Origin of the sequence: Stutzerimonas kunmingensis (genome assembly GCF_002929225.1) — a bacterium.
Taxonomy (GTDB): Bacteria; Pseudomonadota; Gammaproteobacteria; order Pseudomonadales; family Pseudomonadaceae; genus Stutzerimonas.
The window spans coordinates 1-458,700 of the sequence record NZ_PISM01000018.1; the positions used below are offsets into that span (position 1 = coordinate 1).

427 protein-coding genes, 5 tRNA genes, 12 pseudogenes and 1 riboswitch (1 of these 445 only partly in view) are annotated in these 458,700 nt (G+C 61.9%); of the genes and pseudogenes, 190 read left to right on the top strand and 254 right to left on the bottom strand.

Translation table 11 applies throughout. From position 1 onward, the window contains the following. The first annotated feature begins 293 nt into the window (after window positions 1-293). Window positions 294-1,214 (top strand): cation diffusion facilitator family transporter, encoded by a 921-nt coding sequence (locus CW305_RS10540; RefSeq protein WP_037041098.1) that lies wholly within the window; start codon window positions 294-296, stop codon window positions 1,212-1,214. A gap of 172 nt (window positions 1,215-1,386) precedes the next feature. Then, window positions 1,387-2,244: pseudogene (locus CW305_RS10545) on the top strand (IS5-like element ISPst7 family transposase); the annotation flags it as partial. 84 nt (window positions 2,245-2,328) lie between these two features. On the opposite strand, the gene merR reads toward CW305_RS10545, so the two are convergent. Beyond that, window positions 2,329-2,727: a mercury resistance transcriptional regulator MerR gene (merR, locus tag CW305_RS10550; protein ID WP_003089120.1), complete on the bottom strand. Its 399-nt coding sequence runs from the start codon at window positions 2,725-2,727 to the stop codon at window positions 2,329-2,331. Between the two features lie 74 nt (window positions 2,728-2,801). Here merR and CW305_RS10555 point away from each other — a divergent pair, with 74 nt between their 5' ends. The 3 genes from CW305_RS10555 to CW305_RS10565 are packed head-to-tail and all read left to right on the top strand — an operon-like array spanning window position 2,802 to window position 3,660. After that, entirely contained in the window at window positions 2,802-3,152 is a 351-nt protein-coding gene (locus tag CW305_RS10555; protein ID WP_003089115.1) for a mercuric transporter MerT family protein, read from the top strand. 12 nt (window positions 3,153-3,164) lie between these two features. Beyond that, the gene (merP, locus tag CW305_RS10560; protein WP_003150552.1) at window positions 3,165-3,440 is read left to right on the top strand and encodes a mercury resistance system periplasmic binding protein MerP; all 276 of its coding nucleotides are present in this window, start codon (window positions 3,165-3,167) and stop codon (window positions 3,438-3,440) included. 7 nt (window positions 3,441-3,447) lie between these two features. Further along, window positions 3,448-3,660, top strand: coding sequence for a GDCCVxC domain-containing (seleno)protein (locus tag CW305_RS10565; protein ID WP_003089113.1), 213 nt, complete (start codon window positions 3,448-3,450; stop codon window positions 3,658-3,660). 12 nt (window positions 3,661-3,672) lie between these two features. Here the strand turns inward: CW305_RS10565 and CW305_RS10570 are convergent, their stop codons facing one another. The 10 genes from CW305_RS10570 to CW305_RS10615 all read right to left on the bottom strand — a co-directional run bounded on the left by CW305_RS10570 (window position 3,673) and on the right by CW305_RS10615 (window position 19,403). Then, a complete protein-coding gene (locus CW305_RS10570; RefSeq protein ID WP_003299771.1) occupies window positions 3,673-6,666 on the bottom strand; it encodes a Tn3 family transposase in 2,994 nt (997 codons plus the stop codon). A gap of 3 nt (window positions 6,667-6,669) precedes the next feature. Further along, entirely contained in the window at window positions 6,670-7,080 is a 411-nt protein-coding gene (locus CW305_RS10575; RefSeq protein ID WP_017246347.1) for a putative toxin-antitoxin system toxin component, PIN family, read from the bottom strand. Then, entirely contained in the window at window positions 7,080-7,319 is a 240-nt protein-coding gene (locus CW305_RS10580; protein ID WP_104097869.1) for a ribbon-helix-helix domain-containing protein, read from the bottom strand. Before CW305_RS10580 ends, CW305_RS10575 begins: the two co-directional genes overlap by 1 nt. A gap of 192 nt (window positions 7,320-7,511) precedes the next feature. Further along, the gene (locus tag CW305_RS10585; protein WP_003291594.1) at window positions 7,512-8,405 is read right to left on the bottom strand and encodes a site-specific integrase; all 894 of its coding nucleotides are present in this window, start codon (window positions 8,403-8,405) and stop codon (window positions 7,512-7,514) included. A gap of 320 nt (window positions 8,406-8,725) precedes the next feature. Then, on the bottom strand, window positions 8,726-9,865 hold the full coding sequence (mcrC, locus tag CW305_RS10590; RefSeq protein ID WP_104098201.1) for a 5-methylcytosine-specific restriction endonuclease system specificity protein McrC: 1,140 nt from the start codon (window positions 9,863-9,865) through the stop codon (window positions 8,726-8,728). Further along, window positions 9,865-12,087 (bottom strand): McrB family protein, encoded by a 2,223-nt coding sequence (locus tag CW305_RS10595; RefSeq protein WP_104097870.1) that lies wholly within the window; start codon window positions 12,085-12,087, stop codon window positions 9,865-9,867. Before CW305_RS10595 ends, mcrC begins: the two co-directional genes overlap by 1 nt. 12 nt (window positions 12,088-12,099) lie before the next feature. Then, entirely contained in the window at window positions 12,100-15,090 is a 2,991-nt protein-coding gene (locus tag CW305_RS10600) for a type I restriction endonuclease subunit R (protein ID WP_104097871.1), read from the bottom strand. Beyond that, the gene (locus tag CW305_RS10605) at window positions 15,087-16,280 is read right to left on the bottom strand and encodes a restriction endonuclease subunit S (protein WP_104097872.1); all 1,194 of its coding nucleotides are present in this window, start codon (window positions 16,278-16,280) and stop codon (window positions 15,087-15,089) included. Before CW305_RS10605 ends, CW305_RS10600 begins: the two co-directional genes overlap by 4 nt. Next, window positions 16,273-17,811, bottom strand: coding sequence for a type I restriction-modification system subunit M (locus CW305_RS10610; protein WP_104098202.1), 1,539 nt, complete (start codon window positions 17,809-17,811; stop codon window positions 16,273-16,275). Before CW305_RS10610 ends, CW305_RS10605 begins: the two co-directional genes overlap by 8 nt. Window positions 17,812-17,900: 89 nt before the next feature. Next, window positions 17,901-19,403, bottom strand: coding sequence for a type I restriction-modification system subunit M (locus tag CW305_RS10615; RefSeq protein ID WP_104097873.1), 1,503 nt, complete (start codon window positions 19,401-19,403; stop codon window positions 17,901-17,903). 738 nt (window positions 19,404-20,141) lie between these two features. Between CW305_RS10615 and CW305_RS10620 the strand changes: the two genes are divergently transcribed. The 7 genes from CW305_RS10620 (at window position 20,142) to CW305_RS10645 (ending at window position 26,479) form a co-directional block, all read left to right on the top strand. Continuing rightward, on the top strand, window positions 20,142-20,810 hold the full coding sequence (locus CW305_RS10620; protein ID WP_104097874.1) for a hypothetical protein: 669 nt from the start codon (window positions 20,142-20,144) through the stop codon (window positions 20,808-20,810). After that, the gene (locus CW305_RS10625) at window positions 20,807-22,465 is read left to right on the top strand and encodes a hypothetical protein (protein ID WP_104097875.1); all 1,659 of its coding nucleotides are present in this window, start codon (window positions 20,807-20,809) and stop codon (window positions 22,463-22,465) included. The genes CW305_RS10620 and CW305_RS10625 overlap by 4 nt, the downstream gene beginning before the upstream one ends. Before the next feature lie 11 nt (window positions 22,466-22,476). Continuing rightward, entirely contained in the window at window positions 22,477-23,505 is a 1,029-nt protein-coding gene (locus CW305_RS10630; protein WP_104097876.1) for a toll/interleukin-1 receptor domain-containing protein, read from the top strand. A gap of 33 nt (window positions 23,506-23,538) precedes the next feature. Beyond that, window positions 23,539-24,816 carry an AAA family ATPase gene (locus tag CW305_RS10635; RefSeq protein WP_181063888.1) on the top strand — a complete coding sequence of 426 codons (1,278 nt, stop codon included), beginning with the start codon at window positions 23,539-23,541 and terminating at the stop codon, window positions 24,814-24,816. Next, complete coding sequence (locus CW305_RS23200; RefSeq protein WP_146067147.1) at window positions 24,813-25,181, top strand: hypothetical protein; 369 nt, start codon at window positions 24,813-24,815, stop codon at window positions 25,179-25,181. The genes CW305_RS10635 and CW305_RS23200 overlap by 4 nt, the downstream gene beginning before the upstream one ends. 92 nt (window positions 25,182-25,273) lie before the next feature. Next, window positions 25,274-25,771: a hypothetical protein gene (locus CW305_RS10640; RefSeq protein WP_146067148.1), complete on the top strand. Its 498-nt coding sequence runs from the start codon at window positions 25,274-25,276 to the stop codon at window positions 25,769-25,771. A gap of 9 nt (window positions 25,772-25,780) precedes the next feature. Beyond that, entirely contained in the window at window positions 25,781-26,479 is a 699-nt protein-coding gene (locus tag CW305_RS10645) for a hypothetical protein (RefSeq protein WP_146067149.1), read from the top strand. A gap of 106 nt (window positions 26,480-26,585) precedes the next feature. On the opposite strand, the gene CW305_RS23700 is transcribed toward CW305_RS10645, so the two are convergent. Further along, window positions 26,586-26,837, bottom strand: coding sequence for a hypothetical protein (locus CW305_RS23700; RefSeq protein ID WP_245890991.1), 252 nt, complete (start codon window positions 26,835-26,837; stop codon window positions 26,586-26,588). A gap of 192 nt (window positions 26,838-27,029) precedes the next feature. On the opposite strand from CW305_RS23700, the gene CW305_RS23705 reads away from it, so the two are divergent. After that, a complete protein-coding gene (locus CW305_RS23705; RefSeq protein WP_245890992.1) occupies window positions 27,030-28,016 on the top strand; it encodes a helix-turn-helix transcriptional regulator in 987 nt (328 codons plus the stop codon). A gap of 256 nt (window positions 28,017-28,272) precedes the next feature. After that, window positions 28,273-28,725 (top strand): annotated as a pseudogene (locus CW305_RS10660) (hypothetical protein). Window positions 28,726-29,182: 457 nt separating this feature from the next. On the opposite strand, the gene recD reads toward CW305_RS10660, so the two are convergent. From recD to CW305_RS10690, 6 genes are all read right to left on the bottom strand, one after another. Beyond that, a complete protein-coding gene (gene recD, locus CW305_RS10665) occupies window positions 29,183-31,270 on the bottom strand; it encodes an exodeoxyribonuclease V subunit alpha (protein ID WP_104097881.1) in 2,088 nt (695 codons plus the stop codon). Further along, the gene (gene recB / locus CW305_RS10670; protein ID WP_104097882.1) at window positions 31,267-34,950 is read right to left on the bottom strand and encodes an exodeoxyribonuclease V subunit beta; all 3,684 of its coding nucleotides are present in this window, start codon (window positions 34,948-34,950) and stop codon (window positions 31,267-31,269) included. Before recB ends, recD begins: the two co-directional genes overlap by 4 nt. Then, complete coding sequence (gene recC / locus CW305_RS10675) at window positions 34,947-38,399, bottom strand: exodeoxyribonuclease V subunit gamma (protein ID WP_104097883.1); 3,453 nt, start codon at window positions 38,397-38,399, stop codon at window positions 34,947-34,949. The genes recB and recC overlap by 4 nt, the downstream gene beginning before the upstream one ends. A 139-nt stretch (window positions 38,400-38,538) precedes the next feature. Beyond that, entirely contained in the window at window positions 38,539-39,132 is a 594-nt protein-coding gene (locus CW305_RS10680; RefSeq protein WP_038663134.1) for a hypothetical protein, read from the bottom strand. Window positions 39,133-39,142: 10 nt separating this feature from the next. After that, the gene (locus CW305_RS23205) at window positions 39,143-40,060 is read right to left on the bottom strand and encodes a hypothetical protein (RefSeq protein ID WP_128121604.1); all 918 of its coding nucleotides are present in this window, start codon (window positions 40,058-40,060) and stop codon (window positions 39,143-39,145) included. Between the two features lie 65 nt (window positions 40,061-40,125). Next, window positions 40,126-40,998: a tetratricopeptide repeat protein gene (locus CW305_RS10690; RefSeq protein ID WP_038663137.1), complete on the bottom strand. Its 873-nt coding sequence runs from the start codon at window positions 40,996-40,998 to the stop codon at window positions 40,126-40,128. A gap of 314 nt (window positions 40,999-41,312) precedes the next feature. On the opposite strand from CW305_RS10690, the gene CW305_RS23430 reads away from it, so the two are divergent. The 5 genes from CW305_RS23430 to CW305_RS10710 all read left to right on the top strand — a co-directional run bounded on the left by CW305_RS23430 (window position 41,313) and on the right by CW305_RS10710 (window position 49,128). Then, on the top strand, window positions 41,313-41,672 hold the full coding sequence (locus tag CW305_RS23430; protein WP_181063889.1) for a hypothetical protein: 360 nt from the start codon (window positions 41,313-41,315) through the stop codon (window positions 41,670-41,672). 163 nt (window positions 41,673-41,835) lie between these two features. Then, window positions 41,836-42,669, top strand: a complete 834-nt coding sequence (locus tag CW305_RS23210; RefSeq protein WP_146067150.1) for a hypothetical protein — start codon at window positions 41,836-41,838, stop codon at window positions 42,667-42,669. Window positions 42,670-42,687: 18 nt separating this feature from the next. Beyond that, a complete protein-coding gene (locus CW305_RS10700; RefSeq protein ID WP_038663141.1) occupies window positions 42,688-43,725 on the top strand; it encodes a restriction endonuclease-related protein in 1,038 nt (345 codons plus the stop codon). Continuing rightward, a complete protein-coding gene (locus tag CW305_RS10705) occupies window positions 43,709-46,780 on the top strand; it encodes an ATP-dependent DNA helicase (protein ID WP_104097884.1) in 3,072 nt (1,023 codons plus the stop codon). The genes CW305_RS10700 and CW305_RS10705 overlap by 17 nt, the downstream gene beginning before the upstream one ends. After that, window positions 46,777-49,128: an RNaseH domain-containing protein gene (locus CW305_RS10710; RefSeq protein WP_104097885.1), complete on the top strand. Its 2,352-nt coding sequence runs from the start codon at window positions 46,777-46,779 to the stop codon at window positions 49,126-49,128. Before CW305_RS10705 ends, CW305_RS10710 begins: the two co-directional genes overlap by 4 nt. A gap of 157 nt (window positions 49,129-49,285) precedes the next feature. Here CW305_RS10710 and CW305_RS10715 read toward each other — a convergent pair whose 3' ends face one another. The 6 genes from CW305_RS10715 to CW305_RS10745 all read right to left on the bottom strand — a co-directional run bounded on the left by CW305_RS10715 (window position 49,286) and on the right by CW305_RS10745 (window position 57,351). Beyond that, window positions 49,286-51,505 (bottom strand): DEAD/DEAH box helicase, encoded by a 2,220-nt coding sequence (locus tag CW305_RS10715; RefSeq protein ID WP_104097886.1) that lies wholly within the window; start codon window positions 51,503-51,505, stop codon window positions 49,286-49,288. After that, window positions 51,480-52,775, bottom strand: a complete 1,296-nt coding sequence (locus tag CW305_RS10720; protein WP_014597639.1) for an ATP-binding protein — start codon at window positions 52,773-52,775, stop codon at window positions 51,480-51,482. The genes CW305_RS10715 and CW305_RS10720 overlap by 26 nt, the downstream gene beginning before the upstream one ends. Beyond that, a complete protein-coding gene (locus CW305_RS10725; protein WP_104097887.1) occupies window positions 52,772-55,255 on the bottom strand; it encodes a tellurite resistance TerB family protein in 2,484 nt (827 codons plus the stop codon). The genes CW305_RS10720 and CW305_RS10725 overlap by 4 nt, the downstream gene beginning before the upstream one ends. 208 nt (window positions 55,256-55,463) lie before the next feature. Continuing rightward, on the bottom strand, window positions 55,464-56,117 hold the full coding sequence (locus CW305_RS10730; protein WP_104097888.1) for a 3'-5' exonuclease: 654 nt from the start codon (window positions 56,115-56,117) through the stop codon (window positions 55,464-55,466). A 515-nt stretch (window positions 56,118-56,632) separates the two neighbouring features. Next, complete coding sequence (locus CW305_RS23710) at window positions 56,633-56,947, bottom strand: hypothetical protein (RefSeq protein ID WP_003291462.1); 315 nt, start codon at window positions 56,945-56,947, stop codon at window positions 56,633-56,635. Continuing rightward, the gene (locus tag CW305_RS10745; protein WP_003291463.1) at window positions 56,947-57,351 is read right to left on the bottom strand and encodes a DUF6957 family protein; all 405 of its coding nucleotides are present in this window, start codon (window positions 57,349-57,351) and stop codon (window positions 56,947-56,949) included. The genes CW305_RS23710 and CW305_RS10745 overlap by 1 nt, the downstream gene beginning before the upstream one ends. Window positions 57,352-58,271: 920 nt before the next feature. On the opposite strand from CW305_RS10745, the gene CW305_RS10750 reads away from it, so the two are divergent. The 9 genes and pseudogenes from CW305_RS10750 (at window position 58,272) to CW305_RS10785 (ending at window position 66,438) form a co-directional block, all read left to right on the top strand. Then, window positions 58,272-58,523, top strand: coding sequence for a PIN domain-containing protein (locus CW305_RS10750; RefSeq protein WP_003291464.1), 252 nt, complete (start codon window positions 58,272-58,274; stop codon window positions 58,521-58,523). A 598-nt stretch (window positions 58,524-59,121) separates the two neighbouring features. Beyond that, the gene (locus CW305_RS10755) at window positions 59,122-60,621 is read left to right on the top strand and encodes an aldehyde dehydrogenase family protein (protein WP_003291466.1); all 1,500 of its coding nucleotides are present in this window, start codon (window positions 59,122-59,124) and stop codon (window positions 60,619-60,621) included. A gap of 63 nt (window positions 60,622-60,684) precedes the next feature. Further along, window positions 60,685-61,809, top strand: coding sequence for an alkene reductase (locus CW305_RS10760; RefSeq protein WP_015275826.1), 1,125 nt, complete (start codon window positions 60,685-60,687; stop codon window positions 61,807-61,809). Between the two features lie 66 nt (window positions 61,810-61,875). Beyond that, complete coding sequence (locus tag CW305_RS10765) at window positions 61,876-62,859, top strand: LLM class oxidoreductase (RefSeq protein ID WP_063543695.1); 984 nt, start codon at window positions 61,876-61,878, stop codon at window positions 62,857-62,859. A gap of 138 nt (window positions 62,860-62,997) precedes the next feature. Continuing rightward, window positions 62,998-63,303 carry an ArsR/SmtB family transcription factor gene (locus tag CW305_RS10770; RefSeq protein WP_049326338.1) on the top strand — a complete coding sequence of 102 codons (306 nt, stop codon included), beginning with the start codon at window positions 62,998-63,000 and terminating at the stop codon, window positions 63,301-63,303. Between the two features lie 267 nt (window positions 63,304-63,570). Continuing rightward, window positions 63,571-64,065 (top strand): annotated as a pseudogene (locus CW305_RS23435) (IS66 family transposase); the annotation flags it as partial. Between the two features lie 177 nt (window positions 64,066-64,242). Next, window positions 64,243-64,524: pseudogene (locus CW305_RS23440) on the top strand (TraI domain-containing protein); the annotation flags it as partial. Window positions 64,525-64,654: 130 nt separating this feature from the next. Next, window positions 64,655-65,212 carry a type 1 glutamine amidotransferase domain-containing protein gene (locus CW305_RS10780; protein WP_044315387.1) on the top strand — a complete coding sequence of 186 codons (558 nt, stop codon included), beginning with the start codon at window positions 64,655-64,657 and terminating at the stop codon, window positions 65,210-65,212. 178 nt (window positions 65,213-65,390) lie between these two features. After that, window positions 65,391-66,438 (top strand): annotated as a pseudogene (locus CW305_RS10785) (transposase). 191 nt (window positions 66,439-66,629) lie between these two features. Here the strand turns inward: CW305_RS10785 and CW305_RS10790 are convergent. After that, window positions 66,630-67,544: a LysR family transcriptional regulator gene (locus tag CW305_RS10790; RefSeq protein WP_044315388.1), complete on the bottom strand. Its 915-nt coding sequence runs from the start codon at window positions 67,542-67,544 to the stop codon at window positions 66,630-66,632. 144 nt (window positions 67,545-67,688) lie between these two features. On the opposite strand from CW305_RS10790, the gene CW305_RS10795 reads away from it, so the two are divergent. Both CW305_RS10795 and CW305_RS10800 read left to right on the top strand, forming a co-directional pair. Then, window positions 67,689-68,432: an SDR family oxidoreductase gene (locus CW305_RS10795; protein ID WP_031310677.1), complete on the top strand. Its 744-nt coding sequence runs from the start codon at window positions 67,689-67,691 to the stop codon at window positions 68,430-68,432. A gap of 195 nt (window positions 68,433-68,627) precedes the next feature. Beyond that, window positions 68,628-69,598, top strand: a protein-coding gene (locus CW305_RS10800; protein WP_341456006.1) for an IS5 family transposase whose coding sequence is annotated in 2 segments (ribosomal slippage) — window positions 68,628-68,817 and window positions 68,817-69,598 — 972 coding nt in all. Because the reading frame shifts where the segments join, the coding sequence is not laid out codon by codon here. Between the two features lie 260 nt (window positions 69,599-69,858). Here CW305_RS10800 and CW305_RS23980 read toward each other — a convergent pair. Both CW305_RS23980 and CW305_RS23985 read right to left on the bottom strand, forming a co-directional pair. Beyond that, a complete protein-coding gene (locus CW305_RS23980) occupies window positions 69,859-70,353 on the bottom strand; it encodes a helix-turn-helix domain-containing protein (protein WP_376780292.1) in 495 nt (164 codons plus the stop codon). Next, window positions 70,336-70,872, bottom strand: a pseudogene (locus CW305_RS23985) (DJ-1/PfpI family protein); the annotation flags it as partial. The gene CW305_RS23980 and the pseudogene CW305_RS23985, both read right to left, overlap by 18 nt. Window positions 70,873-70,938: 66 nt before the next feature. On the opposite strand from CW305_RS23985, the gene CW305_RS10810 reads away from it, so the two are divergent. Further along, window positions 70,939-71,241: a putative quinol monooxygenase gene (locus CW305_RS10810; protein WP_007182542.1), complete on the top strand. Its 303-nt coding sequence runs from the start codon at window positions 70,939-70,941 to the stop codon at window positions 71,239-71,241. A 650-nt stretch (window positions 71,242-71,891) separates the two neighbouring features. Here CW305_RS10810 and CW305_RS10815 read toward each other — a convergent pair. The 5 genes and pseudogenes from CW305_RS10815 to CW305_RS10830 form a co-directional block, all read right to left on the bottom strand. After that, a complete protein-coding gene (locus CW305_RS10815) occupies window positions 71,892-72,395 on the bottom strand; it encodes a type II toxin-antitoxin system YhaV family toxin (RefSeq protein ID WP_079329351.1) in 504 nt (167 codons plus the stop codon). After that, window positions 72,392-72,718 (bottom strand): type II toxin-antitoxin system PrlF family antitoxin, encoded by a 327-nt coding sequence (locus tag CW305_RS10820; protein ID WP_015275815.1) that lies wholly within the window; start codon window positions 72,716-72,718, stop codon window positions 72,392-72,394. Before CW305_RS10820 ends, CW305_RS10815 begins: the two co-directional genes overlap by 4 nt. Window positions 72,719-72,819: 101 nt before the next feature. Beyond that, the gene (locus CW305_RS23215) at window positions 72,820-73,158 is read right to left on the bottom strand and encodes an inositol monophosphatase family protein (protein ID WP_313263016.1); all 339 of its coding nucleotides are present in this window, start codon (window positions 73,156-73,158) and stop codon (window positions 72,820-72,822) included. A gap of 111 nt (window positions 73,159-73,269) precedes the next feature. After that, window positions 73,270-73,581: pseudogene (locus CW305_RS10825) on the bottom strand (transposase); the annotation flags it as partial. Window positions 73,582-73,730: 149 nt separating this feature from the next. Further along, window positions 73,731-74,720, bottom strand: a complete 990-nt coding sequence (locus CW305_RS10830) for a zinc-dependent alcohol dehydrogenase family protein (RefSeq protein WP_041756905.1) — start codon at window positions 74,718-74,720, stop codon at window positions 73,731-73,733. A 140-nt stretch (window positions 74,721-74,860) separates the two neighbouring features. Between CW305_RS10830 and CW305_RS10835 the strand changes: the two genes are divergently transcribed. The 11 genes and pseudogenes from CW305_RS10835 (at window position 74,861) to CW305_RS10885 (ending at window position 85,088) form a co-directional block, all read left to right on the top strand. After that, window positions 74,861-75,757 (top strand): LysR family transcriptional regulator, encoded by an 897-nt coding sequence (locus CW305_RS10835; RefSeq protein WP_079329350.1) that lies wholly within the window; start codon window positions 74,861-74,863, stop codon window positions 75,755-75,757. Between the two features lie 68 nt (window positions 75,758-75,825). Then, the gene (locus CW305_RS10840) at window positions 75,826-76,032 is read left to right on the top strand and encodes a hypothetical protein (protein ID WP_197445814.1); all 207 of its coding nucleotides are present in this window, start codon (window positions 75,826-75,828) and stop codon (window positions 76,030-76,032) included. 524 nt (window positions 76,033-76,556) lie between these two features. Then, entirely contained in the window at window positions 76,557-77,795 is a 1,239-nt protein-coding gene (locus CW305_RS10845; protein ID WP_104097890.1) for a tyrosine-type recombinase/integrase, read from the top strand. A gap of 90 nt (window positions 77,796-77,885) precedes the next feature. After that, window positions 77,886-78,635, top strand: a complete 750-nt coding sequence (locus tag CW305_RS10850; RefSeq protein WP_014819209.1) for a hypothetical protein — start codon at window positions 77,886-77,888, stop codon at window positions 78,633-78,635. An 88-nt stretch (window positions 78,636-78,723) separates the two neighbouring features. Then, on the top strand, window positions 78,724-78,948 hold the full coding sequence (locus CW305_RS10855) for a helix-turn-helix transcriptional regulator (protein WP_014819208.1): 225 nt from the start codon (window positions 78,724-78,726) through the stop codon (window positions 78,946-78,948). Between the two features lie 36 nt (window positions 78,949-78,984). Further along, window positions 78,985-79,734, top strand: a complete 750-nt coding sequence (locus CW305_RS10860; protein WP_104097891.1) for a hypothetical protein — start codon at window positions 78,985-78,987, stop codon at window positions 79,732-79,734. Between the two features lie 207 nt (window positions 79,735-79,941). Beyond that, window positions 79,942-81,300: pseudogene (locus CW305_RS10865) on the top strand (TonB-dependent receptor domain-containing protein); the annotation flags it as partial. A 158-nt stretch (window positions 81,301-81,458) separates the two neighbouring features. Beyond that, entirely contained in the window at window positions 81,459-82,052 is a 594-nt protein-coding gene (locus CW305_RS10870) for a PepSY-associated TM helix domain-containing protein (protein ID WP_104097892.1), read from the top strand. A gap of 9 nt (window positions 82,053-82,061) precedes the next feature. Next, on the top strand, window positions 82,062-82,571 hold the full coding sequence (locus tag CW305_RS10875; protein ID WP_104097893.1) for a DUF2271 domain-containing protein: 510 nt from the start codon (window positions 82,062-82,064) through the stop codon (window positions 82,569-82,571). 14 nt (window positions 82,572-82,585) lie between these two features. After that, entirely contained in the window at window positions 82,586-83,461 is an 876-nt protein-coding gene (locus CW305_RS10880) for a DUF4198 domain-containing protein (protein WP_104097894.1), read from the top strand. Window positions 83,462-83,531: 70 nt separating this feature from the next. Then, a complete protein-coding gene (locus tag CW305_RS10885; protein ID WP_104097895.1) occupies window positions 83,532-85,088 on the top strand; it encodes a sulfite reductase subunit alpha in 1,557 nt (518 codons plus the stop codon). Window positions 85,089-85,147: 59 nt separating this feature from the next. Here the strand turns inward: CW305_RS10885 and CW305_RS10890 are convergent, their stop codons facing one another. Further along, a complete protein-coding gene (locus tag CW305_RS10890) occupies window positions 85,148-87,406 on the bottom strand; it encodes a TonB-dependent receptor (protein WP_104097896.1) in 2,259 nt (752 codons plus the stop codon). Between the two features lie 139 nt (window positions 87,407-87,545). Between CW305_RS10890 and CW305_RS10895 the strand changes: the two genes are divergently transcribed. Together CW305_RS10895 and CW305_RS10900 are read left to right on the top strand one after the other, a co-directional pair. After that, window positions 87,546-88,226 (top strand): Fe2+-dependent dioxygenase, encoded by a 681-nt coding sequence (locus CW305_RS10895; RefSeq protein WP_104097897.1) that lies wholly within the window; start codon window positions 87,546-87,548, stop codon window positions 88,224-88,226. Then, window positions 88,226-88,984, top strand: a complete 759-nt coding sequence (locus CW305_RS10900; protein ID WP_104097898.1) for a tetratricopeptide repeat protein — start codon at window positions 88,226-88,228, stop codon at window positions 88,982-88,984. Before CW305_RS10895 ends, CW305_RS10900 begins: the two co-directional genes overlap by 1 nt. Window positions 88,985-89,042: 58 nt before the next feature. Here the strand turns inward: CW305_RS10900 and CW305_RS10905 are convergent, their stop codons facing one another. Continuing rightward, window positions 89,043-90,206, bottom strand: coding sequence for a type III PLP-dependent enzyme (locus CW305_RS10905; RefSeq protein WP_003302224.1), 1,164 nt, complete (start codon window positions 90,204-90,206; stop codon window positions 89,043-89,045). Between the two features lie 406 nt (window positions 90,207-90,612). On the opposite strand from CW305_RS10905, the gene CW305_RS10910 reads away from it, so the two are divergent. Both CW305_RS10910 and CW305_RS10915 read left to right on the top strand, forming a co-directional pair. After that, window positions 90,613-92,196, top strand: coding sequence for a peptide chain release factor 3 (locus tag CW305_RS10910; protein WP_038657220.1), 1,584 nt, complete (start codon window positions 90,613-90,615; stop codon window positions 92,194-92,196). A 123-nt stretch (window positions 92,197-92,319) separates the two neighbouring features. Beyond that, entirely contained in the window at window positions 92,320-92,727 is a 408-nt protein-coding gene (locus CW305_RS10915) for an endonuclease domain-containing protein (RefSeq protein ID WP_104097899.1), read from the top strand. Window positions 92,728-93,884: 1,157 nt separating this feature from the next. On the opposite strand, the gene CW305_RS10920 is transcribed toward CW305_RS10915, so the two are convergent. The 4 genes from CW305_RS10920 to ptsP form a co-directional block, all read right to left on the bottom strand. Next, window positions 93,885-96,278, bottom strand: a complete 2,394-nt coding sequence (locus tag CW305_RS10920) for a membrane-bound PQQ-dependent dehydrogenase, glucose/quinate/shikimate family (protein WP_104097900.1) — start codon at window positions 96,276-96,278, stop codon at window positions 93,885-93,887. A gap of 129 nt (window positions 96,279-96,407) precedes the next feature. Then, window positions 96,408-98,144, bottom strand: coding sequence for a PTS fructose-like transporter subunit IIB (locus tag CW305_RS10925; protein WP_104097901.1), 1,737 nt, complete (start codon window positions 98,142-98,144; stop codon window positions 96,408-96,410). 20 nt (window positions 98,145-98,164) lie between these two features. Next, a complete protein-coding gene (gene pfkB / locus CW305_RS10930; protein ID WP_104097902.1) occupies window positions 98,165-99,103 on the bottom strand; it encodes a 1-phosphofructokinase in 939 nt (312 codons plus the stop codon). Beyond that, window positions 99,103-101,979, bottom strand: a complete 2,877-nt coding sequence (gene ptsP / locus CW305_RS10935; RefSeq protein WP_104097903.1) for a phosphoenolpyruvate--protein phosphotransferase — start codon at window positions 101,977-101,979, stop codon at window positions 99,103-99,105. The genes pfkB and ptsP overlap by 1 nt, the downstream gene beginning before the upstream one ends. A 180-nt stretch (window positions 101,980-102,159) precedes the next feature. Here ptsP and cra point away from each other — a divergent pair, with 180 nt between their 5' ends. From cra to CW305_RS10965, 6 genes are all read left to right on the top strand, one after another. Further along, window positions 102,160-103,149: a catabolite repressor/activator gene (cra, locus tag CW305_RS10940; RefSeq protein WP_104097904.1), complete on the top strand. Its 990-nt coding sequence runs from the start codon at window positions 102,160-102,162 to the stop codon at window positions 103,147-103,149. Window positions 103,150-103,217: 68 nt separating this feature from the next. Next, a complete protein-coding gene (locus CW305_RS10945; protein ID WP_104097905.1) occupies window positions 103,218-103,523 on the top strand; it encodes a nucleotide pyrophosphohydrolase in 306 nt (101 codons plus the stop codon). Beyond that, entirely contained in the window at window positions 103,520-104,269 is a 750-nt protein-coding gene (locus tag CW305_RS10950; RefSeq protein ID WP_104097906.1) for a methyltransferase domain-containing protein, read from the top strand. The genes CW305_RS10945 and CW305_RS10950 overlap by 4 nt, the downstream gene beginning before the upstream one ends. An 18-nt stretch (window positions 104,270-104,287) precedes the next feature. Beyond that, complete coding sequence (locus CW305_RS10955) at window positions 104,288-104,896, top strand: DUF4136 domain-containing protein (protein ID WP_042927682.1); 609 nt, start codon at window positions 104,288-104,290, stop codon at window positions 104,894-104,896. A 72-nt stretch (window positions 104,897-104,968) separates the two neighbouring features. Further along, a complete protein-coding gene (locus CW305_RS10960) occupies window positions 104,969-105,526 on the top strand; it encodes a DUF4136 domain-containing protein (protein WP_104097907.1) in 558 nt (185 codons plus the stop codon). An 85-nt stretch (window positions 105,527-105,611) separates the two neighbouring features. Then, window positions 105,612-106,061, top strand: coding sequence for a DMT family transporter (locus tag CW305_RS10965; protein ID WP_003302186.1), 450 nt, complete (start codon window positions 105,612-105,614; stop codon window positions 106,059-106,061). A 17-nt stretch (window positions 106,062-106,078) separates the two neighbouring features. Here the strand turns inward: CW305_RS10965 and CW305_RS10970 are convergent, their stop codons facing one another. Further along, entirely contained in the window at window positions 106,079-107,011 is a 933-nt protein-coding gene (locus tag CW305_RS10970) for an SdiA-regulated domain-containing protein (RefSeq protein ID WP_014821428.1), read from the bottom strand. 229 nt (window positions 107,012-107,240) lie between these two features. On the opposite strand from CW305_RS10970, the gene CW305_RS10975 reads away from it, so the two are divergent. The 3 genes from CW305_RS10975 to CW305_RS10985 all read left to right on the top strand — a co-directional run bounded on the left by CW305_RS10975 (window position 107,241) and on the right by CW305_RS10985 (window position 109,445). Then, the gene (locus tag CW305_RS10975) at window positions 107,241-107,534 is read left to right on the top strand and encodes a hypothetical protein (RefSeq protein ID WP_104097908.1); all 294 of its coding nucleotides are present in this window, start codon (window positions 107,241-107,243) and stop codon (window positions 107,532-107,534) included. Between the two features lie 76 nt (window positions 107,535-107,610). Continuing rightward, window positions 107,611-108,984, top strand: coding sequence for an MATE family efflux transporter (locus CW305_RS10980; protein ID WP_104097909.1), 1,374 nt, complete (start codon window positions 107,611-107,613; stop codon window positions 108,982-108,984). 2 nt (window positions 108,985-108,986) lie between these two features. Then, window positions 108,987-109,445, top strand: coding sequence for a DUF2214 family protein (locus tag CW305_RS10985; RefSeq protein WP_104097910.1), 459 nt, complete (start codon window positions 108,987-108,989; stop codon window positions 109,443-109,445). A gap of 15 nt (window positions 109,446-109,460) precedes the next feature. Here the strand turns inward: CW305_RS10985 and speA are convergent, their stop codons facing one another. The 3 genes from speA to thiO form a co-directional block, all read right to left on the bottom strand. After that, complete coding sequence (gene speA, locus CW305_RS10990) at window positions 109,461-111,374, bottom strand: arginine decarboxylase (RefSeq protein ID WP_104097911.1); 1,914 nt, start codon at window positions 111,372-111,374, stop codon at window positions 109,461-109,463. Between the two features lie 122 nt (window positions 111,375-111,496). Then, window positions 111,497-111,868, bottom strand: coding sequence for a translation initiation factor Sui1 (locus CW305_RS10995; RefSeq protein ID WP_003302176.1), 372 nt, complete (start codon window positions 111,866-111,868; stop codon window positions 111,497-111,499). A 148-nt stretch (window positions 111,869-112,016) separates the two neighbouring features. Beyond that, window positions 112,017-113,126, bottom strand: a complete 1,110-nt coding sequence (gene thiO, locus CW305_RS11000) for a glycine oxidase ThiO (RefSeq protein ID WP_003302174.1) — start codon at window positions 113,124-113,126, stop codon at window positions 112,017-112,019. Window positions 113,127-113,278: 152 nt separating this feature from the next. Here thiO and CW305_RS11005 point away from each other — a divergent pair, with 152 nt between their 5' ends. The 7 genes from CW305_RS11005 (at window position 113,279) to CW305_RS11035 (ending at window position 120,672) form a co-directional block, all read left to right on the top strand. Next, window positions 113,279-113,785, top strand: a complete 507-nt coding sequence (locus CW305_RS11005) for a GspH/FimT family pseudopilin (protein ID WP_104097912.1) — start codon at window positions 113,279-113,281, stop codon at window positions 113,783-113,785. Between the two features lie 172 nt (window positions 113,786-113,957). Beyond that, window positions 113,958-114,449, top strand: a complete 492-nt coding sequence (locus CW305_RS11010) for a GspH/FimT family pseudopilin (RefSeq protein ID WP_104097913.1) — start codon at window positions 113,958-113,960, stop codon at window positions 114,447-114,449. Then, window positions 114,446-114,982, top strand: a complete 537-nt coding sequence (gene pilV, locus CW305_RS11015; RefSeq protein ID WP_104097914.1) for a type IV pilus modification protein PilV — start codon at window positions 114,446-114,448, stop codon at window positions 114,980-114,982. Before CW305_RS11010 ends, pilV begins: the two co-directional genes overlap by 4 nt. A 2-nt stretch (window positions 114,983-114,984) precedes the next feature. Next, on the top strand, window positions 114,985-115,713 hold the full coding sequence (locus CW305_RS11020; protein ID WP_104097915.1) for a PilW family protein: 729 nt from the start codon (window positions 114,985-114,987) through the stop codon (window positions 115,711-115,713). After that, window positions 115,710-116,270 (top strand): pilus assembly PilX family protein, encoded by a 561-nt coding sequence (locus CW305_RS11025; protein ID WP_104097916.1) that lies wholly within the window; start codon window positions 115,710-115,712, stop codon window positions 116,268-116,270. Before CW305_RS11020 ends, CW305_RS11025 begins: the two co-directional genes overlap by 4 nt. Window positions 116,271-116,302: 32 nt before the next feature. Then, window positions 116,303-120,202 carry a pilus assembly protein gene (locus CW305_RS11030; RefSeq protein WP_245890993.1) on the top strand — a complete coding sequence of 1,300 codons (3,900 nt, stop codon included), beginning with the start codon at window positions 116,303-116,305 and terminating at the stop codon, window positions 120,200-120,202. Next, entirely contained in the window at window positions 120,199-120,672 is a 474-nt protein-coding gene (locus CW305_RS11035; protein WP_104097917.1) for a type IV pilin protein, read from the top strand. The genes CW305_RS11030 and CW305_RS11035 overlap by 4 nt, the downstream gene beginning before the upstream one ends. Before the next feature lie 48 nt (window positions 120,673-120,720). Here the strand turns inward: CW305_RS11035 and ispH are convergent, their stop codons facing one another. The 6 genes from ispH to murJ all read right to left on the bottom strand — a co-directional run bounded on the left by ispH (window position 120,721) and on the right by murJ (window position 128,173). Next, window positions 120,721-121,665, bottom strand: coding sequence for a 4-hydroxy-3-methylbut-2-enyl diphosphate reductase (gene ispH, locus CW305_RS11040; protein ID WP_104097918.1), 945 nt, complete (start codon window positions 121,663-121,665; stop codon window positions 120,721-120,723). A gap of 122 nt (window positions 121,666-121,787) precedes the next feature. Further along, window positions 121,788-122,225 (bottom strand): FKBP-type peptidyl-prolyl cis-trans isomerase, encoded by a 438-nt coding sequence (gene fkpB / locus CW305_RS11045; RefSeq protein ID WP_104097919.1) that lies wholly within the window; start codon window positions 122,223-122,225, stop codon window positions 121,788-121,790. Beyond that, a complete protein-coding gene (gene lspA, locus CW305_RS11050; RefSeq protein ID WP_044315014.1) occupies window positions 122,218-122,721 on the bottom strand; it encodes a signal peptidase II in 504 nt (167 codons plus the stop codon). Before lspA ends, fkpB begins: the two co-directional genes overlap by 8 nt. 36 nt (window positions 122,722-122,757) lie before the next feature. Further along, window positions 122,758-125,589 (bottom strand): isoleucine--tRNA ligase, encoded by a 2,832-nt coding sequence (gene ileS, locus CW305_RS11055; protein WP_104097920.1) that lies wholly within the window; start codon window positions 125,587-125,589, stop codon window positions 122,758-122,760. Between the two features lies 1 nt (window position 125,590). Continuing rightward, window positions 125,591-126,541, bottom strand: coding sequence for a bifunctional riboflavin kinase/FAD synthetase (ribF, locus tag CW305_RS11060; RefSeq protein WP_104097921.1), 951 nt, complete (start codon window positions 126,539-126,541; stop codon window positions 125,591-125,593). An 84-nt stretch (window positions 126,542-126,625) separates the two neighbouring features. Beyond that, a complete protein-coding gene (gene murJ / locus CW305_RS11065; RefSeq protein ID WP_104097922.1) occupies window positions 126,626-128,173 on the bottom strand; it encodes a murein biosynthesis integral membrane protein MurJ in 1,548 nt (515 codons plus the stop codon). Window positions 128,174-128,395: 222 nt separating this feature from the next. On the opposite strand from murJ, the gene rpsT reads away from it, so the two are divergent. Beyond that, window positions 128,396-128,674, top strand: coding sequence for a 30S ribosomal protein S20 (rpsT, locus tag CW305_RS11070; RefSeq protein WP_003281567.1), 279 nt, complete (start codon window positions 128,396-128,398; stop codon window positions 128,672-128,674). An 87-nt stretch (window positions 128,675-128,761) separates the two neighbouring features. Here rpsT and CW305_RS11075 read toward each other — a convergent pair whose 3' ends face one another. The 5 genes from CW305_RS11075 to rplU form a co-directional block, all read right to left on the bottom strand. Then, window positions 128,762-129,226 (bottom strand): CreA family protein, encoded by a 465-nt coding sequence (locus CW305_RS11075; RefSeq protein WP_003302151.1) that lies wholly within the window; start codon window positions 129,224-129,226, stop codon window positions 128,762-128,764. Window positions 129,227-129,233: 7 nt separating this feature from the next. Then, window positions 129,234-130,352 (bottom strand): glutamate 5-kinase, encoded by a 1,119-nt coding sequence (proB, locus tag CW305_RS11080; protein WP_104097923.1) that lies wholly within the window; start codon window positions 130,350-130,352, stop codon window positions 129,234-129,236. A 105-nt stretch (window positions 130,353-130,457) separates the two neighbouring features. Then, the gene (gene cgtA / locus CW305_RS11085; RefSeq protein WP_003302134.1) at window positions 130,458-131,675 is read right to left on the bottom strand and encodes an Obg family GTPase CgtA; all 1,218 of its coding nucleotides are present in this window, start codon (window positions 131,673-131,675) and stop codon (window positions 130,458-130,460) included. 168 nt (window positions 131,676-131,843) lie between these two features. Next, window positions 131,844-132,101 (bottom strand): 50S ribosomal protein L27, encoded by a 258-nt coding sequence (rpmA, locus tag CW305_RS11090; protein WP_003281574.1) that lies wholly within the window; start codon window positions 132,099-132,101, stop codon window positions 131,844-131,846. 35 nt (window positions 132,102-132,136) lie between these two features. Then, window positions 132,137-132,448 carry a 50S ribosomal protein L21 gene (rplU, locus tag CW305_RS11095; RefSeq protein ID WP_003302133.1) on the bottom strand — a complete coding sequence of 104 codons (312 nt, stop codon included), beginning with the start codon at window positions 132,446-132,448 and terminating at the stop codon, window positions 132,137-132,139. 242 nt (window positions 132,449-132,690) lie between these two features. Here rplU and CW305_RS11100 point away from each other — a divergent pair, with 242 nt between their 5' ends. Together CW305_RS11100 and CW305_RS11105 are read left to right on the top strand one after the other, a co-directional pair. Then, complete coding sequence (locus CW305_RS11100) at window positions 132,691-133,659, top strand: polyprenyl synthetase family protein (protein ID WP_041014886.1); 969 nt, start codon at window positions 132,691-132,693, stop codon at window positions 133,657-133,659. Between the two features lie 149 nt (window positions 133,660-133,808). Continuing rightward, complete coding sequence (locus CW305_RS11105) at window positions 133,809-134,036, top strand: PA4570 family protein (RefSeq protein ID WP_003302130.1); 228 nt, start codon at window positions 133,809-133,811, stop codon at window positions 134,034-134,036. 117 nt (window positions 134,037-134,153) lie between these two features. Here CW305_RS11105 and bamJ read toward each other — a convergent pair whose 3' ends face one another. The 7 genes from bamJ to CW305_RS11140 all read right to left on the bottom strand — a co-directional run bounded on the left by bamJ (window position 134,154) and on the right by CW305_RS11140 (window position 140,599). Then, window positions 134,154-134,771, bottom strand: a complete 618-nt coding sequence (bamJ, locus tag CW305_RS11110; RefSeq protein ID WP_014821449.1) for a BamJ family beta-barrel-assembly machinery protein — start codon at window positions 134,769-134,771, stop codon at window positions 134,154-134,156. Window positions 134,772-134,868: 97 nt separating this feature from the next. Then, window positions 134,869-135,009, bottom strand: a complete 141-nt coding sequence (locus CW305_RS11115; RefSeq protein WP_014821450.1) for a DUF2256 domain-containing protein — start codon at window positions 135,007-135,009, stop codon at window positions 134,869-134,871. Continuing rightward, complete coding sequence (locus CW305_RS11120; protein ID WP_104097924.1) at window positions 135,006-136,541, bottom strand: cryptochrome/photolyase family protein; 1,536 nt, start codon at window positions 136,539-136,541, stop codon at window positions 135,006-135,008. Before CW305_RS11120 ends, CW305_RS11115 begins: the two co-directional genes overlap by 4 nt. Window positions 136,542-136,599: 58 nt before the next feature. Then, on the bottom strand, window positions 136,600-136,905 hold the full coding sequence (locus tag CW305_RS11125) for a DUF6482 family protein (protein WP_014821452.1): 306 nt from the start codon (window positions 136,903-136,905) through the stop codon (window positions 136,600-136,602). 90 nt (window positions 136,906-136,995) lie between these two features. Next, the gene (locus CW305_RS11130) at window positions 136,996-137,484 is read right to left on the bottom strand and encodes a TIGR00645 family protein (protein ID WP_003302125.1); all 489 of its coding nucleotides are present in this window, start codon (window positions 137,482-137,484) and stop codon (window positions 136,996-136,998) included. Between the two features lie 165 nt (window positions 137,485-137,649). Continuing rightward, window positions 137,650-137,985 (bottom strand): PA4575 family protein, encoded by a 336-nt coding sequence (locus CW305_RS11135; protein WP_042927718.1) that lies wholly within the window; start codon window positions 137,983-137,985, stop codon window positions 137,650-137,652. A gap of 175 nt (window positions 137,986-138,160) precedes the next feature. Beyond that, window positions 138,161-140,599, bottom strand: coding sequence for a Lon protease family protein (locus CW305_RS11140; RefSeq protein WP_104097925.1), 2,439 nt, complete (start codon window positions 140,597-140,599; stop codon window positions 138,161-138,163). Between the two features lie 276 nt (window positions 140,600-140,875). On the opposite strand from CW305_RS11140, the gene CW305_RS11145 reads away from it, so the two are divergent. Further along, a complete protein-coding gene (locus tag CW305_RS11145; protein WP_104097926.1) occupies window positions 140,876-141,904 on the top strand; it encodes a cytochrome-c peroxidase in 1,029 nt (342 codons plus the stop codon). A gap of 46 nt (window positions 141,905-141,950) precedes the next feature. Here CW305_RS11145 and mscL read toward each other — a convergent pair whose 3' ends face one another. After that, window positions 141,951-142,361 (bottom strand): large-conductance mechanosensitive channel protein MscL, encoded by a 411-nt coding sequence (mscL, locus tag CW305_RS11150; RefSeq protein WP_038657142.1) that lies wholly within the window; start codon window positions 142,359-142,361, stop codon window positions 141,951-141,953. A 223-nt stretch (window positions 142,362-142,584) separates the two neighbouring features. Here mscL and CW305_RS11155 point away from each other — a divergent pair, with 223 nt between their 5' ends. Beyond that, window positions 142,585-142,854 carry an HP1242/YdcH family protein gene (locus tag CW305_RS11155; RefSeq protein WP_003281602.1) on the top strand — a complete coding sequence of 90 codons (270 nt, stop codon included), beginning with the start codon at window positions 142,585-142,587 and terminating at the stop codon, window positions 142,852-142,854. Between the two features lie 57 nt (window positions 142,855-142,911). Here CW305_RS11155 and CW305_RS11160 read toward each other — a convergent pair whose 3' ends face one another. Beyond that, window positions 142,912-143,346 (bottom strand): CopD family protein, encoded by a 435-nt coding sequence (locus CW305_RS11160; protein ID WP_014821457.1) that lies wholly within the window; start codon window positions 143,344-143,346, stop codon window positions 142,912-142,914. 116 nt (window positions 143,347-143,462) lie between these two features. Here CW305_RS11160 and radA point away from each other — a divergent pair, with 116 nt between their 5' ends. Continuing rightward, window positions 143,463-144,824 (top strand): DNA repair protein RadA, encoded by a 1,362-nt coding sequence (radA, locus tag CW305_RS11165; protein ID WP_041014892.1) that lies wholly within the window; start codon window positions 143,463-143,465, stop codon window positions 144,822-144,824. A 3-nt stretch (window positions 144,825-144,827) separates the two neighbouring features. On the opposite strand, the gene CW305_RS11170 is transcribed toward radA, so the two are convergent. From CW305_RS11170 to glyA, 3 genes are all read right to left on the bottom strand, one after another. Further along, entirely contained in the window at window positions 144,828-145,196 is a 369-nt protein-coding gene (locus CW305_RS11170) for a PilZ domain-containing protein (RefSeq protein WP_014821459.1), read from the bottom strand. 57 nt (window positions 145,197-145,253) lie between these two features. Next, window positions 145,254-145,715 (bottom strand): methyltransferase family protein, encoded by a 462-nt coding sequence (locus CW305_RS11175; protein ID WP_104097927.1) that lies wholly within the window; start codon window positions 145,713-145,715, stop codon window positions 145,254-145,256. A 133-nt stretch (window positions 145,716-145,848) separates the two neighbouring features. After that, window positions 145,849-147,102 carry a serine hydroxymethyltransferase gene (gene glyA / locus CW305_RS11180; RefSeq protein ID WP_090519339.1) on the bottom strand — a complete coding sequence of 418 codons (1,254 nt, stop codon included), beginning with the start codon at window positions 147,100-147,102 and terminating at the stop codon, window positions 145,849-145,851. Window positions 147,103-147,355: 253 nt separating this feature from the next. Between glyA and ettA the strand changes: the two genes are divergently transcribed. The 6 genes from ettA to gdhA all read left to right on the top strand — a co-directional run bounded on the left by ettA (window position 147,356) and on the right by gdhA (window position 154,540). Beyond that, window positions 147,356-149,023: an energy-dependent translational throttle protein EttA gene (ettA, locus tag CW305_RS11190; RefSeq protein ID WP_041014896.1), complete on the top strand. Its 1,668-nt coding sequence runs from the start codon at window positions 147,356-147,358 to the stop codon at window positions 149,021-149,023. Between the two features lie 161 nt (window positions 149,024-149,184). Continuing rightward, on the top strand, window positions 149,185-151,176 hold the full coding sequence (siaA, locus tag CW305_RS11195; RefSeq protein WP_104097928.1) for a biofilm regulation protein phosphatase SiaA: 1,992 nt from the start codon (window positions 149,185-149,187) through the stop codon (window positions 151,174-151,176). A gap of 15 nt (window positions 151,177-151,191) precedes the next feature. Beyond that, the gene (siaB, locus tag CW305_RS11200) at window positions 151,192-151,734 is read left to right on the top strand and encodes a biofilm regulation protein kinase SiaB (RefSeq protein ID WP_046617862.1); all 543 of its coding nucleotides are present in this window, start codon (window positions 151,192-151,194) and stop codon (window positions 151,732-151,734) included. 17 nt (window positions 151,735-151,751) lie between these two features. Further along, a complete protein-coding gene (siaC, locus tag CW305_RS11205; protein ID WP_090519344.1) occupies window positions 151,752-152,129 on the top strand; it encodes a biofilm regulation phosphoprotein SiaC in 378 nt (125 codons plus the stop codon). Window positions 152,130-152,141: 12 nt separating this feature from the next. Then, the gene (gene siaD / locus CW305_RS11210; protein WP_014821466.1) at window positions 152,142-152,927 is read left to right on the top strand and encodes a biofilm regulation diguanylate cyclase SiaD; all 786 of its coding nucleotides are present in this window, start codon (window positions 152,142-152,144) and stop codon (window positions 152,925-152,927) included. Between the two features lie 275 nt (window positions 152,928-153,202). Further along, on the top strand, window positions 153,203-154,540 hold the full coding sequence (gene gdhA, locus CW305_RS11215) for an NADP-specific glutamate dehydrogenase (protein ID WP_104097929.1): 1,338 nt from the start codon (window positions 153,203-153,205) through the stop codon (window positions 154,538-154,540). 103 nt (window positions 154,541-154,643) lie between these two features. Here gdhA and CW305_RS11220 read toward each other — a convergent pair whose 3' ends face one another. Beyond that, a complete protein-coding gene (locus tag CW305_RS11220) occupies window positions 154,644-155,420 on the bottom strand; it encodes a ferredoxin--NADP reductase (protein WP_014821468.1) in 777 nt (258 codons plus the stop codon). Between the two features lie 97 nt (window positions 155,421-155,517). Here CW305_RS11220 and CW305_RS11225 point away from each other — a divergent pair, with 97 nt between their 5' ends. Genes CW305_RS11225 through CW305_RS11235 form a run of 3 tightly spaced genes read left to right on the top strand, consistent with a single transcriptional unit; the run spans window position 155,518 to window position 157,468 of the window. Next, entirely contained in the window at window positions 155,518-156,645 is a 1,128-nt protein-coding gene (locus CW305_RS11225; RefSeq protein ID WP_104097930.1) for a methyltransferase, read from the top strand. After that, entirely contained in the window at window positions 156,642-157,019 is a 378-nt protein-coding gene (locus CW305_RS11230) for a MerR family transcriptional regulator (RefSeq protein WP_104097931.1), read from the top strand. Before CW305_RS11225 ends, CW305_RS11230 begins: the two co-directional genes overlap by 4 nt. A 56-nt stretch (window positions 157,020-157,075) precedes the next feature. After that, entirely contained in the window at window positions 157,076-157,468 is a 393-nt protein-coding gene (locus tag CW305_RS11235; protein WP_014821471.1) for a carboxymuconolactone decarboxylase family protein, read from the top strand. A gap of 122 nt (window positions 157,469-157,590) precedes the next feature. Here the strand turns inward: CW305_RS11235 and CW305_RS11240 are convergent, their stop codons facing one another. The 6 genes from CW305_RS11240 to CW305_RS11265 all read right to left on the bottom strand — a co-directional run bounded on the left by CW305_RS11240 (window position 157,591) and on the right by CW305_RS11265 (window position 163,681). Beyond that, complete coding sequence (locus CW305_RS11240) at window positions 157,591-159,792, bottom strand: xanthine dehydrogenase family protein molybdopterin-binding subunit (protein WP_104097932.1); 2,202 nt, start codon at window positions 159,790-159,792, stop codon at window positions 157,591-157,593. After that, window positions 159,789-160,775, bottom strand: coding sequence for an FAD binding domain-containing protein (locus tag CW305_RS11245; RefSeq protein ID WP_101274476.1), 987 nt, complete (start codon window positions 160,773-160,775; stop codon window positions 159,789-159,791). The genes CW305_RS11240 and CW305_RS11245 overlap by 4 nt, the downstream gene beginning before the upstream one ends. Beyond that, entirely contained in the window at window positions 160,772-161,284 is a 513-nt protein-coding gene (locus tag CW305_RS11250; RefSeq protein ID WP_042927739.1) for a (2Fe-2S)-binding protein, read from the bottom strand. The genes CW305_RS11245 and CW305_RS11250 overlap by 4 nt, the downstream gene beginning before the upstream one ends. A 197-nt stretch (window positions 161,285-161,481) precedes the next feature. After that, entirely contained in the window at window positions 161,482-162,072 is a 591-nt protein-coding gene (locus CW305_RS11255) for a nucleotidyltransferase family protein (protein ID WP_104097933.1), read from the bottom strand. Further along, window positions 162,065-163,042, bottom strand: coding sequence for an XdhC family protein (locus CW305_RS11260; RefSeq protein WP_104097934.1), 978 nt, complete (start codon window positions 163,040-163,042; stop codon window positions 162,065-162,067). Before CW305_RS11260 ends, CW305_RS11255 begins: the two co-directional genes overlap by 8 nt. 72 nt (window positions 163,043-163,114) lie before the next feature. Next, window positions 163,115-163,681 (bottom strand): DJ-1 family glyoxalase III, encoded by a 567-nt coding sequence (locus tag CW305_RS11265; protein ID WP_104097935.1) that lies wholly within the window; start codon window positions 163,679-163,681, stop codon window positions 163,115-163,117. Between the two features lie 131 nt (window positions 163,682-163,812). Between CW305_RS11265 and CW305_RS11270 the strand changes: the two genes are divergently transcribed. The 4 genes and pseudogenes from CW305_RS11270 (at window position 163,813) to CW305_RS23720 (ending at window position 167,867) form a co-directional block, all read left to right on the top strand. Beyond that, window positions 163,813-165,108, top strand: a complete 1,296-nt coding sequence (locus CW305_RS11270) for an NCS2 family permease (RefSeq protein WP_104097936.1) — start codon at window positions 163,813-163,815, stop codon at window positions 165,106-165,108. A 208-nt stretch (window positions 165,109-165,316) separates the two neighbouring features. Beyond that, on the top strand, window positions 165,317-166,405 hold the full coding sequence (gene trmA / locus CW305_RS11275) for a tRNA (uridine(54)-C5)-methyltransferase TrmA (RefSeq protein ID WP_104097937.1): 1,089 nt from the start codon (window positions 165,317-165,319) through the stop codon (window positions 166,403-166,405). A 125-nt stretch (window positions 166,406-166,530) separates the two neighbouring features. Beyond that, a pseudogene (locus CW305_RS23715) lies at window positions 166,531-167,325 on the top strand (MBL fold metallo-hydrolase); the annotation flags it as partial. Window positions 167,326-167,570: 245 nt separating this feature from the next. Beyond that, the gene (locus CW305_RS23720) at window positions 167,571-167,867 is read left to right on the top strand and encodes a rhodanese-like domain-containing protein (protein WP_245890994.1); all 297 of its coding nucleotides are present in this window, start codon (window positions 167,571-167,573) and stop codon (window positions 167,865-167,867) included. A gap of 143 nt (window positions 167,868-168,010) precedes the next feature. Here CW305_RS23720 and CW305_RS11285 read toward each other — a convergent pair whose 3' ends face one another. Beyond that, window positions 168,011-169,600: a 2Fe-2S iron-sulfur cluster-binding protein gene (locus CW305_RS11285; RefSeq protein ID WP_104097938.1), complete on the bottom strand. Its 1,590-nt coding sequence runs from the start codon at window positions 169,598-169,600 to the stop codon at window positions 168,011-168,013. A 140-nt stretch (window positions 169,601-169,740) separates the two neighbouring features. On the opposite strand from CW305_RS11285, the gene CW305_RS11290 reads away from it, so the two are divergent. Genes CW305_RS11290 through CW305_RS23445 form a run of 3 tightly spaced genes read left to right on the top strand, consistent with a single transcriptional unit; the run spans window position 169,741 to window position 170,870 of the window. Beyond that, a complete protein-coding gene (locus CW305_RS11290) occupies window positions 169,741-170,145 on the top strand; it encodes a DUF1924 domain-containing protein (RefSeq protein ID WP_104097939.1) in 405 nt (134 codons plus the stop codon). Between the two features lie 9 nt (window positions 170,146-170,154). Then, window positions 170,155-170,676 carry a diheme cytochrome c gene (locus tag CW305_RS11295; RefSeq protein WP_104097940.1) on the top strand — a complete coding sequence of 174 codons (522 nt, stop codon included), beginning with the start codon at window positions 170,155-170,157 and terminating at the stop codon, window positions 170,674-170,676. Window positions 170,677-170,702: 26 nt separating this feature from the next. After that, window positions 170,703-170,870, top strand: coding sequence for a hypothetical protein (locus CW305_RS23445; protein WP_179484797.1), 168 nt, complete (start codon window positions 170,703-170,705; stop codon window positions 170,868-170,870). Between the two features lie 36 nt (window positions 170,871-170,906). On the opposite strand, the gene CW305_RS11300 is transcribed toward CW305_RS23445, so the two are convergent. From CW305_RS11300 to CW305_RS11325, 6 genes are all read right to left on the bottom strand, one after another. Next, entirely contained in the window at window positions 170,907-173,072 is a 2,166-nt protein-coding gene (locus CW305_RS11300; protein WP_104097941.1) for an LTA synthase family protein, read from the bottom strand. Window positions 173,073-173,083: 11 nt separating this feature from the next. Beyond that, the gene (locus tag CW305_RS11305; RefSeq protein WP_046617841.1) at window positions 173,084-173,512 is read right to left on the bottom strand and encodes a diacylglycerol kinase; all 429 of its coding nucleotides are present in this window, start codon (window positions 173,510-173,512) and stop codon (window positions 173,084-173,086) included. Then, on the bottom strand, window positions 173,502-174,221 hold the full coding sequence (locus CW305_RS11310) for a lipopolysaccharide kinase InaA family protein (protein ID WP_104097942.1): 720 nt from the start codon (window positions 174,219-174,221) through the stop codon (window positions 173,502-173,504). Before CW305_RS11310 ends, CW305_RS11305 begins: the two co-directional genes overlap by 11 nt. A 2-nt stretch (window positions 174,222-174,223) precedes the next feature. Further along, window positions 174,224-174,901 carry a class I SAM-dependent methyltransferase gene (locus tag CW305_RS11315; RefSeq protein WP_104097943.1) on the bottom strand — a complete coding sequence of 226 codons (678 nt, stop codon included), beginning with the start codon at window positions 174,899-174,901 and terminating at the stop codon, window positions 174,224-174,226. A gap of 81 nt (window positions 174,902-174,982) precedes the next feature. Beyond that, window positions 174,983-176,260 carry a sensor histidine kinase gene (locus tag CW305_RS11320; RefSeq protein ID WP_104097944.1) on the bottom strand — a complete coding sequence of 426 codons (1,278 nt, stop codon included), beginning with the start codon at window positions 176,258-176,260 and terminating at the stop codon, window positions 174,983-174,985. Continuing rightward, complete coding sequence (locus tag CW305_RS11325; RefSeq protein WP_104097945.1) at window positions 176,250-176,933, bottom strand: response regulator transcription factor; 684 nt, start codon at window positions 176,931-176,933, stop codon at window positions 176,250-176,252. Before CW305_RS11325 ends, CW305_RS11320 begins: the two co-directional genes overlap by 11 nt. Window positions 176,934-177,041: 108 nt before the next feature. On the opposite strand from CW305_RS11325, the gene CW305_RS11330 reads away from it, so the two are divergent. Next, window positions 177,042-179,000, top strand: a complete 1,959-nt coding sequence (locus CW305_RS11330; protein ID WP_104097946.1) for an LTA synthase family protein — start codon at window positions 177,042-177,044, stop codon at window positions 178,998-179,000. Between the two features lie 37 nt (window positions 179,001-179,037). Next, window positions 179,038-179,782, top strand: a pseudogene (locus CW305_RS11335) (phosphatase PAP2 family protein). A gap of 67 nt (window positions 179,783-179,849) precedes the next feature. On the opposite strand, the gene CW305_RS11340 reads toward CW305_RS11335, so the two are convergent. Both CW305_RS11340 and CW305_RS11345 read right to left on the bottom strand, forming a co-directional pair. Beyond that, on the bottom strand, window positions 179,850-180,269 hold the full coding sequence (locus CW305_RS11340; RefSeq protein ID WP_342748744.1) for a hypothetical protein: 420 nt from the start codon (window positions 180,267-180,269) through the stop codon (window positions 179,850-179,852). Window positions 180,270-180,405: 136 nt separating this feature from the next. Beyond that, window positions 180,406-180,726: pseudogene (locus CW305_RS11345) on the bottom strand (SdiA-regulated domain-containing protein); the annotation flags it as partial. Window positions 180,727-180,956: 230 nt separating this feature from the next. Between CW305_RS11345 and CW305_RS11350 the strand changes: the two are divergent. From CW305_RS11350 to CW305_RS11385, 8 genes are all read left to right on the top strand, one after another. Continuing rightward, complete coding sequence (locus CW305_RS11350) at window positions 180,957-181,646, top strand: thermostable hemolysin (RefSeq protein ID WP_104097948.1); 690 nt, start codon at window positions 180,957-180,959, stop codon at window positions 181,644-181,646. Continuing rightward, window positions 181,630-183,075 carry an AMP-binding protein gene (locus CW305_RS11355; protein WP_104097949.1) on the top strand — a complete coding sequence of 482 codons (1,446 nt, stop codon included), beginning with the start codon at window positions 181,630-181,632 and terminating at the stop codon, window positions 183,073-183,075. The genes CW305_RS11350 and CW305_RS11355 overlap by 17 nt, the downstream gene beginning before the upstream one ends. A gap of 28 nt (window positions 183,076-183,103) precedes the next feature. Further along, window positions 183,104-183,775, top strand: a complete 672-nt coding sequence (locus CW305_RS11360; RefSeq protein ID WP_104097950.1) for an iron-containing redox enzyme family protein — start codon at window positions 183,104-183,106, stop codon at window positions 183,773-183,775. Further along, window positions 183,762-184,595 carry an SDR family oxidoreductase gene (locus CW305_RS11365; protein ID WP_104097951.1) on the top strand — a complete coding sequence of 278 codons (834 nt, stop codon included), beginning with the start codon at window positions 183,762-183,764 and terminating at the stop codon, window positions 184,593-184,595. Before CW305_RS11360 ends, CW305_RS11365 begins: the two co-directional genes overlap by 14 nt. Beyond that, complete coding sequence (locus tag CW305_RS11370) at window positions 184,592-185,242, top strand: tetratricopeptide repeat protein (protein ID WP_104097952.1); 651 nt, start codon at window positions 184,592-184,594, stop codon at window positions 185,240-185,242. Before CW305_RS11365 ends, CW305_RS11370 begins: the two co-directional genes overlap by 4 nt. A 62-nt stretch (window positions 185,243-185,304) precedes the next feature. Beyond that, window positions 185,305-185,964 carry a response regulator gene (locus CW305_RS11375; RefSeq protein WP_103455106.1) on the top strand — a complete coding sequence of 220 codons (660 nt, stop codon included), beginning with the start codon at window positions 185,305-185,307 and terminating at the stop codon, window positions 185,962-185,964. Then, window positions 185,958-187,379 carry an ATP-binding protein gene (locus tag CW305_RS11380; RefSeq protein WP_104097953.1) on the top strand — a complete coding sequence of 474 codons (1,422 nt, stop codon included), beginning with the start codon at window positions 185,958-185,960 and terminating at the stop codon, window positions 187,377-187,379. The genes CW305_RS11375 and CW305_RS11380 overlap by 7 nt, the downstream gene beginning before the upstream one ends. A 121-nt stretch (window positions 187,380-187,500) precedes the next feature. Then, window positions 187,501-188,052, top strand: coding sequence for a cytochrome b (locus CW305_RS11385; RefSeq protein ID WP_104097954.1), 552 nt, complete (start codon window positions 187,501-187,503; stop codon window positions 188,050-188,052). Between the two features lie 55 nt (window positions 188,053-188,107). On the opposite strand, the gene CW305_RS11390 is transcribed toward CW305_RS11385, so the two are convergent. The 7 genes from CW305_RS11390 to CW305_RS11430 form a co-directional block, all read right to left on the bottom strand. After that, entirely contained in the window at window positions 188,108-189,340 is a 1,233-nt protein-coding gene (locus CW305_RS11390) for a molybdopterin molybdotransferase MoeA (RefSeq protein WP_104097955.1), read from the bottom strand. Next, on the bottom strand, window positions 189,337-189,882 hold the full coding sequence (gene moaB / locus CW305_RS11395) for a molybdenum cofactor biosynthesis protein B (protein ID WP_104097956.1): 546 nt from the start codon (window positions 189,880-189,882) through the stop codon (window positions 189,337-189,339). The genes CW305_RS11390 and moaB overlap by 4 nt, the downstream gene beginning before the upstream one ends. A 243-nt stretch (window positions 189,883-190,125) precedes the next feature. Continuing rightward, window positions 190,126-191,115 (bottom strand): GTP 3',8-cyclase MoaA, encoded by a 990-nt coding sequence (moaA, locus tag CW305_RS11400; protein ID WP_104097957.1) that lies wholly within the window; start codon window positions 191,113-191,115, stop codon window positions 190,126-190,128. Between the two features lie 256 nt (window positions 191,116-191,371). Then, a complete protein-coding gene (locus CW305_RS11405) occupies window positions 191,372-194,461 on the bottom strand; it encodes a molybdopterin dinucleotide binding domain-containing protein (RefSeq protein ID WP_042928339.1) in 3,090 nt (1,029 codons plus the stop codon). Between the two features lie 19 nt (window positions 194,462-194,480). Further along, window positions 194,481-195,599, bottom strand: a complete 1,119-nt coding sequence (gene nrfD, locus CW305_RS11410; RefSeq protein ID WP_042928338.1) for an NrfD/PsrC family molybdoenzyme membrane anchor subunit — start codon at window positions 195,597-195,599, stop codon at window positions 194,481-194,483. Continuing rightward, window positions 195,580-196,359: a tetrathionate reductase subunit TtrB gene (gene ttrB, locus CW305_RS11415; protein WP_042928337.1), complete on the bottom strand. Its 780-nt coding sequence runs from the start codon at window positions 196,357-196,359 to the stop codon at window positions 195,580-195,582. The genes nrfD and ttrB overlap by 20 nt, the downstream gene beginning before the upstream one ends. Window positions 196,360-197,222: 863 nt before the next feature. Beyond that, on the bottom strand, window positions 197,223-197,762 hold the full coding sequence (locus tag CW305_RS11430; RefSeq protein WP_042928335.1) for a DUF4345 domain-containing protein: 540 nt from the start codon (window positions 197,760-197,762) through the stop codon (window positions 197,223-197,225). A 190-nt stretch (window positions 197,763-197,952) separates the two neighbouring features. Here CW305_RS11430 and CW305_RS11435 point away from each other — a divergent pair, with 190 nt between their 5' ends. Beyond that, window positions 197,953-198,390, top strand: a complete 438-nt coding sequence (locus CW305_RS11435; RefSeq protein WP_042928334.1) for a DUF411 domain-containing protein — start codon at window positions 197,953-197,955, stop codon at window positions 198,388-198,390. 130 nt (window positions 198,391-198,520) lie between these two features. Beyond that, window positions 198,521-199,378 (top strand): KPN_02809 family neutral zinc metallopeptidase, encoded by an 858-nt coding sequence (gene ypfJ / locus CW305_RS11440; protein WP_104097958.1) that lies wholly within the window; start codon window positions 198,521-198,523, stop codon window positions 199,376-199,378. Window positions 199,379-199,591: 213 nt separating this feature from the next. On the opposite strand, the gene CW305_RS11445 is transcribed toward ypfJ, so the two are convergent. The 3 genes from CW305_RS11445 to CW305_RS11455 all read right to left on the bottom strand — a co-directional run bounded on the left by CW305_RS11445 (window position 199,592) and on the right by CW305_RS11455 (window position 201,691). Further along, window positions 199,592-200,194, bottom strand: coding sequence for an HAD family hydrolase (locus CW305_RS11445; protein WP_104097959.1), 603 nt, complete (start codon window positions 200,192-200,194; stop codon window positions 199,592-199,594). Then, complete coding sequence (tesB, locus tag CW305_RS11450; RefSeq protein WP_041014940.1) at window positions 200,191-201,060, bottom strand: acyl-CoA thioesterase II; 870 nt, start codon at window positions 201,058-201,060, stop codon at window positions 200,191-200,193. The genes CW305_RS11445 and tesB overlap by 4 nt, the downstream gene beginning before the upstream one ends. A gap of 76 nt (window positions 201,061-201,136) precedes the next feature. Continuing rightward, complete coding sequence (locus CW305_RS11455) at window positions 201,137-201,691, bottom strand: GNAT family N-acetyltransferase (RefSeq protein ID WP_104097960.1); 555 nt, start codon at window positions 201,689-201,691, stop codon at window positions 201,137-201,139. A 70-nt stretch (window positions 201,692-201,761) separates the two neighbouring features. Here CW305_RS11455 and CW305_RS11460 point away from each other — a divergent pair, with 70 nt between their 5' ends. Together CW305_RS11460 and CW305_RS11465 are read left to right on the top strand one after the other, a co-directional pair. Then, window positions 201,762-202,682, top strand: coding sequence for a histone deacetylase family protein (locus CW305_RS11460; RefSeq protein WP_104097961.1), 921 nt, complete (start codon window positions 201,762-201,764; stop codon window positions 202,680-202,682). 19 nt (window positions 202,683-202,701) lie between these two features. Further along, window positions 202,702-203,988 (top strand): TIGR03862 family flavoprotein, encoded by a 1,287-nt coding sequence (locus CW305_RS11465; protein ID WP_104097962.1) that lies wholly within the window; start codon window positions 202,702-202,704, stop codon window positions 203,986-203,988. 44 nt (window positions 203,989-204,032) lie between these two features. Here CW305_RS11465 and adhP read toward each other — a convergent pair whose 3' ends face one another. After that, the gene (gene adhP, locus CW305_RS11470; RefSeq protein WP_104097963.1) at window positions 204,033-205,055 is read right to left on the bottom strand and encodes an alcohol dehydrogenase AdhP; all 1,023 of its coding nucleotides are present in this window, start codon (window positions 205,053-205,055) and stop codon (window positions 204,033-204,035) included. Between the two features lie 205 nt (window positions 205,056-205,260). Here adhP and CW305_RS11475 point away from each other — a divergent pair, with 205 nt between their 5' ends. Next, complete coding sequence (locus CW305_RS11475; RefSeq protein ID WP_104097964.1) at window positions 205,261-206,100, top strand: AraC family transcriptional regulator; 840 nt, start codon at window positions 205,261-205,263, stop codon at window positions 206,098-206,100. Between the two features lie 109 nt (window positions 206,101-206,209). Further along, entirely contained in the window at window positions 206,210-206,797 is a 588-nt protein-coding gene (locus CW305_RS11480; protein ID WP_104097965.1) for a LysE family translocator, read from the top strand. Between the two features lie 51 nt (window positions 206,798-206,848). On the opposite strand, the gene rhlE1 is transcribed toward CW305_RS11480, so the two are convergent. After that, complete coding sequence (gene rhlE1 / locus CW305_RS11485) at window positions 206,849-208,174, bottom strand: RNA helicase RhlE1 (RefSeq protein WP_104097966.1); 1,326 nt, start codon at window positions 208,172-208,174, stop codon at window positions 206,849-206,851. A 209-nt stretch (window positions 208,175-208,383) separates the two neighbouring features. Between rhlE1 and CW305_RS11490 the strand changes: the two genes are divergently transcribed. Both CW305_RS11490 and rimA read left to right on the top strand, forming a co-directional pair. Then, complete coding sequence (locus CW305_RS11490) at window positions 208,384-210,072, top strand: cation:proton antiporter (RefSeq protein WP_014821529.1); 1,689 nt, start codon at window positions 208,384-208,386, stop codon at window positions 210,070-210,072. Window positions 210,073-210,178: 106 nt separating this feature from the next. After that, entirely contained in the window at window positions 210,179-210,991 is an 813-nt protein-coding gene (rimA, locus tag CW305_RS11495) for a S6 modification regulatory phosphodiesterase RimA (protein WP_104097967.1), read from the top strand. 2 nt (window positions 210,992-210,993) lie between these two features. Here the strand turns inward: rimA and CW305_RS11500 are convergent, their stop codons facing one another. From CW305_RS11500 to CW305_RS11545, 10 genes are all read right to left on the bottom strand, one after another. Next, the gene (locus CW305_RS11500; protein ID WP_104097968.1) at window positions 210,994-211,674 is read right to left on the bottom strand and encodes a type 1 glutamine amidotransferase domain-containing protein; all 681 of its coding nucleotides are present in this window, start codon (window positions 211,672-211,674) and stop codon (window positions 210,994-210,996) included. 121 nt (window positions 211,675-211,795) lie between these two features. Beyond that, on the bottom strand, window positions 211,796-213,685 hold the full coding sequence (locus tag CW305_RS11505; protein ID WP_104097969.1) for a methyl-accepting chemotaxis protein: 1,890 nt from the start codon (window positions 213,683-213,685) through the stop codon (window positions 211,796-211,798). A gap of 194 nt (window positions 213,686-213,879) precedes the next feature. Continuing rightward, window positions 213,880-215,340 (bottom strand): sodium-dependent transporter, encoded by a 1,461-nt coding sequence (locus CW305_RS11510; protein ID WP_090519419.1) that lies wholly within the window; start codon window positions 215,338-215,340, stop codon window positions 213,880-213,882. A gap of 81 nt (window positions 215,341-215,421) precedes the next feature. After that, on the bottom strand, window positions 215,422-216,081 hold the full coding sequence (maiA, locus tag CW305_RS11515; protein WP_104097970.1) for a maleylacetoacetate isomerase: 660 nt from the start codon (window positions 216,079-216,081) through the stop codon (window positions 215,422-215,424). Further along, a complete protein-coding gene (locus CW305_RS11520) occupies window positions 216,071-217,054 on the bottom strand; it encodes a fumarylacetoacetate hydrolase family protein (protein WP_104097971.1) in 984 nt (327 codons plus the stop codon). Before CW305_RS11520 ends, maiA begins: the two co-directional genes overlap by 11 nt. Next, window positions 217,054-218,193 carry a homogentisate 1,2-dioxygenase gene (locus CW305_RS11525; protein ID WP_011912060.1) on the bottom strand — a complete coding sequence of 380 codons (1,140 nt, stop codon included), beginning with the start codon at window positions 218,191-218,193 and terminating at the stop codon, window positions 217,054-217,056. The genes CW305_RS11520 and CW305_RS11525 overlap by 1 nt, the downstream gene beginning before the upstream one ends. 211 nt (window positions 218,194-218,404) lie before the next feature. After that, window positions 218,405-219,490 (bottom strand): 4-hydroxyphenylpyruvate dioxygenase, encoded by a 1,086-nt coding sequence (hppD, locus tag CW305_RS11530; RefSeq protein WP_041014954.1) that lies wholly within the window; start codon window positions 219,488-219,490, stop codon window positions 218,405-218,407. Window positions 219,491-219,901: 411 nt separating this feature from the next. Further along, a complete protein-coding gene (locus tag CW305_RS11535) occupies window positions 219,902-221,311 on the bottom strand; it encodes a sodium-dependent transporter (RefSeq protein ID WP_104097972.1) in 1,410 nt (469 codons plus the stop codon). A 128-nt stretch (window positions 221,312-221,439) separates the two neighbouring features. Next, window positions 221,440-222,534 carry a Glu/Leu/Phe/Val dehydrogenase dimerization domain-containing protein gene (locus CW305_RS11540; protein WP_104097973.1) on the bottom strand — a complete coding sequence of 365 codons (1,095 nt, stop codon included), beginning with the start codon at window positions 222,532-222,534 and terminating at the stop codon, window positions 221,440-221,442. A 214-nt stretch (window positions 222,535-222,748) separates the two neighbouring features. Then, complete coding sequence (locus tag CW305_RS11545; protein WP_104097974.1) at window positions 222,749-226,219, bottom strand: indolepyruvate ferredoxin oxidoreductase family protein; 3,471 nt, start codon at window positions 226,217-226,219, stop codon at window positions 222,749-222,751. A gap of 241 nt (window positions 226,220-226,460) precedes the next feature. Here CW305_RS11545 and CW305_RS11550 point away from each other — a divergent pair, with 241 nt between their 5' ends. Beyond that, window positions 226,461-226,931, top strand: coding sequence for an Lrp/AsnC family transcriptional regulator (locus CW305_RS11550; protein ID WP_003281718.1), 471 nt, complete (start codon window positions 226,461-226,463; stop codon window positions 226,929-226,931). A gap of 238 nt (window positions 226,932-227,169) precedes the next feature. On the opposite strand, the gene CW305_RS11555 is transcribed toward CW305_RS11550, so the two are convergent. Beyond that, window positions 227,170-227,586: a DUF192 domain-containing protein gene (locus CW305_RS11555; RefSeq protein WP_104097975.1), complete on the bottom strand. Its 417-nt coding sequence runs from the start codon at window positions 227,584-227,586 to the stop codon at window positions 227,170-227,172. 111 nt (window positions 227,587-227,697) lie between these two features. Between CW305_RS11555 and CW305_RS11560 the strand changes: the two genes are divergently transcribed. The 5 genes from CW305_RS11560 (at window position 227,698) to CW305_RS11580 (ending at window position 234,172) form a co-directional block, all read left to right on the top strand. After that, the gene (locus CW305_RS11560) at window positions 227,698-229,038 is read left to right on the top strand and encodes a short-chain fatty acid transporter (RefSeq protein WP_104097976.1); all 1,341 of its coding nucleotides are present in this window, start codon (window positions 227,698-227,700) and stop codon (window positions 229,036-229,038) included. 274 nt (window positions 229,039-229,312) lie between these two features. Continuing rightward, a complete protein-coding gene (locus CW305_RS11565) occupies window positions 229,313-230,704 on the top strand; it encodes a GntP family permease (protein WP_104097977.1) in 1,392 nt (463 codons plus the stop codon). 109 nt (window positions 230,705-230,813) lie between these two features. After that, the gene (locus CW305_RS11570; RefSeq protein WP_104097978.1) at window positions 230,814-231,584 is read left to right on the top strand and encodes a 3-hydroxybutyrate dehydrogenase; all 771 of its coding nucleotides are present in this window, start codon (window positions 230,814-230,816) and stop codon (window positions 231,582-231,584) included. Window positions 231,585-231,695: 111 nt separating this feature from the next. Next, window positions 231,696-233,276, top strand: a complete 1,581-nt coding sequence (locus CW305_RS11575) for a thymidine phosphorylase family protein (protein WP_104097979.1) — start codon at window positions 231,696-231,698, stop codon at window positions 233,274-233,276. Next, complete coding sequence (locus CW305_RS11580) at window positions 233,276-234,172, top strand: ribose-phosphate pyrophosphokinase (protein ID WP_104097980.1); 897 nt, start codon at window positions 233,276-233,278, stop codon at window positions 234,170-234,172. The genes CW305_RS11575 and CW305_RS11580 overlap by 1 nt, the downstream gene beginning before the upstream one ends. A 210-nt stretch (window positions 234,173-234,382) precedes the next feature. Here the strand turns inward: CW305_RS11580 and CW305_RS11585 are convergent, their stop codons facing one another. Both CW305_RS11585 and CW305_RS11590 read right to left on the bottom strand, forming a co-directional pair. Then, window positions 234,383-235,162 carry a DNA-formamidopyrimidine glycosylase family protein gene (locus tag CW305_RS11585; protein ID WP_104097981.1) on the bottom strand — a complete coding sequence of 260 codons (780 nt, stop codon included), beginning with the start codon at window positions 235,160-235,162 and terminating at the stop codon, window positions 234,383-234,385. A gap of 71 nt (window positions 235,163-235,233) precedes the next feature. After that, window positions 235,234-236,202 (bottom strand): TIGR00366 family protein, encoded by a 969-nt coding sequence (locus tag CW305_RS11590; RefSeq protein ID WP_245890999.1) that lies wholly within the window; start codon window positions 236,200-236,202, stop codon window positions 235,234-235,236. On the opposite strand from CW305_RS11590, the gene catC reads away from it, so the two are divergent. The 4 genes from catC to CW305_RS11610 are packed head-to-tail and all read left to right on the top strand — an operon-like array spanning window position 236,203 to window position 238,569. Continuing rightward, window positions 236,203-236,469, top strand: coding sequence for a muconolactone Delta-isomerase (gene catC, locus CW305_RS11595; RefSeq protein WP_104097982.1), 267 nt, complete (start codon window positions 236,203-236,205; stop codon window positions 236,467-236,469). 8 nt (window positions 236,470-236,477) lie between these two features. After that, window positions 236,478-236,774 (top strand): YciI family protein, encoded by a 297-nt coding sequence (locus CW305_RS11600; protein ID WP_014821549.1) that lies wholly within the window; start codon window positions 236,478-236,480, stop codon window positions 236,772-236,774. Between the two features lie 24 nt (window positions 236,775-236,798). Further along, window positions 236,799-237,851 (top strand): cyclase family protein, encoded by a 1,053-nt coding sequence (locus CW305_RS11605; RefSeq protein WP_014821550.1) that lies wholly within the window; start codon window positions 236,799-236,801, stop codon window positions 237,849-237,851. A 16-nt stretch (window positions 237,852-237,867) separates the two neighbouring features. Beyond that, entirely contained in the window at window positions 237,868-238,569 is a 702-nt protein-coding gene (locus CW305_RS11610; RefSeq protein ID WP_014821551.1) for an SDR family oxidoreductase, read from the top strand. A 96-nt stretch (window positions 238,570-238,665) separates the two neighbouring features. Here the strand turns inward: CW305_RS11610 and CW305_RS11615 are convergent, their stop codons facing one another. Together CW305_RS11615 and CW305_RS11620 are read right to left on the bottom strand one after the other, a co-directional pair. Then, window positions 238,666-239,550, bottom strand: coding sequence for an RluA family pseudouridine synthase (locus CW305_RS11615; RefSeq protein ID WP_104097983.1), 885 nt, complete (start codon window positions 239,548-239,550; stop codon window positions 238,666-238,668). 163 nt (window positions 239,551-239,713) lie between these two features. After that, on the bottom strand, window positions 239,714-239,977 hold the full coding sequence (locus CW305_RS11620) for a PepSY domain-containing protein (RefSeq protein WP_023444659.1): 264 nt from the start codon (window positions 239,975-239,977) through the stop codon (window positions 239,714-239,716). Between the two features lie 226 nt (window positions 239,978-240,203). On the opposite strand from CW305_RS11620, the gene CW305_RS11625 reads away from it, so the two are divergent. Then, window positions 240,204-240,980, top strand: coding sequence for a DUF899 domain-containing protein (locus CW305_RS11625; protein WP_104097984.1), 777 nt, complete (start codon window positions 240,204-240,206; stop codon window positions 240,978-240,980). A gap of 2 nt (window positions 240,981-240,982) precedes the next feature. Here the strand turns inward: CW305_RS11625 and CW305_RS11630 are convergent, their stop codons facing one another. Beyond that, the gene (locus CW305_RS11630) at window positions 240,983-241,339 is read right to left on the bottom strand and encodes a copper-binding protein (protein ID WP_041014967.1); all 357 of its coding nucleotides are present in this window, start codon (window positions 241,337-241,339) and stop codon (window positions 240,983-240,985) included. 172 nt (window positions 241,340-241,511) lie between these two features. On the opposite strand from CW305_RS11630, the gene CW305_RS11635 reads away from it, so the two are divergent. From CW305_RS11635 to CW305_RS11650, 4 genes are read left to right on the top strand one after another with little or no spacing between them, the layout of a single operon-like run. Further along, complete coding sequence (locus CW305_RS11635; protein WP_003301967.1) at window positions 241,512-241,820, top strand: PepSY domain-containing protein; 309 nt, start codon at window positions 241,512-241,514, stop codon at window positions 241,818-241,820. Between the two features lie 8 nt (window positions 241,821-241,828). Next, the gene (locus tag CW305_RS11640; RefSeq protein WP_003301964.1) at window positions 241,829-242,134 is read left to right on the top strand and encodes a PepSY domain-containing protein; all 306 of its coding nucleotides are present in this window, start codon (window positions 241,829-241,831) and stop codon (window positions 242,132-242,134) included. After that, window positions 242,134-242,799: a response regulator transcription factor gene (locus CW305_RS11645; protein ID WP_014821557.1), complete on the top strand. Its 666-nt coding sequence runs from the start codon at window positions 242,134-242,136 to the stop codon at window positions 242,797-242,799. Before CW305_RS11640 ends, CW305_RS11645 begins: the two co-directional genes overlap by 1 nt. After that, window positions 242,796-244,112 carry a sensor histidine kinase gene (locus tag CW305_RS11650; RefSeq protein ID WP_104097985.1) on the top strand — a complete coding sequence of 439 codons (1,317 nt, stop codon included), beginning with the start codon at window positions 242,796-242,798 and terminating at the stop codon, window positions 244,110-244,112. Before CW305_RS11645 ends, CW305_RS11650 begins: the two co-directional genes overlap by 4 nt. A gap of 3 nt (window positions 244,113-244,115) precedes the next feature. Here the strand turns inward: CW305_RS11650 and CW305_RS11655 are convergent, their stop codons facing one another. Then, a complete protein-coding gene (locus CW305_RS11655) occupies window positions 244,116-244,331 on the bottom strand; it encodes a hypothetical protein (protein ID WP_003281738.1) in 216 nt (71 codons plus the stop codon). A 325-nt stretch (window positions 244,332-244,656) separates the two neighbouring features. Between CW305_RS11655 and CW305_RS11660 the strand changes: the two genes are divergently transcribed. From CW305_RS11660 to CW305_RS11680, 4 genes are all read left to right on the top strand, one after another. Further along, window positions 244,657-245,529, top strand: coding sequence for a helix-turn-helix transcriptional regulator (locus CW305_RS11660; protein WP_104097986.1), 873 nt, complete (start codon window positions 244,657-244,659; stop codon window positions 245,527-245,529). A gap of 892 nt (window positions 245,530-246,421) precedes the next feature. After that, window positions 246,422-247,657: an exonuclease SbcCD subunit D C-terminal domain-containing protein gene (locus tag CW305_RS11670; RefSeq protein ID WP_104097988.1), complete on the top strand. Its 1,236-nt coding sequence runs from the start codon at window positions 246,422-246,424 to the stop codon at window positions 247,655-247,657. Further along, window positions 247,654-251,307: an SbcC/MukB-like Walker B domain-containing protein gene (locus CW305_RS11675; RefSeq protein WP_104097989.1), complete on the top strand. Its 3,654-nt coding sequence runs from the start codon at window positions 247,654-247,656 to the stop codon at window positions 251,305-251,307. Before CW305_RS11670 ends, CW305_RS11675 begins: the two co-directional genes overlap by 4 nt. 243 nt (window positions 251,308-251,550) lie before the next feature. Continuing rightward, window positions 251,551-251,767: riboswitch (cobalamin riboswitch) on the top strand. A gap of 98 nt (window positions 251,768-251,865) precedes the next feature. Continuing rightward, entirely contained in the window at window positions 251,866-253,731 is a 1,866-nt protein-coding gene (locus CW305_RS11680) for a TonB-dependent receptor domain-containing protein (protein WP_104097990.1), read from the top strand. Between the two features lie 22 nt (window positions 253,732-253,753). On the opposite strand, the gene CW305_RS11685 is transcribed toward CW305_RS11680, so the two are convergent. The 12 genes from CW305_RS11685 to nrdR all read right to left on the bottom strand — a co-directional run bounded on the left by CW305_RS11685 (window position 253,754) and on the right by nrdR (window position 262,806). Continuing rightward, on the bottom strand, window positions 253,754-254,554 hold the full coding sequence (locus CW305_RS11685) for a cobalamin-binding protein (RefSeq protein WP_014821563.1): 801 nt from the start codon (window positions 254,552-254,554) through the stop codon (window positions 253,754-253,756). Beyond that, the gene (locus tag CW305_RS11690; RefSeq protein ID WP_014821564.1) at window positions 254,554-254,961 is read right to left on the bottom strand and encodes a hypothetical protein; all 408 of its coding nucleotides are present in this window, start codon (window positions 254,959-254,961) and stop codon (window positions 254,554-254,556) included. Before CW305_RS11690 ends, CW305_RS11685 begins: the two co-directional genes overlap by 1 nt. Further along, window positions 254,958-255,575, bottom strand: coding sequence for a GTP cyclohydrolase II (gene ribA, locus CW305_RS11695; protein ID WP_041014975.1), 618 nt, complete (start codon window positions 255,573-255,575; stop codon window positions 254,958-254,960). The genes CW305_RS11690 and ribA overlap by 4 nt, the downstream gene beginning before the upstream one ends. 120 nt (window positions 255,576-255,695) lie before the next feature. Then, window positions 255,696-256,343 (bottom strand): retropepsin-like aspartic protease family protein, encoded by a 648-nt coding sequence (locus tag CW305_RS11700; RefSeq protein WP_104097991.1) that lies wholly within the window; start codon window positions 256,341-256,343, stop codon window positions 255,696-255,698. A gap of 82 nt (window positions 256,344-256,425) precedes the next feature. Then, a complete protein-coding gene (locus tag CW305_RS11705; protein WP_104097992.1) occupies window positions 256,426-256,923 on the bottom strand; it encodes a phosphatidylglycerophosphatase A family protein in 498 nt (165 codons plus the stop codon). 50 nt (window positions 256,924-256,973) lie between these two features. Then, complete coding sequence (thiL, locus tag CW305_RS11710) at window positions 256,974-257,936, bottom strand: thiamine-phosphate kinase (RefSeq protein WP_003281757.1); 963 nt, start codon at window positions 257,934-257,936, stop codon at window positions 256,974-256,976. A gap of 12 nt (window positions 257,937-257,948) precedes the next feature. Then, window positions 257,949-258,434 (bottom strand): transcription antitermination factor NusB, encoded by a 486-nt coding sequence (gene nusB / locus CW305_RS11715; protein ID WP_003281759.1) that lies wholly within the window; start codon window positions 258,432-258,434, stop codon window positions 257,949-257,951. After that, complete coding sequence (gene ribH / locus CW305_RS11720) at window positions 258,431-258,907, bottom strand: 6,7-dimethyl-8-ribityllumazine synthase (RefSeq protein ID WP_003289143.1); 477 nt, start codon at window positions 258,905-258,907, stop codon at window positions 258,431-258,433. Before ribH ends, nusB begins: the two co-directional genes overlap by 4 nt. Before the next feature lie 58 nt (window positions 258,908-258,965). Beyond that, entirely contained in the window at window positions 258,966-260,045 is a 1,080-nt protein-coding gene (gene ribBA, locus CW305_RS11725; protein ID WP_003281762.1) for a bifunctional 3,4-dihydroxy-2-butanone-4-phosphate synthase/GTP cyclohydrolase II, read from the bottom strand. Window positions 260,046-260,056: 11 nt separating this feature from the next. Then, window positions 260,057-260,719 (bottom strand): riboflavin synthase, encoded by a 663-nt coding sequence (locus CW305_RS11730; RefSeq protein ID WP_003281763.1) that lies wholly within the window; start codon window positions 260,717-260,719, stop codon window positions 260,057-260,059. A 522-nt stretch (window positions 260,720-261,241) separates the two neighbouring features. Next, the gene (ribD, locus tag CW305_RS11735; protein ID WP_104097993.1) at window positions 261,242-262,342 is read right to left on the bottom strand and encodes a bifunctional diaminohydroxyphosphoribosylaminopyrimidine deaminase/5-amino-6-(5-phosphoribosylamino)uracil reductase RibD; all 1,101 of its coding nucleotides are present in this window, start codon (window positions 262,340-262,342) and stop codon (window positions 261,242-261,244) included. After that, the gene (gene nrdR, locus CW305_RS11740; RefSeq protein ID WP_003281766.1) at window positions 262,339-262,806 is read right to left on the bottom strand and encodes a transcriptional regulator NrdR; all 468 of its coding nucleotides are present in this window, start codon (window positions 262,804-262,806) and stop codon (window positions 262,339-262,341) included. The genes ribD and nrdR overlap by 4 nt, the downstream gene beginning before the upstream one ends. Window positions 262,807-262,918: 112 nt before the next feature. On the opposite strand from nrdR, the gene CW305_RS11745 reads away from it, so the two are divergent. The 3 genes from CW305_RS11745 (at window position 262,919) to thpR (ending at window position 264,588) form a co-directional block, all read left to right on the top strand. After that, window positions 262,919-263,344: a YbaY family lipoprotein gene (locus tag CW305_RS11745; protein WP_041014982.1), complete on the top strand. Its 426-nt coding sequence runs from the start codon at window positions 262,919-262,921 to the stop codon at window positions 263,342-263,344. Then, the gene (locus CW305_RS11750; RefSeq protein WP_104097994.1) at window positions 263,341-263,997 is read left to right on the top strand and encodes a class I SAM-dependent methyltransferase; all 657 of its coding nucleotides are present in this window, start codon (window positions 263,341-263,343) and stop codon (window positions 263,995-263,997) included. The genes CW305_RS11745 and CW305_RS11750 overlap by 4 nt, the downstream gene beginning before the upstream one ends. Before the next feature lie 72 nt (window positions 263,998-264,069). Further along, window positions 264,070-264,588 carry an RNA 2',3'-cyclic phosphodiesterase gene (gene thpR / locus CW305_RS11755; RefSeq protein ID WP_044314124.1) on the top strand — a complete coding sequence of 173 codons (519 nt, stop codon included), beginning with the start codon at window positions 264,070-264,072 and terminating at the stop codon, window positions 264,586-264,588. Window positions 264,589-264,619: 31 nt separating this feature from the next. Here the strand turns inward: thpR and yedF are convergent, their stop codons facing one another. Together yedF and yedE are read right to left on the bottom strand one after the other, a co-directional pair. After that, the gene (yedF, locus tag CW305_RS11760; protein ID WP_023444682.1) at window positions 264,620-264,859 is read right to left on the bottom strand and encodes a sulfurtransferase-like selenium metabolism protein YedF; all 240 of its coding nucleotides are present in this window, start codon (window positions 264,857-264,859) and stop codon (window positions 264,620-264,622) included. After that, window positions 264,828-266,054, bottom strand: coding sequence for a selenium metabolism membrane protein YedE/FdhT (gene yedE / locus CW305_RS11765; RefSeq protein ID WP_044314123.1), 1,227 nt, complete (start codon window positions 266,052-266,054; stop codon window positions 264,828-264,830). The genes yedF and yedE overlap by 32 nt, the downstream gene beginning before the upstream one ends. Before the next feature lie 205 nt (window positions 266,055-266,259). Here yedE and trxA (CW305_RS11770) point away from each other — a divergent pair, with 205 nt between their 5' ends. Further along, window positions 266,260-267,129 (top strand): thioredoxin, encoded by an 870-nt coding sequence (gene trxA / locus CW305_RS11770; protein ID WP_044314122.1) that lies wholly within the window; start codon window positions 266,260-266,262, stop codon window positions 267,127-267,129. A 26-nt stretch (window positions 267,130-267,155) separates the two neighbouring features. Here trxA (CW305_RS11770) and CW305_RS11775 read toward each other — a convergent pair whose 3' ends face one another. After that, window positions 267,156-267,506 (bottom strand): hypothetical protein, encoded by a 351-nt coding sequence (locus tag CW305_RS11775; RefSeq protein ID WP_044314121.1) that lies wholly within the window; start codon window positions 267,504-267,506, stop codon window positions 267,156-267,158. A 95-nt stretch (window positions 267,507-267,601) separates the two neighbouring features. Between CW305_RS11775 and CW305_RS11780 the strand changes: the two genes are divergently transcribed. The 4 genes from CW305_RS11780 to CW305_RS11795 are packed head-to-tail and all read left to right on the top strand — an operon-like array spanning window position 267,602 to window position 270,746. Further along, entirely contained in the window at window positions 267,602-268,231 is a 630-nt protein-coding gene (locus tag CW305_RS11780) for a DUF2796 domain-containing protein (protein WP_014821578.1), read from the top strand. A gap of 17 nt (window positions 268,232-268,248) precedes the next feature. Continuing rightward, a complete protein-coding gene (locus tag CW305_RS11785) occupies window positions 268,249-268,956 on the top strand; it encodes an ABC transporter ATP-binding protein (RefSeq protein WP_044314120.1) in 708 nt (235 codons plus the stop codon). 3 nt (window positions 268,957-268,959) lie between these two features. Further along, on the top strand, window positions 268,960-270,225 hold the full coding sequence (locus CW305_RS11790) for an ABC transporter permease (RefSeq protein ID WP_044314119.1): 1,266 nt from the start codon (window positions 268,960-268,962) through the stop codon (window positions 270,223-270,225). An 8-nt stretch (window positions 270,226-270,233) separates the two neighbouring features. Continuing rightward, window positions 270,234-270,746: a DUF3299 domain-containing protein gene (locus tag CW305_RS11795; RefSeq protein ID WP_014821581.1), complete on the top strand. Its 513-nt coding sequence runs from the start codon at window positions 270,234-270,236 to the stop codon at window positions 270,744-270,746. A 34-nt stretch (window positions 270,747-270,780) separates the two neighbouring features. Here the strand turns inward: CW305_RS11795 and CW305_RS11800 are convergent, their stop codons facing one another. Genes CW305_RS11800 through CW305_RS11825 form a run of 6 tightly spaced genes read right to left on the bottom strand, consistent with a single transcriptional unit; the run spans window position 270,781 to window position 275,678 of the window. Next, window positions 270,781-271,872 carry a tetratricopeptide repeat protein gene (locus tag CW305_RS11800; protein ID WP_044314118.1) on the bottom strand — a complete coding sequence of 364 codons (1,092 nt, stop codon included), beginning with the start codon at window positions 271,870-271,872 and terminating at the stop codon, window positions 270,781-270,783. Window position 271,873: 1 nt separating this feature from the next. Continuing rightward, window positions 271,874-272,587, bottom strand: a complete 714-nt coding sequence (locus CW305_RS11805; protein WP_014821583.1) for an energy transducer TonB — start codon at window positions 272,585-272,587, stop codon at window positions 271,874-271,876. After that, window positions 272,587-273,000, bottom strand: coding sequence for an ExbD/TolR family protein (locus CW305_RS11810; protein WP_023444691.1), 414 nt, complete (start codon window positions 272,998-273,000; stop codon window positions 272,587-272,589). The genes CW305_RS11805 and CW305_RS11810 overlap by 1 nt, the downstream gene beginning before the upstream one ends. An 11-nt stretch (window positions 273,001-273,011) precedes the next feature. Continuing rightward, window positions 273,012-273,557, bottom strand: a complete 546-nt coding sequence (locus CW305_RS11815; RefSeq protein WP_003281788.1) for a MotA/TolQ/ExbB proton channel family protein — start codon at window positions 273,555-273,557, stop codon at window positions 273,012-273,014. Continuing rightward, window positions 273,550-274,896: a MotA/TolQ/ExbB proton channel family protein gene (locus CW305_RS11820; RefSeq protein ID WP_104097995.1), complete on the bottom strand. Its 1,347-nt coding sequence runs from the start codon at window positions 274,894-274,896 to the stop codon at window positions 273,550-273,552. The genes CW305_RS11815 and CW305_RS11820 overlap by 8 nt, the downstream gene beginning before the upstream one ends. Then, the gene (locus tag CW305_RS11825) at window positions 274,893-275,678 is read right to left on the bottom strand and encodes a DUF3450 domain-containing protein (RefSeq protein ID WP_104097996.1); all 786 of its coding nucleotides are present in this window, start codon (window positions 275,676-275,678) and stop codon (window positions 274,893-274,895) included. The genes CW305_RS11820 and CW305_RS11825 overlap by 4 nt, the downstream gene beginning before the upstream one ends. A gap of 184 nt (window positions 275,679-275,862) precedes the next feature. Between CW305_RS11825 and CW305_RS11830 the strand changes: the two genes are divergently transcribed. Beyond that, complete coding sequence (locus CW305_RS11830) at window positions 275,863-276,546, top strand: OmpW/AlkL family protein (RefSeq protein ID WP_014821587.1); 684 nt, start codon at window positions 275,863-275,865, stop codon at window positions 276,544-276,546. 74 nt (window positions 276,547-276,620) lie between these two features. Here the strand turns inward: CW305_RS11830 and CW305_RS11835 are convergent, their stop codons facing one another. The 4 genes from CW305_RS11835 to CW305_RS11850 all read right to left on the bottom strand — a co-directional run bounded on the left by CW305_RS11835 (window position 276,621) and on the right by CW305_RS11850 (window position 280,457). Beyond that, a complete protein-coding gene (locus tag CW305_RS11835) occupies window positions 276,621-277,550 on the bottom strand; it encodes an NAD-dependent epimerase/dehydratase family protein (protein WP_044314115.1) in 930 nt (309 codons plus the stop codon). After that, window positions 277,543-278,427: a sugar nucleotide-binding protein gene (locus CW305_RS11840; protein ID WP_044314114.1), complete on the bottom strand. Its 885-nt coding sequence runs from the start codon at window positions 278,425-278,427 to the stop codon at window positions 277,543-277,545. Before CW305_RS11840 ends, CW305_RS11835 begins: the two co-directional genes overlap by 8 nt. A 10-nt stretch (window positions 278,428-278,437) precedes the next feature. Then, window positions 278,438-278,932 (bottom strand): single-stranded DNA-binding protein, encoded by a 495-nt coding sequence (locus CW305_RS11845; protein ID WP_003304048.1) that lies wholly within the window; start codon window positions 278,930-278,932, stop codon window positions 278,438-278,440. Window positions 278,933-279,089: 157 nt separating this feature from the next. Beyond that, window positions 279,090-280,457 (bottom strand): MFS transporter, encoded by a 1,368-nt coding sequence (locus CW305_RS11850; RefSeq protein WP_104097997.1) that lies wholly within the window; start codon window positions 280,455-280,457, stop codon window positions 279,090-279,092. 131 nt (window positions 280,458-280,588) lie between these two features. Here CW305_RS11850 and uvrA point away from each other — a divergent pair, with 131 nt between their 5' ends. The 3 genes from uvrA to CW305_RS11860 all read left to right on the top strand — a co-directional run bounded on the left by uvrA (window position 280,589) and on the right by CW305_RS11860 (window position 284,798). Further along, on the top strand, window positions 280,589-283,432 hold the full coding sequence (gene uvrA, locus CW305_RS11855) for an excinuclease ABC subunit UvrA (protein WP_042923776.1): 2,844 nt from the start codon (window positions 280,589-280,591) through the stop codon (window positions 283,430-283,432). Between the two features lie 234 nt (window positions 283,433-283,666). Further along, window positions 283,667-283,906: a M14 family zinc carboxypeptidase gene (locus tag CW305_RS23895; RefSeq protein WP_281257278.1), complete on the top strand. Its 240-nt coding sequence runs from the start codon at window positions 283,667-283,669 to the stop codon at window positions 283,904-283,906. Then, window positions 283,884-284,798, top strand: coding sequence for a M14 family zinc carboxypeptidase (locus tag CW305_RS11860; protein ID WP_281257279.1), 915 nt, complete (start codon window positions 283,884-283,886; stop codon window positions 284,796-284,798). The genes CW305_RS23895 and CW305_RS11860 overlap by 23 nt, the downstream gene beginning before the upstream one ends. Window positions 284,799-284,867: 69 nt before the next feature. On the opposite strand, the gene CW305_RS11865 is transcribed toward CW305_RS11860, so the two are convergent. The 49 genes from CW305_RS11865 to birA all read right to left on the bottom strand — a co-directional run bounded on the left by CW305_RS11865 (window position 284,868) and on the right by birA (window position 320,896). After that, entirely contained in the window at window positions 284,868-286,328 is a 1,461-nt protein-coding gene (locus tag CW305_RS11865) for a catalase (protein ID WP_104097998.1), read from the bottom strand. Window positions 286,329-286,525: 197 nt separating this feature from the next. Then, entirely contained in the window at window positions 286,526-286,912 is a 387-nt protein-coding gene (gene rplQ, locus CW305_RS11870) for a 50S ribosomal protein L17 (protein ID WP_003304056.1), read from the bottom strand. A gap of 45 nt (window positions 286,913-286,957) precedes the next feature. Further along, on the bottom strand, window positions 286,958-287,959 hold the full coding sequence (locus CW305_RS11875) for a DNA-directed RNA polymerase subunit alpha (protein WP_014821626.1): 1,002 nt from the start codon (window positions 287,957-287,959) through the stop codon (window positions 286,958-286,960). A gap of 22 nt (window positions 287,960-287,981) precedes the next feature. Next, window positions 287,982-288,602, bottom strand: coding sequence for a 30S ribosomal protein S4 (gene rpsD, locus CW305_RS11880; protein ID WP_003293044.1), 621 nt, complete (start codon window positions 288,600-288,602; stop codon window positions 287,982-287,984). A 17-nt stretch (window positions 288,603-288,619) separates the two neighbouring features. Next, the gene (rpsK, locus tag CW305_RS11885) at window positions 288,620-289,009 is read right to left on the bottom strand and encodes a 30S ribosomal protein S11 (RefSeq protein WP_003281811.1); all 390 of its coding nucleotides are present in this window, start codon (window positions 289,007-289,009) and stop codon (window positions 288,620-288,622) included. A 30-nt stretch (window positions 289,010-289,039) separates the two neighbouring features. After that, window positions 289,040-289,396, bottom strand: coding sequence for a 30S ribosomal protein S13 (gene rpsM, locus CW305_RS11890; protein ID WP_003289190.1), 357 nt, complete (start codon window positions 289,394-289,396; stop codon window positions 289,040-289,042). Window positions 289,397-289,525: 129 nt separating this feature from the next. Next, the gene (gene rpmJ / locus CW305_RS11895) at window positions 289,526-289,642 is read right to left on the bottom strand and encodes a 50S ribosomal protein L36 (RefSeq protein ID WP_003281814.1); all 117 of its coding nucleotides are present in this window, start codon (window positions 289,640-289,642) and stop codon (window positions 289,526-289,528) included. Between the two features lie 29 nt (window positions 289,643-289,671). Continuing rightward, window positions 289,672-291,000 (bottom strand): preprotein translocase subunit SecY, encoded by a 1,329-nt coding sequence (secY, locus tag CW305_RS11900; RefSeq protein ID WP_003304058.1) that lies wholly within the window; start codon window positions 290,998-291,000, stop codon window positions 289,672-289,674. Next, on the bottom strand, window positions 291,001-291,435 hold the full coding sequence (gene rplO, locus CW305_RS11905) for a 50S ribosomal protein L15 (protein ID WP_014821627.1): 435 nt from the start codon (window positions 291,433-291,435) through the stop codon (window positions 291,001-291,003). A 3-nt stretch (window positions 291,436-291,438) separates the two neighbouring features. Continuing rightward, window positions 291,439-291,618, bottom strand: a complete 180-nt coding sequence (gene rpmD, locus CW305_RS11910; RefSeq protein ID WP_003281818.1) for a 50S ribosomal protein L30 — start codon at window positions 291,616-291,618, stop codon at window positions 291,439-291,441. Between the two features lie 2 nt (window positions 291,619-291,620). Then, window positions 291,621-292,121 (bottom strand): 30S ribosomal protein S5, encoded by a 501-nt coding sequence (rpsE, locus tag CW305_RS11915; protein WP_003304059.1) that lies wholly within the window; start codon window positions 292,119-292,121, stop codon window positions 291,621-291,623. Window positions 292,122-292,124: 3 nt separating this feature from the next. Then, window positions 292,125-292,475 carry a 50S ribosomal protein L18 gene (gene rplR, locus CW305_RS11920; protein WP_003304061.1) on the bottom strand — a complete coding sequence of 117 codons (351 nt, stop codon included), beginning with the start codon at window positions 292,473-292,475 and terminating at the stop codon, window positions 292,125-292,127. Between the two features lie 10 nt (window positions 292,476-292,485). Beyond that, on the bottom strand, window positions 292,486-293,019 hold the full coding sequence (gene rplF / locus CW305_RS11925; protein WP_014821628.1) for a 50S ribosomal protein L6: 534 nt from the start codon (window positions 293,017-293,019) through the stop codon (window positions 292,486-292,488). A 12-nt stretch (window positions 293,020-293,031) separates the two neighbouring features. Beyond that, complete coding sequence (gene rpsH / locus CW305_RS11930) at window positions 293,032-293,424, bottom strand: 30S ribosomal protein S8 (RefSeq protein ID WP_003293036.1); 393 nt, start codon at window positions 293,422-293,424, stop codon at window positions 293,032-293,034. A gap of 184 nt (window positions 293,425-293,608) precedes the next feature. Further along, on the bottom strand, window positions 293,609-293,914 hold the full coding sequence (rpsN, locus tag CW305_RS11935) for a 30S ribosomal protein S14 (protein ID WP_014821629.1): 306 nt from the start codon (window positions 293,912-293,914) through the stop codon (window positions 293,609-293,611). Between the two features lie 13 nt (window positions 293,915-293,927). Further along, window positions 293,928-294,467: a 50S ribosomal protein L5 gene (rplE, locus tag CW305_RS11940; RefSeq protein WP_003304066.1), complete on the bottom strand. Its 540-nt coding sequence runs from the start codon at window positions 294,465-294,467 to the stop codon at window positions 293,928-293,930. A 19-nt stretch (window positions 294,468-294,486) separates the two neighbouring features. Further along, window positions 294,487-294,801 (bottom strand): 50S ribosomal protein L24, encoded by a 315-nt coding sequence (rplX, locus tag CW305_RS11945; protein ID WP_003304067.1) that lies wholly within the window; start codon window positions 294,799-294,801, stop codon window positions 294,487-294,489. An 11-nt stretch (window positions 294,802-294,812) separates the two neighbouring features. Beyond that, window positions 294,813-295,181, bottom strand: a complete 369-nt coding sequence (gene rplN / locus CW305_RS11950; RefSeq protein WP_003281831.1) for a 50S ribosomal protein L14 — start codon at window positions 295,179-295,181, stop codon at window positions 294,813-294,815. A 23-nt stretch (window positions 295,182-295,204) separates the two neighbouring features. After that, a complete protein-coding gene (rpsQ, locus tag CW305_RS11955) occupies window positions 295,205-295,471 on the bottom strand; it encodes a 30S ribosomal protein S17 (RefSeq protein WP_003293030.1) in 267 nt (88 codons plus the stop codon). A gap of 2 nt (window positions 295,472-295,473) precedes the next feature. Next, entirely contained in the window at window positions 295,474-295,665 is a 192-nt protein-coding gene (gene rpmC / locus CW305_RS11960; RefSeq protein ID WP_003281834.1) for a 50S ribosomal protein L29, read from the bottom strand. Further along, the gene (gene rplP, locus CW305_RS11965; protein WP_003281836.1) at window positions 295,665-296,078 is read right to left on the bottom strand and encodes a 50S ribosomal protein L16; all 414 of its coding nucleotides are present in this window, start codon (window positions 296,076-296,078) and stop codon (window positions 295,665-295,667) included. The genes rpmC and rplP overlap by 1 nt, the downstream gene beginning before the upstream one ends. A gap of 12 nt (window positions 296,079-296,090) precedes the next feature. Beyond that, entirely contained in the window at window positions 296,091-296,777 is a 687-nt protein-coding gene (rpsC, locus tag CW305_RS11970) for a 30S ribosomal protein S3 (RefSeq protein ID WP_003289210.1), read from the bottom strand. A gap of 13 nt (window positions 296,778-296,790) precedes the next feature. Further along, window positions 296,791-297,123, bottom strand: coding sequence for a 50S ribosomal protein L22 (rplV, locus tag CW305_RS11975; RefSeq protein WP_003103908.1), 333 nt, complete (start codon window positions 297,121-297,123; stop codon window positions 296,791-296,793). Between the two features lie 13 nt (window positions 297,124-297,136). Next, window positions 297,137-297,412 carry a 30S ribosomal protein S19 gene (rpsS, locus tag CW305_RS11980; RefSeq protein WP_014821630.1) on the bottom strand — a complete coding sequence of 92 codons (276 nt, stop codon included), beginning with the start codon at window positions 297,410-297,412 and terminating at the stop codon, window positions 297,137-297,139. Window positions 297,413-297,428: 16 nt separating this feature from the next. After that, the gene (gene rplB, locus CW305_RS11985) at window positions 297,429-298,250 is read right to left on the bottom strand and encodes a 50S ribosomal protein L2 (RefSeq protein ID WP_003281841.1); all 822 of its coding nucleotides are present in this window, start codon (window positions 298,248-298,250) and stop codon (window positions 297,429-297,431) included. Between the two features lie 14 nt (window positions 298,251-298,264). After that, on the bottom strand, window positions 298,265-298,564 hold the full coding sequence (rplW, locus tag CW305_RS11990) for a 50S ribosomal protein L23 (protein WP_003281842.1): 300 nt from the start codon (window positions 298,562-298,564) through the stop codon (window positions 298,265-298,267). Next, complete coding sequence (rplD, locus tag CW305_RS11995) at window positions 298,561-299,163, bottom strand: 50S ribosomal protein L4 (protein WP_014821631.1); 603 nt, start codon at window positions 299,161-299,163, stop codon at window positions 298,561-298,563. Before rplD ends, rplW begins: the two co-directional genes overlap by 4 nt. A gap of 12 nt (window positions 299,164-299,175) precedes the next feature. After that, window positions 299,176-299,811 carry a 50S ribosomal protein L3 gene (gene rplC / locus CW305_RS12000; protein WP_014821632.1) on the bottom strand — a complete coding sequence of 212 codons (636 nt, stop codon included), beginning with the start codon at window positions 299,809-299,811 and terminating at the stop codon, window positions 299,176-299,178. Between the two features lie 82 nt (window positions 299,812-299,893). Next, window positions 299,894-300,205 (bottom strand): 30S ribosomal protein S10, encoded by a 312-nt coding sequence (rpsJ, locus tag CW305_RS12005; RefSeq protein WP_003186070.1) that lies wholly within the window; start codon window positions 300,203-300,205, stop codon window positions 299,894-299,896. Between the two features lie 150 nt (window positions 300,206-300,355). Beyond that, the gene (gene tuf, locus CW305_RS12010) at window positions 300,356-301,549 is read right to left on the bottom strand and encodes an elongation factor Tu (protein WP_014821633.1); all 1,194 of its coding nucleotides are present in this window, start codon (window positions 301,547-301,549) and stop codon (window positions 300,356-300,358) included. A 30-nt stretch (window positions 301,550-301,579) separates the two neighbouring features. Next, window positions 301,580-303,700, bottom strand: a complete 2,121-nt coding sequence (gene fusA, locus CW305_RS12015) for an elongation factor G (RefSeq protein WP_104097999.1) — start codon at window positions 303,698-303,700, stop codon at window positions 301,580-301,582. Between the two features lie 30 nt (window positions 303,701-303,730). After that, on the bottom strand, window positions 303,731-304,201 hold the full coding sequence (gene rpsG, locus CW305_RS12020; RefSeq protein ID WP_003280834.1) for a 30S ribosomal protein S7: 471 nt from the start codon (window positions 304,199-304,201) through the stop codon (window positions 303,731-303,733). Window positions 304,202-304,299: 98 nt separating this feature from the next. Then, complete coding sequence (rpsL, locus tag CW305_RS12025) at window positions 304,300-304,671, bottom strand: 30S ribosomal protein S12 (RefSeq protein WP_003280832.1); 372 nt, start codon at window positions 304,669-304,671, stop codon at window positions 304,300-304,302. 140 nt (window positions 304,672-304,811) lie between these two features. Beyond that, complete coding sequence (rpoC, locus tag CW305_RS12030; protein WP_104098000.1) at window positions 304,812-309,011, bottom strand: DNA-directed RNA polymerase subunit beta'; 4,200 nt, start codon at window positions 309,009-309,011, stop codon at window positions 304,812-304,814. Window positions 309,012-309,076: 65 nt separating this feature from the next. Then, window positions 309,077-313,147: a DNA-directed RNA polymerase subunit beta gene (rpoB, locus tag CW305_RS12035; RefSeq protein WP_014821636.1), complete on the bottom strand. Its 4,071-nt coding sequence runs from the start codon at window positions 313,145-313,147 to the stop codon at window positions 309,077-309,079. Between the two features lie 213 nt (window positions 313,148-313,360). Continuing rightward, complete coding sequence (gene rplL / locus CW305_RS12040) at window positions 313,361-313,729, bottom strand: 50S ribosomal protein L7/L12 (RefSeq protein ID WP_003293014.1); 369 nt, start codon at window positions 313,727-313,729, stop codon at window positions 313,361-313,363. A 74-nt stretch (window positions 313,730-313,803) separates the two neighbouring features. Then, window positions 313,804-314,304, bottom strand: a complete 501-nt coding sequence (gene rplJ / locus CW305_RS12045) for a 50S ribosomal protein L10 (protein WP_003280824.1) — start codon at window positions 314,302-314,304, stop codon at window positions 313,804-313,806. 191 nt (window positions 314,305-314,495) lie between these two features. Continuing rightward, window positions 314,496-315,191, bottom strand: a complete 696-nt coding sequence (gene rplA / locus CW305_RS12050; RefSeq protein WP_023445635.1) for a 50S ribosomal protein L1 — start codon at window positions 315,189-315,191, stop codon at window positions 314,496-314,498. Next, a complete protein-coding gene (gene rplK / locus CW305_RS12055) occupies window positions 315,191-315,622 on the bottom strand; it encodes a 50S ribosomal protein L11 (RefSeq protein ID WP_003280820.1) in 432 nt (143 codons plus the stop codon). Before rplK ends, rplA begins: the two co-directional genes overlap by 1 nt. Before the next feature lie 110 nt (window positions 315,623-315,732). Then, window positions 315,733-316,266 carry a transcription termination/antitermination protein NusG gene (gene nusG / locus CW305_RS12060; protein ID WP_014821638.1) on the bottom strand — a complete coding sequence of 178 codons (534 nt, stop codon included), beginning with the start codon at window positions 316,264-316,266 and terminating at the stop codon, window positions 315,733-315,735. 9 nt (window positions 316,267-316,275) lie between these two features. Beyond that, window positions 316,276-316,644: a preprotein translocase subunit SecE gene (gene secE, locus CW305_RS12065; RefSeq protein WP_041015125.1), complete on the bottom strand. Its 369-nt coding sequence runs from the start codon at window positions 316,642-316,644 to the stop codon at window positions 316,276-316,278. A 42-nt stretch (window positions 316,645-316,686) separates the two neighbouring features. Beyond that, window positions 316,687-316,762: transfer RNA gene (locus CW305_RS12070), tRNA-Trp, on the bottom strand. A 51-nt stretch (window positions 316,763-316,813) separates the two neighbouring features. Continuing rightward, window positions 316,814-318,007: an elongation factor Tu gene (tuf, locus tag CW305_RS12075; protein WP_014821633.1), complete on the bottom strand. Its 1,194-nt coding sequence runs from the start codon at window positions 318,005-318,007 to the stop codon at window positions 316,814-316,816. A gap of 84 nt (window positions 318,008-318,091) precedes the next feature. After that, window positions 318,092-318,167: transfer RNA gene (locus CW305_RS12080), tRNA-Thr, on the bottom strand. A gap of 26 nt (window positions 318,168-318,193) precedes the next feature. Beyond that, window positions 318,194-318,267, bottom strand: a tRNA-Gly gene (locus CW305_RS12085). A gap of 25 nt (window positions 318,268-318,292) precedes the next feature. After that, window positions 318,293-318,377 (bottom strand) — tRNA-Tyr (locus tag CW305_RS12090). A gap of 141 nt (window positions 318,378-318,518) precedes the next feature. Then, window positions 318,519-319,190, bottom strand: coding sequence for an SPOR domain-containing protein (locus CW305_RS12095; protein ID WP_104098001.1), 672 nt, complete (start codon window positions 319,188-319,190; stop codon window positions 318,519-318,521). Between the two features lie 24 nt (window positions 319,191-319,214). Next, window positions 319,215-319,952, bottom strand: coding sequence for a type III pantothenate kinase (locus CW305_RS12100; protein ID WP_041015744.1), 738 nt, complete (start codon window positions 319,950-319,952; stop codon window positions 319,215-319,217). Next, entirely contained in the window at window positions 319,949-320,896 is a 948-nt protein-coding gene (birA, locus tag CW305_RS12105; RefSeq protein ID WP_104098002.1) for a bifunctional biotin--[acetyl-CoA-carboxylase] ligase/biotin operon repressor BirA, read from the bottom strand. Before birA ends, CW305_RS12100 begins: the two co-directional genes overlap by 4 nt. A gap of 295 nt (window positions 320,897-321,191) precedes the next feature. Between birA and CW305_RS12110 the strand changes: the two genes are divergently transcribed. Continuing rightward, entirely contained in the window at window positions 321,192-321,632 is a 441-nt protein-coding gene (locus tag CW305_RS12110) for a hypothetical protein (RefSeq protein ID WP_104098003.1), read from the top strand. A gap of 28 nt (window positions 321,633-321,660) precedes the next feature. On the opposite strand, the gene tyrS is transcribed toward CW305_RS12110, so the two are convergent. Further along, entirely contained in the window at window positions 321,661-322,860 is a 1,200-nt protein-coding gene (tyrS, locus tag CW305_RS12115; RefSeq protein ID WP_044314599.1) for a tyrosine--tRNA ligase, read from the bottom strand. Between the two features lie 170 nt (window positions 322,861-323,030). On the opposite strand from tyrS, the gene CW305_RS12120 reads away from it, so the two are divergent. Beyond that, on the top strand, window positions 323,031-324,446 hold the full coding sequence (locus CW305_RS12120; RefSeq protein WP_044314600.1) for a peptidoglycan DD-metalloendopeptidase family protein: 1,416 nt from the start codon (window positions 323,031-323,033) through the stop codon (window positions 324,444-324,446). 2 nt (window positions 324,447-324,448) lie between these two features. Then, window positions 324,449-325,540, top strand: coding sequence for an anhydro-N-acetylmuramic acid kinase (locus CW305_RS12125; RefSeq protein ID WP_101275976.1), 1,092 nt, complete (start codon window positions 324,449-324,451; stop codon window positions 325,538-325,540). 51 nt (window positions 325,541-325,591) lie between these two features. Here CW305_RS12125 and erpA read toward each other — a convergent pair whose 3' ends face one another. After that, the gene (gene erpA / locus CW305_RS12130; protein WP_003285497.1) at window positions 325,592-325,942 is read right to left on the bottom strand and encodes an iron-sulfur cluster insertion protein ErpA; all 351 of its coding nucleotides are present in this window, start codon (window positions 325,940-325,942) and stop codon (window positions 325,592-325,594) included. 111 nt (window positions 325,943-326,053) lie between these two features. Beyond that, entirely contained in the window at window positions 326,054-327,088 is a 1,035-nt protein-coding gene (gene argC, locus CW305_RS12135) for an N-acetyl-gamma-glutamyl-phosphate reductase (protein ID WP_104098004.1), read from the bottom strand. A gap of 128 nt (window positions 327,089-327,216) precedes the next feature. On the opposite strand from argC, the gene hemJ reads away from it, so the two are divergent. After that, complete coding sequence (gene hemJ, locus CW305_RS12140) at window positions 327,217-327,645, top strand: protoporphyrinogen oxidase HemJ (RefSeq protein WP_014821649.1); 429 nt, start codon at window positions 327,217-327,219, stop codon at window positions 327,643-327,645. A gap of 131 nt (window positions 327,646-327,776) precedes the next feature. After that, complete coding sequence (locus tag CW305_RS12145) at window positions 327,777-328,733, top strand: DUF805 domain-containing protein (RefSeq protein ID WP_104098005.1); 957 nt, start codon at window positions 327,777-327,779, stop codon at window positions 328,731-328,733. Window positions 328,734-328,749: 16 nt separating this feature from the next. On the opposite strand, the gene CW305_RS12150 is transcribed toward CW305_RS12145, so the two are convergent. After that, a complete protein-coding gene (locus CW305_RS12150) occupies window positions 328,750-330,228 on the bottom strand; it encodes an AAA family ATPase (protein WP_104098006.1) in 1,479 nt (492 codons plus the stop codon). A 78-nt stretch (window positions 330,229-330,306) separates the two neighbouring features. Here CW305_RS12150 and CW305_RS12155 point away from each other — a divergent pair, with 78 nt between their 5' ends. Together CW305_RS12155 and coq7 are read left to right on the top strand one after the other, a co-directional pair. Further along, entirely contained in the window at window positions 330,307-330,648 is a 342-nt protein-coding gene (locus CW305_RS12155; protein ID WP_104098007.1) for a histidine triad nucleotide-binding protein, read from the top strand. 64 nt (window positions 330,649-330,712) lie between these two features. Continuing rightward, the gene (coq7, locus tag CW305_RS12160) at window positions 330,713-331,360 is read left to right on the top strand and encodes a 2-polyprenyl-3-methyl-6-methoxy-1,4-benzoquinone monooxygenase (protein ID WP_104098008.1); all 648 of its coding nucleotides are present in this window, start codon (window positions 330,713-330,715) and stop codon (window positions 331,358-331,360) included. A 57-nt stretch (window positions 331,361-331,417) separates the two neighbouring features. Here the strand turns inward: coq7 and speD are convergent, their stop codons facing one another. Both speD and CW305_RS12170 read right to left on the bottom strand, forming a co-directional pair. Continuing rightward, window positions 331,418-332,218, bottom strand: a complete 801-nt coding sequence (gene speD / locus CW305_RS12165) for an adenosylmethionine decarboxylase (protein WP_031297947.1) — start codon at window positions 332,216-332,218, stop codon at window positions 331,418-331,420. Window positions 332,219-332,429: 211 nt separating this feature from the next. Further along, entirely contained in the window at window positions 332,430-332,852 is a 423-nt protein-coding gene (locus CW305_RS12170) for an OsmC family protein (RefSeq protein WP_044314547.1), read from the bottom strand. 212 nt (window positions 332,853-333,064) lie between these two features. Here CW305_RS12170 and crp point away from each other — a divergent pair, with 212 nt between their 5' ends. Then, window positions 333,065-333,709, top strand: coding sequence for a cAMP-activated global transcriptional regulator CRP (crp, locus tag CW305_RS12175; RefSeq protein WP_014821656.1), 645 nt, complete (start codon window positions 333,065-333,067; stop codon window positions 333,707-333,709). A gap of 46 nt (window positions 333,710-333,755) precedes the next feature. Here crp and trpC read toward each other — a convergent pair whose 3' ends face one another. The 14 genes and pseudogenes from trpC to CW305_RS12245 all read right to left on the bottom strand — a co-directional run bounded on the left by trpC (window position 333,756) and on the right by CW305_RS12245 (window position 349,885). Further along, window positions 333,756-334,598, bottom strand: a complete 843-nt coding sequence (gene trpC / locus CW305_RS12180; RefSeq protein WP_104098009.1) for an indole-3-glycerol phosphate synthase TrpC — start codon at window positions 334,596-334,598, stop codon at window positions 333,756-333,758. Further along, window positions 334,595-335,641: an anthranilate phosphoribosyltransferase gene (trpD, locus tag CW305_RS12185; RefSeq protein WP_023445871.1), complete on the bottom strand. Its 1,047-nt coding sequence runs from the start codon at window positions 335,639-335,641 to the stop codon at window positions 334,595-334,597. The genes trpC and trpD overlap by 4 nt, the downstream gene beginning before the upstream one ends. Beyond that, entirely contained in the window at window positions 335,641-336,234 is a 594-nt protein-coding gene (locus CW305_RS12190) for an aminodeoxychorismate/anthranilate synthase component II (protein ID WP_104098010.1), read from the bottom strand. The genes trpD and CW305_RS12190 overlap by 1 nt, the downstream gene beginning before the upstream one ends. Window positions 336,235-336,236: 2 nt before the next feature. Beyond that, complete coding sequence (gene trpE, locus CW305_RS12195; RefSeq protein WP_104098011.1) at window positions 336,237-337,721, bottom strand: anthranilate synthase component I; 1,485 nt, start codon at window positions 337,719-337,721, stop codon at window positions 336,237-336,239. Between the two features lie 70 nt (window positions 337,722-337,791). Beyond that, a pseudogene (locus tag CW305_RS12200) lies at window positions 337,792-338,602 on the bottom strand (phosphoglycolate phosphatase). Beyond that, on the bottom strand, window positions 338,599-339,273 hold the full coding sequence (gene rpe, locus CW305_RS12205) for a ribulose-phosphate 3-epimerase (RefSeq protein ID WP_044314548.1): 675 nt from the start codon (window positions 339,271-339,273) through the stop codon (window positions 338,599-338,601). Before rpe ends, CW305_RS12200 begins: the two are co-directional and overlap by 4 nt. A gap of 105 nt (window positions 339,274-339,378) precedes the next feature. Continuing rightward, on the bottom strand, window positions 339,379-340,659 hold the full coding sequence (gene gabT, locus CW305_RS12210) for a 4-aminobutyrate--2-oxoglutarate transaminase (RefSeq protein WP_104098012.1): 1,281 nt from the start codon (window positions 340,657-340,659) through the stop codon (window positions 339,379-339,381). 158 nt (window positions 340,660-340,817) lie between these two features. Then, window positions 340,818-342,284, bottom strand: coding sequence for an NADP-dependent succinate-semialdehyde dehydrogenase (gabD, locus tag CW305_RS12215; protein WP_104098013.1), 1,467 nt, complete (start codon window positions 342,282-342,284; stop codon window positions 340,818-340,820). A 12-nt stretch (window positions 342,285-342,296) separates the two neighbouring features. Continuing rightward, a complete protein-coding gene (locus CW305_RS12220; RefSeq protein WP_104098014.1) occupies window positions 342,297-343,124 on the bottom strand; it encodes an ABC transporter permease in 828 nt (275 codons plus the stop codon). 63 nt (window positions 343,125-343,187) lie between these two features. Then, window positions 343,188-344,441 carry an ABC transporter permease gene (locus tag CW305_RS12225; protein ID WP_090523184.1) on the bottom strand — a complete coding sequence of 418 codons (1,254 nt, stop codon included), beginning with the start codon at window positions 344,439-344,441 and terminating at the stop codon, window positions 343,188-343,190. 63 nt (window positions 344,442-344,504) lie between these two features. Continuing rightward, a complete protein-coding gene (locus CW305_RS12230; protein ID WP_104098015.1) occupies window positions 344,505-345,536 on the bottom strand; it encodes an ABC transporter substrate-binding protein in 1,032 nt (343 codons plus the stop codon). 47 nt (window positions 345,537-345,583) lie between these two features. Then, on the bottom strand, window positions 345,584-346,693 hold the full coding sequence (locus CW305_RS12235) for an ABC transporter ATP-binding protein (RefSeq protein ID WP_104098016.1): 1,110 nt from the start codon (window positions 346,691-346,693) through the stop codon (window positions 345,584-345,586). Window positions 346,694-346,841: 148 nt separating this feature from the next. Further along, window positions 346,842-347,471 (bottom strand): response regulator, encoded by a 630-nt coding sequence (locus tag CW305_RS12240; RefSeq protein WP_104098017.1) that lies wholly within the window; start codon window positions 347,469-347,471, stop codon window positions 346,842-346,844. Next, complete coding sequence (locus CW305_RS12245) at window positions 347,468-349,885, bottom strand: PAS domain-containing sensor histidine kinase (protein WP_104098018.1); 2,418 nt, start codon at window positions 349,883-349,885, stop codon at window positions 347,468-347,470. Before CW305_RS12245 ends, CW305_RS12240 begins: the two co-directional genes overlap by 4 nt. A 96-nt stretch (window positions 349,886-349,981) precedes the next feature. Between CW305_RS12245 and CW305_RS12250 the strand changes: the two genes are divergently transcribed. After that, window positions 349,982-351,010 (top strand): alpha/beta hydrolase family protein, encoded by a 1,029-nt coding sequence (locus tag CW305_RS12250; RefSeq protein ID WP_104098019.1) that lies wholly within the window; start codon window positions 349,982-349,984, stop codon window positions 351,008-351,010. A gap of 7 nt (window positions 351,011-351,017) precedes the next feature. Here CW305_RS12250 and CW305_RS12255 read toward each other — a convergent pair whose 3' ends face one another. The 3 genes from CW305_RS12255 to CW305_RS12265 are packed head-to-tail and all read right to left on the bottom strand — an operon-like array spanning window position 351,018 to window position 353,474. After that, a complete protein-coding gene (locus tag CW305_RS12255; RefSeq protein ID WP_104098020.1) occupies window positions 351,018-351,785 on the bottom strand; it encodes a TerB family tellurite resistance protein in 768 nt (255 codons plus the stop codon). A 1-nt stretch (window position 351,786) separates the two neighbouring features. Next, a complete protein-coding gene (gene murU / locus CW305_RS12260) occupies window positions 351,787-352,458 on the bottom strand; it encodes an N-acetylmuramate alpha-1-phosphate uridylyltransferase MurU (RefSeq protein WP_104098021.1) in 672 nt (223 codons plus the stop codon). Continuing rightward, on the bottom strand, window positions 352,455-353,474 hold the full coding sequence (locus CW305_RS12265) for an aminoglycoside phosphotransferase family protein (RefSeq protein WP_104098022.1): 1,020 nt from the start codon (window positions 353,472-353,474) through the stop codon (window positions 352,455-352,457). The genes murU and CW305_RS12265 overlap by 4 nt, the downstream gene beginning before the upstream one ends. Window positions 353,475-353,603: 129 nt before the next feature. Here CW305_RS12265 and CW305_RS12270 point away from each other — a divergent pair, with 129 nt between their 5' ends. The 11 genes from CW305_RS12270 (at window position 353,604) to CW305_RS12320 (ending at window position 367,652) form a co-directional block, all read left to right on the top strand. Next, the gene (locus CW305_RS12270; protein ID WP_104098204.1) at window positions 353,604-356,405 is read left to right on the top strand and encodes an LPS-assembly protein LptD; all 2,802 of its coding nucleotides are present in this window, start codon (window positions 353,604-353,606) and stop codon (window positions 356,403-356,405) included. Next, the gene (locus CW305_RS12275) at window positions 356,386-357,693 is read left to right on the top strand and encodes a peptidylprolyl isomerase (RefSeq protein ID WP_104098023.1); all 1,308 of its coding nucleotides are present in this window, start codon (window positions 356,386-356,388) and stop codon (window positions 357,691-357,693) included. Before CW305_RS12270 ends, CW305_RS12275 begins: the two co-directional genes overlap by 20 nt. Before the next feature lie 111 nt (window positions 357,694-357,804). Beyond that, window positions 357,805-358,797, top strand: a complete 993-nt coding sequence (pdxA, locus tag CW305_RS12280; RefSeq protein WP_104098024.1) for a 4-hydroxythreonine-4-phosphate dehydrogenase PdxA — start codon at window positions 357,805-357,807, stop codon at window positions 358,795-358,797. Between the two features lie 113 nt (window positions 358,798-358,910). Then, entirely contained in the window at window positions 358,911-359,705 is a 795-nt protein-coding gene (gene rsmA, locus CW305_RS12285; RefSeq protein WP_014821680.1) for a 16S rRNA (adenine(1518)-N(6)/adenine(1519)-N(6))-dimethyltransferase RsmA, read from the top strand. 40 nt (window positions 359,706-359,745) lie between these two features. Beyond that, window positions 359,746-360,129, top strand: a complete 384-nt coding sequence (gene apaG / locus CW305_RS12290; protein ID WP_023445891.1) for a Co2+/Mg2+ efflux protein ApaG — start codon at window positions 359,746-359,748, stop codon at window positions 360,127-360,129. After that, complete coding sequence (locus tag CW305_RS12295) at window positions 360,126-360,953, top strand: symmetrical bis(5'-nucleosyl)-tetraphosphatase (RefSeq protein ID WP_044314699.1); 828 nt, start codon at window positions 360,126-360,128, stop codon at window positions 360,951-360,953. Before apaG ends, CW305_RS12295 begins: the two co-directional genes overlap by 4 nt. After that, window positions 360,950-361,282: a thiosulfate sulfurtransferase GlpE gene (gene glpE, locus CW305_RS12300; RefSeq protein ID WP_003300975.1), complete on the top strand. Its 333-nt coding sequence runs from the start codon at window positions 360,950-360,952 to the stop codon at window positions 361,280-361,282. The genes CW305_RS12295 and glpE overlap by 4 nt, the downstream gene beginning before the upstream one ends. Window positions 361,283-361,552: 270 nt before the next feature. Further along, window positions 361,553-363,475, top strand: coding sequence for a PrkA family serine protein kinase (locus CW305_RS12305; RefSeq protein WP_042924561.1), 1,923 nt, complete (start codon window positions 361,553-361,555; stop codon window positions 363,473-363,475). 81 nt (window positions 363,476-363,556) lie between these two features. Then, a complete protein-coding gene (locus CW305_RS12310; RefSeq protein ID WP_014821685.1) occupies window positions 363,557-364,828 on the top strand; it encodes a YeaH/YhbH family protein in 1,272 nt (423 codons plus the stop codon). 10 nt (window positions 364,829-364,838) lie between these two features. Next, window positions 364,839-366,386, top strand: coding sequence for a SpoVR family protein (locus tag CW305_RS12315; RefSeq protein WP_044314698.1), 1,548 nt, complete (start codon window positions 364,839-364,841; stop codon window positions 366,384-366,386). Window positions 366,387-366,482: 96 nt separating this feature from the next. Beyond that, the gene (locus CW305_RS12320) at window positions 366,483-367,652 is read left to right on the top strand and encodes a multifunctional CCA addition/repair protein (protein ID WP_104098025.1); all 1,170 of its coding nucleotides are present in this window, start codon (window positions 366,483-366,485) and stop codon (window positions 367,650-367,652) included. Window positions 367,653-367,658: 6 nt separating this feature from the next. Here CW305_RS12320 and folK read toward each other — a convergent pair whose 3' ends face one another. Both folK and folB read right to left on the bottom strand, forming a co-directional pair. After that, window positions 367,659-368,201 carry a 2-amino-4-hydroxy-6-hydroxymethyldihydropteridine diphosphokinase gene (gene folK / locus CW305_RS12325; RefSeq protein WP_041015149.1) on the bottom strand — a complete coding sequence of 181 codons (543 nt, stop codon included), beginning with the start codon at window positions 368,199-368,201 and terminating at the stop codon, window positions 367,659-367,661. Further along, window positions 368,192-368,545: a dihydroneopterin aldolase gene (folB, locus tag CW305_RS12330; protein ID WP_104098026.1), complete on the bottom strand. Its 354-nt coding sequence runs from the start codon at window positions 368,543-368,545 to the stop codon at window positions 368,192-368,194. Before folB ends, folK begins: the two co-directional genes overlap by 10 nt. Window positions 368,546-368,620: 75 nt before the next feature. On the opposite strand from folB, the gene plsY reads away from it, so the two are divergent. After that, window positions 368,621-369,190: a glycerol-3-phosphate 1-O-acyltransferase PlsY gene (plsY, locus tag CW305_RS12335; RefSeq protein ID WP_031297964.1), complete on the top strand. Its 570-nt coding sequence runs from the start codon at window positions 368,621-368,623 to the stop codon at window positions 369,188-369,190. Between the two features lie 15 nt (window positions 369,191-369,205). Here plsY and tsaD read toward each other — a convergent pair whose 3' ends face one another. After that, window positions 369,206-370,231 (bottom strand): tRNA (adenosine(37)-N6)-threonylcarbamoyltransferase complex transferase subunit TsaD, encoded by a 1,026-nt coding sequence (gene tsaD, locus CW305_RS12340; protein WP_023445898.1) that lies wholly within the window; start codon window positions 370,229-370,231, stop codon window positions 369,206-369,208. Between the two features lie 196 nt (window positions 370,232-370,427). Between tsaD and rpsU the strand changes: the two genes are divergently transcribed. The 8 genes from rpsU (at window position 370,428) to CW305_RS12380 (ending at window position 379,126) form a co-directional block, all read left to right on the top strand. Further along, entirely contained in the window at window positions 370,428-370,643 is a 216-nt protein-coding gene (gene rpsU, locus CW305_RS12345) for a 30S ribosomal protein S21 (RefSeq protein WP_003296736.1), read from the top strand. A 138-nt stretch (window positions 370,644-370,781) separates the two neighbouring features. Beyond that, a complete protein-coding gene (gene dnaG / locus CW305_RS12350; RefSeq protein ID WP_104098027.1) occupies window positions 370,782-372,725 on the top strand; it encodes a DNA primase in 1,944 nt (647 codons plus the stop codon). 67 nt (window positions 372,726-372,792) lie between these two features. After that, window positions 372,793-374,646 carry an RNA polymerase sigma factor RpoD gene (rpoD, locus tag CW305_RS12355; RefSeq protein WP_014821693.1) on the top strand — a complete coding sequence of 618 codons (1,854 nt, stop codon included), beginning with the start codon at window positions 372,793-372,795 and terminating at the stop codon, window positions 374,644-374,646. A gap of 111 nt (window positions 374,647-374,757) precedes the next feature. Then, window positions 374,758-374,834 (top strand) — tRNA-Ile (locus CW305_RS12360). A 190-nt stretch (window positions 374,835-375,024) separates the two neighbouring features. Next, complete coding sequence (locus CW305_RS12365) at window positions 375,025-376,857, top strand: SLC13 family permease (protein WP_342748745.1); 1,833 nt, start codon at window positions 375,025-375,027, stop codon at window positions 376,855-376,857. Between the two features lie 93 nt (window positions 376,858-376,950). Beyond that, complete coding sequence (locus CW305_RS12370) at window positions 376,951-378,228, top strand: bifunctional O-acetylhomoserine aminocarboxypropyltransferase/cysteine synthase (protein WP_104098029.1); 1,278 nt, start codon at window positions 376,951-376,953, stop codon at window positions 378,226-378,228. 62 nt (window positions 378,229-378,290) lie between these two features. Beyond that, window positions 378,291-378,728 carry a thioredoxin TrxC gene (gene trxC / locus CW305_RS12375; RefSeq protein WP_014821708.1) on the top strand — a complete coding sequence of 146 codons (438 nt, stop codon included), beginning with the start codon at window positions 378,291-378,293 and terminating at the stop codon, window positions 378,726-378,728. A gap of 107 nt (window positions 378,729-378,835) precedes the next feature. Continuing rightward, window positions 378,836-379,126: a hypothetical protein gene (locus CW305_RS12380; protein WP_104098030.1), complete on the top strand. Its 291-nt coding sequence runs from the start codon at window positions 378,836-378,838 to the stop codon at window positions 379,124-379,126. A gap of 34 nt (window positions 379,127-379,160) precedes the next feature. Here CW305_RS12380 and CW305_RS12385 read toward each other — a convergent pair whose 3' ends face one another. Continuing rightward, entirely contained in the window at window positions 379,161-381,011 is a 1,851-nt protein-coding gene (locus CW305_RS12385; RefSeq protein ID WP_104098031.1) for an Lnb N-terminal periplasmic domain-containing protein, read from the bottom strand. 67 nt (window positions 381,012-381,078) lie between these two features. Continuing rightward, complete coding sequence (locus CW305_RS12390; protein ID WP_044315408.1) at window positions 381,079-381,567, bottom strand: DUF3015 domain-containing protein; 489 nt, start codon at window positions 381,565-381,567, stop codon at window positions 381,079-381,081. Between the two features lie 275 nt (window positions 381,568-381,842). Here CW305_RS12390 and CW305_RS12395 point away from each other — a divergent pair, with 275 nt between their 5' ends. After that, window positions 381,843-382,268: a hypothetical protein gene (locus CW305_RS12395; protein WP_044315407.1), complete on the top strand. Its 426-nt coding sequence runs from the start codon at window positions 381,843-381,845 to the stop codon at window positions 382,266-382,268. 61 nt (window positions 382,269-382,329) lie between these two features. Here the strand turns inward: CW305_RS12395 and CW305_RS12400 are convergent, their stop codons facing one another. After that, window positions 382,330-383,229, bottom strand: a complete 900-nt coding sequence (locus CW305_RS12400) for a LysR family transcriptional regulator (RefSeq protein WP_104098032.1) — start codon at window positions 383,227-383,229, stop codon at window positions 382,330-382,332. Between the two features lie 227 nt (window positions 383,230-383,456). On the opposite strand from CW305_RS12400, the gene CW305_RS12405 reads away from it, so the two are divergent. Continuing rightward, complete coding sequence (locus CW305_RS12405; RefSeq protein WP_230358171.1) at window positions 383,457-384,683, top strand: MFS transporter; 1,227 nt, start codon at window positions 383,457-383,459, stop codon at window positions 384,681-384,683. A 57-nt stretch (window positions 384,684-384,740) separates the two neighbouring features. On the opposite strand, the gene hemE is transcribed toward CW305_RS12405, so the two are convergent. The 11 genes from hemE to CW305_RS12460 all read right to left on the bottom strand — a co-directional run bounded on the left by hemE (window position 384,741) and on the right by CW305_RS12460 (window position 400,346). Then, window positions 384,741-385,805, bottom strand: coding sequence for a uroporphyrinogen decarboxylase (gene hemE / locus CW305_RS12410; protein WP_042926354.1), 1,065 nt, complete (start codon window positions 385,803-385,805; stop codon window positions 384,741-384,743). Window positions 385,806-385,944: 139 nt separating this feature from the next. Beyond that, window positions 385,945-387,363 carry an FAD-dependent oxidoreductase gene (locus CW305_RS12415; protein ID WP_003283491.1) on the bottom strand — a complete coding sequence of 473 codons (1,419 nt, stop codon included), beginning with the start codon at window positions 387,361-387,363 and terminating at the stop codon, window positions 385,945-385,947. Between the two features lie 107 nt (window positions 387,364-387,470). Then, window positions 387,471-391,919, bottom strand: coding sequence for a glutamate synthase large subunit (gene gltB, locus CW305_RS12420; RefSeq protein WP_104098034.1), 4,449 nt, complete (start codon window positions 391,917-391,919; stop codon window positions 387,471-387,473). Between the two features lie 173 nt (window positions 391,920-392,092). Continuing rightward, on the bottom strand, window positions 392,093-393,679 hold the full coding sequence (locus CW305_RS12425) for an AAA family ATPase (RefSeq protein ID WP_104098035.1): 1,587 nt from the start codon (window positions 393,677-393,679) through the stop codon (window positions 392,093-392,095). A 10-nt stretch (window positions 393,680-393,689) separates the two neighbouring features. Beyond that, window positions 393,690-394,793, bottom strand: a complete 1,104-nt coding sequence (gene aroB, locus CW305_RS12430; protein ID WP_104098036.1) for a 3-dehydroquinate synthase — start codon at window positions 394,791-394,793, stop codon at window positions 393,690-393,692. Window positions 394,794-394,816: 23 nt separating this feature from the next. Then, a complete protein-coding gene (gene aroK, locus CW305_RS12435) occupies window positions 394,817-395,362 on the bottom strand; it encodes a shikimate kinase AroK (protein WP_014821719.1) in 546 nt (181 codons plus the stop codon). Window positions 395,363-395,367: 5 nt separating this feature from the next. Further along, window positions 395,368-397,512 (bottom strand): type IV pilus secretin PilQ, encoded by a 2,145-nt coding sequence (locus CW305_RS12440; protein ID WP_104098037.1) that lies wholly within the window; start codon window positions 397,510-397,512, stop codon window positions 395,368-395,370. Window positions 397,513-397,565: 53 nt separating this feature from the next. After that, window positions 397,566-398,093, bottom strand: coding sequence for a type 4a pilus biogenesis lipoprotein PilP (gene pilP / locus CW305_RS12445; RefSeq protein ID WP_003301042.1), 528 nt, complete (start codon window positions 398,091-398,093; stop codon window positions 397,566-397,568). Beyond that, entirely contained in the window at window positions 398,090-398,713 is a 624-nt protein-coding gene (gene pilO, locus CW305_RS12450) for a type 4a pilus biogenesis protein PilO (RefSeq protein ID WP_003301043.1), read from the bottom strand. The genes pilP and pilO overlap by 4 nt, the downstream gene beginning before the upstream one ends. Further along, the gene (gene pilN, locus CW305_RS12455) at window positions 398,710-399,282 is read right to left on the bottom strand and encodes a type 4a pilus biogenesis protein PilN (RefSeq protein WP_014821721.1); all 573 of its coding nucleotides are present in this window, start codon (window positions 399,280-399,282) and stop codon (window positions 398,710-398,712) included. The genes pilO and pilN overlap by 4 nt, the downstream gene beginning before the upstream one ends. Further along, window positions 399,282-400,346, bottom strand: coding sequence for a pilus assembly protein PilM (locus CW305_RS12460; RefSeq protein ID WP_023446117.1), 1,065 nt, complete (start codon window positions 400,344-400,346; stop codon window positions 399,282-399,284). Before CW305_RS12460 ends, pilN begins: the two co-directional genes overlap by 1 nt. 180 nt (window positions 400,347-400,526) lie before the next feature. On the opposite strand from CW305_RS12460, the gene CW305_RS12465 reads away from it, so the two are divergent. Then, entirely contained in the window at window positions 400,527-402,974 is a 2,448-nt protein-coding gene (locus tag CW305_RS12465) for a penicillin-binding protein 1A (RefSeq protein WP_104098038.1), read from the top strand. A 63-nt stretch (window positions 402,975-403,037) separates the two neighbouring features. On the opposite strand, the gene CW305_RS12470 is transcribed toward CW305_RS12465, so the two are convergent. The 3 genes from CW305_RS12470 to rpmE all read right to left on the bottom strand — a co-directional run bounded on the left by CW305_RS12470 (window position 403,038) and on the right by rpmE (window position 405,483). Then, window positions 403,038-404,306: a malic enzyme-like NAD(P)-binding protein gene (locus CW305_RS12470; RefSeq protein WP_014821724.1), complete on the bottom strand. Its 1,269-nt coding sequence runs from the start codon at window positions 404,304-404,306 to the stop codon at window positions 403,038-403,040. 149 nt (window positions 404,307-404,455) lie between these two features. Next, a complete protein-coding gene (locus CW305_RS12475; protein ID WP_104098039.1) occupies window positions 404,456-405,250 on the bottom strand; it encodes a thermonuclease family protein in 795 nt (264 codons plus the stop codon). 20 nt (window positions 405,251-405,270) lie between these two features. Then, window positions 405,271-405,483 carry a 50S ribosomal protein L31 gene (gene rpmE, locus CW305_RS12480; protein WP_014821726.1) on the bottom strand — a complete coding sequence of 71 codons (213 nt, stop codon included), beginning with the start codon at window positions 405,481-405,483 and terminating at the stop codon, window positions 405,271-405,273. Window positions 405,484-405,675: 192 nt separating this feature from the next. Between rpmE and CW305_RS12485 the strand changes: the two genes are divergently transcribed. The 3 genes from CW305_RS12485 (at window position 405,676) to CW305_RS12495 (ending at window position 410,418) form a co-directional block, all read left to right on the top strand. After that, on the top strand, window positions 405,676-407,898 hold the full coding sequence (locus CW305_RS12485) for a primosomal protein N' (RefSeq protein ID WP_041015347.1): 2,223 nt from the start codon (window positions 405,676-405,678) through the stop codon (window positions 407,896-407,898). Window positions 407,899-408,012: 114 nt separating this feature from the next. Continuing rightward, on the top strand, window positions 408,013-409,752 hold the full coding sequence (gene argS / locus CW305_RS12490) for an arginine--tRNA ligase (RefSeq protein WP_104098040.1): 1,740 nt from the start codon (window positions 408,013-408,015) through the stop codon (window positions 409,750-409,752). After that, window positions 409,753-410,418, top strand: coding sequence for an SPOR domain-containing protein (locus tag CW305_RS12495; RefSeq protein WP_014821729.1), 666 nt, complete (start codon window positions 409,753-409,755; stop codon window positions 410,416-410,418). A gap of 56 nt (window positions 410,419-410,474) precedes the next feature. Here CW305_RS12495 and CW305_RS12500 read toward each other — a convergent pair whose 3' ends face one another. The 4 genes from CW305_RS12500 to trxA (CW305_RS12515) form a co-directional block, all read right to left on the bottom strand. After that, window positions 410,475-411,446 (bottom strand): CDP-6-deoxy-delta-3,4-glucoseen reductase, encoded by a 972-nt coding sequence (locus tag CW305_RS12500; RefSeq protein WP_031298059.1) that lies wholly within the window; start codon window positions 411,444-411,446, stop codon window positions 410,475-410,477. 74 nt (window positions 411,447-411,520) lie between these two features. Beyond that, a complete protein-coding gene (ubiD, locus tag CW305_RS12505) occupies window positions 411,521-412,987 on the bottom strand; it encodes a 4-hydroxy-3-polyprenylbenzoate decarboxylase (RefSeq protein WP_104098041.1) in 1,467 nt (488 codons plus the stop codon). Between the two features lie 123 nt (window positions 412,988-413,110). Further along, a complete protein-coding gene (gene rho / locus CW305_RS12510) occupies window positions 413,111-414,370 on the bottom strand; it encodes a transcription termination factor Rho (protein ID WP_014821732.1) in 1,260 nt (419 codons plus the stop codon). 231 nt (window positions 414,371-414,601) lie between these two features. Beyond that, a complete protein-coding gene (trxA, locus tag CW305_RS12515) occupies window positions 414,602-414,928 on the bottom strand; it encodes a thioredoxin TrxA (RefSeq protein ID WP_003283463.1) in 327 nt (108 codons plus the stop codon). 183 nt (window positions 414,929-415,111) lie between these two features. Here trxA (CW305_RS12515) and ppx point away from each other — a divergent pair, with 183 nt between their 5' ends. Then, window positions 415,112-416,614 carry an exopolyphosphatase gene (gene ppx / locus CW305_RS12520; protein WP_104098042.1) on the top strand — a complete coding sequence of 501 codons (1,503 nt, stop codon included), beginning with the start codon at window positions 415,112-415,114 and terminating at the stop codon, window positions 416,612-416,614. Between the two features lie 116 nt (window positions 416,615-416,730). On the opposite strand, the gene ppk1 is transcribed toward ppx, so the two are convergent. Next, entirely contained in the window at window positions 416,731-418,938 is a 2,208-nt protein-coding gene (ppk1, locus tag CW305_RS12525) for a polyphosphate kinase 1 (RefSeq protein ID WP_104098043.1), read from the bottom strand. 19 nt (window positions 418,939-418,957) lie between these two features. Continuing rightward, entirely contained in the window at window positions 418,958-419,971 is a 1,014-nt protein-coding gene (gene hemB / locus CW305_RS12530; RefSeq protein WP_090522012.1) for a porphobilinogen synthase, read from the bottom strand. 303 nt (window positions 419,972-420,274) lie between these two features. Here hemB and elbB point away from each other — a divergent pair, with 303 nt between their 5' ends. The 3 genes from elbB to CW305_RS12545 all read left to right on the top strand — a co-directional run bounded on the left by elbB (window position 420,275) and on the right by CW305_RS12545 (window position 423,800). Next, a complete protein-coding gene (gene elbB, locus CW305_RS12535; protein ID WP_003301082.1) occupies window positions 420,275-420,940 on the top strand; it encodes an isoprenoid biosynthesis glyoxalase ElbB in 666 nt (221 codons plus the stop codon). Window positions 420,941-421,082: 142 nt separating this feature from the next. Continuing rightward, window positions 421,083-421,550 carry a thioesterase family protein gene (locus tag CW305_RS12540; RefSeq protein ID WP_003301083.1) on the top strand — a complete coding sequence of 156 codons (468 nt, stop codon included), beginning with the start codon at window positions 421,083-421,085 and terminating at the stop codon, window positions 421,548-421,550. Between the two features lie 111 nt (window positions 421,551-421,661). Next, window positions 421,662-423,800, top strand: a complete 2,139-nt coding sequence (locus CW305_RS12545; RefSeq protein WP_104098044.1) for a putative bifunctional diguanylate cyclase/phosphodiesterase — start codon at window positions 421,662-421,664, stop codon at window positions 423,798-423,800. On the opposite strand, the gene CW305_RS12550 is transcribed toward CW305_RS12545, so the two are convergent. Genes CW305_RS12550 through CW305_RS12570 form a run of 5 tightly spaced genes read right to left on the bottom strand, consistent with a single transcriptional unit; the run spans window position 423,775 to window position 428,186 of the window. Continuing rightward, window positions 423,775-424,230 carry a YaiI/YqxD family protein gene (locus CW305_RS12550; RefSeq protein WP_003301085.1) on the bottom strand — a complete coding sequence of 152 codons (456 nt, stop codon included), beginning with the start codon at window positions 424,228-424,230 and terminating at the stop codon, window positions 423,775-423,777. The two genes, CW305_RS12545 and CW305_RS12550, sit on opposite strands and share 26 nt — an antisense overlap. A 14-nt stretch (window positions 424,231-424,244) precedes the next feature. After that, a complete protein-coding gene (locus tag CW305_RS12555) occupies window positions 424,245-424,877 on the bottom strand; it encodes a LysE family transporter (protein WP_042926330.1) in 633 nt (210 codons plus the stop codon). A gap of 50 nt (window positions 424,878-424,927) precedes the next feature. Continuing rightward, complete coding sequence (locus CW305_RS12560; protein ID WP_104098045.1) at window positions 424,928-425,689, bottom strand: TerC family protein; 762 nt, start codon at window positions 425,687-425,689, stop codon at window positions 424,928-424,930. Between the two features lie 8 nt (window positions 425,690-425,697). After that, window positions 425,698-426,279: a mechanosensitive ion channel domain-containing protein gene (locus CW305_RS12565; protein WP_104098046.1), complete on the bottom strand. Its 582-nt coding sequence runs from the start codon at window positions 426,277-426,279 to the stop codon at window positions 425,698-425,700. After that, the gene (locus tag CW305_RS12570) at window positions 426,276-428,186 is read right to left on the bottom strand and encodes an ATP-binding cassette domain-containing protein (RefSeq protein WP_104098047.1); all 1,911 of its coding nucleotides are present in this window, start codon (window positions 428,184-428,186) and stop codon (window positions 426,276-426,278) included. The genes CW305_RS12565 and CW305_RS12570 overlap by 4 nt, the downstream gene beginning before the upstream one ends. A 69-nt stretch (window positions 428,187-428,255) precedes the next feature. On the opposite strand from CW305_RS12570, the gene CW305_RS12575 reads away from it, so the two are divergent. Then, the gene (locus CW305_RS12575) at window positions 428,256-428,732 is read left to right on the top strand and encodes a TIGR02444 family protein (RefSeq protein WP_041015167.1); all 477 of its coding nucleotides are present in this window, start codon (window positions 428,256-428,258) and stop codon (window positions 428,730-428,732) included. Here the strand turns inward: CW305_RS12575 and CW305_RS12580 are convergent. From CW305_RS12580 to CW305_RS12620, 9 genes are all read right to left on the bottom strand, one after another. Beyond that, a complete protein-coding gene (locus tag CW305_RS12580; RefSeq protein WP_104098048.1) occupies window positions 428,708-429,562 on the bottom strand; it encodes an AlgP family protein in 855 nt (284 codons plus the stop codon). The genes CW305_RS12575 and CW305_RS12580 overlap by 25 nt on opposite strands. Before the next feature lie 102 nt (window positions 429,563-429,664). Further along, entirely contained in the window at window positions 429,665-430,132 is a 468-nt protein-coding gene (locus CW305_RS12585; RefSeq protein WP_014821744.1) for an Rsd/AlgQ family anti-sigma factor, read from the bottom strand. 259 nt (window positions 430,133-430,391) lie between these two features. Further along, window positions 430,392-430,883, bottom strand: coding sequence for a disulfide bond formation protein B (locus CW305_RS12590; protein WP_104098049.1), 492 nt, complete (start codon window positions 430,881-430,883; stop codon window positions 430,392-430,394). A gap of 107 nt (window positions 430,884-430,990) precedes the next feature. After that, on the bottom strand, window positions 430,991-432,211 hold the full coding sequence (locus CW305_RS12595; RefSeq protein ID WP_102832907.1) for a heme biosynthesis HemY N-terminal domain-containing protein: 1,221 nt from the start codon (window positions 432,209-432,211) through the stop codon (window positions 430,991-430,993). Next, a complete protein-coding gene (locus CW305_RS12600; RefSeq protein ID WP_104098050.1) occupies window positions 432,208-433,401 on the bottom strand; it encodes a uroporphyrinogen-III C-methyltransferase in 1,194 nt (397 codons plus the stop codon). Before CW305_RS12600 ends, CW305_RS12595 begins: the two co-directional genes overlap by 4 nt. Before the next feature lie 16 nt (window positions 433,402-433,417). Continuing rightward, window positions 433,418-434,188, bottom strand: a complete 771-nt coding sequence (locus CW305_RS12605; RefSeq protein ID WP_104098051.1) for a uroporphyrinogen-III synthase — start codon at window positions 434,186-434,188, stop codon at window positions 433,418-433,420. Then, entirely contained in the window at window positions 434,185-435,123 is a 939-nt protein-coding gene (gene hemC / locus CW305_RS12610) for a hydroxymethylbilane synthase (protein ID WP_023446096.1), read from the bottom strand. The genes CW305_RS12605 and hemC overlap by 4 nt, the downstream gene beginning before the upstream one ends. A 155-nt stretch (window positions 435,124-435,278) precedes the next feature. After that, window positions 435,279-436,025, bottom strand: coding sequence for a LytR/AlgR family response regulator transcription factor (locus CW305_RS12615; protein ID WP_014821750.1), 747 nt, complete (start codon window positions 436,023-436,025; stop codon window positions 435,279-435,281). Then, window positions 436,022-437,080, bottom strand: coding sequence for a sensor histidine kinase (locus CW305_RS12620; protein WP_041015348.1), 1,059 nt, complete (start codon window positions 437,078-437,080; stop codon window positions 436,022-436,024). The genes CW305_RS12615 and CW305_RS12620 overlap by 4 nt, the downstream gene beginning before the upstream one ends. A gap of 206 nt (window positions 437,081-437,286) precedes the next feature. On the opposite strand from CW305_RS12620, the gene argH reads away from it, so the two are divergent. The 8 genes from argH to CW305_RS12665 all read left to right on the top strand — a co-directional run bounded on the left by argH (window position 437,287) and on the right by CW305_RS12665 (window position 445,346). Next, complete coding sequence (argH, locus tag CW305_RS12630; RefSeq protein ID WP_044315190.1) at window positions 437,287-438,681, top strand: argininosuccinate lyase; 1,395 nt, start codon at window positions 437,287-437,289, stop codon at window positions 438,679-438,681. Next, on the top strand, window positions 438,678-439,223 hold the full coding sequence (locus CW305_RS12635) for an AAA family ATPase (protein WP_044315191.1): 546 nt from the start codon (window positions 438,678-438,680) through the stop codon (window positions 439,221-439,223). Before argH ends, CW305_RS12635 begins: the two co-directional genes overlap by 4 nt. 23 nt (window positions 439,224-439,246) lie before the next feature. Next, window positions 439,247-439,726, top strand: a complete 480-nt coding sequence (locus tag CW305_RS12640) for a GNAT family N-acetyltransferase (protein ID WP_044315192.1) — start codon at window positions 439,247-439,249, stop codon at window positions 439,724-439,726. 35 nt (window positions 439,727-439,761) lie between these two features. Continuing rightward, window positions 439,762-440,910: an NnrS family protein gene (locus CW305_RS12645; protein WP_044315193.1), complete on the top strand. Its 1,149-nt coding sequence runs from the start codon at window positions 439,762-439,764 to the stop codon at window positions 440,908-440,910. Between the two features lie 93 nt (window positions 440,911-441,003). Further along, on the top strand, window positions 441,004-441,531 hold the full coding sequence (locus tag CW305_RS12650) for a hypothetical protein (RefSeq protein WP_031297359.1): 528 nt from the start codon (window positions 441,004-441,006) through the stop codon (window positions 441,529-441,531). A gap of 73 nt (window positions 441,532-441,604) precedes the next feature. Further along, entirely contained in the window at window positions 441,605-442,048 is a 444-nt protein-coding gene (locus tag CW305_RS12655) for a hypothetical protein (RefSeq protein WP_080902106.1), read from the top strand. 78 nt (window positions 442,049-442,126) lie between these two features. Beyond that, window positions 442,127-442,372: a TIGR02647 family protein gene (locus CW305_RS12660; protein WP_014821758.1), complete on the top strand. Its 246-nt coding sequence runs from the start codon at window positions 442,127-442,129 to the stop codon at window positions 442,370-442,372. 151 nt (window positions 442,373-442,523) lie between these two features. Further along, entirely contained in the window at window positions 442,524-445,346 is a 2,823-nt protein-coding gene (locus tag CW305_RS12665) for a class I adenylate cyclase (protein ID WP_104098052.1), read from the top strand. Between the two features lie 175 nt (window positions 445,347-445,521). Here the strand turns inward: CW305_RS12665 and rnk are convergent, their stop codons facing one another. Both rnk and cyaY read right to left on the bottom strand, forming a co-directional pair. Then, window positions 445,522-445,926: a nucleoside diphosphate kinase regulator gene (gene rnk / locus CW305_RS12670; RefSeq protein ID WP_014821760.1), complete on the bottom strand. Its 405-nt coding sequence runs from the start codon at window positions 445,924-445,926 to the stop codon at window positions 445,522-445,524. Window positions 445,927-446,086: 160 nt separating this feature from the next. Beyond that, window positions 446,087-446,419, bottom strand: a complete 333-nt coding sequence (gene cyaY, locus CW305_RS12675) for an iron donor protein CyaY (protein ID WP_003301128.1) — start codon at window positions 446,417-446,419, stop codon at window positions 446,087-446,089. A 189-nt stretch (window positions 446,420-446,608) separates the two neighbouring features. Between cyaY and lptM the strand changes: the two genes are divergently transcribed. The 6 genes from lptM (at window position 446,609) to CW305_RS12705 (ending at window position 451,206) form a co-directional block, all read left to right on the top strand. Beyond that, window positions 446,609-446,749 carry an LPS translocon maturation chaperone LptM gene (gene lptM / locus CW305_RS12680; RefSeq protein ID WP_014821761.1) on the top strand — a complete coding sequence of 47 codons (141 nt, stop codon included), beginning with the start codon at window positions 446,609-446,611 and terminating at the stop codon, window positions 446,747-446,749. Window positions 446,750-446,761: 12 nt separating this feature from the next. Further along, the gene (gene lysA, locus CW305_RS12685) at window positions 446,762-448,009 is read left to right on the top strand and encodes a diaminopimelate decarboxylase (protein ID WP_104098053.1); all 1,248 of its coding nucleotides are present in this window, start codon (window positions 446,762-446,764) and stop codon (window positions 448,007-448,009) included. A 10-nt stretch (window positions 448,010-448,019) separates the two neighbouring features. After that, window positions 448,020-448,850: a diaminopimelate epimerase gene (gene dapF / locus CW305_RS12690; RefSeq protein ID WP_104098054.1), complete on the top strand. Its 831-nt coding sequence runs from the start codon at window positions 448,020-448,022 to the stop codon at window positions 448,848-448,850. After that, window positions 448,847-449,542, top strand: a complete 696-nt coding sequence (locus CW305_RS12695; RefSeq protein ID WP_003283418.1) for a DUF484 family protein — start codon at window positions 448,847-448,849, stop codon at window positions 449,540-449,542. The genes dapF and CW305_RS12695 overlap by 4 nt, the downstream gene beginning before the upstream one ends. Window positions 449,543-449,608: 66 nt before the next feature. After that, window positions 449,609-450,508, top strand: coding sequence for a tyrosine recombinase XerC (gene xerC / locus CW305_RS12700; RefSeq protein WP_044315197.1), 900 nt, complete (start codon window positions 449,609-449,611; stop codon window positions 450,506-450,508). Then, window positions 450,505-451,206 carry an HAD family hydrolase gene (locus tag CW305_RS12705; protein WP_104098055.1) on the top strand — a complete coding sequence of 234 codons (702 nt, stop codon included), beginning with the start codon at window positions 450,505-450,507 and terminating at the stop codon, window positions 451,204-451,206. Before xerC ends, CW305_RS12705 begins: the two co-directional genes overlap by 4 nt. A gap of 71 nt (window positions 451,207-451,277) precedes the next feature. On the opposite strand, the gene sutA is transcribed toward CW305_RS12705, so the two are convergent. The 5 genes from sutA to glnK form a co-directional block, all read right to left on the bottom strand. Then, window positions 451,278-451,607 carry a transcriptional regulator SutA gene (sutA, locus tag CW305_RS12710; protein WP_003283413.1) on the bottom strand — a complete coding sequence of 110 codons (330 nt, stop codon included), beginning with the start codon at window positions 451,605-451,607 and terminating at the stop codon, window positions 451,278-451,280. 78 nt (window positions 451,608-451,685) lie between these two features. Then, complete coding sequence (locus CW305_RS12715; protein ID WP_042927471.1) at window positions 451,686-452,111, bottom strand: secondary thiamine-phosphate synthase enzyme YjbQ; 426 nt, start codon at window positions 452,109-452,111, stop codon at window positions 451,686-451,688. A gap of 102 nt (window positions 452,112-452,213) precedes the next feature. Next, on the bottom strand, window positions 452,214-453,464 hold the full coding sequence (locus CW305_RS12720; protein ID WP_014821768.1) for an ammonium transporter: 1,251 nt from the start codon (window positions 453,462-453,464) through the stop codon (window positions 452,214-452,216). Window positions 453,465-453,587: 123 nt separating this feature from the next. After that, window positions 453,588-454,904, bottom strand: a complete 1,317-nt coding sequence (locus CW305_RS12725) for an ammonium transporter (RefSeq protein WP_041754605.1) — start codon at window positions 454,902-454,904, stop codon at window positions 453,588-453,590. Window positions 454,905-454,942: 38 nt separating this feature from the next. After that, window positions 454,943-455,281, bottom strand: a complete 339-nt coding sequence (glnK, locus tag CW305_RS12730; protein WP_003096476.1) for a P-II family nitrogen regulator — start codon at window positions 455,279-455,281, stop codon at window positions 454,943-454,945. 398 nt (window positions 455,282-455,679) lie between these two features. On the opposite strand from glnK, the gene CW305_RS12735 reads away from it, so the two are divergent. The 3 genes from CW305_RS12735 to CW305_RS12745 form a co-directional block, all read left to right on the top strand. After that, a complete protein-coding gene (locus CW305_RS12735; RefSeq protein ID WP_104098056.1) occupies window positions 455,680-455,940 on the top strand; it encodes an accessory factor UbiK family protein in 261 nt (86 codons plus the stop codon). Between the two features lie 37 nt (window positions 455,941-455,977). Then, window positions 455,978-457,474: a YifB family Mg chelatase-like AAA ATPase gene (locus CW305_RS12740; RefSeq protein WP_023444606.1), complete on the top strand. Its 1,497-nt coding sequence runs from the start codon at window positions 455,978-455,980 to the stop codon at window positions 457,472-457,474. A gap of 131 nt (window positions 457,475-457,605) precedes the next feature. Further along, on the top strand, window positions 457,606-458,700 hold the 5' portion of the coding sequence (locus CW305_RS12745; RefSeq protein WP_014821771.1) for a BCCT family transporter. 879 nt of this gene lie beyond the right edge of the window; only the first 1,095 of its 1,974 coding nucleotides appear in the window; it begins with the start codon at window positions 457,606-457,608; the stop codon falls past the right edge of the window.

A 458,700-nucleotide genomic window follows, 5' to 3' on the forward strand; every position in this document is an offset into this window, starting at 1 on the left:
CACCAATCTGCAAGGGCCTATCCTACGAAAAGAATGATTGGAAGATTACAATTTTGTCATCCTCGGATTGACGCCGTATCATCTATCATTAGCGAGCAACGTCGTTTAACGTTTGAGAGGGATCGGCCAGTTATCGGCAAGTTTCAGACGATAATGCACGAACTCGCTTGAGAGTGGTCCCATTTCTGTCAGTGTGGTTTGGAAGGCCAGATGGTATTGGTGCTAGTATTATCTATTACTTTTTTTGGGCTCCCTATCCTTGACTTATGTTATTTAAGGACGGTTAAAAACCAATGGCTCACGAACATAACCATAACACCGAAGCCATAGGCGATAAGCGTTTAATCGCTGCCATTGGCGTTAATACTGTGCTAACTCTGGCACAAGTTGTTGGAGGAATACTTTCTGGCAGTTTATCGCTCATAGCTGACGCGCTACATAACTTGAGCGATGCCGCATCACTGGTTATTGCGCTCATCGCACGTAAAATCGGTCGCAAACCGCCAGATGCTTTTAAAACCTTCGGCTACCGACGCAGTGAAACCATAGCGGCTTTGATTAACTTGGTCACGCTGATTATCGTTGGTCTCTACCTCATCTACGAAGCTATAGGTCGGTTTTTTGCCCCACAGCCCATTGAAGGATGGACAGTGGTCGTGGTGGCGGGAATAGCCTTGATTGTAGATGTCGTCACGGCCTTGCTCACCTACACAATGTCTAAGAATAGCATGAATATAAAGGCGGCATTCCTGCACAATGTGTCGGATGCGCTGGCCTCCGTCGGGGTTATTATTGCCGGAACATTGATTCTTCTGTATGGCTGGTACTGGACGGATACTGTCCTGACACTGATGATTGCTGGGTACGTGCTCTGGCAGGGCTTTAGCATGCTGCCTAAAACCATTCACTTGTTAATGGAGGGCGCACCAGAAGGAGTTTCCATCACTGATATAATCAATGTCATGGAGCAAGTGGACGACGTTGTGAGTGTTCACCACGTACATGTCTGGGAAATTGCCGAACATTCAACTGCATTGGAAGCTCACGTTGTCATCAAGAAGGCTAGCCTGCCCGAAATTGAACGAGTAAAGACTGATTTAAAACGAGTACTTCATGAGCAATTCAAAGTCAGCCACTCGACACTTGAAATGGAACTAGACGGCAGTGTTTGTATCGACACCAGGCAGGCCGACAGTCATCGCAGCGAAGCATAAGCCTGCTTTGCGCTCAACGCTGTTGCTAGACAGTTAGCTCGATATCAACCGGAGTGAACTTGTGACATCACTCGTTGCCGCTATGTCATCGACCAGAGACATGCTAGGGACAGTCTGAAAAAGACTTTCTGATTTTGGCAAAATAGCCGAACGCCACCCACCGAGTTTTCTGATGAAGCAGATGACCTTCGCCGATGCCGAGTACGCCGGCAAGCGCAAGCAGACCCGCAAAGAGCTGTTCCTGATCGAGATGGATCGGGTGGTGCCGTGGAAGGGGTTGATTGCCCTGATCGAGCCGCATTACCCCAAGGGTGAAGGTGGCCGTCCGGCGTACCCGTTGATGGCAATGCTGCGGGTTCATCTAATGCAAAACTGGTTCGGTTATAGCGATCCAGCGATGGAGGAGGCACTGTACGAGACCACCATCCTGCGGCAGTTCGCGGGGCTGAGCCTGGAGCGTATCCCCGACGAAACCACCATCCTCAACTTCCGTCGCCTGCTGGAGAAACACGAACTGGCTGCTGGCATCCTGGCCGTGATCAATGGCTACCTGGGTGACCGTGGCCTGTCGCTGCGCCAAGGCACCATCGTCGATGCCACGCTGATCAATGCGCCGAGTTCGACCAAGAACAAAGACGGCAAGCGCGACCCAGAGATGCACCAGACCAAGAAGGGCAACCAGTATTACTTTGGCATGAAGGCCCACATCGGCGTCGATGACGAATCGGGCCTGGTACATAGCGTGGTAGGTACGGCGGCTAACGTGGCGGACGTCACCCAGGTCGACAAGTTGCTGCATGGCGAGGAAAACGTGGTCTGCGCCGATGCGGGTTATACCGGCGTCGAGAAGCGTGCCGAGCATGATGGCCGCGAAGTGATTTGGCAGGTGGCAGCACGGCGCAGCACTTACAAAAAGCTGGGCAAGAGCAGCGCGCTGTACAAAGCCAGACGCAAGATCGAGAAAGCCAAGGCTCAGGTACGGGCCAAGGTTGAGCACCCGTTTCGGGTGATCAAGCGGCAGTTGGGGTTTGGGGAGCAATGGAACCAAAAACCAACGTAAGCTCTGAATCCCACCGTAAAGGGGCTTTCCGATCTCCAGCTCACCCGCCAGGCATTACTCTCTGATCAGTGCCTCGATGATCGGGCAGATCGTTCCGCCGTCTCCCGCATCACATTGCTGCACCAGTTCGCCTAACAGTTGCTGCATGACGACCAAGTCGGCCATCTTCTGCTCGATCAACGCGAGCTTGCGTGCAGCCCGTGCTCGCGTTTCGGCACAGGCGCACGACTCATCCAGCGTCAGCAGTCCACCGACTTCCGAGAGCGTGAAACCCAGCGCCTGAGCCCGCTTGATGAAACGCAGTCGCTTCACCATGTCCACCGGATAGCGCCGATGGCCACCCAAGGGTTTGGCTGGTTCATCCAGCAGCCCGCGTCGCTGGTAGTAGCGGATCGTCTCGACGTTCACCCCGGCGGCGTCTGCCAGCTTGCCAATGGTCAGCTCTGTGGCCATCACTTTCTCCTTGATTCCGTACTTTGGTACGGAGTTTAGAATAGCACCTAGGCAATCAGGCTCAGGAGATGGGAATGGGGATGCAACTCACCGGGAAAGGCTCGCTGGTCGCGAGTTCGCTGACCGCCATCGGTGCGTCGGTGTGCTGTGTCGGGCCACTGGTGCTGTTGGCACTCGGTGTCGGCGGTACGTGGGTGGGCGCTCTGACCATGATGGAGCCACTACGCCCCCTCTTCATCGGGTTGACTCTACTGTTCCTGGGATTGGCATTCCGCAAGCTCTACCTGGTGCCACAGGTTTGTACGCCAGGTACACCCTGCGCCGATCCGCGCACGCTCGTGCGACAGCGACTCGTGTTCTGGATCGTCAGCGTGCTGCTGCTCGGCCTATTGGCCGTGCCGTGGCTCGCCCCGCTGTTCTACTGAAGGAGATTAACCATGCGCAAACTGCTGATCGCCGTGCTTTTCGCCTTGCCCTTCGTGGCGCTGGCGGCTCCCCCGAAAACCGTCACGCTCGACGTGCAGAACATGACGTGCGGACTCTGTCCGATCACGGTCAAGAAGTCGCTGGAGAAGGTGTCCGGCGTGAGTGACGTCCAGGTCAATTTCGACCAGAAGACGGCGACCGTCACCTACGATCCCGATAAGGCCCAGCCCGAGGCACTGACTGAGGCGACCGCGAACGCGGGATACCCCTCCACAGTGCAGAAGTGAGGTCACGATGAGCGCCATTGTCCTTGAGTCCGTGCTGACTTGCCCGCGCTGCGGCTTCGCCAAGCCGGAAACCATGCCCACGGACGCCTGCCAGTTCTATTACGAGTGCAGCAACTGCAAGGCGCTGCTGCGCCCCAACCCAGGGGATTGCTGCGTTTTCTGTTCGTTCGGCTCGGTGAAGTGCCCGCCGATCCAGCAGCAGCTTGGGTGTTGCTCATAGCGTTTAGGGGGATCACAGGTCGTCGTCTGGATTACGCAGTGGCCGCAGCTCGCCGCGCGCAACTTCTTCCGGTACCGCAAAGGAATACCGCCCGAGCATGTTGATGTGCTCGTAGATCAGCGGCGATAGCCGGGCCAAATCCTCTTCCAGCACTGGATAGCCGTGCTGCTTGAGCCGTTCCACGGCCGCCGTCATGTAGAGGGTGTTCCACAGCACGATGATGTTCACCACCAGGCCCAGAGCACCGAGCTGGTCTTCCTGGCCTTCGCGGTAGCGCTGGCGGAGCTCGCCGCGTTTGCCGTGGAACACGGCGCGGGCCAGGCTGTGCCGGCCTTCGCCTCGGTTCAACTGGGTCAGGGTGGCGCGGCGCTTGGACTCGTCGTCGATATAGGTCAACGTGTGCAGAGTCTTTTCGATCCGCCCGAATTCGGCCAGCGCCTGGGCCAGCCGGGTGGGTCTATCTCCCGTTTGCAGCGTGCGCATGATGCCAGTCGCCGGCACCCGGCCGAGTTTGAGCGAGCCGGCCAGGCGCAGCAGGTCGTCCCAGTGCTCGGCGATCAGGTCGAGTTTGACCGACTGGCGGGCCAGCCCGTTGAGCTTGCCGTAGTCCGCGTCCGGGCGCGTGCGCCAGAAGCGGGTACCGCCGACATCGGCCAGCCGCGGACTGAAGTGGTAGCCAAGTAGGCGGAAGAGCCCGAACACCACATCGCTGTAGGCCCCGGTGTCGGTCATGATTTGCGTCGGCTGCAACTCGGTCTGCTGTTCCAGCACGACCGCCAGCAACACCAGGCTGTCGCGCAGCGTGCCGGGCACGGTGATGGCGTTGAGGCCGGAGAATTGGTCGGAAATCAGGTTGTACCAGGTGACACCCCGGCCGGTGCCGAAATACTTCGGATTGGGGCCGGCATGCACGGTGCGCACCGGTACGACGAAGCGCATGCCATCGGCGGAGGCGACCTCGCCGCCACCCCAGACTTGGGCCAGTTCCAGTTGGCTTTGCGCTCCGACCAGGATGGCGTTAGCCGCTGACAGGGTGTCGTCGCGGATATAATTCTGGCTGACCCAGGACAGCCGGTCACGGCGCAGCGCCGGGTTGTCGGTGCGGATCAAGGGCTCCAGGCCGGTGTTGCAGGCCCCGCCCAACAGCACCGCGCAGAGGCTGGTGACCAGGTTGTCGGCGCGTGCATTGCGTTCGGAGACATGGGTGAAGGCCTCGGAAAAGCCAGTGCGGGCGGCGATTTCCAAGAGGATTTCCGGCAGATCGACACGCGGCATCAGGTCAGACACGGCCGCCCGCAGTTGCAGCAACGAGCAGGGCTCGTCCAGCTTGTCCAGCGCCCCGAGCGACAGTTCGGTCTTGCCCTCGGTGTTCTCGCTCAGTTGAATCGCCGGGTTGTCGGGCAGGCGCGCGGCTACTGCCAGCCAGGTTGCATCCAGCTCGACGGACAAGGCGTCCAGGGTGGTTTTGGCGTCGATGGTCAGGCCCAGTGACCGGCAGATGATCGGTCGCGCCGCCAGCCATTCGGCACCGTCGAGCAGGCCAAGGCGCGGGTCGGCATAGCGCCAACTGGGCGAGACGAAGACATCGCGGCGGCGCAGGGCCGTGCGCAGCGCATCGAGCGTGCAGAACACATAGGCACCCATGTCGAGGGAGCCATCTTCGCGGGTGATGTGCTTCTGCCAAGCCTTGGCCACGATCTCCTGCGGCGCGTCATCCTCTGGCTTCCGGCGCGGCAGGTTCAGTTGCAGCCACTCCAGACTAGCCGCCACGCCCTTGCCGGCCGGGCTGAAGCCGAAGCGGATGTGCTTGAGCAGGTCGGGCAGGAAGCGGCGCACGCTGCGGTAGCGCGCTTCCAATGCAAGAAAATAGACGTCATCTACCGGGCGGATCAGCGCGTTGACCTCTTCCAGGGCCTTTTCCAGGGTGGTCCTCGGCAGGTCGTTGAACAGCCGGGCGCGCACGTTGTCATCGCTGATCGAGCTGTCCAGCACGACCTTGCACGCGGCGGCGAGCGTCGCGGCCGACCGATCCAGGTCTTTCAGGCTGCGCATGCGGGCTTTCTTGTCGGCCTTCTCCGCGTTGCTGAACAGGTCGCGCAGCAAGGCCTCCAGGACTTCCAGTGCGTCGTCGTGCGCAGTCGCCTCCAGGCAGAGTGCGAAGGCCACCAGTGTCGCCATCCGCCGCGACGCCGGCAGCCGATTAATCGCGGTGACCTTGGCCGTGTTGGCGAAGCGGGCCAGGGCGGCGATACGGCTGGGAGGGATGTGCGCCGCCGCCGGCAAGGTGATGCCGATGCCGCGCACGTCATCGAGCCGGCGCAGTGCCCGAATCAACGCGGGGCCACTGACCATGACCGGGCCGGAGCGCAATTGATCCAGCCGGGAGCTGCGGTTGCCTTCGGCCACCGTCAGCAAGTCTTGCAGTTGCAATCGCTGTTCCTCAGTCACGCTGCGGCCCAGCGTAAACCAGAGGCGTTCTTCGACCCGACTGCGCAACTGGGCGATAAAGCGCTCTAGTTGAGACACACCAGGCAGGAGGACTTTCTGTGTGAACAGCCACGAGGTGGCTCGCTCAAACAGCACTCCCGGCCGGTCGGTGCCCGTCCAGCAGAGGGCATACAGCCAGCGGCTCAAGCGAAAGCCGATGCCCGGATCGGTGAAATGACGATAGCCAAAGCGGTTCTGAATATCGGTGGCATGTATCCAGCGGCGATGATCGCTATAGCGCTGGAGGCAGTCGGGGTCTGGAATCGCCAGTTGTCGGCAAAGCACCTGCAGGACTTCCACCGGCACGGCGGCGGGCTTGTCCGGCAGAACGCCAACGAAGCGGACGGTGGTCAGCAGAACGGCATAACCCAGACGGTTATGGTTACCCCGCAGCACCTGGATGGCTTCACGGTCTTCATCGCTCAGGTGGAAGTAACGTTCCAGCTCTTCACGGCTGGGCGAATCAACATAGCGGCCAAAACCGTCGCGTTGCTCTTGAGTCAGAAAACCGACCGGCATTGATCACAGCACCTCGACGCAGAACACGGCGGGCGTGACGATCCGCGTGTGTTCGATGTGCCCGCGTTGCAGCAGGCCGGCGCGGCGATCACCGGTTACCAGGTAGTCCGCATCGCCCGCCAAGGCCATGGCCAGCAAAAACGAGTCATCCGGATCATCGGCTTCGACCTCGATGGTCAGGCGCTCCAGTACCACAGCCCGTTGCAGGTTATTGATCATGGCGCCCACCTTGGCGGGCTGTAGGATGGCCTGAAGCTTGGGATAGCGGCTGGCTCGACGAATTTCATCGAGTTGCATCCGCGAGGTCACCACCTCGAAACGCGCCGCCCGCCAGGCACGGTAGATCGCATCGGGCGCGCCATGTGGCGAGATCAGGGCGCTGAACAGGATGTTGGTATCCAACACGACCCGCATCAGCGCTTACGTGCCCAGTCGAGCGCTTCGTCAACCGCGTTGGTCAATTCTGCCTCACTCAGATGGGCGTTAGCGGCCTTGGCCTGCTCAGCGCTCAGCTCCAGGATGTGTGCCCGTACCACTTCTTCGATGAAGCGCGACAGGTCGCCCTTACGGCCGCCGCCCTGGCTGGCCAGAAACATCCGAAGCGACTGGTCGGTGTCGGCCGAGACGGCGACATTCCAGCGAATGGTATTCATAGCGTTCTCCGCTAATAGGTGTTTGTGTGTTTATACGCCAATCACAAAGGGCGATGCAATGGTTCGACAAAACGAACAGATACCTGAGCGTTGACGACGTAAAGGTGGAAACCGCTATCAAAACCAGAGCTAGATACAAACGCTCTATAGCCTAAGGAATTCATGATTGTCCGCTGAAATGACCACATCACCTCAGCCGTCAGCGACCTCAGTCCTACGATCCAAGTCTCGCTGATCATTAAGAGCCACGGCGTCCGCACGCATTCGAGCAGGCACTGTATCTCTCACCTTTGAAAAGTCAGCATCGCTTGCAGGCTTAACCTTAACCGCTTCTGCACGTCCAAATCTTTTATCGCCATAGCGGCTAATCGAATCGGTAGCCTGGTGCCCCATGACGTATGCCATTTCTATTGCGGACATGCCTGAGGCTTTCAGATTTGAGCCGAACTGGTGACGAAGTGTGTACATACTCGGCACCTTCCTCCTACCGAATAGCTCAGTAGCGACTTGGTGAAGCGCAACGCGTATTGAATCCATACTGCGCGGCTGACATTTAAAAGCAGCGAGAGCGTTTCTCAAGATATTGCAGACGTCTCCATCAGCCTCAAGCGTTCGGCTAGCGCCGCGTAAACCGTTGTGGCTAAGCTTTGCACCGGATATATGGATGCGCCGGCCATCGATAGAAATTCCGTTAAGCTCGCATGGTCGCGCTCCGGTAAGAGATATCACCATTAAAGCTCCCGCTTCGACAGGCATATCTCGTTCAGCCAGACACCGTAGCCACGCTTCGAAATCAGCGGTAGAAAGCTTCTGCGGACGTCGCTGCTTTTTCTTTCGCGGCAGATTTAACACAGTGACCGGATTGAGCGTACGATTGATTTCTTGGGCAGCCCAGAAATTTCCTCGATGCTTTTGATCAAACGCCAAAGCGTTACGTAGGCGCCGATAATAATCCGGGCGGTAATCAGGGGCCGCCCGTAGTAAAGCACCAATAATATTGAGCTCATCAAGCTCAACGCCCTGCATCCGAGTCGCATAAAAATTACTGGCCAAACTAATATAGGCGCTTTGAGTCTCTGCATTCATATTATTCTTCTAATTATTATTTGCGTGACACATGCCACACAATCAATTATTGCAAATACGAAAACAAAAAAACAACAACCAGAGCATTATTTTTTATATAACCCCAAAAGCCAAACATTGCAAAGGTGCAAAAATTCTATCCTTTCTATATCGCATTCCGGACTTTGGTTCGTTGGCCAAGGACGAACCACTTACCGGTAATTGCCCATCACAGCTCCGAGCATTCATACTAAAAGCTTAACGAATCGCTAGAGGAAGTTGAAAATCCGGCGGATAAGCTCAGCAGAGGAAACGCCTTGCCAGTTTTTTTGCATGTTCGCTCACGAGCTCGTCATCGTCACGTGGTCTGGCACGCAGAGCCGCAGCAGCTGTGCTCGGATCTCCTCAGGAGCTGCCGTCAAGTCCACAGTGGCAAATCGAATGCTGTGCCCCTGGATTACTACTGTCTCGTCGACCATCTCGCCGATCGCAGGATGCAACAACAATCCGCTCGCGCGATCTGCAAGCGCATTGCCGCGCCCAACCTGAGAGCGCAGATAGGCGTAGATCTGGTACACGTATCCGCTGCGCAGAGTTTCCTCACGGTACCAACCGCTCGTAACAATCGAGGTGAACTTAGTATCGATGACGATCCGCTGCCCGGTTGACGGGTGGTCGAGCACGACGTCAGTTCGCATAGTCGGCAGAATTTTGTCGATTCCCGTCGTCTTCTGCTCGATTTGCCAGTTCATCTTGCCGCCGCACAGCACCTTCCAGCCGATCGGGCTCAACACAACCTCGTAGAAGCCGCCCACCGCCTGCTCAAACAAGCGGCGCACCCAAGTTACTTCTCGGTCTGGCAGAGAGAGCACATTCGTACCCGAGGCCTCCGTAGGTAGCACTAAATCGAATGCCAGCTTTGCGGCCGCCACCATGAACCGGTCGTCCGCATCGTTACGGCTAAAGCGATCGGTGCTCATCTGGGCGCGGGTCGGCGCGTCACCCGATACACCCATCGCCTTCATGCCAGCCGCAAGTGCACGACACCGATGTGCAATATCCTTCCTGCTGACGATCCTGGAGATAGATTCCAATGCTGAGCGCACGAAACGATTACGTGCAGTATTGATGGTGAGTTCATCGAATCGACACGCCACAAGCCCCCTGTCCATCAACTGATGGCGCTCGGTAGCCAGCACATCGATCCGGCCACGCACACGATTGATCACCGCGTCACGAGATCGATATCCAAGACTCAAGCGGCGCCGCTGTCGCTCCTCAACCGCATGAGCAAGAATCTCCGCAACTAAATCCGGTAACTCGTCTGGGCTATCTTCCAAGCCGACCTTGCCGATGCCGCTGGTGCGAAACAGGTCAGAGGCATAGAGCATCAGCAGCCAGAGGTTGCGCACCGGAATACGCCCGATGAACCCCTCAGGGGTTATAGGTAAGTTTTCTACCTGCTCTGCAAAGGCAGTCATCACCATCCCTGTATCAGCTGCGCAGTCGCCTTATGTGCTTCATCGGGCGCGTCGAACCAATACTCTTCCAGCAGCGGACCAATCTCCGTTTCCACTACTTGCCGGAACCATTTTTTGGTATCCCCGGCTTCAACACGATGTACCGGTGTTACATAGCTGTGGCCGATACGGAACTGCTTGCCAAGCCGAGCATCTGACGCGATACGCTCATTCAGGTCGGCGATACGTTGTTCGATTTCGGTTACCAGTGCTTCATCTATGCCGCACGACTTGACCACCCACTGTCGCCAAACCGAGCCCAGTCTTGGCTCCAGTCCGACGAATGCAAAACGACGGCGCAGCGCTAAATCCACCAGTGCCAGCGAACGGTCTGCAATGTTCATCGTACCGATTACGTATAGGTTCTCAGGGATATGAACCGGTCGTCGCACGCCATCAGCGTCCGGGTAACACAACTCAAGCGCCTCGCTGGGTGTGCGTTTCCCAGCCTCCAACAGTGTCAGCAATTCGCCGAAGATCTGGGCAGGGTTGCCACGGTTGATCTCCTCGATCACGACGAGGAACTTAGATGACGGCTCCTTTCGAGCAGCCTTGATGGCTTCCATGAACACCCCATCAGCAAGGGACAATTTGCCCTGACCAGTTGGGCGCCAGCCACGCACAAAATCTTCGTAGGACAGATTCGGGTGGAATTGCACTGCCCGGACTTTGCTGTCGTCCTTCTGCCCCATCAACGCAAACGCCAGCCGCTTGGCCAGCCAAGTCTTACCGGTACCCGGAGGCCCCTGCAGGATTAGATTTTTCTTGGTGCGCAGGCGGTCGAGCAGAAGATCGATTTCGGCCCGATCAAGGAAGCAGCCCTCGTTGAGAATATCTTCCACTGAGTAAGGAACGATGGGCGCGGCCACCTGGAAGGCTTCATGAACGCCCCCCTCAGCTTGCTGCTCTTCCGTGGCGCTGCTACCGCCATCGCCAGTAGATACAGACTCGTCGACCGGATCCTTGTACATCCAGGACGCCAGCGAGAGGTCCGGGAAACTGTGGACGGGATAGTCGTCCTCGCTGAAGCGCGAACGCAAGTTGTCGAGTAGCTTCAGATAAGCCTGCCCATCGCAGGGACCTTGTTGGGCAGTGATCTCGATACTCAATCCAAGCCGCTTATTGATGTAGTGACGAGACTGACTATCAAGAGTCAAGAAATCCCAGGGATGCGCCCAGTACAAGCCAGTTGAAAGATTCCATGCCACGCCCCACACCTGAGTAGCAGCATCATAGGCTTGGATGAATGGGTCTCTATCTTCCGATTGATCGCTCTCCTCCAACTTACTGGCGGCAGCGAAGACATGCCACAAGGCATCAATGTCGCCCGCGCCACGCTTGTCGGCATAGGAAAAAAACCAAGAGCGCTGGTTGTTCAGAACAGGAATGCCTTCGAATGAAGGCGGCACTGGCACCGTCACACCCAGAAACTTGGCAAGTTCACCCGCGATGCTCTTGCGGTTGGCATCGGTCATGGACCGGTTAAAGATACCCATCGCAGTGAACGGACAAATATCCTGAAGCGGGCCACTGGTTCCATCGGGAAATTTGTCTTGCAGATAGGTCAAACCCGGCACACGGGAGGCGATCTCGTGGATGCCCTCTATGAGTGGAGTACGATTCTCGTTGTAGGACAGCAGTTTTTCTGCCACTGCCTCGTAGAAGTCCGTCCACGCGAAGCGCTGCTTTTCCGGAGAAATCGTACCGTAACGCTCTCGCCAAAAAGGCTCATTGCGAAAGCGATCCATATCCTGCGGGACACCGTCAAACGCGAATGCGATAAGCGCATCGTTCATCCAGTCACCAGGCTGAACGCCCCAGACTGTTCCCCGATGAGTGTAAAAGTACCACTCACGAACGGGACCGGCTTGAGTCCAATCCACTTTCACCCGTTTGCCGTCATTCAGATTTTTGGTGATCGTGCCAATCGCCTTGATGCCCATCACTGAGACGGTACGGCCCCGATTATCGAAGGGCAGACCATGCTTGCGCGTGTAGGCCGCCTTGATGGCGATCCGCTCACCCGGCTGCATGGCACGGACCATGTCGAGCAGTTTATCGTCGTAGCCATTCTCCCAGATGCCGTTCTCCAGGAACCGTGGCATCTGGTCATCTTTGCCGCCGTAGCTCGCGCCGACGAACCAGGTAGTACTGGTAGACGGGCCGTTCTTCTTGTCGTCCATGCCTACTCTCTCTTAGTAATACTGGCGGATATAGCTGTAAGCCTTTTCGAACAGCTCTTCATCCGCATGCAGCTTGTATTTGAAGAGAGCCTTTCGTAACGCTTTTTTGACCTCGCGCTCCCCAGACTGCGTGCTCTGCCAGCCGGGGAAGCGCACCAAGCGCACGATCTCGTCGATATCCGCGACGACACGCTCAACCAAGATCGGCGTCTCGTCGGTCTTCACCTCGTTGAACAGCTCAGTCAACGCTGCTTTGCCCCGATCTTCATCCTCATCGGGCGGCACTTCCTTTTCGGCCTGTAGCGTATCCTTGGCGATCTCCAGCAACTGCTTCAGAAATTCGACGCTGTTAACCTGACCAGATTCGAAGCGGTCCTTCAGCGCCTCAAGCCGCTCAGAAAGTTTCTTGAACTTCGGATTGCCCAGGTGTCCACGCAAACGGCGATTGAGCTTGATCTCAATCTCCTTGGCCTTCTTCGGATCCGGGTTCGAGAGCACAGCTTCCAGCAAGTCGGCATCCAACACCAAGGTATCCAAGTCGTCCCGTACAGCATCGACATGTACGTTTTGGTGGATCAGCTCAATAGTCTTGGCCCCCAGCGAATGCCAGATCAACTTGCCGTGGCCACTGGAGGGCTGCACCGACTGGTACACCTGCGACAACCACTTGTAGTCCTTTTCGAAGGGGCCCAGAACGGTGTCCGGTGACAGCGCCTCCCAGATCTTGTTGAGCACACTGTACTCAGCGGCAAAATTGTCCCGCACCATGTTGTTGGGCAGGCACTGCTGCGCGGCGATCAGCCCCTCATAGCCCTCCACCGTACGGTCACAGCCGGTGAAGAAGGCCAGACATTTCTGCATGGCTTCAGGCAGCTTGTCCTTCAGCTCCTGGATGTTGCTCACCACCTGTTTGACGCTTTGGTCGTCGAATTCCAGTGCGGCCGCCACGTCATCAAAGATGCCGAGGTAGTCCACGATCAGGCCGTGCGTCTTCTGCTCAGAGTAGGTGCGGTTAACCCGGCAAATAGCCTGCAGCAGTGTGTGGTCACGCAGCGGCTTATCCAGATACATGGCCTGCAGAATGGGAGCATCGAACCCCGTCAGCAGTTTGGCCGTAACGATGATCAGCTTCAGCGGATCGGCCGGGTCGCGGAAGCGATCCAGCAGTCGCTCCTCCTCGTCGCGGCTTCGGTCGTAGGGCGCGTACTCCGGGTGTTCCTTCTTGTCCGCCGCCTGCACCGACATGACGATATCCGTAGCCTCGGGCGGTAGTAGCTTGTCCAACTCGGCCTTGAATAGCAGGCAGGACTCCCGGTCGAAGGTGACGATCTGCCCCTTAAACCCGTTGGGTTCCACCTTGGTCTGATAGTGCTGGACGATGTCCTCGCAGACCTTACGGATGCGCTCGGGCGTCTTGACCAGCACAGCCATCTTGGCAGCGGTCTTGGCGAGGTTGTCCTTATCCAGATCTGACAGGCCGCCGGTCAGGTCTTTGTAGGCGGCGTCCAGCGCGGCCTTGTCGATATGCAGATCGATCAAGCGCGGTTCGAAGTGCAATTTTAGCGTGGCACCATCGCGGATTGACTCCTCGAAGCCGTACCGGCTCATGTAGCCTTTCTCATCCTCGTCGGCGCCGAAGGCGTAAAAAGTGTTGCGGTCGGCACGGTTGATCGGCGTGCCAGTCAGGCCGAACAGAAACGCATTGGGCAGGGCCTCACGCATCTTGCGACCGAGGTCGCCTTCCTGGGTGCGGTGGGCCTCGTCCACCAACGCGATGATGTTGCTGCGGTCGTTCAAGCTGCCTGTGGCCTCCCCAAACTTGAAGATCGTGGTGATGATGATCTTGCGCACGTCCTGTGCCAGCAGCAGCTGCAACTTCTCGCGGCTATCTGCTTTTTCCAGATTGGGAATATCCGCCCCGGTGAATGTGCCCGTGATCTGGCTGTCCAGATCAATCCGGTCCACAACGATCAGCACCGTGGGATTCTTCAATCCCGCATGCATGCGCAACTTCTGCGCGGCAAACACCATCAGCAGTGATTTGCCTGAGCCCTGGAAGTGCCAGATCAGGCCTTTCCTGGGGTAACCCGCCAGCACGCGCTCGACAATTTTGTTGGCCGCTTCAAACTGCTGGTAGCGGCAAATGATCTTGATGCGCTGCTTTTTCTTGTTGGTGGCGAATAGAGTGAAGCTGCTGAGGATGTCCAGCACTACATGCGGACGCAACATGCTCTCCGCTGACAGCTTGAGCGACTTCAGCGGGTGGTGCTGGCCATCGTTGCCGTCACCATCCAGATGCCACGGGCCCCAACCTTTTACCGGCAGGCCGATGGAGCCGTAGCGGTAAGCCTTGCCCTCAGTGGCCACCGAGAACACGTTGCAAACGAACAGCTCCGGCACGAACTTCTCATAGTCGTCGTGCACCTGCACCGCGCCATCGACCCAGCTGATGCACTTCTTAACTGGGGTCTTGGCCTCGATCAGTACCAGCGGTAGACCATTCACCAAGAGCACCAGATCGGCACGGCGCTCGGTGGGGCCGGCGCGGTAGGTGTACTGCTGGGTGACGATGTACTGGTTCTGCGCGAGGTCATCCAGGTCGATCAACTGCACCGGCACATGCTCGTTGTTGGTGCCGAAGGGCATCGAGCGCTCACCGCGCATCCAGGCAGTCATCTCCTCGTTGGCGCGGATTAGCCCATCCGAGCGCACCGAGAGCACGATGGCGCGCAGCTTGTAGAGCACCTCGTCGGCGCGGTCGGGCTGGGCGGCAATCTCCGGATTCAAGCGAAGAAGGGCATCGCGTAGCCAGGGTTCGACCAGCACTTCCTGGATCTGGCGCGGCACCTCAGCCGGGGCGGCGTAGCGCCAGCCGATGCCTTTGGGGCTGGGGCCGTAGCTGGCTTGCGGCTCCTGTACGGTGTTGGCAGGCACAGCTTTGATCGGGCCAGCGAGCAGATCGCGGACGTAGGCTTCGACGGTGTTTGATTCGTTGAAGCTCATTGCATCCCCCCTAGCTGGGCTCCGAGAGCTTGTGCGGCTTTGAATCGGCCCTGTAGCTCGATTGCTGACTGATTGAGCGTCTCGACCACACTCGCAATTTGTCGCTGCTCATCCAGCGGCGGGACGGGCATCTGCATGGCAGAGAATCTGACAGCGGTCAGGTGCGCCATCGAGGTTGTTTGTACGCACATCGACGCGAACTGCCCTGTGTAAAGGCGATGCTGGAAATAGGCTTGTGCGAACTCTGGCAACAACCGTTCACTGCATCGAAACCGAATCAACGTCTTCTGACAGCACAGACCCGGGACACCGCCACGGTAGATGGCGCTCCGCCCTACCAAGTCGAAACTCTGCCCCTCGTTGAGCAAAACATCGCCGGGTAGCAACTCGAATTTCTGCACATCCTTCTCTGGGAAGTGCATCTGGTTGACGTCCGAGAAATCAATCCAACCATCCAAGACATTGGCGACGCGGAGATAGGGGCGCATGTTGCTACCTGAGTCGTATTTGGGGTGGCGTTGCTGACCCAATTGAACGTCACCCAGCTCGCCGACTGGCGCAGTAGCCCAATGGCTCGGAAACATGTCGGCTGAGCCTCGATCAGGCCTGAAGGCGTCAAGCAATGCCGCTCGCCGCGCCCGCTCAGCCAAGGCCGCTGCGTTTTCCAGGCTGCCTGCGAGCTCCTGATGCCTTCCAAGCAAATCGACGCGCTGCATCTGGACCTCAAGTGTTGGCAGCACAAACTCAAAATTGGCCAAACTTGTCCAATTGGTGCGCGGACTCAACGACCCCGCCGAAGTCCCCACCGCATGCTCGAAAAACGCATCGGTCTGGCAAATGAACGGCAGCAGCTGCGGCAGCAAAACCTGTGCGTCCTTGGTCTCCAGCACATAGATGTCACCGGAGCACACCCCAGAGAAATCCGCCACAGCCACCTTGCGCTGGTAAGCGCGTCGCTTGCCGAACAGCACCTGTCCAGGTTGAAACACACTGGTAAAGGTCACGCCATCAGCGACGTTGCCCCAACTACGGATGCGCAAGTCACCTGGTTCGAGATGTTCCAGACCGACGTAGCGCTCAATGCCATCCGCCAGCGGATCTTGGCTGCGGGCTTTCGAGAGGCGCACCACGTCGCCGAATTTCACCCGACGCCAGCCGGGCTTCAGGGCTTTATCGTTCTTCTCAGACACGCTCGATGTCCTCCGTAATCAGTCCATCCAGCGTTTCCACCAGCGCGTCCATCTGTTGCCAGAAGGTGCGTCCATCGGTTTGCCATTGATCCCAGACCGAGCGCAGCGTTACCGCGTCGCCATTGATGTCGGTGGCGATGACTGCGGCAATGCGCTTCACGTACAACGGAATCGAGAGGTTGCCCGCATTGGTTCCAATTTCGGCCAGGGTGGCGACCTTGGCGAAACCGGGCACATCTACAAAAGTCTTGTAAGCACTCAGGATGCGCTGCTGGTGCTCAGGCTTCAGAAAGCTCTGCGCCCGTTCGCGGGCTACCTCACTCACCGCATCGATGAAGATCACCTTGCCCTTGCGAGCAGCCGCCTTCTTGCGGTTGCAGATGACGATGCACGACTCCATCGGGGAGTTGTAGAACAGGTTGGGACCCAGGCCGATGACAGCCTCGACCCAGTCCTGCTCAACCATCTTGGCGCGCATGGCCTGTTCTTCATTACGGAACAGCACACCGTGGGGCCAGAGCACGGCACTACGCCCCTTGGCGGTGAGGCTGGTCAGGATGTGCTGCTGGAAGGCGTAATCGGCGCGGCCCTGCGGCGGCGTACCCAGCGAGTTTCGGCCCCACTTGTCACTACTCCAGGCCTCGCGACTCCACTGCTTAATGGAGTAAGGAGGGTTAGCCAGGATCACATCGAACTGGCGCAGGCGGTCGCCTTCGATGTGCTTGGGTTCAGCCAGGGTGTCACCCCGGATGATCTCGAAGTCCTCCACGCCATGCAGGAACAGATTCATGCGAGCGATGGATGAGGTAATGAGGTTGCGCTCCTGCCCGTAGAGCTTGAGCGTGCGGTACTCGCCGCCCGAGCGCTTCACTTCGTCCAGCGCCGAGATCAACATGCCACCGGTACCGCAGGTGGGGTCGTAGATCGACTCGCCTGCCTGTGGCGCCAGGAGTTGCGTCATCAGGTGCACAACGGTGCGGTTGGTATAGAACTCGGCAGCGGTGTGGCCTGAGTCGTCCGCAAACTTTTTGATCAGGTACTCATAGGCGTTGCCGAGCTCGTCCTCGGGTACGTTGGCCACTGACAGCGTCTGCGTCGAGAAGTGCTCGATCAGGTTCTTCAGCGTTTCATCGGGCAGGCGCTCCCGATTGGTCCAGGGCGCATCGCCGAAGATGCCGTCGAGCATGTCGGGGTTGGCAGATTCGATGGCGCGCATCGCTTTCTGAATGGCCGCGCCGACGCTCTTCGGGGTCTGCCTAACATCGTTCCAGTGCGCCCCCTCAGGGATCTGGAAACGATGATTTTCGGCAAACTGCGCATAGGAAAGATCGCCGTTAGAATCGGCCAGTGCCGCCTGGTACTCCTCATCCCAGACATCCGAAACGCGCTTATAGAACAACAGCGGGAAAATGAACTGTTTGTAGTCGCCGGCGTCAATCAGGCCGCGCAGCAGGACGGCGGCGCCCCAAAGGTAGCTTTCGAGTTCTTGTTGAGTGATGCGCTTGCTGCTCCGAGCTTTCTCTTCTTCCATCTGGGCAAACTTTTCCTTCAATTGAGCGCGCGCAGCATTCGCCATTTCTTCAGTAAAGATCTTGTTGTCTTTGAATGGGCGGTCCGAACTCATTTCAGCCATCCCCCTTCAGTCATGACCTGCGCAAGCCGTTCTTCGGTTTCACGGCAGCGGGTGAGCGCATCCTTAAATGCCGCAATGGCGTCGGGCAGTGGTGGGATGTCTTCTTGCAATGGCGGCAGGACATAGCGCGAAATGTTCAGCGTCCAGTCCTCGGCTTTGATCTCGTCGAGGCTGACCACGCGGACCGCGTCCTGCACATCGGCAAAGCCGCGATACCAACCGAGGATCTCGGCGGCGTGCTCTAGCTCCAGATAGTTTTGCGCGCGGCCCCGGCGGAACAGGCGTGACGCGTCGGCGATCAGCACCTTCTTCTTGTGCTTGGCCGGCTTGCGCTTGCGCAGAACCAGGATGCACGCGGCCAGGCCGGTGCCGTAAAACAGATTGGGCGCCAACCCGATTACGGCCTCGACCAGATCCATCTCCAGCAGCTTCTGGCGGATGCTGCCTTCCACACCTTTGCGGAACAGGGCGCCCTGGGGCAGCACCACGGCCATCCGGCCGCCGACGTCAGCCATTGACTTGACCATGTGCTGCACCCAGGCAAAGTCACCGCTGGATGAGGGCGGCAGGCCGGCAAAGTTGCGGCCGAAGGGATCGTTCAGCCACAAGTCCTCACCCCACTTTTCCAGCGAGAACGGGGGGTTGGCGATCACGCAGTCGAACGTGGCCAGCCTATCAACCTCGAAGAAGGCCGGGTTACGCAGCGTGTCGCCGCGCACCACCTGGAAGTCCTCGATCCCGTGAAGAAACAGGTTCATCCGCGCGATGGATGAGGTGGTGAGGTTTTTCTCCTGCCCGTAGAGCTTGCCCCAAAGTCGCTTCACGTCGCCGTGCATCTCTTTTACGTGCTGCACGGACGCTAGCAACATGCCACCAGTACCGCAGGCCGGATCGTAGATGGTCTCGGCCTCCTTGGGATCGAGCATGTCGATCATCAGCCGCACGACGCTGCGTGGGGTGTAGAACTCGCCGGCCTTCTTGTTGGTGGCGTCGGCGAACTTCTTGATCAGGTATTCGTAGGCGTCGCCAAGCAAATCCGAGTTGACGTTCTTGTTGCCCAACGGCAGCTTGGAGAAGTGCTCGATCAGGTCCTTGAGCAAGGCATCGGACAACCGCTCCTTATTCGACCACTGGGCATCGCCGAACACGCCATAAAGGGTGTCAGGGTTGGCCTTCTCGATCTCTCGCATAGCCCACTGCAATGCAGCCCCTACGTTGATCGATTTTTCACGCACGTGCTCCCAGTGGCAGTAATTCGGGATCTGGAATCGATGCGACTCAGGGAACCAGCCGAGCTGGTCATCGCCGGTCTCGTCGACGATCTCCTGGTACTCCTCATCCCAAACGTCGCAGACACGCTTGAAGAACAGCAGCGGGAAGATGTAGGTCTTGAAGTCAGCCGCATCCACCGGGCCGCGAAGGATATTGGCGGACTCCCATAGGTGATTTTCGAGCTGACTAAGGGTTATTTTTTGGGTGCTCAAACGCATGGCTCTTCTATATCGATGCCGTCACACTGCGGCTTGTGTTCTTGCCTGGTATTCATCAATTTCTCGAACAGCAGCGCTGCTACATGTAGCCCGTGTGGGCGTCTGTTTCTCAATAGCCGGCGTGACGGCCCACTCCTATCTGCGAAAGCTGCAGACTTAGGGCGAGCGCTCGGGCAGCGATACCGACCTGGACACTAATTAGCCCAGCAGGCTATTTCAGCATCACCAGCTGTACAGCGGTCGCGCGCCAGACGACGCTGGCTACCAGTTTCGGGCATCAAATTTGGCCGTGCCGGGATTATGCACTAGCGGGGGGTTGAGGCGGAGGAGACATAGGTTCATTTAGATCGGGCGAACCGTTGTCCGCTATCAGCCTAGGGCACATCGTTCTGCTTCACGCCCCACCCCATGGCTATGCATTAACAATGGCCGCGGACAGGCGGTTTTTGATGCCACCAACCTCTAAACTTTTGGCTTACTCGGGCGATAAAGCCCACATGATTAGGTGAAAAACACCGGCCAAAGAAACGGGTGGATTTTCTCCCCCGCCAGATCGAGGGGCCGCAATCGACAAGCCGCCGGGCTTTCAGAGATCAAGCGGCCCGCAAATTTCGGCGACGTGCACACTTCGCAAAAATCGCTCTTTCACGGACGGGCGCGAATGGAATCAACAAGACATGACCACTAAAAAGCTATGTGCTAGCAAGCAAGTCCTAAACCTTAACGTTTGGGATTGCTATGTCTGACTGCTTCGCTCTGCTGCTTTTGGAATCCCCTTGGTGGAACCCGAACATCAACCCTACGCGAGCGTCTGCCCTCCCTTTTTTTCAAGGGCTAGAGCGGCTGCATGATTATTTCAACATTTACTATTCGACGTTTTACGACACAAGGGGCTTCGAGGTCGCACTCTCGCAGGACCTGATTCATACCCATGAAAAACGCCAGATTCTTTATATAGGTGCCCATGGCAACGAGACCAGCATTGCCAATGGCCGGGCCAGCACGCTTTTAGAGAAGGTTGCGCTTTACGGCGACAAGATCGAAGGGGTCATCGTCAGCAGTTGCTTGGTTGGCGCCCGGGAATCCAACCTCTGGGCACCCATCCTGATCAACAAGACTCGCTGGATATTTGCCTACCGCCATGAGGTCGGTTGGCTTGATTCACTGTTCATCGAATTGGCATTGCTGGAGGCTTTGGCCCTAGCAGAAGAACACTACGCCGATGACCGAGAAATCCTCCTGCACACCTTTGCCGAGGCCCTAGCCAAGTTCAATCCAAAGATGCCATTAGGCAGCGCTGGGGAGCCACTGTCCGAGTGCATTTGCCTGATGCAACGGGCGAAGTACAAGCGCAATCCGGAAAACCTGACATCAGCTCTGATTGACCTTGCCTGGAGAGATCAATGACATTCGGCCCAATTCCTGTCGTACTAGCCACCAGTGGCCATCGCGATTTATTGGATACAGAAATCACCTCGATTCGCGAGGCGCTGCATGCAGAGTTCACAGCACTACGCAAGCAATACCCTGGCACACGCTTTCAATTATTGAACGGCCTTGCCGAGGGTGCCGATTGGCTAATCGCTGAGATAGCACTGGAGCATCGCATCGAGCTGATGGCCGTATTGCCCATGCCCCAAGCGGAGTACGAACGGGATTTCTCTACACCCGAAACACTTGCGAAATTTCGACTACTTCTGAGCAAAGCTGCCGAAGTACAGGTAGCCCCCATGCCGAGATATCTCGCTTGCGATTCATCACGTGATGCGAGTTACCAGGCTCTGGGAATATGCCTAGCTCAGCAAGCACAGCGTCTCTATGCGTTGTGGGACGGTAGTACGGAAAATTCCTTGCCCGGTGGAACCGCCGATGTTGTACGGCTTTGTCGTGAAGGCATCGAGAGCGAAGACAATCCGCTGGCACAGCCGGAAACCTGCCAAGTTCGGCATCTGCGCTGCAATAGAAAAAAGAATCCACTGGCCTATACGGCCGAAGATGCCAGCAGCTGGGCCCCCACAATTACTGATGCCGCTATCGGCACACGCAAGTGCTGGAGTGAAATATTCCAGTCCATAGAAGATTTCAACCAGGCAGCAATAAAGATTCAGGAAGCAGCACCTCACGAGATAGTCGAAAGCCGTCAGTGGTTGACTGGTGAAGCAAATTACCCTTCTGTCATCGAATCCAGTTTACAGACGTTCGCCATTGCCGATGCTCTGTCCCGTAGCAAGCAAAAGCAACGCAGTACCACCCTGTGGCTGCTCAGTCTGCTTGTTTTTCTGTCTATTTTTTTCCAGCAATTGCATCTGGGACCAGACATGCAATGGTACTGGCTGACCTTACATATTGGTTTTGGCCTTATTGCCTTCGCCAGCTACCGCGCATTTTTCAGCGGCACACGTAACAGCGAAGCTCAATACATGGACTGGCGCGCACTAGCGGAGGGATTACGCGTACAAGCCTGTTGGCAGGCTGCTGGCATAGACGAGTGCGCAAGCAAATATTACCTGAGTAGTCAAAACGATGAGCTAGGCTGGATTCGTTATGCTATTCAAAATATTACCAAAACAGGGAATACCGCCTTAACAGACTGCGATTTCCCATGGGTAAAATCGCATTGGCTGGAGGATCAGAAAAAGTTCTTTTTGAGCGGAGGAAGCAGCGCAGCTAGTAAACAGCAGAAAGTTATAAAGTGGATGCTATATAGCCGCTTTCTGTTCTTTGCAGGCGGCACTACCACTCTGCTACTCCTGCTTAAATCAATTGCCAGCGTCCCATCTCAACTCCTACCCTGGCTAACGCTATTTGCCGCCATCCTTTTCGTTCTGGCTGCAATCTGCCGCAACCATTCAAACCTGATGGCTTATGAAGAAGATGCCAACAGATATCAAAAAATGGGAAACTTGTTCGACCGCGCGATCATCGTGCTGAATCAGCATATTGAAGCAGGAAACTCCGAATCAGCCAGAAGCATTCTGAAACTCATAGGTAAAGAGGCACTTGCCGAGAACGGCGAATGGCTACTGCTACACCGCCAACGTAAGTTTGAGCTACCCACTTAAGGGACTAAACAGTGAACGACATTTTTATCAGCTATCGCCGAGAAGGGGGCGCCACCACGGCGAGACTAATATGCAAAGCACTTGAAGAAAAAAAATTCAGGTGTTTTTTCGATAGCGAGTCTTTGAGCTTCGGAAGTTTCGCAGATAACATCAAGGATAACCTAAGAAACTCACCCAACTTTATACTTATTGTGACTCCCGGATCGTTAGACCGCTGTATCTCTAAGGATGACTGGGTGCGCCAAGAAATTGCTATGGCGCTTGAACTCTACAAATCTCAGAAAATCCGGAGAATCATTCCCATCTTTGCCAACGGCGTGACTGGTTTTCCAGCAAACCTGCCATCCGACATAAGCGCTATTGCAGAGCAAAATGCAATCGAGCTTAACCACAAAGACTTTGAGGCGAACTTTTCTCGCCTAATAGAACGTATCTATCACGAAAAACGCGACCAGTTACTTAACTATTTTCTTGACCAGCATGGGGAAATGGATTCTCAAGACCTAGAATTACTCCATGACACATTCAAAAACTGCCTATCACCAACCCAACAAATGCAAGCACTTAAAAGCAGTATAAAAATGCATTGGGATGGAAACCCTAGGATCCTGCTCGATGATTACTACGATAGTTTTCTTCGAGAACTATGCCGGATGCTGAACCTTAACCAAGAGGGAGGCAAAGAGACCATCTTAAATCGCATTGAGCAGTGGCTTATTAACGAGCAGCACGAAGACTCCCACGCGACAGTAAGCCAGAAGATATTGGAATGTTATATCAATGAAGCTTCTTGGAAATTAGGAAGCCTTTGCGAGCAGCTAGATATTAAGGTTGACAGGCGCTCCCCCTCCAAGATGAGGCAAACATTATCCAATAGATTGAAACTAGAATTAGACTTCGCCTCACTACCCATTCAGCACTTGAAAGCTATAGCAGGTGCAGCCTTAGGCGAAGACAGAATAGAAATGTGTAGAAAGCAAGAACTCGTAGATCTACTTACTGATACTTATCAGCGTGGTCGCAGTGAAACGGATTGTTAAGCGATGCATCTAGACCAAGCCAAAATCGCCCTGATGCACCTGCTCGATCTGCTGATAACCGGCGGGCTGGACGAACGATTCACTCGGGCCAACCCCAAACTGCCGCATTCACTGGTGCGGCTAACGCTGGGTTGGCTGTTTCCTATGCTCGACTTCGTGATGACCGGCGACCGGCAGATACGCTCGCGGCACCAGGAGTTCATCAACACCATCCTGGCTAATGACCTCACCGTGAAGGAGCTGAATCTGGCTGATGGCGCACTGCGCGACCAGCAGCTCCCATTCGACCCGCAGGTGTTGCCGGCTTTTTTGCTGATCGCTGAGCGCTTGCAGCCGAGGTTCTGCGAGGAGGCTTACAGCTGCTTGGACGATCTGATCCAGGCAGCAGTGGCCTGGGATGGTGACAAGACGCCCCAGGACATGGATAGGGCGGAGCAGGTGCTGGAGCCGATTCGCAAACACTTCGAGCTGGAAGCCGAGCCAAGCTCCAGCCACTCACCGATGGCGCCCGGCGAAGCCCTAAAAGAGCTGGAGAGCCTAGTTGGCCTGGAGGGAGTGAAGCGCGAGGTGCGCAACAGCGTGAATTTCGCCCGCTACATCCTCAACCGCAAGGAGAACGGCCTGCCGGTGCCGCCGGTTTCCATGCATATGGTGTTCACCGGCAATCCAGGCACAGGCAAAACCACGGTGGCCCGGTTGATAGCTGACATCTACCGCGACATCGGCTTACTACGCAAAGGCCATCTGGTGGAAACCGACCGCTCGGGATTGATCGGGCAGTACCTTGGCCAGACGCCCGGGCTTGTCCGCGGGGTAGTAGAAAGCGCCTTCGGTGGCGTGCTTTTCATCGACGAAGCCTATGCGTTGGTCAAGAACGCCCACGAGACTGATTACGGGCACGAAGCAATCGCCACCCTGCTCAAACTGATGGAAGACCACCGCGACGACCTTATCGTGATTGTGGCGGGATATACCGAGGAAATGCGGACGTTCATCGACTCGAACCCCGGTCTGAAGTCGCGCTTTACCCGTTACATCCAGTTCGACGATTACGAACCCGCGGACTTGCTGCAAGTCTTCCGTCGCCTATGCGACAGACACGAACTGCGCTTTCGTGCTGAGGCCTGGCACAAGAGCCGCCAGACCATAAAGAACCGCTGGGAATCGCGCGGCGACCATTACGGCAACGCACGGGAAATGAGGACGTTCTTCGAGGAGGTGATGCAAGCCCACGCTAACCGGCTGTCCCAAATCGATAACCCCAGCCGCGATCAACTTCGCACCCTGACGCCGGAGGACATTCCCGGATGAGCCGCGAGCTACTGAAAACGAGCCTGCGGCACACGCATGCCTATATCGATGCCTATGGCGTCAATCTGCTGCAACACGTAGAAGTGCTTTTCCGGCAGGCGCTGGAAAAGCTCGAAGACACTGATGAAACGGACGAAGACGACGAGCAAGACGGTCTATCGGTCCACTTCGAGGCTGTCGCTGAACCCGCCGTGGCGGTAGCGCGGCCGATAGCTCCAAATCCGACCAGTACACCAGTACCCAAGCAAGAGCCAACCTTACCAGAGCAAATATTCATACCTGTTGCCGGATGGCATTTCTACCTACCAGCTACAGTCGCTGCCGTGGCAGTCGCCGTCTTTTTGGTGTGGGTTTTACTGTCATGAATCGAAGGCATCGTCGTTCCGTATATGGCAAAACCTATACGGTTGTGGATATCTGGCATGCTATTCGGACGACCTTCGGTTGCTGGCTGGCCATGCTGATCGGCCTGTGCCTGACCGGTACATTACTGGTTCTGCTCCTGCTGAGCGATTTCAGACCAGCACTCTGGGTCGGTATCTGGTTCTGCGGCAGCGTCATTGCGGCCAGCGTATTTGGCTGGCGAGTCTGGCAGGCCCAGTCAGCTGGCATCCGCATCGACCCGGTATCCGCGGCGCTAAGTTTCAGCGCCGACGATCTGGAAAACAGCCTGCATGACATTCTCAGCCTACGGCGTTTCTTCGACCACGCCAATCGCATTCAGATTGCCATCGACGATATCCAACGGCTGGACAACGATACACAGCGAGTAGGACAAGGACGCAACCGCCGCAGACGCTACGGGCTGAATCTGTCCGGCGACTTCGGTTCCTACCAATTGATGTTCAGCCACAAGCAAAAAAGGGATGAATGTCGGGCCTTGCTCGTACAGGTCATCCGCCGTGCCAAGGGGCGGGCTCCATCGTTTGATCCCAACATCGCGTTTCCTGAGTGACATCCATTCATGAGTAGAAAGAAGAAACAAGAAAGCAATCCTGCTGGCCTAGTCATTATGCTCGTCGGATGGTTGGTTTTCCTTTTCACCCTTCTGGCCACATCCTTCATATGGCTGGGCTGGCTCATCAGCGAACTGCTTTACGCCAGACACCCACGTGTCCCTGATGAATCGGACGTCCTCCTGGATATGGAGGAAGAGCACGAATTTTCCGAGAACCTGGAGCGCACCCAAGCAATAGAAGCTCGACTGGAGCAGATCGACTCCGAAGGTCAGCAACTGCGTCGCCGCAAAGACGGACTTTTTCACGCTGGAAGCGCACTGGGTGCCACACTAAATGCAGAAATTGCCGAACTGGTAGAGGAGCGTAGCGGTTGTCAGGCTATTTGCCATGAACTGTTGCAACTGCCTGCCGAGCGCATACGGCAATGGTCCGCCCCCCTTGGCCGCCTGCTTGGCTTTCGCTGGGCCATCTCGACTTACGTTAGCTGCTTGGCTTATGGGGTCATCCTGGCTCCCTCCTCCGCCGTCGCCCTGCATGATGTAGTCCTTCGCAACTTGGGCGAATACCTGCCGGCACTGTCCTTCCCCCTTTACGGTGCCATGGCGCTGTCCAGCATCGTAGCGGTATGCGCAGGCGGTGCGGCCTACCTATTTTATAACCGCTATTTCTACAATCACTATGCGGCTCAATTCGAGGCGCACTAACAGACCGATAATATGGCTGAGTTAGTAAGGCTCTCGCAAATGCCGAAGCCAGCTCAAGTCAATGCGCTACTCATCCCCCTTCTAACCGCGTTGGACGTACCGGGATTTAGGTTCGTTTACAGCAGACGAACCGGCAGGCGCAGGGTTGGGCTTCAGCCTCAGACCATTTAGCCAAAACCACCCTAGATCCATTGATCGCATCCGCATCGCCCAACAGAGCCTGTTCACGCAGCTCCACATAGCGATTTCGAATTATGATCGGATCAACCAATCCAAGAAGCGGGTTTGCTTCCCTGATCTCGTAATAGTTGACACCCCGCGCCTGCCCGCTCAGCTCCATCACTCTCAGCGATGGCATACCGATTCCAGCATAAAGGCGTTGCAACTCGTCAGGCTCACCATCTCGACGCAGTCAGCCCGGGGAAGAAGGTTGTCCATAAGATTGAAGATGTCTGCAGAGTTGCTCATGCTGCTGCCCATCGATGATCGTGTCTGACCATTTTCAGCGGCCATGCGACAACCTGTGTCGCACACAAACAAGGACGTAACTGTGGAACAGCTGCTTCGCCATGAACTCATTCTTGGCCTTCTCCCGAACAAGGAAAGCGCTCTCGATAGCAATGCCATTCACCAACGAGTAGCCAACCAGGGTGTCCAGGTTGATAAGCGCACCATTCAGCGTGACCTAAGCGAGCTAGAACAGAAATTCCCCCATGTGCATAGCAGGCCAAAGGGAAAAGCCAAGTTGTGGTGGGCAGAAAAGTCGCTGTCGCGACTGAGCATGCTGCCAACAGATGCAATGAACCTCGTCATGATCATGGATCACGCGGCTAGATTCGGAATGGCGGCACAGGTTGAGAATCTGGCGCCCCTTCGGAACTACGCAATATCACTGTTGAAAGGAAACCGGCCCAGCCAGGACTGTTCAGGCAAGATCATCAGCAATACCCGCTTCGTTGTTCTGGAACCAGGCCAAGTGAAGCCGGAGGTCCTAGAGGCTGTCCAACAGGCACTTCTGGATGATGCCTCTATCGAAGCGCTCTACCTGAAGCGCGGTGCCCGTGAGCCACGAACACTACATATCAAGCCACTAGGTCTTTCCTATCAAGATTCCAATATCTACCTCGTATGTGTTTTCAAAGGCTTGCCCGAAGGCAAACTGGCCTCCCTTCCCCTGCATCGTTTTCAGTCTGCCAAGGCTACATGGGAAGACCTAAGAACTCCTGACGGTTTTGAGATGAACTCGTTCGAGGTCAAGCGCAGCCTGATATCCCAGAAATCTGAGCACCCAACTCAACTGAAGCTCCGCATTTCTCAGACGCTCTACGAACGCCTGGACGAGAACGCGCTCACTGCCGATCAACAGCTACAGCCCACCGCTGATGGCTGGTGGTTGATGACAGGCAGTCTGCCTCTTAGCCAAGGTCTCGAGCTATGGCTTTTGAGCCAAGGGGAGGAGCTGGAGGTTCTAGAGCCGGCTGAACTGAGGCAGCAAATCGCCTCGTCGGCACGTCGGATGGCCAGACTGTACGGTTGAATGCGACACAGGCTGTCGCATGCTGGGAGCATTCTGTCTCCGATTACCTGACCATGGAGACTCAGCTATGAAGACCTATTCCGCTTTCCTTCAGCGCGTAATCCCTAATGCGGGACCTCGCGCCAATTTCAAGACCACAGTGCAGGCCGTGAGTTCCGAAATGGCTCGCATCACAGCCGAAGCCCAATACCCGGGCTACAAATGCGCCAACGCCCCCGTGCCGGTACGCTGAAGTGTCCAAGCCACACTTCGGCAAATTGGGGCCTGGAGACCATCTTTATTACCAGTACCATTTGGTAAAGACGACCCAAACGATCAACATCATCCCAATCTCAGCCTACGACTACACCGAGCACTCAGTTAGCTGCACCGAGCAAAACAAGCCGAAGACACTAAATGGCCGTTTCTTTTTTCTGTGGATCGCATTCAACGCTGCCTACGCCACCGATATCGTCGAGCAGCAGCGATTATCCGAGCGGGAAACCTTCAAAGCCTTTCTCGAAAAACCGTGTTCCTTGGTAGCAACAAAAACATCGAGACTTCGTCTGGTCGGAGTTTCCCGGCAGCATTCGCGTACTACTGGACAACCCGTACACCCTGCGCAACCCAGCTCATTCATGGTGGAGCAACCTGGAATGGCAGAGTGAGTAGGGATTAGCTACGAGACTGCTGCTACCTGCTAGGAAAACTGATGCCCTTGATCATCTAGATCACGCTGGACAGCCCGGACACCTTATGGGGCGATGCCAAATACCCAGTGGTTGGCTGAGGATGGACACAGGTTCATGTGATTGAGATGAACATCAATATGAGTGCAGCATGGGCACGGCTGCCAAAGGCTCGCATGCTGGCTCGTCGACTTACCTCTTGATTTTGTCTACCCCCTCTTAAGCAGGCGTCCACTGATGCAGCAAACCGGTTCCTACAGGTTGGACTTGCCTGGGAGCTGGCTTGTCGGGGCGACGAACCGCAACGATTGTGTCTATTCAGGCCCTAGCGGCGGTATTCGCCATCCACCAGCCGCGATACCCCCAGCGGGTTGGCCTCCTGCAGCGCCGCCGGCCCTCAGGTCAACTTCACCATCACCGTCCAGGCCGTAAGCTCTGACATGGCAAAGGTCACGGCCCAGGCCAGTAACCCGGCTACAAATGCCTGAATTCGCCCACTCAGATGCGTTGAGCCAGCGCCTCATGCAGTTGCAACGCCAAGCCGCTGGTGCGCTGCACGTTGCGGCCCACCGCGCCTTCGAACACACCCGGGTGAGTCTCGGCCAGGCTGAACCATTCCCTGGCGCGGGTGATGGCGGTGTACAGCAGCTCCTTGGTCAACACCGGGTTCAGCGCATCAGGCAACACCAGCGCGGTGTGGTTGAACTCCGAGCCCTGGGACTTGTGCACCGTCATGGCGAACACCGTCTCCACCTCCACCAACCGGCTCGGCATCACGAAGCGCACGCCGCCACTGCCGTCGTTGCGCGGGAAGGCCACGCGCAGGGCCAGCGCACCGTCCGGCCCCGGCACCCATAGCGCGATGCCGATATCGCCGTTCATCAGGTTCAAGCTGTAGTCATTGCGCGTCACCAGCACCGGACGCCCTTCGTACCAGCCGTGGTCGCTGTCCAGCAAGCCGCGGCGACGCAATTGCATAGCCACACGCTGGTTAAGCCCTTCGACGCCCCAAGGCCCCCGGCGCAATGCGCAGAGCAGGCGGAACTGGTCGAATGCAGACAACACCTTGCCTGCCCAACCGGCCCATAGCTCGCTGTCCCACTGTGTATCAGCCACAGGGCGCAAGTCGCGCAGTTGCACCAGGTAATGCCGGTAGCCGGGCGCATTGCGGTTGCCATCGATGGCCAGGTCGCTAAGCGCCGCATCCTGCTCGCCACGCACCAGCAGGTTGAAAAGTTGCTCCGAGGGCTGTTCGAGCGCACGCCGTGCTTCGCCCGCCTGCTTGTTGTTGATCAGCTTGGCCAGGCGCCCGATACCCTTCTGCGGGTCGAAACGCCAAGAGCGGCGCAACATCACGGTCTGCTGCGCCAGCGGGGCGCCCGCGCCTTCGGCCATCTGCAACTCAGGGTCAACCAGCGCCTCACCGCTGTGGGTGCTCAGCCACTGGGCGGTTTGCGCGTTGTAGTCGCCTTTTTCAGCCTCGCGGCACAAGTCGCCCATCACCGAACCGGCTTCCACCGAGGCCAACTGGTCCTTGTCGCCTAGCAGAATCAAGCGCGCTGCCTGGGGCAAGGCATCCAGCACGCAGGCCATCATTTCCAGGTCGATCATCGAGGCTTCATCGACCACCAGTACATCCAGCTCCAGCGGTTTATCGCGCTGGTGAATGAAGTTACGCGAGTTCGGTCGGCTGCCCAGCAAGCGGTGCAAGGTGGACACATCCGTCGGGATCTCGGCGCGCACCGCATCACTCACCGGCAACACCCGAACCTCCTTGCCAATGGACTCGGACAACCGCGCCGCCGCCTTGCCGGTCGGCGCCGCCAGGCGGATGCGCAGCGGCTTGCCGCTCTCGACCGCCGGGGTTTGCAGCAACCCCAGCAGGCGCACCACCGAGGTGGTCTTGCCGGTGCCCGGGCCGCCAGTGATGACGCTGAAGTTGCCACGGGCCGCCAGCGCGCAGGCAATTTTCTGCCAGTTGCTGCCTTGCGCGCGCTCGGCTTCGGAACGGGCGGGAAACAGTTCATCGAGACGGCTAGCGAAGTTATCTGGTGTGACCGGCGCCACGCTCAAGCGTGCGCTTAAGGCTTGGGCGATGCTGCACTCGTAGTTCCAGTAGCGGCGCAAGTAAAGGCGCAGCCCCACCAGCACCAAGGGCCGCTCGGGGGCGTCCTGGCGGGCGTCACGGTCCTCGACCAGGGTGCTGGCGGCCAGAGCCTGGCGCCACTGCGTAGCGTCCAGGCCCTGCAACCATTGCGACGGCAGCGTACTGCCCTCCTCGCCTTCTGGTGGCAACGACAGCACGAAATCCGGCGCTGCCAGGGTGGCGGTAAGGTCCAGGCAGGCATGGCCACGGCCCAGTTGGTGGCTGGTCATCGCGGCGGCCAGCAGCACGCTGGCCTGGGCCTGAGGGTCTTGTTCAAGAATGAATTTCGCCAAGGCACGATCCAGCGCGCGCAACCAGCCACGCGCCACCCAGGTATCGACTTGCTGCAAGAGCTCGCTGTTGCTGGCGGCGCCAATGAACACCGCCACCTGCTCGGTATCGCCCTGGCTGCTGCTCAGTTGCTTGAGGGTCTGGCTCATGCGCTGGCCTCCTCGAACTGGCCCATGAAGAGTTGGTCAAGCTGCTCGATCAGTTGCTGCGGTGGCCGCTCGAAGTGCAGGCCATGGGTGGGCGCCTGGTGCCCACGAATGAACAGGTACAGCGCCCCGCCCATGTGCTGCTCGTAGTCGTAGCCGGGCAGGCGCAGCTTGAGCTGGCGATGCAGGGCCAACAGGTACAGGCACAGCTGCAGATCGTAGCGTTTGTCCAGCATGGTTTCGGCCATGGCCTCAGCGACATAGGCGCTATCGGTGCTGCCCAGCCAGTTGGATTTGTAGTCCGCCACGTAGTAGCGGCCCTCGTGCTCGAAGGTCAGGTCGATGAAGCCTTTGAACATGCCGTTCAACCGGTTGGGCGCCAGTATCAGTCGCGGCGTACCGCCGAGGGTGTGTTCGCGTACCAAGGCATCGAGGCGTTCGACGTTCACGTTGCGGCTGGAGAACCAGAACTCCATCTCGACCTGATAGGTGCTCAACCCGGCTAGCGTGCACTGGGTGCCGTTGAAGCGCAGTGGGGCCTTGAGGTAATGGCTCAACCAAGCCGACAGCGGGTCGATCCAGCGCTCCCAGCCGCGCAGGTTGCAGCGCCGGGCCACGGCGTCGTGCAGGGCTTGCTCGTCGCTGGCAGCGTTGCCGAAGCCCTCATCGCCGGCCCACTCGAACAGCCCGTGCAGGAAAGTGCCCGGCCCCGCCCCTCGGGGGAAGGCGTGAATACCAACGCCGGCAGGCGGGTTCTGCTCGTCGTCCTGCTCTTGCAGGTTGGCTTCCAGCGCGGTGGCAGGCTCAGGGGCAACCGGCGACTCGGCGCCCATCCGCGCACGGTCGTCGGCGATGGCCAAGGCAGAGTAGCTGGCGATCCACCAGTTGGTCGCCAGCGCATGCAGCGGGCGCAAGGCCTCGCTTACCGTCGGGCGCGCAGGTGCCACATGGACACCCTCGGTTTGCGCAGGGGCCTTGCACACCGCGATGTCGTCGCAGCCCTTCGCGAAGGCGTCCACCACTTCAGCCAACCAATCAGGGGCAACCGTGCCTTCGCCTGCAAGCAAGTAGCCCAAGCCCGACTTGTGCAGGTCTATCGACGAGCCTCCGGTCTTGAACCCCTGGGGCGCCACGCAGATCCAGGTGGCGTAGCGGGCGCGGGTCAGGGCGACATACAGCAGGCGCATTTCCTCGCCCATGCGCTCATCGTCAGCGCGTTTCTGCGCAGGCTTTGCCGGGTCGCCCTTGGCCAGTTCAAGCACCAGGCTGTAATGCTCATCCTGTCGTTCATGGAACATCGGCGGCGCCTTGCTACGGCCATCCACCGCCCTGGCGCTGCACGCGAACGGCAACATCACCAAGGGGTACTCCAGGCCCTTGGACTTGTGCACGGTCACCACTTTGATCAGGTCCGAGTCGCTTTCCAGGCGCAGAATTTCTTCCTCGCTCTGCTCCTTGATCTGCTCGGCCAGATGGCGAATCAGCGCGTGCTCGCCATCGAGTTCGGCGGCGCTGCGCTGCAGCCATTCGGCCAGGTGCAGCAGGTTGGTCAGGCGGCGCTCGCCCTGTTCTTCAGCCAGCAAACGGGCCGGCACCTTGAAGGTTGCAAGCAGCCTGCGCAGCATGGGCAGCACGCCTTGTTGCTGCCACAGCACACGGAAGTCGCGGAACCACTGCACATGCGCTTCCCAGCACAGCTCGTTCTGGTTCAACTGCTCCAGGTCCTGCCAGGAAATGCCCACGCTGCGGGTGGCCAATGCCGCACGCAGCAAGCGGTCGCTGGTGGGCTGGGCGCAGGCCCGCAGGATGCACAGCAGGTCGGTGGCTTCTTCGCTTTCGAATACTGAGTCGCGGTCAGACAGATAAACGCTGGCCAGTTTGCGACGCGCAAGGGCCTTGCGAATAGCTTCGGCTTCCTTGCGGCTGCGTACCAGAATGGCGATATCGGCAGGCTTGAGTGCAGTGAGTTGGCCATCGCTGTTGCGCAGGCCCGAGGGTTTTTCTGCACTGCGGTCGAGCCAGGCCTGAATCGCCGAGGCGCATACCTCGGAGGCCTCGCGCAGGTAAGTGGCGTTGTTGATTACTCCGTTGGTTTGCAGCTGCCAGAGGGTCAGGGCCTTCTGCTTTTCACCCTCGATCTCCAACGTATCGCTGCGGCCTTTGGCATCAACACCTTCGAACGGCACCGGGTTCTCCTTCCCCTCCTCGGCAAACCGGAACGCTGCTCGGGGGTGGGCTTCGGCGAACTTGAAACAATGGTTGGCGGCATCGACCATCGCTTGAGTGGAGCGGTAGTTGGTGCCCAGGGTGTAATGCCGGCCCTTGGTAGCCTCACGCGCCTTGAGGTAGGTGTAGATGTCGGCGCCACGGAACGAATAGATTGCCTGTTTCGGGTCGCCGATCATGAACAGGCCGCAGTCGGGCAGGTTTTCTCCAATGCAGTAGATTTTGTCGAAGATGCCGTACTGAACCGGGTCGGTGTCCTGGAACTCGTCGATCAGGGCCACCGGGTACTGCTGGCGAATGGTCTGCGCCAGGCGCGGGCCAGAGGGGCCTTCCAGGGCACGACCAAGGCGGTTGAGCAAGTCGTCGAAACCGATCTGCGCCCGGCGCAGCTTTTCTTCCTCGAAGGCGCCCTGCACTTCACGCAGAGCATGCAGCAGCAACTGCGCGCGGATGTCCTGCTTCGACTCCTCATGGTCGACCCAAGCATCGATGGCTCGAAACGCTGGGTGCGTACCGATGGCACCGCCTTTGTTCAGCTTGAAGCGGGCTTGCCCGCATTTGCGAACGTGGCTACTGGCTTCGCCTCCCTGGCTCCAGGCGGCGATATCGCCAAGCATTTGATCAAAAGTTTCGGGGGTTTTGGTGGGGTAGGACTTGCCGTTCAGTGCGCTGCGCGCGCTGTGCAGCAACGCCTCCAGAGCCACGATGTCGTTGGCCCAGGCCGCCCTTGCCTGCGCTTCGAGCGCGACGCACTGCGCAGCCCAGTCAGCAGGCCCCTGAAGCAAAGCATCCAGGTGCGCGGGCGCTGTGATCGACATCCCTGCCTGCTGAAACTCGGCATCGCTACGCGACAGCAGCGGCGTCAGCGCTTCGCGTAGCTCGGTGGGGCTTTTGAAGCTATCCGTCACCACCCTGGCAACCTCAGGCGGCAGGCCATAGAACTGCTGGCGCCAGTAGTCCCTGACCACTTCATCGAGCAACTCGCGCTGGTCGGTTTCCAGTGTCTGGGTAAACAGGCTGCCGCTGTCGAAGGCGTGCTCGCGCAGCATCCGGTAGCACCAGCCATGAATGGTCGAAACCGCGGCTTCGTCCATCCACTCGCTGGCCAACTGCAACCGACGAGCACAGGCCGGCCACTGATCGGCGGGGTAACCGTTGCGCAGTTTCACCAGCAGCGGGTCGTGACGCTCATCAGGTGCCTGAAAGCACTGGGCAGCCTCGTTCAACCGTGCGCGAATGCGGTCGCGCAGCTCTTGGGTGGCGGCGTCGGTGAAGGTCACCACCAGAATTTGCGGCGGCGTCAGCGCTTGCTTGAACGCAGCATCGCCCCCATGGCCCAGTACCAGCCGCACGTACAGCAAGGCGATGGTGAAGGTTTTGCCGGTGCCGGCACTCGCTTCGATCAAGCGGCTGCCATGCAGTGGGAAATCGAGGGGGTTGAGGTTAACCGCTGTCATTGGGCGCTTCCTGCGTCGGTCGAGGTGAAGTGGCCGAACAAGCCGCCATACAGGCGCTGGGCCCAGGCCACGAACTGGCCGCTCGCGCACAGTTGGTCGAAGTCCTCGTAGGCACGCCGTTGGGCGAACGAGCGCTCCACTTCACCCTTTTTCATGTAGCCGCCTTCATAGATATCGCGCGCTTTGTCGTAGGCCGAATCGCTGCTTTCCCCACCCGCTGCCAACCAGGCGAAGGCGCTTTCGCAGGCCACCGGCAGCGGCTCTTGCATGCCCGCCACCCAGGCCTGGAGCAGCGCTTGCAGCTGCTCCCGGGCCTGGGTTTCAGGCACTGGCCGGAACACCACATCGCCATTCAAACCCACCAGAATGGTCGTGCAGGCAGGCCCGTTCAACTGCAACGCCAAGTGCCGCAACCAAGGCCGCACCAGGTGCTGCCAACGCAGGCTGTCGTCGCTGCACAGCTTCTTGCTGTCCAGTTGCAGGTAGGCTCGCTCATCCAACGCATTGCGGCGAATGCCACCCAGCCAATCCTTGAGGCCGGGACGCTCGTCAGTGGCTTCGATGGTTGCGGCGCTCTGGCCCTCTTCAAGCTCAGGCCAGGCTTGCAGTTGGGCGTGGTAGCGCGCCAGCAGGCCCGGCATCGGCTCCACCAGCGCCGAGGCGCTCAAGGTGCCGAAGCCGCCCAGTGGCAAGGCGCCCTCGCGTTGCAGGCGTTGCACTTGCAGGCCCAGTTCGGTCACGGCCTGTTCGGGGTCGTAAGCCTCCTCGACCCAGCGCTTCAGCGCCTGGGTAAGCCTGTCCTGGTGCTGCCAGTTTTCCAGGCCATCGAGCTGGAAGGCTTCGTCATCGCGGTTTACCAACTCGTCGTCGTCGAATTTGACCTTCAACCGCTGGCTGAAGAAAGCGCCCACCGGGTCGCGCACGAACTCGGAAAGTTGCCGCAGGCTCAATGGCGTGTCCTGCACCAGCGCGGGCAGGCGCTCCCCTGCTGGCTGCGAGCTGTATTCGTCATGCACCTCGCGCCACTCGCTGGAGTAGGTGAACAAGCCATCAGGCCCCGGCTCGTTGGCGAAGTAGGCGGCGCTGAAGGGTTGCAACGGGTGCTCCTGGGTCAGCGCTGGCAGCAATGGCTGGCCGTTGGCCGAGCGCCAGCCGCTGGCCAGGTGGTCGCGCAATTGGCCAATCAGCACCGAGGGCACACGCTCGCTGTTGTCGCGGATGTTGCGGCCCACCCAGCTCACATACAGTTGTTTTCGCGCCGACAGCACGGCCTCCAGCAACAGGTAGCGGTCATCTTCACGTCGCGACCTATCGCCAGGGCGGTAGTCGTTGCGCATCAGGTCGAAATCGACCGGTGATTGCTGGCGCGGGTAATCGCCATCATTCATGCCCAGAAGGCACACCACCTTGAACGGAATCGCCCGCATAGGCATCAGGGTGCAGAAGTTCACCGCGCCGGCCAGGAAGCGCTGCGACAGGCCGCTATCTTCGATACCGCTGAGCCAGGCCTCGTGCACCACGCTCAGCGGCAGTGGCTGCGCGAACTGCGCCACCTCGCAGGTGCGCAGCCAACCTTCGAGCAGCTTGAGCAATTGGTTGACCAGCAGTTCCTCTGTATCGTTTACCGGGCGGAAGAACACCTTCAACAAGGCTTGCAGGCGCTCTGCCCATTGCACCGGCGTGGCCGGTTGCTGGAGTTCCTGAAGGGCCACTTCCAGGTGGTCGAGCAAGGCCAGCAGCGGCCCGGCCAGGGCAGCTTCCAGCCCCGACACTTCGTCGTAGGGTTCGATGCCGTTGAGCTGAGGCGCTCGCCCAGCAGCGTAGCCCAGCAGCATGCGTCGCATTCCGAAGCGCCAGGTGTTCTGCTCGAGGCCCGCCGGCATGCCCAGGCTTTCGCGCTGCTCGGCATCGAGCCCCCAGCGCACACCGGCACCGTCGATCCAGCGTTGCAGTGTGGGTACGTCGGCTTCGTTGATCGTGAAACGCGCGCGCAAGGCCGGTACGTCCAGCAGGTCAAGAATGTCGCTGGCAGCGAAGCGGCTATGGGGCAGCTTGAGCAGGTGTTCCAGGGCAATCAGCAGCGGCTGGCGGCCGCGCTGGCCTTGGTCGGCCACGGTAAACGGCAGGTAGCGCGAATCACTCCTTGGCACCTGGCCGAACACTGCCTCGATGTGAGGGGTGTAGGCGTTGATGTCCGGCACCATCACGATCACATCCCGTGGGCTCAACTGCTTGTCGGCGCTGAAGCGGGCGAGCAGTTGGTCGTGCAGCACCTCCACTTCGCGCTGCATGCTGTGCACCACGTGAAAACGCAGCGAGCGGTCGGCGGTAGCGTCTACCGCCCCCCAGGCTTCGCGGGTTTCCGGCAACGGGCGCAGCTCAAGAATATCGCTTTGCAGCTGGCCTAGCAGGGTTGCCGTATCCGGCTCGGTGAACAGGTCGATACGCCCGCCATTGAGGCCATCGAGCAGGTGGCGATAGCTGCCGGGCTCGTCGTGGTAGTCGAGCAGGTTGATGTAGTCGCGCCCCTGCTTACCCCAGGCGGCGAGCAAGGGTTGGCCGTGCTCATTCGCAGCTGCGGCAACCTCACGGGCAGGTTGGCGGCGGTAGTGGTGCGCCAGCAAGTCTTTGTCGGCAACGATATCGCCCCAGTGGTGCCGGCAAGGGTTGTGCACGCACAGCAGCACCTGGCTGTAGCGGGAAAGCTCTTTCAGGGCTTCGAGCACCTGCGCAGGCATCGAGGAAATGCCGAACACCACAACCCTGCGTGGCAGCCCCTTTGGCGCCTGGGCAGCGCTGCGCAGGTGGGCGACGAAGCGTTTGTGAACCCCGGCGCGGCTTTGCTCGAGCGCGCCCTCGCCAACGTCGGCCAATACCTCGCGCCATAGCTGCGCCTGCCACAGGTTCGGCGCATCCAATGGCTGCACAGTGCCCTTGATGTGTTGAAGTTGATCCCGCCCGGCAGCCCAGTCTTCGAGCCAATCGGCGCGGTACACCTGGTATTGGTCGAACAAGTCCGCCAACCGCTCGCACAGTTGGTGCAGCTTGCGCTGTTCATCGTCCTTTTCCAAAAAGCGCTGCAGGCTTGCGAAAACCGGGTTCGTGAGCAAGCTGGGCAGCAGGCGCATCAGCCGCCAGCTCAGCGCTGCCTTGTCCAGCGGCGAGGACTGCGGCGTGGTCTGCGCCCCCAGCACCCCGCGATACACCTGCCACAGAAAGCGCGCAGGCAACTGCACATCCAGCGCCGCAGCAATGCCGCAGCCACCCTTGTGCGGGTCTTCGGCCAGCGCCAGTTTCAGCCACTGGGCGATACCGTTGCTTTGCACCAGCAGCACCTCGTTCTCCAGCGGATGTAGCGGGTGGCTGCGCATCCACTGCACTGCAAGGGCTCGCAGTTCTTCTAGATGATTGCCATGGATGACAACAAGACCAGGCTGATGCTCCTGCATAGACACACATCCCTCTAGGTACGCTGGAGTGAAAGCTAATCAACGCATGCGACACCCTGTGTCGCACGGGATCTTTCACGGAAGAAGCAAAATGACGTCGTTGAACTGAGGCAGCGATTGGAGAAACGCTCAGGCAACTTCAAATGACTTCAAGCCGGTAGGTATCGGCGTCATCGACCAACTCAAAGAACAGCTCGCCATCCGAAGACCGAGGGCTGTCAGATGCGGAGGACCAGAACGAAGAGTGCTGCGTCGCATAGGTACAAAGCGCGGCCACCAACGGATGAGCCTTCCACAGCTCGGTCAGCTCACGTCGATGCAGGCCCGGCATAAAGAGCGGTGCAAGCTTCTGCTTTTGATCCAACGAAAGCTCAGCCAACTCCTGCCCATGCTGACTGATCCACTTGCTAATCAAGCGAATGTCGCTGTGGTAGCGCGCATCGGTCACCTGAAGCTGAGCAATACGGATTTTCTGTGGTTCTACAACAACCCTGCAGGCAACGTATTCATCACCATCAGCCAGCGGAGCACTGGCATTCAGCAAAGCGAGTTCAGGGGTTGGGCTGGCGTAAATTGCATGCCGGCGGGACGGCATATTTCTCGGCCGAAGAGACTCCCAGAGGTTGTCGACCACGTAGGGAACATTGCTGGGTATTCGCATCGTTGAGTGACGACGAAGATCTTTTTCCGCCCTCCCCACTTGGCTGGCAGGAATCGCCCGATAAAGCTCCATTTAAATCTCCTTATGGGGAAACCCGGGGAAGCGGCAGAGGGGGGAGATCTGTATCTACGTTGTAACCGATCATGAAGAGGGCTTTCTCAAGCTCTGCAATGGAGCCAATGCTTGGGTTGTAGGCCATCACCTGCTGCAGCAACTCTCCTGCAAGCAACACCTGTCCCGCCCATAGCTGGCACTGAGCGGCATTGAGCTTGCGAAACTTGAACGCCCCCAGCGATGGATCTCTATTCGTCGTGTCGCCTTGTCCGGCCCCCCACCGAAAGGATAAATCAGCAGGGACGCTAGGTACGCCAGAACGCATGAGTGAATAACGGGCGAGCAATCCAAGTGCAGCACCAACGCGGCCGTCGTAGATAATGATGTGGTCAGGGTCGGCAGCCGCGTAGACCTTTGTCATAGCGGAATTCATCAGGAGTTCCTTGCCATCGAATGCAGCAAGCCCTTGAGCAGATCCAGGTTGAAGCAGTTGGACTGCATGCATGATTGATTGGCATAGCGTTTTTTTTAGGTACTGATCCTCGACCCAAGCCAGAGATTTATCACCAGGGCGACGCGCGACGCCCCCCCAGTGGAATATAGCCAGGCATGCATCGCGGGCAGTTGCTTGATCACGCACAGCTAGCGCTTGCCGTAAACGGGCAGCAATGCATTGGGACGAATTAGGCTTAGGGCTATCAGGCCAGGAGTAATGGAGAAAGGCCTCCTGAAGCGAATGACACCACCAATGATGAACCGCTGAGGCAATACGCCCTTTCCAAGGCTTCCAGCTCTGATGTTTGCTAATGCGAAAGCTATGCAGCAGCCCTGCCTCCGAAGCATCTCCCACTGGGAACAAACCACGCATCTCCCCCAGTGCCTCTGGCCTGCCCCATAAATCAGCCAGGTACCGTGCAAAGGCCTTTTGATTCCCAGTCAGACTCATTCCCTTCCTCTTAGTCCTAACCCCAGCACCTATTGATATCGCTGCAGGGGCATAAAGCCAGCATGCTATGAGCTTTTGCATACTTGTTGAATAGCAACATCCGATGCATGCAACTCTCTGGCCCACAAGCTTCCCTGGCTGATCGCCAGATCCCGCCAGAAACGAAACAGCAGCCCATCTGGATCCGGTGGAGACTCGAAGGTAGAAAAGTAAAATTCAGCAAGTCGCTCAGTCGCCAGCACCAGCCCCCTCATGGCCGCCCACTGCAGCCAATACAAGCCAAGTGCTGGATCATACTCGGGTGATGTCTCATCCAGAGCCAACCTGCCAAGTGAGAAGCACGCCATCAAGTCCTGCTCGGCCGCTCCACGCTTGTACCAACTGATGGCTTTGCCATGATCGACGATGACACCCTCGTCCCCACGCTCATACAAGCTCCCTAATGCTTGCGCAGCACAGGGAATCCCTGCTTCGAAAGCCTGCTCGTAATAGTCGATGGCCAAGCCCGGATTGACCACCAGCCCCTTGCCATAAAAGGCCAGCTCGGCGAGGTTGAATAGAGCCTCTGAGGCTCCCATCACTGCCGCAACCTTGAATAACCGCCTGGCCAGCGCAGGGTTCGGCTTCAGCCGCAGACCATTGAGCCAAAACCACCCTAGATCATTGAGCGCATCCGCATCGCCCAACAGAGCCTGCTCACGCAGCTCCACATAGCGATTTCGAATCCTGATCGGATCAACCAATCCAAGAAGCGGATTGGCTGCTTTTATCTCGTGATAGGTAACACCCGCCTGCCCGCTTAGCTCCTTCGCTCTCAGCGATGGCATTCCAATGCCAGCGTAAAGGCGTTGCAACTCGTCAGGCCCAGCTAGATCGACGTCTTCAGCCAGCGGAAGAAGGTTATCCATGAGATTGAAGACATCCGCAGATTTGCTCATGCTGCTGCCTCATCGATGATCGTGTCTGACCATTTTCAACAGCCATGCGACAGCCTGTGTCGCACACAAGTAGGGATGGAATTGTGGAACAGCTACTCCGCCATGAGCTCATCCTTGGCCTTCTCCCTAGCAAGGACAGCGCTCTCGATAGCAATGCCATTCACCAACGAGTAGCCAACCAAGGCGTCCAGGTTGATAAACGCACCATTCAACGTGACCTCAGCGAACTCGAATAGAAATTCCCCCATGTGCACAGCAGGCCCAAGGGCAAAGCAAAACTGTGGTGGGCAGAGAAATCGCTATCGCGACTGAGCATGCTGCCAACAGATGCGATGAACCTCGTCATGATCATGGAGCACGCTGCTAGATTCGGAATGGCGGCGCAGGTAGAAAATCTGGCGCCCCTTCGGGATTACGCGACATCACTGTTGAAAGGAAACCGGCCTAGCCAAGACTGCTCAGGCAAGGTCATCAGCAACACCCGCTTCGTTGTCCTGGAACCAGGTCAGGTGAAGCCAGAGGTACTGGAGGTTGTCCAACAAGCACTTCTGCATGATGGCCTTATCGGCGCATCGGATGGCGGCACTGTACGAACAAGGTTGAATGCGACACAGGCTGTCGCATACCCAACCCATTCTGTCTCCTGTCATCTGACCATGGAGACTCAGCTATGACGACTTACTTTGCCTTCCTGCAACGCAGGACACCCAATGCGGGCCCACGCGCTAACTTTACAATCACGGTACAGGCCGTCAGCTCCGAGATGGCTCGCGTCACGGCAGAAGCCCAATACCCCGGTTACAAGTGCGCAAACGGCCCCGTGCAGGTGCGCTAAAGATGAACAACGCGCATCGCAAGCGCATGCAGCCTAGCGACTATCTGTACCACCTTTTAAACCAAGGTGACGATACCGAAAGCGCTAAGACAGAAACGCACCAGAAAGCTCTCAATCTACGGGAACAATACTCGGTAAGCTTCGATATCGCCTTGATCGCAGAAACACAAGCCGAAGCTCAGCGACTAGCAGACCAAATACTTGAACTGCCCAAGGCTTATTTCCCCGAAAGCATCACCTGTCTCGACAGGCATCGTTTTTCTGCTCACGGACTAGACGAACCTTGGCCTGAACAGCAATTTGATGAGCTTCATTTTTTCTGCTCATCTCCAGACCAGCTACCTCCCGCGAGTCACCTAGATCGACTAGCAGCCATCATCCACGTCCATCATTTAGCCCCATGCATGGCACAAGCATATCCGGGTTATCGCAGCTATCTATGGTGCACTGAGCAAGCTCTGTGTGACTTCTGGGCAAGCATGTACTTAGCAAGAGAGATGCAAAGCATCCCAGGGTTGAACTGGAATAGTTACCCCACATGGCAGCTGCCTGAACACTGCATTGGTCAAGCAGCAACTAGCTGGGGCTCAACACCAAATGCAGCTATAGATTCATTACTAGCGCAGGCTGGGCATACAAGACTCACTACTACGGTCGATGCAATCCTCGTAATAGAAGGCAATTGCGATATGTCGATAAGCGACTATTTCGACCTATTGATCCTGCTAGAGGCCAAAATCAAATGCGATATCGCACCCACTGGATGGGTAGCCCCTGAATACTCAGGTTATGGCCTAAAGCTGCTCACATTCGGCCCACTTAAAGACCAAAGTTGACGCAGTGGAGAACAGTGCATGGATAAACAACAACCTGAGCATTTGCTGCAACTCCTCGCTCAAGGCGCATCACTCAGCAGTAAGAACAGGGCACTGGCGTTTCCCTTGCTGCAGCGGGCTTGCGCCCTGCTCTGGCGTCTTGAGCCTGTTGGCTACCCAATGTCAGCCATAGAATTGGAGCGCAAGCTAAGCGTTCCCCTTGAGGACTGGCTGTCTTCGGCTATCAGGGCCGACTACTCAGGCCCCTTACTGTATTCCAACATCGCCACGCAAACCTGCAATGAGATGCTGCTTGAGCTCGACGTAAGGGAGCTGTGGGAGCAAGTCCAGGCCAGCGTAAACCGGGTCAAGCAAGCGTGCCGCCTTCGGGCTGACGGTGAGACACACTATCGAAACTTCCGGTTGTTTCTGATTGAGCATGGCGTGATCGTGCCCTTCCAGGCCCAAGAATCCTTCGTTTCACTCAATCTTTCTCTAAGCGAGTTCTACGAGCCCATCCCCCCTCACCTGCACCATAACGGGCTTCTGTATCTATGTCCCGAATGCAAATGGCCGATGAATGCTCAGCGGCACCAGGTCAGTTGCGACTCTGCTTGGTGCCAGGACAAAAAGAGTCTTTTTGTTCGTGATGGTTCGAGACTGATCAACCGTGTAGACAACAGCATCCTTCTGGGACACCCCGTCGAGGACCGGCTGATGCTCAAACCGCCATTATGGAAATTCACGCTCCAACCTGGACTGCTTGAGGTTGCGCTCGCAAGCGCGCTCGTGGCGAAAGGTTTGGAGGTGCAGCTGTGGCCTGATGTGGATCGAACGGATCTGCGTATCCGTCTTGGCCACGCTTACCAGGATATTGATGCCAAGGTCTGGATATCGTCCTACGAGCTGGCCAAACACATCGAATCAATCCCTTCGAGCAAGCCTCGCTGGATCGTAATCCCGGATTACCAGATGCAAAACATTCCCCTGCTCCGCCAACGCTGCCCTGCAGGGGTTGCGGTCTTCACGCAGAGCCAGTGCGTAAGGGAGGCACAAAAACATGCAGCCCCTTTCTGACATTAGTACAACGCTTTTTCTCGCCCTGGCTGCGCGATATGTGGGCAGTGAACCCATGCTGGCCGATGCAGCAGCTCTCTGCGCGGGCCGAACACGCGGCTGGAGCACCTGGTGCGCGCTTCAGGACGCTGATCAGCTGCTGATAGCCGAGAGCTTGCGGCTCAGGCCCTCACTTGTAGCCCAACCCAAGCGTTTCCTGATGAGCGCCGAGGCGATTATCAAAGGTGAACGCAGCCCCTTTGAGTTGATCGACGCGAGCAAGCTGAGTGACGAGCTCCACGAACAGGATTGCTATCGCATATCACCGCACCTGAATGCCGACCAGCTCATCAGGGAATACTTCGAGGCACTCAAGTATGGGCGTGCGACACCGGTCTATGCCCAGCTCCCAGAGTCTGGGGACGTAGTCCTCAAGCATATCGCTGGAGATCAGGTCAGGGTTTTCGTTGTACCTGAAAGCGAGCGGAGCGTCCTCGAAGTCGCTGACTGCCACATCCATATCCCCTCATCGCCCGCTGTGCAGGAAATCGAGTGGGAGCTTGGCTCACTACGCGAACTCGCCCAGCAACTCGATGCAACGCCCAATCTCCACAGCCAACACGAAGCCTCCCTGACCAACATTTGGGGATCAGAACCCAAACGCGCAGCAGACTCGGGCAATTTTTACCGCGTGAATGCCCCCACTGGAACCGGCAAAAGCGTTGCCATGGTGATGATGTCGATTGACGCGGCTCGCAGAGGTCACAGAGTCGTGATTGCGGTACCGACGCTAGTCGAACTGGAAAACACCGTACGTATTCTCAGGCAGTCGCTAGCTGTGGCAGCGGCTGATCTGAAGGTTGCACCATTGCACTCAGCGACGCGGGTCTATGAGCGTGCACAGATCCAGTTCGCGCAGAGCAATACTGCGTCCGCGTACGACTATGCCTGCCTGCTGGATGCTTACGCGTCCGACCTCCTCGACGTCGAACCCGGTAAAGAGCCTTGCTTCAACGTTCGGGTATCGACCCAGGAGGAAGGCCGACTTGAGCATTCAAAACGGCTTAACCACTGTCCTTTTCTCTTCAAATGCGGTCGGACCAGAATGTTGTCAGAAGCTCTTGAAGCCGACATCGTGGTGATCAACCATCATGCCCTATTGTCGGGCACTACGCGCATTCCGCTGTCCGACGCCGACCAGTTTCCTGGACCGCGCAGCCTGATCGAGTTGCTGCTCCGGACTGCCCCGGTGTTTCTCGTCGACGAAATCGACGGTCTGCTGAAGTCTGCCATAGACAGCAGTGTCATCGAGCTGAAGCTTGGCAACCAGGGTGACAATAGCCCTCTCTTGCGCCTGTTCAATACCGTTGTTGGCCGGTCAAACATACTTGGGATTGATCGAAGCAGTCTGTACCGGGTGAACTGGGCGCTAACCTATTGCACGCTCAGTGTGAGCCAGCTCATGAACCTTCAGCAGGAAAAATATTTCGAGTGGCCAAAGAAGGAAACAACCTGGTCAGATGCCGACGACACCTTCATTACCGAAAAGCTGGGAATCAATCGCGAGGAGCTGGAACAGCTGTTCAACAACACGAACCGCATACCACCCCACCTGGAAAGGCTAAGTCACCACCTTGCCTGCTGGCGTTCAAACGATGGCGAACACAAGCTTGAAACCCTGGCGGTCAACCTTGGTCATCTCATCAAGGCATTGTCCGACAGTGGTCTGCTTCCTGCACCGCTGAAAGAGCATGACCAGATCCGCCTAAAAGCATCGTTGATCTTGCGTGGCACGCTGCTGGTCATCGAAACACACCTGCGAAACCTCCAGGTTGAGCTTTCTGGCTTCGTCAACGCCGAGGTCCCAAACGCTTATGAGGTTCGAAGGAGCATTGCAGGGCCAGAGCCGTTGAGCCCTACCCCCAACGGCCCCTTGCAGCGGGCCGTGTTTGGCTTCAAGCGGAAAGACAGTAGCGACAATGACTCGACCCTGAACGTCGTCGCCATGCGCGGTGATCCGCACAGCACCCTACTTTCATTTCCGGATGTCAGCGCTCTGGGCTATGCCGGTGTGAAACGGTTGTTCATAGGGTTCTCTGCCACTGCATATTTTCCCGGAGCCAGTGCTTACGACCTTCGAGCCAAAGACTTCATCGACGTTCCGGATGCAGCTGGCCAGATCACCTTCGAGAATGTCAACCAAACGACCGCCATCTCTGGTGCCGCCTTTGCGGAGCGCAAGTTCCTGGTATCGAAATTTGCCAAAGAAATATGGCCCTGGGCGAAAGCCCGTCTCCAGAGTCTGGCAAACGACCCAAAGACCCAAGAGCGCGCTCGCCTGCTCTTGGTCACCAACAGCGACACGGATGCTGAAGTGCTGGCCATGACCCTCGCGAAAATGCAGGGTGGCCCAGGCCAATTGGTAGGCTGGGTGCGAGGACGACAGAGCGAGTACAAGCCATCCTCACTCGAAGCACAGCAAACACTTGTCTACGACGACCTGGCGGAATTCACCAGCGGCCGGCATAAGGACAAGACGTTGCTGGTCAGTGCGCTTGGCCCTATGGCGCGCGGCCACAACATCGTAAACGCCGATGGTCTTTCGGCGATTGGCGCCGTAGTGATCTGCGTCCGTCCACTGCCCTCTTCGGACAGCCCAAACAACAACCTTGCCCATATCTGCTACGAGACGGGGAAAGCGGTTGCCTTCTACAGCAGCCCTGGCTTGCTGATGATGCAGGAGCGAAAGCATTCCAATGCTCTCCTACAAAGTATTCGTACCGCACGCCCGGCGTTTAGCCAGCAACCGGATAACATCCGTCATTACACCATCATGAACATCCTGGTGAGCCTCACTCAACTCATCGGACGGGGGCGTCGAGGAGGTACTCCGGTAACTTGTTACTTCGCTGATGCCGCGTTTCTGAATGGCCTCAAGCCTTGGCACGAGATGCTCAACGAGAGCGTCCATCAACTCAAGAAAGATGGGGATTGGGATCAGTTCGAACGTCACCATGCCGGCGTCGCATCAGCACTTCTGAAATACATCAATGAATCCAGAAAGGACGCGAGATGAAGGCTCTTGAGCTACGCACCAGCCTATTCAAATTTGATGCGACCCAATTGGGGCAAGCCTACCGTGTGGTAATCGGCCCCCAGTATCTCGACGCGTGGCAAGCGCTTCAGGGGCTGGTTAAAAAGCCACATCCGGGCCTGCCTACGACAGGATTGGAGGAGATGCTTGCGGTTCTTTCCCGGGGCCCCGTAAAGGTGGACCTATTCCCCCAAAAAGAGGGCGGTGTCTCGGCGATTATCATGCTCTATCCGCTGTCAGTCGACACTATCAACGAGGTACTCCACCTATGGTCGATGGACGTCCTTAGGATTTGGAACGAGCAACTGGTCGGCATTGAAGGAAAGTTGATCGTCACCGACGTGGTGCCGCTGGATACAAGTCACCTAGTCACGCCTGGAGACATTTCATCGCTCGCGTATACGGTCATTCCTTGGCTGGTGGGGCAAGCCCTCATACAAAAGCCCATGCAGGCGGCGATGCCCATCAAGCTGTACCAGGCAGCTGATTCCAGCTTGCTTGCATGGGATGACCCTATCGTTTCCGAAAATGATGTCCGATATGCCAGTGCACTGCATGCTATCGAACCGACTCTTGTCTTGCTGCACGGTCGGCCGCAGCCCTACATCCAGCTACGTGTGAAACTGACCCAGGTGATGCCCAACCTTGTAGGCAAGAAAAAACATGCCTGGGTCAAAACCGGCGACCTGATCGTCAAAGCGAAGCTCAAAACCAAGAAGACGGTCGAAGGCTGGGAAACTACGTACGAGCACCCTGTCGAGAAGCTGCTGACCTTCATGGGCGTACAGTCGTTTCCTCCAATGGTCGACGGCGACATCCCCGTCGACAGCGACGTGAGACCCATCTACGCCATCCCACCGTCGAATCCAATGATTGCGTCAGGCCCTGGCCCGCTGTTCCTCGACCAAGCCGGCTTTCACCTCCTTACAAGTCTGCCTGGAACGGCTCCGCTTCTGGTCAAGAAGGCGGTGGCTAGCTTACGAGAGGAGAAGGTTGTCACCACGGGAGAGGCCGCCAATCTGAACGCGATGGTACTCGCAGCACACGCTGACGTGATGCTGCGGCTACATGCAGCCAGTACCACCCTGGCCCAGGACAGCAAGTTCTTCGATAAGGTGATGCCTCCTCTCGTGGCACTGACACGCCTGGATGTACCGGACGCGCAGCGAATGCTTGAAGGAAAACATGACAGCAACAGCCTAAACGACTGGCTAATGAACCATGTGGTGCCCGCGAGCAAGCAGGCTTCTGAAAATGGCGCAAAGGTAATGATCGTTGAGACCAGTACGTCCGCTGCCTCTCAGGAAGCAGGGCTAGACCCCAAGCACGTCATTCGGAGGGTACTGGCAAAGCACGGCATCGCGACCCAGTTCATCATGCATATCGACCCTGATGCACAAGCTAAGAGGCGGAAGACCAAAGCGGATGATCGTGATTTCAAAGCTACCAACTCGATCATCGAAGCGATTCGACTAAGCGGGCACCTCCCCGTTCCGACGCCCAAAGTAAAATCGATGCCGGCGAGCACAACGGTGCTGTCGATTTTGCTGGATAGAATTCAGGATAAAGGCCCGGCCATCTATCTGCCGGTTATCACCCGGACGGTGTTGGGCGGGAATAAACCAGAGGTTTTCTGGTTCGAATCTAGCCTAGACTCCAATGGCAAATGGTTCAGCTACGGCGAGGGCTTGGCCGCCATCCACGGGACGGACACTCTGCTCAAGCCTGACCAATTGAAGACATTGGTCACCCAATCCTTGCTGGACTGCAAGATCAATTCGAACGACTCGTTGATCGTTTGCCTCGATGCCAATCTAAGAACCTTCTATGGAGCATTGAAAGATGGCCCCGGGGAGGGTCTTCCTCCCGTCCCATCAGATGCCGCTGTCGTCCGCATTCGAGCCGATCACCAGGTAGCACAGATCAGCGGCAACCACACCTTGTCTCCCAACTCGGCTCACTACATCGGGACGAAGGTGGGAGCTTTTCAATCTTGCGAGAGCGCCTCGGTATTTTATTTCGTGTCACCGTCTAAGCAGTACGGCAGCGTTCGCTCACAGCGCGAGAACACAAGATACGACGTATCAGAACGAGACCTGCGAGATCCATGGCAGCAGTTGGGCGTAACAGAAATCACGATCATAACGCCCGGGGCATTTAGCACTGCGACAGTGATCGCTGAACAGGTCGCCTTGCTGTGCAGGAACCCTTCACTGTGGGACGGCTACCTGCGTCTGCCTGGGCCCATGCACTTGGGCAAACAAGTAGCGGCAGACCATCCAATTTTGGAAATGCGACGCAAGTCTGAAGCGAACCGGTATGGAAATTAGGGAATCTAATGTGTGGAGGCAATGAAGCCGGTCAAATAGTCACCTGTTAGCACTCGGTATTAAGTTGTGCTCCATATGCACTGGATTTTGGTTCATATTGACCAGATGAACCAAAGTCGGCTTTCAACAAAGCAGGCACCACACAAATAAGCTAGATTCAGGCCGTCTCCGCAGGCTGGCTCACTAGAGCCAATGCCAAGGCCTTTGCTCCACCCAAGTCCAAATGCATCGTGGCGTAAGACTGCATGAGTAATGCTGGCGGAAGCACCCAATCCCATTTTTCTTGAGCCATGTTCTGTACGTCCGCCAGAACAGCGGATTCATCAATACCGTCCCACTCGGCGATCTCACGCAGCTTGCTTTCAAGCGACGTCCGATCTCCCTCAACCTCGATGACCAACCCGCTGTTCTCACTGGCTAGTCCGGTGTGCGTCAACAAGATGGCTAGGGCATCGTTTGTCCAATCGCCTCGCCAGCTGAAAAGGTAAGTCTTACCTCCGCTTTCGGTCATGCTCGAATGTACCAATCCAAGGTCCGAGAAAGCGCTACGTGCCTGAGCTAGTAGCTCTTGTGCCGTAGTATCAAGATAGGGGTAGACGTCCGCCTCCAACAAGACGCTCCTCATCTCTTGCCGAACCCGATCATGTACACGGGCTCCAAGCCCGTCAAAGGACGGGGGAGCACCACCGGGATCGGATCTCACGACAACGACCCTGGCCTCAGTGTCCACGCTCGTTACCCGCCAGCGGCGCCCAGCAAAGATAATTCGCTGATCGACGGTCAATGGCCTGGAGACGGGCAATGCGCCAAGTAGTTTGCCATCGCATACCAGGCGGAACTCTTCATTACTGACAAATGCACTGTAGAAGTCGTAGTGGTTGATCAGGCGTTCCCCCACTACGCCGGGCAGCAGGAGCCCCGATGTTTCCTGGGTTATCAAATCGCGCTCACCGAGGGCACGAAGCAAACTGAGGAAGCTGCCCTGCTCCACCCCAGTGAACGGACCACTGCGTATCAAGGTGCTCCACAGCTCTGCAGCTGTAGCTCCTCCCCGCTGGGCTATCACCGAGAGGCACTGCTGTACCAGCGTCGATAAATGAAGGCCATGAACACGAGGAGGCTCGAACCAGCCCTGCATCAACAACCGGATCATCGCGATGCTTTGCAGCAAACCCTGGCGAAGTCGATCTGACAGGGGCGAGCCATCGTCTAGCTGACGCTCCTTGCAGTAACTTCGGAGAATGGCTGCCTCTCCCGGACGGCGTCCGGATCGCCCCAAGCGTTGACGCAAGCTAGCTACCGATGGCGGAGCCCCGATCTGCACTACCGTCTTGATGCTGCCGATATCGACCCCAAGCTCCAGCGTGGTAGTGCAGACTGCGGTGGCAGGCCGGTCACCGTCTTTCAGCGCTTTCTCAGTTTCCTCTCGAATGTCCTTCGCCAAACTGCCGTGATGCGGCCAGAACTCGTTCGGTACACCATCCTGCTCGCAACGGCGCCGCAGATTGTCAGCGAACCACTCAACCTGAGTTCGACTGTTGGGGAAGATCAGGTTATTGCTGCCGCGTAGCACCTGAAAGAGATGCTCTGCGATGGCATGGTCCGGAGAAAAAACATCGTCACCTTCAGGCTGTACCGGGAGCGCCTTCTTGGACTCCACATACCCTCTGATCTGAACCTTAAGTATCTGGCCACTACCCTTGGATTCGATCACCGACACATGATGAGGGGCATTGGGACGCAAGAAGGCAGCAGCCAACGTCATGTCGCCCAACGTGGCGGAAAGACCAACCCTGGGCAGGGGGCGATCAATGATTGTTTCAACACGATGCATGAGTGACTGCAGCTGCTTGCCTCGCTCACTGCCGATAAAGGCATGGAGCTCATCCACCACCAGGTACCGCAGGTTGGCAAACAATCCCGCCAGGCTGGTTCCCTTGTTCACGAACAGAGCTTCGAGCGACTCCGGCGTGATCAGCAGAATGCCTTCCGGGGACTTGAGGAAGCGATGCTTGCGGCTCGCTGAGATATCCCCATGCCAAGCAATGACAGGAAGCTCAAGCTCATCGCAAAGCCTCGCCAAACGATCCCACTGGTCATTGATGAGAGCCTTCAGCGGGCTGATGTAAAGCACCGCCCCAGGCTTTTCCGTGTCCTGCAGGAGATTGGTAAGGATGGGCAGAAACGCGGCTTCGGTTTTGCCTGCAGCTGTAGCCGCCGCGATGATGACATCCTGGTCGGCCCCCAAGAGCGCAGGGATAGCACGCTCCTGGGCATCGCGTAGGGAGGTCCAGCCCTCGGCCCATATCCAGCGCTGGATTCGCGGTTCAAGGAGATCGAAGCCAACCGATTCAGAGCTGGAAGGTGGCAAGCTCATCGTCCGCATCCACTTGGGTATCGGCCTCACCGCCTCGATCCGGTGCAATCTCCACGGCACCCAACAGCGTCCGCCAATCAGCGTCAGGATTCTGCTCCAACACCGCTAGCAGGCTGATGAATGCGGTAATGGTCGTCCGCGGGGTACGGAAGTAGGCCTCACCCATCCGCTGGTTGCAGTGGGCCATAAACAGCGGCAATGCTTCGTCGGGTAGCAGATAGCGCTCGCTCACGCCTGCCGCGTATACATGACGCAGTTTCTGCAGCAGCACGTAGAAATCCTCAGGCGTCAGACTAGTGAGGCGTATGACAGGGCCGGACAGATCTACCAGCCCGGACTTGGCGAAGTTATTTTCAGCCAGACGCGACTGCAGCGCCGGATAGCTGTAGAGGCCGCGGCGAGTATCCATGAGAAATTCGGGTGTACCGCCCAACACAAAACCAAGCCCCTCAGCAGAGCCCTGCAGGGAGTCATTGAGGATACGAAGAATCTGCTCGTAGTTAGCGTTACGAGCTTGGGTGTTGGAAAGTTTGTACAGGTTCACCAGCTCATCGAGACATACCATCAACCCGCTAAAGCCGGCCAACCGAACGAATCGCGCAAGCAGCTTGAGCTGATCGTAGACCGAAGCATCGTCGACGATGGTTCGCACCCCCAGTGCGGTGCGGGCATCTGTCTTGGTAGTGAACTCGCCACGCAACCAGCGGATAGCATCAGCCTTGAGCTGCTCGTTACCCTCTTCGAAGCCTTTGCAATAGGCCGCGATTACATCAGCAAAGTCATAGCCGTTGACCATCTCTGCCAGTTGGTCGAGATGCTCGCGAATCACGGCCTCACTGTCTTTGCCGGACGCTTTGGCTTCCGTTTTGGCCTGCGCCACGAATTTCTCGACTATTCCTTGCAGAGCGCCGCCATCAGGCTTAGTTCGGGTGGACATATTCTTGGCCAATTCGGCATACAGCGAGCGAGCCTGGCCACCAGTAGCATGGAGACGACGATCCGGGTTCAGATCGGCATGCATGGTGACGAGCTTGCGCTCCATCGCGATAGAGCGAACCAGGTTGAGGAAGAATGTCTTGCCTGCACCATACTCACCGATCACTACGCGGAACGCGGAACCGCTTTCCGCGAGGCGCTCCACATCACGGATGAGTGCTTCCAGCTCCCCGACACGCCCCACTTGAATCAGGTGCTGGCCTGCACGGGGGACGACGCCGGCGCGCAGGGACTGGATGACCGCATCGCGGTCCTTGGCTCTGATGCTGCTCATAGCGGTAGTTTGTCCATAATGTCAGGGTTAACTTCGAAGGGGTCTTCCCCTTCGGTGACTGGCATATCGAAATGCTCAAATGCCATGTCGTTGATCTGCTCCAATGCTCCGTCGAGCATGAGTTCCATATCGCTTGCTACGGCCCCCAACTCGTCACGAGACCACTCGGTACGGGATACGAGTACACGCAGGAAGGCTGAGTGATCGGCGTCTAAGCCACAAACGGAGGAAGTATCCTCAACAGTCTCTTCCACAACTACGTCATCTGGCTCAGCAGTCTTGTCGTCAACGAAAACCTGAGCCAGCAGCGCAGATACCTGTTCCGTTTCACGCTGCAACTGAGCGATGCGCTCTTTGTCCAGAGCAAATTCGCCAACAGGCTTGGACGGAGTTGCTCCGGGAATGGAAGGCGTTGTCTGCGATGAGCCTACGGCGCTGCCACTGGCGGCCACATGAAGGTCGCTGTAGAGCGATTGCGGATCCAGCTGCAGGGTCTTGTAGACGCGCTCCAGCAACTTCACCTCTGCGGGGCTAACCTCGCCGTCGACCTGCGCCAAGTGAGCGAGAAAAGCCGCCACAACCCTCTTCGCCGGCTCGGCCAGGGGTTCCAGTTTCTTCTTCAGGCTTTGCAGGGTTGGTGGCTGGTTAAGCTGCAGACGCAGGTGGGCCTTCAGGCGTTTCCGATGAGCACCGCTCAGGTGACACCAGGAGTCGATATGCTGGGATAGCAGCATAATTTCCTGCGGCGACGTGTCACCATCGGCCGCCGCCACAGCACAAGCAAGGTCCAACGTAACAGAGGCGGCGCTATACGCCGGCGAAGAACGCAGATCACCATCTTCAGCCTGGGTCGCAAAGAGCGCCACATTGTCCTCTGCCTTGGGTGTTCGGCTGCCTGTCAGCACATCCGGCTCGATACCGATGTGTAAAGACTCCAGAGCGCGGGCGAGCGTCAGAACCTTGTCTCGCGACAGGCTACCTGCACTCTGCAGTCGCCCTGCCAGCTCACCGAAGCTCATGACCACCATGCCATCGCCGATGCGTTGCTTTAGCTCGGCGAGCGCTGTTCGAGCTGCTGGCGGCCACAGGTTTACGGGCAGCTGTAACAGCCCTTCTAGTGCATCAGGAGTGCCGGGGTTGCGGCCGAGATAACGACTGTAGGGCTCCAACTGCACTGTGCATTCGTCAACCAACTGCTGCAGCTTCTTCCGAGCTGCGCTAGTCGCAGTGACATCAGGGATACCGGATAGGCCATCCAGCTCTTGGGGTGGTAGACCCGCAGAAGCGGTGTTGTATTGGAGTCTCAGACGGGTCTTGTTCTGAGGGAGCACCATACCGGCGCCATAACGTTCCTCGTAGCGCATGCAGAACAACTGGGCGAACGCTTCTTTACAGCGGGTTACGGGTGTCCGCTTCCCGATGCTGTGATCAGACAGCACCCAGGCCAACGCCCAGTCAGCCGGCATTGGTTGCTTGTCAGCCGCCAACTGACCCAGGCCAATACGCAGCTCTACAGGCATTTCGTAGCCGTAAGGTAACGGTGCCGGCGGCGCCTTTTGATAGCGCCTGGCGAGTATTTGGCCTTGGCGGAGGAAGTCTACGAAGCGACTGGCGTAGTTATTGAAGGAGTTATTCTTGCCATAGATCGAGAGCAACCGCTCCACCTCGGCAATTATGATAGGTATGTCGGCCGCCGCAGCCTGATCCGTCTTGGCGTCGACAAAAACCCTACGCTCAAGACCGTAGAAGAATAAGAACACGTAGCCGATGTTGGCATGCGGAGCCTTTCGACCACTGGATAGCCATTGCAAATATGCGCGGCGGGCCTCAGGAGAGATGCTGTCGTAACTGGGCCAGTAAGGGGTGAGACGCTCAGATATATCGACGATGCCCCGTGCGACCTTCAGTTTCGGGTTGATCAGTGACGGTTCCGAAGGTCCATTGCGCCTGTTTTTATCTTCGCCGACGTAGATCAGACCAATAGTGATATTTTCGCCCGCCACTTCGATGGTTTCGCCAGCAGAAAGCCACCGCACGTTGGCACTATTCAGGTTCGCCGGCGCGCTCGGAATTCGGTGGGAAGACCGCTCAGTGGCCTCCAAAGTTACGGTAAAAAAGCCAGAGTCGTCTCGCTTTGCCGAAACCTGCCGGGGCGACGCCGAGACTTGCGCAGGAGCAGAGGGCTCATTTAGTGGCGAGACCTCATCCAATGAAAACGTCAGGCCGGTGCTTATGCCGAGGTCCGAGGAACTTGAACGAGTTCCCCCTTGAGGTGGCCGCATAGTTGTTGCCGAAGACATGACTGACGGTTTGCTGAAGGCCTTTATTACTAGCCACCCGCCTATGCCGACAATGAGTGCTCCGCCCAAGAAAACCCAAACACCCTTGGGAACGGAAGCTAGCCCCCCAATCACTAGGGCACACAGAACCATCGCTCCAGATACGCCAGACTTGCTGCTGCGCTTACGCTTCCCTGCCATCGCTTCGACTCCCTATACAAGCATGCTGGCCATTTAGCAGTATCGGCAATTCGGGTGCATCAGCCAATACCTCACGCCAAGCTACATGTTGAATCTCTTTATGATGTTATCCAAATGTGTTCCGTATGCACTGGTGAGATGGCGGCTCGATGCGAGCCGGGCGGCCACGGGGTAGAATTGATGAGCAGGCACAGCGCCGTCCGCCCTACTACGTCGGTTGCCTCGCGCTGAGCAGTAACTGCGCTAACCGTGCCAGATTACGCGCATCGTCGATGGCCCTGTGATGCTCACCCTCCCAGGAAAGGCCTATGTTTTCCACTGCACACTTCAGCCCTAGCGCACGGCAAGCGAAAATCTTCCAAAAGCACTTCTTTAGATTGATATGACGCGCCGGATCCAGCAATACATCTACCCCTGCTCTGAAAGCGTCCTCCTTCAGCTGGTTTCGGTCGTAATCGCCCCAAGAGCACCAGCGCCAGCCTTCTGTATTTCGCGGCGTCAGCCAGTCACCAAGCTGATCTTGTACCTCCGCGAAACGCTTTGCAGTATCGACGTCAGATTGAGATATGCCGGTCAGCCCCGTGCAAAACTCAGTTAGCGTGGGGCGAAGTAGCGGTCGGACAAACTGTCCGAAATGATCGACAATCCTGTACTCCAACTGAACATCCAACAGCGCGATGCCAATTTCGATCGTCTCCATCTCGTCGCGCTGGACCTTCAATACGTGAGCGTTCCGGGCCGCCTCGTTTAGGCCGGCAGGGTATTCATCGCAAGTCGCTTCCAGATCCACGCAAAGTAACCAGCGACTTTCTCCAAGTTGTTGACGAAGCGCATCAAGCTGCCCCCAACGCTTTACCTGCATGACACCCCGCCCTTCTTTTCCTCAGAGGATATAAACTTACGAGCATCAGCACGGACCGTGGGCTCAGTTTTATAGTAGTGACACGAGAAACGGATCACTGAATCGTTACCGGGGTTGCGTGTATGCCTTTTGCCCTCTGTGCCAACAGCCAATCCAGTGACAGGCGCCCGTCTTCTTTGAAAGTCACAATAACGTACAAGCTGCCCGTGGCGGTAAACAGCGCCCAAAAACCGCCTTGCTCATGAGCTTTCAGTACATCTGAGGTCCGAACCCGGTGACCGTCCTGGAACCTTCCATACACATCCGCCCGCACGTGACGATGAACCACGCCGATACAACAGCCTGCGATTAAATAAGCGTCCGTGAGATACGCCGTAACTTCCCTACCAAAACACATATCCATTGCTCGCGACAACGCGTCAGATACATCACGTGTTTGGTCGATACTTCGTTTAGTTGAACTCATCACGTCAGCACCCAAATTCGGATCAAAACTCGTTGCCCCCCACTAACGGCTAGCTGTCCAACCAATAATCGTCTCGAGCAATACGCCCAAACTTGTAGTCTTCATGCTGCGGGGCGTCGCCAAACAAATGATGTATGCGTCGCTCCTGTCGCAGGTACGCCAAGGTCATGAAGAAGCAGGTTTCACACATCCGTACGCGATAACGCTCACCGTCATGTCGCGCGCCGTATCCCCAGTGCGCTTGCAGCACACCGAACTGTTCGCCGTACCCAGGCACTCGCATGGAGGTACCACAGACGTCGCAAGGCACATCGGGGTGTCGGTTGTCTGGTACGTCCATGCCCGCCAATATCTGACGACGCATCAAAAAATCTTCAACACAGTAGTGAACTCGGCGCTTTTGCGAGCCCCTGGGCCAGCAAGCACATATCGCGTATTGCGCGTTCTGAAAATGCACCCATCGGCAAACTCAATCAGTTGTGTTGTACGCACCCAGTCACCCTCTTGGAAACGGTTGGCACTGTCGTACAACACGCGGCCGGCATACACCATCGCGGGCTGTTGCCCGGCCGCCTGTAACGTTTCTCGTATCGCGTCAGGCACGATGAGATCGATCCAGATCCAGTCACGCACAACACAGAAAGGCACCTCGTCAAGCAACGCAGCCGCTGAACCACGCGCGCACGCCTCTGCTAACGACATCTCGATACCAGGCATTACCTCACCCGGGGCGTATAACAAATGAGATACTTTCTTTAAATCGTCCATACCATCTCTCTATCTGAGCCATAGATGTCTAGAGGCAGAATCTGGGCAAAACGTCCCTACCTTGACAAACCTACCAAGTATGAAAAGCTTGTTTCCCAATGAGCGTCAGTTCTGACTATTAATATATGGCCTGAGTCTAAAAGGCGAGCAGCGCAACCCCATCAACCTCCATTATTAAACTAAGTACCTTATTCATCGATGCAAGCCTATGGCATCGCCCCACTACGCTCAGTATTGGACAAAAAACAGCAACCTGAAACCAATGCAATAAAATAATCCAGCTCCAACCACTGCTCGTCAAGCACTTTTAGAAAAGAAAAAGCCAACCACTGACCATCGGTATTTGTAATACGTATATATTGACAAGGATTGCCAGAACTCACGCACCAGAAGAGCAAGAAAGATAATCCTTATCGGACTTACCCTAGGCGCGGCCAATGACTATTTGAGATCAAGACATATCTCCACGGACGATGCGAGGCTGATCCAACCGGCTCGGAGTCGTCTTTTCGAATTTTGAAATTTCGCACCGTTGGTAATCACCACAAGCGAGGCGCGTCTGTGACGCGGAAGGGTACCGCGACTCCTCGCGACTGCTTAAATTGCAAACGAAAGCGGATGACCTGAGTAATTTGTAGCGAGGGGCAGGTTCGAGAAAGTCTGCGTACGCTGAGATCTGCTCACTAACATCTAGCTGCCTATCTAGTGCACGCACGAAGCGCGTCACGCGTCGAGCTGTACGGCGGGGCCACAAAATGATGGAAATTATGGCTCAGCAATAATTATGGCTGAGCCATAATTCCATATAACCGCAGCGTCACGGAAAAACCGCAATTATTTACAGCCTGCAATTGACCATGACAGCTGCCCCTCCAACGAGGGGATAGACTAAGTAGGTTAGCTAACTCGGGGCTGTGGAGATGATCGAGGATCGCGCCAATGAGCTGTTCATCAGCGCCGCTAGCATCTGGGAAATCGGCCAAAACGCGATGGGCAAAGCCAGCTTTCAGTTCGATACAGGAGTACTAAGAAGGTCTCTTCTGGACGGCGACTACAAGGAGCTGTCCATGACCAGCCGACACGCCATTACGGCTGCGGCCTCGCCTCTCCTTCACAGCGCCCATTTGATCGGATGCTCATCGGACAAGCCGCTTCGGAAGGCTTCATCCTAGTAACCAATAATCATGCTATAGCGAAGTATTCGGGGCCAATCAAGCACGTCGGTTGAATGCGCCAGCCTTCGATACCCTGTCGTAACGGGATGTCTAATGACCATACAAGCCGTCTGCCTGCCTGAAAAGTGTCCGGATGGCCGTGGAATCGGTGTCCGGATGCTCGTGGAATGAGTGTCCGGGTCAGCGTGGAATCACTGTCCGGATGTGCGTGGAATGGGTGTCCGAGTCAGCGTGGAATCCGCAATCAAACGCTCCGGCTACGGGCGCGAGCTAATCGGCTTGGGCATCAAGGAATTCGTCAATCACAAGCTGATTAGCGTCATCGATATTGACGCGCCGTTCTAACTTCATCTGCACATCAACGCAAACATCAATACCTGATGCAGCCAGCCTCCATGATGAAAAGCTCAAGGGAGCTGGCTGCATAGGCAACCCTGGCGCGAAGCACGGCGCGTTCCCAGCTGATCCAGAAGTGAGCTGCAAGGGCGTGGAATATGCACACGTGCCGGAACCAATAGCGTTATATTGACATATATGAATATTGCGAATAGCCTGGACTCGTAACCCGCGCTAGAAACCTCAGGAGGCACCCCCCATGAAAGATTCCAGCGATACCCATCCGAATCACCTTCCCGACAGCAGCTACGGCCTGTTTATTGACAACCAGTGGGTTTCGGACGAATACGGTGAAACCCTCGACATTATCAACCCCGCCAACGGAAAAATTCTCACCAACATCCCAAACGCCACAGCTGCCGACGTCGACCGCGCGGTGCAGGCCGCACAGCGCGCCTTCATGACCTGGCGTACCACCTCACCTGCGGAACGCGCCAATGCGTTGTTGAAGATCGCCGACCTGCTGGAAGCCGATGCCGATCGGTTCGCCGTTCTGGAAACCCTTGATGTAGGTAAACCCATTCGTGAAAGTCGCTCCGTCGACATCCCGCTGGCAATTGATCACTTCCGCTACTTCGCCGGCGTAATCCGCAGCCAATCGGATGAGGCGGTCATGCTGGATGAGCAAACACTCAGCATCGCTCTCAGTGAACCCCTCGGAGTTGTGGGCCAAGTGATTCCGTGGAACTTCCCGCTGCTTATGGCCGCCTGGAAGATCGCTCCGGCCATCGCAGCGGGTAACACCGTAGTCATCAAACCTTCCGAGCTGACCCCGGTAACCATCCTCGAACTGGCGAAGATCTTCGCTAAGGTACTTCCAGCCGGCGTGGTCAACATCGTCACAGGCTTAGGCACCACAGTTGGGCAGGCGTTACTGGATCATCCGGACCTGCGCAAGCTTGCCTTTACCGGCTCGACGCGTGTCGGCGAACTCGTCGCCAATGCGGCAGCGAAGAAAATCATTCCCGCCACCCTTGAACTGGGCGGCAAGTCGGCCAACATCGTTTTCCCCGATGCGAACTGGGACAAGGCCGTGGAAGGCGCAGTCCTCGCCATCCTGTGGAACCAAGGCCAAGTCTGCGAATCCGGCGCACGGCTGTTCGTTCACGAATCCATCTACGAACGATTCCTAGCTGAGCTCAAGCATAAGTTCGAAGCTGTGCGTGTGGGTGACCCACTGAACCCGGACACCATGATGGGTGCACAGGTCAGCAAGTCCCAGATGGAACGGATCCTCGGCTACGTCGATATCGCTAAACAGGAAGGCGCTGAGGTACTGATCGGCGGCGGTCGTCTCACAGGTGCCAATTACGATGCCGGCTTCTTCATCCAGCCAACGATTCTGGTCGGTGTTCGCAACGATATGCGCGTCGCCTACGAGGAAATTTTCGGCCCTGTTCTGTGCGTCATTCCTTTCAAGGATGAAGCGGAGGTCATCGCCATGGCCAACGACTCCGAGTACGGCCTAGCCGGTGCAGTCTGGACCCAAGACATCAACCGGGCGTTACGTGTGGCACGCGCGGTGGAAACCGGACGTATGTGGGTAAATACCTACCATGAGATCCCTGCCCATGCCCCCTTTGGTGGCTATAAGAAATCTGGCCTAGGACGGGAAACTCACAAGTCAATGCTGGAAGCCTACAGCCAGAAGAAGAACATCTACGTCAGCCTCAACGAAGCACCGCTCGGGCTCTTCTGACCTCCTTGAACCATGTTTTTTTGACTTATAACATCGAATATTTTAGATATGCAGGTAAGCAAAATGACACACTCAGAACTTTTTAAAACCACTCAGCTGGGCCCATACACCCTCAAGAACCGTATCGTTCTGCCGCCACTGACGCGTTCACGCAGCTCCCAACCCGGCAATATTGCGAACGACCTAATGGCCACATATTACCGTCAGCGCAGCGGTGCTGGCTTCATGGTGACCGAGGGCACACAGATCGAACCCCGAGGACAGGGTTATGCCTGGACACCTGGCATTCATAGCCCGGAACAGATACAAGGCTGGCGTAAGGTCACCGACGCTGTTCACGCCGAAGGGGGGGTGATCTTTGCTCAACTTTGGCATGTGGGCCGCGTGTCGCACACGTCGCTGCAACCCGGTGGTGAAGCGCCCGTCGCGCCATCAGCCATCCGCGCGGACAACGTCAAGGTGTTCATCGAAACTGGCCCCGGCACGGGTACACTGGCCGACCCTTCGACCCCACGAGCCCTGTCCACCAAGGAGGTAAAGGAACTGGTTGAGCTCTACGCCCAAGCAGCCCGAAATGCTTTGGACGCAGGTTTTGACGGGGTGGAGCTTCACTGCGCGAATGGGTACCTGGTAAACCAGTTCATTTCGGCGCATACCAACCAGCGTGATGATGAATATGGCGGTTCGCTGCAGAACCGTCTTCGCTTCCTGCGCGAAATCACCCTCGCCGTTGCTGGTGTCGTCGGCAAGGAGCGCGTTGGCGTTCGCTTCGCCCCGCTGTTCGCGACCACAGACGAAGACCGCGTCTACCTTGGCCTGGTCGAAGAAGATCCTCACCAAACCTACATCGAGGCAGTGAAGATCCTCGAGGAAGTAGGCATTGCCTACCTGTCGCTCGCCGAAGCCGATTGGGAAAACGCACCCGAGCTGCCTGAGACGTTCCGGGAAGCTGTTCGTAAGACCTTCAGCGGCAAGATTATCTATGCCGGCAAGTACACCGCTGAACGAGGAAATCGCGTGATAAAAGCTGGCTGGGGCGACCTGATCGCTTTTGGCCGCCCCTTCATTGCGAACCCCGACCTGCCCGCTCGTATCGCCAACAACTGGCCGCTTAACCCAGTTGATCCAAGCAGCATGTACGGCGGTACCGATAAGGGCTACACCGACTACCCGACTTACAAATCCTAAACGCTCAGAGCCACGCCCCATAACTCAGGGGCGTGGCTTTGCGTTTGCTGACCGAGGAAGTTAAGCATGTACCAACCGAGCACGATCCCCTACCAAGAGCATAGGGGATTCAAACGAACCTTCAGGCAGGGTCATCTAAGCCTTGGGCTGTTCTTTCCCCTGGAGGCTTTCGAAGGTGATACACCGAGCATGTTAGATCAGGTCGCGCTGGCCAAACGTGCAGAGGCACTTGGTTTTTCGGCGCTCTGGTTTCGCGACGTGCCGCTCAGGGACCCAAGCTTCGGCGATGTCGGCCAGGTTTTCGACCCTTGGGTGTATCTGGGCTACATGGCAGCCCATACAACAAAAATCGCACTAGGCACCGCCTCCATCGCCCTTACTTTGCGTAATCCCTTGCACACGGCAAAGGCCGCAGCGAGCATTGATCAGTTGAGCGGAGGTCGCTTGCTCCTGGGAGTAGCCTCTGGCGATCGTCCCGTGGAGTTTCCCGCATTCAGCGTTGATCCAGAACAGCGTGGCGAGACCTTTCAAGAAAACCTCAATGTGATACGCCAAGCCCATCGAACACACTTCGAGCCCATTCGCTGGAGTCACGGCGAGTTACTGGGGGCCGATCTCGTTCCCAAACCTACGACTCGGGAAATACCGCTATTCGTAACCGGACACAGCCGCCAGCCGCTCGATTGGATCGCGCGTGAAAGCCATGGATGGATCAACTATCCACGTCCGCCAAAAATGCAGCAACTCATCGTGGAAGATTGGCGACAGGAAACGGCTAAACAATGTGGCACTATCTACAAGCCGTTCTTGCAATCGCTGTATATCGACCTGGACGAACACCCATCCACGCCGCCCTCGCCTATCCATCTAGGATTCCGACTGGGACGTAACCACCTGCGGGCCTTGCTGGATACACTTCAGGAAATCGGTGTAGATCACGTCATCCTGAACCTCAAGTATGGTAAACGCCCCGCAGCAGAGGTTATCGAGGAACTTGGCAAACATATCGTCCCGCAATTCGGCGCACAGGTGCCCGATAGTCCTACCTGACAGGACAATAGGATTCCAGTCCAAACCAGCCCGTCATTGCGACGGGCTGGCGCGCAGAGATCATGGCGAAGCCTTCCAATTTGATGCGCGAATCAGGAAGATATCTAGATATCGAAAAAAACAGGTCTCAAAAAATTCATGATTATTGACGTCAACGAAGCCCTGAAAGCATTGGCGAACCCGACGCGCCTTGCCATCCTCAATTGGCTCAAGGATCCCAGGACAGTCTTTCCCGAGCAGGAAGTCGACCCAGAAACGGTAGGCGTGTGCGTCAGTATCATCCAAGAGCGCACGGGCCTCTCGCAGTCAACGACATCGCTTTATCTCGCAGCTCTACAGCGCGCGCAATTGGTGACATCGCAGCGGATCGGCCCCTGGACCTACTACAAACGCCACGATGAGAATATCGATGCCTTCTTCAAGGCGCTGCAAGAAAGAATCTAGGGCTGCACACCCTTGTATTTCTGACTGATTTCAGTCTTTGCCGATGTCAAAAACAGCAATGTGACCAAATAACGATCAGATCATCCGAAGCTTCGAGTGATCGAACAGCATTACCAGTGATGCGGTGCGCGGAAAAAACGCTCCTATAGCAAAACTGCCACTTGACAACGCTGAAACCAGGGGCTGTACACGCAAAAGACAGCACACTCCAGAGAGGGACGCGAAGCCCTTCAAGTGCTCTTCTACGGCCAACCTTCTTTAGGGGGCAGCCGCCACGGCGTCGACATCCCACGCCAGCCCCTGGCGCGTTGGGTGATCCAAAGTGGCGAGCAACTGCAACCGTTGCTCAACCTGATGCGCGACAAGCTGCTGGACTACCCCGTGTTGCACTGCGACGAAACGCGCTTGCAGGTGCTGCATGAACCGGGACGCGACCCCTCGGCACAATCCTGGATGTGGGTGCAAAGCGGTGGGCCGCCGGACAAGCCGGTGATCCTTTTCGACTACACAGCCAGCCGCGCGCAGGAGGTGCCGCTACGCCTGCTCGATGGCTACCGCGGCTACCTGATGACCGACGACTACGCCGGTTACAACGCCGTGGCTGCACGCGACGGCATCGAACGCCTGGGCTGCTGGGCGCATGCGCGACGCAAGTTCGTCGAAGCCCAAAAGGTGCAGCCCAAGGGCAAGACTGGGCGTGCCGACGTGGCGCTGAGCCTGATCAACAAGCTCTACGGCATCGAGCGTGACCTGAAGGACGCTGACCATTCCATTCCAGCGGGTTCCCCATTGACGCTGGAGCCGCATCCCATTTCCCGCTATACCGAAGCGGTTAAAGGCCAAAGGGCCGAAACGGCAAGGGAATGGGGGTGCAAGGGGAAAGGCCCTACCTCGAAAAGGCGAAAAGGCATCCCGGCCGCCCCCCCAGAGGACACCCACATGCTCTCCCTGTTCCAGCGAAAACGGCCTCCGGTCACTGCACCATCACCAGCGCCCGCCACCGACCTCCCCAAAGGGCTGCTACGGCCCGAATCGGCCGCATCGCTGCTGGCGACACCGCGCCGACAGAAGCTGCTGGAACACATCTGGCAGCGCACGTCGCTGTCGCGCCGGCAGTTCGCCACGCTGTACCGCACGCCGCTGGAGCGCTACGCCGAGCTGGTCCAGCAATTCCCCGCTTCCGAGAGCCATCATCACGCTTACCCCGGCGGCATGCTGGATTGCATTCTGCTCAAGACGAATGCGGATGAACTTTCAAAACCGCTCTGACCTCACCCATCTTCAACGCGTCGGATGAAGTGTCACCCGCACGCCTCCTTTTTTACCTTGATGAGAGGACTGAGTGACCACCATGAGTAATCAACTGGCAGGCAAAAAAGTACTATTCATCACCTCGAATACGGGTATCGAGCGCGATGAGCTGGTGAAACCGCTTGAAACGCTTAAGGCGCATGGCGCCCTGGTCGCCCATGGCTCAAGTGACGGCGGCACTACCCAGACGTTCGTTCAGGACACTGAGAAAGATCGCACTGTCGAGTCTCAGGTTGCGCTGGCTGGGCTCGACGCTTCGGACTTTGATGCGCTTGTGATTCCAGGCGGAACGGTCAACGCCGACACGCTTCGACTGGATGAAAATGCCCAGCGCCTGGCCAAGGAGTTCGCCGAATCAGGCAAAGTAATCGCTGCGATTTGCCATGGGCCGTGGTTGCTAATCAACGCTGGGGTCATAGCTGGCAAGACCCTCACGTCTTACCCCAGCGTCAGGCTCGATCTGGAAAATGCCGGTGCTGCTGGTTGGATAGATGTTGAAGTAAAGCAATGCCAAGCCAATGGATGGACTTTGATCACTTCGCGTAACCCCAACGACATCCCCGTGTTCAACGACGCTATCGTAGCGGCGTTGAAGTAGGGAGGCGCTGATAAGCCATACTCCAGCCGCGAGTCACAGGCCGGGTTCTGCCCGAAGCCTGGGCTCAAGGCATTTGGCACATGCTGTCAGTCGTCAGAGGCTTTTTTCGGCCCAGAGTGTGTAAAAACGCACCGGCAAAGCCTTGCTATGTCCGAGAATCTCAGCGCAAGGGACGCCCATGAAACGGTTTATCCAGGGTGAACACCGAGGTCAAAGCACCTTACTTCCCGAAAGCCTCGACGACTACGTCAGTGATACCATCCGGTACGTGTGGTCGATGTCTTCGTCGACGAGCTCGACCTAGGCACGCTAGGTTTTGATGGCGTCATTCCAGCTGAAACCGGAAGACCGGCTTACCACCCTGCGATCCTGCTGAAGATCTATATCTACGGCTATCTAAACCGCATTCAATCGAGCCGGCGTCTTGAGCGAGAAGCTCAGCGCAACGTCGAACTCATGTCGTTAACCGGGCGATTGATGCCCGACTTCAAGACCATCGCCAACTTCCGAAAAGACAACAGCAAAGCCATTCGCGGCGCCTGCCGCCAGTTCGTTTTGCTCTGCCAGCAGCTGGGACTTTTTAGCGAAAACCTAGTTGCCATCGACGGCAGTAAATTCAAGGCGGTGAACAACCGCGACCGGAATTTCACCAGCGCCGAACTGAAGCGGCGCATGGAAGAAATAGAGACGAGCATCAGCCGTTACTTGGCATCGCTCGATGCGGCTGATCGACAGAATCCTAGCGCCTCCGCGCCAGACACTGCCAGCCTGGAAGACAAAATCGCCAAGCTCAAAGCGCAGATGAAAGAGCTTCAGGGGATCGAAACTCAGCTCAACGATTCCCCTGACAAACAGGTTTCGCTGACCGACCCAGATGCCCGTTCGATGATGACGCGCGGCAGCGGAGTTCAAAGTGCCAGAGTTGCGCGCTGAAAACCCAGTGCACGCTAAGCACAAATCGTCGCGTAAGGCGCTGGGAAAATGAGGCTGTGCTGGAGGAAATGCAGCGCCGGTTAAACCAAGCACCAGAGATGATGAAGGTTCGAAAACGGACTGTTGAGCATCCCTTCGGGACGCTCAAGCAGTGGATGGGCGCAACGCACTTCCTGACCCGAAAGCTGAACGGGGTGAGTGCAGAAATGAGCTTGAATGTGCTTGCCTATAATTTGAAGCGGGTGATGAAAATCATGGGTACCGAAGGCTTATTGAAGGCGATGACGGCGTAAAAGCCCCGGTTTTTACTGTCCCAAGAGGTACCACAGTGCTTTATAAGCGCTCTGACGCGCCACCGGCGCTGATCGTGGCAAATGCTCGGGAAATCACTACGCCCAGGCGCAGTGGGCTGGGGCATACAAGATGTGAAAGTGTTTTTACACACTCTGGGCCAAAAGCGGACGATTGCTGGCAGGTATTCAAGCTATGTCCCCAGGCCCTGGGGAAATAGCTTGGGGTTTGAGAAAGCCTGCTTAAGGTGGTCGTACACCAATCGCACCCGCTTCGATACAGGACCCTGCTGCGGGCGGTATATGAACAGATCCCATGGCGCTGGAGCGAGATCAGCCAAAACAGCAACCAGCTTTCCTGACCGCAGATGAGGCTCAGCCAGATAGGCAGGAATTTGGCCAAAACACATGCCTGCCAGGGTGGCTTCCAATTCCGTATCTGGATCATCACAGATAAGAGCTGGCTGCCTGGGCGTGAACGTTTGCCCGTCGGCAAATAGCCAAGGCCAAGGGCGGCCATTTTTCCGGTCGATCAGGACTGAAAGTGGCAGCTTAGCTAAGGCATCCAAAGATTTAGGTGGTGTCTTTTGGCCTATGAGAGACGGGCACGCGACAACGTAAAACGGCACGGGAGCTAAGGCACGTGCAACGTAGCGCCGGTCGCGAATAACCCCCACCCTGATACCAATATCGATATGCGCCTCAACAGCATCAGTCATCTGATCTTCCAAGCGGAGATCGAATTGCAGGTCAGGATGTGCAGCGGCCAGGGGCTGAAGAAACGGTATCAGGAAGCGCCTGCCAATAGCATGTGGAGCCGTGATTCCCACCCTCCCTGACAGCTCAGGTTCCATCCTGTGCGACCGGAATAGCGTGTCGAAATGCTCCAGAGCTGATCTGGCATCTTTGGCGTAATCCTGACCGAAAGCAGTGATGCTCACCTGGCGGGTATTACGGTGAAACAGCGATTCGCCAAGCTCCGTTTCCAGGGCTTGAATGGCTCGGGTAACCCCTTGCGGGGAGATACCTAATCGGGTTGCCGCTTCGCGGAAGCTACCTGCCTCTGCTGCTGTGCAAAAAATCCTGACCATCTCCATGCGGTTAAGCATGTTGCCCCTCTCATTTATTCCATTTTCAGGAATAGCATAATCTAATCATTTCCATTTATTGAGATCAATCATGGGTCTAAAGTTTGCGCACTGCCAGGTTAACCAGCCATGGCGAAGTACAAACCCGCCGATGAGGTTCTCAGCATGAGCAATAACATTTCTGGAAAAGTTGTCGTTATCACCGGTGCCAGTAGCGGCCTGGGTGAGGTTACTGCGCGCCACCTTGCTGCGCTTGGCGCTCGCGTAGTGCTGGCTGCACGTCGCAAAGATAAACTCGACGCACTGGTGGCTGAGCTGACCAATGCAGGTGGTCAGGCAATCGCGTATCAGACCGATGTTACCTCTCAGGAAGAGGTCAAAACGCTCATTCAAGGTGCCGTGGACACCTACGGTCGCATTGATGTACTGGTCAACAATGCCGGACTGATGGCGATTGCACCGCTCAGCGATGCTCGCACTGACGAGTGGGATCGCATGATCGATATCAACATCAAGGGTCTGCTGTACGGAGTCGCGGCTGCATTGCCAGTCTTCCAGAAACAAAACAGTGGTCACTTCATCAACATCGCATCGGTTGCAGGCCTGAAGGTGTTCAGCCCAGGTGGCACCGTGTACAGCGGCACCAAGTTTGCTGTGCGGGCTATCTCCGAAGGACTGCGTCACGAAGTCGGTGGCAGCATCCGCACCACGACTATCGAACCGGGCGCCGTGGACTCCGAACTGAAATTCGGCAGCACCCACCAACAGAGCCGCGATTTCGTGGTGGACTTCTACAAGCATGCAATTCCCGCCGAATCGGTCGCTCGAGCTATCGCCTTCGCAATTGAGCAGCCTGCTGACGTGGATATTAACGAGATCGTTCTGCGCCCAACCGTGCAGGAGTTCTAATGAGTTGAGGGCCTGTCTCTTCGGCGTCAGGCTCCGCTTATCTGGAGTAAAAAGCTGTGAGCAACGTAACTGAATCGCTGTCGGGTGGTGGGCTGATGAAGGCCTTGCGCCTAGATAGCTAGGGAAACTCTGAAAAAGACCTCCTCCTTCTGGTGAAATACGTTGATCCCGCTGGCTGAGTATCCCAATAAGCAGATGACCTTCGCCGACGCCGAGTACGCCGGCAAGCGCAAGCAAACTCGCAACGAGTTGTTCCTGATCGAGATGGATCAGGTAGTGCCGTGGAAGGGCTTGATTGCCCTGATCGAGCCTCACTACCCCAAGGGAGAAGGAGGTCGCCCGTCCTATCCGTTGCTGGCGATGCTACGCGTGCATCTGCTGCAAACTGGTTCGGCTATAGCGATCCGGCGATGGAAGAAGCGTTGTCCGAAACGACCATCCTGCGCCAGTTTGCAGGCTTGAGCTTGGAACGTATCCCGGACGAAACCACTATCCTCAACTTCCGCCGCCTGCTGGAGAAGCACGAGTTGGCTGCTGGCAGCCTTGGCGTTATCAACGGCTATTTGGGCGATCGCGGGCTTTCGTTGCGCCAAGGCACTATCGTCGATGCCACGCTGATCCATGCGCCGAGCTCGACCAAGAATAAGGAAGGCAAACGCGATCCAGAAATGCACCAGACCAAGAAAGGTAACCAGTATTACTTTGGTGCCAAGGCGCATATCGGCGTTGATGTTGAGTCAGGCCTAGTGCATCACGTTCACGTCACGGCGGCCAATGTTGCCGACGTTACCCAGGTCGACAAATTGCTGCACGGCGAGGAAAACATGGTAGCTGCAGATGCGGGATATACCGGTGTCGAGAAGCGCAGCGAGCATGAGGGCCGTCAGGTGATCTGGCAGATTGCGGCGCGACGCAGTACGTATGAGAAATATGGCAAGCGTAGCGTCCTGTACAAGGCACTGCGCCGTATCGAGCGGGCCAAGGCGCAGACGCGATCAAAGGTGGAGCATCCGTTTCGGGTACTCAAGCGCCAGTTCGGTTACACCAAGGTGCGCTTTCGTGGCCTTGTTAAGAATGCGGCTCAGATGGTGACGCTGTTTGCGCTATCGAATCTGTGGATGGCTCGCCGACATTTACTGAGTAGCGCAGGAGAGGTGCGTCTGTAATGTGGGTAATGGCCGCCGTGAGAGGCTTGCGGCGGCCAAAAGCGAGGAAATGAGCGGGCAATCTGGTCGATCCTGATCGAGGGGGCCTTTCAAAATCGGCGAAGACTGAAGTTGGCGGGCAATGCCGGGCTACTTCAGACCATCCCTAGCAAACCAGTTCAAATAACGTGGCGCAGTAGTTTTATCAGGTCCAAATGCGCCGTTTGGCCTGCGTCAGTTTCCCGGTGGTCTCCAGCCGTACATACACCAAACGCCTCTGGTCATCCACCGCGTCGCAACTCCCTGACACCCCGGCCCAACTTGCGGCGCAACAGGGCCCGCAGGGTCACCCCATCCGAGTACCCGACCTGTGCGGCGACCTGGTCGACGCTCGCGTTTCCGGTGCGCAAGAGATGGACGGCATGCTCCACGCGCAGGTCCTGGAAATACGACAGCGGCGTCTTGCCCAAAACGCTTTGCAGCCGCCGCGCCAAGGTGCGCTCGCTTGTGCCCGCGGCGCAGGCCGCTTCGGCCAGCGAGAACCCCTTCGCGAGCCGACGTCTGGCCCAGCATTCGAAGCGCTCCACCATCGGGTCGGCATGCGCAAGGAGGTCGGGAATCACGAACTCGGCTTGCGAACTGCGTGCCTCGACCAGCAGATAGCGTGCCACCAGGGCCGCCAGCGCCGGACTGCGCTCCCGGATGATGCGCAAGGCCAAGTCGACGTGGGCCAAAGCGGCACCCGCGGTAGTGAAGCGTGTCGAGTTCACGATCATGCGTGACTCGTCCAGCGTGACGTTCGGATAGCGCTGCCGAAACATCGGCCCCAGCCACCATGACGTCGTCGCACGATGCCCATCAAGCAGGCCACTCTCTGCAAGCAAGAAACTACCGGAGCAAGCGGCACCAAGGTGCGCGCCAGCGGTGGACCACTGCTGTAGCGCCGCGACCGCATCGGGCACGTCGGGGCGTGTGAGCCGAGCCGAGAGCGTGTCAGGCATCTTGTCACCAAACGCGGGCACGAGCACGACGTCTGGTTCTGGCACACCACGCGCAGTGACCACGGGGACCGTCAAGCCTTGCGCAGTCCGGATGCGACGCCGCACGGCCACCAGCGTGATCTCGATGGGCGCGGGAGCCTGTGGCAGCGAGCCCGCCATTGCGTTGGCCAAGCCAAGGGTGTCAGTCAGGGCCGCAAGCCCCAGATCAAACACGCCATCACAAACAAGGATGTGGATTTTCATGGCAACAATGATATCAATGTTGTCATTATTGCCTATAGAGATGTCTATCATGAAGACTTAGGCTGCTGTCTCGTCGATCCCTTCACCCACTTTTCCATTTACCCCAAGGATTACAGCATGACCAAGCTCGCCCTGTTTGTTCGCCTCGAAGCCAAACCCGGCCAGGAGGCTGCGCTTGCCGACTTCCTGGCCAGCGCACTGCCACTCGCCAACGCAGAGTCCGGCACCACTGCCTGGTTCGCATTGAAGTTTGGCCCTTCGACGTTCGGTGTGTTCGATGCCTTTGCCGATGAGGCAGGTCGCCAAGCACATCTGAACGGCCAGATCGCCGCGGCCTTGATGGCCAACGCCGCGACCTTGCTCAGTTCTCCGCCCAATATCGAGAAGGTCGAACTGCTTGCAGCCAAACTGCCTGCATGACAACCCGGCCTTGACCCAATCAGGTCACGCTGCAGGATGGGGGTCACAAGCTCTACGCAGCGATCCCCCCCTCGATTGCACTTGCCCAGGGAGCTACTTTCCACAGCGATGGGGGGCAATATTGCAGCCAGAACTTCCAAGCTGCGTCAGCAAGCAGGGGCAACATCAGGGCTGGCTGTGATGTTCCGATTCGTCGGGTAGTTATCGAGAAGTACCGACTGTTTGCAACGTGTCGGTACCGAGAGCCGTCTGGGCGAGCCAGATTTCCGGCCAATCGAAAGTCCGCAGTCCGCAAGCGCGGACCGATAGAGCGGTTTGTTGAAAATCAACGACCTAGCATCGGGCCGTGCGGGCTAGTGAGGGTTTCTGGGGGTTCGTACGTAACGATTCGAACTCCTGCGGGGGCTCGGAGCCGGGGGGATTTGAATCCAAAGACAAAAATACCCAGCTCAAATCAGCGTTTCAGGCACTTGGTCTCTGAAAACTGATTTGTAGGATTTCACTCAGCCGTTAAGCAATATAGGAACCTTGAGCCTTCCGTCAAGAGCGCAACCAAAACGATTTCCAGTTTAAAGGCGCCGCGCGGTGCGGGAAGGATGTTCTGGGTTCAAATCCTCGATAGGGATTTGAACCGGCAGCTTGTTGGGGGCTCAGTTGACCGAGCTGGCGGCCGAATTTAATCGTGCGTTTTCCTGCGTGGCTTCATTCAGCAGCTTATCCCACGAGTCAGGTGGATGTCCGCTTGCGAGCATTTTTCGAAACACCTTGTAGGCGTCATCGCTGCTCTCATAGGCACGCTTGGTGTCTTCGTCATTAACCCACGCCAAGATGATTACCTTGCTTGGGCCGTGGTACCGGAAGAACAGCCGATACTGCTGAAAAAACTTGGCACGGAACCAGTGCTTATGTTCCTCGCCCAATGTGCCACCTTGGCGGTATTCGGGCTTGCTCGGGTCTTGTGGGATAACGTCAAAAGCCAGCTTGGTGATGGCTGCCAGCCGCTTGGCTGCATTATTCTTGCGATAACCCACGGGGTCTTTTTGTTTTGAGAGCTCAACTTGCTGAATGAGGGTTTCGAGCTGATCCAGAAACAAGGGGTGCGCAAATACTGTCCAGCCATGAGCAACCAGTGGCTTACCTTGGTCTTGGCTCATTCATCGTCTGCCGACAGCGGGGCATCCAGATCTATATCGTTGCTATCGACCAGCGAATGAATGCGTGCCACGAGATCTGAATCTATGGCTCGCAGGTGCTGAGGGTTCGCTGCGATGTCATGTGCAAGAAAGCTGAGAAACTGGCCGATTGCCGGGTCATCCTCAGTGGGCTCAGCACGGCTCAGCACGACCTCACCGCTGGGGCGAATCGAGTAATGGATTTTGTCGCGCTTGTTTAGCTGAAGTGCGCGGCGAACCGTTTCTGGTACCGTCGTCTGATAGCGGTCGGTAAGGGTGGATTCGACTTCAAGTGCTCTGGCCATGACTTGCTCCGGCTCGTGTGAGTTGCTTCAAGGTAATGCGGATGCATTACCTTGTCAATGCGGTTGCATTGTCTGAGCTGAGGCGATAGTCGAGCAATGGGCTAGCTGAATACCATGCTCCAGTTGCGGGTAACCAGCGTCTTACATGCTTCTGAGGTGCCGCCAAAACATCTCCGAGATACTGTCTGCATGTCGGCTTCAGTGATATAAGTGATGCTGTTCCCATCCTGGTCAATCAGCACACCCCCTGCGCCAATTAGCAGCGCATGACCTGCAGCCACATCGTGTGCTGAAACCGGCACAAGCGATACGCCTGCATCCCCATCACCTGCTGAGACTCGTGCCAACCGATAGGCGATGCTGGGCATCGCCACAAAGCAACCTGGTGAGCACAATTCAGAATTGATTTCGGGCTTGTTCGTTGCCGCAGTGCTGACCATAACTCTGCTGTCTTGATTCCATTCTTTTTGGCGAGTGTCGCTTTAATGGGGCTCCCATTGCGAAGCACACACGGTGCCCCTTTTGCCCATGCGACGCAGTCGGAATCACCAGTGATTGGGTACTTCATCCTCAAAGCCCAGTCGGCAGAACCAGCGATAGGCCAGGTTTAAGTGCACCTCTTCTCACGATCGCCGTTTGGAAAGGATGCCATAGCAGTAGCCGACGACCAGCATGCGCACCATCAATTCCGGGTCAATCGAGGTGCGCCCGATGGGGCTATAGAAATCCGCCAGGTAGGCACGCAGATCGCTGAGATCCAGGCACTGGTCGATGCTGCGTAAGAGGTGTTGGGGCGGAACGTGGTCTTCCAGATTGAACGAGTAGAACAGGCACTGCTGTCCTCCTGGTAACTGTCCCATCATGCTGTTCGCCCCCGCGCTAGCTGACAGAGCAATTCTGCCAACAGCATGGGGGGAGCAGCTACTTTTTCAACAGAATCGGCCAATAGCGGTCATCAGGGCTGGCTTGAATCGGGGCCGAAGGATTACGCTCTCAGCCCCATAATTGCTGGTCAGACAGTTACCACGATCTTGCCGATCTGCTGATTGGCTTCAAGGAAACGATGGGCATCCTGGATGTCGCTAAGTGCGAATGTCTTTGCGATGATCGGGCGCAACGTACCGGACTTCAACCCTTGCAGAATAAAAGCCTTTGCTCTCTCTAGGGCTTCAAGGTCGGCCACAATCTCTGCGTAGATATAGCCCTTCAAAGTCAGGCTTTTGCCCAGCACGGTAAACAGTGGGAATGGTGTCGGTTCAGAGCTAAGTGCGCCGTACTCCAGCAAAATTCCGCCCCGCGCCATGCTCTGCGTGAGAGGTTCAAAGGACGGCCCGCCTACAGGATCGAATACAACGCGAGCGCCTTGACCGGCAGTTATCGTCATAACACGCTCGACGATATCCTCTTCATCGCTGACGATGACATGCGCAGCGCCTGCATCAAGTAGGGCTTGCTTCTTCGCGTGAGTTCGAGTGATCGCAATCGATGTGGCGCCGACCATACGAGCCATTTGGAAGGCGGCTAAGCCAACACTGCTTGACGCGGCGGTAACGATGACAAAATCGCCCTGCCGTAGCTTCGCCTGTTCAATCAATGCCCCCCAGGCGGTGACGTACTGCATCCAAGACGCCGCAGCCTCTTCAAAGGACAAGTTCTCAGGGCTCTTTACCACCAGGTGGGCCGGTACATTGGCCAACTCGCCGTAGGTGCCCCAGCGAGCAATATCCAGAGGTGGGATCAGAGCGACCGAGTCACCAATCGTGATCTCGGTTACGTCGCTCCCAACTGCCGTTACGATGCCTGCGGCCTCGTAGCCTAAGCGGCTGGGGAACTCCGCTTCTTGTAGGTATGCGTGATTGCGGAACATCACTTCGGCTCGGTTCAAGCCAATGGCTTTAACACTAATTTGCACCTCGTTTGCTGCTGGTGCCGATACTTCCAGATCTTCCAGCTTCAGAACGCTGGCGTCACCGTATTCATGAATTCTGACAATGCGTGCCATCATAGATATCTCGTTTATCAATGGGCCTCGACGTACATCCGGAAGGTATCCGGGCACTCGAAAGGTGACGAAAATTTAGTCATTGGTTGGCGCTAGATAAAGGCCTACGATGGCGCATTACTAGAAACAGAGTGTTTATAATGGATCGCCTGACCCAGATGGCCACGTTCGTCAAAACAGTTGAGCTGGGTTCATTCAGCGCCGCTGCGGACGACCTGAATCTGTCCCCTCAATTGGTAGGGAAACAGGTGAAAATGCTCGAACAACATCTGGGTGTTTCCCTGCTGCACCGGACTACGCGCAGGCAAAGCCTCACCGACTTCGGCAGGGCGTTCTACCCGCGAGCAAAACTGATCCTTGCAGACATGCAGTCTGCCGAGAACCTGGCCGCCCTCACTCGGGGCACACCAAGCGGCCGCCTTCGCATCAACGCGCCGGTCACGTTCGGAATTCGCACGCTTTCGCCACGCCTGCTGGAATACATGGTTCGGTATCCTCAGGTGTCTGTTGACCTAACGTTATCGAACGAACTGGTCGATATCGTTGATGATGGTTACGACGTGGTATTTCGCATCGGCGAGCTGGTGAGCAGTGGGTTGAAGGCAGTGCCACTGGAGCCCTATCAGATGGTTTTATGCGCTGCGCCGTCCTATCTTGCACGTCGCCCTCCCATCATCAATCCGTGGGATCTACAGCAGCAGGAGTGTCTGGGGTTTACCTATTCTGATGGCCGCTCACACTGGAGCTTCGACAGCCCGGAGGGGCGTATAGATGTTCCTATTACAAGCAAATTAACGATCAATCAAGGTGATCCACTGCTGGCAGCGGCTGTAGCTGGTCTAGGTGTGGTTCTACAGCCGATAGAGTTGGTTAGCGATGCACTGCGCGATGGGACACTGGTGCGTCTGTTGCCGCAGTACCCCGTGCCGAATACCGCAATGCACATCCTCTATACCCCTGACCGAAGAATGACTCCAAAGCTGCGCAGCTTCTTGGAGTTTGCGCGTGAGGCTTTTGGGCAGCGAGGCCCTCTCTAACGCACGAAAATCAATGTCTGCGCTATCCGGTATTCGTAAAGGACGACGATTACCGTGGCTCACCGGATATGACCAAGCACCCCTTGCTGAGGAAGTACCTGCTGGAGCACTTCGCGGCGGAAGTCGAAGAACTGAAGGATGCCGTGTTCGTTGGCCTGGGGCCGCAGGTCCATAAGGTGCTGGACCGCCTGATCCAGGAGCGGGTGAATCGCCCCATCCATTTTCGCACCTCGCGATTGAAACCTGGAATCACACCAGGCAATCCTGCTCCATGAACCTCAAACCGCAGTCAAAATAAGACCGTAAATTGAGTTGAGGTGATTATGATCGGGTGCCAACGGGAACACCTTAGAAACCCAAGACGCCTCCCTAGATCATTGGTAACTTCAAACTCAGGAGCGTTTGGCTTCAACGCAGCCTAAACCCAACCGACTGCGGGCAGCTCTACTCGCCAACGCACGCAAAGCCACTCTCACAGATAGGTGACTGCGATGCTTGACAAGGCTCGAAAGGTTCATATACTCGCGCTCACTGTGAGCAATCCAACAAATCAAGGTTTCTTGCATAATGCGCTGAAGCCTTGATTTGGCCGGGATATTGAAGTTTGGGATTCAAATCCCCCCGGCTCCACCAAATGCAAGTTTCCACATGTTCCCACATGACTGGAAACACCCTTAGAAGCCCCGCCCAGTGCGGGGTTTCTTGTATCTACACGTCCCCCAACGCACCCACACACCATTGCCCTTCGTGTATCCCTCTGTGTATCCTTTGAATAAATTTGAACCAAAGGGATACAGGCATGAAGCGTAGCGAGATCAAACGCCGCCCCCTGGCCGATACCGTACTCGCCGGCCTGGAACCGGAAGCAAAGGAATACCGGGAGCTGGATGGCGACGGGCTGTATTTCCGCGTGAAGCCGGATGGCTCGAAGTCCTGGCAGCTGCGCTACAAGAAAACGGACGGCAAATGGTCATGGCTGGGGCTGGGCGGCTATGGCACTGGCGATCATCAACTGACTGGTGAACAGGCCCGCAGAAAAGCCCGTGAGCTACGAGACGGCACCTCTAAAGGTGGCAGCATCATGGCAACCAAGCGTGCCAAGAAAGCAGCTGAGCTTGAAGCCGCCAATAGCTCCTTTGAACATTTGTCACGCGAGTGGCACGCAACCAAGTGCAAGACTTGGTCCGAAGGTACGGCAGTTCGCACCATCGGCGCGCTTGAGAAGCATGTATTCCCCGTGTTCGGCAAACGGGCTTACACCGGCATCTTGCCAATGGAGTGGATGGAGTTCCTGCGTGGCATGGAGCAGACCGGGATCATTGAGCAGACAAGCCGGGTACGTGGCATGTGCCGAGAGATATATGACCTAGCTCGCGTCACTGGCAGAGCGACGCACAACCCGCTCGAAGGGCTGCACAAATTTCTACTGACCAAACCGGTGGAGAATTTTGCCCACGTATCCCTTGAGGAACTGCCCGCTTTGCTCAGGGCCATTCGCTCCTACCCCCATGCACCCGATGTCCGCATAGGCCTGCAACTGCTGACGATGCTCGCCTGCCGACCATCCGAGCTGCGTGAGGCACACTGGGCGGAGTTTGATCTCGATGCTGGCCTCTGGCTGATCCCCGCCGAGCGTATGAAGCGCCGCCGCGACCATCTAGTGCCACTGCCTACTCAAGCAGTCGCCCTCTTACGCGAGCTGCAAAACATCACCGGCAACTATTCGCTGCTGTTTCCAGGCCGAGGCAACACAACCAAGCCACGCAGTAATACCGTGTTCCTGATGGCTTTACGTCGCCTGGGCTACGAAGGCCGACAGACCGGCCACGGCTTTCGCCATCTGGCCAGTACCATCCTCAACGAAAACGGCTTCGACTCGCAGCACGTCGAGGCCCAGCTCTCCCACGTTAAGGAAGGGGTGCGGGGCGTCTATGACAAGAGTACCTATCTGGAACAGCGCAAGGTAATGATGCAGTGGTATGCCGATCATATGGACAAGCTAGCTAGTGGCAACGTAGTGGAGCTCAAGCGAGCGTAACGGTTCAGCGGCTGGTCTAGGCCGTGTCTTAAAGCAGCCCACTCCTGTCCGCCAACGTATTCAGAGCAGGTAGACCCGAAGAGCAAAGATATGGAAAGGTTTTTCAACTCCATGGAGTACATAGATCTCGGTATGGCATGCCAGTGGTTATGCCAGCTGACCGAGGCTCCGCATCCTCTGCCCGACAGCGCACTTATGGAGTTGTGCGAGCGTTATTCGACACCTGTTTACATCGACTGCGCTACGCTCGAAGGCGTCATCGCGCCGAGAATTGGAACTAGATTTGTTATGCAGCAGGTCATCGGCATAGAGCATTGCCAAGTCGACTCCCCTGTCTGTGCCTACCAGGCATTTGAACCACATAAAAGCGGCGGGATCGACGTGACAGGGATGGCGGTCCTACTTTCGGAACGAGATGAATTAGAGCAATCGCACGTTCACTCCTGGACACTGACGAACCAAGAGGGCAGACCATTCCTTTTCAGGCCAGGCGATATAAAACGATTGGCATCGTTCCTCAAGCCTGACCAGGACGGAAAAGCAGCTCAAAGCCAGGTTCAGACAGAAAAAATTTCTGCGCCGAGAAGCTCCATATCCGAAGACCGCTTGGTATTTATTCGTCAGTGGTTTAGAGAGCAGCAAGAGCACACAACTGGTCGGTTATCAGAGCAAAAAACGGGTTTGCCTGGAGCTAGAGATGCGTGCTGGCAGTGGCTTAAGCACTTAGGCATGACCATCCCAGGTCAAATCTTTCATGGTGCTCTGCAGAAAAATAGTGACAAGACCAAAGTATTCATCAGTGCGTGGAACCTATTTCGCAAAGAAAGGATTTCGCGCTAGACCCAGAAATTAGGTCTGGCGGTCTAGTAGATTCGGGTCTAGTCAGTCGTCCGAAAGTACGCCCCGTAACCCATACGGAGGCGCTCAGATGCACCCTACCCACCCCACGATTGACCAAGCTCTCATTCCCCAGCCCGAAGTCTGCAAGGTCATCGGCCAGACCCGCTCCGGGCTGGACAAGCTGCGCAAAAAAGACCCGACGTTCCCGAAACCCATCAAATTCAGCGATACCCGTCAGGCTGCCGCCTACTATGTGATCGCCGAGCTGAACGCCTGGCTCGCTGACAAGATCAAGGAACGTGATGCGGAGTAATCCGCGTTGCGTCTACAGATCAGAGCCTGAATAACTATGACCTCTCGTGTTAGCCGGCTGCTTAGCCGCAAAGCCGAAGTCAGTATCGAGTTTGGCCGGCTCGTTGTGCGCCAGCTCAACGGGGAAGAAGTGGGCCAAGACTTTCTGAAAAAATACTCGCCGATTCTCCTGCGCGAGATTCTGACCGCGTTAGAGATAGAAGCATACGAATACCGCAGCTACAAAACAGGTTATTACGGCAGGTCAAAGCATGCAGGGATATCCCTACAATTCACCTCCGTCATAGCGGACGAAAGCACTTACACCATTTTCAACGTTGGCCTAACTCGCATTCGCAACACCAACAGCGGAAAGGCAGGTTCACCACTACCGAAGGGGCACTTCATTGTTACCGAACGTGGTGAGTTCTATAAGTTTTGGAAATTTACAGCACTCGCCATCCCCAAAAGCCTCACATCGTTTCACGACTACATGGGCAAACTCAAAGGCATGCTGTACACAGCAATCCTGACTGAAGACCGCGATGATGGCCGAATGGTTAAAGGTTCAATAAGACCGTTGTTCATCTCTGCTGACCTGGTTAGGAAAGCATTTTTGCCGGAAAACTCTCGGATAACAGCCGGATATGGACCGGATAACCTCCGGATAAAAAACCCGGATAGGGATTTGGCTACAGGCCATGCGCTACGCGGCTTTCAGCCGAAATCAACTACGGGCGATCAATACTACGGTAAAGCGGTAATCAGGAAGAGCGATGACACGGGGCCTAGTGTCCCGAGCGGGTAGTTCGTTTATTTAACAACATATCGATATACTGGCGCGACTCCAAAGCCACTGATTAATAACCCACATGGCCAAACCCGCCGCCTGCTTTGTCTTAACGCCGTCCGACAACGAGCTCTCCGCCAAGCCATTCAAATGGAACAAAACGGCTGAATCGATCATCAGCTCAGTCCACAAAGCTAAACTTGGCGCGATGAAAAATAGATTATTGAACTAACCGCTCAGGCCACTAGTGCCGCGAACGGCTATGACGACGAGCTTCGCTTCGAGCGCGAACAGATCGCCCTGACCCACACCGGCCGCCTCGGCTTCGGCACGCTGGATTCCAGCCTGATGCACAACACCACCGAAACCTTCGGCCGGACCATTCCCGGCACCATCGGTGCGCCGACCGCCGTACCCGGGGCAATCGGCGGCGACGATCGCGAGCTGGAAACCACCAACCTGGTCTTCGACACCAAGCTGGTTGCCCCGATCGGCGAATCGCACATCGCCACCGTAGGCGGCCAATGGTGGAAAGCCGAAATGACCGATGGCATCGCCCAGACGGAATTCGAGCAGAAGACCTGGGCACTGTTTGCCGAAGATGAGTGGCGCCTGCGCGATGATCTGGCCCTGACCCTGGGCGCCCGCTATGACGACCACGAGTCCTTTGGTGGACATGTCAGCCCGAGGGCTTACCTGGTCTGGAACACCACCGACAACTGGACCCTCAAGGGCGGCATCAGCAAGGGCTACAAGACGCCGGACCTGAACGACCTGCACGGCGGCATCAATGGCGTAACCGGCCAGGGCTCCATCATCACCATCGGCAACCCGGACCTGGACCCCGAAACGACCGCCAGTACCGAGATCGGTGCCTATTTCGACAGCCTGACCGGCTTCAGCGCCAACGCCACGCTGTTCCACAACAAGTTCAAGGACAAGATCGCCAGCGGCGACCCGATCACCGATCCACTGTGCGCAGGCAACAACAACGGCACCTGCTCGCAGCAGATCAACGTCGACGAAGCGGTGACCCGTGGCCTGGAGCTGGCTGGCAGCTGGCAGTTCGCACCAGCCTGGAAACTGAGCGCCAACTACACCTACACCGACAGCGAGCAGAAGAGTGGCGATAACCAGGGAGAGCCGCTGACCAACACGCCCGAACACCTGGCCAACGCCAAACTCGACTGGCAGACCACCGACCGTCTGGGCCTGTGGCTGAAGAGCGAGTACCGCGGTGAGCGCGCGCGCTTCACCTCCAGCTACGAGAATCTCGCTAACGCCAACGGCAGCTACTCCACCAGCCAGTCGATCTACGACACGCTGGGCAAGAACGCCAAGGCATACACGCTGTTTCACCTAGGCGGGTCGTATCGGGCTACGGAGAACCTGACGCTCAACGCGACGATCTACAACCTCTTCGACAAGGACTTCGTCGACGGCAAGGCCTACACCACCTATTCCAATGGCGGGAGCGCAAACGGCACGGCCTACGGCACCGACTACAGCCACTCCGGCGCCGCCACCACCGGTATCGTGGAAGAAGGCCGCCGCCTATGGCTGTCAGCCAACCTGACCTTCTGACCTGAAGGCGACACAACAGAGCCGGGATCATCCCGGCTCTGTTGTTTCTCGCCCATACGGATCATGAAAAACGCGAATGTATGCTGTTTGTAAATCTTTAGCATCGCCGCGTCAGTCGCCCTAGAATTCGCCCACCCTCCCATACGCCAAGGACCACCATGCATATCTGGCTCGGCACTCTGCGCCAATGGCACTGGATCAGCTCCGCGCTGTGCCTGGTCGGCATGCTGCTGTTTGCGGTCACCGGCATCACGCTGAACCACGCCGGGCAGATCGAGAGCAAACCGCTGGTGGAAACCCGCGAAGGGCAGCTGCCCGAGCGGCTGCTCAACAGTCTGCAGGCCGACACTCCGGAGGACGGTCTGCCAGCTGACCTGCAGCGATGGCTGGAACAGACCCTGGACGTGCAGCTGGCCGGTCGCGAAGCCGAGTGGAGCGATGGCGAACTCTACGTCGCCCTGCCCCGTCCTGGCGGCGATGCCTGGCTGAGTCTGAGCCTGGAAAGCGGCGAGCTGGAATACGAGTCGACCGATCGCGGCTGGATCGCCTACTTCAACGACCTGCACAAGGGCCGTCACAGCGGCGAAGCCTGGAGCTGGTTCATCGATCTGTTCGCCGTTGCCTGTGTGGTGTTCAGCCTCACCGGCCTGCTGCTCCTGCAACGCCATGCCGGCAATCGCCCCGGCACCTGGCCACTGGTTGGCATGGGGCTGGTGATTCCGCTGCTACTGGCGCTGCTCTTCATTCATTAAGGACTGCTCATGCGTAAACGCCTGTTGTTCCCCCTCGCCCTGCTTAGCGCCCCGCTATACGCGGCGGACCTGCAGTTGGACGTGGAAATCCCCCGCCTGGATGTCGCCGAGTACCACCGCCCCTATGTCGCCATCTGGCTCGAGCGCCCGGACCAGAGCCACGTTGCCAATCTGGCGGTGTGGTACGACACCAAGCTCAAGGACAAGGAAGGTGAAAAGTGGCTAAAGGATCTGCGCCAGTGGTGGCGCCGGAGCGGCCGCAGCCTGGAAATGCCGGTTGATGGCGTCAGCGGCGCCACCCGTGCCGTGGGCAGCCACAGCCTGAAGTTTTCTGACCAGCAGGCGCCGTTCAAAACGCTGGAGACCGGCGAGTACCGCGTGGTGGTCGAAGCGGCCCGCGAGGTCGGCGGCCGCGAGCTGCTGCGCGTCCCATTCAGCTGGCCGCCCCAGCAGAACGCCGAACATCAAGCCCAGGGCAAGAGTGAGCTGGGCGCCATCAATCTCACGCTGACCCCATGAACAGGAAGCACGCCATGAAACCCGTCATCAAATGGACCGCCCTGGCCCTCGCCGTCTGCCTGCCGCTTTCGGCCCAGGCCCACCGCGCCTGGATGCTGCCTTCGGCCACCGTGCTCTCGGGTGAAGAGCCGTGGATCACCGTCGACGCCGCGGTTTCCAACGACCTGTTCTATTTCGAACACGTGCCGATGCGCCTCAAGGGTATCGGCGAGGCAGCCCAGGCGCCGGCAGGTGGCCCGCCCGGCATGCGCGGGCGGCCGGTTCCGGAGCTGCAGGTCATCGCCCCGGATGGCTCCAAGGTCGCGGTACAGAACGGCGCCATCGGCCGCTACCGCAGTACCTTCGATGTGCAGCTGAGCCAGAAGGGCACCTACAGGCTGGCGGTCGCCAACAACGGCCTGTTCGCCAGCTGGAAGGAAAACGGCCAGATGCGCCGCTGGATGGGCACCCCGGAAAGCTTCACCAAGGACGTCCCGGCGAAGGCCGAAGGGCTCAAGGTCAGCCAGACCAGCAACCGCATGGAAGTGTTCGTCACCTCCGGCGCGCCATCCACCGAAGTGCTCGCACCGACCGGCCAGGGCCTGGAGCTCAAGCCCGTCACCCACCCCAACGACCTGTTCGCCGGCGAAGCGGCAGACTTCGTCTTCCTGCTCGACGGCAAGCCGGCCGCCGATGTCGAGATCAGCGTGATTCCGGGAGGCAACCGCTATCGCGACGAGCTCGGTGAGATAAAGGCGAAAACCGACAAGGACGGCAAGGTGAGCATCACCTGGCCAGAAGCGGGCATGTACTGGCTGGAAGCCGAGCTGACCACCGACAAGGGCGTCAGCAAGCCGGCCACCGAGCGCCGCGCCAGCTACAGCGCAACCCTGGAAGTGCTGGCGCCCTGACGCCAGCCCGCTGCCTGAGCACTGACGCTCAGGCAGCGCGCTACCGCATTCCCCGCAACGAGTCCGCTTCTTGCCCAGACCTTTCCAATCCGTCCGGCGCCTGTCGCCGCTGCTCGGCTGTCTCGCGGTCGCTGCGCTGCTGCTGTGGTGGCAGCCGCCGCGAGCGATCAGCGCTGCCGTGGTCGTCCTCGTCTATCTGGCCGTGTCGCTGTATTGCTGGCGTGGACAGTTACCCCGCAAAGCAGCACCTACCGACGCGACCTCGGCGCTTGTGGTGACCTATGCCAGCCAGGGCGGGCAAGCCCGGCTCTATGCCGAGCGCAGTGCTGAGCAGCTTCGCGAAGCTGGCGTGAACGTGCAGCTGCTGCCGCTCAATGCGCTGGACCCGAACCACTGGGCGGCCCCGCGCATCCTGTTCGTCGTCAGCACCTACGGCGAAGGCGAGGCACCGGACAATGCGGCCCGCTTCGAGCAGCGGCTCGCCGCCGATGGCATTCATGCGCAATCGCTGGAATATGCCGTACTGGCCTTCGGTGATCGCCAGTACCGGGATTTCTGTGCGTTCGGCCGCCGCCTCGACGAGCGTCTGCGCCAGCTGGGGGGCTTGCCGTTGTTCGACCGGCTGGAAGCCGATCGCGGCGATCCTGGCGTGCTGCGTCACTGGCAACATCAACTGGCCCACCTGAGCGGCGACAGCAATTTCAGCGACTGGCTGCCGGCACCCTATCAAATCTGGCGCCTGACCGGCCGACACTGCCTCAACCCTGGCAGTTCCGGTGCGCCGGTACAACTGCTGACTCTTGCACCGCCGAGCGAACAGACATCATGGCGCGCAGGCGATATCGTCGAGGTCGGCCCGCGCCACGCGCTCGCGCGCATCGAAGCCTTGCTACACGATGTGGGCCTCGACCCTCATGAATTGTTCGACGGCCAAAGCCTGGCCGCACAACTGTCCAGAAGGCATCTGCCCGCCACTGGCGACCTGCACGGCCTCGACGCCGAGGCGCTGCTGGCCTTGCGGCCGTTGCCACACCGCGAATATTCCATCGCCTCGATACCGGCGGACGGCGCCGTGCAGCTGGTGGTACGCGAAGCCTTCCAGGCCGATGGCACTCCCGGACTCGGTTCCGGCTGGTTGTGCCGCTACGCGGCCATTGGCGAAGAGATCGATCTGCGCATCCGCAGCAATCCCGCATTCCACGGCCCGGACGCCGCCACACCACTCATCCTGATCGGCAACGGCACGGGCATTGCCGGACTGCGTGCGCACCTGCGCGAACGTGCCACACATCAGGGCTCGCGCAACTGGCTGCTGTTCGGCGAGCGTAACGCGGCCCACGACTTTCTCTTCAACGAAGAATTGGCACTGTGGCGTGAAAGCGGCCATCTGCAGCGGCTGGACCTGGCGTTCTCTCGCGACCAGCCGGAAAAGCGCTACGTGCAGCACGTCCTGCGGGATGCGGCCGACGAACTACGCTGCTGGGTCGCACAGGGCGCGGCGATCTATGTCTGCGGCAGCCTTGAGGGCATGGGCCAGGAGGTGCAGCAGATACTGCTAGGGCTGCTCGGCCAGGCGCGGCTGGAGCAGTTGAGCGACCAGGGACGCTATCGCCGCGACCTGTACTGACGCCTGGTTACGACAAAGGCCGCTTCGAAGAGCGGCCTTTGTTCTTTCACGCCTGCGGATCAGAAGTGGAAATTGGTGCTCAGCAATGCGGTCCGACCGGCTGCGACATGGGCGTAGTGGCTGCCGTAGACCTGATCGAAGTAGCGCTTGTCGGTCAGGTTCTGCACGTTCAGCTGCAAGTCCAGGTTCTTGTTCACGCGATAGGCCGCCATGGCGTCGTAGCGCCAGTACTCAGGCACCTCGATGTTATTGGCCGCATCGCCGAAGCGGGAGTCGACATAGGTGGCGCCGCCACCGATGGTCAGGTCCTGGGTGAGGTTGTAGGTGTTCCAGAAGCTGAAGCTGTGCTTCGGCGTGCTGGGCACCTCATTGCCGTCATACAGGCCCTCGACGTAGATCGGGTTGGTCCGCGTGCCGATATTGGCGGCACCGGACTTGACCAGTTCGGCGTCCAGGTAGGTGTAGCTGGCGAACACCTGCCAGTTGCGGGTGAGTTGACCAGTGGCGCCCAGTTCCAGGCCATCGACCCGGGTTTCACCGATGCTTTCCTGGAAACCGCTGGCGTTGGTCACCCGCGCGTTGGTCTTCTCGGTGCGGAACAGCGCGGCGGTCAGGCCGAGACGCTCATCGAGGAAGTCCCACTTGGTGCCGATCTCGTAGTTGCGGTTGCGCTCCGGATCGAGAACCTGGTTGTTCACGTTGAGCGCATCGGAGCCTTCGCCGCCGGTCTCGCCGGACGGGTTGCTGGAGGTCGACCACGCCGCGTAGATGCTGCCATTGGGCAGCGGATTGAAGACCAGACCCAACTGGTAGTTCCAGAAGTGGCTCTTGTTCTCCGGCCGGGTGACGACACCGGCGGTGGAGACGGCCTTCTGCTCCGTTTCGTAGTCGTCGTAGCGCAGGCCCATGTTCAGCGACCACTGATCATTGAACTTCAGCGTATCGAAGACATAGGCCGCCAGCGTTTCGGTGTCGGTATCGGTCGTCGCCGCGCTGCGCGCGATGCTGCCGGTCCAGGCATCCTTGGAGCTCGGGTTGGACAGGCTGGTGCAGTCGCCCGAAGCCAGGTGCGCCGACGAACAGGTGTTGCCGCTGGTGCCCGGAGTGACCACGTAGGGTCGGTTGTGCACGCCGACATCGCTGATTTCCACGCCGGTCACCAGGGTGTGCTCGATGCTGCCGGTGTCGAATCGCGCCGTCAGATCGGTCTGGTTGACCCAGCTCTGGGTATCGGAATTGCGGCTCTTGGCAGAGCGCGAAACCAGTCCATTGGGCACGTTGCCACGCGAGTCGTCCGGGTTGGTGACGATGTAGTCCAGGGCGGTGCGGGCGATACGCGTGGTGTTGGAGACGGTCAGGTTCTCGTTCAGGTCGTGCTCGAGCCGAATGGTGCCGGCATCCGTGGTGCTCTCGCGGAAGTCGCGGCTTTCAAGGCCGTAGAAGTTGTCGCGATCCACGCTCACTGGCTCGCGACCTGGATTGCCTGGCGTAGCCACGGTCAGCGGAATGCCGTAGTCCGGCATATCGTCTGTTTCCAGGTGGTAGTAAGACAGCGTCGCCCGGGTCGGCGTATCGAAGCCGAAGGTGATGGTCGGCGCCACGCCCCAACGACTGACATCCACACCATCGCGGCCGGCGACGTTGGCCTCGTGCTTCATCAGGTTCAGACGGCCGGCGACGTTGTCACCGAGCACGCGGTTGACGTCCAGCGTGTAGCGGCGCGTCTGGTCCGAGCCGAGGGTGACGCTGGCATCGCCGAAGTCGCGTTGCTTGGCGGTCTTGCTGATCAGGTTGAGGCTGCCGCCCGTGGAGCCGGCACCGGTGTAGGCTGAGCCCGGCCCCTTGCTCACTTCGATGCTCTCGACGTTGAAGATCTCGCGGGTTTGCGAGCCAACGTCACGCAGGCCGTCGATGAAGGTGTCGCTCTCGGCGTTGAAGCCGCGGATGATCGGCCGGTCGCCCGCCGGATTTCCGCCCTCGCCCGCACCGAAGGTGATGCCGGAAGTGGTGCGCAACGCATCGACCAACGTCAGCGAACCGGTGTCGCGAATCACCTGGTCGGTGATCACGGTGACCGACTTCGGTGTTTCGCGCAGCGGTGCCGTGTATTTCTTCGAGGCGGATGTATCGGCCTTGTAGGCCTGTTCCTGCTCACCGATTACCGTCACTTCATCGAGCGCAACCGGCGCTTCGCTGGGCGATGACGCTGCAGGCACGACCTGAGCCATGGAGGGAGCGGAGAAAGCGGTAAGGGCGACACCGATAGCCGAAGCCAACACGCGAGGTGGCTGGGCCAGTTCTAGAGACTGACGCGACATGTAATGCGGATCCTTGGAAGTTGATGCAACTGCGAATTGCTATTATTAGCAGGTGGCATTCTGATACATTCTGTCGCATTCTGAAACACCTAAATGCAAACTAATATCATTCGCCAATTCCACATCCTGTCGGTGATCCATGCTCCTACGCATTGCCAATGTGTTTTCCCGTGAAGAAACCGACCGTATTCGCTCCGCGCTGGAACAGGCCGACTGGCAGGACGGTCGGGTCACGGCCGGCTATCAGTCGGCCAAGGCCAAATACAATCTGCAGCTGGCGGAAGACGACCCATTCGCCCGCGAGATTGCCGAAGCCATGCTGCAACGGCTCTGGCAGCATCCGCAGTTCATGTCTGCCGCGCTGCCGAGCAAGGTCTTTCCGCCCCTGTTCAACTGCTACACGGCCGGCGGCGAGTTTGGCTATCACATCGACAATGCGGTGCGTCAGGTACGCAACAGCGCCGAACGCGTGCGCACCGACCTGTCCGCCACCCTGTTCTTCACCGATCCCGACGAGTACGACGGCGGCGAACTGGTGATCCACGACACCTACGGCACGCAGCGGGTGAAGTTCGCTGCCGGCGACATGGTGCTCTACCCCAGCACCAGCCTGCACAAGGTCGAGCCGGTCACCCGCGGCGCACGGCTGGCTTCGTTCTTCTGGATTCAGAGCCTGGTGCGCGAGGATGCGCAGCGCACGCTGCTCTACGAGATGGACCAGGCCATCCAGCAGCTGACCGCCGATGTGCCGGAGCACCCATCCCTGGTGCAACTGACCGGCACCTATCACAACCTGCTGCGCCGCTGGGTCGAGGTCTGATGCCTCATCTTCTGCGCCGTGAGGAAGCCCTCGACAGCGACCAGCTGGGCAAGCTGGCCGAGGAGCCGCACCGAGCCGCACGCCTGGTCCTCGCGGCCGCCGCGACCGGGGAAATCGAAGCGCAGGCGCTGCTCGGGCAAATCCTGCTGGAGGGCCGCGGCATCCAGGCCGATCCCGAACTGGCCCTGACCTGGTTCGACATCGCCGCCGGCCACGGCCACGCCATGGCCTGCAACATGGCCGGACGCTGCCACGAGCTTGGCTGGGGCTGCCCGGCCAATCCCGCACGCGCCGCCGAGCGGTACCGGCGCGCGGCAGACATGGGGTTGGACTGGGGCATGTACAACCTGGCCAATCTGCTCGCCACCGGTCGCGGTGTTTCACAGGATGAAGTCGCGGCCTATCGCCTATACCGCCAGGCCGCCGAGCTGGGCCACGCCAAGTCGATGAACCTGACCGGACGCTGCCTGGAAGAAGGCCGCGGTGTGTCGCGCGACGTGTCAGCGGCGCACAGCTGGTATCGACGTTCCGCGGAGGCTGGCGACTTTCGCGGCCAGTTCAGCCATGCCGCCGTGCTGCTCACCCAGCAGCAATGGGACGCCGCCCGGCATTGGCTGGACCGCGCGCTTGAGGTTGGCCACCTGAAGTTCGTCGAGACCGCGCTGGCCAGCCTGCAGGCCGCCGCATTGCCTCAGATCGTCGATATCGTCGAGGCCTACGCGCGGCGACGCGACGAGCTACGCGCCGGGTTGCGGTGAACGAAGCACAGAAACGAAAACGCCCCGCAATGCGGGGCGTTCGTTCATCGTCTACGGCTTAGATGTAGTAAGCCTTCAGCGGCGGGAAGCCGTTGAATTCGACGGCGCTGTAGCTGGTGGTGTAGGCACCGGTGGACAGCCAGTACAGGCGGTCGCCGATGGCCAGGTTAAGCGGCAGGCCGTACTTGTAGTTCTCGTACATGATGTCGGCGCTGTCGCAGGTCGGACCGGCGATCACCACTTCCTCGACTTCGCCCTTCTTCTCGGCATAGATCGGGAACTTGATCGACTCGTCCATGGTTTCGATCAAACCGCTGAACTTGCCCACGTCGACATACACCCAGCGCTCGACCGCGGTACGCGACTTGCGTGCCACCAGCACCACTTCACTGACGAGGATGCCGGCGTTGGCGATCAGCGAGCGACCCGGCTCGAGGATGATTTCCGGCAACTCGTCGCCGAAGTCTTCCTTGAGGAAGCGGATGATTTCCTCGGCGTAGGTTTCAAGGCTGTTGGTGCGGGTGATGTAGTTGGCGGGGAAACCGCCACCCATGTTGATCATCTTCAGCTCGATGCCGTCTTCTTCCTTCAGACGCTCGAAGATCACCTTGACCTTGGCGATGGCGGCGTCCCATACGGAAATGTCGCGCTGCTGCGAACCGACATGGAAGGAAATGCCGTAGGGCTCCAACTTCAGCTGACGCGCGAGGATCAAGAGATCCATGGCCATGTCGGTCTGGCAGCCGAACTTGCGCGACAGCGGCCAGTCCGCAGTGGTAGAGCCTTCGGTGAGGATGCGTACATAGACTTTCGAACCCGGCGCGGCCTTGGCGATGTTGCGCAGGTCGGCTTCCGAGTCGGTGGCGAACATGCGCACACCCTTGTCGTAGAAGTAGCGGATGTCCTTGGCTTTCTTGATGGTGTTGCCGTAGCTGATGCGCTCCGGGCCAACGCCGCGGGACATTACTTTGTCCAGCTCATAGATCGAGGCGATATCGAAGCTCGAACCCTTGTCGCGCAGCAGATCGATGATCTCGACCGCCGGGTTGGCCTTGACGGCGTAGTACACGCTGGCGAATTCGAAACCGGCGCGCAGGTCGTCATAGGCCTTGCTGATGGTTTCGGTGTCGATCACCACGAAGGGGGTTTCGTGCTGGTCGGCAAATGCCTTCATCTTCTGGAAGGTGGCGCGAGGGTAATAGTCTTCGATCTTGACCGTCATGCGTGGGACTCCAAAAAACGGGAAACAAAAGTCGGATGAGGGATGGAGGGCATCAGCCCTGACAAGAACGCCTGATCAGTTTCCCCACTTGGTTCGCCTACTTCCCAAGGCATGTCGCCGAGTATCACGGAGGATCTCTCGTCGTCAGTACTTGAGCCGGATGGATCGTTGCCAGCATGGACGTTCGGGCGCGAACTTTAGGACCAAGGGGGGGCATAGATCAATCAAAAAAACGTCCCGAAGGTGCATCCGTTTCGAGTTGTTGTCGATTCAAAACAAAGCGTCATGGAAACTGCACAAATCGGCGATTTCCGCAGCCGTGCGGGCCGCAGCGAAATCCATTTGCCGCTATAATCGCCGCCTTTTTTGACAGACCGACTACTCGTCGACGGGTTCCTTAATTCCGATGACCACTCAGGCCGCCGAAGTAGCGAAGCGCCGTACCTTCGCCATCATCTCGCACCCCGATGCGGGCAAGACCACCATCACCGAAAAGCTGCTGCTGATGGGCAAGGCGATCGCCGTTGCCGGTACGGTGAAGTCACGCAAATCCGACCGCCATGCCACCTCCGACTGGATGGAGATGGAGAAGCAGCGCGGCATCTCCATCACCACCTCGGTGATGCAGTTCCCCTACCGCGAGCACATGATCAACCTGCTCGACACCCCCGGTCACGAGGACTTCTCGGAAGACACCTACCGCACCCTGACCGCGGTGGACTCGGCGCTCATGGTTCTCGACGGCGGCAAGGGTGTCGAGCCACGCACCATCGCGCTGATGGACGTCTGCCGCCTGCGCGACACGCCAATCGTGAGCTTCATCAACAAGCTCGACCGCGATATCCGCGACCCGATCGAACTGCTCGACGAAATCGAGGCGGTGCTGAAAATCAAGGCCGCGCCGATCACATGGCCGATCGGCTGCTACCGCGACTTCAAGGGCGTGTACCACCTCAAGGACGACTACATCATCGTCTACACGCCGGGCCACGGGCACGAGCGCACCGAGGTCAAGATCATCCAGAACCTGGATTCCGACGAAGCGCGCAAGCACATCGGCGACGAGTACGAGCGTTTCATCGAACAGCTGGAACTGGTTCAGGGCGCCTGCCACGAGTTCGACCAGGACGAATTCCTCAATGGTCAGCTGACCCCTGTGTTTTTCGGTACCGCGCTGGGCAATTTCGGTGTGGACCACGTGCTCGACGCCGTCGTCGACTGGGCGCCGATGCCGCTGCCCCGCGCGGCCAACGAGCGAGTGGTCGAGCCGGTCGAGGAGAAGTTCACCGGCTTCGTGTTCAAGATCCAGGCGAACATGGACCCCAAGCACCGCGACCGCATCGCCTTCATGCGCATCTGCTCGGGCAAGTACGAGAAAGGCATGAAGCTGCGCCACGCGCGCATCGGCAAGGATGTCCGCATCGCCGACGCCCTGACCTTCTTCTCCAGCGAGCGGGAAATGCTCGAGGAAGCCTGGGCCGGCGACATCATCGGCCTGCACAACCACGGCACCATCCAGATCGGCGACACCTTCACCGAAGGCGAGAACCTCGGCTTCACCGGCATCCCGCACTTCGCCCCGGAACTGTTCCGCCGCGTGCGCCTGAAGGACCCGCTGAAATCCAAGCAGCTGCGCCAGGGCCTGCAGGAGCTCGCCGAGGAAGGCGCCACCCAGGTGTTCTTCCCCGAGCGCAACAACGACATCATCCTCGGCGCGGTCGGCGTGCTGCAGTTCGACGTCGTCGCCAGTCGCCTGAAAGAGGAATACAAGGTCGAGTGTGCCTACGAGGCGATCAACGTCTGGTCGGCGCGCTGGATCGAGTGCGATGACAAGAAGAAGCTCGAAGACTTCAAGAACAAGGCCTACGAGAACCTCGCCATCGACGGCGGCGGCCACCTCACCTACCTGGCACCGACACGGGTAAACCTGAGCCTGATGGAAGAGCGCTGGCCGGATGTGAAGTTCAGGGCGACACGCGAGCATCACTGACCCAAGAATGCGCCTGCTGCGGGGTACAGCAGGCGTAGTTGATTCTGCGTATTACTGCCGCTGCGCTCATTTAGATGCGCTCTCGCATGGAAGCGAGAGGCTGCCTTTTCACAAGGACCGTGAATGCCCACCGAACGCGCCTCCCCCGAACAACGCCAGTTCGCCAGATACCTGCGATACCAACTCACCGATTGCGAGCGTCTGCTGTGGCGCCAGTTGCGCAATCGCGGCTTAGCCGGATTCAAATTTCGCCGACAGCATCCGTGCCCGCCCTATGTCCTGGATTTCTACTGTGCAGAATTGCGACTTGTAGTTGAACTCGATGGCGGTCAGCACTTCGACGAAGCTGGCCTGGCGAAAGACCGTTTGCGCACGGCCTACCTGCAGCACCACGGGCTGGAGGTTCTACGCTTCAGCAATCTGGATGTGATACGGAATTTAGAGGGTGTTCTGACTGAAATCTTGAGCTGGATTGAGCCCCGTACCCCTCACCGCAACCCTCTCCCCAATGGGGAGAGGGAGCTGGATTGAGGCAGCCGGATCACTTGTGCTCATGCCGTGCAGAGCAAGCGAGGGGAGTGAGCGTGGGCTGTGTCCATCCAGCAGTTGCAACCACCACCAGCACGCTCTCACCCCAGCACCCAATCCCCGCATTACCGATACACCGGCCTGAATCCGAGTCCTGACTGGAATCTTGCACCGGATCGAGGCCCGCGCCCCTAACCCCAAACACTCTCCCAAAGGGGAGAGGGGGCTGGATTGAGGCAGCCGGATCACTTGCTCATGCAGACCGTGCAGAGCAAGCGAGGGGAGTGAGCGCAGGCTGTGCCCATCAAGCAGTTGCAACCACCACCAGCACGCTCTCACCCCAGCACCCAATCTCCGCATTACCGATACACCGGACTGAATCCGAGTCCTGACTGAAAGCTCGCACCGAATCGAGGCCCGCGCCCCTCACCCCAACCCTCTCCCCAACGGGGAAGAGGGAGCTGGATTGAGGAAGCCGGATCACTTGTGCTCATGCAGACCGCGCAGAGTAAGCGAGGGGAGTGAGCGCGGGCTGTGCCCATCAGGCAGTTGCAACAAACACCAGCACGCTCTCACCCCAGCACCCAATCCGCGCATTACCGATACACCGGCCTGAATCCGAGTCCTGACTGAAATCTTGCACCGGATCGAGGCCCGCGCCCCAACCATCTCCCCAAAGGGGAGAGGGGGCCTGAATGAAGCCACCGAACCCTTTGTGATCGGCCCGACACGCATTAAAGCGCATCGCCCTACACCCGGAACGAAAAACCGCGCGGTCTAGTCCCCTCTCCCCTTCGGGGAGAGGGCTAGGGTGAGGGGCTGGCGGCCACGACTAGCGTCGCAACTAAAACCCACACAGCCCGTTTCACCTACTCCTCAAGGGACCACGCGATCAATAAACCGCCCAGATTGGTACCGAGCAAGCCATGCCGGCCTGGCTCGAAGACCGCCCACCCAATCCTCTCCACAACGACGAGAGAGGGCCTGATTGAAGCCACCGAACATCCGCAACTAGCGGGCACATCATGCGTTTCGCCCTGCACCGGATCGGCAACCCAACCCGGTCAAGTCCCCTCTCCCCTCCGGGGAGAGGGCTAGGGTGAGGGGCTGGTGGCTATGTCGAGCGCTGCAGTCGACGTCGCCACCTGCCCCCGCCTCACCTACTCCTCAAGGGTCCACGCGATCAAGGAATCCCCCAGCTTGGTGCCGAACGAGCCATGCCCGCCGGCCATCTGCACCACGTACTGCTTGCCGGTCTTCTCGGACACGTAGGTCATCGGAGTCGCCTGGCCACCGGCAGGCAGGCGGCCCTTCCACAATTCCTTGCCGTTCTGCAGATCGTAGGCGCGCAGATAGTAATCCAGCGTTCCGCTCATAAAGGCCACTCCGCCGGCGGTGACGATCGGCCCGCCCAGTGCAGGCGTACCCACCGGGAAGGGAATGCCCAAGGGCGCACTGTCGCGGCTGGTGCCGTTCTTGTGCATCCAGACCTTCTTCATGCTGCGCAGGTCCAGCGCGGTGACGAAGCCCCATGGCGGCGTCTGGCACGGCAGGCCGACGACCGACATGAACGGCTCCAGCCGCACCATGTACGGCGCACCCAGGTTGGGCTGCAGGCCGGTCTCGCCGCCACCGGTACGTTCATCGGGGTCGACCTCGCTGCGCTTGACCATGGTCGAGATGAAGGCCAGGTAATTCGGCGCGCCGAACAACAGCTGCCGGCTCGGATCGACCGCCACCGATGGCCAGTTGAAAGTACCCACGTTACCCGGATAGATCAGCGAGCCCTGCTCCGACGGCGGCGTGAAGTCGCCGTCGTAACGCAGCTTGCGGAACTGGATGCGGCACATCATCTGGTCCAGCGGCGTGCCGCCCCACATGTCGCGCTCGCGCAGCGGCTCTTGCGGGGCGTAGCTGACGGCCGATGCGGGTTGGGTCGGCGCGGTGAACTCGCCATAGTCAGTGCCTTGGGGCACGGGCATCTCTTCCACCGGCACGATCGGCTCGCCGGTACGGCGGTCGAGGATGTACAGATCGCCACGCTTGGTCGGCTGGATGATGGCAGGCACCTGACCTTGCGGCCCTTCGATATCCACCAGCGTCGGCTGCGATGGCAGGTCGCGGTCCCAGAGGTCATGGTGCACAGTCTGGAATTCCCAGCGCACCTGGCCGGTCGCCAGGTCCAGCGCCACCAGGGTGTCGGTGAAACGCTCGGACTCCGGCGTGCGCGGCTGCGCCCACTGGTCCGGGGTCTGGTTGCCGGTGGGGATGTAGACCAGCCCCAGCGACTCGTCGGCAGTGGCGATGGTCCAGGAGTTCGGCGTGCTGCGCACGTAGGTTTCGCCGGGAGGCAAGGGCTCTGTGGCGTCCGGGTTACCCGGGTCGAAATTCCATACCAGCTCGCCGCTGCGCACGTCGTAGGCGCGAATCACGCCGCCGGGTGAATCCACCGCGCCGTTGTCGGTGATCGAGCCGCCGACGATGACCAGCTTTTCGGTCACCACCGGTGGTGAAGTCGGCAGGTAAACGCCCAAAGCGTCCTCACCGAGTCCAGCCTTCAGATCCACCACGCCGGCATTGCCGAAGTCCTCGCAGGGCTTGCCGTCCTCGACATCCAGCGCGACCAGAGTGCCGTCGTTGGTCGGCAAAAACAGCCTCCGCGCGCAACGCGCTACGGGCTGGTCGGACGGCGCCGTCGCTGCGGGCCCGTAGGCGTTGGCGTCATGGAAGGCCAGGCCACGGCAGGTCATGTGCTGGTAGTACTCGGCATCGCGGTTGATGCTCGGGTCGAAGCGCCAGCGCTCCTCACCGCTGTCGGCATCGACGGCGATGGCGATGCTGTGCGGCGTGCAGATGAACAGATTGTCGCCAACCTTCAACGGCGTCACCTGATAGGTGATCTCGCCGGGGTCACCCTCGCCGGAAAGGTCACCGGTGTGGAACTCCCAGGCCTTTTTCAACTTGCCGACGTTGTCCGGCGTGATCAGATCGGCCGTCGAGTAACGATCGCCGCGGTCGGAGCCGCCGTAGGCTTTCCATTCGCTGGCAACCCGACCGGCCTGCCCTTCGGGATTCGAGCCCTGCATCTGCGCGTCGCTGAATTCACCCGTGATCGAGTGGTAATCCTGGGTCAGCGAGTACCCCGCGATCAGCGCGCCGGCCAGCAGCCCCAAGCCGAGCAACCCACTGGCGCCATCACGCCAGACCAGTCGGCCGCCCACGTAACGATTGATGAACGGCAGAATCAGCCAGAGCCCGAGGATGCACCAGAGGTCGATTCGCGGCGCCAGCTGCCACCAGTCGAAGCTGACTTCGTACAGCGTCCACGCCAAAGTCGCCAGCAGTAGCACCGCGTAGAGCCAGATCGCAGCGCGGCGTCGAGCGAACAACAGCCCGGCCACGCCCAGCAGTCCGATGCCGGCCAGCAGGTAGTACCAGGAGCCACCCAGCATTGCGAGGTAGCCGCCACCGACCGCCATCAGCGCTCCCAGCAGCAGAACCACCACGGCGGTCAGGGTGATGCGCATGGGCCGCGGCCCGTAATCGATACTCATGCAACGCTCTCCAGCCAATTCATCTTCAAAACAAAAAGCAAAAAGCTGGCGAAACTTTCTGACACAAAGTCTCGCCAGCTTGTAGTGGATACGATAGGCGGGGCTTTAGTTCAGCCGTTTGGCGACCGCTTACGCCGTCGCCCCGACACTGAGCGGCTGCGTTTCAGGCCGCTTGATTACTGCGTAGATCACCCCGGTTACCAAGCTGCCGGCGAGGATTGCAGCCAGATACAACAGCGCGTGATTGATGGCGTTGGGGATCAGCAGCACGAACAGCCCGCCATGGGGCGCCAGCAGCTTTGCGCCGAAGGCCATGGACAGCGCGCCGGTCAGCGCACCACCGGCGATGCTGGCCGGGATCACCCGCAATGGGTCTTTCGCAGCGAACGGAATCGCGCCTTCGGAAATGAAGCAGCAGCCCAGCACCAGCGCGGCCTTGCCAGCTTCGCGCTCGGTCTGGGCGAACTTGCGTCGGGCGATCAGCGTGGCGATGCCCATGCCGATTGGCGGCACCATCCCCGCCGCCATGGTTGCGGCCATCGGCGCGTAACTCTGGGACGCGAGCAGCCCGACGGAGAAAGCATAAGCGGCCTTGTTCACCGGTCCGCCGAGGTCGACGCACATCATGGTGCCGAGCAGCAGACCGAGCAGGATGGCGTTGGAGGTGCCCATGGTGTCGAGGAATTCGGTGAGCCCGGCGAGCATCTTCGCCACCGGCGTGCCGACCACGTAAATCATCACCAGGCCGGTAACCAGGCTCGCCAGCAACGGAATGATCAGGATCGGCTTGAGCGATTCGATACTCGCTGGCAAGGGAATCCAGCGGCTGACCGCCTTGGCCGCGTAACCGGCGACGAAGCCGGCAATGATGCCGCCGATAAAGCCCGCCCCCAGCGTGCCAGCCAGCAGCCCACCGATCATCCCCGGCGCCAGTCCTGGGCGATCAGCGATGGAATAAGCGATGTATCCCGCCAGCAGCGGCACCATAAGCTGGAAGGCCGTTTCGCCACCGATCTTCATCAGCGCGGCGGCCAGCGTGCCCTCCTCCTTGAACGCCTCGATGCCGAAGACGAACGACAGTGCGATCAGCAAACCGCCCGCCACCACCATCGGCAGCATGTAGGACACGCCGGTCAGCAGGTGCTTGTAGACGCCAGCCTTCTCGCCCTTCTGTTCACCACTTGCGCTGGCAGCGGCGCCTCCAGCGAGCGCCGAGCCTTCTTCCAGCGCGCGATCCAGGGTCGCATCGGGTTGTTTGAGGGCCACGCCGGTGCCGCAGCGAAATACGCGCTTGCCGGCGAAACGGGTGACATCCACCTCGATATCCGCAGCCAGCAGCACCACGTCGGCCTCTTCGATGGCCTGGGCTTCGAGCACATTGCGCGCCCCCACCGAGCCGCGGGTTTCAACCTGCAGGTCGTAACCCTTGCGGATCGCCGCCTGCTGCAGGGCTTCAGCCGCCATGAAGGTGTGTGCGACGCCGGTCGGACAGGCGGTGATGGCGACAAGTTTGGGCTTGCCGCTGGTATGCGCCGCATCCGCTTCGTCGGCCTGCTGCAGCTCGCTGGCGGTGTCCGCGGCACTGCGCAGGAAGGCTTCCGGGTCGAGCAGCGCCTCGGATGGAGTGGACTGGGCGACGCGCTTGCCGACGAAGCGTTGCAGCGACAGCGGCCCGGTTTTCACCACCACCACCAGATCGGCATTGGCGATCTGCGCGGGCGTCAGCGGCGAACCGATGGCCTTGGGATCGTGGACTTCCACGGCGGTCGACCAGCCCAGACGATGGGCAGCCGCTTCGAGCAGCCGTGAAGTCAGCACGCTGGTGACCATTCCGTTGGGGCAGGCCGTGACGATGAGAAGATTCATTCCTTCACCTCTTGTTCGAATTATTGGCTGAGCGACTGCAGGCGCACCGCAGCTTCAAGCTCGGCGAGTCCAGCCGTGTCGGTGATGCCGAACCCAACCTGCCCGACCGCCTGCGCGGCGATGGCCGTGGCCTGTGTGAGGGTGCGCTCTGCCGGCCAGCCTTCCAGCAAACCGTGAAGCATCCCGGCAAGCAGCGAGTCGCCTGCACCGACGGTGCTGACGACCCGAACCCTGGGCGGATTTGCATGCAGTGCCGCGCCTGATGAAAACCAGCTGACACCGTCAGCGCCCTGCGAAACCACCACATGCTCGATGCCTTCGGTTTGCAGCCGCCGCGCTTCGGCCAGCAGCGCCGAAGAGCCGGTGAGATCAACGCCTCGGGCTTCGGCCAGCTCTTCCTCGTTGGGCTTGATCAACCAGGGCGTGGCGGCCAGCCCGTCACGCAACGCGGCACCACTGGTGTCCAGCGCCACCCGCACGCCGAGACTCTTGAGCGTCTGCAAGAGCTGGACGAACCACTGACTGTCGATGCCACGCGGCAAGCTGCCGGCGACGACCACGAGGTCATGAGCAGGCGCCAGCCGCTGGAGGCGCGTCAGCAGCTCCGTGCAGTGCGCCTCGCTCACCGTCAGCCCTGGGCCGTTGATGTCGGTGACCTGCCCGTCCGCTTCGGCGAGTTTGATGTTGCTGCGGGTATCGCCCGGCACGCGGACGAATTCGTCGGCAAACCCACGCGTGACGAACAACTGCTCGAAGGCCTGCGGATTGCCCTCGCCGAGAAAGCCGGTGACGGTCAGCTGATGACCGAGATCGGCCAGCACCTGCGCGACGTTGAGCCCCTTGCCGGCGGCGTGCACCTGCAGGCTTTCGCTGCGATTGACCTGGCCCAGGCGCAGCGCGGGCAGCTGCACGGTCAGGTCCAGGGCCGGGTTAAGGGTGACAGTGAGAACGCGGGCCATCAGCAGTGCTCCCCGACGAAGGCGCGAACTTCATGGGCGCCAGGCAACATCAGGGCTTGCTGAGCCAACCTCTGGCACGCGGCGAGATCCAGTTCGCGAACGCGCGCCTTCACCAAGGCGATGCTGCGCGCCGACACGCTCAGCTCATCCACGCCCAGGCCCACCAGCATCGGCACCGCCAGCGCATCGGCAGCCAGCTCACCACAGACGCCGACCCACTTGCCGTGGGCATGGGCGGCCTCGACCGTCATGCCGATCAGGCGCAAAACCGCCGGATGCAAGCCGTCGGCCTGGCCCGAGAGCGTCGGATGGCCGCGATCAATGGCCAGGGTGTACTGGGTCAGGTCGTTGGTGCCGATACTGAAGAAGTCGACTTCCTGCGCCAGCACCGGCGCGATCAGCGCTGCGGACGGGATCTCGATCATGATGCCGACCTGCAGGTCAGCTACCGGCAGCTCAACGCACAGGCGGTCGACCATGGCTTTGGCGGTGCGCCACTCGTCAATATTGCCGACCATGGGGAACATGATCCGCAACGGGCGGCCATCGGCCGAAGCGAGCAAGGCACGCAGCTGGGTCTCGAGGATGTCCGGGCGTTGCAAACTCAGGCGAATGCCGCGCACGCCCAGAAACGGGTTTTCCTCGGCCGGCATCGGCCAGTACGGCAGCGGCTTGTCACCACCGACATCCAGCGTGCGCACCACCAGCGGACGCCCTTGGAGGGCTTCCAGCACGCGGCGGTACTCGGCTTCCTGAGTCGCCTGATCCGGCGCCTGGGAATGGTTCATGAACACCAGCTCGGTACGCAGCAGGCCGATGCCTTCGGCGCCCATCGCCACCGCTTCCGGGGTCTCGCCGGCAGCGCCGATGTTGGCAGCGATCTCTACCGGATGGCCGTCACGGGTGATGGCCGGCTCCAGGCGACGCTCATTTGCCAGGCGCTTGCGCTCCTCGCGGGTGGCGCGCTCGTTGCGGGCCTGGTCCAGCTGCGCATCGGTTGGGGCGACCAGCAGTTCACCGCGCTCGCCGTCAAGCAGCAGCAAGGTGTTTGGCGCTAGCCCAAGCACACCCGGCCCAGCACCGACTATCGCCGGAATGCCCAGCGCGCGGGCGATGATGGCGCTGTGCGAAGTGGCGCCGCCGCCAGCGGTAAGAATGCCTGCGACCCGCTGGGCATTGAGCGTGGCGACGTCCGAAGGCGCCACCTCGTCCATCACCAGGATGTAGGGCTCATCTGGGGCCTGATCGGCTTCCACACCAGTCAGGCAGGCCAGCACGCGACGCCCGACGTCACGCAAATCGGCCGCACGTTCGGCCAGCAGCTTGTCGTGGAGCGCCTCCTGCTGCTGCGCCGCAGTTTCGATTTCCTCCATCCAGGCCGCTTCGGCGCTCAGTCCCTTTTGCAGCCGAACCTGCACCTCCTCGCGCAACGCTGGGTCCTTGAGCATGGCCTGATGGGTGGTGAAGATGTCGCGGATGCTGGCGACCTGACTCTCATCGATCAGCGTGCCGATCTCCGCATGGACCTTGTCCAGCGCCGCATCCAGCCGCTGCAGTTCGATCACCGGAGACTCGCCGCGCTTGGGGTAGTCGATCACCTGCGGCTTGCGTACCAGGACCGGACCGATGGCGATGCCGGGCGCGGCGGCGATGCCGATGACCTGCTCGCCGGCCCGCAAGACGGGCACGTCCTGGGCTGCCTCATTCAGTTGCACGGCCCGCTGCTCCGCCGGCGCCCCGCCGGCCGGCAGCGGCTCGATTTCCTCGCCCAGCCCTTCCTCCACCGCGCGGACCAGCGCCGGCAACGCATCGTCGGCGATCGAGGGCTCGGCGATGAACTCCAGCACCTGGCCGCGATGCGAACCCATCGCCAGCAGCTTGCTCAGGCTCTTGGCCGACACGCCCGCGCTCTGGCTACCAGCCAGACGCACTCGGATCTCGCCGGCGAAGGCCTGTGCGACCTCGGTCAGCACCTTTGCCGGACGCGCATGCAAGCCATGGGCGTTGGCGAGCGGCACCTGGGCACTCGGCCAGTCTGCCGGCACTTCGCCGCCCAGGGCTTCGAGCACTGTGCGACTGGACGTCGCCTGGCTCAGCTCCTGCCCGCGGCCTTCGATCAGCAGATTGCACAGGCGCTCGAGCATCGCCCGATGCGCTTCGCCCAGGCTGGCCAGCACGAAAAGCCCGTTGAGCGGCTGCCCCTGATGCTCGAGATTCGAAGCTGGCGTGACGAAGGCGAGACCAGGACGCTGCACCGCCTGCTCGCTACTCAGCCACCAGAGGCCATCCCCCAGCGGCAGCGCCTGGCCAAGCGGCAGACTGGCGTTGAAACCCGGCTCCACGCACTGCGCGCGCTTGAGCAGCTTGACGCCCTGCCAGGCCAGCTCGTCGAAATCATCCGCAGCGACACCCAGCGAGACCAGCTCGCAATCCAGCGCTAGCGCCTGTGGCGCACCCTGCAGCAGGTCGATGATGGCTTCCGGACTTTCGGCTTTCTGCAGCGCCTCGCTCAGATCGCCTTCACCCAATGCTCGGGTCAGCAGCTGTAGCAGGCGCAGGTGTTCGTCGGAACGCGCAGCGATACCGATGGCCAGATACACCAGCTGGCCGTTGCCCCAGTCGACGCCGGCCGGAAAATGCAGCAGCCGCACACCGGTGGTGAACACCTGATCACGGGTTTCCGGCGTGCCATGGGGAATCGCAAGGCCCTGACCGAGAAAGGTCGAGCCCTGCGCTTCACGCGCACGCAGCCCGTCCAGATAACCCGGCGCGACCAGCCCGTCGGCGACCAGAACTTCACCCAGCAGGGCCAGCGCCGCTAGCTTGTCCGCCGCGGCCTGATGCATGTGGATGTGCTGTGCATTCAACTCAAGCATGGAGAACTCCTGCGGGGCTCGCGATTGTTGTGGCCGACGGTCGCGCCGGCCTTGCCCGAATCCTGGGCTGGCGCTTCAGACCGAAACAGTGCTGAAACGTTTCACCTAAAGCTGGCACATTACGCAATATTGGGTAATTCTAGAAGCCCGAGTTCATACCACCCGTCTCAGGACCCTCTGTTGAAACTGACCGACATCGCCCGCCTCGCCAACGTTTCGGTAACCACCGCCAGCTATGTGCTCAATGGCAAGGCCGCGCAGCGCCGTATCAGCGCGGCCACGGTCGAACGGGTGATGGCCGTGGCCGAACAGCAGGGCTTTCAGCTCGACCAGCAGGCGGCTGGCCTGCGTCGAGGGCAGTCGCGCACCCTCGGCTTCATCGTTCCGGATCTGGAAAACCCCAGCTACGCGCGTCTGGCCAAACTGCTCGAGCAGCGCGCGCGGCAGCGCGGCTACCAGCTGCTGATCGCCGGCACCGACGACGAGCCGGACACCGAGCGCCAGGTCATCCAGCTGCTGCGCTCGCGCCGCTGCGATGCGCTGATCGTCGCCAGCTGCCTACCGGCCGACGACCAGAGCTATCGCAAGGTGCAGGCGGCTGGCACGCCGGTGATCGCCCTCGACCGTGCGCTGGACGCCGAGCACTTCTGCTCGGTGGTCAGCGATGATTGTGAAGCGGCCGCCCTGCTTACCCGCTCGCTGGCAGTTCCGGCCGCCGCCCATATCGCCCTGATCAGCGCACGCCCGGCATTGCCCATCAGTCAGCAGCGCGAGGAAGGTTTCCGCCAGGCACTGTCGCAGCACAGCGGTCAGGTCAGCATCCTGCAGGCCGAACAGTTCAGCCGTGCGTGCGGCCGTGAACAGATGCTCGCCCTGCTCGACCGCGGCCCGCTGCCCGATGCGCTGATCACCACCGCCTACGTCTTGCTCGAAGGCGTCTTCGATGCGCTGCGCGAGCGGAACCTGCTGTGGCCAGAGCAGCTGCGGCTGGCGACCTTTGGTGACGCGCAGTTGCTGGATTTCCTGCCGATCCGGGTCAATGCGATTTCCCAGCAGCACCAGCAGATCGCCGAGCAAACCCTGGAACAGGCAATCCGCGCCATCGAGCAGGGCGATTACCGTCCCGGCGTGATCGCCATCGAGCGTGAGCTGAAAGTGCGGCGTCTCTGATCCGCCCCTTGCGGGCGCTGCCGCGCTGGCGGAAGCTTGTCGTCTTTCGAACACGCCCACCCTCCCAGATGAACATCGAACAGATCACCCAACGCCTGCACGCCATCCGCGATCAGAACGACTGGCAGCGCTTTCACAGCCCCAAGAATCTCGCCATGGCCGCCAGCGTGGAAATGGCCGAACTGGTGGAAATCTTCCAGTGGCAGACCGAGGACGAGTCGCGTCGGCTGCCGCTCGACAAGCTCGAACATGCCGGGCAGGAAGTCGGCGACATCCTCATGTACCTGCTCTTGATGTGCAGCGAGCTGGGCATCGACATGGAACAGGCACTGCTGGCCAAGTTGGCCGACAACGAGCGGCGGTTCGCCCGATGAGCGACCGGCATTTCGACGAGCTGGCGACGCGCTTCGCCGAGAAGATCTACGGCGGCGCCAAGGGTGCGATCCGCCTTGCCGTGCTGCAGGCCGACCTGACGGAAGCCCTGCCGCAACGGCCACTGCGGGTGCTGGATATCGGCGCCGGCCTAGGCCATATGAGTCTGTGGCTGGCCCAGCAGGGCCATGATGTGACCCTGGCAGAACCGGCAGAGCCGATGCTGGAAGGCGCGCGCAAACAGTTTGCCGCAGCCGGCCAGCAGGCAACCTTCATTCAGGCGCCCTGGCAGACAGTCGAAAGCGAGGTCGAGGGCCGTTTCGATCTGGTGATCTGCCACGCGGTGCTGGAATGGCTGGCCGAGCCCCAGGCGATCCTGCCGGCGCTGCATCGCCTAACATCGGCCGATGGCTGGCTATCGCTGGCCTTCTACAACCGCGACGCGCTGATCTACCGCAACCTGCTCAAGGGCCATTTCAAGAAACTGCGCAGCCAGACCTATGCCGGCGAGCGCCAGAGCCTGACGCCTCAGCAGCCGCTGGACCCACGCGAGCTGGCGGCGCAACTCGCACCGCACTGGCAGGTCGAAACAACCAGTGGCGTGCGCGTATTCCATGACTACATGCCCGCCGATTTCCAGGCCCGCACCGAGCCTGCCGAACTGATCGAGATGGAACTGGCCTACCGCCGCCATCCACAATTTGCCGGTCTCGGGCGCTACCTGCACTGGATGTGTCGGCCGCTCTGAGCCGACCGGGAGGTACCGATGTCGATCCGCGCCATGCTGCCGGTGCTCTGCCTGGGCCTTGCAGCCTGCCAGAGCCAGAACCCCTATACCGACGAATCCGCGCCGATTCCTCCGGCGCCACCGATCGAGCAGATCCAGTCACCGATCTATCCGGCGGCGCCAAGGGACTTTTCCAGCTACCAGAACTGGAGCTGGCAAGCACCACCGGCCGGCACCGCGTCGATCACCGGCGAGGAGCTGCAGGAAATGGTCGCCGGCGCGCTCGATCAACTCGGCTTGCGCCCTGCGCAGGCCGAGCGCAAGGGCGAGCTGTTGATCAGCGCCCGCGCCAGCAAGGAGACCCGCATTCGGCAGACTTACGATGATTACGGCCCGCATGTCGGCGTAGGCCGCTACGGTGGCGGCTACGGATACGGCTCAGGTTATGGCGTGGGGACGAGCGTACCCATCGTGCGCAACTACGAGGAAGAGGTGCTCTCGGTGCGTATCGAGATGTTCGACGCGGCTTCCGGCCAATCGATCTGGAGCAATCGCGCCGAAGCACGTAGCGGCGGCAGCCGCGCCAAGCAGCAGGATGCGCTGCGCGAGGCGGTGCAGCGGGCGCTGGCGGACTACCCGCCGCGCTGAGCGTGACGGCGATGCAGACTCAGCACCGCGCCGAGGCCTAGACTGAACAGATTCCACCCCCGGAGAACGATCATGTTGCGCTGCCTGTTGCTGATACCTCTGCTCTTCGCGCTAGCCGCCTGCCAGGGCCCGCAGGTGCAGCGCGATTTCGATCCGACGCGGGATTTTTCGGCCTATCGGGCCTGGGGCTGGCATGAACCGGCGCTGCAGTACCGGCCTGACGATCCACGAATCAAAAGCGACCTCACCGAACAACGCATCCGCGCGGCGATCGCCGAACAGCTCGATCAGCAGGGACTGCGTCCCGCCACGGCCGGCAAAGCGGCGGACCTCAAGGTGCAGGCCTGGTACATCGTCGACCAGCGTACCCAGCAGTACACGACCACCTCCGGCGCCTGGGGCAATCCCTGGTACGGCTACTGGGGTGGGCCGATGTTCACCGACACCCGCACCATCGACTACCAGGTCGGCACGCTGCAGATCGACCTGTATGACGCCGCTGACGGCAAACTGGTCTGGCGCGGCAGCGCCGAGCAGACCCTGAGCAACCGCCAAGGCACCCCCGAGCAACGCGCCGGCAGCATGCGCGAGCTGGTGACACGGGTGCTGTCGCAATACCCGCCGCGCTGAGCCAAGCGCAGCGAACCGCTGTCCCGCTATGGCGAGTCGTATCCCGGCTCGCCATACTGTCGCGCCCTGATTCCGGAGATCCGAAATGCCTGCCGTTGCCTGGTGGTTACTCACCCTTCCGTTCATTGCCGGCGCGATGCTGCCCCTGCAGGCCGGAATCAACGGCCAGGTCGCGCGTCACCTCGGCAACGTGATGGGCGCGGCACTGCTTTCGTTTACCGTGGGAACACTGGCGCTGTTCGTCATCGTGGCAGTCCAGCGCGATATCCCGGCGTTGCAGACGCTGAAGGGCCTGCACTGGTGGCACTGGTGTGGTGGGCTGCTGGGGGCCTTTTTCATCGCCACGGCCGCCTTCGCCGCACCGCGCACGGGAGCGTTGCTGTTCATGGCGCTATTGCTGGCCGGCCAGCTGTTCGTCGCCTTGCTGCTGGATCACTTCGGCTGGGCCGGCTTTCGCCAGTCCAGCATCAGCTTCGGCAAGGTCTCCGGTCTGCTGCTGATCTTCGCCGGCGTCTGGCTGATCCAGCGCGGCTAGCAGGTGCGCGGCGGGCGTCACTCGTGCTCGAAGGCGTAGAACAGGTTGGGCTCGCTGACCAGATAGAGATTGCCCTGTGCATCGAAGGTCATCCCTTCGGCCTGCGGCACGCTGCGCTCGAGTCCGGCAAACCCGCTCCAGAGCGAGCGGAAGCTGACCAGCTCGCCCTCGGCATCGAGTTCCAGCATCATCTTCGCCTCGTCGCTGAGCAGCACCAGATGGCCGGTACGCTCGTCGAAGTGCACCGAGGACAGATCACTGGCCATGTCCAGCTTCTCGATCCAGGCCTCACGGTCGATGATCTTGATGTCCATGCCACCTGCCAGACTGCGCTTGATGCCCTGGATCTCGTAGAGCTTGCGCGGTGAATGCTCCTTGACCACGAACAGGCGATCACCGGCGCGGTCGTACCCGACGCCCTCGAAACCGGTATTGTCCGCGTCGTTTAGGGCCAGGGTAATGGAGCGGGCATCGGTACGCTGCAGCGGACCGGCAATCCTGGGAACCTGCACGATCACCAGCGACTGCTTACGCTCCTCGGTCAACACCAGCAGGTCATCACCCAGATAGGTCACGCCCTCTACGTCCTGGAACCCGCGCAGCGGGTAGCGCGCGAGGAAGCCGCCATCCTTGTCCAGCGCCAGCAGCTCTTCGGGGTTATTGACGACGCCCCAGAAATGATCGCGGCGTTCGTCATAGGTCAACCCGGAAAGATTGTCTTCCACTGTGGCCACCTGCAGCGCGTCGATCTTCACCCGGTATTCGGGTAGCCAGAGGCTGTGCCTTTCCCAGCTGCTTTCATGCCAGGTGGTTTTCAGCGTATAGAACAGCCGCTCGTCCAGATGAGTGGCGGTGACAACGTAGAGCAGGCCGAAAAAGACGCAGCCATAGGCCCAGGCCGGGCGCAGTGTCTTGATTCGTTCCAGGCGCGCTCTGGCAATGGCCAGCATCGTTGGTCTTCTCGTGCTGGGAATGGTAGGCAGGCTGCCTGGCGCTTGTTGCAGTTGCATGAAGGTCGGGAACGCATGATGCGCTAAGGACTCACAGCGACATTCCGACCGCCTCCTGCCCTGGTGGTTCCAGCGCAGCGCGGCCGTTCGGAACTCTCGGGCGCACTCGAGAGCCCAATGCCCAGAGCCGTGCTTGGGCACCGCAATCGAACGTTCAGGAGAGTGAGACATGCGGGTAGAAGGATTCTTCGAATGGCTGGGACAGGCGCTGGGCGCGGTCATACGTTTCATCGTCGAGGCGCTGGGCGACTTCTTCGGCCTGTTTGCCAGGGCCGGACACAATTTCCTCGAGGGGTTGTCGCGTACGCTGGGCATGGACCACTCTCTGATCAGCCTGGTAGCACTGGCGATCGGCCTGCTGTTGCTGGTTGCGGCGGTCCGCGCGTTCTTTCGCGGCTCGATCATCGGCGGGCTGATCTGGCTGTTCCTCGGGCTGTGGCTGCTGAGCTGGTTGATTCACTGACGCGCAGCCTAAAGCTCGGACTTTCCCTCTTTCATTGCATGCCACGTATAGTGCCGGGCCGTCCCGGAGGCCCGTAATGTCCAGCATGCTTGCCGCCTGGCGCCACGCCCCAACCCACAGCAAGGTGTGGGCGCTGGCGGCGCCGATGATCCTGTCGAACCTATCCGTTCCGCTGGTCGCACTGGTGGACAGCAGCGTGATCGGCCATCTGCCGCACGCGCATCAGCTGGGCGCAGTGGCGGTCGGCGGTAGCCTGTATACGCTGCTGGTGTGGGTGATGGGCTTTCTGCGCATGGGCACGACGGGCTTCGCCGCCCAGGCCGCTGGTCGCAACGACGGCGGCGCCCTGCGCCAGATCCTCCTGCAGGGGCTGCTGCTGGCCCTGGGTTTCGCGCTGTTGCTCGGGGTGCTCGGCGTGCCGCTGAAAGGCGCGGCCCTGCAGCTCATGCAGCCCTCGGCCGAACTGGACGAACTCACCCGTGATTATTTCCACACGCGGCTGTTCGGCCTGCCCGCGGCGCTGGCCAGCTATGCGCTGATCGGCTGGTTCCTCGGCACGCAGAATGCGCGCGCGCCACTGGCCATCCTGCTGACCACCAATCTGATCAACGTGGCGCTGGACCTGTGGTTCGTGCTCGGCCTCGACTGGGGCGTGACCGGCGCCGCACGCGCCTCGGTGATCGCCGAATGGAGCGGCGCGCTGCTCGGCCTGGCGCTCACCCGCAAGGCGCTGGCCCGCTATCCCGGTCGAGTCGATACCCGCGCGCTGCGCCGCTGGTTGAGCTGGCGGCCGCTGATGGCGGTCAACCGCGACATCTTCCTGCGCTCCCTGGCGCTGCAACTGGTGTTCTTCCTGGTGACTGTCCAGGGCACCCGGCTAGGCGATGCGACGGTCGCCGCCAATGCGCTGTTGCTCAATGGTCTGCTGCTGACCGCCCACGCCCTCGATGGATTGGCTCATGCCGTGGAAGCCTTGGCCGGACATGCCATCGGTGCCCGCAACCGCGACGCACTGCAGCGAGTGATGGTGGTCGCCGGGGGCTGGTCGTTGCTGGCCAGCGTCGCCTTCGGCTTGTTCTTCCTGCTTGGCGGCCATCTATTTATCCAGCTGCAGACCGACATTCCCGAGGTCCGCGCGACCGCGCTGATCTACCTGCCCTATCTGGCGGCGTTGCCGCTGATTGCGGTCTGGAGCTATCTGCTCGACGGGTTGTTCATCGGTGCAACCCGCGCGCGGGAGATGCGCAACAGCATGCTCCTGGCGGTAGGCCTGACGCTGCCACTGGGCTGGCTGCTGCAAGGGCTTGGCAATCACGGCTTGTGGCTGGCGTTTCTGAGCTTCATGCTGATGCGCGGCGTCTGCCTGGGCGTGCTCGCTCAGCGCCTGCAGCGCCGCGGAGCCTGGTTTAACATGGGCGCGCCGAGCACCACACACTCCGAAGGACACTGAACATGGCCTACGCCATCGCCGCCTACCTGCATTTTCTGGCGATATTCCTGCTCTTTGCCCTGCTGCTGCTGGAGCACCAGCTGTTCCGTCAGCCGCTGACGCTGGAGCGAGCGCGCAGCCTGTTCCGTATCGACATCGCCTTCGGTATCACCGCGGCGGCGGTACTGGCCAGCGGAGCGGCCCGGACCATCCTCTATGGCAAAGGCCTGGACTACTACCTGAAGAACAGCCTGTTCCACGCCAAGATCGGCCTGTTCGTGGTGGTCGCGGTGCTCTCCATCTATCCGACCCTGACGTTTCTACGCTGGCGCCCGGCCTTGTCCGCAGGCCAGGCACCGATCATCTCGGACAGCAGCGCCAGGTGGGTCAAGCTGACCATCCGCCTGGAGCTGCTGCTACTCCTGCTGATCCCCTTGCTGGCGTCGCTGATGTCACGGGGCTTTGGCGTAATGCCCGGCTGACGCCGGGCTCGCGGCTCAAGGCGTCAGATAGGACGACCGCGTCAGCCCCAGACGCAACGCGTCGATGTATTGGGTGCGCTCCTTGGCGCTCAGCTTGGCGCTGGCAACCTTGTCGCGGTAGTAGGTCATCAGCTCCTCGGGCGACAGGTGCACGTAGCGCAGCATGTCCTCGATGGTGTCGTGGGTCTCGATGCCGGCGTGGTAGTAGCTGCCGTCCTCACGCTGATAGACGTTCACCGAGTCGGTGTCGCCAAACAGGTTGTGCATGTCGCCAAGGATTTCCTGGTACGCGCCGACCAGGAACACGCCAAGGAAATACTCTTCCCCCGCCTGAATCTCGTGCACCGGCATGCTGTTCTCGATGCTCTGCTCGTCGACGTAATGCCTGATCTTGCCGTCCGAGTCACAAGTCAGGTCCTGCAGCACCGCGCGACGCACCGGCTCTTCGGTCAAGCGCTGCAACGGCACGATAGGCAGAATCTGGTCGATGGCCCAGGTATCGGGCAGGCTCTGGAATACCGAGAAGTTGCAGATGTACTTGTCCGCCAGTTTGTCGTTCAACTCGTCGAGCACCGCGCGATGGGAGCGCTGGCGGGCCTTGAGCTGGTTGTACAGGCGACGGCAGATGGCGTAATAGCTCTGCTCGGCCAGTGCCTTCTGCGCCAGCGTCAGCTTGCCGGAGGCGTACTGCGCGCTGGACTCGCTCATGTAGTGGGTAGCGCGCCAGTAGGTCTCGGTGACCATTTCCGGGTCGGTCGGTCCGAGCAGGTCGGCCAGCGACTGCACGATCTCCGGCAGTTCGTCGTAGTTGTCGATCACCGGCAGCTCATCGTTGTGCCGCTCGACGTCGGTGACCTGCATGACCAACACCGCATGGTGCGCGGTCATCGCCCGCCCGCTTTCGGAGAAGATGTTCGGGTGCGGCAGCCCCTGTGCCTCGCAGAACTCCTTGAGCATGCCGACCACGGTACCGGCGTATTCGTCGATGTCGTAGTTGATCGAGCTGGCATTGCGCGAGTGGGTGCCGTCGTAGTCGACCCCCAGTCCGCCGCCCACATCGATGTAATCCACCGGCAGGTTCAACGCCCGTAGCTCGGCGTAGTAACGAATCGCCTCACGGAAGCCCTGACGATAGTCGGCCAGATTGGCGATCTGCGAACCCATGTGGAAGTGCAGCAAGCGAATGCCCTGGTCCATTTCTGCGGCGCGGAAGCGTTCGATCACCGAGAGCAGCTGCGCCGCGGACAAGCCGAACTTCGACCGCTCGCCACCGGTATCGGCCCACTTCGACGATGCCAGCGACGACAGCCGCACACGCAGACCGACCTGCGGGGTCAGCTTGAGCTCGTTGGCCTCCTCGATCACCAGCCCGACCTCGGACTCCTTCTCGATGACGATGAACACGTTGTGGCCGAGCTTCTGGCCCATCAGTGCGAGGCGGATGAACTCGCGGTCCTTGTAGCCATTGCAGACGATGGTGCCGCCCTTCGGCGCCAGCGCCAGCACAGCCATCAGCTCCGGCTTGGAACCCGCCTCCAGGCCGATGGAAACGTTCTGCGTGGCGATGATGTTCTCCACCACCGCTTCCTGCTGGTTGACCTTGATCGGGTACAACGCGGTGTACTTGCCGGCGTACTCCATGCGCTCGATGTTGGCATCGAAGGCACCGGTCAGACGCCGTACGCGGTCCTGCAGGATGCCGGGGAAACGCACCAGCAACGGCAGTGACAGCCCCGCCTCGCGTAATTGCTCGATCAGGCCGTTGAACTCGATCGGCTCGCCGCTCGGCCCTTGCGGGCGCACTTCGACATTGCCCTGGTCGTTGATTGCGAAATACCCAGCGCCCCAGTGGCGGATACCGTAGATGCTGCGGCTGTCGGCAGCGGTCCACTGGCTACCGTCGTCTTTACGTGTGCGTCGTACAGGCATCAAGGCCTCCCGGAAGAAATTGAGTGTTTCGCAGCGAGCAGAACCGCGCGGCGAAGGCTATGCGGCTTCGACAGCCGATATGCGGAAAATGGTGAAAATCGGTGGAGGTGTCACATCGGTGCTCAGCCACCGGACTTCTTGGCCTTGAAGCCACGTTTGCTCAGCTCGTCGATCAGCAGCTGAACGTGATCGCCCTGAATCTCGATGACTCCATCCTTCAGCGCACCACCCGTGCCGCAGCGACGTTTCAGCGCGCTGGCAAGTTCCTTGAGATCGGTCTCGGGCAAGGGAACGCCACTGATGGTCGTCACCGTCTTGCCGCCTCGGCCCTTACTCTCGCGGCGCACCCGTGCAATGCCGTCGCCTTCGGGCACAACGCTTTGTTTGCAGATGCAACTACCCAGCGGTTGACTGCACTCGGGACAATGCCGACCGGCATCGGTGGAATAGACCAGCCCGCTCAGGCCGGCCAGGGAAGTGGTTTTCTTCGCCACACAAACCTCACTCGCCAATCTGGCTCTGCCTGGCAGAGCCGAAGTGCCGGCTAATTTACCAGCAATGCGAGTTGGTAGCAGAACAGAGTCCGGGCGACGCATATGAAACCCGGACTGCTCGTGAAACCGAAGTACCGCGAAGGGCCGATCAGCTCTTCTGATCGGCGATACGCCCGGCCGGTGCATAGGGCGATGGATCCACGATCGGCGCCTGCCCAAGCATCAGATCGACAAGCAGCTGACAGGACGCCGGTGCCAGCACCAACCCGTTGCGGAAGTGCCCGCAGTTCAGCCACAGCCCGTCGAAACCGCCCACCTGTCCTATATAAGGCACGCCGTCCGGCGAACCGGGTCGCAGGCCTGCCCAGTGCTTGACCACTTGCGCGTCGGCCAGCGCGGGCAACAGCTCGATCGCTGTTGCCCTCAGGCTTTCCAGCGCGTCTTCGGTCGGCGTCTTGTCGAAGCCGACATCTTCCAGCGTGCTGCCGACCAGGATATGGCCGTCGCGCCGTGGAATCGCATAGCGCCGTTTGGCCAGCACCATGCTCGGCAGGAAGTCCTCGGCGCACTTGAATAGAATCATCTGCCCCTTCATCGGCTTGACCGGAATCTCCAGCCCCAGCGTCGCCAGCAGCTGTGCGCTCCAGGCGCCCGCAGCCACTACAACCTGATCCGCTCGCATCTCGCCCTGCGCTGTCTGCACGCCCACGATACGCGTACCGTCGCGGAGGAAACCCTCGACCGCGCACTGCTCGATCACAGTCACATTCGGCAGCTGCCGCAGCGCTTCGCGCAAGGCGCGCAACAGACGAGGATTGCGAATGTTGGCAACACCCTCCATGTAGACGACGCGCTCGTAACCCTCACCCAGCGAAGGCACTGTCTGGCGCACGGTCTCCATCGACACCGACGTCAGCGGCCGGCCATAACGCTCAGCCCAACTCAGCGCTTCCGCCTCGTCATGTAGATCCAGCCAGTAAAGGCCGGTGACATGCACCTCGGGGTCCACCCCCGTCTCTTCCAGAAGCCGCTCGCCAAGCTGTGGATAGAAATCCTGCGACCAATGCGCCAGCGCCGTGACCGCCGGGCTGTAGCGCCACGGATAAAGCGGCGAAACGATCCCGCCGCCGGCCCAGGAAGCTTCGCGACCAACATCGCCCGACTCTAGCAGCAACACCGACGTGCCTGCCTGAGCCAGGCGATAGGCTGACAACAACCCGATGACACCGCCACCGACAACGATCACTTCTTGATTCACATGCCTCTCCAACCATCTGGTTCACATTTCTGCCCGTCCGCACTTGGACTGACGGGCAGGCTGCTTTAAAAGAGCGTCGTGTATCTCGCGAACGCCAATACACAAAAAGCAGCCAGGACGGCTGAGCATCATACGTGCAAAGGAACCGCACTATGGCGAACCGAAATCAAGGCTTCACATTAATAGACGTAGTTATCACCGTATCAGTTCTTGCCGTTATTTCCGCCATAGCGATGTCGGCAATCAACGACTTTATTGAACGTAGCCGCCAGCAGGCCCTGCTTTCCCAACTTCAAGACACTATCCAGAACGCGCGTGCCACAGCGGTACTTCGACGCCAGACTGTTGTTCTATGTGGTACCCGAAATATGGACACTTGCAGCAACGACTGGCGCGATGGCTGGCTGACCAAGCTGGAAACAACAGGACAGAAACTCGCGCTAACGCAACTAACTGGCGCCAAAGAGCTGCGCTGGATTGGTTTCGGTAATCAGCAAATTCGGTTCTACGAAAACGGCACCAGCCCTTGGAGCAATGGCCGCTTCTATCAGTGCTATAAACAGCGTATCGCGTGGCAACTCATACTCAGCCGCCAGGGTCGACTGCGCCAAGGCACTGCGGAGGAGAATGAAAGCAAAGCCGCCCTGTGTACCCCCTGATATACACCGGCAGACATCAAAGCATGGCGTCGATCACGCCGAAGCTCGCGCACAAGCCTGATAATCGTGCCGACAGCCGGTCATCCCGACAAACGTACCGGCTATCCCGGCATAACGGACAAAGCGTCCGGGCCGAATCATTATCCGCTCAAGAAACTAAGTGGAGCGCACCATGTCACCTCGTCGCGACATGCAAGGATTCACCTTGATTGAAGCCATGATCGTACTCGTCCTGCTAGCGCTAATCGCCGGGTTGGCCATGCCCAGCCTCACCCGCATGACAGCCATCCACCAGGTAGAGGCTCAGGCACAGACTCTTCACAGCCTGCTGCAATTCGCTCGTTCCGAGGCGGTGGTACATCGGACTTCCATCAGCCTGAGCAACAACGCCGATGACTGGCTGGTGACCCACGTAGAAGACAACCGGGTACTGCGCCAGGAAACCATCAATCCGGATCAGGCTGCCATCACTAGCACCCTGGCAGCACCGATCACGCTGACCTATCGAGCCAACGGCACAGCCGACGCCGCAGACTTCATTGTCTGTCGCAACGACGAAGCAGAGTTCGCCTACCTGATCTCGGTACAACGCAGCGGCAACGCCCGCCTGCTGCCACGCGGAAAGGATGCATCAGGACAAGATCTGCAGGACTGCACGCCATGAAAAGAGATACCAAAAACCGAGGATTCACCCTGATCGAGGTACTGGTCACCCTCGTTCTGCTGACCATAGGCATGCTGGCACTCGTTGCTATGCAGAGTCGCGGCATCCAGTTCACCGCAGACTCCGTCGCACGCAACAACGCCATCATGCTGGCCAACGAGATGATGGAAACGATGCGTGCCAATCCGACAGCCCGTGATGCCTATCTTTTCGAAGCGCTGCCGGCAGATGACAGCTGTGAGGACGAAGAAGACGTCGAGGCCAGCGACGTGGCCAATCAGATGGCCTGCTGGGGTGAGAAGGCGCGCACGCTGTTGCCGGGTACAACTGGCGACGGCGGAGAGGCACAAGCCGTGCGTAACAACTTTTACACCTGCCGCTCCAAGCAGCTCGACGCCTGCGACGCAGGCGATGGCTCGGCCGTGGAGATTCAGGTCGCCTGGCGCTCCGTCGGAGAACGCTGTCGTGACGGGGATGGCGCAGGCGACGACGATCCCTTCATCTGCACCCTGCGCCTGCGCGGAGAACTTTGATCATGCACAAGCAAAACGGAATTTCCATCATCGAGATGATGGTGGCGCTGGTGATCAGCAGCATCCTGACAATCGGCATTACGCAGGTCTATGTCAAGAACCGTGAAAACGTGCTGTTCCAGCAAAGCCAAGGACAGAACATCGAAAACGCACGCTTCTCCATTCTTCTTCTGGAGCAGACGCTGGCGAAGGCAGGCTACCGTCGCACACCTGACCAGACCATGGCGACAGCCTTCCCCAAGAAGCCAATTGACGGCTGTGGAGTAATGGAAGCAGGTCAGGTCACCAAACGCCTCAGCGACACAGCGTTCTGCATCCGCTACCAGCCCGCATTCCCTGACGCCCGCGACTGCGCCGGCAACAACATCGACGATATTCCCGACAAGGCGTATGTATCTGCAGAACCGGTCTCGGAGAAGTTCGAACTTACCAACGGCGAACTGACCTGCAATGGCGCCGAGATTGCCACCGGAATCACCGACCTCAAGTTCGTGTATGGCGTCAACGGCAATGAGGAAAAACGCATCAGTCGATATGCCTCCACCCCCTCCGAAGACGACAACATCCGCGCAGTGAAACTTTCCATTCTGACAGCCAGTGCAAACAACATCACTCAGGATGCTGAGAGCAAGGCCTATGAACTCTGGTTTAACAAAGAGCCTGAAGACGAAGACAAGCGTCTCTATACCATGCTTTCAAGCAGCACCAGCATGAGGAACCTGCTGCCATGATCCGTACCGTCCACTCGCCAAGCCGGCGGCAACAACAAGGCGTTACCCTGCTGGTCGCCTTGGTTTTTCTACTGATCATCACGGTGCTCGCCATTGCTAATATGCGTGAGGTAGGCCTCGAATCCCGAATTACCGGCAACATGATCGAGCAGAAGCGCCTGCTGAACACGGCAGAAGCAGCCACCCGAGACGGCGAGCGCCGCACCCTCCTAAACGGCCCCCACGAGCCGACAAGCGATTGCAACAGTCTCACCCCCAAGAAACGCTGCCTTCTCGTAGGAGACAATAAATACAGTCTGGAAAGCACAAAAGGGGCCCAGGTTTATTCTCCCGACGACGATACCAAAGTTGCAGGTGACGCAACTTGGTATGCCAAAACCGCCCCCGGCGGGGAGACCCAAGGCCAAACCGAAAACCCCGAGTACGGTAACATGCTACTTGGCTTCGGAGTTTTTCGTTACGAAATCAATGGCATGGCTAGTTACAACGAAATTAATAACGCCGTCCGCTCAACTGTCGCTCTCAACGCCAAAGGAAGAATCGAGCAAGCCGAGTAAGGCTCGCTCGAGTTTCCACACAGGGAATAGCCATGATCACACATGATTTCTATACAAGAAGTGTTTTGAGCACACTAGGATTTCTAGTTTTTTTTGCCGGAAGCCTGAATGCCAGTGCAGCGGCGTTCAGCGTCAGCCAAAAACCATTGATGCTGACCGAAACCGTACCGCCAAACATGCTGTTGACGCTGGACGACTCTGGCAGTATGCGTTGGGCTTTTGCGCCAGATGAAAAGTCTGGCGCTCGCAGGACTCGTCGGGCCAAATCCACCGCGTTTAATCCGATGTATTACAACCCAGAGGTCACTTATGTGGCGCCCAAGATGTTTGACGCGTCCGGTGTAGAACAGGAGCTTTCCACAAGCTTCACTGCTGCGTTACACAACGGATTCAACAGCGCCCGAGGTAGCGTAGACCTTTCCAATGACTACAAAGTGCATTGGACATACGACCCTAATGCCAATGCGCCAACTACCTACGGTTATAGCAGCACCACCCCCCGGTTAGCCGAGAACCCTTCCAGTGACTTCTCATGCTATGTCACCAATCTAAACAAAGGTCAGGAAAAAAAATGTACAACGGACAGCGGAAAAGAGCTTTTTATACGCCGCAATAACTCTGGCACAGGCTGTACCGTCACGACGACAGGTTGGAGCAATGGCAGCTGCACCAGCGACAACGGCCGTTACACAGGCACTTGGGAGCAAACTGGAGTCCCCGCTTACTACTACGTTTATGACTCCAGCAAGAAGCTTAACTGCTCAACAACAGACGATGACTGCTACACTTTAAAGTTTGTCACAGTTTCAGAACAGCAAAACTTCGCCAACTGGTATTCGTTCTACCGTAACCGGGCGCTCGCCACGATTTCCGCAACGGCACTGGCCTTCTACGATCTCTCCACAGAAGTACGCCTGAGCTGGCAAGGCCTTGGCAACTGCAAAAGCTTTACGAGCACTGATAGCAACGGCAATTGCGGCAATAATGCATTCAAGAACTATTCAAGTGAGCATAAAGGCCAGCTCTACACATGGCTGCGCAATATCGAGTTCGACCAGAGCACCTATTTGCCTGCTGCCATGCGGCGCGCTGGTGACTTCTACGGCACAGCAAGAGCTTGGGAGAAAAACCCCGGAGGCAGTGGTAACACCACTGAGAACACATATGCCTGCCGCCCCAGCTATCACGTAATGATGACTGACGGCCTATGGAACCAAGCCGTCAACGCGCCAAGCAGCTTCCTTCACGACAATACAACCTTCAAGCTTCCTGATGGTCAGGAGTACAAAAGGCAAAGTCCTTTCAACGACACAAACAGCGACAACTACACACTCGCCGACTTGGCCATGCACTATTGGGCCACGGATCTGCGGCCGACCCTACCAAACGAAGTCAGCCCCTATATCCATACAAAGGATAATGACCCCAGTAAACAGTACTGGGACCCTCGCAACGACCCTGCTAATTGGCAGCGCATGGTCAACTTCATGATGGGCCTTGGCTTAACCGAAGCACTGGATAACCCCAAACTTCCTTGGGAGGGCGCAACCCACTCAGGCACAGGTTATCAGGCATTGCTCAACGGAGAGATGTGGCCCAAAGCCAGCTCTGCGGGAACTAAGAGCAATGTCTACGACCTCTGGCATGCCGCCCTTAACTCCCGTGGAGAGTTCTTCAGTGTCGATAGTCCCGAAGCCATGGTGAAGGCTTTCAAGGAAATCCTGAACCGCATCGAGGATCGCACCGCCACAGCCGCACGACCAGCCGTATCGGCGTCGTTCGTAGCAGATAGTGATGGCGGCAAGCTGAAAAATAACGTCTACGCCACGCAGTTCTCAAGTGACGACTGGAGCGGTGAACTAAGCAAGACTCAGCTCGTCGGCGGGCAAATCAAGACGCTATGGAGCACCAAGACTGCCAACCAGGGGATCAATCCCTCGACACGCAACGTCATGATGGCCGCGCCCGACGCGGTGGCAGATAACAGGCTGGTGTCTTTTAACTGGGGCAACCTGGGCGACCTTCAAGATTTGCTGGACGTGAACCCTGAAAGCCTTGTAGGTGCCAAGGACGGACGCGGTGAAGAGCGGGTGGGCTACATCCGCGGCGACCGCGGGCTTGAAGGCGACAGCGAAACGAGCTTCCGCCGCCGCAACAGCGATACCGTGATCGGCGACATTATCAACTCCAGTCCAGTCATCGTGGGTACGCCGGCCTATCTGGCTTATCTGGCCGACGCCATCGAGGCACCTGACAGGGGAGCCTACAAGAGTTACTCTGACTTCCGCGAAGCACACCGCAAGCGCGTTATCAATCCGGATACAGGCACCGTAGTATCTGGCAGCCGCAAGGAAATGATCTACGTCGGCGGGAACGACGGCATGCTGCATGGGTTCAACGCGGATACAGGAAAGGAAGAGTTCGCCTTCATTCCCACCGAAGTAATCAAGAATCTATACCGCCTTACAGGCAAGAACTACAGCGGTGGCGAACACCACTATTTCGTAGATGGTTCCCCCATTGTCCGCGACGTCTACCTGAGCGACGACCTGGGCTGGCGCACCGTGCTGATTGGCACTCTACGTGCCGGAGGCAAGGCCCTGTTCGCGCTCGACGTCACAGATCCCGACAACATCGAACTGCTTTGGGAGTTCGACTCTACGACTGACGAAGATCTGGGCTACTCGTTCGCACAGCCGGAAATTGTACGCCTGCATACCGGCGAGTGGGCAGTCCTGCAGGGCAATGGCTACGACAGCGCCAATGACAAAGCAGCGCTGCTTATCATCGACATAGCAAACGGCGATTTAATCAAGAAAATCACCGTTCCGGATGTCATTGAAGAAGACATCACACTGCCCAATGGTCTCTCCAGCGTCCGGGGCGCCGACAATAACGGCGACGGGCTTGTGGACTATGCCTACGCTGGAGACCTACAGGGAAATGTCTGGCGTTTCGATTTGGTAAAGCCAACGAACTCATCTGAGTTCGTAACACAAGATGGGCAGACAATCAGCGATCCCTTCAATCGACGCCTCCCCGACATCAAATCCATCACACATGATGATTTCAAACTGGCGTACGGCGGCAACCCCTTGTTTACAGCGAAGGACGGAGCCACTGAAGACCGCCAAGCCATCACCATACAACCTTCTCTTGTACGTCACCCGAGCAGTCATGGCTATCTGGTACTGGTCGGAACCGGAAAATACTTCGAACACAGCGACGCCAATGTCGATACCAGTCGAGCCATGACGCTTTATGGCATTTGGGATCGTAAAACCAAGCGCCAGCTTACCGACGCCTATACGCTTCGCGCAGGCGACCGCAACCGCTTAGTAGCCCAGTCGTTCACTTCGCAAAACAACAGTGTTCAGTACACCAATGACGAAAACCAAGTGCTATCCACGCGCGACATTCGCCTGCTGAGCAGCGAGCCTCCGGAGTGGTACAAGGCTACGGAAGACTTCGAAGCCAACCCCGACTACGATAACCCCTTGCACAACGACAACAATGTGCAGAAATGGGGCTGGTCACTGGATATGGCCGTCGGTAACAAGCTGGAAGGCGAGATGATCATCAACAACATGACCGTTAGCGGCTCCATCCTGTTCCTCAGCAGCCTGACACCCAACCAAGACCCCTGCCAGGCCGGAGCGGACACTTGGCTATACGCCGTTGACGCCTATTCAGGTGGCCGTACACGCTTCAATGTTATCGACCTGAATGCAGACCAAATTGTGGACACAAACGACGAATACAAAAGCGATGTCGTTTCAGGCATGCGTTTCCCAGCCCTTGGAGGCTTTACGCTGGCACCCGGCAACCTTGTCTTCGGCAGTGACGGTGCATACGATCCGACCACGATCGGCGATGACCCCAATACCAGCGGCCGCCAGAGCTGGCATATCATCCCGGAGAAATACCAATGAGCAAGGCTTATCAGAATGGATTCACACTGATCGAACTGATGATGGCGGTAGCGATCATAGGTATCGTCGCCGCCATTGCGATCCCGAACTACATGGACTACATGGATCGCAGCAAGCGCTCTATCGGCATGGCTCTATTACAGGAACTGGCTGCACTTCAGGAGCGACGCTATGCACAAAATGGCGCTTATATCACCAGCAATAGTGATCTTGACAAACTGGTAGGTAGCTCTAAACGCCTAGACGGATCAGGCGCTACTCGACGAGTTGTATCGGAGAACCTTTATTATCAAGTTTCCGTTTCCAGCGTTGCAGACGACGGCGGTTACACACTGACAGCGGCTCCGGGCCCAGCATTCAACGATCCTGCCTGCGGCGACCTCACCCTCAATGCAGTAGGCGCCAAAGGTCGCGTCCTTAGCGATCCTCCGCCATCTAAGCCAAAGACTGTAGACCAATGCTGGAAATAAAACAGCGAAACGAAAAACCGGCCTAAATCGGTCGGTTTCTTTGATCGCTTAAACCTGCCTGACCCGCAACTCCTTCGGCATGGAGAACGTCACGTTCTCCGGCCGCCCTTCCAACTCATTCATGTCAGCGGCGCCCCACTCCTTCAGCTGCTCGATTACCCCACGCACCAGCACCTCAGGTGCCGATGCGCCGGCGGTGATGCCGATGCGCTCGACGCTCTCGAACCATTCTCGCTTGAGGTCCTCGGCGCCGTCGATCAGATAGGCTGGGGTGTTCATGCGCTCTGCCAGCTCACGCAGACGGTTCGAATTTGAGCTGTTGGGGCTACCGACCACCAGTACCACGTCGCATTCATCGGCCAGTTGCTTCACCGCATCCTGGCGATTCTGTGTGGCGTAGCAGATGTCGTCCTTGCGTGGACCGCCGATGCTCGGGTACTTGCGGCGCAGCGCGTCGATGACGCGACTGGTGTCATCCATGGACAACGTGGTCTGGGTGACGAACGCCAGGGCCTCGGGGTTGCGCACCTGCAGCTGGGCAACATCCTCTTCATCCTCGACCAGGTAGATCGCGCCGCCATTGCGCGCGTCGTACTGCCCCATGGTCCCTTCGACTTCCGGGTGGCCCTGGTGGCCGATGAGGATGCATTCGCGCCCTTCACGACTGTACTTGGCCACTTCCAGATGCACCTTGGTCACCAGCGGACAGGTGGCGTCGAACACCTTCAGGCCGCGTTTCTCGGCTTCCTGTCGAACGGCCTGCGAAACGCCATGGGCGCTGAAGATGACGATGACGTCGTCCGGCACCTGGTCCAGCTCTTCGACGAAGACCGCCCCACGCGCACGCAGGTCTTCGACCACGAACTTGTTGTGCACCACTTCATGCCGCACATAGATCGGCGGCCCGAAAACTTCCAGGGCCCGGTTGACGATTTCGATGGCGCGATCTACACCCGCGCAGAAGCCGCGAGGATTGGCGAGTTTGATTTGCATGGTGAGTCTCGGCACGCGAAGGCTTGAGGACGGATGAGTGTAACGCGATACGGCACGGGCGTTCTCTGACACCCTGTATCGGCCAGCGGGAGGGCAGTAATCCCCCGGCTGGCCAGCTCCAGCTACGCCGGCTTGACCTCAATGATCTCGACCTCGAAAGTCAGGGTCTTGCCAGCCAATGGATGATTGAAGTCTACGGTGACCTGACTCTCGTCGAACGCCTTCACCACACCCGGCAGCTCGGTACGCGCCGCATCCTGAAAGCTGACCATCAACCCTTCGGAAAGCTCCATCCCGGCGAACTGGTTGCGCGGCATGATCTGCACATTCTGCGGGTTGACCTGGCCGAAGCCCTGCTCCGGAGCAATCTGCAGGGTGCGCTTGTCACCGGCCTTCAGCCCGTAGAGCTGCTGCTCAAAGCCTGGCAGCAGGTTGCCATCACCTACCTTGAAGGTTGCTGGCTTCTTGTCGAACGTGCTGTCGACCAGCTCGCCCGTTTCCAGGCCAAGCGCGAAATGCAGGGTGACTTCCTTGTCCGGCCCAATGCGCTGTTCAGTCATGTGCAGCTTCTCCGGTCTTGTTGCCCTTGAACATGTCCAGCGCCAGCATGACGGCACCGACGGTGATGGCGCTATCAGCGATATTGAACGCGGGGAAATACCAGCGGTTCTGCCAATGCACCAGAATGAAATCGACCACATGGCCTAACACCACGCGATCGTAGAGATTGCCCAGCGCGCCGCCCAACACCAGCGCCAACGCTACTGCCAGCCAGGTTTCGTTTGCTTTCAGCCGCTTCAGCCAGACCACCAGCACGACACTGACGCCAACTGCGATCACCGCAAACAGCCAACGCTGCCAGCCGCCATGATCGGCAAGGAAGCTGAACGCCGCCCCCGTGTTGTAGGCCAGCGTCCAGGCGAAGTAGCCCGGAATCACGTCGACCTTCTGGTACAGGCTGAAGTTGGCCTCAAAGTAGTGTTTGGTCGCCTGATCGAAGGCGATCACCAGCACACTGAGCCACAGCCAGGCGAGCCGACCGAAACGCGCACTCATTGCACAGCCTCCGGCTCGCTGATCGTCCGGCGCACATCACGCATAGTGACGAACCTCACCAGCACCTTCGATATTCTCCACACAGCGACCGCAGATGTCCGGATGCTCGGCATGCGTGCCAACGTCCGGCAGATGGTGCCAGCAACGACCGCACTTGCTATGTCCGGTCTTGCGGACCACCAGCTTGAGGCCGGCCAGCTCGCTCTCCACGGCCTCGGCTGGGGCCTGAGCCAGTGGTGCGATATCTACGGCAGAGGTGATCAGCACGAAGCGCAGCTCGTTGCCCAGCTTGGCCAACTCCGCAGCCAACGCGCCTTCTGCATACAGCGTGACTTCCGCCTGCAGATTGCCGCCAATGGTCTTGGCCGCACGCTGGTTTTCCAGCTCCTTGTTCACCGCGGTCTTGACCGCCATGACCTTGTCCCAGAAAGCGCGATCCAGCTCGGCGTCCTGTGGTAGCGCGGTCAGGCCCGTGTAATAGGTATTGAGCATCACCGATTCGTTGCGCTCGCCCGGCAGGTACTGCCAGATTTCCTCGGCGGTGAAGGCCAGGATCGGCGCGATCCAGCGCACCAGCGCCTCGGCGATGTGATACAGCGCGGTCTGGCAGGAGCGACGCGGCAGGCTGTCCGCACCAGTGGTGTATTGGCGGTCCTTGATGATGTCCAGATAGAAGCCGCCCAACTCCTGCACGCAGAAGTTGTGTACTTTGGAATAGACGTTCCAGAAACGGTACTGCTCGTAGGCTTCCTCGATTTCGCGCTGCAGCAGCAGCGCACGATCGATGGCCCAGCGGTCCAGGGCGATCAGCTGGTCGTTCGGCACCAGGTGCTGCGCCGGATCGAAGCCATCGAGGTTGGAAAGCAGGAAACGCGCGGTATTGCGGATACGCCGGTAAGCATCGGCGCTGCGCTGCAGGATCTGCTTGGAGACGGCCATCTCGCCGGAATAGTCGGTCGCCGAGACCCACAGACGCAGGATGTCGGCGCCCATGCTGTCGGTGATTTCCTGCGGCGCGATGACGTTGCCGAGGGACTTGGACATCTTGCGGCCGTTCTCGTCCACGGTGAAACCGTGGGTCAGCAGGCCCTTATAGGGCGCGTGGCCGTCGATGGCCGCACCGGTCAGCAGCGAGGAGTGGAACCAGCCGCGATGCTGGTCGGAGCCTTCCAGATAGAGATCGGCACGCGGGCCGCTTTCGTGACCCATGGGGTGCGAGCCGCGCATCACATGCCAGTGGGTGGTGCCGGAATCGAACCAGACATCGAGGGTGTCGGTGATCTTCTCGTACTGCGCCGCCTCGTCGCCGAGCAACTCGGCTGCGTCGAGCTTCGACCAGGCCTCGATACCGCCCTGCTCCACACGCTGCGCCACGGCTTCCATCAGCTCGACGGTACGCGGGTGCAGCTCGCCGCTTTCCTTGTGCAGGAAGAACGGGATCGGCACGCCCCAGGTGCGCTGGCGCGAGATGCACCAATCCGGGCGCCCGGCGATCATGCCGTGCAGACGCGCCTGGCCCCAGGCCGGGACGAACTGGGTCTGCTCGATGGCGTCCAGCGCGCGACGGCGCAGCGAGCTGCCGTCGTGGGCGACCTTGTCCATGCCGACGAACCACTGGGCGGTGGCGCGGTAGATCAGTGGTGTCTTGTGCCGCCAGCAGTGCATGTAGCTGTGCTGGATGGCTTCGTGCTTGAGCAGCGCGCCGACTTCACGCAGTTTCTCGACGATGGCCGGGTTGGCCTTCCAGATGAACTGGCCGCCGAAGAACGGCAGGTCCGGGACGTAGACGCCGTGGCTCTGCACCGGACTGAGAATGTCGTCGTTCTCCATGCCGTAGTGCTTGCAGGTACGGAAGTCGTCCTCGCCATAGGCCGGCGAGGAGTGGACGATGCCGGTGCCGGCGCCGGTTTCCACGTACTCGGCCAGGTACACCGGCGAGAAGCGCTCGTAGAAGGGATGGCGGAAGCGGATCAGCTCCAGCGCCTTGCCTTCGCAACGGGCAATGATCCGGCCTTCGAGGCCGTAGCGTTGCAGGCTGGACTCGACCAGTTCCTCGGCCAGCACCAGCAGCCGATCGCCGGTGTCGACCAGCGCGTAGATGAAATCGGGGTGGACGTTGAGCGCCTGGTTGGCCGGAATGGTCCAGGGCGTAGTGGTCCAGATGACGATACTGGTCGGCTTGGACAGGCTGGCGACACCGAAGGCGGTCGCGAGCTTGTCGGCATCCTCGACGGCGAAAGCCACGTCGATGGCATCGGATTTCTTGTCCTGGTATTCGACTTCCGCTTCGGCCAGGGCCGAGCCGCAGTCGAAGCACCAGTTCACCGGCTTCAGGCCCTTGAAGACGAAGCCGCCCTCGACCATCTTCGCCAGGGCGCGGATCTCGCCGGCTTCGTTGGTGAAATCCATGGTTTTGTAGGGGTTGTCCCAATCGCCGAGCACGCCGAGACGGATGAAGTCGGCCTTCTGCCCTTCGATCTGCTCGGCGGCGTAAGCGCGGCAGCGTTCGCGGGTCAGGTCCGCCGGCTGGTTCTTGCCGAAGGTGGTTTCGACCTTGTGCTCGATGGGCAGGCCGTGGCAGTCCCAGCCCGGCACATAGGGCGCATCGAAGCCGGCCAGGGTGCGCGAACGGACGATCATGTCCTTGATCACCTTGTTCACCGCGTGGCCGATGTGGATGTTGCCGTTGGCGTACGGCGGGCCGTCATGCAGGACGAATTTCGGGCGACCTTCGCCGATCTGCCGCAGCTTCCGGTACAGGTCAATGCTGTTCCAGCGCTGCAGAATCTCCGGCTCGCGCTGTGGCAGACCGGCCTTCATCGGAAATGCCGTGGACGGCAGATTGAGGGTCGCTTTGTAATCGGTCATTTCAGTCCTGACTCGTCATGAGGGGTGAAGCCCGCCAGTAATCGCGGGCAGCGGCGATGTCGGCATCGATCGCCGTCTTGAGTGCCTCCAGCGAGGCGAAACGCTGCTCGTCGCGCAGCTTGCGATGGAAGGTGACCTGCACCAGACGCCCATACAGGTCGCCCTGATAATCGAGCAGATGCACTTCCAAGTGTGGTTTACCGTCACTTTCGACCGTGGGTCGCATGCCGATGTTGGCGACACCGGCAAGCGACTTGTCGTCCAGATCGAGACTGACCAGAAACACGCCACTCAGCGGCGTGTTGCGGCGTTTGAGCTGCACATTGGCAGTTGGCGCGCCGAGCTGGCGGCCCAGTTTCTGCCCGTGCATGACCCGGCCAGTGATACCGAACGGTCTGCCGAGCAGTGCTTCGGCGCAGGCCAGGTCACCCTCGGCCAGCACCTGACGCAGCCGCGTGCTACTGACCCGCTCGCCGTCCACCTCAATGGTGGTGGCGGCCTCGACCGAGAAGCCTTCGGCCGCGCCGGCCTTGAGCAGGAAGTCGAAATCGCCGGCGCGGTCGCAACCGAAACGGAAATCGTCACCGACTTCCAAATGCCGTACACCCAACCCTTCCACCAGCGTGGCGTGGACGAATTCAGCGGCACTCAGCTCTCGCAGGCGGCGATTGAAGGCCAGACACAACACCAGATCGACGCCCTGCTCGCTCAACAGCTGCAGTTTTTCACGCAAGCGGGTGAGCCGCGCTGGCGCCTTGTCCGGCGAAAAGAACTCACGCGGTTGCGGCTCGAAGATCACTACGCAGCTGGGCAGGCCCAATTCGGCCGCACGCTCGCGCAGCCGCGCCAGGATGGCCTGATGCCCCCGGTGCACGCCGTCGAAATTGCCGATGGTGGCGACGCAGCCCCGATGCCGGGGTCGCAGATTGTGAAGGCCTCGAACCAGCTGCATACCGCACTTCTTGCTTGAAAAGTGGCCGATTATACGCACGTGCCGCGCATCCCGGACAGGTTTGCTCCGCCCGTGAATCGTCGATCAATGCCGCAAATGCCGCGGTCGCAGCCCGGTCAGCAACAACCCGGCGGCGAATGCCGCGAGCCCTGCGCAAACGAGAATCCCCAACCGCAGCGCTCGCTGCTGCCAGCCCCAGACGAACCACTCCTGCGCCGGCACGTTAAGCCACCAGACCGTCGCCACCATCGCCGCACAGGCAGCTGCCAGGCGTAACCCGAACAGCCACCAGCCCGGTGCAGGACGGTAGACGCCAACCTTGTACAGCCCCCAGAACAGCAGCACAGCGTTGAGCATCGACGACAACGAAGTCGCCAGCGCCAGCCCGACATGCTGTAACGGCCAGATCAGGATCAGGTTCATTACCATGTTCGCGACCATGCAAATGACCGCGACGCGTACCGGCGTCTTCAGATCCTGACGAGCGAAGAAACCCGGCGCCAGCACCTTGATCAGCATGAACGCCAGCACGCCGAGAGAATAGGCCTGCAGCGCCCTGGCCGATTGCACCACCGCCTCCTCGCTCATGGCGCCGTAATAGAACAGGCTGGCGATCATTGGCTCGGCGAGAATACCCAGCGCCAGCGCAGCGGGAACGCCCACCAGCAGCACCATGCGCAATGCCCAATCGACCGTTGCGGAGAACGCCTTTGGATCGTCTCCGGCATGCTGGCGCGACAAGCTCGGCAAGATCACCGTACCAATCGCGATGCCAAACGCCCCCAACGGCAGCTCTGACAGGCGATCGGCGTAATACAACCAGGACACGCTGCCGGTCTGCAGAAAGGAAGCCAGCACTGTATCCAGCAACAGATTGATCTGACTGACCGAGACACCGAACAGCGCCGGCACCATCAGCAGCATGATGCGTCGAACGCCCTCGTCGCCCCGCTTTACCTTTGGCCGCGGCAGCAGGCCAAGCTTGGCGACATACGGCAGCTGGAAGGCCAGCTGGGCGAAACCGGCAATGAACACGCCCCAGGCAAGCGCCATGATCGGCTGATCGAAATAGGGCGTGAGAAACACAGCCGAGGCGATCATGCAGACATTGAGCAGCACCGGCGTGAAGCCCGGCACCGCGAAATGCCCGTAACTGTTGAGCACGCCGGAGGTGAATGCCGTCAGCGAGATCAGCATCAGGTAGGGAAAGGTGATGCGCAGCAGCTCGCCAGCCAGCTGCATCTTCTCCGGATCATCATGAAAGCCGGGCGCGAAGACCATTACCACATAGGGCGCAAACAGCACGCCCAGCGCAGTCAGCCCGGCAAGGATGAGCCCGAGCATGCCGGCGGTGCGATCCACCAACTGCTTGACGTCCTGCAGCGTGCGCTTGGTGCGATATTCCGAAAGCACCGGAACGAACGCCTGAGCGAATGCGCCCTCGGCAAACAGCCGGCGCAGAAAGTTGGGAATCTTGAACGCAATGAAGAACGCGTCGGCCGCAGCCCCCGAACCGAAGTAGCTGGCGACGACCATATCGCGTACCATGCCCAACACGCGTGACAGCAGGGTCATGACACTGACCACGGCGCTGGAGCGCAACAATCCGCCCTTGCCGGTTTTTTCGGACATTTGTCTTCCTAGAATTGCAGCGAGATTGATCGACCGAACGCTCAGCGCCGGCCGGATCGATGGCCAGTTACGACACGAAAAGAGGCGGCGAGTTTAGCCGCAGCCCTTCTGTCCGACCAGCTTCTCAAGCCATTCGACCGGGCTTGACAAGCGCCCTTCGCGTCGGCATGATTCGCGGCCTTATTTGCTTTGCAATCCCCCAAGTTTTCGAGGAGTTCGACGGTGGCCAACAGCCCTTCCGCCAAAAAACGCGCAATTCAGGCTGAGAAGCGTCGCAGCCACAATGCCAGCTTGCGCTCCATGGTTCGTACCTACATCAAGAATGTGGTCAAGGCCATCGACGCCAAAGACCTGGACAAGGCTCGCACAGCCTACACTGCTGCTGTGCCGGTCATTGACCGCATGGCCGACAAAGGCATCATCCACAAGAACAAAGCTGCTCGTCACAAGAGCCGCCTGAACGGCCACATCAAGGCCCTCGGCGAAGCTGCTGCAGCCTAACTGCAGGTTCTTGAAAAAACCGGCCTAGCGCCGGTTTTTTTATTCCCAAATTTTGCCCCACTCGCGAAGGATGGGCCGATGCGCAAGTTACGGCGCAACCGGCCAAGGCAGAATCGGAATCGCCGTCACCGCATTCTGCGGACTACCCTCGATGACGCGATCGCTGTAGACCAGATAAACCAAGGTATTACGCGACTCATCAAAGAAGCGCACCACCTGCATGGTCTTGAACACCAGCGAGGTGCGCTCCTTGAACACTACATCGCCATCTTTGAGCTTGCCGTTGATGCGAATAGGCCCCACCTGGCGACAGGCGATCGACGCCTCGGCACGATCCTCCGCGAGCCCCAGCCCGCCCTTGATTCCACCGGTCTTGGCGCGAGACAGATAGCAGGTCACACCATCGACCAAGGGATCGTCGAACGCCTCCACGACGATCTTGTGATTCGGCCCGAGCCACTTGAAGACCGTATCCACCTCACCGACCTGCTCGGCCAATGCCAGCGAAGGGATGAGCAACCCAAAAACCAGCGAAAAATTGGCTAAACGCATCCTCACCTCAGACCAGAATCATGTTGTCGCGATGGATAAGCTCCGGCTCGTCGACATACCCGAGCAGCTTTTCAATTTCATCTGATGGCCGCCCAAGGATGCGCTGCGCCTCGGCTGCACTGTAGTTCACCAGACCGCGCGCGACCTCCGAACCCTGCGGGCCGACACAGACGACCATCTCGCCACGACGAAACGCCCCCTGCACAGCCCTGACCCCAACCGGCAACAGGCTGCGGTTACCCTGGCGCAGCGCGTGCACAGCACCGTCGTCCAGCGTCAGCGTGCCACGAGTCTGCAGGTGCCCAGCCAACCATTGCTTGCGCGCCGCATGCCGACTGCACTCCGGCGACAGCAGCGTCCCCAGGCGATCACCCGCCTTGAGCCGCGCCAGCACCTGCTCGATGCGCCCACCAACGATCACCGTATGCGCACCAGAGCGCGCTGCCAGGCGCGCCGCACGAAGCTTGGTCTGCATGCCGCCACGCCCCAGCGCCCCTCCCGTGCCGCCAGCCACTGCATCCAACGCAGGATCGTCGGCGCGCGCCTCACTGATGAGATTGGCTTGAGGATTGAAACGCGGGTCGGCGTCGAACATGCCGTCCCGGTCGGTCAGGATGACCAGCAGATCGGCCTCGACCAGGTTGGCGACCAGTGCAGCAAGCGTGTCGTTGTCGCCAAAGCGGATTTCGTCAGTGACCACCGTGTCGTTCTCGTTGATGACCGGCACCACACCGAGATCGATGAGCGTACGCAGCGTGCTGCGCGCATTGAGATAGCGCTTGCGGTCCGAGAGATCGTCGTGGGTGACGAGAATTTGCGCCGTCTGCTGATCACAGCGAGCGAAGCTGGATTCCCAGGCGCGAATCAAGCCCATCTGCCCGACAGCGGCGGCCGCCTGCAACTCATGCACAGCCTTCGGTCGAGAGCTCCAGCCAAGACGACTCATGCCCGCAGCAACCGCACCCGACGACACCAGCACGAGCTCCACACCTGCCTCGCGCAAGGCCACCATCTGATCGACCCAGACCGCCATCGCAGCCTGATCGAGCCCGCGGCCGTCGGCGGTCAGCAGCGCACTGCCGATCTTGACCACCCAGCGCCGCGCACCGCTCACCTTGTCCCGCATCGTTCCTGCCTTCTATACGGCCAAAACACTTCCGGATCGGACTGCGCACGAGGCAGCCCACCGACCACTCGCCTGACCAGGCCGCGCAGCGGCCCGGGGTTCGACTTAGCGCACGTAGATGATCTCGGCACCACCCTCGTCATCATCATCGTCATCGAAGTCGTCGTCTTCGACCTCATCGGCCGCCTTGACGCCAGCGCGGCGCAACGCACGCTGATCATCCAGCTCCTGCAAGCGGGCCCGCGCCTCATCCTCGATCTGGCGATCGAGCTCGGCCAGGGCCTCGGCGTAATCAGGCTCTTCGGCGATGCGCACAGTGCGCTCATCCAGATAACGCATGATCGCCTGACTCAGCGCCTCGGTACCCTCGCTCTCCAGCGCGGAGATGACGAATACCGGACCCTTCCAGTCCAAACGCTCGACCACCTGCCGGACACGTTGCTCACGCTCATCTTCCAGCAGCTGATCAGCCTTGTTCAGCACCAACCAGCGATCGCGCTGTGTCAGCGCCGGGCTGAACTTCTCCAGCTCATGCAGGATCACCTCCGCCGCATCGGCCGGGTCGCTACCATCCAACGGAGCCATATCCACCAGGTGCAGCAGCAGGCGAGTACGCGCCAAGTGCTTGAGGAAGCGAATCCCCAGCCCCGCGCCTTCGGCCGCCCCCTCGATGAGCCCCGGAATGTCGGCAATCACGAAGCTCTTGTAGCGTCCGACGCTGACAACACCGAGGTTCGGCACCAGGGTGGTGAACGGGTAGTCAGCGACCTTGGGCTTGGCCGCCGACACCGAGCGAATGAAGGTGCTCTTGCCGGCATTCGGCAAGCCCAGCAGACCGACATCCGCCAACACCTTCAGCTCGAGCTTGAGATCACGAGCATCACCCGGCTTGCCCGGCGTGGTTTGCCGCGGCGCGCGATTGGTGCTGGACTTGAAGCGCGTATTGCCCAGCCCATGCCAGCCGCCTTGAGCCACCAGCAGGCGCTGCCCCGGCTTGGTGAGATCACCCATGATCTCCTGGGTAGCCGCATCGATGATGGTGGTACCAACCGGCACCGGCAGGACAAGATCCTCACCTTTGGCACCTGTACAGTCGGTACTACCGCCCTTCTGCCCATTCTGCGCATTGAAGCGACGGGTGTAGCGGTAGTCCACCAGCGTGTTGAGGTTCTCGTCGGCCTCCAGATACACCGAGCCGCCGTCACCGCCATCGCCGCCGTTGGGGCCACCCTTTTCGATGAACTTCTCACGACGAAAGCTCATCATGCCGTTGCCGCCGTCGCCGGCCTTTACAAAAATCGATACTTCATCGACGAATTTCATGGGAACGCCTCCCGTCGCAGGACGGGCTTAGGAAACAAGAAACGTAAGGGTCTTGCAAAAACCCAGCGAAAACTGAATGAGCACCGAGCAGTTCTTTGCAAGAGCCTCACAGGATACAGAAACAAAAAAGCCCCGTCGCATGACAGGGCTTTTCCAGCAACGACGCAGTTAGGCTGCGACGACGCTCACGTAGCGACGGCCAAAAGCGCCCTTCACTTCGAACTTGATCACGCCTTCCACTTTTGCGAACAGGGTGTGATCCTTGCCCATGCCAACGCCGTAACCGGCATGGAACTGGGTACCGCGCTGACGCACGATGATGTTGCCAGCCTTGATGGCCTGGCCGCCGTACATCTTCACGCCAAGGCGTTTGGCTTCTGAGTCGCGACCGTTGCGGGTAGAACCGCCAGCTTTTTTGTGTGCCATGAGTTCAATACTCCTATAAGGGGATTCAGGCCCGATTAGCCCTGAATACCGGTGATTTTGACCTCAGTGAACCACTGACGGTGGCCCTGACGCTTCATGTGGTGCTTACGACGGCGGAATTTGATGATGGTGACCTTGTCGTGACGGCCCTGGGCGATCACTTCAGCGGTAACCTTGGCACCATCGACCACCGGAGCGCCGATCTTTACATCATCGCCGTTGCCGATCAGCAGAACGCGGTCAAAAGTGACAGCTTCGCCAGTCGCAACTTCGAGTTTTTCAATCTTGAGGTATTCGCCTTCGGCGACCTTGTATTGCTTGCCGCCGGTTACGATAACTGCGTACATCTGTGTATCTCCGTTGATCCTGCTCACCCAGCGCTTTGAAAGAATGATTAGTGGCTGGCATGGCTGCATGGGGCCGGAAGGTGACGCCCGTGCAATTGCGTAAGGCAGGGAAATGCCCAGGGGGAAGTTCAGGGTCCGCGATTGTACGCATGCGATACACCCCGCGCAATAGCCAACTGGAGTTGCCTTGACAGTGCCAGACCCGCCCCCTAGCATGCCGCGCAATCTGCGAGGAGTCCCCGATGCAACCCCAGCCTTTCTATCAAGTTGTGGCGGACGATTTTGCCGCTGTCGACGGCATCATCCGCAAGCAACTGACTTCGCGCGTTCCTCTGGTGGAAAAGATCGGGGACTACATCACCTCGGCCGGCGGCAAGCGCCTGCGCCCTCTGCTGGTACTGCTCAGCGGCAGTGCACTCGGGCATCAGGGCGATCAATTACGCTTGCTGGCTGCCATCATCGAGTTCCTGCACACCTCCACGCTGCTACATGACGATGTGGTCGACATGTCCGGCATGCGCCGCGGCCGCTCCACCGCCAACGCCCTGTGGGGCAATGCGCCAAGCGTACTGGTTGGCGACTTTCTATATGCACGTTCGTTCGAAATGATGGTGGAACTGGATTCCATGCCGGTGATGCGCATCATCTCCCAGGCAACGCGCGTCATTGCCGAAGGCGAAGTACTGCAGCTGTCGAAGGTCCGCGACGCCAGCACCACCGAAGAAATCTACATGGAGGTCATCCGCGGCAAGACCGCGATGCTCTTCGAAGCCTCGACCCACAGCGCCGCCACCCTGGCCGGCGCCAGCGAGGAACAGCGTGAAGCGCTGCGCACCTTCGGCGATCACCTCGGCATCGCCTTCCAGCTGGTCGACGATCTGCTCGATTACCAGGGCGACGCGGAAACCCTCGGCAAGAACGTCGGTGACGACCTCGCCGAAGGCAAGCCTACCCTTCCGCTGATCTACACCATGCGCGAAGGTACCGCCGAACAGGCCGCTCTGGTGCGCAAAGCCATCCAGAAAGGCGGCCTCGAAGACCTGGAAAGCATCCGCGCCGCTGTCGAGGCATCAGGTGCGCTGGACTACACCGCCAAGCTTGCCCGCGACTATGCCGAACGCGCCGTTGCCTGCCTCGAAGTGATTCCCGCGAATCAGTATCGTGATGCCCTGGTCGAGCTCTGCCGCTTCGCCGTGGCGCGCACCCACTGACACCCCAGCAATGTCGACGCTGCGCTTCGAGCGCAGCCTTCACCCCGACCGTTGATCCCTCACCTCCACCCTCATCAAGGGGAATATTTGCGCTTGCATATTTGCAAATAACAATTATTCTCATTACGAGAATGAATTGGAGGTGACGCATGACTTATCTGATAGATGCCTGGCTGGATCGCCCGCAACCCTACCTGCGCATACTCGACCGGAATACCGGCGCCGTATGCGTTTCACTCGAAGGGGATGCGCTGGAAGAGTTGCGAGAACAAGGTGATCTCGATGTGCAGGAGTTGAGCACGAGTGAACCCTGCGTGCTCAAGGAACAGGTTCGAAACCTCTTCCTCTTCAGCTATGCCCGCGCGCTGCGGCCCTGACCAGTACGCAATACCTAGATCGAGAGCCGCACACGGGCAAGGCGGTCAGGGCTCACCAGCAGCTTGTCGGTAACCGATTAGTCGCCGACCACAGACGCTACGCCCCAGCAGCCGGACTCAGAGCACGTCCAGCAGTTCGACGTCGAATACCAGCGTGCTGTGCGGCGGGATACTGCCAACGCCCTGAGCGCCATAGGCCAGCTCGCTCGGTACATACAGGCGCCACTTGCTGCCGGCATTCATTAGCTGTAGTGCTTCGGTCCAGCCGGCGATCACGCCGCCTACCGGGAACTCGGCAGGCTGGCCACGCTGGTAGGAGCTGTCGAACACACTGCCGTCGATCAGCGTGCCGTGGTAATGCGTGCGCACACTGTCCTCGCGGGACGGTTTGGCGCCCTCACCGGTCGTCAGCACTTCGTATTGCAGACCCGACTCCAGCACCACAACGCCTTCGCGCTTGGCATTCTCGACAAGGAAGGCGCGACCTTCGGCGGCGGCGGCTTCAGCCTTCTGCTGCGCTTCAGCCTGCATCCGCTCACGGATGACCGCGAAGCTGGCGTTCAGCGCTTCCGGGCTGACCTGGCTGGCAACACCGGCAAACGCATCACGAATACCGGCGATCACCGCATCGAGACTGACGCCCGGCGGGGGATTGTCACGCAGCTGGTCGCCCAGCTGGCGGCCGATGCCGTAGCTCACACGGGTTTCGTCAGTGGATAGATTGAGGTCGGTCATGCCGGGCTCCGAGAGGAAAAAAAGGTCTGCCAGCCTAGCACAGCTGAAGCGAGCGGACGCAGCGACCCGCGCCGCATTGCCACCGGCAGTGCCTCCGTTACCTGCCCTGCCGATTGCGCCGACAGCGTTCGGAGCAATAACGCACCTCATCCCAGCAGCGCGACCACTTCTTTCGCCATGCAAACGGCAGGTTGCAGGCGGCGCAGCACTTGAATGGCAGGTCCGCTTTCTTTCTCACAGCGCGTCCTCGGCATCCAGCCGCGACAGCAGCGACTCGCCACGCTCCCACAGCGCCTGCTGCTTGCTGCCTTCCATGCGCGCGAGGTTGCGATAGACCATACTCATCCGCGGATTACCCTGCAACTGCTCGCGGTGGCGCATGAGAAAGTGCCAGTACAACGCGTTGAACGGGCAGGCATCGTCTGTCGTGCTCTCGCCCACCTTGTAAGAGCAATCCTGGCAATAGTTGGACATGCGTTTGATGTACTGGCCACTGGCACAGTAGGGCTTGGAGCCCAGGTAGCCGCCGTCGGCGTGCAGCACCATGCCCAGCACGTTGGGCAGTTCCACCCAGTCGAACGCATCCATATAGACCGCCAGGTACCAATCGCACAGCGCGGGCGGCGCAATGCCGGCGAGCAGCGCGAAATTACCGGTCACCATCAGCCGCTGGATATGGTGAGCGTAAGCATGCTTCAGCGTCTGCCCGATCACCTGGCGCATGCAGTTCATGCGCGTCTGCCCGGTCCAGTAGAACCCCGGCAGCGGCCTGGAATTGCCGAGGGCATTGCGTTGCGCATAGTCAGGCATCTGCAACCAATAGATACCGCGCACATACTCACGCCAGCCAATCAACTGGCGAATGAAGCCCTCGGCAGCGTTCAGCCCGACTCGCCCCTGCCGGTAGGCCGCATCCACGTCATCACACAGGCGGCGCAGGTCAAGCAGGCCGACGTTGAGCGCGGCGCCGACGCGCGCATGGAACAGGAACGGTTCGCCGCTGGCCATGGCGTCCTGGTAGTCACCGAAAGCGACCAAGCCGAAATCGAGAAAATGCAGCCAGAGCTGTTCGGCCTCGGCGTGGGTGACAGGGTAATCGAAGCCGTCCAGACGGCCGTAGTGATGCGCGAAATGCGCGTTCACCAACGCCTGCACAGCGCGCGTGGTTTCGTCAGCGGCGAAGCGCAAGGTGATCGGGCCGTGCAATCCGCGTGGCAGCGGCTTGCGGTTGTCCGTATCGAGATTCCATACACCGCCCTCCGGTGTGCCATCGGGATTCAGCAGAAGGCCCGTTTGGCGACGCATCTCGCGATAGAAGAACTCCATGCGCAGCTGTCGCTTGCCACTGGCCCAACCGGCGAACCCGGTCCGCGAGCAGAGGAAGCGGCGGTCGGCATGCCAGGTGATCGAAAGCCCACGGCTCTTGAGCGCCTGTTCGACCCGCCAGTCACCGGCCTCGGTGACATGGATTTCGTCAGGTCGATACCATGCGGCGAAGCGCGCCAGCTCCCCGGCCAGCGAACCGCTGTTGGCAGGATCGTCGAGCGTCACGTAATCCACCGTGATTCCGCGTTTGCGCAATGCCTCAGCGAAGTGCCGCATGGCGCTGAACAGAAAGATGATCTTCTGCGGGTGATGCGGGACGTGTCCGGCTTCTTCAGCGACCTCAGCGAGCAGCACCCGGTCACGCGTCGGATCGAGCCCATCCAGGGCGGAGAGCTCGAAGCTCAACTGGTCGCCGAGCACCAGGCGCAGTGCGGCGACGCTCACGACCAGTTCTCTTGATGCTTACCGAACAGGGCGCTACCGACGCGCCTGCCGCCGGCCGTCACCACTGGGACCGCATGCCGACCGGCACGCGCAACGGCTCGCGGACGCCCTCGGCAAGACCGCACATCTCGTCGTACGGTGATTGCTGCACCAGATGAAAGGGCAGCTCCGGTAGCTCGCGTAACAGATCACGAGCGTGCTCGACGGACCGCAGATGCCACACATCGCCGCGCGCGTCGATCAGACTATGGCGCTGACCCTGCAGGTAGATGTCGAGAAGATAGATGCCGCCCTCGAGCGAAATCAGCTCGAGAGCGTCGATACGCCCAGCGTGGGCATGAGTGGCGAGATTCTGAAGGTTCATGGCGCTTGCCCATTTGAAAAGCAGTACAGAATATTTAACAAAAAACCAATTCTGTACAGCTTTTCAAATTTAGCACCTGCGGAGGGACGATCAGTGCTTGGTGAGCTTGTCGAGATAGCCCATGGCGAACGCCGAGACCACAAAGGTCAGGTGGATGATCACGTACCACATCAGCTTTTCGCTATCGAGCTGCTGGGCATCCATGAACATGCGTAGCAGATGAATCGACGAGATTGCGACGATGGAGGCAGCAACCTTCATCTTCAGCGATCCGGAATCCATCTTGCCGAGCCAGTCGAGCTTTTCCTTGCCTTCCTCGATATCGAGCTGAGAAACGAAGTTCTCGTAGCCAGAGATCATCACCATCACCAGCAGCCCGCCAACCAGCGCCATGTCGATCAGCGACAGGAGCTTGAGAATCAGCTCGGCCTCACTGAGCGCGAGAATCGCCGGGAGGATATGGAAGATTTCCTGAAAGAACTTGATCGCCAGCGCCAGCAGCGCGAACGCCAGACCGAAATAGATGGGCGCCAGCAGCCAGCGGGCGGCGTACATGGCATTTTCGAGGATGCGCTCCATGAGGTCTCACAGCAGAAATGAGGAAGGCGCGAGTATACGCAGCCGCGCCGAGCGCACCAAGGCAGGCCAAGGTGCGTTCGGCGCATGTGGATAAGAAATTCATCGACTCCGGTGAGGCCCCGCTGCAGCCAGCCAGAAACGCGAAAGATTTGCAATGAGGCACGCTTAGGGGCGCGACTCCCAGCCACCGAGAAAGCGCGCCTGGTTGGCGTTCACTCGACGCAGCTCAGCCTGCATGTGCAACTGCCAGATGGACGGCTCATCGGATTCGCAGTAGCCCTGCCCCATCAGGTTGTCGGCAATCGCCGCCAGCACCGATTCGGCCATCGCAGGCCCGTGGAATGGGCCCTGGACCTTGATTGCCGTGGGCTGCCCGTCTGCCAGTCCAGCCGCACAGAGCAATGTCCACAGCCCATTGCCGCCGGCAAGCGGGCGTATGACGCATTCGATTCGGGTAACCAGGCCCAGGCACTGGCGGTTCAGACAAAGATTGTGTGGCATGACGGCAGTCCTCGCGTCGGGCCGACGCGGGAACATCCTGTGCGGATGTAGCGCGAGAGCCTGTTTATCCCCTGAAGCTGTGGATAATCCTGTGGATGGAGGGTGGATGCCCTCCTCCACTGCAGACCCGCCGCGCGCGCTATCGTTCCGTTCAAAAACCGCACAATGGCGAGCGTTACTTGCTCCCCTCGGACTCGGACGTTCCTTGCTCCGCTTGTGCCGGCTCGCTCTTGCCTTCTTCCTCGAGCTCGATCTCGGCAATGTCGCGCAACCGCTCGACTACCCGGGCGTTCACGCTGCCCTTGGGGAAATGGCCCTGCTCGTTGGTTGCACCCACATCTTCACCGACCAGCAGCGACAACGCTTCGTCCACCTGCCTGACAGCATAGACGTGGAACTGCTGCTGGCGTACGGCCTCCAGCACGCGTTCGTCGAGCATCAGCGTGGTGACATTGGCGAAGGGAATGATCACCCCCTGCTCGCCGGTCAGCCCGCGTGCCTCGCACAGGCGGAAAAAGCCCTCGATCTTCTCGTTGACCCCGCCGACGGCCTGCACTTCGCCGAACTGGTTGATCGAGCCGGTGATGGCGAAGCATTGCTTGAGCGGCGTGCGTGAGAGCGCCGAGATCAGCGCGCAGCACTCACCCAGCGAGGCACTGTCACCGTCGACGTAGCCGTAGGATTGCTCGAGCGCGATGCTTGCCGAGATTTCCAGCGGAAACTCCTGGGCGTAGCGGCTGCCGAGGTAGCCGGTGAGGATCATCACGCCCTTGGAGTGAATCGGTTGACCGAGATTGACCTCGCGCTCGATGTCGACGATCCCTGAACCGCCGGGATAGACGGTGGCAGAGATACGCGCCGGCATGCCGAATGCCGAGTCGCCGACTTCCAGCACGGTCAGCCCGTTGCACTTGCCGATCGCCGCACCTTCGCTGTCGATCAGAATCACTCCCGCCAGAATGTCTTCGAGAATCCTCGCCGAGACGCGACCGGTGCGCGTGGCCTTGGCCTTCAGTGCACGCTCGATATGGCCGACGTCGGTCACTTCGTCCTTAGCCAGCTGGCGAATGAAATCGGCTTCGCTGACCAGCTGGAACAGATCGCCGATACGCGCCGACAGCCGCCCCTGATGTTCAGCCAGGCGCGCGCTATAGGTCGCCAGACGCGCAACGGCCGCGGCAGTAAGCGGCGCCATGCCCTCTTCGGAAGTGCGGGTCTTCATCAGCTGGGCGAACTGTTCGAGGCTGTCCTCGGCCAGCGGGATGTCCTCGTCGAAGTCCACCAGCACGCGGAACATTTCCTGGAAGTCCGGATCCAGGTCCTGCAGCGTGTAATAGAGCTGGCGCGAGCCGATGATGATGACCTTCACGTGCAGCGGAATGACCTGCGGCGTCAGCGTCACGGTAGCCAAGCGGCCGAGTTCGGCCAGCGGCGATTCCATCTTCAGCTTGCGCGATTGCAGGGCGCGCTTGAGCGCTTCCCAGACAAATGGCTCGCTGAGCAGCTTCTCCGCCTCCAGCATCAGAAAGCCGCCGTTGGCGCGGTGCAGCGCACCTGGACGCAACTGGCGATAGCTGGTGTAGAGTGCGCCCTGATCGGTGTTGTACTCGATGCGACCGAACAGATTGTCGTAGGTCGGGTGCGGCTCGAACACCACCGGCGCGCCACCATCGACCGGGTGACCGACCACTAGGCTCGGGCTGTATTGCTCTTCCAGCAATACACGGTTCTGCGCTTCCGGACGGTTTTCGTCCACCAGCTGCTCGACCACAGTCTTCAGCAGATTGACCTGCACGGCCTGCAGGTACGCTTCGATACCGGCGTTCTCCGCATACTTCTCCGACAACGGTGCCAGCAGCGGCTGCAGTGCCTGGCTGATGGTCTCGTCATTGAGCTGGCGCAGCTGGTTGGTCGACTCACGCTTCCACTGCGGCAGGCTGGCGAGCTCCTCGTTCAGACGCACTTCCAGCCCGGAAATGTCTTCGTGATAACGCTCGCGCTCGGCTTCGGGCAGCTGGGCGAACTCGGTTTCGTCCAGCGCCTTGCCTTCCTTCATGGGCGTGAAGGCGATATTGGTGCTGTCGCGATAGAGAGCGATCTCCTTTTCCAGAGCGAGCTTCTCGATCACATCCAGCGCCTTGTCGTAGCGCTGATTGAAGCCGCGGTCGATGGCGCTCTTCTTCTGCTGGAAACTCGGGTGCTCGAATACCGCCGGAAAGGTCGCCAGCAGGTTGTCGATCAACTGATTGATATCCGCGATGAACGCCGTTGCGCCGCCGTGAGGCAACTCCAGCACACGCGGCTCACGAGGCTCGTCGAAGTTGTTCACGTAAACCCAGTCCGACGGCGTATCCAGACGCTTGCCTTCGGCCTTGAGGTAGCGCCGCACGAACGAGAAGCGTCCGGTGCCCGGCTCTCCCATCACGTAGACGTTGTATCCCGGACGCGGCATGGCCACGCCGAACTGCAGCGCCTCGACCGCGCGCTCCTGGCCGAGCACACCGAGAAACGGCTCCAGTTCAGAGGTGTCGTTGAAGTTGAATTGGCTGGGCTCGAAGGGACGGGTCAGCGCATCGGGTGCCAGGCGCAAGCCGGCAGCGACAGTTTCAGGCATCGGGAATCCTTGCTGGGGTGGCTCGTTGGCCACGATTGATGCCGTCATTCTGGCGCTGCGCCGGTCGCGCCGCAAGGCTGATACCCGGCTAACCCAGCCTCGCAACGACGCTGCATAGCCGAGCCCCATGGATGGAAATCGCGAGCCGGCTGCGAATCGACACAAGCAGAAACATTTCGTCGCGCCCACTACGCCCGACCGCCTTGATGCAGGTCAAGCGGTCGCTTGACGAAAAGGCGCCTCCTAGAGCCAGCCAACACAAAAGGAGCTTCCGTGATGCGCCCTTCTATTCCGCTATTGCTTAGCAGCCTACTAATGACCAGCGCAGCGAACGCTGATGAGCTGCGTGAGCGCGCCAACGCGATGTTCAAACCGATTCCCGACAAGGTCACCGAGGTCCGTGGTCAGAAGGTCAGCGAAGATCAGGCAACGCTCGGTCACAAACTCTGGTTCGACCCGCGCCTGTCCAGCAGTCACGTCATCAGCTGCAACACCTGCCACAACCTGAGCATCGGCGGCAGCGACAACGTGCCAACCTCGATCGGTCACGGCTGGCAGAAGGGCCCGCGCAACTCGCCCACCGTGCTGAACGCCGTATTCAACGCCGCGCAGTTCTGGGACGGACGCGCCAAGGATCTGCAGGAACAGGCCAAGGGCCCGGTCCAGGCAAGCGTGGAAATGAACAGTACGCCCGAGCGTGTCGTCTCGACGCTGCAGAGCATTCCGGAGTACGCCGCCGAGTTCAAGAAGGCCTTCCCCAACGACAAGGAGCCGGTCAGTTTCGACAACATGGCCTACGCCCTGGAAGCCTTCGAAGTCAGCCTGACCACGCCGAACTCGCCGTTCGACCGCTTCCTCAAGGGTGAGGACGGGGCGCTGGACGACAAGCAGAAGCAGGGTCTCGCCCTGTTCATGGACGCCGGCTGCTCTTCCTGCCACAACGGCGTCAACCTTGGTGGCCAGGGTTACTTCCCCTTCGGCGTGATCAAGAAGCCCGGAGCCGAAGTTCTGCCGACCGGCGACAAGGGGCGGTTCGCGGTGACCAATACCGCCAGCGACGAGTACGTCTTCCGTGCCGCGCCGCTGCGCAATGTCGCGTTGACCCCGCCGTACTTCCACAGCGGTGAGGTCTGGGAGCTCGAACAGGCCGTTGCCATCATGGGTGACAGCCAACTGGGCCGTAAACTGGACAAGGACGAAGTCAGCGCGATTACCGCGTTCCTGCACAGCGTGACCGGCGAGCAGCCGCAAGTCGCCTATCCGGTACTTCCCGCCAGCACCGCGAACACTCCGAAGCCCGAGTGATCGCTCCCCGTTACCCGGCGCCAGCCGCCGGGTAACGGCCCCCGCTTCAGCTTCCCCTCTGCTCCTTGAGCAGGTCGCGTATCTCGGTCAGCAACAACTCTTCCTTCGAGGGCGCAGGCGGCGCAGATGGCGCCTCGGCTTCCTTGCGCTTGAGATGGTTGATCGCCTTGATCGCCATGAAGATGGCGAAGGCGATGATCACGAAATCCACCACGGTCTGAATGAATGCACCGTACCGCAGCACCACCGCTGGGGCCTCGCCGACGGCGTCCTTGAGCACTATGGCCAAATCCGAGAAGTCCACTCCGCCGATCAGCAGCCCCAACGGCGGCATGATCACCCCGTCGACGAACGACGACACGATCTTGCCGAACGCAGCGCCGATGACGATACCCACGGCCATGTCGACGACATTTCCCCGCACGGCAAACGCCTTGAATTCGTTGATCAGACTCATACGCAGATTTTCCTTTAGTGGATGACCGGGCCGCCCGCCATGCCCCCGCGGGCATGGCGGTGAACGCCGTGGTAGAGCATAGGCGGGCTTGCCGGCGCAGGCCACGACAGAACGCCTTTCATCGACCGGTAATTGCGAATGAGGTTCGCTTGATCGCCGTCAACCGGTTCTCGGAGAAGGGAGACTAAGGTGAACGCCTTCCTGACAAACCGGAGCGGTTTCCATGCACGTCGAACATCACCCACTGATCAAGGATTTCCCTGAGAAACGCGAGCAGTTGCAGAAACTGCGTCAGGAAGATCCGGCCTTCGCCCGCAAGGCGGACGAATACGAAGCGCTGGACAAGCGCATCTGCCGCGTCGAAGACGGTGTCGAAACCCTAGACGACAGCGCGCTCAATGCCCTCAAGCAGGAGCGCGTGGCGATGAAGGACGACATCGCCCGCGACATCAAGCGCGCCTCGGGCAGCTGCTGCGGCGGTTGCTGCGGCTGATAGCGCCTACCCGTGAAGAGAAGCCCGCCATGCGCGGGCTTCTTGCTGTCTGGCCCGCTAGAACAAACCACCGAAGCGGAACCCGGAGCCGACCCAGACGAAGGCAACCGCAGTCAGGGTGATCAGCACGATGTGCAGCCCCAGTTGCGGCAGGCGCTGCGCATCCAGCTTGGGAATCAATGCCAGCCGCGCATGCACGCCGAGCAGCGCGGTAAATCCGAGCAGTACCAGCTTGGCTTGCACCAGATGCGCCATGGGCGACGAATCGAACCATTGCCCATGGGGCAGCCAGAGGCTGGCCAGCCAGAGCCCGCTGACGATCTGCACCAGCAGCGCAGGTATCCCGACGCGCTCGTAGAGTTGTTCGAACTGGCGTACCGGTTGCACATCGCGGCGACGCAGGGCACCCGGCAGCACACTGAACAGCAGTACCAGATGCCCGCCAACCCAGACACTGGCGCCCAGCAGATGCAGAAACAACAGATGTCGCATGGCGCTCACTCCTGTTCGATTTGTTTACAGTCTGGCCGCTGCCTCGCCGCTTGTGGCTGATGGCGATCAAGTCAGCCGTTATCATGCGACACCACCTACCAGACCCGGAGTTTCCCATGGCCAAGGCCAAGCGCATGTATGGCTGCACCGAATGCGGCTCGACCTTCCCGAAATGGGCCGGCCAGTGCGGTGACTGTGGCGCCTGGAATACGCTGGTGGAAACGATCATCGAGGGTGCGGCACCGCCCTCCGGCCGCGCAGGCTGGGCCGGCGAGCAGGCCAACATCAGGACGCTCGCCGAGGTCAGCGTCGAGGAAGTACCGCGATTCTCAACCGCTTCCGGCGAGCTGGATCGCGTACTCGGAGGGGGGCTGGTGGACGGCTCGGTGGTGCTGATCGGCGGTGATCCGGGCATCGGCAAGTCGACGATCCTGCTGCAGACCCTCTGCGCCATCGCCCAGCAGTACCCGGCGCTCTACGTCACCGGTGAAGAATCCCAGCAGCAGGTGGCCATGCGTGCGCGTCGTCTGGACCTGCCGCAGGACCGGCTCAAGGTGATGACCGAGACCTGCATCGAATCGATAATCGCCACCGCGCGGCTGGAAAAGCCCAAGGTGATGGTGATCGACTCGATCCAGACCATCTTCACCGAGCAGCTGCAGTCAGCGCCGGGCGGTGTGGCTCAGGTGCGCGAGAGCGCGGCGCTGCTGGTCCGCTTCGCCAAGCAGAGCGGCACGGCGATCTTCCTCGTCGGCCACGTGACCAAGGAAGGCGCACTGGCCGGCCCGCGCGTGCTCGAGCACATGGTCGATACGGTGCTGTATTTTGAGGGTGAATCCGATGGCCGTCTGCGCCTGCTACGGGCGGTGAAGAACCGCTTCGGCGCGGTCAACGAGCTCGGTGTGTTCGGCATGACCGACAAGGGCCTGAAAGAAGTCACCAACCCGTCGGCGATCTTCCTCACCCGCGCTCAGGAAGCGGTGCCCGGCAGCGTGGTCATGGCCACCTGGGAAGGCACCCGCCCCATGCTGGTGGAGGTGCAGGCGCTGGTGGACACCAGCCACCTGGCCAACCCGCGCCGCGTCACCCTGGGCCTGGATCAGAACCGTCTGGCCATGCTGCTGGCCGTACTGCATCGGCATGGCAGCATTCCCACCTACGATCAGGACGTTTTCATCAACGTGGTCGGCGGTGTGAAGGTGCTGGAAACCGCGGCGGATCTGGCGCTGATGGCCGCGGTGATCTCCAGCCTGCGCAACCGGCCGCTGGATACCGATCTGCTGGTATTCGGTGAAGTGGGCTTGTCGGGCGAGATCCGCCCGGTGCCAAGTGGTCAGGAGCGTCTGAAGGAGGCAGCCAAGCACGGCTTCAAGCGCGCCATCGTGCCCAAGGGCAATGCGCCGAAGGAGGCCCCCGCCGGTTTGCAGATCATCGCCGTGACTCGCCTGGAGCAGGCGCTCGACGCGCTGTTCGAGTGATCGTTACTGGCCGCCGAGTGCAGCCAGCTCGCGTTCCAGCAGTGCCTCGTCGCCGAGGTTGAGTTCGACCAGGCGCCGCAGGTGGGCGATCGAGTCGAGATCGATATGCTGGCAGACGAAGCCGATCAGATCGCCCTCTTCATGGGTCATCGCCACCTCCATGCGCACCTCGGCATCATCGGCCAGGCGCACCCGCGCTTCGAACGGCTGGTCAGCATCAGCATCCCAGCCTTCCGGGCGGCGAACCAGCAGGCCTTTCAGGGACAGATCATGCAGCTCGACCGGCCAGCGCCGGTCACCCTGCACCAACTCAGTGGCGGCATCGAACTCGATACGTTGGAAGCGCCGGCGATCACTGGGGGAATCAGTCATGAACATCACTCCGCGGTGTCTGAATTCACTATAGGACAACAACTCTCGACATCGCCGTTACAACCAGCGGCGCACCCGTCCACTGTACGCCAGATAGTCGTCGCCAAACAGCTGGGTCAGCAAGCGCTCCTCGTGCACGATCACGCCGCGCTGCATGGTGAAGACCAAGGCGGGCAGCAACAGCCAGGGCCACAGCGTGCCCCAGAGCAGCGCGATGCCGCAGTAGATCAGGCTGTCGGCCAGATAGATCGGGTTGCGCGAGAAACCGAACGGCCCCTCTTCCATCAGCTTCGCGGGCTTGCCATAGGGATTGACCGTGGTCCTGCGCCAGAGCATCAGCAAGCCGGCCCAGAGCATCAGCAACACGCCCGCGTCGATCAGCCCCCAGCCCAGGTAGTGAGTCCAGAGATTGCGCGGCAAGGCGATCGGCAACACCGACTCCAGCAGCCAGGCTGCCGCGAGAAACAGCAGATAGATGACCGGTGGCGGCAGGATCACACCCGTGGCGCGCTTGAACATGAGTCGGACTCCGGAGGAACAGGACACGGCAGTCTAGCGCGCCGCATCGCCAGGGATCAGGAAGATGTTTCGCGACAACCGCCAGACAGCAAAAAGCCCGCTTTCGCGGGCTTTCGATGCAGCGATGTAACGTTTAGTTGCCGTATACCGGGAACTTGGCGCAGACCGCTTCGACCTTGCCACGAACCGCTTCGATCACCGACTCGTCGCCCATGTTGTCGAGGATGTCGCAGATCCAGCCAGCCAGGTCACGGCACTCGGTCTCGCCGAAGCCACGGGTAGTGACGGCCGGAGTACCGATACGCAGACCGGAGGTGACGAACGGCGAACGCGGGTCGTTCGGTACGCTGTTCTTGTTCACGGTGATGTGCGCGTTGCCCAGGGCAGCGTCAGCGTCCTTACCGGTGATGTCCTGCTTGATCAGGCTGAGCAGGAACAGGTGGTTCTGAGTACCACCGGACACCACATCGAAGCCGCGCTGGATGAACACGTCGGCCATGGCCTGAGCGTTTTTCACCACTTGCTGCTGATAGGCCTTGAACTCAGGCTGCAGCGCTTCCTTGAAGCACACAGCCTTGGCCGCGATGACGTGCTCCAGCGGGCCACCCTGAGCACCGGGGAACACGGCAGAGTTGAGCTTCTTCTCGATCTCGGCGTTGGCGCGCGCCAGGATCAGGCCGCCACGCGGTCCGCGCAGGGTCTTGTGCGTAGTAGTTGTGACGACGTCAGCGAACGGAACCGGGTTCGGGTAGACGCCAGCAGCGACCAGACCGGCCACGTGAGCCATGTCGACGAACAGGTAGGCACCGACCTTGTCAGCGATTTCGCGAAAACGGGCGAAGTCCAGGATCTGCGAGTACGCGGAGAAACCGGCGACGATCATTTTCGGCTTGTGCTCGACGGCCAGACGCTCAACTTCGTCATAGTCGATCAGGCCTTGGTCGTTGATGCCGTACTGCACGGCGTTGTACAGCTTGCCGGAGGAGGAAACGCTGGCGCCGTGGGTGAGGTGGCCGCCGTGGGCCAGGCTCATGCCGAGGATGGTGTCACCGGCCTGCAAAAGGGCGAGGTAGACGGCGCTGTTGGCTTGAGAGCCAGCATGCGGCTGGACGTTGGCGTAGTCGGCGCCGAACAGTTCCTTGGCGCGGTCGATGGCCAGCTGCTCGACCACGTCGACGTACTCGCAACCGCCGTAGTAGCGCTTGCCCGGATAGCCTTCGGCGTACTTGTTGGTGAGCACCGAACCCTGGGCTTCCATCACCGCCGGGCTGGTGTAGTTCTCCGAGGCGATCAGCTCGATGTGGTCTTCCTGACGCTTGGCTTCCTGCTCCATGGCAGCGAAGAGATCGGCGTCGAAACGGGCGAGGGTCAAATCACGGCTGAACATGGCAGTCCTCTGAGATCAGCTGGCGGTATAAAAGAGAGGCGCGGATTCTACCTCATCCGACCGGTTGCGGGTATGAGCGATAGTCATGCACAAGATGAACAGTCGCCGCTTCCGCAGCCGCGACGGCGGACTGTCGCGGTTTGCCCTGACCGGTGCATTCGGGTAGCTTTGCGCCCTTTCCATGCCACCCCATTTTCGGCCCCCCACGGCCTGGGTCAGGCATCATTCACCACTGTCACGGGCATTCGTTTCCATGGCTCAATACGTCTACACCATGCACCGGCTGAGCAAGGTCGTTCCGCCGAAGCGTGAGATCCTCAAGAACATCTCCCTGTCGTTCTTCCCCGGCGCCAAGATTGGCGTGCTCGGCCTGAACGGCGCCGGTAAATCCACCCTGCTGCGCATCATGGCCGGCGTCGACACAGAGTTCGACGGCGAGGCCCGTGCCATGCCGGGAATCAATGTCGGCTACCTGCCGCAGGAACCGCAGCTCGATCCCGAGAAGACCGTGCGCGAAATCGTCGAGGAGGCGGTTGGTGTGATCAAGGACGCCCAGGCCCGCCTGGATGCCGTCTACGCCGCCTACGCCGAGCCGGACGCCGATTTCGATGCCCTGGCTGCCGAGCAGGCCAAGCTCGAAGCGATCCTGCAGGCATCCGACGGCCATAACCTGGAGCGCCAGCTGGAAGTCGCCGCCGACGCACTGCGTCTGCCGGCATGGGATGCCAAGGTCGCGCACCTGTCCGGCGGCGAGAAGCGCCGCGTCGCCCTGTGCCGCCTCCTGCTGTCGGCCCCGGACATGCTGCTGCTGGACGAACCGACCAACCACCTGGACGCCGACTCGGTGGCCTGGCTGGAGCGCTTCCTCCATGACTTCCCGGGCACCGTGGTGGCCATCACCCACGACCGTTACTTCCTCGACAACGTCGCCGGCTGGATTCTCGAACTCGACCGCGGCGCGGGCATCCCGTACGAAGGCAACTATTCCGGCTGGCTGGAAGCCAAATCGGCCCGTCTGGCTCAGGAATCCAAACAGCAGTCGGCCCATGAAAAGGCCATGAAGGAAGAACTGGAATGGGTGCGCAAAGGCGCCAAGGCCCGCCAGTCCAAATCCAAGGCTCGTCTGCAGCGCTTCGAGGAAATGCAGTCGCAGGAATTCCAGAAACGCGCAGAGACCAACGAAATCTATATCCCAGCCGGTCCGCGCCTGGGTGACAAGGTCATCGAATTCAAGAACGTCACCAAGGGCTACGGCGACCGCGTACTGATCGACGACCTCTCCTTCAGCGTGCCGAAAGGTGCCATCGTTGGCGTGATCGGTGGTAACGGTGCCGGTAAGTCGACCCTGTTCCGCATGCTGATGGGCAAGGAAACCCCGGATTCCGGCAGCATCGAAATCGGCGACACCGTGCAATTGGCCTGCGTGGATCAGAGCCGCGACGACCTTGACGGTGGCAAGACCGTATGGGAAGCGGTCTCCGATGGCCTGGACCAGATTCGCATCGGCAACTACGAGGTGCCATCGCGCGGTTACGTTGGCCGCTTCAACTTCAAGGGCGCCGACCAGCAGAAATTCGTCAAGGACCTTTCCGGCGGTGAGCGCGGTCGCCTGCACCTGGCGCTAACCCTCAAGCAGGGTGCCAACGTGCTGCTGCTCGACGAACCCTCCAACGACCTTGACGTGGAAACCCTGCGCTCGCTGGAAGAGGCGCTGCTGGACTTCCCCGGCTCGGCCATCGTGATCTCCCACGACCGCTGGTTCCTCGACCGCGTCGCCACCCACATTCTCTCCTACGAGGACGATGGCGGTGTCGTGTTCTTCGAAGGCAACTACACCGAGTATGAAGCCGATCGCAAGAAGCGCCTCGGTGACGCAGCCTCCCAGCCACACCGCGTCAAGTACAAGAAGCTGGCGCAGTAAGCGGTAGATGACGACAACGGAGCCAAACAGGCTCCGTTGTCGTGTCTAGAGAAAGCACCCATAAATAATGGCACAATGCCGCCTTCGTGAATTACTGATCCCCCCGGCAGGCGCGGCAATCGCACCATGCCGACCCCCGCGACCGACAAAGGACAATTCGCATGGCGGCACTTGGACTGCGCGGCAAATCACTGCTGGCATTGTTGCTCAGTTGCCTGCTTGCTTTCGTCTTTGCCGGTTTCATTGGCCGAGAGGCGTTACTCGGCGTGCAGAGCCGCTTCGGCGAGGCCTATGCGCGCAATGTGGTCCAACTCAACCGCGAACGCCTGTTCGCACCGGTTTCACGCGAACTGGCACTGGCTCAACGGCTGGCGGCTTCGCAACTGACGCTGGCCTGGTTGAACGACGAGCAGGACCCGGCCAAGCGCAAGATCTTTTTCCAGGAAGCGGCCGGCTACCAGCAGGCCTTCGGCGACCACGCCTACTTCGCCGCCTCGGCGAGCAGCAACGGCTACTACTCGAACGGACCCGACCAGTCACCCAGCTATGTACCACGCTATGTGATGGCCCCTGACGGCCCTCGCGACGAGTGGTTCTTCCAGACGCTGCAGGCCGACACCCCCTACGCCATCAACGTCGACCGCTCGGTGGTCACCGGTGAGCTCAAGGTGTGGTTCAACGTACAGGTGCGTGACGGCGATCGACGCCTGGGCCTGGTCGGTTCCGGCATCAGCCTGCAGGCGTTTCTGGATGACTTCATCGAGGCGAACAAGGTCGGCGTCGAGTCGATGGTGCTCGATGCCTACGGCTCCATCCTCGTTCATCCGAATCAGAACCTGGTTACGCTCAACGCCGAAACCGCGCGTGGACGCTCCTTGTCGACGAGCATCCTCGGCCAGCTCGACGACCTCGGCGCGGCCTCGGCAGTGCGTCAGGCCATGGCGGAAAGCCGCGAGAACCCCGGCACTGTGGCGACGTTGCGCGTCACCCTGGATGGCGCGCCCCGCTTGCTGGCGCTGAGCTGGATTCCCGAGCTGCAGTGGTTCGTCGCCAGCGCCGTGGACCTGGGCACCGCACAGGTCGTCGAGGTGCGTCCGCTGCTGCCGGCAATCGCCCTGTTTCTGGTGCTGTTCCTGCTGCTGATCGGTGGTGGTGCCTGGCTGGTCGAGAAGCGTGTGCTCAAACCGCTGCGCCAGCTGAGACGCAGCGCCCAGGCCCTGGCGGCGGGACAGTACGATGCCCCCCTGCCCCTGCACCGGCAGGACGAGATCGGCGAACTCAGCGCAGCCTTCGGTGCCATGGCGCAGCAGGTTCGCAGCCACACCAGCGAGCTGGAGAATCGCGTGCGTGAGCGCACCCGCGACCTGGAACAGGCCAACCTGGAAATGGCCGCCGCGCACAAGAAGATCGACGACTCGATCGACTATGCCAGCCTTATCCAGCGCTCGATCCTGCCCAACCGGCAGCTGGTCACCGCCATGGGTGATCGCCATGCGGTGCTCTGGCGGCCACGTGATGTCGTCGGCGGCGACTTCTATGTATATCGCGCCGACGAACATGGCTGCCTGTTCGGAATAGTCGACTGTGCCGGCCACGGCGTGCCCGGCGCGTTGATGACGATGCTGGCCCACGCCGCCATCGATCAGGCGCTCGGCACGACCGGCCTGGACGACCCCGTCGCCGCGCTCGCGCGTACCGATGCGATCGTGCGCAACATGCTGCGCGAAGAGCAGGACTCCCATGCCCTGGCGACCAACATGGATATCGGCCTCGCCTATGTCGATTTGCGCCAGCGCAGGGTGCATTATTCCGGCGCGAAGATTGCGTTGTACTACTGTGATGGCGAAGAGGTGCACGAGATCAAGGCAGCGCGGCGCGCCATCGGCGATAAACGCATCGGCGACTACCGCAACACCAGCGTCGACCTGCAACCGGGGCGGACCTTCTACATGACCACCGACGGTTTCCTCGACCAGGCCGGCGGCGACGACGGGTTCGGCTTTGGCAACAGCCGCTTCGCCAGCATGATCCGCGAGCATGCACGGCTTCCCCTGGCCGAACAGGGCGAAGCCTTCAGCCTCGCACTGGCGCGCTATCAGGGTGAATTCCCGCAGCGCGATGACATCACGATGTTATGTTTCCGCTTCGATTGAGACAGGGAGTTGGCCATGGCCCCCATTGACATGTTCGCGATGCGCGAATGCTACAACCAGCAACAGATCATGCTGTGCTTCAACGGCCCCATCTCCCGCAGCCTGATCGAAGAGATCGGCAATGCCCTGCGCAATTACATGAGCGAAGAACAGGCGCACCCGTCCTCGGCCATGGACGTGTTCGCCGTGTACATCGAGATGACGCAGAACATTCGCCACTACACCCGCGAAAAGAACTGGTCCGATCAGCAGGCCGGCGCCACGGTCGTGGTCGCACGCGATGACCAGGGCCGCTACGTGGTTTCGGCCGGCAACCTGATCGAAACCGCCGACGGCCAGCAACTGCTTACCGCCGTCGCCGAACTGGCAAAAAAAGACAAGGCCGGCCTCAAGGCCCTGTACAAGGAACAATTGCGCAGGCCGCGTGACGAACACGTGGCAACCGGCGCCGGACTCGGCCTGATCGATATTGCCCGCAAGTCCAGCGAGCCACTCAAGGCCTCGCTGCAGCCTGTCTCCGACGAGCTTTCCTTCATCAGCCTGAGCGCCGTCATCTGAAACTCAAGAGCATCCCCATGAACGATTTTTCAATCCCCGGCAGCCAGTCCACTCCCGCCATCCAGTCCGACTGGGAAAAAGGCATCGTCTCGATGCAGGGCGACTCGTACCCGGAAAATTCCTACGAGCTGTTCCACCAGGTCTACGAATGGATCGAGCGCTTCCTCGGCGAAGCCGCACATCCGCTCAGCCTCGAACTGCGCCTGCTGTACCTGAACACCAGCAGCATCAAGGCGATGATGGACATCTTCGACCTGCTCGAAGCCGCCTATCAGGAAGGCCGTCAGGTCGCGGTCAACTGGTACTACGACATCCGAAACGAGCGCGTCGTGGAGTTGGCCGAAGAGTTCAAGGAAGACTGCACCTTCCCCTTTTCCATCCAGAGTCACGACTGACAGAAGGTCGATATGCGTGGGCCATCGCCGCTAGAGCAAGAGGTCATCAATCTCCTCGCCGATCCGCAGTTCGAGGGGCACCCGCTGAAGGAAGCCCTGAGCCAGCTGTGGGGAGCGCACCATGACCTGCTTGGCCGAATCGAACGCATCGCCCGCGTATCGGACGGCTACCAGAGCATCGCCCGCGAGCGCGAACTGAGCCTTTCGGCGCGCTTCGACAAGCAGTTGCGCCAGCTGGAAAAGGTCGCACGCATCTCCGATCGCTACCAGATGATGATGCAGGACCTGAATGCCTCGCTGCGCGAAGCCTCGACCCTCGACACCCTGACAGGCATCGCCAACCGCCGTCTGCTCACCGAGCGCCTGCGCGAGGAAAGCGAGCGCGCCAAACGCTACGGCCGCCCGCTGGCCCTGGTCATGCTGGACATCGACCGTTTCAAGGTCATCAACGACGAGTACGGCCACGAAGTCGGCGACCGCGTGCTGATCGAAGTGGTGCGCGTAATGGAATCGGAGATTCGCGAACACGACCTCTGTGGTCGCTGGGGCGGCGAGGAATTCCTCATCCTGATGCCGGAAAGCAGCGCCGAGATGGCCTGCACGGTGATGCGCCGCCTTGGCGACAGCATTGCCGCGCTCGGCGTGCGGGTGAACGATGACCTGCTCGGGGTCACCGCCAGCATGGGTATCGCCGAGCTGCGCGCCGACGAGACCTACTCGAGCACCATCAACCGCGCCGACATCGCGCTGCTGAGAGCCAAGCGCAGTGGTCGCAATCGCTGTGAGCTGGCCGACTAGCCATCACCCGAACAAGCACAAGAATGTCGCACTCATCGCTCCATTTCAGTGCAAATTGAGCAACGCCTCCGCCTCTTAAAGTCTGAAGCATCGGGAAACACAGAAACCAGACGCCACGCGCGGAGCCGAGGCCTTCAGCACCACAGCCCTTCGAACGCACCATTTCGCGGCATGCCAGACCCATGTCGCACTTCCGCGGTGCAAATCAGGTTTGCTACAGTCGCCGGCCAAAATTATTAATGACTGCCGACACGCGGTCGCCGAGGGCCTACCTGATGATCGAAACCGTTGATGCCTTTCTCGCGCGGTTGAAGCAACGCGACCCCCACCAACCCGAGTTCCACCAGGCGGTGGAAGAAGTGGTTCGCAGCCTCTGGCCCTTCCTCGAAGCCCATCCGCATTACATGCAGGCCGGCATCATCGAACGCATGGTCGAGCCGGAGCGCTCGATCATCTTCCGCGTACCCTGGGTCGACGATCAGGGCCGTGTGCAGGTCAATCGCGGCTTCCGCATCCAGATGAACAGCGCCATCGGCCCATACAAGGGTGGTCTGCGCTTCCATCCGTCGGTGAACATCGGCGTCCTCAAGTTCCTCGCCTTCGAACAGGTCTTCAAGAACTCCCTGACTTCGCTGCCCATGGGCGGCGGCAAGGGTGGCTCGGACTTCAACCCCAAGGGCAAGAGCGACAACGAAGTGATGCGCTTCTGCCAGTCGTTCATGACCGAGCTGTACCGTCATATCGGCGCAGACCTCGACGTTCCGGCCGGTGACATCGGCGTCGGCGGCCGCGAGATCGGCTTCCTCTTCGGCCAGTACAAGCGCCTGTCCAACCAGTTCACCTCCGTCCTGACCGGCAAGGGCCTGGCCTATGGCGGCAGCCTGATCCGCCCGGAAGCCACCGGCTACGGCTGCGTTTACTTCGCCGAGGAAATGCTCAAGAGCAGCCACAGCAGCTTCGACGGCAAGCGCGTGGCGATCTCCGGTTCCGGCAACGTCGCGCAGTACGCGGCGCAGAAAGTCATGGAACTGGGTGGCCGGGTCGTCTCGCTGTCCGACTCGGGCGGCACCCTGCACTTCGCGGACGGTATGACCGCCGAGCAGTGGACATACCTGATGGACCTGAAGAACGTCCGTCGCGGTCGCCTCGAGGAGATGGGCACGCACTTCGGCGTCACCTACCTGGCCGATCAGCGTCCGTGGAACCTGCCGTGCGATATCGCCCTGCCCTGCGCCACGCAGAACGAACTGGATGGCGAAGACGCCCGCGCGCTGCTGAAGAACGGCTGCATCTGCGTGGCCGAAGGCGCGAACATGCCCTCGACCCTGGAAGCCGTCGACCTGTTCCTCGAGGCCGGCATCCTCTACGCACCGGGCAAGGCATCCAACGCCGGTGGTGTGGCCTGTAGCGGACTGGAGATGAGCCAGAACGCCATGCGCCTGCACTGGACCGCCGGTGAGGTGGACACCAAGCTGCACGGCATCATGCAGTCGATCCACCACGCCTGCGTCGCCCACGGCGAGGAAAACGGTCGAATCAACTACGTGAAGGGCGCCAACATCGCCGGCTTCGTCAAGGTTGCCGATGCCATGCTGGCCCAGGGCGTCGTGTAACGGCTGCGCCTGCCGCCAAGCCTCAGCCTGAAAGACAAAGCCCCCGTCGGATCGTCCGGCGGGGGCTTTTGTTTTGTTGCGCGAGACTCCGCGCGGCAATCGCCTACCAGTAGTTCTCCACCGCCACCTGGCCGGGCCTGCGCGTCATCGCCAGGTTCAGATCACGCGCTTTCAGCACCGCTCGGGTGTCCTCGATCATCTGCGGGTTGCCGCAGAGCATGATCCGCGAATGCTCGGGCGTCAGCTGCAGATCGGCGGCGCGCTCCAGTTCGCCGTTCTCGATCAGCGTGGTGATGCGACCGTGCAGCGCACCGGGTATCTGTTCGCGCGTTACCACCGGCAGGTACAGCAGCTTCGAGCCCAGACCATCCAGGTAGTCGCGTTGCGGCAGTTCGGCGATCAGCTGCTGATAGGCCAGCTCACGCGCCTCGCGCACGCTGTAGACCAGAATGATGCGCTCGAAGCGCTGCCAGGCCTCGAAGTCCTGCAGGATCGAAAGGAACGGCGCGATCCCGGTGCCAGTTGCCAGCAGCCAGAGGTCGCGGCCGTCGGGAAAGCGATCGAGGGTGAGAAAGCCGAAGGCCTGCTTGTCCACCAGCAGCTCGTCGCCGACTGCCAACCGGCTCAGCTCGCTGGTGAATTCGCCGTCCGGCACCACGATGGAGAAGAAATCGAGAAACTCGTCGTGCGGCGCCGAGACCATGGAATAGGCGCGCCAGACGATGCAGCCGCTTGGCTTGCGCACACCGAGGCGGGCGAACTGCCCGGCGGTGAAGCGAAAACCGGGATCGCGGCTGGTACGCAGGGTGAACAGGTTAGGCGTCAGCGTCTGCACCTCTAGAAGGCGCTGGCGGGTGAACTTCTCTTCGCTGGCGGTCATACTTCGCTCCCTCCGAGCATCTTCGGGCCCACTGCACGCAGCGCCCGCATGGGTCCTTGATACTCCTTTACGCAGCCGACAAACACCGCCAGTTCTCATGCCTATTCTCGATACCCCCTATGCAAGCCTCGATCTGATCCGCCAGCCGGAGCAGCCCAACGAGCCGCTGCAGGCCTTCGATGCCGCCGACGAATACCTGCTGGCCCAGCTGCATGAGCAGGGATTGCCAGCGGCCACGCGAGTGCTGATCCTCAATGACAGCTTCGGCGCCCTGGCTTGCTCGCTGGCCGCACACGTCGCGGTCACCAGCAGTGGCGACTCGCATCTGGCCCACCTGGCATTGCAAAAGAACCTGGCACGTAACGAGCTGCCGGCCGAGCGCGTGCGCTTCGTACCTGCCAGCGAGGTCGCCCAGGGCCCGTTCGACCGGGTGCTGATTCGCGTACCGAAAACCCTTGCCCTGCTGGAAGAACAGCTGATCCGCCTGCACGGCCAGCTGGCGCCCGGCGCGCAGGTGATCGCTGCGGCGATGATCAAGCATCTGCCGCGCGCCGCCGGTGATCTGCTGGAGCAGTACATTGGCCCGGTGCAGGCCTCACTGGCGGTGAAGAAGGCACGTCTGCTCAGCGCAACGCCGAGCGCGAAACCGGCGCCGCAGTCGCCCTACCCGACCCGCTACCAGCTCGATCAGCCGAAGCTTGAACTGCTCAACCACGCCAACCTGTTCTGCCGCGAAGGCCTCGATATCGGCACCCGCGCCTTTCTGCCACATCTGCCGCAGGCACTCGGTGCACTGCGCGTGGCCGATCTCGGCTGCGGCAACGGCGTGCTCGGCATCGTCTACGCGCTGGGCAACCCGCAGGCGCAACTGACACTGGTGGACGAGAGCTACATGGCTGTGCAGTCGGCACGGGAGAACTGGCAGGCAATCCATGGCCAGCGTCCGGTCGAGATTCGCGCCGGCGACGGCCTGGCCGAGCAACCGCCGGCCTCGCTGGATCTGGTGCTGTGCAATCCGCCGTTCCACCAGCAGCAGGTGGTCGGCGATTTCCTCGCCTGGCGTATGTTCACCCAGGCCAAGGCGGCACTGACCAAGGGTGGTGAGCTATGGATCGTCGGCAATCGCCACCTCGGCTATCACCTCAAGCTCAAGCGCCTGTTCGGCAACGCCGAGCAGGTGGCCGCCACACCAAAGTTCGTCATTCTGCGGTCGATCAAGGCATGAGCGAGGCGCCGGTCCGCCTCAGCATCCGGCAGTTCGCCGCGCGCTGCGGCCTGTCCGCCGATACGCTGCGCTATTACGAAAAGATCGGTCTGCTACGGCATGTCGCTCGGGACGCCAGCGGTTTTCGCGTCTATGGCCCACGCGACCTGGAGTGGATCGGCTTCATCCTGCGCCTGAAAGACACCGGCATGGCGCTGGACGACATCATCCGCTACGCCGATCTGCGCGAATGTGGCGACGCAACCCTTGCGGCACGTCAGGCGCTGCTCGAAACCCATGCCGCCACCTTGCAGGCACGTCTGCTGCGCGACCATGAGCATCTCGACGCGCTGCGGGCGAAGATCGCGCTGTATGGGCAGCAAACTTCCGCTTGACCTGGAGCCGACTCCAACCCGCAGGCTTTCCTCTGATCTATTGAGAGGAACGCTCCATGTCTGTATCAGCCCGCTACACCGAAGGCCTGGCCAAGCTCGACGAGATCGACGGCGAGGCCGGGCGCAAGGTCATCGACAGCCTGCAAGCCATTGCGCCGGACCTGGCGCGCTACGTGATCGAATTTCCCTTCGGCGACATCTACCAGCGCCCCGGCCTCGACCTGGCCCAGCGTGAGCTGGCGACCGTGGCGGCGCTTACCGCGCTCGGCCATTGCCAACCGCAGCTGGCCGTGCACGTTCACGGCGCGCTGAACGTCGGCTGCACGCCGGAGCAGATCGTCGAGGTGGTGATTCAGATGGCGGTTTACGCCGGTTTCCCGGCCGCGCTCAACGGCATGCACACGGTCAAGGCGGTCTTTGCCGAACGGGGCCTTTTGCCGGATGTGTAATCGGCAAACCAGCACACCACGTGGCTAAGCCGGCCGACAACAGGTTCTGTGCCCTGGCGCGGTGGCGGTTGGTGGGCTAGCCCACCAGCCGTACGGACATCGCAGCCGCCGTCAAAGGCGCGTTACAGCACCTTGTCCAGGGTGATCGGCAGATCCCGCACGCGCTTGCCCGTTGCGTTGTAGATCGCATTGGCCACCGCCGCCGCCACGCCGACAATGCCGATCTCGCCCACGCCTTTGGACCCCAGGTCGTTGACGATCTCGTCGTGTTCCTCGACGAAGATCACGTCGATCTCGGGAATGTCCGCGTTCACCGGGATGTGGTACTCGGCAAGGTTGTGGTTCATGTAGCGGCCGAGCCTGTGATCGATCAGCGTCTCCTCGTGCAGCGCCTGGCCGATGCCCCACACCACGCCGCCGACGATCTGGTTGCCGGCGGTCTTCGGGTTGACGATGCGGCCCGCGGCAATCGCGCTGACCACACGGCTGACCTTGATGGTGCCGAGGTCCTCGTCGACGCGCACCTCGACGAACACCGCCGAATGGGTTCCCGTCGCCCAGGCGTCGCGCTTCTCATCCGGCTTGACGCTGGCTTCGGCCTCCAATGCGCCGCTGACCTGGACGATGTCGCGCAGCGGCACGGCATGCTCGCCGGATTTCAGCCGCAGTTGGCCATCGACGAACTCCACCGTCTCCAGATTCGCTCCGGTAAAGGGTGAAGCCGGAGACTGCTGTACGGCGTCCAGCAGCTTCTGCCGCAGGCCGGCGCATGCGCGTTGCACCGCACTACCGACCGAGGACACGGTGGCCGAGCCACCCTCCAGCGGTGCCTGCGGCAGGCTGGAATCGCCGAGGCGGAACTCCACCTCGGCCATCGACAGGCCCATGGCATCGGCGGCGATCTGGGTCATCGCGGTGTAGGTGCCGGTGCCGATATCGGCGGTGGCGCTGGTCACCAGCAGCCGGCCATCGGCGTCGAGGCAGGCGCGAGCGGAGGCCGGCATCTGCATGGCTTCCCAGACGCCTGTGGCCATGCCCATGCCCACCAACTGATGACCGTCGCGCAGGCTGCGTGGCTGCGCCGGACGCCGCGACCAGCCGAAGCGCTCCGCACCCTGCTGGTAGCAGGCACGCAGCTCCTTGCTGGAATAGCGCTTGCCCTCGTTGCCGTTGATGTCGGTGTAGTTGCGCAGGCGCAGCTCCAACGGATCGATACCGACTTCATGGGCCAGCTCGTCCATCGCGCACTCAAGCGCATAGACACCGATGGTCGCGCCCGGGGCGCGCATGTCCAGCGGGGTATAGAAGTCCAGCGGCGCCAGGCGGTAGCCGAGGCGCACGTTGTCGCAGGCGTAGAGCATGCCGGACCACTCCACCTCGTGCTCGGTGAAGTCCTCGAAGCGCGAGGTCTGGCCGATGGCCCTGTGCTCGATGGCCCGCAACCGCCCTTCGCCATCGGCCGCGAGCTTCAGCTGCTGAAAGGTGCGCGGGCGATAGCCGAAGGTAAACATCTGCTGGCGGGTCAACTCGACGCGCACCGAGGCCTTCAGTTTGAGTGCGGCCATCACCGCCAGCGGCAGCTGGTACTGCGGCCGCAGGCCGGAGCCGAAGGCGCCGCCGACGAAGGGCGCGAGCACGCGAATCTTGCCCTTCATGTCGAACACCTGTTCCAGATAGCGCTGGCAGTTCTGCACGCCCTGGGTCTTGTCATGGATCAGCAGCTCGCCGCCCGGCTGGTACTGGACAATGGAGGCATGCGGCTCCATCGGGTTGTGGTGCTCCACCGGGGTGCCGTACTCGCAATCGACGCGTTTTGCCGCCGCAGCGAACGCCGAGTCGAAATCGCCGCGCGGCTCCGGCAGCTCGGCGGGTGCTTCATGGGCCTGTTCGCGCGCCGCCTGCAGATCGGTCTGATGCGCTTCGACCTCGTATTCGATGCGCACGAGGCTCGCCGCATGCCGCGCCAGCGCCTGGGTCTCGGCGACGACCAACGCCAGTGGCTGGCCGCTGTAGAGCACGCGGTCGTTGTACAGCGGGCGGAACGGCGAGCCGTCGGCGGCATCGTCGTCCTCGTAAGGCTCGTCGTAGCTGGCCACCGGCGGGCGGTTCTGGTGGGTCAGCACCAGTCGCACGCCGGACAGTGCCTCGGCGGCGACGGCATCGATACGCGTGATCCGGCCGCGGGCGATGCTGCTCGACACCGCGGCGCCATACAGCAGCCCCGGCACCTCGGCTTCGGCAGCGTAGCAGGCCTTGCCGGTGACCTTGAGCGGACCGTCGACACGGTCCAGCGGCTTGCCCAGTGGAGAGTTGGCGCTGTTCATCGGACGGTTCCTCCGGCGGCTTCGGTCAGTGCACGCACGATGGCGCGCCGGGCCAGGTCGATCTTGAAAGCGTTGTCGGCGAGCGGTTGCGCGCCTTGCAGCAGGCGATCGGCCGCCGCGGCGAAACATTCGGGTTCGGCACGCTTGCCGCTGAGCAGTTCTTCAGCCTCCTCCAGGCGCCAGGGTTTGTGCGCCACGCCCCCGAGCGCGATACGCGCGCGGCGGATGACGTCGCCATCCATCTCCAGAGCCGCCGCGACGGATACCAGGGCGAATGCGTAGGAGGCGCGATCGCGCACCTTGAGGTAGGCGCAGTGGCTGGCAAAACCTTCCACCGGCAGCTCGATGGCGGTGATCAGCTCGCCCTCGACGAGTACGTTGTCCTGCTGCGGCTGGTCGCCGGGCAGCCGATGAAAGTCCACCAGCTCCAGGCGTCGCTTGCCGTGCGGCCCCTCCACATGCACCCGGGCATCCAGCGCCGCCAGCGCCACGCACATGTCCGACGGATGCACGGCGACGCAGTGTTCGCTGGCACCGAGAATCGCGTGGATGCGATTGCGCCCGTCACGCGCGCTGCAGCCGGAGCCCGGCTCGCGCTTGTTGCAGGGCGTGGCGGTGTCGTAGAAGTAGTAGCAACGGGTGCGCTGCAGCAGGTTGCCGCCGGTGCTGGCCATGTTGCGCAGCTGCGGCGATGCCCCGGCAAGAATCGCCTTGCTCAGCAGCGGATAGCGCTGTTCGATTTGCGGGTGCCAGGCCAGGTCGGCGTTGCTCACCAGCGCACCGATGCGCAGGCCGCCCTCGGCGGTCTGCTCGATCTCGCGCAGGGGCAGGCCGTTGATGTCGATGAGCTGGCCGGGTTGCAGCACGTTCTCTTTCATCAGGTCGAGCAGGTTGGTGCCGCCGGCGATGTAGCGGCTCTGCGGCCCGTGCAGGGCGATGGCCTGGTCTATGCGTTCGGGGCGCTGATAGCTGAACGGCGTCATTGCGCACCCTCTTGGCCGCGCAGCGTCGGCAGTGCGTCCTCAATGGCGGCGAGGATGTTGGGATACGCGCCGCAGCGGCAGAGGTTGCCGCTCATGTGTTCGCGAATCTCGTCGCGGCTGCTGGCACGGTTCTCCGCTGCTAGCCCGGCTGCCGAGCAGATCTGCCCCGGCGTGCAGTAGCCGCACTGGAAGGCATCGTGCTTGACGAACGCAGCCTGCAGCGGATGCAGCGTCGCATCGCTGGCCAGGCCTTCGATGGTGGTCAGGCTGGCGCCGTCGTGCATCACCGCCAGGGTCAGGCAGCTGTTGATACGCCGGCCGTCGAGCAGCACCGTGCAGGCACCGCACTGGCCGTGATCGCAGCCTTTCTTGGTGCCGGTCAGGCCGAGCTGGTCGCGCAGCAGGTCGAGCAAGGTGGTCCAGGGTTGCACCTGGAGCTCACGGCGTTCGCCGTTCAGCTCCAGGCTGATGGTGCAGGTCTGGCCTGCGGCTGAAGAATTTTCGCTCATGGCGGCCTCACGGTTTGGGCGTTGGTATGCGCTGTCCGTGCGTCTTGGGGTACGACTGGCGTGCCGCGAAAATCGTTCAGCCCTGCCGGTCGAGTGGCTGCGGCTGACTGAGGGTCATCTCGCCGCGAACGGCGTGGCGCTGCGCGGACCGGCCAATTGATTCGTGCAGGTTTTGGTAGTCGCTACGGCGATGGTCTTCAGGCCTGCCGGCGATCATCGGGATGGTCGATGTCCTGCAGTACACCGGGATCGTTCAGGGCGAGCTCCAGTACCGGGTGCGCCGCGAAAAGCACCTGGGCACCGCGATCACCATCCAGCTGCAGCAGCGCATCGCGATGGGCGCTGCCGATGCCGCGCGGATGGCCGGGGCGGCCGTCATAGGTCGGCACAACCAGGTTGTCTTTGCGGATTGCCGCCGCGATCTCGCGCAGGGTCCGCGGCTGCACATAGGGCATATCGGCCAGCGCCACCAGCCAGCCACGTCCTGCCGGCGCCTGGGCCACGGCCTGCGCAAGGCTGTGGCCGAGCCCGCGGGATTCCAGCGCAAGCACCTCGCAGTCGGCAGCGTTGGCGCTCAGCCAGTCGCGCAGAGGCAGATTGTCTGCACGGGTCACCACCAGCAGCCGTTCGGCGACACCACGAAGGTTGGCCAGCGTGGCCGCCAGCACCGGCGGCGACGACGCAGCAGCCAGGCTGGCCGCCAGCAGCTTGTCCGCCCCACCGGCCGCGCGATAACGGCTGCCCTGCCCCGCGGCGAGAACGATGGCGCAGACGCCCGGTTCAGGCACAGCGCTGTTGTTCCGGCAACGCCTGGCTGACCAGAGCGCCGTTTTTCAGCGCAACCACTTCGGCCATCAAGGACAGCGCGATTTCCGCCGGTGTACGGCTGCCGATGGGCAAGCCGATGGGGCCGTGCAACCGCTGCACCTGGCGCTCGCCGAGGCCCAGCGACAGCAGGCGCGCCTTGCGCTTTTCGCTGTTGGCCCGCGAGCCCAGAGCGCCGACGTAAAAGGCTTCGGACTGCAGCGCGGTAAGCAGTGCCATGTCGTCCAGCCGCGGGTCGTGGGTCAGCGCGACGATGGCGGTGTGCGCATCCGGTTCGATGGCCAGCACGGCATCGTCCGGCATGCCGGGGACGAAGCGCACCGTCGCCGCATCCCAGTCGTGGGCATAACCTTCGCGCGGGTCACAGATCAGTACTTCGAAGCCGAGGCCATGTGCCAGGTCGGCGACATAACGCGACAGCTGCCCCGCGCCGATCATCAGCAGGCGCCAGGCCGGGCCGAATGGTGCGCGCAGGGTATGCCCATCGAACTGCAGCGCGGCGTCGCGGCCGGCGGTTTGCAGCGTTACATCACCACTGGCGATATCCACACAGCGCAGCAGCCGTTCATGCCCGACGCAACGCCGCAGCAGCTCGTCGATCCATCCGGCATCGCGCAATGGCTCCTGCAGCAGGCGCAGGGTGCCACCACAGGGCAGACCGAAACGCGCGGACTCTTCCTTGCTCACGCCGTAGGTGATCAGCTGGCAAGCCTGCGGTGGCTCATCGGCCATGACCCGCGCGAGCAGATCGTCCTCGACGCAGCCGCCGGACACCGAGCCTTCAACGCGGCCATCGCCGCGCAGTGCCAGCAGCGAACCCACCGGACGTGGCGCGCTGCCCCAGGTTTCCAGCACCGTGTAGAGCACCACGGGATAGCCCTCACGCAACCAGTCGCGGGCACGCCGCAGTACCGCCAGATCGACACTGTCCATTGATCTCCTCGGATTCAGCCCATTGCTGCCAGGACTCCCGGCAATGCAAGGAGTGACCGATCCGAGGCGAAGTTAGTTCGTCGTTACCGGCACCAGCATGGCGTCGGCTACTTCGCGGCGCTTGCCGCGACCGGCCAGATGCTCCACCAGGGTCAGGGCGAATTCCAGGGCAGTCGCCGGGCCCTGGCTGGTGATGCAGTTGCCGTCCACCACCACCGGCTGGTCAAGGAAATGCGTGCCGGTAAGGTTGTCGCTCATGCCCGGGTAGCAGGTCACCTGACGGCCTTTGAGCACGCCGTAGGGATGCAGCGCCACCGCCGGCGCCGCGCAGATTGCCGCATAGTCCAGCCCGGCCGCGGCCTGCTGGCGTACGCGCTCGCCCAGTGGCTCCAGCTCGCCGAGGGTCTTCGCGCCGGGCATGCCACCGGGCAGCACGATCAGGTGGAAGTCCTGCGCCAGCACGTCGAGCAGCATGGCGTCGGCGGTGATCCGTGTACCGCGCGCGCACGTCAGCATGCGCCGCTCTTCGGCACTGGCCACCAGCACCTCGAACTCGGCACGCCGCAGCACGTCGATCAGGGTAACGGCCTCCAGGTCTTCGGAACCGTCGGCGATCGGAATCAGGACTCGTTTGCTCATGGCCTTCACCTGCTCAATGGAAATTCAACCGCGCTGCCGCCCGGTGTAAGATGCGCGGCTTTTGCGATGACACGCGAATCGCCCGCCAGAGGCGACAGCCCTCACACTGACCGGCACATAGAGGATCGACCATGCTGGAAAAGCTATTTCAACTCAAGGCGCACAACACCACGCTGCGCACCGAGGTCCTGGCCGGTATCACCACCTTCCTGACGATGGCCTACATCCTCTTCGTCAACCCGAGCATCCTCGCCGAAACCGGCATGGACCACGGCGCGGTGTTCGTCGCCACCTGCCTGGCCGCAGCCATCGGCTCGGCGATCATGGGCCTGGTTGCCAACTACCCCATCGCGCTGGCGCCGGGCATGGGCCTGAACGCTTTCTTCACCTACACCGTGGTCCTGACCATGGGTTACACCTGGCAGACCGCGCTGGGTGCGGTGTTCCTCTCCGGCGTGATCTTCTTCGGCCTGTCGATCTTCAAGATTCGCGAGTGGATCATCCACAGCATTCCGCTGGCCCTGCGTGCCGGCATCGCCGCGGGTATCGGCCTGTTCCTGGCGATCATCGCGCTGAAGAACGCCGGCATCGTCGTCGACAACCCGGCCACCCTGGTCGGCCTGGGCGACCTCAGCGCTGGCGGCCCGCTGCTGGCCTGCCTGGGCTTTTTTCTGATCGCAGCGCTGGCTTACCGCCAGGTTACCGGCGCGGTAATGATCGGCATTCTGGTGGTCACCGGCCTGTCGATCCTGCTCGGTCTGTCGCAGCTCAACGGCGTGGTCTCGATGCCGCCGTCGCTGGCGCCGACCCTTATGCAGCTGGACATCATGGGCGCGCTGGATATCGGCCTGATCAGCGTGATCTTCGCCTTCCTCTTCGTCGACCTGTTCGACACCTCCGGTACCCTGATCGGCGTGGCGCAGAAGGCCGACCTGCTGGACAAGGACGGCAAGATGCCGCGCCTGGGCCGCGCCCTGCTGGCTGACAGCACCGCAACCATGGCCGGCGCCGCGCTGGGCACCTCGACCACCACCAGCTACATCGAATCCGCCGCCGGTACCGCTGCCGGTGGTCGCACCGGCCTGACCGCCTGCGTGGTAGCCCTGCTGTTCCTGCTCAGCCTGTTCTTCGCCCCGCTGGCCGGTGCCGTGCCTGCCTATGCCACCGCACCGGCGCTGCTGTTCGTCGCCGTGCTGATGATGAGCAGCCTGGCCAACATCGACTGGGACGACCTCACCGTCGCCGCGCCGGTCGTGGTTGCCGCGCTGGCCATGCCGCTGACTTTCTCCATCGCCAACGGCATCGCCTTCGGCTTCATCGCCTGGACCGCGATCAAGCTGCTGGCCGGCCGCTGGCGTGAGCTGAGCCCGGCGATGTGGATTCTCTCGGCACTGTTCGTGGTCAAGCTGGGCTGGTTCGCCGGCTGATCGCAGCGTAGGGTGGATGACGCCTCATCCATCCACCAGATCGCCCAGAAGGTGGATGAGAAAAGCGTCAGCTGCGCGCCCCGATCCACCCTACGAATAGCGATCCGCAACATACGTTAATTCGCGGCAAGGCCGCCCCACGGAGCGAACTACTGTGGGAGCGGCCGGCGCCGTAAAGCTCCTCAAACCTCTGCACGAAGCCCCCGCCATGCCGCTGCCCAAGCTCGACCCCGCCCAATACGATGCCCAATTCGCCGAGAAAACCGCCCGGCTGGTGGAACTGCTGGCGCCGTTCGATGCACCGGCACCGGAAGTCTTCGACTCGCCCCGCGAGCATTACCGCCTGCGCACTGAATTCCGCCTGTGGCGCGAAGAAGGCCAGCGCCACTACGCGATGTTCGAGCAGGGCGACAAGCACAAGGCGATCCTGATCGACGACTTCCCCATCGCCAGTCGCCGCATCAACGAGCTGATGCCGCAACTGAAAGCGGTCTGGCAGGCGTCGGAAGTGCTCAGCTTCAAGTTGTTCCAGGTCGAATTCCTCACCACCCTGGCCGGCGATGCGCTGATCACCCTCGCCTACCACCGCCCACTGGACGAGGCCTGGCAGGCCGAAGCCGAGCAGCTCGCCGCCAACCTCGGCGTCAGCCTGGTCGGCCGCTCCAAGGGCAAGCGCATCGTCATCGGTCACGATTACGTGGAAGAAGCGCTGGTGGTCGCCGGGCGAACCTTCCGCTATCGCCAGCCCGAGGGCGCCTTTACCCAGCCCAACGGCGAGGTCTGCCAGAAGATGCTGAACTGGGCCTTCGACGTGCTCGGCGAGCGCGACGACGACCTGCTCGAACTCTACTGCGGCAACGGCAACTTCACCCTGCCGCTGGCCACTCGCGTGCGCCGCGTGCTGGCCACCGAGATCAGCAAGACCTCGGTCAATGCCGCGCTGGCCAATATCGCCGACAACGGCATCGACAACATCGAGCTGGTGCGTCTTTCCGCCGAGGAGCTGACCCAGGCGCTGAACGAGGTGCGCCCGTTCCGCCGCCTGGCCCATATCGACCTGAAGAGCTACGACTTCGGCAGCATCTTCGTCGACCCACCGCGCGCCGGCATGGACACGGACACCTGCGAACTGGCCCGTCGCTTCGAGCGCATCCTCTACATCTCCTGCAACCCGGAAACCCTGGCGCAGAACATCGCCCAGCTCGCCGACACCCATCGCATCGAGCGCTGTGCGCTGTTCGACCAGTTCCCATACACCCACCACATGGAATCCGGGGTGCTGCTGGTCCGCAAGTGATCGGCCCGACTGAACGCCGGCCGCCTGGCGGCGTTCCACATCCATAACCACTGACACGTTATGGATGTGACAGCATGCTGGTTTTCGAGCCGATCTATACCGATGGCCTGGCGCAGATTTCCTACATGGTGGGCGACAGCAATGCCGCGGTCGCCGCGGTGATCGACCCGCGGCGCGACGTCGATATCTACCTCGACCTGGCCCGCGAAAAAGGCCTGCGCATCGCCTACGCCATCGAAACCCACATCCATGCCGACTTCGTCTCCGGTGCCCAGGCGCTGGCCGAACGCAGCGGCGCAGAGATCATCGGCGGCTGCTCAGCGGACTACGGTTTCGAGCTGCGCCAGGCTGCCGATGGCGAGGTGCTGGAGCTCGGCCAGGTCAGCCTGGAAATCATCTACTCGCCCGGTCACACGCCGGAACACATCTCCCTGCTGCTGCGCGACAGCCAGCAGGGCAAACAGCCGTTCGCTCTCTTCACCGGCGACACCCTGTTCAACCTCGACGTCGGCCGGCCGGACCTGCTCGGCGAAGACAGCACCCGACAACTGGCCGCGCAGCTTTACGGCACGCTGTTCACCCGCTACCTGCCGCTGGGCGAACGCATCGAGATTTACCCGTGTCACGGCGCCGGCTCGGCCTGCGGCAAGTCCATCGGCGACCGCCACCACTCCACGCTCGGCAACGAGCTGCTGTTCAATCCGGCACTTAACCAGCAACGCAGCGAGCGTGAATTCGTCGACTGGCTACTAACCGACATGCCCGAGCCGCCGCGCCACTATGCGCGGCTGAAGAAGCTCAACACCCGTCCAGCGATGAATACCGGCGGTCCAGCGCTGCCGCCGCCGCTGGCACCGGAGGAGTTCCGCCAGCGCACCGCCGACCACAGCGCCGTGCAGCTGGTGGACCTGCGCTCGATCCTCGCCTTCGGCGGCGGCCATGTGCCCGGCGCGCTGAATATCGTGCTGCGCAACGAGTTCGTCAGCTGGGCCGGCTGGATGCTCGACGACCAGCGACCGATCTACCTGATCGGCGAAGACAGTCACGAAATCCACCAGGCGACGCTGCAGCTGTACCGCATCGGCCTCGACCACGTGGCGGGTTACCTGCGCAACGGCATGAGCGACTGGCAGAACGCCGGCCTGCCACTGGAGTGCGTCGGCGAATGGACGGTGCACGAGCTCGATCGTCGCCGCGACGATCCCCAGGTACAGGTACTCGACGTGCGTGCCCCCGAGGAGGTCGAGCAAGGGCGCGTGCCCGCCACGCCTTCGTCGCCCATCTGCCCGAAGGACTGGAGCAACTGGACAAGGACAGGACCGTGGCGACCTATTGCGGCAGCGGTTACCGCGCCTCGATTGCCGCCAGCATCCTCAAGCGCGAGGGTTTCCGCGACGTGGTAAACGTGCCCGGCTCGTGGCTCGCCTGGCAGAAGCACGATCTGCCGGTGGCGGAGCGCTAAGCCCGCCGCGGGGTAACCCGCCAAGGGTGGAAAACGGCCGACGGCCTTTTCGACTGCCCGGGCGCTTCCGCCCGCCGGATAAAGGCTATGCCGTTATCCGGCGGACGCTGCGTCAAATCATGCAAACCAGGGCCTTTTGCATCTCAGTACTCCACCTGCAATTCGGCGCTGCGCGGCTCGGCCTGACAGGCCAATGCCCAGCCCTGACGCACTTCGCTCTCGCTCAACACCTGATTGCTGCGCATGCTTACGCTACCCTCCAACACCCGGCACTTGCACGCGGCGCAGACGCCCGAGCGGCAGGCGCTCGGCGGCCGTAGACCGGCGTGCTCCATAGCCTCCAGCAACACCTCGCCGCGCGGCACGTCCAGCTCGTGACGGCGACCGTCGAGCGCGACCCGCAGGCGACTGCGACGGCCACCCGCTGCGGCCGTCGGCGCTGCGGCAGCAAAGCGCTCCAGGTGAATGCGCGCAGCATCCACACCCAGCTCGCCAAGCGCGGCACCGGCCGCATCCATGAACGGTTGCGGCCCGCAGATGAAGGCGTCGGCGGCTGACCAGTCAGCGATCTTCGCGGCAATCGCCGGGCCGCTCGGAACACCCTGCTCAGCAGCCAGCCAGATGCGCAGCTGCAGGCGCTCGGGGTAACGCACGGCCCATTCAGCCAGCTCTTCAGCAAAGATCAGCGAAGCGGCATCGCGGCTGGCGTAGAACAGACACACTCGCCCGCAGCCCTCGACCAGCGCCGCCTGCAGGATCGCCATCAACGGCGTGATGCCGCTACCAGCACCGAGCAGCAGCAAATCACTGTCCAGGCTGCGCGGCACGAACACGCCGGCCGGTGGCAGCGCCTCGACGCAGTCGCCCGCCTGCAGGTTATCCAGCAGCCAGTTCGACGCGCGACCACCAGGCACCCGCTTGATGGTGATGCGCAGCGCGCCATCCGCCTGCGGCCGCTGCGACAGCGAGTAGCAGCGCAGCAGCGCCGGCGCGGTACCGGGCACCTTCAGCGTGAGGAACTGCCCCGGCTGCGCGATAAAGCGTGCGCGCTGGGCGGCCGGCACTTGCAGGGTGAACGAGCAGCTGTCGGCGGTTTCGGCCTGGCGTGAGGCGATGCGCAGGCGGGTGAATTCACCGGCAACCGGTGTCGGCGACGATGCGAGTGAGGTCGCGATCGAAGTCGCTGCCGGCGCCAAGGCCGAAGCTGAAGTCGAAGCCGGCCCCGACTTGGGCACGCCGCGCAGCATCGGCCATACCGTCTTGCGGCGGAACAGCAGCACATAGCCGACATGCAGGCCGATCAGCCACAGCCCCAGGTTGGCGAAGAACTCGTGCACCTCTTCGGCATCGCTCATCCAGCCGATGAAATCGATGTCGCTGGCAGCACCGAACACCTCTGGCCCCACACCGGGCAGCGCAGCCAGCACGTCGCCGTTATCGACCATGCCCAGCCCGACCAGGCTGGCGACGGCAAAACTGCCCAGCGCACCCACCGTCAGCCACTTGCCGATTGCCGACAGGCCCGGCTTGCGGCGCTGTCCCTGCGGCGGCAGCAGCCTCGGAAAACCCCGCAGGCGCAGCGGCTCGATCAGCAGCCGCCACACCAGCAACGCCACAAGGCCGTAACCCAGCCAGATGTGCAGCGACTCGGCGTCGTCGCCAGTCAGGTACACCGCGAGGAAGAAACCGGCCAGCAGCCAGTGGAACAAGCGAAAGCGGTTGAAGGCAGCCACGGTGGCAATCCTCGATACAGGGAATGCCTACCTTGTATGCCCCGCAGCTGAAGCCAAGCTGAACGCTATCATTCGGCCACGTTCAGCTTGGCGTAAGGCTGCGCGCCTAGGCTGCGCTCATCCGTCCTGGAGACCGCACCATGAACGCTTACTGGATCGCCCTCGCCTGCTGCCTGAGCCTGCCGGCGCTGGCCGAAACCGAACACCCACTGCTGGCCGGCTACGCCGCTCAGGCCCGCCAGCAGGACGCGAACTTCACCGGCTTTTCCGCCGAGCACGGCAAGGCGCTGTACTTCGCCGAGGAGCAGCGCAACGGCAAGAGCATGAGCTGCACCACCTGTCACACCAGCGACCCGCGCCAGCCCGGCAAGACACCCGCCCATCGCAAGGTCGATCCACTGGCGCCAGCCGCCAACCCCGAGCGCTTCACCGACCTGAAGAAGGTCGAGAAATGGTTCCGCCGCAACTGCGACGACGTCTACGCCCGTGAATGCACGGCGCAGGAAAAAGGCGACTTCATCAGCTGGATCGACAGCATCCAATAGGAGCGCGCCATGAAGATCGCATCCATCGTTGCCGTCGCCGGACTGACCTCCGCCTTGGCGCTGACCGGCTTCAGCCTTGCCGATGACGACGACCATGATCGCCAGGGCTACAAGCGCCCCAAGCGCCTGGCGGTGCCGAGCGACGCATCACTGGTGTGGAAGGAAGAATGCGCCGCCTGCCACATGCTCTATTCCCCCGGCCTGCTGCCTGCCGATGCCTGGCGCGAGCAGATGCGCACCCTGGGCGACCACTACGGCAGCAACGCGTCGCTGGACCCGGTGCAGGAAAAGGAAATCCTCGACTTCCTGGTCCGCGCCTCGGCCGCCAACCGCCTGCCGGTGGAGCCGTCGCCCACCGTCGGCGAGCAACCACGCATCAGCCAGACGCGCTGGTTCGAGCACAAGCACGATGAGGTCAGCGAAGCCAAGTTCGCCCGCGAGTCGGTCGGCGGCCGCTTCAACTGCGTGGCCTGCCATCGCGACGCCGAACGCGGCGACTTCGATGACGATCGCGTGAAGATCCCGCGTTGAGCCACCCGATCCCACTGAGGTAATTCGTGACGACTTCCACTCTGCGCGGCGCCCTCGAGGCCCGCCAACAGCTGCAGATCGATCAGTTGCTGAGCGAGCGCGAGCTGCTCGACACCCGCCGGCGGCAGAAGCTGGTGTACTTCCTCGCCAGCAAGAACGCGTCGGCCGAACTGACGTCGCTGCACGCTCGGTAGCCGTCATCCAGGCTAACGCCGCCGACCCGCTGAATCTCAGCCCTCGCGCGCCTTGCGCGCCTGGTTCGGCGTCTTGGGCGGTTCTGTGGGGACGCCCACGCTGGCCAGCGGTACGCCGCCCGGCGCGGCCTCGCGCTCGCGATCACCGCTGCGGTTGGCCAGCAGGCTGGCAGTCGCGGTCTGTAGGTAGGCTTCGAGCTGGCGCTGCAACTGCGCCGCCTCGGCATCCGGCGCGAGGCGTTCGCCCTGCGGGTTGGCCCCCAGGCGATAGCGATACAGGCGCGCCGCTTGCTCCTTGGGCTGTACCAGCACGCGGTCACCGCGAATCATCGCCACCGTCTGGTCGCTGCCCGACGGTTTGATGATGCCGAAGCCCGGATCATCCGCCGCCAGGCTGAGCAGATCGCGGCCCCAGCACTGGTGCCGAACCTCGCCGCCAAGTCGGCCCATGATGGTCGGCACTACGTCGACCTGGGTACCCACCACATCGCGACGGCTGCCGAAACGCTCGGTAATGCCCGGCGCAATTAACAGCAGCGGCACGTTGAAGCGGAACAGGTCCATCTCGGTCACCTCCTCCGGCACCCCGAAGCCGTGATCACCGACTACCACGAACAGCGTCTGCTTGAACCAGGGCTCGTCACGCACCTGATCGAAGAACTGGCCCAGCGCCCAGTCCGAATAGCGCATCGCGGTCAGGTGCTGATCCAGCGCGCCATGCCCCTCGACGACGGCAATCGGCAACCGCTCCGGCAGGGCATAGGGCGTGTGATTGGACAGCGTCTGCAACAGCGCATAGAACGGCTTGCTGCGGTCCAGCTGCGCTAGCTCCTCGGCAGCGCGGGTGAACATGTCCTGATCGGATACGCCCCAGGTCGGGTCGGCGACGACGGGGTCGACGTAGTCGCCGCGGCCGATGAAGCGCGTCATGCCCTGATTGCTGAAAAATCCGGACTGGTTGTCCCAGGCAAAGTCGCCGTTGTAGACGTAGAGGTCGTTGAACGCCCGTGCGCTGAGCAGTTGCGGCAGGCCGGAGAAGCGGTTGCCACCCTCCGGCGTCTGCATCAGGTACTCGAAGCCCGGCAGGTTGGGGAAGCAGGCCATGCTGGCAAACATGCCCTGATGGGTATGGGTGCCATTGGCGAAGAAGCGGCTGAACAGCAGGCCCTCTTCGGCGAGGCGATCGAAGTTCGGCGTGATGCCTTCCCCGCTGCCCAGCGCGCCGACAAAACGCCCGGCGAAGCTCTCCATCAGGATCACCACCACGTTGCGCACCGGCAGCTGCCCGTCCGCCGGCGGACGGAAATCACGGCGTACCGGCGCCAGTGCGGCATCCACCAGTTGATCGTTGCCGGTCAGTAGCAGCTCGCGGGTGATCGCCTGCGCTTGCTCGGCCGGCAGCGTCGCCTTCCAGCTGTTGTCGCGGTGGCTTGAAAAGCGGTTTTTCGCCGCGTCATACAGCGACAGTGTCGCGTTCAGGCCGAGGTGATTGGCGAACATCGACTCGGTGGTAAAGGCATCGCCCCAACGCAGCGGCGGTCCCTGGCGCAGCGTGCCTCGGGCAGCCACCACGCAGACCAGTATCAGCACGCCGAATACCGCCGCGCGGGTATACCAGGCCGAGCCGCGGCGGCGCGCGGCGGTCTCGCGCACAGCCGGCGCGCCACGGGTCAGCCGCTCCAGCCAGCCGAACAGGGCGTACATCGCCGCGCTCGCCACACCCCAGCTCGCCAGCAGTTGCAGTACCGGGAAGCCATGCCAGAGCATGCTCAGCACGGTGGCCGGATCTTCCTGCAGGTACTGGAACACCAGACTGTTGAGGCGCTGATGGAACTCGCGATAGAAGTTCAGCTCGATCAGCCCGAGCAGGATCGTCAGGCTGGCACACACACTCAACCACAGCCGCAGCAGGCCGCGGGCGGCCATCACGCGCACGCTCAGCACGCCCAGCAGCAGCGGCAGCAGGATGTATACCGTCACCCGCAGGTCGAAGCGCAGGCCGTTGCCGAATGCCTCGACGAAGCTGGCCAGCGGCGTGCTGCCGATCAGTTCGCGGTTGAACAGCAGCAAGCCCAGCCGCAGCAGCGCAAACAGCGCCAGCAGGGCCAGCGCACTGGCGAACGTGAAGCGCAGGTGCGCGGCCAGGCAATTGAAGCCGGACGCCGGGCGCTCTCGAGCAGAGCGTCGCAAAGAGGAAAGCATGGGTACGTCCTTCAGGGGATGAGGATCACCGCCCAGACCAGACCGATCAGGCACAGCGCCAGCAATTGCGCGGCGCTGCCCATGTCCTTGGCCTGTTTGGCGAGCGGATGCAGTTCGAAGGAGATGCGGTCGACCGTCGCCTCGATGGCCGAGTTGAGCAGTTCGACGATCAGGCCGAGAAACACCACGGCAATCAGCACGGCGCGCTCGACGCGGCTGACGTCGAACAGAAACGCCAAGGGAATCAGCAGCAGATTCAGCAGCACCAGCTGGCGAAACGCCGCTTCGCCTCTATAAGCGGCCTTGAGACCTGCAGCCGAATAGCCGGACGCGTACCAGATACGCGCCAGTCCGCTGCGCCCCTTCAGCGCCGCACCGTCGGCCGGCACGTCGACGCTGGCCACGGCATCGGTAGCCGCGCAGGTCGGCTCAGATGACATCGCAGCGCAACTCGCTGAAGGTGCGGTGGGCGGCCAGCAATCGTTGCCAGTCCTGTTCCGGCATGGCCTGGCGATGACGCTTGAGCTGGCGCAGGTCATGCCGTGCCGCGGCGCTACGACGTAGCCGGCGGCGGCTCTTTTCCAGATCGAGCAGGGCGACCTCGACCCCGGTCGCGTCACCTTCGCCGTGAACCCTGATGAAGATGTGCTTGGGATAGCAGCAGCCGTGCTGCCAGCGCGCCTGGTGGATGCGACCGAGGCTAATTCCGACCGCTGTCAGCATGCGCTCCTGTACCGTCGGACCGAAGCGCCCCCCCAAGTCCTGTTGATACCAGTCCTCCAGGCTGACGAAGCCTTCCAGCTCCGCCGTCACCAGCAGCGCCTGCCACTGCCCGGCCTGTTGTCGCGTGCCGCAGTAGACCAGTTCCGGCACCTGCACGCCGAGCCGGCCGAATGCTTGCAGCGCCTGCAGTTCACGTAGCGCCGTGGGCCGACCAAACGGATGCAGTAATGAGCGATACAGGTGGCCGATCTGCCGTTTGCAGTACAGCAGCGGCTGCTGCGGATCGCGTAGCCGTATCCGTTGCACGCCGCTTTCGCCGGCGCGCCGCTGATTGGGCTCCTCGACCCATTCGCCCTGGGTGTTCCACCAGCGCTGGAAGGTGCTGGTACGCGCTTCGCGGGCCGGCAGTACGAGAGGTCGGCTCATGTTCAGCCCCGCTTGCGCAGCACGTAGACCCGCCACATGGCGTAGCCCGGGAGAAAGTCATTACGGTCGAGGATGTCGAAGCCGGCCTCGGCGAATTCCTTCTCGATCACCGAGCGCGCGACGACGAAGCGGTTCTGGTTGTCCTTTGCCGGCCGGCGACGCTCCAGGCGCTTGCGCTTCCAGGCCTTGTAGTTGCCATCGACCCACAGCGAGACGATCAGCGTGTCACGGGTGACGCGGTGAAACTCACGCAGCATCGCCAGCCGGTGCGCCGGGTCGGCGATGTGGTGCAGCAGGCGCATGCAGAAGATGTTGTCTACGGCGTTGTCGCCCATGTCGATGGCGAAGGCGGAGGTCTGGAAGCTCTCGACCCGATAAAGGATTTCCCGCGACTGCGAGCCTTCGGCGATCGCCAGCATGTCGGCGGAGTTGTCGGCGGCAAAGATCATCCGGCTTGGGTGCTCGGCCAGCAGCGGCCAAAAGCGCCCGGCGCCGCACGGCAGGTCCAGCACCAGATCAGGATCGCCGGCGATCTTCAGCGCGCGGCGCGCCATCTGCTCGTCACGCCAGTGCGACAGCCGCCGGGCCAGGCCATCCTGATGCTTGTGCAGGTATTCGTAGGCGTGCTGACGGTCGTACTTGCGCGAGAACTCCAGTTCGATAGGGCTCGATGTGGTCATGGCGGGCATTCCGGTTGGAAACGGAACGCCAAACTAACCAGGCAGACATCAAGGGCCCGTCAACGGGATGTGAAAAAAACGTCAAACAGCGCCGTCATGAAAGCGCACCTGAAAGCAGCTGCCCTGCGGTTGCCGCGGCACCACACCTACCTGCCAGCCCTGGTGCGCGCAGATCCGCTTGACCAGCGACAACCCCAGTCCCAGCCCTTCGCCGCGCCCCTCGGCACCCCGCACGAACGGCTGGAACATACGCTCCTGCTCCGCCAGGGGAATGCCCACGCCGCTGTCCTCGACGCGAAAGCCACCGTCGTCGAGGACCAGCCGCACCGTGCCGCGGTCGGTGTAATGCAGTGCGTTGCGCAGCAGGTTGGACATCACCGTGCCGAGCAGGGTGTGGTTGTAGACGCCGCGGTCCTCGCCCTCCTCCAGCAGCTCGAAGGCCAGGCCCTTCTCCGCCAGCAACGGTGCCCAGCGCTCGCTCTGCTCGGTCGCCACGCTCCGCAAGCTGGCGTCGCCGGCCAAGGACGTCTGTTGCGGACGCGCCCGCGCCAGCATCAGGAAGGTTTCCACCAGCTCGTGCATTTCCCGCGCGGCGCGCTGGATGCGCGCCAGCGGTCGCTGCGCGGCTGGCGACAGCTCGGCCTGCTGCTCGAGCAGCTCGCAGGCGCCGAGCACCACCATCAACGGGGTGCGCAGTTCGTGGCTGACATCGGCGGTGAACAGCCGCTCGCGCTCCAGGGTCTGGCGCAGCTGGCCGAGGGTGCTGTCGAACGCCGCGGCCAGATGGCCGACCTCGTCGTCGGGATACTGCAGGGCCAGCGGCGGTGCCAGCGGATGCAGTTGGTCGCGGTGGCGTACCTGGTTGGCCAGGCGGCTGACCGGTGCCAACACCCGGTTGGCCATCAGCCGCCCCAGCGCCCAGGCGCCGAGCACGCTGAGCAGAAAGCCGGCCAGCACGACGTTGAACAGCGCATCCTCACGGGCCTCGAACTCGTGCTGCTCCTGCACCAGCACGTAGCGCTCAGCGCCGACATTGCGCACATAGACGTAGTAGGCATCGTCACCGCGAACCAGCTCGGTGAACCCCTCGCCGAGCCCGGCAAACGCCTTTGGCATCGGGTGCTCGGGCAGATGCGAGGCGAAGAAGTGGGTGCTGGTATCCAGCTGCGGTGTCCGTCCCTTTGGCAGGTCCTCGTTGAGCACGATGTCCAGGTCGCGACTCAGCTCCTCGGTGACCAGCTGCTCTTCGATGAAGTGCACGACGCCGACGATGCCGAGGGCGAACGCACCGCTCACCACCAGCGTCATCAGCGTGAAGGCGATGACGATCCGCCGCGCCAGCGGCTGCTTAGCGAGCATCGCAGTCCTCCGCCAGGCGGAAACCAAGGCCGTGCACGGTATGCAGCAACGGCTTGGCGAACGGCTTGTCGAGCACCTGGCGCAACTGGTGGATATGGCTGCGCAACGCATCGCTGTCCGGCACGTGATCACCCCAGACGGCATCTTCCAGCGCTTTGCGGCGCACCACCGCCGGGCTGCGCTGCATGAGGATCGCCAGCAGCTTGTGGCCGATAGGGTTGAGGCGAATCGGCTGGCCACCACGACTGGCTTCCAGGGTGTCCAGGTCGTAGCAGAGATCGGCCACCTGCAGCTGCCGGCGACGCGATCCCTGGCAGCGACGCAGGATCGCCTCGATACGGGCAACCAGCTCGGACAGCGCGAAGGGCTTGATCAGATAGTCGTCGGCACCGGCCTGCAGCCCCTTGATGCGGTCAGGCAGCGCATCGCGGGCGGTGAGCATGATGATCGGCGTATCGCGCCCGGCATCGTCGCGCAGGCGCTTGCACACCTGCAGCCCGTCGATGCCCGGCAGCATCAGGTCCAGCACGATCAGGTCGTAGTCCTGAGTGGCGGCCAGGTGCAGGCCACTGAGGCCATCCTGCGCGCAGTCGACCACGTAACCCTTGAGCTCGAGGTAATCCAGCACGTTGGCCAGGATGTCGCGGTTGTCTTCGATGACGAGAATTCGCATATCGGTTCGCTAGCAGGCAAATGACGGAATTTTCACGCCTTCTTTACGAAGGGCTCACAGGCGGGTGCGCAGACTTCGGCGCGTTCAATCTTGCCTGTGGATCATACGATGACACTCCTGCGCCATGCTCAACTTCGTTATCTGTCGCTGCTGGCCGGCCTCTGGCTGGGCGCTTTTCTGATCACCCGCAGCGCGCTGCTGTTCGCTCACTGGCAGGAAGCTGCCAGCGGGCTGGATGGCCTGTTGCAGATCTACGGGCTGGGGTTGATCTATGACCTGGCGTTCCTGAGCTTCGCCGCGCTGCCGCTGGCGTGCTACCTGCTCATGTGCCCAACGCGGATCTGGGCGAGCCGCTGGCACCGGCGCGGGCTCACCCTGCTGCTGGCCCTGAGTCTCTACGCCATGCTGTTCACGGCGCTGGCCGAGTGGCTGTTCTGGGACGAATTCGGCGTGCGGTTCAATTTCATTGCCGTCGACTATCTGGTCTATTCGGACGAAGTGCTGCACAACATTCTTGAGTCGTACCCGGTTTATGCGCTGCTGGGCCTGATGGCGCTGGTCACACTCTTCGCTACGGCGGTGCTGAAGCGACCGATTCGGCGCGCACTGAAAGCACCAAGCCTGCCGTTCAGGGCCCGTGCTGCGACACTCGCCGGACTGCTGGTCACTGCGACGGCCAGCGCGCTGATCATCGGCCAGGACTTCCCGCGGGGGATCGGCGGCAACGTCTATTGGAGCGAACTGGCGAGCAATGGCCCGTTCCAGTTCTTCGCCGCCTTTCGCAACAACGAGCTGGACTACCGGCAGTTCTACCCGACCCTGCCCCAGGTTGCCGTCGCCGACAGCCTGCGCGCCGAAGTCGGCGAACCCAATGCCCGCTTCATCGGCCAGGACCCGCTGGATATCCGCCGCGTCATCGACAATCCCGGCCAGCTGCGCAAACTCAACGTCGTGCTGATCACCGTCGAAAGCCTCAGTGCCAAATACCTCGGCAGCGTTGGCGACACCCGCGGTCTGACGCCCAATCTCGACCAGCTGCGCCAGCAGAGTCTGTACCTCAATAACTTCTACGCGACCGGCACGCGCACCGATCGCGGCCTGGAAGCCATTACCCTCTCCGAACCGCCACCCCCTGGCCGCTCCATCGTCAAGCGCATCGGCCGTGAAAGCGGCTTTGCCAGCCTCGGTCAGCAGCTTCGTGCGCAGGGCTATGACAGTGTGTTCCTCTATGGCGGGCGCGGTTACTTCGACAACATGGGTGCCTTCTTCAGCGGCAACGGCTACCGCGTGGTCGACCAGAGCAGCGCGGACGAAGCCGACATTCACTTCAAGAACGCCTGGGGCATGGCTGACGAAGACCTCTATCAGCTGGCGCTTCGCGAGGCGGACGCCGACTACGCTGTCGGCAAGCCGTTTCTCCTGCAGATGATGACCACCTCCAACCACCGCCCCTACACCTACCCGGACGGACGCATCGATATCCCGTCCGGCGAGGGCCGTGAAGGCGCTGTCAAATACACCGACGCGACCATCGGCGAGTTCCTGCGCAACGCCCGGAGCAAGCCCTGGTTCGCCAATACCCTGTTCGTCATCGTCGCCGACCACACCGCAGGCAGCGCGGGCTCGCAGGACCTGCCGGTGGCCAACTATCACATCCCACTGTTCATCTATGCCCCGAGCCTGATCGAGCCGCGCGAGGTGGACCGGGTCGCCAGTCAGATCGATATCGCGCCGACCCTGCTCGGCCTGCTCAATCTGGACTATGTCTCGACCTTCTTCGGCCGCAACCTGCTGCGCGACGACGGCCAGCCTGGACGCGCACTGATCGGCAACTATCAGCACCTCGGCCTGTTCGACGGCAAGGACCTGGCGATTCTCAGCCCACGGCGTGGCATGCGCCGGCATGACGATGCGCTGCAAGCGAGCCGCGAGCTTTCTGCCAATTCCGACGACCCGCTGGTGCGCCGCGACATCGCCTACTACCAGGGCGCCAGTTACGACTACGGCCACGCCCTGCTCGGCTGGAAACGCCCGCAACCCACCGCTACCCAACTCAGCCAGCGCTGAACCTACTGGCGCCGCTCGCGGCGCCTCTGGAGTAAAGATGTCCGTCGCGCCGAACACGCCTGCCGCGAGCCGCCCGTTCAACTTCGCCCTCGGCTTCGGCGTGCCAACATTGTTGATGGTCGCGCTGCTGGTGGGCGAGCCGAGCAATCTCGATTTTGCCCTGTCACACCTGTTCTATCAGCCCGGCGTCGGTTTCGTCGGGCGCCACAGCTGGCTGCTCGAAGACGTCCTGCATGACCGGATCAAGCAAGGGGTCATCGCGCTCGGCGTGCTTGCCATCGCTGGTTTCGTGCTGAGTCTGCTCCCGACGCGGCTGGCTCAGTGGCGCCGCCCGCTGGGCTATCTGGTGCTTGCGCTGGGGTTGTCGACCAGCATCGTCACGCCGTTCAAGGCGCTCACTGGCGTGCATTGCCCGTGGAGCCTGGTGGAATTCGGTGGTGCTGAAACCTTTACACCGCTGCTAAGCGAGCGCGCGCCGACGCTCAAGCCGGGGCGCTGCTGGCCCGGCGGCCACGCCTCAGCGGGCTTTTCATTGTTGGCGTTGTTCTTCGTGCTTCGTGACCGAAGACCGCGTGCCGCTCGGCTCGCCCTTGCGGTGGCACTCGGCTTGGGGATAGTGCTGTCGGTCGGTCGGTCGGGTGATGCAGGGCGCGCATTTCTTCTCGCACAACCTATGGACGTTGCTGTTCGACTGGACGATCTGCCTGGCCTGTTACCGGCTGGTGCTGTATCGAGCGACACCGGTCGAGCGGCCGCTGCTCGCGGCCGAACCCGAGGGCTAGTCACCCGAGTCTGGCCTTGAGGCGCACCGGCATGGTTCCGTGCGCCTTCCATGGACCACGAATGCGCTCAGCGGTGAAAGGCTTTTGCCTTGGCCTGTTCCACATGATGGCGCCATGCCCGGTCGCGATCACGCTCCAAAGCATTGCTGCGCCAGGCGGTCAGCCCACCGGTGTCCATCTGCATCACCTGGCATTGGCGATAGCCGTCATTCCACCCCTCGGCATACAGCGGCTGGACCATGTAGCGCGGGACGTCCTTGCGAAACTGAGCCAGCGCGCCGGCAGCCTGGCGGCCGCTGCCGCAGCCGGCACGGAAGCCCTCGGCATATTCAGGCGGGTATTCGTCGGCAACCAGCAGCTCCGATGTGCCCTGGCAACCGGTCAGGGAGAGTCCGGCGAGCATCATGGCCAGCAGGGCCCGACGATGAGGTGAAGAACTGTTACGCGGTTTACTGGCGCGGTGTGGACGCAAATGGCGAGAAGACATGAGATCACTCGGGCATTAGGAAATGAAGCCCGCGGCAAGCGCCAAGGGCCACCACGGCACGCTTCGAAGTCTGATCGGCTTGCTGTCAGGGTTTCGTCAAACGGGCGTGAACAAAGTGTGAAGGCGCTGACCGGCGTTAGCCCCCAGTACGGCGGAAGCTGTAGAACAGATTGGGCTCGCTGACGACGAACAGCGTGCCGTCGCTGTCAAGGGTGACGCCCTCGGGATGCGGCGCAGAATGCCGCAGACCACCGAACCACCGAACCACCGATTGAGGCTGCGATAGCTGAGCATGCGCCCGCTATCGCTGAGCAGGATCAGGTGGCCGGTAACGGCATCGAAGTGAATGTCCGACGGTGGCGAAAACCTGATCCGCGATCCAGTCGCTGCGGTCGCGGATGGTCAGCTGCAGCGGCCCCTCGAATGCCGCGCCCAGGCGCTTGCCTGGGAAAACACGCCACGCTCGATCAGCCGGGCGGGCGCTGCCGCAGACGTGCTCATCTGGGTGTTGGCCGCCAGCGCCCTGGCCTACTGGCTGAGCACGGCGTGGTCGACGCAGCCGAGCATAGCCAGGCACATGTGAAAAAATCGTCGTCAGCGCGGATCGTTGCACCACGGCAACCGGCTTAAGGCTGCCTTAAGTTTGCCGCCCAACAATCGCCCCAGGCTTCTAACCGAGGTTCCCCGATGGAACTGCCCTGGGTTGATCAAACTGACGTACTGGCGTGTATCGGCCGTGAGCCGGCGCTGACCCTGCAACTGGCGCAAGCCGATGCAGGCGAGCGGCGCGCAGCACTGGAACGCTTCATCCACCAACGGTTCGCCGAGCACTATCAGGCACGGGTGCGGCACTTCATGCCCTGCCTGCTCGGCCTGCATGACCAGAACGGCGAGGTGCAGGGCGCGGTCGGTCTGCGCAGCGCCCAGCGCCGGCCGCTGTTTCTCGAACGCTATCTGGACGAGCCCATCGAGCAGGCCGTGAGCCTTCGCTGTGAGCGTACGGTGCCGCGCGAGGAGATCGTCGAGGTCGGCAACCTCGCCGCCTTTGGCAATGCCTCGGCGCGCCTGCTGATCGTCGCGCTGACCGATCTGCTGGTCGCTCAGGGCTTTCGCTGGGTGGTGTTCACCGGCACGCCGGCACTGCTTAACAGCTTCCAGCGCCTGGCGCTCGATCCGCTGCCGCTGGGTCTGGCCGATCCGGCGCGCATGGGCGAGGAGTTGGGCGACTGGGGCAGCTACTACGCCTGCCGGCCGCAGCTGATGGCCGGCGAGATCCTGCCCGGCCACCAGCGCCTGACGCAGCTGGGCATCTATGCGCGGCTCGGCTACCAGCCGCTGTTCGATACCAGCGAGGTGCCGCATGCAGCCTGCAGCTGAACGCTTCTTCCGGGCGCTCGACCAGCACAGCGGCATCGCCCTCAGCGAGGGCTCGCGCCAGCTGAGCTATGCCGAACTGCGCCACGAGGTTGGCGCGCGCGCCGGCCAGCTGGAACAGCTCGGCGTGCAGCGCGTCGCCCTGGCGCTGGACAACGGGCTGGAATGGACCCTGTGGGACCTGGCGCTGCTGCGTGCCGGTCTGGTCTGCGTGCCGCTGCCGGGGTTCTTTTCCCCGGCGCAGCAGGAGCATGTGCTGAACCATGCCGGCATCGACTGCCTGATCGGTGCGGCCAGCCCGCTCAGCGAGCGCTGCGGCTTCCGCCCGACCGCCTCCGGCCTGCTGCAGCGCGAGCCGCAGACGGTCACACCGGTGCCGGCCGGCACGCTGAAGCTCACCTACACCTCCGGCACTACCGGCCAGCCCAAGGGCGTCTGTCTGGATGCCGCCGCGCAGCTGGCAGTGGCCGAGAGCCTGTGGCAGGCCAGCCTGCCCTGTGAGGTGCGCCAGCACCTGTGCGTGCTGCCGTTGGCGACGCTGCTGGAAAACATCGCCGGGCTGTATGCGCCGCTGCTGGCCGGTGCACGGATCGAGCTGCGGCCGCTGGCGGAGATCGGCTTCAGCGGCGCGGCGGGTTTCGAGCTGCCGCGCCTGCTCGCCACGCTGCAGGCCAGTCAGCCGCACAGCCTGATCCTGCTGCCGCAGCTGCTGCTGGCGCTGGTCAGCGCCGCCGAGCAAGGCGTGCCGCTGCCCGCGTCGCTGCGCTTCATCGCCGTTGGTGGCGGCCGCGTGGCGCCGCAGCTGCTGGAGCGCGCCGCGCGCCTCGGCCTGCCGGTGTTCGAGGGCTACGGGTTGTCCGAATGCGCCTCGGTGGTCTGCCTGAACACGCCGGAAGCGCGGCGCATCGGCACGGTCGGCCGGCCGTTGCCGCACGTCGAGCTGCGCCTGGCCGATGACGGCGAGGTGCTGGTGCGCGGCCCGCACATGCTCGGTTATCTCGGCGAGCCGCCGCTGACGGGCGACTGGCTGGCCACCGGCGATCTCGGCCACGTCGAGGACGGTTTCCTGATCCTGCACGGGCGCAAGAAGCACCAGTTCGTCACCGCCTACGGGCGCAACGTCAACCCGGAATGGGTCGAGGCCGAGCTGGTGCAGCAGGAGCCCATTGCCCAGGCCTGGCTGCACGGCGAGGCGCTGGCGCAGAACGTCGCGGTGCTGGTGCCACGGCGCGCCGAGCTGAGCGATGCCGAGCTGCAGGCGGCGGTCGAGCGAGTCAACGCCGGCCTGCCCGACTACGCCCGCGTGCACCACTGGCTGCGTGCCGCCGAACCCTTCAGCGCCGGCGACGGCCTGGCCACCGCCAACGGCCGGCTGCGCCGCGATGCCCTGCTCAGTCATTACCAGGCGGCCGTTGCCGCCGTTCTTTCCTGATTTCCTTTTCCGATCGCGAGGTACGCCCATGGACTTCTTCGACCACCTGCAACACCAGACCAGTGCCGAACGCGAATACCTGCTCGGCGCGCCGATCATCCATGCCGCACTGGCCGGCACGGCGACGCACGCGCAGTACATCGCCTTCCTCACCCAGGCCTATCACCACGTCAAGCACACCGTACCGCTGCTGATGGCCTGCGGCGCGCGTCTGCCGGAGCGCCTGGAGTGGCTGCGCGAGGCCATCGCCGAGTACATCGAGGAGGAGATCGGCCACCAGGAGTGGATTCTCAACGACATCCGCGCCTGCGGCGGCGATGCCGAGGCGATGCGCCACGGCCAGCCGGCGCTGCCCACCGAGCTGATGGTCGCCTACGTCTACGACCGCATCGCCCGGCACAACCCGGCGAGCTTCTTCGGCATGGTCAACGTGCTCGAAGGCACCAGCATCGCCCTCGCCACCCAGGCCGCCGGCGTGCTGCAGGCCAAGCTCGGGTTGCCGGCCAAGGCCTTCAGCTACCTGACTTCGCACGGCAGCCTGGACCTGGAGCACATCGAGTTCTTCAAGCGCCTGATGAACCGCCTCGACGACGAGGACGACAAGGCCGCGGTGGTGCACACCGCCCGCGTGGTCTATCGCCTCTACGGCGACATCTTCCGCAGCCTGACCACCACGGAGTCCGGCCATGCAACTGCGTGACGCGCACATCCTGCTCACCGGCGCCAGTGGCGGCATCGGCCAGGTGCTGGTCGAGCGGCTCTGCGCCGGCGGCGCGCGGCTGCTGCTGGTCGGTCGCGACAGCCTGGCGCTGGAGACGCTGGCCCAGCGCTACCCGGAACAGGTCAGCCTGGCCTGTGCGGACCTCGCCCAGCGCAGCGGGCGGCATCTGGTGCTGGATGCCGCGCGGCGCTTCGGCGGCCTCAACTGCGTGATCAACGCCGCCGGGATCAACCAGTTCAGCCTGCTCGAACAGCAGGACGAGGACGCCATCGCCCGGCTGATCGGCGTCAACGTCACCGCCACGCTGCAGCTGACCCACCTGCTGCTGCCGCTGCTGCGCCAGCAACCGCAGGCTCTGCTGGTCAACCTCGGCTCGACCTTCGGCTCCATTGGCTATCCGGGCTTCGCCGCGTACTGCGCGAGCAAGTTCGCCCTGCGCGGCTTCTCCGAGGCGTTGCGCCGCGAGCTGGCCGACAGCCACGTCAAGGTGCTCTACATCGCCCCGCGCGCCACCCGCACGGCGATGAACAGCGCCGACGTGGTGGCGATGAACGATGCGCTGAAGGTCGGCATGGACGATCCGCAAGCCGTGGCGCGGCAGATCGTCCGCGCCATCGTCGCCGAGCGCGAGGAGCTGTACCTCGGCTGGCCGGAAAAGCTCTTCGTGCGCCTCAACAGCCTGCTGCCACGCATGGTCGACCAGGCGCTGCGCAAGCAGTTGCCGGTGATCAAGCGCTTCGCCCACGGCGCACCTGCGACCGCACTCAATCCCCCCACCTCACGCGGAGAACAGCCATGAAACGTCTGCTCGGTCTTTGCAGCGTCCTGCTGGCGCTGGCCAGTCAACCCTCCTTCGCCCTCAGCGCGGCCGGCGAAACGTCGCTACGCCAGATCCAGACGCGCTGGGCGGAGATCAACTACCAGCTGCCCGCGGCGCAGCGCGAAGCGGCCTTCGCCAAGCTCGCCGCGGACGCCGAACGCGCGGTGGTCGGCGAACCGCAGGCCGCCGAGCTGCATATCTGGCACGGCATCGTGCTCAGCACCTGGGCCGGCGCCAAGGGCGGGCTCGGCGCGCTCGGCCTGGTCAAGCAGGCCAAGGCCGCACTGGAAAAAGCCATCGAGCTCGACGCGCAGGCACTCGACGGCTCGGCCTATACCAGTCTGGCCAGCCTCTACTACCAGGTGCCCGGCTGGCCGATCGGTTTCGGTGACGAGGACAAGGCCGAGGCGCTGTTCAAGCAGGCGCTAGCGCTGAACCCGAACGGCATCGACCCGAACTACTTCCACGGTGATTTCCTGCTGCGTCAGAAACGCTACGGGGAAGCGCGCGCGGCGCTGGAAAAGGCACTCGCCGCGCCCGACCGCGCGGATCGTGAAGTCGCCGATGCCGGTCGCCGCGACGAAGCCCGCGCGCTGCTCGCGCAGGTCAAGGAAAAGCTGGAATAACCGGGTGCGGCGGCGTTGAATGCACAGCAATGCCGCGAACCCTTCAGGACGACAGGAACGACATGCGCATTTTGCTGGTGGAAGACGATCGCGCCCTCGGCGAGGGCATCCGCACCGCACTCAAGCCCGAGGGCTACACGGTGGACTGGCTGCAGGACGGCGCCAGCGCGCTGCATGCGCTGAGCCACGAGAGCTTCGAGCTGGCCATCCTCGACCTCGGTCTGCCGCGTATGGACGGTCTGGAAGTGCTCAAGCGCCTGCGCGCCAGCGCCAACCCGATCCCGGTGCTGGTACTCACCGCGCGCGATGCCACCAGCGACCGCATCGCCGGGCTGGATGCCGGCGCCGACGACTACCTGGTCAAGCCGTTCGACGTCGCCGAACTCAAGGCCCGCCTGCGCGCTCTGCTCCGGCGCAGCTTCAATCGCCCTGAGCCGGTACTGGAGTACCGCGGCATCCTGCTCGACCCGGTCAATCAGCAGGTCAGTTACCAGGGCACCCCAATCAATCTGCCGCGCAAGGAGTTCGTCTTGCTGCATGAGCTGATCGCCCAGCCCGGCCGCGTACTGACCCGCGATCGGCTGCAGCAGGTGCTCTACGGCTGGGACGAGGAAGTCGAGAGCAACACGCTGGAGGTGCATATCCATCACCTGCGCAAGAAATTCTTCCCCGAGCTCATCCGCACCGTACGTGGGGTCGGCTATCTGGTGGACAAATGCTGAGGCGCTCTATCCGCAACCGCACCCTGGTGCTGGTGCTCGGCATCCTGCTGCTGTCGCTGAGCCTGATTTCCTGGCGCAGTTATCGCGACGCGCGCCACGAGATCGAGGAGCTGTTCGACGCCCAACTGGCGCACAGTGCTCGACTGGTGCAGGGGCTGGTGATGCGCGACATGAATCCGCAGGCCCGCAATGCGCTGCAGCAGGCGCTGGACGCCGCGGTGAATGCGCGGCGCGATCAGGGCGTGCCGGGGCACGACTACGAAACCAAGCTGGGCTTTCAGGTCTACGCCACGGATGGCAGCAGCCTGTTGCAGTCAGCCGGCGCGCCGCACGGCGCCTTGCAGCGGCTGGCCGGCGCCGACTCCGCCTCACCCTTCAGCCATCTGAGCGGCGGCTATCACGACGTGCAGCTCGACGGCCATGCCTGGCGGCTGTTCCTGCTGCACGACCGCGAGGACGATCTGTGGATTCTGCTCAGCGAGCGCGGCGACGTACGCGGCGAGCTGGTCGGCAAGATCGCCCGGCGCAGCCTGCTGCCCGACCTCATCGGCCTGCCGCTGCTGGCACTGCTGATCTGGCTGGCGGTGGGCTGGGGTCTGCGCCCACTGGCGCACATGGCACAGCTGTTGAAGAGTCGCGATCCGGACAACCTCGCGCCACTGCTGCTCGCGCCGCTGCCGCAGGAGCTGGAGCCGGTGGCCGCCTCGCTGAATCGCCTGCTGCAGCAGGTCAATCAACTGGTCGAGCGGGAAAAACGCTTCATCGCCGACGCCGCCCATGAGCTGCGCACGCCCCTGGCCGTACTGCGCATCCATGCGCAGAACGCGCAACAGGCCGAGCAGCCGGAGGACCGTGAAGCAGCGCTGCAGCAGCTGCTGACCGGCGTCGATCGCACCACCCGTGTGGTCACCCAACTGCTCACGCTCGCCCGCCTGGAACCCAATGCGCAGCCGCGGCATCCACAGCAGCTGGACCTGCTGCCGCTGTGCCGCGAATGCCTCGCCGAGCTGACGCCGCTGGCCCTGGCGCGCGATCAGGAACTGACGCTGGAGGCTGACGACGTGGCCGATCACCGGCTTCCCGGCGATGCCGCCGCGCTCGCCACGCTGCTGCAGAATCTGGTCGGCAATGCCCTGCAGTACACGCCCGACGGCGGGCAGATTCAGGTCAGCCTCCAGACCATGGAAGACGGCGTCAGCCTGTGCGTGGATGACAGCGGTCCGGGCGTGCCGGCAGCGCAGCGCGACAAACTGTTCGAGCGCTTCTACCGCCAGGGCGACGGCCAGGGCGCGGGGCTCGGCCTGGCCATCGTCGCACGCATCGCCGAACTGCACGGCGCGACCATCGAACTGGCGGACTCACCGCTCGGCGGGCTGCAGGTCGCCGTGCACCTGCCCCGCCAGTCACACCACTAGCCCAGACCGACCAGCGGCGAGCTGCCGCGACCGTCCGCCGCAGGCGCAACGGGCATCCGCTAAGGTTCGCTTAAGGCTGGCGCCCTAGACTGCCGACATTCCCCTACTCGGAGTGAGTGAAATGACTGCATCGAACCCTCTGGCACGCTACGGTCGCCTGAGCATTGCCCTGCACTGGCTGATGCTGCTGTTGATCGCAGCGGTCTACGCGACCATCGAACTCAAGGGCAATTTCACCAAGGGCAGTGAACCGCGCGAACTGCTCAAGCACTGGCATTTCATGCTCGGCCTGACGGTGTTTGCACTGGTCTGGCTGCGCTTGGTTGCACGCTGGCTGCATCCCGCACCCAAAGCGGTCGCCGGGGCCGGCTGGGAACGCGCGCTGGCCAAGCTTATGCACCTGGCGCTGTACGGCCTGATGATTGGCCTGCCGCTGCTCGGCTGGCTGACCCTGAGCGCGGCGGACAAGCCGATTCCCTTCTTCGGCCTTGAGCTGCCGGCGCTGATCGGCGCCAACAAGGAGCTGGCCGGCGAGTTCAAGGAGCTGCATGAAACGCTGGCGGTGGCCGGCTACTGGCTGATCGGCCTGCACGCGGCGGCGGCCTTGTTCCACCAATACGTGCGCCGCGACGGCACCCTGTTGCGCATGCTGCCGCAGCGCCACCAGGCCTGAGGCGCAGACACGACAACGCCCGGTCGACTCATCATCGACCGGGCGTTTTTGTTTGTCAGCCGAGCAACTCGCTGAACGGCAGATACTCCACCGTCTCCCCTTCTTCCAGCGTGCGGTTACGCTCGACGATGGCCAGGCCTTCGGCCCAGCTGGCCGAGGTCAGCATCGCTGAGCCCTGACGCGGATGCAGGCACACGCGCATCTCGCCATCGACCTGTTCCAGCCGCGCGCGCAGGTACTGGCGACGGTTGTTCGGCTTGCGCCAGGCGAAGCCGGCGGTCAGGCGCAGCGGCTTGGGCAGCACCTCGGTGCAACCCTGGGCACTGAGCAGGAACGGCCGCGCCACCACCAGCGAGGTGATCAGCGCCGCAGCCGGATTGCCGGGCAGGCCGATCCACGGCTTGCCATTGACCTCGCCGAAGGCCAGCGGCTTGCCCGGTTGGATCGCCAAGCGCCACATGTGCAACTCGCCCAGCTCGCGAATGGCCTGCTTGAGATGGTCCTCCTCGCCGACCGAGACGCCGCCGGAGGTGATCAGCATGTCCCATTCGGAGGCGGCCAGCGCCAGGGCGTCACGGCTGGCGGCGAGTTCGTCGACGAGGATTTCGTAGTCGTGAACCTCCATACCAAGGCTGCGCAGCACGCTGAGCAGGCAGTAGCGGTTGGAGTTGTAGATCTGCCCCGGTGCCAGCGGCTCGCCGGGTTCACGCAGTTCGTTGCCGCTGGAAAGCAGACCGATACGCAGGCGTCGATAGACCGCCACGCGGGCGACGCCGAAGCTTGCCAGCAGACCGATCTCCTGCGGGCGCAGGCGCTTGCCGGCCTGCAGCACCGGCGCGCCGGCCTGCAGTTCCTCGCCCTGACGACGCACATGGGCGCCCTGGGTAACGCCGGGGAAATGCACGCGGTCAGCCTCGATCTGGCAATCCTCCTGCGCCACCACGGTGTCGGCGCCCGGCGGCAGCGGCGCACCGGTGAAGATGCGCACGGCGTGGCCGGCAGGCAGTCGCTGGTCGGCGGCATCACCGGCGGCGATGCGCCCGGCGAGTGGCAGCCAGCCACCTTCAGCCGACAAGTCGGCGGCGCGCAGGGCGTAGCCATCCATTGCGCTGTTGTCCCAGGCCGGTACCGGGAAGGGTGCGTCGAGCGATTCCGCCAGCACCCGGCCAAGGGCATCGGACAGCGCGACGTGTTCCACCGGCGGCAGCGCCGGCACCCGTGCCAGCAGCTCGGCGATGGCCTCGTCGACCGGCTTCAGGCCACTGGTGTCGCAGCCACAGGCGCTCATGAGCGTGGCCCGCAGTATTCGACTGCGCTGGCCTTCAGGTGCGGTACGAAGTTGCAGGGCTTGGTGCGGCTGTCCAGCTGCTCGACGAGGATCTTGTTCCAGGCGGTGCGGCAGGCATTGGTCGAGCCGGGCAGGCAGCAGACCAGGGTGCCGTTGCTCATGCCGGCCAACGCGCGGGACTGCACGGTGGAGGTGCCGATCTCGCCCAGCGAAACGTAGCGGAACAGCTCGCCGAAGCCGTCGACGTCTTTGTCCAGCAGCGGCTGTACCGCCTGTGGAGTGTTGTCGCGGGCGGTGAAACCGGTGCCGCCGGTGATCAGCACCACCTGCACGTTTTCGCTGGCAATCCAGCTGCAGACGCGGGCGCGGATCTGCCAGATATCGTCCTTGACGATGGCCCGCTCGGCCAGGGTGTGGCCGGCGCTCTGCAGGCCGTCGATCAGCGCCTGGCCGGAGGTATCGGAATCGATGTTGCGGGTATCGCTCACCGTGAGCACCGCAATGCTCAGGGGCTGGAATTCGCTGTTGGACAGGTGAGCCATGGCTCGAAACTCCCTTGAAGATGTGTGCGCAGGCTGCACCCGTGCCGTGCGCGAACCCATTCCCCATTGGAGGTATGTCCGCGCGGCGTGGGTGCTATGAGGTCTGACAACGCTGCAGGCAATTGCGCGACCTGGCTCTGCGACAAGGCCCGGCTGCGGCAGCTGGGCATGTGGGTCAAACCGGCGATGCCGGTCGATGGTAGCGAATTAGACGGTTGACTCGTAGCCCATGCCGGCGCCGCCTCAACCGCCACTGGCATTCATGAAGCGCAACACCTGGACCTCGCCGCTGCTGGAGAATTCATGGCGCAGCGGTTTGCGCTGCAAAGCGGCGTGAATAGCGTCGATCACCGGCTGGTCGCTGGTCGGATGGCGGCGCAGCAACGCACGCAGGTCGATGGAGTTCTCGTGGCCGAGGCACAGCAGCAGGCGCCCTTCCACCGTCAGCCGCACGCGGTTGCAGGTGGAGCAAAAGTTGTGGGAATGCGGTGAGATGAAGCCAATGCGCGTCTGCGGATGCTCAGGCAGGCGCACGTAACGCGCCGGGCCGCCACTCTGCTCGGCCGAATCGATCAGCGCATGGCGCTCAGCGATCAGCGCCTTGACCTCGTCACTGGAGCAGAAACTCTCGCCGCGCGAACGACCGACGTCGCCCAGCGGCATTTCCTCGATGAAGCTCAGGTCCAGCCCACCGGCGATGGCGAAGTCCACCAGGTCGGCGACTTCCTCGGCGTTGCGGCCCTTCATTACCACGGCATTGAGCTTGATCCGCTCGAAGCCGGCATCGCGCGCCGCGTCGATCCCGTCGAGCACCTGCTGCAGCTGACCGGTGCGGGTGATGGCGTGGAATTTGGCGGCATCCAGGCTATCCAGGCTGATGTTCAGCCGCTTGACCCCGGCGCGCGCCAGCGGTGAGGCAAGCTTGACCAGCTGCGAGCCGTTGGTGGTCATCACCAGTTCGCGCAGGCCGGGCAAGGCCGCGATGCGCTCGCAGAGACCGACGATGCCCTGGCGTACCAGCGGCTCGCCGCCGGTGAGGCGAATCTTCTTCACCCCCAGGCCGACGAAGATCCGCGCGATGCGCTCCAACTCCTCCAGACCGAGCACCTGCTGGCGCGGCAGGAAGGTCATATCCTCGGCCATGCAGTAGACGCAGCGGAAGTCGCAGCGGTCGGTCACCGACATGCGCAGGTAGTCGATTGGGCGGTTGTGGGCATCGCGTAGTTGAGTCATCGCCAGGCTCTCTGTACTTCGTGGGGCGGATGCCCCTCTGCTCATTCGCCGGGGCCCTCACAGGCTCGCTCGTTGCCACTGTTGGATGGCTGAAGCGCCATCCAACAGTGGCCCTGCTCGGTGGATGGCTGAAGCACCATCTCCCGGCCTAGCAGACCGTTGAAAAACTACCTGCTAGCCTGTCGTGCAGTTCCCGAACCGCTTGATTCATCATTGCTCAGCTGTTTCGTCAGCCCGGGGTATGCGCCGCTGCCGCTCAGCTCGCCTTCTGCACCCGCACCGGCAAACCCTGCCGTATGGACGCGCCGGTCACGTTCTCAAGCCAGGTTGCCGCGCCACCCCTGGTCGGGTCGGCGAACCCCAGATCGTTCAGGTTGACGCCTGCTCCCAGGAATTTCTGCCCAGCATGCAACTGGCCGTCGATAGTGTGATCAGAAGCACCCAGTTCCCGGTGGCCGTAGCCATGTTCGATACCGATGGCGCCCCGCTGTACCCCTTCGCAGACCAAAGCAACACCGGTAATCGAGCCGCCCGGGCTTTCGATGGTGATGGTGTCACCATGGCCTACCCCGAACCGCTCGGCATCTTCACGATGCAGCAACACCGGGTTGTAGGGCTTGATCATCCGCAGGCGCTCAAGACCGATTGCATATGAATTCATCAGGTTGGACTTGAAAGAAAATGCCAGCAGCGGCCACTCGGTTTGTGGAAAGTGCTCACGCATCGGGGTACCGTCCCAGAACGTCGCCTCTTGGAAACACGGGGTTCCGGCAAGCCGTTCGCCGGTGTAGCTGTCCCGGGTAGTCCCCACCTGCTCGTTATACACACACAGCGGCTTTTTCCAGCCGTGGGTCAGCTTGTCGCCCTTGTAGGCCGCACTGTGCTTCTCGAAGCGGCCGCCCCGTGAGTACAGATGCGCCACCGGCCCGACTTCTTCCGGCTTCAGGTGCGCATGCAGCCGCTCCATCAGGGATTCCACCCCAGCCGCGCGGATGTCTTCTGCGGATGCGTCTGGTAGTGGGGCGCCGGTCAGGGCAATATTGGCGGCCGCCCGCAGATAGTAATCCTCGGCCCGATTCAGCGGATAAGTATTGCCTTCCTTGTCGGAAATCGCCCCCTCCCCGAATCCGGGCAGCCCAAGACGCCTGGCCAGGCCGATAAAGAAGGTCTCCAGGCTCACCGGGTCGCCGTCGGCGGTTTTCGCCTGGCGAGGTTCAACCACCGGCCAGCAGGCGGTGGTCATTTTGGTCAGCGTGCCGCTCCAGGCACCGGTGAAGCCCCAGACTTCGTACATCACCGAATCCGGCACAATGTAGTCTGCAAAGCGGTTGGTTTCGTTAATAAAACCGTCAACGGCAACGAACAGGCCAATCCGTTTCGGATCCTTGAGCTTGTCCTCTATCAGCGCCGCGAGACCGGCCTGGCCATACAATGGATTGGCCATGCAGCTGATCAGCGCCTTGGCCTGGTATGGGTAGCCTTCCAGGCCGGACATCAGGTGCTCGGTCAGCAGCGGCGGCGCCAGGGTGCGCCAGGGTGCCGGGGCCGGGTAGGGAGATTCGCCATTGGTCACCCGCCGCTTGTACTCGGCAGTCTTTTCGTAGGGGAATCGTGACCGGGACAGGAACACGCCCTTGGGATCACGTTTACCCGGGAAGTTGGCCAGGTCGTACCGCGGGCCCGCGCCAGTACCGTTGAAGGAGCCGCCACCCAGGGCCATGCCACCCTGCTGGTTGACGCTACCCGCCAGCAGGTTGAGCATGTTGATGCCAAAGGTGGCATAGAAACCGGTGCCGGACATCATGCCGCCATGGGTATCCGCCACCGACTCCCGGCCATGGGACGCGAACTTCGCTGCCAGCTTGCGGAGGGTGCCGGCGGGAATGCCACAGTTTTCGGCATATTCCTCGATGGTCTGGCGCTGGGCCTGCTCGCGCAGCTTGAACAGGGCGCTTTTCACCCGTGTCATGCCCGCTGCGGTCTCTACCTCGGTTTCCACGAAGAGTTCAGCGCGGTCGAGGACCTCGGAGCTTTCCAGGTTGCCGTCAACAGACATCACCACGGGCACATCATCGTCGGCACCCGCCTCGGCACGGCCCAGGTCCGACAAGCGCAGGAAATGACCCACGCCGGGGTGATCTTCGCTCTCGATCACCAAGTGTGTGGCATTGGTGTGGACGGTTTCACCAGCGGCCTGGGCTCCCGTCTGGCCGGGAATGGACAGGTAATCCGCTGCAAAGCCCTCGTTCTCCAGCATCCAGCGAATCAGGCCCATAGCCAACGCCGTATCGGTGCCTGGTGTGATGGGAATCCAGCGGCTGCGGCCGCCGGCAGCGTGTGAAGCGGTGGCGTTCAGCGCCGGGTCCACCACCACGTATTCCAGCTTGCCAGTGGCCCGGGCTGCCGCCAGCAGGCGCCCCTGCCGCTTGAAGGGGTTGCCGGCCTGGCTCGGCGCGGTGCCGATAAACAGGGCGAAGCGGACGTTGTTGTAATCCGGCTTGGTGTGGGTATTCTTGTCCAAGTCGCCGTACATGGCGCCGGAGCCCATGCGGAACGCCAGGCCACAATAGGAGCCGTGGTGCCCATAGTTGCGGGTGCCGAAGGCATTCATGGCAAAGCGCTTCAGCACCGAGGAGCGGCCGTAATCGGTGGCCTCCATCACCAGTAGCTGGTTGGCTTTGGGGCCGAATTCCGGATTTTGCGGGTCCAGCGGGGTGTCATGGTCGTAAAGGTCCTTCAGACCTTCTACAGCGCCCTCGCCAAACAGGTCGCCCCCATTGACCACCTCATCCAGCATCTGCTCGAAGGAAATGCGCTGCCACTGCCGGCCGCCACGGGGGCCGACCCGCTTGAGCACCTCCGTCACCCGCTTCTCACTGGTCAGTTGCGCCATGGCGGCGTTGCCCCGGGCACAGGCAGTGGAGCGATTGAGCTGTCCCTGGTCCTTGAAGGTGCTGAGTTTCTGCAACGCTTGCATGACCGGGGTCTGTTCGTCCAGATGCTCATCCGCGGACAGCGGATGGTAGGGGTTGCCCGCCACCCGCAGAACCTGTTCGGTGTTGTTGTCGATGCGGACCCGGACACCGCACGTGGTGGTGCAGCCGTAACAGACGGTGAAGGCGATGCGCTGGTCCGGGTTCAGGCTGACTTCTCCGGACAGCGGATCCACGGTGTACTCCGGTGCCAGGGAGTTGCCGTGAGTGCGGTGATTGGTGTCCTTGCCGGCGGTTCCGTTGAGCAGGCCCTTGCCAATCTTTTCCAGAGGGCCGGAATAGCCGGCGACGAAAGTGGCCACGCCACCCGCGGCAACGGCGCCCTTGAGGAAATTGCGACGATTCTTGTCCATGGTAAGACTCCGGCTCAAGTCAATAGGTAGCGGCGCTGGCGTTGTTCACGTCACGCCAGGGCACCAGAATGTCGATGATCAGCAGTACCGCCAGCCACAGTCCGAAGGTGCCGATAATGCCCAGCAGGCCATAGGACCCCGCAGCCACTGCCAGGTGATAGTAGCCGGCAGTATTCTTGGCGACGGTCTGCACCTCCATCAGCACCAGCCAGCGGAACGCCCAGCCCATGTGGATGGCCAGCAGGCCCAACAGCCAGGCCCATCGCTGCCACTTCGGTGTCCGCAGCATGGCGACGGCGACCAGCAACAGCAGGATGCCGGCACTCAACGCCCAGATCGCAATGGTGGTCCAGTCCGGGTTGTGACGAACAGACTCCAGCGCTGCCTGCACAGAGGGGCTGTAGCCGGTAATACCCTGGACAAACCAGATCGCGGCAACCAAGGCGGCACCGAGGATGGCGACCAGAATCACTTTCAGGCCCTGGCGGTAGACATCAGCATTGGCACCGACCATCAGCCGGTTGAGCAACATGACCAGGCCGGAGGCCGCGATCAGACCGGTGAACACGAACATCACCGGCAGCCAGTGGGTATTCCACAGCGGTCGGGAAGCAAGAATGGCAATCTCGGCTCCGGTGTAGAGCATGATGCCGCAGGCAAACAGCGCCGCCAGCAGGCCGAACACGACCACCGTCAAACGGGGAGCCTGCCAGTTGCCCAGGCACAGCAATCGAGCCAGCTTCGCATCCCAGCCCTGCCCCTCGGCGCCCCGGGCCATCAGCGCCGGGCGCCAGGCAAAGTAGCCATAGAGAATGGTCAGCACCACATAAGGCGGCAGCAGTACCGCGCCAATGGACATCCAGGACCAGGGGGCCGCGCTGGCGTAGAAGTGCCAGAACCGGGCCGGCTGGTGCAGGTCCGCCAGCAGTGCCACGGGACCCACCAGGGTGCAGCTTACCGCCACCAGCAACGCCAGCCGGGCCAGAGGCATGAAGCGCTCCCGGCGGAACATCAGTCCCGGCAGCGACAGCATCAGTGCCGAGTAGGAAATCGCGATCAGGAAAAAGTACTGCACCGCCCAGGGATACCAGGCAAGCGCATAGCGCGGTGTGAGTATTTCAGTGGCCAGCAAATTCATAGCCGATCTCCTTGCCATCGTTATCCCGGACATCCCAGATGGCGGGGTTCGCCAACGGACGAGTCACGAAACGCTCGTCCATACCCAGGTAGAACACATGGGGAGATGTGCCCTGCTCCGGCTTCAGTACCATCAGGTCGTCATGATGTTCGGCCAGCAACCGGCTGATCTGGCTGTCCGGATCCCGTATGTCGCCGATGATCCGCGCGCCACCTACACAGGATTCCACGCAGGCCGGCAGCAGCCCCACGTCCAGACGGTGGGCACAGAAGGTGCACTTGTCGGCGGTCTGGGTGTGCTCGTTGATGAACCGTGCATCGTAGGGGCAGGCCTGGACACAGTAGGCGCAACCTACGCAGGCCTCGTTATCCACTACGACAATGCCGTCCTCGCGCTGGTAGGTCGCCTGTACCGGGCATACCGGTACGCACGGGGGCGCCTCACAGTGATTGCAAAGGCGGGGCAGCATCATGGTGGCGATATCGCCGGTGGCCTCGTTCGCCACCTCGTACTGGGAGACAATGGTGCGGAAGCTGCCCAGGGGTGCTTCGTTCTCGATATGGCAGGATACGGTACAGGCCTGGCAGCCAATGCACTGGCGCAGGTCGATCAGCATGGCATAGCGCTTAGAGCCGTCACCTTCCCGTCGGGGCGGCTGATCATTGATACCCGCATTGGCAAGGCTGCTCAGCGGAACCAGTGCTGCGCCAGCGGTGAGGCGCGCCATCTGGCCCAGCAGGGTGCGGCGAGAAAAATCCATGGTTTCCTCTCAGTAGGAGCGTATGTGCGAATATGCTTAGCTGTCTAACTGATTGACTTTATAGCATCGGTAGATCGGCCCCTGATTGATACAGGTCAACTCCCCCCTGAAGAGTGACCGACATGCACGGCCATAGAACTGCAAAGCCCTGCGCAGCACGAGGCTGTCGGGGCTTCTGGTGTGGGTGCGCAAAAGCCCAACCCGCAGCGACGCCGACACGCCCTTGACGATCATCAATGCCATCGCAGTGAAGCGCTCTATCGTCTCGTCCTCGCCGAGCTGACTGCACAGCCAGCATCGCGCCCCGCCCGGATGTAAGGAGCGCCCATGTTCAGATTCCTGCTACCCACCTCACTGCTGCTCGGCCTGCTGGCCGGCAGTCTGTCGTGCCAGGCTGCGTCAGTGACGCGGAAGCCGTCAACCGCGCGGCATGCAGCGCATGCTCAGCCAGCGCATCGCCATGCTTTACCTGGCCATGAGCTGGAAGCTTCTAGACCTACGCGGCGACTTCGACGGGCAGTGGCGGAGCGTTCGAGCGCGGCCTGGAAGAGCTGAACAAGGCGCCGCAGAACACCGAGCAGATCAACCGCCCGCTCGATCAGATCGGCGCGCAATGGCGTTTCGCCCGAGCCGGTTTCAGCCTCGCCGACGACGCGCATTTTGTCCCGACCGTGATCGTCACCACCAGCGACTCGCTGCTGCGCAAGCTTGAACTATTAACGCTGGATCACTAACGCTGGATCGCGAACGCCTGGCCGGGATCGGCCGATGAGTGCACTTGGGCAGAGCCCTCCGGCTCAATCAAGCGGAAACGGCGCTTCGTCAGCGCCACCGCGAAGCTGACCTGCTTCCGGCGGCCTCGGTCAGGCGAGGGGATCCCCTCGGCGGAACGGCTGCGGTGCCGCATCACCTGACGCAGGCTCTACGGCCGGAGGCGTGTCACCAAGCTTGAATGGCATCGGTGATTCGCTGACAAGGCGATGGGTGGCAGGCTCAAGGCGCTCAGGCTCTGGCTCCGGACGCTCGCGAACAGCGCGCCAGGCGAGACCGGCGAACACCACAGCCAGCACGCGATAGAGCATGGAGGCGAGATCGAAGCCGACCAAGTCACCGCCATCCAGCCAGAGCGACACCAACCGCCCCAGCACCAGCGCCGCCATGGTCATCACCAGCATGATCAGCGCTGGCCGGGCTCGCTCCGGTGCTCGCGCGGCCCAGATCAGGAACAATGCCAGCCCCAGCTGCAGGCCGCCGTAATAGACACGCATGTGACTGACCGACGCGGTTTCCATCAGCAGCATGCCGTTGAGATTGGCCATCTCGTAGGGGCGAAACCAGTAAGCCAGGCTCAGACTGGCCATCACCAGCGCCTGCGCAAGCAGAACGAAACGGGCAAAACGCATCGAAAACTCTCCTGATGTGCGACTCGCTATTCCGATTGGCATGGGACTGTCAGACTGCCGGTTTGTTCTGCCCCCGGCCCTTCGGTCGAATCTCCCGCGCGACGTCGATGGTGACAATTGCCCGCCTGCCGCACCTTGGGTATGGGCGCAACCCGGCGTATGGTGGGCCTCTCGCTCGTAGGAGGTTCCCATGCACCGTCTTCTGTTGCTGCTTCCCGTCCTGCTCGCCGGGCTCGCCCAGGCCGCCGAACCCATCGCCATCGACGTCTATCGCGACCCCAACTGCGGCTGTTGCGAAGCGTGGATCGATCACCTGCAGGACAACGGTTTTTCCGTGAGCGATCACGTGGTCAACGACATGACCTCGGTAAAAATGGAACACGGTATCCCGCACCGCCTCGGTTCCTGTCACACCGCGGTGATCGACGGCAAGTTCGTCGAAGGCCACGTTCCTGCCGCCGACATCCTCAAGCTGCGTGCGCAACCGGACCTGATTGGCGCGGCCGTACCCGGCATGCCGATCGGCTCGCCGGGCATGGAGATGGGCGAGCGCAAGGACGCCTTCAAGGTGATCGGCGTCAGCAATGCGGGCGAGGAACGCGTGCTCTCCGAATACCCCGGCGACTGAGCCATCGCGCCGCTGCGAATGCAGTGCGGTCCGCGCTGCAGCTTTTTCGCGCCGTGCGGGTCTTAACGGGAGGCAGGCGCCGCTTCGGTGTTGCGCCCTCAACCCGTCAACCGTTCAGAAGGACACCCCCATGCGCTGGAAACGAGCCCGACGCAGCGACAACGTAGTGGACGCCAGAGGCCGCAGCGGCATGCGCCTTGGCGGCGGACTGGGCCTGGGCGGCATCGCCATCGTGGTAATCATCGGCCTGCTCTCCGGCCAGGACCCGCTGCAGATCCTCGGCCAGCTGGCCAACCAGAGCGGCCCGGCCGTCTCCCAGCAGAGCCAGCCGCCGGCCGGGGATGACCCGCAGACTGAATTCGTCCGGGCGATTCTCGGCGACACCGAAGACACCTGGCGTGCGTTGTTCCAGCAAGCTGGCGCCGAGTATCGCGACCCTACCCTGGTGCTGTTTCGCGGCGGCGTGAACTCGGCCTGCGGCTTCGCCAGTTCGGCGGTGGGCCCGTTCTACTGCCCCGGCGATCAGCAGGTCTATCTCGATCTGCAGTTCTTCGACGAGATGGCCCGGCGCTTCTCCGCCGCCGGCGACTTCGCCCAGGCCTATGTGATCGCCCATGAGGTCGGCCATCACGTGCAGACCCTGCTCGGCGTTTCCCAGCAGATGCAGAGCGCCCGTCAGCGCGGCGCGAGGATGGAAGGCGACAACGGCCTGCTGGTCCGCCAGGAGCTGCAGGCCGATTGCTTCGCTGGAGTCTGGGCCTATCACGCGCAGCAACGCCACGACTGGCTGGAAGAAGGCGACCTGGAAGAAGCGCTGAACGCCGCCAATGCCATCGGCGACGACAACCTGCAGAAGCGCAGCCAGGGCCGCGTGGTGCCCGATGCCTTCACCCACGGCACCTCGGCGCAACGGGTGCGCTGGTTCCGTGATGGCTTCGAGCATGGCGATCCGGCGCGCTGCGACACCTTCAAGGCGACGCGGCTGTAATAGACGGCGACGGGAGCCTCGCCAGCAAGGTCGCTTCTACGTGGTCATGCGGGGTTCGGACCGGCTGCACGCAACTTGCTGCAGACGACGGGAGAACAGGGCTGGCGACGGGCTTGTGCACGACCTGACTCGTGCTCGGCCCGAATGCGGCAGCGGCCTCGCCCGCAAATGGCTGTGACTTCGGTGTGCGCCCCGTTCCCCGTCGCGCCGCGCTCAGATCTCGCCCGAAGAGAGCAGCCCGTGCAGCACCCGGCAATCCGGGGCATAGAGATCGGCCAGTTCCGGCCATTCGTTGTGCGGCACGTTGACCAGTACGCCACGCGCGCCGGCCGCGCGGGCGCACTCCAGGTCGAAGCGGTAGTCACCGACCATCAGCATCGCCGACGGCGCCACGCCCCAACGTTCCGCCAGATGCAGCAGCCCGCCCGGATGCGGCTTGGGCGGCGCTTCGTCGCGACCGAGGATGTCCTCGGGCAGGAAACAGTCCCCCATGCCGACTGCGTCAAGAGTCACCCTGGCCAGTTCCTGGGCATTGCGAGTGAGCACTCCAAGCCGGCAGCCGCGCTCGCGCAGAGCATGCAGCAGCTCGCGAGCGCCTTCTGCCGGGCGCGCCGCGCAGGCCAGCTCGCGCTCGTGCTCCAACAGCCAGGCGTGCTTGGCGGCGGCCTCCTCGGCCGGTAGCGCCGCCAGGTGATGGAGGATGTCGTCCTCCTCGGGGATTGCCAGCGCGCGGCGGATCGCGGCGAAATCGTGCACGGCGATCGTCAGGGTGCCGTCCATGTCGAACACCCAGTGACGGACCTCGGCGATCTTCACATCCAGTCCTCGCGCACGCGGATCAGCCCTTCCTGCGCCACGGACGCGACCAGCTGGCCCTGGCGATTGAAGATGCTGCCACGGGCGAAGCCGCGCGCATTGCCGGCCCAGGGGCTGTCGATGGAGTACAGCAGCCAGTCGTCCAGCTTCACCTCACGATGGAACCAGATGGCATGGTCGAGGCTGGCCAGCTGGATGAACTTGCTCCACGAACTGACACCGTGCGGCTGCAGCGCGGTGCCGATAAAGCTGAAGTCCGAGGCGTAGGCCAGCAGGTACTTGTGCAACGCCGGGCTGTCGGGCAGCGCGCCGTCGGCACGGAACCACAGGTGGCGGACCGGTTCGATGGGCTGCGGGTTGGCCGGATCGACCAGCGTGACCGGGCGGATCTCGATGGGCTTGGGCCGGCGCAGCTTTTCCATCACCCGCTCGGGCACCATCGGCGACAGCTTGTGCAGCAGCTCCCACTCGTTGGGCAGATCGTCCGGCCCGACCACGTCCGGCATCGGCAACTGATGCTCGTAGCCCGTTTCCTCGGCCTGGAACGAGGCGATGCCGGTGAAGATGGTCTGGCCCTTCTGGATCGCACTGACCCGCCGCGTGGTGAAGCTGCCGCCGTCGCGTACGCGATCGACGTCATAGACCACGGGCTGGTGCGAGTCGCCGGGGCGCAGGAAATAGCCGTGCAGCGAATGCACATGGCGCTCCGGCGTCACCGTCTGGCTCGCGGCGGAGATGACCTGGCCGAGCACCTGGCCGCCGAACAGCTGGGGAAAGCCGAGGTCCTGGCTCGCGCCACGGAACAGGTTCTCCTCGATGCGTTCCAGGGTCAGCAGGTTGACCAGGGCGTCGAGTATCTGGGTCATTTCGGCTTCCTTGATAGGGGGCTCGTACGGGCGCGCCATGTTACGGATTTCGCCGGCAACGCTCCAGCAACAGTGCTCATTGTCGCCAATCGTCCCGCCGCAGCCGGTAGAGCACCTGGGTGTGCAGCGGGTGCTCGGGCGAAACGTCCGGATGACCGAACGTGGTGGCCGGGTCCGGGCGCATGCCGAGCCCTTCCAGCAGTTGCCTGCCCGGTTCGTTGATCTGCGAGACACAGGCCACGACCTCGTCCAGCCCCAGCGCGCCGAATGCGCATTTCAGCGCCGTCTGCGCGGCCTCGCGAACCAGGCCCTGCCCCCAGTGCTCGCAGGCCACCGCCCAGCGCAGCTCGGCGACCGCGTTCGGCAGCGGCAAGGCGGACCAGACCAGCCCGCAATAGCCGATGAAGGCGCCGTTGTCCTTGCGCTCCAGCGCCCACAGGCCGAAACCATTGCGCAGCAGATGCAGCCTGCTGCGCACCATCAGCGCGGCGCAGTCATCCCGGGACCACCGCGCCGGGTTGTAGCGCATCACCTCCGGGTCGGCACAGAGCCGCACCAACGGATCGAGGTCTTCGTCATGCCAGTTGCGCAGCCGTAGGCGCGTGCTTTCGAGTGCGAGTCGTTCAACCATCCCTGCTCCTTGAGCGCTCCGACGGCCAGCCTGCATACTGCGGCGCACATCCATCGAACACGCGTGGTTCATGTCGCTTCCCCTGGTATTTCACGACGATTACAGCCCGCCATTGCCGCCGGGCCATCGGTTTCCCATGGAGAAGTTTCGCCTGCTGCGCGACCATCTGGTCGCCCTGGGTTTGACCACAGACGCAGCGCTATTGCGCCCCGAGCTGTGCAGCCATGACATTCTGGCGCTGGCGCACGACAGCAACTACGTCGAGCGCTACTGCAGCGGTGCGATGGGTCGCGACGAGCTGCGCCGCCTCGGCCTGCCCTGGAGCCCGGAGCTGGCGCAGCGCACCGTGCGGGCGGTAGGCGGCTCGCTGCTGGCCGCCGAACAGGCGTTGCAGCATGGCCTGGCCTGCCACCTGGCCGGCGGCACCCACCATGCCCATCACGACCATGCGTCCGGCTTCTGCATCTTCAACGACCTGGCGGTGATCGCGCTCTACCTGCTGGAAAGCGGACGCGTCGGCCGCGTGCTGATCTTCGATTGCGACGTACATCAGGGCGACGGCACCGCGCGCATCCTGGAGAACGTGGCGGACGCGGTGACCGTCTCGCTGCACTGCGAAAAGAACTTCCCCACGCGCAAGGCCCATAGCGACTGGGACATCCCGCTGCCACCCGACATGGGTGATGAGGCCTACCTCAAGGTGGTTCATGACACCCTGAACTACCTGCTGCCGATCTATCAGCCGGACCTGGTGCTCTATGACGCTGGCGTCGACGTCCACCGCGACGACGCCCTGGGCCTGCTCTCGCTGACCGACGCCGGGCTCGCCGCGCGCGACAGCGCGGTGCTCGATCACTGCCTGGGCCGCGACATTCCCGTGGTCGGCCTGATCGGCGGTGGCTACGACAAGGACCGCGCCCTGCTCGCGCGTCGCCACGCGACCCTGCATGTCAGCGCCCACTCGGCCTGGCAGCGCCACGGACTCGGCTGAGCAACCATCAGCGGCTACAATGCCCGCCCTGCTCGCCTGCCCGGTTGCCGCCATGTTCCAGCCCGCTTCTTCCTTTCGCGTCGCCATCATCGGTGGTGGCCCGGCCGGCCTCATGGCCGCCGAGGTGCTCGGCCAGGCGGGCGTCGGTGTCGATCTGTACGACGCCATGCCCTCGGTCGGCCGCAAGTTCCTCCTGGCCGGGGTCGGCGGCATGAACATCACCCACGCCGAGGACTACTCCGCCTTCGTCAGCCGCTACGGCGAACGCGCGGACGAGCTGCGCCCGCTGCTGGACGCCTTTACACCCGCTGCGCTGCGCGAATGGATTCACGGGCTGGGTATCGACACCTTCGTCGGCAGTTCCGGCCGGGTATTTCCCACCGACATGAAAGCCGCGCCATTGCTGCGCGCCTGGCTCAAGCGCCTGCGTGAAAACGGCGTACACATTCATACCCGCCAGCGCTGGCTGGGTTGGGACGAGCACGGTGCGCTGCGCATCGCCGGGCCGCAAGGCGAAAGCCTGATCGACGCACACGCCACCCTGCTCGCCCTCGGCGGCGGCAGCTGGGCACGACTGGGCTCCGATGGCGCCTGGGTGCCGCTGCTCGCAGCCCGCGGTATTGCCATCGCACCGCTGCAGCCGGCCAACTGCGGCTTCGAGGTGGAAGGCTGGAGCGCCCATCTGCGGGACAAGTTCGCCGGCGCGCCGCTGAAGACGGTCAGCCTCGCCCTACCGGGTAACGCACCGCGCAAGGGCGAGTTCGTACTTACCGCGACCGGTATCGAGGGCAGCCTGGTCTATGCGCTGTCGGCACCGATCCGCGAGGCCATCAACCGTGACGGCGCCGCCACCGTGCTGCTCGACCTGCTGCCGGATCGCACCCTGGCGCAGGTCGCCAGCGCCCTGGCCAGACCGCGGGGTTCGCAGTCCATGGCCAAGCATCTGCACCGCCAGCTGAAGCTCGATGGGGTCAAAGCGGCACTGTTGCGCGAGCTGAGCGATGCCGCGTCCTTTCAGGATCCGCAGACCCTGGCCACGGCGATCAAGGCACTGCCCATCCGCCTAGTCCGCCCGCGCCCACTGGACGAAGCGATCAGCAGCGCCGGCGGCGTGCCCTTCGATGCGCTGGATGCCAACCTGATGCTGCAACAGCTGCCCGGGGTGTTCTGCGCCGGGGAAATGCTCGACTGGGAGGCACCGACCGGCGGTTACCTGCTGACTGCCTGTTTTGCCAGTGGCCGAGCCGCGGCCGAGGGAATGCTGCGCTGGCTGCGGGCTGATCGGCCCACAGCCGCGCAGGCTTGATCGACGGGTGAGCGGCGGCCGGCTGTCCCGGCCGCCGCAGCGCTCTACATCTTCATCACGATACGGCCCTCGATGTGCCCGGCACGCATGTCGTCGAGGATCTGGTTGATGTTGTCGAGGTTGTCGGTATGGATGGTCGCCTTGACCAGCCCCTCGCCGGCGAAGTCCAGCGCCTCCTGCAGATCGGCACGGGTGCCGACGATGGAGCCGGTGATGCTGATCGCCTTGAGCACCACATCGAAGATCGGCGTCGGAAAATCTCCCGGCGGCAGCCCGACCAGGGCCACGGTACCGCGCCGCCGGGCCATGCCGATGGCCTGGCCAAAGGCGCTGTTGGACACCGCCGTCACCAGCACGCCGTGAGCGCCACCGATGTCGCGCTGCACCACTTCCACGGGGTTTTCCTTGCGCGCATTGACGGTCAGATCGGCGCCCAGGCGCTTGGCCAGTTCCAGCTTGGCGTCATCCACGTCCACCGCCACCACGTGCAGGCCCATCGCCTTGGCGTACTGCACCGCGACGTGGCCCAGGCCGCCGATACCGGAAATCGCCACCCACTGACCGGGCCGCGCCTCAGTGACCTTGAGGCCCTTGTAGACGGTGACCCCGGCACAGAGGATCGGCGCGATCTCGTCGAATTCGACGTTCTTCGGCAGGATGCCCACGTAATTCGGGTCCGCCAGCACGTACTCGGCATAGGCACCGTTGACCGAGTAACCGGTGTTCTGCTGGCCTTCGCAGAGGGTTTCCCAGCCGGTCAGGCAGTGCTCGCAACAACCGCAGGCGGTGTACAGCCAGGGCACACCGACCCGGTCGCCTTCCTTCACCCGTTTCACACCGGCGCCCACCGCGGCCACATGACCGACGCCTTCGTGACCTGGGATGAACGGCAGGGCCGGCTTGACCGGCCAATCGCCCTCGGCCGCATGCAGGTCGGTGTGGCAGACGCCGGAGGCGGCGATCTTTACCAGGATCTGGCCGGGGCCGGGCATCGGCACCTTGACTTCCTCGAGGCGCAGCGGCTCGCCGAAGGCGTGTACCACTGCGGCTTTCATGGTCTGGGTCATCGGTTGGCTCCTTGAGAAGGGACGTTCGGGCCTGCAACAGGCAGACCGGATCAAGCCTAGACTCGAATCAGTGGCCGCGTGATGACGCCGACGCCCGCGGTGCAGCCGCCAGCCCGCAGCGTGGCACGAATGTTCCAGACCGGCCACGCTCGCGGGGCGACACTGTGTCGCGCAGCATCACCGCCTTGCGTTTCACGGAGCCGTCATGGGTACAGCTGACTGGATCGATCTGAAGAAGGATGCCGAGACCGGTATCGAGACGATCCGTGCGCAATTCGAAGGTCATGCCTACGACCCGCACTTCCATGACAGCTACCTGATCGGCTTCACCGGACAGGGCATTCAGCAGTTTCACTGCCGCCGGACGCTGCACAGCAGCACGCCAGGGCAGGTGTTTCTGCTCGAACCCGGCGAGCTGCACGACGGCCACGCGCCGACACCCGGTGGCTTCACCTATTCGATGCTCTACCTCGACCCGCACTGGATCGAGCGCGAACTGCGCGCGCTGTTCGAGGATGCGCCCAACCAGTGCCAGCCGGCGTTCGCCAAGACGCTGGAAAGCGAGCCGGCGCTGGTGACGGTGATTGCCGACGCCTTCCAGGCCTTGCAAAGCCAGGACCTGCGCATCGTCCGCCAGGCCGCGCTGGACGCGCTGCTGGGCAAGCTGGCGCGGCACCTGGCATGGCGACCGCGGCTGACTGCAGACCCACGCCTGCCGACTGTGGCGCTGCGGGCACGGGACTATCTGCATGCACATATGGACCAGGATCTGGGGCTGGACGATCTGGCGCGGGCCACCGGCGTCGATCGCTTCAGGCTGTCGCGGGCGTTCAAGGCGGCCTTCGGCCTGGCGCCGCATGCCTATCTGGTCCAGCTGCGCCTGGCGAAGGCCCGTCGCCTGCTCGCAGCCGGCCAGCCACCGGCGCTGGTGGCGATGAGCCTCGGTTTCGCCGACCAGAGCCACATGGGCCGCTGGTTCCGCCGCGCCTACGGGCTGACACCGGCGCGCTACCGCAGACGCTGCTCGAATCTTCCAGACCGCTGAGCCGACAGGCGCGACCATTCGGGCATCCGCTACCCACGGAGCCGACCAGCATGCCTCGCCTCGCCGCCACCCCCGGACCATTCGCCACGCTCATCATGGAGCAGCCGTCATGAGCCAGCTGCTGCCTTTCGTGCTGTTCGCCTTCGTCGCCTCGATCACGCCGGGGCCAACCAACATTCTGGTACTGAGCAACAGCTCGCGCTTCGGCCTGGGCGCAGCCATGCCGATCATTTTCGGCGCCTGCTCGGCTGCGGCATCGATCGTACTGCTGGTGGGCCTGGGTGCCGGCGAATGGTTGCTGCGCCATCCGCAGTTGCAGCAGCTCATGAGCTGGCTCGGTCTGGCCTGGCTGCTCTACCTGGCCTGGCAAATAGCCCGCAGCCCGGCCGAGCCGGTCGAGGCCGCCGCTGCGCCGCGCCGGCTCGGCGCGCTGGGCGCCGCCGGCCTGCAACTGGTCAATCCGAAGGTGTGGATGATGGCGCTGGCGGTGGTTGGCGTGTTCAGCGGCGCCGCTGCCGACGCGGGGCGTTACGCCATTCACGCCCTGCTGTTCTTTCTGATCGCCTTGCCCTGCCTGGCAGCCTGGGCACTGCTTGGTGTCGGGGCGGCGAAGCTGCTGCACTCGGCAGCGCATATGCGCCGGTTCAACTACGCCATGGCGCTGCTCTTGGTGGTGTCGGCACTGCTGAGTCTGTGACCTGCATTACCGGTGGAAACGGCTTCGCCGTTTTTCCACCCTGCGCTGCGATCAGCGCTTCTTCGCCGGCTTGCCGCCGCCCAGGCTCGGCACCTTGCGAATCGGCCTGGCGTTGGGCTTTTCGCTCTCGTCGAACCAGTTGCCGAGATGAATCTTGCCCTTGCCGCTGCCGTCCTTGGGCTTTTTCGGTTTCTTCGGCTTCTTGATGATCTGCCCGCCCAGCGTGGTGGTCGGCACGCGATGGTCCGGCACGAAACCCAGCTCGTCGTGGCGCGGCAGCACCTGGTTGATCAGGGTTTCGATGGCGGCGAGCTGATCGACCTCATCGGCGCTGACCAGCGAAACCGCCTCGCCCGTGGCGCCGGCGCGACCGGTACGGCCGATGCGGTGCACGTAGTCCTCGGCGACGATCGGCAGGTCGAAGTTGACCACCTGCGGCAGGTCGTGGATGTCCAGCCCGCGCGCGGCGACATCGGTCGCCACCAGCACCTGCACTTCGCCAGCCTTGAAGCGCTCCAGCGCACGCAGCCGCGAGGCCTGTGGCTTGTCGCCGTGGATCGCATCGCTGGAAATGCCTGCAGCCTGCAGCTCGTCCACCAGCTGATCGACGCCCTTGCGCGTTTTGACGAACACCAGCACCTGGCCCCAGCGCTTCTCCGCCAGCAGATGCAGGAACAGCTCGCTCTTGCGTTTCTTGTCCACCGGCACCAGCCACTGCTTGACCGTCTTCGCCGCGGCGTTGCGAGGGCTGACCTCGACCGATAGCGGGTCGCGCAGCAGCTCGCGGGCCATCTGCCGGATCGCCTCGGAGAAGGTCGCGGAGAACAGCAGGGTCTGGCGCTTCTTCGGCAGGGCGGCGAACAACTGGTCCAGCTCGTCGGCGAAACCGAGGTCGAGCATGCGATCGGCCTCGTCGAGCACCAGCGCCTGCAGCTGGTTGAAGCCCACGGCGTTCTGCCGGTAGAGATCGAGCAGGCGACCGGGTGTCGCCACCAGCACATCGATGCCCTTGCGCAGCGCCATCATCTGCGGGTTGATGCTGACCCCGCCGTACACCGCGTAGGTGCGCAGCGGCAGGTTCTGCCCATAGACACGAAAGCTCTCGTGGACTTGCTCGGCCAGCTCGCGGGTCGGCACCAGTACCAGCGCGCGTACCGAATTGCTCGCCACCTTGGCGCCTTCCATGGTCAGGCGCTGCAGCAATGGCAGGGCGAAGCCGGCGGTCTTGCCGGTACCGGTCTGCGCCGCCGCCATCAGGTCGCGGCCCTTGAGCACGGCGGGGATGGCTTCGATCTGCACCGGCGTCGGCTTGCGGTAGTCGAGGGTTTCCAGGGTCCGCAGCAGCGGATCGATCAGGCCCAGGGAGGCGAAGGTCATGGCAGGCTCGCAGCGCCGTTTCGGCGGGATGAAAAAGGGCGGATTCTAGCAGCAGGCCGGGCACATCGGCTCACCAGCCGATTGCAGGCGGGCCAGGCGATGCCTTGCTGTCACAGTTTCATACGCTGCCGCGCTGGTAGCTGGCCAACGCCTGCCGCAGGATAGGCACAGCGCCGCGGCGCCGTCACATCAACCGCACGGAGACCCTGATGGAAGCGCTACTCGCCCACGGCCCCTTCGCCGAATTCGCCCTGCTGCTGATCGTTTCCGCGGTGGTCGGGGCGATTGCCGTGAGCCTGCGCCAGCCGCTGCTGATTTCCTACATCGTGGTCGGCATTCTGCTTGGCCCGGCGGTGTTCGGCCCGGTCAACGCCGCCGAACAGATCCATCTGCTGGCCGAGATCGGCGTCGCCGTGCTGCTGTTCGTGGTCGGGCTCAAGCTGGACCTCGCGCATATCCGCAATATCGGGCCGGTGGCGCTGGCCACGGGGCTCGGGCAGCTGACCTTCACCATCGTCTTCGGCTTCGCGCTCACGCTGCTGATGGGCAAGAGCACCATGGAGGCGATCTACATCGCCGTGGCGCTGACCTTTTCCAGCACCATCATCATCGTCAAGCTGCTCTCGGACAAACACGAGCTCGACTCGCTGCACGGACGCATCGCCGTGGGTTTCCTGATCGTTCAAGACCTCGCTGTGGTGCTGGCGATGATGACCATGAGCGCCCTGCGCGGCGCCGGCGATGCCGGCTGGGCCGAGGTCTCGGGCTCGCTGCTGCTGCGTCTGGCAGGCGCGGCCATCCTGATGTACGTGCTGATGCGCTACGTGCTGCCGCCGCTGGTCAGCCGCATGGCGCGCTCGCAGGAACTGCTGCTGATCTTCGCCATTGCCTGGGGCACCGGGCTCGCCGCGCTGGGCGACTACATCGGTTTCAGCAAGGAGGCCGGAGCCTTCGTCGCCGGCTTTTCGCTGGCCTCGACGGCCTATCGTGAAGCGATGAACGCGCGCCTGACCGGCATCCGCGACTTCATGCTGCTGTTCTTCTTCATCGACCTCGGTGGCCGGCTGGATTTCTCCACGCTCGGCAACGAGATCCTGCCGGCCATCGTGCTGGCGCTGTTCGTGCTGATCGGTAATCCGCTGATCGTCATGGCGATCATGGGCTACATGGGTTATCGCAAGCGCACCGGCTTTCTCGCCGGGCTGACCGTGGCGCAGATCAGCGAGTTCTCCATCGTTTTCGTCGCCATGGGCATCACCCTTGGCCATATCGGGCCGGAGGCGCTGGGCCTCACCACCCTGGTCGGCTTGGTGACGATCATGCTCTCGACCTACATGATTCTGTTCTCGCAGCCGCTCTATGAACGGCTGGCACCCTGGCTCGGCGTGTTCGAACGCAAGCGCCCCTATCGCGAACTGGAAGTGGAGGCCCAGGGCAGGCCGCAGGGCCATCCGCGCATCATCATCTTCGGCCTGGGCCGATATGGCTCGCGTCTGCTGCAGCAGCTGGCCGCGGCACGACTGCCGGTGCTCGGCGTGGATTTCGACCCGGAAGCCGTTCGCACGCTGCGCCGCAGCAAGCTGCCGGTACGTTTCGGCGATGGCGAGGATCCGAGTTTTCTCGAATCGCTGCCGCTGCAGCATGCCGAATGGGTGGTCACCAGCTTTCCGCAGTGGGAGGCCAATCGCGCCTTTCTGCATGCGCTCAAACATGCAGGGTTTCAGGGCAAGATCGCCGGCGTGGTGCGCGACGACCAACATGGCAAGGCGCTGGATGCGGCCGGCGTCGCCCGCGTGCTTAACCCCTTCACCGATGCGGCGGACTTCGCCGCGCGCAGCCTGATCGACGAGCTGGGATCAACGCCCAGACCGCCGACCGACTACGCGGCAAGGCGTTGAAGGACCCCACACGCGGCGCCGTCCGGGCTCTGTCTGACCGGCGGACTTCAGCCACCGCCGGCGCAGCCGTTAACCTGCTATCCACCGGCCCCAATCGAGTGCGCCCATGAGTTCGAGCAACACCAGCAGCATCCCTGCCCCAGATGCCTATCCGTGCCACGGCGCAGCCGAGCACGGCGCCTGCCCCAGCTGCGCCAGTGGCGAGCGCCTGGGCTTCAGCTTCAGTTACGCCTTCCAGCCGATCGTCGATCTGCGCAGCCGGCAGATCTTCGCCCATGAGGCGCTGGTCCGCGGCATCGGCGGCGAGCCGGCACCCACTGTGCTGTCGCAAGTCACCGAGCAGAATCGCTTCCGTTTCGATCAGGCCGGCCGGGTCAAGGCGATCAAGACCGCGTCCAGGCTGGGCATGCAGAGCAAGCTGTCGATCAATTTCATGCCCAACGCGATCTACCGCCCCGAGCTGTGCATCCGCTCGACGCTGGAAGCCGCCCGTGCCCACGACTTTCCCATCGAGCAAATCATCTTCGAGACCGTCGAAGGCGAGCGCATCAACGACGGCAAGTGGCTGACCGAGGTGTTCCGCGAATACCAGCGCATCGGCTTTCTCACCGCCATCGATGACTTCGGTGCGGGCTTTGCCGGGCTCAATCTGCTGGCCGATTTCCAGCCGGACATCATCAAGCTGGACATGGACCTGATCCGCGGCATCGACCAGAGCCGCACGCGTCAGGCTATCGTCCGGGCGACGGTGGGGATGTGTGAGGAGTTGGGTATCAAGGTGATCGGCGAAGGCGTGGAAACCGCCGGCGAATGCAGCGCCCTGTTCGATCTGGGCATCCATCTGATGCAGGGCTACCTGTTCAGCCGGCCGCTGTTCGAGGCCTGTGGCCAGGCGGAACAGCTCGCCTGGCCGCAGTGAGTTCAGCCGCGCAGCAGCTTGAGCAGTTCCTCTGCCGCTGCTTCCGATGAGGCCGGGTTCTGCCCGGTCACCAGCAGCCCGTCGACCTGCACGTAAGGCGCCCAGTCCGCGCCCTTGCTGTACTGGCCGCCACGCTCGCGCAGGCGGTCCTCGAGCAGGAACGGCACTACATCGGTCAGCTCCACACCCGCTTCCTCGCCATTGGTGAAGCCGGTGACGCGCCTACCCTTGACCAGATACTCGCCATCCTTGCCGCGCACCTCGGTCAACGCCGCCGGTGCGTGGCAGACCGCGGCCACCGGCTTGTCGGCCTTGACGAAGGACTCGATCAGGGCGATGGAGGTCGGGTTGTCCACCAGGTCCCACAGCGGGCCGTGGCCGCCCGGATAGAACACCGCGTCGAAATCCTCGACCGAGACCTGATCCAGACGATAGGTGTTGGCCAGCAGCGTCTGCGCCTCGCCATCGCCGTTGAAGCGCTCGGTGGCCTCGGTCTGGGCGTCGGGCTCGTCGCTCTTCGGGTCCAGCGGCGGCTCGCCACCCTCGGGCGACGCAAGCACCACCTGCGCCCCGGCATCCATGAAGGCGTAATACGGCGCGGCGAATTCCTCCAGCCAGAAGCCGGTCTGTTTGCCGGTGTCACCCAGCTGGTCATGGGACGTGAGCACGATAAGAATTTTCATGGAGCCTCCTTGTTGAAGCGCGACGTGAACAGTTGAGACTGCCGTTCTGGGCGCATTGCTCCGCGGCCAAATCACATCCATGAAAAAGGGCGTCGCAGCGCCCTTCTAAACCCCGTTCAGGTCAGATACGGAAGCTGTCCACCAGCTGCTTCAGGCGGCGCGCCTGCTGATCCAGGTCGCCGCAGGCGCGCAGGGTCGACTGCAGGTTCTCCACGCCTTGCTGGTTCAGCGTGTTGATCTCGGTGATGTCCATGTTCAGCGACTCGATCACCGCGGTCTGCTCTTCGGTGGCGGTGGCCACCGACTGGTTCATGCCGTCGATCTCGCCGATGCGCTGGGTCACTTCGCCGAGGCGCTCGCCGGCGCGGTCGGCGATGGAGACGCTGGACTCACTCTGCCGCTGGCTTTCGGTCATGGTCTGCACCGAAGCGCCGGCACCGACCTGCAGCTGCTCGATCATCTGCTGGATTTCCTGCGCCGAGCTCTGGGTGCGATGCGCCAGGTTGCGCACCTCGTCGGCGACCACGGCAAAGCCGCGTCCCGCCTCCCCGGCCCGCGCCGCCTCGATGGCGGCGTTCAGCGCGAGCAGGTTGGTCTGCTCGGAAATGCCCTTGATCACCTCGAGAATCTGACCGATGTCCACGGTCTTGGCATTGAGCGCCTCGATCTGCCCGCAGGACGCGCTGATCTTCGCCGACAGCTCGCGCATCGCGGCGATGTTCTGCTCCACCACCTGGCGACCGTCTTCGGCCTGATGTCGCGCGCCACTGGCGTGCTGCGAGGCATCTGCCGCGTTGCGGGCGATCTCCTGGGCGGCGGCGCCAAGTTCGTTGATCGCCGCCGCCACGCTGTTGGTGCGACTGGCCTGCTCGTCGGAGTTGGCCATCGATGCGTTCGAAGCGCCGAGCACGCGTTGCGCCACTTCGTTGACCTGCAGCGTGGCCGAGGACACCTCGCGGATCGATTCATGGATACGCTCGACGAAGCGGTTGAAGGCGGTTGCCAGCTGACCGAACTCATCCCTGGACTGCACGGCGAGGCGCCGGGTCAGGTCACCCTCGCCCTCGGCGATGTTGGCCATGGCGCGGCCCATGTCGGTGAGCGGACGCATCAGTACACGAATCAGCATGCCCAGCAGCAGCAGGATGAACGCCACGGCGGCAACCGTGGCGACCAGCGCGGTGGTTCGGAAACTGGCGAGGCTGGCGTAGGCCGCGTCCTTGTCCAGCGAGATGCCGACGTACCAGGTCACCGAAGGCAGGCCCTGGACCCGGCTGAAGCTGAGGATACGGGTCTGGCCGTCGAGATCGACTTCGGCATAGTTGGCGTCGAGCGACGGCGCATGACCGGGGAAGAGTTCACCCAGCGACTTCATCACCTTGGAGCTGTCCGGATGCACCAGGATCTTGCCGTCACCACTGGCCAGGAAGGCATAGCCCATGCCGTTGAAGTCCAGCGCGTTGATGATCTGCACCAGCACCTTGAGGCTGAGGTCACCACCAACCACGCCGAGCGCCTGACCGCCGGCCTGCGCCGGGGTTGCCGCGGTGATGATCAGCTCGTTGGTGGCAGCGTCCTGGTAGGGCTCGGTCAGCGTGGTGCGGCCGGCGGCCACGGCATCCTGGTACCAGGGACGCTGGCGCGGGTCGTAGCCGGCGGGCAGTTCGAAGCGCGGATGCACGATGAACTCGCCATCGGCGCGGCCCAGGTAGCTGAAAGCGAAAGTCGAGCTCAGCGCGGGCTGCTTGACCAGCGCCTCCACCTGCTCGCTGGCGCTGTCACGGGCGACCGTCTGCGCCAGGCTTTCCAGCAGGACCAGCCGGCCGGACAGCCAGTTCTGGATGTTGTGCGCGGTCACCTCACCCATCTCGTCGAGGTAGCTCTCGAGATTGGCGCGAATGGCGTTGCGCTGCAGGTAGTCGTTGTAGAGGGTGAAAAGCGCGAAGGTCGCGATCACCACCAGGGAGGCGGCCAGCAGGATCTTGTGGCTGAATTTGAGGCTGTTGGTCATGGCAGCGAGTCCGGAACGGTTCGGGCAGGCGAGCATCCTTGTCCCGTGCGCCTCCCTGGCTGTCACCCTGAATTGTCGGCCTCGTCCAGCGGAACTTTACGGTCAGATGACGACGATCAAGCGGGGGATCGTCTTTCCGACCAGTGGCCTGCGTGGCGCTCCAGCAGAGCGCCACGCGCGGCCTTGACGCGGTATCAGCGACCGGCCAGCGCCGGCATCACCCGCGGACGCAACATCTCGCCAAGCACCGCCAGCGCACCGATCGCTCCGGCGATCCAGTACCAGCGCTGCAACGGGTCGAAGCCCAGCCAGCCAAGGGCATGCAAGAAGACCATGAGGATCAGCACCGGACAGACATAGCGCACCATGAACAGCCACAGCGCGTAGCCCAGCGGCGGCAGATTCAGCTCGTCGCGCATGATCTCGCTGCGCAGCGCGTAGCCGGCCAGCAGCACGGTAAAGATCCCGCCCAGCGGCATCATCCAGCGCGAGGTCAGGTAATCCAGCCAGTCGAAGAAGTTCTTGCCCATCGGCGTCCAGCCCGACATCAGGTTGAACGAGAGCATCGCCAGCAGGCTGATCACCAGCAGCACCACGCCGGAACCCATTGCCGCCTTGATCCGCGAGATGCCGTGCTTCTCGTTGAGGTAGGCGACGGTGGCCTCGATCATGGAGATCGCCGAGGTCAGCGCGGCGATCGACACCATGGCGAAGAACAGGACGCCGAAGGCGGTGCCGAACGGCATCTGCTGGAAGGCCAGTGGCAGGCTCATGAAGATCAGGCCTGGGCCGGCAGTCGGGTCCATGCCGTTGGCGAAGATGATCGGGAAGATCGCCAGGCCCGCCAGCAGCGCGACGCAGGTGTCGGCGATGGCGACCATGAAGGTGGTACGGGCGATGGACTGGTCATCCGGGATGTACGAGCCGTAGGTGAGGATCGCACCGGAAGCCAGGCTGAGGGTGAAGAACGCGTGGCCAAGCGCGGCCAGCAGCGCTTCGCCGGTGATCTTCGAGGTATCGAAGCTGAACAGGAAGGCGAAGCCCTGATCGAAGCCGCCGCTGGTGACCGCGTAACCCACGAGGATCAGCAGCAGCACGGCCAGCCCCGGCATCATCCAGCGCACCGCGTTCTCGATGCCCTTCTGCACGCCCTTGGCGACGATCCACAGGGTCAGCAGCGCTACCAGCAGGCTCCAGCCGCCGAGTTCCCACGGGTTGGCGTTATGCGCCTCGAATACGCCGCCCAATGCCTCGACGCTGGTCGCCGCCAGGGAGCCGTCGAGCATCTTCACCGTGTAGGCGAAGGCCCAGCCGGCGACCACGACATAGAAGCAGAGGATCAGGAAGCCGGCGGTCATGGCCATGCCGCCCACCGCCTTCCACAGCGGATTGCCGTTGTTCTCGCGGACCACCCGGCCGATCGCGTCGATCGGGCTGCCACGGCCGCGGCGACCGATGGCGATCTCGCACATCATCACAGGTACGCCGATGGCGAGGATGCACAGCAGGTACATCAGTACGAAGGCACCACCGCCGAACTCGCCGGTGATGTAGGGGAATTTCCAGATGTTGCCCAGGCCCACGGCGGAGCCGGTTGCCGCGAGGATGAAACCCCAGCGCGACAGCCAGAGGTTCTTCGGTTTTTCACGAGTCATACGTCACCTGTTTGTTGTTATCTGTGACGGGATCGGGACCGTCGCGCAGGGCGCGGCGGCGTGCAAGGCGGATTCAGTCGTTCATTGAGCGTCGGGCTGCACCTCCGGCGCGGCCTGCTGGAAGGCCGGAAGCGTCTCGCAGCGTGCAACGATCTCGAGAATGCGTGGATACGCCGCGAGGTCACAGGCAAAACGGCGCGCATTGTATACCTGCGGCACCAGGCATGCCTCCAGATAACCTGGACGATCGTTCAGGGAAAGCCTGCCATCGAAACATTCCAGGCCCGCTTCCACGGCGGCGAGCCCCTGACCGACCCAGTGCTGATACCACGCGTTCTTGGCCTCGTCGTCGACACCCAGTTCGGCGGAGAGGTACTGCAACACACGCAGGTTGTTCAGCGGATGGATCTCGCAGGCGATGTGCATGGCCAGGGCGCGCACCTGGGCGCGGCGAACCGGATCGTCCGGCAGCAGCGCCGGCACCGGGAACACCTCGTCGAGGTATTCCAGAATCGCCAGCGATTGGCTGATGCGTGCCCCACCGTTGGCTTCGTCAACTAGCAACGGCACCAGCTGCTGCGGGTTGAGGGCGCGGTAATCGGCCGCACGCTGCTGGCCGCCATCCTTGACCAGATGCACCGGCACCTGCCGGTAGGCCAGCCCCTTGAGGTTCAGCGCGATGCGCACCCGGTAGGCGGCACTGGAGCGCCAGTAACCGTAGAGCGTCAGCTCAGTGCTCATAGCGCTCGACCTGCTGATCGATAGCACCAAAGATGCTCTGCCCGGCGGCGTCGAACATCTCGATGCGCACCCGATCGCCGAACTTGAGGAATGGCGTCTTCGCCTCGCCGTGCTCGACCACCTCGAGCATGCGCTTCTCGGCCAGGCAGGACGAGCCGGCGCTGCGGTCGTAGTTCGACACGGTACCCGAGCCGATGATGGTGCCGGCGCCCAGCGGACGGGTGCGCGCGGCATGGGCAACCAGCGTCGGGAAGTTGAAGGTCATGTCGGTGCCGGCATCCGGCTGGCCGAACAGCTCGCCGTTGATGTGCGAAACCAAAGGCCGATGCACCTTGCCGTCGCGCCAGGTTTCGCCCAGCTCGTCCGGGGTCACCGCCACCGGCGAGAAGCTCGACGAAGGCTTGCTCTGGTAGAAGCCGAAGCCCTTGGCCAGCTCGCCGGGGATCAGGTTGCGCAGCGAGACGTCGTTGACCAGCATCAGCAGCTGGATGTGCGACGCCGCCTCGGCCGGTGTCGCGCCCATCGGCACGTCGCTGGTGATCACCGCCAGCTCGCCTTCCAGATCGATGCCCCAGGCCTCGTCGGCCAGCCGGATCGGCGATTGCGGCGGGATAAAGGCATCGGCGCCGCCCTGGTACATCAGCGGATCGTGCCAGAAGGATTCCGGCATCTCGGCGCCGCGCGCCTTGCGCACCAGCTCGACGTGGTTGACGTAGGCGCTGCCATCGGCCCAGTGATAGGCGCGCGGCAGCGGGCTGTGGCAGGCGGCCTGGTCGAAGGCGAAGGCGCCCTCCTCCAGCCCGTCGTTGAGGCGCTGGTAGACCGCTTCCAGCTTAGGCTTGCAGTAGTTCCAGTCATCCAGCGCGGCCTGCAGCGTGGCGGCGATCTGCGGCACTTTCACCGCCTGGGCGAGATCACGGGAGACCACGACGAGCACGCCGTCGCGGCCCTGGTTGAGGGTTGCGAGTTTCATCAGGATTCCTTGCCCGGCGCACGCCAGGAGTTGACGTATTCGGGGACATCGACGGCTGCGGCGGCCTCGCCGACTTCCAGCGCGCGGCGGGTGTCGATCATCACCGCCACCTCGTCGGCAAAGGTCGCCGGGTCGGTGCTGGCCTTCTTCAGCGCCTTCGGGTGCGGCCCGTGGGGGAAGCCGCAGGGGTGGAAGGTCACCATGCCCTGCTCGATGTTGTCGCGGCTGAAGAAGTTGCCGCGGTGGTAGAACAGCACTTCGTCGTAGTCGTCGTTGTTGTGGAAGAACGGCACCTTCAGCGCGCCCGGATCGGACTCCACCGGCCGCGGGGTAAAGGTGCAAACCACGAAACCGTTGGCGACGAAGGTGGTGTGCGCCGACGGCGGCAGGTGGTAGCGATGGCTCATCAGCGGGCGGATGTCGCGCCAGTTGAGCCGTACCACGGTGTTGTCACCGTGCCAGCCGACCACGTCCAGCGGGTTGTACGGGTAGGTCACGGTGGTGATCTGGTCTCGTCGCTTGATGCGGATCTGCCAGGGGTTCTCGTCCTGCTGCGCACGAAAGGCGTCGTCCAGGCGCGGATGGTCCAGCACCGCGGCGTCGAAGATCGCGTGCGGGCCGACCAAGCCTTTTTCCGGCAGCTGGTAGGCGCCGTCGGTGTTCTCGATCAACAGCATGAACACCGGCTGCGTCGCCTCGATGCGCCAGGCGGTGCCGCGTGGGATCATCAGGTAGTCGCCGTCGCGAAACTCCAGGTGGCCGAAGTCGCAGTAGAAATGCCCGGCGCCCTCGTGGATGAACAGCAGTTCGTCACCGTCACCATTGCGCACCAGATGACGCATGGCACCGTTGGTCTTCCACAGGCGCAACTTGACGTCGGCGTTGTGCAGCGCCAGCGGCGCCTGCAGCGGGCAGTCACCTTCGCTGGGGATGTGGTTGAAGTTGAAGGCGTGCGGGCGCAGCGGGCCTTCCCAGTCGATCCAGCCGGTCGGCGGATGCTTGTGATGCAGGTGCGAAGCCGGGCCGAAGAAGCCTTCGCGGCCCATTTCACGCTCGTAGGTGCCCTGCGGGAAATCGCAGTGCGCCTGACGCGAACTCTCACCCTCGCGGATGGGGAAACTGATCCATTTGCGGCTCATGTGCCTCTCCTCGTGATACCGCGTGATCTGAATGGCGGCGCAGTGGGTGCCGGTGCGTAGGGTGGATGTCGCGTAGGGTGGAAGACTGCGAAGCATCTTCCACGCGTCTGAACCGGATCGGACCCATGCGGGCCCGTTGTTCCCGCTATACGCGTGGATGTGCTTCGCGACATCCACCCTACCCACACCCACCCTGGTCCTGGCTCTCGACTTACTCGTCCGCCTTGATCACGCCGCGGCGCACCTGGTCTTCCTCGATGGATTCGAACAGCGCCTTGAAGTTGCCTTCGCCGAAGCCCTGGTTGCCCTTGCGCTGGATGATCTCGAAGAAGATCGGGCCGATCACCGTGTTGGTGAAGATCTGCAGGAGGATGCCGTCGTCCCCCGGCGCGCCGTCGATCAGCAGGTTCAGCTCGCGCAGCTGGTCGAGCGGCTCGCCGTGGCCGGCGACGCGGGTGTCGACCTTCTCGTAGTAGGTGTCCGGCGTGGTCATGAAGTCCACACCATTGGCCCGCAGGCGGCGCACGGTCTCGTAGATATCGTCGGTGGACAGTGCGATGTGCTGGATGCCCTCGCCGTGGTATTCGCGGATGAATTCCTCGATCTGCGACTTGTCGTCGGCCGACTCGTTGATCGGGATGCGGATCTTGCCGCAGGGGGCGGTCATGGCGCGGGAGAACAGACCGGTCAGCTTGCCTTCGATGTCGAAGTAGCGAATCTCGCGGAAGTTGGCGATGCGCTCGTAGAAACCGGACCAGACATCCATCTGCCCGCGCTTGACGTTGTGGGTCAGGTGATCGATGCACATCAGGCCGACAGCGTTGTCGTTCGGCGTACGGCCTTCGATGTACTCGAAGTCGACGTCGTAGATGCTCTTGTCGCCGTAGCGGTCGACGAGATACAGCAGCGAGCCGCCGATGCCTTCGACGCAGGGGATGTTCAGCTCGCCGAAGTTGGCGTGGCTGCCGACCAGCTTGGCGCCCTGGGATTCGACGTAGGCGGCGGCCTGGGCGGCATTCTTCACCCGGAAGGCCATGGCGCAGGCGCTCGGGCCATGCTTCTCGCCGAACTCGCGCACATGCCCGGTGGGGCTGCCGTTGAGCACGATGTTGATGTCGTGCTGCTGGAACAGCCAGACCTCCTTGGAGCGGTGCTTGGCGGTTTCGGTAAAGCCCATCTGGGTGAACAGCGTGCGCAGCTGCTCGATGCCTTCGGCATTCGGCGCGGTGAATTCGACGAACTCGAAGCCGTCGGTGCCGATGGGATTGTGCTGTTCGATCTTGTTCACGGCGTTCATATCGCCTCCTGATTATTGTTGTGAGGACTGCCGCTGCACGGCTTGGCTGGCCCCATCACACCCCAGGCCAGGGCGGCGAACAATGCTGTTTACGGGCACGGAAAGCGGCTGGCGCCAGCCCTGCTGTCAGGTTTTCCTTACAGCGCCTTTTTTGCTGAAAAGCCTGGCCCGGCGGCTTGCCAGGCGTAACGAAAAGCTGACAGCCTGGTGCGACAAGCTGCCGCACATGTCATTCGGCGCATGGGATCGCGCATAAAAAAGGTGGGCTGAAGCCCACCCCATGAAGGCCTGCGTCGGCCTGCTATGGGATGGACCTGAGCCCACCAAAACGGCTTCCTGAGAAGCCCGCAGCATTCTTGTAAGGTGGGCTTCAGCCCACCTGCGCGTACTACACGGACGACCGTGATCGCGCTAGATCAAACCCATGAGGTTGAGGAACACCAGCACGATGGCCACCGGAGTGCCGTAGCGCAGCAGGTTCCACCAGGCTAGGAACAGGCCATTGCTACGGATGCCGATCGCTTCGCTGACCACCTGTTTTTGCAACACCCAGCCGGTGAACAGCACCGTGCCCAGCCCGCCCAACGGCATCAGCCAGTTGGTGGTCAGGTAGTCCAGGGTGTCGAAGAAGGTCTTGCCGAACAGCTGATAGTCCGCCCAGTGATTGAAGGAGAACACGCTGCCCAGGCTCAGCAGCCAGAGCACCAGGCCACTGCCCAGCACGGCCTTGGTCCGGCTGATACGGAAGCGCTCGGTGAGCCAGGCGATGCTCGGCTCGGAGAGCGAGATGGCCGAGGTCAGCGCGGCGATCACCAGCATGATGAAGAACAGCCCACCGACGATTTGCCCCAGCGGCATCTGGCCAAAGGCGATCGGCAACGTGACGAAGATCAGTCCCGGCCCTGCCCCCGGCTCCAGGCCGTTGGCGAACACCAGCGGGAAGATCGCCAAGCCGGCCAGCAGCGCCACCGCGGTATCGGCCAGCGCCACCAGAATCGAGGTCTTGGCGATGGAGGTGCCTTCCGGCAGATAGGAGCCGTAGACCATCATCGCGCCGCAGCCCAGGCTCAGGGTGAAGAAGGCATGGCCGAGGGCGACCAGCACGCTCTGCGCGGTCAGCTCGGAAAAGTCCGGCACGAAAAGGAACTGCAGGGCCTGGGCGAATTCACCTTCGATGGCGGCGTAGACCACCAGCACCAGCATCAGCACGAATAGCCCGGGCATCAGAAAGCGCAGCGAACGCTCCAGCCCACCGCGCACGCCGAAGCCGACGATCAGCATGGTCGCCGCCAGCACCAGCGTGGCGCAGACCACCAGGCGCAGCGGGTCCGCCAGCAGCGCGCCGAACAGCTCACCACTGGCCTCCCCGCTGACTCCGGTGAAGGCGCCGCTGAAGGTCGCCGGCACATAGGCCAGCGCCCAGCCAGCGACCACCAGGTAGAAGCTCAGGATCAGAAACCCGGTCAGCCCGCCGAGCCAGCCCACCACGCGCCAGCGCGAACTGGCGCCGGCCTCGCGCGCCAGCCGCGCCACGGCGCCATCAGGATTCGCCCGACCGCGACGGCGGATCATCACCTCGGTCATCAGCAGCGGAATGCCGATCAGGAGAATGCAGGCGAGGTAGACCAGAACGAAGGCGCCGCCGCCGTTCTGCCCGGTCACGTAGGGGAATTTCCAGATATTGCCCAGGCCCACAGCGGAGCCGGTGGCGGCGAGGAAGAACACCCAGCGGGAGGACCACAGGCCTCGGCTGGCGTTGTCCTGGCTGCGTGCGCGCGCGCCGGCGAAGGTGCCGGCCGCGAGGCTGGTTTTATCAGTCATTGCGGATTCCTGCTTGTTGTTTTTGTCAGGGATGGTGCGAACGAACGGAGCGGGCACGGCGCTGGCGATCAGAACCGGCCGCCCCGCTCAGTGAAGGCCGGCACGCCCAGGCGACCGGCCGTCAGGACTCATGAAGCCTGGCGCTTGAGTGCCTCGGCCTGCGGTACGCCGCCGGCGTGCAAGCGCTCCAGCGCCAGGCGATCGGCGATTACCGAGGTCGGCTCACCGCTGGCAGCGGATCGGGTGAATATCTCGCGCAGGGTGTCGCCGATGGCGTTCACATGAGCGTCGCTCTGCGCGGCGCTGCCGCCGGTGCGCTGGTAGTAGACGTCGATGATGCCGCCGGCATTGATCGCGTAGTCCGGCGCGTAGAGCTGGTTGCGCCGCTGCAGTTCGGCGCCGATCGCGGCAGTGGCCAGCTGGTTGTTGGCCGCGCCGGCGATGACCGGGGCACGCAGTACTTCCAGCGTCTGCTCGTTGAGGATGCCGCCCATGGCGCAGGGCGCGAAGACGTCTACGTCGAGGCCGTAGATGTCCTGCGGGCGCACCACGTTGGCACCCACTTCTTCCATCGCCTGCTTGACGTTGGCATCAAAGATGTCCGCCACCCAGAGTTCGGCGCCTGCCGCTTTCAGGTGCCGCGCCAGCCCCAGACCGACATGGCCCACGCCCTGGATCGCCACCTTCAACCCGGTCAGATCGTCGCGACCAAGGCGCTGGTGCACCGCTTCCCTGAGGCCGACGAACACGCCATAGGCGGTGGATGGCGACGGGTCGCCGCTGGCGATGCTGCCATCCAGCGTGGTGCGTGGCGTGGCGCCGACCACATGACGGGTGCGCTGGGCGAAGGCCTGCATCTCGGCATCGCCGGTGCCGGAGTCGGCGGCGGTGATGTAGCGCCCGCCGAGGCTGTCGACGAAATCACCCATCGCATGCAGCAGCGCCTGGCTCTTGCCGGTATGCGGGTCGCCGATGATCACCGCCTTGCCGCCGCCGAGCTTGAGTCCGGCCAGCGAGGATTTCAGGGTCATCCCGCGCGACAACCGCAGCACATCGCGCAGGGCGTCGTCGTCATTGGCGTAGGGAAACATCCGGCAGCCACCCAGCGCCGGGCCGAGGCGCGTGTCGTGGATGGCGATGATGGCTTTCAGACCCGACGCCTGGTCATGACAGAAGACCACCTGTTCGTGGCGATCGAAGTCGGGGTGAGCGAAGACGGACATTTGGGTTACCTCGTTCTTGTTGGTCTGATGCTCTGCAGCCAGCAGAGCCTTGTTGTCTGGTACGGAGCTGCTCGTCAGAGCGGAATTGCCCCGTGAAACCGGGAGCGAACCCGTTACGCCTCAACCGGGTTCCTGCGCGGTCAAGACCGCTCCCACAACACCCCTGCAGTGCCAACCCGTGGGAGCGGCCTCCACCGCGAACGGCGCCATCGTGCTAGGCCGCCGGCTGGAACAGCCGCACGCTCTGTACCTCGTCGCCCTTGGCCAGCTGCTCGCGGAGCAACTTCTCCTGCTGGCGGGCCTTGGCGATGGAGCGTTCCTTCACCGGGCCGTAGCCGCGGATCTGTTCCGGTAGCGCGGCGATGGCCACGGCAGTGCGGTAGTTGGTCGGCTTGAGCTGGGCCAGCAGCTCGTCCACGGTCTTCTCGTACTCCGTGATCAGCTGGCGCTCGACGCGGCGGTCGTGGCCATAGCCGAACGGATCGAGCGGCGTGCCGCGCAGGAAGCGGAACTTGGCCAGCACGCCGAACACATTGAGCACCCATGGTCCCAGCTCGCGCTTGCGCGGCTCGCCAGTGACGGGGTCACGCTTGGCCAGCCAGGCCGGGGCGAGGTGGAACTGCAGCCGGTAGTCGCCCTCGAACTGCGCCTCGAGCTGCTGGCGGAATTCCGGCTCGCTGTAGAGGCGCGCCACCTCGTACTCATCCTTGTAGGCCAGGAGCTTGAAGTAGTAGCGCGCGACGGCCTTGGACAGCGCCAGATCGTCCGCGCTATCGGCGTCGCGCACGCGCTCGACCAACTGGCGATAGCGGCGCGCCAGCCCGGCGTTCTGGTAGCGGGTGAGGAAATCCACGCGCCACTCGACGATCTCTTCCAGGGTTTTACAGATCGGCTCCGCTATTTCAGCCGGACGTGCCAGCTGCTCCACCGTTTCGCGTTCGAGCACGGCACGACGGCCCCAGCGGAAGGCCTGCAGATTCAGCTTGGCGGCAACGCCATTGAGCTCGATAGCCTTCTCGATGGCCTCGGCGCTGATCGGCAGCAGCCCCTGCTGATAGGCGAAGCCGAGCAGGAACAGGTTGGTGGCGATGCTATCGCCGAGCAGTCGCGTGGCCAGGCGGGTGGCGTCGACGAAGTGGGTCTTGTCGGCACCGACCGCCGCGCTGATGGCCTGCCGCATGGCCGCGCCGGGCACCTGGGCATCGGGGTTGCGGGTGAACTCGGCGGTGGCCGATTCGTGGCTGTTCACCACGGCGTTGCTGATCTGCTCGTTGAGGCGGGTCAGTGACTCGTCGCCCGCCGCGACAATCAGGTCGCAGCCGAGCAGCAGATCGGCCTCACCGGCGGCGATGCGCACGGCGTAGATGTCGCTCTGCTTCGCGGCGATGCGCACGTGGGTGGTCACCGGGCCGAACTTCTGCGCCAGGCCGGCCTGGTCGAGCACCGTGCAGCCCTTGCCTTCCAGGTGCGCGGCCATGCCGAGCAGCGCGCCGAGGGTAGTCACACCGCTGCCGCCGACACCCGGAATCAGCACGTTCCATGGGCGATCCAGCGACGGATGCTGCGGCTCGGGCAGCGTCGCCGCATCAATGCCACCGGCGACCGCTTCCGGCTTGCGCAAACCGCCGCCATGCACGGTGACAAAGCTCGGGCAGAAGCCCTCGACGCAGGAGAAGTCCTTGTTGCAGGCGTTCTGATCGATCTCGCGCTTGCGCCCCAGCTCGGTTTCCAGAGGCATCACGGCTAGGCAGTTGGACTTCTCGCCGCAGTCGCCACAGCCTTCACACACCGCGGGATTTATGAACGCGCGCTTGGCCGGGTCTGCCAGCTTGCCGCGCTTGCGCCGACGACGCTTCTCGGTGGCACACGTCTGGTCATAGATGATCACCGAGACGCCCTTGAACTCGCGCAGCTCGCGCTGCACCGCATCCAGTTCGCGGCGGTGGTGGAAGCTGGTGATTGGCGCGAAGCTGTCGCGGGTCGGGTACTTGTCCGGCTCATCGCTGACCAGGGCGATGCGTTTGACGCCTTCGTGGAAGATCTGCCGGCTGAGCTGGTCGACGCGCAGCTCGCCGTCGATGGGCTGGCCGCCCGTCATGGCCACGGCATCGTTGTAGAGAATCTTGTAGGTCACGTTCACGCCGGCCGCGACGGCCGCACGCACGGCCAGACTACCGGAGTGGAAGTAGGTGCCGTCGCCGAGGTTCTGGAACATGTGCGGGGTGTCGGTGAACGGCGCCTGGCCGATCCAGTTGACGCCCTCGCCGCCCATCTGGGTAAAGGTCTCGGTGCGCCGGTCCATCCACTGCACCATGTAGTGACAGCCGATGCCGGCCGAGGCGCGACTGCCCTCCGGCACCTTGGTCGAACTGTTGTGCGGGCAACCGGAGCAGTAGTGCGGGGTGCGCACGGTGTCGTAGCTGCGCGCGGCCAGAGCCTTTTCCTTGGCGGCAAGGAAGGCCAACCGCGCCTGGATGCTGTCGCTGGTGTAGATCGGCGCGAGGCGCTTGGCGATCACCCGCGCGATCATCGCCGGGGTCAGCTCGGAGAGATTCGGCAGCAGCGAATTGCCGTGCTCGTCGAATTCGCCGACCACCCGCGGACGCTTGCTGACCGGCCAGTTGTAGAGTTGCCCGGTGAGCTGGTCCTCGATGATGCTGCGCTTTTCCTCGACCACCAGAATCTCGTCCAGCCCCTGGGCGAACTCGTGCACCGAGACCGGCTCCAGCGGCCAGCTCATGCCGACCTTGAGCACGCGCAGGCCGACCGAGGCGCACAGCGCTTCGTCCAGGCCAAGGTCGTCCAGCGCCTGGCGCACGTCGAGATAGGACTTGCCGGTGGTAATGATGCCCATGCGCGGATTCGGCGAATCGAGCATCACCCGGTTCAGGTTGTTGGCACGGGCGAAGGCGCGTGCGGCGTAGATCTTGTACAGGTTGAGGCGCTTTTCCTGAGCCAGCGGCGGGTCCGGCCAGCGAATGTGCACGCCGTCCTCGGGCAGCTCGAAGTCTTCCGGGATGCGCGTCTGCATGCGTAGCGGATCGACTTCCACCACGGCGGAGGAGTCGACGTTCTCGGCGATGGTCTTCAGCGCTACCCAGCAGCCGGAGTAGCGCGACAGTTCCCAGCCGATGATGCCGTAATCGAGGATTTCCTGGACGTTGGCGGGGTTCAGCACCGGAATCGAGGCGGCGATGAAGGCATGCTCGCTCTGGTGCGGCAGCGTCGAGGACTTGCAGCCATGGTCGTCACCCGCCAGCAGCAGCACGCCGCCGTTGGGTGCAACACCTGCCGCATTGCCGTGCTTGAACACGTCGCCGGCGCGGTCGACGCCCGGGCCCTTGCCGTACCACATGGCGAACACGCCGTCGTACTTGGCGCCGGGGAACAGGTTGGTCTGCTGGCTGCCCCACACCGCGGTGGCGGCCAACTCTTCGTTGACGCCCGGCTGGAAGTGGATGGCGTGTTGCTTGAGGTACTCGCGGGCTTCCCAGAGGCTCTTGTCCAGCCCGCCCAATGGCGAGCCGCGATAGCCGGAGATGAAGCCACCGGTATTCAAACCACGGGCCTGATCACGCTGATGCTGCAGCATCGGCAAGCGGGTCAGCGCCTGGGTGCCGGTGAGGTAAAGATGACCGGTTGCAAGCCGGTACTTGTCGTCCAGACGGATCTCGGCCAGAGACATGGGGCGCTCCTAATTTGTTGTTATCGGAGTCAGGGTGGCGTTGTTCGCTACCCGCCTGACGCAGTCATGGAGAAACCGCACGGTTGTTTCTCCACGCCGGCAATCGGCAGGGGATCACCCCACCGTCGCGTGTCGATTAACAGTCTGGCCGTGACGAAGAGAGATTTTCTTTCTACTTTTGCGGTAGAACATTGCTTCTGTGCATGACCCATTCGCCAACAACAAGAAAACAGGCACGACCATGCAGACTTCGCCCCTAAGCAGCATCGATCGCAAGATCCTCCTGCTTCTGCAACACAACGCCGACCTCTCCGCAGCGGAAATCGCCGAGAAGGTCGAACTGTCGCAATCGCCCTGCTGGCGACGTATCCACCGCATGCAGGAGGAAGGGCTGATCGAGCGCAAGGTCGCCCTGCTCAACCCGAAGAAGCTCGGGCTGAACATGACGGTGTTCGTCAACATCAAGCTCTCGGCCCACGGACGCAGCAACCTCGACGAGTTCGAGCGGGCGGTGGTGGGTTACCCCGAAGTGCTGGAGTGCCACACCATGGCTGGCGAGTCGGATTACCTGCTCAAGGTGGTGGCGCGCGATATCGACAGCTACGAACGCTTCCTGCGCGACCAGCTTTTGCAACGCCCCCACGTGCAGGAGGCGCACTCGCATATCGCCATGAGCGAGGTGAAGCGGACCACGGAGTTGCCGCTGGATTGAGGCTTCAGACCGGGTTCGCAGCGGGCGGTGGATAAGGCGGAGCCGTTATCCACCCGACGGGCGAAGCAGCCGCCATGAGGGAATGAAAGCGTAGGGTGGAAAACGGCCAGAGCCTTTTCCACGCGTCCACCAAGATCGCCTCCGACACCGTCCCAAGCATCCGCATGCGTCGGGCCGGGCTACGGTGGATAAGGCTTCGCCGTTATCCACCCTACGCACCGACGCACCGCTTGGACTCCTATTCCTCCGGAATCCCTTCCAGCCGCGCACCCCGACCGATCCCCCGCTCGGCGAACCAGCCCTGATCCATCTCCAGGGCATAACGCGCGGGCCGCTTCGAGCAGCGAATTTCCAGGTTCAACGGCTGCAGATCGATCACATCGACCATTGCCCCATCCTCATCGAAGAACGCCGCCGACAACGGCAGCGGCGTGTCCTTCATCCACAGGCAGTGCCGGCGCACTTCGTCGAAACGAAACAGCATGCCGCTGTCGCGGGCCAGCTCGCTGCGCCCCATCAGCCCGCGTTCGCGCCGGGCGACGGTCTGCGCGTATTCGGCGTGCAGCTCATGTCCATCCAGGCGCAGCCGCAACGGCTCGTCCGCCTCAACGGCGCCCATAAGAACCAGCAGTGACAGCAAAAGCGCAACACGCATCGACCAACCTCCTGAAGCGGAGCGCAGCGGGAACAGCCGGCCGCCGCTGCACTCATAAGCGAAGTGCCGCACCTGCGCGGCGACATAACGACAACAAGGGGGAACCCCATCGTGCTCAACAGAATAACCGCCGCCAGCGTCTATCTGGTGCAACGCTTCCTCCCCTCGCCCTTCGTCTTCGCCATCCTGCTCACGCTGATCGTGCTGATTGCGGCCATGCTCAGCACCGGCCAGGGCCTGCCGGCGATGGCACAGCACTGGGGCAACGGCTTCTGGAATCTGCTGGCCTTCACCATGCAGATGTCGCTGATCCTGGTCACCGGCCATGCCCTGGCACGGGCGCCGGCGATCAATCGTCTGCTCGACCGCATGGCGCGTATCCCGCAGTCACCGGGTCAGGCCATCATCCTTGTAACGCTGGTGGCGCTAGCCGGTTCCTGGATCAACTGGGGCTTCGGCCTGGTGATCGGCGCGGTGTTCGCCCGCGCGCTGGCGCGCCAGGTGCGCGGCGTCGACTACCCGTTGCTGGTGGCCTCGGCTTATTCCGGCTTCCTGATCTGGCACGGCGGCTTTTCCGGCTCGATTCCGCTATCGCTGGCCAGCGGCGGCGCCGATCTGCAGAAGATGACCGGCGGCGCGCTGACCGAGGCCATCGGCGTCGGCCAAACGCTGTTCGCTTCCTACAACCTGTTCATCATCGCCGTGCTGGTGGTGGGCCTGCCGCTGCTGAACTGGGCCATGCAGCCGAAGACACCGAAAGTGGTCGACCCGGCGCTGCTGGAGGAACCCCAGCCGAGCGACATCCCGCGCGAGACCGGCACCCAGCGCCTGGACGACAGCCGCGTCCTCGGCCTGATCATGGTCGCGCTGGCGGTGCTGTTCTTCTACCGGCACTTCAGCGAGAACGGCCTGGCGCTGAGCCTGAACATCGTGATCTCGATCTTCCTCTTCGCCGGCCTGCTGATGCATGGCACACCGGAGCGCTACATGCGCGCCATCGAGGAGAGCATTCGCGGCATCGCTGGCATCGTCGTGCAGTTCCCCTTCTACGCCGGGATCATGGGCATGATGGTCGGTGCCAACGCTGCTGGCGTATCGCTCGGGCGCCAGGTCACCGATACCTTCATCGCCTGGTCGTCGGCCGAGAGCTTCCCGGTACTGGCCTTTCTCAGCGCCGGGCTGGTCAACGTCTTCGTGCCCTCCGGCGGCGGCCAGTGGGCGGTGCAGGGTCCGATCATGCTCCCGGCCGGCGCGGCGCTGGGCGTGGCGCCGGAAGTGACGGCCATGGCGATCGCCTGGGGCGATGCCTGGACCAACATGGTCCAGCCGTTCTGGGCCCTGCCGCTGCTGGGCATCGCCGGGCTAGGTGCCCGCGACATCATGGGCTACTGCCTGCTCTGCCTGGTGTTCTCCGGCGTGGTGATCGCCGGCGGGCTCTATTTCCTGACCTGAGACACAGGGTCATCCCGGACGGTCTTGCTGTCCGGAATGCTGGACCGCACTGTCCAGCCCTCCAGACACAAAAGCCGTCCACCATTCTGGACATACTCGACAAACCCTATCGAAATCAGCGAGTTGCGTATCTGGCACGGAACTCGCTAAATCACTGTGCGGCACTGTCCGCAGCCGAAACAAGAAAAACAATGCGCCTGCCGTGCAGCAGCGAGTCCCCGAATGCCCTCGGCAGCGTTCGGTCGTGCCGCACGGGGCCAGGAGATCGTCCCCGATGAGCGTCGTCATCGCCCTTGCTGCATTGGCCCTGCTGATGCTCGCCGCCTACCGCGGCTACAGCGTCATCCTCTTCGCCCCCATCGCCGCCATGGGCGCGGTACTGCTGACCGACCCGTCCGCCGTGGCGCCGGCCTTCACCGGCATCTTCATGGAGAAGATGGTCGGCTTCATCAAACTCTATTTCCCGGTGTTCCTGCTCGGTGCGGTGTTCGGCAAGCTGATCGAGATGTCCGGTTTCTCGCGCTCCATCGTCGCCGCTGCGATCCGCCTGCTCGGCACCAGCCAGGCGATGCTGGTGATCGTGCTGGTCTGCGCGCTGCTGACCTACGGCGGCGTCTCGCTGTTCGTCGTGGTGTTCGCGGTGTACCCGTTCGCCGCCGAGATGTTCCGCCAGAGCAACATGCCCAAGCGGCTGATCCCGGCGACCATCGCCCTCGGCGCGTTCACCTTCACCATGACCGCCATTCCCGGCACACCGCAGATCCAGAACATCATCCCCACCACCTTCTTCAACACCACCACCTGGGCCGCACCCTGGCTGGGCCTGATCGGCACGATATTCGTGTTCGGCCTGGGCATGCTCTATCTCAAGTGGCAGCTCGGCAAGGCCATCGCCGCCGGAGAAGGCTACGGCACCAACCTGCGCAACGAGCCGGAAACGCCGGCCGACATCGCCCTGCCCAACCCCTGGTTGGCGCTGTCGCCGCTGATTCTGGTGCTGGTCGCCAACCTCTTGTTCACCCGCTGGATTCCCGAGTTCTACGGCACCAGCCACAGCCTGCAGCTGCCGGGCATGAGCGCCCCGCTGGTCACCGAGGTCGGCAAGCTCACCGCCATCTGGGCGGTGGAGGCCGCGCTGCTGCTGGGCATCGCCCTGGTACTGGCGACCAGCTTCGGCACCCTGCGCGGCAAGCTCGCCGAGGGCAGCCGCACGGCGGTCGGCGGTTCGCTGCTGGCGGCGATGAACACCGCGTCGGAATTCGGCTTCGGCGCGGTGATCGCCTCGCTGCCAGGCTTCATCGTGGTCGCCGATGCGCTCTCGGCGATCCCCAATCCACTGCTCAACGAAGCCATCACCGTCAACCTGCTGGCCGGCATCACCGGGTCGGCTTCCGGCGGCATGAGTATCGCCCTGGCCGCCATGGCCGACAGCTTCGTCGCCGCCGCCAACGCCGCGCAGATCCCGCTGGAAGTACTGCACCGGGTCGCCTCGATGGCCTCCGGCGGCCTCGACACGCTGCCGCACAACGGCGCGGTGATCACCCTGCTGGCGGTCACCGGGCTGACCCACCGCGAATCCTACAAGGACATCTTCGCCATTACCCTGATCGCCACGACCGCGGCCTTCTTCGTGATCGGCGTGTACTACGCTACCGGCATCGTCTGATCGCGGCGCTTCGCCGATTTCGGCGAGCATCACGACATCTGCGATTGCCTTCCGACAACAAGAAAAACGAGGCGCCGCCCAGTGCGGTCGCCACCAAGCGGGAGAAACCATGAACCTCACAGGCAAGACCGCACTGGTCACCGGCTCCACCAGCGGCATCGGGCTGGGCATTGCGCTGAAGCTGGCCGAGGCCGGTGCCGATCTGATCCTCAACGGTTTCGGCGATGCTTCGGCAGCGCTGGCCGAAGTCGGCCGGCACGGCCGCAAGGTCGGGCACCACGGCGCGGACGTGGCCGACCCGGCACAGATCGCCGAGCTGTTCGCCTATGCCGAGCGCGACTTCGGTGGCGTCGACATCCTGGTCAACAACGCCGGTATCCAGCATGTGGCGCCGGTGGAGGAATTTCCGGTGGAACGCTGGGACGCCATCATCGCCATCAACCTGTCCTCGGCGTTTCACAGCACACGCCTGGCCCTGCCCGGCATGCGCCAGCGTGGCTGGGGGCGGATCATCAATATCGCCTCGGTGCACGGGCTGGTGGGGTCCGAGCAGAAGGCCGCCTACGTCGCCGCCAAGCACGGGCTGGTCGGGCTGACCAAGGTCGTCGCGCTGGAAACCGCCACCACGCCGATCACCTGCAATGCCATCTGCCCCGGCTGGGTGCTGACCCCCTTGGTGCAGCAGCAGATCGACGAGCGCGCGCGGGAGAACGGTGACGAGCAACGCGCCCGCCACGACCTGCTGGCCGAGAAGCAACCTTCGCTGGATTTCGTCACCCCGGCGCAGCTGGGCGCCCTGGCGCTGTTTCTCTGCAGCGAGGCCGGCGATCAGGTACGCGGCGCGGCATGGAACATGGATGGTGGCTGGGTGGCGCAATGATCGGGTTTACTGACCTGCGGCAACGCGACCGGGCATAACCGGCGCGCCTGCTTGGCAAGTGGCCGCGGGCTGAGGCTAGATAGCCATCACCTCCCCAGCGAAACCGCCCGCATGACCAGCATTTCCAGCGACACGCCGCTCAACGGCAAAGCCCCGGTGCACCTGGCGCTGCGCCGGGTCGCCATCGACACCTACCGCGAGAATGTCGCCTACCTGCACCGCGACTGCGCCGCCTGCCGCGCCGAAGGCTTCCAGGCGCTGGCCAAGGTGGAGATACGCGTCAACGGCCGGCGCATCCTCGCCAGCCTCAACCTGGTGGACGACCCGAGCATCGTCGGCTGCGACGAGCTGGGCCTGTCCGAAGATGCCTTCGCCCAGCTCGGCGCCGAAGCCGGTGTACCAGCGGCGATCGCCCAGGCCGAGCCGGCCGCATCGATCCCGGCGCTGCACCGCAAGATCGCCGGCGAGCGCCTGAACCGGGATGACTTCCTGGCGATCATGCGCGACATCGCCGAGCACCGTTACTCGAAGATCGAGCTGACCGCCTTCGTGGTCGCCTGCAACCAGGGCGAACTGGATCGCGAGGAGGTGTTCTTTCTCACCGACGCGATGATCCGCGTCGGCCGCCGGCTCGACTGGCGCGAGCACCCGGTGGTGGACAAGCACTGCATCGGCGGCATACCGGGCAACCGCACCTCGATGCTGGTGGTGCCGATCGTCGCCGCCCACGGCATGCTCTGCCCGAAAACCAGCTCGCGGGCCATCACCTCGCCGGCCGGCACCGCCGACACCATGGAAGTGCTGGCCAACGTCGAACTGCCATTCGAGCGCCTCTGCGAAATGGTCCGCGAGGAACGCGGCTGCCTGGCCTGGGGCGGCACCAGCGAGCTATCGCCTGCTGACGACGTGCTGATCGCCGTCGAGCGCCCGCTGTCGATCGACTCCCCCGGGCAGATGGTCGCTTCGATCCTGTCGAAGAAGATCGCCGCCGGCTCCACCCACCTGCTGCTGGACATCCCCATTGGCCCGACCGCCAAGGTGCGTTCGATGGCCGAGGCGCAGCGCCTGCGCAAGCTGTTCGAGTTCGTCGCCACGCGCCTGGGCCTGACCCTGGACGTGGTCATCACCGACGGTCGTCAGCCGATCGGCAATGGCATCGGCCCGGTACTGGAGGCGCGCGACGTGATGCAGGTGCTGCAGAACGACCCGGCGGCGCCGATCGACCTGCGTCAGAAGGCCCTGCGCCTGGCCGGACGCATGCTCGAGTTCGATCCCGATGTGCGCGGCGGCGACGGTTATGCCATCGCCCGGGACATCCTCGACTCCGGGCGGGCGCTGAAGAAGATGCGCTCGATCATCGCCGCCCAGGGCGGCAAGCCGTTCGATCACAACCATCCGCCGCTGGCACGGCTCAGCTTCGATGTGCTGGCCGACTGCGACGCGGTGGTCACCGGCATCGACAACCTGCAGCTGGCACGCATTGCCCGGCTGGCCGGCGCACCCAAGGTGCAGGGCGCCGGCGTGGACATCCTGCGCAAGCTCGGCGAACCGGTGCGGGCCGGCGACTGTCTGTATCGCGTTTACGCGGACTTTCCCGCCGACCTCGCCTTCGCCCGCCAGGCCACCGAACGCGCCAGCGGCGTCAGCCTCGGCAACCCCGAGCAGGTCCCAACCGTATTCGTGGAGTTCTGATGCAAAGCCAGCTGCTGTATTTCGATGACGAGCGCGCCGCCGCCCTGCGCTTGGCCGAGACCTCTGGCCTGCCCGCGGCGCAGGTCGAACGTCACCGCTTCCCCGATGACGAGCTGCGCCTGCGCCTGCCGCTGGCCGCGGGCGAAGCGATCGCCGAACAGCTGGTGCTCTACCGCGGCCTCGACCACCCCAACGAAAAGCTGGTCGAGCTGCTGCTGGTGGCCGGCGAAGCGCGCCGCCTGGGCGCCAAGCGGCTGATCCTGGTCACGCCCTATCTGGCCTACATGCGCCAGGACATCGCCTTCAACCCGGGCGAGGTGGTCAGCCAGCGCGTGATTGGCCAACTGCTGGCCGGCCAGTTCGACGCACTGATCACCGTCGACCCGCACCTGCACCGCGTCGCCACCCTGCAGGAGGCGGTGCCGCTGGCCGATGCTGTCACCCTCTGCGCGGCCCCGGCGCTGGCGCGACTGATCGCCGAGCGGCATCCCGATGCGCTGCTGATCGGCCCGGATGCCGAGGCGCTGCAATGGATCGAGGCGGCCGCCGCCGAGCATGGTTTCGAACATGGCGTGTGCAACAAGCTGCGCCATGGCGACCATCAAGTGGAGATCGCCCTGCCGGACCTCCAATTCGCCGGGCGCCACGTGGTGCTACTCGATGACGTCGCCAGCTCCGGGCGCACCCTTGCCGAGGCCGCGCAGAAACTGCTGGCCGCTGGCGCCACCTCGGTGGACGTGGCCGTGACCCACGCGCTGTTCGCCGGTGATGCGCTGCAGGTGATCCGCGCGGCCGGTGTCGGGCACGTCTGGAGCACCGACTGCATCGCCCATGAAAGCAATGCGGTGAGCATGGCCCCGCAACTGGGTGAGGCGCTCAGGCCGCTGCTGCGCTGAGGCGATAGGCAACGCGCAGCGGAGCCCAACCGCCTCGTGGACAAGGCGGTGCCGTTGTCCACCCTACGAGGATCCTGCACCGGCGAACCGTCTACGCTCCAACGCTACGACTGCCGTAGGGTGGAAAAAGCGCAGCTTTTCCACCGGAACCCGGCGACCACCTCGGTGGGGCAGATCAGCCGCGTGGACAAGGCTGTGCCGTTGTCCACCCTATCCCTCATCCACGCTCGGCTCATCAAGCGCCACCTGCGCTGAATCGCCGTAGCGCTTCTGGCAGCGCTCGCAGAAGAACGCCCGGCGCCGGCTGCGCCCCAGCTCTTTCACCTTCACCAGCGCAATCCGGCAGCGCACGCAGGTGTTCTTGCCGTGTGCCAGCCAGTTGGCCTTGAGCACGCCGGCCCGCTTCCACTCGAGAAACTGAAAGCTGTAGGTGCGTGCCTCGCGCACCAGCTCGCGTAGCTTGGCCGGCGGCAGTTCGCCGATCAGCGACAACGGGTGCACGCGGATGCGATAGAGCACCTCGTTCTTGATGATGTTGCCGGAGCCGGCGAACAGCGTCTGGTCCAGTAGCGCATCGCAGGCCAGTAGCCGCGGGTGCTCGCGCAAGCGTTTGAGCGTGACGCGCGGACTCCAGGTCTCGCTCATCACATCCATGCTCCAGTCGTAGGCCGCATCCAGCGGCCCCTCGATCAACTGCACCGAACAGGCATAGAAATTCAGCTCGCCGTCGGCGAAGCCGAGGCTCAGGCGCGGCGTGGAGTCCTTGCGCTCGTTGATGCGGTAGCTGCCGAACAGCAGCAGGTGGATGCGGACGGAGACGTCGTCCAGCTCGATCAGGAAATGCTTGCCCCAGCTATGGAAGCCACGCACCCCCTGACCGGCCAGCCGGGCCATGTCGATCTTGGCGCTGCCCTCGGCACGTTCGATGGTGCGCCCGGCGAATACCGCGACTTCTTCACGCAGGATGACGATGGAAGGACCTTCGGGCATGGCTGCACCAGGGGCTGGGCTGTCCATGTATGGACTGGAGCCCAACACAAAGGTGCCCAGCCCCCGCATGATCAGGCCGACAGATAGCCCCATATCCAAATGGTGCCGCCAAAGATGCCCCCCAGGTAGCCCAGAATCAGCACCATGTAACCCATCACATCGCGCAGCTTCAGCTTGGAAATGGCCAGGACCGGCAGAATCCAGAACGGCTGGATCATGTTCGTCCATTGGTCCCCCACCTGAACGCCCAGTGCCGTTGCCGCGAATGATGCGTTCAGTTCGCGCGCTGCCTCGATTACTACAGGCCCTTGCACTGCCCACTGCCCACCGCCCGATGGCGCGAGAATATTGATCAGACCACCGCTGACGAACGACCAGATTGGCAAGGTCTCGGCTGTGGATATACGCACGAACAATTCCGCAAACGAAACGACCAGCCCGGACCCCACGAGGATACCCATGATGCCGGCGTAAAACGGATATTGGATGATGATTCCGGAAACGATCTTGACTCCCTCGCCCAGCGCGGCGAGGTAGCGGGCAGGAGACGCGAATAACAGGATTCCGAGAAACAGGAAAATAAAATTGACCGTGTTCAGGTCCAGCGAACCGCCTTCGATAAAGTGCAAACCAACGTAGACCAACCCGAGCAGGCCGATGACGACACCGACTACCTTGCTGTGATTCATTCGGTCGGCCAGGGTCATGTCTTGCCTGCCATCCAGGCTCGGCTCGAACGGTACGGCAACAGTGGCCGGATCAATCTCGACGATATCCTTCGCGTTCTTCGGGTGCAGCCAGGCGTTGAACAGTGGCAGGGTCAGCACCACCAGCGCGGTGGCGATCAGCAGTGGCGCGCTGAATATGGTTTCCGACAAGGGCACCAGCCCCATCTGACCCTGAAGGAAATGCCCTTCCGTAGCGATGAGCAAGGGCACACTGCCGGACAATCCGATGCCGTAAACCGAGAAGCCGGAAAACGCTGCCGCGATGACCAGCGGGTAGTGCAGGCCCCGCACCTTGAGCGCTTCCTCGTCCATATGCAAGTGAACATCCCCCACGACCTCGATCCGGCCGATGCCGCCGCGCTTATCGCCAAGGAAAAGGCCTACTCGCAGGAGCTGCAACGCAACGGCACGTGGCGTCATCTGTGGCGCATGGTTGGCCAATACGCCAACTACAGCGTGTTCGATGTGGCCAGTAACGACGAGCTGCACCAGAAGCTCAGCGCTTTGCCGCTGTATCCCTACATGACGCTGGAGGTCACCCCGTTGGCTCAGCATCCGTCTGCACTGGCCCCAAACTGAGGTGGTCCATGCCCTACCTGATCGAAACTTTCGACAAACCTGGCCACCAACAGCTACGGCGCGAGACGCGCGATGAGCACCTGCGCTTTCTCGAGGCGAACAAGGCCTTGCTGCTCGCCTGCGGCGCCAAGCTCGCTGATGACGGCAGCGACTTGGGCGGCGGCCTGTATGTGGTCGACCTCGAAACACGCGACGAAGCCGAGCGCTTCATTGCAGACGATCCGTTCAGCCGCGTCGAGCTCTTCGAGCGAGTCACCATCACCCACTGGCGCAAGGCCTATCTCGCGGGCCGGTGCTTTCTCTGATTCACGACCGCCTGGGAGCAGTGCATGCGTAACCGACGCTGGAAGCATCGTCCGGAGGGTTCGAACTGGGGCGACTATGGCGAAGACGATCAGCTCGGCAGGCTGAACCTGATCACCGCGGAGAAAGTGCTGCAGGGCATCGCCGAAGTGCGCGACGGCAAGACCTTCTGCCTCAGCCTGCCGCTGGACCATCCGGGCGGCTGTGCCCTCAATCCCAATCGCCATCCACCTGTGCTTCGACCCACGTTGCGCCAAGGCGGCGTCAACTTCAATTTCCGCATGGGCAACCTGCAGCCAGGGCGGCCAGACGTCGTGTGCGACGACCTGGCGATACTGCATCTGCAGTACTCCACCCAGTGGGACAGCCTGGCGCATGTGGGCGCGCTATTCGACGTGGATGGCAACGGCGTGCCCAGGCCCGTCTATTACAACGGCTACGCCGCCGATGAGCATATCCACGGCCCGCAGCACCCGGACGATGCCGGCGTGCAGGCGCGCATGCGCTCGGAAAGCACGTCGCAGGCTGGCGCGCTGGGCATCGAGCGGATGGCTGAAACCGGCGTGCAGGGCCGCGCCGCACTGATCGACCTGCATGCCCACCTGGGGCCGGCACGGACACTGGTGGGTTATGACTCCTTGATGCGCGTACTTGAAGCCGACCGGGTCGAAATCGAACGCGGCGATATCGTCTGCCTCCATACCGGCTTTGCCGACGCGGTCCTCGCCATGGGCCGCCAGCCCGACGCAAAGACCCTTACCGAGCGCTGTGCGGTGCTCGACGGACGTGACGGAAAGCTGCTGCAGTGGATAACCGACAGCGAACTGGCGGCAATCGCGGCGGACAACTATGCGGTCGAGGCTTATCCGGCCGCAGGCGGCGACGCCTGTTGCGCCGCCTTGCCGCTGCACCAGCATTGCCTGTTCAAGCTCGGCGTTCACCTGGGTGAGCTCTGGCACCTCGGCCCGCTGGCGGCATATCTGCGTCGCCAGGCCCGCTACCGTTTCTTCCTCACCGCCCCGCCGCTTCGGCTGCCGGGCGCCGTTGGCTCACCCCTGACGCCTGTGGCGACTGTCTAATCCCTGCGAGATCGTTATGAGCCTACCTAGAGTCCTGATCACCGGTGGTGCCGCCGGCATTGGTGCCGCCACCGCCGAGCGCTGCCGCGAAGAGGGTTACGACCCCATTATCATCGACCGTGAAGGCAGCGGTATTCGCGCCGACCTGTCCGATCCGGAGGCCACGGCCGAGGCGCTACGCGAAGCCTTGGCGCGCGGCCCGATCACCCGCCTGGTGAACAATGTCGGCATGGTCTGCCCGGCGACCGCCGAAGCGCAGACGCTCGCCGAACTCGATCGGGTAATGGCGCTCAATCTGCGCTGCGCCATGCAGTGCATGCAGGCGCTGCTCCCCGGCATGAAGGCAGCCGGCTTCGGTCGCATCGTCAACATGGCCTCCCGGGCCGCCCTGGGCAAGGAGCTGCGCACCGCCTATGCAGCAAGCAAGGCAGCACTGGTCGGCATGACCCGCGTCTGGGCGCTGGAACTGGGCGCACACGGCATCACCGCCAACGCAGTCGGCCCCGGACCGATCCGCACGGAGCTGTTCGACCGGGCCAATCCCCCCGGCTCACCGCGCACGCAACAGATCATCGACTCGGTGCCGGTCAAGCGCGTTGGAACCGCCGGCGACGTCGCCCATGCCGTCGCCTACCTGCTCGACGAACGCAGCGGCTTCGTAACCGGCCAAACGCTCTACGTTTGTGGAGGCATGACGGTGGGCGTGGTGGATCTCTGAGCCTGCCCGCAGCCGGTGCTAGCCCCTCAAAACGCCGCCATGTTCAATCAAGCGCGCGCTGACGGCGACGAGCCACCATGGTCATGACTGCCGGCATTACCAATCCAGTTGCAGCGTACTCTCGAATTCGCGCGGCGCTCCGCTCAGCGGATCGCTGAAGCGCAAGCCACGCGCCAGCAGCTTCAGTGGCCGCGCGTAGTCGTCGGCCTCACGCTCGCTGCGCTCGAGCAGCTCGGGATAGAACGGGTCATTGCAGATACCGGCGCCGAGCGTGGCCATGTGCAGGCGCAGCTGGTGCTTTTTGCCGCTGATGGGGGAGAGCCCGTAGCGCCAGAGGTCGCCGCGCCGTTCGAGCACCTCAATCAGCGTTTCGCTGTTCGGCTCGCCCTCGCCCTCACGCATCAGGAAGAAGGGGTCGCCCGGCACCATGCACAGGCGTCGGCGCAGGGGAAATTCAAGATGCGGCAGCGCCGGGCAGATTGCCTCGTAGCGCTTGCTGATCTCCCGCTCGCGGAACAGCGCCTGGTAGGCACCACGGCTCTCCCGGTTGGCCGAGAACAGCACCAGACCGGCGGTGAGCCGATCGATACGATGAATCGGCACCAGATCGGCGTTACCCAGCCGTTTGCTGAGCCGCGCCAGCAGGGTTTCGTTGACGTATTCGCCGGCCGGCATCACCGAGAGAAAGTGCGGTTTGTCGGCTACCACCAGATGCTCGTCGACATGCAGGATGCGTTCTTCGAACGGCACCGGGGTCTCATTCGGCACTTCGCGAAAGTAATGAATGCGCATGCCGACCCGATAGGTCTGCGCGGCATCGATCGGCTGCATCTGCGCATCAAGCACGCGGCCGCGGGCGATGCGATCGAGCCAGGTAGCGCGACTGATCGCAGGGAAGTGCGCGCACAGGCAGTCGAGCACCGTAGGCCAATCGCCTGGCGGCAGATGCAGGGTGCTGGGGCGGGAACTGGAAGCGGACATGAATGCAGCTACACGGTAGCGACGAGGGAGGTGGATGATACCTGCTCTGTCAGTAGCTGCCTCCCGTTGCGGGAGAGCGGTGGCAAGTGGCTGCTGAGCGCAGCGCCGCCAGGGGGCAGGCGATGCGCTCAGCGAAGACGCCAGGCGAGAGGAACGCGCAGGCTCAGTCTTCCTTGTCCTTGGTCACTTCGCCGGTACGGCCATCGATCTTGAACTCGTACTTCTTGCCGTCCTGCTTCATGCCCTCGCCTTCCCAGCCATCATCATCGGCCTCGATGCCGTGCAGTTCGGTGTAGCCGGCGGCCTTGGCCTTCTCTACGGCCTGTTCGAGGCTGATCCAGTCGGCGCCGGGCTTGTCGGCGGCGAAGGCAGCACCAGAACCGAGGATGGCAACGGCGAGTGCGGCGGTCAGTGTCTTGTTGTACATCTCGTTATTCCTTCTGCGAACGGGATCAGATCGGGCCATACGGTTGGCCCTTGCCTGAATTACGAGCGCGGCGGCGGCCGCTAAGTTCAACCACCGCGCCGCCAGCCGCCGGACGTTCCCTGGCCCGATGTCGATTTCGCCCGGCGCCAATCGACTCTGTCACAGGACCATTGCCGCGCGGCGGTGGCTCCGCGCCCGCTTCCAATCCGCGCCCCCGGAGGTCTACATGGCAACGCACAAGGTCGTATCCGATCAGGACTGGCTGGCCGCCCACAGCGCCCATCTGCAGGAAGAGAAACAGCTCACCCGCCAGCGCGATGCGCTCAGCGAAAAGCGTCGGCAACTGCCCTGGCGACGCCTTGCGCAGGACTATCGCTTTCACGATGCCAGCGGCGCGGTTCGCCTGAGCGAGCTGTTCGAAGGGCGCAGCCAGCTGGTGATCAAGCACTTCATGTTCGGCCCGGACTGGACCGAGGGTTGCGTCGGCTGTTCGTTCGAGGCCGATCATATCGGCGGTGCGCTACTGCACCTGCTGCAGCATGACGTCAGCTTCGCCGCCATTTCCCGCGCGCCGTTCGAGCGGCTGGATGCGTTCCGCCAGCGCATGGGCTGGCAGTTCCGCTGGCTGTCGTCGGCCGGCAGCACGTTCAACCGCGACTTCCACGTGTCCTTCGATGCCGAGGACATCGTCGAGGGCAAGGTCTTCTACAACTACGCCTGGCAACCCTTCGTCTGCGAGGAGCTGTCGGGCTTCAGTGTTTTTTACCGCGACCCGCAGGACGACATCTTCCACACCTTCTCGGCCTATGGTCGCGGCGCGGAAGAACTGCTCGGCACCTATGTACTGCTGGACATGACGCCCAACGGTCGCAACGAAACGGGCCCGCGGCACAACCTCACCGACTGGGTACGCCTGCACGACCGTTACGACAGCGATGATCGCGTTGCCCCGAGCGGACGCTCAGAGCCCGCCGGCTGCTGCCACGAGCAGGCGCGACGCTGAGGCTACTGCCGTCGAATGAAGACGATCTGCGGGTCCATTTCGCCGTTGCTGAAGCGGAACTCCACCGCATCGCCCACGGCCAGCCCGCCGAGCTGTGCGGCGTCCGCCTTGAACGGCATCACCATCGCCGGCCACTTCAATTCCGGCACCGGCCCGTGGGCGATGGTGACGCTGCCCTGCCGGGCATCGATGGCGCGGATCACGCCTTCGGCCTGGTAAGCGGGCTCGGCCTCCAGGCTGTTGCCAGCGGCCACATCATCGACCGGTGGCGGTGTGGTGGAGGGCTTCAGCAGATCCTCGGCAGAGGCCTGGCCACTCAGCCCGAGGGTCGCAAGCAGTACGAGAAACACGGTTTTCATGACGACTCACCCCGATCGATCGGTCGTGCTGACCTGCAGCAAGCGTAGTCCCCATGGCGCGGTTCGCCCTCGCCCGAACGGTGCATTCGCAGCCGCCTGGCGACGTTCAGTTTCGTTTAAGCAAGCCCCCGTAACCTGTGAATCGTCGAAACCAACCACAGGAATCAAAACCATGAAAACACTGACTACGCTGTTCACCGCTGCCACCCTCGCCCTCGGTGCCAACCTGGCTATGGCCAAGGACATCGGTCCCGACGAAGCATTGAAGCTGCGCGATGCCGGCACCATCCAGTCGTTCGAGAAGCTCAACGAAGCGGCACTGGCCAAGCACCCCGGCGCTACCGTCGAGGAGACCGAGCTGGAAGAAGAGTACGGCCGCTACGTCTATCAGCTTGAACTGCGCGACGACAAAGGTGTGCAATGGGACGTCGAGCTCGACGCCAAGACCGGCGAAGTGCTGAAGGACCATCAGGACGACTGAGGCCATCCATGCGTGCCCCCCTTTTCGTAACCGTTCCACTGACCCTGCTGCTCGCTGCCACTCCGGCGGCGAGCCGCGACCTGGACCAGGATGAGGCCCTGCGGCTGCGCCGCGAGGGTCTGATCATGCCGCTGGAAGCTCTGCTCCAGCGCGCCATGGAGCGCTATCCGGGGGCCAGCCTGCTGGAAGCGGAGCTGGAGGAGGAAGATGGCATCTACGTTTACGAGATCGAATTGCTCACCACCGACGGCGTTGCCCGCGAGCTCGAACTGGATGCCCGCGACGGGCGCCTGCTCAAGGATGAAGAAGACTGATGCGCCTGCTACTGGTCGAAGACAACGTTCCGCTGGCCGATGAACTGGTCGCCAGCCTCAGCCGCAACGGTTATGCCATCGACTGGCTGGCCGATGGCCGCGACGCCGGATACCAGGGCGCCAGCGAGCCCTATGACCTGATCATTCTCGACCTCGGCTTGCCTGGCAAACCGGGGCTGGAGGTGCTGCGCGACTGGCGTGCCGGCGGCCTCACCACACCGGTGCTGATCCTTACCGCGCGCGGCTCCTGGGCCGAGCGCATCGACGGTCTCAAGGCCGGCGCCGACGACTACCTGACCAAGCCCTTTCATCCCGAAGAACTGCTGCTGCGCATCCAGGCGCTGCTGCGCCGTGCCCACGGCCTGGCCAACCAGCCCATGTTGCAGGCCGGCGGCCTGGAGCTGGACGAGTCGCGCCAGTGCTGCCGCAAGGACGGCCAGGACATCGAACTCACCGCCGGTGAATTCCGCCTGCTGCGCTATTTCATGCTGCATCCGGGGCAGCTGCTGTCGAAAACCCAGCTGACCGAACACCTGTACGACGGTGAAACCGAGCGCGATTCAAACGTCATCGAGGTGCATATCAACCGGCTGCGCGGCAAGCTCGGCCGCGAGCTGATCGAAACGCGCCGCGGCCAGGGCTATCGCTTCGGCGGCCAGCCGTGAAGTCCATCCAGCGCAGCCTCAGCCTGGCGCTGATCGCCACCCTGCTACTGGTCGCGCTGGTGCTGGTGCAGACCAGCCTGTGGCTCTTCGAGTCAGGCCTCAGGCGCAGTCTGGAAACCGATCTGCGCGAGGAAACCGAGGGCCTGCTGATTGCCCTCGTGAAGGGGCCGAACGGCGATCAGCTGGACGTGCAGCGCCTCAACCCGCGCTATCAACGGCCGTTCTCCGGCCACTATTTCAAGATCGAACTGCCCGAGCGCACCTGGCGCTCCCGCTCGCTGTGGGACGCCTCGCCAGAATGGCCGGAACGCGCCGGCCTGGCGGACGAACTGCTCGACGGCCCGCAGGAACAGCGACTGCTGGGTTATCGCGCCGAGTACCGCCGCGACGGCCAGCCGATCATCATCAGCGTGGCGCAGGACTACACGCCGGTCCTCGAAAGTTTTGCCCGCGTGCGGCTGAGCGGCCTCGGCCTGGTCGGTTTCGCCCTGTTCGCCCTGCTGCTGTTGCAGCGCTACGCCATGGGGCTGGCACTGCGCCCACTGGAGCGCGCGCGGCAGCAGATCGCCCAGCTGCAGCAGGGCCAGCGCCAGCAGCTGGACCAGCAGGCGCCCGTCGAGCTGCAACCGCTGGTCGAGCAGATCAACCACCTGCTCAGCCACACCGAGGACACCTTGCAGCGCTCGCGACACGCCCTGGGCAACCTCGGTCACGCGCTGAAGACGCCACTGGCAGTGCTCGGCAGCCTGGTGCAACGCGAAGAACTCACCGCCCACCCCGAACTGCAGGCCAGCCTGCAGGAGCAGCTGGAGCAGATCCAGCAACGGGTCAGCCGCGAACTGGGCCGGGCGCGGCTATCGGTGGACGTGCTGCCCGGTGCGCATTTCGACTGCGACGCGGAACTGCCGGCACTGCTCGATACGCTGGCGATGATCCACCGCAGCGGCCTCGACCTGCGCTGGCAGGCGCCCGCCGGCTGCCGCCTGCCGCGTGATCGCGAGGACATGCTCGAGCTGCTGGGCAATCTGCTGGATAACGCCTGCAAGTGGGCCCGTAGCCGCGTCGAGCTGAGCATCGAGCGCAACGGCGATGGCTTCGTCCTGCTGGTGGACGACGACGGACCGGGGATTCCGGCGGCACAGCGCGAGCAGGTCATCAACCGTGGCGTACGGCTGGACGAGTCGGCGGAAGGTCACGGTCTGGGGCTGGGAATCGTCAGCGATATCCTGACGGCCTGGCGTGGCGAGTGGAGTCTTGAAGAAAGCCCGCTGGGCGGTTTGCGGGTGCGCATCGCACTGCCGGCGACGCGCTGAGCATCATTGCGGACGAGCCAGTTCGTTACGCATGTCTTCGAGTATGGTTTCGACCAGCAGGGTGTTCTGCACCTGGTGCCCGGCCATGATGCGCGTGGCGTGGGTGCCATTGATCGGGTAGCCGACATGCACCAGCAGGCGACCGTCCGCTTGCGGCTCGACGCGCGTGCGGTACTGCGAGGTGAAGGTTTCGGCCAGGTAGCGGGAAAGAGTCTTCATGAAGCATCTCTAGCAATGAGCCTGAGACAAAGACCCTGTTCGTCGCTCGGAGATTCATGCCGTCCATCGGGAATCCACTGATCTTCATAGAACTGTAACGCTCATCACCCCTTCCGATTGCCGCTGCCATAGGCCAGCCAGGCCAGAAACAGCATCACAACGAACGCCATGCAGGACATCACCAACGCATTGATCATCAGGCTCATGTCAGGGTCTCCTCATCCACCGGATCGAGTTGAAACATACCCCGAATATATGTAGCGTTGCGCGACACGTCGACCTGCTCGACATAGGCATGTAAATCTTTGGAACAGGTGCAGAGGCGATGAAACGCAAGCAATCGATCAGTCAGATTCGCTGGGACCTGGCGCTGCGCTACCGGCTGATCGAGACCATCGCCTGGTGGGAAGGCCGCCTGACCACGGGCCACCTGATGCAGAGTTTCGGCATCAGCCGCCAGCAGGCATCGAAAGACATCAACACCTACCTGAACGAACATGCGCCCAAAAACCTGACATATGACCGCCATCTGAAGGGCTACAAGCCGACCAAAGGCTTCCAGCCGCTGTTCATCGACGGCAGCGCCAGCGCCTATCTGCATTTGCTCGACCAGAACCGTGTCCGCGCCCCGCATATCGAGGGCCTGGCGCTGGCCTACGCGCATACCGAAGTGCTGCAGGTGCCGGACCGCAGTATCCGACCCGAGGTGCTGCGGCCGATCCTGCAGGCCTGTCGCGAGGGGCTGCGGCTGGAGAGCGAGTATGTCTCGCTGGCCAATCCCGAGGTGGAAATCCGTGTGATGGCGCCGCACACGCTGGTGTTCACCGGCATGCGCTGGCATGTGCGCGCCTACTGCGAGAAGAACCGCGAATACCGCGATTTCGTGCTCAGCCGCTTCCGTGGCGAGCCGGACCTGATGGACACCAGTGAACACACCCGCGAACAGGACGAGGCATGGAACACGCCGGTGACCGTGCTGATCGAGCCGGACGCGCGATTGAGCCCTGCGCAGAAGGCGATCATCGAGGTGGACTTCGGCATGGTCGAGGGCCAACTGCCGGTGGAGACCCGTGGCGCACTGGTGCAGTACGTGCTGCAGCGCTTCGGCATCGATCCGAATACCGTTCAGGCCAATGCGGCGGCGCAGCAGCTGCAGGTGGGGAATCTGCAGGCGTTGAAGGGGTGGTTGTACTCGTGAGGGCTTGTGGGCCCGGTCTTGGCCGCGAAGGGCGTCGGCACGGAATTCAGTATGTGAGCGCCGCGCTTTCCTGGGCCTGGAATCCGGGTTGCGCCTCTCACGGCGCGTCACTTTTTCTTGTCTGGCCAAGAAAAAGTAACCAAAAAGAAGGCCACCCCGGCATCCGGCCCTTCGCTGCGCGAAGGGTACCCTCACTCCATCGCCATTCCAGGGGCACGCTGCGGAGGGCCATCCATGGCCCTGCGCAGCTCTCGCGGCATCCATGCCGCTCAACCCCTTCCACAGCGACTACGTTCGGCCTCCTGACGGGGACTTGGGTCCGAGTCGCCTGTGAGTTTCCGAGAGATAGTAGAGGCGAAAGTCTGTGCCGTTTATCGCGTGCAGAACCAATGATGGTCCCTACGCCCTGTGTATTGCCACGCGGATCAACCAAGCAGAGTGTAGATGTGGCCAATTACAACGCCCCCCGCCCATTGCCATTTGCACAAGCTTTCAGGCAACACCAAACGCCCCTTTCAGGAGGCCGAATGGAATCCGCCTGGAGGGGAGTGAGCGGCATGGATGCCGCGAGAGGCGTAAAGGGCCATGGATGGCCCTTGTACGCCGGCCCCCGGAACGTGGATGAAATGAGGGAAGTCTCGCGCAGCGAGACCCGGATGCAGGGGCAAGCGTTTTTGCTTACTTTTTTCGCGACTGAAAAAAGTGAGTCGCCCAGCAGGGCGAAACCGGCGCCTCATACCGGCACGAAGAGCGGCAGCCACCTAAAAACTCAAAAACCAACCAGCTTCGCGGTCAAGACTGCTCCCACAAGCCTTACATCCGACGCAACCACCCGTCACACATTCCAAGCCAGCGCTTTGCCGCTGCGTCCGCACACAATGAGCCTGAGCCCATGCGCCTGATCCACACCTCCGACTGGCACCTCGGCCAGACCCTCCACGGCCAGGACCGCGACTACGAACACGCACAATTCCTCGCCTGGCTGCTCGACCAGCTGGTCGCCCACCGCGCCGACGCCCTGCTGATCGCCGGCGACGTGTTCGACACGGTCAATCCGCCACTCAAGGCCCAGGAGCGCCTCTACGACTTCATCGTCCGCGCCCACGAAAAGCTCCCGCAGCTGGACATCGTGATGATCGCCGGCAACCACGATTCGGGCGGGCGCATCGAGCTGCCAGCACCGCTAATGAGGCGCCTCAACGCCCATGCCGTGGGACGCATCAGCTGGGTCGCCGAGGGCCAGCTGGATCACCAGCGTCTGCTCGTACCGCTGCATAACGCCAATGGCAACACCGCCGCCTGGTGTCTCACCCTGCCCTTCCTGCGTCCGGCCGAAGTCACCGGAATGACGCTGGGCGACGACTACATGGCCGGCATCCGTCAGGTCCACGAGCGGCTGATCGCTGCCGCCGAATCCGCACGCCAGCCCGGCCAGGCGCTGGTCGCCATGAGCCACGCACACATGGCCGGCGGCGCGGTGTCGGAGGAGTCCGAGCGCAATATCGTTATCGGCAGCGCCGAAGCGCTGCCGGCCAGTCTGTTCCCCGAGTCCGTCGCCTACGTCGCCCTCGGCCATCTGCACAAGCCGCAGCAGGTCGCCGGGCAGGCGCGCATCCGCTACAGCGGCTCGCCGCTGCCGCTGTCGTTCGCCGAGGTCAACTACCCGCATCAGGTGCTGCTGGTCGAACTCGACGGCGAGCAGCTGGCGCAGGTCGAAAGCCTGCCGGTGCCGCGCGCGGTGGAGATGATCCGCATCGGCCGCGCGCCCCTGGCCGAAATCATTACCGCGCTGGAAGCGCTGCCGCCCACCGGTCTGTTCGACGACAACCTGCCCTGGCTGGAGGTACGCGTGCTGCTCGACGAGCCGCTGCCGGACCTGCGCCAGCGCATCGAAACCGCGATAACCGGCAAGGCCTGCCGACTGGTGCGCATCGCCAGTGAATACGCCGGCAAGCGCGGCGAGACGGAATCGGAAGTGCTGCTCGGCCTCGACCAGATCACCCCGCAGGAGCTGTTCGCCCGCGCCTGGGAAGAACAGTACGGCAACCCGGCGGACGAGCAGGCGCTGGACGATTTCGCCACTTTGCTGCAACGAGTCGAGTTCGCCCATGAGGAGATTGAGCGATGAAAATCCTCGCCATCCGTCTGAAGAACCTGGCCTCCTTGGCCGGCGAACAGATCATCGATTTCACCGCCGAACCCCTGGCCAGCGCTGGCCTGTTCGCCATCACCGGGCCTACAGGTGCGGGCAAGAGCACCATCCTCGACGCCCTGTGCCTGGCGCTATTTGGCAGCACGCCGCGGCTCGACAGCGTTTCGCCGCTGAACAAGGTCCCCGACGTGGAGGCCGAAATCGGCGGCGGCGATGAGCGCAACCTGCTGCGCCGAGGCTGTGGCGCAGGTTACGCCGAGGTGGATTTCGTCGGCGTCGACGGCCACCGCTACCGCGCGCGCTGGGAGGTCAGGCGTGCCAAAGAGAAGATCGACGGCAAACTGCAGGCCAGCAGCCAGAGCCTCACCGATCTCGACAGCGGCACGCTCCTGGCCAGCGGTAAAAAGCGCGAGTTCAAGGAACTGCTGGAAGCGCGCCTGGGGCTGACCCTGGCCCAGTTCACCCGCGCCGTGCTGCTGGCGCAGAGCGAGTTTTCCGCCTTCCTCAAGGCCGACGACAACGAGCGTGGCACCCTGCTGGAAAAGCTCACCGATACCGGCCTCTACAGTCGCCTCGGCCAGGCCTCGTTCGAGGCCGCCAAGCAGGCGAAGGAGAGCCTGACTCGCTTGGAACAGCAGGCCGGCGGCCTGCAACCAATGGAGCCCGAGCAGCGTGAAGTACTGGAGCGCGAACATCAGGCCCAGCTCGAAGAATTGAGAAAGCTGCAACAGCAGCTCAAGGAGCTGGAAGCCCAGCGGCAATGGCTCAGCGAACTGCAGCGCCTGGAAAACGAGCGCGAAGCAGCGCGCCAGCAGCTGCAGGACGCCGAAGACGAGCGCGAGAGCCTGACCGAGGCCCGCCGTATTCTCGACCTGTTCGAACGGCTCGCACCGCAGCGCCACCGCTTTCTGCGCCAGCAGGAACTCGAACCGCTGCTGGGCAAGGCCGCCGACAGCCTCGCTCGCCTGCAGCACGAGGCACAAAGCCTGCAGCAACGTCTCGACACCTTGCAGAGCGAGTGCGAAGCGGCCGGCAACGACCTGCGTGCGGCCGAACAGGCGCGCCAGGACGCCGAGCCGCGGCTCGTCCAGGCGCGCCGTGAAGAAGAACGCCTACAGCATCTGAACGCCGACCTCGCCTCGATCCGCGAAGAAAGCGTCCAGGCCGATGCTGCGGCGAGCACCGGCGAGGCAACGCTCAAGCAGCTCGCCGAGCAGCAACAGCGCGCCGCCGAACAGCTAGCAGCGCTGACGCAGCAACTCGAGACGAGCGCAGCGCTGCAACCGCTCTGTGCAGCCTGGGGCGGTTACCGTCCGCGTCTGCAACAGGCCGTCCAGCTGGCGGCACGGCTGCAGCAAGGTCAAGGCGAACTCCCGGCACTGGAAGCGCAGGCCAAGGCTGCCGAAACCCGGCAAAGCCAGGCGCGCGAGGCGCTGGACAATCTGCAACGCGAGCGCGACAGCGAACTAGGGCTGGCCGAACAGCTGGCCGGTCTGCATCGACAGCTCGACGAATGGCGCCAGGCCGAGCGCGAAACCGAGGCCCTGCGCGAACTCTGGGCGCAGCAGCTCACGCTCACCGCCAGCCAGCGCGAACTGAGCGACGCCCACATCCGCCAGCAGGCCGAGCTGGACAGCCTGGTACCGCAGGGCAAACAGCTTCGCAGTGACCGTGATGCTGCCGAGCAGGCGCTCAAGGTCACCCTCGCCCTGCTCGAACGCCAACGCCTGGCACGCAGCGAGAATGTCGAAGCGCTGCGTGCGGCGCTCGTCCCCGGCGAGCCCTGCCCGGTCTGCGGCAGCGACGAGCATCCCTGGCAGCAGACCGATGCGCTGGTCGCCAGCCTCGACCGACACGACGACAGCGAGGCCGAGCGCGCTCGCCAGTCGCTGCAGGAACAGGACCAGCGTCTGCAGGAACTGCGCGATCGCCATGTTGCGCTCAGCACGCAGTTGCGCCAGACGCAACAACGCCAGGGCGAAGTCGAGGCGCAGCTGCAGGCCCTGGCACCGCGCCTGCTCGCCCTGCCCGCACACTCGCGATTGCTTGAGCAGCCGGAAGCCGAGCGTTCGCAATGGCTGGAAGCGCAGCTGACGACACTCAAAGACCAGATCGCCAACACCAGCCAGCGTCAGCAGCAGTTACTCGCCCTGCAACAGCGCAGCGAAACCCTGCAGCAGGCCTGGCAGGCCGCGCGCGAAGCCTGTGTCGAGACGACCCAGCAACTCGCCCGCCAGCGCGATGCCCTGGCCCACGACAGCCAACAGCTTGATGAGGAACTGCAGGCGTTTGCCGAGCTGTTGCCCGCCGACCAGCTGCAACGCTGGCGCGAAAACCCCGCGCAGACCTTTATGCAGCTGGACGCCAGCATCGCCACGCGGCTGCAACAGCTGCAACAGCAGAGCGAGCTGGCCGAGGAGCTGCGCCAGTGCGAGCAGCGCCGCAGCGACGAGCAGCTGCAGCAGCGCCATCGCCAGGAGAAACAGGCAGGCTGCAGCGTACGACTGAGCGAGCGCGAGAAACTGCTGCTGGCCTGCCAGCAGGCGCTGCGTACCAGCCTTGGCGAACAGACCAGCGCCAGCGCCTGGCAACAGCAGCTGGACGCGACCATCCAGGCTGCGCGGCAAACCCAGGCCGAGATTGATCGGCAGCTCAACGAGAGCAAGATTGGCCTGACGCGGCTGCACAGCGAGCAGCAGAACTGTCGCCAGCGCCAAGCCGAACTGGAACAGGAACGCGACGCGCTGAATGCGGAACTGGCCACCTGGCGCACCAGCCACCCGCAGCTGGACGACACCACCCTCGCCCAGCTGCTGCACATGGATGACCAGCTGATTGCCGAGGCGCGCCAGCGCCTGCAACAGAACGCCGAAACCCTGACCCGCTGTCGCGAGCGTCTGGACGGCTGCCTCAGTCGCCTGAACACGCACAAACTGCAGCAGGCCGAAACGCCGGACATCGAACGGCTGCAGCAGCGCCATGCCGAGCAACTGCAGCAATGCGAGCAGGCCGACCAGCACTGCGCGGAAACCCGCGCCCAGCTGATCGACGACGACAAGCGCCGCAGCCAGAGCCAGGCGTTGCTCGCGCAGATCGACGCCGCACGGGCCGAGCATCAGCGCTGGGGGCGCATCGCCGCCTTGATCGGCTCCAGCGACGGCGGCGCCTTCCGCAAGATCGCCCAGGCCTACAACCTCGACCTGCTGGTGCAGCACGCCAATGTGCAGCTGCGCCAACTGGCCCGGCGCTATCGGCTCAAGCGCGGCGGCAGCCCGCTGGGGTTGTTGGTGATGGATACCGAAATGGGTGACGAGCTGCGCTCGGTGCATTCGCTGTCCGGCGGCGAGACCTTCCTCGTTTCGCTGGCCCTGGCGCTGGGCCTGGCCTCGATGGCCTCGAGCAAGCTCAGGATCGAGTCGCTGTTTATCGACGAAGGCTTCGGCAGCCTCGACCCCGAGTCGCTGCAGATCGCCATGGACGCGCTGGATTCGCTGCAGGCCCAGGGCCGCAAGGTGGCGGTGATCTCCCATGTGGCGGAAATGCACGAGCGCATTCCAGTGCAGATCCAGGTGCGCCGGCAGGGCAATGGGCAGAGTGATCTACAGATTGTCGGGGGGCTTTCATAAAGCTCGGCGCTGTCGCGCAGACATGCCGCCGTCGCTTGGCGACGGTCGGCACGACCTCGGCGGCTTCGAGCCCAATGTAGGCGCCCGCAAGTCAGCGCCGATCGCTGAACATTGCGCACCATCGCGGCTGGATGTTTTTCGAGCAACGCTCGAGCGGCCCTGGGGCGCGGCTTTGCTTGGAAACCACTGTCCTTGCGGCCATTCGTCCGCTTGTGTTTCCCCAGCACCAGCCGTAAGGTTCGCGCGTTTTCTTATCCGCCCAGGTGTGCACGACCGCAAGGTCCGCATTAAACGGGAAGCCGGTGCGCTCGATGAGCAAGGCCGGCGCTGCCCCCGCAACGGTAATCGACCGCGATCCTCAGGGATCGCCGTCCGCTCCACAGCCACTGTGTTCCGACATGGGAAGGTGAGCGTGATGCGTGTCGAAAGCCCGGAGACCGGCCTGACGGATTCGACTGGTGTTGCGGAGGGCAGCACCGTCAAGCGCTGCTGCCCGTCATCCCCCGCGCTTGTTCCTGCCCTCCTCAAAAGTCTGCGATCTTTTGAGGAATTCCAAGAATGAAACTGTCCCGACTTGCCCTGGCCGTGGCGCTGCTGCCTGGCGTGCAGGTGTTTGCTGCTGAGCAGGAGCTGCCAAGCATGCTCATTACCTCCGCCCGCCAGGCTGAACCCCGCGCCCAGGCGACGGCAGCCAATACCGTATTCACTCGCGCGGATATCGAACGGCTACAAGCCCGCAGCGTGCCCGAGCTGCTGCGGCGTGTGCCAGGCGTACAGGTGAGCAGCCCTGGCGGTGTGGCGTCGCTGTCGCTGCGCGGCACCGGCACCGCGCAAACACTGGTGCTGGTCGACGGCCAACGCATTGCCTCGGCCACCAGCGGTTTCGCCCGCCTCGACTACCTGGCTATCGACAACATCGAGCGTGTCGAAGTGATCCGTGGCCCGCGCTCCTCGCTTTACGGTGCAGATGCCATTGGTGGCGTCATCCAGATCTTTACCCGTGGCGGCAAAACCGGAATAAACCCGGAAGTCCGCTTGGCCGCCGGCAGCGACCAGACCTTCCAGCGCAGCCTGAGCCTCGCAGCCGGAACGGAGCAGACCCGCGTCCATCTTGGCGCCAGCCTCGACGAGCGCGACGGCTTCGATATCACCCGCGACAACCGCGGCGCCGATCGGGACAACGATGGCCAGCGCAACAAGGCGCTGCACCTGAAGCTGGATCACCAGTTCGATGCAAACTGGAAAGCGGGCTTGAGTCTCAACGACCAGCGCGGCAAGAACGAGTATGACGACGCCAATGATTTCGAACCCGGAACGCCGCAGGACGAGTTTCGGGTCAGCAGTTACAGCGGCTACCTGGACGGTCAGTTGACCGACATGTGGAATAGCCGTCTGGAACTGGGTCGCAGCTTCGATCGTAATCACGCCGTCGGCGCCGGCAGCGCTTGGAACAACACCCTGTTGGAAACCACGCGTCATTCGGCGGCCTGGATAAATCGGCTGCAATTGAGCGAGCGCCACCAACTGAGCGTCGGCGGCGACTGGTATGAAGACCAACTCGATTCCGCGACGATTTTTCAGGAAGACAGCCGCGACAATTCGGCTTTCTTTGCCCAGCACAGCTTTCAAGGCGAGCGCTTTGGCACCGAGCTCGGGCTACGCCACGATGACAACCAGCAGTTCGGCAGCCACAACAGCTGGAATGCCGCTGTCAGCCTGCCAGTGGGTGAGTCGCAGCGCTGGATTCTGAGCTATGGCGAAGGCTTCCGCGCTCCAACATTCTCCGATCTTTACGGACCGCCGTTATGGGGACCGAATCCGGACCTCAAGCCGGAGACCTCGAAGACCTATGAGTTACAATGGCGCGCCGAATTCGACGAGACCCAGCTGGAAGCCGCGCTTTATCGTACCGATGTCGAAGACATGATCGCCTGGGGTGGAACCCGGATGGAAAACGTCAGCCAGGCACGGATCAACGGTTTCGAAGCCAGTGCGGCGCGCGAACTGCTGGGGTGGCAAGCGAGCCTCGGCGTGAGCATTATTGATCCGCGCGATCGGGACAGCGGACGGGTACTACAACGTCGCGCCAAGCGCTCGCTGAGCCTGGACGTGGATCGCCAACTCGGTGCATTCGGCGTCGGCGCGTCCTGGCAGGCCTTCAGCCAGCGCTTCGATGACAGCGCGTTCAATGCAAACTACGAGTCTGAGCGCACCACAATCCCTGGGTATGCCGTGCTGAACCTTCGCACGAGCTGGCAGGCGACACCCGAGCTTCGCTGGGAAGCCAAATTGGACAACGTGCTGGACAAGGACTATCACCTGGCGCTGTACCAGCGCGAATTCGCCAACATGGACAGCGCCTACGGATACAAGGAGCAGGGCCGCACCGCACTGTTCGCCGTTACCTGGACTCCCTCGCTTTAATCACGTTTACCAGCGCGCCCGCTCAGGGCGCTGCCGCCATTACCTCGCAGAGCTTCCGGATCGCCCCCAGCATCTGGAAGCTCGGCCGCTCCAGCCCCTTGTCGGGCACTTCAAGCAGTCGACCGCTGCGCACGGCACTGAGCTGCGGCCAGGCCTGCCACTCATCCAACTGCGCACCGCTACCGGCCAGAATGACTTCAGGATCGCGGGCGAGCACGGCTTCGATGCTGACCTGGGGCGCCGCCAGGGTCAGATCGGCGAAAACGTTTTGCCCACCACACACCTCGATCGCTTCGCTGATGATCTGCTGGCCGCCTAGGGTATACAGCGGGCGATTCCAGATCTGATAGAACACCCGCAGCGGCTCAGCGCGCGTGTATTTGCTGCGTAATTCGGCGAGGCCTGCACGAAAGCGCCCGGCCAGTCGTTCGCCTTGTTCGGCGCGCCCGACGGCATTACCCACTACAACGAACTGCTCGGCCAGCCCTTCGAGACGGGTCTGCTCGACAACCAAAACGGGAATACCGAACTGCTGCAACTGCTCACGCTGACTGCGCGGCACACTGTCCGGCCAGAGCAGCACGAGATCAGGGCGCAAGCTGAGCAGGGTTTCCATCTCCACCTGGCCATAGCGTCCAACCGAAGGCACCGACTGCAGCGCCGCTGGGCGCTCGCCACCATCCAGGACGCCAACCAGCCGGTCGGCAGCATCGAGTTCGAGCATGATCTCGCTAAGCGATGGCGCCAGGCTCACTACTCGCTCGGCAGCCAACGCAGGCAATGACGCCAGGGAAACCAGCGCGGCAAGCAGCAGACGCCGCATCAATGCAATTGCCGCGGAATGCGGTAGAGCACCAGCAACACCAGGCTACCGAACACCAGCAGCAGGCGGGCAACCGGCTCCATGCCGAACAGCGCACCCGTAGCACCGAACCAGGCCGGTAATGAGGCGATCAGTAGGTCGTGACGGCGCACGCGACGCAGATCGTTCCAGGCGTCGTCCTCCGCCGGCCCGTTCAGCGCCTGTTCGGTGGCGATCAGTGCATGTTTGAAGCGGGTGAAGGCCCGCAGGCTGAAGAACAGCGACACGAGGCCTGCAGCGAAGAGTGGCAGCCCCCAGTCGGCAAACACCACCGATGTGCGCCCAAGCACCAGCACCGGCAGCACCATCAACAGCGTATGCAGCCAGCCGTCACGTGCGAGCTGGCGAAGGGCGGCGGCGCGCGTCACGACTGCTCGGCTTCGCCTTGGTGAATCTCGCCGAGCATGTGGCCGAGCTTGCCGGCCTTGGTGGCGAGGTAGTTGCGGTTGTACGGGTTATGCGCGATCTGCAATGGCTTGCGTTCGGCGACGCGAATGCCGAAGCCCTGCAGCGCCTTGACCTTGCGTGGGTTGTTGGTCATCAGCTTGATCTCGGCGATGCCCAGGTGCTCGAGCATCGGCAGGCAGATGCCGTAGTCGCGCATGTCCGGGGCGAACCCCAGACGCTCGTTGGCTTCGACGGTGTCGGCGCCGGCGTCCTGCAGTTCGTAAGCGCGAATCTTGTTCAGCAGGCCGATACCACGGCCTTCCTGGCGCAGATAGAGCAGCACGCCGCGGCCCTCGTCGGCAATCGCGCGCAGTGCCGCTTCGAGCTGGAAGCCGCAGTCACAGCGCAGGCTGAACAACGCATCGCCGGTCAGGCACTCGGAGTGCAGACGACCCAGCACCGGCTTACCGTCGGCCACGTCGCCGAGCGTCAGCGCGACATGTTCCTTGCCAGTGTCCTGGTCGAGAAAACCATGCATGGTGAACACACCGAACGGCGTCGGCAGTTGGGAAGCGGCGACGAACACGACAGACACGGGCGGAAATCCCAGGAGGCAGAAAAGCGAATATTGTAACACCAACAAAAGGCGAGTCAGGCCGGAGAGTTTGCCGACGAAAGCGCCAATCGTGCCACCCAGAGAGCGGATGCGCAGGTGCTAGGAGGTCTTCGACTCCAGCACGAGCATACCCTGCTCCTCGCGCCAGCTGACGCGACCGAGGAAGCTCATGCCAAGCAGGGCCTCAGTGGGCGAGCCACCTTCGACGACAACCGCCTCCACCCCAATAACCTCGATTGCCCCAACTTTGACGCTGTTGAGGTGCACCCGCCAGGCCTTCGCCGTGCCGCTGGCGGTGTTCACCACCATCGGCCGTCCGTTGACCCGATAGTCGATACCCAAGCGGCGGGCCTGATGCTCGTTGATCGCCACCGAGGTAGCGCCGGTATCGACGAGAAACTGGATCGGCTGGCCATTGATAGTGCCGGCGATCCAGTAATGGCCGCCGGTGCCCTTGGCTACGCTCAGTTGGGTCTTGCTTGGTGTGGCGTAGGCGCCGCTGTATTCGCGGCTCAGGTTGTAGTGACGTTCGACGCCATCGACCCGCAGCACCGCGCCGCTGGCATCGGCACTGACTACCTGAACGCCGCCTGGGCCAGTCTGCCCGACCTTGACCAGCTTGCGCTGGCCGTCGACATTGACCACCGCCGCTCCCGGAAACAGCCCGACCACCTGCACCATGGATGCGGCCTGCGCCAGAGCGGGCGACAGCAGAAGGCTGGCCAACAGAATGTGGATGCTACGCATGGCAATTTCCCTCGAAACCAGGCCCGGGCCGGACGCCGATCATCCTTCAATGGCCAGCCGCCTGCAGCGACCGGACGCACAATCAAACCAATAGCGCCACCAGCCCCTGCATGACCGCCCAGGCCGCGACGCCTGCAAGGATGTCATCGAGCATGATCCCGAAACCGCCGTGGATATGCCGATCGACCCAGCTGATCGGCCAGGGCTTGGCGATGTCCATTACGCGGAAGATGACAAAACCGAGCAGCATCCAATACCAGCCTTCCGGCACCAGCCAGAAGGTGATCCAGATGCCGACGAACTCATCCCAGACGATGCCTTCGTGGTCATGCACACCGAGTTCGCGCGCCACCTTACCGCACAGCCAGACGCCGAACAGCATGGTCAGGCCGAGCATCAGCAGATAACCCCAGCCTGGCAGCAGTTGCCACAGCGGCACGAACGGCAGTGCTACCAGCGAACCCCAGGTTCCCGGTGCCTTGGGCATCAGCCCGGAGCCGAAGCCGAACGCCAGGTTGTGCCAGGGGTTGGACCAGACCAGGTTTTGCGGCTTGGCCGCGACCGGCGAGGAGTCAGTCAAAACAGCGTTCCTTATCGGATCGGAGGCAAGCGGCTGCTCCGCAGCGGCGCTTACGCATTGAAATGGTTGTAGCCACGTTCGGACACGGGCAGTTCGTTGCCCGCCGCATCGATCAGCTGCACACCCTCACCTGCCAACACCCGGCCGATGACATGCACAGGCCAACCGGAATCGAGCAACGCAGATAGCTCAGCGGGCGGCAGGGTGAACGCCAGCAGGTAGTCGTCGCCACCGGCCAGCGCACAGCGCAACGCTTCCGCCTCACCAGCAAAACGCCGCAAAGGTTCGGATAGCGGCAGGCGATCACACTCGATCTGCAGCGCGACGCCCGAAGCCTTGGCGATATGCCCGCAATCGGCCAGCAGACCGTCGGAGATATCCAGCGCCGACGTGGCCTTGCCTCGTAGCACCTCGCCCAGGGCCAGCTGCGGTTGCGGCGACCAGTAACGCGCCAGCAGGTGTTCGGCGACATCCGCATCGGCTTCGGCCTGCCGCAACACCAGCGGCAACGCGCCGGCCGCCTCGCCCAACGCGCCGCCAACGCAGAGCAGATCGCCGACCTGCGCGCCGGACCGAACCAGCGCCTGCCCTGCCGGGACGCGACCGAACACCGTGACGGTCAGGCTCAGCGGGCCTCGGGTGGTGTCGCCGCCAATCAGACGCAGGCTGCAGTCGAGCGCCATGGCGTCCAGACCACGGGCAAGCTCCGCCAGCCAGAGTGGATCTCCAGCAGGCAGAGTCAGGGCAAGGGTGAAGCCGATGGGCGTGGCGCCCATGGCGGCAAGGTCACTGGCGGCCACGGCCAACGCGCGCTGGCCGAGCAGGAAGGGATCGCAGGAGTCAGGGAAATGCACCCCGGCGACCAGGGTATCGGTGGAAACCGCCAGCTGTTCGCCGGCCGGGAGCTGTAGCAGGGCACAGTCATCGCCAATGCCGAGAACGACTTCGCCGCCGGCCCTGGCACAAGCGGCGGCGGCGAAGTAGTGACGAATCAGCTCGAACTCACCCAGCAAGGCGAGCCGCCCTCAGCGCTTGTGGTTGCGCACTTCGGCGCTGCGCAGCGTGGGGGCCAGCTTGTCCAGCACGCCGTTGACGAACTTGTGTCCGTCGGTGGCGCCATAGACCTTGGCCAGCTCGATGCCTTCGTTGATGACCACGCGGTAAGGCACGTCGATGCGCTGCATCAGCTCATAGGTGGACAGCCGCAGAATTGCCAGCTCAACCGGATCGAGCTCGTCCAGCGGACGGTCGAGATTCGGCGCGATGGCACCGTCGACTTCGCTCTTGCTGCGTGCGACACCGGTCAGCAACTCATGAAAGTAGCTGCCGTCAACGCCGGAGAAATCGTTGTCGACGCGAAACTGCGCCTCGATTTCGTTGAGGCTCTGACCGGCCATGTGCCACTGGTACAGCGCCTGCATCGCCAGACTGCGGGCAACCCGACGCGTGGCGATCTTGCCCTTGGCCTTAGGTTGCGGAGCGTCCTGGCTGTCGTCGTGATTCAGGCTCACTTCGCCTCCAGCTGCGACAGCAGGCTCACCATTTCCAGTGCGGAGAGTGCGGCTTCGGCGCCCTTGTTGCCGGCCTTGGTGCCGGAGCGTTCGATGGCCTGTTCGATGGAATCGACGGTCAGCACGCCAAAGGCGACCGGCACACCGAACTCCATGGAGACCTGGGCCAGGCCCTTGGTGCACTCACCGGCAACGTATTCGAAGTGCGGCGTACCGCCACGAATGACCGCGCCGAGGGCGACGATGGCGTCGTATTCACCCTGCTGGGCGACCTTCTGCGCGACCAGCGGAATCTCGAAGGCACCCGGTGCGCGGATGATGGTGATGTCGTTCTCGCTGACGCCGTGGCGAACCAGCGCGTCGACCGCGCCGCTGACCAGGCTCTCGACGACGAAGCTGTTGAAGCGGCCTACGACCAGGGCGTATTTGCCCTGCGGGGCGATGAAGGTTCCTTCGATGGTCTTCAGGGGCATGGGTGCTTTCTCATCTCTTTAAAGAACGAAGGCGCCGCGGACTGCGCGGCGCCTCTGATTATTCGGCCGGGAGGTATTCTACAACTTCCAGATCAAAGCCGGATATCGCGTTGAACTTCATTGGCGCGCTCATCAGGCGCATCTTGCGAACGCCCAAGTCACGCAGGATCTGCGAACCGGCGCCGACGGTGCTGTAGGTAGCCGGGGTCGGCGGCTGCTGACGGGTCAGCTGCGCCAGCAGCTGCGGGCCGGTCAGCGGGTTGCCGAGCAGCAGCACGACGCCCTTGCCGGCCTTGGCAACCTCGCTCATCGCCGCGCGCAGGCTCCAGCGGCCCGGCACGGTGACCAGCAACAGATCACGCAGCGGCTCCATGTTGTGCACGCGGACCAGCGTCGGCTCCTCCGGGGAGATTTCGCCGCGGGTCAGCGCCATGTGCACGGTGTCCTCGACGCCGTCGCGGTAGGTGACCAGGTTGAACTGGCCCAGCTCGGTTTCCAGCGGCTGTTCGGAAACCCGCTCGACGGTACGCTCGTGGATCATGCGGTAGTGGATCAGGTCGGCGATGGTACCGATCTTCAAACCGTGCTGCTCGGCGAAGGCTTCCAGCTCAGGACGGCGCGCCATGGTGCCGTCGTCATTCATGATCTCGCAGATCACCCCGCTCGGCTCGAAACCACCCATGCGCGCCAGGTCGCAGGCCGCTTCGGTATGGCCGGCACGCGCCAGCACGCCGCCGGGCTGGGCCATCAACGGGAAGATATGACCGGGGCTGACGATGTCCTCGGCCACGGCATTGCGCGCCACAGCAGCCTGCACGGTACGCGCACGGTCGGCAGCGGAGATGCCGGTGGTCACCCCTTCGGCGGCCTCGATGGAGACGGTGAACTTGGTGCCGAAGCCCGAGCCGTTGCGCGGCGCCATCAGCGGCAGCTTGAGCAGTTCGCAGCGCTCGCGGGTCATCGGCATGCAGATCAGGCCGCGGGCGAAGCGCGCCATGAAGTTGATGTGCTCGGCGGTGACGCATTCGGAAGCGACGATGATGTCGCCCTCGTTCTCGCGATCCTCGTCATCCATGAGGATGACCATCTTGCCGGCGCGGATGTCTTCGATCAGTTCTTCAGCGGTATTGAGCGCCATGGGGCGTCTCCTCAATTCTTCAGGTAGCCGTGCTCGGCGAGAAAACCTTCGGTGAGCCCCGAGGCCTTGGGTTCGGCGGCCTTGTCGCCCATCATCAGGCGCTCCAGGTAACGCGCCAGCAGGTCGACTTCCAGGTTCACCTGCCGCCCGGGGCGGTAGTCGGCCATGATGGTTTCGCCGAGGGTGTGCGGCACGATGGTCAGCTCGAATTCGGCGCCATTGACCGCGTTGACCGTGAGGCTGGTGCCGTCGACGGTGATTGAGCCCTTCAGCGCGATGTACTTGGCCAGCTCGCGCGGGGCACGGATGCGGAACTGCACGGCGCGGGCGTTATCTTCCCGAGAGACGACCTCGCCAACGCCATCGACGTGGCCGCTGACCAGATGGCCGCCGAGGCGGCTGGTAGGGGTCAGGGCCTTTTCCAGGTTGACCCGGCTGCCGGCCTTGAGGTCGATGAAGGCGGTGCGTGCGAGGGTTTCGCGACTGACGTCGGCCCAGAAGCCGTTGCCCGGCAGCTCGACCGCCGTCAGGCAGACGCCGTTGACCGCGATGCTGTCGCCCAGCTTTACGTCGCCCAGATCCAGCTTGCCGGTTTCGACCAGCACGCGGACGTCGCCGCCCTTGGGCGTGAGCGCACGAATGGTGCCGATGGCTTCGATTATTCCGGTGAACATGTGGCCTCCCGTGGAAGGCGGGTAAAACGTTGCATACGACGAACTCCTGTTTTTGAAAAACAGGGCGCTACGGATCGATAGGGATGCATGACGGGCGCACGGACGGCGTCCATCGGGATATCCCGCTCTCTCTCATCCGGACTATACCGTCGGCCCCGGAATCACACCGGGTCTGCTGACCTTGCCTAGGCAAGCGCTCGCGGGCTAGACGCGATTGAAAGCTACTGCGCGCAGAGCATGCTGCGTTGTGGTCCTCCTCGAAGTACTCATTTACCAGGGTAAACTCCGCCTTCTCGTCGAATCACGCCTTGCCTGCTCAGCGCTCGCTACGCTTTCATCCTTGTAACTGCGCCATTACCGCCGGTGGGGAATCGCACCCCGCCCTGAGAACGTTGGGCCGCTTGCGGCCCGGCAGCGTTTTTAACACAAATAGCGGCGCGGGGCAGCCCGATATCGCCAGATAGCAGCTATGAGGGTGCAATACGAAGGCTATCGGCAGACGCTGCCGGCATGCGTTGCCGATCAGTTGGCCGGGCGCGCCACGATCTTCCAGTCATCACCCACCGCACGGATGTCGCCAATCTTCAGCTCGCGCGCCTCGTTCATGCGTTCCAGAGGCAGCTCCAGCAGCGGGCGCGCCGTGGAGCCGAGAAACTTGGCGGCCATGAACACCTGGTATTCGTCGATCAAGCCGAGACTGGCGAACGCACCGACCAGCCGCGGGCCGGCCTCGACCAGCACCTCGTTGGCACCACGGGCAGCCAGCTCGCGCAGCAGCGCGGTCAGGTCGACCCGCTCCTGTCCCAGCACCAGCGCCTCATGGCCGGCGCGACGATAGGTCTCCTCGCAACCAGCGACCGCCGTGACGACCAGCGCTGGACCAGCCTGAAAGAACGGCGCATCCAGCGGCACGCGCAGCCGACCATCGACCAGCACCCGCAGCGGCTGGCGCAGCAGCGCCAGCGCCGTCGTTTCCGCGTCCAGCCCCAGTTCATCGCCACGCACGGTCAGCCGCGCGGCGTCCATCAGCACCGTATCGGCGCCGGTCAGCACGACGCTGGAGCGAGCGCGCAGGCGCTGCACCTCGGCGCGTGCCGCCGGCCCGGTGATCCACTGACTCTCGCCGCTGGCCATCGCGGTGCGCCCGTCCAGGCTCATCGCCAGCTTGGCGCGAACGAACGGCAGGCCGCTTTCCATGCGCTTGATAAAGCCCGCATTGAGTTCCCGCGCCTCGCCTTCCAGCACGCCGCTGGCGACTTCGATACCGGCGCTGCGCAGCAGCGCCAGACCGTTCCCGGCGACCTGCGGATTGGGGTCCTGCATGGCCGCTACTACGCGCCCGACGCCGGCCTTGACCAGCGCTTCGGCACAGGGCGGTGTACGCCCGTAATGGCTGCAGGGTTCGAGGGTGACGTAGGCGGTGGCACCGCGGGCGCGCTCACCCGCCTGGCGCAGCGCATGGACTTCGGCATGCGGCTCGCCGGCACGAACGTGCCAGCCTTCACCGACCAACTCACCATCAGCGACGATCACGCAGCCGACCCGCGGGTTCGGGTGGGTCGAATACAGCCCCCTGCACGCCAACTGCAGCGCCCGGGCCATCCAGGCGTGATCGGTAGTCATTCGGGCTTCGCGGGCTCGCGGGACAGCCGCTCGATTTCCTCGCGGAACTCGTTGAGGTCCTGGAAGCGGCGGTAGACCGAGGCGAAGCGGATATAGGCGACCTCGTCGAGCTTCTGCAGCTCGGCCATCACCAGCTCGCCGAGCACGCGCGACTTGATCTCACGCTCGCCGGTGGCGCGCAGCTGATGCTTGATATGGGCGATCGCAGCTTCCAGGCGCTCGACGCTGACCGGACGCTTTTCCAGCGCACGCTGCATGCCGGCGCGCAGTTTCTGCTCGTCGAACGGCTGTCGGCTGCCATCGGACTTGATCAGGCGCGGCATCACCAGCTCGGCGGTTTCGAAGGTGGTGAAACGCTCGCCACAGGCCAGACACTCGCGGCGGCGGCGCACCTGATCGCCTTCGGCAACCAGGCGGGAATCGATGACCTTGGTATCGTTGGCGGCACAGAAGGGACAATGCATGGGGCTGAAATCGGTCGTACGTCGGGACGGCCATGGTAGCGCATCCGACCCGCAAGACAAGGCGACGGCTTTGCTGCTATACAACCCGCAATTGTCGTTCAGGAGGCTGTCCGTGCCGCCACGTTTTTTCGTTCTCCCTGCCTTCCTGGCCTTGCTCGCCGGCTGCAGCAGCCAACCCAGCGAGCCGCCGACCGCGCCGGTCGAGCTGAGCACCGCCCCGCACTCCAAATTGCTCAACGAACTGAGCGGCAGCCTGATCGGCGCGCCGGCTGGCAGCGACGTCGAACTCGCCTTACTGGAAGTCGATCGCCGCGACCAGCCAGACCGCCTGCTGAGCAACGTGCAGCTCAAGGGCCGCGGCAGCGAATTGCCATTCATCCTGCAGTTCAACCCGGACACTTTCCGTCCAGGCCAGCGCGTGGAGCTGCGCGGCCGTGTCACGCGAGCGGGACAGCTGATCATGCGCCTGCCATCGCGCAGCATTGCCAGCCCCGCCAGCCAGGCGCTCGGCCCGCTGCAGCTGGTTCCTGCGCCGTGACGGCACCGGCGTCCTTACAGGCGGCACTGAACGAGCTGCTGGGCGACGCACGCCTGGTTGCCGAGCCGCTGCCGGGCACCGATCTGCGACTCTGGCTGATCGACGCCGCCAACATGGATCGCGCCTTCAGCCCCGAGGAAACCCGGCGGATACTCGAAGCGCCGCCGTACTGGAGCTTTTGCTGGGCCAGCGGCCTGGTGCTGGCGCGCTGGCTGGCCGAACGGCCGGAATGGGTGCGCGGCAAGCGCGTGCTGGATTTCGGCGCGGGCTCGGGCGTCGCCGCCATCGCCGCCGCCAAGGCCGGCGCGGTCGAAGTGGTGGCCTGTGATCTCGATCCGCTGGCGCTCGCCGCCTGCCAGGCCAACGCCGCGCTGAACGAGGTCGAGCTACGCTATTCGCAGGACTTCTTCGGCGAGGCGGATCGCTTTGATCTGATCATCGTCGCCGATGTGCTCTACGACCGCGCCAATCTGCCGCTGCTGGATCACTTCCTCAGCCGAGGCCGGGAAGCGCTGGTGGCTGACTCACGGGTGCGCGACTTCGCTCATCCGCTGTATCGGCGCCTGGACGTGCTGGATGCCTGCACCTGGCCGGATCTGGCAGAGCCTGCGGAGTTCAGGCACGTGAGCCTCTATCACGCAGCAAGGAGCTGAAGAGTCTGAGCCAGGGTGAAAAACCGCGAAGCGTTTTCCACCAATCTGTGCCGCTGCGACTAGGGACCCGCCATGATCGACGACACCCTGCGCCTGTTCTTCGCCCTGCCCTGCCCGCCCGAGCAGGCGGCAGCCATCTGCGCTTGGCGTGAAGACCAGGCCCTCGACGGCAGAATAGTGCCGCAGGACAACCTGCACCTGACCCTGGCCTTTCTTGGCGCACAACCGAGAGAACACCTCGACGCCCTGCTGCAGATGGCTGCAACCGTGCACGCCGAAGCTTTCAGCCTGACCCTCGACCGCCTGACCACCATCGGCAAAGGTTTCATCTGCCTGCAGCCCGCCAGCACACCACCCGCACTGCTGCAGCTGGTCGAAGCACTGAGCGAACGACTGGCAGCGCTTGGCGTCGTGCTCGACTGCCGGCCATTCCTGCCGCACCTGACGCTGAGCCGCCAGGCCCGGAGCCGAGCGCAGCAACCGGCGCCGGACCTCACCTGGCATGTCGATCGCTTCGTGCTCTACCGTTCAGTCAATACGGCGGACGGCGTGCGCTACGACGAGCTGGGCAGCTGGCCACTTCTGCCATAACACCCCTTCAAAGCCGCCATGGCGCAGTCTCTCAACGCGGCACTTCGATCAGAAAACGAAACAGCGGGCCGTGCTGTTCCACTGCCAGGCAGTTGTAGCCCTTGGCCTTGGCGTCCTCGGGGATGCCATGCACCGACTGCGAACAATCGGTTACCACCTCGAGCAGCTGCCCCGGCTGCATGGTTTCCAGGGTTTCCAGCGTAGCGATGGCGTTGTACGGGCAATGCTCGCCACGCAGATCAAGCGAGAGATTCGGTTTGGCCTGGCTCACGGGCAGGGCTCCTTTTCGATTGGAAACGACGTGCATTGAGGTGCACCAGTAACATGGCGACGGCCAGGCCGGCGAAGGTCAGCAGCAAGCCACTGGCCGGGCCAAAGCTCTCCAGCAGATTGATCTTCGGATAGGGCAGTGCCAGCGAGGTGCCGAGTTCGTCCCAGTAGACCGCCACCAGAGTACCGCCGATAACGTTACCGACGCCGACCACCCAGAAATGCACCTGCCCTTCCATGGCGCGATACATCCAGCCGGTTTCGCAGCCGCCGGCAACGACGATACCGATACCAAACAGCACGCCACCGATGATTGCGTTCGGCCCCATCCAGAAAATCTTCGGGCTTGCCCCTAGCGCGATGGCACCGAAAGTACCGACGCAGGCCACAGCCATGCCCAGCAGGATGCCGTAGGCAGCGCGGGTTCGGCCGGTGGTCCAGAGATCGCGCGCGGCACTGGTAAAGCAGATCTGTGCGCGCTCGATCAGCCCGCCGAACAGGAGTCCGAACAGCACCGCCATGCCCAGCACCAGCGAGGCATCGAAACGCCAGGCAGCGAAGGCGACCGCAAGCACCGCGACCGCCGTGCCGATCCGGGCCTGCACCGTGGCCCGCCGCCGCGTGCCTTCCGCATCGCCGAACAGCGTACTGGCCTGGCTGCCGACCTTCAGCGGCGTGCGCAACCAGGGCAACAGGCAGATCTTCACGCCGATCCAGGCACCACCCACGGTAGCCAACATGAAAGCCCAGGCGTGCAGCGAGAACATCGGAATGCCGGTGAAGAAAGCCGCCAGGTTGCAACCCATCGCCAGGCGCGCGCCGAAGCCGGCGACCACCCCGCCGATCAGCCCCTGCAACAGGCGGCGCTTGCTGGTCGGCCAGCGCAGGCTGACGTTGTTTGCCCACAGCGCCGCACACAGTGCGCCAAGCAACATGCCGATGATCATCACGCCATCCACGCGATCGAGCGGCGTGCCGGACAAGCCGATCAGCTTGAAGTAACTCCACTCCTCGGGTGCGTAGCCGAACCAGGAAATGACGTGCCCACCCCAGCGAGTGAACTCGCCGGTGACGGCCCAGAAGGTGCCAGTTATGGCGAAGTAGTAAGCGGAAGCGACGCCCAGCGCGACAAGCGCGGGCAGCGGCGACCAGAAGCGCACGAGGTAGCGCTCCCGGAAGTCGGAGAGAACGGACATGTGAAGCTCCTTATGACGCGCGACTGCAAACGCCGCACCGGTCTAGGAAAAGGGTTGCGCCACGATGAGCCGGCAAAGAGCCGTGCCATCCGGCGGGCGCAACCATAGACCAATGGCCGCGGGCATGCGAGCCCTTGCTTCCCGTGGCGGGCGCCCCCACATACCATGCACGCCTTTCCTGTCATTCGTGCCCACGAGAATCCCGATGAGCCAGACGCCCTATATCTTCGATGTCACCACCGCCAGCTTCGAACAGCTGGTGCTCGAGAACTCGTTTCACAAGCCGGTACTGGTGGATTTCTGGGCCGAATGGTGCGCGCCGTGCAAGGCCCTGATGCCGTTACTGGCGAAGATCGCCGAGGAGTATCAGGGTGAGCTGCTGCTGGCCAAGGTCAACTGCGACATCGAACAGGAGGTCGTCGCCCGTTTCGGCATCCGCAGCCTGCCAACCGTGGTGTTGTTCAAGGATGGTCAACCAGTGGACGGTTTCGCCGGTGCGCAGCCCGAATCGGCGATTCGCGCCATGCTCGAGCCCCACGTGCAGGCTCCGGCGACGCCGCAGGGCAACCTGCTGGAAAGCGCGCAGGCCGCCTTCGCCGAAGGCCGTTTCGCCGAGGCCGAGGCGCAGCTGCAGCAGCTGCTGAGTGAAGACAACGAGAACGCTGCCGGGCTGATTCTTTATGCCCGCTGCCTGGCCGAGCGCGGAGAACTGGGCGAAGCGGAAACGGTGCTCAACGCGGTAAAAGGCGATGAGCACAAGCAGGTTCTGGCCGGCGCCCGTGCTCAGCTGACGTTTCTGCGCCAGGCCAACGACCTGCCGGAAGTCGCCACCTTGAAGAGTCGCCTGGCGCAGAATGGCGAGGACGATGAAGCGGCGTATCAGCTGGCCATCCAGCAACTGGCTCGCCAGCAATACGAGGCGGCGCTCGACGGCCTGCTCAAGCTGTTCGTGCGCAACCGCGGGTACGCCGATGGGCAGCCGCACAAGACGCTGCTACAGGTTTTCGATCTGCTGGGTAATGACCACCCGCTGGTGACGCTGTACCGCCGCAAGCTTTACCAGGCGATCTACTGATCGCGGGCAAACCTCCGGCGCGCCCATCAGGAAGGCGCGCCGACCCAGTGATAGCAAGCCGAGTCGGCGCCGTGCTCGACCTTCACCTCGTCACAGTGACGCAAGCGCACCAGCAGCCGCTTGGCCAGCAACGCATTGCCGGCGAGCGCTTCCAGTTCGGCGAGCAATTCCGGGCCGTCCAGTTTGCCGGCGCAGCGCAGTCGCTCCCGCGCACTGTGCCACAGGGCATCGCCAGGTGGCGTCGCAGGCGCCTGGACGCCACCCACCGCAGCCTCATCGGTGCCGACGCTACGGGTCAGGTTCATCCAGTCCTGGGCGTCCAGCTCGATTTCAAGATCGACCGGCCAATCTCCTATGCGTCCGCGGATTCGAATCATGCTGTCCCTCCAGAGCTATGCGTTCATCCTCACATGAAGGCAGCGGACTGGCCAGCCGCACGGCAAAGTTGTTATAACGTAACGAACCCCTTTCGATGGAGCCGACCATGCGCCACCTACTTTTTGCCGTGCCTATGCTTCTGCTGCCCCTGAGCTACAGCCAAGCACATGAAGACGATCATCACCATGAACACGAAGGCGCCACCAGCCTGGGTGCGCATGAGCATGGCGCGGCGCGCCTGAATGCGGCACTGGATGGCAATCAGCTGGAGCTGGAGCTGATCAGCCCGGCGATGAACCTGCTCGGTTTCGAGCACGCTGCTGCCAGCGCAGCAGATGAGGCGAAGATCGCCAGCGTACGCTCGCAACTGGAACAACCTCTGGCCCTGTTCGGCCTCCCGGCGGCGGCAGGTTGCAGCGTCAGTGAGCAGCAGTTTGCCGGCGAACTGCTCGGCTCGGCCCATGCGGGCTATCAGCGCGGCGATGATCACGAACACAAGCAGGAGGATAAGCACGACCACGACGACCACGAAGCCGGTGGCCACAGCGACATCGAAGCGCACTACCAACTCGACTGCAGCAACCCAGAGGCGCTGCGCGCACTGGATCTCACACGGCTGTTCGAAAGCTTTCCCGGCACGGAAAAGATTCAGGTACAACTGATCGGCCCGAGCGGCCAGCAGGGCACGGAACTGACGCCGGCCCGCGCGCAATTGCCCTTCTGAACCAGCACGGGACCCCGATGAGCGCTCCACTCCTCGCAATCGACAACCTCGGCTTCGCCTGGCCCCGCCAGGCCGAGCTGCTGGACATTCCCACGTTTCGCCTCGAACGCGGCGAAAGCCTGTTCCTCAAGGGCCCGTCGGGCAGCGGCAAGACCACCCTGCTCGGCCTGATCGGCGGTGTGCAAAAGGCCGGCCGCGGCAGTATCCGCCTGCTCGACCGCGACCTCGGCAGCCTGTCGGCCGGTGCCCGTGACCGCTTCCGCGTCGATCACACCGGCTACATCTTCCAGCAGTTCAACCTGCTGCCTTTTCTTTCGGTACGCGAGAACGTCGGCCTGCCCTGCCATTTTTCGCCGCTGCGTGCCGAACGTGCGCGCAAGCGCCACGGCAGTACGGATGCCGCGGCGGCGAGCCTGCTGGAGCATCTGGGACTGCCCCCGGGGATGTTCGAGCGTCGTGCCGATGCGCTCTCCATCGGCCAGCAGCAACGCGTCGCCGCTGCCCGCGCACTGATCGGCCAGCCGGAGCTGGTCATCGCCGACGAGCCGACCTCGGCGCTGGATGCGGATAGCCGCGAAGTCTTTCTGCAGCTGCTGTTCTCCGAGTGCCGCGCAGCCGGCGCGAGCCTGCTGTTCGTCAGCCATGACCAGAGCCTGGCGCCACTGTTCGACCGCAGCTTGTCGCTGGCCGAGCTCAATCGCGCGACGCGCGCAGTGGAGTGCTGAGCGATGTATCTCCTGCGCCTGGCCCTGGCGAGCCTGAACAATCGGCGCTTCACCGCCCTGCTGACCGTGTTCTCCATCGCCCTCTCGGTGTGCCTGCTGCTCGCCGTCGAACGGGTGCGCAACGAAACCCGCGCCAGCTTCGCCAGCACCATTAGCGGCACCGATCTGGTGGTCGGTGCGCGCTCCGGCTCGGTCAATCTGTTGCTGTACTCGGTCTTCCGCATCGGCAATGCGACCAACAACATCCGTTGGGACAGCTACCAGCGCTTCGCCGAACACCCGCGGGTCGCTTGGGCGATTCCGATTTCCCTGGGCGACTCCCATCGTGGCTATCGCGTAATGGGCACCAACACGGCCTATTTCGAGCATTACCGCTACGGCCGCAAACAGCCGCTGCAACTGGCCGAAGGCCGCGCCTTCGAAAGCGATCCTTTCGAGGTCGTGCTTGGCGCGGAAGTGGCCAGTGCACTGGGCTACAAACTCGACGACAGCATCGTCCTCGCCCATGGCGTAGCGCGTGTCAGCCTTGTACAGCACGATGACAAACCGTTCCGCGTGGTCGGCGTGCTGCAGCGCACCGGCACGCCGGTCGACCGTACCCTGCACATCAGCCTGGCCGGCATGGAAGCGCTGCATGTCGACTGGCAGAACGGCATGCCAGCCCGCGGCGCCGCGCGTATCGACGCCGAGCAAGCGCGGGCACTCGATCTCCAGCCGCAGCAGATCACTGCGGTCCTGCTCGGTCTGAACAGCAAGGTCGCCACCTTCACCCTGCAACGGGAAATCAACCAGTACCGCGGCGAGCCGCTGCTGGCGATCCTGCCCGGCGTCGCCCTTCAGGAGCTCTGGAGCCTGATGGGCACGGCCGAGAAGGCGCTGTTCGTGGTCTCGCTGTTCGTCGTGCTGACCGGCCTGATCGGCATGCTCACGGCGATCCTCACCAGCCTCAACGAGCGACGCCGGGAGATGGCGATCCTGCGCTCGGTGGGTGCTCGCCCCTGGCATATCGCCGCGCTATTGATCATCGAGGCGTTCGGCCTCGCCCTCGCGGGCACGCTGCTGGGGCTGGCCCTGCTGTATATCGGCATCGCGATCGCGCAGTCGCCGCTGCAGAGCCTCTACGGCCTTTATCTGCCGCTGGCCTGGCCGAGCGCCTATGAGTGGGGACTGCTCGGCGCTATTCTGCTGGCGGCACTGCTGATGGGCAGCGTGCCGGCCTGGCGGGCCTATCGCCAATCGCTGGCCGATGGCCTGTCGATTCGACTGTGAGGAACCCGATGTCGCGCCTGCTGCTTGCTCTGCTACTGGCCTGTGCAGTCTCTGCCCATGCCGATGACGTCCGCGATCTACAGTGGTCGGAGCTGATTCCCGAGGGCGCGCCGCCACCACCGCCGCCAATGGCCATGCATGACATGTCGCAGCTGGCCGATGCACTCGCTGCCGAGGCTGGGCCGGCTGCCGCACAACAGTCGCCGGCCGCGCCAGTGGTCGAAGCGCTCGATGGGCAGATGGTGAAGCTGCCGGGGTATATCGTGCCGCTGGACATGACCGAGGAAGGGCGCGTCATCGAATTCCTGCTGGTGCCCTACTTCGGCGCCTGCATTCATGTGCCCCCGCCGCCATCCAACCAGATCGTGCATGCCACCAGCGAGCTGGGCGTGCGGGTGGAAGCGCTATATGAACCCTTCTGGATCGAGGGGCCGCTGAGGGTGGAACACGCCAGCAGCGAGCTGGCGGAGGCTGGTTATCGCATGCAGGCACAGAAGATCTATCCCTACGAATTGCAGTAATCACCAGCCGGCAGGTTACGTTCTGCCAGCTCGATCAGTGCGCGCTGGCGATCTGCTTCTCACGCTCGAAACTGAGCTCACCTTCCGCCCACTCGCGCCATTCGCGCACGCGACGACGCTCGGCGCCGGCCCGCTCGGCCTGCTTCAACGCGTCAAGCCCGGCCTGCCAACGAGCCTGTTCCAGCTCGAGCTGCGCCACATTCATCCAGAACTTCGCGCTGCCGGTCTGAGTCGCCAGCTGGCGATAGATCTTCGCGGCCTCGGTGCGCTCGCGGGCCTGCCACCAGAGCATGCCCATGCGCTCCTGGCGACTGGCATTGCTCGGCAGCAAGCGTGACGCCAGCATACCTTCGAGCAGTTTGGCGCCTTGCCATGGCTGCCCAGCGGCACTAGCGAGAGCGACCAGGTTGTCCAGCTCCGCCTCACTGAAGCGCAAGCCCTTCGCGTGCGCAGTGCGCAGCGTCGCCAGCGCGCGATCTTCAGCGCCGGCCATCTGCTGCAGGCCGGCCAGCTGCCGCCAGGCCTTGACCTGATCGGGGTGGCGCAACAGCAGCTTTTGTTGCCAGCGTTCGGCAGCCTGATAGCGCTTGAGCTCGGCGTTGCCGGCAACCAGGAACTGCAGCCAGGTATCGCCCGCCTTCGGGTTCGCCTGCACATAACGCTCGGCCAGCGGCAGCGCCTTGGCATGCTGACCGAGGCCCTGGTAAGCCTGCACCAGCATCTGCAGCACTTCTTCGTTGCCCTGATTAGCCGATCCCAGCAGGCTGACCACCTTGGCGTAGCGACCCTCGACCAGGTTCAGCCGCGCAAGGTTCATCCGCTCGCCGGCCAGCAGCTCTTCGTCCAGCTTGCCGCTGGCCACTGCCTTGTCCAGCCATTCCAGCGCCTGGCGATTATTGCCTTCGGCCCAGGCCAGATAGCCGCGACTGCGCCAGAGCAACGCCTCTTCACCGCTACCGGCCTTGGCGCTGACGCCCTCCAGCGCCTTGCGCGCAGTGGCATAGTCGCCCTTGCTCTGCGCGGTCTGCGCTCGCTCGAGCGCCATGAACACCGCGGGGTCGATGGCCTGGGCGGCCTGGGCCGAAGCGGAGAGAAAAAGCGACAGCACGAGCAGCAAACGAAGCATCTCAGCGTTCTCCTTGCAGGCGGAAGTGCAGGGTTTTCACGGCTTCACGGGATACCGGTGCACCGTTTTCGGTACGCGGCGCGAAACGCCAGCGGGCCGCCGCGCGCCGGGCCTCGCGATCGAACACGTTACGAGGCGAGGCTTCCAGCACGCGGATGTTCTCCACCCGCCCCTGCGGGTTGATGGTGAACGCCAGTTTGATATGCCCTTCGATGCCCTGTTGCCGCGCACGGTAGGGATACTCCGGACGTACATCATTGAGCGGCATCACTTCCTGCTCCGGGCCGCCGGGCTTGCCCGCCGCTTCGACTGCCGCACTGGCCGGCGCTGGCGCCGCGGCCGGGGCACTCTGTGCCGCCGTCAGGCCGGACAGACTGGGCGCCGGAGCGGTGGCGACCGATACGCCTGCGTCGATGTTCGGCAGGTCGAGGTCGAGCTTGGGCAGATTGGCGTCTGGCGTCGCCATATTCGGCGTCGGTGGCGTCGGCGGTTGCGGCGTCTTCGGCTGCGGCGGCTGTGGCGCCTGCTGACGTGAGCGCGTGGCGGTGTCCTCGTTGCGCCCATCCATGCGCACGAAATTGGCAATCGCCAATGGATCTTCCTCAATCTTGCTGCGCGGGGGATTGACCATGCTCAGCATCAGGGCGAACAGCAGCAACGCCACCACACAGGCGGCGATGAAGGCCAGACTGAAACGGACCAGCCGCGGTTGCATCAGCGCGACCCCGTGCTGGCGGCCAGTGCAACGTCTTGCACGCCGGCCTGACGCGCCTGGTCCATGACCTGCACCACCAGGCCGGTGCGCGCATCCTGGTCAGCCTGGACGACCACCGCGCCCTCCGGCTGATCCACGCGCAGACGCTCGACATGCGCCCGCACACTGCGTACGTCAACCACCTGCTTGTCGATCCAGACCTGGCCATCGGCCGTGACGGCGATGAGGATATTGCCCTTGTCCTGGGTGCTGGCGGTGTCCGCCTGCGGGCGCTGGACTTCGACACCGGATTCCTTGATGAAGGAGCTGGTGACGATGAAGAAGATCAGCATGATAAAGACAACATCGAGCATCGGCGTAAGATCGATGCCGGTATCTTCTTCCTGCTGGTAATGATGACGGCGCATACGCATCCCGCTAATCCTCAGTCGTGACGCAGCTGGTCAGCCAGCCGGTCGAGAGACTGGCGCGCGATTCGCTCTAGGCGCGCCAGACTGAACAATCCTGTAATGGCCAGCACCATGCCGGCCATGGTCGGCAGGGTCGCCTGCCAGACACCCGCGGCCATGCCGCGTGGGTTGCCGGAGCCACTGAGCGCCAGCACGTCGAAAACCGCGATCATGCCGCTGACCGTACCGAGCAAGCCAAGCAGCGGATACATCGCCACCAGAGTCTTGCTCAGCCGTAGCGGTCCGGACAACTGCTGCTGAGCCTGCGCCAGCCAGGCCGAACGCACCGCACGCTGCCAGCTACCAGGCTCATCGGCCATCTGCGCCCAGGCCTGCCGACGCGATTCGACCCAGTGCGGGAAGACCCGCCGCATGAACCACAGACGCTCGAAAACCAGCGTCCAATACAGCACGCACAGGCCGGCCAGCGCCCACATCACCACGCCGCCCGCAGCCATGAAGTCGAGCAGCGCATGACCGCTGTCGACCAGACCCAGCCAGTGGGCGCGCAAATCAGTCACGGCGTGGCGCCCCCGACAGGTGCAGCGCGATGAGGCCGGCGCTCTGCTGCTCCAGCAACTGGATCAGCGCCTTGCTACGGCTGGCCAGCAGGCTGTGCAGGAACAGCAGCGGAATCGCTACCACCAGGCCCAGCACCGTGGTTACCAGCGCCTGGGAGATACCGTCGGCCATCAGCCGCGAGTCGCCGCCACCGCTCTGGGTGATGGCCTGGAAAGTGATGATCATGCCGGTCACGGTGCCCAGCAGGCCGAGCAGCGGTGCAACGGCTGCCAGCAGCTTGAGCAGCGGCTGACCGCGCTCCAGTGGCGGAGTTTCTTGGAGGATCGCCTCGTCCAGCTTGAGCTCGAGGGTCTCCAGATCCGACAACTGTGGCTTCGGCCCCAGCACGCCTATGATGCGGCCGAGCGGATTGTCGTCGCGCGGCTGGTTCAGCTCGCGCATCTGGCTGCCCACCTTGCGACCGACGCCACCCAGATACACCATGCGCCAGATCGCCAGCAGCAGGCCGACGGCACCGAGCACCAGAATGACGCCGCCGACCAGACCGCCTTGCTTGACGCGATCCCACAGGTCCGGCTGGCGTTGCAGCTGGGCGATCAGCGTGCCGCGGCCCGGATCCACCGGCAATGTAGCCAGCGCATCGGAGCTGCTCAGATAGTCTTCGATCAAACCCTGACCGGACGGCTGGCGTGTCGGTACCAGCAGCTCGCCGGCATCGGCGTCGTAGCGCAGGAAGGCCTCGTCGGTGAATGCGGAAAAGCTGCCGACCCGCAGTACCGGCTGCTCGCTGCGCGCGCCATCGGTGCCCACCACCGGCAGCTGTACGCGCTCGACGCGGCCGCTGGCCGCCAGGTCTTCCAGCAGGGTCATCCAGAACGCATCGAGGTCATCGGCCGACGGCAGCGCGCGGCTTTCCGCCAGGCTGCGCAGCTGGGTCAGGCGCTCGGGATACTGAGCGTTGAGCAGACTGTCCTGCCACTGGCCAACGATGCCACCTGCACTCTGGCGCACGACGCCGAACAGCTCACCCAGATGGCCAACACGCTGCGCCAGGAGTTTTTCCTGCTCGGCCAGCTCGGCCTCCTGGCGATCGAAGTCGGCCTTCAGGCGTTCGGCCACGGCCTTCTGCTCGGCCAGTGCGGCACGGGCACGTGAAAGCAGTTGCTGCTGCTCGCCACGATCACGAACGAAGGCCTGCTCGCGGGCCTTCATGGCGCTTACCTCGGCGGCACGGTCGCTGCGAATGCGCTCGAGCAGCTGGTCGGGACTGAGCGGTTCTGCCGAATGAGCCGTGAGGGGCAACAGCGCGACAAGAAGGAGGGAAAACAGACGGCTCATTGCGCGGCCTCCTCGGCCAGGGTCTTCACGGGCAATTGCAGGTAGGCCGGAGCCTGTTGCTGACGGGCGATGGCGATGGCCTGCGTAAGCGGTCGGCGGGCGCTGCCGTCGAGCACTTCCCAGGCGCGAGTCTGCGGATTCCACCAGCCGCTCTCGTGAGCATCGAGAGTCTGGTAATAGAGCATCACTCGACCGAGCCGCAGGAATTCGACGCTGCGTGACTCCGCGTCGCCCGGCAGCTCGCCACGCCAGGCTTCCAGCGTGCGGCCGTAGTCGCTTTCGATCTGATAGGCCTCGAGGATGCGCCGGTACTTTTCCGCCAGGCTGACGTCGGCGCGTGGCAGTAGGTCCTGCAGGCCGGCCAGACGATCGGCACGCTCATCGGGGAGGAACGGCAGATCGGCCGCGATGAATTCCCCCAGCACCTCGACCATACGGCTCATCTGCGGCGTTACTGCTTCCTGGGTGCGCTCGATGCTGTCCAGCTGGCGCTGAAAGCCCACAAGTTCCTTGCTCTGCGCTGCGGTCAGCTCCTGCAACTGCTTGTTGTAGGCCTTCAGCGCTTCGGTCTGCTGCAAAGCACTGCGGTACTCGTTGAGCATCTCGCGAGTGGCGTCGTCGAGCTGGTCGATCCGCGCTTGCGAGGCCTTCGCCTCCGCAGACAAGCGCTCACTCTCATCCAGCGCAGCATCCAGCGGTGCCGCGGACAGCGACCCGGCATAAAGCTGAAAACAGCACGGCAGCACGGCAACCGCCAGCAGGCGGGGAAAGAAGGAAGGCATTGAAGGGTCCTTGCAGACGGTCGTTAACTCAAAAGAGAAACATTATCATCTGTGAGTTGACGCAAAGCAACCCGGGCGTTTCGTCGCAGTCGAGGCGGCGTTTTTCATTGAGCTGGATCAAAAAGCCCCAGCGCTCAGCACCTACCATGGCGCCCAATCGCATTCCAACAAACGGAGCATCATCATGCGCAAGACCCTGTTCACCGCTTCCGCGCTGGCCCTGGCGCTGGCCGCACCCTTCGCCCAGGCTTTCGAAGCCGGGGACATCATCGTTCGCGCTGGTGCTATTACCGTTGATCCGCACGAAGATAGCAGTGACATCAACCATGCCGTTCTCGGCGACGTCGCTGGCTCCAAAGCTACGCTGGACAGCAATACTCAGCTGGGCCTGAACTTCGCCTACATGGTCACCGACAAGGTGGGTATTGAACTGTTGGCCGCAACTCCTTTCAGTCACGACGTTGGCGTGAAGGGAATGCCAGGACCATATGCAGGCCTGAACGGCAAGCTGGGCAGCCTCAAGCACCTGCCGCCGACCCTCAGCGTTATCTACTACCCGCTGGACAAGACCTCAGCGTTCCAGCCTTATGTCGGTGCCGGCATCAACTACACTTGGTTCTTCGACACCGAACTGAGCAGCAGCGCCGAAGACAAAGGTTTTAGCGGACTGGACATGAAGGACTCTTGGGGCCTGGCCGCTCAAGTTGGCATGGACTATATGCTGACCGACAACATCATGCTGAACGCTCAGCTTCGCTATATCGACATCGACACGACCGGCACCACTTACTTGGCTGGCGACAAAGTCAAAGTCGACGTAGACGTCGACCCCTTCGTCTACATGGTCGGTCTCGGCTACAAGTTCTGACGTAACCGGCCCAGCCGGATCGCAGACAGACAAAAGGCGCCTAGGGCGCCTTTTGTGCTTTCAGAGTTTGCAACCTACAAACCCAACAGCTTCGCCAACCCTTCCCGCATGCCGGTCGGCGGTTCCGGCAGACGATAGCGCTGCACTAGCCGGGCATTATTCGCCCGCGAATGTCGAATATCCCCCGGCCGCGCGGCCTGATAGCTCACCTCGGGAAGCCCGCCCAACACGTCACCGATGGCCGCTAGCAGCTGATTCAGAGAAGTGGCCTGATTCAGCCCAACATTCACCGCGCCCTCCACTGCCTCGGGCGACTCCAGCGCCTGCACCAACACCTCGACCAGATCGGCAACGTAGAGAAAATCGCGCGTCTGCTCGCCATCGCCGAACACCGCAATCGGCAAACCCTTCTGCGCCCGCTCGGTGAAGATGCTGATCACACCGGAATACGGTGACGATGGATCCTGCCGCGGCCCGAAGATATTGAAGAAACGGAACACCACCGGCTCCAGACCATGCTGGCGCCGATAGAAATCCAGGTAGTGCTCGCTGGCTAGCTTGTCCGCGGCATAGGGTGTCAGGGGCGCCATCGGCGTCTCTTCGTCGATGGCTTGGCCTTCGCCATTGTTGCCATAGACCGCCGCACTCGAGGCGAACAGCACACGTTTCACACCCGCCTCGCGCATCGCCTCGCACAGATTCAGCGTGCCAATCAGGTTGCTCTGGTGCGTACGGAATGGATCATCCACCGACGCCTGCACCGACGCCACCGCGGCCAGATGCACCACCGCCCGACATCCCTGCACCGCACGACGCACGCAATCGGCATCGGCGACATCGCCGACTATCAGCTCGACGCGTGTATCTTGCGGCAGGTTTTCGCGCTTGCCGGTCGAGAGATTGTCCAGCACACGAACGGCATAGCCGCGCGCCAGCAACGCATCGACCAGGTTCGATCCAATGAACCCGGCACCGCCGGTGACCAGAATCGGGGCATCAGCCATGACGGTAGTAACGCTCCAACAGGTTCGGCAACCCGGTGCGCCAGGCGCGAGGCTTGATGCCGAAAGTGGTAAAAATCTTCTTGCAGGCGAGTACGCCGTGCTGCGGCTCGGCTGCGGCATCCGAACAGGCGGCATGCGCCACGGCCGTCAGATTCGCCGTTGTGACGTCGCGATACTTGCCGGCCTCGCCGAGCAACGCCTGGGCGACCAGCAACGGGGTGGAAGCCTCATGTCCGCCGTAGTGATAGGTACCCCACAGCGGAGCCTGGCAGTCGAGCTGCTTCAATACCGCAAGGATCACACGCGCGGCATCGTCGACAGGTGTCGGATTGCCGCGCCGGTCATCCGCCAGCAGTATCGCCTCGCTCTGCTCGAGTCGTTGCAGCACGCGCCCTAGAACACCGTCCCGACTGTCATCGAGCAACCAGCCAAAACGCAGCAGGACATGTCGCGGGCATAGCGAACGCACACTCTGCTCGATGCGCCAAAGCGCCCTGCCTCGTGCATCCAGCGGCGCCACTTCGTCCTTTTCGCTATAGGCCGTGGTTCGGGCACCGTCGAATACCCGGTAGCTCGATGGCTGCAACAGGACGAAATCATGGTGCTGACAGAGTTCGGCGAGCCGCTCGACCGCACGCTCCTGTGCGGCGAGCGCCGGCTCGTTGGGCTGTCCGCTCTGAAACCAGTCGTAATAGTAGGCAAGGTTGACCACGACATCCGGACGGTTGTCGTCGAGCAACTGGGTAAGACTGGCGGCGTCCCAGCCCTGAGCGGGCGGTCGCGGCGCGAGGAAGCCTATGTCTTCCTCGGCGCCGAGGCGGATGAGCGCCTGGCCCAGGGCATTGCCGCCGCCCAACAGCATCAGGCGCATTCGCATTCAGATAACTCTAGAAGGGGATGTCGTCGTCGAAGCTGTCGTAGTCCGGTGCCGGCTGCTGCCGCGCAGCGGGCTGCTGCGGCTGGGCCTGCTGACGCGGCGCCTGCTGCGGCTCACGCTGCTGCGGGCGAGCCTGACGCGGCGCATCGTCGGAACTGCCGCCACGGCCACCGAGCAGCTGCATGGTGCCGTTCATGTCGACGACTATTTCGGTGGTGTAGCGCTTGACGCCGTCCTTCTCCCACTCGCGGGTCTGCAGGCGTCCCTCGATGTAGCATTGCGAACCCTTGCGCAGGTATTCGCCGGCGATCTCGGCAACCTTGCCGAACAACACCACGCGATGCCACTCGGTACGCTCCTGAAGCTGGCCGGTCTGCTTGTCCTTCCAGCTATCGGTGGTTGCCAGCGTGATGTTGGTCACCGCATTGCCATTGGGCATGTAGCGGGTTTCCGGGTCGCCGCCGACATTGCCGATCAAGATGACTTTATTCACCCCTCTGGCCATGGGTAACTCCTCATTGGAACATTGAATTGGATGGATTCACCGATGGCGGTTGTACCGCCAGCAAAGCCGATGACCGCGAATCTTACCTCAGCCACCCCTGACGGCCAACCGACGCACTTTCATGTTGCGCGGCACTATGCAGCCGCGAACAGGCGCCTCAGGCAACCAGGCGATCAAGAGCTTCACGATCCAGTTGCTGCGTATCGACCTTGATATAGGCCGCCGCCTCGTCGGCAACGATGAGCACGTCGCTAACACCGGCGACTTGTAGCAGGTCACGCCCAAGTCCTGCGTTGGCCAGCGCTCTGGCCGAAAGCGGCAAGCGCAGGCTCGTTACATAAGGAGGTTCGCGCATGCTGAAGGCCACCACGAACCACAACGCGCACAGCGCAGCGCAACCGGCGAACACCAGCGCCAGGCCACCCTGCTGATAGAGCATGCCGCCCAGCACGCCACCGAGACCGGCACCGAGAAACTGACTGGTGGAGTAGACGCCCATCGCGGTGCCCTTGCCGCCGGCCGGCGCGACTTTGCTGATCAACGAAGGCAGCGACGCTTCCAGCAGATTGAACGCGATGAAGAAGCCCACCATGCCGACGACCAGCATCCACAAGCCATTTCCGAACCACCAGAAGAACAGCTCGCAGAGCAGCAACGCGGAGACCGCGCCCAACAGCACGCGGCGCATCTGGCGCTTCTTCTCGCCATAAATAATGAAGGGAATCATGCCGAAGAAGCCGACCAGCAGTGCCGTGAGGTAAACCCACCAATGCTCCTCCTTGGGCAATGCGCCCTGCTCGACCAATGCCAGCGGCAGCGCGACGAAGCTGGCCATCAGGATCGCGTGCAGCGCCAGAATACTGAAATCCAGGCGCAGCAGATCAGGATGGCGCAGCGTCAGGCCGAGTGCCTGCTTGGCGACGCCCGATTCGCGATGGCGCACATGCGCCTGGGCCTTGGGCAGCAACGCGACGATGACTCCGCCAAGCAACGCCATGCCGGCGGTTACCCAGAACAGCCCGGAGAGACCGAAGGCACGGGTCAGCAACGGCCCGACGATCATCGCGACAGCGAAGGACAAACCGATGCTCACGCCGATCAGCGCCATTGCCTTGGTCCGGTGCTGTTCGCGGGTCAGGTCCGAGAGCAGCGCCATCACTGCAGCGGAAATCGCGCCCGCCCCTTGCAGGATGCGCCCGGCGATAACGCCCCAGATACTGTCCGACATCGCCGCCAGTGCGGCTCCGGCAGCAAAGATCAGCAGGCCGCAATAGATGATCGGCAGGCGACCAATACGATCGGAAAGGATACCGAAGGGAATTTGCAGCAGCGCCTGGGTCAAACCATAGGCACCTATCGCAAGACCGATCAGGGTCGGCGTAGCGCCTTCCAGGTCCATGCCGTAGGTTGCCAGCACGGGCAAAACCATGAACATGCCGAGCATGCGAAAAGCGAAAACCAGGGCCAGCCCGGAAGCTGCGCGTTTTTCGCTGGCGCTCATGCGCTCGCTGTAGGGGTCCTGCATGGAGGGTCTCGCTTGTATGAACCGGCGGCGATTCTAGCAGCCCTACCCTGTTCGGCACAGGCGCGCGGTTTTGCCGCGACTATCACCCCGGCCGTATACTTTCGGGTTTCCGCCCGCCACGCGAGGCTGTTTTGGACAAGATTCTGATTCGTGGGGCCCGCACCCACAACCTGAAGAACATCGACCTCACCCTGCCGCGCGACAAGCTGATCGTCATCACCGGCTTGTCCGGTTCTGGCAAATCATCGTTGGCATTCGACACTCTCTACGCAGAAGGCCAGCGCCGTTACGTCGAATCGCTTTCGGCGTATGCGCGCCAGTTCCTCTCGATGATGGAAAAGCCCGACGTCGACACCATCGAAGGGCTCTCCCCGGCGATCTCCATCGAGCAGAAATCGACCTCGCACAACCCGCGCTCCACCGTGGGCACCATCACCGAGATCTACGACTACCTGCGTCTGCTCTATGCGCGGGTCGGCACGCCGCGCTGTCCAGATCACGATGCCCCGTTGGAAGCGCAGACGGTCAGTCAGATGGTCGACCAGGTGCTGGCACTGCCCGAAGGCCGCAAGCTGATGCTGCTGGCCCCGGTCATCCGCGAACGCAAGGGCGAGCACCTGGCCGTGTTCGACGAACTGCGTGCTCAGGGTTTCGTGCGCGCCCGCGTCAACGGGCGGCTGTACGAGCTCGACGAGCTACCCAAGCTGGACAAGCAGAAGAAACACTCGATCGACGTGGTGGTGGATCGCTTCAAGGTTCGCGGCGACCTGCAGCAGCGCCTGGCCGAATCCTTCGAAACGGCGCTCAAGCTGGCCGATGGCATCGCCCTGGTCGCCTCCATGGAAGAGGACGACGACAGCGAGGAAATGATCTTCTCCGCACGCTTCGCCTGCCCGATCTGCGGCCACTCGATCAGCGAGCTTGAACCCAAGCTGTTCTCCTTCAACAACCCAGCCGGCGCCTGCCCCACCTGTGACGGCCTGGGCGTGAAGCAGTTCTTCGACGCCAAGCGCCTGGTCAATGGGGAGCTGACCCTGGCCGAAGGCGCCATACGCGGCTGGGACCGGCGCAACGTTTACTATTTCCAGATGCTCGGCTCACTGGCCTCGCATTATGGCTTCAGCCTCGACGAGCCTTTCGACTCACTGGCCGCCGATCATCAGAAGTCCATCCTGCGCGGCAGCGGCCGTGAGAATGTCGAGTTCCGCTACCTCAACGACCGCGGCGATATCGTCAAGCGTTCGCACCCGTTCGAAGGCATCGTTCCCAACCTGGAACGCCGCTACCGCGAAACCGAGTCCAATTCGGTTCGCGAAGAGCTCGCCAAATACCTCAGCACCCAGCCCTGCCCGGACTGTCGCGGCACGCGTCTGCGCCGCGAAGCACGCCACGTGTGGGTTGGCGACAAGACCCTGCCTGCGGTCACGGCCATGCCCATCGGCGACGCCACCGACTACTTCGGCGTCCTCTCGCTCAGCGGACGACGCGGCGAGATCGCCGACAAGATTCTCAAGGAGATCCGCGAACGCCTGCAGTTCCTGGTCAACGTCGGCCTGGATTATCTGACCCTGGATCGCAGCGCCGACACCCTGTCCGGCGGCGAAGCCCAGCGTATTCGCCTGGCCAGTCAGATCGGCGCCGGCCTGGTTGGGGTGATGTACATCCTCGACGAACCTTCGATCGGCCTGCATCAGCGCGACAACGAACGCTTGCTGGGCACCCTTCGCCACCTGCGCGACATCGGCAATACGGTGATCGTCGTGGAGCATGACGAGGATGCGATCCGTCTCGCCGACTACGTCGTAGACATCGGCCCAGGTGCCGGCATACATGGCGGCCGCATCGTCGCTGAAGGCACACCTGACGAGGTGATGGCGCACCCGGATTCGCTGACCGGCAAGTACCTCTCTGGTCGGGTAAAGATCAACTATCGGCCTGAGCGCACCCGCCGTGATCCGAAGATGCTGCTCAAGCTCAAGGGCGCGCGGGGCAACAACCTGCGCAACGTCGACCTGGAGATTCCGGTAGGCCTGCTCACCTGCATCACCGGTGTGTCGGGCTCGGGCAAATCAACGCTGATCAACAACACGCTGTTCCCGATCACGGCGACTGCACTCAATGGCGCGACCACGCTGGAAGTAGCCCCGCACGACAGCTTCGATGGGCTGCAGCATCTGGACAAGGTGGTGGACATCGATCAGAGCCCGATCGGCCGCACCCCGCGCTCCAACCCGGCGACCTACACGGGGCTGTTCACGCCGATTCGCGAGCTGTTTGCCGGCGTGCCGGAAGCGCGCTCACGCGGCTACGGTCCGGGCCGCTTCTCTTTCAACGTCAAGGGCGGACGCTGCGAAGCCTGCCAAGGCGACGGCGTGATCAAGGTGGAAATGCACTTCCTGCCCGACATCTACGTGCCCTGCGACGTATGCAAGGGCAAGCGCTACAACCGCGAAACGCTGGAGGTGAAGTACAAGGGCAAGAGCATCACCGAAGTGCTCGACATGACCATCGAGGAAGCCCGCGAATTCTTCGATCCGGTGCCGGCCGTCGCGCGAAAACTGCAAACGCTAATGGATGTTGGGCTGTCCTACATCAAGCTGGGGCAGAGCGCGACGACCCTCTCTGGCGGTGAGGCGCAGCGCGTCAAGCTGTCCCGCGAGCTGTCCAAGCGTGACACGGGCAAGACGCTGTACATCCTTGATGAACCCACCACCGGCCTGCATTTCGCCGATATCCAGCAGCTGCTCGACGTACTGCACCGTCTGCGCGACCACGGCAATACGGTCGTGGTGATCGAGCACAACCTCGACGTCATCAAGACGGCCGACTGGCTGGTGGATCTCGGCCCGGAAGGCGGCTCGAAGGGTGGCCAGATTATCGCCTGCGGTACGCCGGAAGAGGTGGCAGGCATGGCCCAGTCTCATACCGGTCATTTTCTCAAACCGTTACTCGAGCGCGACCGCTCGGCGGGTTGATCATCGCGTCGGCAGCCGTTTCGGCAACAAGCGCAAGCGCAGCGGGGTCCACTACGGATCCCGCCGGGCAGTTGGGCGGGACACTCTCAGCCCGACAAGGAGAAATCCTGATGCGAATTGCGCTTGCTGCCTGCCTGCCTGCTTGGCGCCGGCCTGCTACCCTGTCTCGCCGCTGCCGCCCAACCCAACGGCCCTTGGATCACCAACGAGCAGAACGTCTCGCTGGAGGCGTTCATGAGCAACAACCAGCTGTACGATCAGCTCAACGCACTTTCACGACGCTTCCCGGATGCCCTGCGACTAGAACAGGCCGGCAGCAGCAACGAAGGCCGGCCAATCTGGCTGGCCAGGCTGGGTAATTCAGACAAACCAGCCGCAATGATCACAACCCAACAGCACGGCACCGAAGCGGCGGTCAATCTGATAAAACGCCTTGCCTCGGGCGGGGGCCTTGTCCCGCCAGGTACTGGATAATCTGCAGGTGCTGATCGTGCCGAGGGTTAACCCGGACGGCGCCGAGCGTTTCAGTCGCGGCAACATGGATTTCAGCGCCCCGCAAACCAGCGCTGACTGCCTGCGCGCCGATGGCACCCTGAATCCTGCCAAGTTGGATCAGCACCTCGGCGCCAACGTGACCGCCTTCACCAATGCCTACGGCCAACGCCAATTTAGCTACGACATCAACCGCTACCACTGGACAGACTGGAGCAAGAGCACGCAGATACGCTGCAATCCAGGCCTGGCCAGCGAGCGGCACTTCAACCCGGGGCAGAACCCGGTGCCCGAAGCGGTTGCGGTACGCGGCATCTATGACCGTTACCGTCCCATCTGGCTGGTAGATGTGCACAATCAGAACCCTGCCGTGGTACTCGAGGATGTGGATCCTGAAGTGAACCGCCCGGACCGCCAGGTGACCGGCTCTATCACCTGGCCAACTCACCCGGATGTCGCCCCGGAAGCGGTAGCACTGTCGAAGCACCTGGCAATCGTGATGAAGCAGCGCTCCACGCAGCTTGGCTTCATGGAAATCACCAACTACTACTATGAGCACCCCAACGGCGATGTCCGCCGCGGCGGCGGCGATCCAGACATTGCCCGAAACGCATACGGCCTGCTGGGGACCGAGCGACTGGCCGCCTGCGAAACAGGCCCATTGGGCGGCAGCGTGCTCATGGAAATCGGCGGATTGAACAGTCGCGGCCAGAAGTCTGTCGGCATGCTGCGCAACAATGTGCGTGAAATGCTTGAGGCCGTGCTTGTCGCAACTGCCGACGGTAGCCTGACGGCGATCGATCCGGCAGAGGCCGATCGCCTTCTGCCACTCGGACAGGAGAGCGATAAGCCGCTCAACAATCCCCACGAATAGCGCTGAAGAAACAGGAAAGCCCGCAGCACTCGCTGCGGGCTTCTCGATCCTGCGGATACCGCGAATCGCTTATACCGGCACTTCCGACAGCGGAATATCCAGGGCGGCGGCAATACCTGCTCCGTAGGCCGGATCAGCCTTCAGGCAGTGGTTGATGTGGCGAATCTTGATATGACGCGCCACTCCCTGCATCGACCGAGCGGTATTTTCGAACAACCGCTGCTGTTCATCGGCCGTCATCAAGCGGAACAGGTTGCCCGGCTGAGTGAAGTAATCGGCGTCGTCGGCACGGTAGTCGTAACGATCCGCCGCCCCCTCGAGCGCCAGCGGTGGCTCGCTGAAGTCAGGCTGTTCCTGCCACTCGCCATAGGTATTCGGCTCGTAATGCAGACGACCGCCCTGATTGCCATCTACGCGCATGGCACCATCGCGATGGTAGCTGTGGACCGGGCAACGCGGAGCGTTGACTGGAATCTGATGGTGATTCACCCCCAGCCGGTAGCGTTGCGCATCCCCGTAGGAGAAAAGACGGCCCTGCAACATACGGTCTGGAGAGAAGCTGATGCCCGGAACGACATTCGCCGGCGTGAATGCCGCCTGCTCGACATCCTGGAAGTAGTTGTCGGGATTGCGGTTGAGTTCGTAATAGCCGACCTCGATCAACGGGTAGTCAGCATGCGGCCAGACCTTGGTGAGGTCGAACGGATGGTACGGCACCTTGGCGGCGTCGGCCTCTGGCATTACCTGCACATACATCGTCCAACGTGGATATTCGCCACGCTCGATGGCCTCAAACAGATCGCGCTGCGAACTCTCCCGGTCATTGGCAACGATGGCTGCCGCCTCGCCGTCGGTGAGATTCTTGATGCCCTGCTGGGTCCGAAAGTGAAACTTCACCCAGAAACGCTCGTTGTTCGGACTGATGAAGCTGTAGGTGTGCGAACCGAAACCGTGCATATGGCGGTACGACGCCGGAATGCCCCGATCGCCCATGACATAGGTGATCTGGTGCAAGGCTTCAGGCAGCCCGGTCCAGAAGTCCCAGTTGTTGTTCGCGCTGCGCATGTTGGTGCGCGGATCGCGTTTTACTGCGTGGTTGAGGTCCGGAAACTTCAGTGGATCGCGGAAAAAGAACACCGGCGTGTTATTGCCCACCATGTCCCAGTTGCCTTGCTCGGTGTAGAACTTCAGGGCGTAACCACGAATGTCGCGCTCGGCATCGGCGGCACCACGCTCGCCTGCGACGGTCGAGAAGCGCGCGAACAGTGGAGTGCGTTTGCCGATCTCGGAAAACAGCTTGGCTTTGGTGTAGCGGGTGATGTCATGGGTGACGACGAATTCTCCGAACGCCCCCGAGCCCTTCGCATGCATTCGCCGCTCCGGAATGACTTCCCGATCGAAATGAGCGAGCTTCTCCAGAAACCATACGTCCTGAAGCAGCATGGGACCACGGCGGCCCGCGGTCATGGAGTTCTGGTTTTCGGATACCGGCGCACCGGCAACGGTTGTGAGCTTCGGCTTGTCAGTCATGGTTGCAGCTCCTTGGTATTCAATAGGCTTCCAGGGTACTTGGTAATTACCTGCTGGTTGAATGCCATTATAGGAAGCAAGCGCAACGGCGACTAATGATGAAGATCAACGCCCCTTATAGAGCCAGTCTCTCAGAATCCTTTGGGCATAAAAAAACCGAGCCAAAAGGCTCGGTTTTTTAATTGCTGCTACCAATCTTACTCGGCGGCTTCCACTTCACCAGTGACCGGACGGTCAACCAGCTCGACGTAAGCCATAGGTGCGTTGTCACCAGCGCGGAAGCCGCACTTGAGGATACGCAGATAGCCGCCCTGACGGGTGGCGTAACGCTTGCCCAGATCGTTGAACAGCTTGCCTACGGCAGCCTTCGAACGAGTACGGTCGAAAGCCAGACGACGGTTGGCGACGCTGTCTTCCTTAGCCAGGGTGATCAGCGGCTCGGCAACGCGACGCAGTTCCTTGGCCTTGGGCAGGGTGGTCTTGATCAGTTCGTGCTCGAACAGCGACACCGCCATGTTTTGAAACATGGCCTTGCGGTGGGCGCTGGTGCGGCTCAGGTGACGGCCACTTTTACGATGACGCATGATTGAAATTCCTTACCAAACGTTCAGTTCGGTTACTGGGGGCGATCAGGCAGTGGCCTTATCGTCCTTCTTGAGACTTGCCGGCGGCCAGTTATCCAGACGCATACCGAGGGACAAACCACGCGAAGCCAGAACGTCCTTGATCTCAGTCAGGGACTTCTTGCCCAGATTCGGCGTCTTCAACAGCTCTACTTCGGTGCGCTGAATTAGATCACCAATGTAGTAGATGTTTTCCGCCTTCAGGCAGTTGGCCGAACGTACGGTCAGCTCCAGGTCATCAACCGGACGCAACAGGATCGGATCGATCTCGTCTTCCTGCTCGATTACAACCGGCTCGCTGTCGCCCTTGAGGTCGACGAACGCAGCCAGCTGTTGCTGCAGGATGGTCGCTGCACGACGGATCGCCTCTTCGGGATCCAGGGTGCCGTTGGTTTCCAGGTCAATGACCAGTTTGTCCAGGTTGGTGCGCTGCTCGACACGAGCATTCTCGACCACGTAAGCCACGCGACGAACCGGGCTGAAAGTGGCGTCGAGCTGCAGACGACCGATGCTACGGCTTTCGTCTTCATCGCTCTGACGCGCATCAGCAGGCTCGTAACCGCGGCCGCGAGCGACCTTGAGCTTCATGTTGAGCGAGCCGTTGGCCGCCAGATTGGCGATCAGGTGATCGCCATTGACGATTTCGACATCGTGATCCAGCTGGATATCGGCAGCGGTAACAGCGCCCGCGCCCTTCTTCACCAGGCTCAAGGTCACTTCATCACGGCCGTGCAGCTTGATGGCGATACCTTTGAGGTTGAGCAGGATTTCGATGACATCTTCCTGCACGCCCTCGATGGCGCTGTACTCGTGGAGCACACCGTCGATCTCGGCCTCGACCACAGCGCAGCCGGGCATGGAGGACAACAGAATACGACGCAGCGCGTTGCCAAGGGTGTGGCCAAAACCACGCTCGAGGGGCTCGAGAGTGATCTTGGCACGGGTCGGACTGACCACCTGCACATCGATATGGCGGGGGGTCAGGAACTCATTTACCGAACTCTGCATGGATACACCTATTTTCTAGCCCTTACTTGGAGTAGAGCTCGACAATCAGGTTTTCGTTGATGTCGGCGGACAGATCGCTGCGAGCCGGAACATTCTTGAAAACACCGGATTTCTTGTCGGCATCTACTTCGACCCATTCAACGCGACCGCGCTGAGCGCACAGTTCGAGGGCCTGGGCGATACGCAGCTGGTTACGGCACTTCTCACGAACAGCCACTACGTCACCGGCCTTGACCTGGTAAGACGGAATGTTCACGGTCTGACCGTTGACGCTGATTGACTTGTGCGAGACCAGCTGACGCGATTCGGCACGAGTAGAGCCGAAGCCCATGCGGTACACGACGTTGTCCAGACGGCACTCGAGCAGCTGCAGCAGATTCTCACCGGTAGCGCCCTTACGGCTGGCTGCTTCCTTGTAATAACCACTGAACTGACGCTCCAGCACACCGTAGATGCGGCGTACCTTCTGCTTTTCACGCAGCTGGGTGCCGTAATCGGACAGACGTCCGCGACGCTGACCGTGAACACCCGGCGGGGTTTCGATATTGCACTTGGATTCGAGCGCGCGCGCACCACTCTTCAGGAAGAGATCGGTGCCTTCACGACGAGACAGTTTGCACTTGGGACCAATATAACGAGCCATTCTTCACTGTCTCCTGATTACACGCGGCGCTTCTTCGGCGGACGGCACCCGTTATGCGGGATAGGCGTCACGTCGGTGATGCTGGCGATTTTATAACCACATGCGTTCAAAGCACGCACGGCGGACTCCCGACCCGGACCTGGGCCCTTGACGTTGACGTCGAGGTTCTTCAGGCCGTACTCCAGCGCAGCCTGGCCAGCGCGCTCTGCAGCGATCTGGGCAGCGAACGGAGTGCTCTTACGCGAGCCGCGGAAACCGGAACCACCCGAAGTAGCCCAGGACAACGCATTGCCCTGACGATCGGTGATGGTCACGATGGTGTTGTTGAAAGACGCGTGGATGTGGGCGATGCCATCAACCACTGTCTTTTTGACTTTTTTACGAGGACGAGCAGCAGGTTTTGCCATGACTAAATTCCTGTCGATTCGCTAACGCGATTACTTGCGGATCGGCTTGCGCGGGCCCTTACGGGTACGTGCGTTGGTCTTGGTACGCTGACCGCGAACCGGCAGACCACGACGATGACGCAGGCCGCGATAGCAGCCCAGGTCCATCAAGCGCTTGATTTTCATGTTGACTTCGCGACGCAGGTCGCCTTCAACGATGAACTTGCCGACTTCGCCACGCAGCAGTTCGACCTGCTCGTCGGAAAGATCCTTGATCTTCGCTGCCGGATTCACACCGGTAGCAGCACAGATTTCCTGTGCACGGGTGCGACCAACACCGTAGATGTAGGTCAGCGAGATAACAGTGTGCTTGTTATCCGGAATGTTGACGCCTGCAATACGGGCCATTCAGTGAAACTCCAATTGACAGCTACCTACGCCCCGGAAGCCAAGAAAAGGGCGCGAGATATTAACGCTGTAATAACAAATATTCAACCCGGCAGCGCACTAGCTGCCGGGTTATAACGCCTTACACAATCAGCCTTGGCGCTGCTTGTGACGCGGTTCTGCGCTACAGATCACGCGCACGACACCGTCGCGACGGATGATCTTGCAGTTACGGCACAGCTTTTTAACCGATGCACGAACTTTCATCACCAACTCCTAGAACCTTACGAGCCACCTCAGCGGAGCATTCCACTGCCGTAGCCCTTCAGGTTGGCTTTCTTCATCAGGGAATCGTACTGGTGCGACATGAGGTGTGACTGCACTTGAGACATGAAGTCCATTACAACCACAACCACGATCAGCAACGAGGTCCCACCAAGGTAGAACGGCACGTTGGCTGCAACCACAAGAAACTGTGGCAGCAGGCAGACAGCCGTCATGTACAGGGCGCCGAACATGGTCAAACGAGTCAACACGCCATCAATGTAGCGAGCCGACTGCTCACCAGGACGAATCCCGGGAATAAACGCGCCAGATTTCTTCAGGTTCTCTGCTACGTCTTTCGGATTGAACATCAATGCCGTATAGAAGAAGCAGAAGAAGATGATCCCGGCACTGAACAGCAGAATATTCAACGGCTGCCCGGGCGCGATCGCCTGCGAAATGTCAGCCAACCAGCCCATGCTCTCTGACTGACCGAACCACTGCCCCAGCGAAGCCGGGAACAGCAGAATGCTGCTGGCAAAGATAGCCGGGATGACCCCCGCCATATTCACCTTCAACGGCAAGTGGCTGGTCTGCGCAGCAAAGACCTTACGGCCCTGCTGACGCTTCGCGTAGTGAACCGCGATACGGCGCTGACCACGCTCGATAAACACCACGAAACCGATGATCGCTACAGCGAGCAGGCCGACAGCGAGCAGCGCGATGATATTGATATCGCCCTGACGAGCAGACTCGAACGACTGACCGAGCGCACCCGGCAAGCCGGCGACGATACCTGCGAAGATCAACATCGAGATACCGTTGCCAACGCCACGCTCGGTGATCTGCTCACCCAGCCACATCATGAACATCGCACCAGACACGAACGTCGTGATGGCCACGAAGTAGAAGCCGAAATCGTTGCTGAACGCGACACCTTGCCCCGCCAACCCGACCGACATACCGATCGCCTGAACGATGGCCAGCACGAGCGTACCGTAACGCGTGTACTGACTGATCTTGCGACGACCGGCCTCACCTTCTTTCTTCAACTGCTCCAGCTGTGGGCTGACAGCGGTCATGAGCTGCATGATGATCGATGCCGAAATGTACGGCATGATCCCCAAAGCAAAAATACTCATCCGCTCCAGCGCACCACCGGAAAACATGTTGAACAAGCTAAGGATGGTCCCCTCGTTCTGACGGAACAGCTCGGCCAGCCGATCGGGATTTATCCCGGGAACAGGGATGTGTGCGCCAATCCGATAGACGATGATCGCCATGAACAGAAAGCGCAGACGAGCCCAGAGTTCGGACAGACCACCATTACTCAGCGCGGAGAGAGCACCTTGCTTAGCCATTTATTCCTCGAACTTGCCGCCAGCTGCTTCGATAGCCGCACGCGCACCTTTGGTGGCTGCGATACCCTTGAGAGTAACCGCACGACCAACCTCGCCCGACAGCATGATTTTCACGCGCTGTACGTTCTGGTTGATTACGTTGGCGTCTTTCAGGCTTTGCACGGTAACGACATCACCTTCCACCTTGGCCAACTCAGAGGTACGAACCTCAGCGCGATCCATGGCTTTCAGCGAAACGAAACCGAACTTCGGCAGACGACGATGCAGAGGCTGCTGACCACCCTCGAAACCAGGAGCGATCTTGCCGCCGGAACGAGAGGTCTGACCCTTGTGACCACGGCCACAGGTCTTGCCCAGGCCACTACCGATACCACGACCGGGACGCAGCTTTTCGCGACGGGCACCCGGCGCAGAACGCAGATCGTTCAGTTGCATGGCTTAGCCCTCCACACGGAGCATGTAATAAGCCTTGTTGATCATGCCGCGATTTTCAGGAGTATCCTGAACCTCGACGGTGTGACCAATGCGACGCAGGCCAAGACCCTTGACGCACAGCTTGTGATTGGGGATACGACCGCTGACACTCTTGATCAGCGTGACCTTGACGGTGTTAGCCATGATCAGGAAATCTCCTCGACGCTCTTTCCACGCTTGGCAGCAATCGACTCAGGCGACTGCATCGCCTTCAGACCCTTAAAGGTGGCGTGAACCACGTTGACCGGGTTGGTAGAGCCGTAGCACTTGGCCAGCACGTTCTGAACGCCAGCAACTTCCAGAATGGCGCGCATGGCACCACCGGCAATCACGCCGGTACCCTCGGAGGCAGGCTGCATGTAGACCTTGGACGCGCCATGCGCGGCCTTGGTGGCGTACTGCAGAGTAGTGCCATTCAGGTCGACCTGGATCATGTTGCGGCGAGCCGCCTCCATAGCCTTTTGAATAGCAGCCGGTACTTCACGGGACTTGCCACGACCGAAGCCGACACGACCCTTGCCATCACCGACCACAGTCAGCGCGGTGAAGGTGAAGATACGACCACCTTTTACAGTTTTTGCGACGCGGTTAACTTGAACCAGCTTCTCGATGTAGCCTTCGTCGCGCTTTTGCTCGTTATTTGCCATAACTTAGAACTCCAGCCCGCCTTCACGAGCAGCTTCAGCCAGTGCCTTGACACGACCGTGGTACTTGAAGCCAGAACGGTCGAACGCCACCTGAGTGACACCTGCGGCTTTCGCGCGCTCAGCGACCAGCTGACCGACTTTCTTGGCAGCGTCGACGTTGCCGGTGGCGGCGTCACGCAGTTCTTTGTCCAGAGTCGAGGCGCTGGCCAGGACCTTGCCGCCGTCGGCCGAAAGGACCTGGGCGTAGATGTGCTGGGAAGAGCGGTACACGCAGAGGCGTACGGTTTCCAGCTCGCGCATCTTCAGGCGTGCCTTGCGAGCGCGACGCAGACGAGTTTCTTTCTTTACGCTCATTTGCTATGCCCTACTTCTTCTTAGCTTCTTTGCGACGGACTACTTCATCCGAGTACCGCACGCCTTTGCCCTTGTAAGGCTCAGGGCGACGGAAGTCGCGGATTTCAGCAGCCACCTGACCGACCAGTTGCTTGTCGACACCCTTGATCAGGATATCGGTCTGGCTGGGGGTCTCAGCGGTAACGCCTTGCGGCAGTTCGTAATCCACCGGATGCGAGAAACCGAGAGCCAGGGACAGCACTTGACCTTTGGCTTGCGCCTTGTAACCAACACCAACCAGCTGAAGCTTGCGCTCGAAGCCTTGGCTGACGCCGATCACCATGTTGTTGACCAGCGCACGGGTAGTGCCGGCCATGGCGCGAGTTTGCTGATCGCCATTACGGCCAGCAAAACGCAGCTCACCAGACTCCTGGATGACCTCCACGGACGGATGAACATTCAGTTCGAGAGCGCCTTTTGCGCCCTTCACCGAAAGCTGCTGACCAGACATCTTGATTTCGACGCCAGCAGGCAGCTTGACGGGGTTCTTAGCAACGCGAGACATGCTTATCCCCCCTTAGAACACAGTGCAGAGCACTTCGCCGCCAACACCAGCAGCCCGAGCAGCCCGATCAGTCATCACACCCTTGTTGGTGGAGACAATCGACACACCCAAACCGCCACGTACTTTCGGCAACTGGTCAACGGATTTGTACTGGCGCAGGCCAGGACGACTTACGCGCTTGAGCTCCTCGATGACCGGACGGCCTTCGAAATACTTCAGCTCGATGGACAGTTGCGGCTTGGCGTCGCCACTGACCTGGTATCCCGCGATATAGCCTTCACCTTGAAGAACGTTGGCAACAGCCACCTTCAGAGTGGAAGACGGCATGCTTACGACGGACTTTTCGGCCATCTGGGCATTACGGATACGAGTTAGCATGTCCGCTAACGGGTCCTGCATACTCATGGGCTCTTAGCTCCTAATACAAAAAAATAAGCCTTGGACGGCTCGTGTCGCCAACAGGCAAACCCCACAAAAATGCAAGGCTCAGGCGAGCCGGGCATTCTAGAGAGTTGCCAGAAACGAATCAAGCCCCATGAGGGGCTTGAACGAAAAACAAACAGGACCCGCAGGGCCCTGGATGCTTCTATTACCAGCTGGCCTTAACCAGACCCGGCACGTCACCACGCATTGCCGCCTGACGCAGCATGTTGCGCGCGAGGCCGAACTTGCGGTAAACGCCGTGCGGACGACCAGTCAGACGGCAGCGGTTGCGCAGGCGCGAAGCGCTTGCGTCACGAGGCTGCTTCTGCAGTGCGACCTGAGCTTCCCAGCGCGCTTCCGGAGAGGACTCCGGACTTGCGATGATTGCTTTCAGTGCAGCACGCTTCTGGGCGAACTTGGCGACCGTTTGCTGACGCTTCAGCTCACGGTTCTTCATGCTTTGCTTAGCCATGTGCCTACTCCAATCAGTTACGGAACGGGAAGTTGAAAGCACGCAGCAGAGCGCGACCTTCTTCATCCGTCCGAGCAGTAGTGGTCAGAGTGATGTCCAGACCACGCAGGGCATCGATCTTGTCGTAATCGATTTCCGGGAAGATGATCTGCTCTTTGACGCCCATACTGTAGTTGCCGCGGCCATCGAAGGACTTGGCATTCAGGCCGCGGAAGTCACGCACGCGCGGCAGGGAGATCGAAAGCAGGCGATCCAGGAATTCATACATACGATCACTGCGCAGCGTGACCTTGACGCCGATCGGCCAGCCTTCGCGGACTTTGAAGCCTGCGATGGACTTGCGAGCGTGAGTCACTACAACCTTCTGGCCAGTGATCTTTTCCAGATCAGCAACAGCATTGTCGATGATCTTCTTGTCACCGATCGCTTCGCCGATACCCATGTTGAGGGTGATCTTGGTGATACGCGGAACTTCCATCACGTTGCCAAGCTTCAGTTCTTCCTTCAGCTTGGGCGCGATTTCCTTCCGATAAACTTCTTTTAGTCGTGCCATGGTTATCTACCTAGCAGTCTCAAGCGTCAACCGGCTTCTGGGTCGACTTGAAGACACGAATTTTCTTGCCCTCTTCAACCTTGAAGCCAACGCGGTCTGCCTTGTTGGTCTCACCGTTGAAAATGGCGACGTTAGAGACGTGCAAAGGCGCCTCCTTCTCGACGATACCGCCCTGAACGCCGGACATCGGGTTAGGCTTGGTATGGCGCTTCACGAGATTGATCCCGCCAACGACCAGACGGTCGTCCGCGAGGACCTTCAGCACCTTACCGCGCTTGCCCTTGTCTTTGCCGGCGATGACGATGATCTCGTCGTTGCGACGAATCTTTTGCATGCGGCTACTCCTTACAGCACTTCAGGGGCGAGCGAGACGATCTTCATGAACTTCTCGGTACGAAGTTCACGCGTCACCGGCCCAAAGATACGGGTGCCGATAGGCTCCTGCTTGTTGTTCAGCAGAACAGCAGCATTGCCATCGAAGCGAATGATGGAGCCATCGGGACGACGAACACCGTGACGAGTGCGAACCACAACAGCGGTCATCACCTGGCCTTTCTTGACCTTGCCACGAGGAATCGCTTCCTTGACGGTTACTTTGATAATGTCGCCGATGCCGGCGTAACGACGGTGAGAACCGCCGAGCACCTTGATACACATGACGCGACGAGCGCCACTGTTATCAGCCACATCGAGCATGGATTGAGTCTGAATCATATAATTTCTCCGACCCCTAGCCCTTAGACTTCGACGGCGCGTTCAACGACATCAACCAGCATCCAGGACTTGGTCTTTGCCAGCGGACGAGTCTCGCGGATGGTGACCTTGTCGCCGATACGGCACTGGTTGGTTTCGTCGTGGGCGTGCAGTTTGGTCGAACGCTTCACGTATTTACCGTAGATCGGGTGCTTGACGCGACGCTCGATCAGAACGGTGATGGTCTTGTCCATCTTGTCGCTGACGACGCGACCGGTCAGCGTGCGGACGGTTTTCTGAGCTTCAGCCATGATCACTTACCTGCCTGCTGGTTGAGCACAGTCTTGACACGAGCGATGTCGCGCTTGACTTGCGAGAGCAGGTGAGACTGCCCCAACTGGCCAGTCGCTTTCTGCATACGCAGATTGAACTGGTCCCGCAGCAGCTCGAGCAGTTGCTCGTTCAGCTGCTCAACGGATTTTTCACGAAGTTCATTCGCTTTCATCACATCACCGTCCGCTTAACAAAGGAGGTGGCGAGCGGCAGCTTTGCAGCGGCCAGGGCGAAAGCCTCACGCGCCAGCTCTTCGGAAACACCCTCGATCTCGTAGAGCACCTTGCCCGGCTGAATCTGGGCTACCCAGTACTCGACGCTACCCTTACCTTTACCCATCCGGACTTCCAGAGGCTTCTTGGTTACAGGCTTGTCGGGGAACACGCGGATCCAGATCTTTCCGCCACGCTTTACGTGACGGGTGAGCGCACGACGTGCAGCCTCGATCTGACGCGCGGTCAGACGACCACGGGAAACAGACTTCAGCGCGAATTCGCCGAAGCTGACCTTGCTACCGCGCTGAGCCAGACCACGGTTGTGGCCGGTCATCTGCTTGCGGAATTTTGTACGCTTGGGTTGCAACATTTGGCGTACCCCTTACTTAGCAGCTTTTTTACGAGGAGCAGGCGCTTGAGGCTTGAGCTCTTCATGGCGACCACCAATTACTTCGCCCTTGAAGATCCACACCTTCACGCCGATCACACCGTAAGTGGTGTGCGCTTCGTAAGTGTTGTAATCGATATCGGCACGCAGGGTGTGCAGAGGCACACGACCTTCGCGATACCACTCGGTACGGGCAATTTCAGCCCCACCCAGACGACCACTGACCTGGATCTTGATGCCTTTGGCACCAATGCGCATGGCGTTCTGTACGGCGCGCTTCATGGCGCGACGGAACATCACGCGACGCTCCAGCTGCTGAGCTACGCTCTGTGCAACCAGCATTGCGTCGAGCTCCGGCTTGCGGATCTCTTCGATATTGATGTGCACCGGCACACCCATTTGCTTGGTCAGGTCCTGACGCAGCTTCTCAACATCCTCACCCTTCTTGCCGATCACAATGCCGGGACGAGCGGTGTGGATGGTGATGCGTGCGGTTTGAGCCGGGCGATGGATATCGATACGGCTTACGGACGCGCTTTTTAATTTGTCTTGGAGGTACTCACGCACGTTCAGATCTGCAAGCAGATAGTCTGCATACGTACGGCCGTCTGCGTACCAGACGGAGGTGTGCTCCTTGACGATTCCCAGGCGAATGCCAGTGGGATGTACTTTCTGACCCATCTGATCGACTCCGTTACTTGTCCGCAACCTTGACAGTGATATGGCAAGACCGCTTGACGATGCGATCAGCGCGGCCTTTGGCACGCGGCATGATGCGCTTAAGCGAACGCCCCTCGTTGACGAAGACCGTGGAGACTTTCAAGTCATCCACATCTGCGCCTTCGTTGTGCTCGGCGTTGGCAACGGCCGACTCCAGCACTTTCTTCATGATCTCGGCGGCTTTCTTGCTACTGAAAGCCAGGAGGTTGAGCGCTTCGCCCACCTTCTTCCCGCGGATCTGGTCGGCGACCAGGCGGGCTTTCTGGGCGGAGATGCGAGCGCCCGACAACTTAGCGGCTACTTCCATCTTTCCTTACCCCTTAGCGCTTGCCTTTCTTGTCCGCCACATGCCCGCGATATGTACGGGTTGCAGCGAACTCGCCGAGTTTGTGGCCGACCATGTCTTCGGACACGAGGACCGGTACATGTTGACGACCGTTATGTACAGCGATGGTCAGACCGACCATTTGCGGCAGGATCATCGAACGACGCGACCAGGTTTTAACTGGCTTACGATCGCTCTTTTCCACCGCCGCTTCGACCTTCTTCAGTAGGTGAAGATCGATAAAAGGACCTTTTTTCAGAGAACGCGGCACTGTCGTATCCCTCTAGTTACTTGCGACGACGGACAATCATGTTATCGGTGCGCTTGTTAGTGCGGGTCTTCGCGCCCTTAGTCGGGAAGCCCCATGGCGACACCGGATGACGACCACCGGAGGTACGACCTTCACCACCACCGTGCGGGTGATCGACCGGGTTCATCGCGACACCACGAACGGTAGGACGAATGCCCTTCCAGCGCTTAGCCCCTGCCTTGCCCAGCGAACGCAGGCTGTGCTCGGAGTTCGAGACCTCGCCCAGGGTCGCACGGCACTCGGCCAGCACCTTGCGCATCTCGCCGGAGCGCAGACGCAGCGTCACGTAGGAACCCTCGCGAGCAACCAGCTGAGCCGAAGCGCCAGCGGAGCGAGCGATCTGAGCACCCTTACCCGGCTTGAGCTCGACACCGTGAACGGTAGAACCCAGCGGGATGTTGCGCAGCGGCAGGCTGTTGCCAGCCTTGATCGGAGCATTGATGCCCGAGACCAGCTGATCGCCAGCGCTTACACCCTTCGGTGCGATGATGTAGCGACGCTCACCGTCGGCATACTTCAGCAGCGCAATGTGCGCAGTACGGTTCGGGTCATATTCGATACGCTCGACGATGGCAGGAATGCCATCCTTGTTGCGACGAAAATCAACCAGACGGTAATGCTGCTTGTGACCACCGCCAATGTGGCGAGTGGTGATACGACCGTTGTTGTTACGGCCGCCAGTCTTCGACTTCTTCTCGAGCAGCGGTGCGTAAGGAGCGCCTTTGTGCAGCTCCTGATTGACCACCTTGACCACAAAACGGCGGCCCGCGGAAGTCGGTTTGCATTTAACGATTGCCATGATGCACCCCTTCCTTACTCAGCACTGCCGGAGAAATCGAGATCCTGGCCCGGCTGAAGCGCGATATACGCCTTCTTCCAGTCGTTGCGCTTGCCCAGACCGCGAGCGGTACGCTTGGTCTTGCCCTGAACGTTCAGGGTGTTGACGGCGGCGACCTTCACGTCGAACAGGCTCTCAACAGCCTTCTTGATTTCCAGCTTGGTTGCGTCGGTCGCAACCTTGAAAACGAATTGCTTCTTGCTGTCAGCCAGCACGGTAGCCTTCTCAGAGACGTGCGGACCAAGCAGGACTTTAAATACGCGTTCCTGGTTCATCCCAGCAGCTCCTCGAATTTCTTCACAGCCGACACGGTGATCAACACCTTGTCATAGGCGATCAGGCTGACCGGATCGGAACCCTGGACATCACGCACATCGACATGCGGCAGGTTGCGCGCAGCCAGGTACAGGTTCTGATCGACAGCATCGGAAACGATCAGCACATCGCTCAGGCCCATACCATTGAGCTTGCTAGCAAGCACTTTGGTTTTCGGCGCGTCGACGGCGAAATCTTCTACGACAACCAGACGCTCGGAGCGGACCAGCTCAGCAAGAATGGAACGCAGCGCAGCGCGATACATCTTCTTGTTCAGCTTCTGATCATGATTCTGAGGACGCGCGGCGAATGTTACGCCACCGCCACGCCAGATCGGGCCACGGCTGGTACCAGCACGAGCACGACCTGTGCCCTTCTGGCGCCACGGACGCTTGCCACCACCGGACACATCGGAGCGGGTTTTCTGCTGCTTGCTACCCTGACGACCGCCGGCCATGTAGGCGACGACTGCCTGGTGCACCAGCGTCTCGTTGAACTCACCACCAAAGGTGCGATCGGAGACTTCGATGGCCTGTGCGCCATTTACATTCAATTGCATGTGAACTCCCCCTTAACCGCGAGCCTTGGCGGCCGGACGCACGAGCACGTCACCACCAGTGGCACCGGGCACTGCGCCCTTCACCAAAAGCAGATTCCGCTCAGCATCGACACGCACGATTTCCAGAGACTGCACGGTTACGCGCTCGGCGCCCATGTGCCCGGACATCTTCTTGCCCTTGAATACACGACCTGGGGTCTGGCACTGACCGATAGAGCCCGGGACGCGGTGGGATACGGAGTTACCGTGGGTATTGTCCTGACCACGGAAGTTCCAGCGCTTGATGGTACCGGCGAAGCCTTTACCCTTGGACTGACCGGTGACATCCACCATCTGCCCAGCCTGGAAAATCTCAGCGTTGATCTGGTCACCAGCCTGGAACTCCTCGCCATCGAGGCGGAATTCCCAGACGCCACGACCAGCAGCAACATTCGCTTTAGCGAAGTGACCGGCCTGAGCCTTGGTAACACGGGACGCGCGACGCTCGCCGACAGTGACCTGCACTGCACGATAGCCATCGCTCTCTTCATTCTTGAACTGAGTGACGCGATTCGGCTCGATCTCGATGACCGTAACCGGAATAGAGACACCATCCTCGGTGAAAACGCGGGTCATACCGCATTTGCGACCGACTACACCAATAGTCATTTTGAAACCTCTTGAGTGTACGGGGCTTTCACCCGCTATGGCCGCCCATTTCAGAGCGTTACACGACTAAAACTCTCAGGTTTTAGCCGAGGCTGATCTGCACTTCCACACCAGCCGCAAGATCGAGCTTCATCAGCGCATCGACGGTTTTGTCGGTCGGCTGAACGATGTCCAGCACACGCTTGTGGGTTCGAATTTCATACTGATCGCGCGCGTCTTTATTGACGTGCGGGGAGACCAGCACAGTGAACCGCTCTTTGCGGGTTGGCAGCGGAATCGGACCACGCACCTGAGCACCAGTACGTTTCGCGGTTTCCACGATTTCCTGGGTTGATTGATCGATCAGGCGATGGTCAAAAGCCTTCAACCGAATACGGATTTGTTGGTTTTGCATTTTGACCTCAGACTCCAAGTAGCCACCCTACCAGGCGCAATACCCCCGGTAAAAGGAGGCGCAATTGTACGGATGCGCCCATAGGGTGTCAATAAATGATCAACAATAGAAAAAGGCCCCCGAGGGGGCCTTTTTCATCATCGTCAATTATTACTCGACGATCTTGGCAACCACGCCGGCACCAACGGTACGACCACCTTCGCGAATTGCGAAGCGCAGGCCGTCTTCCATGGCGATCGGCTTGATCAGGGTGACAACCATTTTCACGTTGTCGCCCGGCATTACCATCTCAACGCCTTCCGGCAGTTCGCACGAACCGGTCACGTCGGTGGTACGGAAGTAGAACTGCGGACGATAGCCCTTGAAGAACGGGGTGTGACGACCACCCTCTTCCTTGGACAGAACGTACACTTCGGCTTCGAACTTGGTGTGCGGCTTGATGGTGCCCGGCTTGGCCAGAACCTGGCCACGCTCGACGTCATCACGCTTGGTACCACGCAGCAGAACGCCGCAGTTCTCACCGGCACGACCTTCGTCGAGCAGCTTGCGGAACATTTCGACACCGGTACAGGTGGTCTTGGTGGTATCACGCAGACCAACGATCTCGATTTCTTCCTGAACCTTGACGATGCCGCGCTCAACACGACCAGTCACAACGGTACCGCGACCGGAAATGGAGAACACGTCCTCGATCGGCATCAGGAACGGCTTGTCGATGGCGCGAACCGGCTCAGGGATGTAGGTATCCAGAGTCTCGACCAGCTTCTTGACCGCAGTAGTGCCCAGTTCGTTGTCATCTTCGCCATTCAGCGCCATCAGCGCGGAACCGATGATGATCGGCGTGTCGTCACCCGGGAAATCATAGGTCGACAGCAGATCACGAACTTCCATTTCGACCAGCTCGAGCAACTCGGCGTCGTCGACCATGTCGGCCTTGTTCAGGAACACGACGATGTACGGAACACCCACCTGACGGGACAGCAGGATGTGCTCGCGAGTCTGCGGCATGGGGCCGTCAGCAGCGGAGCAAACCAGGATCGCACCATCCATCTGGGCAGCACCGGTGATCATGTTCTTCACATAGTCAGCGTGACCCGGGCAGTCAACATGCGCGTAGTGACGGACATTGGAGTCGTACTCTACGTGAGCGGTGTTGATGGTGATACCGCGAGCCTTCTCTTCCGGCGCGCTATCGATCTTGTCGAAGTCGACACGAGCGGAGCCGAAAACTTCGGAGCACACGCGAGTCAGAGCGGCAGTCAGAGTGGTCTTGCCATGGTCGACGTGACCAATGGTGCCGACGTTGACGTGCGGTTTGTTACGTTCGAACTTTTCCTTAGCCACGACAGTAAACCTCTTACTTAAAGGGCTGAATCAACCTTGTTTTTTGACGAGCGTCTCGACGATATTCGCCGGCGCCTCAGCGTATTTGGAGAATTCCATGGAGTAGCTCGCGCGACCCTGAGACATGGAACGAACGTCGGTTGCATAACCGAACATTTCCCCAAGCGGAACCTCGGCACGGATAACCTTGCCAGAGACCGAGTCTTCCATACCCTGGATCAGACCACGACGACGGTTCAGGTCACCCATTACATCGCCCATGTAGTCTTCAGGGGTCACTACTTCAACCTTCATGATCGGCTCAAGCACTTTACCGCCGCCCTTACCGGCCAGCTGCTTGGTCGCCATGGAAGCTGCAACCTTGAACGCCATCTCGTTAGAGTCGACGTCATGGTAGGAACCATCGAACACGGTAGCCTTCAGGCCGATCAGCGGATAGCCGGCGACAACGCCGTTCTTCATCTGCTCTTCGATACCCTTCTGGATCGCCGGGATGTATTCCTTCGGAACCACACCACCTACCACTTCGTTGGTGAACACCAAGCCTTCAGTGATATTGCCCTTTTCATCCACGTCTGGAGTGGAGAAACGGATCCAGCAATGACCGAACTGGCCGCGACCACCGGACTGACGAACGAACTTACCTTCGATCTCGACATTGTCCTTGGTGATAGTTTCGCGGTAAGACACCTGCGGCTTGCCGATGTTGGCTTCGACGTTGAACTCGCGACGCATACGATCGACAAGGATGTCGAGGTGAAGCTCACCCATGCCCGAGATGATGGTCTGACCGGTTTCTTCGTCGGTCTGAACACGGAACGATGGATCTTCCTGAGCCAGCTTGCCCAGCGCGATACCCATCTTCTCCTGGTCAGCCTTGGTCTTCGGCTCAACGGCTACCGAAATCACCGGCTCTGGGAAGTCCATGCGCTCGAGAATGATCGGCTTGTCGATCGAGCAGAGCGTGTCACCAGTGGTGACATCCTTCATGCCGATCAGAGCAGCGATATCACCCGCGCGACACTCCTTGATCTCTTCACGCTGGTTGGCGTGCATCTGCACCATCCGACCCACGCGCTCCTTCTTGCCCTTGACCGAGTTCATCACCGAGTCACCGGAAGAGAGAACACCGGAGTAGACGCGAGCGAAGGTCAAGGTACCGACGAAGGGGTCGGTTGCGATCTTGAACGCCAGAGCGGAGAAAGGCTCTTCATCGTTGGCGTAACGCTCATCGGTCAGTTCTTCGTTATCCGGGTTTACGCCCTGGATTGCGGGAATTTCAGTCGGCGCAGGCAGGAAGTCGATAACGGCATCGAGAACCAGAGGCACGCCCTTGTTCTTGAACGAGGAGCCACAGACCGCAGGAACGATTTCACAAGCAATGGTGCGCTGACGCAGACCAGCCTTGATCTCTTCGACGGTCAACTCACCACCTTCGAGATACTTGTTCATCAGCTCTTCATTGGCCTCGGCCGCAGCCTCGATCATGTTCGAGCGATACTCTTCGGCGAGATCCATCAGCTCTGCCGGAATTTCTTCCTCACGGTAGCTGGTGCCCTTGTCCTCATCGTTCCAGTAGATGGCCTTCATCTTGATCAGATCGATCTGACCTTCGAAGTTCTCTTCGGAACCAATGGCGAGCTGAACCGGCACCGGAGTGTGACCCAGGCGCTGCTTGATCTGGCCGACGACACGCAGGAAGTTGGCTCCCTGGCGGTCCATCTTGTTCACGTAGACGATACGCGGAACACCGTACTTGTTGGCCTGACGCCATACGGTCTCGGACTGCGGCTCAACGCCGGAAGTACCGCAGAATACAACCACAGCACCATCGAGAACGCGGAGCGAGCGCTCCACTTCAATGGTGAAGTCAACGTGGCCGGGAGTATCGATGACGTTGACGCGATAGTTGTCGTACTGACCGCGCGAACCCTGCCAGAAGGTCGTTACAGCAGCAGAGGTAATAGTAATACCACGCTCCTGCTCCTGAACCATCCAGTCGGTAGTCGCTGCACCGTCATGCACTTCACCCATCTTATGGCTGAGGCCGGTGTAGAACAGAATCCGCTCCGTCGTGGTGGTCTTGCCCGCGTCGACGTGGGCGCAGATACCGATATTACGGTAGCGGTTGATAGGGGTAGTACGGGCCACAATAAGGTCCTCGTAAAAGTTGCGCTTGATTTAGAAGCGGTAGTGCGAGAAGGCCTTGTTGGCTTCAGCCATACGGTGCACGTCTTCACGCTTCTTGACTGCAGCGCCTTTACCTTCAAAAGCATCCATAAGCTCGCCTGCAAGGCGCAGCGCCATGGATTTCTCGCCACGCTTGCGCGCAGCGTCTACCAGCCAGCGCATGGCCAGGGCATTGCGACGGGAAGGACGAACTTCGACCGGAACCTGGTAGGTAGCACCGCCAACACGGCGGGATTTGACTTCGACCAGCGGAGCGATGGCATCGAGTGCTTTTTCGAAGATTTCCAGGGGATCGCTGTTCTTGCGCTCCTTCACCTTGTCCAAGGCACCATAAACGATACGCTCGGCAACGGCTTTCTTGCCGCTTTCCATCACGTGGTTCATGAACTTGGCCAGGATCAGACTTCCGTATTTCGGATCGTCAAGGATCTCGCGCTTGGCTGCTACACGACGTCTTGGCATTGATAAGCCCTCAAACGGTCTTCAGGTTAGCTCGGAACGGTAACGCACAGGCTACGTCCGACCTTACTCTTATCGACTCAAATAAATAGAAATGCTGCTTACTTCGGACGCTTGGCGCCGTACTTGGAACGACCCTGCTTACGGTCTTTCACGCCGGAAGTATCCAGCGAGCCGCGCACGGTGTGGTAACGCACACCCGGAAGGTCTTTTACACGACCGCCACGGATCAGCACTACGCTGTGTTCTTGCAGGTTGTGACCTTCACCGCCGATGTACGAGGCGACTTCATAGCCATTGGTCAGACGAACACGGCACACTTTACGCAGTGCGGAGTTCGGTTTCTTCGGCGTGGTGGTGTACACACGAGTGCACACGCCACGACGTTGCGGGCAGTTTTGCAGCGCAGGGACGTCGCTTTTCTCGACGACCCGCTTACGCGGCTGACGTACCAGCTGGTTGATAGTTGCCATCTACTAGCTCCACTGTTGTCTTTCGACACAAACGAAAAATGGCAGGGCACGGAGCCCCGCCAAATTAGGGGTACGAGAGTCTAAAGAGCTTCTCGCCCACCGTCAAGGCAGGCCCCGGCTTGTAACCGAGGCCAAGCACTTTAGTTACCGCTGGAGTTCAACGCCTCGGTCAGAGCTGCTTCGACCTCATCGGCGCTCACACGAACGGGCTTGTCGGCTTCACGCTTGCGCTTACGCTCGCTGTGATACTGCAGGCCCGTACCAGCTGGAATCAGGCGACCCACGACTACGTTCTCCTTGAGACCGCGCAGATAATCGCGCTTGCCAGTAACGGCAGCCTCGGTCAGAACACGCGTTGTTTCCTGGAACGACGCCGCAGAAATGAACGACTCGGTCGACAACGACGCCTTGGTGATACCCAGCAGAACGCGGACGTACTTGGAGACGAACTTGTCGTCGTCGCTCAAACGCTCGTTTTCTTCCAATACCTGGGTCAGCTCCATCTGGTCACCCTTGATGAAGCTGGAATCGCCCGACTCACTGATCTCAACCTTGCGCAGCATTTGCCGCAGGATGGTCTCGATGTGCTTGTCGTTGATCTTCACACCTTGCAGACGGTACACGTCCTGAATTTCATTGACGATGTACTTGGCCAGCGCACTGACACCCAAGAGACGAAGGATGTCATGCGGGTTGCTCGGACCATCAGAGATGACCTCGCCCTTGTTCACCTGCTCGCCTTCGAAGACGTTCAGGTGACGCCACTTCGGAATCAGTTCCTCGTACGGATCGCTGCCGTCTGTAGGCGTGATCACCAGGCGGCGCTTGCCCTTGGTTTCCTTACCGAAGGAAATCGTACCGCTGATTTCCGCCAGGATGGACGGCTCCTTCGGACGACGTGCTTCGAACAAGTCAGCAACGCGCGGCAGACCACCGGTGATATCGCGGGTCTTCGAAGTTTCCTGCGGGATACGTGCGATGACGTCACCCACGTTGATCTCGGCACCGTCAGCCACACCCACCAGGGCGTTAGCCGGCAGGAAGTACTGAGCAGGCACGTCGGTACCCGGCAGCAGCAGTTCCTTACCATTGGCGTCGACCATCTTGATCGCTGGGCGAATGTCTTTGCCCGATGCCGGACGGTCCTTCGGATCCATCACTTCGATGTTGGTCAGACCGGTCAACTCGTCGGTCTGGCGCTTGATGGTGATGTTCTCTTCCATGCCGACGAAGGTCACGACACCCTTCATCTCGGTGACGATCGGGTGAGTGTGCGGGTCCCACTTGGCGACCACAGCACCCGCATCGACCTTGTCGCCTTCCTTGACGGAAATCACCGCGCCGTACGGCAGCTTGTAGCGCTCGCGCTCACGACCGAAGTCGTCGGCCACCGCCAGCTCACCGGAGCGGGATACCGCCACCAGCGCACCATCGGCACGTTCTACGTGTTTCAGGTTATGCAGACGAATGGTGCCGCCGTTCTTAACCATGACGTTGTCGACAGCAGAAGTACGGCTGGCCGCACCACCAATGTGGAACGTACGCATGGTCAGCTGGGTACCCGGCTCACCGATGGACTGAGCAGCGATAACGCCCACCGCCTCACCGATGTTCACCTGATGCCCGCGGGCCAGGTCGCGGCCGTAGCACTTGGCGCAGATACCGTAGCGGGTTTCGCAGGAAATAGGCGAGCGCACGACCACTTCGTCGATGCTGTTCAGCTCGATGAAGTCGACCCACTGCTCGTCAACCAGCGTACCGGCCGGCACCAGCACATCGTCGGTGCCCGGCTTGAGTACGTCACGCGCAATCACACGACCGAGAACGCGCTCACCCAGCGGCTCGACTACGTCACCACCCTCGATGTGCGGGGTCATGAACAGCCCCTGCTCGGTACCGCAATCGACCTCCGTAACCACGAGATCCTGCGCAACGTCGACCAGACGACGAGTCAGGTAACCGGAGTTCGCGGTTTTCAGAGCGGTATCCGCCAGACCCTTACGAGCACCGTGAGTGGAGATGAAGTACTGGAGTACGTTCAGACCTTCACGGAAATTCGCGGTAATCGGCGTTTCGATGATCGAGCCGTCCGGCTTGGCCATCAGACCACGCATACCGGCGAGCTGGCGAATCTGCGCAGCGGAACCCCGCGCGCCCGAGTCGGCCATCATGTACATCGAGTTGAACGAGTCCTGCTCGGCTTCGTTACCATCACGATCAATGACCTTCTCCTTGGAGAGGTTGGCCATCATCGCCTTGGAAACTTCATCGTTGGCCTTGGACCAAAGGTCGATCACCTTGTTGTACTTCTCGCCCTGGGTTACCAGGCCGGAAGCGTACTGGCTTTCGATCTCCTTAACTTCCTCGGTTGCCGCATCAATGATGCGTGCTTTCTCATCCGGAATGACGAAGTCATTCACGCCGATGGAAACACCGGAGATAGTCGAGTAGGCGAAACCGGTGTACATCAGCTGGTCGGCGAAGATCACAGTGTCCTTCAGGCCAACAGTGCGGTAGCACAGGTTGATCAGCTTGGAGATTGCCTTCTTCTTCATCGGCTGGTTGACCACGTCGAACGACAGGCCGGCCGGCACGATCTGGAACAGCAGCGCGCGCCCCACAGTGGTGTCGACGATACGGGTGTTCTTGGTGATGCTGCCGTCACGATCCTTGATGGTTTCGTTGATGCGCACCTTCACCCGGGCGTGCAGCGACGCCTCGCCGGCGCGGAAGACACGGTCGACTTCCTGCAGATCCGCAAAGACCCGGCCTTCACCCTCCGCGTTGATGGCTTCACGGGTCATGTAGTACAGACCCAGAACCACGTCCTGCGACGGCACGATGATCGGCTCGCCGTTCGCTGGCGAAAGAATGTTGTTGGTCGACATCATCAGCGCACGCGCTTCCAGCTGGGCTTCCAGCGTCAGCGGCACGTGCACGGCCATCTGGTCACCGTCGAAGTCGGCGTTGTACGCGGCGCAGACCAGCGGGTGCAGCTGAATCGCCTTGCCTTCGATCAGTACTGGCTCAAACGCCTGGATACCCAGACGGTGCAGGGTCGGTGCGCGGTTGAGCAGCACAGGGTGTTCGCGAATGACTTCGGCGAGAACGTCCCAGACCTCGGGCAGCTCGCGCTCTACCATCTTCTTGGCCGCCTTGATGGTGGTGGCCATGCCACGCATTTCGAGCTTGCCGAAAATGAACGGCTTGAATAGCTCGAGAGCCATCTTCTTCGGCAGACCGCACTGATGCAGACGCAAAGTCGGGCCCACGGTGATCACGGAACGACCGGAGTAGTCCACGCGCTTACCGAGCAGGTTCTGACGGAAGCGACCCTGCTTACCCTTGATCATGTCAGCCAGGGACTTCAGCGGGCGCTTGTTAGAGCCGGTGATGGCTCGACCGCGCCGGCCGTTATCCAGCAACGCATCGACGGCTTCCTGCAGCATGCGCTTCTCATTGCGCACGATGATGTCCGGCGCCGACAGGTCGAGCAGACGCTTCAACCGGTTGTTACGGTTGATCACGCGGCGATACAGATCGTTGAGGTCCGAAGTCGCGAAACGACCGCCATCCAGCGGAACCAACGGACGCAGATCCGGCGGCAGTACGGGCAGCACGGTGAGGATCATCCACTCCGGCAGGTTGCCCGAGCCGTGGAACGCTTCCATCAGCTTCAGCCGCTTGGAGAGCTTCTTGATCTTGGTTTCGGAGTTGGTCTGCGGGATTTCCTCGCGCAGGCGACCGATTTCGTGCTCCAGGTCGATCTGGATCAACAGCTCGCGCACAGCCTCGGCACCCATGCGGGCATCGAAGTCGTCACCGAACTCTTCCAGCGCTTCGAAGTACTGCTCGTCATTAAGCAGCTGACCCTTTTCCAGGGTAGTCATGCCCGGATCGATGACGACATAGCTTTCGAAATAGAGCACGCGCTCGATGTCGCGCAGAGTCATGTCCAGGAGCAGACCGATACGGGACGGCAGCGACTTCAGGAACCAGATGTGGGCGACCGGCGAAGCCAGCTCAATGTGCGCCATGCGCTCGCGGCGTACCTTGGCCAGTGCGACTTCCACACCACACTTCTCGCAGATGACACCGCGGTGCTTGAGGCGCTTGTACTTACCGCACAGGCACTCGTAGTCCTTTACCGGACCAAAGATCTTGGCGCAGAACAGACCGTCGCGCTCCGGCTTGAACGTACGGTAGTTGATGGTTTCCGGCTTCTTTACTTCACCGAAGGACCAGGAACGGATCATCTCGGGCGAGGCCAGGGCAATCTTGATGGCATCGAACTCTTCGATTTGACCCTGGTTTTTCAACAGATTCAGCAAGTCTTTCAAGGCCTTTCCTCCTCACGGACCTGCGACACCCGGCCAGTGCCGGGCGCCGCGCAGGCGGTGCGTGGTTATTCGGTTTCCAGATCGATATCGATACCGAGCGAGCGGATCTCTTTGATCAACACGTTGAAGGACTCCGGCATGCCGGCCTCCATACGGTGATCGCCGTCCACGATGTTCTTGTACATCTTGGTCCGCCCGTTCACGTCGTCCGACTTGACCGTGAGCATTTCCTGCAGGGTGTACGCGGCGCCATAGGCTTCCAGCGCCCAAACCTCCATCTCCCCGAAACGCTGACCACCGAACTGGGCTTTACCACCCAGCGGCTGCTGGGTAACCAGGCTGTAGGAACCGGTGGAACGCGCGTGCATCTTGTCGTCGACCAGGTGGTTCAGCTTGAGCATGTACATGTAGCCGACCGTGGTGGTGCGCTCGAATTTGTTGCCGGTACGACCGTCGAACAGCTGCATCTGACCGCTTTCTGGCAGATCAGCCAGCTTCAGCATGGCCTTGATCTCGCGCTCCTTGGCTCCGTCAAATACCGGAGTAGCCATCGGAACGCCCTTGCGCAGGTTGTTGGCCAGGTCCAGCACTTCCTGATCGCTCAGGTCGTCCAGATTTTCCTGACGGCCGCCGATCTCGTTGTAGATCTCGTGCAGGAACTTGCGCAGCTCGGCGACCTTGCGCTGCTCTTCGAGCATCAGATTGATCTTCTCGCCCAGGCCCTTGGCGGCGAGGCCCAGGTGGGTTTCGAGGATCTGACCGACGTTCATACGCGACGGTACGCCAAGCGGGTTGAGCACGATATCGACCGGTGTGCCGTTGGCGTCATGCGGCATGTCTTCGACCGGCATGATCACCGAGACGACACCCTTGTTACCGTGACGACCAGCCATCTTGTCGCCCGGCTGGATGCGACGCTTGATCGCCAGGTAGACCTTGACGATCTTCAGTACGCCCGGCGCCAGGTCGTCGCCCTGCTGCAGCTTGCGCTTCTTGTCTTCGAACTTGTCGTCGAGCAGCTGACGGCGATCGGAGATGTAGGCCTGAGCCTTTTCCAATTGCTCGTTCAGCGCATCTTCGGCCATGCGCAGCTTGAACCACTGCCCATGCTCCAACCCGTCAAGGATCTCGTCAGTGATGACAGCACCTTTCTTGAGGCCGGCACCGCCCTCGGCAGTCGCGCCAACCAGAGCCGAGCGCAGGCGTTCGAAGGTAGCGCCTTCGACGATACGGAACTCCTCGTTGAGGTCCTTGCGGATCTCGTCGAGTTGCATCTTCTCGATAGCCAGCGCACGGGAGTCGCGCTCGACACCGTCGCGGATGAAGACCTGCACGTCGATAACGGTACCTTTGGTGCCAGTCGGCACACGCAGGGAGGTGTCCTTCACATCGGACGCCTTCTCACCGAAGATCGCGCGCAGGAGCTTCTCTTCCGGAGTCAGCTGGGTTTCGCCTTTCGGAGTCACCTTGCCGACCAGGATATCGCCCGGGCCGACTTCGGCACCAACGTAGACAATACCCGCCTCGTCCAGCTTGTTCAGCGCCGCTTCGCCCACGTTCGGGATGTCCGCGGTGATTTCCTCTGGACCGAGCTTGGTGTCACGCGACACACAGGTCAGTTCCTGGATATGGATAGTGGTGAAACGATCTTCCTGAACCACACGCTCCGAGAGGAGGATGGAGTCTTCGAAGTTGTAGCCGTTCCAAGGCATGAACGCGACGCGCATGTTCTGCCCGAGCGCCAGCTCCCCCATATCAGTGGAAGGGCCGTCAGCCATGATGTCGCCACGCTCCACCACGTCACCCTTGCGAACCAGCGGACGCTGGTTGATGCAGGTGTTCTGGTTGGAACGGGTGTACTTGGTCAGGTTGTAGATGTCGACACCCGCTTCGCCGGTCTCGACCTCCCCATCATGAACACGTACGACTACACGGCTCGCGTCGACTGAATCGATCACACCGCCACGACGGGCAACCACGCAAACGCCGGAGTCGCGCGCCACGTTGCGCTCCATACCAGTACCGACCAGCGGCTTGTCCGAACGCAGAGTCGGCACCGCCTGACGCTGCATGTTCGAGCCCATCAGAGCGCGGTTGGCGTCGTCGTGTTCGAGGAACGGAATCAGCGAGGCAGCGACGGAAACGACCTGCTTGGGCGACACGTCCATCAGGGTCACGTCTTCCGGAGCCTTGACGGTAAATTCGTTCAAGTGACGTACAGCAACCAGTTCGTCGACCAGCTTGCGACCTTCCAGCTTGGCGCTGGCCTGAGCAATAACATGGTCGGCTTCTTCGATCGCCGAGAGGAACACGATCTCATCAGTGACCTCGCCTTCCTTGACCACGCGGTACGGGCTTTCCAGGAAGCCGTACTGGTTGGTGCGAGCATAGGCAGCCAGTGAGTTGATCAGGCCGATGTTCGGACCTTCAGGAGTCTCGATCGGGCATACGCGACCGTAGTGGGTCGGGTGTACGTCACGCACTTCGAAGCCGGCGCGCTCACGGGTCAGACCACCCGGGCCAAGTGCGGAGACACGGCGCTTGTGGGTGATTTCCGACAGCGGGTTGTTCTGGTCCATGAACTGCGAAAGCTGGCTGGAACCGAAGAACTCCTTGACCGCCGCCGCAACCGGCTTGGCATTGATCAGGTCCTGCGGCATCAGGCCTTCACTTTCGGCCATCGACAGACGCTCCTTGACGGCGCGCTCGACACGGACCAGACCAACGCGGAACTGGTTCTCGGCCATCTCGCCAACGCAACGAACACGACGGTTACCCAGGTGATCGATGTCGTCAACGATGCCCTTGCCGTTACGAATATCGACCAGGGTCTTGAGGACGGCGACGATGTCTTCGCGGCTCAGAACGCCCGAACCCTCGATCTCGGTACGACCGATACGACGGTTGAACTTCATCCGACCCACAGCGGACAGGTCGTAGCGCTCCGAGGCGAAGAACAGATTGTTGAACAACGTCTCGGCTGCATCCTTGGTTGGCGGCTCGCCAGGACGCATCATGCGATAGATCTCGACCAGCGCTTCAAGCTGGTTGGTGGTCGAGTCGATCTTCAGCGTATCGGAAATGAACGGACCGCAGTCGATATCGTTGGTGTACAGGGTCTCGAAACGAACGACCTGAGCCTTGACGATCTTCGCCATGGCATCAACCGTCAGCTCGGTGTTGCACTCCGCGATGATTTCGCCGGTGGCCGGATGCACGATCGCCTTGGCAACGGTGCGCCCCAAGACGTAGTCCATCGGCATCTCAAGCTCTTTGATACCGGACTTATCGAGCTGATTGATGTGACGAGCCGTGATGCGACGCCCCTGCTCGACGATGACCTTGCCGTTCTCATCCTTGATGTCGAACGTGGCGATCTCGCCACGCAGACGCTGCGGCACCAGCTCCAACGCAAGGGTTTCGCCCTTCACATGGAAGATGTTGGTGTCGTAGAAGGCATCGAGAATTTCTTCGGTGCTGTAATTCAAAGCACGCAGAAGTACCGAAGCGGGCAGCTTGCGGCGACGATCGATACGGACGAATACGGCATCCTTCGGATCGAATTCGAAGTCCAGCCAAGAGCCACGGTAAGGAATGATACGAGCAGAATACAAAAGCTTACCGGAGCTGTGAGTCTTGCCACGGTCGTGATCGAAGAACACGCCCGGCGAGCGGTGCAGCTGGGAGACAATAACGCGCTCGGTACCGTTGATGATAAAGGTACCGTTCTCGGTCATCAGGGGGATTTCCCCCATGTAGACTTCCTGCTCCTTGATGTCCTTGATGGCCTTGTTCGACGACTCTTTGTCGAAAATGATCAGGCGCACCTTGACGCGCAGCGGAACGGCGAAGGTCACGCCGCGCAGGACACATTCCTTGACATCGAAAGCCGGCTCGCCCAGGCGATAGCCGACGTATTCCAGCGCTGCATTGCCGGAATAGCTGATAATAGGGAAAACGGATTTGAAGGCTGCATGCAAGCCAATGTCGCGGAACTGATCTTTGGTCGCTCCCGCCTGCAGGAATTCGCGGTACGAATCCAGCTGGATGGCCAAAAGATACGGCACGTCCATCACGTGCGGTAACTTGCTAAAGTCCTTGCGGATACGTTTTTTCTCAGTGTATGAGTAAGCCATCAGCGTTCCCCAGCTTGGTCACCTGCTTGTTGGCTTCTCCCGACGGGAGCAGCCAGAAAATCTTGCGAATCCCTTGATTCGCACCACCCTAAAGTGGCTTTCCGAGGAATAGCCAGCAGGGCTGACTTTCCATAACGGAAAAAGGCCGGTGGCAAAAGCCACCAGCCATCAGCCTTTCGCGAATCGCTCGGGCTGTAGACGCAAAGTCGTCGCTTACTTGAGCTCGACTTTGGCGCCTGCTTCTTCCAGAGTCTTCTTGGCTGCTTCGGCTTCTTCTTTCGAAACGCCTTCCTTGACCACGCCCGGGGCGCCGTCAACGACAGCCTTGGCTTCTTTCAGGCCCAGACCGGTCAGCTCGCGAACAGCCTTGATCACGTTGACCTTCTTTTCGCCAGCTTCAGCCAGAACGATGGTGAACTCGGTTTGCTCTTCGACAGCAGCAGCAGCCGGGCCAGCAGCAGCAACGGTGGCAGCAGCAGCGGTCACGCCGAACTTTTCTTCCATTGCCTTGATCAGTTCAACAACCTGCATCACGGACATTTCGGAAACGGCGTTGATGATATCTTCGTTGGTCAGAGCCATGACTCTAGTTCCTGTATTAGGTGACGGCCTACGGCCATCTAATTCAAAAAGTGATTGCGAAAGAATCTACGCTATTACGCGGCAGCAGCTTCTTTCTGGTCGCGAACGGCCGCCAGTGTACGAGCCAGCTTGCTGGTGGCGCCTTGGATAACGCTCATCAGCTGAGAAATGGCTTCGTCGTAGGTCGGCAGAGTTGCCAGTACGTCGATCTGGTTGGCTGCGAGGAACTGCCCCTCGAACGCAGCGGCCTTGATCTCGAACTTGTCCTGACCCTTGGAGAACTCCTTGAAGATACGAGCAGCAGCGCCCGGATGTTCGTTGGAGAACGCAATCAGGGTCGGGCCTTTGAACACGTCGTTGAGCACTTCGAACTGCGTGCCATCAACAGCGCGGCGCAGCAGGGTGTTACGTACAACACGCACGTAAACACCAGCTTCGCGGGCCTCTTTACGGAGTCCGGTCATGGCCCCCACGGTCACGCCACGGGCATCAGCCACGACAGCGGACAGGGCGGCTTTGGCAGCCTCGTTGACTTCAGCGACGATGGCCTTCTTGTCTTCGAGTTTGATTGCCACGGGTTACACTCCTGGATGTTACCGTTTCATCCGGTCGAAACCGGACTGGATTTGGTGTCTGATTCGGTACGAATCGGGAGCACCTCTGCGTAGGCTTGCGGTTTAAGGCTTTCGCCGCCTACGGTCTTGGATAGCCCCCGCCAGGCAGGGACCCCAATCTTTGCAGGCGCCCTCGAAGGGGCGCCGTCGCCTTACGCTTCCAGGGAAGCCTGATCGATGACCAGTCCCGGACCCATGGTGGTGCTCAGGGTCACGCGCTTGACGTAAATACCTTTGGAAGTCGACGGCTTCAGACGCTTAAGATCCGAAAGCAGCGCTTCGACGTTCTGCTTCAGCTGGCCAGCCTCGAAACCAACCTTACCCACCGAGGTATGGATGATGCCGTTCTTGTCGGTACGGAAACGTACCTGACCAGCCTTGGCATTTTTGACGGCGGTAGCGACATCTGGAGTTACGGTGCCTACCTTCGGGTTTGGCATCAGACCACGCGGACCAAGAATCTGGCCCAACTGACCAACAACACGCATGGCGTCCGGCGAGGCGATGACTACGTCATAGTTCAGATCGCCACCTTTCATTTCGGCAGCCAGCTCGTCCATACCAACGCGATCTGCGCCAGCGGCCAGTGCGGCCTCAGCACCGGGACCCTGAGTGAACACGGCAACACGAACGCTCTTGCCAGTACCATTCGGCAGAACGGTTGCGCCACGAACGACCTGGTCGGATTTACGCGGATCAACACCCAGATTGATCGCGATATCGAACGACTCGGCGAACTTAACAGCCGAAACCTCAGCCAACAGCTTTGCGGCATCTTCGAAAGCGTACTGCTTGCCGGCTTCGACTTTCTCGGCGATAGCCTTCTGGCGCTTGGTCAACTTAGCCATTACACACCCTCCACGTTCAGGCCCATGCTGCGAGCGGAACCAGCGATGGTCCGAACAGCAGCCTCCATTTCGGCAGCAGTCAGATCAGCCTGCTTGGTTTTGGCGATCTCTTCCAACTGCGCACGAGTGACGGTGCCGACCTTCTGGGTGTTGGGGCGAGCGGAACCGCTGGTGATACCAGCAGCTTTCTTCAGCAGCACCGCAGCCGGAGTACTCTTGGTTTCAAAGGTGAAGCTACGATCGCTGTATACAGTGATGATCACTGGAGTTGGCAGACCGGGCTCCTGGCCCTGGGTCCTGGCATTGAATGCCTTGCAGAACTCCATGATGTTTACGCCGTGCTGACCCAAGGCAGGACCAACGGGCGGCGACGGGTTAGCCTGACCGGCCTTTACCTGAAGCTTGATGTAAGCTTGAATTTTCTTAGCCATAGTTACTCCATTACGGGTTATAGCGCCTTTCGGCTCCCCATTACTGATTTATCCCAGTGACGACAAAACCCCGCAGCCTGAAACTGCGGGGTGAGGGATGCTTCGTTCAGTTAAACCTTCTCGACCTGACTGAACTCCAGCTCTACTGGCGTAGAGCGACCGAAGATCAGAACCGCAACCTGGATCCGACTCTTCTCATAATTAACCTCTTCAACCACACCATTGAAGTCAGCGAAGGGGCCATCCGCCACCCGCACCACCTCACCCGGCTCGAAGAGCGTCTTCGGCTTCGGCTTGTCACTTCCGTCAGCAACACGACGAAGGATAGCCTCGGCCTCTTTATCGGTAATGGGTGCCGGCTTGTCAGCCGTACCACCAATGAAACCCATTACTCGAGGAGTATCCTTGACGAGATGCCAAGTACCCTCACTCATTTCCATCTGAACCAGAACGTAACCAGGGAAGAATTTTCGCTCACTCTTGCGCTTCTGCCCGTTACGCATCTCGACCACCTCTTCAGTGGGAACGAGAATCTCGCCGAACTCATCTTCCATGCCGGCAAGCTTGACACGCTCAACAAGAGAGCGCATGACGTGCTTCTCGTAACCCGAGTAAGCATGCACAACATACCAACGCTTAGCCACGAGACACCCTTAACCAACAACCATGGAGACCAACCAACCGAGCAGGGAATCAAGCCCCCACAACAGCAGCGCCATCACCAAAACAACAACAACAACGATCAACGTTGTCTGCGTGGTTTCTTGACGGGTCGGCCAGACGACCTTGCGAATCTCGCCACGCGCTTCTTTCAGCAACACAGCGAACGAACGCCCTTTGGACGTCTGCAAAGCAACAAACGCAGCAATTACGCCTATCGCCAGCACTGCAAGGACACGATAGAGAATCGGCTCAGCGGAGTAGTATTGGTTACCAACCACAGCAACCACCACCAAAGCAGCCACAACAAGCCACTTCACCAGATCGAAGCGCGCGTCATTGGCTTCAGCTTTGATATTCATCTGCTAGAACCTTGTAAAGACTGCCAAATTCGATATTGAAAATGGCAGGCCAGGAGGGAATCGAACCCCCAACCTGCGGTTTTGGAGACCGCCGCTCTGCCAATTGAGCTACTGGCCTAGAAAGAGTCAGGCCGACTATTATGCCGACCCGCTTCAAACAGATCAATCGTTATTCGACGATCTTGGCAACCACGCCAGCACCAACGGTACGACCACCTTCGCGAATCGCGAAGCGCAGGCCGTCTTCCATGGCGATCGGCTTGATCAGGGTGACAACCATTTTCACGTTGTCGCCCGGCATTACCATCTCAACGCCTTCCGGCAGCTCGCACGAACCGGTCACGTCGGTGGTACGGAAGTAGAACTGCGGACGATAGCCCTTGAAGAACGGGGTGTGACGACCACCCTCTTCCTTGGACAGAACGTACACTTCGGCTTCGAACTTGGTGTGCGGCTTGATGGTGCCCGGCTTGGCCAGAACCTGGCCACGCTCGACGTCATCACGCTTGGTACCACGCAGCAGAACGCCGCAGTTCTCACCGGCACGACCTTCGTCGAGCAGCTTGCGGAACATTTCGACACCGGTACAGGTGGTCTTGGTGGTATCACGCAGACCAACGATCTCGATTTCTTCCTGAACCTTGACGATGCCGCGCTCAACACGACCAGTCACAACGGTACCGCGACCGGAAATGGAGAACACGTCCTCGATCGGCATCAGGAACGGCTTGTCGATGGCGCGAACCGGCTCAGGGATGTAGGTATCCAGAGTCTCGACCAGCTTCTTGACCGCAGTAGTGCCCAGTTCGTTGTCATCTTCGCCATTCAGCGCCATCAGCGCGGAACCGATGATGATCGGCGTGTCGTCACCCGGGAAATCATAGGTCGACAGCAGATCACGAACTTCCATTTCGACCAGCTCGAGCAACTCGGCGTCGTCGACCATGTCGGCCTTGTTCAGGAACACGACGATGTACGGAACACCCACCTGACGGGACAGCAGGATGTGCTCGCGAGTCTGCGGCATGGGGCCGTCAGCAGCGGAGCAAACCAGGATCGCACCATCCATCTGGGCAGCACCGGTGATCATGTTCTTCACATAGTCAGCGTGACCCGGGCAGTCAACATGCGCGTAGTGACGGACATTGGAGTCGTACTCTACGTGAGCGGTGTTGATGGTGATACCGCGAGCCTTCTCTTCCGGCGCGCTATCGATCTTGTCGAAGTCGACACGAGCGGAGCCGAAAACTTCGGAGCACACGCGAGTCAGAGCGGCAGTCAGAGTGGTCTTGCCATGGTCGACGTGACCAATGGTGCCGACGTTGACGTGCGGTTTGTTACGTTCGAACTTTTCTTTAGCCATCGAGACCGTCTCCCATCGTTGAATTGAGCTAGTCACGCCACCATTAAAACAAAGGCAGATATATACATATCTGCCTTTGGAGTTTGGAGCTCATGAGCGGATTCGAACCGCTGACCTCACCCTTACCAAGGGTGTGCTCTACCAACTGAGCTACATGAGCGAATCGCATTGCGCAACCACCGAAGCTGGAGCGGGTAGCGGGAATCGAACCCGCATCATCAGCTTGGAAGGCTGAGGTTCTACCACTAAACTATACCCGCGAACGCCGAAGCCTACGCTTGAATCTGGTGGAGGGGGAAGGATTCGAACCTTCGAAGTCTATGACGTCAGATTTACAGTCTGATCCCTTTGGCCGCTCGGGAACCCCTCCAAAGTGAGGCGGCATTTTCATCACTTGCCACCCTACTGTCAAGCTTTTCCTCATAAAAATCTTGAGGTTAGCTTTACTGACAGCCGCCTTGCCAAGGAATCTTGGATTCCCCACGGCGAAGCGGGCGCCATTCTATTTAAACTATTGAGAAGATGCAATGCCAGTGCAGGGCATATGGCGAAATTGCAGGGCAGGCATGTCTGCTTTCAAGCTTTCCATGACCCCATCACCCAATTGATCACGACTAGCGGCGCTCACCTGCACCCAGTATTTGGAGTGCATTCTCGGCAACTCACGCACCAGCGCCGAATAATCAACCTCGCTTAAGCGCGCCACTACGCCCTCTGCCGAATCCTTTCGGGAGAAGATGCCCAGTGAAATGCCATTAGCCAAGTCACCAACGGTAATGATGTAGCTGTCAATATTACGGCTTTGCAACTCGCGCAATTGCCGCAGGGAAGCCTGCCTGGAAGCGAGCGGCGGCAGATACACCCAATAATCCACGCCAACCTCGGTATCTATCCGTCGTATTTCCGACTGGATATCCAAGCTCAAAAGCCGCTGCTCCAAGGAAAGCACAGGCGACTCCTCATCGAAGCCACCCAGAAATAGGCAGCCACCGTCGGACGACGCCGACTGCCCGCCGCCTTTATGGCTCGAAGGAGAGGATTCACTAAGCAGAGTGATGTTGGGCTTCGGCCGGTCATAAGCATCAAGAGGCACCACCTCCTTGATGCGCACGGGTGACTGATACTGATGCTGCACCCAGAAGAATACGTTCAACAGCACCAACAGGAAAAATAACCAACGCATGCAGGCTCGACCTTCTATGTGACGCTAGGGACAAGCAATCGCCAGCCCGCGGAAGACCAGATCCGGAACCCGCCTAACCCCGACCATATCGTCGATCAGCGTTGCGTCGCCACCGGTGGAGTAGATTACAAAGTCAGCCCCCAGATAGTCGCTGGCCGCCAGGACTTGCGAAGCAACAAAACTACGCAGCATCAGAAAGCAACCCCGCTCGACCGCCTGGACGGTGCTTCGCCCAGGCGCAGGCTCACCTTGCATCATTGGGATTTCTTCTGCCGTATAGCTGATGCGTCGGGTATGGGTAGTCAACTGCTGCCTAAGAAGAGAAATTCCTGGGCAAATGTAGCCCCCCAGATGGCCGCCCTCTGCATCAACGAAGTCAACCGTGACCGCCGTCCCCAGGTCGATTACCACCATTGCCCGGCGCTCCAACTGGAACGCGCCAACCATGGCCAACCAACGGTCCATCCCTAAACGGTCGTACTCGAGGTACCCGTTCACTACGCCACCAAGCCGAGGCGCTGGTAGAGCGCGCTGTACGTCAATGAACAATGCACTGGAGATGCACGAACACAGCTCTTCAGTCTCGAGATCGCTACGAACGCTGACTAGCCGCGCACGCTCAATCTTTACGCCAGTCAGGCCAGAGAGCGCACTAAGAAGGTCCACGGCCGATACAGAAGCGCCCTGAGCCGCAACATCACCGCTTACTTGCAACACCCGCCATTTGATCAAGCTATTGCCACAGTCGAGCTCGAGAATCATTGATCAAGCCTCAAACTTAGCTCACCACCACTGAAGGAGCGCACCCCCCCATCAATCATCATCCTGAGCCCGCCTTGATCATCGACGCCCAAGACCGTGCCCGAGCAATCTTGAGACCCGGTACTCAGCGTGCATTTCAGGCCTTGCCAGACATGGTTAGATTCCCACTCACCCTTCATCGCAGCAAACCCGACCTGGGCATGCCGCTCCAAATTTTGTCTAAGGGTGGCGGCCAATGTCAGCAGCAACTCGTTTCGATCAACCATACCTGCATGCTCTTTAACGGATGTCCAAAGCTGACCTATTCCCGCCGCCTCAATCATATTGACATTGATGCCGATGCCGATAATTACGTGACATACATCCGCCGGGTCGCCAGTCAGCTCAAGCAGAATCCCTGCGATCTTGCGGCCATCAACGTATACGTCGTTAGGCCACTTGACGCCCGCTTGCGAGATGCCGACTTGATGTAGCACCTGCATTACCGCCAGCCCGACCACCAGACTCATACCAGAAAGCTGACTAGCACCGCCCTGCACCTTTATAGCCAAGCTGCAATAAAGGTTCTGCCCGAAAGGGCTCACCCAACTACGACCGCGCCGCCCTCTACCAGCAGACTGAGCCTCTGCAAGAACCAAAAAAGGAGGTGGCACGATCTGCAGGAGCCGCAATGCCTGAGCATTAGTAGAGTCAATCGAGTCGTAAAGATGCAGCGACCACCCAATCTGCTCCAGTTGCGGCGCGAGCGCCTCATGATTGAGCAGCGAAAGAGGTTCCGCCAAGCGGTACCCACGCCCGGGGACTTTATAGAGGTTAAGCGCTGCGTCAGCCTGAATACGTTGCAGGTGCTTCCAGACCGCACTGCGACTTATGCCGAGCGCCTCCCCCAGTTCACGCCCCGAATGAAAGCGCCCATCCTGAAGCAACGTTAACAGCCTATACATGCCACCCCCAAAAGAGGCCGAATGATAGCGACACCAACGGCAGGTGCCTATCACAGTCTTTAAATCGCCCAAAAGCAAACCCCCGACCAGCTTACGCGGGTCGGGGGTTTGGGAAAGGAGCTTGACGATGACCTACTCTCACATGGGGAGACCCCACACTACCATCGGCGATGCGTCGTTTCACTACTGAGTTCAATACTGCTTGGGTTTTGAGAAAACCCTAAACTTGGCTCAGCAATCGCAAATCTCTTTACAAGTAAAGAGTAACTCTCGAATAAACGAGTGTTGCTTTGTGATGCTGATAATCTATCTGACCATCAGTCTTACATTCACAAGCACCCACACGAATTGCTTGATTCAGTTGTTAAAGAGCGTTTCGATCAAGTCTTTCGTCTCAACCGAGGCCGCGCATTCTACAGCAGCCTTGTTACCTGTCAAGCTGTTTTTGAAGAAGTTTTTCTTTCTTCTCAACCGCTTCCGCTTCAGATCAACTTGCGTCTCTCGTCAGCGGGAGGCGAATCATACAGCGTTCAAAACCGCTGTCAACCACCTCTTTCAACCGCTTCCGATCAACCCGACCGAAGCCACCAACAGGATCCAACCACCACCCTGCCAGCCCGGCGCATTCTACTCGAATCCGCCATCCGTGCAACCCTTTTATTTCGCTAACCTTTTGATTTACAAGAGATTTTGCTTAAGGACTGCGCCGGAAGTGGTGCGCATTATAGGAGCCTGAAAATCAACGTCAACCGTTTATTTCAGTTTTATTCTGCCTTGAGGGAAATACGTGCAAACGACTTCTTTCCAGCCTGGCAAACATGGGTCGCGCCAAGCCTGAATACGAAACCACGATCCACTACCTGCCCATCAACACGGACACCGCTAGAACCCAGCAAGTCACGCGCGACAGCTGCATTCTTGACCAGCGCCGCCTTATTAAGGACCGACGCAATGGGCATGTCCTGATCAGAGATCAGTTCGATTTCCGGAAGGTCTTCGGGAAGCTCACCCTCCTTCATCCGATTACCCGCAGAACGATGCGCAGCCGCAGCCGCTTCGTCCCCATGGAAACGCGCAACGATCTCCTCGGCCAGCTTGATCTTGATATCCCGGGGATTGGATCCCCGCTCGACATCAGCACGAAACTCATCGAGCTCACCCTGCGACCGGAAGCTAAGCAGCTCGAAGTACCGCCACATGAGCGAATCAGGGATCGAGACCAACTTGCTATACATGACGCCTGGCGCTTCTTGAATCCCTACGTAATTACCAAGAGACTTGGACATCTTCTTCACGCCATCCAGCCCCTCAAGCAACGGCATGGTCACTACGCACTGCGAGGCCTGACCGTACGACCGCTGAAGCTCACGCCCCATAAGCAAGTTGAATTTCTGGTCAGTTCCTCCGAGTTCTATGTCAGCCCTCAACGCAACCGAGTCATACCCCTGGACGAGCGGATAGAGGAACTCATGGATGGCTATCGGCTGGTTCGTGGAGTAGCGCTTACTGAAGTCATCACGCTCAAGCATGCGAGCGACAGTATATTGAGAAGCTAGACGGATAAAGTCGGCTGGAGTCAGCTTGTCCATCCAGGCTGAATTAAACGCCACCTCGGTCTTTGCGGGATCGAGTATCTTAAAAACCTGAGACTTGTAAGTTTCGGCGTTCTCGAGGACCTGCTCCCTGGTCAAAGGGGGCCGTGTGGCGCTTTTGCCACTTGGATCACCAATCATTCCGGTGAAATCCCCTATAAGGAAGATCACCTGATGCCCCAAGTCCTGAAGCTGGCGCATCTTATTAATGAGCACGGTATGCCCGAGATGAAGATCGGGAGCGGTAGGGTCGAATCCCGCTTTGACGCGCAACGGTTCGCCTCGCTCAAGCTTAGCGACCAGCTCCGATTCGACGAGCACCTCATCAGCGCCCCGTTTGATCACCGACAGTTGCTCTTCAACCGACTTCATGGCAAGCCCCGTACCATTATTAAAGGGCGACAACCTTACAAGATCGACGGCCGATTACAAGCCGCGCGCTTGTACCGACCAGCAGCTCAGCAGCCACAAGGGTTGCCTCCGATGCGCTTTGCTTATATTTTAGACAGTTATTTCCCGTGCAAAAATATGCCAGAAGCCCAATGATGCCTTCCAAATCAAAAGCTCCGAACTACCCCAAGAGCCATCTTCTGGCTGCCAGTGGTGTAGCTGCGCTGCTGAGCCTGGCGCTGCTTGTATTCCCATCACGTGAAGTCGAGGCGAAGAAGACCTTCATTGACTTGAAGCTCGAGTCCTCCTCGGGACAAATTGTCGTCGAGCCCGGCGACAGCCAACCAGGCCTGGTCGAGTCTCCCTTCGCTGTAACTGCCACGCTGGGCACATCATCCGAGGCCAAGAATGCTGAGCTACCGGAAGAAGAGGAGCTCACCCAGGCCCCCGCTCCGGAGTCAGACTCTCTGACGAAGACCGTGGTCGTGGCCAATGGGGATACGCTATCGACAGTATTTTCCAAAGTGGGCCTTTCCCCATCCGTCATGCATGCCGTCCTGTCGAGCAGCAAGGATGCCAAACAGTTTTCTCGCTTGAAGATCGGCCAGTCCCTTGAGTTTCAACTGACCGAGCAAGGCGGGCTAGCCGGCCTACGCAGCAAACTCAATAGTCTGGAAACGCTGGCGCTAGAGAAGACGCCTGACGGTTATTCATTCAAAAAAGAACAGATCAAGCCCGAAATCAGCTCCGTATACGCTCGCGGTGAGATTGATAGCAGTCTGTTTCTAGCCGCGAAGCGCGCGGGCCTCAGCCATAACCTGACTATGGATCTGGCCAACGTATTTGGCTACGACATCGACTTTGCACTCGACATTCGCAAAGGCGACAGCTTCGAAGTTATTTATGAAGAGAAGACCGTAGAGGGGCAACGCGTCGGTACCGGCAATATCCTCGCGGCACGCTTTACCAATCGGGGCAAAACCTATTCCGCCGTTCGCTACACCAATAAGGATGGAGCCACCAGCTATTACAATGCTGACGGTACCAGCATGCGCAAAGCATTCATCCGAACGCCGGTGGATTTTGCACGCATCAGCTCTCGCTTTTCCAATGGTCGCAAGCATCCGATACTGAACAAGATCCGAGCGCACAAAGGGGTTGATTATGCAGCCCCGCACGGGACGCCTATCAAAAGCGCCGGTGACGGCAAAGTACTGCTTGCCGGGCGCAAGGGCGGCTATGGCAACACGGTGATCATCCAGCACGGCCAGCGCTACCGCACGCTGTATGCGCACATGCAAGGTTTTGCCAAAGGTGTGCGTAATGGATCCGCCGTAAAGCAAGGTCAGATCATTGGCTACATCGGCACAACCGGCCTTTCCACCGGCCCGCATCTGCATTATGAGTTCCAGGTCGACGGCGTTCATGTCGATCCGCTAGGCCTGAAACTACCGATGGCAGATCCGATCGCTCGCAACGAAAAGCAGCGCTTCATGCAACTGAGCCAGCCTCTGATGGCACGGATGGACGAAGAGAAGGCCACCGTATTGGCCCTCAACCAGCAGTAATCGTGGCTCTTTATCTGGGGGTGATGTCCGGCACCAGTCTTGATGGCCTGGACATCGCGCTCATCGAGCAGACCACCCGCACTCGGCTGATAGCCACCCGCTTCCAGGAAATGCCTGCCAAGCTAAAGCAAGATCTACTCGCCTTGTGCTCGTCTGGACGGGACGAGCTGAAGCGCGCAGCTATTGCTGAGAACCAGTGGGCTACGCTCGCAGCAGAAACGGTTGATCAGCTGCTCATCGAACAGCAGCTTGCCCCGCAGTCGATACGCGCTATTGGCAGCCACGGTCAAACTATCAGGCATGAACCCCATCTCGGGTTCACGATTCAGATCGGCAACCCCGCTCTATTAGCGGAATTGACCGGCATAACCGTGGTTGGGGATTTTCGCCGACGCGACGTTGCTGCCGGCGGACATGGCGCACCGCTCGTGCCCGCTTTCCACGAATCCATCTTTGGCAATTCCCAGCGAGTCCGCGCGATTCTGAACATCGGGGGATTCAGCAATCTCAGCATTCTGTATCCGGGCAACCCTACCCATGGCTTCGATTGTGGGCCCGGCAACGTCCTGATGGACGCCTGGATTCAACGCAACAAGTGCTTGGCATACGACCGCAACGGCGATTGGGCGACGACCGGCATCGTGGATGAGGACCTACTCACCTTGATGCTCAACGAAGAGTTTTTCAAAACTCAGGGCCCCAAAAGCACCGGACGCGAGCTTTTCAACCTGGCCTGGCTGGATAGACTTCTCGCTGAACGGAAAGATCTGCAGCCTGCAGATGTCCAGGCGACGCTGCTCGAACTTACTGCGAGGAGCATAGCCGAGTCACTCATCGCCACTCAGCTGAACGTTGAGGAATTGCTTGTCTGCGGTGGTGGGGCGCATAACGCTGCGCTGATGCGAAGGTTACAGGTGCTGGCCCCGACCTGTGAGGTCAAAAGCACAGACAGCGAGGGGGTGCCGGCAGACTGGGTGGAGGCGATGGCATTTGCATGGTTGGCCCACTGCTGCCTGGAAGGCATCCCGGCAAATCGTCCCGCGGTCACTGGCGCACGGGGCTCTCGAATCCTTGGCGCAATCTATCCCGGTTGATGCCAGAAACGGAAACGCCGTGCAGCGCACGGCGCTTCGGGGCCACAGACATCAGATAGAAAACGACTGACCGCAACCACAGGTAGTCGTAGCGTTTGGATTCTTGATCACGAAACGAGAGCCTTCCAGCCCTTCCTGGTAGTCCACTTCTGCACCAGCCAGGTACTGGTAGCTCATGGGGTCGACCACGAGACTTACGCCCTCTCGCTCGATGATCGTATCGTCGTCGGCCACATCTTCATCGAAAGTAAAGCCGTACTGGAAACCCGAGCAGCCGCCTCCAGTGACGAAGACCCGCAGCTTCAAGCGCGGATTGCCTTCCTCATCGACCAAGCTCTTCACCTTGCTTGCCGCCCCCTGACTGAACTGGATGGCGGTGGGCGTGAAGGATTCGACACTCATTGGTTTCTCCTGGCGTGAAACGCCCTACTGCATTGACGGTGCATTATCGGCTTTCCTGACAAAACCGGTCAACTATTCGACCAGCTTCAGCGCCCCGATGTGAAAACCGGTTTATGGCAGGAGCGCCACATTTCCAAGCCCCAGTTTTTCATTCAGATCGAACAGGATATTCATATTCTGGATCGCCTGGCCGGATGCGCCTTTCACCAGGTTGTCGATCACGGACAGCACGACCACCAGGTCACCGTCCTGCGGACGATGTACGGCAATGCGGCAAACGTTAGCGCCACGCACGCTACGTGTCTCCGGATGACTGCCGGCCGGCATCACATCGACGAACGGCTCGTTGGCATAACGGCGCTCATAAAGGCGCTGCAGATCCACGGAAGTATCGGCAACGGTGGCGTACAGCGTCGCGTGGATACCACGGATCATCGGAGTCAGGTGCGGGACAAAAGTCAGCCCGACGTCACCTTGCGCTGCTCGGCGCAGACCTTGGCTGATCTCCGGCAGATGCCGGTGCCCTTTGACCGCATACGCCATCATGCTTTCGCCAGCCTCGGTGAACAGGGAACCGATCTTCGCTGCGCGCCCGGCACCGCTGACGCCCGACTTGCAATCCGCAATCAAGCACGAGGCATCTGCAAGACCATTTTCAAGCAGCGGTAGAAAGCCCAGCTGGGTAGCGGTCGGGTAACAGCCAGGAACGGCAATCAGGCGTGCCTTTCTGATCTGCTCGCGATTGACTTCAGGCAGTCCGTACACGGCCTCAGCGAGCAGTTCAGGCGCACCGTGAGCCTGCCCGTACCATTTCGCCCACTCTTCGGCATCCTGCAGGCGGAAATCAGCGGACAAATCAATGACTCGGGTTCCGGCTGCCAGCAACTCGCCAGCAAGTGCGTGGGCGACGCCATGAGGGGTCGCGAAGAACACCACGTCGCATCCACCCAATGTTGCTGCGTCCGGAACACTGAAAGCGAGGTCGTCGTAGTGGCCTCGCAGATTGGGGTACATGTCGGTGACCTTCACCCCATCCTCAGAGCGGGAGGTGATGACAGCCACTTCGGCCTGCGGATGCTGAGCAAGCAGGCGCAGCAATTCGACGCCCGTATAGCCTGTGCCGCCAACGATACCGACCTTGATCATGACCTGCCCTCAACTGGAAACGTAAAAGCGCGATGATAAAGCTGCTTTGATCGCGGGCCAACCGCCGGGATGACGGGGGCGAACGCAGCCACTACTATCGACGCATTCGCCCCCGCAGGATTCCATAGATGCTCTACCTTTGGCTCAAAGCACTGCACATCATCGCCGTCGTCTGCTGGTTCGCCGGACTTTTCTATCTTCCTCGCTTGTTCGTTTATCACGCGATGAGTGAGGATGAACCCAGTCGAGAGCGCTTCAAGATCATGGAGCGTAAGCTTTACCGCGGCATCATGCTTCCTTCCATGATCGCCACGCTGGTGTTTGGCATATGGATGGTCATTCTGAATCCCGGTTTGTTCGGTACAGGCGGCTGGCTTCACGCCAAGTTGGCGCTGGTCCTTGTATTGGTCGGCTATCACCACGTATGCGGCGCACAACTGAAGCGGTTTGCTCGTGACGAGAACATTCGCGGGCACGTGTTCTATCGCTGGTTCAATGAGGTCCCGGTCCTGTTTCTGCTGGCCATCGTGATCCTTGTCGTCGTCAGGCCCTTCTGAGCTGGCCGACAGCTGATCAGTTGAGTTCGCGAGCATTGTGTTACCTGACTCGGAAACCGGAGCATACGTTGTTGTATCCGCTGTTCCTCACCTCTAATCTGCCGCAACCATCCCTGTGACACGGACGCCACATGCAACAAGCTCAATTCAAAATCGTCTTCACCGGCGAACTTATGCCCGACATGCCGCTCGAGGCGGTAAAGGCAAACCTGGCCGTCCTGTTCAAGACCGACCCAAGCAAGGTCGAGCGATTGTTCAGTGGTCAGGCGGCCGTGATCAAAAGCAAGCTGAGCAGCCAGGAAGCCGACAAGTACATCGGCGCCCTGCACCGCGCTGGCGCCAGGGCATACAAAGAGCCTGAGCACACCAGCCCCACCCTGAGCCTTGTGCAGACGGATGAAGAACTGGCGGCGGCCCAAGGCGACAACCCACCTGCCGCGCTCATGACATGTCCTAAATGCGGGCACGCACAAAGCCACGCCAATGAGTGCAGTACATGCGGCATCATCATCGAGAAGTATCTGGCGCGTCAGGCGCGGCTTCATGAGAGTGCTGCGCCGCAGGGCGCCAGCGCAACGGTGTCACCTTACGCCCCGCCTTCTGCAAACGTCAGCGAAGCAATGCCTCGACATGGCGACCTCAAGCCTTTTTCCGTCACAGGCCGGATTGGCCGTCTGCGTTATCTAGCGTGGTCACTGGTGATCATGTTCGCGGCCACGGGCTTGTTCGGTGTCGCCGCGATAATGACGGCAATCTCCAGCACGATGGGGCTCATCTGCATGGGCTTGATCGGCATCGGCATGCTCGTGGTCAGCGTGCAGATCGGCGTTCAGCGCCTGCATGACTTCGGCTGGTCCGGCTGGCTGATCCTGCTCAATCTGGTCCCGGTGCTGGGCAGCCTGTTTCCCTTCGTCATGCTGCTGATGCCGGGGAGTCGGGAAGTCAATCGCTATGGTTCGCCACCACCGCCCAACAGCCGGTCGGTGAAGATCCTCGCCGCGCTATGGCTGCTGTTGATCATCTCCGGCCTAGTGGCGGCGCTGACCATCCCCGCGCTGGTGGAAATGCGTCAGGGAGCCGGCTTCTAGCTGCTGAAGCAGACCCTCAATCGGCCTGTACCGTGCGCCCCCTTGCCCACTCCCGCAGTGCATCGAGGCGCTCGGCCATGATAACCGACAGCGGCGATGTCGCACGAATGCAGTCGAGCAGCATCGCTTGATCGACATCCCGTTGCTGGGCCTGGCCGGCATAAACCGCGCTGACCACCACCTGCTCGATCTCGGCGCCGGAGAAACCATCACTCGCCCCGGCCAGTACCATCAGCCCCATATCATCAGGTTGCAGTTCGCGTCGCGTGAGATGGATGCGGAAGATCTCCGCACGCGTCGCGATATCTGGCAAATCCACGAAGAAGAGTTCGTCGAATCGCCCCTTTCGCAGCAGCTCTGCAGGCAGCCGATCGATGGCGTTTGCCGTAGCCACCATGAATACCGGCGCGGTACGCTCGGCCATCCACGTCAGCAGTGTGCCCAGTACCCGCTGGCTTACGCCGCCATCCATATCGCCGGTCGCCAAACCTTTTTCGATCTCGTCCATCCACAAAACGCAAGGCGCCATCTGTTCCGCGAGGGTCAGCGCTTCACGCAGGTTACGCTCGGTTTCACCGAAATACTTGTTGTACAAGCAGGCGAAATCCAACCGCAGCAACGGCAGCCCCCACAGACCGGCGACCGCCTTGGCGGCGAGGCTCTTGCCGCCACCTTGCACCCCGACCAGCATCACGCCGCGCGGTAGATCATCGCCCTGACCATCCAGAAACGCGCCCTGCCGCTCCGCCAGCCAACGTTTGAAATTGGCCAGACCACCCACCTCCGCGAAGCGGGCCGTCTCGTATTCGAACCCCAGCACCCCATCGAGATCCAGCAGCTGAAACTTGCTGCGATTGAGCTCGGGAAGATCCTCCTGGGTGATCGCACCGTCATCACAGATGACATTACGTGCCAGCGCCCGCGCCTCTGCATGGCTCAGGCCGCGCAGATTCTTCACCACCTGCTGCAACGTGCGATTGTCGGTGCGAACGCGAGCACCGCGATTACGCTCGCTCCAGCGGGTGGCTTCCTCGCGGACGATGGCAAGCAGCTCTTCCTCGGCCGGCAGCGAAAGGCTGAAGCGTGCAGCGTAGCGTTGCACTTCAGGCGGCAGCTTGAGCGCATGCGACACCAGTACGAGGGTCGGCGCCACAGGCGCTTCACTCATCGCAATGTCCTTCAGCAGTCGCACCAACTTCGGCTCATCGAGAAACGGATGCAGATCGCAGAAGACGTACAGGTTCGCCCGGGGATCGTGCTTCACCAGTTTCAGCGCCACGTCCGGCGCGCAGCTTTCCTCGCCGCCCTGCAGCTCGCCGCCAAAGGACAGATGGCGCACCCCCTCGGTCGCCGACCACAGGTAGAAGCCCAAGCCTTGGCGCATGGCAAGCCCCGTCAGCGTCTCGAGCACTCTGCGCTCGTCCCAGGACTCGACCAGCACCAATCGGACTCTCGAATCCAGAACCAAACCCAGATCATGAATATCGTTCTTCACATCACCTCCCTGTACAGCCTCACCACGGCTCATATGCCCTGATACACTGTTTGACCGACGCTCTCCCGGAGAACCGCCATGGATTGTCTGTTTTGCAAGATCGTGGACGGGGAAGTTCCCGCACGCAAGCTTTACGAGGACGATCAGGTTATCGCCTTCCACGACATCGCGGCTCAGGCCCCGGTGCACTTCCTGGTGATTCCGAAGAAACATATCGCCACCTTGCACGACCTGAACGAGGAGCACGACAAGGCGCTCGCCGGGCATATCCTCTTGACTGCGCAACGCCTGGCCGCAGCGCAAGGGTGTCAGGACGGTTTTCGCGTGGTGATGAACTGCAACGACCTAGGCGGGCAGACGGTCAACCATATTCACATGCACGTACTCGGTCAGCGGCAGATGCATTGGCCGCCAGGCTGACAGCCAAGCTCCCAACCTGCAGCCTCATCCACTGCCCGTGGCTCCAACCTGTTCCGGAGGATATATGACCAGCCAACGCCACTACTCCCCAGCTGACCGCTTGCTGACGCAGGCCGATTCGGCCCTGCGCACGCTGTTGCCTTTCAGTGGCCAGCCAGCACGCCCGTCGCCGGCGGTATTGAAGAACGAGGCCGAACTCAGCGAGAGCGAGACCCGCCACGTTGCCGGCCTGATGCGCATCAACCACACCGGCGAAGTCTGCGCTCAGGCGCTGTACCAGGGCCAGGCCCTGACGGCTCGCCTCCCGCAGGTACGTCGAGCGATGGAACAGGCGGCGGATGAGGAAATCGACCATCTGGCCTGGTGTGAACAACGCATCCGCCAGTTGGGCAGCCACACCAGCGTGCTCAATCCGCTTTTCTACGGGCTGTCGTTCGGGATTGGCGCCACGGCCGGTCTGATCAGCGATCGCATCAGCCTGGGCTTCGTCGCTGCTACTGAAGATCAGGTCTGCAAGCACCTGGACGAGCATCTTGGCCAGCTGCCGGCAAGCGACGACAAATCCCGCGCCATTCTCGAGCAGATGCGCGAGGACGAGCAGCAGCACTCCACCGCCGCCATCGAGGCCGGCGGCCTGCGATTTCCAACCCCGGTCAAATTCGGCATGAGCTTGGTATCCAAGGTCATGACCAAGGCGACTTATCGCATCTGACGTTTGCCATGAAAAAGGGCGCCGAAGCGCCCTTATCAATGACAATGCTGCTGAAGCCTACGCATGACGCGGCATGTTACGCGCGTAGAAAATTTCCAGCATCTCGTGACGCAACCGTTTCTCGACCTGCTTGCGCTGCTCCGGAGAAAGATTGCTGGTCGCATCGCCGAACAGATAATTCTCCAGCTCGAAGTCCTTGAGCAGCATCTTGGTGTGGAACAGATTCTCCTGGTACACATTCACATCGGTCATCTGATAGACCGAGCGCGTGTCATCAGACAGGTAGTTCTGGATCGAGTTGATCTCGTGATCAATGAAGTGCTTCTTGCCCTCGACATCCCGGGTAAAACCGCGCACGCGATAATCCACGGTGACGATATCCGAATCGAACTGGTGGATCAGATAGTTGAGCGCCTTCAGCGGCGAGATAACGCCGCAGGTTGAAACATCAATATCGACGCGAAACGTGGCGATACCGTCCACCGGATGTATTTCCGGGTAGGTATGCACGGTGATGTGGCTTTTGTCGAGGTGCGCAAGGATGGTTTCGGGCAGCGGGCCAGGCGACTCCTCGATCTGACTGTCAGTTGGCGTCACCGGTTGTTCGGAGATCAGAATCGTCACGCTGGCGCCCTGCGGCTCGTAATCCTGGCGGGCAATGTTGAGTATGTTGGCGCCAATGATGTCTACAACATCGGTCAGAATCTGTGTAAGCCGCTCGGCGTCGTATTCTTCATCGATGTACTGCACATATGCCTGCTGGTCTTCAGACGTCTCGGCATAGCAGATATCGTAGATGTTGAAGCTCAAGGTCTTGGTCAGGTTGTTGAACCCGTGAAGCTTGAGTTTGCTTTTCACCATTGGAAACATTCTCTTGTCGGGGCTCATGCCCGTCGGACACCGAAGCATCTGAGCAGGACGGTAAACACCTCTTCGCGCCGGTGACGGCCGTTATTGCAATGGAATGAATGACACCCGAATCAATTGGGGCTGCGCATGATGCAGAGCGGGGGGGCTTGTCTAAAGCGTCACCAGACCCACCCCCATCGATTGAGATAGCCGATAGCGGTCAGTCGAGTTCGACCATCTCGTAAGCATGGCTGATCTCGACGCCGGCACGACCAAGCATGATTGAGGCCGAGCAGTACTTCTCCGCCGAAAGCTCGACCGCGCGCTTGACCTGGGCCTCCTTCAGCGAGCGCCCCTTGACGACGAAACGCAGATGAATCTTGGTAAACACCTTTGGGTCTTCGGATGCACGGTCGGCCTCAACGAAGACTTCGCAACTATCCACAGCCTGCCGCGACTTTTTCAGAATGCTCACTACATCGAAGTTACTGCAGCCACCCAGGCCAAGTAGCAGCATCTCCATAGGGCGTACGCCAAGGTTACGTCCGCCGTTCTCGGGCGGGCCATCCATCACCACGACATGTCCGCTGCCGGACTCGCCAAGGAACATCGCACCGTCGACCCATTGAATGCGCGCTTTCATCGCCAGCTCCAATAAAAACAGGGCGGCTAGCTTAGCATGGGCCTTTAAATCGACAGCGTCACATACGCGACTAAAGGTGCGTTGACCCACACGTTTCGCCTGTCGCAACTTTGCAACTGCTCCGCCTTGGTCTGTTAAGCTCACGAAAGCTGAATGACAGCCACATATAACAATAATCAGTCTTTATTGAATACTTATCCGGGACCCACAGCATGGTAGCTATCTCTCTTACGCCCAAGATAAAGAATATCGACAAGTTGCTCGCCCATTGCCATAGACGGCGGTACACGGCGAAGAGCACGATCATTTACGCAGGCGACCGTTGCGAGTCGCTCTTTTTCATCGTCAAAGGCTCGGTCACCATCCTTATCGAGGATGACGACGGTCGCGAGATGATCATCGCCTATTTGAATGCAGGCGACTTTTTCGGAGAGATGGGGCTTTTCGAGAAAGAAGGGGCGGAAAAGGAACGCAGCGCCTGGGTCCGCGCAAAGACCGAATGTGAAGTTGCCGAACTGAGCTATGCGAAGTTTCGCGAGCTGACCCAGCAGGATCCGGACATCCTCTACGCCCTCGGCAGTCAGATGGCCGAGCGTCTGCGCAACACCACACGCAAGGTCGGCGACCTGGCCTTCCTCGACGTTACCGGCCGTGTCGCGCGTACCTTGCTCGACCTGTGCAAGCAGCCCGACGCCATGACTCATCCGGACGGCATGCAGATCAAGATCACCCGCCAGGAAATCGGCCGTATCGTCGGTTGCTCCCGCGAGATGGTCGGTCGGGTGCTCAAGAGCCTGGAAGCCCAGGGTCTCGTCTATGTCAAAGGCAAGACCATGGTGGTATTCGGCACTCGCTGATCCTTCAGACCGCTACCTGCCAGCGCGCAATGCGCGGGGCAGGCGGTCACTCCGGATCGGCAGCGACAGGGGCCGCACGGCCGCGCGAACGATCAGGGTAGAACAGGCGCTGCAGCTCTACGCCAGGTTGCTCGGCGCGCATGAACGCCTCGCCCACCAGGAATGCGTAGACCAGGTTTATTTCCATCAGCTCGACATCGGCACGATTGAAGATCCCGCTCTCGGTCACCACCAGACGATCCTTTGGAATCCGCGGCAGCAGATCCAGCGTGGTTTCCAGATTGACCTCGAAGGTATGCAGGTTGCGGTTGTTGATGCCCACCAGCGGCGTTTCCAGACGCAGCGCACGTTCGAGTTCGGTAGCGTCGTGCACCTCTACCAGCACGTCCAGCCCCTGCTGCTTGGCCACCGCTGCCAGCTCGTGCATACGCGCATCGTCCAGTGCCGCGACGATCAGCAGAATGCAATCGGCGCCAAGCGCGCGCGCTTCGATCACCTGATACGGGTCGATCATGAAATCCTTGCGGATAACCGGCAGCGAGCAAGCCGCCCGCGCCTGCTGCAGATATTCATCGGCGCCCTGAAAGAAATCGATGTCGGTCAACACCGACAGGCAAGCAGCGCCCCCGGTCTCGTAGCTGGCGGCAATCTCGGCGGGCAGGAAGGGATCGCGAATGACCCCTTTACTCGGCGATGCCTTCTTCACCTCAGCGATAACGGCAGGCTCCTTGCTGCGCACCCGGCGCTCAAGCGCGGCCGCGAAGCCACGCACCGGATCGGCAGCTGCGGCACGCTGCTCCAGCTCACCCAGCCCGACCTGGCGACTGCGCTGCGCAACCTCCTCGAACTTGCGGGCGATGATCTTCTCCAGAACGGTCGGCACGCTCACTTTTGATTCTCCTGCTTGAATACCGCGGTGAAGGAAACCAGCTCCTCCAGCTTGTCACGCGCCAACCCGGTGCTGAGGGCATCGTGGGCCATCTCGACACCCTGCTTCAGGCTGCTCGCCAGATCGGCTGCGTAAAGCGCAGCGCCAGCGTTGAGCACGATCATGTCGGCAGCCTTCTGCCCGTTCTCGCTCTGCCGACGCCCCAGCGCATCGCGGATCAAGGCCAGCGAGCCCTGAGCGTCCTCTACGTTCAGGCCGATCAAGCTCTGGCTCTTGATGCCAAAGTCCTCGGGCTGAATGCTGTATTCACGGATCTCACCATCCTTCAGCTCGGCAACATGCGTCGGCGCGGCGAGGCTGATCTCGTCCAGCCCATCCTGCGCATGCACCACCAGCACATGCTTGCTGCCCAGACGCGCCAGCACTTCGGCCATCGGCCGGCACAATGCCTTGCTGAACACGCCAAGCACCTGATGGCGGACGCCGGCCGGGTTGGCCATGGGGCCGAGGATATTGAACAGCGTACGTAGGCCGAGTTCGCGGCGCGGGCCGGCCGCATGCTTCATGGCGCCATGATGGGCCGGGGCGAACATGAAGCCGACGCCGACCGTATCGACACTGCGCGCCACCTGCTCGGGCGTCAGGTCGAGGAAGACCCCGGCCGCCTCGAGCAGATCGGCGCTGCCGCTCTTGCCGGATACCGCGCGGTTACCGTGCTTCGCGACCTTGCCGCCAGCGGCCGCAACGACGAACGAGGCGGCAGTGGACACGTTGAAGATATTCATGCCGTCGCCACCGGTGCCACAGGTGTCGACAAGCTTGTCGGTGTCGAAACGCACCGGGGCGGCAAGCTCACGCATGACCTGCACCGCGCCGACGATCTCGTCGATGGTTTCGCTCTTCATGCGCATGCCCATGAGGAACGCACCGACCTGCGCATCAGTGCATTGACCGGTCATGATCTGCCGCATCACCGCCTGCATCTCTTCGGTGGTCAGGTCCAGCTGACCGACGATGCGGTTGAGGGCTTCCTTGATATCCATCAGCGCACGCCTCCGGTCTGCTTCAGAAAATTCGCGAACAGCTCATGGCCCTGTTCGGTGAGGATCGATTCGGGGTGGAACTGCACGCCCTCGATGTTCAGCGTCTTGTGTCGCAAGCCCATGATCTCGTCGACCGAGCCATCCTCCAGCTGGGTCCACGCCGTGATCTCCAGGGACTCGGGCAATGTCTCGCGCTTGACCACCAGCGAGTGGTAACGGGTGACGGTCAGCGGATTATTGAGCCCGGAGAACACACCCTGGTCATGGTGAAACACCGGGCTGGTCTTGCCGTGCATGGCCTGCCGAGCACGTACCACATCGCCACCGAAGGCCTGACCGATGCTCTGGTGGCCGAGGCAAACGCCGAGAATGGGCAACTTGCCGGCGAAATGACGGATCAGCTCCAGCGACACACCCGCCTCGTTCGGCGTGCACGGGCCCGGCGAGACGACGATGCGCTCCGGATTCAGCGCTTCGATCTCGGCCACGCTCAGCTCGTCGTTGCGCACCACCTTGACGTCGGCACCAAGCTCGCCGAGGTACTGCACGACGTTGTAGGTAAAGGAATCGTAGTTATCGAGCATCAACAGCATGATCAGTTCTCCTGCTGGTCGCGTTCGGCCAGGGCCACCGCACGGAACATGGCGCGGCGCTTGTTCAGGGTCTCTTCCCATTCGAGTGCCGGCTGCGAGTCGGCGACGATGCCGGCACCGGCCTGCACGTGCAGCTCGCCGTCCTTGATCACCGCGGTACGAATTGCGATGGCGGTATCCATGTTGCCGTTCCAGGCCAGATAGCCGACCGCGCCGCCGTAAACGCCACGCTTGACCGGCTCGAGTTCGTCGATGATTTCCATGGCGCGAATCTTCGGTGCACCTGAGAGCGTGCCGGCCGGCAGGATCGCGCGCAGCGCGTCCATCGCCGTCAATGGCGCCTTGAGCTGGCCGGTGACGTTGGAAACGATGTGCATGACATTCGAATAGCGCTCGATGACCATCTTCTCGGTAAGCCGCACCGTGCCGGTCTCGGCGACACGACCGACGTCGTTGCGCCCCAGGTCGATCAGCATCAGGTGTTCGGCAAGCTCCTTGGCATCGCTGAGCAGGTCCTGCTCCAACGCCAGATCAGCTTCTTCGTTGGCACCGCGTGGACGCGTGCCGGCGATGGGGCGGACCGTGACCAGGCCTTCCTCGACCCGCACCAGCACTTCTGGCGACGACCCCACCACGTGGAAGTCACCGAAGTTGAAGAAGTACATGTAGGGCGTCGGGTTGAAGCAACGCAGCGCGCGGTACAGATCGATGGGTGCGGCCTTGAACGGGATCGACATGCGCTGGGAAATCACTACCTGCATGCAGTCGCCGGCGAGGATGTAGTCCTTGATGCGGTTGACCGCCTGCTCGTAATCCTCGCGGCTGAAGCTGGAGCGGAAGGTCGGCTCGGCGCCGTTGCTCTTTTCGAAATCCAGGCCCAGGCGCGGCGTGATCGACTGGCGCAGCTTTGCCCGCAGCGCTTGCAAGCGAGCCTGGCCCGCCTCGTAGGCGTCCGGCTGCGACGGGTCGACCAGCACGATGCAGTGCAGCTTGCCAGCGAGGTTGTCGAACACCACCACGGCGTCGGACACCATCAGCAGGATATCCGGCGTGCCCAACGGATCGGGATTGGGGCAGTTACCCAGTTTGCGTTCGACATAACGCACGCTGTCGTAGCCAAAGTAGCCCACCAGGCCGCCATTGAAGCGCGGCAGGCCCTCCACCGGCGCGACGCGGTAGCGCTGCTGGAAGGACTCGACGAACGCCAGCGGATCTTCGACCTCACAGGTTTCGGTCTCGACGCCATCGGTAGTTATGCTGATGCGGTGATCCTGCACGCGCATTACAGTGCGGCAAGGCAGACCGATGATCGAATAGCGCCCCCACTTCTCGCCGCCCTGGACGGACTCGAGCAGGTAGGAATTCGGCGCATCGGCCAGTTTCAGGTATAGCGACAACGGGGTGTCGAAGTCGGCGAGGGTCTCGAACGACAGGGGAATGCGGTTATGGCCTTCGGCGGCCAAACGCAGGAATTCTTCGCGGGTCATGTCAGCCTCGTGGTCTGAGGAGGGTTCGAACGAACAACGGCAAACGCGCCGGCCTGGCCGGCAGGAAAAGTCAGGCGCGCCAGCGCCAACGGGCCAGGGCCTTGATGACTTTCATCCATTGTCTGCGGGTGAGCACCACGAGCGGATCTCTTCGGGGGGTCAAAAAGAGTCCGGCCACACTAGCGCAGCCCCGGAGCCGAAGCAACCAGCTCGCGCAGGTTGTCGAGCACCAGCGCTGGCTGCTCATTCGCGATGGGCTCGCCGTGGTTGTAGCCATAAGTGAGCGCGACACAGGGGACCGCCGCCGCCTTCGCAGCCCGCACGTCATTGCGCGAATCCCCCACGAACAGCGATTCGCGGGGCGCAACGCCCGCCTTGTCCATCACCCAGAACAGCGCCGCCGGATCGGGCTTCTGCTGCGGCAAGGTATCGCCACCGACCAGCCACTGGAAGTAACCGGCCAGCCCCTTCTCCTCCAGCAGCGGTTCGATGAACTGCGCCGGCTTGTTGGTGATGATCGCCAGCTTCACCTCGCGCTCGCGCAGCCAATCCAGGCATTCGCGAACGCCCGGATAGACGGTGGTTAGCTCATGGCCGCCGGAGTATGCCTGCATGAACAGCGCCAGCGCCTCATCGGCCAGCTCGTCGGCCACACCGTCATGGTTCAGCTGACCGGCCAATGCGCGACGCACCAGCACGCGCGAGCCATTGCCGACCCAGTCGCGCACCCGCTCGATGCCGGCGGGCTCGCGACCAAGCAGCATCAACATCTTGTCCACCGCCGCGGCCAGGTCCGGCACTGAATCCATCAGGGTGCCGTCCAGGTCGAACATCACCAGCCGTGGCAATTTGCCGTCGAACAGTTGCTCCAGGCGAGTCATGGCCGGGCAAGCGCCAGCTCGGCGCGCATCTGGTCGATCACGGCTTTGTAATCCGGCTGGTTGAAGATCGCCGAGCCGGCAACGAAGGTATCGGCGCCCGCCGCAGCGATTTCGCGGATGTTCTTCGGATTGACGCCACCATCGATCTCCAGGCGAATCTCGCGACCGCTGGCGTCGATCAGCGCACGCGCTTCGCGCAGCTTGTCCAACGTGTTAGGAATGAATTTCTGTCCGCCGAAACCCGGGTTGACGCTCATCAGCAAGACCATGTCGACCTTGTCCATGACGTACTTGAGCACGTCCAGCGGCGTGGCCGGGTTGAACACCAGGCCGGCCTTGGCACCGCCGTCCTTGATCAGCTGCAGCGAACGGTCGATGTGCTCCGAGGCTTCCGGGTGAAAGGTGATGTAAGTCGCGCCGGCCTCAAGGAAGTCGCCGATCATGCGATCCACCGGCTTGACCATCAGATGCACGTCGATGGGCGCGGTCACGCCGTGCTTGCGCAGCGCCGAGCAGACCATCGGGCCGATGGTCAGATTGGGGACGTAGTGATTGTCCATCACATCGAAATGGACGATGTCGGCGCCAGCGGCCAGCACGTTGTCCACTTCCTCACCCAGACGGGCGAAATTGGCGGAAAGAATCGAAGGGGCGATAGCGAACGGCTGCATGACGACCTCGGGTAGCACGGGCGGAATGCCGCGCATTGTACCCGAGGGTCAGGGTTGCGGCGCGCCTGACATTCATTGCGGATGCCGGCGAGCCGCTAGGTCGGATCAGGTCAGCTCATCGAAGCACTCACCGATGATGGCCAGGCCACGGTCGAGCAGTTCGTCTTCCGCAGTCAGCGGCACCAGCACACGCAGCACGTTGTAGTAGGTGCCACAGGACAGCAGGATCAGCCCCTTCTCCCGCGCCCGGGCGACGATCTGCGAGGTCAGGGCCGCAGCCGGTCGCGCATGATCGCCGTCCTCGAACAGCTCGATTGCGATCATCGCGCCCAATCCGCGCACCTCGGCGATCTGTGGGTGGCGCGCCTGAATCGCCTGGAGTCCGGCGACGAGCTTCTGCGCCACCGCCTGACAGCGCTCCAGTAGCCGTTCTTCCTCGAAGATCTCCAGCACCGCCAGCGCGGCTGCACAGGACAGCGGATTGCCGGCGTAGGTGCCGCCCAGCCCGCCGGGCGCAATGGCATCCATGATCTCGGCCTTGCCGCACACGCCGGCAATCGGGAAACCACCGCCAACAGACTTGGCGAAGGTGGTCAGGTCGGCGACCACACCCATCTGTTCCATGGCGAAGAAGGTGCCGGTACGCCCGGCGCCGGTCTGCACTTCGTCGGCGATCAGCAGGATGCCGTGCTCGTCGCACAGTGCGCGCAGGCGAGCCATGAAATCCTTCGGCGCGACATTGAAGCCGCCCTCGCCCTGCACCGGCTCGATGATGATTGCGGCGATGTCGCGTGGCTCGGCGTCGTTCTTGAAGATGCGCTCGATGCTGGCGATCGAGTCATCGACGCTGACGCCATGAATGGCGCAGGGGTACAGCGCACGGAAGATACCGCCGGGCATCAGGCCCATTCCAGCGGAGTACGGCGCGACCTTGCCGGTCAGCCCCAGGGTCATCATGGTGCGGCCATGGTAGGCGCCGGTGAAGGCGATCACGCCGGCACGCCCGGTGGCGGCGCGGGCGATCTTCACCGCGTTTTCCACCGCCTCGGAGCCGGTAGTGACAAGCAGGGTCTTCTTGGCGAAATCACCCGGCACCCGCGCGTTGATCTTCTCGCACAGCTCGACGTAGGGCTCGTAGGCCAGCACCTGGAAGCAGGTGTGGGTGAGCTTGTGCAGCTGATCTTCCACCGCCTTGACGATCTTCGGGTGCAGGTGACCGGTATTCAGCACGGCGATGCCACCGGCGAAATCGATGAACTCGCGGCCTTCGACGTCGACCACGCTGCTGTTCTTCGCGTGATCGGCAAATATCGGATGGATCTGGCCGACGCCACGGGGAACGGCGGCGACACGGCGTTGCATAAGGGATTCGTTGGTCTTGCTCATAAGCTCCTCGGTAGCCGCTCATCGTCGGCACGGGTCATGAAGAACGCCAGGAAGCGGGCGCGGCAGCATACGATGATCGACTGCCGCGCCATCCAAAGCGTTCGGATTACAGTAAAACTCCGTGCATTATTTTGCACGCCTGTTTTAGGCCGCAGGCGTCAGATACCGCCCAGGCACAGGTATTTGATTTCCACGTATTCATCCAGGCCGTACTTCGAACCTTCACGGCCGAGGCCGGATGCCTTCATGCCGCCGAACGGCGCCACCTCGGTGGAGATCACCCCGGTGTTGATGCCGACCATGCCGTACTCCAATGCCTCGGCGACGCGGAACACCCGGCTCAGGTCGCGGGCGTAGAAATAGGCGGCGAGGCCGAACTCGGTGTCGTTGGCCTGGCGGATCACCTCAGTCTCGTCGCGGAAGCGGAACAACGGCGCCAGCGGGCCGAAGGTTTCCTCGCGCGCCACGGCCATCTCGGCAGTGACGCCGCCCACCAGCGTCGGCTCGAAGAAGTTGCCACCCAGCGCATGGGGTTTGCCGCCGGTCAGCAGGGTGGCGCCCTTGGCGAGGGCGTCCTGCAGATGGCGCTGCACCTTGGCCACTGCCGCGGCATCGATCAGCGGACCGGTAGTGACGCCCTCCTCCGCACCGTTGCCGACCTTCAGCCGCGCCACCGCAGCGGAAAGTTTGTCGACGAAGGCGTCGTAGATGCCGTCCTGTACGTAGATGCGGTTGGCACACACGCAGGTCTGCCCGGCATTGCGGTACTTGGAGATCATCGCGCCCTCGACCGCCGCATCCAGATCGGCGTCGTCGAAGACGATAAAGGGCGCGTTACCGCCCAGCTCCAGCGAGAGCTTCTTCAGCGTCGGCGCGCACTGCTGCATCAGCTTGATGCCCACCGCCGTCGAGCCGGTGAACGAGAGCTTGCGCACGATAGGGTTTTCACAGAGTTCGCCACCCACCTCACGGGACGTGGCGGCATCGGCGGTGATCACGCTGAACAGTCCCGCCGGGATGCCCGCACGCTCGGCGAGCGCGGCCAGCGCCAGTGCGGAAAACGGTGTTTGTGGTGCCGGCTTGAGGACCATGGCACAACCGGCCGCCAGCGCCGGGCCGGCCTTGCGGGTGATCATGGCGCTGGGAAAATTCCACGGCGTGATCGCCGCGGTGACGCCGACCGGCTCCTTCTGCACCAGGATGCGCTTGTCGCCGGCATGGGCAGGAATCACATCGCCATACAGGCGCTTGCCCTCCTCGGCGAACCACTCGAGAAAGGATGCGGCGTAGGCTACCTCGCCCCGCGCCTCGGCCAACGGCTTGCCCTGTTCGGCGGTCATGATCCGCGCCAGGTCTTCCTGATTCTCCAGCATCAACTCGTACCAGCGCCGCAGGCGCCCGGCGCGCTCCTTGGCAGTCAGCGCGCGCCAGGCGGGTTGTGCCGCCTGGGCGGCTTCGATGGCGCGGCGGGTTTCGCCGCGGCCCATGTTCGGCACGGCGCCGATCAGCTCGCCGGTGGCCGGATTGAAGATTTCGGTGCGCGCGCCACTGTCGGCCTCGCACCACTCACCGTTGAGATAGGCGGTTTGGCGCAACAGATCGGGTTGCCCAAGTTGCAGAGTCATGTGCGTATTCCGTCAGGCAGGTTGTTGAGTGCGCAGCTTCTCGGCACGGCCACGCAGCCACTCCAGAGTCAGCAGCAGGGCGATGGAGAAGCCGATCAGCAGCGTCGCCGCGGCCGCGATGGTCGGGCTGAGGTTTTCCCGTATGCCGCTGAACATCTGCCGTGGCAGGGTGATCTGCTCCGGGCCGGCGAGGAACAACGTCACCACCACTTCATCGAACGAGGTAGCGAAGGCGAACAGCGCGCCGGAAATTACCCCCGGCGCGATCAGCGGCAGGGTCACGCGGAAGAATGCCGTCAGCGGCGAGGCGCCGAGGCTGGCCGCAGCGCGCACCAGGTTGTAGTTGAAGCCCTGCAGCGTCGCGGAGACCGTGATGATCACGAAGGGCACGCCGAGCACCGCGTGCACCAGGATCAGCGACAGGTAGCTGTTGCCCATGCCCAGCGGTGCGAAGAACAGGTAGCTGGCCACACCGATGATCACCACCGGCACCACCATCGGCGAGATCAGTATGGTCATCAGCAGCGCCTTGCCGCGAAATTCCGCGCGGGTCAGCCCGACCGCCGCCAGGGTGCCGAGCACCACAGCGAGAAAGGTCGCGGCGGGCGCGATGAGCATGCTGTTCTTGAGCGAGCGCATCCAGTCGGCCGAGCTGAACAGCGTCTCGTACCAACGCATGGAAAAGCCCTGCAAGGGATAGACGAGGAACGAGCCGGAATTGAACGACAGCGGCACGATGACCAGTACCGGCACGATCAGAAACAGCAGCACCAGCGCGCAGAGGATGCGCAGCGCGTAGTACCAGGCCCGTTCGACGGGCGACATATAGGGGCTCAGCATGAAAGGTTCTCCTGCCCGGCATGAAGACTCTGAAAAGGCGGCTGCGCCGCGACGTGCGTCATGTCAACCCAGCCGCAGGCGGCTGGCACCGACCAGCCAGCTGTAGATGACGTACAGCAGCATGGTGGCGAGCAGCAGCAGGCCGCCCAGCGCCGTGGCCATGCCCCAGTTGATGGTGGTGTTGGTGTAGAAGGCTACGAAGTAGCTGACCATCTGATCGTTCGGGCTGCCGAGCAGCGCCGGGGTGATGTAGTAGCCGATGGAGATGATGAACACCAACAGGCAGCCCGCACCGACACCGGCCAGCGTCTGCGGGAAGTACACCCGCCAGAAGCTGGCGAACGGATGACAGCCCAAGGACACCGCGGCGCGCATGTAGCTCGGCGAGATGTTCTTCATCACGCTGTAGATCGGCAGGATCATGAACGGCAGCAGGATGTGCACCATGGCGATGTAGACGCCGGTGCGGTTGAACACCAGCTGCAGCGGCTCGTCGATCAGACCCATCTTCAGCAACGCACCATTAATGAGGCCGCCGGACTGCAGCAGCACGATCCACGCCGCCACGCGCACCAGAATCGAGGTCCAGAACGGCAGCAGCACCAGGATCATCAGCAGGTTGCTCTGCCTCGCCGGCAGGTTGGCCAGGAGATACGCCAGCGGATAGGCCAAGAGCAGGCAGATCGAGGTGATCACCAGGCCCATCCAGAAGGTGCGGGCGAAGATGTCCAGATACACCGCCTGGTCCGGCGAGACCTTGGCCAGCTCACCCAGCTCGTCGATGCGGTGATCCAGCGCGGCCAGCAGGTAGTAGCCGGTCACCGCACTGTCGTTGCGCTGGATCACCTGCCAGAACGCCGGATCGCCCCAACGCTCGTCGAGCGCCTCCAGCGCCTCCTGATAGGACGCCGGTGTCTCGCGAAACGGCATCGCCCGCGCAGTCTTGGTCAGCAGGCTGCGATAGCCCGCCAGCTCCATGTTCAATCGCTTGGACAGATCGCCCAGGCTCTGTTCACGGCGCGCCTGATACAGATCCTCGGCCAACGCCTGATAGGCAGGTTCCGCCGGCAGCCCACGACCATCCCATTCGGCCAGCGCCGCCAGCGTGCGTGGCAGCGTGTTCACCACCTCGGGGTTCTCGACGCTGCGCCAGAGCAGCGAGGCGATGGGCACCAAAAAGGTCAGCAGCACGAACAGCAGCAGCGGCAGGATCAGCGCCTGCGACTTGAGCTTGTTCACCCGTTCGGCCCGTGCCAGACGCTGTTTCAGATTGGGCTCGGCGATCTCGTTCGCCGGCAGGGATATTGCTGTGGCCATGAAGACTCCGCGATTCGTTCCGATAGCTGGGACCGGCCCCGCCAATGCGGCGGGGCGCTCAGGTCAGCGTGCTGCCCAGGCGTTGAAACGCTGTTCGAGCTGCTCGCCGTAGTCGGCCCAGAAGGTCACGTCCATCGCCACCTGGTCGGCGATGTTCTCCGGCGCGGTGGGCATCTGCGCCAGGCGCTTCTGATCCAGCAACGAAACGGCCTGGGTGTTCGCCGGGCCGTAGGCGATGTTCTCGGCATAGGCCTTCTGCTGCTGCGGCTCAACGGTGAAGGCGATGAACTTGCGTGCCTGCTCCTGGCTCTTCGCGCCCTTGGGGGTAGCCCAGGAATCGAAGTCATAGATGCCGCCGCTCCAGACGATCTGCAGATTGCTCTCGTTCTGCACGGCGGCGATGCGGCCGTTGTAGGCGCTGCTCATCACCACGTCGCCGGAGGCGAGAAACTGCGGCGGCTGCGCACCGGCTTCCCACCACTGGATGTTCGGCTTGAGCTGATCGAGCTTTCTGAAGGCGCGGTTCTGTCCGTCCTTGGTGGCCAGCACCTTGTAGACGTCCTTGACCGGCACACCGTCGGCCATTAGTGCGAACTCAAGAGTGTACTTGGCGCCCTTGCGCAGGCCGCGCTTGCCGGGAAATTTCTCGGTATCCCAGAAATCCGCCCAGCTGGCCGGCGCGCTTTTCAGCTTGTCGGCGTTGTAGGCCAGCACCGTCGACCAGACGAAGAAGCCGACGCCGCACGGCTGGATCGCGCCTTCGACGAAATCGTCCGGATTGCCGACGATGCCCGGGTCGAGTTCCTCGAACAGCCCTTCGTCGCAGCCGCGAGACAGTTCCGGTGACTCCACTTCCACCAGGTTCCACGACACGCTGTTGGTGTCGACCATTGCCTTGACCTTGGCCATTTCGCCGTTGTACTCGCCGGCGATGATGCGCCCGTGCCCCGCCGCGTCCCACGGCTCGTAGAAGGCCTTGACTTGGGCCTGCTTGTTGGCGCCGCCGAAGCTCACCGCGGTGAGATTCTCGGCAGCCGCGTGTCCGGCACAGACGAGTCCGAGCGCCAGCGCGGACAGTTTCAGGTAGTTGCTCATACCAGTTCGCTCCTTGATGCAGTTGTGTGGTTTTTCCAGGCATCGCCTCAGGCCGCCTGCAGCGGGTCGAGCGCACGAACGTGCTCGACATGCCAGCCGATCGGGACCACGTCGCCGACCCGCAGGGCGCTGTCGAACTCGGCGATCGGCTGTTTGACGAAGAAGTCGTTGACCCCGCATACCTCGAGGCGGATGCGGATGTGGTCGCCGAGGTAGATGAACTCGGCAACGCGCCCGGTGAAGCGGTTCGGGCAGTTGGCACTGGCGCCGTTGAGCAGCACCCGCTCCGGGCGGATCGACAGGCTGACCGGCGCTCCCGCCGCACCGACGTTGACGGCCAGCGCCTCGACGGTTTCGCCGCGGCCGAGCTTGACCGTGCAGCTGTCGCCACGACGGTCGAGCAGATGCGCCGGCAGGCGGTTGTTCTCGCCAAGGAAGTTGGCGACGAAGGTGTTCACCGGCTTTTCGTACAGGGTGCGCGGGTCTTCGATCTGCTGGATCTGGCCCTGATGGAACACCGCCACCCGATCGGACATGGTCAGCGCCTCGCCCTGATCGTGGGTGACGTACACCACGGTGACGCCGAGGCGTTCGTGCAGATGCTTGATCTCCATCTGCATCTGCTCGCGCAACTGCTTGTCCAGCGCGCCCAGGGGTTCGTCCATCAGCACCAGCTGCGGTTCGAACACCAGCGCCCGGGCCAGTGCCACGCGCTGTTGCTGGCCGCCGGAGAGCTGCGCCGGATAGCGGTTGCGAAAGCCCTCCAGCTGGACCATCGCCAGGGCGCGCTTGACCCGCTCCTTGATATCAGGCTTGGCCATGCCGCGGACGCTGAGCGGAAACGCCAGGTTCTCCGACACGGTCATGTGCGGAAACAGCGCGTAGTTCTGGAACACCATGCCCATGTCGCGCTTGTGCGGTGGCACGTTGTTGATCGCCCGGCCATCGAGGAGGATTTCCCCCGCCGTGGGCGTTTCGAAGCCAGCCAGCATCATCAGGCTGGTGGTTTTGCCCGAGCCAGACGGCCCGAGCAGGGTGAGGAATTCTCCGCGGCGGATGTCCAGATTCAGATCCCTGACGATCAGCGACTCACCGTCATAGCTCTTCTGGATGCCGCGAAAGCTCACCAGGATATCGTTCGCCGTTGACTCGACCATGCTGCTGCACCTGCGTAACCGTTGAACCGTGGTCACAGCGTAGAAGCGCAGCGGCGGCGGAAAAATCGGTACAGCGGAGCGATTGGCCTAGGCGTGAGGGAGAGTCGCGTGTAGGGAACGCCCTACACGGCGGGTCGGTGGCTGGTGCTCAGACCAGCTTGTGTTCCATGGCGTAGCGCACCAGATCGGCCACCGAATGCGCCGCCAGCTTCTGCATCAGGCGGGCCTTGTGGGTGCTGATGGTCTTGCTGCTGAGCGCCAGCTTGCCGGCGATGTCGTTTACAGAGTCGCCCTGCACCAGCCGTTCGAACACCGAGTATTCGCGTTCGGAAAGCAGCGCATGGGGTAGACGCGAATCGGTCAGGCCGACCTCGAAGACCATGCGATTAGCCAGCGCCGGGTCGATGTAGCGCCCGCCACCGGCGACCTTGCGCAGAGCGGTGAGCAGCAGCGCCGGCTCGCTGTCCTTGGTCGCGTAACCCGCCGCGCCGATCTTCAGCGCCCGCGCCGCCATCTGCGCCTCGTCGTGCATCGACAGCACCAGCACCGCCGGCGGCTGGCTCAACGCGCGGATTCGCGGTATCGCCTCGAGGCCGTTGACGCCAGGCATGGAGATATCCAGCAGCACCACGTCGCAACTGATCTGGCGCAGCTGATCGAGCAACTGCTGGCCATTGGCGGCCTCGCCGACCACCTGCATGTCACGCGCCATGCCGATCAGCTGCTTGATGCCCTCGCGGACGATAGTGTGATCTTCGGCGACCATGACCCTGATCATGACGGCAATGCTCCAGTGCTTGCGGCTGATGGAAGTGGCACCGGATCGAGTGGAACCCGCGCCGTGATGGTGGTGCCCTCGCCGGGCTGGCTGTCGATTATCAGTTGCCCGCCGAGCATCTGCACCCGCTCGCGCATGCCGACCAGGCCGAACGAACTGCCGGCGCCGCGCGCGGCCACAGGAAAACCGCAACCGTCGTCGCTGACGCGCAGACAGAGCATGTTGCCTTCGAGGAGTAACTGCACGCTGACCGTCTGCGCCTGGGCGTGCCGCATCACGTTGGTCAGCGACTCCTGAAGAATGCGGAACAGGCCGATGGCCTTGGCGTTGCCCAGCAGTGGCGGACATTCCGGCACCTCGACCAGGCAGGCCACGCCGCTGCGCTCCTCGAAGCGCCGCGCCTGCCATTCCACCGCCGAGGCAATGCCGGCATCGAGAATCGGCGGGCGCAGCGCGGTGGCGACATCGCGCACCCGCTGGAACAGCTGGGCGATCAGCCGCTTCATGCTTTCCAGCCGCTGCGCCAGGGCCGGGTCGAGGTCGGCGAAGCCCAGCTCGCACATCGAGGTTTCCAGCTTGAGTACGGTCAGCACCTGCCCCAGCTCGTCGTGCACCTCGCGGGCGATGTGCGCCTTCTCCTCCTCGCGCACCGTCTCCAGGTGCGCGGCCAGCTCGCGCAATTGCGCCCGCGAGGCATCCAGCTCCAGCTCGATGCGCTTGTTGTCGGTGATGTCCCAGACGATACCGTCCCACACCTGGCGGCCATCCGGCTGGCCACGCACCGAGGCGCGGATATCGGCCCAGCGCACCTCGCCATCGCGATTGAGAATGCGCCCTTGCCAGCGCCAGTCCTGGCTTTTCTCCAATGCCAGCTGCTGACTGGCCCAGTAGCCGGCCTCGTCATCGGCGTGCACTAGGCTGCGGATGCCCTGCCCGGGCTGCAACAGGCGCTCGGCGGAATAGCCCACCAGGCGCTGGCTGGCTTCGCTGATATAGGCCACTCGCACCGGTTCCTGGGGCCCGTCCCGCTCCAGGCGGAACACCAGCCCCGGCACGTTGCCGGCCATGGCCTTGAGCCGCGCTTCGCTCTCCTGCAGTTGGGCACTGGCGCGGCGCCGCTCGGTGATATCGGCAAGAAACACCACCAGATACTCACGACTGCCGAAGCGCAGAAAACTGTAGGTGACCGCCGCCGGAAAGCGCTGGCCGTCGGCGCGCTGCCACTCGCATTCATGCACCTGGCGATCATCCTCGCCCGTGCGGGCAGCGCGCCAGCGCGCGAGCCAGGCATCCATGCCCAGCGCCGGGTCGAAGGTTTCCAGCGGCTGATCCAGCAGTCCGCCGGAGGAATGCCCGAGCAGCACCTCGGCGGCCTGGTTGGCGTAACGCACGCGGCTGTCCCAGTTGAGCCAGAGGATGCCGACGGTGCTGTGATCCAGACAAAACTGCGTCAAACGCTGCGCTTCTTCGGCCGCCTCGCGCAGCTCGATATCGCGCCGGGCGGTCTTCAGCCGGCTTTCCAGCAGGCCATGCTGATGCCGCTGCCAGGCCAGCATCAGCAGGCAGGCCAGCAACAACACGCCGAGCAAAAGACTGAGACTGCGCCAGTAGCTGACCTCGCGACCGAGGTCGATGCTGCGGGTCTTGAGCCACTGTTCCTGCAGCTGACTGAATTCCCGCGCCGGAAATTGCCGTATCGCCGCCTCGAGCACGGCGGCAAGTTCCGGGCTGTCACGCCGCGAGGCGATACGCAGAAGCTGCGGGTTGCCCAGATCACCCACCACCGCCAGCGAGTCGTACTCCACCTGCTGCGAAAGGCGGCCGAACACCGGCTCGTCAATGACGGCATAGCTTGCCTTGGCTTCCAGTACCTGGCGCGCCGCATCGCCCTGGCTGGTCGCGGTCAGCACGGTGATATTGGGATAGTTGCTGGCGAGGAACTCGGTGATCGGCCCCGGCCCGACGGCGGAGACCAGCTCGCTCGGGTGCAGATATTCAAGATCGATTGCACGCGGGCCGCCACGATCACCGACGAGCAGGCGCGGGATACGCAGAAAGGGATCGCTATATCGCCACAGCCGCAAGCCTGCCGGCGTCTGCCGTAAGCCGGGGGCCACATCGATCAAGCCCTCCCGAGCGGCCTTCTCCAGCGCGGCCTCGTCATTGAAGCGGCGCCACTGCAGGCGCACACCGAGGTCGGTCGCCAGCTGCTCCATCAGCCGCACATGAAACCCTGACAGGCGCCGCTGGCGCTGGTCATACTCGGCATAGGGCGCGCCCATCACCACCCCGACCCGCCACTCCGGATGCTGCTCCAGCCAGGCGCGGCTATCGTCGTCAAGCGACACGGCACTAGCCGCGAAAGGCAGCGTCAGGCCAAGGAGGAGAAGGAAACGCAGGTATAAGGCGAGCATATATTCACGCAATTGATGGGCGTGCCGACACGCTGTTGTAATGCATAACCCCTGCCGGCGCCAGCGTGGTGCCGGCATCCATAGCGGAGACAATCCATGCGTCGCTTTTCTGCTTTCGTGCTTTTGTTCGGCGTCGCGCTTGGCGGCGGCGGGCCGTACATCGCAGCGGCGCAGGAACCGGAGGCGCCTCAGGAAGCACCGGCGGAGGAGCCAGCAGCAACGCCACGACCATCGCCACAAACTCGTAGCGAGGCGCTGGCCGCAGGGCTGCAACGACAGCTCGAGGCCGCCGCCCAGCTGCAGCTCGGCGACGAGGACAAATTCCTCGCGCTCTGGCACCCGGCCAATACTGCGAAGGCCCGCGGCGTGCTGGTCATCGTGCCGAGCGAAGGCGAAACCGCCGATTGGCCACGCGCAATCGGCCCGCTGCGGCGCGGCCTTCCCGAGCATGGCTGGCATACCCTGAGCCTGACACCCGCTGATCCGGCGCTGAGCCCTGGCCCGCGGTCGCCAGCGCCAGAAGTCCCGGCTGCGGAAGAAAAGTCGGAAACGGAGGAAGACGCTGAGCCTGGCACCGCCGTTCCCCAGCCAGCCGCGGCGCAAACGACTTCAGCCGGCTACCTGCCCGAGCAGACGGCAGCTACGGACAACGACGAATCGACGCCGCCGACGCAAGCCGAGCGGGACACGCCGCCGCCAACTCATGCCGAGCGCATGCTGGCGCGCCTCGATGCGGCCATCGAGCACGCACGCTCACTGCAGGCGTCGACGATTGTTCTGATCGGCCATGGCACCGGCGCCTACTGGGCGAGCCAGTACCTGGCACAGCTTCAGCCAAAGGATGTCGGGCAACTGGTGGTGATCGATCCACGCGCACCGTTGCAGGGGGAACAGCCGCTGGAGAGCTATCTCGCAACGCTACCCGCCGCCATCGGCGACTTCTATACGGGCACCGGAGCAGCCGCAAATCAGCAGGCACTGCAACGGCGCAATGCAGCGCGCCGTGCCGGGCACCCGGACTACCGCCTGCTCGCACTGCCAGGTCTGACCGGTGACCGTAATACCGAACAGGAACAACTGGTGCGCCGCGTGCGGGGCTGGCTGGAGCGCAAGCCGCCACAGTGACGCCCGCTCAGCGAAAGCCGCGGCGCTCGCGAATCAATGCGTAGGCACTGTGCAGCTCGCGGGTGCGCTCGGTGGCGTCGCGCACCTGGGCGGCATTCGCACCAGCCCCCGCCTGCTTGTCCGGATGGTGCTTGCTCAGCAGGCGCCGATAAGCGCGCTTGATCAGCTGCGGGTCGGTATCCGGACGCACACCCAGCAACTGCATGGCCTGCTCGTAAGCACCACCCCGCCCGGCCGGCGCCTCCTTGCGTCGGGCCGCGCCCGGATCGAGCGCGGCCACCTCGGCGGCATCCCAACCCAGCCACTTGCCCCAGAGCAGCACCAGCTCGTGCTCGCGTGCGCCCATGCTTCCCTGCGCACGTGCCATGCGCCAGCAGGCCTGGATCAGGCGGCGGCTTTCCTCGCGCTGGCTGCGCAGCCGTTGCAGGGTATCGCGCAGGCCGTCACCGCTCGACTTGCCGCGGTTGAAGGCGGCGATGGCCTGCTGCTGCGCGGCGGCATCGAGCCCCTGCCGGCGCATCTCGTCACGTGCGGCCTGGATATGCGCCGGACTCACGCGACCGCCACTCTTGGCCAGACGCCCCAACAGAAAGAACAGCAAATCCCGGCCTTGCAGCACCGGCTTGCCGGCCAGGCGCGCACGCAGGCTGGCCCAAGAATCGAGCCCCAGACGACGATCGAGCACCTGACCCAGCAGACCGCCGAGCAAAGCCCCCGGAATGCTGGCCAGCAACCAGCCGATCAGCAGCCCCAACAGCGTGATGGGCCAGAACATGTCAGCGCCGCGCCTCCAGTAGTTGCTCGACTTCAGCCAGGCGCTCGTGGGTGCCTACGTCCACCCAGAGCCCGGCATGGCACTCGCCACTCACCTGCCCATCTGCCATGGCGCGGCGCAACAACGGCGCCAGCTTGAACGCACCCGGCTGGCAGCCTTCGAACAGCGCAGGATGCAAAACGGAAATGCCACTGTAGGTCAGCGCGTCACCATTGACCTCGGGCTCCGTGACGGCCGATTCGCCCAGGCTGAAATCACCCCTGGGGTGGTGCGGCGGATTGTTCACCAGCACCAGATGCGCGAGCCCGCGAAGCGGCCGTCTCAGCCGGACGAAATCGTAGTCGGTCCAGATATCGCCGTTGACCACCAGGAACGGCGCATCGCCGAGCAGCCCCAACGCCCGGTGAATGCCCCCGCCGGTTTCCAGGGGTTCACTCTCGGCCGAATAGCGGATGGTCACACCGAAACGGCTGCCGTCGTCCAGATAGTCTTCGATCTGCTGGCCGAGCCAGGCGTGGTTGATCACCAGCTCCTCGAAACCCGCGGCGGCCAGCGCACGAACGTGGTACTCGATCAGCGGCACGCCGGCGGCGCGAACCAAGGGTTTGGGCGTGTGCAGCGTCAGCGGGCGCAGCCGCTCGCCCTTGCCGGCGGCCAGAATCATCGCCTTCATGCGTGCGGCGCCTGCGGCAGCTCTGCCAGCAGTTGCTGCAACTCGGCCAGCTCCGGTCTGCGCGCCAGCACGGCCTCGATATAGGCAAAGAAGCGCGGCACGTCAGCGAGGTAACGCGGCTTGCCGTCGCGATGGCAGATTCGCGCGAAAATGCCGATCACCTTTAGGTGGCGCTGCAGTCCCATCAGGTCACTGGCACGCAGGAACTCGTCGAGCGATTCGGGCAGCGTCACACCAGCAGCGCGCGCCTTGTGCCAGTAGCCTTCGAGCCAGGCCCGCACCTGCGCTTCGGGCCAGCTGAGAAAGGCGTCCTTGAACAGCGAGGTGATGTCGTAGCTGACCGGGCCGAGCACCGCGTCCTGAAAATCCAGTACACCAGGGTTGGGCTCGCTGATCATCAGATTGCGCGGCATGTAGTCGCGATGCACCAGCACCCGTGGCTGCGCCAGCGCCGAGTCGATCAGTTGCCGACAGATACGCTCCCACGCGGCCTGCTGCGCTTCACTGAAGCTGTGGCCAAGGTGGCGCTGCACATACCACTCGGGGAACAGCTGCAATTCGCGACGCAGCAACGCTTCGTCGTATGCCGGCATCGGCTGGGTCACCGGATGCAGCTGGAACTTCAGCAAGACCTCCACGGCGTCTTCGAACAGCTGTTCGGCATTGCTCTGATCGATGACATCCAGATAGGTCTGGCGGCCCAGATCGGTCAGCAGCAGGAAGCCGCGCTCAAGATCGGAGGCCAGTATCTGCGGCACATGGACGCCGGCTTGATCCAGCATCTGCGCGACCTTGACGAAGGGTCGGCAGTCTTCCTGGGGCGGCGGTGCGTCCATCACGATCAGGCTGCGCTCGCCACCCTGCCAGCGGAAGTAACGGCGGAAGCTGGCATCGCTGCTGGCCGCAGTGAGCTGCGCCGCCGGCACTTCGCCCCAGCCGCAACGGGCGAAGATTTCGGGTAATTGCTGTTCCAGCCAGGCGCTAAGGTCCAGCAGACGTTGATCTTGATGCGGCATCCAGGGGGTCTCCACGGCGCTAGCCGATAGGCGGGTCATGCTTTATTATCCTGCATCTTTCTCAGCCCATCGAGAGGCGTGCGGCCCAGCCGGCCGATGGCTCGCCGCAAGCACGGACCAAAAAACAAGATGGCAGTCAAATACCCCGCGTTTCGTAAAAAATTCCCTCTACTGGTTACTGGCGGTCTGCTTGCATTGCAACCGGTAGCTGTACCTTTTGTCTTCGCAGCCGAACAGTTCGCCTGCCAGCCCGACGCCTCCGGCGGCTGGAACTGCGCGTCCAATGAAGCCAGTCAGACCCTGCCACCGCGCCCGGTACACAGCGGCAGCACCGTGAGCACATCGAGCACCGCCAAGTCGACGAGCAGCAAGGCGCAAGCGCCAACGGCGACGACCAAGCTGGTCACCGAAAGCAAGGGCCGCGCCCTCGCCTCTCGCAGCGCCGATTACAGCCATCTCGACTGGGTTCCGCGCGAGCAGCTGACCCCGGCTCAGCTCGCCGAAACCGGTCCTTATTGCGCCGGTACCTATGTCGAGCCCGACCGTCCCGGCAAGTTCGACACCACCCCGATGAGCGAAGCGCCGACCTATGTGTCGGCTAAAGCCACCCGCTACGAGCAGGAACAGGAAGTCGCCACCCTCGCCGGTGACGTGTTACTGCGTCAGGGCAGCATTCAGGTCGAGGCGGACGAAGCCAGCCTGCACCAGCTGGAAAATCGCGGCGAGCTGACCGGCAATGTGCGCTTCCGCGACCGCGATGCATTGCTGGTCGGCGACCGCGCCGAGATCTTCCTCGACAGCGGCGAAGCCAAGGTGGAAAACGCCGAGTACGTCGTGCATTCCGGCAAGGTGCGTGGCAGCGCGCAATACGCCAAGCGTGAAGAGACCGCGATCATTCGCCTCAAGGACGGTACCTACACCAGCTGCGAGCCCGGCGAAAACAGCTGGCACCTGCAAGGCAACAACGTCACGCTGAACCCCGCCACGGGCTTCGGCTCGGCCACCAACGTCACGCTGCGGGTCAAGGATGTCCCGGTGTTCTACACCCCCTACATCCATTTCCCCATCGACGACCGTCGCCAGTCGGGCTTTCTCGCGCCGAGCATCGGCTCGTCCAGCGATACCGGCCTCTCGCTGCAGACGCCCTATTACTTCAACCTGGCGCCGAACTTCGACGCGACGCTGTATCCGCACCTGATGACCGACCGCGGCCTGCTGATGGAAGGCGAGTTCCGCTACCTGACCCGCAGCAGCGAGGGCCAGTTCGGCGCGGCTTACTTGGACGACAGCAACGACGACCGCGAACTGCAGTCCGAGTACGAAGACCAGCGTTGGATGTACAGCTGGCAGAACCGCAGCGGCCTGGATTCACGCCTGCTGGCCGAGGTGGACTACACCGACATCAGCGATCCGTACTACTTCCAGGACCTGGATACCAACCTGGGCATCGACCATCCTGATCACCTGGACCAGCGCGGCACCCTGACCTGGCGCGGCGACAGCTACACGGCGAGGCTCAACGTCCATGGCTACGAGCGCGCCACGGTTGCCGACATCACGCCATACGAGCGGCTGCCGCAGCTGACTCTGGACGGGCGCCTGCCATTCCAGCCGGGCGGGCTGAACTTCGCCTACAAGACCGAGTTCGTCAGCTTTCAGCGCAGCTTGCGCACCGGAAACTTCTTCGACGAGGACGGAGGCCCATTCAACGCAGCCGGTGAGCCTGTAGGTACGCCTTGGTACGATACAAGGCTTAAAGGTCTGACCCGTGCCGAAGGCGAGCGTATTCATCTGGAGCCAGGCGTCAGCCTTCCCTTGAACTGGAGCTGGGGCTTCCTCAAGCCATCGGTGAAATACGCTTACACGCAGTACGATTTAGATTTGGATTCAGAGGGACAAAGAACTCTTGCGGCCTACGAGTCTTTTGACAGCAAACAGAACCGCAGTGTGCCGATTTTCAGCGTCGACTCAGGCCTCTATTTCGACCGCGACACCCAATGGTTCGGCAATGAGTACCGGCAGACCCTCGAGCCACGTTTGTTCTACCTCTACGTGCCAGAAGAGGACCAGGATGACATCCCGATCTTCGATACTGGCGAAAGCAGCTTCAGCTATTCCTCGCTGTGGCGCGAGAACCGCTTTTCCGGCAAGGACCGTATCGGCGATGCTAACCAGGTGTCTCTCGGCGTGACCAACCGCTGGGTCGATTCCAGCGGCTTTGAGCGTCAGCGCCTGAGCATCGGCCAAGCCTTCTATTTTGAAGATCGCAAGGTCCAACTGCGTGGGATTGACTACCGCACCCGATCCAACGCTACCTCATCTGTTTCCCCCTACGCGCTGGAGTACATGTATCGCTACAACCGCGACTGGCATTTCACCTCGACCTTCAACTGGGACCCGGACAGCCACAGCACACGCTCAGGCAGCGCAATGTGGCATTACCAGCCGGCCGACAACCCAGGCAAGATCGTCAATATCGGCTATCGCTACCGCAATGACACCATGCGTTTCGATCATGCAACAGGCGAGTGGCAATATGGCGGTGACTATGGCAACTGCGAAACCAATCCAGACGAGTGCATCAAGGACTACTACAAGATCGACCAGCATGACTTCTCGTTCATCTGGCCGGTGGTTCCGCAGTGGAGCGTGATCGGGCGCTGGCAGCATGACTACAGCCGCAGCCGCACACTGGAAGCCTTTGGTGGCTTCGAGTACGACAGCTGCTGCTGGAAGCTGCGGCTGATCAACCGCTACTGGATCGACTACGACGAAACCAGCCTCAACCCCGATCGCAACGACGAGCCGGACACCGGCATCTTCCTGCAGATCGTGCTCAAGGGACTGGGCGGCGTGGTCGGCAATGCGACCGAAACATTCCTCGACGAAGGCATTCAAGGCTACCGTGAACGTGAAGACCAAGCTTTCTGATTACCTGCGCCCGCTCGTGGCGGGCGCCCTGCTGCTGGGCAACGCTGCACTGATTCCTTTCGCAAGCGCCGGGGTACAGCCGCTGGATCGCGTGGTCGCCATCGTCGACAACGACGTCATCATGCAGAGCCAGCTGGAGCAACGCATTCGCGAGGTACAGCAGACCATCGACAAGCGCGGCGCCGATGCGCCGCCGATGGATGTCCTGCGCCAGCAGGTGCTTGAGCGCCTGATCACCGAGAACCTGCAGCTGCAGATCGGCGAGCGCTCGGGCATCCGCATCTCCGATGAAGAGCTCAATCAGGCCATGGGCACCATTGCCCAGCGCAACAACATGTCGCCGGAGCAGTTTCGTGAAGCTCTGGTGCGCGACGGCCTGAGCCTGGAAACGGCCCGCGAGCAGATCCGTCGCGAGATGGTCATCAGCCGCGTGCGCCAGCGTCGAGTGGCGGAACGCATTCAGGTGTCCAACCAGGAAGTGCAGAACTTCCTGGCCTCCGACCTCGGCAAGCTGCAATTGTCCGAGGAATACCACCTGGCCAATATCCTCATCCCGGTACCAGAAGCTGCGGATTCCGCAACCATCCAGGCCGCCGAACGCGCTGCCATGGATACCTACCAGCAGCTTCAGCAGGGTGCAGACTTCGCTCGCCTGGCCGTCGCGCGCTCCGGTAGCGAGAACGCGCTGGAAGGCGGCGACATGGGCTGGCGCAAAGCGGCTCAGCTGCCACCGCCCTTCGATACCGCCGTGCGCGAGCTGTCGGTTGGCGAGGTCACCGAACCGGTCCGCACGCCGCCAGGCTTCATCATGGTAAAGCTGCTGGAAAAGCGCGGAGGCGAAACACAGGTGCGCGACGAAGTGCATGTCCGCCACATCCTGATTAAGCCCAGCGCAATCCGTAGCGAAGAAGAGGTCCGCCTGCTGGTGCAGCGCCTACGTGATCGCATCAGCGCTGGCGAAGACTTCGCCGAGCTGGCCAAGAGCTTTTCCGAAGACCCTGGTTCGGCGCTCAACGGCGGCGACCTGAACTGGATCGACCCGGCCTCTCTGGTGCCCGAGTTCCGCGAAGTCATGGCCAATACGGCAAGCGGCGAACTGTCCCCGGTGTTCAAGTCTCCCTACGGCTGGCACGTCCTCGAGGTGCTCGGCCGCCGTGCGACCGATGCCAGTGAGCAGTTCCGCGAGCAACAGGCGCTGAGCCTGCTGCGCAACCGCAAGTACGACGAAGAGCTGCAGGCGTGGTTACGCCAGATCCGCGACGAAGCCTACGTCGAGATCAAGCTCTAAGCTTCACGCTGTACCTACAAGCAACAGGAATGCGGGGTGATGGCCGAAGGGTCGCCACCCCGTTTTCATTTCAGGCGGTTGAACGCCACACGCCATGCAGAGAGAAGCCTGATGACCGCTCCCCGCCCCTTCGTTCTCACCCCCGGCGAACCGGCCGGCATCGGCCCGGACTTGTGCCTGCTGCTGGCGCGCGGGGCCCAGCCTCAGATCCTGGTAGCCATCGCCAGTTGTTCGCTGCTGGCAGAGCGCGCCTCGCAACTGGGACTGACGATTGAGCTGCGGGAAGTCGGGCCACATGGCTGGCCAAGCCAACCGGCGCCGGCCAACTGTCTGTATGTCTGGGATACTCCCTTGGATGCACCGGTGATCGCAGGCCAGCTCGACGCGCGCAACGGCCACTACGTACTGGAAACGCTGACCCGAGCTGGAAACGGGTGTCTCGACGGCAGCTTCGCCGGCATGATCACCGCGCCGGTGCACAAGGGTGTGATCAATGAGGCCGGCATCCCCTTTTCAGGCCATACCGAGTTTCTCGCCGAGCTGACCCGCACCGAGCAGGTGGTCATGATGCTGGCCACGCACGGATTGCGTGTCGCGCTGGTCACCACCCACCTGCCGCTCAAGGATGTCGCCGCAGCGATTACCGCGGAGCGCCTGGAGCGGGTTACGCGAATCCTGCACCACGATCTGGTCAGCAAGTTCGGCATTACCCAACCACGTATTCTTGTCTGCGGCCTGAACCCGCATGCGGGTGAGGGCGGCCACCTGGGCCGAGAAGAAATCGAGATCATCGAGCCCGTGCTGACCAGGCTGCGTGACGAGGGGCTTGATCTGATCGGCCCGCTGCCAGCCGATACGCTGTTCACCCCCAAAAATCTCGAGTTCTGCGACGCAGTGCTGGCGATGTACCACGACCAGGGCCTGCCGGTACTCAAGTACAAGGGTTTCGGTGCCGCGGTCAACGTGACCCTGGGCCTGCCGATCGTTCGCACGTCGGTAGATCATGGCACCGCGCTGGATCTGGCCGGCAGCGGCAAGATCGACACTGGCAGCCTGCGGGTCGCACTGGAAACGGCCTACCAGATGGTCGGCAGCCAGAGCTAGCACGCACCCCACACGGCTCGAACGATCTTCTTGCCGCCCTCGCCTGCTAAAATACGCGCCTTATTCGTTTTCAGCTTTGAGCTTCAGGCTTCAAGCTGCGCCCCGGAGCCCCGATGTCCGATTATCAGCACCGCGCACGCAAGCGCTTTGGCCAGAACTTCCTGCACGACGCTGGCGTCATTCACCGCATCCTGCGGGCGATTCATGCCAAACCGGGTGAGCGACTGGTGGAGATCGGCCCAGGCCAGGGTGCATTGACCGAAGGACTGCTCGACAGCGGCGCGCATCTGGATGTCGTCGAGCTCGACCTCGACCTGATCCCCATCCTGCAGGGCAAATTCGCTGGGCGCGAGAACTTCAATCTGCACCAGGGCGACGCGCTGAAGTTCGACTTCGGTCGCCTCAGCGCAGAGCCGAACAGCCTGCGAATCGTCGGCAACCTGCCCTACAACATCTCTACCCCGCTGATCTTTCACCTGCTCGACCACGCGCACCTGATCCGCGACATGCATTTCATGCTGCAGAAGGAAGTGGTCGAACGCCTGGCCGCGCTGCCGGGCGGCGGCGACTGGGGCCGACTGTCGATCATGGTGCAGTATCACTGCCGGGTAGAGCACCTGTTCAACGTCGGTCCGGGTGCGTTCAACCCGGCGCCAAAGGTCGATTCGGCGATCGTTCGCCTGGTGCCACATGAGACGCTGCCGCATCCAGCGCGCGATCACCATCAACTGGAGCGCGTAGTGCGCGAGGCGTTCAACCAACGGCGCAAGACCTTGCGCAACACCCTCAAGGGGCTGCTGGACGCCGACGCCATCGCAGCGGCGGATGTGGATGGCAGCCTGCGTCCCGAACAACTGGATCTGGCGGCCTTCGTTCGCCTTTCCGACCAACTGACAGAACGCAGCTGAGGCTTCAGTCTCTACCCTGCCTTCAACAGCGAGCAGACTCATGTCCGACGATAACCGCTACCGCATCGACGTCAGCGTCACGCCTCGCTATCTGGCCGCGCAATCGGAGCCGGAACAAAACCGCTATGCCTTTGCCTACACCGTAACCATCGAAAACAATGGCGAGGTGGCGGCGCAGCTGCTGTCGCGACACTGGATCATCACCGATGGCGACGGCCAGGTGCAGGAAGTGCGCGGTGCCGGCGTCATTGGCGAGCAGCCGCTGATCGCACCAGGCGAACACCACGTCTACACCAGCGGAACGCTGCTGGCCACCTGTGTCGGCAGCATGCAAGGCAGCTATGAGATGTTGGCCGAGGATGGTCACAGTTTCGATGCGCTCATTGCGCCGTTCCGCCTGGCCGTACCCGGAGCATTGCATTGACGACCTATGCCGTCGGCGACCTGCAGGGTTGCCTCGAACCGCTGACCTGTTTGTTGGAGCGCGTCGACTTCAGCCCTTCGCGAGACTGCCTGTGGCTGGCCGGCGACCTGGTCAACCGCGGCCCGCAATCGCTCGAGGCACTGCGCTTCGTACGCGATCTCGGGTCGTCCGCAATCACCGTCCTCGGCAATCACGACCTGCACCTGCTGGCTGTGGCTCACAACATAGAGCGCATGCGCAAGTCCGACACGCTGCAAGCAATTCTGGCCGCGCCGGATCGGACCGAGCTGATCGACTGGCTGCGCCAGCAGAAGCTCATCCATTACGAAGCCGCGCGCCACACCGCGATGGTGCATGCCGGCATTCCGCCGCAGTGGTCGCTGGAAAAAGCCCTCAAGCGCGCCTCGGAAGTCGAGCAGGCACTGCAGGACGACGCACTGCTGATGCCGTTCCTCGACGGCATGTACGGTAATCAACCGGCGAAATGGAACAAGGAGCTGCACGGGGTGCCGCGGCTGCGCCTGATCACCAACTACTTCACCCGCATGCGTTTCTGCAAGGCCGACGGCACGCTCGATCTGGAAGCGAAGGAAGGCGCCGACAGCGCTCCCGCCGGCTACTCGCCTTGGTTTAGCCACGCCAATCGCAAGACCCGCAACGTCAAACTGATCTTTGGTCACTGGGCTGCGCTGGAGGGTCAATGCGACGAGCCGAACGTCTTCGCGCTGGACACCGGCTGCGTCTGGGGCAACGCCATGACCTTGATGAACCTCGACAGCGGCGAAATGCACCGCTGCGAATGTGAACACGGGAAACCCGCATGACCGACTTCAAACGCATCCCACCGGAACAGGCGCAGACCATGCGCAGCAGCGGCGCCGTAATCGTGGACATCCGCGATCCGCACAGCTATGCCAACGGCCACATCAGCGGCTCGCTGCATCTGGACAACCACTCGCTGCCGGATTTCATTGCCGCCGCCGATCTCGACCAGCCGCTGATCGTCACCTGCTATCACGGCCACTCCAGCCAGAGCGCAGCGGCCTATCTGGTCAATCAGGGCTTTTCGGACGTCTACAGCCTCGACGGCGGCTTCGAACTCTGGCGCCACACCTATCCGGCCGATGTCGAGCGCGGCGAAGAACAAGCATAAAAATTTATTTCCCCCCGATAGCCCGCCATCCGCGGGCTAGGCGCTATCAACAGCCGAACGGCAGCGCCTAAATTCCCTCCCCGCCCTTGATCTTGCCGAATCCGAACTATCCTTGAGTTCAGGCCATCCAAATAAACGAAGCCGGGAAACGGCTGACGGATTTCAGGGTTTCGACCATTAGGTGTTCGGGGGAACTCCACTGGCCGCCACTTCGGCCGGGCCCAGAGTGCCTGATGACGCGCCTATTCGTGCATCGATCGAGGTGAAGTCATGAGCATTTTCAGCCACTTCCAACAACGTTTCGAAGCGACCCGCCAGGAGGAGTATTCCCTCCAGGAATATCTCGATCTGTGCAAGGCGGACCCAGGTACCTATGCCAGCGCCGCCGAGCGCCTGCTGATGGCGATCGGCGAGCCCGAACTGGTCGACACATCGGTCGACTCGCGACTGTCGCGCATCTTCTCCAACAAGGTGATCCGCCGTTATCCGGCCTTCGAAGATTTCCATGGCATGGAGGAGTGCATAGACCAGATCGTTTCCTACTTCCGTCACGCCGCGCAGGGGCTGGAAGAGAAGAAGCAGATCCTCTATCTCCTCGGTCCGGTGGGCGGGGGTAAATCGTCGCTTGCCGAGAAGCTCAAGCAGCTGATGGAGCATGTGCCCTTCTACGCAATCAAGGACTCGCCAGTGTTCGAGTCGCCATTGGGGCTGTTCAACCCAATCGAAGATGCGCAGATCCTCGAGGAGGACTACGGCATTCCTCGGCGCTACCTGAACTCGATCATGTCGCCCTGGGCCACCAAGCGCCTGCAGGAGTTCGGCGGCGACATCTCCAAATTCCGCGTGGTCAAGCTGTACCCGTCGATCCTCAACCAGATCGCGGTTGCCAAGACCGAACCGGGCGACGAGAACAACCAGGACATCTCCTCGCTGGTGGGCAAGGTCGATATCCGCAAACTGGAGGAGTTTCCACAGAACGATGCGGACGCCTACAGCTATTCGGGTGCGCTGTGCCGGGCCAACCAGGGCCTGATGGAGTTCGTCGAGATGTTCAAGGCACCGATCAAGGTGCTGCACCCGCTGCTGACCGCCACCCAGGAAGGCAACTACAACAGCACCGAAGGCCTCGGCGCGATTCCTTACAGCGGCATCCTGCTGGCCCACTCCAACGAGTCGGAATGGCACAGCTTCCGCAACAACAAGAACAACGAAGCCTTCATCGACCGTATCTACATCGTCAAGGTGCCCTACTGCCTGCGGGTCAGTGACGAGATCAAGATCTACGACAAGCTGCTGACCAACAGCTCGCTGGCCCATGCTCATTGCGCGCCGGACACCCTGAAGATGCTCGCGCAGTTCTCCGTGCTGTCCCGCCTGAAGGAGCCGGAGAATTCCAACATCTACTCGAAGATGCGCGTGTATGACGGCGAAAACCTCAAGGATACCGATCCCAAGGCCAAGTCGATTCAGGAATACCGCGACACCGCCGGTGTCGACGAAGGCATGAACGGTCTATCCACTCGTTTCGCCTTCAAGATTCTGTCCAAGGTCTTCAACTTCGACCCGCACGAGATCGCGGCGAACCCGGTGCACCTGCTCTACGTCCTGGAGCAGCAGATCGAGCAGGAACAGTTCCCGGCCGAGGTGCGCGAGCGCTACCTGCGCTTCATCAAGGAGTACCTGGCGCCGCGCTACATCGAGTTCATCGGCAAGGAGATCCAGACTGCCTACCTCGAGTCCTACAGCGAGTACGGGCAGAACATCTTCGACCGCTACGTGCTGTATGCGGATTTCTGGATTCAGGATCAGGAATACCGCGATCCGGAAACCGGCGAGATCCTCAATCGCGTGGCGCTCAACGAGGAGCTGGAGAAGATCGAGAAGCCGGCCGGCATCAGCAATCCGAAGGACTTCCGCAACGAGATCGTCAACTTCGTACTGCGCGCCCGCGCCAACAACAACGGCAAGAATCCGTCGTGGCTGTCCTACGAGAAGCTGCGCGTGGTGATCGAGAAAAAGATGTTCTCCAACACCGAGGACCTGCTGCCAGTCATCAGCTTCAACGCCAAGGCGAGCAAGGAAGACCAGAAGAAGCACAACGATTTCGTCGTGCGCATGGTCGAGCGTGGCTACACCGAGAAGCAGGTTCGCCTGCTGTCAGAATGGTATCTGCGGGTGCGTAAATCGCAGTAAGTGGCTGGAAGCCTGAAGCTGGAAGCATCGCGGCGCGCTTCCAGCTTCAAGCCTATGGTTTCAGCCAAGCCCGGAGGGCCTATGAGCTACGTGATCGATCGTCGCCTGAATGGCAAGAACAAGAGCACGGTGAACCGCCAGCGTTTCCTGCAGCGGTACCGTGGGCATATCAAGAAGGCGGTGGAGGAAGCCGTCGGCCGGCGCTCCATCACCGACATGGAACATGGCGAGCAGATCAGCATTCCCGGCCGCGACATCGATGAGCCGGTGCTGCACCACGGCCGCGGCGGCCGCCAGACCATCGTCCACCCGGGCAACAAGGAGTTCGTTGCCGGCGAACGCATCCCCAGGCCGCAGGGCGGCGGCGGTGGCCAGGGCGCCGGCCAGGCCAGCAATAGCGGCGACGGCATGGACGACTTCGTCTTCCAGATCACCCAGGAAGAATTCCTCGATTTCATGTTCGAGGACCTGGAGCTGCCCAATCTGGTCAAGCGTCACCTGACCGGCACCGATACCTTCAAAACCGTGCGGGCCGGCATCAGCAACGAGGGCAACCCGTCGCGCATCAACATCGTGCGCACTCTGCGCTCGGCCCATGCCAGACGCATTGCGCTGTCTGGCAGCAGCCGTGCACAACTGCGCACACTGAAGGCAGAGCTGGAGCGACTACGTCTTGAGGAGCCGAACAACTTCGGCGACATCAAGGCCACCGAGGAGGAGATCGAACGGCTGAAGGCGCGCATCAAACGCGTGCCATTCCTCGACACCTTCGATCTGAAATACAACCTGCTGGTCAAGCATCCCAACCCCAGCTCCAAGGCTGTGATGTTCTGCCTGATGGACGTTTCCGGCTCCATGACCCAGGCCACCAAGGACATCGCCAAACGCTTCTTCATCCTGCTGTACCTTTTCCTCAAGCGGAACTACGACAAGATCGATGTGGTATTCATCCGTCACCACACCAGCGCCAAGGAAGTCGACGAGGAGGAGTTCTTCTACTCGCGGGAGACCGGCGGCACCATCGTCTCCAGCGCCCTGAAGATGATGCAGGAGATCATGGCCGAGCGTTACCCGGCCAACGAGTGGAACATCTACGCCGCGCAGGCTTCCGACGGCGACAACTGGAACGACGACTCGCCGCTCTGCCGCGACATCCTGATCAACCAGATCATGCCGTTCGTGCAGTATTTCACCTACGTTGAAATCACCCCGCGCGAGCACCAGGCGCTCTGGTACGAGTACAACCAGGTCGCCGAAGCCTTTTCCGATGCGTTCGCCCAACAGCAGTTGGTCAGCGCCGGGGACATCTACCCAGTGTTCCGCGAACTCTTCCAGCGGCGCATGACCAGCTGAGGTGTGCAGCATGAAGCGACAGCCCATTTCCACCGGCTCGGAATGGACCTTCGACCTGATTCGGCAGTACGACCGCGAGATCGGCCGCATCGCCGAGCGCTACGCGCTGGACACCTACCCGAACCAGATCGAGGTGATCACCGCCGAGCAGATGATGGACGCCTACGCCTCGGTTGGCATGCCGCTGGGTTACCACCACTGGTCCTACGGCAAGCAGTTCCTGCACACCGAGAAACACTACAAGCGCGGGCAGATGGGTCTGGCCTACGAGATCGTCATCAATTCCGATCCCTGCATCGCCTACCTGATGGAAGAGAACACCATGTGCATGCAGGCACTGGTGATCGCCCACGCCAGCTACGGGCACAACAGCTTCTTCAAGGGCAACTACCTGTTCCGCACCTGGACAGACGCCAGCTCGATCATCGATTACCTGGTGTTCGCCAAGCAGTACATCATGCAATGCGAGGAGCGGCACGGCATCGATGCGGTGGAAGACCTGCTCGACTCCTGCCACGCACTGATGAACTACGGTGTCGACCGCTACAAGCGTCCCTACCCCATCTCTGCAGAAGAAGAGCGCCGACGCCAGAAGGATCGCGAGGAGCATCTGCAACGGCAGATCAACGACCTCTGGCGCACCATTCCCAAGGGCACGGACAAGGGCGATGGGTTGGCGGACAGTCAGCGTTTCCCGGCAGAGCCGCAGGAAAATATCCTCTATTTCATCGAGAAGCACGCCCCGCTGCTGGAGCCATGGCAGCGCGAGGTGGTGCGTATCGTGCGCAAGATCGCGCAGTACTTCTATCCACAGCGCCAGACCCAGGTGATGAACGAAGGCTGGGCGACATTCTGGCACTACACCCTGCTCAACGATCTGTATGACGAGGGCCTGGTCACCGACGGCTTCATGATGGAGTTTCTGCAGTCGCATACCAGCGTGATCTACCAGCCAGGCTTCGACAGCCCCTACTACAGCGGCATCAATCCCTACACCCTGGGCTTCGCCATGTACCAGGACATCCGCCGGATTTGCGAGCACCCCACCGAGGAGGACAAGCGCTGGTTCCCGGAGATCGCCGGCAGCGACTGGCTGACCACCGTCAAGTTCGCCATGAACAACTTCAAGGACGAGAGCTTTATCCTGCAGTTTCTCTCGCCTAAGGTGATCCGCGACCTCAAGCTGTTCAGCATCCTTGACGATGACCGCAAGGACGAGCTGCTGGTCCCGGCGATCCACGATGAAAGTGGTTACCACACCATTCGCGAACTGCTCGCCGCGCAATACAACCTCGGCAACCGCGAGCCCAACGTCCAGGTATGGAACGTCGACCGTCGCGGCGATCGCTCGCTGACCTTGCGTCACATGCAGCACGACCGCAAGCCATTGGGCGGGTCCACCGAAGAGGTGCTCAAGCATCTGCATCGGCTGTGGGGCTTCGATGTGCACCTGCAGTCGATGCAGGACGATAAGCTGGTCAATACCCATCACATGCCACCAAGACCCAGCAGCGAGGCAGAGACCGACAACCGTTTTCCCGGCATGAACTTCGCCTGACGGTGGGCCGCGGCCCACCTCCGCGGCCCTTCCTTACCCGCCACGCTGTAGCCTCAGCGCCGATATCCTTTATCCTCCGCGCCAACGGAGGTGGACATGCAGATCTATAAAGTCGGCGGCGCGGTGCGCGACCGTCTGTTGGGGCGCCCGGTGACCGAGGTCGACTGGCTGGTGGTCGGTGCCACACCGGAAGAAATGCAGGCCAGCGGCTTCCGCCCGGTCGGTGCGGACTTCCCGGTTTTCCTGCACCCGCAGACCGGCGAGGAATACGCCCTGGCGCGCACCGAGCGCAAAAGCGGTCGTGGCTATGGCGGGTTTACCTTCCATGCCAGCCCCGACGTCACCCTCGAAGAAGATCTGCAGCGCCGCGATCTCACCATCAATGCCATCGCCGAAGATGACCAGGGCCAGCTGATCGATCCATACGGCGGACATCGCGACCTGCGGGCACGGCTATTGCGCCACGTTTCCCCCGCTTTCGCCGAAGATCCGTTGCGTGTTCTGCGCGTGGCGCGCTTCGCTGCACGCTATGCCGAACTGGGTTTCCGTATCGCCGACGAGACACTTGAGCTGATGCGCCAGCTGGCGCGCTCCGGCGAGTTGTCGGCGCTGACGGCGGAACGCAGCTGGAAAGAGATTTCGCGTGCGCTGATGGAGCCGCGGCCGGATGTGTTCATTCAGGTGCTGCAGGAGTGTGACGCGCTGGCCGAGCTGTTCCCGGAACTGGCCGTCACCTTCGCCAAGGGCAATGCTGCCGGTGGGCACCTGCTTGGCACGCTTCGGCAGTGCGCCGAACATACCCAGCCACTGCCGGTACGCTGGGCCTGCCTGCTACTTGGCTGTACAACGTCGGCCGATAGCCAGCAACCACGTCTGGCCGCCATCGATACACTCAACCAGCGCTGCAAGGCGCCGAGGGATTGCCAAGAGCTGGCGATGCTGCTCGGCAGGTATCAGGATGACGCGTTCAACGCCAAGAAACTGCATGCCGATGCACTGCTCGACATGCTGCAGCATTTCGACATCTACCGGCGGCCGGAGCGCTTCGAGCAGTTCGTCGCGGCTTGTGAAATGCACGCCCTGGCAGGCGCGCCCGGCGAGTTGCTCTTCGAAGCCGATTATCTGCATGGCGCGGCCAGCGCGGCCCATGCCGTGCCGGTCAAACCGCTGCTGGATCAAGGATTCAAAGGTGCCGAGCTGGGCAAAGCGCTCGGTGCTGCGCGCCTCGATGCCCTGAGCATCTACTGCCGGAAATATTCGCAGTAAGGCAATTCAGGCGCGCTGTGGAGGATGGTTGCGGATCAGATCGGCAGGCGTAAGCTCGCTGCCGCGCCACTGAAACGGCACTGGCCAGAGCTGCTGGTCGATGGATGACTGCGCCCACAGATCGGCAAAGGCCTCGCCTGCAGCGGGATGTTTGACGGTCGGCGCCAATAACGCCAGCGGCCAGAGCACGAAGGCGTTCTTCAGGATCTCCGCACGCGGCAGCAGCAAGCCATGGAAGTTGCCGACCAGCTCGCCATACAGCAGCACATCGATATCCAGCGGCAACCCCTTGCGATCCGGCGCGTAACGGCCGTTGTCCGCCTCGATGAACTTGAGCCGGCGGTCCAGTTCCGTCAGCGGCAGGTCGGTGTAGCCGGCGACCACCAGGTTGTAGAAGTTGTCGCCCTTATAGCCCACCGCCAGGCTCTCGAACACTGGCGAGCAACGCATATCCTGCAGCAGCTCGGCCAGCGCATCGAGCCCGGCATGCAGGCGCTCGATGCGCTGCACATTGCTGCCCAGGCCGAGCATGACGGGGGTCAGCGACATCCGCGTTCGATCTCCACGCCCAGCGCACGGGCACGCGCATTGACGCCTGGTTTGGTGACCCGCAAGCGCAGCCAGACGATGCCGAACTCGCTCATCAGCTTTTGCGCCAGGCCCTCGGCGAACGTCTCGACCAATTCGAAGCGAGCTTCGGCAGCAAAGCGATCGATGGTCGCCGCGACCTCGGCGTAATCCAGCGCCTTGTCCAGCTCGTCATGCTCGGCGGCGGGACGGATGTCCCAGCCCAGCGTCAGGTCGAGCTGCAGGCACTGGCGAATCCCGCGCTCCCAGTCGTAGGCGCCGATTACCGTATCCACTTCCAGGCCTTCGATGAAGACTGTATCCACGCAACGTTCTCCTGCGGCACGACAAGCTCGAAACGCGCCGTTAGACTCAGAGGCTCCCTGCCCCGGATGGATTCCATGTTCTGGCTGCTGACCTTGCTCGCGTACCTGATCGGCTCGCTGTCATTCGCCATACTGCTTAGCCGCCTGGCCGGAATGCCCGACCCGCGCGCCGGCGGCTCCGGCAATCCCGGCGCCACCAATATGCTTCGTCTGGCAGGCAAGCGACTGGCGATCTGCACGCTGTTCGGCGATCTGCTCAAGGGCCTGCTGCCCGTACTGCTGGCCGCCTCGCTGGACATGTCCGTCCAGCAACAGGCCTGGATCGGTCTGGCAGCGGTCTGCGGCCATCTCTATCCGTTGTATTTTCGCTTCCGCGGCGGCAAGGGTGTCGCCACCGCCGCCGGCACCCTGCTCGCGCTCTACCCGCCGGCCGCACTGCTGGCCATCGTCGCCTGGCTGCTGGTATTCCGCCTGACCCGGACCAGCTCGCTGGCTGCCCTTATCGCCCTGCCGCTATGCCTGCCACTGCTGGCCTGGCAGCAACCCGGCGCGCTGTTGCCGATGAGCCTGCTCGCCACACTGATCGTCTGGCGCCATCGCAGCAACGTGCGCGACCTGTTCGCCGGCCGGGAACGGCATTTCTGACCGCTCTGACGCTCATCAGATCGCCGGCAGTGTGTCCATCGACCAACGCGGCTGTACGGTGATCGCCGGACCATCATGCTGCCCGGCGAGCAAGCGCTGACAGCCAGCGTAAGCGATCATCGCACCGTTGTCGGTGCAGAAACGTGGCCGCGCATAGAAGACCTGACCCTTGAACTCACCGAGCATACGCTCCAGCGACTGGCGCAGAGACTGATTGGCGCTGACCCCGCCGGCGATGACCAGCGACTTCAGGCCAGTCTGCCTAAGGGCTCGGCGACACTTGATGGTCAGCGTCTCGACCACAGCCTGCTGGAACGCCAGCGCGATGTCGCAGCGGGTCTGCTCGGATTCGTCGCCCGCGCTGCGGCACTGCTGCCAGGTATTGAGGGTAAAGGTCTTCAGGCCGCTGAAACTGAAATCCAGACCGGGCCGATCAGTCATCGGCCGCGGAAAGACGAAGCGTCCCGGAGCGCCCTGCTCGGCCAGACGGGCGATTTCCGGCCCGCCGGGATAGCGCAAACCCATCAGCTTTGCCGTCTTGTCGAAGGCCTCGCCAGCGGCATCGTCCACCGATTCACCGAGCAGCTCGTATCGGCCAATGCCATCCACGCGAACAAGCTGCGTATGGCCACCCGACACCAGCAAGGCGACGAACGGGAACTGCGGCGGCTGCGCTTCGAGCATCGGTGCCAGCAGGTGACCTTCCATATGGTGCACGCCGACAGCCGGTACGCCCCATGCCAACGCCAGCGCCTGGGCGCAGGAGGCCCCAACCAGCAGCGCACCGACCAGTCCGGGACCGGCCGTATAGGCCACCGCATCGATCTGGCCGGCCTCGCGGCCCGCCTCCTCCAGCACCTGGCGAATCAGCGGCAGCATGCGTTTCACGTGATCGCGCGAGGCGAGCTCAGGCACCACGCCGCCATAGACGCGATGCAGGTCGATCTGGCTGAATAGCGCGTCGGCCAGCAGGCCCTGTTCGCTGTCGTAAAGCGCGACACCAGTCTCGTCGCAGGACGTTTCCAACCCCAGCACCAGCATGGGTTCAACCTTTCCGGAGGGCGAATGAAGCCGTGCATATTAATCGTCGGGCCGTCCGACCGACCAGCGCTTTTCGATCAGGGGCTTTGCATTCCGCAATTGGAGCGGGTAACATCCGCAACCCTTAAAACCAGCGTGCTTGCGAGTCATTGCCGAAGCGCGTTGCCACCGGTAATCAAGTGAAGGTAAGTCCTGGATGCCCGCTGTCAAAGTTAAAGAGAATGAACCCTTCGACGTAGCACTGCGTCGCTTCAAGCGTTCCTGCGAAAAAGCAGGCGTTCTGGCCGAAGTCCGCTCGCGCGAGTTCTACGAGAAGCCGACTTCCGAGCGCAAGCGCAAGGCTGCCGCTGCAGTCAAGCGTCACGCCAAGAAAGTGCAGCGCGAGCAGCGCCGCAGCGTCCGCCTGTACTAATCCAGTACAGCTGACGTCGCATCAAGCCCGGCTCAGGCCGGGCTTTGCATTGCATGCTTACTCCGCTTCGCCAGCCGGCGAAAGGCCGGAGTTTTTTCATTTCCGGCTCATGCAATGCGAGCGTAATCAGATACCTCTATGGCCGGCCTGATCCCCCAATCCTTCATCGACGACCTGCTCAACCGCTCCGACATCGTCGAGGTGGTCGGCTCGCGCATCCAACTGAAAAAGGCCGGCAAGAACTACAGCGCCCTCTGCCCTTTTCACAAGGAAAAGACACCCTCGTTCAGCGTCAGTCCGGACAAGCAGTTCTACTATTGCTTCGGCTGCGGCGCTGGTGGCAATGCGCTGGGCTTCGTCATGGACCACGACCAGCTGGACTTCCCCCAGGCAGTCGAGGAACTGGCCAAGCGCACGGGAATGGAAGTCCCCCACGAGGAAAGCGGCCGCAAACACAAGCCACGCCAGCCGGTCGATTCGCCGCTCTACCCACTGCTGGCTGCCGCCGCCGATTACTACCGCCAAGCCCTGAAAAGCCACGCGACCCGCAAGTCGGCCGTGGAGTACCTCAAGGGCCGCGGCCTGTCCGGCGTGATTGCCCGGGATTTCGGATTGGGCTTCGCCCCGCCCGGCTGGGACAACCTGATGAAGCATCTCGGCGGCGATGCGCTGCAGCAGAAAGCGCTGATCGACGCCGGCCTGCTGATCGAGAACGCCGAGAACGGCAAACGCTACGACCGTTTCCGCGATCGCGTGATGTTCCCCATCCGCGACAGCCGCGGCCGGGTCATCGCCTTCGGCGGTCGCGTTCTGGGCGATGACAAGCCCAAGTACCTGAATTCGCCGGAAACCCCGGTATTCCACAAGGGCCAGGAACTCTACGGCCTTTACGAAGCGCGGCAGGCCAACCGAGATCTCGACGAGATCATGGTGGTCGAGGGCTACATGGACGTCATTGCACTGGCCCAGCAAGGCTTGCGCAACGCCGTGGCCACCCTTGGTACGGCAACCAGCGAAGAGCATCTCAAGCGCCTGTTCCGCATCGTACCCAGCGTGCTGTTCTGCTTCGATGGCGACGCGGCCGGACGCAAAGCCGCCTGGCGAGCACTGGAAGCCACGCTACCGAACCTGCAGGATGGCCGCCGGGCGCGCTTTCTGTTCCTGCCCGACGGAGAGGACCCGGACACACTGGTCCGCGCCGAGGGCACCGATGCATTTCGCGCGCGCATTCAGCAGCACTCACAGCCACTGGCCGATTACTTCTTCCAGCAACTGAGCGACGAAGCCGATCCACGCTCATTGGAAGGCAAGGCCCACTTGGCCACCCTGGCAGCGCCGCTTATCGAAAAGATTCCCGGTGCAAACCTGCGCGCATTGATGCGCCAGCGTCTCACCGAGATCACTGGCCTAAACGGGGAAGCACTGCAGCATATGGCAGCAGCGCCAACCACCGCACCCAGCAACAACTCAGCCGAGTACGACGACGCCGCTTATTACGACACGGGCTCGCACTACGCCGAGACCGACTACTTCCAGCCTCCCGAAGCGCCCAAGCCACAACGCGGCGAAAAAAAGGAATGGAAGAAAGACTGGAAAAAATCCGGGCAGCGACCAGACTTCAAACCTCGCGGTCCGCGTACGCCAGCTACCGTCGAGCCGCCGACCCTGACCACGCTGCGGACGCTACTGCACCACCCGGAGCTAGCACAGAAGGTCGAGGACGTCAGCCATTTCGCCGCAGAAGACGACACATACGCACAATTGCTTGTTGCTCTACTTGGCACGCTGCAGAAGAACCCGAAGCTGCGCAGCCTGCAGCTGATCGCCCGCTGGCATGGAACCGACCAAGGGCGACTTTTACGCGCACTTGCAGAGAAAGAATGGCTGATCTCGGCCGATAACCTTGAACAGCAGTTTTTCGACACCATTAATAGCCTTGCCGCCCGACAGCGGGAACGCCGACTCGAAAGCCTGCTGCGTAAGGCTCGCCAAGGTGAACTCAGCGCAGAGGAAAAAGACCAACTGCGTAACCTGCTGAGCCGTAATGCAATACCCGCTACACCGACCTCAACTGGCGTCTGAGGTCCTAGCTCGGCTATAATGCTCAGCTTGTTTTCAGCCCGCCAGAACCTTCAGTGGATAGGGTTATATGTCCGGAAAAGCGCAACAGCAGTCCCGCCTCAAAGAGTTGATCCAGCGTGGCCGTGAGCAGGGTTACCTGACTTACGCAGAGGTCAACGACCACCTACCGGAGGATATTTCCGATCCGGAACAGGTGGAAGACATCATTCGCATGATCAATGACATGGGTATCAATGTATTCGAGGTTGCCCCGGATGCCGATGCCCTGTTGCTGGCCGAAGCCGATACCGATGAAGCCGCTGCCGAAGAGGCCGCAGCCGCACTCGCTGCGGTCGAGACCGACATCGGTCGAACCACCGATCCTGTTCGCATGTACATGCGTGAAATGGGCACGGTCGAACTGCTGACCCGCGAAGGCGAGATCGAAATCGCCAAACGCATCGAGGAAGGCATTCGCGAAGTGATGAGCGCCATCGCTCACTTCCCCGGCACCGTCGACAGCATTCTCGCCGACTATGAGCGAGTGACGACCGAAGGTGGCCGCCTGTCCGACATCCTCAGCGGTTACATCGACCCTGACGACGACGGCGCTGCTGGTCCTCAGGAGGTCGAGCCGGAAACTCCGCAGACCACCGCGAAGCCGGCGGCCGACGACAAGGATGATGAGGAAGAGGACGATTCCGACAGCGAAGAGGAAGAAGGCGATGGCGGCCCGGACCCCGAAGTCGCGCGTATGCGTTTCGGCGCAGTCGCCGAGCAGCTGGAGAAAGCCAAGAAGGCGCTGAAGAAGCACGGCCGCGCCAGCCAGCAGGCCGTCGAGGAGCTCGAAGCACTCGCCATCCTGTTCATGCCGATCAAGCTCGTACCCAAGCAGTACGACGCACTGGTCGAGCGCGTTCGCAACGCCCTGAGCCAGATCCGCGCCCAGGAACGCGCCATCATGCAGCTGTGCGTGCGTGACGCCCGCATGCCGCGCGCCGACTTCCTGCGTCAGTTCCCGAACAACGAGACCAATCTCGACTGGGCCGAGCAGCTGGCTTCCGGCAAAGGCAAGTACGCCGAAGCCATCGGCAACCGCAAGGAAGACATCGTTCGCTGCCAGCAGAAGCTGATCGAGCTGGAACAGGAATGCGACCTGGTCATCGCTGACATCAAGGACATCAACCGTCGCATGTCCATCGGCGAGGCCAAAGCCCGCCGTGCGAAGAAAGAGATGGTTGAAGCCAACCTGCGCCTGGTCATCTCGATCGCGAAGAAGTACACCAACCGCGGCCTGCAGTTCCTCGATCTGATCCAGGAAGGCAACATCGGCCTGATGAAGGCGGTGGACAAGTTCGAATACCGCCGCGGCTACAAGTTCTCGACCTACGCCACCTGGTGGATTCGCCAGGCGATCACTCGTTCCATTGCCGACCAGGCGCGGACCATCCGTATCCCGGTTCACATGATCGAGACGATCAACAAGCTCAACCGCATCTCCCGTCAAATGCTGCAGGAAATGGGTCGCGAACCCACACCTGAAGAGCTGGGCGAACGCATGGAAATGCCCGAGGACAAGATCCGCAAGGTACTGAAGATCGCCAAAGAGCCGATCTCCATGGAAACGCCAATCGGTGACGACGAAGACTCGCACCTGGGTGACTTCATCGAAGACTCGGCCATGCAGTCGCCAATTGACGTAGCCACTGTGGAAAGCCTCAAGGAAGCCACTCGCGAAGTGCTCTCCGGCCTCACGGCTCGTGAAGCCAAGGTACTGCGCATGCGCTTCGGCATCGACATGAACACCGACCACACCCTCGAGGAAGTCGGCAAGCAGTTCGATGTCACCCGCGAGCGAATCCGTCAGATCGAAGCCAAGGCGCTGCGCAAGCTGCGCCACCCGACGAGAAGCGAGCATCTGCGCTCCTTCCTCGACGAGTAAGACCAGAACCCCCGGCATGCCGGGGGTTCTTTTTTCTGCCGTATGCCTCGGAGCAGCTAGCTTCGATTGGCGCAGCCGCCATACCGCCGGTATAATCCGCCGGCCTTCTGGGGGCCTATAGCTCAGTTGGTTAGAGCAGAGGACTCATAATCCTTTGGTCCACGGTTCGAGTCCGTGTGGGCCCACCACTTTCAAAGCCGCGCACTGCGCGGCTTTTTCGTTTATCCCCTGCTGACGGACGACTCAGCGCCGCCGCTGGGTCCAGCCCTCCGCTCACCGGCCGCGCTCACCCTCCATTAATAACCAAATCGCATATAAACATCAGGAAAGGTTTCTGGACTCTCTAAGCTGACGTCTCTATCTTGCGCCGCGGGCCCGTTGTTTCGACGCGCGCCTCAGTCGCCATCCTTAAGGACGTCCATGCTTCCAGAATCGCTGCCGCTGTTGTTCGTCTGCGCCTTGCTGATCTGGGTATTGGTGGCGTTCGTAAGAGAGAGCTGGAGCCCGGATATCGTCGTGGCGATTGCCGTGGCGGTGCTGCTGGCGACGCAGCTGCTGACGCCCGGGGAAGTGCTCGGCGTGCTGTCCAACTCGGCCCCGGTCACCATCGCCTGCATGTTCATCATTTCGGCGGCGCTCGAACGCACCGGCTGCATCGATGCGCTGGGCAACTGGCTCGGTAATCTGGTGGGCACCAGCCCTACACGAGTGCTGTTCGGCCTGACGATCACCGCACTGGTGATTTCCGCCTGCCTGAACAATACGCCGGTAGTGGCGATCCTCACGCCGGTGGCGATTTCCCTGGCCAAGCGCGCCGGCACGACGCCCTCGAAACTGCTGATTCCGCTGTCGTACGCCACGATTCTCGGCGGCACGCTGACGATGATCGGCACCTCGACCAACATCCTCGTCGATGGTGTGGCGCGCAAGGCGGGGCTGGCGCCGTTCGGCATGTTCGAGATCACCGGGGCGGGCTTGATCATGGCCGCCGCAGGCATGGTCTATCTGCTGACCATCGGCAAGCATCTGCTGCCGGAACGCGACACCCTGTCCAAGTTGCTCGGCCCGCGCCTTGATCGCAACTTCATGACCGAGCTGCGCGTGCCGTCGAACTCACCAGTGATCGGAAAGACCCTCGCCGAGGCCAACCTGAACGGCGGCAGCGGGCTGCAGGTGCTGCAGGTAAACCGCAACGCGCAGCTGTTCAGCCGCCCGGAGCATGACTTCACCCTGACCGCCGGCGATCTGCTGATGATCCATGGCCAGGTAAAGGACGTGGTGGAGCTGCGCGAAAGCGGCCACCTGACCTTTAACCGGGGCGACGCCTTCGAAACCATCAGCAGCGAAGACGTGATCCTTGCCGAAGCCATCGTCGGCCGCGGCTCGCGCTACAGCCACCGACCGATGCGCGACCTCGACCTGTCCGCGCGCTACGGCATCAGCGTCTTGGCCGTGCACCGGCAGGACGAGAACATTCAGGGCAACTTCGACGATTTCCAGCTGCAGTTCGGCGATGTGATGCTGGTCGAGGGCACGCCCGCGCAGATCAAGCGTTTTGCCGACAACGGCGAACTGATCAGCCTCAACGCGGTACAGGAGCGCGCCTTTCGCCGCGACAAGGCACCGATCGCGATCATCGCCACCCTGGCGGTCATGGTGTTGGCAGCCTTTGGCGTGATGCCGATCGAAGGCCTGGCGATCATTGGTGCGGCCGCGGTGTTGGCGACGCGCTGTCTGGACGTCGAGGACGCCTACAAGGCAGTCGACTGGAAGATCCTCAGCCTGATCTTCGGCATGCTGGCAATCAGCATCGCCATGGACAAAGTTGGCCTGGTACAGCTGGTTGTGCAGAACGTGACGGCCATTACCCCCTGGGCCGGCCCGCTGTTCATGCTGTCGTTCATCTACCTGCTGACCTCGATGCTCACCGAGATGCTGTCGAACAACGCGGTGGCCGTACTGATCACTCCGATCGCAATCGGCCTGGCCCAGCACCTGGGGGTCGACCCGCGCGCGTTCGTGGTAGCCGTGATGTTCGCCGCCAGCGCCAGTTTCGCCACGCCGATCGGCTATCAGACCAACACCTTCGTCTACAACGCCGGTGGCTACCGCTTCACCGACTTCCTCAAGGTGGGCATACCACTGAACCTGCTGTTATGGGTCGTGGCGACGCTGGTGATTCCGCTGTTCTGGCCGCTCACGCCACTCTGACGATAAGGCTTGCCCTGGATCATTGACCGTCCAGGCGTTCAGTTTCATGCTCTCGGGCCTTTGCCACCGACGAACAAGAACAAGGAGCGCGCCATGAAACTGGAAACCCTCGCCATCCATGCAGGCTACAGCCCGGACCCGACCACCCGGGCGGTGGCGGTACCGATCTACCAGACCACATCCTATGCCTTCGACGACACCCAGCACGGCGCCGACCTGTTCGATCTGAAGGTGCCGGGCAACATCTATACACGCATCATGAATCCCACCACCGACGTGCTCGAGCAGCGCGTCGCGGCACTGGAAGGCGGGGTGGCGGCACTGGCCGTTGCCTCAGGAATGGCGGCAATCACCTACGCCATCCAGACCATCGCCGAAGTCGGCGACAACATCGTCTCGGTCGCCAAGCTCTACGGCGGTACCTACAACCTGTTCGCCCATACCCTGCCGCGCCTGGGCATCGAAGTACGCTTCGCCGCCCACGATGACATCGCCGCCCTGGAAGCGCTGATAGACGAACGCACAAAGGCGGTGTTCTGCGAATCCATCGGCAACCCGGCGGGCAACATCATCGACCTAGCCGCCCTGGCCGAAGCCGCACACCGCCACGGCGTGCCGCTGATCGTTGACAACACCGTCGCCACGCCGATGCTCTGCCGCCCCTTCGAGCATGGCGCGGACATCGTCGTGCACTCGCTGACCAAGTACATGGGCGGCCACGGCACCAGCATCGGCGGCATCGTGGTCGACTCCGGCAAGTTTCCCTGGGCGCAGCACAAGGAGCGCTTCGCGCTGCTGAACACGCCCGATGTGTCCTACCACGGCGTCACCTACACCGAAGCGTTCGGTCCCGCCGCCTTCATCGGCCGCTGCCGCGTGGTGCCGCTGCGCAACATGGGCGCGGCAATTTCGCCATTCAATTCGTTCCTGATCCTGCAGGGGCTGGAAACCCTGGCGCTGCGCATGGAACGCCATTGCGAGAATGCACTGAAGGTCGCCGAGTTCCTGCAGGCCCATCCGCAAGTGGCCTGGGTCAAATACGCCGGGCTACCGGATCACCCCGAGCACGAACTGGCTCGCCGTTATATGGGAGGCATGCCGGCGTCGATCCTCTGCTTCGGTATCGAGGGCGGCATGGAAGCCGGCGCGCGCTTTATCGACGCGCTCAAGCTGGTGGTGCGGCTGGTGAACATCGGCGACGCCAAGTCCCTGGCCTGCCATCCAGCCAGCACCACGCACCGCCAGCTGAATGCCGAGGAACTGGCCCGCGCCGGTGTGTCACAGGACCTTATCCGGCTATCCATCGGTATCGAGCACATCGACGACATCCTCGCCGATCTGGCCCAGGCGCTAAGCGCGTCCAAGGGCTGACTCGCGCTTGATATCCGCCGCCGAGGCTCCACATTAAGGGCATACCGCCGTGGAGCCTCGTCATGACCGAATCCCTGATCGTCCCCTGCGCGCACTGCGCCAGCCTCAATCGTATCCCCGCGGACCGGCTGCACGACGCACCGCGCTGCGGTCGGTGCAAGGCCGAGGCGTTGCCAAACGCTCCGTTCGACTTGCAACAGAGCCAGTTCGCCAACCAGATCAAGGGCGACCTGCCGCTACTGATAGATGTCTGGGCCAGCTGGTGCGGGCCCTGCCGCAGTTTCGCCCCGACCTTTGCGCAGGCTGCCAGTCAGCTCCAGGGCCGCTGCCGCCTGGCCAAGCTCGACAGCGAGGCCAATGCACAGCTGTCGACGCAACTTGGCATCCGCTCGATTCCCAGCCTGATTCTCTTTCGTGATGGCCGCGAGATCGCTCGGCAGAGCGGCGCAATGCCGTTGCCACAGCTGATGGCGTGGCTAGCGCAGCAGGACGTGCGGTAGGCCACCGAAGGAAGGAGGCTGTTTGAAGTGGGCTCCGACGCGTGTACCGGAACGATTGGCGACGCCGTCGAGTCCACTGAACATCTGCGACTCAACAGGAGCGCCTTATGTTCGACAAGCCTTCGCATACCTTCGAAATCAACTACATCTACCAGAACGATCCGCGCGCCGAGACCTATGACGTCGATGCGGACAGCCTGTCTCAGGGCGAAGCGGCTCGCCATCTCATCGAGCTACACAATGGCGACGCCGAGAACAGCCTGGTGATACCAAAAGCGGGTGCTGACGAAGCACAGTTACGTGAGCAGGCCGAAGTCGTGGGCATCACCGACATCCGCGTTACCCGTGTGCCCAAGCAGGAGAAAGGCGAAACCCCTGCCCATTACAAACAGCCCTGACCTGATAGCTCGCCCTGCAGGCACGCAGGGCTCGTCAGTAGTAGTACCAGCGCAGTTGTAACTGGACTTCGGTTTCCGCCTCGGCGCGATGGCTGAAGCTACGCACCAGGCCCAGACGCAGGCCGATATCGTCATGCAGTTCGAACTGCTGAGCGAAGCTGATGCGTCGGCGCACTTCGCCGTTGTGGAAATAGTCGCCGCGCGCTTCAAGGAGCAGATTTCCCGCTCTATTCCGCCAGAGCAGTCCGCTATCGAAACCCGCGGCCGGACTGATGGCCGCGCCGAAATCCGGGTTGTGCTCAAGCCGGGCCGTAGCCAAAGCAAAGCCGAGCAGACCGTCTCCAAACTGCCACGTGAAGCCACCGCCGCCGTTGAGATGCCCCACCAGTCGATCCTGATCAGCCTCCGGCACGCGTTCCAACCCCGCGGCGACCTGCCAGGACCAGGGCCTCAGCAACGGCGTAACGGGCGTCAACGAACGAATTCCGGCCAGGTCCAGCCGTTGCAGCGTCCAGCGGTTGCCTTCGTACTGACGCATCCGCAGCTGGGCGATTTCAATCTGCGCGCCCATCGGAAAGCCTTCGAGATTGTCGAGCAGGTCGTGATAGGCCATGCGCAGCCCATACTCGGCGAAGGCTCGATCACCGTGGCTGCCGAGGCCGAACTGCAGCGTGCGTGACTCATGGCCATATTCAGGCAGAACCGGCCGCTCGACCTCCAGGCGAGGCGGCGGATTACGATTGATTGCCTGCAGCAGACGATAGCTTTGAGCGGCATTGGCCGCATCGCGCACCTCTCCGGTGACGCGATAGCGAACCAGGCGGTAAGCGCCATCCTGAATCAAGGCGCGGCGTTCTGCCGGCAGCTTGAGATAGTCGCTCTGCTTAAGCACCTGTGGATCGTCGGCCAGTTGGCGAACCCAGGTTAGTTCCTCGGTTTCGAGTGGCTCGGTGCGAGCCAGCAATTCTCGCTCACGCGAAGGGCGGTAATCGATACCCTCGACAAGCCCTGCATCGATCACGGCGCGCACGGTGTCGGCCGGTATTGCAGTTAACGGAAACTGCGCAGTCAGCCTGAGCCCGGGCCGGGCGATTTCCAGCAACTCAAGCAGGCGGTACGAGCAATTCTCGTCAAAGAAGAAGTAATCGAAGCGTATCTGCTTGAGCTCCCAGACATGCTCAAGCATCCGCCCCGTCTCATCCGGCGTCAGATTCAGCCGGTATTCCCACAGATCACGATTCTCTAGGCGGCTGTACTCGCCGATCTTCTCGCGATACGGCAGCAGCGAAAACAATCCGGGATAGCCTCCCATCAGGCCCTTCCAGGCATAGAGGATGCTGTTATCTAACCCTTCGATAAAGGCCCCGAAATTGAGCGCGGAACTCAGCAGGGGGCTACCCTGTGTATCGATGTTGGCCTGATCGATACGCAGCAGCGTATGACCGAACATTGATGATGGGCTATTGAGATAGGCCGCTGGGAAGACCAGCACGGCCCTGTGCGGCGCGACTTCGGCGAACCAGATTGTGAATTCGGAGCACTCGACCGCTGGCAGATCGGTCAGGCTCAACTGCTCGCGTAACCAACGGGTGCGCGCGGGGTAGACACATTGAGCATGCGGGTAACCCTGATCCGCGGGAGCATAAAGGGCGGCGAGCGTCGCCGCGAGCTCAGCCGCCGGATCTTGTTCGCCGCCCTCGGCCAGGAAGAAGCCATCATCATCGACATAGCTTCGCCAGCCGCCAAGCTTGCCGCGCTCGTAGTGACCAAGCGAATGCCAGTAGGCCTCGTCGGCAAGCCGATGCAAGGCAGAAACAGGGGGTGGAGAAGCCAGCACGACGGCGCTTAGGCTACATAGCGCCAGCAATAGCAGGGGTCGAAGCATATTCGGCCAATGGCAAGCGGATATGAAAGTGCCCGCCGGAGCGGGCACAATGGTAGGCGCGTGAAACTCAGGCCTGCTCGACGTACTGAGCCAGACGAGCATCCGCTTTGAGCACCGCCAGGGTAGCAGCATGGACCTGTTCGGCGGTCACATCGGCGGAGCTGAAGATTTCGTCGAAGTGCGCCTGGGTGACGCTGGCGAAATGTGCGCGATCCTCAGGCTTGATGCCCAGCACGACGGCATAGGTCGTCAGCGCCTCACCTTCGCCCATGGCCATGTCTTCAGACAGTTCGGTCATGATGCTGCCGAGCACCAGCATCGGTTTGCCGTTGTACTGCAACGCCCCATCAGTGGAGCAACCATTGGTACCGGAGGTCATGCCGAAGGTGGCATTACCGGATGTCCCGTTGGTGATCGAAGCCACTAGGTGCGACGGCAGACCGCGCTGACCTTCGAACAGCATGTTGCCCCAGCCGCAACCCGGCCCACCCGGAGCGGTGGCGAAGGCACTGGCGGAAGCGGTAAGGAGCAGGGACGCTAGCAGAATCCGTTTCATGATCGTTCTCTTTGGTGGATAACCGGCGCCCTCGCCGGCTGCGCTGTAGCTTTGGCAGGGCAGTGGACAGTGTCAAGCTAAAAAGGCCCGCACCGCTGAACAGTTCAAGCTAAAGCCGCCGAGACCTTTCCGCCTACCACATAGCCATACCGCCCAGCCAAATACCAACGCGTCAGCATTAGCTGTGCAGCGACATGTCATATCGCCATCTTTCATGATAGTTTCCGCGACCGCGCGTCAAGGAGCGCGCATGTCCGCAATTACAAGGAGCTGTCGTGAAACTAACCCCTATCATTCTCGCCGGTACGATTCTCGCCTCTACCGGCTGCGCGAGCGGCCTGAATTCATATCAGAAATCCGAACTTCGCCACTATGAAGCCGCCGGGCTGGCGGTCGAAGAGAAAAGCCCCGCCCTCGGGACGGCACTCGGCCTGCTACCCGGCGGTGGCTCGTTCTACGGTCGGGAGTACGGTTTCGGCGTGGTCAACTTGCTGTTCTGGCCCCTGTCCATCCTGTGGGACCCGGTAAGCGGGCACAGCGCAGCGGAAACGATCAACTATCACGCGACCAAGCAGCACGTCAGCAAGCTGGAAAACAGCGAGATGGACGCGCTGGAAGATCAATTGGCGCAGAACCAGATCGATCTGACCCACTACACCCTGCAAAAGCGCAAGATCGAAGCGAAGTACGACTTCAACTGATTGCTTGGCCGGCAACGAGCCCAGGCCCGCAACCGGCTTCGCGCCAGCCGCTGAGGGGGCTTCAACTGCCCGAAAGCGCCTCGCGCGTCACCAGATCCATGAAGGCCTGTGCTAGCGGCGACTGCTCCTGGCGGCGCTTGACCAGCCACACGGCTGTGGTGGCGTCCTGATCCGACAGGGTGCGGAAGCGCACTCCGTCGATACGGATACGGCGAAAGGATGCCGGCAGCACCGACACGCCCAATCCCGCCGCGACCAGTCCGATAATTGTCAGAGCCTCGTTCGCTTCCTGCGCGATGCGCGGGGTGAATCCCGCCTGTCGCGCCAGATTGAGCAACTGATCGTAGAGCCCGGTGCCGTAGCTGCGCGGAAAGAACACGAAGGGCTCGTCGGCCAGCTCCGCCAGAGCCAGGCCCTCCTCCCCTGCTTCGGCAAGCGAATGCCCCGTATGCATCAGCGCTACCAGTGGCTCGCTGAACAGCTCGACGGTCTGCAGGCCCGGCGGCAAGGCAAAGGGACGGATCATGCCGACCTGCAGCGTCTCGTCCTGGACCGCGTCGATCACCTGCTTGCTGGTCATCTCCTGCAGCGCAAGGTGCACCGCCGGGAAGGCCTGGCGAAAGGCCAGAATCGCCCGCGGCAGAATCGACGTAAAGGGCGCCGACGAGGTGAAGCCGACCTGCAACTCGCCGATCTCACCCTGCTCGGCACGCCGCACCACATCGACCGACTTGTCCACCTGAGCCAGCGTGCGCCGGGTCTCGTCGAGAAACAGCCGCCCCGCGTCGGTCAGCGACACCCGGCGGTTGGTGCGGTCGAACAGGCGCACGCCCAGCTCCTGTTCCAGAGCCTGGATCTGCTGGCTAAGCGGCGGCTGAGAGATACGCAGCAGTTCGGCTGCTCGACCGAAGTGCAGCTCTTCGGCCACCGCCACGAAATAGCGTAGATGTCTCAGTTCCACGTGCGCTCCAAACGATTCGTAAAACATATCAATAAGGACGAATAATATATTGGATAGCTTAAAAAAAGCTTCCTATCATTTCGCCCATAATCCGAACAACAGCAGTCGCGCCCCTTGATCGAAAAGGGATCACAGGCGTAACGGGCTGCTTTTGGCCGGAAAAAGCGAATCGGACAGAGGTCTCCATCGTGAGCAGTACGCACGGCGCCAGTGGCGCGTCAGCAGAGATACCTGCGCCTGGCGCGCCCATCAGCCATACCGAGAAAGGCACGCAGCGCTTCGCGCGCACTGCCCTGGCCCTGTTCGCTGGCGGCTTCGCCACCTTCGCCCTGCTGTACTGCGTGCAGCCGATGATGCCCATGCTGTCGCAGGCGTTCGGTATCAACGCAGCGCAGAGCAGCCTGATCCTTTCGCTCTCGACCCTGACACTGGCCGTCGGATTGCTGATCACCGGACCGATCTCCGATGCCATCGGCCGCAAGCAGGTGCTGGTCGTCTCCCTGCTCGCTGCCGCCGTGTTCACCGTCGGCAGTGCACTCGCACCCAGCTGGGAAGGCGTACTGCTGATGCGCGCGCTGGTTGGCTTGGCGCTCAGCGGAGTGGCTGCGGTGGCCATGACCTACTTGAGCGAAGAGATCCACCCGCACCACCTCGGCCTGGCGATGGGGCTGTATATCGGCGGCAATGCCATCGGCGGCATGAGCGGACGCTTGCTGAGCGGCGTGCTGGTGGACTACCTGTCGTGGCACAGCGTGCTCGGAGTGATGGGCGGTCTGGCGCTACTGGCGGCGCTGTTGCTCTGGCGCTTCCTGCCGGAGTCGCGGCACTTCCACCCACGCCCGTTGCGCCTACGCGGCTTGCTGCAGGGCTACACGCTGCATTTTCGCGATGCCGGCCTGCCGTGGCTGTTCCTGCAGGGGTTCCTGCTGATGGGCAGCTTCGTCACGCTGTACAACTACATCGGCTATCGGCTGATTGCCGAGCCGTTCCACCTCAGCCAGACCATGATCGGCCTGCTAGCGGTGCTCTATCTGTCGGGCATCTACAGTTCGGCACAGGTGGGCGCGCTCGCTGATCGCTTCGGCCGGCGCCGAGTGTTCTGGCTGGTAATCGCCCTCATGTTGGCAGGCGTGACCCTGACCCTGTTCGACCGACTGCCGCTGGTACTGCTGGGCATGCTGCTGTTCACCTTCGGTTTCTTTGGCGCCCATTCGGTGGCCAGCAGCTGGATCGGCCGCCGCGCGCAACAGGCTCGCGGCCAGGCGTCGTCGCTCTATCTATTCAGCTACTACCTGGGCTCGAGCATCGCCGGCACGCTGGGCGGCGTCTTCTGGCACGCTGCCGGCTGGGACGGCGTAGGTCTGTTCATCGCCTCGCTGTTGCTGATCGCCCTCGCCGTGGCCCTGCACCTGGCGCGCCTGCGCCCACTGCCGGAGCCACAAGCGGCTCACTGAGCCGGTAAAGCAAAACGCCCCGCAAATGCGGGGCGTTTTCCTGGAGCCGCTGGCAAATCAGCCGTGGTACTGCGCCGACAGCTCGTGGACCGACTCGATGAAGGCGCCGGCATGAGCGGGATCGACTTCCGGCGTGATGCCGTGGCCCAGGTTGAACACGTGGCCTTCGCCATGGCCGAAGCTGGCCAGAATGCGCGCCACCTCCGCGCGGATGGCATCGGGCTTGGCATAGAGCACGCTCGGGTCCATGTTGCCCTGCAGTGCGACCTTGCCGCCGACGCGGCGGCGTGCCTCGCCGATATCGCAGGTCCAGTCCAGCCCCAGCGCTTCGACGCCCGAGTCGGCCATCGATTCCAGCCAGAGGCCGCCGCCCTTGGTGAACATGATGACCGGCACGCGGCGGCCGTCATGTTCGCGAATCAGGCCATCGACGATCTTGCGCATGTAGGCCAGGGAGAACTCCTGATAGGCTGCGGCCGACAGGCTGCCACCCCAGGAATCGAAGATCTGCACCGCCTGGGCACCGGCGAGGATCTGGCCATTGAGGTAGCTGGTGACCGACTGCGCCAGCTTGTCCAGCAGGGCGTGCATCGCCTGCGGGTTCTCGTAGAGCATCGCCTTGGACTTGCGGAAGTCCTTCGACGAGCCGCCCTCGACCATGTAGGTCGCCAGGGTCCAGGGGCTGCCGGAGAACCCGATCAGCGGCACGCGGCCATTGAGTTCACGGCGAATGGTACGCACTGCGTCCATCACATAGCCCAGGTCCTTCTCCGGATCGGGAATCGGCAGCGCCTCGATGTCCGCAGCGGTGCTCACCACCTTCTTGAAGCGCGGTCCCTCGCCGGTCTCGAAGTACAGCCCCAAACCCATGGCGTCCGGCACGGTGAGGATGTCGGAGAACAGGATCGCGGCATCCAGCGGATAGCGATCCAGCGGCTGCAGCGTCACCTCGCAAGCGAGTTCGGGATTCATGCACAGGCTCATGAAGTCACCGGCCTTGGCGCGGCTGGCCCGGTACTCGGGCAGATAGCGGCCGGCCTGACGCATCATCCACACCGGGGTGACGTCGACAGGCTGCTTGAGCAGGGCACGAAGGAAGCGGTCGTTCTTCAAGACGGTCATGGCAGGGTTCCAGCGTAAAAGTGCCGTGCATTGTCGCAAAGCAGAAAAAAAAAGGCACGGCGAGCGCCGTGCCATTTAGCTATGGGCTTGATTCAAATCAGGCCACTCCGGGCGCCCTTCGATGCCCGGCAACGCCCGATCAGACGCCGAGATAATCCATGATGCCTTCGGCAGCCTGACGACCTTCGAAGATCGCCGTCACCACCAAATCGGAGCCGCGGACCATGTCGCCGCCGGCGAAGATCTTCGGGTTGCTGGTCTGGTGCTTGAACTGACCCACCTCGGGTGCCACGACGCGGCCCTGGTTGTCGATCTGGATGCCCTGGGCTTCGAACCACGGTGCCGGGCTCGGACGGAAACCAAAGGCGATGACCACGGCATCGGCCGGCAGCACCTGCTCGGAACCCGGAATCGGCTCCGGGCTACGGCGACCGCGGGCGTCTGGCGCGCCGAGACGTGTCTCGACCACCTTTACACCCTCAACCTTGCCTTCGCCGACGATCGCGATGGGTTGGCGGTTGAAGAGGAACTTCACGCCCTCTTCCTTGGCGTTCTTCACTTCGCGGCGCGAGCCCGGCATGTTCGCCGCATCACGACGGTAGGCGCAGGTCACGCTCTTCGCACCCTGGCGAATGGAGGTGCGGTTGCAGTCCATCGCGGTATCACCGCCGCCCAGTACCACGACCTTCTTGCCCTTCATGTCGATGAAGTCTTCGGCAGACTTCTCGAAGCCGAGATTGCGGTTGACGTTGGCGATGAGGAAATCCAGCGCGTCGTACACGCCCGGCAGGTCTTCACCGGGGAAGCCGCCCTTCATGTAGGTGTAGGTGCCCATGCCCATGAACACGGCATCGTAATCGGCCAGCAGCTGGTCGATGGTGATGTCCTTGCCTACCTCGGTGTTAAGACGGAACTCGATGCCCATACCGCCGAAGATTTCGCGACGACGGCTGAGTACGGTCTTTTCCAGCTTGAATTCGGGAATGCCAAAGGTCAGTAGACCACCGATCTCGGGGTTCTTGTCGAACACCACCGGGGTTACGCCGTTGCGCACGAGAATATCGGCACACCCCAGCCCTGCCGGGCCGGCACCGATGATCGCGACTTTCTTGCCGGTCGGCTTGACCTTGGACATGTCGGGCCGCCAGCCCATGGCGAAGGCGGTATCGGCGATGTACTTCTCCACCGAGCCGATGGTCACCGCACCAAAGCCATCATTCAGGGTGCAGGCGCCCTCGCAGAGACGATCCTGCGGGCAGACGCGACCGCAGACTTCCGGCAGGGTGTTGGTCTGGTGCGCCAGTTCGGCGGCCGCGAGGATGTTGCCCTCGGAGACCAGCTTGAGCCAGTTGGGAATGTAGTTGTGGACCGGGCACTTCCACTCGCAATAGGGGTTGCCGCAACCCAGGCAGCGGTGGGCCTGTTCGCAGGCCTGCTGCGGCTTGAAGGGTTCGTAGATCTCGACGAACTCCTTCTTGCGCTGGCGCAGCAGCTTCTTCTTCGGATCCTTGCGCCCGACCTCGATGAACTGGAAGTCGTTATTCAGACGTTCAGTCATTTCAAAACCTCTCAACAGCAACCGTAGGCAATACATACGGCTGCAAGACAATCAGGGTGAGCAGCGGCCCCGCGTTGGCTGGGGCCGCTGCCTGAAGCGGCTTATTGTTATTGCGGGTTGGCCCGGGTGCTCGACAGCAGCGAAGCCAGGTTGGCCGCCTTGGGCTTGACCAGCCAGAACCGACGCAGGTAGTCGTCGAGATTATCCAGCAGCTCAGCCCCCCACTCACTCGCGGTTTCAGCAACGTATTCGCGCAGCACGTCCTGCAGATGGCTGCGATAGGCTTCCATCGCCTCGCCGGTGATGCGCTGCAGGTTGACCAGCTCGTTGTTCACCCGGTCCACGAAACTGTTGTCCATGTCCAGCACATAGGCGAAACCACCGGTCATGCCCGAGCCAAAGTTGTGTCCGGTCTTGCCAAGCACGCAGACGAAGCCACCGGTCATGTACTCGCAGCAATGGTCGCCAGTACCCTCGACAACTGCGTGGGCGCCAGAGTTGCGCACCGCGAAACGCTCACCCGCGGTACCTGCAGCGAACAGCTTGCCGCCGGTAGCGCCGTACAGACAGGTGTTGCCGATGATCGCCGAATCCTGAGACCGATAGCTGGCGCCCTGCGGCGGCGTGACCACCAGTTTGCCGCCGGTCATGCCCTTGCCGACGTAATCGTTGGCATCGCCTTCCAGATAGAGATTGAGGCCACCGGCGTTCCAGACGCCGAAGCTCTGGCCGGCAGTGCCTTTGAAGCGGAAGGTGATCGGCGAACCGGCCATGCCCTGGTTGCCATGCTGGCGAGCGATTTCGCCGGAGACACGGGCACCAATGGAGCGGTCGCAGTTACAGATTTCCAGCTCGAACTCGCCACCGCTCTTGGCATCGATGGCGCCTTTGGCCAGCTTGACCATTTCTTCGGCCAGCAGGCCCTGGTCGAACGGCGGGTTCTTCTCGACCAAGCAGAATTGCGGCTTGTCGGCGGCGATGTTGCTGCTGCCGAGCAGGGGCGACAGATCCAGGTTGTTCTGCTTGGCCGTTTCACCCGGCAGCACTTCGAGCAGATCGGTACGCCCGATCAGCTCGCCCAGGCTACGCACGCCCAGCTTGGCCAGCCACTCGCGGGTTTCTTCGGCGACGAACTGGAAGAAGTTGACCACCATGTCGACGGTGCCGATGAAGTGATCCTTGCGCAGCTGCTCGTTCTGCGTGGCAACGCCGGTGGCGCAGTTGTTCAGGTGGCAGATGCGCAGGTACTTGCAGCCCAAGGCGATCATCGGCGCAGTACCGAAGCCAAAGCTTTCAGCGCCGAGGATCGCGGCCTTGATCACGTCGAGGCCAGTTTTCAGGCCGCCATCGGTCTGCACCCGGACCTTGCCGCGCAGGTCGTTGCCGCGCAGGGTCTGGTGGGTTTCGGCCAGGCCGAGCTCCCACGGCGAGCCGGCATAGCGAATGGAGGTCAGCGGCGAAGCGCCGGTGCCACCGTCGTAGCCGGAGATGGTGATCAGGTCGGCATAGGCCTTGGCCACACCGGCGGCGATGGTGCCGACGCCCGGCTCGGCCACCAGTTTGACCGACACCAGCGCCTGCGGGTTGACCTGTTTGAGGTCGAAGATCAGCTGGGCCAGATCCTCAATGGAGTAGATGTCGTGGTGTGGCGGCGGGGAGATCAGTGTGACGCCCGGTACTGCATAGCGCAGCCGCGCGATCAGGCCGTTGACCTTGCCGCCGGGCAACTGGCCGCCTTCGCCAGGCTTGGCGCCCTGGGCGACCTTGATCTGCAGTACTTCGGCATTGACCAGGTATTCCGGCGTGACACCGAAGCGGCCGGTCGCTACCTGCTTGATCTTCGAGCTGCGCTCGGTGCCGTAGCGAGCCGGGTCTTCACCGCCCTCACCAGAGTTCGAGCGCGCGCCGATGCGGTTCATCGCCGCGGCGATCGCTTCGTGGGCTTCCGGCGACAGGGCGCCCAGCGAAATACCAGCGGAATCAAACCGCTTGAGAATCGCCTCAAGCGGCTCGACCTCTTCCAGCACCAGCGGCTGCTCAACCACCTTGACCTTGAGCAAGTCGCGGAGCATGGCCACCGGACGCTGGTCGACCAACGCGGTGTATTCCTTGAAGCGGCTGTAATCGCCGCTCTGCACCGCCACCTGAAGCGCGCTGACTACATCCGGGTTGTACGCGTGGTATTCGCCACCGTAGACGAACTTCAGCAGGCCACCCTGCTGAATCGGCTTGCGGCTGCTCCACGCTTCGGCGGCGAGGGCCTTCTGCTCGGCCTCGATATCCTCGAAGCGCGCGCCCTTGATACGGCTCGCAACGCCGCAGAAGCTGAGGTCCACGACTTCTTCAGCCAAGCCAACAGCTTCGAACAGCTGCGCGCCGCGGTAGGAGGCGATGGTCGAGATGCCCATCTTGGAGATGATCTTCATCAGCCCCTTGGAGATGCCCTTGCGATAGTGCTTGAACACCTCATAGAGGTCGCCCAGCACTTCGCCAGTGCGGATCAGGTCGCCCAGCACTTCGAAAGCAAGGAACGGGTAGACCGCAGTCGCGCCGAAGCCGATCAGTACGGCGAAATGGTGCGGATCACGGGCGGTGGCGGTTTCGACCAGGATGTTGCAGCTGCAGCGCAGGCCGGTTTCCACCAGACGATGGTGAACCGCGCCCACGGCCAGCGAAGCATGCACTGGCAGCTTGCCTGGCGCGATATGACGATCGCTGAGTACCAGCAGGACCTTGCCGCCACGTACGGCTTCCTCGGCCTGATCGGCAATATTGCGAATCGCCGCCTCAAGGCCGACGGCCTCGTCGTAGTTCAGGTCGATGACCAGACGCTCGAATCCCGGACGCTCCAGGTTCATGATCGTCCGCCACTTCGCCGGCGAGATCACCGGAGTGGTCAGAATCGCGCGGTTGGCGTGCTCGGCGGTTTCCTCGAAGACATTGCGCTCGGCACCCAGACAGGTTTCCAGCGACATGACGATGGCTTCACGCAGCGGGTCGATCGGCGGATTGGTGACCTGCGCGAACTGCTGGCGGAAGTAGTCGTAGGGCGAGCGCACACGACGCGACAGGACCGCCATGGGCGTATCGTCACCCATCGAGCCGACCGCTTCCTGGCCCTGCTCGGCCAACGGACGCAGTACCTGGTCACGCTCCTCGAAGGTGACCTGGTACATCTTCATGTACTGCTTGAGCTGGTCGGCATCGTAGAAGGCTGAACCATGGTCGTTGTCGTCCAGGGTCGACTGGATGCGCAGGGCGTTCTGCCGCAGCCACTTCTTGTAGGGCTGCTGTGCCTTGAGGCGGTTGTCGATGTCGTCGGTGTGCAGCACCTTGCCGGTGTGGGTGTCCACGGCGAGGATCTGCCCCGGCCCGACGCGGCCCTTGGCCAGGACGTCTTCCGGTTTGTAATCCCAGACGCCAACTTCGGAGGCGAGGGTAATGTAGCCGTTCTTGGTGGTCACCCAGCGCGCCGGGCGCAGGCCGTTGCGGTCGAGCAGGCAGACTGCATGGCGACCGTCGGTAAGCACCACGCCAGCCGGGCCATCCCAGGGTTCCATGTGCATAGAGTTGAATTCATAGAACGCCCGCAGATCGGGGTCCATGGTCTCGACGTTTTGCCACGCCGGCGGAATGATCATACGCAGGCCACGGAACAGATCCATTCCGCCGGTGACCAAGAGCTCAAGCATGTTGTCCATGCTGGAAGAGTCCGAGCCGGTGCGATTGATCAGCGGCGACAGGCTTTCCAGGTCCGGCAGCAGCTCGTTGGCGAACTTCAGGCGACGTGCCTGCGCCCAGTTACGGTTGCCGGTGATGGTATTGATCTCACCGTTGTGCGCGAGGAAACGGAACGGCTGAGCCAGGCGCCATTGCGGCATGGTGTTGGTGGAGAAACGCTGGTGGAATACGCAGATCGCAGTGGCGAGACGCTCATCGCCCAGGTCAGGATAAAACTGCGCCAGGTCGGCGGGCATCATCAGGCCCTTGTAGATGATGTCCTTGTCGGAGAGGCTGCAAACGTAGAAGGCGCTGTCGTCAGCGAGCGCGACTTCGGCGCGGCGGCGTGCGAAGAACAGTTTGATGCCGAACTCGCGTTCGTCCAAGCCATCGCCGGAGACAAAGACCTGCTCGATCCGCGGCAGACGCTCAAGAGCAAGCTGGCCCAGCACGCTGGTATCGACCGGCACTTCACGCCAGCCGACCAGCGTCAGACCTTGGGCGATAATCTCTTCACTGAGACGAGCGCGGGCCTGGTCCGCCTTGCTGGCATCCTGATCCAGAAAGATCATCCCGACGGCATACTGCGTAGGCAGCTCGGCGTTGAAATGCTCCAGAGCCTGGGCACGCAGAAATGCGTCGGGCTTCTGCATCAGCAGACCGCAACCGTCACCGGTTTTGCCGTCAGCGTTGATGCCACCGCGGTGAGTCATGCAGGTCAGGGACTGAATGGCAGTCTTTAGCAGGTGATGGCTAGCCTCGCCCTGCATGTGGGCAATCAGACCGAAGCCGCAGTTATCCTTGAACTCTTCAGGACGAAAAAGACCTGCTCTCATAGGCACTCCACCAGCTAAATGCGTTGTAAATCAACCCCTTATTGACGGGCAGAGACTCACCCCGTCATTCACGTGGGCAAAAGGGGGAGCAGTTTACAAAGCCAGCTAGAGCGACACAATTTATTTTTGCAAGCCCCAAAAAGGTGCATTGCGCACTTTTTTGGGGCATTTTTCTATCGAGTCTGTTTGATTTCCTGTTGCACGCCTGCCAAATTTCGTACCCACGGCTTGCCAGCCTGCAACGAGACGGGCAGCGTCTTGACCGCTGCGACCGCAGCAGCACGATTCGCGAAGTTGCCGTAAGTCACGACGTAGAGCGGCTTGCCTTCATGCACTTTGGCGAAGTATCGGTAGTTACCGCCATGCTGCTGGACGATCGCTTGAGCGTTCTTCTCGACACGAGTCCCCAGAATCTGGACCAGATAATTGCTTCCCGGCTGACTCGCATACCAAGTGCTATTGGTTGAGCCCGAGGCAGTTGCTGCAGCAGGCGCACGCTCTGCGGCATTCGGCCGCACTTGGCGTGACGCTGGCGCCGGAGCGGGAGCCGGAGCAGCAACTTGCGGAGCAGGTGCGGGCTGAACACGCTCGCTCGGTGCTGGTGCTGGTGCTGGTGCTGGTGCAGGTGCAGGTGCAGGTGCAGGTGCAGGTGCAGGAATTGTAGGGATTGCGGCATTCGCGGTGGGCCCGCCATTCTCGTCCTCGCTCTCGCCACCAGCAGCGGCTGCCAGCGGCTCGCGCACCACCGGCTGTGCGTCGCCACCCAGTGGCAGGGACAACGGCCGCTCTTGTCCATCGAACTCGATGGCAGCCGGGTCCTGCTCCGCGGTCTCAGCAGCCGGCCCCGAGACAGGCGAAGCATCGAGCGGCAGGGAGGTCACTTCGGGGGCCGAAGGGCGCTCGGAATCGCCGCCACGCAAGAAAAGAAAGCCGACCGCTATAAGAACAAGGACTGCGACTACAGCGACCAAATGTTTTTTGGGTAGCGGAAATCCGATACCGCCCGATTTCCGCCGACCGCGCTTGCTCTGCATCGCGGCGATGAGCTCGTCTCGGGCCAACTGATTGATCGCCCCCGGCCAACCACCAGACTGCTCATGGATACGACCAATCTGCTCTTCGCTCAGACACTCTAGGCCGCTACCGGCACCCTCCAGCCGCAATGCCAGGTACTCCCTGGTTTCGTCCTCTTCATACGGCTGCAGCGCGATGGCATGGTAGCGCTCCTCGCCATCACTCAAGGCCTCGAGCCGCCCGCCAAGCGCAGACTCACCGAACAGGAACACATGCGGCCTGGCCTCAGGGGTGCCCGCAGCTAGACGCAGAAGAGTTTCCACCGCAGCACCCGTCAACTGCTCGGCGTCGTCGACCAATAGATAGACTTCCTGACCTGTCAACGCCAGCTGGATGACCTGGGCCATCACGCCGTCGAAATCGGCCTCCTGGCTGTTCAGTGCTTGAGCGATCTGTGCCAACAGCGCGCTCGCATCCATCGTAGCCTGAGGGGTAATGACTACGCTCTGAACCGCCTGCTTGTTGCTACTGGCAACCAGTGCCTGACGCAAAAGGGTTTTTCCACTTCCCTCCGGCCCGGTAACCAGCAGCAGCAACTGGCTGTAGCGCGCCAGATGATGAAGCTGCCCAAGCACCGGCTTGCGCTGCGCGGGGAAGAACTTGAAGCCCGGAACGCGAGCAGCAAACGGGTCATGGCTGAAGCCATAGTGATTCAGAAACGCGTCGTCCGCAGACAAACTGGTCATGGAAATTTTCTTATGCTCCAAGGTGTTCCGTCATTGCACCGTAACTGGCGCTCAAGGTGGTTTCCAGCACGTCGCGAGGGAAGTCCCCGGTCACAACAGCCTCGCCCATTCGCCGCAGCAAAACGAGGCGCAGCCGACCGTCCAGAACCTTCTTGTCGACGGCCATGTGCTCGAGAAAGTCCTGCGGCTTCATCTGCGCGGGGGGCACAACCGGAAGCGCCGCGCGCTGCAGTAACCTGATGGCCCGGTCACGCTCCATCCGCGTGATCCAGCCCAGCTGACAAGACATCTCCAACGCCATCACGGTTCCCGCCGACACGGCCTCACCATGCAACCAGACGCCATAGCCCATGTGTGTTTCTATCGCGTGGCCAAATGTGTGACCTAGATTGAGAATCGCGCGCACGCCGGACTCGCGCTCATCAGCGTTCACCACCTTGGCCTTTGCAGCGCAGGAGCGATGGATCGCCTCCGTCAGCACCACAGGATCAAGCGCTCGAAGTCGATCAACATTTGCCTCAAGCCAGCCAAGGAAGGGCTCGTCGCAGATAAGCCCATACTTGATCACCTCAGCCAGTCCCGCAGAAAGCTCACGAGGCGGCAATGTCTTCAAGGTCGCGGTGTCAATGATGACCGCTCGGGGCTGATAGAACGCCCCGATCATGTTTTTGCCTAGAGGGTGATTGATACCGGTCTTGCCGCCGACCGAAGAGTCCACTTGCGACAATAGCGTGGTGGGAACCTGAATGAAGTCCACGCCACGCTGATAGCTGGCAGCTGCATAGCCCGCCATATCGCCAATGACGCCGCCACCCAGCGCGATGACCGTGGTATTGCGATCGTGCCTAGCTCCGAGCAGAGCGTCGAAGATCAGCTGCAGAGTTTGCCAATTCTTGTGTTCCTCCCCGTCGGGAAGAATCACCGGAGTAACGGTGTAGTCGGAAAGGGTCTGAGTCAGTCGATCGAGATACAGCGGCGCAACAGTTTCATTAGTGACAACGGCCACCTGCCGCCCGCGGATCCTGTCGGAAAACAGCTCGGCGCGATCAATCAACCGCTCGCCAATATGAATGGGATAGCTACGCTCACCGAGATCGACCTGAAGAGTCTGCATGGGGCCCCCAACAATAAAGGGGTCTAGGATAGCGCAGATTCATCCCGGCTTTCACGAGGCGGTAAAGACGCGAGCCGGTCGAGAATTTCCGTCACAACCATCCGCGGCGGACGCTCGTCGGTTTCGATGATGACGTCAGCTATCGAGCGATATAGCGGATCGCGAATGGCCATGAGGGCGGACAGAACGCTGCGGGGATCACTAGCCTGCAATAGCGGCCGGTTGCGGTCGCGGGCGGTGCGTTCGAGCTGCTGGTCGACCGACGTGCAAAGATAGACGACTTGCCCACCCGCACGAAGGGCCTGCCGATTATCCTCTCGCAACACCGCACCACCGCCAGTCGCCAGCACCACTCCCTCGAGCTGGCAGAGATCGGCGATCACCGCCCGCTCCCGCTCACGAAAGCCGCCCTCACCCTCCACGTCAAAGATCAGTGGAATGCTGGCACCGGTCCGTTGTTCGATCTCCTTATCGGAATCCTTGAATGGGAGACGAAGCTCTTTGGCAAGCAAACGCCCGATGGTGCTTTTACCAGCACCCATCGGGCCTACGAGAATGAAGTTCTGCATTAATCTCAGCGACTGGCTTGAATCGCCTGATTATTCATGATCCGAGGTGTGATGAACACAAGCAGCTCCGATTTTCGATCCTGCACCAGATCACGACGGAACAGACGCCCTACGAAGGGAAGATCACCTAGCAAAGGAACCTTATCCACGGACTTGCTCTGCGTATTGGAAAAGACACCGCCGATGACAATCGTTTCGCCATCAGTAACCAGGACCTTCGCATTAACCTCGTTCTTACGGATGGCTGGAACACCACCGGTGCTGGCAGCTTGAGAAAAGTCAGGCTCGTCCTTAGTAACCTTTACCTCCATGATGATCCGGTTATCCGGGGTAATCTGTGGAGTCACCTCCAGCGAAAGAGCTGCCTCTTTAAAAGAAGTGCTAGTTGCACCGCTGGAACTCGCCTCTTGGTAAGGAACCTCCGCACCCTTCAGAATCTTTGCCGTCTCCTTATCAGCGGTCACCACTTTAGGCTGCGAAACGACTTCACCGTTGCCGGTTTTCTCCATCGCTGACAATTGCAGGTCAAGAATGGCATTATCAGTCACGAAGCCCAGCCCAAATCCCGAGGTTGCGCCTATGGCACCCATATCCACAAATGGTGTGTTTAGTGGAATTTCCCGAATCCCGGGAAAGCGTCCAACCTGACGCGAAGGAATATAGTCCTCATCACCAGGCTTACCAGAGGCATCCGGGTCGTCTGCAACTCCAAGATTTCCGTCGCGGCCCCAAGCATTCCACTTGTCGCCAGCCCAAAGATTGCCTCCCCAACGCACGCCAAGGCTCTTGTCATAATCGACATTGGCCTCGACTATCCTTGCCTCAATCATCACCTGGCGCACTGGGATATCTAACTGCGCCACAATACGGCGCAACTCATCCAACCTATCCTGTGTTTGATAAGCGATTATATTGTTCGTACGGTCATCGACAGCAATAGACCCCCGCTCTTCAGCGCCTCCTCCATTGTCTGTCACCGACTGAAACAACTGGGCAATATCTGCAGCCTTCGCATAACTGACCTGCACGACCTCGCGACGAAGTGGAGCAAGCTCGGCGATCTGCCGCTGCGACTCAAGCTCCTGACGCTCACGGGCAGCAATCTCGTCGGCAGGCGCGACCAGCAGCACGTTACCAACCTGGCGCTTATCCAGCCCTTTGGTTTTAAGCACCAGATCCAGCGCCTGGTCCCAAGGCACGTTTTGCAGACGCAGGGTTATGTTGCCAGCGACGGTATCGCTCGCCACCAGGTTCAGATCGGTGAAGTCAGCGATCAGCTGCAGTACGGAACGAACGTCGATATCCTGAAAGTTGAGCGAGAGTTTCTCGCCCGAATAAGTAAAACGCTCAGCCTTGCGCTTCTCGACTTCATCCTCGGTCAGAGGCTTGATGCTGATGGTCAGTTTGTTGTCTGTCTGGTACGCCAGATAATCGTATCGACCGGTCGGCTCGATGGCGACACTAGCTCCACCGGCCTGAGCGGACGAATCGACAAACTTCACGGGCGTAGCGAAATCCTGAACATCAAGACGAACACGCAGCGCCTCCGGCAGTTGAGCCTTGTCGAAGAGGACACGAATCTTTCCGCCCTGCTCCTCAATGGTCGAGCCTACCGATGGGTCAGAGAGCGTAATAACGACGTTTCCGGCACCGTCTTCACCCCGACGGAAATCGATGTTCTCGATCGCCTTACCTACAGCCATCGCCTTGGCAGGCGCAGCCACTGGAGCAACGGGCGCAGCTGAAACAGCTGGGGCACGTACAGCACCCGAACTTTCGCCCAATACCACAAAGAGATTGTTACCATCTACGCGAGTGGAGTAGGGCACCAGAGTATTGAGATTAACGATCAGTCGGGTACGGCCTTGGGCTTCAACGACGGTCACGCTCCGCGCATTGCCAACTCCTAGCTCGCGATTCTTCGCTCCGAGCTTATTGGATATGCCGGGTAGGTCGAGCGCGATCCGCGCAGGCTGATCGAGGGTATAACCACGCGGTGCAGCCACCGGTTCGTCGAACGCAAACCTCAATTCAACACGGTCGCCAGGCAGCGTAGCGACATCGAGGGCGTTCAGGTTGGCCGCCAGCAGGGCTGGAGAAATAAACGCCGCCAGCAAAGAGATACCTAGGCGTGAAAGGGTAGTGTTCATAAATTGCTTCCGTTGTGCAGACCGGTAAAGGTTTTCCATGCTTTTGCCCCGCGCTAGGTGCGCTCTTTCAAGGTCAGACTGCGCGGGCGCTCGAGCCACCCACCCTCTCCATCAGGTACGATTTCCACTACATCCACTCCCGCATCGCTGATCTCGACGATACGGCCATGGTTGCGCCCCAAATAGTCACCAATCTTGACGCGATGAACCCCGTCGCCGCCCTTGATCAAGGCGTACCGCCCCCCACCATTGGCTAACGTGCCTACCATCGTGAAGTTCTCGATATTGAACCCCTCAAGAAACTGCTTGACTCGCGACTCATCGGGCTGGATATCTTTTGAGCCCTTTTGCCGCTGGGTTAAATCAAGCTTGACGGGAGGCTGAAACGGATGTCGCAGGGCGGCAGCGCTATAGGTAAAGGCTTCGTAGGGAATGAATGCCGGTAGCGGCTCAATTGTCCCTTTCGGCTTCGCCCTGACCTCATTCATATATTGCTGCAGATCGCCGAAGTCGTTGCTGCTGCCGCAGCCAGTCAGCGCAACCAGACTTAAGCCCAACGCAGTAAGTCTCGCGCGATTCATTTCTGCAGCCCCTTGTCGTTATAACGATAAGTCTTAGCGACGATGTTCATCCGCAATTTTGATGTAGCTTCGTTCTTTTCAGTCTTGATCTCGAAATCATGTAGCGTGACGATACGCGGAAGGCTTGCCACACCACTCACGAAAGTTGCCAGATCGTGATACCCCCCAACGACCTTAATATTTATAGGCAACTCGATATAAAACTGCTGAGCCACCTCTGGCTGCAACTTGATTTCCTCGAACTCCAGCCCACTACCGAGACCTGTTCGAGTGATATCTTCCAGAAGCCCAGGGACCTCGGTATCGCTTGGCAGTTGCCGCAATAACGCACCAAACGACGTTTCCATCTCGGCCATTTGCGCTTTATAAGCTTCCAAATTGGCGGCCTGGAAGGCTTTGGTCGAGAACTGCTGCTTCAAGGTTTCTTCCTGAGCGCGCTGCTGCTCCAATTGCAGTTGCATATCCTGCAAATGAAAGTAATAACCTAGAGCAAGCACCGCTGCGAGAAGCATAACGCCGGCAATGAACTTGACCGGCGCAGGCCAAGAACCGAGGTTATTAAGATCGAGATCAGCGAAGTCTATCTTGCGAAAACTATCTAACGATTCAGCCAGACTCATGGCTTTGCTCCTTCCGTAGCGGCAACCGGCTGCGTTTGCTGAACCGTCAGCTGGAACACATTTTCCTGATCCACGGCACCGGCGGTGACGGCTTTCACCTCGTTCAGATTCGGCGCTTCGAGCCAATCAGAGGCATCAAGATTGCGCATAAGGTTGGAGACACGATTGTTCGATTCGGCAGCACCAATGATCGCAATGTTCTTTCCGGTCATTTTTACCGAAGTGAAATACACTCCATCCGGCAGAGTTCTTACAAGCTGATCAAAAACTCGCCCGATAATAGGTCGATTACCTTGCAAGTCCTGGATGATCTTCATTCGCTCCAGTAGTTGCTGACGACGCTCTTTCAATTCTTTGATTTCTTTAATACGAGCATCAAGAACCGCAATTTCCTTTTTGACAAACTCGTTGCGCGCACTCTGCTGCTCAATCGCAGCTTGGAAATAACGATCTCCAAGAAAGACCAGACCAGCCGCTATGACCAGCACACCGACCAGAGACGCTAGGAAACGCTGCTTTCGTTCTTCACGCAGCTGTTCACGCCACGGAAGCAAGTTGATTTGCGCCATTAGTCGAAGCTCCTCAGCGCCAGGCCACAAGCAATCATCAAGGCCGGCGCATCGCTAGCCAGCGCTCCAGCATTCACTTTGCTGCTCAAAGCCATATCGGCGAATGGATTCGCAACTAGAGTCTGAGTACCGATCTTCTGCTGAATCATGTGATCCAACCCAGGTATCGATGCCGTCCCGCCCGCTAACAGGATGCAGTCGACATCATGGAACTGTCCTGCCGCAAAGAAGAACTGCAACGAGCGAGAAACCTGCTGCACAACTGCCTCTTTGAACGGAAGCAAAACCTCACTGTCGTAGTCGTCTGGGAGGCCGCCTTGCTTTTTGGCTAGACCAGCTTCTTCTTGTGAAAGGCCGTAGCGTCGCTGAATTTCCTCCGTCAGCTGACGCCCGCCAAAAAGCTGTTCACGGGTATAAATAGTACGACCGTTATGCAGAACACTGAGGGTAGTCATGGTGGCACCGATATCCACCACGGCGACGGTCAGCTCTCCATGCGCCGCACCCAACTGTGGAGCGAGTAGCCCGTATGACCGCTCGAGCGCATAGGCTTCGACGTCAACCACCTTGGCAGTGAGCCCCGCCAGCGCAAGCGCTGCCTCACGAATTTCGACGTTTTCCTTGCGGCAAGCGGCGAGCAGGACTTCTGCTCGGCCAGGAGAGCGAGGAGCCGGCCCCTGGACTTCGAAGTCGATCGCCACTTCTTCCAGCGGATAGGGAATGTACTGGTCCGCCTCGATCTTCAGCTGATTCTCGAGCTCTTCGTCGGACAAACCAGCATCCATCTCGATGATCTTGGTGATTACCGCGGAGCCTGAAACAGCCACTACCGCCGACTTGCATCCGGTCTTGGCCTTGGCAACCACCCGCTGCAATGCCTGGCCGACGCCCTCGAGCTCGGCGATGTTCTTTTCAACTACGGCGTTTGCCGGGAGCGGCTCGACAGCATAAGCCTCGACGCGGTAGCGACTACCTGATCGACTTAATTCGAGGAGCTTGACTGAGGTCGAACTGATATCGATCCCAAGCAGCGTGTTCGCTTTCTTAGTGAAGAGCCCTAGCACGACCGATTTCCTATCTTTATCCGCAACTTACGGATTAATTATGTTTATCCACATTAGATAACAGCCTTGACAGAAGCGCAAATGGCTACCCGGCAAAAAAACCGCATATAATGTGAACGGTTTTCCCTTTCAGCATCGCCGCAGTCTTCCTCCCCCAAATCCTGGATTCCAAGAACCCTGATGCGTTTTTTGAAATTTTTTCTCTGGTCGTGCTTCGCAGTCTTTTGCGCACTCTTGCTGAGCATCAGCGGCGCATTTCTCTACCTCAGCCCCAACCTCCCCTCCGTCGATTCCCTGCGGAGCATACAGCTTCAAATTCCGCTGCGGGTTTATAGCGCGGATGGCAAGCTGATCGCCGAGTTCGGGGAAATGCGACGCTCACCGATCCACTTCGAGGACATCCCTGAGGAATTCATCCACGCACTGCTGGCTGCCGAGGACGACAATTTCGCTAATCATTATGGCGTCGACATAACCGGCCTGATGCGCGCTGCCACGCAATTATTGAAAAGTGGGCAGATTCAGACCGGCGGCAGCACCATTACCATGCAGGTGGCGAAGAATTACTTCCTTACCAGTGAGCGGAGTTTCTCGCGCAAGATCAACGAGATACTGCTGGCACTGCAGATAGAGCGCGAGCTCAGCAAGAACGAAATCCTCGAGCTGTACGTCAACAAGATCTACCTTGGCAATCGTGCCTATGGAATCGAGGCGGCTTCTCAGGTGTATTACGGCAAGCCCATTTCGGAGCTTAGCGTCGCACAGCTGGCGATGATCGCCGGCCTGCCGAAGGCACCCTCTGCATTCAATCCATTGGTTAATCCGACCCGCAGCAAAGAGCGGCGCGACTGGATCCTGGGCCGCATGCACAGACTTGGCTCACTGGATGAAATTAGCTATCGGCAAGCACTCGCCGAACCTGAGACCGCTCGGTACCACGGCGCAGCCCCCGAGCTGGATGCCGCCTACATCGCGGAGATGGCGCGCGCCGAGATGGTGGGCCGCTTCGGCAGCGCTGCCTACACGGATGGCTTCCGGGTAAAGACCACGGTGTCCAGCGAGCGGCAGGTTGCTGCCAACCTCGCACTCGACAATGGACTGATTGAATACGACCAGCGGCACGGCTACCGCGGACCGGAAGCGCGCCTCGCAGAACTGCCGCGCGATAGCTGGCCCAGCGAGCTGGCCAAGTACCGAAGCCTTTCCGGGCTGCAGCCGGCCGTCGTCACGCAGGTAGAGACCAGCGGGATTCTGGTGCTGACGCGCGACGGAAACGAGCACGCAGTCGCTTGGGACAGCATGAAGTGGGCCCGCCCCTACCTCGGCATCAACAGCATGGGGCCAAGGCCGCAGCGCCCAGCCGACGTGGTCAAGCTAGGCGACGTGGTCCGCATTCGCTGGCAGGATGATGAAACAGCCGTATTCAGCCAGGTGCCGCAGGCGCAGGCGGCACTGGTTTCACTCGACCCCCAGGATGGTTCGATCGAAGCGCTCGCAGGCGGTTTCTCGTTTGGCCAGAGCAACTACAACCGCGCCATCCAGGCCAAGCGCCAACCCGGGTCAAGCTTCAAACCGTTCATTTACAGCGCAGCACTGGACGCGGGCTACACCGCCGCGAGCCTAGTCAACGATTCCCCCATCGTCTTTGTCGAACAGGGCATGGACCGCATCTGGCGCCCGAAGAACGACAACAATACGTTCCTCGGGCCGATCCGCATGCGCGAGGCGCTGTACAAATCGAGGAATCTGGTTTCGATTCGTCTGCTGCAGACAATGGGCATCGACCACACGGTCGATTACATCAGCCGCTTCGGTTTCAATCCGCAGGACCTGCCGCGCAACCTATCTCTGGCATTGGGTACGGCGACGCTTACACCTATGGAGATCGCCACCGGCTGGACGACCTTTGCAAACGGCGGGTACAAGATCGAGCCATACCTGATCCAGCGCATAGAAGACCGTGAAGGCAAGCTGCTCTTCGAGGCCAACCCGGCACGCGTGCCATCGCGGAATACCGAGACCGAGGAAACAGAGGCCGAGGCTTACGCAGCGCCTGACACTAGAGACCTGAATGACGGCGAGGCACTCGACGGCGAGGCACTCGACGCCGAACCACGCCTTGCCGAGCAGGTACTCGATGAACGTACCGCCTACATCATGACCAGCATGCTGCAGGACGTTATCAAGCGCGGCACAGGCCGACGTGCGCTGGCCATGGGGCGCGGTGACATCGCAGGAAAAACCGGCACCACCAACGACTCCATCGACAGCTGGTTCTCCGGCTATAACGCCGACATCGTAACCACGGTATGGGCGGGCTTCGACCAGCCACAAAGCCTGGGGCGCAACGAGTATGGCGGCACGGTCGCTCTGCCGATCTGGATGAGCTACATGAGCGCAGTGCTAAAGGACATGCCCGAGCACCCGCCAGCGGAGCCGGACGGGCTGCTCAAGCTGCGCATCGATCCGGTCAGCGGTCGCTCCGCCACACCCAGCACGCCTGACGCCTATTTCGAGGTCTTCAAGAGCGAGGATTCGCCGCCCCCCATGGGTGAATTCGACTCTGGAACCCAGGCACCTGGCAGCCCTCTTCCGGCCGATGAAGCCGCCCCGCTGGATCTGTTCTGATCGACCGATTTTCGCCAGCCAACAAAAAACCCCGCCTTGGCGGGGTTTGTTTTTTCAGCGCGGTCAGCCGTTGAAAACGTCGTTAACCGACTGCAGCGGATAATGCGACGGGTAAGGCAATGTCGCCACGCCACTTTCGATGGCTGCCTTGGCCACAGCATCAGACACCAACGTGATCAGACGCGGATCCATTGGCTTCGGAATGATGTACTCGCGGCCGAATTCCAGACTATCCACACCGTACGCAGCAGCCACTTCAGCCGGCACTGGCAACTTGGCGAGATCGCGCAGCGCAATGGCAGCCGCGATCTTCATCTCCTCGTTAATGCGCTTGGCGCGAACATCCAGCGCGCCACGGAAGATGAACGGGAAGCCCAATACGTTGTTGACCTGGTTCGGGTAGTCCGAGCGACCAGTTGCCATGATGACATCCGAACGCGTCGCATGCGCCAGCTCCGGACTGATCTCCGGATCAGGATTGGAGCAGGCGAAGACGACCGGATTGGCCGCCATGCGCTTGAGACCTTCCGGACTCAGCAGGTTGGCGCCTGACAGGCCGACGAAAACGTCGGCACCTTCGAGCGCATCGTCCAGAGTGCGCTTGTCGGTTTCATGGGCGAACACAGCCTTGTACTGGTTCAGATCGTCACGGCCGGCGTGGATGACGCCCTTGCGATCGATCATGAAGATGTTCTCGATTTTCGCACCCATGCTGACCAGCAGCTTCATGCACGAGGTTGCGGCAGCCCCAGCACCGAGGCAGACGATCTTGGCCTGCTCGAGAGTCTTGCCGGCGATTTCCAGCGCATTGAGCATGCCGGCAGCCGTCACGATGGCGGTGCCATGCTGGTCGTCATGGAAAACCGGGATATCGCACTGCTCGATCAGCGCCCGCTCGATCTCGAAGCACTCCGGCGCCTTGATATCTTCCAGATTGATGCCACCAAAGGTGATCGAGATGCGCTTGACGGTATCAATGAAGGCCTGCGGGCTTTCCGCATCGACTTCGATGTCGAATACGTCGACGCCAGCGAAACGCTTGAACAGCACGCCCTTGCCTTCCATCACCGGCTTGGAAGCCAGCGGGCCAAGGTTGCCCAAGCCGAGAATAGCGGTGCCGTCGGAGATAACAGCCACCAGGTTGCCTTTGCCAGTGTAGCGGTAAGCCAGTTCCGCATCGCGAGCGATCTCGCGCACAGGCTCAGCTACACCCGGGCTGTAGGCCAGGGAAAGATCACGAGCGGTGGCGGTGGGCTTGGTCAGCTCGACGCTCAATTTCCCTGGACGGGGCTGGGCATGGTATTCGAGCGCGGCAGTTTTCAGGTCAGTCATGTGGCATTTCCGCTTATTTTACTGGGACAGACAGGCGGTCGAGCATACGCCAAGAACAAGCGCACTCACAAGCCAGCGGGCCGGCTGACTGTCAAGCCCAAGCCGCTACGACTTTCCGGGTAGATTCACGCGCCGTTACGAACAGCCGATCAGCGCGACAATCCCAGCATCGCCGGATGGGTGACGCGCAGCATCCAGCGGGCCTGCCCGGCACCCACCCGTCCGCGGCGGTCGACTACCCAGCCCCTCAGCTCGAGTCGCTTCCCGGCAAGCACGGTCATTGTCCGGACATCGAATGCGTCAAGCGCCTGCGGCGGTATGTTCACCACCAGCGGACCATCCATTTCCAGCCAATAGCCGCCGCGATTGCGCTCGATCCCCTCGACCCTGCCTTCGAGCAGCGCGAAGCCACCACGCCTCAACGATTGCGGCGAGCAGGGCTTCAGCTCGCGCCAGACACCCAGACCGTTTTGCCGCGCCTGCTGCTCGGCCCGCTGCTGACAGGCCACCAGCCGTGTATTCGGCGCCACCGCGACCATGAAGCCAAGGCCATCGGCAAGCAGCACGGCTTCGAGATTACGTCCCTGCGCGTCATAAGCATGGGCCAGCGTGCGCCCATAGCGATCCTGCCGCTCCTGACCCAGGACCAGACCGACCCGCCCGTCACTGGCCTGCACCAATGCCTGCAGTCGGCGCCGTGCGGCCAGTGCGAAAGGCTCGGCCTTGCGCCCGTCACGCCCCAGCTCCGGCGTGTTGATGCCGATCAGCCGCACGCTGCGACCATCAACCAGACGCAGCGTATCGCCGTCAACGACTTGGGCCACTTCCAGCGTCGACAAGCGCCCCGGCGACGGGCAAAAGGCAAGCGCTTGAATTTGCCAGAAGACGGAAACGAAAAAGGCGCCCACCAGGGACGCCTTTTTCATGTGCTCGGAAAACCCCATTGGATTCCCGATACGCCAGCTTACTTGGCGCCGAACACACCGAAACGCTGCTTGAAGCGATCGATACGGCCGCCGGTATCCAGCACCTTCTGCTTGCCGGTGTAGAACGGGTGGCACTCGGAGCACACGTCGAGGCTCAGGTTCTTGCCCAGCGTGGAGCGGGTCTTGATGACGTTGCCACAGCTGCAGGTGGCCTCGATTTCGACGTAATTAGGATGGATATCGGCTTTCATGGTGAATCCTCTAGGATTGTGTGCCGCCACCCGACCCTATGTCGAGTACCGCACGAAGTAGGGCGCGAATCATACCAGAGCGCTAGGGTGATGCAAGCGCGGGCGACAGACGCGCTGAGCCGCTGGCGCGCTCGCGACGACGCCGAATCGCGTCATCGTTTACCATCGCCGCACATCACCAAGGATCATCGAGTGTCTTCCAGCATCCTCCGCCTGGCGCTGCCCTCACCCCTGCGTCGCCTGTTCGATTACCTGCCGCCGGCTGGCGTGTCACCCGCCGCTCTTCAACCAGGCGTACGCCTGCGCGTGCCCTTTGGTCGACGCGAAGTGGTCGGCATTCTGGTCGAGCTGAGCGACCACAGCGAAGTGCCGGCGGAAAAGCTCAAGCCGGCCCTGGAACTGCTGGATAGCAAACCACCCCTGCCCGCCCCGCTATTCAAGCTTTGCCTGTGGACCGCGCAGTATTATCAGCACAGCCTTGGCGACACCCTCAGCTGGGCACTGCCGGTACTGCTGCGTCAGGGCGAACCCGCTGAAGCGCGACAAGAGCGCTACTGGCACGTAGCCGAAGGCGCGAGCCCTGACGATCCGCGATTGGTTCGTGCTCCCAGGCAGCGCGAAGCGCTGAAGGCCATCGCCCAGCACGCACACGGCTTGCCACATGCGCTGCTCAGCAAACTGCAGCTGAACAAGGACAGCCTCGACCTGCTGCTGGAAAAGGGCCTGGTGCGTATCGAATCCCGCCGCAGCAGGCCGACGCGCGGGCACAGTGGCGGCTGGCTGTTACAGGCCGAACTCACCTTGAATACACAGCAACGCGCAGCCTTCGAGGCGGTGAGCGCGGGCCTCGGAGGATTTCAGGCGTTCCTGCTGGCGGGGGTGACCGGCAGCGGCAAGACAGAGGTCTACCTGCAACTGATTCATCGCGTACTGGAAGCCGGCAAGCAGGCGCTGGTGCTGATTCCCGAGATCAACCTGGGGCCACAGACGCTTGCCCGCTTCGAACAGCGCTTCAACGCCCGGATCGCGCTGCTGCACTCAAACGTCAACGATCGTGAACGACTCGATGCCTGGCTCGCCGCCCGCGATGGCGAGGCGGACATCATCATCGGTACCCGTTCGGCCCTGTTCACGCCGATGAAGAATCCCGGCCTGATCATCATCGACGAGGAGCACGACGCCTCTTATAAACAGCAGGAAGGCTTGCGCTACCACGCCCGCGATCTGGCCCTGCTGCGCGCGCGCCAGGAGAACCTGCCGATTGTGCTCGGTTCGGCCACGCCCTCGCTGGAAAGCCTGCACAACGCCCACAGCGGCCGCTATGCGCTGCTCAAACTGACGCAACGGGCCGGCAATGCGCAGTCGCCGCGCTTCCTGCGCCTGGATGTCAAGAGTCGCCCGCTGGACGCCGGCATATCCGGCCCGCTGCAACAGGCCATCGGCCAGACCCTCGGCGCCGGCCAGCAGGTTTTGGTCTACCTCAACCGACGTGGCTTCGCCCCCACCCTGCTCTGCCATGACTGCGGCTGGCTCAGCCAGTGCCCACGCTGCGACGCGCGGATGACCCTGCATCAACGTCACAACGAACTGCGCTGCCACCACTGCGGGCACGTCGAGCGACCGCCGCGCAACTGTCCGGACTGCGGCAAGGTGGATCTGCGCCCGGTTGGCGCCGGAACGGAACGCGCCGAGGAGCGCCTGGGTATCCTCTTTCCCGACTATCCGGTGCTGCGTATCGACCGCGACAGCACCTCGCGCAAGGGCGCGATGGAGCAGATGATCGGCACCATCAACCGCGGCGAACCCTGCCTGCTGGTCGGCACGCAGATGCTCGCCAAGGGTCACCATTTTCCGCGCGTCACGCTGGTGGCGATTCTCGATGCCGACGGCGGGCTGTTCTCAGCCGACTTCCGCGCCAGCGAGCGCATGGCCCAGCTGATTGTCCAGGTCGCCGGGCGCGCCGGGCGCGCAGAGGAGCCTGGCAAGGTCATCATCCAGACGCATCTGGCCGACCATCCGCTGCTGGTGCAGCTAACCGAACAGGGTTATTTCGCCTTTGCCGAGCAGGCCCTGTCCGAGCGCCGCGCGGCCGGCCTGCCGCCGTTCAGCCATCTGGCGCTGCTGCGCGCCGAGGCACAGAAGCCCGGCCAGGCCGAAGCCTTCCTCGACGACGCCTGCAACCTCGCCGAACAGTTGCTCGACCAGCTGCAGCTCAACGGCGTCGACCTGCTCGGACCGGTTCCCGCACCGATGGAACGGCGTGCCGGCCGCTACAGGGCGCAATTACTGCTTCAGGGCAACGCGCGGGCGACCCTGCACCGGCTGATGGACGCCTGGGTCCCGATGCTCGAACAACTGCCCGGCGGTCGCGCCGTGCGCTGGAGCCTGGATGTCGACCCGATCGATCTGTTCTGATCGCCTGATCGAAACCCGGACTTTTGCCGCCCTGCGCGCCACGCACCTTGAAGCGATACCCATCGCGACCCGATAATGCCGGGTTTTCGCGCACACTTGCGGACTGAGCCGACCATGAAAGACAGCATTCGCCACCTGATCCAGCAAGCCCTCGTCCGCCTGACCGCCGAAGGCGTCCTGCCTGAAGGGCTGACCCCTGCGATTCAGGTGGAAAACACCAGGGACAAGAGCCACGGCGATTTCGCCAGCAACATCGCCATGATGCTGGCCAAACCGGCCGGGCTGAAGCCGCGCGACCTGGCCGAGAAGCTGATCGCTGCGCTGCCGCAGGACGCGCAGATCAGCAAGGTGGAAATCGCCGGGCCAGGCTTTCTGAACTTCTTCCAGAACAGCGACGCACTGGCCGAGCGCCTCGAAGCGGCCCTGGCCGATCCACAGCTGGCGGTGCGCAAGGCGTCGGCGCCCCAGCGCGTGGTGATCGACCTGTCATCGCCGAACCTGGCGAAAGAGATGCATGTTGGCCACCTGCGCTCGACCATTATTGGTGACGCCGTCGGTCGTGTGCTCGAGTACCTCGGCGACGAGGTGATCCGGCAGAACCACGTCGGCGACTGGGGCACCCAGTTCGGCATGCTGCTGGCTTACCTCGAGGAAAAACCGGCGGCGGCGGAAAGCGAGCTGTCCGACCTGGAGCAGTTCTATCGCGCAGCGAAACAGCGCTTCGACGAGTCCGCCGGGTTCGCCGACCGCGCCCGCGAACTGGTGGTAAAGCTTCAAGCCGGGGACGCACAGTGCCTGAGCCTGTGGACGCGCTTCAACGATATTTCCCTGTCGCACTGCCAGAAGATCTACGACCGCCTCAACGTCAAGCTGACCCCGGCCGACGTCAAGGGTGAGAGCGCCTACAACGCCGAGCTTGCGGATATCGTCGAAGCCCTGCGCAGTAAAGGTCTGCTCACCGAGGACAACGGCGCGCAGTGCGTCTTCCTCGACGAATTCAAGAACGCCGAAGGCAATCCGCTCCCGGTGATCGTGCAGAAGGCCGGCGGCGGCTACCTCTACGCCACCACCGACCTGGCAGCCATGCGTTACCGCAGCCAGGTCCTGCATGCCGATCGCGCGCTGTATTTCGTCGATCAGCGCCAGGCCCTGCATTTCCAGATGGCTTTCGAAGTGGCGCGTCGCGCCGGTTTTGTCCATGCCGGTATGCAGCTTGAGCACATGGGCTTCGGCACCATGAACGGCGCCGACGGCCGCCCGTTCAAGACCCGCGACGGCGGCACGGTAAAGCTGATCGATCTGCTCGACGAAGCCGAGCAGCGCGCCTATGCCTTGGTCAAGGGCAAGAATCCGGACCTCGATGAAGCCGAGCTGCGCCAGATCGCCCGCGCGGTGGGTATCAGCGCCGTCAAATATGCCGACCTGTCCAAGCACCGCACCAGCGACTATCGCTTCAACTTCGAACTGATGCTGAGCTTCGAAGGCAACACCGCGCCCTACCTGCTCTATGCCTACACCCGCGTGGCCAGCGTTTTCCGCAAGCAGGGTCAAGGCATCGATGAGATCGCCGGACAGATTCAGCTCGAGGCTGAGCAGGAACTGGCGCTCGCCGCCAAGCTCGCCCAGTTCGGCGAAGTGCTGAACAGCGTCGGTGAGAAAGGCGAACCGCACTTGCTGTGCGCTTACCTGTACGATCTGGCCGGGCTGTTCTCCAGTTTCTACGAGCACTGCCCGATCCTCAGCGCCGAACAACCAGAGCAGAAGCAGAGTCGACTGCGCCTCGCTGCCCTGACCGGCAAGACCCTCAAGCAGGGCCTGGAACTTCTCGGCCTGGAAACTCTGGAGCGCATGTAAGTGGCTGCAAGGAAGAAAGCCGCGCCCAAACGAGGCGCGAGCCGCTATCAGGCGCCCGCCAAACAGGCCGTACCAGGCTGGATCTGGCTGGTCTGTGGCCTGGTCATCGGCGGTTTCATCATGTTTTTGATGAGCCTCGAACCGGGTGGCGAGGAGGTCAAGCGCAACAAGGACGCACCCAAGACCGCGATCAAGGAGCAGCCCAAGCGCACGCCAGCCAGCGAGCAGGCGACCAAGCCGAAGTACGACTTCTATACGCTGCTGCCGGAGTCGGAAGTGATTCTGCCGCCGGAAGCCAAGCAGCCGGAACCGCCGGCCAAGCCGGTAACGCCGGAGGAAGCAGCGAAGATCGACGAAGCCCGCGCGCAGGCCGCACTCAATGGCCAGGTACCACCGCCGCCGCCCACAGTGGCCAAGGCACCCGTTACCCAGTTCTTTCTGCAGGCCGGCTCGTTCCGCCAGCAGGCGGAGGCTGATCGGGTACGCGCGCAGATCATCCTGCTTGGTCAGGACGTGCGCGTGGAAAGCGTCAAGGTGCGTGATGAGCCCTGGTATCGCGTACTGGTCGGACCCTTCGGCAGCCGCGAGCAACTGAATGCCGCACAAAAGACGCTGGCCGCCAGCGGCTACAAGAACCTGCTGTTGCAACAGCGGCAGACGCGCTGAACGAAAAACGCCGGGCTTTCGACCCGGCGTTTTTCATTCTGGCGCAGCAAACCGAATCAGCTTTCCCGCGGCGCGTAGGCAAACACGTCAGCGCGCATCTGATGCGGGTCCATCCCCGCCTCCACCAACGCATCCAGCGTGCCATAGACCATCGACGGCGAGCCGCTGGCATAGATATGCAACGGTTTGAGATCGTTGAAATCCTCGCGAATCGCTTCGTGCAGCATGCCGCAGCGACCTTCCCAGCCGCAGACGTCGCTGACGACACGGTGCAGATGCAGATTACTCATGCCCTGCCATTCATCCCAGTGCGACAGCTGGTAGAAGTCTTCGGGATGGCGAACACCCCAGTACAGATGCACCGGATGCGAGAACCCGGCTGCGCGGCAATATTCGATCAGACTGTGCATCTGCGCCATGCCGGTGCCCGCTGCAACCAGCACCAAGGGACCGTCCGGCAGTTCTGCCAGATGCGTGTCGCCGAATGGCAGCTGGATCCGCGCAAAGCCCTGCCGCCGCAGGAATGCCAGCAGCTCGATCGCGGATTCCTCACGCGCCAGCACGTGCAGCTCCAGCTCTCGGCCACTGCCGGGAGCAGAGGCGAGGGAAAACGCCGACCACTCACCGTCCTCCCGTTGCAGCAACAGATATTGACCGGCGTGATAGCGCGGCTGGCGACCGGCCGGCAGGCGTAGGCGCAAGCGCACCACATCGCCACCGACCTCTTCGTAGCCACTGAGCTGGCAGCTCAGCTCGCGTACCGGCAATTCGCCGGGCGCCAGCACGCCATCCCAGAGCAGCACGCAGTCTTCCAGTGGCTCGGCCAGGCAGGCCAGCAGTTCGCCGTGATCGCGCACCTCGCCGGCCTGCCGCACACGTCCTTCGACCAGCAGCGAGGCGCAGATGTGGCAATTGCCGTTGCGACAGCTCTGCGGGCATTCGTAGCCCAGACGCCTGGCGGCATCGAGAAATCGTTCGCCGGGCCGCACGTCGAGCACGGCGCCGGATGGCTGCAAAGTAACTTTCATGTGCACGTCTTATCAGTGAACGGGATGACCCGCCAAGGCTTTCGGGCGGGCTCGGGCCCGCCTCTTTGGATATGTCAGTCGATACCCAGCTGCGACCAGAGTTCATCAACCCGCTGCTTCACCACCGGGTCCTGAACGATGACCCGCCCCCATTCGCGGTTGGTCTCGCCCGGCCATTTGTGGGTGGCATCCAGGCCCATCTTCGAGCCCAGCCCGGAGATCGGCGAGGCGAAATCCAGGTAGTCGATCGGCGTGTTGTCGATCATCACCGTGTCGCGCTTGGGGTCCATGCGTGTAGTGATGGCCCAGATCACATCGTTCCAGTCGCGGGCGTTGATGTCGTCGTCGGTGACGATGACAAACTTGGTGTACATGAACTGACGCAGGAAGCTCCACACGCCGAGCATGACCCGCTTGGCGTGGCCGGGATACTGCTTCTTCATCGTCACCACTGCCATGCGATAGGAACAGCCTTCCGGCGGCAGGTAGAAATCGACGATTTCCGGGAACTGCTTCTGCAGGATCGGTACGAATACCTCGTTCAGTGCCACGCCGAGAATCGCCGGCTCATCCGGCGGACGCCCGGTATAGGTGCTGTGATAGATCGGGTTTCGGCGATGGGTAATGCGCTCGACGGTGAACACCGGGAAGCGGTCGACCTCGTTGTAGTAGCCGGTGTGGTCGCCGTATGGTCCTTCATCGGCCATCTCGCCCGGATGGATATGCCCTTCGAGGACGATCTCGGCGTACGCCGGCACCTGCAGATCGGAGCCGACCGCCTTGACCAGTTCGGTACGCGAGCCACGCAACAGGCCGGCGAAGGCATATTCGGACAGCGTATCGGGCACGGGCGTCACCGCGCCAAGAATCGTCGCCGGGTCGGCACCCAGCGCCACCGCCACCGGATAGGGCCGATCCGGGTACTTATCGCACCATTCGCGGAAATCCAAAGCCCCACCACGATGGCTGAGCCAGCGCATGATCACCTTGTTGCGGCCGATGACCTGCTGGCGGTAGATGCCGAGGTTCTGCCGCTCCTTGTTCGGCCCCTTGGTAATGGTCAGACCCCAGGTGATCAGCGGCGCGGCGTCGCCCGGCCAGCAGTGCTGTACGGGGATTGTCCCCAGGTCGACGTCATCACCTTCGATGATCACCTCCTGGCAGGGCGCGTCCTTGAGCACCTTGGGCGCCATGCTGATGACCTTCTTGTAGATCGGCAGCTTGCTCCAGGCGTCTTTCAACCCCTTCGGCGGCTCCGGCTCCTTGAGAAACGCCAGCAGCTTGCCGATCTCACGCAGTTCGGAGACATCCTCGGCGCCCATACCGAGGGCGACCCGCTGCGGCGTGCCGAACAGATTGCCAAGCACCGGCATGTCGAAACCCGTCGGGTTCTCGAAGAGCAGTGCCGGGCCCTGCTTGCGCAGGGTGCGGTCACAGATTTCGGTCATTTCCAGAATCGGGGAGACAGCAGCCGTGACGCGCTTGAGCTCACCGCGTTTTTCCAGGCCGCTGATAAAGTCGCGCAGATCGCGATACTGCATGCTTGAGCCTCGCATGGGCCGGCAGGGACGAGGCGCAAAGTTTAGCGCCCGCGTCGGGTTTTCCAAAACCTGCAGACAGACGAAGGCCGGGTTTCCCCGGCCTTGTTGGCAACGACGAGTCGCTTACTTGCGCTTCATGGACATGAAGAATTCGTCGTTGGTCTTGGTGTCCTTGAGCTTGTCGAGCAGGAACTCAATCGCAGCGCTTTCATCCATCGGATGCAGCAGCTTGCGCAGGATCCAGATGCGCTGCAGCTCTTCCTCGCTGGTCAGCAGCTCTTCGCGGCGAGTACCCGAACGGTTGATGTTGATGGCCGGGAAGACACGCTTCTCGGCAATGCGACGATCCAGTTGCAGCTCCAGGTTACCGGTGCCCTTGAACTCCTCGTAGATCACCTCGTCCATCTTCGAGCCGGTCTCCACCAGCGCGGTGGCGAGAATGGTCAGCGAACCGCCTTCCTCGATGTTGCGCGCGGCACCGAAGAAACGCTTGGGCTTCTCCAGGGCGTGGGCATCGACACCACCAGTGAGCACTTTGCCGGAGCTCGGGATCACGGTGTTGTAGGCACGCGCCAGACGGGTGATGGAGTCGAGCAGAATGACCACGTCCTTCTTGTGCTCGACCAGGCGCTTGGCCTTCTCGATCACCATCTCAGCGACCTGCACGTGACGGGTTGGCGGCTCGTCGAAGGTGGAGGCGACCACTTCGCCGCGCACGGTGCGCTGCATCTCGGTCACTTCTTCCGGACGCTCGTCGATCAGCAGAACGATCAGGTGGCACTCGGGGTTGTTGCGGGTGATGTTGCTGGCGATGTTCTGCAGCATGATCGTCTTGCCCGCCTTTGGCGGAGCGACGATCAAGCCGCGCTGGCCCTTGCCGATCGGAGCACAGAGGTCGATTACGCGACCGGTGAGGTCTTCGGTGGAACCGTTGCCGGCTTCCATCTTCAGGCGCTCGTTGGCGAACAGCGGGGTCAGGTTCTCGAAGAGGATCTTGTTCTTCGCGTTCTCCGGCCGATCGTAGTTGATCGAGTCGACCTTGAGCAGGGCGAAGTAGCGCTCACCTTCCTTGGGAGGGCGAATCTTGCCGATGATGGTGTCACCGGTGCGCAGGTTGAAGCGGCGAATCTGGCTGGGCGAGACGTAGATATCGTCCGGGCCGGCCAGGTAGGAAGAATCCGCAGAGCGCAGGAAGCCGAAGCCGTCCTGGAGAATCTCCAGCACGCCATCACCGGAGATTTCCTCGCCGCTTTTAGCGTGCTTCTTGAGCAGGGAGAAAATCACGTCCTGCTTGCGCGAACGGGCCATGTTATCGATGCCCATCTGTTCGGCCATTTCCAGCAGTTCGGTGATGGGCTTTTGCTTGAGTTCAGTCAGATTCATAGAGAGAGTCAGGAAGGATGTAGAAAGCGATTAGCTTGAGAAGCCGCGCAGCAAGAGACGAACAGGTTCGTTGTGCTTTATGAGGCTGAAGTGCGTCGGCGACGGCGTGCAGAGGGCGACGGAAGAATGCGTCGCGAGGCCGAATTTAGCACCGTGCAGACGAAGCGTCCACCCTGCCGATGAAAAAAGCCCCCGCGACTGCGAGGGCTTTAGAGGGGAACTTCGGCGAAGTCAGATGTTGCTGTCGAGGAACGCCGCCAGCTGCGACTTGGACAGTGCACCGACCTTGGTCGCCTCGACGTTGCCGTTCTTGAACAGCATCAGCGTCGGGATACCGCGCACGCCGTACTTCGGCGGGGTTTCCTGGTTCTCGTCGATATTGAGCTTGCAAACCTTCAGACGACCTTCGTAGTCCTTGGCGATCTCGTCGAGTACCGGCGCGATCATCTTGCACGGACCACACCACTCGGCCCAGTAGTCGACCAGTACGGGACCGTCGGCCTGGAGGACGTCCTGCTCGAAACTGCTGTCGCTGACATTGTTGATGTATTCGCTCATGGATTTTCTCCAGGGTCGGAACGGAAAGGTCGCCATCATAGCCCTACTGTGAGCGGATCGAAAGCTGCAGACCCTCGGGTCGGCGACGATCGCCCGCGAGCAGCGCCTCCGTGCGTCAACGACTGCGTTGGCGGATGGGGGCGATCATGTCAGGATGTCTGAGTTTTGCATCGAGACTGCCCAATGCGCCATAACACCGCTGAGACCTTTCCCATGATCGCCGCCCTGGATCTGGGCTCGAACAGCTTTCACATGGTGCTCGCGCGCACCAGCAATGGCGAAATGCGCATCCTCGAACGGCTCGGCGAGAAGGTCCAGCTGGCTGCCGGGATCGACGAAAACCGTCTACTCGACGAGGCCGCCATGCAGCGTGGGCTGGACTGTCTGCGTCGCTTCGCCCAGCTGGTCAATCATCTGCCGCAGGGCGCCGTACGCATCGTCGGCACCAACGCACTGCGTGAAGCGCGCAATCGCGCCACCTTCATCCGCCGCGCCGAAGAGATCGTTAACCATCAGGTCGAGGTCATCTCCGGCCGCGAAGAAGCGCGCCTGATCTATCTCGGCGTGTCGCACACCATCCCGAGCAGTTCCGGCCGCCGCCTGGTGGCAGACATCGGCGGCGGCAGCACCGAGTTCATCATCGGCGAAGGGTTCGAATCGCAGCTGCGCGAAAGCCTGCAGATGGGCTGCGTGAGCTACACCCAACGTTTCTTCCGTGACGGCAAGATCACCCCGGCACGCTACGCCCAGGCCTACACCGCCGCGCGGGTAGAGCTGATGGGAATCGAGCATGGTCTGCGCCGGCTCGGCTGGCAGGAATCCATCGGCGCGTCCGGCACCATCCGAGCCGTCGGTCTGGCGATCAAGAGCGGCGGCTTCGGCAACGGCGAGGTCAACCTCGAAGGGCTGGGATGGCTCAAACGCAAGCTATTCAAGCTCGGCGACGTGGAGAAGATCGACATCGACGGCATCAAGCCGGACCGTCGCGGCGTGTTTCCTGCGGGCCTGGCGATTCTCGAGGCGATATTCGATGCGCTGGAGATCAGCAGCATGACCCACTCCGAAGGCGCCCTGCGCGAAGGGGTGCTCTACGACCTGCTAGGCCGTCACCATGACGAGGACATCCGCGACCGCTCGCTGAGCTTCCTGATGGAGCGCTACCACGTCGACATGGAACAGGCCGCGCGAGTCGAAGCCAAGGCACTGGAGGCGTTCGACCAGGTGGCCGAGGCGTGGAGCCTGGATCAGGACTGGCACCGGGAGCTGCTCGCCTGGGCTGCACGGGTCCATGAAGTGGGCCTGGATATTGCGCACTACCACTACCACAAGCATGGCGCCTACCTGATCGAGCATTCCGACCTGCCCGGCTTCTCCCGTCAGGATCAGCTGATGCTGGCGCTGCTGGTGCGCGGCCACCGACGCAATATTCCTCAGGACAAGTTCGGCGAGACCGGGGTCGATGCCGATGCACTGGTGCGACTGTGCATCCTGCTGCGCTTCGCCATCCTGTTCCACCACATCCGCGGTGCCAGCGCCGTCTCCGAGGTGCAGCTAAAGGCGACCGAACGGGGCCTGGAGCTGATCTTCCCGACCGGCTGGCTGGGCGCGAACCCACTGACCAGGGCCGACTTCGAGGCCGAAGCCGCCTGGCTCGCGCGCGTGGGCTACGAACTGCGGATGAAATGAAACAAGGGCCCTAGGGGCCCTTGATGATACAGGTAACCAGTCTTCGCCTCCTGAGCCAGGCCGACGCGGCACGCGCCAGCCACATGCCTGAAAACGCACCGTGGGAAACACCCGACTCAGCGCACGCCGACCTGCGGCCCGGTGAGACGCTCCAGCAACGTACTCTGTATGTTGCGCGCATTCTGATTACCGGTGGGGCTGTTGCGCAGGTAGCTGCCGTCAGGCTGCAGAATCCAGCTCTGGGTGTTGTCGCTGAGGAAGCCTTCCAGCTCCTTCTTAACCCGCATCACCAGTTTCTTGCCTTCCACCGGGAAACAGGTTTCCACCCGACGATCGAGGTTGCGCTCCATCCAGTCGGCACTGGACAGGTAGAGCTTCTCGTCACCGTCATTCTGGAAGTAGAACACCCGACTGTGCTCAAGGAACCGGCCGATGATCGAGCGCACATGGATGTTGTGCGAGACACCGGCGATGCCCGGCCGCAGGCAGCACATGCCACGCACGATGAGATCGACGCGCACGCCGGTCTGGCTGGCCTTGTACAGCGCCTTGATCATCTTCGGATCGGTCAGCGCATTGATCTTCAGAATGATATGCGCGGGCCGCCCCTCGGCCGCGTGCTGGGTTTCCTGCGCGATCAGGTCCAGCAGCGTCTTCTTCAGGGTAAATGGCGCGTGCAGCAGCTTCTTCATGCGCATGGTCTTGCCCATGCCGATCAATTGACTGAACAGCTTGGAGACGTCCTCACACAGAGCGTCATCGGATGTCAGCAGACTGTAGTCGGTATACAGCCGGGCGTTGGCCGCGTGGTAGTTGCCGGTGCCCAGATGCGCGTAACGGCACAGCTCGCCATTTTCGCGACGCAGGATCAGCATCATCTTGGCGTGGGTCTTGTAGCCGACCACGCCATAGATCACCACCGCGCCGGCCTGCTGCAGGCGGCTGGCGAGCTGCAGGTTGGATTCCTCGTCGAAGCGGGCGCGCAGTTCGATCACCGCGGTAACTTCCTTGCCGCTGCGCGCCGCATCGACCAGCGCATCGACGATCTCCGAATTGGCACCCGAGCGATACAGCGTCTGCTTGATCGCCAGCACGCACGGGTCCTTCGCAGCTTCACGCAGCAGATCGACCACCGGCGTGAAGGACTCGAACGGGTGCAGCAGCAGGATGTCCTGCTTGTTGATCACACTGAATATCTTGTCGCTGTTCTGCAGCAACTTCGGAATTGATGGTGTGAAGGGGCTGTATTGCAGCTCCGGGTGGCTGTCCAGCCCGGTGATGCTGAACAGGCGGGTCAGGTTGACGGGGCCGTTGACCCGGTACATTTCGCCCTCGCCCAGACTGAACTGCTTGAGCAGAAAATCGGCCAGGTGCTGCGGGCAGGTATCGGCCACTTCCAGGCGCACGGCATCGCCATAACGACGCGAGATCAGCTCGCCACGCAGCGCGCGTGCCAGGTCCTCGACGTCCTCGGTGTCAACCGAAAGGTCGGCGTTACGGGTGAGGCGGAACTGGTAGCAGCCCTTGACCCGCATGCCGTGGAACAGGTCGTCGGCATGGGCATGGATCATCGAGGAGAGGAAGACGAAGTTGTCGCCGGCGCCGCCGACCGACTCCGGCACGCGGATCACCCGCGGCAGCAGGCGTGGCGCCGGGATGATCGCCAGACCGGAATCGCGGCCGAAGGCATCGACGCCTTCCAGCTCGACGATGAAGTTCAGGCTCTTGTTCACCAGCAGCGGGAACGGATGGGTCGGATCGAGACCGATCGGCGTAACGATCGGCGCAATCTCGTCGCGGAAATAGCGGCGCACCCAGGTCTTGAGTTTGGCCGTCCAGTGCCTGCGGCGAATGAAGCGAATCTGATGCTCGGCCAGCGCTGGCAGAAGCACGTCGTTGAGGATCGCGTACTGGCGGTCGACCTGCTCGTGGACCAGCTCGGATATGCGCGCCAGCGCCTGATGCGGCTGCAGGCCGTCGGCGCCCGCCTGTTCGCGGGCGAAGGTGACGCGCTTCTTCAGTCCGGCGACGCGAATCTCGAAGAACTCATCGAGGTTGCTGGAAAAGATCAGCAGGAACTTCAGCCGCTCCAGCAGCGGATAGGACACGTCCAGCGCCTGCTCGAGCACGCGGACGTTGAACTGAAGCTGCGAAAGCTCGCGATGGATGTACAGCGCACTGTCGTCCAGGTTGGTCACCAGCGCGACCGGCGCCTCCTCGACGACTTCCAGTGGCGCAGACACCACCTCGGGCAACGTCTGTTCCAGCACCTCGCCGACCACGGCGTCCTGCAGATCCTTTTCGCTGAGTCCCTGGTTGATCATCGCTTTGCCTCGAAAGGGCTCACTGGCCCCGTTTTAATTGTTGTGCCGCCTGTTTGGCGAAGTAAGTCAGGATGCCATCGGCCCCGGCACGCTTGAAGCCGACCAAAGACTCAAGGATGACGGCCTCGCTCAGCCAGCCATTCTGGATGGCGGCCATGTGCATGGCGTACTCGCCGCTGACCTGATAGACGAAGGTCGGCGCCTTGAAGGCATCTTTGACCCGCCAGACGATATCCAGGTAGGGCAGACCGGGCTTGACCATCACCATGTCCGCGCCTTCGGCCAGGTCGGCGCCCACTTCGTGCAGCGCCTCGTCACCGTTGGCCGGGTCCATCTGATAGGTATTCTTATTGCTCTTGCCGAGGTTGGCGGCAGAGCCCACCGCATCTCGAAACGGGCCGTAGTAGGCGCTGGCGTATTTCGCCGAGTAGGCCATGATGCGCACGTTGTGGTGTTCGGCCACTTCCAGCGCCTCGCGAATCGCCTGGATACGACCATCCATCATGTCCGACGGCGCGACCACCTGAGCGCCGGCTTCGGCGTGGGACAGCGCCTGGCGGACCAGCGCGTCGACAGTGACATCGTTCTGCACGTATCCGCTGTCGTCGAGAATGCCGTCCTGGCCGTGCGTGGTGAATGGATCGAGGGCTACGTCGGTGATGATCCCCAGCTCAGGGAAACGCGCGCGCAAGGCGCGCGTGGCGCGCTGGGCGATGCCCTCCGGGTTCCAGGCTTCGGCCGCATCGAGGGACTTCTTCTCCAGCGGTGTCACCGGAAACAGCGCCAGCGCCGGAATGCCCAGCGCCACCAGCTCTTCGGCCTCCTTGAGCAGCAGGTCGATGGACAGGCGCTCCACTCCCGGCATCGACGGCACCGGCTCGCGGCGGTTCTCGCCGTCGAGCACGAACACCGGCAGGATCAGGTCATCGACGGTCAGCACATTTTCGCGCACCAGACGGCGGGAAAAATCGTCACGACGATTGCGACGCAGACGAGTAGCGGGGAACAGCCGGCTGGCAGGAACGAAACTCACGACGGACTCCTGGCCCGCAGAACGGGCGAATATGACGTTTATAGGCCCGACACATGACGAAATGATGACAACGCCAGGCCGTCGAGCCTCCGAAACCGCGCCCATTGTCGCCAGCCATGCCGGCGACTGCCAGTGCTTTGATCAGGCGCAAACTGCCGCGCCAGACATGCGGCAATGAACACCGGCGCATCGCGCGAATCCAACGGAACGTGTGGGGCTTACCTGGAACCGTCCCAGGTATTAGCATCGAACGCATCCGCCGTGCCCGACGCAGGGCCGCTGAACTTGACCAGGAGTACCACCATGAACAAGAAAGTCGCCGTGATCCTCTCCGGCTGTGGCGTCTACGACGGCTCGGAGATCTACGAAAGCGTCATCACCCTGCTGCGCCTGGACCAGCGTGGCGTCAAGGTGCAGTGCTTCGCACCGAACATCCCGCAGATGCACGTGATCAATCACCTGACCGGCGACGAGATGCCGGAGTCGCGCAACGTGCTGACCGAGTCCGCTCGCCTGGCCCGCGGCGAGATCAAGGATCTGCGCGAGGCGCGCGCCGAGGATTTCGACGCGCTGATCATCCCCGGCGGTTTCGGCGCCGCGAAGAACCTCTCCAATTTCGCTACCGAAGGCGCCAGCAGCAAGGCACTGCCGGATGTGGTGGCGCTCGCGCAGGCCTTTGCCGAGGCACGCAAGCCGGTCGGGATGATGTGCATCGCGCCGACCATGGCCGCGCAGATCTTCGGCGCCGGCGTGGTCTGTACCCTTGGCAGTGACGAGGCCGATGCCGCCAAGGCGGTCGCGCAGATGGGCGCCGAGCATCAGGCGTGCGAAGTCAGCGACATCGTCGTGGACAAGCAGCATCGACTGGTCACCACACCGGCGTACATGCTGGCGCAATCCATCAGCGAAGCCGCTTCGGGCATCTACAAGCTGGTCGACCGGGTACTGGAAATGACCACCGAAGACTGATCCGAACGCCGCCGAATGATCCCGGGTCCGCCCGGGATTTTTTTGCGCGAAAGCCGCCAAAGCCGCGGCTGCTCGTGCCGCCACTCTGTTCAGCGCGAACATCCTCGGGCAGCTTGATCGCTCATCCACATGAACGCCGACCATGAACCACGACGACGCCCTGCTCGCCGAGCAGGCCCAGGCGGTACGCCAGATGTTCGAACGCATCCCCTTCAACCAGGCGCTGGGCATCGAACTGGACGAGGTATCGACCTCCCAGGTCGTCATGCACCTGCCGATGAAGCCGGAGCTGGTCGGCAACTTCGTCCACGGCATCCTGCATGGCGGGGTCATCGCCTCGCTGCTGGACGTGGCCGGCGGGGCGATGGCAATGCTCGGCGCCTTCGACAAGCATCGCCATTTGACCACCCAGGAGCGCGCCGCACGGCTTTCCCGGCTGGGAACCATCGATCTGCGCATCGACTACCTGCGCCCAGGCCGAGGCACCCGCTTCAGTGCCAGCGCGATGCTGCTGCGCTCGGGCAACAAGGTCGCAGTGGTGCGTTCTGAGCTGCACAACGAACTGGGCACCCTGATCGCCGTGGGCACCGGCACTTATCTTTGCGGTTGATCAGCCGATAGGAGATTGGCGGCCAGGGCGACCTCTCGTACACTCTGCCGCAGATGGCCATGCGCCACTATTCTCACGAGGCAGGACGCCCGACTGTTCGAGTGCCGCCGCGTGTCCAGACTTCTGTTTTCCGACCTTCCCGCCGACCAGATTGCCCTGCTCGGCCACAGTCACGACCCTCTGCTGGTCGTTCTCTCCTACCTGGTCGCCAGCGCGGCGGCGTTCACCGCACTGGCGCTGGCCAAGCGGGTCAGCCGCAGCGGCAGCCCGCGCGGCCGCGACTTGTGGCGTTGGGTCGGCGCGTTCGCTCTGGGTGGCGGCATCTGGTCGATGCACTTCATCGGCATGCTGGCCTTCAGCGCGCCACTGGACATCAGCTACGACCATCGCATCACCCTGCTTTCGCTGCTGATCGCCATGGCCGTGTCTTATGTGGTGATGCGTCTGCTCGGCCGCGATCGCCTCAGCGTGCCGCAGTACGCGCTGGCCGGCACGGCCGCCGGCATCGGCATCGCCACCATGCACTACACCGGGATGGCGGCGATACGCTCGCTGGCCACGCTCTACTACGCACCGCTGGCCTTCGCTGCCTCTGTTCTGATCGCCATCGGCGCCTCAATCGCCGCGCTGGTGCTGGGATATCACTTCCGCGCCAGCCAGAGCCGGCACCAGCACTGGCAGCGCCTGCTCTGCAGCCTGTTGATGGGCGCGGCGATCGTTTCGATGCACTACACCGGCATGCATGCGCTGACCATGGCAGTCCCCGCCCACATGCTGGAGCACACCGCCCCGTTCGGCAGTCATGGCGGCCAGCATGCCCTCCTCGCCTCGGCAATCGGTCTGGTCGCCCTGCTGGTGATTGTCACCGGCATCGCCGCCAGCTGGGCCGAGCAGCGCTTCAGCGAGCAACGCCAGGCACTCGACCAGGCCGAGCACCAGCTCAACGCGATGACCCATTACGACCCGCTGACCAACCTGTTCAACGGTCGCGCCTTCACCGAGATAGTCACCCAGGTCCTGGCCGCGCGCGAGGAACGTCAGGCGCTGGCCGTGCTGGTGGTGGATCTGGACAACTTCAAGCGCATCAACGACAGCCTCGGCCACCGCAGCGGCGACCTGGCATTGCAACAGGCGGCGCATCGAATCCGTGCGGTACTCGGTCAGCACGACATGCTGGCGCGCTTCTCCGGCGACGAGTTCTGCGTCTTGACCCTCGGCCAGTGGGAGCAGGCCCAAGCGCTGGCCAACCACATCCTCGAACAGCTGCGCCCGCCCTTCACCCTCGGCGACACCCAGCTGCGCCTGACCGCCAGCATCGGCATCAGCCAGTACCCCGAAGACGGCCTGAACTTCGATGCGCTGTTCCGCCACGCCGGCCTCGCGGTCGGCCAGTGCAAGGCCAGCGGCCGCAACCGCAGCCTGCGCTTCAACCCCGCGCTGGAACTGCGCGCCCAGGAGGATCTGTCGCTGGAACAGGACCTGCGCCGGGCACTGAACGAAAACCTCCTCAGCGTGAACTATCAGCCCATCGTCGATGGCCGCAGCGGCGAGCCGGTGAGCCTCGAGGCGCTGGTGCGCTGGCAGCATCCGCAGCAGGGTTTCATCAGCCCCGAGCGCTTCGTCGGACTGGCCGAGCAACACGGTTTCGTCGCCGAGCTGGACGCCTGGGTCGCGCGCCGCGCCTGTGCCGACCTAGTCGCCTTGCTCGATGAGGGCTACGACCTGCGGGTAGCGGTCAATTGCTCCGCGCTCAACCTGTCCAATCTGCAGATGCCGGAGGTCGTCGCGCGCATTCTCGAACGTACCGGTCTCGACCCGGCGCGGCTGACCGTGGAAGTCACCGAGAATGCGCTGATGAACAGCCTTGGCGCGGCGGTGCGCACCCTCGATGCCGTCCGTGAGCTCGGGGTGAAGGTGTCCATCGATGATTTCGGCAGCGGCTATTCCTCGCTGGCCTACCTGCGCAAGCTGCCGGTGGACACCCTCAAGGTCGACCGCGCCTTCGTTCAGGAAATCGCCGAGCAGGCCAATGACCGCGCCATCACCGCGGCAATCATCGCCATGGCGCATAAACTCGGTCTCAAGGTGGTGGCCGAAGGCGTCGAGGAGGAGGTACAGCTGGCCTACCTGCGCGAAAACGGCTGCGATTACATCCAGGGCTACTACTACAGCCGCCCGCTGCCATTGTCGGCACTGCGCGACTGGCTGGCCGCGCGGCGGCCGCTCACTGCGGGCGCGACAATCGCGTGAGCAGGCGATCCAAGGAATTGGCGAAGGCCTGGCGGTCGCGCTCGCTGTAGGCCCCCTGGCCGCCGCCCATCTGGCCCTGATCGCGTAGATCGGTGAACAGGTTGCGCACCGCCAGCCGCTCGCCCATGTTGCGCTCGTCGAACTCGCGACCGCGCGGGTCGAGCGCCGCGACGCCCTTCTTCACCAGTCGATCGGCCAGCGGAACGTCGCTGCAGATCACCAGATCACCGGGCTCGGCATGTTCGACCAGATAGTCATCGGCTGCATCCGGCCCGCTCGGCACCACGATCAGCCGCACGCAGGCGAACGCCGGCTTGACCTGGCTCTGGCCGGCAACCAGCAGCACCTCGAACCGCCGTTTGAGGGCGAACTTGATCACCTGGTCCTTGGCTGCACGCGGGCAGGCATCGGCATCGATCCACACGCGCATGGCGGTTGCCTCGCTCATGCCACCGCGCGCCTTACCGTCGCCAGCAGCGCCGCCGCGCCGGCGAACATTGCGGCGAAACTGCGGTTGACCAGGCGCTGCTGACGCGGCGTGCGCAACAGCCGCAGCACTTTCGCCGCCAGCCCGGTGTAGCCGGCCATGACGATCAGGTCGACCACCACCATGGTCGCGGCCATCTCGCTGTATTGCAGCAGCAACGGCCGCTGCGGGTCGAGAAACTGCGGCAGTACGGCGAGGATGAAAACGATTGCCTTGGGGTTGCTGGCGTTGACCACAAACCCGCGCAGCATCAGGCTCAGCGGCCTGCCGATGGGTCGCGGGGCGGCGGAATCATCCAGCGCCTCGGGCTGCGCCTGCCACTGCTTCCAGGCCAGCCAGAGCAGATATCCGACGCCGAACCACTTGATCAGGCTGAATGCCAGTTCCGACGTGGCCAGCACCGCACCGACGCCCGCCGCGACCACGGCGATCTGCAGCACCAACGCCAGCTGCAGGCCGATGGCATTCCAGTAGCCGCGCCAGAAGCCGTACTGCAGCCCGCAGGACATCGACGCGATGGCGCCGGCACCCGGGGACAGGCTGATCACCCAACAGGCAACGAAGAACGCGAGCCAGGATTCCAGGGACATGCTGATTACCTCCATTCAACGAGCGCCGGCCGCCCGGCCGGCGCTTTGGTTCAGTCTGGCGAGCCCTTGCCCAGCGTTACCGGCTCCTTGAGCTTGCGCTTCATCGCCTTGCGCATGCGAATGTTCAGTGCCTCGACGCCCAGCGAGAAAGCCATGGCGAAGTAGACGTAACCCTTCGGTACATGCACATCGAAGGCTTCTGCGATGAGCAGCGTGCCGACGACGATGAGGAACGACAGCGCCAGAATCTTCAGCGTCGGATGCTTGTCGATGAACTCGCTGATGGTACCGGCAGCCAGCATCATCACCAGCACCGCGATGACGATCGCCGCGACCATCACCGGGACGTTCTGCACCAGACCGACCGCCGTGATCACCGAGTCCAGCGAGAAGATGATGTCGATCACCGCGATCTGCAGGATGATCCCGATAAACCCGGCCTTTACCACGGCGCCGCCCGCAGCCTGCTCCTCTTCCTCGCCTTCGACGCTGTGCCAGATCTCCATGGTGCTCTTGAACAGGAGGAACAGGCCTCCAAAGAACAGGATCAGATCGCGCCCGGAAACGCCCTCGCCCAGCACCGTGAACAAGTCATTGGTCAGGCGCATCACCCAGGCGATGGATAGCAGCAGCAGGATCCGCGTGCCCATGGCCAGCGCCAGGCCAAAGAAGCGCGCCTTCGGCTGCTGCTCCTTGGGCAGGCGGCTGACAAGAATCGAAATGAAGATGATGTTGTCGATGCCGAGGACGATTTCCAGGGCGGTCAGGGTCAGAAAGGCGACCCATATCTCAGGGTTGCTGAGCCATTCCATGAGGGTTATTACTCGCTGGGGTTACGGTTGTAGAGCTGCACTTCGCTGCCACGCCAACGGCGTACGGCTTTCTGGAAGAACAGACTGTTGGGTACCTGCACGATAGCGCCGGTGCCGGCTTCGGCCACCTCTTCGAGGGTGGTGTAGACCAGATTGATGTCGATGACCCGACCCTTGACGATCGGCTTGTCGAACGCCTCGACAATTTCCACCACATCGCCCAGCCGGAACGGGCCGACAGTGAGGATGAGCACCGCACAGAGCAGGTTGGACAGCACGCTCCAGATCGCGAAGAAGGCGATGGCCGCCACTGCGACGAAACCGGAGATGGCTGTCCACAGCACGGTGGCAGAGACGCCGAAGCGCTCCAGCACCATGATCAGCGCGCCGCCGATGATGAACCAGCGGATGCCGCCGCGCACCGGGATCAGCAACTCCGGTGGCAGCGGATAACGCGACGACAAACGGGTCAGTCCGCGGGCTACCAGACGTTGCAGCACATAGGCCACCAGCAGTATCAACAGCACCTGCAGGCCGAGCATCCACTGCAGGCGCCATTCTTCGACCAATGTCAGCCAGGGTTCGCTCATGTACTGGCCTCCAGTTGCGCCTGCAGGCTCTCCAGTATTTCCAGCGCCTCCAGCCAGGCTTCCTCCAGCTCGCCTTCACGAACCTTCAGCTCGGCCTGTTTGGCCAGCAGCTGGCGCAGCTCGTCCTTGCGTGCTACCTCGTAAAGCGCGCTGTCACCCAGGCTCGTTTCCAGCTCGGCCAGCTTTTCGTGCACCGTCGCCAGGTCCTTCTCCAGCTTGTCCGCCTGGCGCTTGTGCGGCGCCAATTGCTGGCGCAGGGCGGCGGCGGCCTGACGCTGGGCGCGCTTGTCGGTCTTGTCCGCCGCAGGCTCGCCGCCTGCCACAGGCTGCTGACGCGCCCGGTAGTCCACCAGCCAGCGCGCATAGTCTTCGAGATCGCCGTCGAAGCTCGGCACCTGGCCGTCGGCGACCAACAGGAACTCGTCGGTGGTGCTCTTGAGCAGATGACGGTCGTGGGATACGACCAGCACCGCACCTTCGAAATCCTGCAGGGCCAGGGTCAGCGCCAGGCGCATTTCCAGGTCGAGGTGGTTGGTCGGTTCGTCGAGCAGCAACAGGTTGGGCTTGCCCCAGGCGATCAGCGCTAGCGCCAGGCGCGCTTTCTCGCCGCCGGAAAAATTCAGCACCGGCTCGTCGCAGCGCGCTCCGCGGAAATCGAAGCCGCCGAGAAAATCACGCAGCGTCTGCTCGCGCTCGGCCGGAGCGATGCGCTGCAGGTGCAGCAAGGGGCTGGCCTTGGGATCGAGCGAATCCAGCTGATGCTGGGCGAAATAGCCGACCGCCAGGTTCTCGCCGCGCTGCAGACGGCCGGACAGCGGGGCCAGTTCTGCGGAGAGTGTCTTGATCAGCGTTGACTTGCCGGCACCATTCGGCCCCAGCAAACCAATACGCGCGCCGGGCACCAGCTGCAGCTTGACCTTGTCCAGCACCACCTTTTCGCCGTAGCCGAGGCGCCCTTCGGCGAGGTCCAGCAAGGGGCTGGACACCTTGTCCGCCTCGCGGAAGCGGAAGTCGAACGGCGAATCCACGTGCGCCGGCGCCAGTTCTTCGAGGCGCTCCAGCGCCTTGATCCGGCTCTGGGCCTGGCGTGCCTTGGTCGCCTGGGCCTTGAAGCGGCGGATATAGCTTTCCATGTGGGCGCGCTGCGCCTGCTGCTTCTCGAAGGCTTGCTGCTGCTGCGCCAGACGCTCGGCGCGAGTTCTTTCGAAGGCCGAGTAGCCGCCGCGATAGAGCGTCAGTTTGCGCTGTTCCAGATGGATGACGTGATCGACCACCGAGTCGAGGAAATCGCGGTCGTGGGAAATCAGCAGCAAGGTGCCGGGGTAGCCCTTGAGCCAGTCCTCGAGCCAGAGGATCGCATCGAGATCGAGGTGGTTGGTCGGTTCGTCCAGCAGCAGCAGGTCGGACGGGCACATCAGTGCCTGGGCGAGGTTGAGACGCATGCGCCAGCCACCGGAAAAGCTGCTGACCGGCAGCGTCATCTGCTCGTTGGCAAAGCCCAGCCCGGCGAGCAGCTTGCGCGCGCGGGCGTCGGCGCTGTAGCCGTCGACGTTGTCCAGCTCGGTGTGCAGACGCGCCAGCGCGTTGCCATCGTGCGCCTGCTCGGCGGCGGCAAGTTCGCGCTGAATGCGCCGTAGCTCGACGTCGCCATCGAGCACATAGTCCACGGCCAGGCGGTCGAGGGTATCGATCTCCTGGCGCATGTGCGCGATGCGCCAGTCCGGCGGCAACTGGCAATCGCCGCCGTCGGGCACCAGCTCGCCACGCAGCAGCGCGAAGAGGGTGGATTTGCCAGCGCCATTGGCGCCGATCAGGCCGGCCTTCTGGCCGGGGTGCAGGGTCAGCTCGGCGCCTTCCAGCAAACGCTGAGGGCCACGCTGTAGAGTGAGGTTCTGGAGTCGGATCATAATGCCGGCGAGTTTATCAGTTCGCCTGGAAAGCCAGCCGGGCCACCCGCAAAAAAAGGCGTACCACTTATGCCCAACCTGGATCTCTGGACGTTTGCCCTCAACTGCTACGCACGAGAGGGGGTCGAGACTGCCTGCCTGGAACTGCAAAGTCAGGGGGCGGACGTCTGTGTGCTGATCTGCGCGGCCTGGCTGGAAGCACGCGGGGTGGCCTGCAATCAGGAGCGGATGTGTGCGCTGGAAGAAGTCGCTGCACCCTGGCGACACATAGTGGTGGAGCCGCTGCGCGAACTGCGTCAGGCATGGCGCTCGCCGGCTGAACAGGACGAAGCGCTGCGAGAACTGCGCAAAACACTCAAGACACTGGAACTGCAAGCCGAGCGCAGCCTGCTGGAACGGCTACAGACGGCAAGCCGCGAATGGGACGAAAGCGCTGACGCCAACCAGTGGTTGAGCGCTCTTGCGCCGAAAGGTAGTTGCCGCGTTGCGCTGGAAACCCTGCGCAACGCGGCCTATCAGACTCAGCTGGAGCTGGCCGGTGTCTGAGTCGCGGTGCGCTTGGCTGCAGGTTTGCGAGTGGCAGGCTTTTTTGCCACGGCCTTGGCGGCGGGCTTCGCAGTCGCAGGCTTGGCCGCTGAGTCAGCCGCGGCGGGCGCTGCACTGTCAGCTGATTGCGCGGCCGCAGCGGGTTTGGCCACAGTAGCCGAGCGGGCGCGAGTCGGTGCCTTGGCCGTTGCAGGACGTGAGGCTGCAGGCTTGGCCGCGGCACCGCCAGCTGATGTCTTCGCTGCTGTCTTGGTCGGTGCTTTCGTTGGAGCCTTGGCTGGCGTTTTAGCCGCCGGCGCTGTCGCTGCCTTGGTGGTCGGAGCCTTGGCGGATGCTGCTGGCGATTTGGCTGCAGTCGGGGCGGCCTTGCTGGCCGGCTTGCGCGCTGCCGGACGGGAGGTTGCGGCGGGCTTGACGGCCGTCGCCTGCTGCTGGGCGCGCAAGGCCTTGTCAGCGTCATCTGCGACCTTGCGGATGACCTGAGCCAGCTTCAGGCTCTGCTCGGCATCGCGCTTGAGGTCGGCCAGGTAGGTCAGGGTTTCGCTCTGCCGGCTCTGCAGCAATGCAAGGGATTCTTCCAGCTCGCCGAGCCGGGAGCGCGCTTTGGTCTGCGCCTTGGTCTTGCCCGTGCTGCCGGCCTCGTCGAGCTTGGCGCGCGCCTTGGTCAATTTGTCTTGCGCCTTGCCACGCTGCTTTTGCAGCTTGGCGAGCGCACTTTCGGCATCCTTGATCGCCTGGCTGCAGGCTTTGTCCAGATGCTCGATGAGACTGTGGGAAAGTTGCTGCAACAGATGCAGCGGAGTGGTGACCGACTTCTTCTTCGCGGGCATGAAAGTGCCTCCTGGCGGGAACGATGCCCCCATACTAGACGGCCCGCCAGGTGGCCGCCAGGGGACGCGAAGCGCCACACCCGCCGAAGCGGATGGAAGATCTCAGGCCGGAGCAGCCGCCTGCTTATGCGCGGTATGCAGCACCTCGATCAGGCAGTCTTCCAGCTCGAACCGCTCATGCAACAGCTGACCGAGTTTCTTGAGCTCATCGGCCAAGCCCGGGCTACCCAGGCAATCGCCCTTCTCGCAACGATCGTTGAAGCCCAGCGAGACCTGGGTGATGGTTTCGATACGCGGATAGATCTGCTTGGCCAGTTCGATGGCGCGAGCATCACCGAAGGCTTCGGCCTCGGCGAGCAGTTGTTCATAGATTTCGAAGTGGCCGGCAGAGACGTAGTCGACCAGATATTCGCAAAACCGCTGCAGGGCCTGGCGAGCGGCGGCATCGTCACGCTCGGTATGCAGCCCGTCGTACGCATTGATAAGCGCGTGGCGCTCGTTCAACCAACGGTCGATCAGCAGATGTACGCCACCCCAGCGTTCCTGGGCATTCCGACAGCTCTCGAGCATGATGACCTCACTTCCCTAATCGATGTTGCTTTACGCCATTCCGAGACGTTTTTGTCTTTCGGTATCGGCCTTTGGGTGAGTGACGGTGACGAGTGGCAAGAATCCGTCACCGCACGAGCAGACTATGCCGCGCTGCTCGAAGCATCAAGCAAAATGCCGACGAATCTTGCGAGCGCAGCGGCACCGGGTGGATGCCGCACGTCGAGAAGAAGACCGCACAAGCGTGACGGGAGTTCGCCGGGGGAAGGTAAAGATCGGTTCAGTCGCGACGCAGCAGTTGCCACGCACAGACGATGGCCATGCCGATGAAGCCCAGCAGGCTCCACTCGGGGATGCTCAGGCCGAGCATGGTCCAGCTCACCTCGGCGCACTCGGCGGTACCGTGCAGCACCAGCCGCGCGATCTCCTGAAACGGCAACGCCTCCATCATGTATTCCAGGCTCGGCAGGCAGCTCGGCAGCTGATCGGCTGGCACGCTCTGCAACCAGATCTGGCGAATCGCCGTGGCCGCGCCGGCAGCCACAAAGAGCAAGGCGAAACCGGAGTAGACACGCCGCCCCGTCTTTGCCGGCCCGTGAATCGCCGCCGCCAGGCAGATAAGGCCGAAACCGATGACGCAGATGCGCTGGACAATACACAGTGGGCAAGGCGCAAGCCCCATCACGTGCTCCATGTAGAGCGCGACGGCGATCAGCAGGGCGCTGCCCAGAGAGGCGAGAGCGAACAGGGAACGAGGGCTGGCCAGGCGCATGATGGCTCCACTAGCTGGAAAAGTTCGCTACGGTAGTGGAAACGTCGATAGGCTTACAAGCCGCGCGGCAGCGTCAGGCCCGCCACATGGCGGACCTGACTAACCGATCACAAGGTGGCCGGGAGATTGCGATCGAGCAGAACCACGCCCTGCTGGAATAGCCGATTGCTGCTTTCGGTATCACCCAGCTGAGCCAGCAGCCGCGCCAGCTCGGCACAGGTTTCCGGACGATGATCGAAGCGCAGACTCGCTTCCAGGTAATCCCGCGCCTTGCCCCACAGCTCGTTGCGTAGGCTGATCCGCCCCAGCGCCAGCAGCAGCACCGGGTTCTGCGGATGATCCTTGAGCCAGCCTTCGGCGTGTGCGAGCTGGCGCGCCGGATCGCGACCCTGCACCCTTCCATAGCGTTCGACCAGGCGATCATCGAACTGGCGTTTGATCGCGGTGTAGAGCACCTCTTCGGCCTTCACCTGGGCGCCGAGACGAGCGAGCCCATCCGCATACGCACGCACCGCCAATGGCTCGCTGCGCAGCGCGCTGGGCACAGTCTGCCAGCGCTGGTTCAGCGCTTCGAGGCTGGTCTCGGCAGGCAGGTCGGAGGGCTGACCGGCCTGTTCCACCGCGGCAGTCCAGGCCAGCACTTCCAACTCGTTCAGGCGTGCCGGTGGCAGCACGCGGTGCTTGCGCAGCTCCGGCAGCAACCGGCACAGCGCCGACCAGTCCTCCAGCTGCACGTAGAGTTGCTGGAGCAAGGTAAGAACGTAAGGGTGACGCGGATGGTCGTTTTGCAGTTCACCAAGCGATGCGCGCGCCTCGACATACTGGCCGCGGGCGATCTGCAGCTGCGCCTGCGTCAGGCCGATCGCCAGCGCCGCCTCGGGCTCGCGCTCGCGCGCCTTCTGCAGCAGCTCGTCGCTCTGCGCATATTCACCCAGCTCATTGGCTGCGCGCGCAGCACCCAGGTAATGCACCAGCGGCTGCTGATCCTTTTCTGCCGCCAACTGCAGATGCCCCAGCGCCGGCGCCCACTGCCCCTCGGCAAGCTCGCGCAACCCACGGCGAGAAGCCTTCTCCACCCGCCGAGCGCGGTGCCGGCGCGACCAGGGGTTGACCAGCGCCCCGGAGACCTGCAGCAGCCCGAGCAACCAGTGCACCACCATGGCCACCAGCCAGAGGCAGGCGACCAGGGCGAGGAATACCCAAAAGCTGGATTCGTAACGGAACTGGTCGTAGGTGATCAGCACGTAGCCGGCACTCTGGCTGATTGCCCAGCCGAGAAAGCCCGCGATCGCCAGCAGAAGGATGAATACAAGAGCCAGACGTTTCATGTGCGCTGAGCCTCCTGCGCCTCATTCTCGGCCTCGGGCTCAGCCGGCGAATCTGAGGATTCAGACGATTCCGGCGCTTGCGCCTCATCGCCGCGCTCACGCTTCTGCACATAGCCCTGCAGCGCCTGCAATGCTGGCGCGAGATCAGGCAGGGTCACCTCCACCTCGCGCCGCGACAGCTCGTCGAGACGTTTGCGCAGGCCACTCGCCTGGCCATTGTCTTCGCTGAAGTGATCCTTGAGCACAGAGCTGGCCTGTTCCAGCGACTGCCGGTAGACCTCGGCATTGCCATTGAGCACCGCCCACTGGGCCTGCTCGATGGCCAGCGAAAGGGCCAGTCGCACCTGCCCCAGGGTCTGTCCGGCGAGCAGCGGCTTGACGTCGCCGCTGGCATCGAACTCCACACGCACATAGCGCGTCAGCTCGTTCAGCCAGCGCTGCCAGCGGCTGTCCTGCGCGCTTTCCGACTGCGCCTCGCCATTGACGAACTCCGGCGCCAGCGCGCTGAGCTGAGCGGTTTGCCCGCGCAAGGCGCCGAGCTGCAGAAACAGCCCGGTGCGATCGAGCTCCGGCAGGCTGCGCAGGGCTTCGAGCCCTTCCAGCAGCTTCTGCCGCGTGCTGTAGGCGCCGGGATCGTCCTGTTTCTGCAGAATCAGGTCAGCTTCGTGCACCAGCATCTCGGCGCTGTTCACGTCCTGCATGGCCGAGAGCTGCAGCATCGCCATGCGCAGCAGGTGTTCGGCCTCGGCCAGGCGCCACTCTTCGCGACTGGCACCGAGCACCTGCTCGACACGCCCGGAAAGGCGCTGTTGATCGCTCTGCAATGTCGCCAGCAAGCGCCGCCGTTCCTCCAGCTCGCTAGCCGAAGGCAGCTGCTCCAGCCGGCCCAGACGTGCCGCCAGCTCACGCTCACGCTCGGCCAGCTGGCGAGTCTTCTCATCGGCACTCTGCAGGGCTTCGAGCTGACGATCCTCGTCGGCGCCAAGCTGCTGCAGCTGCCAGACACCATAGCCGCCAAGCGCCACACCGCCCAGGCCGACCAGCAGCGCCAGAGCCGCAAGAGACTTCCCGCCACCGCTGGACGCCGGCCGGGATGGCTCAGGCTTGGCGGGTTTGACCGGATCGACGGCGGGGGTCGGCTCACTGGCGGGGGGTTGCAGCGGTTCTTTCTTGGAGTCTGCTTCGCTCACGTTTCCATCCTTTGCTTCAGGAGGCGGTCACCGCGGTTTCCCGCAACGCCGCCAGCAAGGCCGCGACGCTGGCGCCACGGCAATCCACAATTCGTTTGGCGCCCAGCTGCCGAGCCATCTCCGCCACCCGCGGGCTGGGTACGAACAAGGGTAGCTCAAGCATTTCGGGCCAGGTATCGGCCGCCAGCTCACGCAGCGACAGCAAACCCTGCCCACTGCTGACCACCAGGCCGTTGAGCCGTTCCGAGCGGAGCGTGGCGGCGAGTGTTCCCGCGGGGTAATCGGGCAGGTAGCGCCGGTACAGCTCGAGGATATCCGTCTGCACCCCGCGCGCGCGCAATGTCTCGGCGAGCAGCTCGCGGCCGCCCTCCCCACGCAGGATCAGCACCTTCGGATCGGGTCGTGCCAACGCCTCGCCGAGCCGCGGCAGCGCCAGCAGCGCCTCGCTGTCGTCGCCGAGCGACGGCCAGCTGGCGTCCAGTCCGTAGTCGGCGAGTATCGCGCCGGTGGCGGCACCGACGCTGAACCAGGCTGGGCCGAGCGGAGGTTGCGGCCAATAGCGATCGAGTAGCTCGATACCCAGCCGGGCCGCCGGCTTGCTGACCACGATGACCGCGCAGTAGCGATCCAGCTCGAGAACCGTCGCGCGCTGCTGGGCGGTTTCCGGCAAGGGTTCGATCGCCAGCAGCGGCAGGCTGGCACTGTGAATCCCCGCTTCAGCCAATACCGCCGCAACCGCGCCACACTCCTCGGCCGGCCGGGTCAGCAGCAGACGCCAGCTGGTCACGCGTGACCAGCCTCGCCGTAGACTGCCTGGAGAATCTGCTCCGCGCCCTGATCCAGCAGCGCTTCGGCAACCTGCACACCCAGCGCCTCGGCATCGGCGGCGGGCGCACGGCCCTCGGCGCGCAGCAGCACGGTGCCGTCCGGCTGGCCGACCAATCCGCGCAACCACAGCTGGTCGCCTTCGAGCACCGCGTAACAGGCGATCGGCACCTGGCAGCCGCCGTTCAAGCGCTTGTTCAAGGCGCGCTCGGCGACGACACGTGTCGCGGTCGGCGCGTGATTCAGGCATTCCAGCAGCGCATGCAGTTCGCTGTCGGTGGTACGGCATTCGATGCCAACCGCACCCTGACCGCCGGCCGGCAGGCTCTCGTCGACGCTGATGCTGGAGCGGATACGTTCACCGAAGCCAAGGCGGATCAGCCCGGCGGCAGCGAGGATGATGGCGTCGTACTCACCAGCATCGAGCTTGGCCAGTCGGGTGTTAACGTTGCCGCGCAGGAACTGGATCTTCAGGTCCGGCCGACGCGCCAGCAGCTGGGCCTGACGGCGCAGCGACGAGGTGCCGACCACACTGCCGGGCGGCAGCGCATCGAGGTCGTCGAAATGATTGGAGACGAAGGCGTCGCGCGGGTCTTCGCGCTCGCAGATGCAGTACAGGCCCAGCCCTTCGGGAAACTCCATCGGCACGTCCTTCATGGAGTGCACGGCGATGTCCGCTTCGTTCTCCATCAGCGCAGTTTCCAGCTCCTTGACGAACAGGCCCTTGCCGCCGATCTTCGCCAGCGGCGCGTCAAGCAGCTTGTCGCCGCGGCTGACCATCGGCACCAGGCTGACCTTCAGCCCTGGGTGCGACGCCTCCAGGCGCGCCTTGACGTATTCAGCCTGCCACAGGGCCAGGGCGCTCTTGCGGGTAGCGATGCGAATTTCGCGAGACATGGGCAATTCCAGAACAGTGAATTGCCGGCGATGATAACAGGCCGGACAACCAGCCTGGGTTGGCCGGAATCAAGTAAAAGGTGGTATCACGCCACCGCGCCGGCGCCCGCCAGCTGCACGAGCTGACGGCCTCCAACGCAGCGAACCGTACTGGTTCAGAGGTTCTGCATCAGCTTGCGCACACCGGCCACATGGCGACGGCTCACAGTCAGCGCCTCACCCTCGAGCCCCTTGAGGAACAGCTGGAAATGCCCGAGCGGCGTGCGCTGCAGGCGCTCGATACGATCACGGAACACCAGCGCGTTGCGGTGGATACGCACGAAGCGCTCGCCGAACTCGTCTTCCAGAGACTTCAACGGCTCGTCCAGCAGCACCTCGCCACCGATATGGCGCAGGGTGACGTACTTGTGGTCGGCGATGAAGTAGATCACGTGGTCCAGCGGAATCAGCTCGATGCCCTTTCGGGTACGCGCGCTGATGTGGGTGCGAGGCCCGGCACCGGAAACCGCTGCCGGCCGGGTCAACGCAGCGAGCTGCACTCGGTTCGGCCGTTCCGCCTTCTTCAAGGCCTCGGTGAGGTGTTCCGGGCGCACCGGCTTGACCAGATAGCCAACCGCGCTGACCTGGAAAGCCTCCAGAGCAAATTCATCATGGGCAGTACAAAAGATCACGGCAGGCGGCGCATCCGTCTCGCAAAGCCTGGCTGCAACCTGCAGGCCATCTAGCCCCGGCATGCGGATATCCAGCAGCACGACATCAGGGCGCAGTTCCTCGATCAGCGTCAGTGCTTCTTCGCCATTGCTGGCAGCGGGCTCGAGGACACGATAGCCGTCGAGGTCACCTACCAGTCGGCTGAGGCGCTCGCGGGCTAGAGGTTCGTCATCGACAATCAGGACATTCATATAGATCTGGCTTCCTGCGTTTGTCTCGCACATGGATAGCGTAGACATGTGTAATGGCGGCCTTCACGGCGCTCCACGCTGAGACTCGCTAGCGGACCGAAAAGTGCCGCTAATCGTGCGTCGATGTTCTGCAGACCCTGCCGTGTCCCGCGGGAAGCCTGCGCTTGAGCGGTTTCGTCGAAGGGGTTGCTGACCACCAACTGAAACACGCCATCGACATAATCGGCGGTTACGCTCACCACACCTCCCTCGATACGGGGCTGGATGCCATACACCAGCGCATTCTCCAGCAACGGTTGCAGCGTCAGCTGTGGAATCGGCAGATCGTCCGGTACGCCGGCGACCTGCCAGTCCATCTGTAGACGGTCGCCCAGGCGATATTGTTCGATCGACAGGTAGCGCCGCGACAACTCCAGCTCCTCGCTCCAGGCCACCAACGTGCCGGGCCGCGCCAGGCTGGCACGGAACAGGTCCGACAGATCCAGCACCGCCTGCTCGGCCTTGACCGGATCGCTGGCCACCAGTGCGGCGATGCTGTTGAGGCTGTTGAACAGGAAATGCGGACGGATGCGCGCCTGCAGCGACTCGATCCGCGCCCGCAGCTCGGCCTGCTCCTGGCGGCGCCACTGACTCTGCAGATAGAAATAGCGTAGCAACAGCCCGGACATGATCAGGCTGATCAGCGCGTGACGCAGGTAGAGATTGACCTCCCCATCGCGCGAAAGCGGGCCGCCGAGCTGGTAGATATCGGCCACGGCGGTGCAGGCCAGGGTCAGCCCGACCACCAGCGCGCAGCAGGCCAGCCCGGCGAAGGCAGTGCGCAGACGCGCCAGCACGGGCCGCAGCAGACACATGGTGCCGGCCGAGAGCAGCACGATCCACTGCACGAACAACGACGTCAGCGCCAGCCGCATCCAGTCAAAGCCAGGCTGCATCGGCTCGGCCAGCACCAGCACGAACACCAGCAACTCGGCGAGCAGGACCAGGCCAAGCAAGGCATCGGGCTGGCACAGCTCGGGGACGAAGAAGTCATCGGATACGGCAGTGGATTTCACGCGCTTCAGCCTGTGGTTTACCTGCCCGGCAGTTTCCTTGCACACCCGCTCAACGGCAAGCCAGGTGCCGGTCAGCCAAGTGGAATAATCCGGAATTGCCAGCCAGCTCACCCTTCGCCGCCGTAGCGGCGACGTCCCCGACAGCGGCACCATCCCTGTTATCATCGCCGCCTTTCCTCAGCCTTCGGATTTCAGCGAGCGCATACATGAGCACCGACAAGACCAACCAGTCCTGGGGCGGCCGTTTCAGCGAGCCCGTCGACGCCTTCGTCGCCCGATTCACCGCCTCCGTCGAGTTCGACAAGCGCCTCTACCGCCACGACATCATGGGTTCGATCGCCCATGCGACGATGCTGGAAAAAGCCGGCGTGCTGAACGCCGATGAGCGTGACCAGATCATCGCCAATCTGAAAGACATCCAGGGCGAAATCGAAGCCGGCACCTTCGACTGGCGCGTCGACCTGGAAGACGTGCACATGAACATCGAAGCACGCCTGACCGACCGCATCGGAGTGACCGGCAAGAAGCTGCACACCGGCCGCTCGCGCAACGACCAGGTCGCCACCGACATCCGCCTGTGGCTGCGTGACGAAATCGACCTGATCCTCGGCGAAATCACCCGTCTTCAAGAAGGCCTGCTGGGTCTGGCGGAAGCCGAAGCGGACACCATCATGCCCGGCTTCACCCACCTGCAGACCGCGCAGCCGGTGACCTTCGGCCACCATCTGCTGGCCTGGTTCGAGATGCTTAGCCGCGACTACGAGCGCCTGGTCGACTGCCGCAAGCGCACCAACCGCATGCCGCTGGGTTCGGCCGCACTGGCCGGCACCACCTATCCGATCCAGCGGGAGATCACCTGCGAACTGCTGGGTTTCGAAGCGATCTCCGGCAACTCGCTGGATGGCGTGTCCGATCGCGATTTCGCCATCGAATTCTGTGCCGCCGCCTCGGTGGCGATGATGCACCTGTCGCGCTTCTCCGAAGAGCTGGTGCTCTGGACCAGCGCTCAGTTCCAGTTCATCGACCTGCCGGATCGCTTCTGCACCGGCTCCTCGATCATGCCGCAGAAGAAGAACCCGGACGTACCCGAGCTGGTGCGCGGCAAGACCGGCCGCGTATTTGGCGCGCTGGCAGGCCTTCTGGTGCTGATGAAGGGCCAGCCGCTGGCCTACAACAAGGACAACCAGGAAGACAAGGAGCCGCTGTTCGACGCCGCCGACACCCTGCGCGACAGCCTGCGAGCTTTCGCCGACATGGTCCCGGCGATCAAACCCAGGCGCGAAATCATGCGCGAAGCGGCGCTGCGCGGCTTCTCCACCGCGACGGACCTGGCCGATTACCTGGTGCGCAAGGGCCTGCCGTTCCGCGACTGCCACGAGATCGTCGGCCACGCAGTGAAGTACGGAGTGCAGACCGGCAAGGACCTGGCCGAGATGAGCCTCGACGAGCTGCGCCAATTCAGCGACCAGATCACTGACGACGTGTTCGCCGTGCTGACCCTGGAAGGTTCGGTCAACGCCCGCGACCATATCGGCGGCACCGCGCCGAACCAGGTGCGCGCCGCGGTGGCTCGTGGCAAGAATCTGCTGGCGACCAGATGATCACGTCTGGCCGCCGTATTTCGGTGGTCGGCTGTTCAGGTGCCGGCAAGACCATGCTGTCGCGCCGTCTGGCGCAGCAGCTCGGTTATCGCCATATCGAGCTGGATGCCCTGTTCCATCAACCGGGCTGGCAGCCGTTGCCCACCGAGCAGTTTCAGCAGGCGACCCGTGATGCGCTGCAGGGCGACGGCTGGGTCGCAGAAGGCAATTATTCGGCGGTGCGCCCGTTGGTGCGAGAGCGCTCGGACATGGTGATCTGGCTGGATCTGCCACGCCACAAGGTAATGCGCCAGGTCATCTGGCGCACCCTCCGACGCCTGGCCTGCCGTGAGGAGTTGTGGAATGGCAACCGCGAGCGCTGGAGCAATTTATTCAAATTGAACCCACGCCAATCCATCCTGGCCTGGTCGTGGACCCGCCACCCGGTTTACCGGCAGCGCTACGCCGAGGAAATGCGTAACGCACCGCCATCCTGCCAATACCTACGACTGGACTCACGGCATGCCATCAACGCCTTTCTGGCAAACCTGTCGTCCCGTTAAACCTTATTGAGGGCCAGCCTGTAATGTTTCTGCACATTCGCCCCGCGGTTCGCGAAGACGCCGCGCTGATCCTGCGCTTTATCACCGACCTGGCCATCTACGAAAAAGCCGAGCACGAGGTCAAGACCGACGTCGCCGGCATCGAGAACAGCCTGTTCGCTAACGGCAGCACCGCCCACGGGTTGATCTGCGAGCTGGACGGCGAGCCGATCGGCTATGCGGTGTATTTCTTCAACTACTCGACTTGGCTGGGCAGGCACGGCCTATATCTGGAAGACCTCTACGTCACCCCGCAGCAGCGCGGCGTCGGCGCCGGCAAGGCTCTGCTGCGTCATCTGGCCAAACTGGCGGTGGCACGCGGCTGCGGGCGCTTCGAGTGGTCGGTGCTGGACTGGAATCAGCCAGCCATCGACTTCTACGAATCCATCGGCGCCCGGCCGCAGAGCGAGTGGATCGGCTACCGCCTTGCCGGCGACGCACTGTCAGAGTTCGCGGCCGGTTGAGCAATCGTTCCAGCTCGCCTGCGCCACCCGCCGCGATGCCGCCGCGAAAAGCGCGCCTGCCCTTTGCCAATGCCTGGTTCTTCCCGGCTGCCGCGCTCTACGCGGCACTGATTCTGCCGTATTCGGTACTGGCACTACTTGGCCTGCTTCCCGCGTTGCCCGGGCTCGCCACATCCGCCGGTCACGCCCACGAAATGCTCTTCGGCTTCGCCCTGGCGGTGATCGCCGGCTACCTGCTCGGCCCGCAGCGACTGCGCTTTACCCTGACGCTGCTCGGCTGCTGGGCGCTGGCACGACTGAGCTTCCTGCTGTGGCCGGGCTCGTGGCTGGCACTGATCTGCGCCGCCGCCTTTGCCACCGGCCTTGCCTGGAAAGTGTTGCCGCGCTTTCTCGGCGCCGCGAAGAAATGGCGTAACCAGAGCGTCGCACCCGTGGTCGCCGGGCTGAGTCTGCTCAGCGCCATCGCCAGCGGCGGCTTTGGCGCTGGCTACGACCGCCTCATGCTGGAGGAGGCGCTGCTATTGCTCGCCACCCTGATGTTCTTCATGGGCGGACGGATCATCGCGCCAGCCATCGCCGGTTACGCGCAGAGCCGGGGATGGCGACTGGATGCGCGGGTGCAGCCGCAGATCGAAGGCGCCGTGCTGATCCTGCTCGGCCTCGCTCTGCTGCTGAATCTTCTGCCCTGGCCGCTCATTCGGCACCTGACCGGCGCCGTACTGGTCGCCGCTGCCGTACTCACGACCATCCGCCTGCTGCGCTGGCAACCCTGGCGCTGCGCAAGGCCCGAGTTGCTGACGCTGCTGCTCGGCTATGCCTGGCTCGCCATTGGCCTGCTATTGCTTGGCCTGGGTACGCTGCTACCGGCGCTGCCATTGAACGCAACGCTGCACGCCTTGACCGTCGGCGCGCTGGGCAGCCTGACTTTCGCAGTCATGGCCCGCACGCGGCTGATCTACCGTTTCCGCGATCCCGCGGCGCAGCCCTGGATACAGGGCGTGGCGTTGCTGATCAGCCTGGCGGCGCTGGCTCGCGTGCTGCCCGCCCTGCTGAGTCAGCCTCACCCGGCCTGGCTGCTGCTCGCCGCCGGTTGCTGGTCGCTGGCCTTTATGGCGCTGACCTTGCTGCTCTGGCGTTGTCGCGACGCGCACGCGGACAGCCCTCGCGGCAACGCTGACCACTGAGTCATCGACCGGAACTCTCGCGCATTACGCTTGACCTACATGCAACCGCCGGCGATTCCTCCCATGTCCGCCGTCGCATTCGCCGAGGCCTGCATGACCGATCTGCGCACCCTGCTGCTGAATCAGGACACCCAGGGCGCCGAGCTCTTCGACTCGCCCAAGGAACGCCTGATCTTCTACCGCTCCGAAATCCATTTCGAATCTTCCCTGCTGGCCGAACGCACCAGCGCCTACCTGTCGTCGCAGTCGTTCCTGATGATTGCCTTCGCCTCGTCGATGGCCAACAGCAACCCTGAGTGGGGCGAGCTGTTCCGCCTGGTGGTGCCGGCGATTCTCTCGGTGCTCGGCCTGATCACATCGCTGCACGCGATGCCCGGTATCAAGTCCAATTTCGACGTCATCGAGCGCTGGCATCAGAAACAGTCCGAACTGCTGCAGCTCGAAGGCCGCGTCGGTATGCTGCCGAACAACGAATCGGCGCTGTTCGGCGAAGGCAGCAGCCCAGTCGGCGGGCCTCGCTACAAGCGCACCCTGCTGTTCTCGCTGCGCACGCCGATCATCTTCTCGCTGGTCTGGAGCGCATTCGGCCTGCTCTGCCTGGCCCTGAGCCTGATGGACTGACGCACCGCACACCGCCGCATTGCCCCACGCGGCAGCAGATGCTTAGCTGGACGCATCCGTATGGAGGAACCCCATGTCCGATTCAGACCGCCCCCGCTATCGCGTCGATGCTGATCGCCAGGCCGCCCAACGCCGGGTACGCTACGTCGAAACCAACCGCCCGGATGACGGCAGCTGCACGATATGCCAGCTGGACGAAGAAAACCCGGCACCGCTCGACGAGACCCCCGCCATGGCGCAAGAAAACCCCAGTAACGATGAAGATGAAGCCTTCGCCGAGTCGATCCTGATCCAGGCGATCGAGAACCAACTTGAAGCCGGCGAGCCCGCGGCTACCCAGGCCACGCTTAACAAGCTCACCCTGGTCGGCTACGAGCGGGACGAATGCCTGCAGATGATGGCGCTGGTCCTGGCCCATGAGATCCGCACGATGCTCAGCGAGGACCGCCCTTTCGACGGTGCCGCCTACGAGGCCATGCTGCGCAAGCTGCCGGAACTGCCGGAAGCATCCGAATAGGATCTGGATCAAGGCAGGGCCACCGACAGCATCTACACTCAGCAAACAGGGCATGAGCCCACCATCCGAGGAGCGAGCATGTCGTACACCCCTGAGCTGGTTGCTGAACTGGACGTACTCCGACAGTTCAATCTGGAAAATCTGCAGGAAGGGCTGAAGGTGCATCACGAAGCCAGCCCCGCCACCATCGCCGCTTTTGGCCGCCTCCACGCCAAGGGCCTGATCACCCAGGCCGACGGCGGTTACCTCACCAGCCTTGGCCGCGACGCGGCCGAACAGGCGCAAACGCTGCATACCATCCTCTCGGAAACCGTCACGGCCTGACATCGCCATGCCGTTCCGCTTCACCAGTCCAGGGCACGGATGACGCCGGCCCTGGCCGTTGGTCGCTCACTGCAGGCAAACTTGCGCCGCGCCTCAAGCCGCACGCCGATTGGCCGATGAACAGGGGTTAGCCTCGCCTGCACGAACCACAATGACCCGCACCCAGCACATCCACCCGATTCTCGAAGAAGGCATCGACCGCAAGGTGCTGACCACGCTGCGCGCGCGCTTTCTCGCGGTCAACTCGGCACGCCTGGAGCGGGCCCTGCAGGCCATGTCGACGCGCCAGCAGCAGGTGCTGAAGCTGCTGCCGCTGCTGTTTCACGTCAACCATCCGATTCTCCCCGGCTATGTCTCGGCGACTACCCCTGCCGGACTCGCGCACTTCGTGCCGGACGCCGAACAGCTCGCCGAAGCACAGCGCCTGAGCCGCTCGTTCGCCTACAAGCCGGCCCGCGGAAAACTGCCGCAGCCGATACTCGGCCTGTTCCTCATGGGCAGCCTCGGCACCGTGGCGCAGGACGAGCACAGCGATCTGGACGTGTGGGTCTGCCACGACCCCGCCCTGGACGCCGACCAGATCGAGGAACTGCGCCGCAAGTGCGAACTGCTGCAAGCCTGGGCAGCGAGCCAGGGCAGCGAAGCGCACTTCTTTCTGGTCGATCCGCAGCGCTTCAATCAGGGTCAGCGCGAAGCCAGGTTGACCTCCGATGACTGCGGCACCACCCAGCACTACCTGCTGCTCGACGAGTTCTACCGCACGGCACTCTGGCTCGGCGGGCGAATCCCGCTCTGGTGGCTGGTGCCGGACTACGAGGAGCACCGCTACGACGAATATGTGGCGACGCTGCTGGCCAAGCGTTTCGTGCGCGCAGACGAAGTGCTCGACCTCGGCCACCTGGGCCAGGTGCCGCCCGGCGAGTTCGTCGGCGCCGGACTCTGGCAGCTCTACAAGGCCATAGCCTCGCCCTACAAATCGCTGTTCAAGCTGCTGCTGGTGGAGGTGTATGCCAGCCAGTATCCGCAGCTGCGCTGCCTGGCGCTGGACTTCAAACAGGCCATCTATCAAGGGCGGATCGAACTGAACGAGCTCGACCCGTATATCGCCGCCTACCTTGCCATCGAGCGTTACCTCGGCGCGCGCGGCGACCACGAACGCCTGGAGCTGGCGCGGCGCTGCCTGTACCTGAAGATCAATCGACCGCTGAGCCGGCCGCCGGTCAACCGCAACAAGAGCTGGCAGCGCAGCCTGCTCGAGCGGCTGACCCACGACTGGCATTGGGACGAGCGGCAGTTCGCACTGCTCGACAACCGTGGCCACTGGAAAGTGCGGCAGGTCAGCCAGGAACGTCGCGTGCTAGTCAACGAACTGACCTACGGCTATCGCTTTCTCAGCGACTTCACCCGACGCCTTCAGGCCACCAGCCCGCTCACCAGTCGCGACCTCGGCGTGCTGGGTCGTCGCCTGTACGCAGCGATCGAACGCAAGGCCGGCAAGGTCGAGGTGGTCAATCTTGGTATCTCGCCGGATATGGCTGAACACAGCCTGACCCTGGTGCACGATTACGACGCTGCGGGCGACGTGCGCTGGTCGCTCTATCAGGGCCAGCTCACCGCGCCGGAACTGAGCAATTTCGCCCCATTGAAGCGCTCTCGCGAGCTGGTCGCGCTGCTGGCCTGGTGTCACCGCAACGGCGTGGTGGATGTCAGCACCCACCTGTCCCTGTTCCCTGGCGACAGCGGCCTGAGCGAAGCGGAACTGTTCGCCCTGTTCAGCGACCTGCGCCGTGCGCTGCCGATGCCGCTAGGCCCGGTGGACGAAGAAGCGCTACTGGCCGCGAGCAAACCCAGCCGGGTTCTGCTGCTGATCAACATCGGCCTGGACCCCACCCAGCAAGCCCCGACAGCATCTGCCATCGGCGAGCAGTCGATGCTGAACGCGGCGCCGGAAAGCCTGGTGCTGAGCGTGGATCAGGTCACGCTCAACAGCTGGAACGAGATGCTGGTGACCCGCTACGAAGGGCCGAAGGCGCTGCCGCTGTGCCTGCGCGATTATCTGGATAGCCTCGAGCGGGTCGTGCAGGCACCGCAACTGCAGGTCTTCTGCTTCGCCCGCAATCGCGGACAGGCCATCGCGCGGCGAGTCGAGCAGATATTCGAGGATGCCCGCCAGAGCCTTGCCAGCGTCGCTCATGGACGCTACCTGCTTCAGGTTCGCCAGCATTTCCACATGCTGCAGCGCGAGGCGAACGCGCTGAGTCTCACCCACCTGAGCGATCGCGCCGCACTGCTCGAACACCTTGGCGAGGCTCACCACGCCTACAGCCCGCTCCGGCTCGATCGTGCGGCGCTGGACGGTGACGATCTGGCGCTGATTCTTGCGCAAGGCCGCCCGGGATGCCTGCAGGTGTTCTACCGCACGGCCGGAGAAATCGCCGAACTCAGCGTACTCGATGAATGCAACGCCCTCTGGCGCCAGCAGCTGCCCTATCGCGACGAGCGCACCCTGCTGCGCCCGCTGATGCGCTTTCTCGAGTCGATGCTGTATCGACGTAACGCGCAGCAGCCCGGCCAAAGCCAGGAGCTGGTCGACCCGGCGATCCTCTTCTACCGCATTCAACCCGGACAAGACGCGCGACCGGCACAACTGGAACGAAGACCGGCGCCCCAGGGCGAGGTCAACGATCCGTTCTACGACGTGCAGGCGATCGTCGAAGCGGGCGAAAACGGTCGCTCGCAGGTCACCCTGTACTGTAACCATCAGGAGTTTTCCGGCCTGGAATACGGTGCAGAGCTGTTCGCCGCCGTGACACGCACGATCATTTCCCGGCGCCGCAACGGTGAACGCTACCCCTGCTACATCACCGACCTCGACCTCACCGGCCTGCACGGCAGCGGACGCAGCCAGACTGTGCAGTACCTGCGCTACAAGGCGCGCCTGGAGGCGGCGCTGAACGCGGCAATGGAGTCATAAGAGGGCGCTGACGGGGCTTCAGTCAGCGTCTCGACGAGGTTCCGGCCTGACGAACCAGCTGCATTGCGCAGCGGCTATCCAACGCTTTTCGCGCCAACAAAGGCAGAGCTGCGGAAAGCTGCTACCAGCCCGATCGCAGCGGCGGCCAGGCTGATCATCTCGCAAGCGTCGCCCGTCAGAACGGATCGCCTGCCGCTTCGGGCTGGTATTCGATCGCGAGCAGGGTGAGCTTGATCATCTTGCCGGATGGAGTCGGCCAGTCGATGTGCTGGCCGACACTCATGCCCAGCAGCGCCGTACCGACCGGTGCGAGGACGGACACGGTGCCTTCCTTGCCGGCGTCGTGGGGATAGACCAGCGTCAGGTGGTAATCCTTGCCCGTGCCTTCGTCGCGGCAGTGCACGCGCGAATTCATGGTCACGACGCCCGCAGGCATCTCGCTGCGTTCCACGATCTGCGCCCGCGACAGTTCCTGCTCGAGCGCTTCGGCGGCCGGACCGTAGTCGTCCAGACTGTCGAGCAGCCGCTCAAGGCGCTGCAGATCGAGTTGGGTAAGGATGATCGGCGGTGCACTGGTCATGGGTTCTGGCAAGCTCCTGCGAAAAAATAAAACACGAAAAAAGCAAAACCCCGCCCGAAGGCGGGGTTTTGTTGACCTGCGAAGACACTATCACAGCAGCCCGAATAAGCAAGGGCCCCACCGGCAGCGCCCGGCTCGCGGGGGCTGCACGCAGATTGCGTCAGATATCCTCGAATTCCAGCGCTTCGCCGCCCTGCTCCAGCGTCACCCGCGAGAGCAGCTCTCCGAGGCGCTCGCCGCTTGCATCGCACAGCCACAGCTGGCTGCCCTCGTCGTAGTCGAAATGAAAGCCGCCGGAGCGCGCCGCGACCCACAGCTGGCGCAACGCGGGCTGGCGGCTGAGGATCAGCTGACTGCCGTTATCGAAGCGCACTGTCAGCACACCACCGGAGTTCTCCAGGTCGACGTCCAGACTGGTGTCATCGAATACGTCCTCGACGCTCTCCTGCACAGCATCGACCAGATCGTGATAACGGGCTTCGCTCAGGCTCATGCAACACTTCCTCGAATTGTTCTGCACGCGACGCGGGCCGCATGCGATGGCAGCGAGCTTAGCAGGGCGCAGCCGGATCAAGCGAGCCGCCCGCCAGCACGGCCGCCGTGTGACGTGCTGCTCGCATAGGCAATCCGCCGGGTGCTGGGTATACTCAGGCGATTAGATTTTTCAAGGATTCCAGTCCCCATGAAGCGCCTTCTGCTTCCCTTCATCGCACTCGCCGTCTTCGCCGCCGCGCTCAGCGGTTGTGGCCAGAAAGGTCCGCTGTACCTGCCGGATGACGAGAAAACCGTCAAAGAACGTTCCAAAGACCGTTTCGAACTCTAAAGGAGGCTGTTCATGGAGGCCTTCTCGTACCGCGACGGTCAACTCTTCGCGGAAGGCGTGGCACTGCCCGCACTTGCGCAACGCTTCGGCACCCCGACCTACGTCTATTCCCGCGCGCACATCGAAGCCCAGTACCGGGCCTATGCCGATGCGCTGGATGGCATGCCGCATCTGGTCTGCTTCGCCGTCAAAGCCAATTCGAACCTGGGCGTGCTGAACGTCCTGGCACGTCTCGGTGCCGGCTTCGACATCGTCTCGCGCGGTGAGCTGGAGCGCGTACTGGCCGCCGGCGGACAGCCGGAGCGTATCGTCTTCTCTGGCGTCGGCAAGACCCGTGACGACATGCGCCGGGCGCTGGAAGTCGGCGTGCACTGCTTCAACGTGGAATCCACCGATGAGCTGGAGCGCCTGCAGCAGGTCGCCGCCGAGCTCGGCAAAAAGGCGCCGGTGTCGCTACGGGTCAATCCGGACGTCGATGCCGGCACCCACCCGTACATTTCCACAGGTCTCAAAGAGAACAAGTTCGGCATCGATATCGACAATGCCGAGGCGGTCTACGCCCGTGCCGCCGAGCTGCCGAACCTGGAAGTGGTCGGTGTCGACTGCCATATCGGTTCGCAGCTGACCAGCCTGCCGCCTTTCCTCGATGCGCTCGACCGCCTGCTCGCACTGACCGAGCGCCTCGCCGCACGCGGCATCCAGATTCGTCACCTTGACCTCGGTGGCGGCCTCGGTGTGCGTTACCGCGACGAGCAGCCACCGCTGGCCGGCGACTACATCCAGGCCGTGCGCCAGCGCATCGAAGGCCGCGGGCTGGCGCTGGTGTTCGAGCCGGGCCGCTCCATCGTCGCCAACGCCGGCGTGCTGCTGACCCGCGTGGAATACCTCAAGCACACCGCGCACAAGGATTTCGCCATCGTCGATGCGGCGATGAACGACCTGATCCGCCCGGCGCTGTACCAGGCCTGGATGAACGTGGTCGCGGTGCAGCCGCACGAAGGCGATACGCGTCGCTACGACATCGTCGGACCGATCTGCGAGACCGGCGACTTCCTCGCCAAGGATCGTGAGCTGGCGCTGGTCGAGGGCGACCTGCTGGCGGTGTGTTCGGCCGGTGCCTACGGCTTCGTCATGAGCTCCAACTACAACACCCGCGGCCGCGCCGCCGAGGTGCTGGTGGACGGTGACCAGGCCTTCGAAGTGCGCCGTCGCGAGAGCGTTCAGGAGCTATACGCCGGCGAAAGCCTGCTGCCCACTTGAGGCCAAGATCATGCTTCTGCGCTTTACCAAGATGCACGGTCTGGGCAACGACTTCATGGTCATCGACCTGGTCAGCCAGCACGCGCACATTCAGCCCAAGCACGCCAAGCAGTGGGGCGATCGCCACACCGGAGTCGGTTTCGATCAGCTGCTGATCGTCGAGCCGCCGCAGAACCCGGACGTGGATTTCCGCTACCGCATCTTCAATTCCGACGGTTCGGAAGTGGAGCAGTGCGGCAACGGCGCGCGCTGCTTCGCCCGCTTCGTGATCGACAAGCGCCTGACCGTGAAACGCAAGATCAAGGTCGAAACCAAGGGCGGCATCATCGAGCTGGATATCCGTCCCGATGGGCAGATCCGCGTCGACATGGGTCCGCCGCGACTGGTGCCGTCCGAGATTCCGTTCCAGGCCGACCAGGAAGCCCTGAGCTATCCGCTCGAAGTCGATGGCCAGCGCGTCGAGTTGGCCGCCGTGTCCATGGGCAACCCCCATGCGGTGCTGCGCGTCGACAGCGTCGAGCAGGCACCTGTGCATGAACTCGGACCGAAGATCGAACATCACCCGCGCTTTGCGCAGCGGGTCAATGTCGGCTTCCTGCAGGTCGTCGATCGCCGCCATGCACGGCTGCGCGTGTGGGAACGCGGCGCCGGGGAAACCCAGGCCTGCGGTACCGGCGCCTGCGCGGCTGCGGTCGCGGCAATACGCCAGGGCTGGATGGATTCGCCGGTGCAGATTGAGCTGCCGGGTGGCCGCCTGTCCATCGAATGGGCAGGTCCCGGGCAGCCGGTTATGATGACCGGCCCCGCCGTTCGTGTATTTGAAGGACAGGTTCGCCTATGACCGACCAGACTCAGGGCAGCACCCCGCTACCCGACGCCGAAGCAGTCGCCGCCTACCTGCGCGCCCACCCGGAATTCTTCGTCGACCACGACGAGCTGATCCCTGAGCTGCGCATTCCCCATCAGCCGGGCACCGCGGTGTCGCTGGTGGAGCGTCAGGTCAAGCTGCTGCGTGAGCGCAACATCGAGATGCGCCATCGCCTGTCGCAACTGATGGACGTGGCGCGCGACAACGACCGTCTGTTCGACAAGACCCGCCGCCTGGTGCTCGACCTGCTCGACGCCAGCAGCCTGGAAGAAGTGGTCAGCGCGGTGGAAGACAGCCTGCGCCACGAATTCCAGGTGCCCTACGTCAGCCTGATCCTCTTCAGCGACGCGACACTGCCGGTGGGCCGCTGCGTCAGCACTGGCGAGGCGCAGCAGAGCATCGGTGGGCTGCTCGACGGCGGCAAGACCATCTGCGGCGTACTCCGTCCGCACGAGCTGAGCTTTCTGTTTGGCGCCGAAGACAGCGGCAGCGTGGGCTCCGCAGCGGTAGTCAGCCTGAACAATCAGCTCGGCGTGCTGGCGATCGGCAGCCCGGATCCACAGCACTACAAGAGCTCGCTGGGCACGCTGTTCCTCGGTTATATCGCCGAAGTGCTGACCCGCGTGCTGCCGCGCTTCGGTACGCCGCTGCGCTCGGTACGCTGAGCGCAATTGCCGACCAACGCCACGCACCACACGCGCCCGCTCGCGGCCTGAGGCTGGAGCCTGCTCATGCAGAACGAACTCGACGCCTACTTCGAACACCTGCGCAGCGCCCGGCAGCTGTCGGGCCACTCGCTGGACGGCTACCGCCGCGACCTGAACAAGCTGCTGACTTACTGCGAGCGCGAAAACATCGCCGAGTGGAGTGCACTGCAAGGCCGACACCTGCGCCAACTGGTCGGCGCGCTGCATCGCCAGGGCCAGTCCAGTCGCAGCGTGGCGCGCCTGCTCTCATCGGTGCGCGGCCTCTACCGCTACCTGAATCAGGAAGGCCTCTGTCAGCACGATCCGGCTACCGGCCTGTCCGCGCCGAAAGGTGAACGACGTCTTCCGAAGCTGCTGGATACCGATCGCGCCATGCAGCTGCTCGATGGTGGCGTCGAGGACGATTTCATCGGCCTGCGCGATCAGGCGATGCTCGAGCTGTTCTATTCATCCGGCCTTCGGCTTTCGGAACTGGTCGGCCTGAACCTCGACCAGCTCGACCTGCCCGCGGGCATGGTGCGAGTGCTCGGCAAGGGCAACAAGGTGCGCGAGCTGCCGGTAGGGCGCAAGGCGCGCGAGGCGTTGCAGGCCTGGTTGCCTGTACGTGCGCTGGCCAACCCGGCCGATGGCGCGGTATTCATCGGCCAGCAGGGTCGCCGTCTCGGCGCGCGGGCCGTGCAAGTGCGAGTGCGCCAGGCCGGCGTGCGCGAGCTCGGCCAGCACCTGCATCCACACATGTTGCGCCACAGCTTCGCCAGCCATCTGCTGGAGTCGTCGCAGGACCTGCGCTCGGTGCAGGAGCTGCTCGGCCATGCCGACATCGGCACCACGCAGATCTACACCCATCTGGACTTTCAGCACCTTGCCAAGGTCTACGATCAGGCGCATCCGCGCGCCAAGCGCAAGCAGGATACCGACACATGAGCATTCGCCTGATCACCTTCGACCTGGACGATACCTTCTGGGAAACCACTCCGGCCATCCAGAGCGCCGAGACTGCCCTGCGCGACTGGCTCGGCGTGCATGCACCGCGCCTGGGCGAATTTCCCGTCGAAGCCCTCGGCGCGATCCGCCGCATGCTGGTGGAGCAGGACTCGGCGCTGCGCCACCGTATCAGCGAGCTGCGCCGGCGCATCCTGCAGCACGCGCTGCACGATGCCGGCTATCCCGCCGACGAAGCGGGAGAACTGGCCGAACGGGCCTTCCAGGTATTTCTCGACGCGCGCCATGAGGTGCAGATTTTCCCGGACGTGCAACCGACCCTGGAATTTCTCGCCAATCACTACACCCTCGGCGTGATCACCAACGGCAATGCCGACGTGCGCCGCCTGGGCTTGGCCGACTATTTCCAGTTCACTCTGTGCGCCGAGGAGCTGGGCGTCGGCAAGCCCGACCCGCATCCGTTCCAGCAAGCCCTGCGCCTGGGCGCTGCGCGCCCGGAACAGGCCGTGCACGTCGGCGACCACGCGCTGGATGACATCGCCGGCGCGCAACAGGCGGGCATGCGAGCGATCTGGTTCAACCCCAAGCGCGCCGCCTGGCCGCACGATTACCATCCCGATGCGCAAATCCAGAGCCTGGCCGAATTGCCCAAGCTGCTGCTCGGCTGGCGCGGCGACTGAGCGAGAAGCCAGACGCCAGATGCGCAAAAGCCCGCCTTGGAGGCGGGCTTTTGCGCAATTCTTTTTGGTGCTCAGATAGGGCGACTACCGTACTTGCTATCCGGCTTCTTCGGCGGGTCGGCGACCACATTGGGCTCGACTTCCTGCACTTGGCCGCCACGCGCGAGAAATTCTTCCATGGCCCGCGCCAGTGCATCGCGCTCTTTCTGCTTGGCTTCCAGGCTCGGCAGTTCGTCCGGTTCCACGGCCTTCGCCTTGGCCTTCTTGGCCGGCGTAGCGCGCTCGCTGTCGGTCCCTTCGTCGTCGAGACTGTCGTCGCCATCATCGGCAGCGTTCAGCTCTTCCCCTTCCTCCTCGTCGCTAACGTCCAGATCGTCTTGTTCTAGTTCTTCGTCGCTCATGTTCAACCTCATGGCCTTGCCAAAGCGGAGTAAGTTATAGCCCAGCGATGCGGAAAGACCGACACCGCCAAAAAAAATTCAACTTGCCGTCCCGTGCAGCGTTGCCACAATCTGCCGCGCGCCACCCTGGTCGCGGTGCTCTCCGAGATAGATGCCCTGCCAGGTACCGAGTGCCAGACCCCCATCGCTGACCGGCAGGCTCAACTGGCAGCCGAGCAGGCTGGCCTTGAAATGCGCCGGCAGATCGTCCGGCCCTTCGTAGTCGTGCTCGTAGCCTCCCTCACCCTGCGGCACCAGGCGATTGAAGAAGCGCTCGAAATCTCGCCGAACCGCTGCATCGGCATTCTCGTTGATCGTCAGCGAGGCCGAGGTATGCCGCAGCCACAGGTGTAACAGACCGACCCGGCATTGCCGCAGTTCCGGCAGTGCGTCGAGCAGCTCATCGGTGACGAGATGAAAGCCGCGTGCCCGCGCGCGCAAGGTGATCAGGGTCTGTTGCCACATGTTCGAAGACTCATGTTCAACGGCTGGTCGCGCGCATTCTAGCGTGGCGCCAAAAAAAACAAAGGGCGCCAAAAGGCGCCCTTGTCATGAACCAGCGAATCGTTACTGGCGAGTGAACTCCGGATAGGCTTCCAGACCGCACTCGACGACGTCCACGCCCTCGTATTCCTCTTCCTCGCTGACACGCAGGCCCATCACCGCCTTGATGATGCCCCAGACGATCAGGCTGGCGATGAACACCCAGAGGAAGATCGACACCAGACCCAGCAGCTGGGCACCGAAGGTGGCATCGGCGTTGGTCAGCGGCACGGCCAGCAGGCCCCACATGCCGGCAACACCGTGCACGGAGATGGCACCGACCGGGTCATCGAGCTTGAGCTTGTCCAGGCCAAGGATGCTGAACACCACCAGCACACCACCCACGCCGCCGATCAGGGTCGCCTGCAGAGCGCTCGGGGTCAGCGGTTCGGCAGTGATCGCCACCAGGCCGGCCAGCGCGCCGTTGAGCACCATGGTCAGGTCGGACTTGCCGAACAGCAGACGCGCGGTGATCAGCGCGGCGATCAGGCCGCCTGCAGCGCCCATGTTGGTGTTGACGAAGACCTGAGCGACGGCATTGGCGTCTTCGATGGTGCTCATCTTCAGCTGCGAGCCACCGTTGAAGCCGAACCAGCCCATCCACAGGATGAAGGCACCGAGGGTCGCCAGCGGCATGTTGGCACCGGGGATGGCGTTGATCTGACCGTTCGCACCGTACTTGCCCTTACGCGGACCGAGCAGCAGCACACCCGCCAGAGCAGCCGCCGCACCGGCCATGTGTACGATGCCCGAGCCGGCGAAGTCGAGGAAACCCGCCGCATCGAGGAAACCACCGCCCCACTTCCAGAAGCCCTGAACCGGGTAGATGAAGCCGGTCATCACCACGGCGAAGGCGATGAACGCCCACAGCTTCATGCGTTCGGCCACCGCACCGGAAACCACCGACATGCAGGTCGCGGCGAACACGATCTGGAAGAAGAAGTCGGCACGCGCGGAGTAGTAAGGCGCGTCCTCACCACCGGCGGCGACCACGTCGACGGCGTTCTCGTCTCCGATCAGGAAGCCCAGGCTCGGCAGGATGCCGCCGTCCGGGCTTGAATACATGATGTAGTAGCCGACCAGCAGATACATGATCGACGCCAGCGCGTAGAGCACGATGTTCTTGGTGAGGATCTCGGCGGTGTTCTTCGCCCGGACCAGACCGGCTTCGAGCATGGCGAAACCTGCCGCCATCCACATCACCAGCGCTCCGCAGATCACGAAGTAGAAGGTATCGAGTCCGTACTGGACGGGTATCAATGCAGTGCTATCCATGTTTCACCTCTTGCTGTCGCGCTTTGTGCGCTGTTCGGTCCACAGGCCATCGCATGCCGCGTCGATGGCCGGTGCCGCTTTTCGGATTGGCCCCGGGGTTGGCTCCGGGGTGCCCTGAATGGATTACAGGTTGTAGCCACGCTCGTTATGCAGGCTGAGGTCGAGGCCGATGGTCTCCTGCTCCTCGTTCACCCGCAGGCCCATCACCAGATCGATCGCCTTGAGGATCAGGTAGGTGACGATGCCGGTGTACACCACGGTGAACAGCACGCCCTTGAACTGAATCCACAGCTGCAGGCCGATGTTCTCCACTTCGCCGAAGCCACCCAGCATAGGTGCCGCGAAGATGCCGGTGAGCAACGCACCGACGATGCCGCCGATGCCGTGCACACCGAAGGCGTCCAGCGAATCGTCGTAGCCGAGCTTGCGTTTCAGGCTGGTGGCGCAGAAGAAGCAGACCACTCCGGATACCAGGCCGATGACCAGAGCGCCCATCGGGCCGACGGTACCGGCAGCCGGTGTGATGGCGACCAGACCGGCAACCACGCCGGAGGCGATGCCCAGCGCGCTGGGTTTGCCGTGGCCGATCCACTCGGCGAACATCCAGCCCAGCGCCGCAGCGGCAGTTGCGATCTGCGTGACCAGCATGGCCATGCCGGCCGTACCGTTGGCGGCGATGGCCGAGCCCGCATTGAAGCCGAACCAGCCGACCCAGAGCATTGCGGCACCGACCAGGGTCAGGCCCAGGTTGTGCGGCGCCATCGGCGTGGTCGGATAGCCCTTGCGCTTGCCCAGCACCAGGCAGGCCACCAGGCCGGCGATACCGGCGTTGATGTGCACCACGGTGCCGCCAGCGAAATCGAGCACGCCCCAATCCCACATCAGGCCGCCGTCGCCGCCCCAGACCATGTGCGCGATCGGCGCGTAGACCAGGGTGAACCAGACGCCCATGAACACCAGCATCGCGGAGAACTTCATGCGTTCGGCGAAGGCGCCGACGATGAGCGCCGGGGTGATGATGGCGAAGGTCATCTGGAAGGTGATGAAGACGCTTTCAGGGAAGGCGCCGACCAGGCTGTCGGGCGTCAGACCGCTGAGGAAGGCACGGTCCAGGCCACCGACGAAGGAATTGAAGTTGGTGACCCCAGCTTCCATACCGGTGGTGTCGAACGCGAGGCTGTAGCCGTAGACCATCCAGAGGATGCTCATCAGGCCGGTGACCGCAAAGCACTGCATCATCACCGAGAGAATGTTCTTCGAGCGGACCATGCCGCCGTAGAACAGCGCCAGCCCAGGGATGGTCATGAACAGCACCAGCGCAGTGGCCGTCAGCATCCATGCCGTGTCGCCTGAATCCAGCGTTGCCTCCTGCGCCAGGGCCAGGCCTGGACTTATCAGAGACAAAAGGGCTCCTAGCCCTGCGAATTTTCGCAGAGTCATGGTTTTACTCCTGGGGCGTGGGGGTTCGGAGGTGCTGCTTAAATCGCGTCGGTATCGGTTTCGCCGGTACGGATGCGGATGGCCTGTTCCAGGTTGACCACGAAGATCTTGCCGTCGCCGATCTTGCCGGTGTTGGCCGCCTTGGTGATGGCCTCGATGACGCGATCGAGCTGATCGTCAGCGATGGCCACGTCGATCTTTACCTTCGGCAGGAAGTCGACGACGTATTCGGCACCGCGATACAGCTCGGTGTGGCCCTTCTGACGACCGAAGCCTTTGACTTCGGTTACGGTGATGCCCTGTACGCCAATTTCCGACAGCGACTCGCGCACGTCGTCCAGCTTGAACGGCTTGATGATGGCAGTGACTAGTTTCATGAAAACTTCTCCCGTTTTAGGTGGACTTGCCCCAGAAGTACGAACCCGGCTCAAGTCTAAGCTCAGTGTCTGGCTCTTGTAACGCTCCGGCTGTAGCCGGTCCGCAGTCCGACACCACCAACCTCTCCGACAAAGCGTCGCGAATCACCGATGCACCGCAACCCGTTGGTGCATGCGTCGCTGGGGACAAAGCAGAATCAGTGCCAGCTTTACGCAATGCCCGTTTTTACGGGGTGCGCACGGATGGAATGGATGCCCGACGGACGGTAGCGGCCAGAACACGCACAATATTGGTGCGAGCATGCACCAGCAGCTGCTCATTTTTTGTGCACGCCACCTGAGAAAGACCGGAAAAAGCCCGTGCTACACTGCGCCCCGTTCAACGACAGGTGTTTTCAATGTTGCCGCCAAAAGCTTTCCTAGATGCCATCGGCTCCCAGGCCTCGCGCCTGTTCAACGGCGAGACGCCGCTGCCGCGTGGCGAGTTCGAAGCCCAGGTCAAGGGTGTGGTCCAGGGCGCACTGAACAAGCTCGACGTGGTCAGCCGCGACGAATTCGACAGCCAGATGGTGGTGCTAGCCCGCACCCGCGCGCGCCTGGAGGCGCTCGAAGCCAAGGTTGCCGAACTGGAAGAAAAGCTCACGCCGCCCGCGTCCTGACAGACCGGGCCGGCGACACGATCAAAGGAGTGATCGGATGTCCCTGGCCATAGTTCATAGCCGCGCGCAGATTGGCGTCGAAGCGCCGTCAGTGACCGTCGAAGCACATCTGGCCAACGGCCTGCCGGCACTGACCCTGGTCGGCCTGCCGGAAACCGCGGTCAAGGAAAGCAAGGATCGCGTGCGCAGCGCCATTCTCACCTCCGGCTTCGATTTTCCCGCTCGACGCATCACCCTCAACCTCGCCCCCGCCGACCTGCCAAAGGACGGCGGCCGCTTCGACCTGTCCATTGCCCTGGGCATCCTCGCCGCCAGCGGTCAGCTGCCGGCCGAGCGGCTCGACAACCTGGAATGCCTCGGCGAACTGGCACTGTCCGGCGCCTTGCGCCCGGTCCAGGGAGTCCTGCCGGCTGCCCTCGCCGCTCGAGCGGCAGGGCGCGCGCTGCTGGTGCCACGGGCCAACGCCGAGGAAGCCAGCCTGGCCTCGGGGCTCACCGTCTATGCCGCCGAGCACTTGCTCGAGGTCGCTGCGCACTTCAACGGCATCACGCCGCTCGAACCCTATGTGGCCCAGGGCCTGCTACGACAGATTCAGCCTTACCCCGACCTGGCCGACGTGCAAGGTCAGCAGGCGGCCAAGCGCGGGCTACTGATCGCCGCGGCTGGCGCGCACAACCTGCTGTTTTCCGGCCCGCCAGGCACCGGCAAGACGCTGCTGGCCAGCCGCCTGCCCGGTCTCTTGCCGCCGCTGGACGAACAGGAGGCGCTGGAAGTGGCCGCCATCCATTCGGTGGCCAGCCACAGCCCTCTCGAGCATTGGCCGCAACGGCCCTTTCGGCAGCCCCATCACAGTGCATCCGGCCCGGCGCTGGTCGGTGGCGGCAGTCGTCCGCAGCCGGGGGAGATCACCCTGGCGCATCAGGGCGTGCTGTTTCTCGACGAGCTGCCGGAATTCGACCGCAAGGTGCTCGAGGTCTTGCGTGAGCCACTGGAGTCGGGGCGTATCGTCATCGCTCGGGCCCGCGACAAGGTGCGTTTTCCGGCGCGTTTCCAGCTGGTGGCGGCGATGAATCCCTGCCCCTGTGGCTACCTCGGTGATCCCAACGGGCGCTGCCGCTGCACGCCGGACCAGATCCAGCGCTATCGCAACAAGCTCTCCGGCCCGCTGCTCGACCGCATCGACCTGCATTTGACCGTGGCGCGCGAGGCGACGGCCCTCAACGCGCCGCTGCAGACGGGCCAGAGCAGTGCCGTGCTCGCCGCCCAGGTAGCCCAGGCGCGGCAGCTGCAACTCGCCCGTCAGGGCTGCGCCAACGCCTTTCTCGACCTCGCCGGATTGCGCAGCCATTGCCAGCTCGGCACCGAGGATCAGGCCTGGCTGGAGCGCGCCTGCGAACGCCTGGCGCTGTCGCTGCGCGCCGCGCACCGCCTGCTCAAGGTGGCGCGCACCCTCGCCGATCTGGAACAGGCCGAGCGAATCAGCCGCCAGCACCTCGCCGAAGCCCTGCAGTACCGGCCCGGCAGTCAAGGCTGAGCCTGCTCTAGCACGGGCTTCGGGTCGCATCGATCAGCGGCGGACAACGGGCATCCTTTGCGGTCTGTGTTAAGTTGGATGGCTTTCGCCACAGGCGGCCACTCCCCAGAAACAACCCGAAGGAGCGCAGCATGGAGGCAAAACAGCCCTCGTCGTCCCACCTCAACGCCCCGGTCTTCTACGGCTCGGCGGTCATAATCCTGGCGCTGGTGATCTACAGCGTCGCTTTCCAGAGCCATGCGCAAACGCTGTTTGGCGATACCCAGGCCTGGATCATCGCCAACGTCAGCTGGCTCTACATCCTCGCCGTAGCACTCATCCTGCTCATGGTGGTGCTGCTGGCGTTCAGTCGTTACGGCGACATCAAGCTCGGGCCGGATCACAGCGAACCGGATTACAGCGCCCTGACCTGGTTCGCCATGCTGTTCTCCGCCGGCATGGGCATCGGCCTGATGTTCTTCGGCGTCGCCGAGCCGGTGATGCACTTCCTCTCACCGCCGGTGGGCGAAGGCGGCACCAGCGCGGCCGCCTATGAGGCGATGAAGATCACCTTCTTCCACTGGGGCCTGCATGCCTGGGCGATCTACGCCATCGTGGCGATGATCCTGGCCTACTTCGCCTACCGCCACGGCCTGCCGCTCACCCTGCGTTCGGCGCTCTACCCGCTGATCGGCGAGCGCATCTATGGGCCGATCGGGCATGCCGTGGACATCTTCGCCATCATCGGCACGGTGCTCGGGGTCGCCACCTCACTGGGCCTCGGCGTCACCCAGATCAACACCGGGCTGAATCACCTGTACGGCCTGCCGGTATCCGTGCCGGTGCAGATCGGCCTGATCATCGCCACCACGCTGCTGGCGACGATTTCGGTAGTCACCGGCCTGGACAAGGGCGTGCGCCGGCTGTCGGAGCTGAACCTGACGCTAGCGGCGCTGCTGTTGCTGATGGTGCTGATCGCGGGGCCGACGGTGTTCATCCTGCAGACTTTCGTGCAGAACACCGGCAGCTACCTGTCGGACATCGTCAACAAGACCTTCAACCTCTATGCCTACGAGCCGAACGACTGGATCGGCGGCTGGACGCTGTTCTACTGGGGCTGGTGGCTGGCCTGGTCGCCCTTCGTCGGCCTGTTCATCGCGCGCATCTCGCGCGGCCGGACGATTCGCGAGTTCGTCACCGGCGTGCTGCTGGTGCCGACCGCATTCACCCTGTTGTGGATGACCGTG

Bases quoted from the DNA above. Each gene is read 5' to 3' on its own strand.
- CW305_RS23720 (WP_245890994.1), top strand. From the start codon at position 167,571: ATGGACGGTGCACGAGCTCGATCGTCGCCGCGACGATCCCCAGGTACA.
- trpD (WP_023445871.1), bottom strand. From the start codon at position 335,641: ATGGATATCAAGGAAGCCCTCAACCGCATCGTCGGTCAGCTGGACCTG.
- rpsJ (WP_003186070.1), bottom strand. From the start codon at position 300,205: ATGCAAAACCAACAAATCCGTATTCGGTTGAAGGCTTTTGACCATCGC.
- coq7 (WP_104098008.1), top strand. From the start codon at position 330,713: ATGACCAGCCAACGCCACTACTCCCCAGCTGACCGCTTGCTGACGCAG.
- CW305_RS11455 (WP_104097960.1), bottom strand. From the start codon at position 201,691: ATGGTTGAACGACTCGCACTCGAAAGCACGCGCCTACGGCTGCGCAAC.
- xerC (WP_044315197.1), top strand. From the start codon at position 449,609: ATGCAGAACGAACTCGACGCCTACTTCGAACACCTGCGCAGCGCCCGG.
- moaB (WP_104097956.1), bottom strand. From the start codon at position 189,882: ATGGCTCACCTGTCCAACAGCGAATTCCAGCCCCTGAGCATTGCGGTG.
- CW305_RS10720 (WP_014597639.1), bottom strand. From the start codon at position 52,775: ATGAGCAGCATCAGAGCCAAGGACCGCGATGCGGTCATCCAGTCCCTG.
- ribD (WP_104097993.1), bottom strand. From the start codon at position 262,342: ATGACTACCGATCACGCCTGGATGGCCCGGGCGCTGCAGTTGGCGTGC.
- CW305_RS10625 (WP_104097875.1), top strand. From the start codon at position 20,807: ATGACATTCGGCCCAATTCCTGTCGTACTAGCCACCAGTGGCCATCGC.
- maiA (WP_104097970.1), bottom strand. From the start codon at position 216,081: ATGAGCACTGAGCTGACGCTCTACGGTTACTGGCGCTCCAGTGCCGCC.
- rplK (WP_003280820.1), bottom strand. From the start codon at position 315,622: ATGGCTAAGAAAATTCAAGCTTACATCAAGCTTCAGGTAAAGGCCGGT.
- CW305_RS11790 (WP_044314119.1), top strand. From the start codon at position 268,960: ATGTATCTCCTGCGCCTGGCCCTGGCGAGCCTGAACAATCGGCGCTTC.
- CW305_RS11785 (WP_044314120.1), top strand. From the start codon at position 268,249: ATGAGCGCTCCACTCCTCGCAATCGACAACCTCGGCTTCGCCTGGCCC.
- CW305_RS11140 (WP_104097925.1), bottom strand. From the start codon at position 140,599: ATGCCTGAAACTGTCGCTGCCGGCTTGCGCCTGGCACCCGATGCGCTG.
- tuf (WP_014821633.1), bottom strand. From the start codon at position 318,007: ATGGCTAAAGAAAAGTTCGAACGTAACAAACCGCACGTCAACGTCGGC.
- CW305_RS12265 (WP_104098022.1), bottom strand. From the start codon at position 353,474: ATGCCGCATCAAGATCAACGTCTGCTGGACCTTAGCGCCTGGCTGGAA.
- rpsD (WP_003293044.1), bottom strand. From the start codon at position 288,602: ATGGCTCGTTATATTGGTCCCAAGTGCAAACTGTCTCGTCGTGAAGGC.
- hppD (WP_041014954.1), bottom strand. From the start codon at position 219,490: ATGAACGCCGTGAACAAGATCGAACAGCACAATCCCATCGGCACCGAC.
- lspA (WP_044315014.1), bottom strand. From the start codon at position 122,721: ATGAGTGCGCGTTTCGGTCGGCTCGCCTGGCTGTGGCTCAGTGTGCTG.
- siaB (WP_046617862.1), top strand. From the start codon at position 151,192: ATGGCCCCCATTGACATGTTCGCGATGCGCGAATGCTACAACCAGCAA.
- CW305_RS10830 (WP_041756905.1), bottom strand. From the start codon at position 74,720: ATGGCACGCATTGTCAGAATTCATGAATACGGTGACGCCAGCGTTCTG.
- glpE (WP_003300975.1), top strand. From the start codon at position 360,950: ATGACCGACTTCAAACGCATCCCACCGGAACAGGCGCAGACCATGCGC.
- recC (WP_104097883.1), bottom strand. From the start codon at position 38,399: ATGCAGGAGCATCAGCCTGGTCTTGTTGTCATCCATGGCAATCATCTA.
- CW305_RS10840 (WP_197445814.1), top strand. From the start codon at position 75,826: ATGACCAAGCACCCCTTGCTGAGGAAGTACCTGCTGGAGCACTTCGCG.
- CW305_RS23700 (WP_245890991.1), bottom strand. From the start codon at position 26,837: ATGCCATCGCTGAGAGTGATGGAGCTGAGCGGGCAGGCGCGGGGTGTC.
- CW305_RS12580 (WP_104098048.1), bottom strand. From the start codon at position 429,562: ATGCCCGCGAAGAAGAAGTCGGTCACCACTCCGCTGCATCTGTTGCAG.
- CW305_RS10710 (WP_104097885.1), top strand. From the start codon at position 46,777: ATGAAGGCTCTTGAGCTACGCACCAGCCTATTCAAATTTGATGCGACC.
- CW305_RS11235 (WP_014821471.1), top strand. From the start codon at position 157,076: ATGTCTGTATCAGCCCGCTACACCGAAGGCCTGGCCAAGCTCGACGAG.
- CW305_RS12550 (WP_003301085.1), bottom strand. From the start codon at position 424,230: ATGCGCGTGTGGATCGATGCCGATGCCTGCCCGCGTGCAGCCAAGGAC.
- CW305_RS10600 (WP_104097871.1), bottom strand. From the start codon at position 15,090: ATGAGCTTCAACGAATCAAACACCGTCGAAGCCTACGTCCGCGATCTG.
- CW305_RS11865 (WP_104097998.1), bottom strand. From the start codon at position 286,328: ATGACTGACAAGCCGAAGCTCACAACCGTTGCCGGTGCGCCGGTATCC.
- CW305_RS12145 (WP_104098005.1), top strand. From the start codon at position 327,777: ATGCAACAAGCTCAATTCAAAATCGTCTTCACCGGCGAACTTATGCCC.
- trpE (WP_104098011.1), bottom strand. From the start codon at position 337,721: ATGACCCGCGAAGAATTCCTGCGTTTGGCCGCCGAAGGCCATAACCGC.
- CW305_RS11510 (WP_090519419.1), bottom strand. From the start codon at position 215,340: ATGACTCGTGAAAAACCGAAGAACCTCTGGCTGTCGCGCTGGGGTTTC.
- CW305_RS10920 (WP_104097900.1), bottom strand. From the start codon at position 96,278: ATGAGTATCGATTACGGGCCGCGGCCCATGCGCATCACCCTGACCGCC.
- CW305_RS11005 (WP_104097912.1), top strand. From the start codon at position 113,279: ATGGCGAACCGAAATCAAGGCTTCACATTAATAGACGTAGTTATCACC.
- pilP (WP_003301042.1), bottom strand. From the start codon at position 398,093: ATGAATCGCGCGAGACTTACTGCGTTGGGCTTAAGTCTGGTTGCGCTG.
- CW305_RS11130 (WP_003302125.1), bottom strand. From the start codon at position 137,484: ATGGAGCGCATCCTCGAAAATGCCATGTACGCCGCCCGCTGGCTGCTG.
- erpA (WP_003285497.1), bottom strand. From the start codon at position 325,942: ATGAGTGTCGAATCCTTCACGCCCACCGCCATCCAGTTCAGTCAGGGG.
- CW305_RS11230 (WP_104097931.1), top strand. From the start codon at position 156,642: ATGAGCGAGGCGCCGGTCCGCCTCAGCATCCGGCAGTTCGCCGCGCGC.
- CW305_RS11035 (WP_104097917.1), top strand. From the start codon at position 120,199: ATGAGCAAGGCTTATCAGAATGGATTCACACTGATCGAACTGATGATG.
- CW305_RS11825 (WP_104097996.1), bottom strand. From the start codon at position 275,678: ATGCCTTCCTTCTTTCCCCGCCTGCTGGCGGTTGCCGTGCTGCCGTGC.
- CW305_RS11845 (WP_003304048.1), bottom strand. From the start codon at position 278,932: ATGGCCAGAGGGGTGAATAAAGTCATCTTGATCGGCAATGTCGGCGGC.
- fkpB (WP_104097919.1), bottom strand. From the start codon at position 122,225: ATGACTGAACAGCGCATTGGGCCGGACAAGGAAGTCACCCTGCATTTC.
- CW305_RS10870 (WP_104097892.1), top strand. From the start codon at position 81,459: ATGCATATCTGGCTCGGCACTCTGCGCCAATGGCACTGGATCAGCTCC.
- CW305_RS11105 (WP_003302130.1), top strand. From the start codon at position 133,809: ATGACTTATCTGATAGATGCCTGGCTGGATCGCCCGCAACCCTACCTG.
- ribH (WP_003289143.1), bottom strand. From the start codon at position 258,907: ATGCCCCTGAAGACCATCGAAGGAACCTTCATCGCCCCGCAGGGCAAA.
- CW305_RS12560 (WP_104098045.1), bottom strand. From the start codon at position 425,689: ATGGAATGGCTCAGCAACCCTGAGATATGGGTCGCCTTTCTGACCCTG.
- apaG (WP_023445891.1), top strand. From the start codon at position 359,746: ATGTCCGACGATAACCGCTACCGCATCGACGTCAGCGTCACGCCTCGC.
- CW305_RS12705 (WP_104098055.1), top strand. From the start codon at position 450,505: ATGAGCATTCGCCTGATCACCTTCGACCTGGACGATACCTTCTGGGAA.
- CW305_RS11775 (WP_044314121.1), bottom strand. From the start codon at position 267,506: ATGATTCGAATCCGCGGACGCATAGGAGATTGGCCGGTCGATCTTGAA.
- CW305_RS12555 (WP_042926330.1), bottom strand. From the start codon at position 424,877: ATGTCCCTGGAATCCTGGCTCGCGTTCTTCGTTGCCTGTTGGGTGATC.
- ileS (WP_104097920.1), bottom strand. From the start codon at position 125,589: ATGACCGATTACAAAGCGACCCTCAATCTGCCGTCCACGGCATTTCCG.
- CW305_RS12590 (WP_104098049.1), bottom strand. From the start codon at position 430,883: ATGCGCCTGGCCAGCCCTCGTTCCCTGTTCGCTCTCGCCTCTCTGGGC.
- CW305_RS12170 (WP_044314547.1), bottom strand. From the start codon at position 332,852: ATGAAAGCGCGCATTCAATGGGTCGACGGTGCGATGTTCCTTGGCGAG.
- CW305_RS10730 (WP_104097888.1), bottom strand. From the start codon at position 56,117: ATGCAGGTAAAGCGTTGGGGGCAGCTTGATGCGCTTCGTCAACAACTT.
- CW305_RS11145 (WP_104097926.1), top strand. From the start codon at position 140,876: ATGCGCCCTTCTATTCCGCTATTGCTTAGCAGCCTACTAATGACCAGC.
- sutA (WP_003283413.1), bottom strand. From the start codon at position 451,607: ATGAGCGACGAAGAACTAGAACAAGACGATCTGGACGTTAGCGACGAG.
- murU (WP_104098021.1), bottom strand. From the start codon at position 352,458: ATGAAGGCGATGATTCTGGCCGCCGGCAAGGGCGAGCGGCTGCGCCCG.
- CW305_RS10970 (WP_014821428.1), bottom strand. From the start codon at position 107,011: ATGCTGGCCATTGCCAGAGCGCGCCTGGAACGAATCAAGACACTGCGC.
- CW305_RS12715 (WP_042927471.1), bottom strand. From the start codon at position 452,111: ATGTGGCAACAGACCCTGATCACCTTGCGCGCGCGGGCACGCGGCTTT.
- CW305_RS12565 (WP_104098046.1), bottom strand. From the start codon at position 426,279: ATGAGCGAACCCTGGCTGACATTGGTCGAAGAATGGCGCCTGCAGTGG.
- CW305_RS12570 (WP_104098047.1), bottom strand. From the start codon at position 428,186: ATGATCCGACTCCAGAACCTCACTCTACAGCGTGGCCCTCAGCGTTTG.
- CW305_RS10955 (WP_042927682.1), top strand. From the start codon at position 104,288: ATGTCGATCCGCGCCATGCTGCCGGTGCTCTGCCTGGGCCTTGCAGCC.
- CW305_RS11645 (WP_014821557.1), top strand. From the start codon at position 242,134: ATGCGCCTGCTACTGGTCGAAGACAACGTTCCGCTGGCCGATGAACTG.
- rplA (WP_023445635.1), bottom strand. From the start codon at position 315,191: ATGGCTAAGTTGACCAAGCGCCAGAAGGCTATCGCCGAGAAAGTCGAA.
- CW305_RS11295 (WP_104097940.1), top strand. From the start codon at position 170,155: ATGAAGATCGCATCCATCGTTGCCGTCGCCGGACTGACCTCCGCCTTG.
- CW305_RS11405 (WP_042928339.1), bottom strand. From the start codon at position 194,461: ATGGACAAGAATCGTCGCAATTTCCTCAAGGGCGCCGTTGCCGCGGGT.
- CW305_RS11310 (WP_104097942.1), bottom strand. From the start codon at position 174,221: ATGAGCCGACCTCTCGTACTGCCGGCCCGCGAAGCGCGTACCAGCACC.
- CW305_RS11605 (WP_014821550.1), top strand. From the start codon at position 236,799: ATGCGTAACCGACGCTGGAAGCATCGTCCGGAGGGTTCGAACTGGGGC.
- CW305_RS11800 (WP_044314118.1), bottom strand. From the start codon at position 271,872: ATGCTTCGTTTGCTGCTCGTGCTGTCGCTTTTTCTCTCCGCTTCGGCC.
- CW305_RS23895 (WP_281257278.1), top strand. From the start codon at position 283,667: ATGAGCAACAACCAGCTGTACGATCAGCTCAACGCACTTTCACGACGC.
- thpR (WP_044314124.1), top strand. From the start codon at position 264,070: ATGATCGACGACACCCTGCGCCTGTTCTTCGCCCTGCCCTGCCCGCCC.
- CW305_RS11505 (WP_104097969.1), bottom strand. From the start codon at position 213,685: ATGACCAACAGCCTCAAATTCAGCCACAAGATCCTGCTGGCCGCCTCC.
- CW305_RS10950 (WP_104097906.1), top strand. From the start codon at position 103,520: ATGAGCGACCGGCATTTCGACGAGCTGGCGACGCGCTTCGCCGAGAAG.
- CW305_RS11160 (WP_014821457.1), bottom strand. From the start codon at position 143,346: ATGCGACATCTGTTGTTTCTGCATCTGCTGGGCGCCAGTGTCTGGGTT.
- CW305_RS11875 (WP_014821626.1), bottom strand. From the start codon at position 287,959: ATGCAGAGTTCGGTAAATGAGTTCCTGACCCCCCGCCATATCGATGTG.
- CW305_RS11675 (WP_104097989.1), top strand. From the start codon at position 247,654: ATGAAAATCCTCGCCATCCGTCTGAAGAACCTGGCCTCCTTGGCCGGC.
- CW305_RS11795 (WP_014821581.1), top strand. From the start codon at position 270,234: ATGTCGCGCCTGCTGCTTGCTCTGCTACTGGCCTGTGCAGTCTCTGCC.
- CW305_RS11330 (WP_104097946.1), top strand. From the start codon at position 177,042: ATGACACTCCTGCGCCATGCTCAACTTCGTTATCTGTCGCTGCTGGCC.
- CW305_RS10750 (WP_003291464.1), top strand. From the start codon at position 58,272: ATGATCGAGGATCGCGCCAATGAGCTGTTCATCAGCGCCGCTAGCATC.
- gabT (WP_104098012.1), bottom strand. From the start codon at position 340,659: ATGAGCAAGACCAACGAATCCCTTATGCAACGCCGTGTCGCCGCCGTT.
- merP (WP_003150552.1), top strand. From the start codon at position 3,165: ATGCGCAAACTGCTGATCGCCGTGCTTTTCGCCTTGCCCTTCGTGGCG.
- CW305_RS10565 (WP_003089113.1), top strand. From the start codon at position 3,448: ATGAGCGCCATTGTCCTTGAGTCCGTGCTGACTTGCCCGCGCTGCGGC.
- CW305_RS12120 (WP_044314600.1), top strand. From the start codon at position 323,031: ATGATGCCTTCCAAATCAAAAGCTCCGAACTACCCCAAGAGCCATCTT.
- CW305_RS11370 (WP_104097952.1), top strand. From the start codon at position 184,592: ATGAAACGTCTGCTCGGTCTTTGCAGCGTCCTGCTGGCGCTGGCCAGT.
- CW305_RS10700 (WP_038663141.1), top strand. From the start codon at position 42,688: ATGGATAAACAACAACCTGAGCATTTGCTGCAACTCCTCGCTCAAGGC.
- rplW (WP_003281842.1), bottom strand. From the start codon at position 298,564: ATGAACCAGGAACGCGTATTTAAAGTCCTGCTTGGTCCGCACGTCTCT.
- CW305_RS11835 (WP_044314115.1), bottom strand. From the start codon at position 277,550: ATGGCTGATGCCCCGATTCTGGTCACCGGCGGTGCCGGGTTCATTGGA.
- ispH (WP_104097918.1), bottom strand. From the start codon at position 121,665: ATGCAAATCAAACTCGCCAATCCTCGCGGCTTCTGCGCGGGTGTAGAT.
- CW305_RS11380 (WP_104097953.1), top strand. From the start codon at position 185,958: ATGCTGAGGCGCTCTATCCGCAACCGCACCCTGGTGCTGGTGCTCGGC.
- CW305_RS10635 (WP_181063888.1), top strand. From the start codon at position 23,539: ATGCACCTGCTCGATCTGCTGATAACCGGCGGGCTGGACGAACGATTC.
- CW305_RS10580 (WP_104097869.1), bottom strand. From the start codon at position 7,319: ATGAATACCATTCGCTGGAATGTCGCCGTCTCGGCCGACACCGACCAG.
- CW305_RS11325 (WP_104097945.1), bottom strand. From the start codon at position 176,933: ATGCGAATTCTCGTCATCGAAGACAACCGCGACATCCTGGCCAACGTG.
- dapF (WP_104098054.1), top strand. From the start codon at position 448,020: ATGCTTCTGCGCTTTACCAAGATGCACGGTCTGGGCAACGACTTCATG.
- rimA (WP_104097967.1), top strand. From the start codon at position 210,179: ATGAGTTCGAGCAACACCAGCAGCATCCCTGCCCCAGATGCCTATCCG.
- CW305_RS11810 (WP_023444691.1), bottom strand. From the start codon at position 273,000: ATGCGTATGCGCCGTCATCATTACCAGCAGGAAGAAGATACCGGCATC.
- CW305_RS10915 (WP_104097899.1), top strand. From the start codon at position 92,320: ATGCCCACCGAACGCGCCTCCCCCGAACAACGCCAGTTCGCCAGATAC.
- CW305_RS11390 (WP_104097955.1), bottom strand. From the start codon at position 189,340: ATGAGCGCCTGTGGCTGCGACACCAGTGGCCTGAAGCCGGTCGACGAG.
- nrfD (WP_042928338.1), bottom strand. From the start codon at position 195,599: ATGAATTTGCTGGCCACTGAAATACTCACACCGCGCTATGCGCTTGCC.
- CW305_RS12320 (WP_104098025.1), top strand. From the start codon at position 366,483: ATGCAGATCTATAAAGTCGGCGGCGCGGTGCGCGACCGTCTGTTGGGG.
- CW305_RS11315 (WP_104097943.1), bottom strand. From the start codon at position 174,901: ATGACCACATCGAGCCCTATCGAACTGGAGTTCTCGCGCAAGTACGAC.
- siaD (WP_014821466.1), top strand. From the start codon at position 152,142: ATGCGTGGGCCATCGCCGCTAGAGCAAGAGGTCATCAATCTCCTCGCC.
- bamJ (WP_014821449.1), bottom strand. From the start codon at position 134,771: ATGACCGACCTCAATCTATCCACTGACGAAACCCGTGTGAGCTACGGC.
- rpsG (WP_003280834.1), bottom strand. From the start codon at position 304,201: ATGCCAAGACGTCGTGTAGCAGCCAAGCGCGAGATCCTTGACGATCCG.
- rplV (WP_003103908.1), bottom strand. From the start codon at position 297,123: ATGGAAGTAGCCGCTAAGTTGTCGGGCGCTCGCATCTCCGCCCAGAAA.
- rplQ (WP_003304056.1), bottom strand. From the start codon at position 286,912: ATGCGTCATCGTAAAAGTGGCCGTCACCTGAGCCGCACCAGCGCCCAC.
- CW305_RS12310 (WP_014821685.1), top strand. From the start codon at position 363,557: ATGAGCTACGTGATCGATCGTCGCCTGAATGGCAAGAACAAGAGCACG.
- CW305_RS12235 (WP_104098016.1), bottom strand. From the start codon at position 346,693: ATGGTCGAGTCAACGGCGAACGATATCCTGGTGAGCTTTCGCGGCATC.
- CW305_RS10910 (WP_038657220.1), top strand. From the start codon at position 90,613: ATGACCACTCAGGCCGCCGAAGTAGCGAAGCGCCGTACCTTCGCCATC.
- CW305_RS11525 (WP_011912060.1), bottom strand. From the start codon at position 218,193: ATGAGCCGCAAATGGATCAGTTTCCCCATCCGCGAGGGTGAGAGTTCG.
- rho (WP_014821732.1), bottom strand. From the start codon at position 414,370: ATGAATCTGACTGAACTCAAGCAAAAGCCCATCACCGAACTGCTGGAA.
- birA (WP_104098002.1), bottom strand. From the start codon at position 320,896: ATGTATAGGCTGTTAACGTTGCTTCAGGATGGGCGCTTTCATTCGGGG.
- CW305_RS11730 (WP_003281763.1), bottom strand. From the start codon at position 260,719: ATGTTCACCGGAATAATCGAAGCCATCGGCACCATTCGTGCGCTCACG.
- gdhA (WP_104097929.1), top strand. From the start codon at position 153,203: ATGATCGAAACCGTTGATGCCTTTCTCGCGCGGTTGAAGCAACGCGAC.
- CW305_RS11135 (WP_042927718.1), bottom strand. From the start codon at position 137,985: ATGCCACACAATCTTTGTCTGAACCGCCAGTGCCTGGGCCTGGTTACC.
- siaC (WP_090519344.1), top strand. From the start codon at position 151,752: ATGAACGATTTTTCAATCCCCGGCAGCCAGTCCACTCCCGCCATCCAG.
- CW305_RS11555 (WP_104097975.1), bottom strand. From the start codon at position 227,586: ATGCGTGTTGCGCTTTTGCTGTCACTGCTGGTTCTTATGGGCGCCGTT.
- rpoD (WP_014821693.1), top strand. From the start codon at position 372,793: ATGTCCGGAAAAGCGCAACAGCAGTCCCGCCTCAAAGAGTTGATCCAG.
- hemC (WP_023446096.1), bottom strand. From the start codon at position 435,123: ATGTCTCGCGAAATTCGCATCGCTACCCGCAAGAGCGCCCTGGCCCTG.
- CW305_RS10900 (WP_104097898.1), top strand. From the start codon at position 88,226: ATGCCTCATCTTCTGCGCCGTGAGGAAGCCCTCGACAGCGACCAGCTG.
- CW305_RS23210 (WP_146067150.1), top strand. From the start codon at position 41,836: ATGAACAACGCGCATCGCAAGCGCATGCAGCCTAGCGACTATCTGTAC.
- CW305_RS10770 (WP_049326338.1), top strand. From the start codon at position 62,998: ATGATTATTGACGTCAACGAAGCCCTGAAAGCATTGGCGAACCCGACG.
- CW305_RS10620 (WP_104097874.1), top strand. From the start codon at position 20,142: ATGTCTGACTGCTTCGCTCTGCTGCTTTTGGAATCCCCTTGGTGGAAC.
- CW305_RS23430 (WP_181063889.1), top strand. From the start codon at position 41,313: ATGCTGCCAACAGATGCGATGAACCTCGTCATGATCATGGAGCACGCT.
- CW305_RS12660 (WP_014821758.1), top strand. From the start codon at position 442,127: ATGTCGTACACCCCTGAGCTGGTTGCTGAACTGGACGTACTCCGACAG.
- proB (WP_104097923.1), bottom strand. From the start codon at position 130,352: ATGCGGGACAAGGTGAGCGGTGCGCGGCGCTGGGTGGTCAAGATCGGC.
- tesB (WP_041014940.1), bottom strand. From the start codon at position 201,060: ATGACCCAGATACTCGACGCCCTGGTCAACCTGCTGACCCTGGAACGC.
- CW305_RS11250 (WP_042927739.1), bottom strand. From the start codon at position 161,284: ATGAGCGAAAATTCTTCAGCCGCAGGCCAGACCTGCACCATCAGCCTG.
- CW305_RS12645 (WP_044315193.1), top strand. From the start codon at position 439,762: ATGCCGCCGCGAAAAGCGCGCCTGCCCTTTGCCAATGCCTGGTTCTTC.
- CW305_RS11805 (WP_014821583.1), bottom strand. From the start codon at position 272,587: ATGCAACCGCGGCTGGTCCGTTTCAGTCTGGCCTTCATCGCCGCCTGT.
- CW305_RS10855 (WP_014819208.1), top strand. From the start codon at position 78,724: ATGCACCCTACCCACCCCACGATTGACCAAGCTCTCATTCCCCAGCCC.
- CW305_RS10610 (WP_104098202.1), bottom strand. From the start codon at position 17,811: ATGGAAGAAGAGAAAGCTCGGAGCAGCAAGCGCATCACTCAACAAGAA.
- CW305_RS10890 (WP_104097896.1), bottom strand. From the start codon at position 87,406: ATGTCGCGTCAGTCTCTAGAACTGGCCCAGCCACCTCGCGTGTTGGCT.
- yedE (WP_044314123.1), bottom strand. From the start codon at position 266,054: ATGTCCGTTCTCTCCGACTTCCGGGAGCGCTACCTCGTGCGCTTCTGG.
- trxA (WP_044314122.1), top strand. From the start codon at position 266,260: ATGAGCCAGACGCCCTATATCTTCGATGTCACCACCGCCAGCTTCGAA.
- CW305_RS11820 (WP_104097995.1), bottom strand. From the start codon at position 274,896: ATGAGCCGTCTGTTTTCCCTCCTTCTTGTCGCGCTGTTGCCCCTCACG.
- ubiD (WP_104098041.1), bottom strand. From the start codon at position 412,987: ATGCAGTATCGCGATCTGCGCGACTTTATCAGCGGCCTGGAAAAACGC.
- elbB (WP_003301082.1), top strand. From the start codon at position 420,275: ATGAACAAGAAAGTCGCCGTGATCCTCTCCGGCTGTGGCGTCTACGAC.
- CW305_RS10980 (WP_104097909.1), top strand. From the start codon at position 107,611: ATGTCCAGCATGCTTGCCGCCTGGCGCCACGCCCCAACCCACAGCAAG.
- secY (WP_003304058.1), bottom strand. From the start codon at position 291,000: ATGGCTAAGCAAGGTGCTCTCTCCGCGCTGAGTAATGGTGGTCTGTCC.
- CW305_RS11830 (WP_014821587.1), top strand. From the start codon at position 275,863: ATGCGCAAGACCCTGTTCACCGCTTCCGCGCTGGCCCTGGCGCTGGCC.
- CW305_RS11480 (WP_104097965.1), top strand. From the start codon at position 206,210: ATGAGCCAGCTGCTGCCTTTCGTGCTGTTCGCCTTCGTCGCCTCGATC.
- CW305_RS12725 (WP_041754605.1), bottom strand. From the start codon at position 454,904: ATGACTCTGCGAAAATTCGCAGGGCTAGGAGCCCTTTTGTCTCTGATA.
- CW305_RS11125 (WP_014821452.1), bottom strand. From the start codon at position 136,905: ATGAACCTTCAGAATCTCGCCACTCATGCCCACGCTGGGCGTATCGAC.
- CW305_RS23710 (WP_003291462.1), bottom strand. From the start codon at position 56,947: ATGCGTCGTCAGATATTGGCGGGCATGGACGTACCAGACAACCGACAC.
- CW305_RS12250 (WP_104098019.1), top strand. From the start codon at position 349,982: ATGCGTCGCTTTTCTGCTTTCGTGCTTTTGTTCGGCGTCGCGCTTGGC.
- rplC (WP_014821632.1), bottom strand. From the start codon at position 299,811: ATGACTATTGGTGTAGTCGGTCGCAAATGCGGTATGACCCGCGTTTTC.
- CW305_RS10585 (WP_003291594.1), bottom strand. From the start codon at position 8,405: ATGAATGCAGAGACTCAAAGCGCCTATATTAGTTTGGCCAGTAATTTT.
- CW305_RS11570 (WP_104097978.1), top strand. From the start codon at position 230,814: ATGAACCTCACAGGCAAGACCGCACTGGTCACCGGCTCCACCAGCGGC.
- CW305_RS10985 (WP_104097910.1), top strand. From the start codon at position 108,987: ATGGCCTACGCCATCGCCGCCTACCTGCATTTTCTGGCGATATTCCTG.
- CW305_RS12635 (WP_044315191.1), top strand. From the start codon at position 438,678: ATGATCACGTCTGGCCGCCGTATTTCGGTGGTCGGCTGTTCAGGTGCC.
- CW305_RS11535 (WP_104097972.1), bottom strand. From the start codon at position 221,311: ATGACTGATAAAACCAGCCTCGCGGCCGGCACCTTCGCCGGCGCGCGC.
- recB (WP_104097882.1), bottom strand. From the start codon at position 34,950: ATGACAGCGGTTAACCTCAACCCCCTCGATTTCCCACTGCATGGCAGC.
- CW305_RS11365 (WP_104097951.1), top strand. From the start codon at position 183,762: ATGCAACTGCGTGACGCGCACATCCTGCTCACCGGCGCCAGTGGCGGC.
- CW305_RS10850 (WP_014819209.1), top strand. From the start codon at position 77,886: ATGGAAAGGTTTTTCAACTCCATGGAGTACATAGATCTCGGTATGGCA.
- CW305_RS12500 (WP_031298059.1), bottom strand. From the start codon at position 411,446: ATGAAAGTTACTTTGCAGCCATCCGGCGCCGTGCTCGACGTGCGGCCC.
- CW305_RS11610 (WP_014821551.1), top strand. From the start codon at position 237,868: ATGAGCCTACCTAGAGTCCTGATCACCGGTGGTGCCGCCGGCATTGGT.
- CW305_RS11780 (WP_014821578.1), top strand. From the start codon at position 267,602: ATGGAGCCGACCATGCGCCACCTACTTTTTGCCGTGCCTATGCTTCTG.
- ppk1 (WP_104098043.1), bottom strand. From the start codon at position 418,938: ATGATCAACCAGGGACTCAGCGAAAAGGATCTGCAGGACGCCGTGGTC.
- CW305_RS11655 (WP_003281738.1), bottom strand. From the start codon at position 244,331: ATGAAGACTCTTTCCCGCTACCTGGCCGAAACCTTCACCTCGCAGTAC.
- rplO (WP_014821627.1), bottom strand. From the start codon at position 291,435: ATGCAACTGAACGATCTGCGTTCTGCGCCGGGTGCCCGTCGCGAAAAG.
- CW305_RS10925 (WP_104097901.1), bottom strand. From the start codon at position 98,144: ATGAATCTTCTCATCGTCACGGCCTGCCCCAACGGAATGGTCACCAGC.
- radA (WP_041014892.1), top strand. From the start codon at position 143,463: ATGGCCAAGGCCAAGCGCATGTATGGCTGCACCGAATGCGGCTCGACC.
- CW305_RS10835 (WP_079329350.1), top strand. From the start codon at position 74,861: ATGGATCGCCTGACCCAGATGGCCACGTTCGTCAAAACAGTTGAGCTG.
- CW305_RS10790 (WP_044315388.1), bottom strand. From the start codon at position 67,544: ATGCTTAACCGCATGGAGATGGTCAGGATTTTTTGCACAGCAGCAGAG.
- rplF (WP_014821628.1), bottom strand. From the start codon at position 293,019: ATGTCTCGCGTTGCTAAGAACCCCGTCAAGCTGCCTGCTGGCGTCGAA.
- merR (WP_003089120.1), bottom strand. From the start codon at position 2,727: ATGGCCACAGAGCTGACCATTGGCAAGCTGGCAGACGCCGCCGGGGTG.
- CW305_RS11270 (WP_104097936.1), top strand. From the start codon at position 163,813: ATGCTGGAAAAGCTATTTCAACTCAAGGCGCACAACACCACGCTGCGC.
- CW305_RS11020 (WP_104097915.1), top strand. From the start codon at position 114,985: ATGCACAAGCAAAACGGAATTTCCATCATCGAGATGATGGTGGCGCTG.
- CW305_RS10845 (WP_104097890.1), top strand. From the start codon at position 76,557: ATGAAGCGTAGCGAGATCAAACGCCGCCCCCTGGCCGATACCGTACTC.
- CW305_RS11625 (WP_104097984.1), top strand. From the start codon at position 240,204: ATGGCAACGCACAAGGTCGTATCCGATCAGGACTGGCTGGCCGCCCAC.
- rnk (WP_014821760.1), bottom strand. From the start codon at position 445,926: ATGACCAGTGCACCGCCGATCATCCTTACCCAACTCGATCTGCAGCGC.
- CW305_RS10595 (WP_104097870.1), bottom strand. From the start codon at position 12,087: ATGGACGACAAGAAGAACGGCCCGTCTACCAGTACTACCTGGTTCGTC.
- CW305_RS10765 (WP_063543695.1), top strand. From the start codon at position 61,876: ATGTACCAACCGAGCACGATCCCCTACCAAGAGCATAGGGGATTCAAA.
- CW305_RS23205 (WP_128121604.1), bottom strand. From the start codon at position 40,060: ATGAGTCTGACTGGGAATCAAAAGGCCTTTGCACGGTACCTGGCTGAT.
- plsY (WP_031297964.1), top strand. From the start codon at position 368,621: ATGTTCTGGCTGCTGACCTTGCTCGCGTACCTGATCGGCTCGCTGTCA.
- rplN (WP_003281831.1), bottom strand. From the start codon at position 295,181: ATGATTCAGACTCAATCCATGCTCGATGTGGCTGATAACAGTGGCGCT.
- CW305_RS12740 (WP_023444606.1), top strand. From the start codon at position 455,978: ATGTCCCTGGCCATAGTTCATAGCCGCGCGCAGATTGGCGTCGAAGCG.
- glnK (WP_003096476.1), bottom strand. From the start codon at position 455,281: ATGAAACTAGTCACTGCCATCATCAAGCCGTTCAAGCTGGACGACGTG.
- CW305_RS11640 (WP_003301964.1), top strand. From the start codon at position 241,829: ATGCGTGCCCCCCTTTTCGTAACCGTTCCACTGACCCTGCTGCTCGCT.
- CW305_RS12640 (WP_044315192.1), top strand. From the start codon at position 439,247: ATGTTTCTGCACATTCGCCCCGCGGTTCGCGAAGACGCCGCGCTGATC.
- CW305_RS10705 (WP_104097884.1), top strand. From the start codon at position 43,709: ATGCAGCCCCTTTCTGACATTAGTACAACGCTTTTTCTCGCCCTGGCT.
- CW305_RS12245 (WP_104098018.1), bottom strand. From the start codon at position 349,885: ATGCTCGCCTTATACCTGCGTTTCCTTCTCCTCCTTGGCCTGACGCTG.
- nrdR (WP_003281766.1), bottom strand. From the start codon at position 262,806: ATGCATTGTCCCTTCTGTGCCGCCAACGATACCAAGGTCATCGATTCC.
- CW305_RS10570 (WP_003299771.1), bottom strand. From the start codon at position 6,666: ATGCCGGTCGGTTTTCTGACTCAAGAGCAACGCGACGGTTTTGGCCGC.
- rpsN (WP_014821629.1), bottom strand. From the start codon at position 293,914: ATGGCTAAGCAAAGCATGAAGAACCGTGAGCTGAAGCGTCAGCAAACG.
- CW305_RS11575 (WP_104097979.1), top strand. From the start codon at position 231,696: ATGACCAGCATTTCCAGCGACACGCCGCTCAACGGCAAAGCCCCGGTG.
- crp (WP_014821656.1), top strand. From the start codon at position 333,065: ATGGTAGCTATCTCTCTTACGCCCAAGATAAAGAATATCGACAAGTTG.
- argC (WP_104098004.1), bottom strand. From the start codon at position 327,088: ATGATCAAGGTCGGTATCGTTGGCGGCACAGGCTATACGGGCGTCGAA.
- CW305_RS10780 (WP_044315387.1), top strand. From the start codon at position 64,655: ATGAGTAATCAACTGGCAGGCAAAAAAGTACTATTCATCACCTCGAAT.
- CW305_RS12540 (WP_003301083.1), top strand. From the start codon at position 421,083: ATGAACCACGACGACGCCCTGCTCGCCGAGCAGGCCCAGGCGGTACGC.
- CW305_RS10645 (WP_146067149.1), top strand. From the start codon at position 25,781: ATGAGTAGAAAGAAGAAACAAGAAAGCAATCCTGCTGGCCTAGTCATT.
- CW305_RS11630 (WP_041014967.1), bottom strand. From the start codon at position 241,339: ATGAAAACCGTGTTTCTCGTACTGCTTGCGACCCTCGGGCTGAGTGGC.
- CW305_RS11260 (WP_104097934.1), bottom strand. From the start codon at position 163,042: ATGGACAGTGTCGATCTGGCGGTACTGCGGCGTGCCCGCGACTGGTTG.
- CW305_RS12650 (WP_031297359.1), top strand. From the start codon at position 441,004: ATGACCGATCTGCGCACCCTGCTGCTGAATCAGGACACCCAGGGCGCC.
- rplD (WP_014821631.1), bottom strand. From the start codon at position 299,163: ATGCAATTGAATGTAAATGGCGCACAGGCCATCGAAGTCTCCGATCGC.
- trxA (WP_003283463.1), bottom strand. From the start codon at position 414,928: ATGAGCGAATACATCAACAATGTCAGCGACAGCAGTTTCGAGCAGGAC.
- CW305_RS12230 (WP_104098015.1), bottom strand. From the start codon at position 345,536: ATGAGCAACTACCTGAAACTGTCCGCGCTGGCGCTCGGACTCGTCTGT.
- rpmD (WP_003281818.1), bottom strand. From the start codon at position 291,618: ATGGCTAACACCGTCAAGGTCACGCTGATCAAGAGTGTCAGCGGTCGT.
- tyrS (WP_044314599.1), bottom strand. From the start codon at position 322,860: ATGAAGTCGGTTGAAGAGCAACTGTCGGTGATCAAACGGGGCGCTGAT.
- CW305_RS11460 (WP_104097961.1), top strand. From the start codon at position 201,762: ATGTCGCTTCCCCTGGTATTTCACGACGATTACAGCCCGCCATTGCCG.
- lptM (WP_014821761.1), top strand. From the start codon at position 446,609: ATGAAGCGCCTTCTGCTTCCCTTCATCGCACTCGCCGTCTTCGCCGCC.
- CW305_RS10880 (WP_104097894.1), top strand. From the start codon at position 82,586: ATGAAACCCGTCATCAAATGGACCGCCCTGGCCCTCGCCGTCTGCCTG.
- CW305_RS11245 (WP_101274476.1), bottom strand. From the start codon at position 160,775: ATGACGCCGTTCAGCTATCAGCGCCCCGAACGCATAGACCAGGCCATC.
- CW305_RS11030 (WP_245890993.1), top strand. From the start codon at position 116,303: ATGATCACACATGATTTCTATACAAGAAGTGTTTTGAGCACACTAGGA.
- CW305_RS11225 (WP_104097930.1), top strand. From the start codon at position 155,518: ATGCCTATTCTCGATACCCCCTATGCAAGCCTCGATCTGATCCGCCAG.
- CW305_RS12225 (WP_090523184.1), bottom strand. From the start codon at position 344,441: ATGGCCACAGCAATATCCCTGCCGGCGAACGAGATCGCCGAGCCCAAT.
- rpsL (WP_003280832.1), bottom strand. From the start codon at position 304,671: ATGGCAACTATCAACCAGCTGGTACGTCAGCCGCGTAAGCGGGTCGTC.
- CW305_RS10575 (WP_017246347.1), bottom strand. From the start codon at position 7,080: ATGCGGGTCGTGTTGGATACCAACATCCTGTTCAGCGCCCTGATCTCG.
- catC (WP_104097982.1), top strand. From the start codon at position 236,203: ATGCAAGTGAACATCCCCCACGACCTCGATCCGGCCGATGCCGCCGCG.
- CW305_RS10760 (WP_015275826.1), top strand. From the start codon at position 60,685: ATGACACACTCAGAACTTTTTAAAACCACTCAGCTGGGCCCATACACC.
- CW305_RS12255 (WP_104098020.1), bottom strand. From the start codon at position 351,785: ATGTTCTGGCCCATCACGCTGTTGGGGCTGCTGATCGGCTGGTTGCTG.
- CW305_RS10895 (WP_104097897.1), top strand. From the start codon at position 87,546: ATGCTCCTACGCATTGCCAATGTGTTTTCCCGTGAAGAAACCGACCGT.
- CW305_RS12575 (WP_041015167.1), top strand. From the start codon at position 428,256: ATGCCCAACCTGGATCTCTGGACGTTTGCCCTCAACTGCTACGCACGA.
- CW305_RS11155 (WP_003281602.1), top strand. From the start codon at position 142,585: ATGCACGTCGAACATCACCCACTGATCAAGGATTTCCCTGAGAAACGC.
- CW305_RS10725 (WP_104097887.1), bottom strand. From the start codon at position 55,255: ATGGCAGGGAAGCGTAAGCGCAGCAGCAAGTCTGGCGTATCTGGAGCG.
- CW305_RS12190 (WP_104098010.1), bottom strand. From the start codon at position 336,234: ATGCTGTTGATGCTCGATAACTACGATTCCTTTACCTACAACGTCGTG.
- CW305_RS11375 (WP_103455106.1), top strand. From the start codon at position 185,305: ATGCGCATTTTGCTGGTGGAAGACGATCGCGCCCTCGGCGAGGGCATC.
- CW305_RS11300 (WP_104097941.1), bottom strand. From the start codon at position 173,072: ATGCTTTCCTCTTTGCGACGCTCTGCTCGAGAGCGCCCGGCGTCCGGC.
- hemE (WP_042926354.1), bottom strand. From the start codon at position 385,805: ATGACCGTCTTGAAGAACGACCGCTTCCTTCGTGCCCTGCTCAAGCAG.
- argS (WP_104098040.1), top strand. From the start codon at position 408,013: ATGAAAGACAGCATTCGCCACCTGATCCAGCAAGCCCTCGTCCGCCTG.
- CW305_RS11490 (WP_014821529.1), top strand. From the start codon at position 208,384: ATGGAAGCGCTACTCGCCCACGGCCCCTTCGCCGAATTCGCCCTGCTG.
- CW305_RS12270 (WP_104098204.1), top strand. From the start codon at position 353,604: ATGGCAGTCAAATACCCCGCGTTTCGTAAAAAATTCCCTCTACTGGTT.
- CW305_RS11385 (WP_104097954.1), top strand. From the start codon at position 187,501: ATGACTGCATCGAACCCTCTGGCACGCTACGGTCGCCTGAGCATTGCC.
- CW305_RS11600 (WP_014821549.1), top strand. From the start codon at position 236,478: ATGCCCTACCTGATCGAAACTTTCGACAAACCTGGCCACCAACAGCTA.
- CW305_RS11565 (WP_104097977.1), top strand. From the start codon at position 229,313: ATGAGCGTCGTCATCGCCCTTGCTGCATTGGCCCTGCTGATGCTCGCC.
- CW305_RS11220 (WP_014821468.1), bottom strand. From the start codon at position 155,420: ATGACCGCCAGCGAAGAGAAGTTCACCCGCCAGCGCCTTCTAGAGGTG.
- rpoB (WP_014821636.1), bottom strand. From the start codon at position 313,147: ATGGCTTACTCATACACTGAGAAAAAACGTATCCGCAAGGACTTTAGC.
- CW305_RS11465 (WP_104097962.1), top strand. From the start codon at position 202,702: ATGCCCGCCCTGCTCGCCTGCCCGGTTGCCGCCATGTTCCAGCCCGCT.
- CW305_RS12100 (WP_041015744.1), bottom strand. From the start codon at position 319,952: ATGATTCTCGAGCTCGACTGTGGCAATAGCTTGATCAAATGGCGGGTG.
- mcrC (WP_104098201.1), bottom strand. From the start codon at position 9,865: ATGACTGCCTTTGCAGAGCAGGTAGAAAACTTACCTATAACCCCTGAG.
- CW305_RS11025 (WP_104097916.1), top strand. From the start codon at position 115,710: ATGATCCGTACCGTCCACTCGCCAAGCCGGCGGCAACAACAAGGCGTT.
- CW305_RS10755 (WP_003291466.1), top strand. From the start codon at position 59,122: ATGAAAGATTCCAGCGATACCCATCCGAATCACCTTCCCGACAGCAGC.
- aroK (WP_014821719.1), bottom strand. From the start codon at position 395,362: ATGCAGAACTTCATTCTCGTAGGCCCGATGGGTGCTGGTAAAAGCACC.
- rplL (WP_003293014.1), bottom strand. From the start codon at position 313,729: ATGGCTCTGACCAACGAAGATATCATCAACGCCGTTTCCGAAATGTCC.
- CW305_RS11265 (WP_104097935.1), bottom strand. From the start codon at position 163,681: ATGAGCAAACGAGTCCTGATTCCGATCGCCGACGGTTCCGAAGACCTG.
- CW305_RS12415 (WP_003283491.1), bottom strand. From the start codon at position 387,363: ATGACTGAACGTCTGAATAACGACTTCCAGTTCATCGAGGTCGGGCGC.
- trxC (WP_014821708.1), top strand. From the start codon at position 378,291: ATGACCGAATCCCTGATCGTCCCCTGCGCGCACTGCGCCAGCCTCAAT.
- CW305_RS12585 (WP_014821744.1), bottom strand. From the start codon at position 430,132: ATGCTCGAGAGCTGTCGGAATGCCCAGGAACGCTGGGGTGGCGTACAT.
- rpsU (WP_003296736.1), top strand. From the start codon at position 370,428: ATGCCCGCTGTCAAAGTTAAAGAGAATGAACCCTTCGACGTAGCACTG.
- rpmC (WP_003281834.1), bottom strand. From the start codon at position 295,665: ATGAAAGCGAATGAACTTCGTGAAAAATCCGTTGAGCAGCTGAACGAG.
- CW305_RS10715 (WP_104097886.1), bottom strand. From the start codon at position 51,505: ATGAGCTTGCCACCTTCCAGCTCTGAATCGGTTGGCTTCGATCTCCTT.
- CW305_RS11500 (WP_104097968.1), bottom strand. From the start codon at position 211,674: ATGAAAATTCTTATCGTGCTCACGTCCCATGACCAGCTGGGTGACACC.
- CW305_RS12380 (WP_104098030.1), top strand. From the start codon at position 378,836: ATGTTCGACAAGCCTTCGCATACCTTCGAAATCAACTACATCTACCAG.
- mscL (WP_038657142.1), bottom strand. From the start codon at position 142,361: ATGAGTCTGATCAACGAATTCAAGGCGTTTGCCGTGCGGGGAAATGTC.
- pdxA (WP_104098024.1), top strand. From the start codon at position 357,805: ATGACCGCTCCCCGCCCCTTCGTTCTCACCCCCGGCGAACCGGCCGGC.
- rplX (WP_003304067.1), bottom strand. From the start codon at position 294,801: ATGCAAAAGATTCGTCGCAACGACGAGATCATCGTCATCGCCGGCAAA.
- CW305_RS10540 (WP_037041098.1), top strand. From the start codon at position 294: ATGGCTCACGAACATAACCATAACACCGAAGCCATAGGCGATAAGCGT.
- rpmA (WP_003281574.1), bottom strand. From the start codon at position 132,101: ATGGCACACAAAAAAGCTGGCGGTTCTACCCGCAACGGTCGCGACTCA.
- secE (WP_041015125.1), bottom strand. From the start codon at position 316,644: ATGAATATCAAAGCTGAAGCCAATGACGCGCGCTTCGATCTGGTGAAG.
- CW305_RS11660 (WP_104097986.1), top strand. From the start codon at position 244,657: ATGAAACGCAAGCAATCGATCAGTCAGATTCGCTGGGACCTGGCGCTG.
- murJ (WP_104097922.1), bottom strand. From the start codon at position 128,173: ATGTCCGAAAAAACCGGCAAGGGCGGATTGTTGCGCTCCAGCGCCGTG.
- CW305_RS11100 (WP_041014886.1), top strand. From the start codon at position 132,691: ATGCAACCCCAGCCTTTCTATCAAGTTGTGGCGGACGATTTTGCCGCT.
- recD (WP_104097881.1), bottom strand. From the start codon at position 31,270: ATGAGCCAGACCCTCAAGCAACTGAGCAGCAGCCAGGGCGATACCGAG.
- rplR (WP_003304061.1), bottom strand. From the start codon at position 292,475: ATGAGCGTAAAGAAAGAAACTCGTCTGCGTCGCGCTCGCAAGGCACGC.
- gltB (WP_104098034.1), bottom strand. From the start codon at position 391,919: ATGAGAGCAGGTCTTTTTCGTCCTGAAGAGTTCAAGGATAACTGCGGC.
- CW305_RS10960 (WP_104097907.1), top strand. From the start codon at position 104,969: ATGTTGCGCTGCCTGTTGCTGATACCTCTGCTCTTCGCGCTAGCCGCC.
- CW305_RS10690 (WP_038663137.1), bottom strand. From the start codon at position 40,998: ATGAGCAAATCTGCGGATGTCTTCAATCTCATGGATAACCTTCTTCCG.
- rpsE (WP_003304059.1), bottom strand. From the start codon at position 292,121: ATGGCAAATAACGAGCAAAAGCGCGACGAAGGCTACATCGAGAAGCTG.
- CW305_RS12155 (WP_104098007.1), top strand. From the start codon at position 330,307: ATGGATTGTCTGTTTTGCAAGATCGTGGACGGGGAAGTTCCCGCACGC.
- dnaG (WP_104098027.1), top strand. From the start codon at position 370,782: ATGGCCGGCCTGATCCCCCAATCCTTCATCGACGACCTGCTCAACCGC.
- CW305_RS11585 (WP_104097981.1), bottom strand. From the start codon at position 235,162: ATGCCCGAAGGTCCTTCCATCGTCATCCTGCGTGAAGAAGTCGCGGTA.
- CW305_RS10640 (WP_146067148.1), top strand. From the start codon at position 25,274: ATGCTGATCGGCCTGTGCCTGACCGGTACATTACTGGTTCTGCTCCTG.
- ettA (WP_041014896.1), top strand. From the start codon at position 147,356: ATGGCTCAATACGTCTACACCATGCACCGGCTGAGCAAGGTCGTTCCG.
- CW305_RS10680 (WP_038663134.1), bottom strand. From the start codon at position 39,132: ATGGAGCTTTATCGGGCGATTCCTGCCAGCCAAGTGGGGAGGGCGGAA.
- CW305_RS11435 (WP_042928334.1), top strand. From the start codon at position 197,953: ATGCACCGTCTTCTGTTGCTGCTTCCCGTCCTGCTCGCCGGGCTCGCC.
- CW305_RS11550 (WP_003281718.1), top strand. From the start codon at position 226,461: ATGCAGACTTCGCCCCTAAGCAGCATCGATCGCAAGATCCTCCTGCTT.
- lysA (WP_104098053.1), top strand. From the start codon at position 446,762: ATGGAGGCCTTCTCGTACCGCGACGGTCAACTCTTCGCGGAAGGCGTG.
- rplE (WP_003304066.1), bottom strand. From the start codon at position 294,467: ATGGCACGACTAAAAGAAGTTTATCGGAAGGAAATCGCGCCCAAGCTG.
- siaA (WP_104097928.1), top strand. From the start codon at position 149,185: ATGGCGGCACTTGGACTGCGCGGCAAATCACTGCTGGCATTGTTGCTC.
- CW305_RS12305 (WP_042924561.1), top strand. From the start codon at position 361,553: ATGAGCATTTTCAGCCACTTCCAACAACGTTTCGAAGCGACCCGCCAG.
- CW305_RS11475 (WP_104097964.1), top strand. From the start codon at position 205,261: ATGGGTACAGCTGACTGGATCGATCTGAAGAAGGATGCCGAGACCGGT.
- CW305_RS11840 (WP_044314114.1), bottom strand. From the start codon at position 278,427: ATGCGAATGCGCCTGATGCTGTTGGGCGGCGGCAATGCCCTGGGCCAG.
- rplB (WP_003281841.1), bottom strand. From the start codon at position 298,250: ATGGCAATCGTTAAATGCAAACCGACTTCCGCGGGCCGCCGTTTTGTG.
- pfkB (WP_104097902.1), bottom strand. From the start codon at position 99,103: ATGGCCCGCGTTCTCACTGTCACCCTTAACCCGGCCCTGGACCTGACC.
- ptsP (WP_104097903.1), bottom strand. From the start codon at position 101,979: ATGCTTGAGTTGAATGCACAGCACATCCACATGCATCAGGCCGCGGCG.
- trmA (WP_104097937.1), top strand. From the start codon at position 165,317: ATGCCGCTGCCCAAGCTCGACCCCGCCCAATACGATGCCCAATTCGCC.
- rplU (WP_003302133.1), bottom strand. From the start codon at position 132,448: ATGTACGCAGTTATCGTAACCGGCGGCAAGCAATACAAGGTCGCCGAA.
- CW305_RS11620 (WP_023444659.1), bottom strand. From the start codon at position 239,977: ATGTACAACAAGACACTGACCGCCGCACTCGCCGTTGCCATCCTCGGT.
- ttrB (WP_042928337.1), bottom strand. From the start codon at position 196,359: ATGGATTTTTCTCGCCGCACCCTGCTGGGCCAGATGGCGCGCCTCACC.
- CW305_RS11590 (WP_245890999.1), bottom strand. From the start codon at position 236,202: ATGGACGAGGAAGCGCTCAAGGTGCGGGGCCTGCACTACCCGCTGGTC.
- CW305_RS11360 (WP_104097950.1), top strand. From the start codon at position 183,104: ATGGACTTCTTCGACCACCTGCAACACCAGACCAGTGCCGAACGCGAA.
- rpsM (WP_003289190.1), bottom strand. From the start codon at position 289,396: ATGGCCCGTATTGCAGGCGTCAACATTCCGGATAACAAGCACACTGTT.
- CW305_RS23215 (WP_313263016.1), bottom strand. From the start codon at position 73,158: ATGGTCAGCACTGCGGCAACGAACAAGCCCGAAATCAATTCTGAATTG.
- CW305_RS11075 (WP_003302151.1), bottom strand. From the start codon at position 129,226: ATGCGTTTAGCCAATTTTTCGCTGGTTTTTGGGTTGCTCATCCCTTCG.
- CW305_RS12425 (WP_104098035.1), bottom strand. From the start codon at position 393,679: ATGACCAGTTTGTCTGCGGACGACGCGTTTCTGAATCACTATGGCTTC.
- cgtA (WP_003302134.1), bottom strand. From the start codon at position 131,675: ATGAAATTCGTCGATGAAGTATCGATTTTTGTAAAGGCCGGCGACGGC.
- CW305_RS11670 (WP_104097988.1), top strand. From the start codon at position 246,422: ATGCGCCTGATCCACACCTCCGACTGGCACCTCGGCCAGACCCTCCAC.
- CW305_RS12595 (WP_102832907.1), bottom strand. From the start codon at position 432,211: ATGAAACGTCTGGCTCTTGTATTCATCCTTCTGCTGGCGATCGCGGGC.
- CW305_RS12465 (WP_104098038.1), top strand. From the start codon at position 400,527: ATGCGTTTTTTGAAATTTTTTCTCTGGTCGTGCTTCGCAGTCTTTTGC.
- argH (WP_044315190.1), top strand. From the start codon at position 437,287: ATGAGCACCGACAAGACCAACCAGTCCTGGGGCGGCCGTTTCAGCGAG.
- CW305_RS10965 (WP_003302186.1), top strand. From the start codon at position 105,612: ATGCCTGCCGTTGCCTGGTGGTTACTCACCCTTCCGTTCATTGCCGGC.
- CW305_RS11580 (WP_104097980.1), top strand. From the start codon at position 233,276: ATGCAAAGCCAGCTGCTGTATTTCGATGACGAGCGCGCCGCCGCCCTG.
- glyA (WP_090519339.1), bottom strand. From the start codon at position 147,102: ATGTTCAGCCGTGATTTGACCCTCGCCCGTTTCGACGCCGATCTCTTC.
- CW305_RS23980 (WP_376780292.1), bottom strand. From the start codon at position 70,353: ATGATCGTGAACTCGACACGCTTCACTACCGCGGGTGCCGCTTTGGCC.
- CW305_RS11520 (WP_104097971.1), bottom strand. From the start codon at position 217,054: ATGAAACTCGCAACCCTCAACCAGGGCCGCGACGGCGTGCTCGTCGTG.
- CW305_RS11350 (WP_104097948.1), top strand. From the start codon at position 180,957: ATGGAACTGCCCTGGGTTGATCAAACTGACGTACTGGCGTGTATCGGC.
- CW305_RS10555 (WP_003089115.1), top strand. From the start codon at position 2,802: ATGGGGATGCAACTCACCGGGAAAGGCTCGCTGGTCGCGAGTTCGCTG.
- pilV (WP_104097914.1), top strand. From the start codon at position 114,446: ATGAAAAGAGATACCAAAAACCGAGGATTCACCCTGATCGAGGTACTG.
- CW305_RS11290 (WP_104097939.1), top strand. From the start codon at position 169,741: ATGAACGCTTACTGGATCGCCCTCGCCTGCTGCCTGAGCCTGCCGGCG.
- CW305_RS11010 (WP_104097913.1), top strand. From the start codon at position 113,958: ATGTCACCTCGTCGCGACATGCAAGGATTCACCTTGATTGAAGCCATG.
- CW305_RS11175 (WP_104097927.1), bottom strand. From the start codon at position 145,715: ATGTTCAAGCGCGCCACGGGTGTGATCCTGCCGCCACCGGTCATCTAT.
- CW305_RS12315 (WP_044314698.1), top strand. From the start codon at position 364,839: ATGAAGCGACAGCCCATTTCCACCGGCTCGGAATGGACCTTCGACCTG.
- ribF (WP_104097921.1), bottom strand. From the start codon at position 126,541: ATGCAGCTGGTTCGAGGCCTTCACAATCTGCGACCCCGGCATCGGGGC.
- CW305_RS11240 (WP_104097932.1), bottom strand. From the start codon at position 159,792: ATGAACAGCGCCAACTCTCCACTGGGCAAGCCGCTGGACCGTGTCGAC.
- CW305_RS11170 (WP_014821459.1), bottom strand. From the start codon at position 145,196: ATGACTGATTCCCCCAGTGATCGCCGGCGCTTCCAACGTATCGAGTTC.
- CW305_RS11850 (WP_104097997.1), bottom strand. From the start codon at position 280,457: ATGCAGGACCCCTACAGCGAGCGCATGAGCGCCAGCGAAAAACGCGCA.
- CW305_RS11305 (WP_046617841.1), bottom strand. From the start codon at position 173,512: ATGTCATCTGAGCCGACCTGCGCGGCTACCGATGCCGTGGCCAGCGTC.
- CW305_RS12655 (WP_080902106.1), top strand. From the start codon at position 441,605: ATGTCCGATTCAGACCGCCCCCGCTATCGCGTCGATGCTGATCGCCAG.
- CW305_RS10810 (WP_007182542.1), top strand. From the start codon at position 70,939: ATGACCAAGCTCGCCCTGTTTGTTCGCCTCGAAGCCAAACCCGGCCAG.
- CW305_RS10945 (WP_104097905.1), top strand. From the start codon at position 103,218: ATGAACATCGAACAGATCACCCAACGCCTGCACGCCATCCGCGATCAG.
- pilN (WP_014821721.1), bottom strand. From the start codon at position 399,282: ATGGCGCAAATCAACTTGCTTCCGTGGCGTGAACAGCTGCGTGAAGAA.
- CW305_RS12095 (WP_104098001.1), bottom strand. From the start codon at position 319,190: ATGCGTTGGTTATTTTTCCTGTTGGTGCTGTTGAACGTATTCTTCTGG.
- CW305_RS12220 (WP_104098014.1), bottom strand. From the start codon at position 343,124: ATGCTGAGCCCCTATATGTCGCCCGTCGAACGGGCCTGGTACTACGCG.
- rpmE (WP_014821726.1), bottom strand. From the start codon at position 405,483: ATGAAAGCCGATATCCATCCTAATTACGTCGAAATCGAGGCCACCTGC.
- pilO (WP_003301043.1), bottom strand. From the start codon at position 398,713: ATGAGTCTGGCTGAATCGTTAGATAGTTTTCGCAAGATAGACTTCGCT.
- CW305_RS12665 (WP_104098052.1), top strand. From the start codon at position 442,524: ATGACCCGCACCCAGCACATCCACCCGATTCTCGAAGAAGGCATCGAC.
- CW305_RS12240 (WP_104098017.1), bottom strand. From the start codon at position 347,471: ATGATCAGGGTCATGGTCGCCGAAGATCACACTATCGTCCGCGAGGGC.
- CW305_RS11635 (WP_003301967.1), top strand. From the start codon at position 241,512: ATGAAAACACTGACTACGCTGTTCACCGCTGCCACCCTCGCCCTCGGT.
- CW305_RS11430 (WP_042928335.1), bottom strand. From the start codon at position 197,762: ATGCGTTTTGCCCGTTTCGTTCTGCTTGCGCAGGCGCTGGTGATGGCC.
- CW305_RS23200 (WP_146067147.1), top strand. From the start codon at position 24,813: ATGAGCCGCGAGCTACTGAAAACGAGCCTGCGGCACACGCATGCCTAT.
- cyaY (WP_003301128.1), bottom strand. From the start codon at position 446,419: ATGAGCCTGAGCGAAGCCCGTTATCACGATCTGGTCGATGCTGTGCAG.
- CW305_RS11700 (WP_104097991.1), bottom strand. From the start codon at position 256,343: ATGCGTAGCATCCACATTCTGTTGGCCAGCCTTCTGCTGTCGCCCGCT.
- CW305_RS12735 (WP_104098056.1), top strand. From the start codon at position 455,680: ATGTTGCCGCCAAAAGCTTTCCTAGATGCCATCGGCTCCCAGGCCTCG.
- CW305_RS11680 (WP_104097990.1), top strand. From the start codon at position 251,866: ATGAAACTGTCCCGACTTGCCCTGGCCGTGGCGCTGCTGCCTGGCGTG.
- CW305_RS12390 (WP_044315408.1), bottom strand. From the start codon at position 381,567: ATGAAACGGATTCTGCTAGCGTCCCTGCTCCTTACCGCTTCCGCCAGT.
- CW305_RS10815 (WP_079329351.1), bottom strand. From the start codon at position 72,395: ATGAGCCAAGACCAAGGTAAGCCACTGGTTGCTCATGGCTGGACAGTA.
- CW305_RS12720 (WP_014821768.1), bottom strand. From the start codon at position 453,464: ATGGATAGCACTGCATTGATACCCGTCCAGTACGGACTCGATACCTTC.
- rhlE1 (WP_104097966.1), bottom strand. From the start codon at position 208,174: ATGACCTTCGCCTCCCTGGGCCTGATCGATCCGCTGCTGCGGACCCTG.
- CW305_RS10860 (WP_104097891.1), top strand. From the start codon at position 78,985: ATGACCTCTCGTGTTAGCCGGCTGCTTAGCCGCAAAGCCGAAGTCAGT.
- rpe (WP_044314548.1), bottom strand. From the start codon at position 339,273: ATGCAGCCGTTCGCTATCGCCCCTTCGATTCTTTCCGCCAATTTCGCC.
- CW305_RS10615 (WP_104097873.1), bottom strand. From the start codon at position 19,403: ATGCGTTTGAGCACCCAAAAAATAACCCTTAGTCAGCTCGAAAATCAC.
- gabD (WP_104098013.1), bottom strand. From the start codon at position 342,284: ATGACTCTGCAACTTGGGCAACCCGATCTGTTGCGCCAAACCGCCTAT.
- CW305_RS11540 (WP_104097973.1), bottom strand. From the start codon at position 222,534: ATGTCCGTCTTCGCTCACCCCGACTTCGATCGCCACGAACAGGTGGTC.
- CW305_RS12385 (WP_104098031.1), bottom strand. From the start codon at position 381,011: ATGCTTCGACCCCTGCTATTGCTGGCGCTATGTAGCCTAAGCGCCGTC.
- CW305_RS10875 (WP_104097893.1), top strand. From the start codon at position 82,062: ATGCGTAAACGCCTGTTGTTCCCCCTCGCCCTGCTTAGCGCCCCGCTA.
- CW305_RS11615 (WP_104097983.1), bottom strand. From the start codon at position 239,550: ATGTCCGCTTCCAGTTCCCGCCCCAGCACCCTGCATCTGCCGCCAGGC.
- CW305_RS10905 (WP_003302224.1), bottom strand. From the start codon at position 90,206: ATGACGGTCAAGATCGAAGACTATTACCCTCGCGCCACCTTCCAGAAG.
- rsmA (WP_014821680.1), top strand. From the start codon at position 358,911: ATGTCCGATTATCAGCACCGCGCACGCAAGCGCTTTGGCCAGAACTTC.
- CW305_RS12475 (WP_104098039.1), bottom strand. From the start codon at position 405,250: ATGGGGTTTTCCGAGCACATGAAAAAGGCGTCCCTGGTGGGCGCCTTT.
- rpsH (WP_003293036.1), bottom strand. From the start codon at position 293,424: ATGAGTATGCAGGACCCGTTAGCGGACATGCTAACTCGTATCCGTAAT.
- CW305_RS12470 (WP_014821724.1), bottom strand. From the start codon at position 404,306: ATGACTGACCTGAAAACTGCCGCGCTCGAATACCATGCCCAGCCCCGT.
- CW305_RS11545 (WP_104097974.1), bottom strand. From the start codon at position 226,219: ATGTCTCTGGCCGAGATCCGTCTGGACGACAAGTACCGGCTTGCAACC.
- speA (WP_104097911.1), bottom strand. From the start codon at position 111,374: ATGCCTGTACGACGCACACGTAAAGACGACGGTAGCCAGTGGACCGCT.
- CW305_RS11355 (WP_104097949.1), top strand. From the start codon at position 181,630: ATGCAGCCTGCAGCTGAACGCTTCTTCCGGGCGCTCGACCAGCACAGC.
- CW305_RS10745 (WP_003291463.1), bottom strand. From the start codon at position 57,351: ATGGACGATTTAAAGAAAGTATCTCATTTGTTATACGCCCCGGGTGAG.
- ypfJ (WP_104097958.1), top strand. From the start codon at position 198,521: ATGCGCTGGAAACGAGCCCGACGCAGCGACAACGTAGTGGACGCCAGA.
- CW305_RS12440 (WP_104098037.1), bottom strand. From the start codon at position 397,512: ATGAACACTACCCTTTCACGCCTAGGTATCTCTTTGCTGGCGGCGTTT.
- aroB (WP_104098036.1), bottom strand. From the start codon at position 394,793: ATGCAGACTCTTCAGGTCGATCTCGGTGAGCGTAGCTATCCCATTCAT.
- CW305_RS11340 (WP_342748744.1), bottom strand. From the start codon at position 180,269: ATGTCTTCTCGCCATTTGCGTCCACACCGCGCCAGTAAACCGCGTAAC.
- rpsQ (WP_003293030.1), bottom strand. From the start codon at position 295,471: ATGGCTGAAGCTCAGAAAACCGTCCGCACGCTGACCGGTCGCGTCGTC.
- rplP (WP_003281836.1), bottom strand. From the start codon at position 296,078: ATGTTGCAACCCAAGCGTACAAAATTCCGCAAGCAGATGACCGGCCAC.
- folK (WP_041015149.1), bottom strand. From the start codon at position 368,201: ATGTCGCTGACCCCCGTCATGCTCGGCCTGGGCAGCAATGTGCAGCGC.
- CW305_RS11320 (WP_104097944.1), bottom strand. From the start codon at position 176,260: ATGCTCGCTAAGCAGCCGCTGGCGCGGCGGATCGTCATCGCCTTCACG.
- CW305_RS10820 (WP_015275815.1), bottom strand. From the start codon at position 72,718: ATGGCCAGAGCACTTGAAGTCGAATCCACCCTTACCGACCGCTATCAG.
- moaA (WP_104097957.1), bottom strand. From the start codon at position 191,115: ATGACTCAACTACGCGATGCCCACAACCGCCCAATCGACTACCTGCGC.
- CW305_RS10975 (WP_104097908.1), top strand. From the start codon at position 107,241: ATGCGGGTAGAAGGATTCTTCGAATGGCTGGGACAGGCGCTGGGCGCG.
- CW305_RS12615 (WP_014821750.1), bottom strand. From the start codon at position 436,025: ATGAATGTCCTGATTGTCGATGACGAACCTCTAGCCCGCGAGCGCCTC.
- ribBA (WP_003281762.1), bottom strand. From the start codon at position 260,045: ATGGCGCTCAATACCGCTGAAGAACTGATCGAAGACATCCGCGCCGGC.
- rpsK (WP_003281811.1), bottom strand. From the start codon at position 289,009: ATGGCAAAACCTGCTGCTCGTCCTCGTAAAAAAGTCAAAAAGACAGTG.
- tsaD (WP_023445898.1), bottom strand. From the start codon at position 370,231: ATGCTGGTGCTGGGGTTGGAAACGTCCTGCGACGAGACTGGTGTCGCG.
- rpsC (WP_003289210.1), bottom strand. From the start codon at position 296,777: ATGGGTCAGAAAGTACATCCCACTGGCATTCGCCTGGGAATCGTCAAG.
- CW305_RS11685 (WP_014821563.1), bottom strand. From the start codon at position 254,554: ATGCGGCGTCTGCTGCTTGCCGCGCTGGTTTCCCTGGCGTCATTGCCT.
- hemJ (WP_014821649.1), top strand. From the start codon at position 327,217: ATGCTCTACCTTTGGCTCAAAGCACTGCACATCATCGCCGTCGTCTGC.
- rpmJ (WP_003281814.1), bottom strand. From the start codon at position 289,642: ATGAAAGTTCGTGCATCGGTTAAAAAGCTGTGCCGTAACTGCAAGATC.
- CW305_RS12110 (WP_104098003.1), top strand. From the start codon at position 321,192: ATGCTGATAATCTATCTGACCATCAGTCTTACATTCACAAGCACCCAC.
- ppx (WP_104098042.1), top strand. From the start codon at position 415,112: ATGCGCCATAACACCGCTGAGACCTTTCCCATGATCGCCGCCCTGGAT.
- CW305_RS10795 (WP_031310677.1), top strand. From the start codon at position 67,689: ATGAGCAATAACATTTCTGGAAAAGTTGTCGTTATCACCGGTGCCAGT.
- CW305_RS12695 (WP_003283418.1), top strand. From the start codon at position 448,847: ATGACCGACCAGACTCAGGGCAGCACCCCGCTACCCGACGCCGAAGCA.
- adhP (WP_104097963.1), bottom strand. From the start codon at position 205,055: ATGACCCAGACCATGAAAGCCGCAGTGGTACACGCCTTCGGCGAGCCG.
- CW305_RS12370 (WP_104098029.1), top strand. From the start codon at position 376,951: ATGAAACTGGAAACCCTCGCCATCCATGCAGGCTACAGCCCGGACCCG.